Origin of the sequence: Flavobacterium sp. Root186, from assembly GCF_001428525.1 — a bacterium.
In the GTDB taxonomy this organism is placed as follows: domain Bacteria; phylum Bacteroidota; class Bacteroidia; order Flavobacteriales; family Flavobacteriaceae; genus Flavobacterium.
The window spans coordinates 783862-1241694 of record NZ_LMHW01000010.1 but is presented as its reverse complement, the minus strand read 5'-3'; the positions used below and the strand labels follow the sequence as shown (position 1 = coordinate 1241694).

383 protein-coding genes, 8 tRNA genes, 2 other RNA genes and 6 pseudogenes (1 of these 399 only partly in view) are annotated in these 457833 nt (G+C 33.8%); 211 read left to right on the top strand and 188 right to left on the bottom strand.

All coding sequences use genetic code 11. The annotated features are described in order from the left end of the window. Window positions 1–1306 precede the first annotated feature (1306 nt). From ASD98_RS09205 to ASD98_RS09190, 4 genes are all read left to right on the top strand, one after another. Window positions 1307–1813 (top strand): hypothetical protein, encoded by a 507-nt coding sequence (locus ASD98_RS09205; protein WP_056203138.1) that lies wholly within the window; start codon window positions 1307–1309, stop codon window positions 1811–1813. Continuing rightward, window positions 1722–6038, top strand: coding sequence for a gliding motility-associated C-terminal domain-containing protein (locus tag ASD98_RS24375; protein ID WP_082577820.1), 4317 nt, complete (start codon window positions 1722–1724; stop codon window positions 6036–6038). The genes ASD98_RS09205 and ASD98_RS24375 overlap by 92 nt, the downstream gene beginning before the upstream one ends. Window positions 6039–6192: 154 nt before the next feature. Further along, the gene (locus ASD98_RS09195; protein ID WP_056203133.1) at window positions 6193–7110 is read left to right on the top strand and encodes a type IX secretion system membrane protein PorP/SprF; all 918 of its coding nucleotides are present in this window, start codon (window positions 6193–6195) and stop codon (window positions 7108–7110) included. A gap of 12 nt (window positions 7111–7122) precedes the next feature. Further along, window positions 7123–9057, top strand: a complete 1935-nt coding sequence (locus ASD98_RS09190; RefSeq protein ID WP_056203129.1) for an OmpA family protein — start codon at window positions 7123–7125, stop codon at window positions 9055–9057. A gap of 126 nt (window positions 9058–9183) precedes the next feature. Here the strand turns inward: ASD98_RS09190 and ASD98_RS09185 are convergent, their stop codons facing one another. The 6 genes from ASD98_RS09185 to pyrR form a co-directional block, all read right to left on the bottom strand. Continuing rightward, entirely contained in the window at window positions 9184–9684 is a 501-nt protein-coding gene (locus tag ASD98_RS09185) for a CAP domain-containing protein (protein WP_056203127.1), read from the bottom strand. A 171-nt stretch (window positions 9685–9855) separates the two neighbouring features. After that, window positions 9856–10500 (bottom strand): pyridoxamine 5'-phosphate oxidase, encoded by a 645-nt coding sequence (gene pdxH / locus ASD98_RS09180; protein WP_056203124.1) that lies wholly within the window; start codon window positions 10498–10500, stop codon window positions 9856–9858. A gap of 94 nt (window positions 10501–10594) precedes the next feature. Next, window positions 10595–11500 carry a ribonuclease Z gene (locus ASD98_RS09175; protein WP_056203120.1) on the bottom strand — a complete coding sequence of 302 codons (906 nt, stop codon included), beginning with the start codon at window positions 11498–11500 and terminating at the stop codon, window positions 10595–10597. Window positions 11501–11589: 89 nt separating this feature from the next. Next, window positions 11590–11922, bottom strand: a complete 333-nt coding sequence (locus ASD98_RS09170; RefSeq protein WP_056203119.1) for a hypothetical protein — start codon at window positions 11920–11922, stop codon at window positions 11590–11592. Between the two features lie 237 nt (window positions 11923–12159). Further along, window positions 12160–13086: an aspartate carbamoyltransferase catalytic subunit gene (locus ASD98_RS09165; RefSeq protein ID WP_029273654.1), complete on the bottom strand. Its 927-nt coding sequence runs from the start codon at window positions 13084–13086 to the stop codon at window positions 12160–12162. Window positions 13087–13182: 96 nt separating this feature from the next. Continuing rightward, window positions 13183–13722, bottom strand: a complete 540-nt coding sequence (pyrR, locus tag ASD98_RS09160) for a bifunctional pyr operon transcriptional regulator/uracil phosphoribosyltransferase PyrR (RefSeq protein ID WP_053470147.1) — start codon at window positions 13720–13722, stop codon at window positions 13183–13185. 190 nt (window positions 13723–13912) lie between these two features. Between pyrR and ASD98_RS09155 the strand changes: the two genes are divergently transcribed. The 8 genes from ASD98_RS09155 to ASD98_RS24110 all read left to right on the top strand — a co-directional run bounded on the left by ASD98_RS09155 (window position 13913) and on the right by ASD98_RS24110 (window position 18921). Further along, window positions 13913–14428 carry a hypothetical protein gene (locus ASD98_RS09155; protein ID WP_056203116.1) on the top strand — a complete coding sequence of 172 codons (516 nt, stop codon included), beginning with the start codon at window positions 13913–13915 and terminating at the stop codon, window positions 14426–14428. A 36-nt stretch (window positions 14429–14464) separates the two neighbouring features. Beyond that, a complete protein-coding gene (locus tag ASD98_RS09150; RefSeq protein ID WP_056203112.1) occupies window positions 14465–14938 on the top strand; it encodes a hypothetical protein in 474 nt (157 codons plus the stop codon). Next, window positions 14939–15340 carry a hypothetical protein gene (locus ASD98_RS09145; protein WP_056203110.1) on the top strand — a complete coding sequence of 134 codons (402 nt, stop codon included), beginning with the start codon at window positions 14939–14941 and terminating at the stop codon, window positions 15338–15340. 357 nt (window positions 15341–15697) lie between these two features. Then, complete coding sequence (locus tag ASD98_RS09140) at window positions 15698–16666, top strand: hypothetical protein (protein WP_056203108.1); 969 nt, start codon at window positions 15698–15700, stop codon at window positions 16664–16666. Window positions 16667–16678: 12 nt separating this feature from the next. Further along, complete coding sequence (locus tag ASD98_RS09135; protein WP_056203105.1) at window positions 16679–17875, top strand: amidohydrolase family protein; 1197 nt, start codon at window positions 16679–16681, stop codon at window positions 17873–17875. Window positions 17876–18104: 229 nt separating this feature from the next. Next, window positions 18105–18353 carry a type II toxin-antitoxin system ParD family antitoxin gene (locus tag ASD98_RS09130; RefSeq protein ID WP_056203100.1) on the top strand — a complete coding sequence of 83 codons (249 nt, stop codon included), beginning with the start codon at window positions 18105–18107 and terminating at the stop codon, window positions 18351–18353. Continuing rightward, the gene (locus ASD98_RS09125; RefSeq protein WP_056203097.1) at window positions 18350–18649 is read left to right on the top strand and encodes a type II toxin-antitoxin system RelE/ParE family toxin; all 300 of its coding nucleotides are present in this window, start codon (window positions 18350–18352) and stop codon (window positions 18647–18649) included. Before ASD98_RS09130 ends, ASD98_RS09125 begins: the two co-directional genes overlap by 4 nt. Before the next feature lie 98 nt (window positions 18650–18747). Next, window positions 18748–18921, top strand: coding sequence for a hypothetical protein (locus tag ASD98_RS24110; protein WP_199866279.1), 174 nt, complete (start codon window positions 18748–18750; stop codon window positions 18919–18921). A gap of 67 nt (window positions 18922–18988) precedes the next feature. On the opposite strand, the gene ASD98_RS09120 is transcribed toward ASD98_RS24110, so the two are convergent. From ASD98_RS09120 to ASD98_RS09070, 10 genes are all read right to left on the bottom strand, one after another. Further along, window positions 18989–20608: an ABC-F family ATP-binding cassette domain-containing protein gene (locus ASD98_RS09120; protein ID WP_056203094.1), complete on the bottom strand. Its 1620-nt coding sequence runs from the start codon at window positions 20606–20608 to the stop codon at window positions 18989–18991. A 188-nt stretch (window positions 20609–20796) separates the two neighbouring features. Next, window positions 20797–21570 (bottom strand): TlpA disulfide reductase family protein, encoded by a 774-nt coding sequence (locus ASD98_RS09115; RefSeq protein ID WP_056203090.1) that lies wholly within the window; start codon window positions 21568–21570, stop codon window positions 20797–20799. A 347-nt stretch (window positions 21571–21917) separates the two neighbouring features. After that, window positions 21918–26651, bottom strand: a complete 4734-nt coding sequence (gene chiA, locus ASD98_RS09105; protein WP_056203080.1) for a T9SS-translocated chitinase ChiA — start codon at window positions 26649–26651, stop codon at window positions 21918–21920. A 473-nt stretch (window positions 26652–27124) separates the two neighbouring features. After that, window positions 27125–29191: a beta-N-acetylhexosaminidase gene (locus ASD98_RS09100; RefSeq protein ID WP_056203075.1), complete on the bottom strand. Its 2067-nt coding sequence runs from the start codon at window positions 29189–29191 to the stop codon at window positions 27125–27127. A 154-nt stretch (window positions 29192–29345) separates the two neighbouring features. Continuing rightward, window positions 29346–31286, bottom strand: coding sequence for a glucosamine-6-phosphate deaminase (gene nagB, locus ASD98_RS09095; RefSeq protein ID WP_056203316.1), 1941 nt, complete (start codon window positions 31284–31286; stop codon window positions 29346–29348). A 109-nt stretch (window positions 31287–31395) separates the two neighbouring features. After that, the gene (locus ASD98_RS09090; protein ID WP_128414799.1) at window positions 31396–32976 is read right to left on the bottom strand and encodes a RagB/SusD family nutrient uptake outer membrane protein; all 1581 of its coding nucleotides are present in this window, start codon (window positions 32974–32976) and stop codon (window positions 31396–31398) included. Window positions 32977–33132: 156 nt separating this feature from the next. After that, on the bottom strand, window positions 33133–36171 hold the full coding sequence (locus tag ASD98_RS09085) for a SusC/RagA family TonB-linked outer membrane protein (protein WP_056203069.1): 3039 nt from the start codon (window positions 36169–36171) through the stop codon (window positions 33133–33135). Between the two features lie 329 nt (window positions 36172–36500). Next, the gene (locus ASD98_RS09080) at window positions 36501–37526 is read right to left on the bottom strand and encodes a glycosyl hydrolase family 18 protein (protein ID WP_056203066.1); all 1026 of its coding nucleotides are present in this window, start codon (window positions 37524–37526) and stop codon (window positions 36501–36503) included. 70 nt (window positions 37527–37596) lie between these two features. Beyond that, complete coding sequence (locus ASD98_RS09075) at window positions 37597–39120, bottom strand: SusD/RagB family nutrient-binding outer membrane lipoprotein (RefSeq protein ID WP_056203061.1); 1524 nt, start codon at window positions 39118–39120, stop codon at window positions 37597–37599. A gap of 11 nt (window positions 39121–39131) precedes the next feature. Beyond that, window positions 39132–42329 carry a SusC/RagA family TonB-linked outer membrane protein gene (locus ASD98_RS09070; RefSeq protein ID WP_157849149.1) on the bottom strand — a complete coding sequence of 1066 codons (3198 nt, stop codon included), beginning with the start codon at window positions 42327–42329 and terminating at the stop codon, window positions 39132–39134. A gap of 270 nt (window positions 42330–42599) precedes the next feature. Here ASD98_RS09070 and ASD98_RS09065 point away from each other — a divergent pair, with 270 nt between their 5' ends. From ASD98_RS09065 to ASD98_RS09055, 3 genes are all read left to right on the top strand, one after another. Next, window positions 42600–43652: a sensor histidine kinase gene (locus ASD98_RS09065; RefSeq protein WP_056203056.1), complete on the top strand. Its 1053-nt coding sequence runs from the start codon at window positions 42600–42602 to the stop codon at window positions 43650–43652. Further along, window positions 43642–44343: a LytTR family DNA-binding domain-containing protein gene (locus ASD98_RS09060; RefSeq protein WP_056203052.1), complete on the top strand. Its 702-nt coding sequence runs from the start codon at window positions 43642–43644 to the stop codon at window positions 44341–44343. Before ASD98_RS09065 ends, ASD98_RS09060 begins: the two co-directional genes overlap by 11 nt. A gap of 169 nt (window positions 44344–44512) precedes the next feature. Then, on the top strand, window positions 44513–45979 hold the full coding sequence (locus tag ASD98_RS09055; RefSeq protein WP_056203049.1) for an MFS transporter: 1467 nt from the start codon (window positions 44513–44515) through the stop codon (window positions 45977–45979). Window positions 45980–46099: 120 nt separating this feature from the next. Here the strand turns inward: ASD98_RS09055 and ASD98_RS09050 are convergent, their stop codons facing one another. The 4 genes from ASD98_RS09050 to ffs all read right to left on the bottom strand — a co-directional run bounded on the left by ASD98_RS09050 (window position 46100) and on the right by ffs (window position 48571). Then, window positions 46100–46597 carry a hypothetical protein gene (locus tag ASD98_RS09050; RefSeq protein WP_056203314.1) on the bottom strand — a complete coding sequence of 166 codons (498 nt, stop codon included), beginning with the start codon at window positions 46595–46597 and terminating at the stop codon, window positions 46100–46102. A 91-nt stretch (window positions 46598–46688) separates the two neighbouring features. Beyond that, on the bottom strand, window positions 46689–47345 hold the full coding sequence (fsa, locus tag ASD98_RS09045; RefSeq protein ID WP_056203046.1) for a fructose-6-phosphate aldolase: 657 nt from the start codon (window positions 47343–47345) through the stop codon (window positions 46689–46691). 172 nt (window positions 47346–47517) lie between these two features. Beyond that, entirely contained in the window at window positions 47518–48321 is an 804-nt protein-coding gene (locus ASD98_RS09040) for an SDR family oxidoreductase (RefSeq protein ID WP_056203043.1), read from the bottom strand. A 152-nt stretch (window positions 48322–48473) separates the two neighbouring features. After that, window positions 48474–48571, bottom strand: an RNA gene (gene ffs, locus ASD98_RS23695) — signal recognition particle sRNA small type. Between the two features lie 88 nt (window positions 48572–48659). On the opposite strand from ffs, the gene ASD98_RS09035 reads away from it, so the two are divergent. Further along, complete coding sequence (locus tag ASD98_RS09035) at window positions 48660–49709, top strand: glutaminyl-peptide cyclotransferase (protein ID WP_056203040.1); 1050 nt, start codon at window positions 48660–48662, stop codon at window positions 49707–49709. 92 nt (window positions 49710–49801) lie between these two features. Continuing rightward, complete coding sequence (hutI, locus tag ASD98_RS09030) at window positions 49802–51037, top strand: imidazolonepropionase (RefSeq protein ID WP_056203037.1); 1236 nt, start codon at window positions 49802–49804, stop codon at window positions 51035–51037. Window positions 51038–51197: 160 nt separating this feature from the next. On the opposite strand, the gene ASD98_RS09025 is transcribed toward hutI, so the two are convergent. Further along, complete coding sequence (locus tag ASD98_RS09025; RefSeq protein ID WP_056203034.1) at window positions 51198–52079, bottom strand: hypothetical protein; 882 nt, start codon at window positions 52077–52079, stop codon at window positions 51198–51200. Between the two features lie 97 nt (window positions 52080–52176). Between ASD98_RS09025 and ASD98_RS09020 the strand changes: the two genes are divergently transcribed. Beyond that, window positions 52177–53223, top strand: coding sequence for a formimidoylglutamase (locus ASD98_RS09020; RefSeq protein WP_056203031.1), 1047 nt, complete (start codon window positions 52177–52179; stop codon window positions 53221–53223). Between the two features lie 124 nt (window positions 53224–53347). Beyond that, window positions 53348–54595 carry a DEAD/DEAH box helicase gene (locus ASD98_RS09015; protein ID WP_056203029.1) on the top strand — a complete coding sequence of 416 codons (1248 nt, stop codon included), beginning with the start codon at window positions 53348–53350 and terminating at the stop codon, window positions 54593–54595. Here ASD98_RS09015 and ASD98_RS09010 read toward each other — a convergent pair. Continuing rightward, the gene (locus ASD98_RS09010) at window positions 54592–56778 is read right to left on the bottom strand and encodes a response regulator (RefSeq protein WP_056203027.1); all 2187 of its coding nucleotides are present in this window, start codon (window positions 56776–56778) and stop codon (window positions 54592–54594) included. The two genes, ASD98_RS09015 and ASD98_RS09010, sit on opposite strands and share 4 nt — an antisense overlap. Window positions 56779–57128: 350 nt before the next feature. Between ASD98_RS09010 and ASD98_RS24490 the strand changes: the two genes are divergently transcribed. Both ASD98_RS24490 and ASD98_RS24485 read left to right on the top strand, forming a co-directional pair. Next, window positions 57129–57260: a hypothetical protein gene (locus tag ASD98_RS24490; protein ID WP_255357671.1), complete on the top strand. Its 132-nt coding sequence runs from the start codon at window positions 57129–57131 to the stop codon at window positions 57258–57260. A 92-nt stretch (window positions 57261–57352) separates the two neighbouring features. Then, complete coding sequence (locus tag ASD98_RS24485; RefSeq protein WP_255357670.1) at window positions 57353–57478, top strand: hypothetical protein; 126 nt, start codon at window positions 57353–57355, stop codon at window positions 57476–57478. 103 nt (window positions 57479–57581) lie between these two features. On the opposite strand, the gene ASD98_RS09005 is transcribed toward ASD98_RS24485, so the two are convergent. Beyond that, window positions 57582–58868, bottom strand: a complete 1287-nt coding sequence (locus tag ASD98_RS09005; protein WP_056203024.1) for a dicarboxylate/amino acid:cation symporter — start codon at window positions 58866–58868, stop codon at window positions 57582–57584. Between the two features lie 51 nt (window positions 58869–58919). Then, complete coding sequence (gene aroC, locus ASD98_RS09000; protein WP_056203022.1) at window positions 58920–59978, bottom strand: chorismate synthase; 1059 nt, start codon at window positions 59976–59978, stop codon at window positions 58920–58922. Between the two features lie 188 nt (window positions 59979–60166). Here aroC and ASD98_RS08995 point away from each other — a divergent pair, with 188 nt between their 5' ends. After that, on the top strand, window positions 60167–60991 hold the full coding sequence (locus tag ASD98_RS08995; protein ID WP_056203019.1) for a UDP-2,3-diacylglucosamine diphosphatase: 825 nt from the start codon (window positions 60167–60169) through the stop codon (window positions 60989–60991). A 157-nt stretch (window positions 60992–61148) separates the two neighbouring features. Further along, window positions 61149–61646: a hypothetical protein gene (locus tag ASD98_RS08990; protein WP_056203016.1), complete on the top strand. Its 498-nt coding sequence runs from the start codon at window positions 61149–61151 to the stop codon at window positions 61644–61646. A 161-nt stretch (window positions 61647–61807) separates the two neighbouring features. On the opposite strand, the gene ASD98_RS08985 is transcribed toward ASD98_RS08990, so the two are convergent. The 7 genes from ASD98_RS08985 to ASD98_RS08955 form a co-directional block, all read right to left on the bottom strand. Further along, window positions 61808–62230, bottom strand: coding sequence for a protease complex subunit PrcB family protein (locus tag ASD98_RS08985; RefSeq protein WP_056203012.1), 423 nt, complete (start codon window positions 62228–62230; stop codon window positions 61808–61810). Between the two features lie 27 nt (window positions 62231–62257). Then, window positions 62258–63394, bottom strand: a complete 1137-nt coding sequence (gene bshA / locus ASD98_RS08980) for an N-acetyl-alpha-D-glucosaminyl L-malate synthase BshA (RefSeq protein ID WP_056203009.1) — start codon at window positions 63392–63394, stop codon at window positions 62258–62260. A gap of 568 nt (window positions 63395–63962) precedes the next feature. Beyond that, entirely contained in the window at window positions 63963–64445 is a 483-nt protein-coding gene (locus tag ASD98_RS08975) for a hypothetical protein (protein ID WP_031455874.1), read from the bottom strand. Between the two features lie 90 nt (window positions 64446–64535). After that, complete coding sequence (locus ASD98_RS08970) at window positions 64536–65327, bottom strand: (Fe-S)-binding protein (protein ID WP_056203005.1); 792 nt, start codon at window positions 65325–65327, stop codon at window positions 64536–64538. A gap of 128 nt (window positions 65328–65455) precedes the next feature. After that, window positions 65456–66787 carry a (Fe-S)-binding protein gene (locus ASD98_RS08965; protein WP_056203000.1) on the bottom strand — a complete coding sequence of 444 codons (1332 nt, stop codon included), beginning with the start codon at window positions 66785–66787 and terminating at the stop codon, window positions 65456–65458. Between the two features lie 5 nt (window positions 66788–66792). Then, window positions 66793–67758 (bottom strand): MlaD family protein, encoded by a 966-nt coding sequence (locus tag ASD98_RS08960; RefSeq protein WP_056202997.1) that lies wholly within the window; start codon window positions 67756–67758, stop codon window positions 66793–66795. A gap of 51 nt (window positions 67759–67809) precedes the next feature. Next, the gene (locus tag ASD98_RS08955) at window positions 67810–68925 is read right to left on the bottom strand and encodes an N-acetylmuramoyl-L-alanine amidase (RefSeq protein WP_056203312.1); all 1116 of its coding nucleotides are present in this window, start codon (window positions 68923–68925) and stop codon (window positions 67810–67812) included. A gap of 82 nt (window positions 68926–69007) precedes the next feature. Here ASD98_RS08955 and ASD98_RS08950 point away from each other — a divergent pair, with 82 nt between their 5' ends. Both ASD98_RS08950 and ASD98_RS08945 read left to right on the top strand, forming a co-directional pair. Next, window positions 69008–71710, top strand: coding sequence for a putative LPS assembly protein LptD (locus ASD98_RS08950; RefSeq protein WP_056203310.1), 2703 nt, complete (start codon window positions 69008–69010; stop codon window positions 71708–71710). Between the two features lie 25 nt (window positions 71711–71735). Further along, window positions 71736–72116, top strand: coding sequence for a RidA family protein (locus ASD98_RS08945; protein ID WP_056202992.1), 381 nt, complete (start codon window positions 71736–71738; stop codon window positions 72114–72116). Here the strand turns inward: ASD98_RS08945 and ASD98_RS08940 are convergent. The 5 genes from ASD98_RS08940 to ASD98_RS08920 all read right to left on the bottom strand — a co-directional run bounded on the left by ASD98_RS08940 (window position 72097) and on the right by ASD98_RS08920 (window position 80343). Then, window positions 72097–72471, bottom strand: coding sequence for a methylglyoxal synthase (locus ASD98_RS08940; RefSeq protein WP_056202989.1), 375 nt, complete (start codon window positions 72469–72471; stop codon window positions 72097–72099). The two genes, ASD98_RS08945 and ASD98_RS08940, sit on opposite strands and share 20 nt — an antisense overlap. Window positions 72472–72481: 10 nt before the next feature. Next, window positions 72482–73333: an N-acetylglucosamine kinase gene (locus ASD98_RS08935; protein WP_056202985.1), complete on the bottom strand. Its 852-nt coding sequence runs from the start codon at window positions 73331–73333 to the stop codon at window positions 72482–72484. Between the two features lie 123 nt (window positions 73334–73456). Continuing rightward, window positions 73457–74461 carry a type I glyceraldehyde-3-phosphate dehydrogenase gene (gene gap, locus ASD98_RS08930; protein ID WP_053470186.1) on the bottom strand — a complete coding sequence of 335 codons (1005 nt, stop codon included), beginning with the start codon at window positions 74459–74461 and terminating at the stop codon, window positions 73457–73459. 95 nt (window positions 74462–74556) lie between these two features. Next, window positions 74557–75543 carry a 6-phosphofructokinase gene (gene pfkA, locus ASD98_RS08925; protein ID WP_056202982.1) on the bottom strand — a complete coding sequence of 329 codons (987 nt, stop codon included), beginning with the start codon at window positions 75541–75543 and terminating at the stop codon, window positions 74557–74559. Window positions 75544–75852: 309 nt separating this feature from the next. Next, on the bottom strand, window positions 75853–80343 hold the full coding sequence (locus ASD98_RS08920; protein ID WP_056202978.1) for a translocation/assembly module TamB domain-containing protein: 4491 nt from the start codon (window positions 80341–80343) through the stop codon (window positions 75853–75855). 206 nt (window positions 80344–80549) lie between these two features. On the opposite strand from ASD98_RS08920, the gene tsaD reads away from it, so the two are divergent. The 8 genes from tsaD (at window position 80550) to ASD98_RS08880 (ending at window position 87682) form a co-directional block, all read left to right on the top strand. Further along, complete coding sequence (gene tsaD, locus ASD98_RS08915) at window positions 80550–81572, top strand: tRNA (adenosine(37)-N6)-threonylcarbamoyltransferase complex transferase subunit TsaD (RefSeq protein ID WP_053470189.1); 1023 nt, start codon at window positions 80550–80552, stop codon at window positions 81570–81572. A 2-nt stretch (window positions 81573–81574) separates the two neighbouring features. Further along, on the top strand, window positions 81575–82288 hold the full coding sequence (locus ASD98_RS08910; protein ID WP_056202976.1) for a 16S rRNA (uracil(1498)-N(3))-methyltransferase: 714 nt from the start codon (window positions 81575–81577) through the stop codon (window positions 82286–82288). A gap of 19 nt (window positions 82289–82307) precedes the next feature. After that, window positions 82308–82946: a DUF4159 domain-containing protein gene (locus tag ASD98_RS08905; RefSeq protein WP_056202973.1), complete on the top strand. Its 639-nt coding sequence runs from the start codon at window positions 82308–82310 to the stop codon at window positions 82944–82946. A gap of 10 nt (window positions 82947–82956) precedes the next feature. Beyond that, window positions 82957–83457, top strand: a complete 501-nt coding sequence (locus ASD98_RS08900) for a TrmH family RNA methyltransferase (RefSeq protein WP_056202969.1) — start codon at window positions 82957–82959, stop codon at window positions 83455–83457. 305 nt (window positions 83458–83762) lie between these two features. Next, a complete protein-coding gene (locus tag ASD98_RS08895; protein ID WP_056202966.1) occupies window positions 83763–84725 on the top strand; it encodes a zinc metalloprotease in 963 nt (320 codons plus the stop codon). 112 nt (window positions 84726–84837) lie between these two features. Further along, the gene (locus ASD98_RS08890) at window positions 84838–85929 is read left to right on the top strand and encodes an AI-2E family transporter (protein ID WP_056202963.1); all 1092 of its coding nucleotides are present in this window, start codon (window positions 84838–84840) and stop codon (window positions 85927–85929) included. Window positions 85930–85931: 2 nt separating this feature from the next. Then, the gene (locus ASD98_RS08885) at window positions 85932–87113 is read left to right on the top strand and encodes a class I SAM-dependent methyltransferase (protein WP_056202960.1); all 1182 of its coding nucleotides are present in this window, start codon (window positions 85932–85934) and stop codon (window positions 87111–87113) included. A 2-nt stretch (window positions 87114–87115) separates the two neighbouring features. Beyond that, on the top strand, window positions 87116–87682 hold the full coding sequence (locus tag ASD98_RS08880; protein ID WP_056202957.1) for a hypothetical protein: 567 nt from the start codon (window positions 87116–87118) through the stop codon (window positions 87680–87682). Here ASD98_RS08880 and ASD98_RS08875 read toward each other — a convergent pair whose 3' ends face one another. Then, window positions 87683–88336 carry a M15 family metallopeptidase gene (locus tag ASD98_RS08875; RefSeq protein ID WP_056202953.1) on the bottom strand — a complete coding sequence of 218 codons (654 nt, stop codon included), beginning with the start codon at window positions 88334–88336 and terminating at the stop codon, window positions 87683–87685. A gap of 76 nt (window positions 88337–88412) precedes the next feature. Between ASD98_RS08875 and ASD98_RS08870 the strand changes: the two genes are divergently transcribed. From ASD98_RS08870 to ASD98_RS08835, 9 genes are all read left to right on the top strand, one after another. Next, entirely contained in the window at window positions 88413–90164 is a 1752-nt protein-coding gene (locus ASD98_RS08870) for a CocE/NonD family hydrolase (protein WP_242412091.1), read from the top strand. A gap of 181 nt (window positions 90165–90345) precedes the next feature. Further along, the gene (locus tag ASD98_RS23830; RefSeq protein ID WP_128414798.1) at window positions 90346–90567 is read left to right on the top strand and encodes a hypothetical protein; all 222 of its coding nucleotides are present in this window, start codon (window positions 90346–90348) and stop codon (window positions 90565–90567) included. Between the two features lie 273 nt (window positions 90568–90840). Further along, the gene (locus tag ASD98_RS08865) at window positions 90841–91491 is read left to right on the top strand and encodes a hypothetical protein (RefSeq protein WP_056202950.1); all 651 of its coding nucleotides are present in this window, start codon (window positions 90841–90843) and stop codon (window positions 91489–91491) included. A 172-nt stretch (window positions 91492–91663) separates the two neighbouring features. Continuing rightward, window positions 91664–92374 (top strand): hypothetical protein, encoded by a 711-nt coding sequence (locus ASD98_RS08860; RefSeq protein WP_128414797.1) that lies wholly within the window; start codon window positions 91664–91666, stop codon window positions 92372–92374. 141 nt (window positions 92375–92515) lie between these two features. After that, window positions 92516–93184 (top strand): DUF4844 domain-containing protein, encoded by a 669-nt coding sequence (locus tag ASD98_RS08855; RefSeq protein ID WP_056202943.1) that lies wholly within the window; start codon window positions 92516–92518, stop codon window positions 93182–93184. A gap of 150 nt (window positions 93185–93334) precedes the next feature. Then, window positions 93335–93835, top strand: coding sequence for a hypothetical protein (locus ASD98_RS08850; RefSeq protein ID WP_056202940.1), 501 nt, complete (start codon window positions 93335–93337; stop codon window positions 93833–93835). A 146-nt stretch (window positions 93836–93981) separates the two neighbouring features. Continuing rightward, the gene (locus ASD98_RS08845) at window positions 93982–94335 is read left to right on the top strand and encodes a hypothetical protein (protein WP_056202937.1); all 354 of its coding nucleotides are present in this window, start codon (window positions 93982–93984) and stop codon (window positions 94333–94335) included. Window positions 94336–94438: 103 nt separating this feature from the next. After that, window positions 94439–94993, top strand: a complete 555-nt coding sequence (locus tag ASD98_RS08840; RefSeq protein ID WP_056202935.1) for a hypothetical protein — start codon at window positions 94439–94441, stop codon at window positions 94991–94993. A 77-nt stretch (window positions 94994–95070) separates the two neighbouring features. Beyond that, window positions 95071–95541: a DUF695 domain-containing protein gene (locus ASD98_RS08835; RefSeq protein WP_056202932.1), complete on the top strand. Its 471-nt coding sequence runs from the start codon at window positions 95071–95073 to the stop codon at window positions 95539–95541. A 202-nt stretch (window positions 95542–95743) separates the two neighbouring features. Here ASD98_RS08835 and ASD98_RS08830 read toward each other — a convergent pair whose 3' ends face one another. Further along, window positions 95744–96847 (bottom strand): fatty acid desaturase, encoded by a 1104-nt coding sequence (locus ASD98_RS08830; RefSeq protein ID WP_056202929.1) that lies wholly within the window; start codon window positions 96845–96847, stop codon window positions 95744–95746. Between the two features lie 295 nt (window positions 96848–97142). Between ASD98_RS08830 and ASD98_RS08825 the strand changes: the two genes are divergently transcribed. Further along, entirely contained in the window at window positions 97143–98918 is a 1776-nt protein-coding gene (locus tag ASD98_RS08825) for a glycoside hydrolase family 9 protein (RefSeq protein ID WP_056202926.1), read from the top strand. 31 nt (window positions 98919–98949) lie between these two features. Continuing rightward, entirely contained in the window at window positions 98950–99717 is a 768-nt protein-coding gene (locus ASD98_RS08820; RefSeq protein WP_056202921.1) for a ThuA domain-containing protein, read from the top strand. A gap of 13 nt (window positions 99718–99730) precedes the next feature. Here the strand turns inward: ASD98_RS08820 and ASD98_RS08815 are convergent, their stop codons facing one another. Then, entirely contained in the window at window positions 99731–100552 is an 822-nt protein-coding gene (locus ASD98_RS08815) for a phospholipase A (protein WP_056202919.1), read from the bottom strand. Between the two features lie 276 nt (window positions 100553–100828). Here ASD98_RS08815 and ASD98_RS08810 point away from each other — a divergent pair, with 276 nt between their 5' ends. Both ASD98_RS08810 and ASD98_RS08805 read left to right on the top strand, forming a co-directional pair. Beyond that, entirely contained in the window at window positions 100829–101284 is a 456-nt protein-coding gene (locus ASD98_RS08810; RefSeq protein ID WP_128414796.1) for a hypothetical protein, read from the top strand. A 79-nt stretch (window positions 101285–101363) separates the two neighbouring features. Further along, window positions 101364–102806 (top strand): hypothetical protein, encoded by a 1443-nt coding sequence (locus ASD98_RS08805; protein ID WP_056202914.1) that lies wholly within the window; start codon window positions 101364–101366, stop codon window positions 102804–102806. Between the two features lie 82 nt (window positions 102807–102888). On the opposite strand, the gene ASD98_RS08800 is transcribed toward ASD98_RS08805, so the two are convergent. From ASD98_RS08800 to ASD98_RS08680, 25 genes are all read right to left on the bottom strand, one after another. Then, window positions 102889–103341 carry a hypothetical protein gene (locus ASD98_RS08800; protein WP_056202912.1) on the bottom strand — a complete coding sequence of 151 codons (453 nt, stop codon included), beginning with the start codon at window positions 103339–103341 and terminating at the stop codon, window positions 102889–102891. Between the two features lie 417 nt (window positions 103342–103758). Further along, window positions 103759–103962, bottom strand: coding sequence for a hypothetical protein (locus ASD98_RS08795; protein WP_056202910.1), 204 nt, complete (start codon window positions 103960–103962; stop codon window positions 103759–103761). Window positions 103963–103980: 18 nt separating this feature from the next. Then, complete coding sequence (locus tag ASD98_RS08790) at window positions 103981–105381, bottom strand: exopolysaccharide biosynthesis polyprenyl glycosylphosphotransferase (protein ID WP_082577816.1); 1401 nt, start codon at window positions 105379–105381, stop codon at window positions 103981–103983. Further along, window positions 105351–105782, bottom strand: coding sequence for a VanZ family protein (locus ASD98_RS08785; RefSeq protein ID WP_056202904.1), 432 nt, complete (start codon window positions 105780–105782; stop codon window positions 105351–105353). Before ASD98_RS08785 ends, ASD98_RS08790 begins: the two co-directional genes overlap by 31 nt. Before the next feature lie 75 nt (window positions 105783–105857). Then, window positions 105858–108197 (bottom strand): polysaccharide biosynthesis tyrosine autokinase, encoded by a 2340-nt coding sequence (locus ASD98_RS08780; RefSeq protein ID WP_056202901.1) that lies wholly within the window; start codon window positions 108195–108197, stop codon window positions 105858–105860. Between the two features lie 63 nt (window positions 108198–108260). Beyond that, complete coding sequence (locus ASD98_RS08775; protein WP_056202898.1) at window positions 108261–109034, bottom strand: polysaccharide biosynthesis/export family protein; 774 nt, start codon at window positions 109032–109034, stop codon at window positions 108261–108263. Between the two features lie 116 nt (window positions 109035–109150). Next, the gene (locus ASD98_RS08770; protein ID WP_056202896.1) at window positions 109151–109897 is read right to left on the bottom strand and encodes a glycosyltransferase family 2 protein; all 747 of its coding nucleotides are present in this window, start codon (window positions 109895–109897) and stop codon (window positions 109151–109153) included. Window positions 109898–110051: 154 nt separating this feature from the next. Further along, entirely contained in the window at window positions 110052–111026 is a 975-nt protein-coding gene (locus ASD98_RS08765; protein ID WP_199866278.1) for a UDP-glucuronic acid decarboxylase family protein, read from the bottom strand. 1 nt (window position 111027) lies between these two features. Beyond that, the gene (locus ASD98_RS08760; RefSeq protein WP_082577815.1) at window positions 111028–111849 is read right to left on the bottom strand and encodes a glycosyltransferase family 2 protein; all 822 of its coding nucleotides are present in this window, start codon (window positions 111847–111849) and stop codon (window positions 111028–111030) included. Beyond that, complete coding sequence (locus ASD98_RS08755) at window positions 111842–112252, bottom strand: putative colanic acid biosynthesis acetyltransferase (RefSeq protein WP_242412093.1); 411 nt, start codon at window positions 112250–112252, stop codon at window positions 111842–111844. Before ASD98_RS08755 ends, ASD98_RS08760 begins: the two co-directional genes overlap by 8 nt. 136 nt (window positions 112253–112388) lie before the next feature. Beyond that, on the bottom strand, window positions 112389–113468 hold the full coding sequence (locus tag ASD98_RS08750) for a glycosyltransferase (RefSeq protein WP_056202887.1): 1080 nt from the start codon (window positions 113466–113468) through the stop codon (window positions 112389–112391). After that, complete coding sequence (locus ASD98_RS08745) at window positions 113465–114634, bottom strand: glycosyltransferase family 1 protein (protein WP_157849148.1); 1170 nt, start codon at window positions 114632–114634, stop codon at window positions 113465–113467. Before ASD98_RS08745 ends, ASD98_RS08750 begins: the two co-directional genes overlap by 4 nt. Further along, a complete protein-coding gene (locus tag ASD98_RS08740) occupies window positions 114631–115923 on the bottom strand; it encodes a hypothetical protein (RefSeq protein ID WP_056202881.1) in 1293 nt (430 codons plus the stop codon). Before ASD98_RS08740 ends, ASD98_RS08745 begins: the two co-directional genes overlap by 4 nt. Before the next feature lie 4 nt (window positions 115924–115927). Then, window positions 115928–117181 (bottom strand): glycosyltransferase family 4 protein, encoded by a 1254-nt coding sequence (locus tag ASD98_RS08735; protein ID WP_056202878.1) that lies wholly within the window; start codon window positions 117179–117181, stop codon window positions 115928–115930. Then, complete coding sequence (locus ASD98_RS08730; RefSeq protein WP_056202875.1) at window positions 117178–118260, bottom strand: hypothetical protein; 1083 nt, start codon at window positions 118258–118260, stop codon at window positions 117178–117180. Before ASD98_RS08730 ends, ASD98_RS08735 begins: the two co-directional genes overlap by 4 nt. Window positions 118261–118345: 85 nt before the next feature. Beyond that, entirely contained in the window at window positions 118346–119188 is an 843-nt protein-coding gene (locus ASD98_RS08725; RefSeq protein ID WP_056202871.1) for a glycosyltransferase family 32 protein, read from the bottom strand. A gap of 28 nt (window positions 119189–119216) precedes the next feature. After that, window positions 119217–120188: a hypothetical protein gene (locus ASD98_RS08720; RefSeq protein ID WP_056202868.1), complete on the bottom strand. Its 972-nt coding sequence runs from the start codon at window positions 120186–120188 to the stop codon at window positions 119217–119219. A 6-nt stretch (window positions 120189–120194) separates the two neighbouring features. Then, window positions 120195–121205, bottom strand: a complete 1011-nt coding sequence (locus tag ASD98_RS08715) for a hypothetical protein (protein ID WP_056202865.1) — start codon at window positions 121203–121205, stop codon at window positions 120195–120197. A gap of 10 nt (window positions 121206–121215) precedes the next feature. Continuing rightward, window positions 121216–122142: a hypothetical protein gene (locus ASD98_RS08710; RefSeq protein WP_056202862.1), complete on the bottom strand. Its 927-nt coding sequence runs from the start codon at window positions 122140–122142 to the stop codon at window positions 121216–121218. Further along, window positions 122135–123433 carry a hypothetical protein gene (locus ASD98_RS08705; protein WP_056202859.1) on the bottom strand — a complete coding sequence of 433 codons (1299 nt, stop codon included), beginning with the start codon at window positions 123431–123433 and terminating at the stop codon, window positions 122135–122137. Before ASD98_RS08705 ends, ASD98_RS08710 begins: the two co-directional genes overlap by 8 nt. Beyond that, window positions 123414–124874 carry a UDP-glucose 6-dehydrogenase gene (locus ASD98_RS08700; RefSeq protein WP_056202856.1) on the bottom strand — a complete coding sequence of 487 codons (1461 nt, stop codon included), beginning with the start codon at window positions 124872–124874 and terminating at the stop codon, window positions 123414–123416. Before ASD98_RS08700 ends, ASD98_RS08705 begins: the two co-directional genes overlap by 20 nt. A gap of 41 nt (window positions 124875–124915) precedes the next feature. Then, complete coding sequence (gene gmd, locus ASD98_RS08695; protein WP_056202852.1) at window positions 124916–126040, bottom strand: GDP-mannose 4,6-dehydratase; 1125 nt, start codon at window positions 126038–126040, stop codon at window positions 124916–124918. Window positions 126041–126138: 98 nt separating this feature from the next. Continuing rightward, on the bottom strand, window positions 126139–127092 hold the full coding sequence (locus ASD98_RS08690; protein ID WP_056202847.1) for a GDP-L-fucose synthase: 954 nt from the start codon (window positions 127090–127092) through the stop codon (window positions 126139–126141). Window positions 127093–127107: 15 nt separating this feature from the next. Continuing rightward, on the bottom strand, window positions 127108–128112 hold the full coding sequence (locus ASD98_RS08685; RefSeq protein WP_056202843.1) for a mannose-1-phosphate guanylyltransferase: 1005 nt from the start codon (window positions 128110–128112) through the stop codon (window positions 127108–127110). Further along, on the bottom strand, window positions 128102–128536 hold the full coding sequence (locus ASD98_RS08680; RefSeq protein ID WP_056202839.1) for an adenylyltransferase/cytidyltransferase family protein: 435 nt from the start codon (window positions 128534–128536) through the stop codon (window positions 128102–128104). Before ASD98_RS08680 ends, ASD98_RS08685 begins: the two co-directional genes overlap by 11 nt. 555 nt (window positions 128537–129091) lie before the next feature. On the opposite strand from ASD98_RS08680, the gene ASD98_RS08675 reads away from it, so the two are divergent. Further along, the gene (locus ASD98_RS08675; protein WP_056202836.1) at window positions 129092–129559 is read left to right on the top strand and encodes a UpxY family transcription antiterminator; all 468 of its coding nucleotides are present in this window, start codon (window positions 129092–129094) and stop codon (window positions 129557–129559) included. Between the two features lie 53 nt (window positions 129560–129612). Here the strand turns inward: ASD98_RS08675 and ASD98_RS08670 are convergent, their stop codons facing one another. From ASD98_RS08670 to ASD98_RS08650, 5 genes are all read right to left on the bottom strand, one after another. Next, a complete protein-coding gene (locus ASD98_RS08670; RefSeq protein WP_053470230.1) occupies window positions 129613–129816 on the bottom strand; it encodes a helix-turn-helix transcriptional regulator in 204 nt (67 codons plus the stop codon). Window positions 129817–129877: 61 nt separating this feature from the next. Continuing rightward, window positions 129878–130111 carry a helix-turn-helix transcriptional regulator gene (locus tag ASD98_RS08665; protein ID WP_056202833.1) on the bottom strand — a complete coding sequence of 78 codons (234 nt, stop codon included), beginning with the start codon at window positions 130109–130111 and terminating at the stop codon, window positions 129878–129880. Between the two features lie 530 nt (window positions 130112–130641). Then, window positions 130642–132831: a hypothetical protein gene (locus ASD98_RS08660; RefSeq protein WP_056202829.1), complete on the bottom strand. Its 2190-nt coding sequence runs from the start codon at window positions 132829–132831 to the stop codon at window positions 130642–130644. Then, entirely contained in the window at window positions 132828–133565 is a 738-nt protein-coding gene (locus ASD98_RS08655; protein WP_056202826.1) for a hypothetical protein, read from the bottom strand. The genes ASD98_RS08660 and ASD98_RS08655 overlap by 4 nt, the downstream gene beginning before the upstream one ends. 11 nt (window positions 133566–133576) lie before the next feature. Next, a complete protein-coding gene (locus tag ASD98_RS08650; RefSeq protein WP_056202823.1) occupies window positions 133577–134050 on the bottom strand; it encodes a T9SS type A sorting domain-containing protein in 474 nt (157 codons plus the stop codon). A 951-nt stretch (window positions 134051–135001) separates the two neighbouring features. Here ASD98_RS08650 and ASD98_RS08645 point away from each other — a divergent pair. The 3 genes from ASD98_RS08645 to ASD98_RS08635 are packed head-to-tail and all read left to right on the top strand — an operon-like array spanning window position 135002 to window position 145161. After that, window positions 135002–140335: a type I polyketide synthase gene (locus ASD98_RS08645; RefSeq protein WP_056202820.1), complete on the top strand. Its 5334-nt coding sequence runs from the start codon at window positions 135002–135004 to the stop codon at window positions 140333–140335. 52 nt (window positions 140336–140387) lie between these two features. Beyond that, window positions 140388–144380 (top strand): non-ribosomal peptide synthetase, encoded by a 3993-nt coding sequence (locus tag ASD98_RS08640; protein WP_082577812.1) that lies wholly within the window; start codon window positions 140388–140390, stop codon window positions 144378–144380. After that, a complete protein-coding gene (locus ASD98_RS08635; protein WP_157849147.1) occupies window positions 144367–145161 on the top strand; it encodes a 4'-phosphopantetheinyl transferase superfamily protein in 795 nt (264 codons plus the stop codon). Before ASD98_RS08640 ends, ASD98_RS08635 begins: the two co-directional genes overlap by 14 nt. On the opposite strand, the gene ASD98_RS08630 is transcribed toward ASD98_RS08635, so the two are convergent. Beyond that, a complete protein-coding gene (locus tag ASD98_RS08630; protein WP_056202811.1) occupies window positions 145158–146144 on the bottom strand; it encodes a YheT family hydrolase in 987 nt (328 codons plus the stop codon). The genes ASD98_RS08635 and ASD98_RS08630 overlap by 4 nt on opposite strands. A gap of 258 nt (window positions 146145–146402) precedes the next feature. On the opposite strand from ASD98_RS08630, the gene ASD98_RS08625 reads away from it, so the two are divergent. From ASD98_RS08625 to ASD98_RS08615, 3 genes are all read left to right on the top strand, one after another. Beyond that, on the top strand, window positions 146403–147218 hold the full coding sequence (locus ASD98_RS08625) for a helix-turn-helix domain-containing protein (RefSeq protein ID WP_056202807.1): 816 nt from the start codon (window positions 146403–146405) through the stop codon (window positions 147216–147218). A gap of 99 nt (window positions 147219–147317) precedes the next feature. Further along, on the top strand, window positions 147318–148295 hold the full coding sequence (locus ASD98_RS08620; RefSeq protein WP_056202804.1) for an NADP-dependent oxidoreductase: 978 nt from the start codon (window positions 147318–147320) through the stop codon (window positions 148293–148295). Continuing rightward, window positions 148295–148660, top strand: a complete 366-nt coding sequence (locus ASD98_RS08615; protein WP_056202800.1) for an antibiotic biosynthesis monooxygenase — start codon at window positions 148295–148297, stop codon at window positions 148658–148660. The genes ASD98_RS08620 and ASD98_RS08615 overlap by 1 nt, the downstream gene beginning before the upstream one ends. A 253-nt stretch (window positions 148661–148913) precedes the next feature. Here ASD98_RS08615 and ASD98_RS08610 read toward each other — a convergent pair. From ASD98_RS08610 to ASD98_RS08600, 3 genes are all read right to left on the bottom strand, one after another. Then, a tRNA-Arg gene (locus tag ASD98_RS08610) sits at window positions 148914–148987 on the bottom strand. Between the two features lie 34 nt (window positions 148988–149021). Then, window positions 149022–149096: transfer RNA gene (locus ASD98_RS08605), tRNA-Pro, on the bottom strand. An 89-nt stretch (window positions 149097–149185) separates the two neighbouring features. Continuing rightward, window positions 149186–149269, bottom strand: a tRNA-Ser gene (locus ASD98_RS08600). A gap of 241 nt (window positions 149270–149510) precedes the next feature. Here ASD98_RS08600 and ASD98_RS08595 point away from each other — a divergent pair. After that, on the top strand, window positions 149511–150689 hold the full coding sequence (locus tag ASD98_RS08595; protein ID WP_056203307.1) for an acetyl-CoA C-acyltransferase: 1179 nt from the start codon (window positions 149511–149513) through the stop codon (window positions 150687–150689). A 71-nt stretch (window positions 150690–150760) separates the two neighbouring features. Next, entirely contained in the window at window positions 150761–151522 is a 762-nt protein-coding gene (locus tag ASD98_RS08590) for a C40 family peptidase (RefSeq protein WP_056202797.1), read from the top strand. Between the two features lie 121 nt (window positions 151523–151643). Here the strand turns inward: ASD98_RS08590 and ASD98_RS08585 are convergent, their stop codons facing one another. Beyond that, window positions 151644–152489: an AraC family transcriptional regulator gene (locus ASD98_RS08585; protein WP_056203304.1), complete on the bottom strand. Its 846-nt coding sequence runs from the start codon at window positions 152487–152489 to the stop codon at window positions 151644–151646. A 119-nt stretch (window positions 152490–152608) separates the two neighbouring features. On the opposite strand from ASD98_RS08585, the gene ASD98_RS08580 reads away from it, so the two are divergent. The 4 genes from ASD98_RS08580 to ASD98_RS08565 all read left to right on the top strand — a co-directional run bounded on the left by ASD98_RS08580 (window position 152609) and on the right by ASD98_RS08565 (window position 155811). Beyond that, complete coding sequence (locus ASD98_RS08580; protein WP_056202793.1) at window positions 152609–153595, top strand: aldo/keto reductase; 987 nt, start codon at window positions 152609–152611, stop codon at window positions 153593–153595. Between the two features lie 339 nt (window positions 153596–153934). After that, window positions 153935–154540 carry an NAD(P)H-dependent oxidoreductase gene (locus tag ASD98_RS08575; protein ID WP_056202789.1) on the top strand — a complete coding sequence of 202 codons (606 nt, stop codon included), beginning with the start codon at window positions 153935–153937 and terminating at the stop codon, window positions 154538–154540. Between the two features lie 2 nt (window positions 154541–154542). Beyond that, complete coding sequence (locus ASD98_RS08570) at window positions 154543–154821, top strand: putative quinol monooxygenase (protein WP_056202786.1); 279 nt, start codon at window positions 154543–154545, stop codon at window positions 154819–154821. A gap of 12 nt (window positions 154822–154833) precedes the next feature. After that, a complete protein-coding gene (locus ASD98_RS08565; protein ID WP_056202783.1) occupies window positions 154834–155811 on the top strand; it encodes a zinc-dependent alcohol dehydrogenase family protein in 978 nt (325 codons plus the stop codon). Between the two features lie 99 nt (window positions 155812–155910). On the opposite strand, the gene ASD98_RS08560 is transcribed toward ASD98_RS08565, so the two are convergent. Then, the gene (locus ASD98_RS08560; protein WP_056202781.1) at window positions 155911–156618 is read right to left on the bottom strand and encodes a trans-aconitate 2-methyltransferase; all 708 of its coding nucleotides are present in this window, start codon (window positions 156616–156618) and stop codon (window positions 155911–155913) included. A 231-nt stretch (window positions 156619–156849) separates the two neighbouring features. On the opposite strand from ASD98_RS08560, the gene ASD98_RS08555 reads away from it, so the two are divergent. Continuing rightward, entirely contained in the window at window positions 156850–157737 is an 888-nt protein-coding gene (locus ASD98_RS08555) for a LysR family transcriptional regulator (RefSeq protein WP_056202777.1), read from the top strand. Window positions 157738–158129: 392 nt separating this feature from the next. Next, window positions 158130–159407, top strand: a complete 1278-nt coding sequence (locus ASD98_RS08550) for a DUF2130 domain-containing protein (RefSeq protein WP_056202773.1) — start codon at window positions 158130–158132, stop codon at window positions 159405–159407. Between the two features lie 109 nt (window positions 159408–159516). Here ASD98_RS08550 and ASD98_RS08545 read toward each other — a convergent pair whose 3' ends face one another. Together ASD98_RS08545 and ASD98_RS08540 are read right to left on the bottom strand one after the other, a co-directional pair. Continuing rightward, entirely contained in the window at window positions 159517–159948 is a 432-nt protein-coding gene (locus ASD98_RS08545; protein WP_056202769.1) for an META domain-containing protein, read from the bottom strand. Window positions 159949–160062: 114 nt separating this feature from the next. After that, a complete protein-coding gene (locus ASD98_RS08540; RefSeq protein WP_056202765.1) occupies window positions 160063–160842 on the bottom strand; it encodes an META domain-containing protein in 780 nt (259 codons plus the stop codon). 268 nt (window positions 160843–161110) lie between these two features. On the opposite strand from ASD98_RS08540, the gene nirB reads away from it, so the two are divergent. From nirB to ASD98_RS08485, 11 genes are all read left to right on the top strand, one after another. Continuing rightward, entirely contained in the window at window positions 161111–163624 is a 2514-nt protein-coding gene (nirB, locus tag ASD98_RS08535; RefSeq protein WP_056202762.1) for a nitrite reductase large subunit NirB, read from the top strand. Between the two features lie 273 nt (window positions 163625–163897). Beyond that, entirely contained in the window at window positions 163898–164275 is a 378-nt protein-coding gene (gene nirD, locus ASD98_RS08530; RefSeq protein WP_056202758.1) for a nitrite reductase small subunit NirD, read from the top strand. A 144-nt stretch (window positions 164276–164419) separates the two neighbouring features. Further along, window positions 164420–165004 (top strand): DUF4202 domain-containing protein, encoded by a 585-nt coding sequence (locus tag ASD98_RS08525; RefSeq protein WP_056202756.1) that lies wholly within the window; start codon window positions 164420–164422, stop codon window positions 165002–165004. Between the two features lie 67 nt (window positions 165005–165071). Next, window positions 165072–166883 carry an ATP-binding protein gene (locus tag ASD98_RS08520; RefSeq protein WP_056202754.1) on the top strand — a complete coding sequence of 604 codons (1812 nt, stop codon included), beginning with the start codon at window positions 165072–165074 and terminating at the stop codon, window positions 166881–166883. A gap of 278 nt (window positions 166884–167161) precedes the next feature. Further along, window positions 167162–167821 carry a response regulator transcription factor gene (locus tag ASD98_RS08515; protein WP_056202751.1) on the top strand — a complete coding sequence of 220 codons (660 nt, stop codon included), beginning with the start codon at window positions 167162–167164 and terminating at the stop codon, window positions 167819–167821. A 100-nt stretch (window positions 167822–167921) separates the two neighbouring features. Further along, a complete protein-coding gene (locus tag ASD98_RS08510; protein WP_056202748.1) occupies window positions 167922–169421 on the top strand; it encodes a nitrate/nitrite transporter in 1500 nt (499 codons plus the stop codon). Between the two features lie 79 nt (window positions 169422–169500). After that, window positions 169501–170757, top strand: a complete 1257-nt coding sequence (locus ASD98_RS08505) for an alginate export family protein (RefSeq protein WP_056202745.1) — start codon at window positions 169501–169503, stop codon at window positions 170755–170757. Window positions 170758–170898: 141 nt separating this feature from the next. Continuing rightward, complete coding sequence (locus ASD98_RS08500) at window positions 170899–171264, top strand: hypothetical protein (RefSeq protein WP_056202741.1); 366 nt, start codon at window positions 170899–170901, stop codon at window positions 171262–171264. A gap of 179 nt (window positions 171265–171443) precedes the next feature. Beyond that, complete coding sequence (locus tag ASD98_RS08495; RefSeq protein WP_128414795.1) at window positions 171444–171941, top strand: GRAM domain-containing protein; 498 nt, start codon at window positions 171444–171446, stop codon at window positions 171939–171941. A 21-nt stretch (window positions 171942–171962) separates the two neighbouring features. Further along, window positions 171963–172676, top strand: coding sequence for an endonuclease/exonuclease/phosphatase family protein (locus tag ASD98_RS08490; protein WP_056202735.1), 714 nt, complete (start codon window positions 171963–171965; stop codon window positions 172674–172676). Between the two features lie 3 nt (window positions 172677–172679). Beyond that, entirely contained in the window at window positions 172680–173300 is a 621-nt protein-coding gene (locus ASD98_RS08485; RefSeq protein ID WP_056202731.1) for a bifunctional 2-polyprenyl-6-hydroxyphenol methylase/3-demethylubiquinol 3-O-methyltransferase UbiG, read from the top strand. A 64-nt stretch (window positions 173301–173364) separates the two neighbouring features. Here the strand turns inward: ASD98_RS08485 and ASD98_RS08480 are convergent, their stop codons facing one another. The 5 genes from ASD98_RS08480 to ASD98_RS08460 form a co-directional block, all read right to left on the bottom strand. Next, on the bottom strand, window positions 173365–174171 hold the full coding sequence (locus tag ASD98_RS08480; RefSeq protein WP_056202729.1) for an ABC transporter ATP-binding protein: 807 nt from the start codon (window positions 174169–174171) through the stop codon (window positions 173365–173367). Window positions 174172–174265: 94 nt separating this feature from the next. Next, window positions 174266–175153 (bottom strand): nitrate ABC transporter permease, encoded by an 888-nt coding sequence (gene ntrB, locus ASD98_RS08475; RefSeq protein WP_082577811.1) that lies wholly within the window; start codon window positions 175151–175153, stop codon window positions 174266–174268. A 23-nt stretch (window positions 175154–175176) separates the two neighbouring features. Then, window positions 175177–176406, bottom strand: a complete 1230-nt coding sequence (locus ASD98_RS08470) for a CmpA/NrtA family ABC transporter substrate-binding protein (protein ID WP_056202727.1) — start codon at window positions 176404–176406, stop codon at window positions 175177–175179. A 29-nt stretch (window positions 176407–176435) separates the two neighbouring features. Continuing rightward, complete coding sequence (locus ASD98_RS08465) at window positions 176436–177875, bottom strand: alginate export family protein (RefSeq protein WP_128414794.1); 1440 nt, start codon at window positions 177873–177875, stop codon at window positions 176436–176438. A 462-nt stretch (window positions 177876–178337) separates the two neighbouring features. Continuing rightward, window positions 178338–179042, bottom strand: a complete 705-nt coding sequence (locus tag ASD98_RS08460) for a Crp/Fnr family transcriptional regulator (RefSeq protein WP_056202724.1) — start codon at window positions 179040–179042, stop codon at window positions 178338–178340. A 176-nt stretch (window positions 179043–179218) separates the two neighbouring features. On the opposite strand from ASD98_RS08460, the gene ASD98_RS08455 reads away from it, so the two are divergent. The 3 genes from ASD98_RS08455 (at window position 179219) to ASD98_RS08445 (ending at window position 185382) form a co-directional block, all read left to right on the top strand. After that, the gene (locus ASD98_RS08455; RefSeq protein WP_056202721.1) at window positions 179219–182734 is read left to right on the top strand and encodes a nitrate reductase; all 3516 of its coding nucleotides are present in this window, start codon (window positions 179219–179221) and stop codon (window positions 182732–182734) included. Window positions 182735–182807: 73 nt separating this feature from the next. Then, the gene (locus tag ASD98_RS08450) at window positions 182808–184250 is read left to right on the top strand and encodes a rubredoxin (protein ID WP_056202718.1); all 1443 of its coding nucleotides are present in this window, start codon (window positions 182808–182810) and stop codon (window positions 184248–184250) included. A gap of 472 nt (window positions 184251–184722) precedes the next feature. After that, on the top strand, window positions 184723–185382 hold the full coding sequence (locus ASD98_RS08445; protein ID WP_056202715.1) for a hypothetical protein: 660 nt from the start codon (window positions 184723–184725) through the stop codon (window positions 185380–185382). 309 nt (window positions 185383–185691) lie between these two features. On the opposite strand, the gene moaA is transcribed toward ASD98_RS08445, so the two are convergent. From moaA to glp, 10 genes are all read right to left on the bottom strand, one after another. After that, window positions 185692–186699: a GTP 3',8-cyclase MoaA gene (moaA, locus tag ASD98_RS08440; RefSeq protein WP_056202712.1), complete on the bottom strand. Its 1008-nt coding sequence runs from the start codon at window positions 186697–186699 to the stop codon at window positions 185692–185694. Continuing rightward, on the bottom strand, window positions 186686–187600 hold the full coding sequence (gene moaCB, locus ASD98_RS08435) for a bifunctional molybdenum cofactor biosynthesis protein MoaC/MoaB (protein WP_056202709.1): 915 nt from the start codon (window positions 187598–187600) through the stop codon (window positions 186686–186688). The genes moaA and moaCB overlap by 14 nt, the downstream gene beginning before the upstream one ends. Before the next feature lie 9 nt (window positions 187601–187609). Then, window positions 187610–188041 carry a molybdenum cofactor biosynthesis protein MoaE gene (locus ASD98_RS08430; RefSeq protein ID WP_056202704.1) on the bottom strand — a complete coding sequence of 144 codons (432 nt, stop codon included), beginning with the start codon at window positions 188039–188041 and terminating at the stop codon, window positions 187610–187612. A 98-nt stretch (window positions 188042–188139) separates the two neighbouring features. Beyond that, complete coding sequence (locus ASD98_RS08425; protein WP_082577810.1) at window positions 188140–188493, bottom strand: lysozyme inhibitor LprI family protein; 354 nt, start codon at window positions 188491–188493, stop codon at window positions 188140–188142. Between the two features lie 3 nt (window positions 188494–188496). After that, window positions 188497–189573, bottom strand: a complete 1077-nt coding sequence (moeB, locus tag ASD98_RS08420) for a HesA/MoeB/ThiF family protein (RefSeq protein WP_056202696.1) — start codon at window positions 189571–189573, stop codon at window positions 188497–188499. Between the two features lie 10 nt (window positions 189574–189583). Next, complete coding sequence (locus ASD98_RS08415) at window positions 189584–189823, bottom strand: MoaD/ThiS family protein (RefSeq protein ID WP_056202694.1); 240 nt, start codon at window positions 189821–189823, stop codon at window positions 189584–189586. Window positions 189824–189825: 2 nt separating this feature from the next. Continuing rightward, window positions 189826–190614 carry a uroporphyrinogen-III C-methyltransferase gene (gene cobA, locus ASD98_RS08410; RefSeq protein ID WP_056202691.1) on the bottom strand — a complete coding sequence of 263 codons (789 nt, stop codon included), beginning with the start codon at window positions 190612–190614 and terminating at the stop codon, window positions 189826–189828. Window positions 190615–190619: 5 nt separating this feature from the next. Next, a complete protein-coding gene (locus ASD98_RS08405; protein WP_056202689.1) occupies window positions 190620–191195 on the bottom strand; it encodes a molybdenum cofactor guanylyltransferase in 576 nt (191 codons plus the stop codon). Window positions 191196–191394: 199 nt separating this feature from the next. Continuing rightward, window positions 191395–192141 (bottom strand): sulfite exporter TauE/SafE family protein, encoded by a 747-nt coding sequence (locus ASD98_RS08400; protein WP_056202687.1) that lies wholly within the window; start codon window positions 192139–192141, stop codon window positions 191395–191397. A gap of 132 nt (window positions 192142–192273) precedes the next feature. Continuing rightward, window positions 192274–193446 (bottom strand): gephyrin-like molybdotransferase Glp, encoded by a 1173-nt coding sequence (gene glp / locus ASD98_RS08395; RefSeq protein WP_056202684.1) that lies wholly within the window; start codon window positions 193444–193446, stop codon window positions 192274–192276. Between the two features lie 1005 nt (window positions 193447–194451). Here glp and ASD98_RS08390 point away from each other — a divergent pair. The 14 genes from ASD98_RS08390 (at window position 194452) to ASD98_RS08325 (ending at window position 217315) form a co-directional block, all read left to right on the top strand. After that, complete coding sequence (locus ASD98_RS08390; protein WP_056202679.1) at window positions 194452–197577, top strand: TonB-dependent receptor; 3126 nt, start codon at window positions 194452–194454, stop codon at window positions 197575–197577. Between the two features lie 17 nt (window positions 197578–197594). Then, on the top strand, window positions 197595–199067 hold the full coding sequence (locus ASD98_RS08385; protein ID WP_056202674.1) for a RagB/SusD family nutrient uptake outer membrane protein: 1473 nt from the start codon (window positions 197595–197597) through the stop codon (window positions 199065–199067). A 30-nt stretch (window positions 199068–199097) separates the two neighbouring features. Continuing rightward, window positions 199098–201020 (top strand): arylsulfatase, encoded by a 1923-nt coding sequence (locus tag ASD98_RS08380; protein WP_056202672.1) that lies wholly within the window; start codon window positions 199098–199100, stop codon window positions 201018–201020. Between the two features lie 291 nt (window positions 201021–201311). Beyond that, window positions 201312–202379 carry a sterol desaturase family protein gene (locus tag ASD98_RS08375; RefSeq protein WP_056202669.1) on the top strand — a complete coding sequence of 356 codons (1068 nt, stop codon included), beginning with the start codon at window positions 201312–201314 and terminating at the stop codon, window positions 202377–202379. Window positions 202380–202467: 88 nt separating this feature from the next. Then, window positions 202468–203175 carry a thioredoxin domain-containing protein gene (locus tag ASD98_RS08370; protein ID WP_056202666.1) on the top strand — a complete coding sequence of 236 codons (708 nt, stop codon included), beginning with the start codon at window positions 202468–202470 and terminating at the stop codon, window positions 203173–203175. A gap of 46 nt (window positions 203176–203221) precedes the next feature. After that, window positions 203222–204835, top strand: a complete 1614-nt coding sequence (locus ASD98_RS08365; protein WP_056202662.1) for a sulfatase-like hydrolase/transferase — start codon at window positions 203222–203224, stop codon at window positions 204833–204835. 283 nt (window positions 204836–205118) lie between these two features. Further along, window positions 205119–205436: a hypothetical protein gene (locus ASD98_RS08360; RefSeq protein ID WP_056202657.1), complete on the top strand. Its 318-nt coding sequence runs from the start codon at window positions 205119–205121 to the stop codon at window positions 205434–205436. A gap of 782 nt (window positions 205437–206218) precedes the next feature. After that, entirely contained in the window at window positions 206219–207874 is a 1656-nt protein-coding gene (locus tag ASD98_RS08355; protein ID WP_056202656.1) for an arylsulfatase, read from the top strand. A gap of 30 nt (window positions 207875–207904) precedes the next feature. Further along, window positions 207905–208729: a serine O-acetyltransferase EpsC gene (epsC, locus tag ASD98_RS08350; RefSeq protein ID WP_056202655.1), complete on the top strand. Its 825-nt coding sequence runs from the start codon at window positions 207905–207907 to the stop codon at window positions 208727–208729. A gap of 13 nt (window positions 208730–208742) precedes the next feature. Continuing rightward, window positions 208743–209663, top strand: coding sequence for a cysteine synthase A (gene cysK / locus ASD98_RS08345; RefSeq protein WP_056202654.1), 921 nt, complete (start codon window positions 208743–208745; stop codon window positions 209661–209663). Window positions 209664–209768: 105 nt separating this feature from the next. Further along, the gene (locus ASD98_RS08340) at window positions 209769–210689 is read left to right on the top strand and encodes a family 2A encapsulin nanocompartment shell protein (RefSeq protein ID WP_056202651.1); all 921 of its coding nucleotides are present in this window, start codon (window positions 209769–209771) and stop codon (window positions 210687–210689) included. Beyond that, window positions 210673–212607: a family 2A encapsulin nanocompartment cargo protein cysteine desulfurase gene (locus ASD98_RS08335; RefSeq protein WP_056202648.1), complete on the top strand. Its 1935-nt coding sequence runs from the start codon at window positions 210673–210675 to the stop codon at window positions 212605–212607. The genes ASD98_RS08340 and ASD98_RS08335 overlap by 17 nt, the downstream gene beginning before the upstream one ends. 324 nt (window positions 212608–212931) lie before the next feature. Then, a complete protein-coding gene (locus tag ASD98_RS08330) occupies window positions 212932–215910 on the top strand; it encodes a TonB-dependent receptor (RefSeq protein ID WP_056203294.1) in 2979 nt (992 codons plus the stop codon). Between the two features lie 10 nt (window positions 215911–215920). After that, on the top strand, window positions 215921–217315 hold the full coding sequence (locus ASD98_RS08325; RefSeq protein ID WP_056202647.1) for a RagB/SusD family nutrient uptake outer membrane protein: 1395 nt from the start codon (window positions 215921–215923) through the stop codon (window positions 217313–217315). A 123-nt stretch (window positions 217316–217438) separates the two neighbouring features. Here ASD98_RS08325 and ASD98_RS08320 read toward each other — a convergent pair whose 3' ends face one another. Both ASD98_RS08320 and rocD read right to left on the bottom strand, forming a co-directional pair. Then, window positions 217439–217891 carry a DUF1810 domain-containing protein gene (locus ASD98_RS08320; RefSeq protein ID WP_056202645.1) on the bottom strand — a complete coding sequence of 151 codons (453 nt, stop codon included), beginning with the start codon at window positions 217889–217891 and terminating at the stop codon, window positions 217439–217441. A gap of 176 nt (window positions 217892–218067) precedes the next feature. Continuing rightward, on the bottom strand, window positions 218068–219321 hold the full coding sequence (rocD, locus tag ASD98_RS08315; protein ID WP_056202642.1) for an ornithine--oxo-acid transaminase: 1254 nt from the start codon (window positions 219319–219321) through the stop codon (window positions 218068–218070). A gap of 445 nt (window positions 219322–219766) precedes the next feature. On the opposite strand from rocD, the gene ASD98_RS08310 reads away from it, so the two are divergent. The 7 genes from ASD98_RS08310 (at window position 219767) to ASD98_RS08280 (ending at window position 227815) form a co-directional block, all read left to right on the top strand. Next, on the top strand, window positions 219767–220219 hold the full coding sequence (locus ASD98_RS08310) for an Lrp/AsnC family transcriptional regulator (protein WP_056202639.1): 453 nt from the start codon (window positions 219767–219769) through the stop codon (window positions 220217–220219). Between the two features lie 19 nt (window positions 220220–220238). Further along, on the top strand, window positions 220239–221738 hold the full coding sequence (locus tag ASD98_RS08305) for a M20/M25/M40 family metallo-hydrolase (RefSeq protein ID WP_082577809.1): 1500 nt from the start codon (window positions 220239–220241) through the stop codon (window positions 221736–221738). A 12-nt stretch (window positions 221739–221750) separates the two neighbouring features. Beyond that, a complete protein-coding gene (locus tag ASD98_RS08300) occupies window positions 221751–222602 on the top strand; it encodes a cyanophycinase (protein WP_056202634.1) in 852 nt (283 codons plus the stop codon). A 2-nt stretch (window positions 222603–222604) separates the two neighbouring features. Beyond that, the gene (locus ASD98_RS08295) at window positions 222605–224803 is read left to right on the top strand and encodes a penicillin acylase family protein (protein WP_056202631.1); all 2199 of its coding nucleotides are present in this window, start codon (window positions 222605–222607) and stop codon (window positions 224801–224803) included. 98 nt (window positions 224804–224901) lie between these two features. Beyond that, window positions 224902–225675, top strand: coding sequence for a dienelactone hydrolase family protein (locus ASD98_RS08290; protein WP_056202628.1), 774 nt, complete (start codon window positions 224902–224904; stop codon window positions 225673–225675). Window positions 225676–225814: 139 nt separating this feature from the next. Further along, on the top strand, window positions 225815–226783 hold the full coding sequence (locus ASD98_RS08285; RefSeq protein ID WP_056202625.1) for a DUF3667 domain-containing protein: 969 nt from the start codon (window positions 225815–225817) through the stop codon (window positions 226781–226783). A 9-nt stretch (window positions 226784–226792) separates the two neighbouring features. After that, window positions 226793–227815, top strand: a complete 1023-nt coding sequence (locus ASD98_RS08280) for a M28 family peptidase (protein WP_056202622.1) — start codon at window positions 226793–226795, stop codon at window positions 227813–227815. Between the two features lie 171 nt (window positions 227816–227986). On the opposite strand, the gene rho is transcribed toward ASD98_RS08280, so the two are convergent. Beyond that, complete coding sequence (rho, locus tag ASD98_RS08275) at window positions 227987–229780, bottom strand: transcription termination factor Rho (RefSeq protein WP_056202620.1); 1794 nt, start codon at window positions 229778–229780, stop codon at window positions 227987–227989. A gap of 184 nt (window positions 229781–229964) precedes the next feature. Between rho and ASD98_RS08270 the strand changes: the two genes are divergently transcribed. The 3 genes from ASD98_RS08270 to ASD98_RS08260 all read left to right on the top strand — a co-directional run bounded on the left by ASD98_RS08270 (window position 229965) and on the right by ASD98_RS08260 (window position 232138). Beyond that, window positions 229965–230381: a DUF4293 domain-containing protein gene (locus ASD98_RS08270; RefSeq protein ID WP_056202617.1), complete on the top strand. Its 417-nt coding sequence runs from the start codon at window positions 229965–229967 to the stop codon at window positions 230379–230381. 157 nt (window positions 230382–230538) lie between these two features. Further along, window positions 230539–231201, top strand: a complete 663-nt coding sequence (locus ASD98_RS08265; protein WP_056202612.1) for a response regulator transcription factor — start codon at window positions 230539–230541, stop codon at window positions 231199–231201. Window positions 231202–231232: 31 nt separating this feature from the next. Beyond that, window positions 231233–232138, top strand: coding sequence for a sensor histidine kinase (locus ASD98_RS08260; protein ID WP_056202610.1), 906 nt, complete (start codon window positions 231233–231235; stop codon window positions 232136–232138). Between the two features lie 4 nt (window positions 232139–232142). On the opposite strand, the gene ASD98_RS08255 is transcribed toward ASD98_RS08260, so the two are convergent. Together ASD98_RS08255 and ASD98_RS08250 are read right to left on the bottom strand one after the other, a co-directional pair. Continuing rightward, on the bottom strand, window positions 232143–232637 hold the full coding sequence (locus tag ASD98_RS08255; protein WP_056202608.1) for a metallophosphoesterase: 495 nt from the start codon (window positions 232635–232637) through the stop codon (window positions 232143–232145). A 234-nt stretch (window positions 232638–232871) separates the two neighbouring features. Continuing rightward, window positions 232872–234800 (bottom strand): SPFH domain-containing protein, encoded by a 1929-nt coding sequence (locus ASD98_RS08250; protein WP_056202602.1) that lies wholly within the window; start codon window positions 234798–234800, stop codon window positions 232872–232874. A gap of 522 nt (window positions 234801–235322) precedes the next feature. On the opposite strand from ASD98_RS08250, the gene truA reads away from it, so the two are divergent. The 34 genes from truA (at window position 235323) to ASD98_RS08085 (ending at window position 266916) form a co-directional block, all read left to right on the top strand. Next, window positions 235323–236057 carry a tRNA pseudouridine(38-40) synthase TruA gene (gene truA / locus ASD98_RS08245; protein ID WP_056202600.1) on the top strand — a complete coding sequence of 245 codons (735 nt, stop codon included), beginning with the start codon at window positions 235323–235325 and terminating at the stop codon, window positions 236055–236057. A gap of 82 nt (window positions 236058–236139) precedes the next feature. Then, complete coding sequence (locus tag ASD98_RS08240; protein ID WP_056202597.1) at window positions 236140–237894, top strand: ABC transporter ATP-binding protein; 1755 nt, start codon at window positions 236140–236142, stop codon at window positions 237892–237894. A gap of 20 nt (window positions 237895–237914) precedes the next feature. Beyond that, complete coding sequence (locus ASD98_RS08235) at window positions 237915–239489, top strand: histidine kinase (RefSeq protein ID WP_056202594.1); 1575 nt, start codon at window positions 237915–237917, stop codon at window positions 239487–239489. A gap of 85 nt (window positions 239490–239574) precedes the next feature. Beyond that, entirely contained in the window at window positions 239575–242169 is a 2595-nt protein-coding gene (locus ASD98_RS08230; RefSeq protein WP_056202592.1) for a zinc-dependent metalloprotease, read from the top strand. A gap of 21 nt (window positions 242170–242190) precedes the next feature. Then, on the top strand, window positions 242191–245529 hold the full coding sequence (locus ASD98_RS08225; RefSeq protein WP_056202588.1) for a SusC/RagA family TonB-linked outer membrane protein: 3339 nt from the start codon (window positions 242191–242193) through the stop codon (window positions 245527–245529). 11 nt (window positions 245530–245540) lie between these two features. Then, window positions 245541–246860, top strand: a complete 1320-nt coding sequence (locus ASD98_RS08220) for a RagB/SusD family nutrient uptake outer membrane protein (RefSeq protein ID WP_056202585.1) — start codon at window positions 245541–245543, stop codon at window positions 246858–246860. A gap of 414 nt (window positions 246861–247274) precedes the next feature. Further along, entirely contained in the window at window positions 247275–248039 is a 765-nt protein-coding gene (locus tag ASD98_RS08215; RefSeq protein ID WP_053471709.1) for a LytTR family DNA-binding domain-containing protein, read from the top strand. 236 nt (window positions 248040–248275) lie between these two features. Continuing rightward, window positions 248276–248860, top strand: coding sequence for an HNH endonuclease (locus ASD98_RS08210; protein ID WP_056203291.1), 585 nt, complete (start codon window positions 248276–248278; stop codon window positions 248858–248860). A gap of 218 nt (window positions 248861–249078) precedes the next feature. Next, on the top strand, window positions 249079–250467 hold the full coding sequence (gene lpdA, locus ASD98_RS08205; RefSeq protein WP_056202583.1) for a dihydrolipoyl dehydrogenase: 1389 nt from the start codon (window positions 249079–249081) through the stop codon (window positions 250465–250467). A gap of 157 nt (window positions 250468–250624) precedes the next feature. Beyond that, window positions 250625–251137, top strand: coding sequence for a YgcG family protein (locus ASD98_RS08200; RefSeq protein WP_056202580.1), 513 nt, complete (start codon window positions 250625–250627; stop codon window positions 251135–251137). A 57-nt stretch (window positions 251138–251194) separates the two neighbouring features. Continuing rightward, window positions 251195–251842, top strand: coding sequence for a suppressor of fused domain protein (locus ASD98_RS08195; protein WP_056202578.1), 648 nt, complete (start codon window positions 251195–251197; stop codon window positions 251840–251842). 111 nt (window positions 251843–251953) lie between these two features. Then, window positions 251954–252856: an arginase family protein gene (locus tag ASD98_RS08190; protein WP_056202575.1), complete on the top strand. Its 903-nt coding sequence runs from the start codon at window positions 251954–251956 to the stop codon at window positions 252854–252856. Window positions 252857–252958: 102 nt separating this feature from the next. Continuing rightward, window positions 252959–253333, top strand: coding sequence for a YdeI family protein (locus ASD98_RS08185; RefSeq protein WP_056202571.1), 375 nt, complete (start codon window positions 252959–252961; stop codon window positions 253331–253333). 199 nt (window positions 253334–253532) lie between these two features. Beyond that, window positions 253533–253964 (top strand): GNAT family N-acetyltransferase, encoded by a 432-nt coding sequence (locus ASD98_RS08180; protein ID WP_056202567.1) that lies wholly within the window; start codon window positions 253533–253535, stop codon window positions 253962–253964. A gap of 16 nt (window positions 253965–253980) precedes the next feature. Continuing rightward, window positions 253981–254370, top strand: coding sequence for a DUF1801 domain-containing protein (locus ASD98_RS08175; protein ID WP_056202564.1), 390 nt, complete (start codon window positions 253981–253983; stop codon window positions 254368–254370). 84 nt (window positions 254371–254454) lie between these two features. After that, window positions 254455–254868 carry a hypothetical protein gene (locus ASD98_RS08170; RefSeq protein ID WP_056202561.1) on the top strand — a complete coding sequence of 138 codons (414 nt, stop codon included), beginning with the start codon at window positions 254455–254457 and terminating at the stop codon, window positions 254866–254868. A gap of 118 nt (window positions 254869–254986) precedes the next feature. Continuing rightward, complete coding sequence (locus ASD98_RS23690; RefSeq protein ID WP_082577823.1) at window positions 254987–255058, top strand: helix-turn-helix transcriptional regulator; 72 nt, start codon at window positions 254987–254989, stop codon at window positions 255056–255058. Window positions 255059–255142: 84 nt separating this feature from the next. After that, a complete protein-coding gene (locus ASD98_RS08165) occupies window positions 255143–255739 on the top strand; it encodes an NAD(P)H-dependent oxidoreductase (protein ID WP_056202557.1) in 597 nt (198 codons plus the stop codon). Between the two features lie 8 nt (window positions 255740–255747). Next, complete coding sequence (locus ASD98_RS08160; protein ID WP_056202554.1) at window positions 255748–256107, top strand: DUF4180 domain-containing protein; 360 nt, start codon at window positions 255748–255750, stop codon at window positions 256105–256107. A gap of 13 nt (window positions 256108–256120) precedes the next feature. After that, the gene (locus tag ASD98_RS08155; RefSeq protein WP_056202552.1) at window positions 256121–256459 is read left to right on the top strand and encodes a nuclear transport factor 2 family protein; all 339 of its coding nucleotides are present in this window, start codon (window positions 256121–256123) and stop codon (window positions 256457–256459) included. Between the two features lie 110 nt (window positions 256460–256569). Further along, on the top strand, window positions 256570–257031 hold the full coding sequence (locus tag ASD98_RS08150) for a cbb3-type cytochrome c oxidase subunit I (RefSeq protein WP_056202549.1): 462 nt from the start codon (window positions 256570–256572) through the stop codon (window positions 257029–257031). A 15-nt stretch (window positions 257032–257046) separates the two neighbouring features. Next, window positions 257047–257898: a DUF4261 domain-containing protein gene (locus ASD98_RS08145; protein ID WP_056202545.1), complete on the top strand. Its 852-nt coding sequence runs from the start codon at window positions 257047–257049 to the stop codon at window positions 257896–257898. A 117-nt stretch (window positions 257899–258015) separates the two neighbouring features. Beyond that, the gene (locus ASD98_RS08140; protein WP_056202543.1) at window positions 258016–258501 is read left to right on the top strand and encodes an SRPBCC domain-containing protein; all 486 of its coding nucleotides are present in this window, start codon (window positions 258016–258018) and stop codon (window positions 258499–258501) included. Between the two features lie 220 nt (window positions 258502–258721). Beyond that, the gene (locus ASD98_RS08135; RefSeq protein ID WP_056202540.1) at window positions 258722–259618 is read left to right on the top strand and encodes an NAD(P)H-binding protein; all 897 of its coding nucleotides are present in this window, start codon (window positions 258722–258724) and stop codon (window positions 259616–259618) included. A gap of 12 nt (window positions 259619–259630) precedes the next feature. Continuing rightward, window positions 259631–260545, top strand: a complete 915-nt coding sequence (locus tag ASD98_RS08130) for an AraC family transcriptional regulator (protein WP_056202538.1) — start codon at window positions 259631–259633, stop codon at window positions 260543–260545. A 58-nt stretch (window positions 260546–260603) separates the two neighbouring features. Continuing rightward, window positions 260604–261032 carry a hypothetical protein gene (locus tag ASD98_RS08125; RefSeq protein WP_056202535.1) on the top strand — a complete coding sequence of 143 codons (429 nt, stop codon included), beginning with the start codon at window positions 260604–260606 and terminating at the stop codon, window positions 261030–261032. Between the two features lie 10 nt (window positions 261033–261042). After that, the gene (locus ASD98_RS08120) at window positions 261043–261258 is read left to right on the top strand and encodes a hypothetical protein (protein WP_056202533.1); all 216 of its coding nucleotides are present in this window, start codon (window positions 261043–261045) and stop codon (window positions 261256–261258) included. Window positions 261259–261333: 75 nt separating this feature from the next. Next, on the top strand, window positions 261334–261702 hold the full coding sequence (locus ASD98_RS08115) for a nuclear transport factor 2 family protein (RefSeq protein ID WP_199866277.1): 369 nt from the start codon (window positions 261334–261336) through the stop codon (window positions 261700–261702). Window positions 261703–261792: 90 nt separating this feature from the next. After that, window positions 261793–262842, top strand: a complete 1050-nt coding sequence (locus ASD98_RS08110) for a serine hydrolase (RefSeq protein ID WP_056202527.1) — start codon at window positions 261793–261795, stop codon at window positions 262840–262842. A 6-nt stretch (window positions 262843–262848) separates the two neighbouring features. Further along, on the top strand, window positions 262849–263271 hold the full coding sequence (locus ASD98_RS08105; protein WP_056202524.1) for a DUF1801 domain-containing protein: 423 nt from the start codon (window positions 262849–262851) through the stop codon (window positions 263269–263271). Window positions 263272–263273: 2 nt separating this feature from the next. Beyond that, complete coding sequence (locus tag ASD98_RS08100; RefSeq protein WP_056202521.1) at window positions 263274–264377, top strand: MBL fold metallo-hydrolase; 1104 nt, start codon at window positions 263274–263276, stop codon at window positions 264375–264377. Window positions 264378–264433: 56 nt separating this feature from the next. Next, window positions 264434–264964, top strand: coding sequence for a GNAT family N-acetyltransferase (locus tag ASD98_RS08095; protein WP_056202518.1), 531 nt, complete (start codon window positions 264434–264436; stop codon window positions 264962–264964). A 23-nt stretch (window positions 264965–264987) separates the two neighbouring features. Further along, window positions 264988–266112: a lactonase family protein gene (locus ASD98_RS08090; protein WP_242412090.1), complete on the top strand. Its 1125-nt coding sequence runs from the start codon at window positions 264988–264990 to the stop codon at window positions 266110–266112. A 222-nt stretch (window positions 266113–266334) separates the two neighbouring features. After that, a complete protein-coding gene (locus ASD98_RS08085; protein ID WP_082577808.1) occupies window positions 266335–266916 on the top strand; it encodes a TIGR00730 family Rossman fold protein in 582 nt (193 codons plus the stop codon). Between the two features lie 18 nt (window positions 266917–266934). On the opposite strand, the gene ASD98_RS08080 is transcribed toward ASD98_RS08085, so the two are convergent. Further along, window positions 266935–267771: an AraC family transcriptional regulator gene (locus tag ASD98_RS08080; protein WP_056202510.1), complete on the bottom strand. Its 837-nt coding sequence runs from the start codon at window positions 267769–267771 to the stop codon at window positions 266935–266937. An 84-nt stretch (window positions 267772–267855) separates the two neighbouring features. Between ASD98_RS08080 and ASD98_RS08075 the strand changes: the two genes are divergently transcribed. The 6 genes from ASD98_RS08075 to ASD98_RS08050 all read left to right on the top strand — a co-directional run bounded on the left by ASD98_RS08075 (window position 267856) and on the right by ASD98_RS08050 (window position 271753). Next, entirely contained in the window at window positions 267856–268248 is a 393-nt protein-coding gene (locus ASD98_RS08075) for a DoxX family membrane protein (protein WP_056202507.1), read from the top strand. A 5-nt stretch (window positions 268249–268253) separates the two neighbouring features. Next, window positions 268254–269204 (top strand): polysaccharide deacetylase family protein, encoded by a 951-nt coding sequence (locus tag ASD98_RS08070; RefSeq protein ID WP_082577807.1) that lies wholly within the window; start codon window positions 268254–268256, stop codon window positions 269202–269204. A 154-nt stretch (window positions 269205–269358) separates the two neighbouring features. Continuing rightward, on the top strand, window positions 269359–270036 hold the full coding sequence (locus tag ASD98_RS08065) for a porin family protein (protein ID WP_056202504.1): 678 nt from the start codon (window positions 269359–269361) through the stop codon (window positions 270034–270036). Between the two features lie 107 nt (window positions 270037–270143). Further along, complete coding sequence (locus tag ASD98_RS08060; RefSeq protein WP_056202501.1) at window positions 270144–270611, top strand: SRPBCC family protein; 468 nt, start codon at window positions 270144–270146, stop codon at window positions 270609–270611. An 87-nt stretch (window positions 270612–270698) separates the two neighbouring features. Further along, entirely contained in the window at window positions 270699–271067 is a 369-nt protein-coding gene (locus ASD98_RS08055; protein WP_056203286.1) for an iron chaperone, read from the top strand. Between the two features lie 5 nt (window positions 271068–271072). Next, window positions 271073–271753, top strand: a complete 681-nt coding sequence (locus tag ASD98_RS08050) for a mutarotase (protein ID WP_056202497.1) — start codon at window positions 271073–271075, stop codon at window positions 271751–271753. A gap of 58 nt (window positions 271754–271811) precedes the next feature. On the opposite strand, the gene ASD98_RS08045 is transcribed toward ASD98_RS08050, so the two are convergent. Genes ASD98_RS08045 through ASD98_RS08035 form a run of 3 tightly spaced genes read right to left on the bottom strand, consistent with a single transcriptional unit; the run spans window position 271812 to window position 275109 of the window. Then, window positions 271812–272174 (bottom strand): VOC family protein, encoded by a 363-nt coding sequence (locus ASD98_RS08045; RefSeq protein ID WP_056202494.1) that lies wholly within the window; start codon window positions 272172–272174, stop codon window positions 271812–271814. 16 nt (window positions 272175–272190) lie between these two features. After that, on the bottom strand, window positions 272191–272934 hold the full coding sequence (locus tag ASD98_RS08040) for a DUF2625 domain-containing protein (protein ID WP_082577806.1): 744 nt from the start codon (window positions 272932–272934) through the stop codon (window positions 272191–272193). A gap of 27 nt (window positions 272935–272961) precedes the next feature. Then, window positions 272962–275109, bottom strand: a complete 2148-nt coding sequence (locus ASD98_RS08035; RefSeq protein ID WP_056202491.1) for a cation:proton antiporter — start codon at window positions 275107–275109, stop codon at window positions 272962–272964. A gap of 319 nt (window positions 275110–275428) precedes the next feature. Between ASD98_RS08035 and ASD98_RS08030 the strand changes: the two genes are divergently transcribed. The 8 genes from ASD98_RS08030 to ASD98_RS07995 all read left to right on the top strand — a co-directional run bounded on the left by ASD98_RS08030 (window position 275429) and on the right by ASD98_RS07995 (window position 286677). Continuing rightward, complete coding sequence (locus ASD98_RS08030) at window positions 275429–276856, top strand: L-serine ammonia-lyase (protein WP_056202488.1); 1428 nt, start codon at window positions 275429–275431, stop codon at window positions 276854–276856. A 397-nt stretch (window positions 276857–277253) separates the two neighbouring features. Beyond that, window positions 277254–278072 (top strand): 3-methyl-2-oxobutanoate hydroxymethyltransferase, encoded by an 819-nt coding sequence (gene panB, locus ASD98_RS08025; protein WP_056202485.1) that lies wholly within the window; start codon window positions 277254–277256, stop codon window positions 278070–278072. Between the two features lie 104 nt (window positions 278073–278176). Next, entirely contained in the window at window positions 278177–278527 is a 351-nt protein-coding gene (locus tag ASD98_RS08020) for a four helix bundle protein (protein ID WP_056202482.1), read from the top strand. A 62-nt stretch (window positions 278528–278589) separates the two neighbouring features. Further along, window positions 278590–279279, top strand: a complete 690-nt coding sequence (locus tag ASD98_RS08015) for an RluA family pseudouridine synthase (protein WP_056202479.1) — start codon at window positions 278590–278592, stop codon at window positions 279277–279279. A gap of 76 nt (window positions 279280–279355) precedes the next feature. Next, window positions 279356–280684 (top strand): aldehyde dehydrogenase, encoded by a 1329-nt coding sequence (locus ASD98_RS08010; protein WP_056202476.1) that lies wholly within the window; start codon window positions 279356–279358, stop codon window positions 280682–280684. A 119-nt stretch (window positions 280685–280803) separates the two neighbouring features. Beyond that, window positions 280804–281598 (top strand): hypothetical protein, encoded by a 795-nt coding sequence (locus tag ASD98_RS08005; RefSeq protein ID WP_056202473.1) that lies wholly within the window; start codon window positions 280804–280806, stop codon window positions 281596–281598. A gap of 91 nt (window positions 281599–281689) precedes the next feature. Next, the gene (locus ASD98_RS08000) at window positions 281690–285739 is read left to right on the top strand and encodes a PAS domain S-box protein (protein ID WP_056202470.1); all 4050 of its coding nucleotides are present in this window, start codon (window positions 281690–281692) and stop codon (window positions 285737–285739) included. A 92-nt stretch (window positions 285740–285831) separates the two neighbouring features. Then, window positions 285832–286677 (top strand): neutral zinc metallopeptidase, encoded by an 846-nt coding sequence (locus tag ASD98_RS07995; RefSeq protein ID WP_056202467.1) that lies wholly within the window; start codon window positions 285832–285834, stop codon window positions 286675–286677. Between the two features lie 198 nt (window positions 286678–286875). Here the strand turns inward: ASD98_RS07995 and ASD98_RS07990 are convergent. The 4 genes from ASD98_RS07990 to ASD98_RS07975 all read right to left on the bottom strand — a co-directional run bounded on the left by ASD98_RS07990 (window position 286876) and on the right by ASD98_RS07975 (window position 289327). Next, window positions 286876–286949: transfer RNA gene (locus ASD98_RS07990), tRNA-His, on the bottom strand. A gap of 66 nt (window positions 286950–287015) precedes the next feature. Then, a complete protein-coding gene (gene bshB1 / locus ASD98_RS07985; protein ID WP_056203278.1) occupies window positions 287016–287732 on the bottom strand; it encodes a bacillithiol biosynthesis deacetylase BshB1 in 717 nt (238 codons plus the stop codon). Between the two features lie 93 nt (window positions 287733–287825). Further along, on the bottom strand, window positions 287826–288890 hold the full coding sequence (locus tag ASD98_RS07980) for a chorismate-binding protein (RefSeq protein WP_056202464.1): 1065 nt from the start codon (window positions 288888–288890) through the stop codon (window positions 287826–287828). Between the two features lie 5 nt (window positions 288891–288895). Then, window positions 288896–289327 carry a PaaI family thioesterase gene (locus tag ASD98_RS07975; protein ID WP_056202460.1) on the bottom strand — a complete coding sequence of 144 codons (432 nt, stop codon included), beginning with the start codon at window positions 289325–289327 and terminating at the stop codon, window positions 288896–288898. A 257-nt stretch (window positions 289328–289584) separates the two neighbouring features. Here ASD98_RS07975 and ASD98_RS07970 point away from each other — a divergent pair, with 257 nt between their 5' ends. From ASD98_RS07970 to purL, 3 genes are all read left to right on the top strand, one after another. Beyond that, window positions 289585–291093, top strand: coding sequence for a hypothetical protein (locus tag ASD98_RS07970; protein WP_056202457.1), 1509 nt, complete (start codon window positions 289585–289587; stop codon window positions 291091–291093). Window positions 291094–291403: 310 nt separating this feature from the next. Beyond that, on the top strand, window positions 291404–293248 hold the full coding sequence (locus ASD98_RS07965) for an endonuclease (RefSeq protein WP_056202454.1): 1845 nt from the start codon (window positions 291404–291406) through the stop codon (window positions 293246–293248). 290 nt (window positions 293249–293538) lie between these two features. Then, window positions 293539–297192 (top strand): phosphoribosylformylglycinamidine synthase, encoded by a 3654-nt coding sequence (gene purL, locus ASD98_RS07960; protein ID WP_056202451.1) that lies wholly within the window; start codon window positions 293539–293541, stop codon window positions 297190–297192. A gap of 131 nt (window positions 297193–297323) precedes the next feature. Here the strand turns inward: purL and ASD98_RS07955 are convergent, their stop codons facing one another. Then, a complete protein-coding gene (locus ASD98_RS07955) occupies window positions 297324–297608 on the bottom strand; it encodes a hypothetical protein (protein ID WP_056202448.1) in 285 nt (94 codons plus the stop codon). A 247-nt stretch (window positions 297609–297855) separates the two neighbouring features. Here ASD98_RS07955 and ASD98_RS07950 point away from each other — a divergent pair, with 247 nt between their 5' ends. Continuing rightward, entirely contained in the window at window positions 297856–298287 is a 432-nt protein-coding gene (locus tag ASD98_RS07950; protein ID WP_056202447.1) for a hypothetical protein, read from the top strand. 178 nt (window positions 298288–298465) lie between these two features. Beyond that, window positions 298466–300244 carry a long-chain fatty acid--CoA ligase gene (locus ASD98_RS07945; protein WP_056202444.1) on the top strand — a complete coding sequence of 593 codons (1779 nt, stop codon included), beginning with the start codon at window positions 298466–298468 and terminating at the stop codon, window positions 300242–300244. Window positions 300245–300298: 54 nt separating this feature from the next. On the opposite strand, the gene ASD98_RS07940 is transcribed toward ASD98_RS07945, so the two are convergent. The 9 genes from ASD98_RS07940 to ASD98_RS07900 form a co-directional block, all read right to left on the bottom strand. Beyond that, a complete protein-coding gene (locus ASD98_RS07940; RefSeq protein ID WP_056202443.1) occupies window positions 300299–300844 on the bottom strand; it encodes a 3'-5' exonuclease in 546 nt (181 codons plus the stop codon). 49 nt (window positions 300845–300893) lie between these two features. Continuing rightward, window positions 300894–301991, bottom strand: a complete 1098-nt coding sequence (locus ASD98_RS07935; RefSeq protein WP_056202440.1) for a slipin family protein — start codon at window positions 301989–301991, stop codon at window positions 300894–300896. Between the two features lie 894 nt (window positions 301992–302885). After that, window positions 302886–303671, bottom strand: coding sequence for a hypothetical protein (locus tag ASD98_RS07925; RefSeq protein ID WP_056202432.1), 786 nt, complete (start codon window positions 303669–303671; stop codon window positions 302886–302888). A gap of 34 nt (window positions 303672–303705) precedes the next feature. After that, window positions 303706–304275, bottom strand: coding sequence for a DUF5565 family protein (locus ASD98_RS07920; RefSeq protein ID WP_056202429.1), 570 nt, complete (start codon window positions 304273–304275; stop codon window positions 303706–303708). A gap of 221 nt (window positions 304276–304496) precedes the next feature. Next, window positions 304497–304570 (bottom strand) — tRNA-Leu (locus ASD98_RS07915). A 35-nt stretch (window positions 304571–304605) separates the two neighbouring features. Next, window positions 304606–304689 (bottom strand) — tRNA-Tyr (locus ASD98_RS24015). Between the two features lie 298 nt (window positions 304690–304987). After that, window positions 304988–305060 (bottom strand) — tRNA-Asp (locus ASD98_RS24010). Between the two features lie 20 nt (window positions 305061–305080). Further along, window positions 305081–305154, bottom strand: a tRNA-Arg gene (locus ASD98_RS07910). Between the two features lie 815 nt (window positions 305155–305969). Next, window positions 305970–306593, bottom strand: coding sequence for a hypothetical protein (locus ASD98_RS07900; protein WP_056202423.1), 624 nt, complete (start codon window positions 306591–306593; stop codon window positions 305970–305972). A gap of 112 nt (window positions 306594–306705) precedes the next feature. Here ASD98_RS07900 and ASD98_RS24370 point away from each other — a divergent pair. Both ASD98_RS24370 and ASD98_RS07895 read left to right on the top strand, forming a co-directional pair. Further along, window positions 306706–306819, top strand: a pseudogene (locus ASD98_RS24370) (transcriptional regulator); the annotation flags it as partial. Window positions 306820–307022: 203 nt separating this feature from the next. Beyond that, entirely contained in the window at window positions 307023–309935 is a 2913-nt protein-coding gene (locus ASD98_RS07895; protein WP_056202420.1) for an SIR2 family protein, read from the top strand. Window positions 309936–309983: 48 nt separating this feature from the next. Here ASD98_RS07895 and ASD98_RS07890 read toward each other — a convergent pair whose 3' ends face one another. From ASD98_RS07890 to ASD98_RS07875, 3 genes are all read right to left on the bottom strand, one after another. Continuing rightward, window positions 309984–310781: a TatD family hydrolase gene (locus tag ASD98_RS07890; RefSeq protein ID WP_056202417.1), complete on the bottom strand. Its 798-nt coding sequence runs from the start codon at window positions 310779–310781 to the stop codon at window positions 309984–309986. A 366-nt stretch (window positions 310782–311147) separates the two neighbouring features. Beyond that, on the bottom strand, window positions 311148–312569 hold the full coding sequence (locus tag ASD98_RS07885; RefSeq protein WP_056202415.1) for an RtcB family protein: 1422 nt from the start codon (window positions 312567–312569) through the stop codon (window positions 311148–311150). A gap of 1018 nt (window positions 312570–313587) precedes the next feature. Next, a complete protein-coding gene (locus ASD98_RS07875; RefSeq protein ID WP_242412089.1) occupies window positions 313588–315117 on the bottom strand; it encodes a TROVE domain-containing protein in 1530 nt (509 codons plus the stop codon). A gap of 119 nt (window positions 315118–315236) precedes the next feature. Here ASD98_RS07875 and ASD98_RS07870 point away from each other — a divergent pair, with 119 nt between their 5' ends. Further along, window positions 315237–315851 (top strand): hypothetical protein, encoded by a 615-nt coding sequence (locus tag ASD98_RS07870; RefSeq protein WP_056202406.1) that lies wholly within the window; start codon window positions 315237–315239, stop codon window positions 315849–315851. 370 nt (window positions 315852–316221) lie between these two features. Here the strand turns inward: ASD98_RS07870 and ASD98_RS07865 are convergent, their stop codons facing one another. Both ASD98_RS07865 and ASD98_RS24515 read right to left on the bottom strand, forming a co-directional pair. After that, window positions 316222–317223, bottom strand: a complete 1002-nt coding sequence (locus tag ASD98_RS07865) for a type IX secretion system membrane protein PorP/SprF (RefSeq protein WP_056202401.1) — start codon at window positions 317221–317223, stop codon at window positions 316222–316224. A 16-nt stretch (window positions 317224–317239) separates the two neighbouring features. Then, the gene (locus ASD98_RS24515; protein ID WP_056202398.1) at window positions 317240–321613 is read right to left on the bottom strand and encodes a PKD domain-containing protein; all 4374 of its coding nucleotides are present in this window, start codon (window positions 321611–321613) and stop codon (window positions 317240–317242) included. A gap of 318 nt (window positions 321614–321931) precedes the next feature. On the opposite strand from ASD98_RS24515, the gene ASD98_RS07855 reads away from it, so the two are divergent. The 7 genes from ASD98_RS07855 (at window position 321932) to ASD98_RS07825 (ending at window position 331322) form a co-directional block, all read left to right on the top strand. Continuing rightward, window positions 321932–322969, top strand: a complete 1038-nt coding sequence (locus ASD98_RS07855) for a YafY family protein (protein WP_056202396.1) — start codon at window positions 321932–321934, stop codon at window positions 322967–322969. Window positions 322970–323190: 221 nt separating this feature from the next. Continuing rightward, window positions 323191–323667: a MarR family winged helix-turn-helix transcriptional regulator gene (locus tag ASD98_RS07850; RefSeq protein WP_056202392.1), complete on the top strand. Its 477-nt coding sequence runs from the start codon at window positions 323191–323193 to the stop codon at window positions 323665–323667. A 51-nt stretch (window positions 323668–323718) separates the two neighbouring features. Then, entirely contained in the window at window positions 323719–326109 is a 2391-nt protein-coding gene (locus ASD98_RS07845) for a 3-hydroxyacyl-CoA dehydrogenase/enoyl-CoA hydratase family protein (protein WP_056202388.1), read from the top strand. Between the two features lie 36 nt (window positions 326110–326145). Further along, window positions 326146–326526, top strand: coding sequence for a four helix bundle protein (locus ASD98_RS07840; protein ID WP_056202385.1), 381 nt, complete (start codon window positions 326146–326148; stop codon window positions 326524–326526). A 32-nt stretch (window positions 326527–326558) separates the two neighbouring features. Continuing rightward, window positions 326559–327740, top strand: coding sequence for an acetyl-CoA C-acyltransferase (locus ASD98_RS07835; protein ID WP_056202383.1), 1182 nt, complete (start codon window positions 326559–326561; stop codon window positions 327738–327740). Between the two features lie 245 nt (window positions 327741–327985). Next, window positions 327986–329791 (top strand): acyl-CoA dehydrogenase family protein, encoded by a 1806-nt coding sequence (locus ASD98_RS07830; RefSeq protein ID WP_056202380.1) that lies wholly within the window; start codon window positions 327986–327988, stop codon window positions 329789–329791. Window positions 329792–330227: 436 nt separating this feature from the next. Further along, window positions 330228–331322 carry a glycoside hydrolase family 18 protein gene (locus ASD98_RS07825; RefSeq protein ID WP_056202378.1) on the top strand — a complete coding sequence of 365 codons (1095 nt, stop codon included), beginning with the start codon at window positions 330228–330230 and terminating at the stop codon, window positions 331320–331322. 69 nt (window positions 331323–331391) lie between these two features. On the opposite strand, the gene ASD98_RS07820 is transcribed toward ASD98_RS07825, so the two are convergent. From ASD98_RS07820 to ASD98_RS07810, 3 genes are all read right to left on the bottom strand, one after another. Next, window positions 331392–331877, bottom strand: a complete 486-nt coding sequence (locus ASD98_RS07820; RefSeq protein WP_056203275.1) for a hypothetical protein — start codon at window positions 331875–331877, stop codon at window positions 331392–331394. Window positions 331878–331983: 106 nt separating this feature from the next. Then, complete coding sequence (locus ASD98_RS07815) at window positions 331984–332505, bottom strand: DUF4251 domain-containing protein (protein WP_056202375.1); 522 nt, start codon at window positions 332503–332505, stop codon at window positions 331984–331986. A gap of 29 nt (window positions 332506–332534) precedes the next feature. Then, window positions 332535–332963 (bottom strand): META domain-containing protein, encoded by a 429-nt coding sequence (locus ASD98_RS07810; protein WP_056202372.1) that lies wholly within the window; start codon window positions 332961–332963, stop codon window positions 332535–332537. Between the two features lie 214 nt (window positions 332964–333177). On the opposite strand from ASD98_RS07810, the gene ASD98_RS07805 reads away from it, so the two are divergent. Next, window positions 333178–333705: a superoxide dismutase family protein gene (locus tag ASD98_RS07805; protein WP_056202370.1), complete on the top strand. Its 528-nt coding sequence runs from the start codon at window positions 333178–333180 to the stop codon at window positions 333703–333705. A 108-nt stretch (window positions 333706–333813) separates the two neighbouring features. After that, window positions 333814–335016: an LETM1-related biofilm-associated protein gene (locus ASD98_RS07800; protein ID WP_056202366.1), complete on the top strand. Its 1203-nt coding sequence runs from the start codon at window positions 333814–333816 to the stop codon at window positions 335014–335016. 32 nt (window positions 335017–335048) lie between these two features. On the opposite strand, the gene can is transcribed toward ASD98_RS07800, so the two are convergent. The 4 genes from can to ASD98_RS07780 all read right to left on the bottom strand — a co-directional run bounded on the left by can (window position 335049) and on the right by ASD98_RS07780 (window position 338426). Then, a complete protein-coding gene (gene can / locus ASD98_RS07795) occupies window positions 335049–335687 on the bottom strand; it encodes a carbonate dehydratase (RefSeq protein WP_053471791.1) in 639 nt (212 codons plus the stop codon). 120 nt (window positions 335688–335807) lie between these two features. Continuing rightward, entirely contained in the window at window positions 335808–337454 is a 1647-nt protein-coding gene (locus ASD98_RS07790) for a SulP family inorganic anion transporter (RefSeq protein ID WP_056202363.1), read from the bottom strand. 80 nt (window positions 337455–337534) lie between these two features. Further along, window positions 337535–337813: a hypothetical protein gene (locus ASD98_RS07785; protein WP_073484764.1), complete on the bottom strand. Its 279-nt coding sequence runs from the start codon at window positions 337811–337813 to the stop codon at window positions 337535–337537. Between the two features lie 133 nt (window positions 337814–337946). Further along, window positions 337947–338426 (bottom strand): Dps family protein, encoded by a 480-nt coding sequence (locus ASD98_RS07780; protein ID WP_056202356.1) that lies wholly within the window; start codon window positions 338424–338426, stop codon window positions 337947–337949. A gap of 110 nt (window positions 338427–338536) precedes the next feature. Here ASD98_RS07780 and ASD98_RS07775 point away from each other — a divergent pair, with 110 nt between their 5' ends. Beyond that, a complete protein-coding gene (locus ASD98_RS07775) occupies window positions 338537–339478 on the top strand; it encodes a LysR substrate-binding domain-containing protein (protein WP_056202355.1) in 942 nt (313 codons plus the stop codon). Window positions 339479–339512: 34 nt separating this feature from the next. On the opposite strand, the gene ASD98_RS24350 is transcribed toward ASD98_RS07775, so the two are convergent. Further along, a complete protein-coding gene (locus ASD98_RS24350; RefSeq protein WP_053471796.1) occupies window positions 339513–339710 on the bottom strand; it encodes a hypothetical protein in 198 nt (65 codons plus the stop codon). A 162-nt stretch (window positions 339711–339872) separates the two neighbouring features. Continuing rightward, window positions 339873–340541 carry a tRNA (5-methylaminomethyl-2-thiouridine)(34)-methyltransferase MnmD gene (gene mnmD, locus ASD98_RS07765; protein WP_056203272.1) on the bottom strand — a complete coding sequence of 223 codons (669 nt, stop codon included), beginning with the start codon at window positions 340539–340541 and terminating at the stop codon, window positions 339873–339875. 311 nt (window positions 340542–340852) lie between these two features. Between mnmD and ASD98_RS07760 the strand changes: the two genes are divergently transcribed. Beyond that, complete coding sequence (locus ASD98_RS07760; RefSeq protein WP_056202352.1) at window positions 340853–341923, top strand: branched-chain amino acid aminotransferase; 1071 nt, start codon at window positions 340853–340855, stop codon at window positions 341921–341923. A 61-nt stretch (window positions 341924–341984) separates the two neighbouring features. On the opposite strand, the gene ASD98_RS07755 is transcribed toward ASD98_RS07760, so the two are convergent. Beyond that, on the bottom strand, window positions 341985–342365 hold the full coding sequence (locus ASD98_RS07755; RefSeq protein WP_053471798.1) for a nucleoside triphosphate pyrophosphohydrolase family protein: 381 nt from the start codon (window positions 342363–342365) through the stop codon (window positions 341985–341987). Window positions 342366–342708: 343 nt separating this feature from the next. Between ASD98_RS07755 and ASD98_RS07745 the strand changes: the two genes are divergently transcribed. The 4 genes from ASD98_RS07745 (at window position 342709) to ASD98_RS07730 (ending at window position 345508) form a co-directional block, all read left to right on the top strand. Beyond that, the gene (locus ASD98_RS07745) at window positions 342709–343968 is read left to right on the top strand and encodes a transcriptional regulator (protein ID WP_056202346.1); all 1260 of its coding nucleotides are present in this window, start codon (window positions 342709–342711) and stop codon (window positions 343966–343968) included. Between the two features lie 76 nt (window positions 343969–344044). Next, a complete protein-coding gene (locus tag ASD98_RS07740) occupies window positions 344045–344587 on the top strand; it encodes an RNA polymerase sigma factor (RefSeq protein ID WP_056202342.1) in 543 nt (180 codons plus the stop codon). Between the two features lie 33 nt (window positions 344588–344620). Further along, window positions 344621–345034 (top strand): hypothetical protein, encoded by a 414-nt coding sequence (locus ASD98_RS07735; protein WP_056202340.1) that lies wholly within the window; start codon window positions 344621–344623, stop codon window positions 345032–345034. 18 nt (window positions 345035–345052) lie between these two features. Continuing rightward, entirely contained in the window at window positions 345053–345508 is a 456-nt protein-coding gene (locus ASD98_RS07730) for a hypothetical protein (protein WP_053471803.1), read from the top strand. Window positions 345509–345581: 73 nt separating this feature from the next. Here ASD98_RS07730 and ASD98_RS07725 read toward each other — a convergent pair whose 3' ends face one another. Next, the gene (locus ASD98_RS07725; protein WP_056202337.1) at window positions 345582–346643 is read right to left on the bottom strand and encodes a hypothetical protein; all 1062 of its coding nucleotides are present in this window, start codon (window positions 346641–346643) and stop codon (window positions 345582–345584) included. A 237-nt stretch (window positions 346644–346880) separates the two neighbouring features. Here ASD98_RS07725 and ASD98_RS07720 point away from each other — a divergent pair, with 237 nt between their 5' ends. The 3 genes from ASD98_RS07720 (at window position 346881) to ASD98_RS07710 (ending at window position 351671) form a co-directional block, all read left to right on the top strand. Continuing rightward, the gene (locus ASD98_RS07720) at window positions 346881–348194 is read left to right on the top strand and encodes a hypothetical protein (protein ID WP_056202333.1); all 1314 of its coding nucleotides are present in this window, start codon (window positions 346881–346883) and stop codon (window positions 348192–348194) included. A gap of 132 nt (window positions 348195–348326) precedes the next feature. Then, window positions 348327–350306: a KUP/HAK/KT family potassium transporter gene (locus tag ASD98_RS07715; protein ID WP_056202330.1), complete on the top strand. Its 1980-nt coding sequence runs from the start codon at window positions 348327–348329 to the stop codon at window positions 350304–350306. A 147-nt stretch (window positions 350307–350453) separates the two neighbouring features. Further along, window positions 350454–351671: an RsmB/NOP family class I SAM-dependent RNA methyltransferase gene (locus ASD98_RS07710; protein ID WP_056202326.1), complete on the top strand. Its 1218-nt coding sequence runs from the start codon at window positions 350454–350456 to the stop codon at window positions 351669–351671. 350 nt (window positions 351672–352021) lie between these two features. Here the strand turns inward: ASD98_RS07710 and ASD98_RS07705 are convergent, their stop codons facing one another. Beyond that, the gene (locus tag ASD98_RS07705) at window positions 352022–353062 is read right to left on the bottom strand and encodes an AMP-binding protein (protein ID WP_056202323.1); all 1041 of its coding nucleotides are present in this window, start codon (window positions 353060–353062) and stop codon (window positions 352022–352024) included. 7 nt (window positions 353063–353069) lie between these two features. Further along, window positions 353070–354023, bottom strand: coding sequence for a CPBP family intramembrane glutamic endopeptidase (locus ASD98_RS07700; RefSeq protein WP_056202321.1), 954 nt, complete (start codon window positions 354021–354023; stop codon window positions 353070–353072). Window positions 354024–354138: 115 nt separating this feature from the next. Here ASD98_RS07700 and arsC point away from each other — a divergent pair, with 115 nt between their 5' ends. After that, window positions 354139–354483: an arsenate reductase (glutaredoxin) gene (arsC, locus tag ASD98_RS07695; RefSeq protein ID WP_056202318.1), complete on the top strand. Its 345-nt coding sequence runs from the start codon at window positions 354139–354141 to the stop codon at window positions 354481–354483. A 92-nt stretch (window positions 354484–354575) separates the two neighbouring features. Continuing rightward, window positions 354576–357029, top strand: a complete 2454-nt coding sequence (locus tag ASD98_RS07690) for an outer membrane beta-barrel family protein (protein ID WP_056202315.1) — start codon at window positions 354576–354578, stop codon at window positions 357027–357029. 161 nt (window positions 357030–357190) lie between these two features. On the opposite strand, the gene ASD98_RS24340 is transcribed toward ASD98_RS07690, so the two are convergent. Continuing rightward, on the bottom strand, window positions 357191–357370 hold the full coding sequence (locus ASD98_RS24340) for a hypothetical protein (RefSeq protein ID WP_056202312.1): 180 nt from the start codon (window positions 357368–357370) through the stop codon (window positions 357191–357193). 346 nt (window positions 357371–357716) lie between these two features. Between ASD98_RS24340 and fumC the strand changes: the two genes are divergently transcribed. Then, a complete protein-coding gene (gene fumC / locus ASD98_RS07680; protein ID WP_056202310.1) occupies window positions 357717–359102 on the top strand; it encodes a class II fumarate hydratase in 1386 nt (461 codons plus the stop codon). A gap of 159 nt (window positions 359103–359261) precedes the next feature. Here the strand turns inward: fumC and ASD98_RS07675 are convergent, their stop codons facing one another. After that, complete coding sequence (locus tag ASD98_RS07675) at window positions 359262–360464, bottom strand: NAD(P)-dependent oxidoreductase (RefSeq protein ID WP_056202306.1); 1203 nt, start codon at window positions 360462–360464, stop codon at window positions 359262–359264. 241 nt (window positions 360465–360705) lie between these two features. Between ASD98_RS07675 and ASD98_RS07670 the strand changes: the two genes are divergently transcribed. The 3 genes from ASD98_RS07670 to ASD98_RS07665 all read left to right on the top strand — a co-directional run bounded on the left by ASD98_RS07670 (window position 360706) and on the right by ASD98_RS07665 (window position 363292). Continuing rightward, window positions 360706–361908 (top strand): serine hydrolase, encoded by a 1203-nt coding sequence (locus ASD98_RS07670; RefSeq protein ID WP_056202304.1) that lies wholly within the window; start codon window positions 360706–360708, stop codon window positions 361906–361908. 218 nt (window positions 361909–362126) lie between these two features. Continuing rightward, window positions 362127–362524: a transfer-messenger RNA gene (ssrA, locus tag ASD98_RS23675) on the top strand. Between the two features lie 417 nt (window positions 362525–362941). Next, a complete protein-coding gene (locus tag ASD98_RS07665; RefSeq protein WP_056202302.1) occupies window positions 362942–363292 on the top strand; it encodes a hypothetical protein in 351 nt (116 codons plus the stop codon). Between the two features lie 196 nt (window positions 363293–363488). Here the strand turns inward: ASD98_RS07665 and ASD98_RS07660 are convergent, their stop codons facing one another. The 15 genes from ASD98_RS07660 to ASD98_RS07620 form a co-directional block, all read right to left on the bottom strand. Then, a complete protein-coding gene (locus ASD98_RS07660; protein WP_056202300.1) occupies window positions 363489–364499 on the bottom strand; it encodes a bestrophin family protein in 1011 nt (336 codons plus the stop codon). Window positions 364500–364574: 75 nt separating this feature from the next. Then, the gene (locus ASD98_RS23820) at window positions 364575–364766 is read right to left on the bottom strand and encodes a hypothetical protein (protein ID WP_128414793.1); all 192 of its coding nucleotides are present in this window, start codon (window positions 364764–364766) and stop codon (window positions 364575–364577) included. A gap of 29 nt (window positions 364767–364795) precedes the next feature. Then, complete coding sequence (locus ASD98_RS07655) at window positions 364796–365674, bottom strand: pirin family protein (protein ID WP_199866276.1); 879 nt, start codon at window positions 365672–365674, stop codon at window positions 364796–364798. A gap of 210 nt (window positions 365675–365884) precedes the next feature. Then, the gene (locus ASD98_RS07650) at window positions 365885–366640 is read right to left on the bottom strand and encodes an SDR family oxidoreductase (protein ID WP_056202294.1); all 756 of its coding nucleotides are present in this window, start codon (window positions 366638–366640) and stop codon (window positions 365885–365887) included. A gap of 230 nt (window positions 366641–366870) precedes the next feature. After that, complete coding sequence (locus ASD98_RS24335) at window positions 366871–369516, bottom strand: sigma 54-interacting transcriptional regulator (protein ID WP_242412088.1); 2646 nt, start codon at window positions 369514–369516, stop codon at window positions 366871–366873. Window positions 369517–369680: 164 nt separating this feature from the next. Beyond that, the gene (locus ASD98_RS07640) at window positions 369681–371888 is read right to left on the bottom strand and encodes a peptidase domain-containing ABC transporter (RefSeq protein ID WP_056202290.1); all 2208 of its coding nucleotides are present in this window, start codon (window positions 371886–371888) and stop codon (window positions 369681–369683) included. Next, window positions 371889–372848, bottom strand: coding sequence for a hypothetical protein (locus tag ASD98_RS07635; protein ID WP_056202288.1), 960 nt, complete (start codon window positions 372846–372848; stop codon window positions 371889–371891). It abuts the gene before it with no gap. Continuing rightward, window positions 372841–373059, bottom strand: a complete 219-nt coding sequence (locus tag ASD98_RS07630; RefSeq protein ID WP_056202285.1) for a hypothetical protein — start codon at window positions 373057–373059, stop codon at window positions 372841–372843. Before ASD98_RS07630 ends, ASD98_RS07635 begins: the two co-directional genes overlap by 8 nt. Further along, entirely contained in the window at window positions 373019–374017 is a 999-nt protein-coding gene (locus ASD98_RS07625) for a RimK family alpha-L-glutamate ligase (protein WP_056202281.1), read from the bottom strand. The genes ASD98_RS07630 and ASD98_RS07625 overlap by 41 nt, the downstream gene beginning before the upstream one ends. A 101-nt stretch (window positions 374018–374118) precedes the next feature. Continuing rightward, a complete protein-coding gene (locus ASD98_RS24005; protein ID WP_157849145.1) occupies window positions 374119–374292 on the bottom strand; it encodes a hypothetical protein in 174 nt (57 codons plus the stop codon). A gap of 78 nt (window positions 374293–374370) precedes the next feature. Beyond that, window positions 374371–374508, bottom strand: a complete 138-nt coding sequence (locus ASD98_RS24000) for a hypothetical protein (RefSeq protein WP_157849144.1) — start codon at window positions 374506–374508, stop codon at window positions 374371–374373. A gap of 87 nt (window positions 374509–374595) precedes the next feature. After that, window positions 374596–374733 (bottom strand): hypothetical protein, encoded by a 138-nt coding sequence (locus tag ASD98_RS23995; protein ID WP_157849143.1) that lies wholly within the window; start codon window positions 374731–374733, stop codon window positions 374596–374598. Window positions 374734–374826: 93 nt separating this feature from the next. Then, window positions 374827–374964, bottom strand: a complete 138-nt coding sequence (locus ASD98_RS23990; protein WP_157849142.1) for a hypothetical protein — start codon at window positions 374962–374964, stop codon at window positions 374827–374829. Between the two features lie 89 nt (window positions 374965–375053). After that, entirely contained in the window at window positions 375054–375191 is a 138-nt protein-coding gene (locus ASD98_RS23985) for a hypothetical protein (protein ID WP_157849141.1), read from the bottom strand. Window positions 375192–375304: 113 nt separating this feature from the next. Continuing rightward, complete coding sequence (locus tag ASD98_RS07620; protein ID WP_056202279.1) at window positions 375305–377695, bottom strand: TonB-dependent receptor; 2391 nt, start codon at window positions 377693–377695, stop codon at window positions 375305–375307. Between the two features lie 273 nt (window positions 377696–377968). Here ASD98_RS07620 and ASD98_RS07615 point away from each other — a divergent pair, with 273 nt between their 5' ends. The 5 genes from ASD98_RS07615 to ASD98_RS07600 all read left to right on the top strand — a co-directional run bounded on the left by ASD98_RS07615 (window position 377969) and on the right by ASD98_RS07600 (window position 385309). Further along, complete coding sequence (locus tag ASD98_RS07615) at window positions 377969–380209, top strand: lantibiotic dehydratase family protein (protein ID WP_056202276.1); 2241 nt, start codon at window positions 377969–377971, stop codon at window positions 380207–380209. Window positions 380210–380211: 2 nt separating this feature from the next. After that, window positions 380212–381075: a thiopeptide-type bacteriocin biosynthesis protein gene (locus ASD98_RS07610; RefSeq protein ID WP_056202274.1), complete on the top strand. Its 864-nt coding sequence runs from the start codon at window positions 380212–380214 to the stop codon at window positions 381073–381075. Beyond that, a complete protein-coding gene (locus tag ASD98_RS07605; protein ID WP_056202271.1) occupies window positions 381072–382778 on the top strand; it encodes an AraC family transcriptional regulator in 1707 nt (568 codons plus the stop codon). The genes ASD98_RS07610 and ASD98_RS07605 overlap by 4 nt, the downstream gene beginning before the upstream one ends. A gap of 146 nt (window positions 382779–382924) precedes the next feature. Beyond that, window positions 382925–383089, top strand: coding sequence for a hypothetical protein (locus ASD98_RS23980; RefSeq protein WP_157849140.1), 165 nt, complete (start codon window positions 382925–382927; stop codon window positions 383087–383089). A gap of 48 nt (window positions 383090–383137) precedes the next feature. Next, complete coding sequence (locus ASD98_RS07600) at window positions 383138–385309, top strand: prolyl oligopeptidase family serine peptidase (protein ID WP_056202269.1); 2172 nt, start codon at window positions 383138–383140, stop codon at window positions 385307–385309. Window positions 385310–385517: 208 nt separating this feature from the next. Here the strand turns inward: ASD98_RS07600 and ASD98_RS07595 are convergent, their stop codons facing one another. Beyond that, window positions 385518–385733, bottom strand: coding sequence for a hypothetical protein (locus ASD98_RS07595; protein WP_199866274.1), 216 nt, complete (start codon window positions 385731–385733; stop codon window positions 385518–385520). A 330-nt stretch (window positions 385734–386063) separates the two neighbouring features. Here ASD98_RS07595 and gndA point away from each other — a divergent pair, with 330 nt between their 5' ends. The 9 genes from gndA (at window position 386064) to ASD98_RS07550 (ending at window position 395290) form a co-directional block, all read left to right on the top strand. Next, the gene (gene gndA / locus ASD98_RS07590) at window positions 386064–387473 is read left to right on the top strand and encodes an NADP-dependent phosphogluconate dehydrogenase (protein ID WP_056202266.1); all 1410 of its coding nucleotides are present in this window, start codon (window positions 386064–386066) and stop codon (window positions 387471–387473) included. A gap of 28 nt (window positions 387474–387501) precedes the next feature. Further along, entirely contained in the window at window positions 387502–389031 is a 1530-nt protein-coding gene (gene zwf / locus ASD98_RS07585) for a glucose-6-phosphate dehydrogenase (protein ID WP_056202262.1), read from the top strand. Beyond that, window positions 389015–389731 carry a 6-phosphogluconolactonase gene (gene pgl, locus ASD98_RS07580; protein WP_056202259.1) on the top strand — a complete coding sequence of 239 codons (717 nt, stop codon included), beginning with the start codon at window positions 389015–389017 and terminating at the stop codon, window positions 389729–389731. Before zwf ends, pgl begins: the two co-directional genes overlap by 17 nt. Before the next feature lie 162 nt (window positions 389732–389893). After that, window positions 389894–391327 (top strand): PLP-dependent aminotransferase family protein, encoded by a 1434-nt coding sequence (locus ASD98_RS07575; RefSeq protein WP_056202256.1) that lies wholly within the window; start codon window positions 389894–389896, stop codon window positions 391325–391327. A 139-nt stretch (window positions 391328–391466) separates the two neighbouring features. Beyond that, window positions 391467–392282: a transporter substrate-binding domain-containing protein gene (locus ASD98_RS07570; RefSeq protein ID WP_199866273.1), complete on the top strand. Its 816-nt coding sequence runs from the start codon at window positions 391467–391469 to the stop codon at window positions 392280–392282. Continuing rightward, window positions 392282–392785, top strand: coding sequence for a Rid family hydrolase (locus ASD98_RS07565; protein WP_199866272.1), 504 nt, complete (start codon window positions 392282–392284; stop codon window positions 392783–392785). Before ASD98_RS07570 ends, ASD98_RS07565 begins: the two co-directional genes overlap by 1 nt. Window positions 392786–392788: 3 nt before the next feature. After that, window positions 392789–393295 (top strand): GNAT family N-acetyltransferase, encoded by a 507-nt coding sequence (locus ASD98_RS07560; protein ID WP_056202253.1) that lies wholly within the window; start codon window positions 392789–392791, stop codon window positions 393293–393295. A gap of 171 nt (window positions 393296–393466) precedes the next feature. Next, window positions 393467–394282 (top strand): SDR family oxidoreductase, encoded by an 816-nt coding sequence (locus ASD98_RS07555; protein ID WP_056202250.1) that lies wholly within the window; start codon window positions 393467–393469, stop codon window positions 394280–394282. A gap of 96 nt (window positions 394283–394378) precedes the next feature. After that, window positions 394379–395290, top strand: a complete 912-nt coding sequence (locus ASD98_RS07550; protein ID WP_056202247.1) for an AraC family transcriptional regulator — start codon at window positions 394379–394381, stop codon at window positions 395288–395290. Between the two features lie 52 nt (window positions 395291–395342). Here the strand turns inward: ASD98_RS07550 and ASD98_RS07545 are convergent, their stop codons facing one another. Further along, the gene (locus ASD98_RS07545; protein WP_056202244.1) at window positions 395343–397208 is read right to left on the bottom strand and encodes a TonB-dependent siderophore receptor; all 1866 of its coding nucleotides are present in this window, start codon (window positions 397206–397208) and stop codon (window positions 395343–395345) included. 66 nt (window positions 397209–397274) lie between these two features. On the opposite strand from ASD98_RS07545, the gene ASD98_RS07540 reads away from it, so the two are divergent. Next, window positions 397275–398756 carry a PLP-dependent aminotransferase family protein gene (locus tag ASD98_RS07540; protein WP_056202242.1) on the top strand — a complete coding sequence of 494 codons (1482 nt, stop codon included), beginning with the start codon at window positions 397275–397277 and terminating at the stop codon, window positions 398754–398756. A 17-nt stretch (window positions 398757–398773) separates the two neighbouring features. Here the strand turns inward: ASD98_RS07540 and ASD98_RS07535 are convergent, their stop codons facing one another. From ASD98_RS07535 to ASD98_RS07440, 23 genes and pseudogenes are all read right to left on the bottom strand, one after another. Then, on the bottom strand, window positions 398774–399892 hold the full coding sequence (locus ASD98_RS07535) for an ABC transporter permease (protein ID WP_056202239.1): 1119 nt from the start codon (window positions 399890–399892) through the stop codon (window positions 398774–398776). After that, entirely contained in the window at window positions 399889–400995 is a 1107-nt protein-coding gene (locus ASD98_RS07530) for an ABC transporter permease (protein WP_056202236.1), read from the bottom strand. Before ASD98_RS07530 ends, ASD98_RS07535 begins: the two co-directional genes overlap by 4 nt. Before the next feature lie 8 nt (window positions 400996–401003). Beyond that, window positions 401004–401744 (bottom strand): ABC transporter ATP-binding protein, encoded by a 741-nt coding sequence (locus tag ASD98_RS07525; protein WP_082577804.1) that lies wholly within the window; start codon window positions 401742–401744, stop codon window positions 401004–401006. Between the two features lie 11 nt (window positions 401745–401755). Continuing rightward, window positions 401756–402664 (bottom strand): ABC transporter ATP-binding protein, encoded by a 909-nt coding sequence (locus ASD98_RS07520; RefSeq protein WP_056202234.1) that lies wholly within the window; start codon window positions 402662–402664, stop codon window positions 401756–401758. After that, on the bottom strand, window positions 402664–403563 hold the full coding sequence (locus ASD98_RS07515) for an HlyD family secretion protein (protein WP_056202231.1): 900 nt from the start codon (window positions 403561–403563) through the stop codon (window positions 402664–402666). Before ASD98_RS07515 ends, ASD98_RS07520 begins: the two co-directional genes overlap by 1 nt. Before the next feature lie 7 nt (window positions 403564–403570). Beyond that, the gene (locus ASD98_RS07510) at window positions 403571–404836 is read right to left on the bottom strand and encodes a TolC family protein (protein WP_056202227.1); all 1266 of its coding nucleotides are present in this window, start codon (window positions 404834–404836) and stop codon (window positions 403571–403573) included. A gap of 65 nt (window positions 404837–404901) precedes the next feature. Beyond that, window positions 404902–405504 (bottom strand): TetR/AcrR family transcriptional regulator, encoded by a 603-nt coding sequence (locus ASD98_RS07505; RefSeq protein WP_056202222.1) that lies wholly within the window; start codon window positions 405502–405504, stop codon window positions 404902–404904. 205 nt (window positions 405505–405709) lie between these two features. Next, complete coding sequence (locus ASD98_RS07500) at window positions 405710–407080, bottom strand: Gfo/Idh/MocA family protein (protein ID WP_056202221.1); 1371 nt, start codon at window positions 407078–407080, stop codon at window positions 405710–405712. 58 nt (window positions 407081–407138) lie between these two features. After that, window positions 407139–408287, bottom strand: a complete 1149-nt coding sequence (locus ASD98_RS07495) for an acyltransferase family protein (RefSeq protein WP_056202216.1) — start codon at window positions 408285–408287, stop codon at window positions 407139–407141. Between the two features lie 113 nt (window positions 408288–408400). Continuing rightward, a complete protein-coding gene (locus ASD98_RS07490; protein WP_056202213.1) occupies window positions 408401–409276 on the bottom strand; it encodes a PKD domain-containing protein in 876 nt (291 codons plus the stop codon). A 26-nt stretch (window positions 409277–409302) separates the two neighbouring features. Further along, a complete protein-coding gene (locus ASD98_RS07485; protein ID WP_056202210.1) occupies window positions 409303–410673 on the bottom strand; it encodes a DUF4832 domain-containing protein in 1371 nt (456 codons plus the stop codon). A 65-nt stretch (window positions 410674–410738) separates the two neighbouring features. After that, window positions 410739–412211, bottom strand: a complete 1473-nt coding sequence (locus ASD98_RS07480; protein WP_056202208.1) for a RagB/SusD family nutrient uptake outer membrane protein — start codon at window positions 412209–412211, stop codon at window positions 410739–410741. A gap of 12 nt (window positions 412212–412223) precedes the next feature. After that, window positions 412224–415478 carry a TonB-dependent receptor gene (locus ASD98_RS07475; protein WP_056202205.1) on the bottom strand — a complete coding sequence of 1085 codons (3255 nt, stop codon included), beginning with the start codon at window positions 415476–415478 and terminating at the stop codon, window positions 412224–412226. Window positions 415479–416100: 622 nt separating this feature from the next. Beyond that, window positions 416101–417483 carry a phosphoglucosamine mutase gene (gene glmM / locus ASD98_RS07470; protein WP_056202202.1) on the bottom strand — a complete coding sequence of 461 codons (1383 nt, stop codon included), beginning with the start codon at window positions 417481–417483 and terminating at the stop codon, window positions 416101–416103. 134 nt (window positions 417484–417617) lie between these two features. Then, window positions 417618–417842, bottom strand: a pseudogene (locus tag ASD98_RS24330) (glucosamine-6-phosphate deaminase); the annotation flags it as partial. A gap of 1 nt (window position 417843) precedes the next feature. After that, a pseudogene (locus ASD98_RS24325) lies at window positions 417844–418367 on the bottom strand (glucosamine-6-phosphate deaminase); the annotation flags it as partial. A gap of 1 nt (window position 418368) precedes the next feature. Beyond that, a pseudogene (locus ASD98_RS24320) lies at window positions 418369–418925 on the bottom strand (PIG-L family deacetylase); the annotation flags it as partial. Between the two features lies 1 nt (window position 418926). Further along, window positions 418927–419190: pseudogene (locus ASD98_RS24315) on the bottom strand (glucosamine-6-phosphate deaminase); the annotation flags it as partial. Window position 419191: 1 nt separating this feature from the next. Beyond that, a pseudogene (gene nagB, locus ASD98_RS07460) lies at window positions 419192–419946 on the bottom strand (glucosamine-6-phosphate deaminase); the annotation flags it as partial. A gap of 396 nt (window positions 419947–420342) precedes the next feature. Further along, window positions 420343–421716 carry a sugar MFS transporter gene (locus ASD98_RS07455; protein ID WP_056202201.1) on the bottom strand — a complete coding sequence of 458 codons (1374 nt, stop codon included), beginning with the start codon at window positions 421714–421716 and terminating at the stop codon, window positions 420343–420345. Window positions 421717–421750: 34 nt separating this feature from the next. Further along, window positions 421751–422677, bottom strand: a complete 927-nt coding sequence (locus tag ASD98_RS07450; RefSeq protein WP_056202197.1) for an NAD-dependent epimerase/dehydratase family protein — start codon at window positions 422675–422677, stop codon at window positions 421751–421753. 5 nt (window positions 422678–422682) lie between these two features. Continuing rightward, the gene (locus ASD98_RS07445) at window positions 422683–423786 is read right to left on the bottom strand and encodes a phosphotransferase enzyme family protein (protein ID WP_056202194.1); all 1104 of its coding nucleotides are present in this window, start codon (window positions 423784–423786) and stop codon (window positions 422683–422685) included. A 1-nt stretch (window position 423787) separates the two neighbouring features. Next, window positions 423788–424696 (bottom strand): sugar phosphate nucleotidyltransferase, encoded by a 909-nt coding sequence (locus ASD98_RS07440; protein WP_056202191.1) that lies wholly within the window; start codon window positions 424694–424696, stop codon window positions 423788–423790. 320 nt (window positions 424697–425016) lie between these two features. On the opposite strand from ASD98_RS07440, the gene ASD98_RS07435 reads away from it, so the two are divergent. Next, window positions 425017–426057, top strand: coding sequence for a substrate-binding domain-containing protein (locus ASD98_RS07435; protein WP_056202188.1), 1041 nt, complete (start codon window positions 425017–425019; stop codon window positions 426055–426057). Here ASD98_RS07435 and ASD98_RS07430 read toward each other — a convergent pair whose 3' ends face one another. The 4 genes from ASD98_RS07430 to ASD98_RS07415 all read right to left on the bottom strand — a co-directional run bounded on the left by ASD98_RS07430 (window position 426058) and on the right by ASD98_RS07415 (window position 430875). After that, a complete protein-coding gene (locus ASD98_RS07430) occupies window positions 426058–426693 on the bottom strand; it encodes a carbohydrate-binding family 9-like protein (RefSeq protein WP_056202186.1) in 636 nt (211 codons plus the stop codon). 72 nt (window positions 426694–426765) lie between these two features. After that, on the bottom strand, window positions 426766–428631 hold the full coding sequence (locus tag ASD98_RS07425; protein WP_056202183.1) for a T9SS type A sorting domain-containing protein: 1866 nt from the start codon (window positions 428629–428631) through the stop codon (window positions 426766–426768). A 406-nt stretch (window positions 428632–429037) separates the two neighbouring features. Beyond that, window positions 429038–430228 (bottom strand): MFS transporter, encoded by a 1191-nt coding sequence (locus ASD98_RS07420; protein WP_056202181.1) that lies wholly within the window; start codon window positions 430226–430228, stop codon window positions 429038–429040. A 65-nt stretch (window positions 430229–430293) separates the two neighbouring features. After that, window positions 430294–430875, bottom strand: coding sequence for a TetR/AcrR family transcriptional regulator (locus ASD98_RS07415; RefSeq protein ID WP_056202176.1), 582 nt, complete (start codon window positions 430873–430875; stop codon window positions 430294–430296). Window positions 430876–431068: 193 nt separating this feature from the next. Here ASD98_RS07415 and ASD98_RS07410 point away from each other — a divergent pair, with 193 nt between their 5' ends. The 3 genes from ASD98_RS07410 to ASD98_RS07400 all read left to right on the top strand — a co-directional run bounded on the left by ASD98_RS07410 (window position 431069) and on the right by ASD98_RS07400 (window position 433243). Then, complete coding sequence (locus ASD98_RS07410) at window positions 431069–431947, top strand: AraC family transcriptional regulator (RefSeq protein WP_056202174.1); 879 nt, start codon at window positions 431069–431071, stop codon at window positions 431945–431947. A 72-nt stretch (window positions 431948–432019) separates the two neighbouring features. Next, window positions 432020–432850 carry an SDR family oxidoreductase gene (locus ASD98_RS07405; protein ID WP_056202171.1) on the top strand — a complete coding sequence of 277 codons (831 nt, stop codon included), beginning with the start codon at window positions 432020–432022 and terminating at the stop codon, window positions 432848–432850. Between the two features lie 3 nt (window positions 432851–432853). Next, complete coding sequence (locus ASD98_RS07400) at window positions 432854–433243, top strand: DUF5367 family protein (protein ID WP_056202168.1); 390 nt, start codon at window positions 432854–432856, stop codon at window positions 433241–433243. Window positions 433244–433292: 49 nt separating this feature from the next. Here ASD98_RS07400 and ASD98_RS07395 read toward each other — a convergent pair whose 3' ends face one another. Next, window positions 433293–434729 carry a glycosyltransferase family 2 protein gene (locus ASD98_RS07395; protein WP_056202166.1) on the bottom strand — a complete coding sequence of 479 codons (1437 nt, stop codon included), beginning with the start codon at window positions 434727–434729 and terminating at the stop codon, window positions 433293–433295. Window positions 434730–435269: 540 nt separating this feature from the next. Here ASD98_RS07395 and ASD98_RS07390 point away from each other — a divergent pair. After that, on the top strand, window positions 435270–435719 hold the full coding sequence (locus ASD98_RS07390) for a response regulator (RefSeq protein WP_056202163.1): 450 nt from the start codon (window positions 435270–435272) through the stop codon (window positions 435717–435719). A gap of 10 nt (window positions 435720–435729) precedes the next feature. Further along, the gene (locus ASD98_RS07385; RefSeq protein ID WP_056202160.1) at window positions 435730–439377 is read left to right on the top strand and encodes a PAS domain S-box protein; all 3648 of its coding nucleotides are present in this window, start codon (window positions 435730–435732) and stop codon (window positions 439375–439377) included. Between the two features lie 104 nt (window positions 439378–439481). On the opposite strand, the gene ASD98_RS07380 is transcribed toward ASD98_RS07385, so the two are convergent. Next, window positions 439482–439904 (bottom strand): lipocalin family protein, encoded by a 423-nt coding sequence (locus ASD98_RS07380; protein ID WP_056202158.1) that lies wholly within the window; start codon window positions 439902–439904, stop codon window positions 439482–439484. A gap of 129 nt (window positions 439905–440033) precedes the next feature. Further along, the gene (locus ASD98_RS07375) at window positions 440034–441053 is read right to left on the bottom strand and encodes a hypothetical protein (RefSeq protein WP_056202155.1); all 1020 of its coding nucleotides are present in this window, start codon (window positions 441051–441053) and stop codon (window positions 440034–440036) included. A 377-nt stretch (window positions 441054–441430) separates the two neighbouring features. On the opposite strand from ASD98_RS07375, the gene ASD98_RS07370 reads away from it, so the two are divergent. From ASD98_RS07370 to ASD98_RS07330, 9 genes are all read left to right on the top strand, one after another. Then, window positions 441431–441619: a hypothetical protein gene (locus tag ASD98_RS07370; protein ID WP_056202152.1), complete on the top strand. Its 189-nt coding sequence runs from the start codon at window positions 441431–441433 to the stop codon at window positions 441617–441619. 54 nt (window positions 441620–441673) lie between these two features. Then, window positions 441674–443368 (top strand): tetratricopeptide repeat protein, encoded by a 1695-nt coding sequence (locus tag ASD98_RS07365; protein ID WP_056202150.1) that lies wholly within the window; start codon window positions 441674–441676, stop codon window positions 443366–443368. Window positions 443369–443374: 6 nt separating this feature from the next. Beyond that, window positions 443375–444043, top strand: coding sequence for a response regulator transcription factor (locus tag ASD98_RS07360; protein ID WP_056202147.1), 669 nt, complete (start codon window positions 443375–443377; stop codon window positions 444041–444043). Window positions 444044–444185: 142 nt separating this feature from the next. Then, window positions 444186–445241 (top strand): type I restriction endonuclease, encoded by a 1056-nt coding sequence (locus ASD98_RS07355; protein ID WP_056202144.1) that lies wholly within the window; start codon window positions 444186–444188, stop codon window positions 445239–445241. Window positions 445242–445253: 12 nt separating this feature from the next. After that, complete coding sequence (locus ASD98_RS07350) at window positions 445254–445856, top strand: PH domain-containing protein (protein ID WP_056202141.1); 603 nt, start codon at window positions 445254–445256, stop codon at window positions 445854–445856. A gap of 4 nt (window positions 445857–445860) precedes the next feature. Next, entirely contained in the window at window positions 445861–446070 is a 210-nt protein-coding gene (locus tag ASD98_RS07345) for a TM2 domain-containing protein (protein ID WP_056202137.1), read from the top strand. 136 nt (window positions 446071–446206) lie between these two features. Next, window positions 446207–446614 (top strand): hypothetical protein, encoded by a 408-nt coding sequence (locus ASD98_RS07340; RefSeq protein ID WP_056202135.1) that lies wholly within the window; start codon window positions 446207–446209, stop codon window positions 446612–446614. Window positions 446615–446624: 10 nt separating this feature from the next. Next, window positions 446625–446834 (top strand): hypothetical protein, encoded by a 210-nt coding sequence (locus tag ASD98_RS07335; protein WP_056202132.1) that lies wholly within the window; start codon window positions 446625–446627, stop codon window positions 446832–446834. 211 nt (window positions 446835–447045) lie between these two features. Continuing rightward, the gene (locus tag ASD98_RS07330) at window positions 447046–448398 is read left to right on the top strand and encodes a GH1 family beta-glucosidase (RefSeq protein WP_056202129.1); all 1353 of its coding nucleotides are present in this window, start codon (window positions 447046–447048) and stop codon (window positions 448396–448398) included. Between the two features lie 158 nt (window positions 448399–448556). Here ASD98_RS07330 and ASD98_RS07325 read toward each other — a convergent pair whose 3' ends face one another. Further along, window positions 448557–448838: a hypothetical protein gene (locus ASD98_RS07325; RefSeq protein WP_128414792.1), complete on the bottom strand. Its 282-nt coding sequence runs from the start codon at window positions 448836–448838 to the stop codon at window positions 448557–448559. Window positions 448839–449083: 245 nt separating this feature from the next. After that, window positions 449084–449617 carry a 5'-3'-deoxyribonucleotidase gene (locus ASD98_RS07320; protein WP_056202123.1) on the bottom strand — a complete coding sequence of 178 codons (534 nt, stop codon included), beginning with the start codon at window positions 449615–449617 and terminating at the stop codon, window positions 449084–449086. An 88-nt stretch (window positions 449618–449705) separates the two neighbouring features. Here ASD98_RS07320 and ASD98_RS07315 point away from each other — a divergent pair, with 88 nt between their 5' ends. After that, window positions 449706–450455 carry a DeoR/GlpR family DNA-binding transcription regulator gene (locus ASD98_RS07315; RefSeq protein WP_056203260.1) on the top strand — a complete coding sequence of 250 codons (750 nt, stop codon included), beginning with the start codon at window positions 449706–449708 and terminating at the stop codon, window positions 450453–450455. Between the two features lie 157 nt (window positions 450456–450612). Continuing rightward, window positions 450613–451734, top strand: a complete 1122-nt coding sequence (locus ASD98_RS07310) for a nuclear transport factor 2 family protein (protein ID WP_056202120.1) — start codon at window positions 450613–450615, stop codon at window positions 451732–451734. A gap of 72 nt (window positions 451735–451806) precedes the next feature. On the opposite strand, the gene ASD98_RS07305 is transcribed toward ASD98_RS07310, so the two are convergent. From ASD98_RS07305 to ASD98_RS07290, 4 genes are all read right to left on the bottom strand, one after another. Next, complete coding sequence (locus ASD98_RS07305; RefSeq protein ID WP_056202117.1) at window positions 451807–453246, bottom strand: TolC family protein; 1440 nt, start codon at window positions 453244–453246, stop codon at window positions 451807–451809. After that, window positions 453239–456406: an efflux RND transporter permease subunit gene (locus ASD98_RS07300; protein WP_056202114.1), complete on the bottom strand. Its 3168-nt coding sequence runs from the start codon at window positions 456404–456406 to the stop codon at window positions 453239–453241. The genes ASD98_RS07305 and ASD98_RS07300 overlap by 8 nt, the downstream gene beginning before the upstream one ends. Before the next feature lie 125 nt (window positions 456407–456531). Next, on the bottom strand, window positions 456532–457614 hold the full coding sequence (locus ASD98_RS07295; RefSeq protein WP_056202112.1) for an efflux RND transporter periplasmic adaptor subunit: 1083 nt from the start codon (window positions 457612–457614) through the stop codon (window positions 456532–456534). Window positions 457615–457787: 173 nt separating this feature from the next. After that, window positions 457788–457833 carry the end of a hypothetical protein gene (locus ASD98_RS07290; protein WP_056202109.1) on the bottom strand. It continues 326 nt past the right edge of the window, so only the last 46 of its 372 coding nucleotides appear in the window; its start codon lies off the right edge, out of view — the gene reads right to left on this strand; its stop codon occupies window positions 457788–457790.

Genomic DNA, 457833 nt, shown 5'->3' with positions numbered 1-457833 from the left:
GGTTCTCTAAACCAGACTATTGAATGCAGCAACCAAGAAGCTTTGACTTCTGCGCAAGCCTTATTCCCAAATGCTTCTGATTTATGTGATGCTGATGTTTCAAATATTATTAAAGTAAGCGGACAATTTACAGCTTCTGAAGGATGCGGAAATACCGGAACTTATACCAATACCTGGACGGTAAAAGATGACTGCGGAAATATTTCTGATACTTTCACACAAGTAATCACCATACAAGATACAACCGCACCAATTTGGACAACGCAAAGTGGTTCTTTAAACCAGACTATTGAATGCAGTAACCAAGAAGCTTTAACTTCCGCGCAGGCCTTATTTCCAGCTGCTTCCGATTTATGTGATGCTGATGTTTCAAATATTATTAAAGTAAGCGGACAATTTACAGCTTCTGAAGGATGCGGAAATACCGGAACTTATACCAATACCTGGACTGTAAAAGATGACTGTGGAAATATTTCTGATACGTTCACGCAGATCATTACAATTCAGGATACAACCGCACCAACTTGGNTAAAATTAGAACCATGGATGACTGTGGAAATATTTCTGATACGTTCACGCAGATCATCACGATTCAGGATACAACCGCACCAATATGGACTACTCAGGCTGGGTCTTTAAACCAGACTATCGAATGCAGCAACCAAGAAGCTTTAACTTCCGCGCAAGCTTTATTCCCAAATGCTTCAGATTTATGCGATGCTGATGTTTCTAACATCACTAAAGTAAGTGGACAATTTACAGCTTATGAAGGATGCGCAAATGCAGGAACTTATACCAATACCTGGACGGTAAAAGATGACTGTGGAAATATCTCTGATACCTTCACACAAGTAATCACAATACAAGATACAACCGCACCAATTTGGACAACGCAGGCCGGTTCTCTAAACCAGACTATTGAATGCAGCAACCAAGAAGCTTTAACTTCTGCACAGGCCTTATTCCCTGCAGCTTCTGATTTATGTGATGCTGATGTTTCAAATATTATTAAAGTAAGCGGACAATTTACAGCTTCTGAAGGATGTTCAAATGCAGGAACTTATACCAATACATGGACGGTAAAAGATGACTGTGGAAATATCTCTGATTAAGCGGACAATTTACAGCTTCTGAAGGATGTTCAAATGCAGGAACTTATACCAATACATGGACGGTAAAAGATGACTGTGGAAATATCTCTGATACCTTCACACAAATCATTACAATTCAGGATACAACCGCACCAACATGGACAACTCAGGCCGGGTCTTTAAACCAGACTATCGAATGCAGTAATCAAGAAGCTTTGACTTCTGCGCAAGCCTTATTCCCAAATGCTTCAGATTTATGCGATGCTGATGTTTCTAATATTATTAAAATAAGCGGACAATTTACAGCTTCTGAAGGATGCTCAAATGCTGGAACTTATACTAATACCTGGACTGTAAAAGATGACTGTGGAAATATCTCTGATACTTTCACACAGATCATTACAATTCAGGATACAACCGCACCAACTTGGACAACTCAGGCTGGTTCTCTAAACCAGACTATTGAATGCAGCAACCAAGAAGCTTTAACTTCCGCGCAGGCCTTATTCCCAACTGCTTCTGATTTATGCGATGCTGATGTTTCTAATATTATTAAAATAAGCGGACAATTTACAGCTTCTGAAGGATGCGCAAATGCTGGAACTTATACCAATACATGGACGGTAAAAGATGATTGTGGAAATATTTCTGATACTTTCACACAAATCATTTACTGCTCCAACTTGGGCAACGCAGGCCGGTTCTTTAAACCAGACTATTGAATGCAGCAACCAAGAATCTTTGACTTCGGCTCAGGCTTTATTCCCAATTGCTTCTGATTTATGCGATGCTGATGTTTCTAATATCACTAAAGTAAGCGGACAATTCATTGCCTTTGAAGGATGCGCAAATGCTGGAACTTATACCAATACATGGACGGTAAAAGATGACTGTGGAAATATCTCTGATACTTTCACTCAAATTATTACAGTGCAGGATACAACTGCTCCAACTTGGACAACACAAAGTGGTTCTTTAGATATAACATTACAATGTGCCGATACAGAAGGATTGAATAATGCTCAAACTCTGGCACCAATTGCAACAGATAATTGTAATGGAACCGTAACTTATACTAAAACAACTGGCGAACTGCAAAGAGGAAGCTGTGGAAGTACAGGAATTTATACGAATACATGGACAGCCAAAGACACTTGTAACAACACTTCAACTATTTTCACACAAGTAATTACAATTCAAGACACTGCAGCGCCAACATGGATTACGCAGGCAGGAACATTAAATGTAACTTTACAGTGCAGTGATGCTGCTGGTTTAGAAAATGCTCAAAATCAAGCACCAACTGCAACTGCAAACTGTACAGTGGTTACTTATGAAAAAACAAGCGGACAATTTACAGCTTCTGAAGGTTGTTCAAATGCTGGAACATATACAAATAGCTGGATTGCAAAAGATAACTGCGGAAATGTTACCGATAGTTTTATCCAAATAATAACTATTCAAGATACAACTCCTCCAGCATTTACTGGAAATCTCCCAACGGATATCACTGTTTCTTGCGATGCTGTTCCGGAACCTGCAACCATAGAAGCTTCTGACAATTGCAGTGGCAATTTACCAATCGTATTTTCGGAAGTTAAAAGTAATATTCTTAATGAATGCGGCACAGATTATACTTTAACACGCAAATGGACTACTAGTGATTGCAGTGGAAACACAGTTTCTCATAACCAAATTATTACCGTTAGAGATACAACTCCGCCAACAGGAACTGCTCCGGCTGATGTAGCAGATTTACAAAGTATTATTGATATTCCGGCAGCAAATCCGCAAGTTATTATAGATGCTGCAGATAATTGCAGCAGTACAGTAACGATTACAATTAGTGATTCTAATAATGGAGCAAGCGGCTGTGATGGAAATACTTATATCTTAACCCGAACTTATACGCTGACAGATTGTTCAGGAAATAAAACAGAACTTGTTCAAACCTTTACTGTTGAAAATAAAGTTTCTGTAACGGGTGTAGCTTCAAATGTAACCTGTTTTGGAAAAAGCGATGGTTCGATTTTAGTAACTAATAGTCCGGGATCAACTGTTGTCATTACAAATGATAAAAATGAAGTTGTTGGTAATACTAATTTACCTGCCGGAACTTATACGCTAACAGCAACATCTGCTGTAAATGGTGAAAATCAAACCTGTACTGCAACTACAACCGTTGTTATTACTCAGCCTGAATATACTGTAAAAATCTCCGGTTATGTTATGAATATAGACAACAATTCTGGTATTGCAAATGTAATGGTGACATTGATTCCGCAAGGGACTACCACAGGACCAATTTTATTGCGTTTAACCGGAACAGATGGCGGATACAGTTTTACAGGAATGTCTGCAGGAAGTTATTTAGTGCAGGTGCAAGATGCAAATTTAAATAGTGTTTACGAATTATATCCTACAGATTCGAGTTTGTTCTTTACAACTCTTGAAGATTGTACTTTTCAGGAACATACTTTTAATTATGGATCTTCAACTCTTCCAGTCTTAGGCGATTATGTTTGGTATGATGTAAACAGCAACGGAATTCAGGACGAATGGTATGATGCCAACAATGATGGTGTTGTCACTAAAAATGTTCCTGATTCAGGTGGCGCAATCGACTACAGCTTATGGGAATGGATCGATTTTAATGGAGACGGAAGTTATCAAGGCCCATCAAATGTAGGTGAATTAAACGCCGGAGGTTTTGGAAATGCAGCAAGTCCAAATGTTATAATTGACGGACCAAACAGTTATCACAAAGAAGTAATTATTGGAATTCAGGGATACTGGAGAGACAGACCTAATACAGAAAATCCGTATGGTGAGTATACAATCAAATTAGTTAAAGATGGAAATCTGGATACTATGGCTGCAGCTTTAGGTGCAACAGGACTTGTAAAAGTACTTCCAAATGCAGCCGATAAAAAAGCAACCGCTAAAACGGGCAAAGCTCAATTGCATACTGTATGCTCAACAACTAGTCCAAGCAGTTATATTGTAAATGTTACCCCGCAAGATTTAGTTCATTTGGATGCTGACTTTGGTATAAACTGTAAAGAATACTTAGATATTGTTGCTAATGATGATAACGCCGGACCTATTGCAGGTGTTAATCATACAACGACAAATGTCCTAAATGTACTCGTAAATGATACGCTTGAAGGTAATGCAGTAACTGTTTCTGATGTAATTATTACTACAGTAACACCAAACGAATTTTTACAACTAAATCCTGATGGTTCTGTAGATGTTTTACCAAATGCACCAGTTGGTACACTTACATTAGTATATCAAATTTGTGAAGCAGATCAAACTTCAAACTGTGATACTGCAACTGTAACTATTACTATTGAGGCTCCGGTTATGACTGTAACAGCAACCCCAATTTGTGTAAACGATGTTCCTTACATTGATTATGTAGTAACACCCGGAAATTTCACTTCGGTAAACGGTGTAACGATAGCTTGGGCAAATACACAAAATACCTTAATAACCACCATGACCAATTTACCTCTAAGCGGCCGTGTTTTATGGCCTGGAGCAGTAGTTAATGAAGCTGGAAATGGTATTGACTGGCCTGGATGGATTTTCGAAAATAATAAATGGATTCAAGGTGCTGACGGTTTTGAATCATTACGTCCAACAGTTAATTTAACCATATCAGTTAATCCAAGTGAAACCATAACTGTAAATTATCCTCCGGCAGATCCGTATTGTATTGCCAGACCAACATTTGCAATTGTAGCAAATGATGATAATCCGCCAGTAATTACAGCACCAGCCGGAGTAACAAACATTGTAAACGTATACAATAATGATACTTTAAATAATGATCCCGTAAACCCTGCCGATGTCACACTTACAACTGTAACACCAGATCCAACAAATACATTGACATTAAATCCTGATGGTTCTGTAGATGTGGCGGCAAATGCTCCTGCAGGAACGTATACATTAACCTATCAAATTTGTGAAAATGCTGATTTCGGAAACTGTGATACTGCTATTGTAACTGTAATTATTGTTGACCCTGCACCTCCTACTCCCGTTGTTGCAAATGATGATGTTTATGCAAACATTGGCTGTAACACTTTTGGATTAGTTGGAAATGTATTGAGTAATGATTTCAAAGGACAGCTTCCTGCAACTCTTGAACTAGTCGATTTTACATTACTTGCTGCAAATGAAAACAATGCCAAAACAGATCCAAATATTACAATCGATACTCAAGGAAACGTAACCGTTACAAGTTTAACACCAGCCGGAACTTATACCTATACTTATCGTATTTGTGATAAACTAAGTGCCGAGAATTGCGATACTGCAACAGTAACCATAACAGTTGTTCCAAATGAAATTGTAAATATAACCAGTGAGGCATGTAATGATGACTCCAGCTTAATAAACTTGTCCAATTTACTTCCGGAAGGCACACCAATAACCGGGACATGGATTGATACAAACGAAACTAATGCATTACAGGGAAATACATTGAATCCGTTTGGTCTTGCACTTGGTAATTATGCATTCGAATATAAAATTATCGATGAAAATTGTCCAAGAAGCATAGTATTAAACATGGAAGTTAACAATGACTGCCAGGTTTTAGCCTGTGGAAACATTGTAATACACAATGCCTTCTCTCCAAATGGCGACGGAATGAATGATGTATTCGTAATTGACAGTATTAATGATTTAACCTGTTATCCTGAAAATACAGTACAAATCTATAATCGTTGGGGAATATTAGTATTTGAAACTTCAAATTACAATAATACAACCAATGCATTTGATGGAACTTCCAGAGGCAGAACCACTGTCAATAAATCTGACGGATTACCAACAGGTACTTATTTCTATATTCTTACTTACAAATCATTAAATGGAAATAATGAAATTCAAAATAATAAACAAGACGGCTATCTATATCTGTCAAAATAAAAAACAAGTGATGCATTATATAACTAATTACTATATAATGCATTACAAACAAAACAATAACAACTTTCTTATTTTGAATAAGCAAAAATATTGACTTTTTGATTGAAAAATAATTAAGAAATCAATGAGTAATAATCAATAATACACATCTACTATGAGAACAAAATTATTTTTTTTCGTCATTATGTTTGTAACTATTTCTGGTTATGCACAACAAGATTCACAGTATACTCAGTACATGTACAATGCTATAAATATAAATCCGGCTTATGCAGGATCCAGAGGTGCTTTGAGCATCTTTGGTCTCTACAGAACACAATGGGTAGGTTTAGATGGAGCTCCGGAAACTTCGAGTTTCTCAGTAAATTCGCCAATAAACAATAGCAATTTAGGAGTGGGTGCATCGCTCGTAAACGATAAAATTGGGCCAACAAATGAAACAACTATTTCTGCAGATATATCTTATACCCTTCAAACATCTCCAGATTTCAAACTTTCATTTGGCCTTAAAGGAAGTGCCAATTTATTCAATTTAGACATTAGCAAACTAAATCCTCAAAATCAGGGAGATCCACAGTTTCAGGATTTGGATAATAAATTTTCGCCAAATGTTGGTGCAGGTGTTTACTGGCATTCAGATAAAGCCTATATCGGTTTATCAGTTCCAAATTTTATCGAAACAAAAAGATATGATGATAATGATTATGCCATCTATAAAAGTAAAATCAATTATTATTTAATGGGTGGTTACGTTTTTGATCTTGACAAATTGCAATACATAAAATTTAAACCTGCCACATTAGTGAAAATGGTCGAGGGTGCACCGCTGCAGGTCGATGTTTCTGCCAATTTTATGTTTTTTGAAAAATTTGTAGCAGGAATTTCTTATAGATGGAGCGCATCTGTAAGCGGAATTCTTGGATTTCAAATTACAGACGGGCTTTACTTAGGATATGGTTACGACAGGGAAACCACAAAACTAAACAACTACAATTCAGGATCGCATGAAATATATCTGCGTTACGAATTCTTCAAAAACACCAACAAAATGGTAACTCCACGTTTCTTTTAAAAAATAATAGTTATGAAAAATTTTACACTTCTTATTTTAATAACTCTAAATGTTTTTTCCAGCTATTCGCAACAGTCAAAATTAAACGCTGGTGCCAAAAAATACGACAGTTATGCTTATGTTGATGTCATCAAAACCTATGAACGAGTAGCTGCAAAAGGATATAAGTCTGAAGATTTGTACAGAAAACTGGGCGATTCTTATTACTTCAACTCCAATTTTGAAAGTGCTGTCAAGTGGTATGATGAATTATTCAGTATAAACACTTCTCCTCAGGCTGAATATTATTACAGATATGCACAATCCTTAAAAGCAACGGGACAAACAGCTAAAGCAAATAGAGTTCTTGACGAGTTTAATGCAAAATTCAAAAATGACTCAAGAGCAAAGCTTTACAGAGAAAACGTAAATTATCTTGATAAAATTAAAGCAAATTCAGGACGTTATAAAATTGAAAATGCCGGAATTAATTCTAAATATTCTGATTACGGAAGTTTTATTTATAATAATAAAATATACTTTGCATCTGCAAGAGACACCGGAAATTTCAGTCAGAGAAAACATAAGTGGACAGGCGAATATTTTACTAACATTTATGATGCCGACATAGATGCTCAAAGCGATTCAACATCTAAAGTAAATAAAATCAGATCTACCGTAAATTCAAGATTTCATGAATCCTCACTAGTTTTTACAAAAGATGGAAATACAGTTTATTTTACAAGAAATAACTTTGCTGATGGTAAAAAAGGAAAAGATGCCAATAAGGTTACTTTATTAAAAATTTATAAAGCCAGTCTCGAAAACGGAAAATGGACAAACGTAACAGCGCTGCCGTTTACCAGCGATAATTATTGTACAGCGCATCCGGCATTGAGTGCTGACGAAAAAACATTATATTTTGCTTCAGATATGCCGGGTACAATTGGTCAGTCTGATATTTACAAAGTAAACATCAACGCCAGCGGTGTTTTTGGATCGCCCGAAAATTTAGGAAAAGGAATTAATACTGAAGGAAAGGAAACGTTCCCGTATATAACCAGTGAAAACGAAATTTATTTTGCTTCAGACGGACATCCCGGACTTGGTGGACTTGACGTTTTTGTGGGCCAGATTGAAACGAATGGATCTATAAGTGATATTGAAAACTTAGGCGCCGATATTAACTCTCCTAAAGATGATTTTGCCTACATTATCGATCCGGTTTCAAGAAAAGGATATTTTTCTTCCAACAAAGACGGCGGATTCGGTTCTGATGATATTTATAAATTCTTAGAAACTAAGCGATTAAAATGCGTTCAGGAATTAAGCGGGATAATTACAGATGCCGCAACCGGAATTATACTTCCCGGAACGAAAGTTACTTTATACGATGGTATGCAGCGAATAAAAAATTCAGCTGTCGCTGATGCTGCCGGACTATACAGTTTTGCAGTCGAATGCGGAAAAACCTATTATGTACGTGCAGAAAAACCAGAATATGCAACTAAAGAAGTGAGTGTAACAATACCAAAAGAAAGCGGAAAAACCAATCTTCCTATCGCTTTAGAAAAATCGATCTGCAAAGTGGTTGTTGGGGACGATTTAGGAAAATGTTTTGGTATTAAAAGAATTTATTTTGATTTAGATAAATCTAACATTCGAACTGAAGCAGCCTTAGATTTAGAAAAAATCCTGGATGTCTTAAAACAAAATCCAACAATGAAATTAGATATTCGTTCTCATACAGACAGCAGAGCTTCTCATCAATATAATGAAGCATTATCTAACCGAAGAGCAAAATCAACCATAGAATGGCTTATAAACAACGGAGTTGCTACAAATCGCTTAACCGGAAAAGGTTATGGTGAAACACAGCTTGTAAACTTATGTTCTGATGGAGTACAATGTTCTGAAGAAGAACATCAAATGAACAGACGAAGTGAATTTATCATTACCGGATTATAAATTGTAAAAACCAAACCAATCCATAATTAAAAAGCTGTCTATTATTCATAGACAGCTTTTTTAAAAAAACAACGCTGCAACTCAAGAATGCAACGAAAACTAACCAACCAGTTCAAATGTTCTCTTTTAAATTTTAGCAAATATGTTTGTATAATATTTTCTTCCGGCAGCATCTGTAGTAACCGAAATACCAAAATGAGTATAATTTCCTTCGATATTTTCTTTATGACCCTGGCTTTCCAGCCATGATTTTACTGCTGCTGCAGATGTTTTGTAGTTGTAAGCAACATTCTCACCCACTTTTTTAGCGCCAAGAACACTCATAATATTGTTAGAACGAGACACAAAATCATTGTGATTCACAACATTATTGTCGATCATGTATTTATTGTGCTCTTCGCACTTATAAGAAATGTGATTGATTTTTTCCAATGCATTTAAACCGATACTTACTCTGTAATCGTTTATTAACTGCATTGTTTCCAATTCAGATGCATTATAGTTGTAGTCAGTAATTACCTGTTCAGTAGAAGTACTACTTTCATTCCCTTCGGCGACATCGGCAGAGCATGAGTTCATTGTGATAGATATCACAATGAACACCATGGCGCACATAATCTTTTTCATAATCTGTAGTAGTTTAATGCTTTAAAGTAAATGTTGGGGCAAATTCTTTAAAATTATTATGTGACAATTTTCTCTGTTTTATTGTCCAAACGTATTCAATTTGTCGGTAAACTACAAAATTAATCGACGAAATGCATTAAAATTTTTCAAAATAATGTAATAATCTTACAATTATGACGATAAACGATCTATCTTCCATGAAAAATCAGACTGACTTGTATAGCGAATTCTGTCGTGTAATCTGTTAGGTCTTCCCTGCCAAAATTCTACCTGCAGCGGCGTTACAATAAATCCGCCCCAATTCTCAGGTCTTGGAATTGGTTTTCCTTCAAATTCAGCTTCCAATTTCTTTAAATTCTCTTCTAAAAAAATTCTCGACGGAATAACTTCACTCTGATGAGAAACAATCGCGCCAAGCTTACTTCCGTCTGGCCGGGAATCAAAATAGTTATCAGAAATAATTTCAGAAGTTTTCTGCGCAATTCCTTTTATGATAACCTGACGTTCCATTTCCTGCCAAAAAAAAGATAAACAAACGTTTGGGTTCGCCGTAATTGCTTTTCCTTTTTCTGAATCATAATTCGTATAAAATATAAATCCCTCTTCAGAAAATTTCTTTAATAAAACCACACGAGACTTTGGAAAACCGTCCAAACCAATTGTCGAAATTGTCATCGCGTTTACTTCGCCGCTTCCGCCAAAATCCTCCACTTCATGAAACCAGCGGTTAAAAAGATTAATTGGATCTTCGGGAATATTCGTTTCTAATAATTCACTCTTCTCGTAAGATTTTCTATAATTGCTTAAATCGTTCATGATTGTTGATTTTAGTTTATTTTGTTTCTAGTTTCAAGTTTCAAAAAAAGAAAAACTTAGAATCTTAGTATCTCAGCACCTTAGAGCCTTTAAATTAAAATTCAAAGCTAAGTCCATCGTCGCCCAAAAGAACATTTGGGAAAATTTCTTGGGCTTCTTCTTTAAAACGCTCAATTCCGTCGTAGCGGGTTGAATAATGTCCTAAAACCAAATGCTTCACATTGGCTTTTAAGGCGATTGTAGCTGCTTCTTTTGCTGTAGAATGCAATGTTTTTTGTGCCAATTGAGCTTCAGTCTCTAAAAAAGTAGATTCATGATATAAAACATCTGCATTCTCTATAATCGGGATGACATCTTCATTATAAACCGTATCCGAACAAAAAGCATAACTCATTGCCGGAATTGGGTCAAAAGATAACTTTTCATTCTCAATTACAGTTCCGTCATCCAGCGTAACATTTCCTCCGTTTTTTATTTTTTGATAATAAGCCGTATGAATATCATAATGCTGAGCTGCTTCGACATTTAACTTTCTTTCTCCAGGTTTTTCCTGAAATAAATAACCATTTGTGTAAACACGATGTTTCAGCGGAATCGTTTTTACAATGACACGATTATCTTCAAAAATAACCTCGCTTTCCTTCGACTCTAATTCGTGGAAAAACAAATTATACGTTGTCCAGGATTCAGTCAGTTTTAATTGAAGAAGGATTAGTTCTTTAATTCCTTTTGGACCGTAAATATGCAAATCGGTCGTTCTTCCCAAAAGAGAAAAAGTCGAAATGGTTCCAATTAATCCATAAAGATGATCTCCGTGAAGATGCGAAATAAAAATGTGATTAATTTTTGAAAATTTAATCTTATTCTTTCGAAGCTGAACCTGAGTTCCTTCTCCACAATCAATTAAAAACAAACGATTTTTAATTTCTAAAACCTGCGAAGTCGGATTAGTAAGTGTTCTGGGAGTTGCGGCATAACAGCCAAGTATTGTAAGCTTCATTTTAGATTGTTGATTTTAGATTTTAGATTGAATATACATTTTTAGATTTCAACATTCAAAATCTAAAATCTGAACTCTAAAATCTACAATTAAAAGCCTAAGTCTCTTTCAATTTCTTCCATTTCGATAATGTCGTGTGCTTCTAAAAGAGAAGGAACAACGACTAATTTATCTGAAACAGCATTAAAATCAAGATCAGAAGCTACAATTACAAACGATTTTTTTGCTTTTTTATGAAGCTTAACCAGCGGTAAAAAAACTTTTAAATCATTTTCTGTCAACTCAGAATCTGATGACAAATCGATTATAATATTTTGTTTTTCAAAGGTTTTAAACTGCTGCGTTACTTTTTCTACAAAGCCATTAAAATCGCCTTGTGTATCTTTTATGGTAACGGTATGTCCTTTTTGATCTACTTTCATTTTATAATTTGTGGGGCTAATATAAAAATTGATTTTCAGAGCGCTAAGGTACGAAGTTTTTTGTTTGTTGTTTCAAGTTTTAGGTTTCAGGTTTCAAGTTTGTCAGGCTGAGCGAAGTCGAAGCCCGCGTTTGCAAAGCACGTTTGTTTATAAAGCCCTTCGACTTCGCTCAGGGTGACATCGGGATATTCAAGTTCCAACAACTTGGAACCTAAAACCTAAAATTTGAAACAAATATTACTGAATTTTAGAAGCCAAAAGATAAATAACCGCCATTCTAATCGCAACACCATTCTCAACCTGATTTAAGATAACTGAATGATCAGAATCAGCCACTTCAGAAGTAATCTCAACTCCTCTATTGATTGGTCCCGGGTGCATGATTACGATTTCTTTTCCAAGAGAATCCAAAAGCGGTTTATCAACTCCGTATTGCTGTGCGTATTCGCGTGTCGATGGAAAGAAGTTTACATCCATACGTTCGTTTTGCACACGAAGCATATTCGCAACATCACACCATTCTAAGGCTTTACGTAAATTTGGCTCGACCGTAACACCAAGTGATTCAATATATCTCGGAATCAGTGTTTTTGGTCCGCAGACTTTTACTTCTGCACCTTGCATCTGCAAAGCATATATATTGGATAAGGCAACTCTCGAATGCAGAATATCACCTACAATAACTACTTTTTTTCCGGCAACATCACCTAGTTTTTCTCTGATAGAATAACTGTCTAACAAAGCCTGAGTTGGGTGTTCGTGTGCTCCGTCTCCGGCGTTTACGATACTGGCTTTGACATTTTTAGATAAAAAATAAGCCGCTCCGGGATTAGAGTGGCGCATTACAACCATATCAACTTTCATCGAAAGGATATTATTTACAGTATCAATCAGGGTTTCTCCTTTTTTAACCGATGACTGCGCTGCAGAAAAACTAATAACATCAGCAGATAAACGTTTCTGCGCTAATTCAAAGGAAAGTTTGGTTCTCGTACTGTTTTCGAAGAAAATATTGGCAATGGTAATATCTCGTAATGAAGGAACTTTTTTAATTGGTCGGTTAATGACTTCTTTAAAATGATCTGCCGTTTCAAAAATCAGGTTAATATCATTCTCATTGATGTATTTTATTCCTAATAAATGATTTACGCTTAATTCTTTCATCTTTAATGTTTAATTGTTTTTTCTGTTGAATCGTTAATTTGTTGAATCGTTTAATCGTTCCTTCCGATTAAACAATTAACCGGTTAACCGATTAAACTAATTTGTCACTAGGTGAACCACATCTTCACCATCATTTTCTTTCCAGCTCACTTTTACTTTTTCGCCATTAATTGCATCCACCTGACGGCCTCTGTAATCCGGCTGAATTGGTAAATTACGACTGAAACGTCTGTCGATTAATACTAACAATTCAATTTCTGAAGGTCTTCCAAAAGATTGAATTGCAGTTAATGCAGAACGAATACTTCTTCCGGTAAACAAAACGTCATCAATAAAAATGACTTTTTTGTCTTCGACTATAAAATTTATTTGAGTTTTATTGGCTTCAAGCGGTTTATCTGTTCTGCGGAAATCATCTCTAAAAAAAGTAATATCCAGATATCCCAGTGAAATTTCAGGAGTTTGATATTCGTTCTCTAAAATTTGTTTTAAACGTTCAGCCAAATAAACACCTCTCGGCTGAATCCCGATTAAAATTGTATCAGAGAAATCAAGATGTTTTTCGATTAACTGACAAGCCAAACGATGGAGTATGATAGTAACTTCTTTTGAATTAAGTAATACTTTTTGGCTCATAAGTAATTATAATGTTTGGTTGGGCAAATATACAAAATCAGAATTTATTTGTTGGGGTGTTGAGTGGGGAAATATTTTTTTTGATTTATATAGAAAATTAGGTTTAAAAAAATAAGTTTTAGCTTTTAAACATAGATTATTTTAAAATCATATTTTAGCAGAAGAAACAAATTAACTGGGGTTATTTAAAATGATAAAAAAATCAATACTTTTTTCATTAATTACAATTTCATTTTTATCATGCGAAAGAGAATGCAAATTGGTACCTATTCCAAGTAATATCTTTCAATTAGAAAATTTAAAAAAAGAGTACGTATTTTATAGTAATATCGAAACAATAAGTGCCAAAATCATTGACAGATATGAATATTATGAGAAAACTTCATTTAAAAGTCCGACAAACATTCGCGATTGTGAGCATTATAAATCATATGAGTTAGACTTTAAAGGAGAAAAAATATTGGTGTCAGTAAGAAAATATGTTTCTGATTCTTTAGAACTCGATGTTCTGGCATTTGGTAATTGCATTAATCTTCCAAGTGAGAAAAAAATTCCTGAAAAAGAACTATTGCTGCACAAGCTTTATACTTTTGAACGAGATTCTGATTGCGATTCTAGTAACAGTATTATCAAAAAAGTAATTTTAAAAGGATATTTGATCACATCTATTACTACTTCTGAAAATAAAACATGGATAGCCAAATAATGATTTCAATATTGACAAAAACAGTTTAAATTTTAAATGATTAACATAATTCAGAAATTAAAAGATTTAAAAGTAACAGGAGGTATTATATGGCTTTTAGAATTCATTCATGGAAAAAACCATTTAACTCCAAAACTAAATCATTTAAGAACTTTACAACATGGAACTGTTGGTCGAGAAGTTGCTAAAATGCTCGACAGTAAACAATATAGATTAATTCCGAAATTTGAAAATCATGATCTAAAACATATCGTTTTAGAATATGAAATGATAATGAAAGATGAAATTAGAATGCAAGCTTATTTAATTGGCAATGGCAACTTTACTTTTCCTTGTCTAATATTTTTTTCTTTAGGTATATTTTATCCAACAATATGGAAAAGCTTATTAAAAGAATACCTAGACGGGAAAAATACAAAATCTATTCATTTTCTAACTTTAGATAATTGTATGGAATTAGAATTAAAAGATATAAAAAATGAATATGGACGGAGAAAAATGACAAATTAAATGAAAGAAAGTATCCTACAATTTATAGCAAAACCAAAAAACATTTTTCTAATAGATGCTGTTGGGGCATTACTTACATTCACATTACTTTTTCTCGTTCTCAGAACTTTCAATTCTTATTTTGACTTATCAAAAACCATTTTAGAATATCTTTCATTACTGGCACTCCTTTTTTCAATTTACTCTCTTACCTGCTTTTTTCTAGCAAAAAATAATTGGAAATTATATTTAAAAATAATCTGCACAGCAAACATACTCTATTGTATTTTGACATTTGGCATTTTACTATATCATTATAATAGTATTTCTGTTTTTGGTATTGTTTACTTTTTAGGAGAAATCGTTGTTATAGCCTGTCTTGTATTTCTGGAAATAAAAACGATAAAAAATAAGGTTCAATAAATAAACCCTTTTCAATTTCGTATAATTAATTCTGAAATTCCAGGTATTGAATCCGTTGTAGTATTGATGCGCCTAACCTAAAGCATCTCTGATCCATCTTTTAAATTCTTTTGCCAATTTTAACCATTTTAACAATTAAAAAACAAACAATTAATTATAATTCCATTTTAATGTTAACATTTTTACCAATGTAGTATTTTTCATTCGTAAATTAATCGCCAAACAACAAATTAGGTTCGACAAAGTGAAATAATTACCTTACAAATAATTATTTAACAATTGTTTAAATAAATTAGCGATGGTTTTTCTTACTAACCAAATTGCTTTCACCTATTTTTAACCAAAAACAAATTATCTATGCAAGTATCTAAAATTCTGGAAATACTAATTGCGTTAGGTTTATTTTACTTTCTCTTTAGTACTCTTGTTTCGTTACTCTTTGAATGGTACTCCTATAAAACCCAAAAAAGAGGCCGATTTCTTTACGAAACAATTCTTAAATTATTAAACGATCCTGTGAACAAAAGCTACGGTGCCAGCTTATACAGCCACTTTAGCATCGATCAGCTTAAAAAAAACAGAGATTCTTACCCGCAATACATTTCGTCTGATATGTTTGCTGATGCCTTGATTGATATTATTGGAAGTCAATCTGAAACCACAAAATTTGAAAATATTTTTGATCCAAAAGGATCTACAAATTTAGTAGATGTTAAGCTAGTCGAAGAACGTATTGAAGATCCTTATAAGAGATTTAAAAAAGGACTTGATCAAATGAACTACAGTCCATTAAAAAGTTATTTAAGGGCATTCTTTGAGAAAACAGAAAACCATCCTGATTTAAAAAAGGCAATTTCAAAATGGTTTGATGACTATATGGAAAGAGTAAGCGGCTGGTATAAAACAAAAACGAAAAGAAGTTTACTTATTATAAGTTTCTTAGTTTGCCTGGCGCTGAATGTTGATTCTATTACTCTAATTAAAAAATTAAATTCTGATGACAAGTATCGCAAAGATCTTGTGTTAATAGCCGAAAAAAAGGCACTTGAAAATAAGATTAATGCTCAAAAAATTGATTCAGTTGATATTACTAAAAATATAGAAAGCATCAAATCAGTAATTACTGAAATAGAAGATAGCTCTCTTCCAATTGGGTATAATTCTGATTTTTTAAAATCAAAAGAAGAAAAGATTGGTCCAATGCTTTTGTGGTGGATTTGTGGAATTATAATTTCAGCATTTGCCCTCAGCTTTGGAGCGCCTTTTTGGTTTGAAGTTATGGTAAAAGCAATTAATATTAGAAGAGCCGGAATAAAACCATCCTAAAATCATACAATCATGAACGATATATACAACATTCATTCGCACATCTTTACAGGAAAATGTGCCCCGAAAGACTTTTTACAGGTAGCTGCCAAACTTGGAGACGGAGCTTCTACGTTTCTTAAATGGTTAATATTAACCCGACCTGTCTCCTGGTTAATTACAAAATTGGGAAACTTAATCCCTAAAAGGATTTTACAATTCCTAAAAATTGGTGTTATGGCTTCACAAGAAGAAGTCTTTCTCGACTTGAAAGGAGCTTATGATAATTCTGAATACAGCGGAATAAAAATAGTCGCGCTTACAATTGATATGGATTATATGAGTGATCCTGACAAAAAACCCGAAAAAGATTTTAACTCGCAAATACAGGACATCTACAAATTAAAAAAAACTTACCCGAATATATTATTTCCTTTTTATGGCATAGATCCTAGAAATCCGGATATTAAAAACCTCGAAAATCTTAAAAAAGCAATTGAAAGTAAAACTTTTGTTGGAATTAAATTATATCCAGCAAATGGCTTTTTTCCTTTTGATGCGCGATTAGACAGTCTTTATCAATATGCCGAAAAAAATAACATTCCTGTTATGACACATTGTACACGTGGCGGCAGTTATTATTTAGGTAAAAATGTCTGGTCGGTTATTCCTGATAATCCTACATCAGTAGATCCAAATCATCCTTTAATGCCAAAAATTAAAAAACGTATTGCTGTTTACAAAAATGCTTCAGATAAATCATTTCGGGAAAATGCAAGAGCATGTAACCTTTTTTCTCATCCTGAAAATTATATACCTGTTTTAGATAAATATCCTGAATTAAAGCTTTGCATTGCACATATGGGCGGGGATATCGAAATATTGGGATCAAAAAAAACAGATACGAAAAAATTGTTCGAAGCAGCATACAAACTGGAAGAAAATACAGAATCATGGTATGAAACTATTAAACTAAAAATCCTGATTAAAAAATACCCTAATACGTTTACAGATATTTCTTATTCGTTATGCGATGAAAATTGTATGATAAAGTTATCTGAAGATTTGAAAAAAAATCTTATTCACCCAGAGCGGGTTTTATTTGGAACAGACTATTTTATGGTTGCAAAAGAAAATGCTGAGTTAAAAGTCGTTGCCGTTGGCCAAAGGAATTTAAGCACGCATTTTCCTCTGTTTATGAGTGCTAATAATAAAAGGTATTTGTTTTAATTAAAGATTGTATTTTTAATCTGCTGCAAATTAAACTTCTTCATAAAGTTTCGTAGGTTCTGTCACATTCATAATAAATAAAATGTCACGAACCTACGGCTCTTTTAATTTCTTTCTTATTTTATTTTTGAATCGGATTGAAATCCGTACCTGCAATATGAGCCGAACCGATGGCTCTTTTTTTTGAAAACATACCAATAATTGGTATATTTGATAAAATTTTTAAATCATGCCAAAAAATACATCAATATTACTAGGTGATTATTTTGATAACTTTATAAGTTCTCAGATAAAAAGTGGAAGATTTTCATCTGCAAGTGAAGTGATTCGTACAGCTTTACGAATGTTTGAAGAAGAAGAATCAAAAAAAAGTGAGTTAATTAAAGAATTAAAAAAAGGCGAAAAATCCGGATTTGTAAAAGATTTCGACCGTGTTTCTTTTTTGAAAAATATGGATAAAAAATACCCCGAAAAATGAATTATAAGATCAGTAATGAAGCATCTTATGATTTAGAAAAAATTTGGTTATATACTTTTGAAAATTGGTCTCGTGAACAAGCTCATCGATATATCGGTTTAATTATGGATGAAATCGAATATTTATGCTTAAATCCTAAATCTGGAAATGATATGAATCATATTAGAAAAGGATATTTTAGAAGTAAAGTGAAATCACATTTAATATTTTACAAGATAAACATAAAAGAAAATGAATTAGAAGTCATTCGAATTTTACACCAAATGATGGATATTGAAAATCATTTAAACAAATAATACTTAATCCAAATCCTAAAACTTTTTCCAAAAATTGTATAAGGCATTTTCCTGATTTCTGAAGTAATTTTAATATACAAATTTAAAAACTCAGAGTCATGCAAAATAAAATTACAAGATTGTTAATGGTATTCGTAATACTATTTTCATTTACAAGCTGCGAAGTTATTGGAGATATTTTTAAAGCCGGAATGGGATTCGGGATATTTATTGTGATTTTTATAGTTGCAATTATTATCTGGATTTTCGCTAAAGTTTTCGGAGGTAAATAAAACATAAAAAAAATCCCAAATTCTATTTAATTGGAATTTGGGATTTATAATATTTGTGATTTATAGATTAAAGATTGTACATCTTCTTTCTTTGTTCCTGAATTTTTTCATCATCAAGATATTCGTCAAATGTCATGTAACGATCAATTACTCCGTTTGGCGTCAATTCTACAATTCTGTTACCCACAGTTTGTGCAAACTCATGGTCATGTGTTGTAAAAATTACAGACCCTTTAAAGTTTTTCAATGAGTTATTGAAAGCTGTGATAGACTCCAAATCTAAGTGATTTGTAGGCTCATCAAGCATTAAAACATTAGCACGCTCCATCATCATTCTGGAAAGCATACAACGTACTTTTTCACCTCCAGATAAAACTCGGCTTGTTTTTAGCGCTTCTTCTCCAGAGAAAATCATTTTTCCTAAGAAACCTCTAATAAATACCTCATCACGCTCTTCTTCTGTTTTAGCGTATTGGCGTAACCAATCTACTAAAGTCAAATCATTTTCGAAGAAAGAATGGTTTTCAGCAGGAAGGTACGCTTGGTTTGTTGTAATTCCCCAATCAAAAGTTCCAGCATCTGCTTTTTGGTTTCCATTTAAAATTTCATAGAAAGCAGTTGTTGCACGTGAATCTTTTGAGAAAAGAACGATTTTATCTCCTTTTGCCATATTCAAATGAACATCTTTAAACAAAAGTTCACCATCTACAGATGCAGATAAATGTTCTACATTTAAAATCTGATCTCCGGCTTCACGATCCTGATCAAAAATAATTGCAGGGTAACGACGGCTTGAAGGTTTGATTTCAGAAATATTCAATTTAGAAATCATTTTTTTACGAGAAGTTGCTTGTTTCGATTTTGCAACGTTTGCGCTAAAACGACGAATAAATTCTTCAAGCTCTTGTTTCTTCTCTTCTGCTTTTTTGTTTTGCTGAGCACGTTGTTTTGCCGCTAATTGGCTAGACTCGTACCAGAATGTATAGTTTCCTGAATAGTGATTGATTTTTCCGAAATCAATATCAGAAATATGTGTACAAACCGCATCTAAAAAGTGACGGTCGTGAGATACTACAATTACAGTATTTTCATAGTTTGCTAAGAAATTTTCTAACCAGGCGATTGTCTCGAAATCCAAATCGTTGGTAGGCTCATCCATAATAAGCAAATCCGGGTTTCCAAAAAGTGCCTGCGCCAAAAGCACACGGACTTTAATTTTTCCCTCCAAATCACCCATCGTGGTATAATGATGTTCTTCGTTAATTCCTAAGTTAGACAACATTGCTGCAGCATCAGAATCAGCGTTCCATCCGTTCATTTCTTCAAATTGAACCTGAAGCTCCCCTATTCTGTCTGCATTTTTATCGTTGTAGTCTAAATAAAGTTCATCCATTTCTTTTTTAACAGCATACAAAACTTTATTTCCCATTAAAACGGTTTCCAAAACGGTATGCTCATCAAACAAGTTATGATTTTGCGTTAAAACCGACATACGTTTTCCCGGCTCTAAATGAATATGCCCCGAAGTCGGGTCCATATCGCCTGAAATAATTTTTAGAAATGTAGATTTTCCAGCACCATTGGCTCCAATAACGCCGTAAATATTTCCGTGAGTGAATGTGGTATTTACTTCGTCAAACAAAATTCGTTTGCCAAATTGAACTGATAAATTATTGACTGTTAACATGAATGTCTTTTTAATTAATTTGGTGCAAAAGTACGGAAAAAGGTTTAATTTTTCTCACCATATAAGTGATATAAGTTTATTAAAACTAAACTTATAATTGACAGCAATCGATTTCCACCATACAAGTGATATAAGTTCATTTAAATCAAACTTATAATCTCTTATATGAACTTATATGGTTTCAAAACTTACAGCTTGCTTTCTTTTGCCAGCGCTACTTCCAAACTTTCGAAATTTGGCAGGACTTTAGAAATCAATCCTTCTTTATTTAGAATAAAATGTGTTGGAAATGAATTTAGCTGTAAAGCTTCATTCATGTACTCTTTCATATTTGGAATTACAGCATATGAAAGTGGTTTTCTGGCTAAGAATGTTTTTAATTGTTCTGGTGAATCTTCGGCTAAACTTATAAAAACAATATCTTTTCTGTCTTTATACTCTTCTGTTAGTTTATTTACCTGCGGAAATTCTCTTATACATGGCGTACAGTGAATATACCAGCATTTTATCACGATGATTTTTCCTTTCATGGATTCATTTGAAACTCCATTTCCATCTAAATCTTTAAATGAAAATGGAGGAAAAGCTGTTCCTTCCATCTTATAATTTTTATAAGCGTCAAAACCTATTTGGTTGATCGTTGCTTTTATACTGGTATCAGTTTTTGGCTGAATTTTGAAGAGTTTATAATAGTAAACAGCATCTTCTGATTTTAATCGGATTGGGATAAAATTTCCGTTTGCTAACTGATCTAGAAAGGCTTCTTTTGAAATTTCTTTTGAAAGAGGATCAAGCGCAATAAAATCTCTTGAAAGCATTATATTTTTACTTTGATAAGCTGACCAATCGCCAAATGTTTTTTGAATTTGAATTGGGTTAACTTCCGGATTTCCAAATTTATTTTGACTGAAAGAAGAAGTGAAAATTAGAAATGTGATGATAATGATGATTGATTTTTTCATGAAGATTTTATGCAATAATTCTGGAGTCAAAAGTACTGATTTCTTTTTAAACGTCATGATAATCTTTGCGAGGAACGAAGCAATCTCACTAACAATTGATTCAGCAAGTGCGGTTGCTTCGTTCCTCGCAATGACATACTTTGGGGTAACTTTGACTAAAAAACATAAAAAAACCTGGCAATATAAATTACCAGGTTCATAATGCGATCCTCAAGGAGAAAACCAAATAACAAATCTCCTCAATTCACGGCATTTATTCGAAATAAAAATTAGATTAAAAAATAAATAACCAAACTCAATTTTAACCGTCCCAATACTTTTATTTCTAAATTTTCAATCATTTTATTCTAGTTTAAAAAGTTCATTACTTTAAATGATTTCTTGTTTCCTGATTTGTCTGTTACTACAACTAAAAACAATTGTTTAGATGAGAAACTGTGACTTTGAAGCAATACTTCTTTATTGTTTTGAACATTTCTGTGGCTTACTAAATTTTGTCCAACTATGTTGAATACATCAACTTGGGCGATATCTTCGTTTTCATTTGAAACAGATAATGCATTGTTTTTAAAATACGCTATCGTTGCATTGCTTTTTGAAGAGATATCATCAAGAGCTAATGTTTTTGCTGCCGACTGTGATGCGAAATAAGCTGCATAAGCTTTAGATAATTCAGATGAATTTCCACAAGAAGAGGCATCCCAGTTTACAGACCAAGTCATTAAACCTCTTAAAGAAGGATATGGTCCGCCTGGCTGCATGGTGTATGTTCTTCCTGAAAAAGTGGTTCCGGTTCTTAAATAATGCATAGCATTAATTCCTTCTGTCGGTGTTAAATAACCGCTGCCTGCTGCACTTGGACAAGCTGGTAATGCAATAAGAACTTTTGAGGCCGGTAAACCATCAAAATGCATTCCTGTTGTAGCAATGTTATACCCTTTTATCACCATATCAGTTAGGGCTGTTACCATGTTTGATTTCTTAGCGGAACCATAATATTGACCATCTAATCCGTTTTCTCCTCCTGTATTATACAATTGTACCGCTAACAAATCCATTTCATTACGCAAGTTTTGAATGATTGGCAGGAAGGAACCAAAAGTATCCGTATAGGTTGAATATCCTCCTTGTACGTATTGTGTTTCCGGAGCTGCAGTTAGTAAAAATCCAGGGCCATAGTAAGCTTTTAATTCTTTGAAAGCATCTACTACGTTTTTTAATCTTGGATAAGCAGAAATACCCGCATAAGAAATATCTCTTAAACCTCCTGCATTAAAATTCATCGATCCACCTTCAAAATCAATATCAACTCCATCAAATTGATACTCATCAATAATTGCTTTTAGACCATTAACAAAAATATTTTTTTGAGCTACATTGTCTAAAACAACATGACCATTTTGACCTCCAATAGAAACAATAACAGGAACCCCGCTATCTCTTAAAGATTTTATATCATTTTTCAATAATTGCTTGTTGAAAACACCATTGGTCAAATATCTATTGTCATTTGTAGTTAATACTGGTGTATAACCATCACGATTAACTGTTTCTACGAAAGAATAATCAACTACGTTAAATTTACTTCCCACCATTTGAGAAAAATATAAAAATGGAGCACCGGCATTTTCCCAAGAATGTGCATATCCTAAAATAATTTTAGAAGGAAGCGGAATGAATCTATTTGTACCTACTTGAGCAATTTTAATGGTATTGTTTAATGTAGTTACACCAGATTGATTATCTGTTGCTTTGATAACAACTGGATAATCCTGATAAGCAGATGGTGTAAAATTATACGTATAAGTATTATTTGTACCTGCTGTCATGTTAAATGTACCTCCATTTATTGTAATCGTAACACCTGAAACCGATCCGTTACTATCAACAGCTGTAACTGAAATTGGCACAGCCTGGAAAGAATTTTGGTATACAGTAGCAGATGGTGAGTTCCATGTAATTACAGGTAATGAATTAGGACAGTTTGAACCTGAACAAGTTAATGTAAAACTATATGTTTTTGACTCTGTTGTTCCGTTTGATGCAGTAGCTGTAACAGTTAACGTATGAGAAAGTGAAAACTGATTTGCTGCTGGTGTCCAAGCCGCTGTATAAATTCCCGAAGAATTCGAAGCAGTCAAGCTTTGTCCATCTAAACTAAATACAACAGATGAGATTGTAGTGGCATCTGCAGCACTTAATCCTACAGTTGCAACAAAATTAATTGCTGATCCTAAATTTATAGCAATTACCGAAGCTGTTGGCGCTGTAATAGTAACCACTGGTTTAGTCGCAACCACCGCTTGTCTATTAAAATTATAAACTGTTGGAGTTGTTGGAACTGCAAAGTTGGCTAAGTTATTTGGATAATAAGTCTGTTCGCCATTTTCCCATGTATTTAATTTCAAACTTAAAATTTGTGCATAACCTGCTACAACTGAATTATCGAAAGTATAATTTCCTGATGCGTCTGTTGTTGCTAAAACACTTTTCCAGTTATGTGTACTGTCTGTCCAAGGTAAAACGATTTCTACTTTTGCACCAGCAACCGGAGTTGTTCCATTTTTAACTGTTCCGCTGATTAAGTTTGCCTGAACTTGTGCAGCTTTTGCAGTAGAGCTTGTATTAAAGTTATAAACTGTTGGATTTGCCGGAACTGCGAAATTTGCTAAATTATTTGGAAAATAAGCTGTTTCTCCGTTTTCCCAAGAGTTTAATTTTAAACTTGTAACCGTTGTATAACCTGCTACAACTGAATTATCAAAACTGTATTTTCCTTGTGCATCAGTTGTTGCCAAAACGCTTTTCCAGTTGTGTGTACTATCTGTCCAAGGTAAAACGATTTCTACTTTTGCACCAGCAACCGGAGTTGTTCCGTTTTTAACTGTTCCGCTGATTTTGCTTGAAGGAACTACAATAACATCTTGTGAGAAGTTTAATGTTTTGTTCGCATTTAAGTTAGAATAAACTGTCGAAGCCGGAGTAAAAGTCAGTCCAGTTAAGGCAGCAGTTACGGTGTAATTTCCGCCAGAAGCCAAAGTAAGTGAATAAGCTCCGCTTGAATTAGTTGTTGCAGTAACATTTCCTGCGGTAGAAGCTGCTGTAACCGTTACACCAGAAACCGGAGTTGTTCCGTTAAGAACTGTTCCGCTTACTGTATAAGTTACAACGACTGCTCCCTGAGTAAAATTCAACGTTTTGTTTGAATCAATCGCGTTGTAAACTGTTGAAGCCGGAGTATAAGAGAATCCTGTTTTTGCAGCTGTAACGGTATAATTTAGTCCAGCTGTTAAACCTGCAACACTGTAAACACCACTAGCATTAGAAACTGCTGTTAATGTTGAGCTTCCTGAAATTGCAGAAACTGTTACGCCAGAAACTGGAGTTGATCCGTTAAGAACTGTTCCGCTAACTGTATAAGTTGGCTGTGATCCGTTGATAATAACTGCTGTTTGATTCACAACAACGTTTGTTAAAGTTACCGGAGTAAAAGTATAAGTCGCTTTTAATGCTGTAACTGTATAGTTTTGTCCAGAAGTTAAGTTGTTGAATGCAAAATTTCCTGTAGCTGAAACTACTGTTTGAATTACTGCATTACTTGCATTACGCAATTCAACTGTAACATCTGTAACTAAAGCTGATCCGTTTTTTGCAGAACCAGAAATACTTACTGTACCCGGAACAACACTTCCGAAAGAAGTATCAACCTGAGTTAATAATGAATTAGGAATAGAACCTCTTGTATCCTGAGATAATTCCCAGATCATACCTCCAGCTAAGTTTCTTGACTTAATATACTGCACTTTTAAATCCATCGATTGCTTATCTTCATAAGAAATAAACTGTTTAAGAGTAGCATTATATAAATAAGGAACTTTAGTCGTATTATCAAAATATCTGACCCATCCTGCTGAAGCTGCACTTGGTGTAACCTGCATTGTATTTGGATCTAAATAAGCATGTGAGTTTGTAACCGGATTTCCGACTAAATCGCAAATTTCGATACTCCCTGAACGTTCGCACGCTCCTGAACCATCCCATGTTCCAATAGGGTTTTGCGGATTTGTACATCCTCCCACTATATCTCTTGGAGCCGAAACGAATAATCCATTTGTTGAATTTGTCGCTACATGATCAAATTTCTTTCCATAGAATGGTAATCCCATGATTAATTTATTTGCCGGGAAACCAATTACATTTAGATATTGATTTGTTAATTCGTCCAATGATTCAGATTGTGTTGCACCATACAAAGGATCGTTAGGATTTCCACTTGCATATAAAGGAGCATTGTAGCATGTTTTATCATACCAGTTTCCACCAAAATCATATCCAAAATAAGTGATATAATCGCAATAAGTTGAAATGTCTTCTGTCATTCCGTATTGAGATCTGTTGTTTGGCCCCAAATATTGCTGCGCTACTTTTCGAACATTGTTTCCTGCTGCGATTGTAACCAGTTTATTTGGCATTGCCTGGCGCATTGCTTTCAATAAAAGCACTAAATTTTTATTGTCATCAGGGCTGTATTTTTGTGGAGGAACAGGTGAACCATTTACAATTTCTGTACCATCAGTTCCACCAGAAAGAGGGTATTCCCAATCGATGTCAAAACCATCAATAAACGGATAAGTAACAATGAAGTTTGCCATATCTGCAGCTAAAGCAGCTCTTGCCACAGGACTTGCAGCAATTGGAGATAAATCCTGGCCTTTTGTCCAGCCTCCAACAGAAATTAAGACTTTTAAATGAGGATACTTTTCTTTTAACTTTTTCAAGTCGTAAAAATTTCCTTTTACCGGAGCATCCCAAGGAATTCCACCTTCCATATGCTCAAAATCAGCATAGGTGTCCAAACATTTTAATTTTGTATTCTCCGGATGTGCGGGATCATACGTTGTGCCATAAAAAGAATAATTTAAATGCGTAATTTTACTTCCATCAATTTTCGGAACGTTGAAATCCCGGGCATAAATAGACCATTGCGCATAATATCCCACTACTTTCTTTCCGTGGGCGGGTTGGGCCAACGCAAGTAAGGGAAACAATAACAAAAAGAGCAATCTGTAATAATGTTTCATAATTAATAAATATTGGTTAATAGAAAATAAATAATTGGGCCGAAGCAGTATTACTGCCAGGTTTCGCTCAACTCAGGTTGGAAGGCTGTGTTGATTGGAAATAAACTCAAATTAAATTCTATAGATAAATATTACTATTACTGATTCTTCATAATCAATAGCAAATAGTAGTGATTGATATTTATTTATAATTTTTAAAAAAATTAATATTAAATACAAATGATAAATTTGGGACGACTCATCAATCTATACTCTTTTGTTGTCATGTTTGGGTATTCTTTCTATTTGGTTTTTTAAAATGTTAATACTCCGTTAGTGGTTATTTTTTTATGCTTTAATTATTTAAAGGTGAGAAAGAGATTGTAGAAGTTTAACATAATTACCTCTACCAGAGGTTACTTCTGGCAGAGATAACTAGCACTCAAAACATTAGTGGTAACTTAAACTTACTAAATACTAATTCAAACCAAACCTTAAATTAATTTCTTTAAACTCTCATAAACTGACAATTCGACGTCAGCATGATCCTTTGTATTACATTGTTCTATTAAACTTTTTAAATCTGCTGCTTTTAAAGTCGATTTATTATCTAAAACAAGCAGTAATTCCTGCGATGCATCACTTAATTTTTTTGACAAAGGAAGAATTGGCTGTACCAAAGGTGCATTTGCACTTAACTCTATTAGGCCTTTATTTAGGGTTATCCATTTATTGAAAAATGCTGCAACTTTTCCTTTATTCTCTTCTGTTTTATTTGCCAAATATTGTGTTACTGCATCATTAAAAGCTAAAGATTCTTTAGCATCAGGTGTACACGCATCAGCAAAAAGTGTAAACGGAGAATACATTTGATATTCCGTTCCGCCTTTATTTCTTGTATATCCTTTTAATGGTTCGCAAACATTAGAAAACTCATTAATAGATTCTACATTTTGGTTATTTGTGATATTTCTTAGAATAACACCTTTGTTTTTAATATGTGTTAATCCTAATTCTTCTAATCTAAAAGAAATATTTTCAAGGCGTTTACGCATACTCGCAAGATCTGTAACAGTTTCGGCAGACCAAAGTCTTTCTGCAATTGCGGCTGTTCTTGGCCAAACTCTTGAATCTATTGTTTCAGGTGTTGTAAGTTCTGTCCACATTGTTGCTTCTCCGCCCAAAATTCTTGCTTTTTCTTCTGTCGTTAAATCAGCTCCTTTTGGCATCGGATCATTTAAATAATGACTTGCAACGGGATACATTAAGTCAATATAATATCCGTTTGATAAAACTGTTTTATAGCCTTTTTTCACTGCATCAACTAATGACTGACCGGCTGTAACTCCTTCATTTGGACCTCTCCACGAATGTACAATTGCTTCTTTAGAAAGATCTTTGGTTAAAATTTCTTCCCATCCCATTAATTGTTTTCCGTGTTTTTTAAGCATCGGAGCTAACTGCATGGTGAAATATGTTTGTAATTCGTGATTGGTTTTTAAATTATGTTTCTTTTTAAATTCCTGAATTTTCGGATTGGCATCCCAATCTTTCCCTTCGTTCTCATCTCCCCCAATATGAAAATAAGCTCCGGGAAATAATGGGCATACCTCATCAAAAAGTTCATTTAATATTTTATACGTTTTAGGATTTGAAGGATCTAATGTTGGTGAAAAAATACCTGCATTTCTTTCAATTCCATAGGTAGCGATTGCTGTACCTTGAATATTTTTTTCAGAAGTTCCTCCAGTCAGTGTAATCACTTTGCTTCCAATTTCCGGGTAAGCCGTAAGTATTGCAGATCCGTGACCCGGAACATCTATTTCAGGAACTATTAAAATACCGCGCTCATCAGCATATTTTACGATATTTCTAATTTCCTCTTGTGTATAATACAATCCATCCGAAGCTAATTCGATTAATTTTGGATGTTTTTTAGTTTCAATTCTCCAGCCTTGATCATCAACCAAATGCCAGTGAAAAACATTCATTTTCATTGCTGCCAATGCATCAATATTTCTTTTGATTACATCTACAGGCTGAAAATGTCTTGCTGCATCAATCATTAAACCTCTCCAGGTAAATCTTGGAAAATCTGAGATTTGAGATACCGGAAAATAAAATGATTTACTGTCATTTTCCAGCAGCTGTAACAAGGTTTCTAATCCGTGCAAAGCACCTAAATCGCTAGTTGCATTGATCGTTATTTTGTTTGGTTTTATATCTAAGCTGTAGCTTTCATCTTCATATAAACCAATTTTCCCGTTTTTATCACAGTTTATCTGTAATTCAGCGTTTGGAAATTCGTTTAGTTTAGAAATAAAACCCTGTTCGAAAAATATACCTGTTCTACCATCTAATCGGCGCAAAAAACGAGTTACTCCACCAAAAATTCTTGGATTTGGATTTCCGGAAATATTAACTTTAAAGTTTTTGGTTAAAGTAAAATTCCCTTCGTTTACAACAACATTCTGAGGCCAGGGCATAAGGTTCAACTGCTCTTTTTTAACTTGAGCACCAGCTGTTACACCCGCTAATAGTAGTACAAATAAATATTTCATTTTTAATTTTTTTGGTCAGATGCTTTCTGAAACATCCATTTAAATTAGAAAAAAACAAAACTCAGAAAGACTTCTGCTTACCTCACTTATCGCTTGAGGTCCATCTGAATTTTGAAATTTGATTCGCTCTCACCCGAATCTAAAAAAAACAACTTTAATAATCAAAACGTTTAAAAGCTTCAATAGCTTCGTATTCTGCCAGTCCCAATTCATCATACAGAATAGCTGTATTTTTATTTCGATCTTCTGCTCTTACCCAGAATTCTCGAGAATCATTTCCTTGAAACATAACCCTGTCTTTTTGAGACTGATGGTATAAAATGGCATGACGTTTTAATAAAACTTCTGACGGAGAAAGCGGTACCGCCATATCAATTTCGTGAATATCCCACTCGTGCCAAGCTCCTCTATAAAGCCATAACCAGCAGTCATCCATGTATTTTTCTGGTTTTAATTGTTTCATTGCAGCAAAAATAGCATTCAGACAAACTTCGTGCGTTCCATGTGGATCGGCAAGATCGCCTGCAGCAAATACCTGATGTGGTTTTATTTTAGCAATAATATCTTTTACGATAGCAATATCTTCTGGTCCTAAAGGATTCTTTTTAACTTGTCCTGTTTCATAAAAAGGCAGGTCTAAAAAGTGTGTATTTTCGTCTTTTAAGCCAATGTATCTTGTTGCTGCGTAAGATTCTCTTCTTCTAATTAATCCTTTTAGTTTTCTAACTTCAAGAGAATCAATTTGATTTTCTGATTTGTTATTTAAAAATTCAATTACAGATTTGAAATTGATGTCTTTTGGAAGATCTCCACCAATAAAATCATTACAAACCTCAGCAAATTTTAATGCTTCGTCATCTGTAACCGCAATATTTCCAGAGGTTTGATATACAACGTGTACATCATGACCTTGTTTAATCAATTTTGAAAATGTTCCTCCCATCGAAATCACGTCATCATCCGGATGCGGACTGAAAAGGATAACTCTTTTTTTAGCTGGATTGGCTCTTTCCGGACGATGTGAATCATCTGTGTTTGGTTTTCCCCCCGGCCATCCTGTAATGGTGTGCTGCAATACGTTAAACATATTGATGTTTAAATCGTAGGCAGAACCTTCTTGTGCTAATAAATCAGACATTCCGTTGTTGTTGTAATCACGGTCTGTTAATTTTAAAATAGATTGGTTTGTTTTCTGGCAAAGCCAAACAATCGCTTTACTTTTTAATTCTTGTGTCCAAATACATTCTCCAACAAGCCAAGGCGTTTTAAAACGAGTTAACTCTGATGCTGCAGACTGATCTAATACGAAAGTTGCATTAGGATGATTTTGTAAAAATGTTGCAGGAACTTCAGAACTAATATCACCCTGAACAGTTCTCTTGATGATATCGGCTTTGTTTTGTCCCCAAGCCATTAATACGATTCTTTTAGATCTCATAATGGTAGAAACCCCCATTGTGATGGCTCTTTTTGGAACGTTATCGATTCCATTAAAGTCAGATGAAGCATCTACTCTTGTAATGTGATCCAGTGTAATAATTCTTGTTCCGGAATTAATGTGCGAACCCGGCTCATTGAAACCAACGTGACCTGTACGACCAATTCCTAAAAGTTGAAAATCAAGTCCGCCTGCTTGTTTAATATTCATTTCGTAGTCGATGCAGTATTGATTTAATTCATCAATAGAAACTGTTCCGTCTGGAATATTTACATTTTCAGGTTTAATATCAATATGATTAAAAAGATGCTGGTGCATGAAATAATGATAGCTCTGATTGTTTTCTCTATTCATTGGATAATATTCATCCAAATTAAAAGTGATTACATTGCTAAAGCTCAGTCCTTCCTCTCTGTGCATTCTAACTAATTCCTCATATACTTTTATAGGAGAAGACCCTGTTGCCAAACCAAGCACGCAAGATTTATTTTTTTCCTGCTTAGATCTAATTAACTGAGCGATTTCCTGCGCTACAATTACCGATGCTTCAGCAGAACTTTTGAAGATTTCGTTGTGAATTTTCTCAAATCGTGTTTCTTCAAATTTTCCGGCGCTTTTATAGCTGATATCAGGTTTTGTTTCTAAAGCACTTTTCATTTTTTTTCTTTTTTTGGTATGTACAATTTTGGTTTTTGAAACGGTATAAGTAATTTCCATTTCTTATACCGTTTACTAACCAAACTTAAAATCTTAAATCTTTATTTTTTTAGAATTGATTCACTCCAGTATCCCACCAAAGTCTTGTTGCTCCAGTATCAGGACCTCCTAAAAGACTAACACCTTGTGCATAACCAGTTGGATTAGAAGTTTTCTCATTTACATAGAAATTCAATCTTCTTACAAATGTTCCATTTGGAATTTTTCCTCCAGAGAAATTATTTGCTGGCAAGAATAATTTTGGATATCCGGTTCTTCTTGTTTCTGCCCAAGCTTCTTGACCGTCAGGAAAACCAGCAATCCATTTTTGTGTAATGATTTTTTGCAGTTTCACCTCATTAGATACTGCATCAGACCATTTTACAGTTACTAAGTTTTGTGCTGCAATATTATTAGCCGCATTTAATGGATCAGTAAAATTAGCTGGCAACAAAGTATTATCACTAATATAAGTAGAAGCATCACCTGCGCCTAATTGTGCAAAAGAAACTGCAATTCCTGACTCATAGAATGATTGAGCAGATCCTCCTCCAACATTCCATCCTTTTAATGCAGCTTCCGCTTTCAAAAAGTGAGATTCAGATGCATTAAACCAAGGAATCAAGTTATTTTCTACAATAGGTCCTACTTTTGAGAACAAATCTGCTTTAGCAGTTCTATAATCAGCATCAACTAAAGTTCCCATTCTAATACCTTGATAAACACCTCCGGTAGCAGTATGGAAAAAAGTTGCTCTTCTTGGATCATTATAACCATTCATGATAGATACAATTGCCCCACCCGCATTGATATCTGCCCATGGACCTGTATATGTTTTAACAGGGTGCTCAGCAATATAAGCCATGTTATCAGCATTAGAAGTAATAACACCTAAACCTGCCAATGCTGCTTCACCTTCGGCTTTTGCTTTTACAGGATCGATATTAGAAATACGTATTGCCAAACGTAGTCTTAAAGAGTTAGCAAATTTTACCCATTTTTGTATATTTCCTCCTGCTGTCGTTCCATCAGTTGCATCTCCTGCTGCGAAAAAAGTAGCAGAAGCATCAGCCGCTTTTGGAGTTAAGATATCAATTGCAGTTTTTAACTCAGCAAAAAATTGATCGTAAACTGCTTTTTGAGAATCGTAAGGAGTTGATCCGTCAGCGTTTCCAAAACCTGAATAAACGATCGGTCCATAATAATCTGTTGTTTTATGCATTGCATAAACTTTTAAAATTAGAGACCAAGCATAAAACTGAGGATATTTCTCTTTTGTTAATTTCTCCAGATTATAAGCATTAACCATCTCTCTTTGATACTTCTGAACCCATTCTGCACCATTCCATCCATCTAATAGAGCATAAGTTGAATTATTTGCATTACCTTCAAAATCATGAGGCGTTCCCATATACCCTGAGAAGATATCTGCATTTAAATTAAATTGAATATCTCCCTGCCAATCATCTGCAACCAAGATATACATTCCTCTCTGCATAGTTTTAAGAGGCGCTTTTACCTGATTAAAATCTTGTTCTAATTGATCATTACTAAAACCAGTTTCATTGGTATTTATATCTTCAAAGTCACCTGTACAGCTGCCTAGTGAAAGGGCTAAAACTGCACTAAACATTAATAATTTATTTTTCATCTGTGAATTTTTATTGTTATTTAAAAACATTTTTATTGTCTAATAAGCTACCTTATTCTTATTAAGGTTAATTGTTCGTTTCTTTTCAATATTCGACATTCTGAAAACAAACATCATCTTACAACAACCAAAAGGTTTTGTGTTCTATTTTATAAGTTAGAAAGTTAAATTTAAATTAACACCTATACTTCTTGTTGAAGGCATTCCAAAAATATCAACACCTTGCAATCCTTCTCCAGAACTTAATGTTACGTTTGGATCAAACGGAGCATCTTTATAAAAGAAAAATAAGTTTTTACCAACAAGAGAAACATTCACTGCATTGAAGATTGAAGTTTTACTGAAATCAAAAGTATATCCTAATGAAAGTTCTCCTAATCTAATGTTTGTTGCTTTGTACATGTATTCACCTGTAGCACCTGCTCTATCACCTACTTGACTATAGTAATCTTGAGCATTCATTGTTGTTACGGCATTTCCATTTGTATCTACAGCATTTATTTTTACTCCACCTGCATCTCTTGCATCGCCACTTGCTTTAGATACTCCGTAAGAATCAAGCATTGCTTCAGTCATACTCATTACATGACCTCCAAATCTTCCGTCGATAAGTATGTTTAAGAATATTTTTTTGTACTTGAATGAGTTTGAAAAACCTAACATAAAATCAGGATTTGAGCTTCCCATATCCACCCAGTCCGTTTTTTGAATACGACCAGTGCCATCAAGTAAAATTTGGCCTTGTGAATTTTTTACAATATTTTTACCTTGAATTGTTCCAAATGGTTGTCCTTCTTTCATAACATATCTATAACTATTTGGATCTCCATTAGTCAAGATAACTGTATTAATTTCCCCATTTGCACCTGTACCTAAATCAAGTACTGTATTTTTATTTGAAGCATAATTCAATCCAAGATCCCAAGAGAATTTATCTGTTTCAATTGCTTTACCAGTTACTGTAATCTCAAAACCTTTATTTTCGATACTACCAGCATTAAATGCGTAGTTAGTATATCCTGTTGTATTAGGGATTGGAGCTGGAGATGTAATTAATTGATTTTTAGTTTCGTTTCTATAGTATGTAAAATCAAATCCAATTCTGTTGTTCAAGAATCTCCATTCTGTTCCAAATTCATATGAATTTTGCATTTCTGGTTTCAAAGAAGTCCCTGGTTTTGGCCCTACTAATGGTGGTGTTAACACACCTCCAACCATAGTGTTTACTGGTGAAGTTAAAAAAGCATTAACATCATTACCCACCTGAGCAAAAGACCCTCTTACTTTTGCATAACTAATTGCTTCAGGGAATGTTACCATTTGGCTTAGAATTGCAGACAAACCTACAGAAGGATAAAAGAAACTTATGTTATCTGTATTAACTAGAGTTGAAGACCAGTCATTTCTTCCCGTTACATCAAGATAAAGCATATCTTTATAACCAAAAGTTGCACTTGCAAATAGTGACTGAACTTCTTTTTTACCTCCAATAGTGTGAGTATTTCTTTCAGCAGACACAAAATTTCCTGTATTAAACCAGTTCGCATTTATTAATCCATTTTTTTGGCCTGAATCACTTATATAAGCGTCATTGATTGTAGATTTTGTAATGCTTGTACCAATGTTAGCACTGAATGAGAAATCTTCATTGAATTTTGTATTAATAGTAGCAATTAAATCACCATATAATTGAGTACTTTCACTATCTGAGTAAATATATCTACCTGTAGATGGAGCCAATGTTTCATTTGTACCTGCATACATTCTTTTATCAAAAATGTTGTCAAATTTGTTATAACCTCCTCTTGCTTTAATACTTAACCATTCAGTTGCTTTATATGTAATGGCCGCAGAAGTAATCAATGATTGATTTTTATCGATAGATCTGTTTCTGTTTAAAATCCATCCTGGATTTTGAATAATATCCGATGTTAGAGTTGGCCATCTTTGATCCATTAAGTTTCTTGCTGGATTGAAAACTTCAAAATTCTTATAATAATCATTAAAATCATTACCTCTTGGAAATAAATAAGTTCCAGTTAATGGATTGAAATACAATCCGTTTGTTGGTTTATTTATAATTTTTTGTTCTGCATAAGATATCGAACCGTCGACAGTTACTTTATCATCAAATAACTTAACGCTTTGACGAAGTGCAATGTTATTTTTCTTAAACTCGTTTGTTGGGATTATTCCATCAACTTTAGTGTTTGCATAAGTAAGGCTAGTTGACATTTTATCAGATCCGCCATTTACAGATACAGAGTTAATCATTGTTAAACCTGTGTTGTAAAAACCTTTTACATGGTCAGGAGATTTTTTAGCAGCACCCCAAGTTTTGTCAGATGATGGAGCTGCTCCATAATTAGTTTGAAATTCTGGTAAAGAAACCACATTATCTACAAAAACACTTGCATTATAAGCTGCTGTTACTTTTCCTTCTTTTCCTTTTTTAGTTGTTACTAAGATTACACCATTTGCCCCTTGAGAACCATATAAAGCAGCTGCAGAAGCTCCTTTAAGAACTGTCATAGATTCAATATCATCAGGGTTCATCATTGAGATTGCGTCTCCACCATCTCTATTTCCTCCAGCTGTATCACCAAAAACCTGATTAGCCTGAGCAGAGTTAGAGTTCAATAATGGAATTCCATCAATAACATATAAAGGCTGGTTATTTGTAGCGGATGAGTTACCACGAATAGTCACTTTTACTGCACCACCAGCTCCAGCTGAACTTTTTCCAACAATTAAACCAGCAACTTTTCCAGATAAGCTGTTCATTAAGTTGGCATCTTTTACTCTTGTTACTTCATCACCTTTAACCTCTTGTGCTGCATAAGTAAGCGTCTTTTTTGATCTTTTAAGTCCTAATGAAGTTACCACAACTTCATTTAATGCATTTGACGCTGCTTGTCCCATTTTTACATTAATTGTAGCAGCATCGCCTACAACTATATTTTGTGTTTCTAGGCCAACATAGCTAAAAACTAATGTTTGTCCTTTTTGAACCTCAATTGAGTACAATCCATCAAAATCGGTAGTAGCACCTTTTTGACTTCCTTGTACAGCAACAGATGCACCCGGTAACGGCATCCCATCAGAATCTGTAATCACACCTTTAACATTTTTTACTTGTGCAAGCGAAACCTGCGCCGTAAAAACAATCATAAAGATTAAGAAAATTTTTTTCATGTTTATTTATTTTGTTAGTTATGACGTAAAATTATTCTTAAGGGATTGTTAAAAAAAATATATTATACAAACAGCTATAATTTTTAAACGAACGACATAAATCATTCAATAATCCGCTACCCGAAAACGTATTCGTTTCTATTAAAAGCATATTTCGCCCTATTTACGACCATTTTTATTCAAAAATTTTACAATTCATTAAAAAATATTTAAAATCAGCAAATATTTAAAAATCTGGTATTTATATAAAAAGTTTCGCTTCTTTCTAATTTATTGAATTAAAAAGAAGCGAAAAACTTATTAATTTTAAAAATCTGTAAGTGAGTTATTTAATTACCACACATTCCTGAAGTTTTAAATTTTAAAGAAGAATATTTTTTATGAATAACATCTAACAAAGAATATTCAGTAAAGGAATCTTGGGCCAATTCCCAAATCATTATTCCTCCTGTATATTCTGCAGCATATTCTACTTTTCTGGAAATTGTGGGTCTGCCGTTATAAAATATTTTTCCAATTTCATCCTGATCTGCAAACTGAGTTCCGACTTCTACTATCTGTCCAAAACTTGAACCTGTTACTTCTGGAAAAGTAAAATTATATCCGTAGAAAGGAACTCCAAGCGTGAGTTTTTCACTTGGAACATTTTGCTGTTTATGCCAAAATTCTATTCCACTTCTTGCGAATTCATAAGAACTGTGTTGTTCAACTTTAGTCGGACTCCAAGGTCCTGTACTATCGTACGCCATTATATTTATAAAATCAAAAGCATTTAAGGCTGCTGAATTTATATTTACAAATCGCACACTATTGGGTAAAGCTGCGGTAAGAAGTTTTTTATCATCTGACAGACTCTTTTTTAATTCAACCACAAAACCGCTGTAACCAGATGTCACTGCATCCCATTCGAGATCAACATCGACTCCGTCTAAATTATGATCTTTTACAAATTTTAAAATATTTTGGATGAATGCCGGACGGTTTTCAGATTTATCAATTAATGTTGACCAGTTTTTAGCCTGTTCTTCAGAAATAACACCACCTGCCAGCGAAATACTTACAATAATATTAGGGTTAACTGATTTTGCATATTTAACTACAGCGTCAATATCTCCTGTAAATAGTATGTTTCCATCTTTATCTGGATTTGCAAATGCGATATTTAAATGCGTTAGTTTACAAAACTGAATGGAAGAAATTTTACCGAAACTATCTGTCGATAAATATCCAACAACTCTTGCTGTTTTCGTTTTTGAATCTTCTGGATTATGTTCTTTTTCGTTTGTACAGCTGTATACTGAAAAAAGCGAACTTATATAAAAAAGGATGCCTAATAAGGCTTTATTTTTTATCATAATTTTTTAAATTTAATTAGAATGAAAATATGACCTCATTAGGCATAACTTTATGTTTTTAGGATTTTATTTAGTTCGCATCCCACCAAACTTTATTCAGCCAGTCGTTCGTTCCCCCCATTCTTGATAAAGCTTCTAAATAATTTTTCTCATTTTTCTGCATCTCATCGTTAGGATAATACAAACGTTTTGGCGTAACCCCACCTGTTTCTGAATCAGGGTTTGTAATTGGAATCAATACTGGGAATCCTGTTCTTCTCCAGTTTGAATACGCTTCAATACTATTAAAGATATAAGTAATCCAAAGCTGTGTTGAAATTTGTTTTAACTCTTGTCCGGCAACCAAAGGTTTAGCATTTAGATATGTATCGATCGCTGCTTGTGTTGCAGGTGTTGCTCCATAAATCTCTAATTGTTTAATACCTGCTTCAACTCCTTTTTTATAGTAGTCTGCTGCAGAACCTGCAACCCAGCCTCTAAATGCTGCTTCTGCAAGTAACAATTGAGATTCTGAATAACTTACGTGTAAAAACGGTGTCGTTTTTTGCTTAAAGTAAGATTGTATTCCAGATGTTGAGCTTGCTCCCATTGGAACTTCCCATTGAAAAAGTCCTGGCTTTACACCTTCATATGGTGTTTCACCCGGCTGCAATGGTGCTCCCCACGCAAGGCTGCTTGTTGTTTTTGGAGTTGCATACATTGGTAATCTTGGATCTCCGTTGTCTCTTAAAAAGTCAATAACTAAAGTACTAAAGTGATCTCCGTGTTCATTCCCTACAAGTGCATATGCTAATCCATTTCCTCTAAAATCAATAGAAGCAGGATCATCATTAAAAGTAGCATCTAAATGACGCATAATACAGTTATCAGCATTGCTTGTAAAAACTCCTGCCGCTAAAGCAGCTTTCACTTGTTTTTCTGCTTCTGCTGGTTTAACCTCCGAAATTCTCATTCCCAGACGTAATCTTAATGTATTAGCTAATTTTTTCCATTTAGTAATATCTCCACCATAAAATAAATCTCCTTTTACAGTTCCGCCATTAGCATTTAATTGATTATGAGCTTCTTCTAAATCATGAAAGAATGACATATAAATCTCTTCCTGTGTATCATATCGAGGCGTTACAATTCCTTTTGAGAAACCTAATCCGGCTTCAGAATAAGGAATGTCTCCATAAATATCTGTAATACGCTGTGCAACCATCACTTTCATAATTTTAGCAACAGCATTCATATTTACGGCAGATTGATCTCCATTTGTTTTTTCAAGGATATCAACTACGTTTTTTAATTCGTTTTGGTAACCATTTCTCCAAAGAGCAGTTGCATAACCGTCATCTTTTTTGAATTTGCTTCCAAACTCAGTTACGTTCCATGCACCTGCATAATGCTGCACAAAACCTCCTGAATAAATTAAATTGGTTCTCCATTGGTAAAATCCGTCACCCGACATACACAATTGGGTGAACGTAAGCTGCCCAGCTGGGTTTGCAGACAACGCAACCGGATCTTTTTCCAATTCGTCAAAATTTTCGGTACAGCCTACTGCAGTAAACAATGTGAGTACGGCTATTATTATTTGTTTAAATTTCATAATTTCTTTTTTTAGAATGCAACTTTAATATTAAAACCGTACGATTGTCTAAATGGCAATGAACCATATTCGAAACCTTGTCCGTTTCCAGAAGTATACATTGACTCAGGGTCAATATTTGGAAGATCTTTATTGAAAGTCAATAAGTTTCTTGCAAATGCCGAAACATAAATTGAACTTATTTTTGAATCACCAAAAACGCTTGATGGTATAGTATATCCTAAACTCACCTCTCTTAATTTCACATAAGATGCATCATAAACAAATGGTGCTGGTGAATTGTTGAATACCGTATTCCAGTAATCCTGAGGATTAATCGGTTTTGTATTTTTAACATAAACCGGATTAGCTGCTGTTCCTGTGTTTACAACACCTTCTGCAACATAACCTGCTGTAGGAACCCATGTAGACTGGCTAAAGTTCGGATCATTAGCAATGGCTTCTGCTCTTGCATGGTTATATGCATCTCTTCCTTCTGTAGTTACATCTAAAAGTCCTTTTGTTGCGGCCAATGAATTTGTCATAGAGTATACATCCATACCAAATTTCATATCGATCAAGAACTGAAGTGTAATTCCTTTGTAAGTAAATCTGTTAGTTAAACCAGCAGCCCAATCAGGAAGTCCTTTTCCTAAAGCTACTTTTTCATCTGTAAATAATGGTAAACCATTTGCAGCTACTACTTTTTCTCCATTTTCATTTCTTAAGAAATCTCTACCCATAATTGTTCCGTATTGACCGCCAACCTGAGCAACAACAGCTGCTCCAGCCCAACGAGCTTCAGAAATAGTATAAGTATTAATATCTGGATGCAATGAAAGAATCGAGTTTTTGTTTTTTGAGAAGTTCAAGTCAATTCCCCATTCAAAACTGTTTGTTTTTATTGGAGTACCAGATAAGAATATCTCGATACCTTCGTTACGTAATTTTCCGGCATTTACAGAGATAAACTCATATCCAGATGTTGCAGATGAAGGTAAATCAAGTGTTTGATCTGATGTATCTTCACGATATACTGTAATATCTGCTTTTAATCTGTTTTTGAAGAAAGCAGTTTCAACTCCAAACTCAATTCCAGTTTTTGACTGATACGTTAAATTAGGGTTTGGTGCTGCAGTATTTTTAATGTTTACAACACTTTGTCCGTCGTATGAAGAAAATGTAGTATAGTTTAACGCATTTTTATAAGCTCCCGGCGAGTTCGAAACTTGTGCCCATGATGCTCTGAATTTACCATACGAGAAAGTATCGTTTTGAATATTAAGCGCATCTGAGAATACAAATCCTAATGAACCAGCAGGATAGAATGCACTTTCATCACCACTGTAAATTACACTAAACCAGTCATTTCTTCCTGTAAACTCTGCATATAAATATCCTTTATAATCTAATTTTGCAGATCCGTAAACTGAGTTTGTTCTAGTTTTTGTTTCAACCGGAGCATTTTCAGTTTTATTCACAAAATTACTGATGTACTCTGTACCCGGTTCAATAATTTTTGTTCCAAATCTTGAATTTTGCTCTCTTCTAAAATCTCTTCTTGCTGTACCTAAAATTCCAGAAAAAGTTAAATCTTTAGCTAGTTTAATATCGCTCAAAGTCGCAATAATATCTGTATTCATTTCTGAAACGTTAATATTGTTTAAACCAAGATATCCTTCGTCTCTTCCCGGCCAGGTACTTCCTGCAGCCATAAAATCTTTTGAACTAAAGGCATAAGTATCAAGTCCAGTTCTAAAAGTAAGAGCAATCCATTTTTTCAATTGATACGTTCCCGTAACGTTTCCTATAAAACGATTTTTTACAGACGTATTATGATTTTCTTCTGTTACAAAATATGGGTTCAACAAATAAACATTGCTGTTCCATGGATAAATCTGACCTGTATCATTATTTTTATAATTTTTCAACCAAGCCTGATCAATGTTTGGAGCCAATCCGCTTAATGAATATCCTACGTTGTTAGGCGAATCTCCCAAACCTGGTCTGTTATTCGTATTTTCAGCAATATAATTTACGTTAGCATCCAAAGTAAATTTTTCTGATCTTAAAGTAGCATTTAAACTAGCATCATTTCTTTCTAAACCTGATCCCGGAATTACATCATCATTTTTTAGGTTATTATAACCAAAACGTACAAATCCGCTGTCATTTCCACCAGAAATAGCAATTCCATTTGTTGTAGTAAATCCAGTTCCAAAGAAATCCTGAATGTTGTTATCTACTTTTTTATACGGTTTCATTGAGCCATCAAATATTTTTACCTGCTGCCCTACTGATTCAGAGAACTTAGGTCCCCAGGCATTTGTAGTATAGCCGTAAATTTCTGTTGGGGCTCTTGAAGGATCCGGCAGTGCACCATTTGATCCTGTTCCATATTCACTTTGATAATCTGAATATTTAGCATTTACTCGGTCAAAATTCACCCCGCTTGTTAATTCTACACGAAGTTTTCCTTTAGTTCCTTTTTTAGTAGTAATTAAAATTACACCATTCAAAGCTCGTGAACCATACAAAGCCGCAGCTGCAGCTCCTTTAAGTACTGTTAAACTTTCAATGTTGTTTGGGTTGATTCCAGAGATTCCGTCTCCGTTATCACGACCGTCAAACCATTTACTTGTTGCAGCCTGATCATTATTTAAACCAGAGTTGTCGATAGGAACTCCATCAACCACATAAAGAGGCTGATTGCTTTCACCAATACTCGAAATACCTCTAATAATAACCCTTGTACTTCCTGCAACACCAGTAGCTGGTATAGAAACGTCTACACCGGCAACTCTACCAGATAAAGCTGTAGTTACATTGGTCGTAATGGCCTTGTTTAACTGCTCTCCTTTTACATCCTGAACGGCATAACCCAGTTCTTTTTTCTGTCTCTTAATCCCTAACGCTGTAACAACAACTTCATTTAAATTTTGTGCATCTTGAGTTAGCACAACATTTACAGTTGCAGAAGATCCAACTGTTACAGTTTTAGTTTTAATACCTATATACGAAAATACAAGAACATCTCCAGTAGATGCCTGAATCGTATACACTCCATCATAATCGGTTTGACTTGCCGTTTTTGTACCTTGAATAAGAATACTCACCCCCGGCAGCGGCAACCCATTTTGATCGCTTACCAAACCTTTGACCGTTTTTACCTGCGCAACAGACAATTGCGCCGTAAAGACAATCATAAGGATTAACATAATTTGTTTCATTTTTATCATGGTTTTTGATTAGTTAAGCGATAAATTTATTGTTAAGGGACTGTTAAAAAAAATAATTTATACAAACGGTCAGATTTTTTAAACAAACGACATAAAACATTCAACATTATGTTTTACGAAAACGTTATCCTATTTAAATAAAATATTAATTAGCTTTTTTTACAAAATTTTATTCAAAAGAATTGTGATTTAGCCAGTAATTGTGTAAAGTTGCACAGTAATTACAAAGCTTTACAAATAATAACAAAACGTTAAAAAAAGTTGAACGAAATTCAAAAACTAAAATTTGACATAAAACTTCAAAATCATATCTGGTTTTGGGGTTCTTATTTCACTCTCAACTTTTTACGATGGGGCGCTTACTTTAACGACTATCCGTATTCATTCAAATCGAACTTAATTGAGTTTTCGCTGCATATACCATTAGTATATTTCAATCTTTTCGTTTTAGTACCAAAATATGTTCTTAAACAAAAATATATAACCTATACAATAGCGCTTCTTGTAAGCCTTTTTGGAATCTATTTATTAAAAACGGCGCTTACCTATTATATTATATCCGAAAATATCTGGCCGGAAGCTAACAGAGAATACCATCCTTTTGAAATCAATCATATCGTAGCAGTCTGTATTGGCGAATTGTACGTTTTAGCAATGGCGTCATCAGTATACCTGACTTTAACCTGGCTTCGCGAAAGGGAAAGAAACAGATCACTGCGAGAAAATCAGTTTAAAATCAAACTGAAATATCTCGAAAATCAAATTCAGCCGCATTTCTTTTTCAATACCTTAAATAATCTATATGCCTTATCTTTAGAATCTTCGGATAAAGTTCCGGATGTGATTATCAAGCTTTCTAATTTGATGGAATATGTACTGTATGACGTAAAAGGAACCAAGTTTGTACCGCTGATAAAAGAGATCGATTATATTCAAAATTATATTGAAATAGAAAAGCTTCGTTTTGACAATGTGGAAGTTACCGTTAATTTAGAATCAAACATTGAAGATATTGTAGTTCCGCCTTTAATATTTATTTCATTGGTCGAAAATGCCTTCAAACATGGCGGCGTAAATAATAATAACTTTAAAATTAAAATCAATTGTAAAGTTATCGACAATAAAATGTTAGACTTTGAAATCTTAAATAATTTTGTAATTTCACAAAATGTTAAGTCAAAAGGCGGCATTGGTTTAGTTAACACAAAGAAGAGACTAAAATTAATTTACAAAAATAATTTCAGCTTAAAAGACAAAATAAAACTGAATTACTATATAATTCGTTTGCAAATACCTATTCATAATGAAAATTAAATGTGTATTGATTGATGATGAACCGTTAGCAATCAAAGTCCTGCAAAATTACTTTAACAATTTTACAGATTTTGAAGTTGTCGGAACATTCAATAACTCTTTAGAAGCTCTGGATTTTATAAACAGCACTTCTGTAGATGCCGTTTTTTTAGACATTAATATGCCAATGATGACTGGCTTTGAGCTGATAAGCTTAATCGAAAACAAAACCAAAGTTATCATCACAACCGCTTTTAGAGAATTTGCTGCCGAAAGTTATGATCTTGATGTTTTAGATTATTTAGTAAAACCTATTCCACTTCCGAGATTTATCAAATGCATTAATAAAATTACAACCGAATTCAATTTAAAAAACAATATTAAAATTGATGTAGCCAAAGGCGATTCGCATATTTTTATTAAGGTTGATAAAAAAATGATGAAAATTAATATTGAAGAAATTCTTTTTATCGAAGGAATGAAAGAATATATAAAGGTAGTAATACCTGATAAGACCTATATTACGCATAAATCTTTGACTTCATTATCTGAAGAATTGCCTGCAGATCGCTTCTTACGTATCCACAAATCCTACGTTATTGCCTTAAATAAGGTAAAATCTATTGAAGGAAACCGTATTCAAATTCAGTCTTATACAATTCCAATAGGTAGAAATTACAGTAAAGACGTAAAAAACAGAATTCTCGAATAAAATTTTAACATTTCTAACTCTATATAAATTAACACATTGTTGAATAAATAAGGTTGTTCGTTTAAATTTAACATTATTTTCGATCAATAATTTTTTTTTGATACACTTAACAAATATATTTACGGTCTTCAAAAAACAATTTTATTAAAAAATTAACCTTATTACAATTATGAGTTCAGAAAATGTTCAAACCAAATGGGGACAGTTTATCTCATTGATAATCGTCTTCTTCTTTTGGGGTTTTGTTGGTTCTGCCAATGATATCCTGATTCCCGTATTCAAAAAAGTATTTACTTTATCTCAGGTACAGTCACAATTAGTTGCCTGGGCATTTTATGCTGCGTATTTTGTAGGTTCGATAATCTTCTTTTTAGTTTCTCTAAAATTAGATGTACTGCAAAAATTCGGTTATAAAAAAACACTTTCAGCTGGTTTAATTCTTTCGGCTGTTGGATCATTTTTATTTGTTCCGGCTGCTACAATGGAAAGTTTCCCTTTCTTTTTAACCGCTTTGTTTACTGTTGGTTTAGGTTTTTCAATTCAACAAATTGTAGCAAATCCTTTAGCAATTAAAATGGGAAGTCCTGCCACAGGGGCACACCGTTTAACTTTAGCAGGAGGTATCAACTCATTCGGTACAACTATTGGAGCAATTCTATTAGGTATTGCTTTATTCGGAATGGGAGATAATAAAAACACATCTCTTTCTTTAGAAGACATTAAATTACCTTTTATCATTCTTGGTCTTGCTTTTATCGTAGTAGCAGTTTTCATGAACTTCTCTAAAATTGAAGATCCGGAAAAAGAGGAAGAAGTTGTTAAAACAGCACACGAAAAATTCAACATTCTTGATTACCCACAATTATACTTAGGAATGTTAGGTATCTTTATTTATGTAGGTACTGAGGTAACTATCATTAGTAATTTGCCAGCTTTATTACATACTGCAGAATTCGGAAATGTATTAGAAGATGCAATTGCACCATTTATCGCCCTTTACTGGGGAAGTTTAATGATTGGCCGTTGGAATGGCGGTGTTAACGTTTTCAACACTTCTACTTTAGTAAATACAGCCTTAAAATTTATTGTTCCTGCTTTAGCATTTGGAGTTATTATTGGAGCTAATATTTTTGCGGCACATGATGTATCTGCATTCTACATTTACCCACTTTGGATTTTATTATTTATAGCTGTAAGCTTTGTGGGAGGTAAAAATGCTGGAAAAACTTTAATGCTTTTCGGAATATCTGGTTTAATAATGATGATTGCAGGATTAGCTTGGCCAAATCCTGAAATTGCTAAATTCTTCTTTATTTCTGGTGGATTATTCTTATCTATCATGTGGCCTTCTATCTTCGATTTAGCGATTGCAGGTTTAGGTAAAAATACAGGAAAAGCATCTTCATTCTTGATTATGATGATTCTTGGAGGAGGAGTTATTCCTTTAGTTCAAGGAAGTATTTGTGATCTTGATGTTACAAGCCCAGAAGGAATTTTCGGAATTACATGGACACATTTCTCTTATATAGTACCACTTATTGGTTTTGCCTATTTAGGATTCTATGGTTTCTACTGTCCTAAAATATTAAAAAGACAAGGAATCAACCATGTTCAAAGTGAAGGCGGCGGTCACTAAAATTTTAGAAATAACAATAAAAAAAATCCAAATTCCAATTTTACAGTAGGAATTTGGATTTTTTTTATTTCACAAAAAGAAAACCTTTGCACCTCTGTATCTCTGAACCTTTGCATCTTTCTACTTGGCATTAATAACATTACTCAGGTTCTTCTTAAAAACAGTCTTATTTTGTTCAGACAATTGGTAAACAACATCTTTATCAGCATGAACAATAACCTTATCGATATTCGCATTTAAAAGAGCTTGCGGGTCTTTTATTTTTAAAGTACAGGCACCATCAAAAAAACCATCGTCTTCAATAATTTTCTTTGCTTGGATAACAGTTCCATTGCTTAAAACAGCCGAAATTGTCATTTCTTTATTTAAGGTTTTAGAATAAAATCCATCCATGACAAGAAGCAGTCGATAAGAATTTTTCATTTCAGGGCCTTTAAATTCATGCCTCGTAATATTATACCGAAGCCCTTTTGCTAAAGACTGAAATGCTACAGAACAATCCAATTCAAATGTGGCCACATCGCCGGCATCATTTACACTCTTTAATATTTCAGCTGTCTGTGCATTTATTGAAATACTAGCAGCAAAAAAAGACAGAATTATCAATATCACTTTCATAATCAACAATTTAAGTTTCATATAAAAGTAAAAAAAATCGCCTTTTCCCGTTAGAAAAAAGACGATTTAATTTTTTATAAGTATCTAAGGATTACTTGTTTCCTTTTTCGAAATCAGCTACAAACTGAGCTAAACCGATATCTGTTAACGGGTGTTTCAACAATCCGTAAATTGCAGAAAGAGGTCCAGTCATAACATCAGCACCAATTTTAGCACAATTTACAATATGCATTGTGTGACGTACTGAAGCAGCTAAAATTTGAGTTTCGTAACCGTAGTTATCATAAACTTCTCTAATTTCCTGAATTAAGTTTAAACCGTCAGTTGAGATATCATCTAAACGACCCACAAACGGAGAAACATAAGTTGCTCCCGCTTTAGCAGCCAAAAGAGCTTGTCCTACAGAGAAAACAAGAGTTACGTTAGTTTTAATTCCTTTATCAGAAAAATATTTTGCAGCCATAACTCCTTCTTTAGTCATAGGCAGTTTTACAACGATTTGGTCATGTAATTCAGCTAACTCTTCACCTTCTTTGATCATTCCATCATAATCAAGAGCGTTTACTTCAGCACTTACATCACCTTCTACAAGATTGCAAATGTCAACATAATGCTTTAAAATATTGTTTTTTCCTGTAATTCCTTCTTTCGCCATTAATGACGGATTTGTCGTTACACCATCCAAAACACCTAAAGCTTGTGCTTCTTTAATTTGATCTAAGTTAGCTGTGTCAATAAAAAATTTCATAATTTATTTAAGTTTAAATTGTGTTGATTTGTTTTAAGTGGTTTGCTTGAAATTTTTAAATTAAGAATCTTAAGCAAATTCAGCTGCAAAATTACAAAATCAATATCAATAACGATTTCAAAATCAAAACCAATTTGAAATTATATGTTATAAATAAAAAAATAATTGTGTTTTAAAGCTTATAATGATTCATTAGCATTTTTTCATACACTTTATCCGGAAGTGCACGTTTCAGAACAATTGAAAATTTCTGCATGAAAACACCCACTTTGTAATGCACTTTTGGTTTGTCTTTTTGTATGATTTTAAAAATAGCCTCAGCCATTTCATTTGGATTACTTCCGGCATCAACATGTTCGTTCATGGTTGCAAGCGTATCTCCATATACTTTTTCGTAAGCAGAACCTTTTAAAACAGGTGCATGATAACGTCCTGATGCAATATTAGTTGCAAAATCACCAGGAGCAACATTGGTAATTTCAATTCCAAATTGCTTTACTTCCATTCTTAAAGCTTCGGTGATTAATTCCAAAGCTCCTTTCGAAGCCGAATAAACACTTCGGTAAGGCAGTCCCATATAAGCGGCAATTGACGTAATATTAATAATTAAACCTGATTTTTGTTCGCGCATTTGCGGCAAAACAGCTTTCATTACTTCAATCGGACCAAAGAAATTCGTTTCAAAATTGTTTTTAATTTCTTCCATCGGAATTTCTTCCAAAGGTCCTGTAATCCCAACTCCGGCGTTGTTAATTACAATATCTAATCTTCCTGAAGTTTCAATAATTTTTACAACGGCTGTTTTAATTGAATCAGCATTTCGAACATCTAAAGCAACTAATGGAAAAACTGAATTTAAAACTTTTTCAGGATTTCTGCTCGTTCCGTAAACAACGAAACCTTTAGCATGTAAAAATTCTCCAATAGATTTACCTATTCCCGATGATCCTCCTGTAATTAAAACGACTTTATTCATTTTGAGTTATGAGTTATAAATTATTGAGTTATGAGTTTGATGCAGAGAAATCTTTTTACTTCTAACATTTAACTTTTACCCCTAAGAAAGGTCCAAAAATAAAAAAATCCTCCCGAAGGAAGACTACTTTTATACAAATTCTAAAAAATAAAAAGTGGCAAGCGACCTACATCGCACCGCTCAACCACGTACCCTTGCTATGTTCCCATCCTGGGGGAGTCTGCAGGAGCTGGTCGTGTAGGACTTGCCGGTGCAAATATACAATCTTTTTATATTTTTGCAAGAGCTTTGCTGCTATAAAAATATCGTTGTATATTGGCTTATTCAAATTTTAAACTATGAAAAAATATAACTTCCTAACTGTCATTTTATTAGGAATTACATTAATTGGATGTAATGGCACAAAAAAAGGTGAAAATTCTTTATTTACTATCGATGATTCTGCTTTTCCTGCCCATTTTTTACCACAAGAAGCGGTTTCAATTGGAATTTTAAATCCAAATTCGAAAGAAATCGACAGCATTGTATATTTTGTTAACGACAAAAAAGTGGGAAGTACAAAAGGAGCTGAGAAATTTAAATTTGAATTAAAAGATCAAAAATTAGGTTATCAATACTTAAAAGCTAGTGCTTATTTTGGAAGTGATTCATCTGATGCGACAAAAAGAATTGAAGTTGTTTCTGATGTTCAGCCGAAAGCATTAAAATTTAAAATAGTAAACACTTTTCCACACGACCCAGAAGCTTTTACTGAAGGTTTAGAATTTCATGATGGCGTTTTATTTGAAAGTACAGGTCAAAAAGAAGATTCATACTTTAGATCTGTTGATTATAAAACCGGAAAAGTAATCAAGCAGGTTGATCTTCCTAAAGAATATTTTGGAGAAGGAATTACTTTTATCAATGGCAAATTATTTCAATTAAGCTGGCAGGAAAAAACAGGTTTTATTTATGATGCTAACACATTAAAACTTGAAAAAAAATTCACCTATGATAAAGATATTGAAGGCTGGGGAATGACGCATGATGATAAATATATTTATCACTCTGACGGAACTGAGAAAATCTGGAAAATGGATCCAAATACTCAAAAATTAATTGATTACATTAATGTGTATTCTGGTTCTTCAAAAATTAAAGCAATCAACGAATTAGAACTAATCGATGGGAAATTCTATGTAAACGTTTGGCAGAAAGATGCAATTGCGGTTGTAAATCCAACATCTGGTGCAGTTGAAGGAATATTAAACCTTTCTGATTTACGCAAATTCATTAAAGCTCCAAAAGCAGAAGTTTTAAACGGAATTGCTTACAATCCTCAAACTAAAACCATTTTTGTTACTGGTAAATATTGGGAGAAAATGTTTGAAATCACAGTTTCAGAATAAAAAACACAAAGAATAAAAACACGAATTTCACAGATTTCACGGATTAGTTCGTGATAATTTGTGAAATTTGTGTTTTATAACAATATCCGATAATGACAACATTAATAAAAAACATAAAAGAACTGCTTCAAGTCCGTGAAACTTCTGTTTCTAAAGTTTCGGGGGCTGAGATGGCAGAGCTTCCAACGATTAAAAATGCTTTCTTAATTATAAAAGACAATCTAATTGCTGATTTTGGTTCGATGGAAAATTTACCTGAAATCAAAGTTGATAAAGTTATTAATGCGGAGGGACGCATTGTTCTTCCCACTTGGTGCGACAGCCACACGCATATTGTATATGCAGGAAACCGCGAACAGGAATTTGTAGACCGCATTAACGGATTTACGTATGAAGAAATCGCTAATCGCGGCGGCGGCATTTTAAATTCGGCTAAAAAATTAAACGAAACTTCTGAAGAAGAAATCTACGAGCAATCAAAACTTCGACTTGAAGAAGTTATGCATTTAGGAACAGGAGCTGTTGAAATAAAATCCGGTTACGGATTAACTATCGAAGGCGAATTAAAAATGCTTCGTGTTATTAAGAAACTGGCCCAAAATTATCCAATTTCTATAAAAGCTACTTTTCTCGGTGCACATGCTTTTCCAACACATTATAAAGAAAACAAAGCAGGTTATATTGATGAAATCAGAACCAAAATGCTTCCTGAAATTGCTCAAAACAAGCTGGCAGACTATATAGATGTTTTCTGCGAAAGCGGCTACTTTTCTGTAGAGGAAACTGAAAAAATTATGCAAGCCGGAATTGAATTCGGCTTAAAGCCAAAAATTCACGTGAATCAGTTTAATTCTATTGGCGGAATTCAGGCTGGTGTTAGATTTAAAGCACTTTCTGTCGATCATTTGGAAATAATGAATCCAGAAGATATTGAAGCTTTAAAAGGCACAGAAACAATGCCGGTTGCATTACCGTCTTGTTCTTATTTCTTGAGTATTCCATATACGCCGGCTCGTGAAATGATAAAAGCAGGTTTACCTCTGGCATTAGCAACAGATTTTAACCCTGGTTCTACTCCATCAGGAAACATGAATTTTGTTGTGGCAACGGCATGCATTAAAATGAAAATGACTCCCGAAGAAGCCATAAATGCTGCTACAATAAACGGCGCCTACGCAATGGGACTTTCTGATACACACGGAAGCATCACAAAAGGCAAAAAAGCCAATTTAATTGTTACAAAGCCAATTTCATCTTACTACCAAATTCCTTATGCTTTTGGAAGCAATTTGATCGAAGATGTTATTATTGAAGGTGAAATTATATAATAAAATTCAAATATAGCCCGTGGTTTCAACCACGGGAACGTATCGCAAAACACGCTTTCAGCCAAACACAAGAAAACATAAGACATAAAAAAAGGTCTGTGAAGAAAATCACAGACCTTTAATATCTTAAGTGGTATTTTACTTAAACGACGATGAGAATTTATCTCAAGCTGAAACTAGTTTTAGAAACTAATTCATCATTATCAAAAACATTGATAAAGTAAGTTCCTTTAGCAAAATCTTTTCCTGGTAAATCTTCAGTAACGTTTACAGTTTTGTTTTCATACTTTACAGTAGTTTTAAAGCTGTATGTTAAAGAGTTGTCACCAAAGCTCTCTGTTTTTTTCTCGCCTAAAACGTTGTTTTTTGCATCAATAACCTGAACATAATATGTTTTATCTCCAGATTTTGCAATTTGATTTTCAGCAATTGTAAAACTTATTTTTAAAACATCAGCACGGCTTGCTTTGTCTGTTTCAATTTGTTTTCCAGAGCTTCTTAATTTATAAGCTGCAGTCTTAGTGTTCGTAACAGATAATTTAGAACCTCTTTCAACTGTTTTTGCAAGCTCTTCATTTTGACCTACAAGTACTTCGTTATATTTTTTAGACTCCCCTAAAACTGTAATTGTACTGTCTCTTTGAACTGTTAAAACACCATTTTGCTTTTTCAATTCATCATTTTCAGCAACAAGAGTTTTCATTTTGCCCTGCATTGCCTGAACTTGAGATCTGTATTTAGAAACGTCACCTTTAGATTTATTTAAATCTGCCATTAAAGCGACAACTTTATCTCTTTCCTGAATTAATTCATCAGACATTGAAGTATTTTCAGCAATTGCAGCATCGTAAGTTGCTTTTAATTCCTGTAAATCTTTCATAACAGATTCTTTTTCTGTCATTGATGTTGTTAATTCTGTTTTAACTACCTCAGTATCAGAAGAAAGTTTAAAGATATACACTAAGCTACCAATTAGTAGGACTGCTAAAACCGCTATTACCGCTTTTAGACTTGAATTGTTGTTGTTCGTTGGGTTTTCCATATTGAATAATTTTCTTTAATAACAAATTTAAGAATTAATATATCTTAATAACGTAAGTTGTTACAATTATATTATTTTTGGAAAATAAATTTTTTTCATGGAGAAATTAGTTCCTTTTACTGTCAATGATTTGGCAAAAGTCACAAATCATCGTAGTGGTGAAATAAAATTCGGAGAAAAAATGATTGTGCTTCCTAAAGGAGTGGATAAAATCAAGTTTTTGCAAGAATCGGAGGCGAAGTATGTATTGTTAGGAATCCCCGAAGATATTGGCGTGCGAGCGAACTATGGAAGACCCGGAGCGGCATCTGCCTGGGAAAGTGCTATTAAAAGTATTGCAAATATTCAGCATAACAGATTTTCTAAAGGAAGTCAAATTATTATTTTAGGGCATTTAGATGTTACCGAAGAAATGCGTGATGTCGAAAAATTAGATTTTAATGATATCGACGATCGTTCTAAACTAAGTCAGTTAGTAGAAAAAATCGACAAAGAGGTTTCGCATATCATTTTTACTATCATTAAAGCGGGAAAAACTCCAATTATTATTGGAGGCGGTCATAATAACGCTTACGGAAATATCAAAGGTTCGGCTTTAGCCAAAGGAAAACCAATCAACGCCATTAATTTTGATGCGCATTCTGACTTTAGGATTTTGGAAGGCCGTCACAGCGGAAATGGTTTCTCGTATGCCTATGAAGAAGGTTTTCTTAAAAAATATTTCATTTTTGGACTTCACGAAAATTATACTTCAAAAAGCGTTTTAGATATCATTAAAAAACTGGAAGATCGCGTTCGTTATAACACTTACGACAGCGTAAATATTCGCAAGGAAAAAGATTTTGACAGAGAAATGGCTCTGGCTCTTGAATTTATCAAGACCGATTCATTTGGAATTGAAATTGATTTGGACGCTATTCCTAATATCGCCAGCAGCGCCATGACAATAAGCGGATTTTCGGTAGAAGAATTAAGGCAGTTTATTTCATTTTTTGCACAACATAGAAATGCGACCTATTTACATATTTGTGAAGGTGCGCCAGATCTTGCCGATTCTCCGAATAATAATTTAATTGGAAAATTAATTGGCTATTTAGTAACTGACTTTATAAAAGCAAATAACGAAAAAGATAAAATTAATTGAAGAGCAGGTGGCTTACAACCACATATTTCCCAAATAATAGAAGATTCAAATCAACGATTAACCGAATAAACCTATCTTTGCACAGAATTTAGTACTTAAAACTAAAGTTCTTAATTAATAAGATATGTTATTCGAAGATTTATCACTTTCAAAAAGTATACAAAAAGCCGTATTTGAAGAAGGCTACCTAAACCCCACTCCAATTCAGGAAAAATCGATTCCGATTGTTTTAGCCGGACGGGATTTAATTGGCTGTGCTCAAACAGGTACGGGAAAAACTGCCGCATTTGCTATTCCAATTATACATCAATTGCACCGAATTGTAGGTTCATCAAAAAAAGCCAAAGTAATTCGTGCACTAATCGTTACTCCAACCCGTGAGTTAGCGGTGCAGATTGGACAGAGTTTTGACACTTATGCAAAATACACCAATTTAACACAGCTGACTATTTTTGGAGGCGTTTCACAAAACCCTCAGGTTGACACCTTAAAAAATGGTATCGATATTTTAGTTGCCACTCCGGGTCGTTTGTTAGATTTACAAAAACAAGGCTTTCTGGATTTAAATCATTTACACACTTTAGTTTTAGATGAGGCAGATCAAATGCTGGATATGGGTTTTATAAACGATGTAAAAAAGATCGTAAAACTTACTCCAAAAAACAGACAAACTTTACTTTTTTCAGCTACAATGCCTCTTGCGATTCGCGAATTGGCAGAAATGTTTTTGCAGGATCCTGAAAAAGTTGAAGTTTCTCCAGTTTCTTCAACTGCTGAAAACGTAGAGCAGCGCATTTATTTTGTAGATAAAACAGAAAAAAGAAACTTATTATATCATTTGATTAAAAACGAAAATTTATCAAATGTGCTTGTTTTTTCAAGAACTAAACATGGCGCTGATAATGTGGTAAAAGCACTTCGCAAAAAAGATATTCCGGCAGAAGCAATTCACGGAGATAAATCTCAAAATGCGAGACAACGTGTTTTGGATGCTTTTAAAAACAAAGAAGTTGGTGTTTTGGTTGCTACAGATATCGCAGCAAGAGGAATTGATATTGACCAGTTACCGTATGTAATCAATTTTGATTTACCAAATATTCCGGAAACGTATGTTCATAGAATTGGCCGTACGGGACGTGCAGGAAATGGCGGAATTGCGATTTCATTTTGTGGTAAAGATGAAGAGCCTTACTGGAAGGATATTAAGAAATTAATAAAAGTAGATGTAAAAATTATTACAGACCATCCTTACCCATGGCATGCAGGAAGTCCTGAAGCCGGCGAAAAACCCAAAAGCTCAAACCGAAGCAGCGGTGCTCATAAATCGAGAAAATCAAATGCTTCAAAACAAAATAAAAAACGCTGGTATTAATCAGCGTTTTTTGATTCATTTATCAGGTAATTTAGAATCTTAAACAGCTTTACCGGTTCAAATGGTTTCACGATAATATCATTCATTCCTGATGAAACTGCTTCATCTGTAATTTCATCTTTATCAAAAGCAGTTAAAGCTACAACCGGAGTTTTTATACCAAGCTGACGAATTCTTTTTGTGGTTTCAAATCCGTTCATTAACGGCATATTAATATCCATCAAAATAAGATCAAATTCTTCTTTTTCTAATATTGAAAGAGCGCCAAATCCATCATCAACAACTTTGCATACAAAATTATTTTTTTCAATGATTTTCTTAGTTACCAATTGATTAATCAGGTTATCTTCGACAATAAGGATTTTGTATATATCGCTTGACGTTAAATCGACTTCGATATTCTCTATAATTTTCTTTGTTTTCAAAGGATCGTGTTCAAAAGGAATGATAAATGAAAAAGAAGTTCCTGCACCAAGATCGCTTTCTAAAGTAATCGAGCTTCCAAAAAGTCCTAATAATCGCTTTACAATGCTTAAACCTAATCCTGTTCCTTGATAATCTTCTTCTTTTCTGCCGACCTGAACAAATTTTTCGAATATTTTATTTTGGTCTACAGCGGCAATCCCAACGCCATTATCTTTTATTAAAAAACTTAGATAATAAAACTTCCCTTCTATTCTGTCTTGTTTAACTCTAATTTCAACTTCTCCGTCTTTAGTAAATTTTAAAGCATTGCTAACAAGGTTCATTAAAATTTGTGCCAGACGCAATTTATCTCCAATTAGATATTCAGGAATAGCACTATCAATTTCAACATTAATTTTGTTATTATTTTTTTGAGATAAAAAAGAAAGTGAATTCTTGATCACCGTTATTTCATCTGAAATATTAAAAGTTAAACTTTCCAGAACGACTTTATTCTCTTCAATTTTATTTATCTGCAGAATATCATTTACAAGAGATAACAAATATCTGGCAGAAAATTTCAGGGCACTTAAATGTTCACTTTGGGATAACTCTTTGTGTTCTTCCAAAAGCATATTAGTTATCCCGACGACACCATACAATGGAGTACGCAATTCATGGCTTATAGTAGAAATAAATTGAGTTTTGAGGACAGAGGCTTCTTCAGCCATTTCTTTTGCTTTTAGAAGCTCTAAATTGTGTTTTTTCTTAAGTCTGATGTTCTTAATTAAGGTTACAATTAAGAAAAGAAGAATCAACGAAATAAGAATAAACAGGATTACAATAATCCGTGATTTTTTAAGACTTTGTAATTGGGATGTTTTTTCATTTTCAATTTTCTCAATCTGCCTTTTGTATTCATCCAACTCTAAGTTTAAACCTGCTATAGAAGCTTTTTTGAGCTTTTCCTGACTATAAAGTTCGCCTGTAATTTTATTATATATAACTAGGTTATTATAAGCTTCTTTATGTTTTCCTATTTTGCTCAAGAATTTTGAATATTCTAAATGTGCGTACGCTAAGTCTGGTTTCTCATCTTTAGACTTGTTATAAGAAATTGCTTTTAAAAAGTATGCATTTGCTTTATCGTTTTGATTTTCACTACCCCAGTATATTCCGTTTAAAAAATTTAAAGCAATATCATTTGATTTTCCTTTTAAATCATTTTGATGTTTATTAATATACTGCAAATAAGGTAATCCTTCTTTATAGTTTCCAATCTTGAAATACGACCAAACTATATTAAGATTCGTTATGGCGACTTCTTTCGAATATTTTTGCTGTCTTCCAAATTTTAATGACTCCTTATAATAAGCTATTCCGTCACTGTACATTTTTTTTTCGAAAAAATACAAGTTGCCCAAATTGCTGGTTATCATCATTCTTAAACTAACAATATTAGATCGTTCTGCGTAGAACAAGGCTTTCTTATAAAAAAATACAGCTTTATTGATTTCGCCCAAATCATGAAAATTAATCCCGATTATGTTGTAGTTTCTCGAAATTAATGTGTCATTTTTTAAATCAAATGCATATTGGAGGGCAACTCCGGATTTCTTTAAGGATTTTTCGTAATTAGTTTCATCTAAATAATCGCAGGCTTCTTGAGTTAGATTTTTAACTTTTAAAAGAGATACAGTATGGTTTTGAGCTGGTGACTCAAGACAAAATACGTTTAAAAAAGTAAAAATTAAAAAACAAAATCTATAATGAAGCATAATTTGGGATATGTTTATTCAAATATACATTATTATCATAATACACAATAACAGTACCTGCCTTAATAATCTAAAGATTCAATAATCATTCTACTATTTTTACTGCTAATACTTAAAAAAGTTATTTAAAACAATTTATTTAGTCCAGCACTTTGTACCTCTAAATTTACATTCTTAATAAAAACCTTTCAAAACACTACAAAATAAGGTCTTTACTTGTAAAACACTTTTTTGTTGCAAAATATTTAATAAAAATATTATAATAATAAAAAATAATGCTATTTTTAACACAATTAAAGACACAAGCCCCAAGTGTTTTAGAAGATTGGAGCAACTAAAATTAAAAAACTATGTTAGAGAACTTTTTAAAATTTGCAGAAACTGAAAAATTAACTAAAGCACAACAAAAAGCAATCACTGGCGGTGACGCAACTGCACCGGAAGAAGATGCTGACAGAAAAGGAAAAGTTGCAGCAAAATAAATTTATTAGTTGATTTTATTCAACTTTTATAAAAATTAAAAACACAAGCCCCGAGTGTTTTAGAAGATTGGAGCAATTAAAATTAAAAAACTATGTTAGAAAACTTTTTAAAATTTGCAGAAACTGAAAAATTGACTAAAGCGCAACAAAAAACCATTACAGGAGGTGACACACCAGCACCTGATGATGCGGACAGAAAAGGGAAAGTAGCTGCTTAAAGAAGTTTATTGGCTGATTTTTGTTCAGCTACAACTACTATAAAAATCAAAAACCGTAACAAACAAAAGTCTGTTACGGTTTTTTTATGTTTTAAAGAATATATTAATTCTCTTCTGCTATATCTAAATTTTCTTCTTTCCCGTCTTCCCATTGTCCAACAACAGAAGTTGCCAATGCGTTTCCAAGTACATTTGTTGCACTTCTAAACATATCACAGAAATGGTCAATTGGTAAAATCAAAGCAATACCTTCAACCGGAATTTTAAACATTCCGCAAGTAGCTGCAACAATTACTAAACTCGCTCTTGGTACACCTGCGATACCTTTACTGGTTAACATTAAAACCAAAAGCATAGCCATTTGTGTTCCTAAATCTAAATGAACGCCATAAAACTGAGCGATAAAGATACTGGCAAAAGTCATGTACATCATACTTCCGTCAAGGTTAAACGAATAACCTAATGGTAACATGAAGGCTACAATTTTATTTTTAACTCCAAAATCTTCTAATTCTTCTGTTAATTTAGGAAAAACAGCTTCACTGCTTGTTGTTCCAAAAGCGATCGCCAATGGTCCTATAATGCGTCTTAACAGCTCAGTCATTCTTCCTTTTAAGAAAATATAACCTACAACAACCAAAACAACCCATAATGTACTTATCCCAACTAAAAATGATCCGAAAAATTTAAAATAGGTAATAACTAATTCCTCTGCGTCTCTAATAGCAAATACTCCGGCAATGGCACCAAAAACTCCAATTGGAGCAAAGTTCATTACATAGTTTACCATTTTTAAAACGATATGTGAAGCTTTATCAAAAGCATTTATAATTGGTTTTACCGTATTTCCTAATGAAGCTGCTGCTAATCCAAAAAAGATAGAAAATATGACAATCTGTAAGATTTCATTGGTTGCCATTGCTTCAAAAATACTTTTAGGAACAATATGCTCTACAAAATTCTCAACAGACAGGATTTTTGTTTTAGCTGTAACCTCACTAGCTGCAGCCATATCGACATGGTCTAATTTCAAACCTACTCCAGGTTCTAAAATATTCACAAAGAACAATCCAATCAATAAGGAAATAAAAGAAGCTGTAAAAAACCAGCCAAGTGCTTTTCCTCCAATTCTTCCAACGGTTTTTATATCACCTAATTTTGCAATTCCTACTACTAAGGTCGTAAAAACTAAAGGAGCAATAATCATTTGCACTAATCTGATGAAGATCGTAGCCAGCATTTTTATTTTATTACTAAACGATACTGCTGCTTCTTGGGAAATTGAATTATGAATAATAATTCCCAAAGCCGCCCCAAGCACCATTGCAATTATAATCTGCCCTGTTAATCCTGAAAAAAATGATTTCTTTTTAGTTTCTGTAATTTGCATTAATTTACTTTTAAATTATTAAAATATAAGACCCTCACTGTCTTACTTTTATTAATATGTTTTGTTGATCAAATAAAAATCAGCCAAAACAATCGCAGCCATCGCCTCAACGATTGGTACTGCACGAGGCACCACACACGGATCATGACGTCCTTTTCCGGTCATTGGTGTAATATTTCCTTTATTATCTAATGAATCCTGAGTCTGCATGATAGTCGCAACAGGTTTAAAAGCAACTCTAAAATAAATATCCATTCCGTTGCTTATTCCGCCTTGGATTCCGCCTGAAAGATTTGTTTTTGTAGTTCCGTCAGGATTATATAAATCGTTGTGTTCGCTTCCTTTCATTTCAGAACCTGAGAAACCGCTTCCGTATTCAAAACCTTTGACAGCATTAATAGAAAGCATTGCTTTTCCTAATTCAGCATGTAATTTATCAAAAACAGGTTCGCCTAAACCAACCGGAACATTTTGAATTACGCATGAAACAACACCTCCAACAGTATCTCCCTGCTTGCGGATATCACGAATATATTCTTCCATAATAGCCGCCGATTTTTCATCTGGACAGCGAACCGGATTGCTTTCAATTTTCGAAAAATCCAATTCCTGATAAGGTGTATCTAAATGAATTGGACCAACAGAAGAAACGTAAGCATTAATTTTAATTTGAGGAAGCATTTGTTTTGCAATTGCACCTGCTACTACTCTGCTTGCTGTTTCACGTGCAGAACTTCTTCCGCCGCCGCGATAATCACGAAAACCATATTTTTGATCATACACATAATCAGCATGGCTTGGTCTGTAATTATCTTTTATATGCGAATAATCATCTGATTTTTGATTGGTATTTGGAATAATAAAACCAATTGGAGTTCCGGTAGTTTTTCCTTCAAATATTCCAGATAAAAACTGAACCGCATCTGGTTCTTTTCTTTGTGTTACGATAGCCGATTGACCTGGTTTTCTTCGAGACATTTCAACCTCAATCGCTTCTAAATCAAGTTGTATTCCTGATGGACAACCGTCTATAATTCCGCCCAAAGCTTCACCATGAGATTCTCCAAATGTTGTAACTTTATATAGGGTGCCGTAGCTATTTCCTGCCATTGTTATTTGTTTTGAGCAAATGTAAGTTTTATGAATTAAATTAAAAAATTAAAAATTGGTAATATTAATTAAAGATTAAACACTTTAAAAATCACAATTTATTAAAATTGCCTTCGAATTAGTAACCTTTTGATAAAATAAATGGAGTAGGATTTTCTTTTATTTGTGGAACTTCAAATTAAGAAAAATTGAAAAAACGAAATGTCGAATTGGTCATTGTCTCTGATGTCCATTTAGGAACTTACGGAAGTCACGCAAAAGAACTAAACAACTATCTATCAAGCATTAAACCAAAAACTTTAGTTTTAAACGGTGATATAATTGATGCCTGGCAGTTTAGAAAATCTTATTTTCCTAAGGCGCATTTGAGAGTTATCCAGCGTATTATCGGGATGGCTTCTAAAGGCACAAAAGTGTATTACATTACCGGAAATCATGACGAGATTCTTCGAAAATTCAGCGACATGAATATGGGAAATTTTTCTTTGGTCGATAAATTAGTTTTAGAATTAGACGACAAAAAAGCATGGATTTTTCACGGAGACGTTTTTGATGCATCTGTACAGCATTCTAAATGGATTGCAAAACTGGGCGGATTAGGCTATGATTATTTAATTTTGATGAATCGTTTTGCCAATTGGTGTCTGGCAAAATTAGGCCGTGAACCTTACTCTTTTTCTAAAAAAATAAAAGCTAGCGTAAAAAAGGCTGTAAAATTTATCTCAGATTTTGAAACTACTGCTACCGATTTGGCTATCGAAAAAAATTACGATTATGTAATCTGCGGACATATTCATGAACCAAAAATTCTTACTAAAGAAAACAAACACGGTTCTACTTTATACTTAAACTCTGGTGACTGGGTTGAAAATCTAACAGCTCTTGAATACCATAAAAAGCGTTGGAAATTGTACTCATACACTCATACAAACTTTACAGAAGAAGAAAATCTTTTTGAAATGGAAGATATTTTAACCTCTCAAATGCTGTCTAATATTATTCTTAAAAAGTAAAAAATATCAGTATTTACAGGTAATCACAAAGGTTAAATATTTTTAGTTTATATAATCTGAACATGATAAATGTGAATTATATAACAATTTCTAAAAATGTTATACGTTCTTAGATAGAGAACAATTATACATTTGAAAAAAATTAATTAACCATTTTATGAAAAAGATTATTTTATCTGCCATTATGCTTTTGGGATTAGCATTTACGGCTCAATCCCAGGAAATTTCAAAACACGCTTTAGGATTACGTTTAGGAGACAATAACGGATTTGGAGGTGAAGTATCATATCAGTTAGGATTAAACCAAAAAAACAGACTTGAGTTTGATTTAGGCTGGAGAAACAGCAGTGATGTAGATGCTATTAAAGGTGTTGCTCTTTACCAATGGGTTTGGAACATTGATGGAGGATTTAACTGGTACGCTGGTGTCGGTGGTGGACTTGCTGCCTGGGATCACGATTATTACAACAATAATTACAGATATAATGACAGCGGAACTTATGTTTTTGCCGCCGGAGATATTGGTATCGAATATAGATTTAAAGAAGTGCCTATCACACTGTCATTAGATGCAAGACCTGAAATTGGTTCTGGATACTATGACGATGACAATTTTGGATTTGACGTTGGTTTAGGTGTCAAATTCAGATTCTAATTAAAAATAAAAAATAATTGTAAGAAGAAACCTGTCGTTGTAATGCGACAGGTTTTTTTTATGTTTTAGTTCACCCTGAGCGTAGCCGAAGGGTTCAAGAGGTAAAAGAGCTTCGGCTTCGATCTGCCTGACATTTCACATCTAACTTTTTACTTCTAACACTATTTGATAACAATCTCCTTCTTAGAATGTATTTTTACAACTGTATAAGGATAAGTAATAGCCTGCGTTACCATTGCATCTGGAGCTGGGCTTTTTTCTTTTACCGTAATGATAATGTTCTTATCGGTTTCTTCGACCTTTTCAATTCCAATAGAATACCCTCCAGTATTTTTCTCCCCCATATTAAGGATAACATAATTAGAATTGGCAATGTCAGTCTGCTTCATTTTAGCAGCCAAAAGCGGATCATTTTCAAGCATTTTGATCTCGTTAGGTTCTGTCAAAATTTCAAAAAATTTGATATTTCCCCCGCCATCAGATTGTTCAGTTAAAACTTCATATAAAGCCGTTGAACTTGTCGTCTTTTTAGCTCCGCAGGAAATCAAAACAAAAATCACTAAAACCGAAATTACTTTTTTCATTACGTTCAAATTTTTAAATTAATGTTTCTACTCTTTATAATCATCAATCGCTTTTTGATATAAAGCTTCATACTTAGGCAGGATATTTTTGATATCAAAATTCTTAGCTACTTCTAAAGCATTGATTTTAAACTTATTCAAAGTTTCCTCATCTTTTAAGATTTTGATTGCATTTGCCGCCATTTCGTCAACATTTCCAACATCACTTAAATATCCTGAAACACCATCAAAATTAACTTCTGGCAAACCTCCCGAATTACTTGAAATTACAGGAACGCCGCAAGCCATTGCTTCTAACGCTGCTAAACCAAAACTTTCTGTTTCTGAAGGAAGTAAAAACAAGTCGGTCATGCATAAAATCTTATCGATTTCATTACTATTACCAAAGAAAATTACTTTATCGTAAATTCCCAGTTCCATACACAAAACCTCTGCTCTTTCTTTTTCAGGACCATCTCCTACCATCATTAATTTAGCCGGCATTACTTTCTGAATATTATAGAAAATTTTAATAATATCAGGAATACGTTTTACCTTTCTAAAGTTACTGATATGCGTTACGATTCGCTCATTTTCCTTTGCCATTACATATCTGTGACAAGGTTCAGTTGGGTCTTTTCTAACTTTATCCAATTCAATAAAATTCGGAATTACCCTAATTTTATTCTTGATTTTGAACAACTTTAAAGTATCATCTTTCAAACTCTGCGAAACCGAAGTCACATAATCTGATTTATTGATACTAAAAGTTACCGCAGGTTTGTAAAACGGATGGTTTCCAACAAGCGTAATATCAGTTCCGTGAAGTGTCGTAATCATCGGAAGATTAATTCCTTCATTCTTAAGCATTTGTTTCGCCATATAACCCGCATAAGCGTGCGGAATAGCGTAATGCACATGCAGTACTTCTATTTTATACAATTTCACCATATCAACCAATTTACTTGATAAAGCCAATTCATATGGCTGATAATGGAATAAAGGATATTCAGGAACGTTTACTTCGTGATAATGAACATTTGGATTTAAAAGTGCTAATCTTACTGGTTGACTGTAAGTTATAAAATGTATTTCGTGTCCGCGTCTGGCTAATTCGAGACCTAGTTCTGTAGCAACTACACCACTACCGCCAAATGTCGGATAACAAACTATTGCTATTTTCATGTATTAAATTTAATTCTACGAAAGTACTCAAAAATCACGTTTAATTAGGCTTTTAAATTGTTAGATTTTCGACAAAATTAGATTAATTCTAATTAATATAGTTTTTTATTGAAGCAGAACATCTTCAATCAAAAGACCACTCGTCCCGCTGTCCGCTCTATCTTTTATGGTCTCGTTAAAGAAACGAGACCATAAAAGGATGTCACTCCCATCGGGGCTAGATTAGACGTTTTTGTTTTCATAAGTCATGCTTAACGGCAACTTTGGCAAATTATAAAACTTTGACAAAGTTATATCGCACTAAGTTTGTCATTCGGAACGAGGACACGAGCGTAGCGAACTGACGAAGCAATCTCCTTAAGAAACTCCTTACCGTATATCGCCAATCTTTGTAGAGCTACTTGTGGAGATTCCTCGTTCCTCGGAATGACAAACTTTGGCGTAACCTGAAACCTGAAACTTGAAACCTAAAACCTGAAACTTGAAACTTTAAACCTGAAACAATAAAACAATAAAAAAGGCACAAAATCTAAAATTTCATGCCTCTCAAATATATTATAAATCTCTCTTAGAAAAATCTGCTATGCCAGCTGTCGGCAGCAGGAACTTCCCATGATTCATTGAATTCTTCAATATTGTTTACTAAATTATTGAAAACAATTGTATTCTCAGAAACTGATTTATCTTTTACCATTTTCTTGAAATCAATTAATGGTTTATGTGCAATATGTTCTCCAAGTTTAAAAGTAACATTCATTTTATCCAATAAATCGACGTTGTACTTCTTCTCTAAACCTTGAATAAATTCTACCGAACTATCAATAGAACAGCCTGTAGCAGCCTGAACATCCTGATTTACGGCTAATATTATAAAACGATTGTATTTAAGCAAAAATGAAGCTTCAAGACTTGTTCCGTGTGCGGCCCATTCTTCTACAAAAGCTTTTAAATCTGTTTCGATTTCAGAAAACTCTTCCTCAGAAAATTTTCTGTTCGATTGGTAAATCCAAACTCTTGATTCACCAGGTAAATTTTCAAAAGGTATATACATTTTAATCTTTGTTTATTTTGTTTGTTTTGTTTCAGGTTTCAAGTTAAAAAAACTTAGAACCTTAGCATCTTAGAACCCCAGAACCTTTTTCTACAAATCCTGTGCATTCGCAATTAACTCTGCGATATCCAGCACTTTTACCTGTCCTTCTTTTTCCTGATGTTTGATACCATCGGTTAACATCGTATTACAGAAAGGGCATCCGGCAGCGATAATATCCGGCTGAACTTCTAATGCGTCTTCTGTACGCAGTACATTTACTTCTTTATTTCCTGGTTCAGCATCTTTAAACATCTGCGCTCCACCTGCTCCACAGCATAATCCATTTGCTTTAGAACGTTTCATTTCGACTAATTCAACGTCTAATTTCTGAATTAAATCTCTTGGTGCTTCGTATACTTTATTGGCTCTTCCTAAATAACAAGGATCATGGAAAGTAATTTTCTTTCCTTTAAACTGCCCGCCTTCAACCGTAAGTCTTCCGTCATCAATTAATGATTTCAGGAATTCTGTATGATGAATAACTTCATAGTTTCCTCCTAATTCAGGATATTCATTTTTTAAAGTATTAAAACAATGCGGACAAGCTGTAACGATTTTTTTTGCTTCATAAGCATTTAAAACCTCGATATTCATCATGGCCTGCATTTGAAATAAAAATTCATTTCCGGCTCTTTTTGCAGGATCGCCAGTACAACTCTCTTCTGTACCTAATACCGCAAAAGAAACATTGGTACGATTTAAAATACGTACAAATGCCTTTGTAATTTTTTTTGCTCTATCATCAAAACTCCCTGCGCAACCAACCCAAAATAAAACTTCTGGCTGTGTTCCCTGGGCTAGCATTTCTGCCATTGTTGGCACTACTAAACTTTCTGACATCTTCTTATTTTGTTAAATCGGTTAATCGTTAATTTGGTTAATCAGTTTAAATTAACCATCACGAAAAAAACCTCACTTTATTTTATTTAATCGATTCAACGGTTAAGCAATTAACCATTTAAACTACTCTAATTCTCGTTTTTCCAATTCAATCGGTCCTGCTGGCTGTACTGCCATGGCGCTCCATTATTTTCGATATTGGTCATCATTGCATTCAATGACATTGGCGCAGCACTCTGCTCCATTACTAAATAACGACGCATATCCATAATAATAGATAAAGGACTAATATTTACGGGGCATTCTTCTACACAAGCATTGCATGATGTACAAGCCCATAATTCTTCTGGTGTGATATAATCGTTTAATAATGTTTTATTATCCGGAACAAAAACACCTTTATTGGCATCTATATTTTTCCCAACCTCAGTTAAACGATCTCTTGTATCCATCATAATTTTACGCGGAGACAATTTTTTACCCGTTTGGTTTGCTGGACATGAAGAGGTACAACGACCACATTCTGTACAAGTATAAGCGTTTAAAAGCTGAACCCAGTTTAAATCCTGAACATCACTTGCGCCAAATTTAGACGGAACAGCATTTTCATCAACCGGAGCTGCCGCAAAAGGATCTGCGTTTGGATCCATCATCAGCTTCACTTCTTTTGTTACTGAAGCTAAATTATCAAACTGACCTTCTGGTTTTAAGTTTGCAAAGTATGTATTTGGAAACGCTAAAAGTATATGCAAATGTTTTGAGAAGTATAAATAGTTCATAAAAACCATAATACCTGCAATATGAAGCCACCAAAACACTTCAAACAATAGTACTACTAATTCGTTTGAAAGTCCATTAAAAATTGGAGCGATAAACTGACTTACCGGAAAAGTTCCTGCTTTATAAAAAACTGCTCCGGGAACATTTTGCAAATGCAGGTCAGAAGCGTTCATTAATAAAAACAAGATCATCAAAACGGTCTCAAAATACAAAATGTAATTCGCATCGCTTTTAGGAAATCCTGTTAAATCAGAATGTACAAAACGTTTCAGTCTGATAAAGTTTCTCCTTAACCAGAAAACTGTAACAGCAAAAATTACAAGTATGGCTAATATTTCAAATGAAGCAATTAAAACATCATAAACTACACCTAAATAAGGGGCAAAAATTCTATGAGTTCCCAATAACCCATCGATTATAATTTCTAGTAATTCAATATTAATAATTACAAAACCTACATATACCAAGATATGAAGTATTCCGGCAACAGGGCGTCTCACCATTTTTGACTGCCCAAGAGCAATCAAAGCCATGTTTTTCCAACGAGCTTTAGGATTATCTTTTCTATCTACGTCAACTCCTAAATTAATGTTGCGGATGATTTTTTTTACGCTCGCTGCAAAAAAACCAAAACCTACGACAAGAAGTACGGCGAATAAAATATTATCTAAATAACTCATTACAATTATTTTTTATCAGTTGAATTTGTTTCTCCTGCAGGTGCTACATAAGGTTTATTTTTCTTTCCAAAAAGAGAAACATTTACATAACGTGTTGGATACAGACGAACATCTTGTAATAACAATTCAAGTTCTTTTGAAGTTTTTGCAAGGTTGTTGTAAAGCGCATCATCGCTTAACAATTTACCTGCTGTACCTTTTCCAGAATTTAAATTAGCCATAATACCATCTACTTTTGCCAAAGTCTGGTTTAGATTACGAACTGTTTTTCCAAGATCGGCTTTATTTAAAGAATCAGATATTTTATTAAAGTTGCTTGACATTTTATTAAAGTTTGTCACAACTCCGTTGATCTGGCCTTTGTTAGTATCTAAGATATTGTTGATACTTCCTGAAGCTCTATGAAACTGCTCCATTGTCTGGCTCAATTCAGCTAAAGTTTTCTTTAAATCTTCTTGTGTTTTTTTATCTAAAACATTGTTTAATCCAGTAACCAGATTATCAATATTTAAGAGCATCTTATCCAATTTCAATGTAATTGGCTCGATTTTTCCTCCTAAAGATTCAGTTAATCCTAGTTTAACAACAGACTCAAGTGTCTGTCCGTCTTCTGCAAGTTCTTTATCTGCTAAATTTGGAATAATAGCAATTTGCTTTCCTCCTATTAAACTTGCAGAATATAAAGATGCTTTACTTGTTTTAGAAATAGGAAAATCTGTTTTTAATTGAAGTTCAACTAATAATTTTCCTGTGGCTTCATTGATTGTAATTTTATTTACCTTACCCACTATAAGCCCGTTTATGGTAACCGGTGCTGATTGTGTCAGTTCTTCAACATTATCATATTCAGCATATAATGTTTTATAATTAGTAAAAAGGTCTTTTCCTTTTAAAAAACTGTAGCCCCAGATAAATAATAAAATAGACGCTATGACTAATACAGCCGTTTTAATTTCTCTTGTTAGTTTCAAAATTCTAAGTGTTTGTTACAAAATTAGTATAAATATTCGAACTTGTGACGATTATTTGACAGCATCCTGAATACTGATTTTTTCTCCGTCTTTTGTTGCAATCAAATATGCAGCGCCATATCCTTTATTTTTAGCTTCTTCCAGATATTTTTTTGCAGCTTCATAATCGGCAGTTTCCTGATAGAAATATTTATAAATATTGTTTTCGTAGATCATAGTTACATTCTTTAATCCTTTAAAATTTTTAGGCTCTAACGGTGTTTTTTTGATACTTGCAATAAGCTGTACTTTAAAGAATGTTCCTTTTGGAGCTGCAGGTGCTTCTACAACTTTAGTTTTCTTTGGAGTTGAAGTGTCTTTTACTGGTTTAGCTTCTACTGCTTCTGGAGTTCCTGAACCAAAATATTCTCTTTTGTAGCTCAAAATAGCCTCTGCAATTGCTTTTGCGATATCATCCTGTCCTTCTTCAGAATTTAGAATATTTCCTTCTGTTGGATTAGATACAAAGCCGGTTTCAACTAAAACTCTTGGCATATAAGCTTTGTGAAGTACCATAAATGGTGCTTGTTTTACACCACCTTGTCTGATTTTTTTTCCTAGTCTTTCAAAATTATCTTCAATTTTACTTGCTAATGAAATACTATTATCAAGATATTCTTCCTGCATTAAAGTAATTCCAACCATTTGTTCTGGAGAATTTGGATCAAAACCATCGTACTTACGTTTATAATCTTTCTCTAAAGTAATTACCGAGTTCTCTTTTTTCGCAGCTTCAAGATTTGACGCAACTTTACTTAAACCCATTACATAGGTTTCTGTACCATCTGCTGCTGTATTTTTATTTGCGTTACAATGTATAGAAACAAAAATATTAGAATTGGCTCTGTTTGCGATATTGGCTCTTTCGACCAAATCAATAAACACATCTGTTTTACGAGTATAGATTACATTAATATTCGGATTAAGCTCTAAAATTTTCCCCACTTTTAAAACAATAGCCAAGGCAATATTTTTTTCAATCCGCCCGCTGTAAACTGCACCAAAATCGTGATCTCCGTGTCCGGCATCAAGTGTTACTTTAAAAACATTTGACTGACTATATGTGCAAAATGACGCTATTGTTAGAAAAAAGGTAAAGATTACCTTAATTTTGTTTAATCTATTCATAAATCTAAAAGTTAATTTTAATAAAACGCAGCTGTTATAATTTTTACAATTGATTATTTTTGCCAAAAAATTATATGTAAGTTTGACATGTCAAAAAACAAGCCATAATTTTACAAAAATAGCATTTAAACCTTTGCAGACAAACTTATTTAATATCGTTTTAATATCATTTTTCCTAACAATGGGATGTGGTAATTTATATTCGCAAGAGATAAAATCTAAAAAAAAGCCTTTACCAGCTGCAAAACAAACAGATAAGCCTCAAATTATTCCTAATGACACTATAAAATTGGATACAGTCAGGCCTACTAAGACTTTTTTAGACGGTAAGGTTAGGTACAAGGCAAAAGATTACGCAAAAATCGATCAAAAGAGAAAACTAATCACTTTATATAATGAAGCTGAATTATACTATAAAGATGTTGAACTAAAATCTGGTATAATTGTTTTGAATTATGAAAAAGATGAAGTTTATGCCGGGAGAATTAAGGATTCTGCCGGAGTTTTAGTACAGTTCCCTAACTTTAAACAAGGTGAAAGCGAGGTACAGCCCGATTCTATCCGCTTTAACTTTAAAACAAAAAAAGCTTTAATTTACAATTCAAGAACCAAACAAGGTGAGTTAAATATTAAAGCAGCGGTTACTAAAAAAGAAAATGATTCTGTTTATTATCTAAAGGGTGCACGTATAACAACGGCTCAGGATATTGACAATCCGGAATACTACTTTAGAACGAGCAAAATAAAATTTGTTCCCGGAAAAAAAATTGTTACCGGTTTAACTCAAATGGTTATTGCTGATGTGCCTACACCGCTGGCATTGCCTTATGGTTATTTTCCATTAAGTCAGGAAAAAAGCGTTTCGGGTATTATTATCCCAAGTTATAATGATTCGAATACCAGAGGTTTCTCTTTACAAAATGGAGGTTATTATTTTGCTTTGAGTGATAATTATGACTTGACTGTTTTGGGAGATTATTATACCAATGGTAGTTATGCCATGCGTTTTGAATCTGCGTATGCGACCCGATATAAATATAGAGGAAACGTTAATATTCGATTTGAGAATTTGATTAGCAGCGAAAGAGGTTATCCGGATTATTCAAAACAAAATATTTACAATATTCAGTGGTCTCATTCAAAAGACACAAAATCTAATCCTAATTCGAGTTTTAGTGCATCTGTAAACATGGGTAGCAGCAAGTACTTTAAACAGTCTATTAATCAGGCTAACGTTGGTTCGAATTTGAACAATACATTAAGTTCATCGATTTCATATAACAAAACTTTTAACACCATTCCGGGTTCTCGTATTTCGTTGTCTGCTACGCATCAGCAAAATACGCAGACAGAGCAAATCCAGATGAGTCTTCCTAATCTTCAGGGAAGTATTGATCGTGTTTATCCTTTTGTTGGAAAAGATGGCGTTAAAAAAGGGTTTATCAAAAACATCAACCTGCAATACAACGTAACAGGTAAAAACAATATCACTACTTATGATTCATTGTTTTTTAAGCCTCAAATGTTTAGAGACGCACAAATTGGTATGCAGCACTCTATTCCTATTAGTACCAACTTTAAAATATTCAAATATTTTAGTGCCGGAGCATCAACAAACTATCAGGAAACCTGGGTAACAAAAACTATTAAGAAAGGTTTTGACGAAAGTGAAGGAAAAGTGGATGATAAAACAGTAAATGGTTTTGACTCTTACAGAACGTATAATTTAAGCACTAATTTAGGAACTACAATTTACGGTACATTTAATTTTGGTGAAGACAAAAGAATTCAGTCTATCCGCCACGTTATGAGACCGAGTCTTACGTATTCGTATACGCCAAGTTTTGATCAATATTATGAACATTATACAGTTGATGCATCTGGTAAAATTTCGACCGATGAATACTCGCGGTTCGCAAATGGTATTTACGGCGCACCAGGGCAAAGCAATTCGAACATTGTAGGGTTTTCATTAAGCAATACGTTTGAAGCTAAAGTAAGAGATAAAGACAGTACAAAAACGGAACCTAAGAAAATAATGCTGTTGAACAATTTAAACTTCAACACCAGTTATAATTTTAGTGCAGACGGAAAAAAGGCTTTAGCTTGGCAGCCAATTGTAGTAAGCGGAGGAACACAGTTTTTTGACAATAAAATGAATGTCAATTTTGGGGCTGTTTTAAATCCTTATGCTATCGACAACGCAGGAAATGTTATAAACAAGTATAATATTGATAATGGCGGAAGTTTGTTTAGAATGACAAGTGCAAACCTTACCATGAACTACTCTTTCTCGAATAAAGGAACCGGAAAAGAAAAAAACACCCAAAGTCAGCGAAACGGTGGTCGTAATGATGACTTATTTGGAACAAACACAGATTTAAATGACAGCCGAAATAGTCAGTTTGCTAATGAACCGGAACGCGACGAAGATGTCGTAAGCGAGTTTTTTAGTTCAAAAATTCCTTGGGATATGACCATGGCGTATTCGCTTACTTATTCCAATACTGCCAGAGAAAATAAAATATCCGGAAACTCTATTATGATTTCTGCCAATATGGATATTACGCCTAAATGGAAAGGCGGGGTTTCTACTGGTTATGATTTTGTTCAAAAAGGGGTTACTTTTACTCAATTCCGTTTTGAAAGAGATTTGTTAAGCTGGAGAATGGCTTTTAACTGGAATCCGATGGGACCAAACGCTAACTGGAATTTCTTCATTGGAATTAAATCGGGTATGCTGAGTGACATTAAATGGAATAAACGCAGTACTTCTAATCGATAATTCGTCGACTTAAAATAAATTTATCATGAAAAAAATAATCTTTACAGAAAAGGCTCCGGCTCCTATTGGGCCATATAATCAGGCCGTATTATCAGGAAATACACTTTATGCTTCTGGCCAGATTGCTATAAATCCGGCTTCAGGCGAACTTGTAACTGACAATATTAATGACGAGACAAAACAAGTAATGGAGAATATTGCAGCTATATTAGAAGCGGCTGATATGACTTTTGAAAATGTTGTAAAAGCAACAATCTTCATTATGGATATGAACAATTTTGGTGCTATTAACACTATTTACGGTTCTTATTTTAACGAAAAAACCGCTCCAGCACGTGAAACGGTTCAAGTGGCATGTCTGCCAAAAAATGTAAATGTTGAGATCTCTATAATTGCTGTGCAATAGCATTTAATAATAATTGTGCCGTTGCTTCATTTGTTGCCAGCGGCACATTATGTACATCGCAAACACGAATTAACATATTGATATCAGCTTCATGCGGATGACTTGATAATGGATCTTTAAAAAAGAACACCATCTGTGTAATTCCTTCCGCTACTCTTCCTGCAATCTGTGCATCACCTCCTAAAGGCCCGGAAAGCATTCTTTGCGTTTTAAATCCCGCTGCTTCGGCTTTTCCTCCAGTTGTTCCGGTACCAATAAGTCTGATTTTTTCATTATGAAGAACTGCTTCGTTTTTAATCAAAAAATCAATCAAATCTGCTTTTTTACCGTCGTGTGCAATGATGGCAATTTCCATAAACCCTGAACTATTGATTAGCAACATGGTAAGCAATTAAACCGTCAATTGGCCTTCTTAACACATTTCCTAATTTAAGCTCGTATTTATCGAAAGTTTCTTGTAATTCATCTTTTAGATAAAATGCAATAGAACCAACAAAATGCACAGGAACTTCTTTACAGTTATCAAACTGTTTGATGTAGTTTTTAACGAAAGATTTCATTCCTTTGAAAATAATTTTTCTGCAGAATTCTGTGTCTTTATGCTTGATTAAAAACTTAGCAAAAGTTGCTAAATAAGCATTTGGGTTTGGTTCTTTATATAATTTGTTTTTAATAAAATCAGGATCAACGTCGTATTCTTTTTCAAGCTCAAGCGCTAATTCTTTTGGCATTTTATTAAAATAGTATTTTCTAATTAATTCTTTTCCAAAAACGTTTCCGCTGCAGTCATCCATTACAATATATCCTAATGACTGAACTTTTTGGTGCAATACTTTTCCATCAAAATAACTGCAGTTTGAGCCAGTTCCTAAGATCGATACGATTGCTTCTTCTCCTTTTGGAGTTGTAGCGTAAACAGCCGCATAAGTATCTTCCTGAACATCAACAATAGCGTTAGTAAAATACTCCTGAAAGATTTGCTTTAAAGCTTCTTTCATTCTGTCTGTTCCACAACCTGCTCCGTAAAAGAACAAATGTGTTGCATTTTTTTTATTTTGCAGAATATCAAAACGGTCGTTTAATCTTGCGATAATTTCCGGTCCGTCAAGAATTTCAGGATTTAATCCTAAGGTTTGTGTCGTGAATAATACTTTTCCATTATCATCAATTGCAATCCAATCGGCTTTAGTAGATCCACTATCAACTATTAATTTCATTTTTTTTGTTTTTTGAATTAGTTTTTCTTCAAATAAGTGTGTTTTTTACATTAATTAAAGACAGAACAAAATAAGAAAATCCCGTTACTTGGTGATAACGGGATTTTGTAAAAATATATAATATTATTTTAAACCTGCAATATGTACAGATAAATCGATCAATTTGCTTGAGTATCCATACTCATTATCATACCAAGATACTAATTTGAAGAAAGTTGAATTTAAACCAATTCCTGCAGTAGAATCAATGATTGAAGTTCTTTTGTCAGAAATGAAATCCTGAGATACAACTGCATCTTCTGTGAATCCTAAGATACCTTTTAAATCAGTTTCAGAAGATTTTTTCAAAACTGCCATAATTTCTTCATAAGAAGTTTCTTTAGCAACTTTTACAGTTAAATCTACTACAGAAACGTCAGCAGTAGGAACACGGAAAGACATTCCAGTTAATTTTCCATTCAAAGATGGAATTACTTTTCCAACCGCTTTTGCAGCTCCAGTTGAAGAAGGAATAATATTAATTGCAGCAGCACGTCCACCTCTCCAGTCTTTTCTAGAAGGTCCGTCAGCAGTCATTTGAGTTGAAGTAGTTGCATGAACAGTTGTCATTAAACCTTCAACGATTTCGAAATTATCGTGGATAACTTTAGCTAATGGAGCTAAACAGTTTGTAGTACAAGAAGCGTTAGAAACTACTAAATCAGAAGCTTTTGCAGTTTCGTGGTTAACTCCCATTACAAACATTGGAGCATCTGCAGATGGAGCAGAAATGATAACTTTCTTAGCACCACCTTTAATGTGCTCATTTGCAGTTTCGATAGTTGTGAAGATACCAGTACATTCTGCTACTACATCAACATCTACTTCATTCCATTTTAAGTCAGCAGGGTTTCTTTCTGCAGTGATACGGATATTTCTTCCGTTTACATAAAGTTTTCCTTCTTTAACTTCTACAGTTCCGTTGAAACGACCGTGAACAGAATCATATTTTAATAAGTAAGCTAAGTGATCTACGTCTAATAAATCGTTGATTGCTACAACTTCTACATTATCTCTATTGAAAGACTCTCTAAAAACGATTCTTCCGATACGTCCAAATCCGTTTATTCCTAATTTTACTTTTGACATTTTACTAAATTTTTGCTTTTGTTTTTATTATACTAATTCAAAGTCTAATTTCCTCACAATAAACTTCTTCTCTTTTAAACTTTTCTCTTATATAATTATGTAGACATAATGTCTGACACTCTCAATAATTCTCTATCAATTTCCGATTTACCTTTAATTGCCTGCTCAAGCGGAGTTAAAATAACTTTATCTTCCTTAAGACCAACCATGTAATTTGATTTTCCTTCAATTAAAGATTCTACTGCTTTTACACCAAGACGGCTTGCTAAAACACGGTCAAAACAAGATGGTGAACCACCACGCTGCATATGTCCTAAAACAGATACTCTTACGTCGTACTCCGGTAAATTAGCTTCAACGTAATCTTTTAATTCGAATACGTTTTTACCAATTTTATCACCTTCGGCAATAACCACTATACTTGATGATTTTCCTGAAGCTTTACTTTTTTGAAGAGAGTCAAGCAGTCTGTCAAGACCTAAATCTTCTTCAGGAATAAGGATTTCTTCTGCACCTGCACCAATTCCTGCATTAAGTGCGATGTGACCTGCATCTCTACCCATAACCTCTACAAAGAATAAACGGTTATGTGAACTTGCAGTATCTCTAATTTTATCAATACAGTCAACAACAGTATTCAAAGCAGTATCATAACCCAGTGTAAAGCTTGTACCGAAAATATCATTATCGATTGTACCAGGAATTCCCATTACCGGGAAATTATATTCAGCATTGAAAATTAAACCTCCGGTAAAACTTCCGTCACCACCAATAACTACTAAAGCATCAATTCCGGCTTTTAAAAGGTTTTCGTGCGCTTTTTTTCTTCCTTCAGGTGTTCTAAAATCAACAGAACGAGCTGATTTTAAGATCGTTCCTCCTTTATTTACAATATTATTCACGCTTCGAGGGCCCATTTCTTTAAAGTCGCCTTCTATCATTCCTTGATACCCTCTATAAATTCCGATGCATTCTATATTATGATAAGCACATGTTCGAACAACAGATCGTATTGCAGCATTCATTCCTGGTGAGTCTCCTCCTGAGGTAAGAACACCTACTTTTTTTATTGTTTTTGACATTATTTAAGTATTAAAGTTGTAAATTTAGCAAACATTCAGCACTTTTCGGGTTATGTTTATAATAAATTAGTAAAATATGTTAAATTCAAACGTTTTCGTTAATAAGTTTTTTGATACCAAAAATTTCATTTAAAATAATAAATACCCCATTTTTTAATTAATTCTTTAAAAATAACAATACCTAAATGAAGTGTTATAAAAATATAAAGAACAGCGCTTTAGCAAAAAAATACTAAAACCATAAAGTTAGGCATAAAAAAACCATTCGTTGATGCGAATGGTTTTTTTATAATCTTTTTTAACAATGTGTTAGAAATCGTTGTCAGGAATCAAACCTTCATTATTGTTTTGAGGTTTTGGCTTTTTCTCCTCTTCTTTTTCTTTTTCAGATTTCTTTTTATCTTTTTCAGCTTCTTTTTTGTTGTTATTGAAATTAACAAAATCCGGATTTAAATTAGAATCCTGAAAATCATCTGAGGTTTTTATAGCTTTTTCGAGTTTATGGCTTTTAAACAACTTATTGACCAGTTCGCTGAAAGTATCAAAATCGACTTCATACGAAATACCAACTCCTTGTGTATAACCAATTCCTTGTCCTATATAATTAATATCATTTTCTTTATTGAACAAACGAAGGTTCATTGATCCGTCTTCGTTTACTCTATACAATATTTCAATATCTCCAACAATGGCCGATTCGTTTACTCCCCCAACAGGAACACCTACTTTTCCGTTTATTGAAATTCGTTCATTAATCTGCGATGAAATATTGGCGACAAACTGCCCGTCGGCTTCCTGCCCTATTCTTCTGTCTGCCGATATAAAATTCAAATCTATATTAATAAGGTCATTATCCGATTTTATAATACCGCCCAATAAACTTGCTGCCGTTTCTGCAAAAGTTCCGGATAAATCGCTTTGATTAAACCCGTCCTGACTCATAAATGAACCAGTCGACAATAAATACAAGGCTTGTGTCTGCCTCACATCTTTATCATCTAACTTATATTGTATTTCTGATTTTAAAACATTACTTACCGATGGAAACTGAATATCAAAATTAGGTTCAGGACTTGTTAAATCGCCTCTTAAACCAATTACAACTTCTACAGGAACTTTTTTATTGAAAGACGAATTGTCCAATAATACCGCAGGATTTGCAGATGTTCTGTAAACTGCTTCTAAATTAAGCTGTGCTTTCATTGGGTTTCCTTCCCAAATAATCGAACCTCCTTTTTTAACCGCAAACTTTTTATCGATTAAACCTCCATATTTAAAGTTATACGTTCCTTCGTATGCCTGGAAATCTCCCCACATATTAAATTTACCCAGCGTATTGATTTTAAACAATAACGATCCGTATCCTTTTCCTTTCATACCATGACCGGAATTTCGATCCAGAATTACTTCAACCTCGGCATCTGGCGTAATATCAAAATCAAATTCTAATTCAAGTCCGTTATAATTTCGGGTTTTCTCAACAATACCTTTAGATAAATTGTATTTCTCTTTTGGCGTTACAAAGTGAATCCAATTGCTTTCACTGGAATTTTGCACGTTGCTGATCGGAATCTTAACTTCTGTTCCTTTTTCAGATTTTGCATCAACCTTAATAAATAGGCTTTGTGTAGGACCTTTTATACTCGCAGTACCGTTTATAAATGCCGTTCCAAAATACGCCGCATCTTCGCTGTCTTTTGTATCAAGTGCCAATAATCGTTTTGAAGTTATGGTTAAATCTAATTTCCAGTCTCCAAAATTATGATGCTCAATTGTTCCGTTCAGCAATCCTTTTGTTCCGAATTTTGTATCGGTTAACTGATTATTTCTAAACAAGAATTTTTCATCGGTTAAATCAATAACCGTTCTGTCACTTAATGCATAATCAACATTTAAGTACGGAATTGTCATTCCGGCTTTTTCAACATACAAACGCCCGTTGATTTCCGGTTTTTTCAAATTCCCTACAACAGCCGCATTTCCCGAAACTGAACCTCTGATATTTGATAATACATCACCGCCGACAGTTCCTAACGTTGCCAGATCAAATCCTTCGAGTTTTAAATTTAGATCTAAGAATGTCTCTTTATTTTCGACAGCAATAGTTCCGTTTGCTCTAAACGACTCTGCAAAACCATTTACAATCGAAGAATTTATAGTAAACTTTTTAAAACTCTGATCTCCTGAAATATCAAAATTCAAAGTTCCCAGATCGACTTTATTTAAATTAAGATGATCAACCACAATATTTGCCGTGGGCTGAAAAACATCTTTATTCTGCTTATAATTTATATTTCCGTTTAAATTTCCGTTGAAAACAAACTTCGAATTAAAAGGCGTAATTTTATTGATATCTACATCTTCAAAATTGAGGACGAGATCTTTATAATCTTTCCCTTTAATAACTCCGTTTAAATCAATTTTCTGATTTTCATGCGACAGTACGATATTATCAATCGTGAAGTTTTTAAAATACTGATCAAAAACAATCTGGTTGTCTTTTTTTGCATCTTCATTTAAATACCATAAATAGTCTTTAAACTTCATTTCAGATTTCTTGATTCCAACTATATTATTTTTGTTTTTATCAATGGTATGAAACAAGTCCAGATTGAAATAATCCTGACCTTTGTCACCCCCCTTAAACTCAGAACGAACAAACAAAGTATCTTTTGATGTTACATTGATTAAATTAAAATCTCGTATTTTATAATAGGGCGTTTTTATACTATCCAACTCAATGAAAGCATTATAAAGCGGGTTTTTATTGTCAATGCTGATTCTGATATTATCAAAAGTATTTTTAGCCGCGCTGATTTGTTTTGATCTGAATCCAAATTTAAATTCCTGCAAGTCCGAATCTATTTTTCCACGAACCACTGTACTTGAATCGATTTTCATTTCAGGATACAGCATTTCTACAACCTTATTATACACATGAAAGTTGAAACGCAGAAACTGCCCTTTTTTAACTTTAAAAGGTTTATAGTTTGTATAGAGACTTCCAACAGAATTCATTACCAGTTTATCCAATTGTGCAAACTGAAATTTACCCACAATTTTTCCTTCAACAATATCAGATGAATTAACGGTTATAGTCCGAAGCCTGTCTGCATCAAAATTTGAACTTACCGTAACTTCATCAAAAGCGTACGTTGCCTTTGGATTTTGATATTCGGCATCTTTAATATAAATATTTCCCTGAAGATTTTCTATCGAATTTCCTGTCAGCTGTACAACGGCATCACCTTTAAAATGTGAAATAGAATCACTAACGAATTTCAGTTTTCGCAAATCTGAATTTTCGACATTGATATGAAAATCGTAACGGCTTTCTTTTTTGCTTAAATCGACCAAACCATCAAATGTCAAGTTTAAATTTGGATCATTTACAGAGATTTGTCCTTTATAGTAAGGCAGTTTGAAATTACCATTTACAACAATATTACTATACGTGTATTTATTGTAATCTAACTTGGCAATATCTCCTTTTATAATCGTGTTCAGATATTTTTCGGTAAAACCAACACCGTCAACATCAACATCTAAAGTTGTTCTTCCAATATCTTTTCGATCTAATAGGGCGCCAACATTAAAATTATCTAAAACTATATTTCCCGAATAAGAAGCTTTATCGATAAAATCCATATTATTCATATGAAGATCTACTTTACCGTTTCCTAAATCAGTTGCCATCTTAAAATCGGCTTCGAGCACAGTTGTCGAAACTTTTGCTTTCCCTACAATATTAAATTTCCCGATTCTTTTTAGTTCTTTCGGAAGTTTTTTACCTAAAATACCCGGAAGTAAAACCACCAGATTATCATAACTTGAAATCAATTTATCGAACTTTCCGTCCATAGAAAATTTTTGTTCTTTTGTTCCCAAAAGATTTCTAAAATTGATTGTTCCAAAAATTTTCGAACCATTTGCATCGCTAAGTCTAAGGCGGTTTAGATTCAGATTATTTAAAGTCCCTTTTATTTTCGTTCTGATTTTAAAATGCTGGTTTTTTCCTAAGCCATCATAAAAATAACGAATATCGTTTGAAGCAATTGAAGACGAATCCAGCGCCACATTAAACTGCACTTTATCTGTAAATTCCAGAAAATCGCCAGGCTTATAATTTAAAATTGCTTTTCCGTAAATCGAAGATCTTTTGGTTTTAATAGCCAAATTTTCGACTTTAATCTGTTTTTTAGTATAACTGAATTTTCCTGTAAAGTTCGAAACGTACAAGCCACGGTGATCCTGAAACGAAAATCTGTGAATTATAGTTGTTACATCAGGGCCATATAATTTAAAATCGCTTATGTAAGCGTTTAATTTTTTAAAATTTAAAAACTGAGGTGTTCTTTTATTTTCATCTACTACAGAAAAATTTCCGTTTTCGATATAGGCATTTTTAGCTGTAAAGAGAAAATGTTTACCCGATTGTTTCTTTTCTTCTTTGGTTTCAAACAATTTAATAAACTTATTAATATTGTTTTCATTTTCGTTTTTATACGTTTTTATATTAAAAATCAACCCCGTTAAACGAAGATCACCAAAAAGTAAATCGCCGTCAATAAGTCGTTTTATACTTAAAATATCAGTAGTAATGATATCAGAATAAATCAGCGTTTTGCTGTGATGATCTAAAATCAGGACTTTTTTTAGTTTTACACCACCAAAAATGTTAATAGCAACTTTATCAATACTAATCTTTGTTTTAAAATCAGTATTAAGGGTTTCGGTAACATATTTAGCGATTTTTGTCTGTACGACAGGCAGAGAAAGAGTGATAGCAAGTATCAGCAAAAGTAAAATTAAGCCAATCAGGGTTCTGGATACTATTTTCTTAACTCTTTTGATAACTGGTATTATTATTGATTTTGTTTTAATTTAATTTGAACAGACAAAGGTCGGCTGTTTTGATAAAAATTCTTTAATTTTGGGGCTCTGCTTCAAATCAAAGCAATTCAAAATTTGATTTGTCAAATATAATTCAAAATTCGTGCCTTTATATGCAAAATTCAGAGGTTTTTATTCTTGCCATCGAAAGTTCATGCGATGATACTGCTGCCGCAGTTTTACATAACGATAAAGTTCTCTCAAATGTTGTGGCTAATCAATTAATTCACAATCAATATGGCGGTGTAGTTCCTGAATTAGCTTCAAGGGCGCATCAGCAAAATATAGTTCCTGTAATCGACGCAGCGCTTCGTAAAGCAAATGTACAAAAAGAACAGCTAACTGCCATTGCCTTTACACAAGGTCCGGGCTTAATGGGATCCTTGTTAGTGGGAAGTTCTTTCAGTAAATCATTATCATTAGCATTAAACATTCCGTTAATTGCTGTAAATCATATGCATGCCCATATTTTAGCCCATTTTATTGATGAAGAAGGCTATGATAAACCTGAATTTCCTTTTTTAGCTTTAACCATCAGCGGAGGACATACGCAGATTGTAAAAGTGAACAGCTTTTTTGATATGGAAATTATTGGTGAAACCACTGATGATGCGGTTGGAGAAGCTTTTGATAAGAGTGCAAAAATCTTAGGACTTCCCTACCCAGGCGGGCCTTTGATCGACAAATATGCAAAAGAAGGAAATCCAAAGGCTTTCACTTTTACAAAACCAAAAGTTCCGGGATTAGATTTTAGTTTTTCAGGTTTGAAAACAGCGATTTTATATTTTATACAGAAAAATAAACTGGAGAATCCAAATTTTGTTGATGAAAACCTAAATGATATCTGTGCTTCTATTCAGCATACGATTATCGAAATTTTGATGGACAAACTAAAATTAGCTGTCAAAGAAACCGGAATTAAACAAATTGCGATTGGCGGAGGTGTTTCGGCAAATTCAGGAATCAGAACTACTTTGAAAGAAAGCGAAGCCAAATATGGTTGGAAAACTTTTATTCCAAAATTCGAATACACTACAGATAATGCGGCAATGATTGGAATTGTGGGCTATCAAAAATATTTATCAAGTCGTTTTGAAACTTCTGCGGTGGTTTCTAAAGCGCGAATTCAATTTTAATTATGCAGTTATTTTACAATCCGGATATTGACGAAACAACCGAAAGTTTTTCTTTTGATAAAGAAGAAAGCAAACATATTATAAAAGTTTTACGAAAAAAAGATTCGGATATTTTATATGTTACAAACGGTTTAGGCTTATTGTTTGAAACTGAAATTACGCTGGCTTCAGACAATAAATGTATTGTTGCAGTTCGTTCGATAAAAAAATCTCCCGAACCAAAATTTCGTCTGCATTTAGCGGTTGCTCCAACCAAAATGAATGATCGTTTTGAATGGTTTTTAGAAAAAGCAACAGAGATTGGAATTCAGGAAATCACGCCAATTATCTGCGATCGTTCAGAACGAAAAGTGATTAATTTAGAGCGTTTTGAAAAGATTATTTTATCGGCAATGAAACAATCAAATGAAACTTATTTTCCAAAACTGAATGAAGCGGTTTCATTTAAAGAATTCATCAAACAAAAAAATCAGGGTTTACAATTTATTGCACATTGTGAGGAAACAGATAAAAAGTCTTTGAAGGAAACTTTAAAACCAAATGAAGATGTTACTTTATTAATTGGTCCCGAAGGAGATTTTTCTGAAAAGGAAATAGCTTTGGCAATTGAAAATAAATATCAGCCGGTAACTTTAGGAAATACACGTTTGCGAACAGAAACCGCTGCAATTGTAGCTTGTCACAGCGTTGTATTTTTTAATGAAACGTCAAATTAAATTTTGCTTGTAAACAGCTATGAAAAAACTTCTTCTTTTATTTTTATTGGTTTCAACAGCTTCATTCTCACAAGAAATTGCTTTGCTTAAATACAGCGGCGGCGGCGATTGGTATGCAAACCCAACATCTTTGCCTAATTTAATTCGTTTTTGCAATTCGACCATCAATACCAGAATAAAAGCAAAACCATCAACAGTGGAGCCGGGTAATCCAGATTTGCTTTCGTATCCGTTTGTGCACATGACCGGACATGGAAATGTTGTTTTCAGCGATTCTGACATAACAAATCTTAGAAATTATTTATACGGGGGCGGTTTTCTTCATATCGATGATAATTACGGTATGGATCAATACATTCGAAAAGAAATCAAAAAAATATTTCCAAATAATAATTTAGTTGAAATTCCGGCAAACCACCCTATTTTTCAAAAACCATTTTCTTTCCCAAACGGATTACCTAAAATTCACGAACATGACGGAACCCGTCCGCAGGCGTTTGGAATTTTTGTAGAGAATAAATTGGTTTTACTGTATACTTACGAATGTGATTTAGGCGACGGCTGGGAAGACCCGGAAGTTCATAATGATCCTGCAAATGTTCGCGACAAAGCATTAAAAATGGGTGCTAACATTATCAATTATATCTTTACCAATTAAATTTTAAAAAGTGCAGCTTACTCACGAAGAAAATCAATTTGAGAGAAAAACATTTCCTATAACTTTGGTTTGCGATCATATTTATTTTCAGCAAAACATAGGTTCACTCTTTAGAATTTCTGAGGCTTTTGGTGTCGAAAACATTATTTTTCTGGGGAAAGATATTCCGCTTACCCCAAGAAAAATTAACAAAACTTCCCGAAGTACACATCTTCATGTACCGCATCAAATTATCGAAGAAACTTCAGAATTAATTACTTATTTACAGCAAAACTATTTCGAAGTTATTGCGTTAGAAATCACAAGCAATAGCAAACCTCTAAGAGAAGTTGTACTTCCAAACAAAAAAACTGCACTTATAATTGGAAGTGAAATTGATGGTATTTCAGATGAACTTTTAAAAATCTGCGATCAAATTGTGCACATCAATATGTTTGGAAAAAATTCCAGCATGAATGTTGTACAAGCTGCGAGTATTGCGCTGTATGAGATTACTTCTTTCAGTCTTTAACATAAAAAGACACTTTTCTGAAAAACGTAGAAATACGTAGGAAAAACGTTAAAATCAAAACAAACAATTTAGTAAAAGGTTAAATTTTAATCTAATTATAGTTTTTTTACTCTTAAATTATTCATAAATAAGAATTTACATCATAAAAATAATTTTAACTTTTTTGTAAGAACTAGACTATACAAGGGATTGTAAAATTTCTCAAAAATAAATTCATATAAAAATTTGGCTACAAAATGATTTTGTTATAAAATTGCGATCTGGTTAACCAAAACTAATATTTTATAACAAAAAACCCCGTTATTATGAAAAAAGTTATTATTACTGCATTTACAGCACTGGTGCTGTTTTCTTGTCAAAACGATCAATCTGCTGACGCAAGCGGATCAGAAGCTGCTGCTGCAAAAACAACACTTCGTTCTTGCGCAACTCAGGATGTTTTAGAAGCTCAGTTAAAAGCTGATCCTACATTAGCGATCAGAATGAACGAAATTGAAGCTTTTACAAACAAAACTTTACTTACAGGGAAACTTGTAAATGGTAAAATACAAATTCCTGTTGTAGTAAACGTTTTGTACAGAACAACTGCAGAGAATATCTCAAATGCTCAAATTCAATCTCAAATTGATGTTCTAAACAAAGATTTCAACGCACAAAACTCTGATTATAACAGCGTACCGGCACTTTTTGCAGGTGTTAAAGCTAACGTTGGAATTTCATTTGTTTTAGATCAGGTTATTAGAAAATCTACAACTAAAACTTCTTGGGGAACCAATGATGCGATGAAAAAAACGGCTCAGGGCGGTTTAGCACCAACTTCTCCAACTACAAAGCTTAATTTATGGGCTTGTAAAATTGGCGGCGGAATTTTAGGTTATGCACAATTCCCTGGAGGATCTTCTTCTACAGATGGAGTTGTAATTGATTCTAAATATTTCGGATTGTCTGGTGCTTCAGCAGCTCCTTACAATTTAGGAAGAACTGGTACTCACGAAGTTGGGCACTGGATGAACCTACGTCACATTTGGGGAGATGCAACTTGCGGAAGCGATTTAGTTTCAGACACACCTACTCACAACACTGCAAACTATGGCGTTCCTGCTTATCCACACTACAGTACTTGTTCTGGTACTCCGGTAGAAATGACAATGAACTACATGGACTACACTGATGATGCTGGAATGTATATGTTTTCTAACGGACAGAAAAACAGAATGGCTGCAATCTTCGTAAGCGGAGGTGCAAGATTTTCTTTTGGACAGCCTTAATTTAGACAGTCTTAAAATACCTTATAAAGGCGAGATGGAAACATCTCGCTTTTTTATTTTAACGCTGGAATATCAAAAGGTTTTTCCTATTTTTATAGTCTAAAATATAAATATGATAACGTCAAAAACTATTTCTAACGGAATCTTAAGAGCATTAGCTACAATATTAATAATTGGCATTGTCTTATACTTTTTATACGAAATACAAACCGTAATTGTTTACTTATGTATTTCTTTAATATTGTGCCTAATATCAAATCCGCTGGTTTTGTTTTTAAAGAATAAATTAAAATTCAAAGATTCGCTTGCTGCGACAACCGCAATTATTATTTTTATTTTATTAATGGTTGGCTTTATCTTTTTGTTTGTTCCGTTGATTATTTCTCAGGCAAACAATTTATCACTTTTAGATACCAATCAATTGCAGACACAATTTATGGAAACGGAGCAAAGTATTGAAACTTACTTTAATATTCAGCATTTTGATCTAAATAAAGTTCTTAGGGATTCTAAAGTCACTTCGATGTTGAATTTCAGCTATTTTACCGGTTTCATCAATTTGATTTTGAACTTTATGGCTGATATGGGAATGGGATTAGTTTCTGTATTTTTTATTACTTTTTTCTTTATCAAAGATCAGGATGATTTTAAATCTACAGCCAGAAAATTGCTTCCAGATTCAAACGAAGACAAAATATTAAACTCGATTACAAAGATAAACCATATGTTAACCCGCTATTTTATTGGGCTTTTGCTTCAATTAACGGTTGTTTTTATTCTTTATCTGATTGTTTTGGTGATTTTTGGAAACAAGAACGCTTTTGTAATTGCGTTTTTATGTGCTGTTTTAAATATCATCCCTTACATCGGTCCTATTATTGGAACTATTCTGGCTGCTCTTTTAACGATGATCAGCTTAATTGGACAGGATTTTAGATCTGAAATTCTGCCTACAACTATTTATGTTGTGATTGGATTTTTATTGGTTCAGGCCATTGATAATAACATAAGCCAGCCTATAATTTCATCAAAAAGTGTAAATTCGCATCCGTTGGAAATATTCCTTATTACTTTAATTAGCGGCATTACCTTTGGAATCGTGGGAATGATTATCGCTGTTCCGCTTTTTACCATGATAAAAGTAATTTTAAAAGAATTTTTTCCGAATAACAAAATTATATCTGTTTTAACCGAAAGAATTTAGCTTTGAACACTTCTATTTTAAGTAAAAATATTCAAGATTTTATAACGCTGAATAGCAGTGAATCCATTACAAAATTAGCGCTTCAAAAAAATCCTTTTCCTGATGTTGAATGGATTTTAATTTTAAATCAAATTGAAGCAAAGTCAAAAGCAAAAGACAAATTGCCAACCTGGTTTGCTGCCGAAAATATTATTTATCCGAGTAAAGTTTCTGTCGAGCAGACTTCTTCTGAAAAAACGGCGGCTTATAAAGCTTCTTTAATTTCGGGTGAAAGTTTAATTGATCTTACCGGAGGCTTCGGCGTTGATGATTATTATTTTTCCAAACAATTTAAAACTATTACGCATTGCGAAATAAACAAAGATTTATCCGCAATTGTAGAACACAATTTCAAGCAATTAGGGGTTGAAAACTGTAGTTTTTATGCCGATGATTCAGCAAATGTTTTAAATGATTTAAATCAGAAATGGGATTGGATTTACATTGATCCTTCAAGAAGAAATGATGCAAAAGGCAAAGTTTTTATGCTGAAGGACTGTCTGCCAAATGTTCCCGAATCTTTAGATTTTTATTTTGAAAAAACCAATTCTGTTTTAATTAAAACAGCACCTTTATTAGATATTTCCGCAGGTTTATCTGAATTGAAATTTGTAAAAAACATTCATATTATTGCGTTGGAAAATGAAGTAAAAGAATTGCTTTTTGAAATTCATAAAAATTATTCAGGCGGCATAACTTTAAAAACAGCCAATATTTTAAAAGATAAAATAGAGACATTTGAATTTGTTTTAGGCGGCGAAACTCAATTGCCATCGTATCATCTTCCGCAAAAATATCTTTACGAGCCTAATTCGGCAATAATGAAATCGGGAGGATTTGATGAAGTAAGTACGATATTCCAAATCAATAAACTGCACAAACATTCGCATTTATATACTTCAGAAGATTTAATTGATTTTCCGGGCCGCCGTTTTAAGGTCGAGAAAGTAATTTCATACAGCAAAAATGAGATGAAAACGGAGCTGTTAAATCAGCAGGCAAACGTTACAACCCGCAACTTTCCAGAGACCGTAGAAAACATTCGAAAGAAATGGAAAATAAAAAATGGAGGAAATATTTATTGTTTTTTTACAACTGATAAAAATGAAAGCAAAATAGTTTTAATTTGCAGAAAAATAAACTAAAAATGAAACAACTAATTACTCTGACTCTTTTTTTATTAACCTTTACCGCATTTGCCCAAAAACCTTGTGAATACAGCGCCAATGTAACGGACTCAATTGGAACTTATAAAGTAACAAACGAGTATTTGATAAGTGAGAAAAACTTTGGTGGAACTTTTAGTTATGTTTTCTTTTCGCTTGCGCAGACAGACGGCTTACCTACTTTAAATTTACAGCTTATTCAAAAAAGCAAAGACTTTATAAAAGCGAATTGTTTTGACAAAAATTCTAAAGTTTATTTACAATTAGAAAACGGAAAAATTGTTACGCTTCTTCATATTAATCAGGAAAACTGCGGTACTTTAATTCGCGATGACAAAGGTTTTGACAATCGTGTAAATACCGGAATTTTTATGTTTATGAAAGACAATTATGAAGATTTGAAAACTTCGCCTGTTTTGATTATGCGAATTAAATATCTTACGGATACTGAAGATTATATCGTAAAAAGAGAATTAGTTTCTGAAATGAATAGCAAAACGTATCAGCCGAATACGTATTTCATGCAGAATATCAGATGCGTTGAATAGTTATTCGCAATTCCACTTTTGATTCGCAACCGGGTCTTTTAATCCGGTTTTTAAGTTATAATGCCACCATTCTGAATCAAACGAATTGAAACCGTTTTGGATCATTATTTTTTTAAGGAATTTTCGGTTTGATAAAATTTCTTTAGAAAATTTAGTGTAGTTGTGACCGGCTTCGGGACCAAAAAAATCAAAAGCAGTTCCCATTTCAACTTCTTTTCCGTTTACATCGACTAACGAAATATCTACGGCTCCTCCTCTATTGTGGATGGAGCCTTTTTTTGGATCTGCCACATACTCCGGATTCGAAACAATTTTCCACATTTTCTCTTGAATCGATAAAGGTCTGTAGCAATCGTAAAGCTTTATTTTATATCCTTTTTTGATAAAATCTTTATTGGCCGCGACTAAAGCTTTAACGGTTTTTAATCGCAAAAAACATTCTGCACAATCATATACTTTTGCCTTCAGGAAATTATCTTCTGTGGCATATTTCATATCATAAATAAAATCTTTGCTGTAGTCTTTTAGGTTTACAAAACTTGTATCTTCAATTGTATGCTGCACAGGTTCTGCATACGATTCATTTTGTGCTTTCGCAGAAATTATTCCCAGAAAGAATATTAAAAAGATGGAAGATTTAATGAAATGTAACATGAAGTTATAATTTGAGTCATTATTAAAGTAAATATATAAATTTATAATTAAATTCGTTTAACTAAAAAACTTACAAATGATGAATAACAAAGCATTGTTTTTATTTCTGAGTTTATTTTTTACTTTCTGTGGGATTTCTGCCCAACAAACAAAAGCTACAAAATTAGTAAGTAACGAAAGTGATTACGATATTCAGGACAGTGTTTCGATTACAACACGCGATGGTGCGATATTATCTGCAATGGTTGCCCGAAAAAAGAACGATACCGATGCAAAACCTGTAATTCTTCAATATACAATTTATGTTCGTGACAATGGCAGAGATCTTAAAAGCATAAAAGAATCAGTTGATAAAGGTTATACAGGTATAATTGTTTATGCGCGCGGAAAGCGTTTCAGCCCAAATGAAATCGATCCGTATGAAAATGAAAGCAGCGATGTTTATGATGCAATTGACTGGATCAGCAAACAAAAATGGTGTAACGGAAGTATTGGAATGTATGGCGGAAGTTATAACGGATTTACACAATGGGCGGCTTGCAAAAAGATGCATCCGGCGCTTAAAACAATTGTTCCTTATGTTGCTAACAGACCGGGAATGGGACTTCCGATGGAAAATAATGTTTTTATAAACCCAAATTACGAATGGGCTTTTTATGTGGGAAACAACAAATATCTTGATACGATTACCAATAATAACAGACCTCGTTTTAGAGGATTAAAGTTTAGATGGTGGGAATCTGGCGCTGCCTATAAAAAATTGGACAGTATTGATGGCGAACCCAACAGATGGTTTCAAAAATGGATAAGCCATCCGTCATTTGATGGGTATTGGCAGAAAATGGCCCCTTATAAAAATGATTTTTCTCAGATTAAAATTCCGGTTTTAGCTTTTGACGGCTATTATAATGATTCTCAAAACTCTAGTTTATACTATTTGAAAGAACTTCAAAAATACAGTCCGAAAACACCTTTTTATCTTGTAATTGGACCTTATGGGCATTTTGGAACTCAAATTGGCGGCGAAGCGGTTATAAATGATTATAAAGTCGACTCCAATGCATTAATCGATATTAAAAAAATTACCTATCAATGGTTTGATTTTATTTTAAAAAACGGCACCAAACCTGAAATTCTAAAAGATAAAATTAATTATGAAGTCATGGGTGCAAATGAATGGAAAAGTGCTTCCTCATTTGAAAAAATGCACAATGATTTCCTGACTTTTTATTTAACAGCAAATAAATTAGGTGATTTTCATTCAGCCGATTATCAAAAACCTAAGAAAAAAGAATTTCTATCTCAGAAAGTTGATTTTGCTGACAGACAAACGAGTAACAACAATTATTATCCCAGCCCGATTATTCAAAAAGAAGTCAGTAAATATGATGGCTGTTTTTTTATAAGCGAACCACTAAAAGAGCCTTTAATTGTAAATGGGTCTTTTCTTGGAGAAATCAAATGCAGCATCAACAAAAAAGATATGGATCTTGGTGTAACGCTTTATGAAGTTACCCCAAATGGCGAATATTTTCATTTATCCTATTATATCGGGCGTGCGAGTTATGCAAAAGACATTGAAAAAAGACAGCTTTTAGAACCTAATAAAATGGAAACAATTTCTTTTACCAATACTCATTTCGTTAGTAAACAATTAAGCAAAGGAAGCCGTTTATTGATTGCTGTCAATGTGAATAAAAATCCATTTTCGCAGTTAAATTACGGAACCGGAAAAGAGGTAAGTGATGAAACTATTCTGGATGCAAAAGAGCCTTTGCAGATAAAATGGTATAATGATAGTTTTGTGAAAATTCCGGTTTTGAAATAATAATACCCTTTTGATTGAGAATACTCTCTCTACTATTCAGCTCACATTTTAACTAAACATAAAATGAATAAAAAAATTGGATTGGCTAATCCGAACATCATATTCAAAGACTATTTAATTGCGGAAGAAAATTTTAGAACTTATTCTAAAAATAATTCATTTCATATAAATGCAGAAATATATGAGACAGATGCAAGCCCGGTTAAAAAATATTATTCCTACCGTTGAGCAGATAATCAAAAACAGTAATTACAGTTCTCAAATGCTGTCTGTCATTTTCATAAAAGAAAATCCAACGGTTTTAAACGATCCAAATAGTTTTTTTGTTTGTGACCTTGACGGGGTAGAACTCGAACCAATTGTTAGAAGATTTAAAGATTTTAAATACTGCCTAATTTTGTGATATCACTATTATTTAGAGTCATGTTACTACTAACTCTTCAAAGTAGTAAAACCAACGAAATTTACATTTATACTAGTACGAAAAGCATTCAACAAATAAAAAGTGTGTTTGATGATTTATGAAATAAAACTCCTGTTTTTGAAAACAAAAAACACTGACAATTGTCAGACATAGCAACCCAATTTAAGGTAGATAAGTCGGATGTAGTCAGACATATATACAAGTTGTGCGTCATTTTGGATGAACAAGAATGAGAAATAAAAACATTAATTTATGGGTTGGAAAATATCTGCAACATTTATAAAAGATGCTGGAAATCTTGAAATAAACGATGACTTAATTAAATCTTTAGGTTTTAAAGATTTTGAATATATTGAGAAAACAAATTTTAATGAAAATCCAGAAATTGGTGAACTTTATGTTTCAAAATACAATAATCATCTTTTGATTGCAAATGCGGACCTAATTTGGGAATTTACCAAACCAAATATTTCTAAAACAGAAAAAACTTTTATTGAAAAATTTCCGAATACCGAAATTTACTCTTTGTCTTTAGGTGGCGGAACTTATTTTAGTCTAATTGAAAATGGAAAAAAGATTCGACTAAGGGAAGTTGGTGATGAAATTTACCAAGATGTTGGAGAATTAATTTCTGAAGAGATTTATTTGAAATCTGAAAATTTATTTGACGAGGATGAACTAGAATTTATGAAGAATGAATTAACAGAAGAAGAATTTGAGCAACAGCTTCAATCCAATTTAGCATATGAAACTGCATTTGAGTTGACAAAAAGATTTTTCGGAAAAAGATATGACGAACTTGAAATTAAAGATTACGAATTTGAGAGCCTAAAATACAGAAACTTTCTAATAGATAATGTCCAAGATTACGGAATAAAAGCCGAAATGCAATTCGAAAAATAAAAACGAACGCACAACAGGCGTTTGGCAAGATTGCGAATTCTGTAGTAAATTCACGTTTACGTTTCGCAAGAAATTTTATCTTAGCCGAAAGAACTCGGTTACGAAGTTCGCAACCTCGCCAAGCGCCAGAACGTTGGGCGAGACAACACCAACAATCGTAAAAGAGAAACAAATGATAAAAACTAAAGTCGTAATATATATACTTTTTCTTTTTACAACCCTTAGCTGTACACCAAGTTGGGATTTATCAGAATTATATGTTCTAAAAATTGAAAATACTTCAAAAGTAATTTATAAATATGACGCTTGGGGCGGACGGGATTCTCACATCTTTGGAATCGTAATTTTAGATTCAACGGAAACTTTTGATATCAATAACGTAGAGACTTTACCTTTCTCTTTATTAGAAACAATTCCAACAAAAGAATTGGTACTTGGAATTGAAAGCGATAACTCTGATTATACGAAAACCAAAAATGAAATTCATAAGCCTATAAAAGTTACAATTGATAATCAAGGAGGACTTAAAATCAAAACTAAAATATTTCAATATAAAGGTTACTCAAATAGAAGTGGCGGTTTAGGAAGATACGTGTTTGAAAAATTTAAAGAAACTCACGATAGCATTTTCTTTTATAATTTAGATGACGTGGAAAGTATGAAACCAGAACATTTGGATACTTTAAAATTTAAGAAAACGAATATTACAATTAAAAAAACGGAACAAAATAATGTATTGCAGGTTGATATTCAGGATTTAAAACTATCTCAAAATGATGAAATTTTATCCAATATTACTTATTTTTTAAAACCAAAAAAAACAATAAGTATAAATGCTTTTACAAATATTGGAATATTTAAAGAACTAAACAGAATAAAATAATTGCCATCGCCCAACAGCTACTACAACGGATTTGGGCAATTGGCCTAATAGAAAGTTGGTTTTGTATTTGGGATGATTTGGCAAATCCGAAGAAGGGGTTAATTTAGTACCAGAACGTTACGTTTACTTAAAGAAAAAATCGTGAATAATAGGATTTTAGCATTAGAAAAATTAAAAAACAAGGAAAAATTCTCAAGCGAAGAATGGGAAAATCGCGGATTGAATCCGTCAGAAAGAAATCTATGTATTAAGCTTGAAAATTCTTTTAATGATTTGCTAACAAATTTAATTTCTGCAAATAATACAAAAAAAACGGACAAAGAAATTGAGAACATATTTGAACGATATTTCCAGGAAATTAAATCTGACGAATTAGATACAGAAGAAAGAGAATTTGTTGTGGATTATTTTGCTGAGATTGCGAAAATTTTAAATATTAGGAGTATTAATGAAAAATTAAACTTTTGGACATACGGAATCGAAGCTTATGATCATGAAGAAGCCGAAAGAAAAGCTTCGGAAAAAATATTAGCAGAAGAAAGGAAAAAACATGAAATTATTTCCATGGAATGCCAAAAATGCAAAACTCAATTAGAAACTTTTATATTGGAACGAGATAATGACATAATTAGTTTTGAGTTTGACATAATTAAATGTGTAAAATGTTCTGAACTTAATATTCTCGATAAAGGTTGTGGAATAAAAAGATATAGATTCCTGAATTATGAACTAATAGAAGAGTTACCAAAAGAGCAATACGACTTATCGAAAGCTTTACAACGATTAGAACAATTAAAAACCCAAAAATAAAGGCAACTGGTAACAGCTACTACAACGGATTTGTGCAATTGGCTTAATGGAAAGTTGGTTTTGTATTTGGGAGATTTGGCAAATCCGAAGAATGGGCTTAATTTAGTCCCAAAATCGCTGTCGTACCTGAACGTTAGGCGCAAGCAACATATGAAACAGATAAAAGCACTTTATAAATATATCTTATCGTTCCGAAAAGACAATTGGGAATTTGAAGATTATCCTTTAGAAATTTGGGAAAATCCAAACTCCGAACAGGAGGAACTAAAATTTGGAGCAAGTTTTACGAATTGGTCGCTTTTTGTATCTCATGGAGAATCTAAAAAACTTGCAATAGCCAATCTAAAAAAACAATTGGAAGACTATAAATCAAATAATGTCGAAATCCCGAGGCCTGGAAAAAAAACACCAATTCAATTTAGTGACACAACTGAAATAGATAAATACGAATCAATTGCAGTCGATTTTTTTGAAAAAATAATTGGAATAAGTTATTATAGTTGTTTTATTTCAGATTATAGTAGTGTACTCGAATTTGATTTGGAAGAGGAAGAAACAATTGCAAAAATTAAAACTGAATATAATATTGAACCAAATGAAGATTTAATTTTTGCTGAGATATTCAAACAAATCGAAGAAGCAAGAATCTAACAACTACTACAACAGATTTGAGCAATAGGCTCAATAGAAAGTTGGTTTTGTATTTGGAATGATTTGGCAAATCCGAAGAAATGGGTTTAATTTAGCCTCAAACCCGCTGTAGTACCAGAACCTTAGCAAACATTTTAGAAAACACTGTGAAAGAACTTTACCCTGAATTAATTGATTATATTTTTCAATACTTTTGGAAATATTACTCTGAAACGGAACGAAAAGCAATAGACCATAATTTTGGAGCTGTTAAATTCGGAAAATATCCAGACAATACCCATCCGAAAATTGATGAAGTAAAGAAAAGATTTTTAACAACGGACAATGAAGTATTGAAATTATTAGAAAATGGATATTCTGAATTTATCAAGAATACAGCAATCCGAATTTTTAATGAGCACGGAAACGAATTGGAATTGAATTTATGTCCAAAATGCGAAAAAATAGCAAGAACACCGAAAGCTAAACAATGTCGTTTTTGTGGAAATGATTGGCACTAAAATAAAAACATTTATTAACAACTACAATAACGTTAGCGGTAATACCTCGGAAAACTAGAACTATTCATAACTTAAAAGCCTAGTTGGAATTTTACAAATCCTAATGGAAAAGAAACTCAGAATATATACTCCAAACAATTCATTTAAGGTTGATAAGCGTTTACTAAGTCTATTAATTTTGTGGTCTATTACATTTTTAATCTATTCAACGAAATCTAAATTTCCTTCAAATGAAGAGAATCTGGAATTACTTGGATTTGTTTTTGTAATCATTGCTTTTCTATATTCTCTATATTTTATGATAAGTAACTCTTTTATATGCGAAACCACAAATGGAGAATATAGTGGCAACTTGATTATAGATTCCGAAAAAATTACTTGTAATCTTGATGTTTATACAATTTATGAAATTGAAAAAGTAAGCATTTTAAGTGATTATTTTCACGGAAAATTTAATGGAAATACAATAGCTTGGGAACGTAAAAAATCAAATGGCGTTAAAAATTATATCGAGATATATAAAAAAGATGGGGAATATAAAAAATATTTTTTTCTTCAGACTAAAACAGAAAATATACGAATGTTTTCAGATGAACTTAGAACTTATTATCGATTTGGAAAATTAGGAGAGCAGAATTATAAAAATATCGTTGACTAATGACACTACCGTAACAGCCGTTTGGCGTCATTGTACAGAAAAGAGAAGAAAAAAACAGAAAAACAAAAAATAAAGAAATGGGAATATTTGACAAAATATTTGGTAAAAAAACAGTAAACAATTCTAACGAGATAATAACAGAAATTCCTGAAAGCTGGAGTGTTTTAAGTGGTAAAAACAACGGAAATCAAATGTTGATTCGAAAAAATGCAGGGCTTGATAAAATAGCGGGGAATAGCAACTATTCTATTAGCTGTGGAATTGCATTCAAATTATTATTTCCCGATGAAAATGGACTACCAAATATTGGAAACGAGCCAGAATTGAATGACTTAGAAGACGATATTTTTGAAACGTATGAAAATGATTTGAATTCAATTGTTGCTACTATAATTACAACTTCAGGATTTAGAGAGTTTGTTTTATATACAAAAAACGTCGAAAAATTTAATTCGAGATTAGAAAAATTAAAGGCTAAATATCCAAAATACGAATTAACCAGCTATAACAGAAAAGATGAAAATTGGGAAACGTACAAATCATTCTAAATAAAACAAATGATATTAACTACATAATTGATTCCGAAAAAAATAAAATCCTTGATGGAATTCGAACCAAAATCACTTACAAACAGTGAGACTTTATAAAAAGTAAAAAATCAAGAAAGGATTTTCGAACCATAAAAAAGCCTGCAAAATATACACTTTGCAGGCTTTTTTTTTATAGTCGACCACGGGAGGAATTCGAATTTTAAATCTCCCCTGTCATTAAAATATTTTCTTTAACTCCTTTGTTTTTTAACATCCTAAAATGCGAACGTACGGCATGATAAAAAGGATATGACGTATAAGGAAGATCATATTCTTCGGCGTATTTTATTATTATGGGGGTAATATATGGATAGTAAGTATGTCCAACACCCGGAAAAAGATGATGCGCTACATGATGTGTAAAACCTCCGTATAAAAAATTAGCCAGTTTGCTATTGGTACTAAAATCTTTAGTTACAATCATTTGATGTAAAGCCCAGGTTGCAGATAGATTTCCCTCTTCGTCAGTTCCGGGAAAATTAGCATCTTCATCTACATGGGTAGAAACCAGTGCTACAACTCCCAAAACACTTCCGAATAAATGCATGGCAAACCATCCTGCCAATACTAAATACCACGGCTGATCGAGCAAAATCATCGGGATAAAAAGAATATAAAACAGATTTATAATTTTTGCTGTAAATAATATAAATATCTGCTTTCGAGGAATAGTATCGACAATCTTTTTTACGAAATTGTTTTTCGTTCCAAAAAAATCTTTAAAATCCCGAATGTAAATCCAGTTTAAACTATAAAATGGATAAATAAACCACATATAAATGTGCTGGTATTTATGATATTTAAGTACTTGCGTATTTGGAAAAATCCGAATGATGTCACTTTGCTTGATATCAATGTCCCAATCGGGAACGTTTGGATAAGCATGATGCAGGTTGATGTGTCTGCGCATCCATAACCAATGATTGCTTCCAAAAAGTTCTAAAACATATAAAAACCATTCGTTGTGTTTTGCTTTTTTAAATAAAGCTCCGTGTGCAGCATCATGAAAGGCATTTATAAAAAGTACAATCATCGTAAAACCGCACAAAATATAAAAAAGGAAAAGTAAAGGCGTACTGTTTCCAAAAAACAAAATACCGCCATAAAATAAAAAAAACAAAAACAAAAGACCTAAAGACTTTATAACATTTAAAAGGTACAATGATGAATTTTGCAAAACAGTTTCGGTGACTTCGTTGCGCATTTTTCTAAAAAAATCATCAGTACCAGCTTTAAGATAAACCGGGCGTTTTAATTTTTCCATAATCACTATTGCTAGAAATTGTCATATCAAATTTAATAAAAAAAGTTAAAACTCACAATTTCAAAACATTACCAACACAATAAATAATCGAAACTTTTCAATGAGAAATTATATGTGAGTTTATTGTTTGTAATAAAAGCACATCAAATACACATCATTTTTATCTTGATTTTACTTACAATCGCTGTAAAAATAAGTTCCTATAGTTATTTTTGATTTTTTAATGAAATTTAGAAGAACAGAAAAGCAGTATAAATTTTCACTTTTTTGTAATTTGCTTTATAAAAAATAAACTATGCTAAAACTCCGTCAGCAATTTAGATATCTCATAATAGTGCTGTTTCTTTCTGTTATGGCTTACAGTAAACCTATTATCTATGTAAATCAGGTTGGTTTTGATCCCAAAAGTCCAAAAATAGCCATTATAGCATATCCCAGTAATCTTAGTGAAAATGCATCTTTTGATGTTGTTGATACTCAAACGCATAAAACAGTATTTACCGCATTAATTGCTAAACCACAAAATGTGGACGACTGGAAACTCGGTGAAAAATTTTATAAGGCTGATTTTTCGTCTTTTCAAAAACCCGGAACTTATAAAATCACTTTTAAAATTGCAGATCAAATTTATACTTCGGCCAGTTTTTCTATTGAAGAAAATATATTGGCAAAACGAGTAATTTCATCCATAGTTCACTATTACAACAAACAAAGAGCCAATACTCCCGAAGAACTCGAAGCCGACAAAAATATAATCTTATACGGCAGTACAAAAACAGCCGATGTTCGCGGCGGATGGTGTGATGCTTCTGGCGATGTGAGTAAATATTTTTCGCATTTGGCATATGCTAATTTTGTATCTCCGCAGCAGACGCCTTTAGTAACGTGGTCGCTTATTAATACATCCGAAACCATTCCGAAACAGCTCTCGCAATGGAAAATAAAAGATTCCTTAGATAACGAAGCCATTTGGGGAGCAGATTATATGATGCGCTGTTTATCTGATCAGGATTATTTCTACATGATCGTTTTCAGTTATTTTGATAAAAATCCTGCAGCCAGAAGAATTGTGGGACTTAAAGCCAACAGTGTTACTACAGACGAATATCAAAGTGCTTTCCGCGAAGGCGGAGGAATGGCAATTGCTGCACTTGCCCGAATTTCGCAATGGAAGAAAAGCGGTGATTTTACCTCCCAGCAATATTTAGACGGTGCAAAACGTGCTTATGCTCATCTTTTAGTAAATAACACTAAATATGACGATGACGGAAAAGAAAATATTATTGATGATTATTGTGCTTTAATGGCGGCAACTGAATTATGGATTGCTACAAATCATAAGTTCTATAAAGACGAAGCCAGAAAATGGGCTCACAATCTCGAAAACCGAATGACAGATCAAGGCTGGTTTAGAAGCAATGATGGCAATCGTCCGTTTTGGCATGCCGCAGATGCAGGTTTACCAATAGTATCGCTGACCCGCTATTTGAAAAAAGAAAACGACAGCAACGAAATAAAGAATGCAAAAAATGTTATCAAAAAAGCATTAGAATATAATTTAGCCGTTACCAATAATGTAGAAAATCCGTTTGGTTATGCACGTCAAAGTTTCTCGTTTAAGGACAAAGTACAAGATGGCTTTTTTATTCCGCATGATAATGAAACCGGCTGGTGGTGGCAGGGTGAAAATGCCAGATTAGCATCGCTGGCCACAGCAGCAATTGAAGGCGGAAAAGTAGTTTCTGTGCAGAACAACGGGACTGAAAAAAAGCCGCTTGATTTATATGCTTCGCAGCAATTATCATGGATATTAGGCTGCAATCCGTATTCCGTATGTTTTTTATATGAATTTGGAGAAACCAATGTGCCCTATATGCATTCTAATTACGGTCACGGTTCTGAGAAAGGCGGTATTTCTAATGGAATTACGGGTAAAGAAGGAAATCCAGACGGCTCCGGAATCGATTTTAAAATGGATGTTGACGGCAATGACGAATGGCGCTGGACAGAACAATGGATTCCACATTCTGCTTGGTTTTTACAAGCCATTACTGCTTTGGCAGAAAAGTAAAATTTTAGATAATGAAAACTTCCCTTATTAGATGAAAAATTTTCTAATCTTATTCATGGCTATCTTTGTTTTTCAGGTAGATTGTACCGCTCAGAAATCAAAAAAACCAAAGTTTAAAGCTTTGGTTTTGTATGAAAACGGCGGGCATCATTTAGCATTTTCTAAAGCAGCAAAACCCTGGCTGAACAAACTGGCAGCTGACAGCAGTTTTACTATTGATTATATTGAAAACACTGCAAAAATTAACGATGCTTTTTTAAAACAATACAAAGTTTTTATTCAGCTGGATTATCCTCCATATACCTGGAGCGAAGAATCTATGAAAGCATTTGAAAAATACATGAACGATGGCAAAGGCGGATGGGTTGGTTTACATCACGCTGCTTTATTAGGCGAATTTGACGGTTACCCAATGTGGAAATGGTTTTCTGATTTTATGGGAGGAATACGTTTTGAAAATTATATTGCTACTTTTGCGAATGCGAAGGTGAATATTGAAGATAAATCTCATCCTGTAACCAAAGGAATTTCACCTGAGTTTTTGATTAAAAAAGAAGAATGGTATACTTATAATAAAAGTCCTCGACCAAATGTTCACGTATTAGCCTCTGTAGATGAATCTACTTATGAACCTAATTCAGAGATAAAAATGGGCGATCATCCTGTTGTCTGGACAAACGATCATTTTAAATCTCGAAATGTTTATATTTTCATGGGACATTCTCCTGAATTGTTTGAAAATGAGGCTTACACTACTCTTTTAAGAAATGCTGTTTTTTGGGCAGCGAGTAAAAAATGATAATTGTATCAATTTAAAAAATTCCCATATTTTCAGGTTTAATCGTAAATCCTAAACGCAGCATACTTTTGTGTTCCTGATAATCGATTAAACTTTCTGTGTAACCTACAAACCATTGAAGCGTGAGATAATAATTTTCATGTTTAAATGGTTTCCAGTTTACCTGCGTCTGCAAAGATCCGTAATTAATAAGTCCGCTGCCTTTTCTAAACAGAATATCGGCACTCCAGCGTCCGGGTTGAATTTGATAGGTTGCGCTGGCTTCACCGTAACCTACATATTTGGTCAATTCAGGATTATCTTCTTTATCAACAAGCGGAATCCATCCTCTGATTCCGACTGTCCATCGAGGAGAAACCTGCGATTTTAACGAAAAGGCAAGCATGTTCCAGGTTCTGGAATAAATAGAATCTCTCCCGTTTGATTCGTGTTCCAAGGAAATTGTCCCGTAAGTAAGCCTTCCGCCTTTTAAATAAAAAGGGCGAACGACAGCAACGCCGGGATTAAAATTAATTTCTGAAAATGGTTTTGAACTTGCATAGATATCCCAAAATGCTTTTTGGGTATACATTAAATAAGGGAAAAAACCGCCTACCCAAGGTTTAGAAGTCAATCTCAATTTAAAACTTATTTGATATTTTACGTCGGCAGAATTGCGTGTAATAGCCTCATTTATTGGCACGCCGGTTAAAAAATAATTGTCTCTGTGAACAGAAAAACTGGATTCTTTTAATAATGAATCTGCGGCGCGGAAATTCTTTTTTTCTTCTACAATTTGTGAATTTGTTTTAATTGAAAATAAAATCAACCAAAGGAATAGGTATTTCGAGTACATTCTTAGAATTTAAATTGAGGCACATTTTTAATAATTAAATGTACACTGCTTAAGGGAATGGCATTAACGCAATAAAAACAAGAGTTAACCCAATAAACTTAATAATAAAAATATCCTGCATAAAGACTCTTTTATGACTAATAATTTCCGTTTGGTGTCATTTTTTCAAAATAGCGCTCATATCTCAAGTACTTTCGGCTGTAAACAATCACCTAAATTACCCGCGATGCCGAAAACGGGACAAAAGAGTAAGCAAAATCCAAAAACAAATCTATTATGCAAACCGTGAATCCATTAACCATGTATGTTCCTATTTATCAAACTGATGAAGCACAGGCAACAGCACAGGCAGCTTATCAAAATTTTAATAATCCTTTGACTAAAGCTGCTTTAGATAAAATGGCAATTGTGCATTATGCAAGAATTGCTCTTGTTCCTAATACTAACGGAAAAGGTATCGCCGGAATTTTAGTTATTACAGAATTTGACGGAAATATGAATTCTTACTTAGAGGCTTTTTACAATAACTCGCCTACTATTAAGGCTGCGTTCCTTGGTGTTATTAGTCTTTGGGCTAACAAACCTGCAGATTTCCCAACTGACCCTAAAGATATTACGTATACAATTTTCTCAAATTTCATTAACGAGCGTAATGTAAGCCAGGTTAAAGATCTTTATTATGCTTATCCACAATCGGTAAAGCAAATTGTAGCAAAATTTTCTAAAAAATAAGAAATAAGAAAAAGTATAAATACTAACAGCTGTGTCATTTGATTCGGCTGTTTTTTTCTTTAATCAAAAACTTAATCTTATGAATTATACACAAACGCCTCAAGCTGCAACACCAGAATTAAGCGATATACAAGGGCTTATTATAAATGGTTATACGCATCCGTGTTCTGTACATATGCTTTTTAAATTCGATCAGAACGCTTCTAATTTGAAATATATTCAGGAATTTTTTAAGGATTTACTTCCGTATCTGCAAAGTGCAGAAGACTGGGGCGCCTTAAAGCCGGAAATCATGCTGAATATTGGTCTTAGTGCTAACGGAATTGGTATTGTAAAACCAGATCTTGATGTTCCAAACTCCAGTTTTCCTTCTACATTTAAAACGGGGCCCTGGGATATAAATAGTGCGCAGTTATCACTGGGAGATGTGGGTATTAAGGGTGGTGATCCTAGTGAATGGTGGAATCAAAAGTTTTGCAATGATGATATACATTGTGTTGTGCATGTTTATGCCATGAACCCAACTGCACAGGAAAAAATCGTGGGCATTGTAAATGATGCTGCCCTGAAAAGTAACGGAATGGTTACGGAGTTAAAACCATTAAAGTCTGAAAGCGGGAGATTAGAGCAATATTTGTTAGTCCCGTCAGATTATATTCATTTTAGTTATCGAGATTCGATTGATGAGCCTAATTTGAATGAAAATCCAGCGGGCAATGACCAGCAAGACCTCAACAACTTTTTGATAGGTTACAGTACGCTTCCAAATCCTATTCCGGGTCCTCTTTCCGGCCCTGAAGCTGCATTTGCTAAAAACGGCTGTTATAATGCGCTTCGAATTCTTTATCAGGATGTTGAAGCATTTAATAACTTTCTTGATACACAGGCAGAATCGATAGCACCGCAAATTAAAAACACTAAGGAATATGCAGAAGAATGGCTTGCGGCGAAAATGTGCGGAAGATGGAGAAATGGTTCTCCGCTGGTACTTTCGCCAGACAAACCTGAACACGATACTTCTAAAGCTACCGATTTTGGGTATTTAAAAGATGATATGCAAGGGCTTAAATGTCCGTTTTCTGCGCATACCAGAGTAGCAAACCCACGTGATGAAGGAGTTGATGCTGCAGGTTCAGATACGGTTCCGCGTATTATAAGACGAGGAATGCCTTATGGCCCGCCTTTTTCACTTGATCCTGAAGCAGACCGCGGATTGATTGGTTTATTTCTTTGTGGAGATATAAGCAGTCAGTTTGAAACGCTTTACAGCTGGATTAACCTGAATAACTTTAGTGATGTTTTTGATCCTGCAGAAAATACACCGCAAGATCCTTTAGTTGCTAATCGTATTGCGGCTGAACCGGGCGGTAATATTGATCCTAATTTTACGATTCCTATGGACGGCGGAAACAATATCGTTATTGATGGGCCTTTGCCTCAATTTGTAGTAACCCGTGGAACGGCTTATTTACTTCTGCCTTCTATTTCGGCACTTACTGCAATAGCAAATGGCGAAGCGTAAAATAATTAGTTAAAAATTGTTGTTAGAAAAAATAAAAAACCATCTGCGTATGCGGATGGTTTTTAGCTTTTAGTGGTTTTATTTACATCATAAAATACAGGGCTCTCTGCAGTATTTCGAGCTGTTTTTCTATCATATTTGATATTACAAATTTCTTATCCGGTAATTTTGGAATGAGGCTGGAGGATTTCTTAAAAGAGAACTTTAAATCCTGCAAAACCTCTATTTTGGTTTTTGAGGCATCTATTAAAAACAAACCTTTGATTTCGCCTATTAACGACATACTATTGTAAAGGTGTTTACTAAATAAGCAAACCATAAAATTTGCTTTTATACTTTCTAATTTGAAAAACTCTACGAGTTCCGAATACTCATAGATTACAAATACGGAATAATCGTAATGGTTTGATTTATTCTCGTTTTTCAATAAAAAAGAGTCTTCAGAAAATTCAAAGTCATTTTTAAATTTTCTTTTAAACATTTTTAAAAAAATCCCCTTATTGTCCCTAATTAAAACTCTTTTTTTTCTGATCATCTCTTAAGAATTAGCATTTAACTTTTCTTATAAATAAATTATATTTTAATAATATAGTGATAGAAAATTTCTTTTGGAATATAAAATCAGAGCTTTTTTATATCATGAAATTTAAAGATATAAGATATTTAAACAAGAAATTAAAGAGTGTCTAAAGGTAGTACAACAACAAGAATTAAGATAAATCTAAAAGGAAATGAGCCCAATACAATATCGAGCTCATTTTTATCTTATTTGGTTATAAATCGTGTAAACTTTTGAGTGCAGTTTATTTGTAGGTGGTTCTTGGTATAAATATAGTAAAGAATCAAAAAAATCAACGCTGCGGTTTTACTTTATGAAAAAGTAACTGGCTTGTTGGTTTCTTTTTAAACGGTAAGTAAGTTGTTTGAGTTCAATTGTAAATTAGAAAAAATCTTAAATACCTGCGTTAAGGTTGGGAGTTTCTGCGGTACTTAAGCTTTTTAGCTTTTTTATTTTATCGTTCAATTTTAAAACCCGGTCCAGTTGTTTTTGCTGAATCGTGTATTTGGTATAATATCTATACCATTCTTTTCCAATAAAAAAGGTTGTCACTGAAACTCCAGTGAGTACACCAATAAAGTAATTAGTAATATCCATAATTTCTATTTTTTAAATTTAAAAAGCATTTTTATCTCCTTTCAGAGTCACAATAACGGTTAATAAGCAAATCTTAATATCGGTAATTAAACTCCAGCGCTGCAGGTATTGTATATCTGTGGTAACGCGGCGTTTCATGTCGACTACTCTTTTGGTTTCTCCCCTAAGTCCGGAAACCTGAGCCAGTCCTGTAATTCCTGGTTTGACAAAATGACGAACCATAAAATTATTAATATGGCAATTGTAATCTGATGTATGCTTAATCATATGAGGGCGTGGCCCAACAATGCTCATATTTCCCATCAAAACATTAAAAAACTGAGGCATTTCATCTAAACTTGTCCTTCGTAGAAATTTTCCAATTGGCGTAACTCGCGAATCTCCTTTTCTTGCCTGCTGGCTTTCGTCGCCAGCATTCATATACATGCTTCGAAACTTATAACACCAAAAGGGTTCATTTTTTTTGCCTGTTCGCATTTGTCTAAATAAAACAGGCCCTTTGCTCTGCCTTTTAATAAGAATGGCTAATAAAGGATAGAGCCACGACATGATGAGAATAATAACCATGAGACTAAAAACAATATCAAATATTCTTTTAATCAATCGATTATAGGCATTTTGTAACGGCTCAAAACGAGGCTTAATGACATGAAAATTATTTAAATGGCTGGAGTTAAAATGCTTCTTTGAAATGGATGAAAAATCAGGGACAAATTTCAAACGCATACAGTATTTATCACCCAGTTCGAAAAAATAATTTAAATCTGAAATAAAATCCGGCTTCGATACAATGTACAGTTCATTAATATTTTCTCTGGATGCGTTATGAATAGCTTCAGAAAGAGCATCGCTAAATTCTTCATTGCTTTTATAATCTGCAGCCGCATTTTCATTAATAATACCCACAAAATGAATAAAAAAAGAATTGTCTTCCAGATGAGAGGCTAATTCGATACTCGTTTTATTAAATCCCCATATGGCAACTGTATATTGTTTAAAAACCCATCCTTTAATTTCTCCAATAATCAGCGTAAACAAAATTCTGGACAGCAAGAAATAGAACAGCAAAAAACTCAATTGAAATAAATTGGCCCGGCTTCCAAAAAAGTAAATAACGTTATCCTGAAAAATAAAAATATAACTATGCCACAAGATTCTTTGTGTAAAAAAAGCACGCCAGCTATTGCGGAAAAAGTATTCTAAACTAAAAAGAACATCTATTCTATACAATTGAAAATAAGTTACCGAGAATAACCAGCTCAAAATTGTAATAGGAATCATTTTATCCAGAAACAAAGCATTCCAGCCAATCTTTTCTTCATTTGCAAAATTCAGAAACACTATAGTACCAAGTATCATAGCAATCATGTCTGCAAATGCACAGCAAATTATGAAGGTAAATTTATGTCTGTTTCGCATTTTTTTAATTTTTTGAATAAATTGTAAAACAATCCTCCTGCTGCACTTCCTATAATTCCATAAAAAACATCCATTATATCGGGGTTTCTTTTTTGAACTATAAACTGCCCTCCTTCGGCTATACAAACAATTATTGCTGCTATGCCTATGTTTTGTATAAAATTTAAATTTTTGCTTTGGTTTATTTCATTTGAATTCTTTTGCTGTATATATGCTTCTAACAGAAATCCAACGGCTAAAAAAGGAACAGCAGTACGCAGATTATAATAATGATTACTCCAGTTTAAAAGCCATCTTGGTAAATAACTTTCGGTTCTTAAGCTAGGGTCAGGCAGCCAGGAAAAATAAAAAACAACGCCAATAGCTAAAAGCAATATCAGCAGAACTATTTTTTGAAACATTTTTCAATATTTAATTTTTTAGTAAATGTTTTTTTTATTGTTTGAGATGAATTTGCGGCAGAGAAAAACATAAACTTAGGCTTCTTTTATTCCAAGATTTCTTTTGTACCACGGTCTCTTTATTTTTGTTTCCTGATACTGATAACCATAATTGAGGCCATATCCATATCCGTATGCAGTTTTCATATTTACTGCATTAATAAGAATACCAACATTTTTTAATTGGTCTTTTTTAATAAAATTATTTACATGAACTAAATTGCTCTTATCTGTATAATCGTATTTTACAACAAATACGGTAACATCGGCCAAATGACTGAAATTGAGTGTATCTGATACTATTTGTACCGGAGCCGTATCTAATATTATAAAATCATATAGATCTTTTGCTTCTTCAATTAATCCTTCAAAATTAGAATTGGTTATTAATTGGGAGGGATTTGGAGGAACTTCACCAGCGAGCAGAATATCAAGGTTTTTAGAATAATTAGTGTCTTTTTGCACAAATCCTTTCCAGTCATCATTTTTATTAGCCAGATAATTGGTGAGACCTAATACGTTTTTATCGATATTAAAATATTCATGCAATTGAGGATTTCTTAAATCGACACCAATTAGTAATACTTTTTTATTAAGATTACTAATGGTTACAGCATTATGAAAGGCACAAAAGGACTTTCCTTCTCCCTGAATACACGAAGTAAACAGTATTATGTTTCCTTTGTCTTCCTTTTTTTTGTGCAGCAAGTAGCGTACGTTTGAAACCAAAGTACGGGTTGCCTCTGCTATTAAAGAATGAGAAGTAGCGGTGTTTTCTAACTTTTCATTGGTATTTATTTTAGGAATATGTCCCAGAATAGGAATATTGGTAATTACTTTTTGAATATCTTCTTCGTTATGTATTTTGGTATCCAGATATAAACGAACGTATATTATTCCGAAAGGAAGCAGTAAACCAAATAAAAATGCGCCAAGCATAAAGGATTTAGGCTGTGGAAAAATTGCCGAATAATTCGTTTCGGGTGCATTTAAGGTTTTTAAATTTGACTCTAAAATTGCACCGTTCAAAACAGCTTCTTCTCTTTTTTGCAATAAGGCTACATAGGTTTCTTCTTTCATACTAAGATTGCTATTGATATTACCCAATATTTTATCTTGTGTAGGTATGTTTTTAATTTTTGAAGCGGCAATAGTTTCTTCCGATTTATTAGCGATATTAGTTTGATTTAAAAAGTTTAAATATCCTTCTAAAGAATTCAATATTTCTTGTTTTGAAACTCTTAACTGCGTCATTAAAGTAATATAGGCCGGATTATTTTTTTGTGCTCTCTGCAGGATTAATTCACTATCCATGAGCTTTGTATTATAATTTAACAGCATTTGATTGACGATAGACGATTCTAAATTATAATTGGTACCTAAAGTCTGGCCGGCATCTCTTTTTCTGATATCGTTAATGGCATAATTGGTAAGTGAAATTTGTTTCTCGTTGAGTAAGGAACTTTCATTTTTCTGGCTTCTATCGGCCGTTTTTTCGGCAATATAATTGTCCATCACTCCTATTTCATTGTTTTGAAGGTATCTTTCTTTTACACTTTCTATAGAATCTTTTTCTCTGGTGAAACTTTTTATCCTTTGATTTAAATAAGTAACGGTATTGGTAAACGTTTTCTGTTTGTTGATCACAATGCTTTTATCCAGTAGAACGATAATTTCATTTAATATTTTTCTTGAATGTACGGGACTTGAGCCAATATGATTTAATTCTATTGTTCCTTTTGATTTTTCATCGGATAGAACGATTAGCGATGACTTCAAATTCTTTAATGCAATATCTGTTGGTTCAAGACTTACTTTATATTCACTTTCGAAATAATAGGATGGATTTTTCTTTGCCTTCGCCGCTAATTTAATTTTAAACGGAAGATCTTTTATTTCCTGATCTCCATCGTATCCTTTAATTCGATAAATTTTTTCCGTATCTGGATTGGTGATAACAAATCCGGCTTTATCTATTTTAATTTCATACGAAACTTGCGGCAGCGAATCTTTGGCAACCGTAAGTTTTAAAATAAAGGGAACTTCGTTTATATACTTATTTTGTATTGCATATACTTTTTCAAAATAACTTACATTTAAATTCAAATTCTTAACTACACCCAGCAAAAATTCATTAGATGTAATCAATCTGATTTCATCATCTAAATTATCTTCGTTACTTTTTTGATCTGTGCTAATGGTTATTATTTTCGTTTTATCTTCTTGTTTTTTATCCAGAAAGATCAAAGCCGAAGTTTGATAAGTTGGCGGCACTACTTTGATAAAAATGAATGCAGCACCTACGCATAAAATTAAGCTAAGCAGGAACCAGGGCCAATATTTGAGATACTTTAAAAATTCTTTTTTAAAATCCATAATTATTCAATTAATTATACAACAGTATTCATAACACATAATTTCAAGCTGTTCTTTACTATATTACTGGGCAATAAGTAAAACGACCGCTAAAAGGGAAGCTGTTATACCCAATACTTGTATTGGATCTTTGATTAAACCACCGCTATTTGCTTTTAGTTTATTGGGTTCTACAACAATAACATCATTCTGCCTGATTCTGTAATTTGGATTATTCATCCAGGAAGCTGTAGTCAGGTCAACATGAAAAACTAAACGTTTTCCGTCTACTTCTCTAATCAATTTTACATCTTTTCGAACTGCTGAATAGGTTAAGTCTTTTGCCAGTCCTATGGCATCGAGAAGGCTGATAGATTCTTCGCTAAAAGGTATTACGCCTGGCGAATTTACTTCACCCAAAATGGTAAATTTATTATTGAGTACTCTAACCTGAACGGTAGGATTTACTAAATAGCCTTCATTAATCAAACGCTCTTTTATTTTGATCTCTGCATTGGCCGGCGTTAAACCGCCCACCTTAACTTCATTTAAAATAGGCATCGTGATATTTCCCTGTGGGGTAACTAAATAACCAGCTAACTTCATCATTTCTACTGATGTTTGTCCGCCGGTTGTTCCCACATTAATATTAAAAGGTGCTGCTACCACAGGATTAATATCTCCCACTTCAATTTTTAAAATATCGTTGGGCTGTATTTTTGTCGACGTATAAATTAAATTTGAATTGGCATAGCTGTCTAAATCTTGTAAATACAGCATTTCTTTTTTTGTGGTACAAGACTGAAGCATCAATAAAAGCAATAAAAATATCGGAAGTAAATTTTTCTTCATGTTCATCGTAGTGTGTTTTAGTATTTTTTTAATTACTCTAAATTCTATTGAAATAAAACCCGCTTTAGACGTATATTCACAATGATGAAAAAAATACTGATGAATCAATATTTATCCTTTTATTAATGAACTATATACTGCCTCAAAGCGATACTTTTTTTAAGAAAGACAACCAATATTGCGGCCAATCCATGAAATTTATAAATCTTATAATCTTCGTATAAAACTTCAAAAGCACGTTTTAAACTGGTACTCATGCCTCCCATCCTCATTTTCACGATATAGGCATCGATGTAACTCATATTAATTTTGTGCTTGTACAAATAGCGAAGCAAAAACTCGGTATCTGATGCTATTTTAAAATCAAGATTGTATAAGCCATGTTTATCAATTACAGCTTTCTTTAAATAAACCGTTGGGTGCAGCGGCAGCCAGCCTTTTTTTACTCTTTTAAGGCTAAAAACGCCTCCTATTCTATCGCGGATCAAACGTTCTTCTTTATCATTTGAAACATAAATTCCGTCGCCGTAAACGCCCTCTATATTGGAGTCGTATTCAAAACGAGCCGCAATTCTTGAAATCGCTTTTCTATCATAAAATTCATCATCAGAATGCATTAAACCAATTACATCTCCAGTCGCTAATTGAAACCCTTTGTTTATCGCATCGTACATCCCTTTATCAGGTTCTGAAATATATTTGGAGATTCTATCTGTATAAGATTCTATAATCTCTTGTGTTCCGTCTTTAGAATTACCATCAATAATGATATATTCGATATCATGGTAATTTTGTGAAAGCACACTTTGGATTGCTTTTTCAATTGTGCCTTTACGATTGTAACACACTGTAATTATGGTAATTTTCATATAATTATATTTTAAAATAAAAATGTTACATAATTTCCATATAAAACTAAAACAAAAGATTTCTATTAAAAAAAGTTCTCGATGAACCGCCTCAATTGTCGTTAAAACCCTTAAAAACTAAAGTTTTAACTTAAAAATCCCTGCATTAGTTTCCTTAATAAGGAAATTGTGAAAACGAAGGCTTTGCCTGATTTAGCAATAATTGGTCAAAATAACTGATGGTAGAAACCAAACCTTCACGTAATTGTATTTTCGGTTCCCAGCCATTTAGCTTATTATAAGCCAGAGAAATATCCGGCTGTCTTTGTTTGGGATCATCCTGCGGTAAACCAAGATGAATGATTTTTGATGTTGATCCTGTCAATTCAATAATTGCCTCAGCTAGTTCAAGCATTGTAAATTCATTTGGGTTTCCTAGATTTACCGGACCTAAAAAATCACGATCTGAAGCCATCATTCTAATCATGCCTTCGACTAAATCATCAACATATTGAAACGAACGGGTTTGTAAACCGTCTCCAAAAATGGTAATATCTTTTCCCTGCAAAGCCTGAACAATAAAATTAGAAACAACCCTTCCGTCTGCCGGATTCATATTTGGCCCATAAGTATTAAAAATTCTGATGATTTTAATCGCAACTTTATTTTGATTATGATAATCCATAAATAAAGTCTCGGCGCAGCGTTTTCCTTCATCATAACAAGAGCGAATCCCTATTGGGTTTACGTGCCCCCAATAGCTTTCGGTTTGAGGATGTACAAGAGGATCACCGTATACTTCACTCGTGCTGGCCTGCAGCACTTTGGCTTTGACGCGTTTTGCTAATCCCAACACATTAATTGCTCCCATAACAGACGTTTTTATGGTCTTTATCGGATTGTATTGATAATGTACCGGAGATGCCGGACAAGCCAGATTGTAAATCTCATCTACCTCAGCATAATAAGGTTCTGTTATGTCGTGACGCACCATTTCAAAATACGGGTTATCAATTAAATCAATAATATTCGATTTGGTTCCGGTAAAGTAATTGTCCAGACAGATTACTTCGTTTCCTTCGTTCAATAATCTTTTACATAAATGTGAACCTACAAATCCGGCTCCTCCCGTTATCAATATTCTTTTCATATTAATTCTTGTTTTTGATTAAATCAATTTTTGTTTGAATTTGAAAAAAGTAATGTGACTTAAAACGTGCCAGATAAAATCCTTCTTTTCCATCTAAAAAGCCCAGCTTTAAAAAGTAAGCTCCAAAAAAATAAACCGCAGGAAGTAATCCTGTATTAAGAAGTCCGTATTTAATTTTTTGATTTAAGGATAACAGCGTGTTCTCAGATTTCTTAATTTGTAAATATCTCTGGGCTTCCCAACTAGAATAAGCATTGTGTTTGTCTATATAATGCTCCAGATTTTTAAAATCTTTATGCACAACTTTTGCTTTGATAATGCCTACTTTGCCTTCGATTATGGGATGTTCATGTACTTCCATATCTAAATGGCTCCATAAGTCCTCGTCGATTTTTTCGTAAGCCCCTTTTGATTTCTTAAAAAGTGCCGATTTTTGAAACCCATATCCATACTTGAGTTTTCTTCCCATAAAATAGTTTTCAAAACGTATCGTGAAACCGTTATATACGGGATCTTGAATTTTATGTTCTATTTCGTTGACAAATTCGTCGGTAACAAATTCATCGGCATCGAGAAACAAAATCCATTCGTTGAGAAGATTTGCATTCTGCAGTGCCCAATTTCGTTTTTTAGGGAATTTACCATTCCATTGAAATTGCAGTACTTCGGCTCCCATGGCTTTTGCAATAATTATGGTATCATCAGTACTGCCTGAATCCACAACAATTATTTGGGAAAATCGCTTTAATTTATCCATACAAGAGGGTAAATTTTGAGCTTCGTTTTTGACAGAAACGATTACGGAAATTGGAATTTTATTCAAAGCTTCTAAATTTTATTAATTTGGAAGGATTTCCTCCTACTATAGAATTTTCCTCAACATCTTTAATAACTACTGAACGGGCGGCTACAACAGAATAATTTTCTACCGATACGCCGGGTGCAATAAAAGCATCGGCAGCAATCCATACGCCGTTTCCTATTGTGATTGGTTTTAATATTAAAGGAAAATCTTTTTTAGTATAATCATGAGTAGAGGCACATAAATACGCTTTTTGTGATATTATGGTATTATCACCAATGCTTATTTTCCCCTGATTATAACAATCGACCTGAGGCCCTAAACTGGAATTTTTGCCCAATTCTAAATTCCACGGAGCCCATACTTTTACTGAAGCATACACATGTGCCGACCATTCTATTTTTGCACCAAAACATTTTAGCACCAAAACTCTCCATGTTTTAAATAACCGGGAGGCAAACGGGCGAAAGAAAATTAGTCGTACAAAATTCCAGATCAATCTTGAAATTTTGTTTTTTAAGCTAAAAGAATGACTATAAGTAGATAAATCCAAAATCGTATTAATTAAGTATTTTTTTATACAAGTCGTTCATTTGATTTGCAACAGCTTTAATTTCATATTTTTCTGCTACAAGTTTTCTTCCTTTTCTGCCCATATTTTGCAGTTCATCAGCAGCGGTATTAAGTACCTGCGTAATGATTTTTTCGAGATTTGAAACAGATAAACTTATCCACCAGCCGCATTCGTGTATTTCTAAATCTTCCCAAGGTGTGTCTTGTGTTGTTATTACAGGAACTCCTAATGCCAGAGCTTCTGCTACTACGATCCCGAAATTTTCACTATGTGTTGGCAGTACCATTACATCGGCAGATCGTAAAAAGTCCCATTTATCATTACCATATTTTGCTCCTACAAAATTTACATTTTTTAGGTCTTTAGCACTTCTACTTAAATGTGTTATATAATTTTCATCGCCATTTCCTGCAATTTCAAGCAGCCATCCGTTAGTATTGCAATGGCGCCAGGCTTCTAGCAGCAATTCAATTCCTTTTTTAGGATGAATTCTGGATATAAATACCATTTTTTTTGTTCCGAAATGTTCTTTAATCCCTTTAATATCGTTCAAATCAATACCATTCGGAATTATGGAAATGGGAGGTTTAAATCCTAAATACTGAATATTTAGTGCTTCCATTTCGGCAGTTGTGTGTAAAAATGTAACTCTTTGAATGGCTTTTTTTTGATATAAAAACAATCCTATTCTTTTCTTCCAGGGATTGTGAGCCATTATCCAGGGTTCTAACATTCCGTGTGGAGACAGGATTACTTTAATGCCTTCTTCCTGAGCTATTTTTTGAAAACCCCAGTTTTGCGGACTCCAAATACCATTGATATGAACGATATCCGGTTTTTCTGCCAGTAAAAAGATTCTAAACTCTTCAAGCATATCAAACCATCTCAAAATACCGCCTTCAAAAAATTTAATTCTAATACCCGGAATATCTATAGGATGAGCTGTTTTTTTTGTTGCCACCACTATTTCCATATGTTTTGATAAAGCCGTGCTTAATAATCGCATATATTCTGTAGTTCCGCCGCCGCCCTTATCAATTCCCGCAATAAAATGGATTACTTTCATACAATTTGATTAATTTCTTTGTAAATAACTTCGACAGCATCAAGGAAATATTCTGTAGTAAATTTTTGCGACTGGGTAAAAGATCTTTCAGTCGTTTCAGTTTGCTGAAGTCTGCTTAATTTCAACACTTTTTCGATTGTTTTTGCGCCTTCCTCTTTCCATTGCTGCCACTGTGCAGGATCTGCTGGTTTTTTATCGATATAAAAAGCGGCCATTCCGCCTACTTCGTTCATTGGAGGTTTATTGGTCGTAATTACCGGACATCCAGAAGCCATTGCTTCAATAATAGGCCAGCCAAAACCTTCATCTAATGACGGAAACAATAAACAAATTGCTCCGGAATAAGCATTATTAACATGTTCATCTGATAGATTTGTGATGAAATGAATATCGCCTTTAAAAGGTGATTTCTTATACAGGATAGTTAATTCTTCTGATGGTTTTTCGCCAATCAAAACCAAGGGGATTTTTGTATTGTATAACTTTCTCCAGGTTTCGTAAATCTCCAAAACACCCTGACGATTTTTATAATATTGATTGCCGCCAATGTGCATGATATAACCCTGGGATAAAAGTATATTGAACTTTGTTTCTAATAAATCTCGCGAGGATTCTCTTGGCAGGGAAAAAAAAGGACGGCTCAAACCATTATAACATACTTTTGAATTTGCAATTTCTCCCAAATGCAGTTGGTGTAAATCTTGTCGGGTTTTTTTTGAAATTGAAATAAAATTTTTCCCTTTTGAAAAACCTTTTCTGATATAAATTTGATACAGCTTTCCAGTAAATGATGCCGGATTTTCCGGTATCATTCCCAATGCCGATTTTAAAGCTAAAAAATCATGGCAATGCACAACATGTTTTCTGTTTTTTACCAGCGGAACCCACGGACCAAGTGCCTGATCTGCAAACACAAAAAGGGTATCTTTTGAGGAATTGCGTAATTTTAGTTTTACTTCTAATGGAAATACAAAATACTGATCCAAATAGCCCAGCCATTTTTTAAAGGATTTCATTATGGGTAGTTTATAAAATCTTGCTTTAGGGCTCCAGACTGCTACTTCGTGTCCTCTTTCTTTCATTCCGTTCAGCAGCATATTAGCATAGCGCGGCATACTTTGATGACCTGTAAAGGAAGGATGCGTAAAAAGGACAATTTTCATCATACAGTTTTCAAATTGATGTTTATACCGGCCAGTAATAAACCCGCAGCAATCACGGCGCAGCCCAGCATACTTGGCTGAGCCCATTGCCCTTGAGTGATTAAAAATAAGGCTGTTCCGCAAAATGTTAGGGGAAGCAGTTTATAATTTCCGGGTAATTTTATAGAACTGTAAAAAAGTCCAAATGCTAAAACTAATCTCAAAACGACAAGGCCGCCTCCTAAAATAAGTCCCTGCTCGCCGCCAACGCGATTTAATTCACCTTCTGAAACTAAAAATTTTCTTTGGCCTGTTAACAGCTGTGCTCCAGCATTGGTTCCCATTCCTAAATTCCCTTCAAATAAAGGGGCTTTTAATAATGTCGTGATAGGTTCTGTAAATCCGTTTATGGTTCTCATAACAATAGATCCCCCTTCCTGGCCTTTTGCAGTATCCACACGGCTCATAAAAACCTGAGTGCCTAAATTAAAAATGGAGGTTGTTTTTTGTAAAACCGTAAACAGAATAAGAATGACTATAACTGTAGAGATTAACCTTATTACTGATTTTATACTGGTTGCAGATCCTGCAAATGCAAAAAAGCCAACTAATAAAACACCTAATACGGCTGTTCTGCTCACAGTTAACGGTAAAGCAATTATTAAGGCGACAGTGCTGGAAATAAGCAGAATTTTAGAACAGGCTTCTTTTGAAAGCCAAAAATAAAATACAAATACAGAAACCAAAATATAGTACGCCGATAATCCTGTTGTAAATGAAAAAGTTCCAGATGGTCTGAAATAGCCCATTGCGCCATCAAAACCCGCGCTTCCTTCTCCGCCTAAACCGGTATTAATATAAGCAGTCTGCGGACTTGTAAATTGGAGATAAATAATCAGGGTCATTAAAATATTGATAGCCAGCATGACACGTCCCATTTTAAGAACATCTTCTTTCTTAAAAACAGCTCCGATAATAAAAATCAACGGAAAATGAATCAGCATAATTCTTGCTCCATAAAGGCCTACAAAAAGATTTCCGTGTCCGAAAGTGAGCGTAATGGCTAAACCTAATAATGTAAAAATGGCGCTTAAAACTACGTAGCCATTTATAAATTTTACATCTAAATAAAAAGCTCTTATGATGATGAAAATAGCAATTGGATCACGCACAATCAATAGCGGTGTGGCCAGACTTGGCAGAATCCATTTGCGGAGAGCGCCTTCAAAAACCCACAGTAAAAAATACAGCCAAATGGCTATTTTTAAGGTTTTATAAGATTGTTCTAAATCTTGTTCTTTTGGGGTGTCCATTTTTCTAATTGTTTACAAAATCTTTTAATGAAGAAAGTGCATCCGCCATTTCTTTTCCATAAACTGACCACGGTCTGGTTTGTGCTTTGTTTTGAGCGGCAAATCCAAATTGTTCTAATATTTCCGGTTTTTCGAGTATTTGAGTAATCACTTCTTTTATGGCTTTTGAAGATCCGGCGGGAACAATCCATCCGTCTTTTCCGTGTTCTATCAAATCCGGACCTGCTGTACGATTGGTTGTAATAACCGGTATTCCCTGCGACATTGCTTCGGTAATTACGAGGCCAAAACCTTCAAAAAGGGAAGGAAAGACAAATACGTCATGTTCGTACATACAATCTAAAACCTGATCGTGAGATAATGACGGAATCCAGTTGTGTTTTTCTAAGGCTTGATTTAACGCATCACAATTTGATACTGCTTTATGTCCCACAATTGTCAACTCAACTTTATCCTGCATTTTTTCGACTGCATCAAATAAATAAGATATTCCTTTTCGCTGCGATAAACCTCCAATAAATAAAATTTTAAGTTTTCGATCTAAAAGAGGCTCGTAGTATTTTTTTCTTGTAACTGCCGGAAAACCGTATGGGATTACTTTTATTTCGGGCAGGTTTCCTTTATAATCTTCCAATGTTTTTTTGGTAAAACTGCTGGCAACGAAAATTACATTAGCCAAAGCTAATTCCTGATCTTTTTTATTCAGTTTATCCTGTGAATCATTGAAACCTATAAGTGTACTTGACCAAGCGGGGTTAACGTCAAATTCTTTCTGCATTAATAACCTTGCGCTTTTCCAATACCCAATTGGTAAATCGTAAATGCAGTAAAGACCTAATTGTTTCGCTGTTTTAAACGTAGATAAAGCTCCGTCTTCATACGCATAAACTCCTAAAAGGCCTTCTTTTTTTAATTCAACTAAATTATCAGCAACCCATTTGTCATGTTTTTGATATACTTTGTCGATACAAAAAAAGCCTTTTTCATGTGTTATTAAAAAATCTAATTTGAATTTTGAAGTTAGTAAACGTCCAAACTCAAAAAAGGATTTTGATCGTGTGTATGGCTGCCATGCTGTATCTAAACTTCTTCTTTTTAAATCTTTTAGTTTTGGATTATTTCCAAGCTTAAATAATAACTGTCCGGGAAATATGGCAATTGAGGTAAACAATTTAAAAAGTTGCTGCTCTTTCAGCAAACCTGTTACCAGATTTTTTGAATTCGCATTTAAAGTTGGATGTGACACCAATAACTTCATACTGCAGAAATTGAATTAATAAACTGCGCAGCAATAGCATTTAAGTCCGAAACCTCAACGTTTTGAGGCGTTATATTCAGATTGTTTTTTTCGTATTTAATGATCTGCGGAATTATATATTGTCCTTTTGTTGGAGTCCAATTGCGGGAAACACAAATCGTATTGATTTGATGTTCTTTATAAGCGGCAAAAACACCGCTTTTTTCTGTTTGGAAATAGGGCGTTGTCGAAATTCCAAAATCGCTGTCTCTCAAAACCTGCGATATTACTTTTTCTGGTTGTACGCCAAGAATTTCATAACTAATATTATAATTGTCCAAGATGGCTGTGTATTTAATCAGCTCCGGGCCATTTTTACCGATAAAAACAAATTTTATAGGTTTTTCAAACTTCTCTGAATTACTGCTTAAATCTTTAATAAAATCTTCAAAAGGAGCTCCGTTATGAATCGTGCCAAACAAAACAAACTGAGCAAATTCTATTGGTTCTTTTTTCTCTGCTGTTAACGGTATATTACCGCAAATGGGTAAAACTTCTGCTTTGATATTTTGAGATTGAAGAAAGAACTGGTATAGTTTATTTTGGGTATTTATGGAATGTGTTTTTGTATTGTGAACTATTTTTTTGGCGATTACCTGCTGCAATTTTCCAATCCATTTGTGTTTTATGGAAGATTCAATATCAATCCCCAGCCATAATTCATGAAACATGATATGCCATTTATGATTTCCCCTAATTTTTTTTAAGTAAGAAGGAAGCCAGAAAGGCAATCCTTTTGGGTTGAAACTGTAGGGAACGTATTGTAACGAAATCCAATCTGGTTCAAAATCTTTTAGGATTTTTTGCAGCCAAATTAAACGTTGATCGTTAGGTGCTGCAACCGGAATTCTATGTACTATTACAGCAGTTTCTTCTACAACCTGACTTTCACTGGTAAAAGAAACAGCCTGATGATCGCATAAAGACAAAATCTGTGCATCGTGGCCGGATTTTATAAGTTTACCACATAAGCGGCGGGTATAATCGCCTACACCATCGTTACCAATTTCTGCAGAGCCGCAAATGAAGAGTATTTCCATTTCGTGATTTAATTATTGAATTTTATAGGGAGAGGTCTTTTAGTTTCTCGTCAGTCAATCTGATCTAATTTCAGTACAAAAGGGATTAGTTTTTTGTTATAATTGTTTTCAGGTATTTTGATGTACGATAGGTTTTTTTAACACTTTTATCAATAAAATTGACAACGGGAAATAATCTGGGATAATGGTTCCTGACTAAATGCAGGAACTTTTCAATGCCTTTTTTTCCGCGCCAGCTTCCATTTATTAAATGAATAGCGTAGGATCTTCTGTCTAAATAAATAGAATTTCCTACCAGTATATTGGCCGGAAGAATCAGCATATTCTCTCTTAAAACCTGTTCTTTGTTTTGATAAGTATAGCCGTATTTTTCGGCAACCGGGGTTATTACAGAACCTATTATAACTTTTTTCAAATTCATAGTTCCGTCATCACCAAATAACTGCAGATTTTTATATTGTTCTAAACAATCTTTGACATACGGATGATTGGGTACCGATGCAAAAATTGCTCCCTGAACTGCAAAACCTGTAATAGTTTCTCCGTTTACAGGCAGATAAGAAGCATTTAACTGCTTAAGTCCTCCTGCATCTTCAAACAATCCGGGATGTATTTCGTGAGCGCTGAAAAAGTCGTAGTCAAACCATGTTTCTTTAAATGGCTTCAATATTTTAACATCTGAATCCAGATATAAACCACCCTCGGTATATAAGGCATATAAACGAACGTAATCTGCCGCAAAAGCCCATTTTTTTGCCTGAAAGGCCTCTTTTACAAAAGGAATTGAATCAAAATCAAAACTATCTTTATTCCATATTCGTATTTCAAATTCAGGCAGGTGAATTTTCCAGGTAGCCATACATTCTTTTATAAATGGAGTATAATCTTCACCACTAAACCAGCAAATATGAATTGTTTTTGGAATCATAATTTTCTTTTATCCGTTTTAAAAAAATTTACACTTTATAAAATCTTCCAATAACTTTGGCTATTTTAATGCCTATTAATTTTCGTGTAATTTCCCATTTAGAATGTGCCAATATGGGATCACTGCAATATTTCCAATAAATAACATCTGAATTTCTAGGGATTTTTCCCTGAAAGGCTCTTAATAAATGGTGTGCTTTCCATGGTTTTGGGCTTCCCATTCCGTGGGACATTGTTGAATCACCTTCAGAAAAACCCATTCCTTCTTTTCCAATATAACTTACAGGATCATTATAAACTTCAATCGCCACATTTAAAGCATCCTGATCTGGTTTATCAAAAATCTGGAATCCTTCTCTTTTTAAAACCGTTGAATTGTAGGATTGATTTAAAAAAATGGAATTTTCCAACCCTCCTATTGCAGGTCCCATAAGTTCCTGCATCTGAACCCATAAATTTAAAAATGAGCTGTTTTTTTTAAGAAGTCCAACAAAACCGGCGTTTACATAAATGGCGTTTTTGAAGTGTAAATCGATGTGGTAGTGTTTGTAATAATTTTTCCAGCCTTGCCGCCGGGGATGAAATTCCTGCAAAGGTGAATTAACATCTTCGCAAAGTGCTACACCACAGTTTATCCATTGTTCGTAACAGGCCCATGAATCATTTATCACAATATCCGGGTCAAAATAAAACATTGCGTCTGCTTCTTTTGCGGGGCCTTCCCAGAGTTCCAGCATAAAATCCGGCTTGTAGTTTGCCATATTATAGTTGGTCACTATTGGCAGAAAAATCAGTTTTATGTCCTGTACCGGAGTTAAGATAATGGCTTCTTTCCATTTACCAATTGTTTCCTTTTCGCCTCTTAATACCCATTTGGGCAATCTGCCTCGATAACCTACATAAACATTGCCTCTAAATCCATTTTGATATAGTGAATTAGAAAGTGCAGCTACACCAAAATGGTAGTGACCCTCGAAAATAGTGCAAACCGCTGCATTCATATAGTACTATAAATTTAAGATGCGTTTAAGTCTTCTTGTAACACGTTTTGATTGATTCCTGATATAGGTAATGCAAAATAAATCAGAGCTTTGAACTTTATACAAACTCATCATTCGTTCTTTATCAGTCTGACTGGAATACATTAATTCATCTATCGATTCTGTTCCCAGACGGCCTCTTCCGGAATAATGCAAATGGCTAATAGGCACATTTAAAGCTCGAAAAGAAGATTGCTTATTGACAACTATTTTAGATTCTTCAGACAATTGGGAATACCAAATTTTGTATGAATCTGTGTTTTGTTTGTATCCGCCCTGAATGGCGTGAATTAAATCTAAACTATTAGTATAATCTCCAGACCATGAACTGAGCCAGCTGTATGGAGGTTTGCATAAATTGAGTAATTTCCAATCTCCCAATAATGAAGCAATATGCAATAAAGACTGGTCGTGTTTTTTGGGAATTTCAGGATTTTGTTTGAACCATTCTACAGCGGTGTTCATATCGGTAATCATTTTTGAACTTTTTCTCACCAGTATGTGTCCGGCTGTAATGGCAGAATTTAAACTATCCTTTCCAAATTTTTCTTTTACTTTTTCGGGCTGCAAATAATTGTGTATGCCGCAGGTCGTGTATTCTGTATCAGCATGAACTAAATCATGACCGTTTGCAAACTCAAACAAACGTTCCCAATTCATTAGCGCCACGATATCATTATCTGTATAAATAAATTCATCCCAATCTGAAAAGAATGCTAAAAAGCGGTACAAAAATCCCATTGGGCATTCTGTTAAAACACTTCTCAGGTTTTTTATAAAACTTCTGGCTTCTTCCGGAAAATCTTCAACAGTTAAAAATTCAACTTCCTTTAAAATATAGGGAGCATTTACTTTTTCTCCTCCAAAATGAATTAATCGAATTGGCAATGTACAACCGCTTTTTCTAATGGAATAAATTAGGTTTTCGCTGTACCACTGACTTTTTAAATTGGCCACTAAAACAATACCTTTTTTCATCTATATCGGTTTATAAGCTTAAATGCCATTTATAATTTTTCTGCCACATTTTATGACGAACCGGCCCAGTATAATGTCGAACGGCCATTTGTTTTGGAGTGAACAAATACGAAAAATCAAATTGATCACCTGAATCTAAAATGAAGGTTTTAGGTGTTAAAGGCATATAGGAATTATTTTTTAGCAAATGATGGTAAACGGTTTGTTCGCTAAAATATTCGTAAGTGAAATTATAGGTTTTAAAAAAGTCTAAAGATTTTTTTATATGCTTAAAAGCTGTATTAGCAAAAATAAAACCGGAGTTTACCTGATAAATCTGCTCTGAATTTTGGGCTTTATAACGACTGTCTAAACAGCCCCAGCTTACATCTGGCATATACCAGCCATTTGCTGCGGGTTTTTCTGTTAGTATTAATTTTAAAACATTGGCATGCTCATAAAACAAAATATCTGAATCTATGAATAGTGTTGGTTTTTCTATTGGATGATTTAAATAGTAAAACAGTTTTTTGCCTAATGGATATTTTTTAGCATAATCGATTAAGTAGTTTTCATAAGGTTCTAATTCTTCTTTACAGAAACCTTTTAAGGATTCTATTTCGCTCCAGTCGAGTCCTTCGGCAACTTTGAGGAAATCAAAATTGCTTTCGAGTTGGTTTATTTGTGCCTGAGTATGAGAACCATCTGAATAAAGTGTCCATTTCATTGGTTTGCCTACATAGCGAATAAAAGATAAAACAGACAAGACCTGCTCGTGAAAATCATTGAAGGATGAGAAACTGGCAACCTCCATTTCAATAGTTTTTTTTTTACTGACCTGGTTTACCAAATGATATAATCCTATTGCTACTTTTCTGGCAAACTTTTTACGATTTACTTTGCCTTTTGCGATGGTTATTTTTTTGGTAAGTCCTCCTTGACCCGGTAATTTATTCATGTTTTTTTGCTGTAATTATTACTGAAAAACTAAATAGATAATTTACTATTAATGAAAGAAATTGGTTAAAAATGCTGTAGTACAGAATGCCTCGGAGCTTTGTTAAATCCCAAATAAAATAAGCTAATATGACGGTGCCTAAATTAAGTGCAATTACAAATATTGGGTTTAAAAAATGCCCTCTGCTGCCTATTAAATTACCGCTCATTGCAGCGATCAATCCGATGCAGTTGGATAACATAATTAAAAAAAGTTCAGACGATAGGGAACTGTAAGATGCTCCTAAGAGCCATAACATTTGAGCAGGAAATAAAAATACGATGAGCATAATAAAACCTGCTGCCAAAAAAAGAATTAACTGAAAAAATAAAAAATACCTTAAAAGGATTTCTTTATCATCTGCCAATCTCGAAAACCGGGGTAAAAATAAAGTACCTGATATTGTGGTAAAAAAAGCCATGAGTGCCGCGAACCTGCCCAAAGCTCCTATACTTGCCAAATCAGTTGAATTGCCAAAAACAGATAATATCCAAATTACGATTTGTCCTGATAGCGCATAAAATATAATATTGGGCAGGATGCGGGTTACAATTTTTAGTATTTCTTTACGAATTATGGGATCTGGCTTTTGGTTACTGTCTACAAACTTTTTATTGATTATTTTCAGTTTAGAATTACCATATATCTGCGGAATTCCAGAAGCCAAAATAAGGACGAATGTCCAGGGAAAAATAAATATCGTTAAGATCACTAATAACAATCGTCCAAAACCAACTCGTAATTGATTTTTTTGTAAACTCGATATATCCTGATGTAACTTGGGTGTTATTTCTAATAAAGAATCTGATAAGGCTGCATAAAAAGCCGGAATCAAAGACAAAAAAATTAAAACTGCCGATAACCAGCTTGCATTGTTTTTTAATAATAGATAAAGGATTATGGGGGTAGAAACTGCTAAAGCGATCAGCGCAAATTTCTTTCTTAAATTTAAACCAGTAGCCAGGACTTCGCCCAGTTTTTTAGGATCTTTCCATACTTTACCGCTCAGCGCCATGACCCCGTTTGAAATACCAGAATCGGTAAACATTACTAAAGTTCCTAACATGGTATTGGCGAGCGTGTATAAGGCGTATTCCTGAACAGGCAGCATTCTGACAATTAATATCCCGGAAACAAATCCGATTAATTTCAGGATTACTTCTGTACTTCCTACAATCGAAATTAATTTTATAAAATTTAGACTTTTATCGAAATGCTGGTGCTGTTTTATTTTATCTAATGACCAGTTCATTTTCTACTTTTAATTTAGCACTAAAAGAATTATTCTTTCCTATTCCTTTCACCTGAAAACCTATTGCTGCTAATTTTTTAAAATCAAGAATATTACGGCCATCAAATAGAAAAGCGGGTTTGTACATGTTATTATAAATACTTTCCCAATCGTACGTTTTAAATTCATCCCATTCCGTCAATACAGCAACTGCATGAGCCTGATCGAGCGCATCCGTGGCTGTTTTGTAAACGAAAATTTGATTTAATTTTGATTTAATTTTTTCTTCTGAAAGTCCTTTCAATTCCCATAAATAGCGCATATCGGCTTTTATTTTTTCTTCAGAAACTTTGGGATCGTAAACATGAATTTCTGCTCCGTCTTCTATTAAATGTTCTGCTACATAAATCGCTGCAGATTCTCTGGTGTCATTGGTGTCTTTTTTGAAAGCCCAGCCTAAAAAAGTTATCTTTTTTCCGCTTACGGTATTAAAAAGTGAGCAGATAATATTCTTGGCAAAACGGTATTTTTGATAATCATTGAGAATAATAATCTGTTCCCAATAATTGGCCACTTCAGGGAGATTAAAATAACGGCATAAATACACTAAGTTTAAAATATCTTTTTGAAAACAAGATCCTCCAAATCCAACCGAAGCTTTAAGAAACTTAGAGCCAATTCTACTGTCCGTTCCTATAGCTGCAGCAACCTCATCAACATCGGCTTCTGTGGCTTCACACAAAGCAGATAATGCATTAATAGACGAAATTCTCTGCGCTAAAAATGCGTTGGCTGTTAGTTTTGATAATTCTGAAGACCACACATTTGTAGTTAAAATTTGTTTCGGCGAAAGCCAATGTGCATAAATATCAACCAAAGACTGTATCGCTTTTTGACCGCTTTCGGTTTGGTTTCCTCCAATTAAAACACGGTCGGCATTAAATAAATCTTCGATAGCAGTTCCTTCGGCTAAAAACTCCGGATTAGAAAGCACTTCAAATTTTACACCGTTGCCGGTATGATCTAAAATAGTCTGCAAGGTTTGAGCTGTTCGAACGGGAAGCGTTGATTTTTCGACTATAATTTTATCATTTTTAGCTATTCTGGCTATTTGTCTGGCACATAACTCGACAAATTTTAAATCTGCCGCCATTCCCTTTCCTTCTCCGTATGTTTTTGTTGGTGTATTTACGGCTATAAAAATCATATCTGCAGCTTCAATTGCCGCATCAACATCGGTTGAAAAAAATAAATTACGGCCTCTTGCTTCACGAACGACATCTGCAAGTCCGGGTTCATAAACGGGAAGTTTATCTAAATTTTCTTCATTCCATGCCAAAATACGATCTGTATTTAAATCTACAACTGTTACTTTAATTTCGGGACATTTCAATGCTATAACAGACATTGTAGGCCCTCCAACGTAACCGGCACCTAAGCAGCAAATATTTTTGATTTTCATTTAAATGCGTTTTTCATGAGGAATAAAAATTTGTTCTCCTTTTATTCGAAATAATTTAAGATCGTATATCCGAATTCTTTTAAATGCTGTTCTTTCTCCATCAGTTTTAAATCAGACTGCATCATTTCTTTTACCAATGATTCTAAATCGTATTTGCATTTCCAGCCGAGTTTGGTTCTGGCTTTTGTGGGATCGCCTACCAGTAAATCTACTTCTGTGGGTCTGAAATAATTAGCATCGACGGCTAATACTTCTGTACCAAGCGGAATTTGATAATCCGGGTTACTGCAATATTTTATAAGGCCTTTTTCTTCTATGCCTTTTCCTTTAAATTCTAATTCAATACCAACTTCGGCAAAACTCATTCGTACAAATTCACGAACTCTTGTCGTTTTTCCTGTAGCAATTACCCAGTCTTCCGGTTCATCAGCCTGCAGAATCATCCACATCATTTGCACATAATCTTTTGCATGTCCCCAGTCGCGCTGCGCATCCAGGTTTCCTAAGTATAATTTATCCTGCAGTCCTAAAGCTATTCTTGCAGTTGCTCTGGTAATTTTGCGTGTTACAAAAGTTTCGCCGCGAATGGGTGATTCGTGATTAAATAATATCCCATTGCAGGCATACATTCCGTAAGCTTCTCTGTAATTTACAGTAATCCAATATGCGTACATTTTCGCTACTGCATATGGCGAACGCGGATAAAATGGCGTTGTTTCTGATTGTGGAACTTCCTGTACTTTACCGTACAATTCTGAGGTTGATGCCTGATAAATTTTTGTCTTTTTTTCTAACCCCAATAACCGAACAGCATCCAAAAGTCTTAAGGTTCCTAAACCATCTGCATTTCCTGTATATTCCGGAGTTTCAAATGAAACGGCTACATGACTCATGGCCGCCAGATTATAGATTTCATCGGGTTGAATTTCCTGAATGATACGGGTTAAATTAGTGCTGTCAGTCATATCACCATAATGCAGAATAAAATTTCTGTTTTCTACATAAGGGTCCTGGTATAAATGATCAATTCGATCTGTATTAAATAAAGAAGTACGTCTTTTTAATCCGTGTACGATATAGCCTTTTTCTAATAAAAATTCACTTAAATAGGCTCCGTCTTGTCCTGTAACTCCTGTAATTAGGGCTGTTTTTTTCAATGGATTCATAATCTGATTGTAAGGCACAAAGGCATTATGCTGCAAAGTCGCAAATTTTGTAAAGTCGTAACGATAAAGGGGTTTGGGGTAATTTGAAGGGCAAAAGATCAGTAAACCTTTTGTTTGAAATTTTCAATGTTTTCTAAAAACCAAGTGTAGGTTTTTTGTATTCCTTCTTCGAGTTCTGTTTGGTGTTTCCATCCAATGCTGTGCATTTTAGAAACATCCATTAATTTTCGTGGTGTGCCATCAGGTTTGGTATCATCCCAAAGAACATCTCCGGTATGGCCTACAATTTTTTGTACTGTTGCTGCCAGTTCCTTAATGGTTAAATCTTTTCCGGTCCCAATATTATACAAATGCTCCGGAAGTTCGTTTTCTAAAGCAAAAACGACTGCTTCTGCCATATCATCTACAAATAGAAATTCTCGCATGGGTGTTCCCGTTCCCCAGAGAATTACTACGGCATTGTTGTTTTCTTTGGCTTCATGAAACTTGCGAATCATAGCGGGTAAAACATGTGAACTGTTTAAATCAAAATTGTCGTGAGTACCGTATAAGTTAGTTGGCATCATGCTGACAAAATCTTTTTCGAATTGTCTGCGTATGGCTTCGCATAATTTTACTCCGGTAATTTTTGCCAAAGCGTACCATTCATTAGTGGGTTCTAAAGGAGCTGTTAGCAAATATTCTTCTTTTAATGGCTGCGGCGCTAATTTTGGATAAATACAGGAACTTCCTAAAAAAATTAATTTATCTACTGCCAAACGATGCGCTTCATTAATAAGATTGTTTTGAATCTGCATGTTTTCTATCAAAAAATCGTATGGAAAATCATTATTTGCCTGGATTCCTCCCACTTTTGCGGCAGCATCTATAATAACATCAGGTTTTGTTTTTCTGATAAAATCCCGAACTGCTTTTTGCTTTCTTAAATCTAATTCTCTGCTTGAAGCTCCAATAAGATTCGTGTAGCCTTTTGCAGTCAGCGTTCTCCAAATGGCGCTTCCCACCATTCCGTTATGTCCGGCAATATATATTATGGATTTTTTATTGATCATAGTGTAAATTTTATTTTACAGCAGCGGAGAAGCAATCGATTCTAATTGCTGATAAACTTGTTTTACTTCCTGAGAATTTTCCTTTTGCAAAACCATTAAAGCATCGGTGGTATAGATCAAAATGCAATTTTTAACGCCGATAAAAGTAGTATGCAGTGAAGTTCCTATAACAATATTTCTGTTGGCATCAATGGGATGTCCTTTTTGAACCAAATAATCATAAACCGATTCAAAAGAACCTAAATCTGACCAGCCAAAATGAGCGGGAACGACTTTAATGTCTTTACTTCGTTCCATGACCGCATAATCAATGCTTATAGAAGGAATTTTTAGTGACAATTCATAGCTTAAAAAGCCATTTGTATTGTTTTCCCAAGCTATTTTTGAAGCTTTGTAAACTTCGGGTTCCTGCTTTTCTAGTTCTGCCAAAAACTTTCCGGCTTTGAAACAAAAAAGTCCGCTGTTCCAGAAATATTTTTTGTTTTTAAGATAAATCATTGCCGTTTCAAAATCAGGTTTTTCGTGAAATGCGATTACATTTTCATTCTCGAATTCAATATAACCGTAACCTGTTTCCGGTTTAGTGGGTTCTATGCCAAAGGTTACCAAATATTCCTGATTAGCTAATACAATTGCCCGCCATAAAGCATTATTGTATAAATCACTGCCTTCTATAATATGGTCTGAGGGGGTTATCAATAAAATATCATCAGGTTTTGAGGCAAATGCGGCAAATGCAATTGCTGCGGCTGTATTACGGGGAACGGCTTCTACAATATGAGTAAAATGTTTATTTAATTTAGACATAATCGCATTAGTCATTTTGTAATTTTCGATATTTCCAACCACTATAATTTTAGTAGAAACATTTTCGTTACGAGCCACTGTTTTTTCAAAAAGTGATTGTCCGTCAAAAAGTTCAAGATATTGTTTTGGAAGTGTTTTTCTGGAAAGAGGCCATAATCTGCTGCCAATTCCGCCGGTTAAAACTACATGAGTAATAGTGGTACTAATTGCCATTAGAATGTATTAAAATTTCTTTTTGATATACTTCATGACGAAGATTAGTACTCGAAAAACGATGGTCTCTGGTATTAAAATACAACTCGATTCCTTTTTCTTCACAATAGGTTCTTCCTGTAAAATCTTTCTCTTTATATTCATCGCCCAGAATGCGCATATCAATAGTAAAAGATTTTAGAATATCTTCTAAATCCTGTTCTGTAGCATAAGGTACAATTTCATCAACAAATTTACACGCCTTTAACTGTATGTATCTTTCGACAACAGTTTGTGTTGGTTTGTTTTTTGTCGGGCGGTCTAACGTTGGATCAGTCTGTAGGCCAACAATTAAATAATCACAATTTTGTTTCGCTTCTTCAAGCATTTTTACGTGCCCCGCATGTAGCAAGTCAAAAGCACTAAAGGTTATTCCAATTTTCATCTTTTTAATGTTTTAAATTAAATAATCAGTTTATTAATGGAGTAATGATTTGTGAAAAAATATTGTGAACCTGTTTACTGGGGTTTTGGCGCTATTTTTTAAATATTAAAAAAAGGGTTCCCCGTGAATAGTTACATTTGTACTACTCAAAAAAAGTAAAAAATAAAGGGTAAAAAACTAAAAAAATGTGTTTTTTTGACTGCTTTAAAAAGATTAAAATCTGTTATCTAAAACAGAAAATTAAAATCCATAATAGCAATCTAAACACAATAATAATTTAAGATAAAATTATGATAATGAAGCTGATAAGAAATTACTTTTTTGTAACTAAATGTCCTAAATAAGGAAAAATTAGCATTAAAACCTTAAATAATTTTAGTCCCTCCGAATTAAATTTACATCCTATATTTATACTGAAATATTGTTTCACACAGATTAATCTTTAACAACTATTAACAGTTATTCCGAAAGACTATTTTCAGATAAAATAAAATATCAATACAGCTTACCTTATTTTAAAACTGATTTACAATTACTATAAATAAATTAAGAATTATGAAGTGGTATGTAGTATATACAAAACCTAAATGGGAAAAAAGAGCAGCCGAACAATTAACGAAGTATAACATTAATTGTTACTGCCCCTTGATTAAAAAAACGCAGCAAAGATCAGATAGAAAAGTAAAGGTAGAAGTACCTTTATTTAATAATTACATCTTTGTTCAAATACCTGAAAAAGACAGAAATATGGTGTTTTACTCTCCCGGAGTGGTTCGATATTTATTTTGGTTAGGAAGACACGCAATTGTGAAAGACCAGGAAATCGAGACGATAAAAGAATGGCTTGATTGTGGAGATACTGCTAAAGAAATATCTGTTATGCAGTACCAGATTGGAGATAAAATACATTTGAATTCCGGGCCTTTTTGTGATCAGAATGCCGTAATAAAAGACATTACAAAAACGCATTATGTTTTAATTTTAGAATCTTTGGGATATGTTTTAAAAGTAAAACATAAATAATAGCATAAATTAAAATAGAGTTCCTATATGTGAACTCTTTTTTTATGAAAATATTAATTGCTCAATCTGAAAATTTCACTTTTTTTGATTCCTAAAATTTTAACCAGCTTATCCAGCTTTGATAATTTTAGGTCAATCATTCCATTTTCAATTTTCTCGTATTTTTTTACACTTATTTCCATCTGAATGGCTACATATTCAGGAGTATGATTATTTTGCAGCCGATACTCTTTTATTCTTAAGTAGTAATTTTCCATAACCTTAATTTTTAATTATTTATTTTATCTATTTAAGCTTCGTTACTGTTTTCCAGATACTTTATCTGGTTGTCTCATTAAAAAAAATCGAAACATCGAATTTAAAAATGAACTCAATTGATACCTCTAAAACTTTTGAAATTTCAATTAATTTAGATACTGTTAAATCAACATCACCTCTTTCAATTTTACCATAACCGCTGGTACTCATTTTTAGTTCAGCTGCTACAAACTCTCTGGTTAAATTTTTTAATTCTCTTATTTTTCTAATATTTTCGTATACACTATATTTCATAAAACAAAAAAATATAAATAATCCTTATTTTGAAATTACTATTGCACCTTAAAAAATACAATAGAGTGACAATCTGTTTTTTATTATACTTTGTAAAAAAACTACTATTTTATAATAACTGTTTAATTATTAATAAAGAATAAAGCCAAATGATCGTTTTTATTTAGTATTCTTTTTAAATCGTGGTTAAAAATATATATTGTTTTCAGTATATAATAATAAATCTGTTCAACGGATTTTAAAATCCGATAAAATACAATTTGCAGCCTTTTAGAGCTATCATATTGATATGAAAAGAGCAAAAAAACTTCTCAAAAAAATGCGCAGCCCAGCATTATCAGCCATTTTATAGTACTGATTATGTAAGATTTATAACAGGATTTTATGTGTTAAGAGGCAAGAAAACTGTATTAGTGACAATCTCAAATTGAAGAATAAAAAAAGGTTCAGATTAAGTTTAATTAATCTGAACCTCTTACTTGTATGCTTTATATTTTTTAGATAAATGATTTATCTAATCTTATCTATTTTTATTGCGTCACCAAAAGCTGCGGATACGGATTTGGTGTTGTATTAATTATTACGGTCGGCACACCCACTTTTACATTTACTAATAATTTACTTAACGTAGGATTTGCCGATAATGTAGAGTTTACATAGATCGCAGAAGAATCATAATATAAGTTCGACGGTTTTGCTACCACTACATTTCCTGCAACTGTTGAATTTAGTATGTAATGAAAAGTCGAATTGTACACTACAGGCGCAAACATATTAGAGCTGTCTGAAAATTTACATCCTTCAATATAAGTAATCATAGCATTTAAAGTTGCCGCTGACGAACTGTTATTATAAAAGTTAGAGCTGTATATCGAAATTGAATTACTATTTATTACGCTTGCTCCGGTATAATTACTAAAATCACAATTGGCAATTACAGGATAATTTTGCGCTCCCATGTCTAAAGCGGTCTGACCTCTGTCAAACTTACAGTCTACCCAGGCATTTAAATTATTTGGTCGGGTTGCCTTCATTGACATTGCCGTAGTACAATTTATAAACTGACTTTTGTAATACATGGTTTTGTCGACATAACTCGATGTGTTATAATCACCTGCGTATGGTAATAATGGCTCTTGAAAAAAGCCTCTGGTACAATTAACAAAACCTAAATACTCAAAAAAGTTATTATCAAGTCCCATAATTTGATACAGGTGAATTCCGTTAGTCTGATCTCTAAAAGTAATAAACCTTAAATTTGCATAAGCAATTTGACCAATTCCAACACCATTTCTTTTACCTCCATATATACCCACACTTCCACCTTGCAGTGTTAAATAGGCCAAAATAAAATTAGTATCCGTTCCTGTATCTAATGTAATTAAAGGGAAATCATCTTTTAGACCTACAATTACCGTTTTTCCGGTTCCTTGTCCTATTATACCATGATTTCCGTCAAGATGAACGTTTAAGGTACCGCCTATATAGAATATTCCTTCCGGTAATTCTGCAATTCCTTTTGTATCAATAAGATTTTGAATATAGGCTCTTTGATCTGCTTTTCCGGTTCTTTCTGTTTTCCAGTTTGGTCCCAGCGGGTCTGGTAATGTTTCCCAGGCAGTTCTTGCCCACGGTGTATATTTTGTTCCTAAAATAGTATTGCTGATAGCAGATACAACTGCTGTATTTGTAATGGTACTGGTTTGCTCTGCTCCGTTATATTTTATAGCATTGCTTTTGTCTAAATTCCCCAGTAAATCAAAACCTGTAACAGTTCCGCTTCCTCTTTTGTATGCCCCTTCTCCATCAATTAAAAACATATTGGTTCTGGCCGATATCACATCATTTGACGTACGCAGGTATTTATTTAAGAAGAATACATTTTGAGCATCAATATCATAAGATCCTGTTTGAACAGCAGAATAAGCGTTCCCTCCGCCAAAATCGGTAATCTTTAAATTACCCATATTTTTAGCTGTAAACATCGCTTTTGTACCTTGTCCGTTTAGATTCCATCCTTCGCTGTCAACCCCAACAAAAGTAGCCGATTGTAATCCGGCAATATCTGTAGCGTCGCCTGCAGGAGTTAAATAATTAGAATGCAAGTTAACGTTTCCATAGCTAGGCGTTGTGGTATTCCCTTTCATTATTAATTGATTGGAAATAGACTGCGCCTGATGTTTTATGATCTTATTATTTCTGAAATAACCCGATGCACTGCAGTCAAATTTAATCTGTCCGCCAATATTAATCAGCTCATTATTATCTAATTTTGCTCCGGTTGCATTGATATAAACGTATCTTAAAGTTTTAAGAACGCAATTTGTTATGGGCGTACCCGGTTCAAAAGTAACCGTACGGTCTACAAATGAAAGTTGTTCTATGTGTACATTGGTACTTCCTGCAGCTATTTTAATATTAGATACTTTAGATAATGTTGGATGTCCATATAATCTTTGGTTACTTTTCATCACAAGATCTACTCCCGAATAATCTCCTTTTTCTAAACGAACAGCACCATATTGATCTAAAGCAGCCTGAAGTGTTCCTTTTTGCGCAAGAGGCAGTAAATGAGCCTCAAAATATTTAATTTCTTCTATTTGATTGTTTACGCCTGTTGGTGGCTCCGGAACGGTAACCGGAGCTTCTTCAAGAGCATATTGATAGTTTTGTGAAAAAACCGCTGTTGAAAAGAGTAAAAAAAATATTAGCTTTTTCATTGTCCCGATATAATATAGGAATTTGTGCCTGTTTTTCTAAGAAATCCAAATCTTACGTTTCCAGCCGCACTGGTAAACTTTGCACTTCCACTTGCCGTATAGTTTATTGTTACGCCAGAAGATGCCAGTATGGTTAATACCGCACCATTATGAGCTTCTAAATTAATAGTATCTCCAACTAACATACTCGTAAAATTAGATGTCAATGTTAAAGTAGATGTTGCAGTACACTCTATTGTATTATTTACATCTGTTGTAGTAATATTTCTGGAAGATGTAAATGGAATAATTGCCGCTCTTGGGGTTGTTGTAGCTGTACCTACTAATCTTTCGGCTGTTTTTGCATGTAATGCATAAGGAACACTCAAAAGCTGTGTAGTTCCCATAATATTATAATTAGCTCCACCGCTTACATCAACTTGTGTTTCTATAAAGTACGGGCCTTTTTCCCAGGCAATTGCACTAAAAGTTCCAGTAGTAATGTTTCCTGTTCCTATTTCAAGAGAAACCAAACCATTATTGTTTGTAGTCGCAGAATGTGTTTCCTGATAAACAATAGTTCCCGTTGCACTGCTTTGATGTACAATAACTCTTAGGCTTATTCGTGAGTTAGCAACCAAGTCATTATTCTGTGAACGAATAATGGCCTGATAACTCATTTTTTCTGGTGATTGTGCATATAACTTAAGTGTAACAGTCACAAATAATAATAGTATGGTAAGCGCAGATTTCATTGTCTTGTTCTTTATTTTTTTAACATTTTAAATGATTCCAAAATTTTGCCGTCTACATATATCACAAGTATATAAAGAGAGGGACTTAGGTTGTTTAAATTAACCTGAGTTTCAGTTTGATTAATTTTGTTTTGTTTTAATAGTCTGCCCTGAATGTCATAAAGTTTATACGATCGATCTTTACTTTCTAACTCGGGTGCTTTCATGCTTACGTTAACAAAATCTGCTGCCGGATTTGGGAAAACTAATATGGATACTTCAGGCACCTCAACTTCCGGATTATCCAGAGTTTCATCTGATTCTTGCTGTTGTATTCCCTGTGCTACGTTATAACCTGTTCCAATATAGGTATAGAATACTTGTCCGATTGAATATGTTACAGAACCTGAACTTCCGGTTGCGTTGCTCCCGGATGGAATTATAGTTTCCATGGTATCATTTGCCTGCGTTTGGGTCATCCCTTTAAAAGGAATAAACACCATCATAATTATGAGTAGGTTTAGGTTTTTTATATTTAAATACTTCACAGTTCTATAAGCCTTATAATTTATGCTGCAAAAATATTTAATAGCAAAATAAAATCGATATAACGAATTTTATTTCCGATAAACTACACAAAATGTAGTATTTTAATGACTATTTACCTACATCAAAAAATGTTTTTTCTATAAATTGCTGCGATTATTTTAAAAAAATAGCAGCCGATATAACTTAAATAATAGTTCTAAAAATTAAATATTTTAACGCTAGTATAAACTGGTTGATACTTAATTACAACGGCAATTTATTTCACTAATTATATCGCTAAATCCTTTTTATTTAATCCATAATTATAAGGTGCTTTTATAAAAAAATCCGTATTAAATTAACACTCATCTTATTGAATACAAGATATTTACAAATCACAAAGCTAAATATTTTTCTACAACAAACTGTTATCAAAATAAAGTTTTTCCTTACAAAGGAAAAATTGGTCTGAATAAGGAATTATTGACTTTTAAAAATAAGTCCGCAGATAATTAAGACTGTAATTTTATCTCAAAAAAAGCTCATCTTATTTAATGAAAAAATTGCAGACCTAAAATTGATTTAAACCACAAGTTAATTTTAAAAAAATTGTCGCAAATAATTTTAAATATGCAATTCATCGAGAATAATGGCTTTATACAGAAAATGCAACTATTAGTAAAAAAAAATTACTTTTTTTGATTAACATATTGATTACTAGGACATACATATAATTTCAATAAATGCCAAATCAATGATTAAAAACTACTTATAATCTTTCATTTATTTATTAACGAAGCAGGAATTGTAAATAAAAAATGCAGTGATTTCTCGTGAATGCTGAAAATCTGGATTTAAGTCGCGTTTTTCTTTAGTTTCCCATTAATTGAATCCTATTATTTGTTCTACTCTAATTTTATACAATTAAAATGAAAAGAGCTGACAACAATGACTTAGCCAACGAGAGAAGTTGGACTAAAATGACGTATCCTAAAAATACGTTACCGGAGATTTTTGCAGAGCAGGCGGCTATCTCTCCAAATTCAATAGCACTTGAATTTGGAGATAAACAGGTTACCTACGCAGCATTAGTAAAAATGACCAACCAGCTGGCCCAATATTTTTTGGCTCAAGGTCTATCTTCCGGAAAAATTGTTGCTGTATCTATGGAGCGAACTCCTAATTTAGTGGCTTCTCTTTTAGCTATTTTACAATGTGGTGCGGCCTATTTACCATTAGATCCAAAATTTCCTGCTGCACGTTTAGAATTTATGCTCGAAGATTCCGGAGCCAGTTTTTTGCTGACTACAAAATCACTTACCGATTCATTGCCCGCTTATTCAAAAACTATAGTAATTGAAGACGCTTTATCTGAACTTGATAAATATCCCGCAGTTCCTGTCTCAGTTCCTGTTTCTTATGATGCGGCCGCTTATATAATGTATACTTCCGGATCTACCGGAAAACCTAAAGGAGTAACTGTTACCCATAAAAATCTAGTAAACTTCCTGTTCAGTATGGCGATTGAACCGGGTATAAATTCTGAAGATAGGTTATTATCAATCACTACAATTTCCTTTGATATTGCAGGTCTCGAATTATTTCTGCCGCTAATTAAAGGAGCGACAGTAGTTTTTGCCGATTATGAAACTACACGTGACGGTCAACTTTTGCTTAATCTTTTACAGAAAAAAGAAATTACAATATTACAGGCTACACCTACCACTTGGCAATTACTGCTTGATTCCGGATGGGAAACACCATTGGCTTTAAAAGCCTTATGCGGCGGAGAAGCCATGCCGTTAAACCTTGCCCGCCAGCTAACCTCAAAATGCGATTCCCTTTGGAATATGTATGGCCCTACTGAAACAACGATTTGGTCCGCAGTAAAACAAATTCAGGCAGATGATGAACTAATTACAATTGGTTTTCCTATTGCCAATACACAAATTTATTTATTAGATGAAGAAAGAAAAGCCGTCGCACCCGGAACAATTGGAGAAATCGTAATTGGCGGAGACGGAGTCGCAGAAGGTTACTGGAATCGCCCGGAACTTACCGCTGAAAAATTTATTCAAAATCCGTTTTCAACAAAACCAAACTCCATTCTTTATCGCACCGGAGACTTGGGAAAATTATTGCCAAATGGAGAATTTCAATGTCTGGGCCGTATCGATCATCAGGTAAAAATAAGAGGGCATCGTATTGAATTAGGCGAAATAGAAGCTGCTTTAAATAGTCTTCCTGAAATAAAACAATCTGCCGTAATCGTAAGTAATTATTTTGGCAATGAAGATAAACTGGTGGCTTATTTAAAATCTGGTGCGCAATTACAAGAAGAAAAAAGAATTCAGGAAGCACTTTCAAAAGTTTTACCCGAAATATTATTACCATCTAAATACATCTGGATAGACGATTTTCCGATTACACCAAATGGAAAAATCGATAAAAAAAACTTACCTGTTCCTGAACATAACAGACCCGATTCTGCCCCGCCGTTCAAGAAAGCAAATACGCAATTAGAAAAAGATATTGTAAAAATTTGGAGCGAAGAATTACAAATAGCAAGTATTGGTATTGATGATGATTTTTTTGATATGGGCGGAAGTTCAGTATTGGCACAAAAAGTAACATCGTTAATGAGACAGCAATTAGCACTGGATATATCGGTTTCAAAAATCTATATTCATCCCACCATTAGAGAACTTGCCAGTACTTTAGAAGAAAACAATACTAAAGAAAATTCGTTTGCATTTAAAAAAACGAATAATCAAACCATTACCGGAGATATTGCCGTAATTGGTATGGCCGGAAGATTTCCAGGTTCTGATACCATAGAGGAGTTATGGGAAAATCTAAAAGAAGGGAAAGAAACAATTTCTTTATTTACCAAAGAAGAATTAGACCCAAGTTTACCAGAAAGTCTTCGTAAAGACCCATTTTATATAGGCGCAAGAGGAATTTTACCTTCGGCTAAAACATTTGATGCTCATTTCTTCGGACTAAATCCGCAGCTTGCCGCCGCTATGGACCCTCAAATACGTGTGTTTTTAGAAATTTCATTTGAAGCATTAGAGCAAGCAGGACATCTTCCGAAACATTATAAAGGAAGCATAGCCGTATATTCAGGAAGTGAAATCAATACCTATTATGAAAATAATATATTCAACAACAAAGAGCTGAAAAGTTCTGTAGGCGAATTGCAAATCTATACCGTAAACGGAAAAGATTTTATTGCGCCGCGTACTTCTTATCACTTAAATCTAAAAGGGCCTTCGGTTAGTGTACATTCTGCCTGCTCTACCTCATTATTAGCCGTAGCCGAAGCCGTAAAAGCCATAAGAACCGGCATGTGCGATATAGCGCTTGCGGGCGGATCGAGCGTAACGTGTCCAATAAACAGCGGCCATCTTTATGATGACGGATTTATCAAAAGCCCGGATGGATCTACAAGATCTTTTGACGCTTCTGGAAAAGGTACTGTTTTTAGTGACGGCGCCGGAGTTGTTTTACTAAAAAGACTGGAAGAAGCAGAGAAAGATGGCGATATTATTTACGGCGTAATTAAAGGCGTTGGCGTAAATAATGACGGCGGTGACAAAGGCAGTTTTATGGCGCCAAGTCCGAAAGGTCAGGCCGGAGCCATAATTAATGCTTTTAATGATGCCCAAATATCACCTTCTACAATCAGTTACATGGAAGCGCACGGAACCGCAACTCCCGTAGGAGATCCAATAGAAATTGAAGGACTTAAAATAGCGTATGGCAAACAGGAAAAAAACAATTATTGTGCATTAGGTTCTATAAAAAGTAATATGGGACATACCACAGCGGCTGCTGGAGTTGCAGGTTTAATGAAAGTATTGTTAGCCATGCGCCATAAGCAAATACCGCCTATGGTTAATTTTAATGAACCAAATCCAAATATAGATTTTGCCAACAGTCCTTTTTATATCAACAATAAATTAATTGAATGGGAAACTGACAGCATAAGAAGAGCCGGTGTGAGTTCTTTTGGAATTGGCAGCACCAATGTTCATGCAATCGTTGAAGAATATACTGCAGAACCTTTACCCTCTTCAGCCGGACGTCCGCTGCAGCTATTGATGTGGTCTGCAAAAAGCCAAAACAGTTTATTAGGTTACGAAAATGCGTTGGGTCATTTTATTGATAAATCAAGAAACATTCCGTTAGCAGACATTGCTTATTCATTGAATATTACCAGAGACGATTTTAATCAACGCAGTTTTTTAGTAACAAATTCTACAGATGATGCTGTTGAAAAATTAATTTCTTTAAAGGCAAAAAGTACTAAATCTTCCCTATTAAAAAGTGTTCCAAGTGAAATGGGATTTCTGTTTCCGGGACAAGGAGCGCAGTATCTGCAAATGGGAAAAACACTTTATGATAACGAAAAAACATATCGTGAAGCCGTAGACAAATGTGCAGAATTGTTGATGGAGGACTTAAAATTAGATATTCGCGAAATCCTTTATCCGGAAATGAATTCTACTGAGGCCGAAGCACGCTTAAAAGATACCCGCTTAACACAGCCAAGTTTATTTGTTACAGAATATGCCTTGGCTCAGTTATGGATGAGCTGGGGAATAAAACCAACTTTTCTCTGCGGTCATAGTATTGGTGAATTTGCAGCAGCACATTTAGCCGGAATTATGAGCTTAAAAGATGCTTTGCATATCGTTGCAATTCGAGGAAAATTAATAAGCGAACTTCCCGGCGGATCAATGTTAGCGGTACGCGTTCCGGTTGAAAAATTATACGAACTGATTCCCGATACACTTTCAGTAGCCGCCATAAATTCAAGTCAGTTTTGTGTGGCTTCTGGTACAAAAGAAGATATCGCGCTATTTAATCAGGAATTGGATGCACAGGACATTCCAAACAAACTGCTTCTTACAAGTCATGCTTTTCACTCTTTCATGATGGAACCTATTTTAGATTCTTTTAAAGATGAAATAGAAAAAATAAAACTAAGTATTCCCAGATTACCTATTATTTCAACAGCAACAGGAACCTGGCTTACCGACACCGAGGCCACAAGTTCAACCTACTGGATTAACCATTTAAAAAATACAGTGCGATTTGCTGATGCTATGGATACTGCATTTGAATTAGATGATTACATATTATTAGAAGTAGGTCCGGGTCAAACCCTTATTACGCTGGCACGTCAGCAGGCTGCCGGTAAAGTTATACCTGCTTTTTCGAGCATCAATTTTCCTAAAGAAGAACAGGATAATGAATATTCAACTTTATTAAATACAGTTGGTGAACTATGGGCCAAAGGAATAAGCCCAGATTGGAAATCTTTCTACAACGAACAGCAAAGACAAAAAATAGAATTACCGAGTTATGTTTTTGATCGAAAACCGTGCTGGATTGAACCTTTAAATGTTATTGAAACAATAGTTCAAAAAAATATAGTTTCTGATACAATTCCGAATATCGTTATTCCAGCAGAAGCCGACAGTACTTCTGCTAAAACAAAAGAATCAAGAAAGGATTCTGTACTTATTAGAATTTCAGAAATTATAAAAGAAGCATCGGGTATAATTTATGATCCTGATTCGGCTTCCAATACATTTTTAGAATTAGGTTTAGATTCTTTATCGCTCACTCAATTATCCGGAAGACTGAAAAAAGAATTTGATTTGCCTATCACTTTTAGACAACTGAATGAAGGATACCCTACTCCATTACTTTTGGCAGATTATATAGACTTAAATCTTCCTGAAGAAAATGAAGTTGATATTAAAGAGAATGAAATTGTTTCTAACCAAACTATTCAGCCTTTTGTTTTAACAAATGAAGCTCCATTATCAGTAAATCAAAATCAAACTTCATTAGAACAAATTATACAGCAAATTCAGCTTTTGAGCCAAAAAGTAGATCAATTACAAGGTTTTCAACATTCATCTGCAAACGGCAATGGTTCATTCGTAAATTTAAAAGTAAAACATTTTGATGCCCTTACATTTAATCATGAAAATCGAGTCGAAACAAACGGATCGAATGGTGCTCATAAAAAAGAAAAAGCTTTTGACATTTCAAAAATAAAGGGGCAGCTGTTTCTTGAAACCAATGCTGAAAAGAAATATACTATAATGGCAAATGAACCTCCTATACATGGTAGTAAACTAGGACGGGATGAAAACGGAAATCCGGCATGGTTTATTGAAGATCCTGTTCAAAAAGGAAAATTTAATAAAACGATGTTATTAGAGTCAGATAAACATAATTAATAATTCAGTTTGTCAATTTAAAAACTGTGCAATTACATTTAAAAATAGAATTATGATAACAATGAAAAATAAATCTCAAATAAAAACTGAAACTGAAATTCAATTTAATCCGTTTTTACCTGAAATTGAAAGAGTAATTCAAACCACAAATTCACAGCAGGAAATATGGGCAGATTGTATTTTTGGAGGCAGTGATGCTAATAAAGCATACAACTTGTCTGTTTCTATTAAATTGAAAGGCAATTTAATAATAGACACATTTGAGCAGGCAGTAAAAACTTTAGTACAGCGCCATGAATGCTTGAGAGCCGTTTTTAGTCCAGACGGACGCTATATGTGTATTTACAGCGATATTGGCTTTAAAATTTCACATAATAATTTTTCAGATTTGGATACTGCTGAAAAAGAACTTTCGATAGAAGCTTTAGTTAAAGAAGAAGTAAATGCGCTTTTTGATCTTGTTAACGGCCCATTATTCAAAGTTAATTTGGTTAAGATAGATGAATTTGAATATCTGGCAACCTTAACCATTCATCATATTGTTGGAGACGGGTTAAGCGTCGATATTATATTAGAAGAACTTGGTATGCTTTATTCTGCCTCTGTAGAAAATAAAAAGCCAAAACTGCCAGATCCGGAACGCTTTAGCGAATATGCAGAAAAAGCGAATTCCTTTATGGAAACGAATGAATATAAACAGCAGGAAATTTTTTGGCTTACTATTTATAAAGAATCGACTCCTACACTCGAATTACCGCTGGATTACGCAAGACCTTCTTTACGAACTTATAATAGCAATCGTATTGATTTTCCTTTTGATAATACAATGACCGATTCCTTAAAAAATATAGGTATAAGCGTTAATTGCAGTTTAGTTACCACTTTACTTGCCGCATTTGAAGTTTTTTTATGCAAAATTACGGGGCAGAATGATTTAGTTGTTGGGTTTCCTTCATCGGGAAATACATTATATGGTATGAAACAATTAATTGGAGATTGTGCAAACCTGCTTCCTTTACGCAGTAAAATTAATCCCGATATTACTTTCTTAGAATACCTAAAACAAAGAAATTCACAGTTATTTGATGCCTACGAACATCAACAGGTAAGTTTTGGCCATCTTCTTAAAAACTTAACTATTGCCAGAGATTCTTCCAGAATTCCTTTGGTACCAGCTGTATTAACAGTCGATATGAACCGGGATATAGAAAGTGATTTTTCATTTGCGGGACTTTTCCATGAATTTAAAGTTAATCCAAGAGAATATGCAACTTTTGAAATTCAGCTTCATATTTTTAGAACCAAAAACGGACCTATATTTCAATGGTCTTATAATACTACTTTGTTTAAACCAGAAACCATAAATCAAATGATGATAACATTTGAAGATATCATCAATAAACTAATAACTGGTGCAGACAAGCCATTATCAGACATACTGGGAAGTCATTATTTAGCTGATTATGAAGTTCTGAATAATACCGAAATATCCTATCCTGATGTTTCCTTAACCGAGTTATTAAAAAAACAAGCCGAACTTACACCAAACAACATAGCCTTAGAATTTCATGAAACGAAAACTACTTATCTTGAATTACACCAAAAAGTAAATCAATTAGCACATTATTTAAAAGCACAAGGCGTTCAGTCTGGAGATATTATTGCTGTTTCTGTTTCGCGCAGTCCTGAACTGCTTTATACTTTGCTAGCCATAATGCAGTGTGGTGCGGCTTACCTTCCGCTTGATCCTGAATATCCTAAAGCCCGTTTGGAATTTATGCTGACTGATTCCGGAGCAAAAGTTTTATTGACCAGTAAAACATTATTTGCATCCTTACCCTCATGGCCGCTTACCCTTTTTATAGAAGATGCCATGGAGTCATTAAACCATTATGATGCATCGCCGTTGTCTTCTATTGTAAGTCCGGATAATATCGCGTACATACTCTACACCTCTGGATCAACAGGTAATCCAAAAGGCGTTCCTATAACGCATAAAAACCTGGTTAACTTACTTTTCAGTATGGCCATAGAACCTGGTATTAATGAAAACGACAGATTGCTTTCGATTACTACTATATCTTTTGATATTGCTGGTCTGGAATTATATTTACCACTCATTAAAGGCGCAGCATTAATACTTGCTGATCAGGAAACTGCCAGAGATGGACGACTTTTGCTTGAGTTGGTAAAAAAGGGAAATATCAGTTTTCTGCAAGCGACTCCTACAACCTGGTCCATGCTATTGGATTCTGGCTGGGATGAACCATTACCGCTTAAGGCTTTATGCGGCGGTGAGGCAATGCCTGCAGATCTTGCAAGGGAACTTACAAGTAAATGTAATACGTTGTGGAATGTTTATGGACCAACAGAAACTACCATTTATTCGGCTGTGAAACAGATTAAAGCAACTGATACATTAATAACTATTGGTAAGCCCATTGCCAATACACAGCTTTATATTATTGATGAACAAGGACAGCTTGTGGCACCGGGAAATATTGGTGAGATTGCCATTGGCGGCGATGGTGTTGCAAAAGGATATTGGAACAGACCTGAACTTACCTCAGAAAAATTTATTAAAAACGGTTTTTCTACTATTTATCGTACAGGCGATTTAGGAAGACTGCTTCCAAGCAATGAAATAGAATGCTTAGGCCGTTTGGACCAACAGGTTAAGATTAGAGGCCAACGTATTGAACCCGGCGAGGTTGAGCAGGCACTCCTACAGCTTGACGGTATAAAATATGCTGTTGTATTAGCTAATGAAAATTTTCTTGTGGCTCATGTTGTGCCTGATTCCAGTATGGAAAACGCCGAAATTCAAATACCAATATGGCGCGAAAATTTGGCTTTACGCTTACCTGTACAATTAATTCCGCATGATTTTAATTTATTGGAGAAAATACCAACAACGCTAAACGGCAAAATAGATCGTAAAGCATTGTCACAATATAAAACAAGCAAAACACTTGAATATACTGCTCCTCGCACTGAACAAGAAAATATTGTAGCTGCTATTTGGAAAGAAAGCCTGGGTTTAGAGAATATCGATATTTTTAGTGATTTCTTTGAAATGGGCGGACATTCTATAAAAGGAGTAAAAGTAATGATTGAAATAGAGAAATATACCGGTAAACGAATTCCTCTATCAGCATTATTTAAATATTCGACTGTTGAGAAATTTGCAAAACTGCTGAATACGGGTACCGAAATTTATTCTGATTGTTTAGTTCCTATAAGCCCAAGCGGAAATAAAGTACCACTTTTTATCATTCATGGAGCAGGACTAAATGTTTTAAATTTTATCAATTTGAGTAAACACTTTGATGAGGACCAGCCTATTTATGCCATTCAGGGTATTAAACCTAAAGGCTTTGACGGATGGTACGAATCAATTGAGGCCATGGCTGCTCATTATATAGATGCTATTATAAAAGTAAACCCTAAAGGGCCATATGCTTTGGCAGGTTTTTCTTTTGGCGGTATTGTAGCATTCGAAATGACCCGTCAATTAAAGGAACAAGGAAAAAAAGTAAGCCTGACAGCATTACTGGACTCTTATGTTGACTCTTCTTATTATTATGGAAGTTACAGACGTAAACAACTCGTTAGATACTTTGATATTACACATAGAAGATTAGATTTTTTAAAAGAAATGTTATTGAGCTGGAAGGCTTTTAAAATGCGTATTAATGGAAAAAAAGAGTATATCCTAAGAAGACATTTTGGTAAGAAGGATGAAATGACCGAGCAAGAAGAACTGGCGCTTAAAGAATTTATAGAAGCTGACAGCATGGTTAAAAAAATTGTGGATCGTTATCACCTTAAACCGCAAAACTTTGAAGTAGATTTATTTCGATCTAAAGATGACATTAATTACAGACTTGATCCTACGCATCTGGGCTGGAAAAAAGCTGCGCTTGGAGGCGTAACAATTCATAATATCTCTGGGAATCATTTAGACATTGTAGCACCGCCAAATGACATATTTTTAGCGAGACTACTTCAAGACATCTTAGATGAAAAAAATGAAAACATCTAAGCTCTTTATCTCTTTTTCGGATATAAAGGGCGTTACATTAGTTTCTGGTAAAGAATATTCTTTAGATACTAGCGATATAATCATTTACAGTATTTATCTGCCCAGTTTCATTGACCTTAAATCTAATTTATCGCAATTTCTAAATTCTCCTGAACTCAAAAAAGCAAAACGCTTTTATAAGGAAATAGACAGAGATCGGTTCATTATATACAGATCGATTTTAAAACTTATTTTAGGAGCTTACACTAAATCAGATATAAAAAATATTCATCTCGATTATGATTTTAATAAAAAACCATATCTGGCTTCACATCCGTGGCTGCACTTCAATATCTCGCATTCGGAAGATTATGCGGCGATAGCAGTTTCACATAAAAAAGTGGGGCTGGATATTGAATTTTTATCTAAAGACTTTAAATTCACAAACCTCCTTCCGGATATCTTTGATGATCATGAAAGGTTAATGATTCAGAATGCTGATGATAAAAAAAACACTTTTTATACGTTATGGACGCGCAAAGAAGCTTTTGTAAAAGCATTAGGAAAAGGAATTGATGAAGATTTTAAATATATTCCCTGCACAGACGGACAGCACAATTTAGAATTTAAACTGGTAAAAAACACGCAGAACTGGCAGGTATATAGTTTCGATTTTGCCGAGCAGTATTTGGGTGCCGTTTCCTATGAGGGGCTTCCAACAACTTCAGACAATTTGTTATTATATATGATTCCTGATAGTATGGAAAATTTACTGGAAATGACCCAAAAAAGAAATTACTAATATTCTGTTTTGATATTCTCTGCAGTTTTATAAGATTTAAAAAACTTATAAGCTCTTTTTTCCGCATAAGAATACGTTGAATTACGCAGCGGAAAAGCGCAGTGTCCTCCATACTTTGGCATTTCCAGATAAACATAGTCGCTCTCTTGCGCTATTGCTCTGGGATAACATCTTTCGCCTAAAAAAGGATCATCGAGAGAATTAATAATTAAAACTGGAGTGGTAATATTTTTAAGCGAAAATTCGGGAGAAACTTGCTGATAATAGTCATCACGACTTGCAAAGCCATGCAGCGGTGCTGTAAAATACTGATCTACCTCATCAAAAGAAGATATTTTATCAATCTGATCACGGTTTATAAAATCAGGAAATTGTGCTGCTTTGTATTTTAGCTTTTTCTTAATATCAATCGTAAAATTCTTTAAATACACTCTGTTAAAGCCTTGTTTAAGTATCTCGGCACTTGTTGCAATATGCGTTGGCACAGAAATAGAAACTCCAGCCTTTATACGCTCATCGATTTTTGTCCAGCCAAAATAATTCAGAAGCTGAACACCTCCCATTGAATATCCAATCATATAAACATCTTCGAATCCTTTTCGCAAAACAAACTGAACCACTTCATCCAGATCATCAACTGCTCCGTGATGATACAATCTCGGCAAACGGTTCATTTCTCCACCACAAGTGCGGTTATTCCATGCAAAAACAGAAAAACCTTTCTGCTGAAAATAAGCCGCGCAGCTGTTATTGTAAGTTCTTCGGGAATCTCCTTCTAAACCATGACATAGAATGACTGCTTTTTTAGGGTCATTTATAATAAAATCAATGTTGATAAAATCACCATCCTTCAACTCCAGTTTTTCTCTTGTATATCCCGGAACTTCAAACTTTTTAAACAAAGCAGCATAAATAGTCGACACGTGCCTGTTGCGATGAATCATAGAAGGAAAATTATATTCTGAATGTTCAATTACCGGCATGATTAAAGTTTTTTGAGTGGTTATACAAATCTATGAAATGTATCAATATGTAATTTAAAACTGTCATTTTTTATTTTCATCTTTAAGTACAAATTAATTTAAGTAAACATTCCTACTCTTTCTTAGTAATTATTCTTTTCCACAAACAAAATTTGACATGTATAACAAAGCTCAGCTTTTTTTGTCAGCCTATATTTGTTTTCTTATAAAAGTTCAAAATAGTATCTTTACGTTTCTACGGTTTAATTTTAGTTTAACATGGCACAGCAGCAAAGTAACAAATATGCCAGATTTGTTTATATGGTGACAGAGGAAACTCTTTTCAAGGACGAAATCATGCTTGATTTCCATTCTTTTGTGCACATAATTTCCGGCGAAATGCAAGTTGTACAGTCTGATAGATCTTATATTTTTGGAGCTGATCAAACAATGCTTTTTCCTCGTAATCAGTTATCTTCTGTAATAAAAAGACCAAAAGATGGAAGGCCTTATAAAGCAATCGTATTAACATTGACAACTGATCATCTGGAACAATATTATACTAAAAACGCCTTTAAAATTACCCAAAGCCCAATTCTTAAGACGAGGGTATTTAGCAAACATCCTCTTTTAGACAGTTTCTTCGCATCTTTAAAGCCTTATTTTGACCTTACTGAAGAACTGCCGGACAAACTGGACGTTATGAAAATTGATGAGGCAATTACAATTATCCGTTCTATTGATAATGAAATCGATAATCTTTTAGCAGATTTCTCCATACCGGGAAAAATTAATCTGCCGGATTTTATGGAAAAACACTTCATGTTTAATATGCCTATGGAAAAGTTTGGGTATCTTACAGGAAGAAGTCTTTCTACTTTCAATCGTGATTTCAAGAGAGCTTTTAAAACTACACCAAGAGATTGGCTTATGCAAAAGCGTTTGGAATTAGCCCATTACGAACTTGCTGAGAAAAAACGAAAACCTGTTGATGTATACTTAGAAACCGGATTTGAAAACTTGTCGCACTTTTCTTTTGTCTTTAAAAAGCATTTTGGATACGCTCCTACTTCACTAAAAAACCAGCTGCAGTAGATTTTCTAACTTGACTTGTACAACAAAGCAAAAACGACTTTTACAGCAAAGTTTTGCTAAGCAGTCACTTATACCTTTGCTTCATAAAATCATAATAAAATGAAAGCAATAGTATTAAAAGAAATCGGTGCGCCCGAAAATCTTATCCTTACAGAAATCCCTATACCATCCATTCAGGAAGATGAAGTACTCGTAAAAGTAAAAGCAATTGGAGTAAATCCCGTAGATGCCTTCGTAAGAAGAACAAAAGAAGCTTTTGACTGGGTGTATCAATACAAAGGAACAGAAGAAAATATTATCCTTGGCTGGGATGTAGCCGGAGTTGTAACTCAGGTTGGAAAATCTGTCACAAGATTAAATGTTGGAGATGAGGTTTTTGGCAATTTCAAATTTATCGGTCAGGCAAATGCTTACGCAGAATTTGTCGCAGCACCCGAAAAAGAAATGATCCTGAAGCCATCTAATATTTCGTTTGAAGAAGCAGCCGGAGCAACAATGGCAGCCCTTACTGCATGGGTTTCTGTGGTTGACCACGGGAAAGTCAAAAAAGGTGATAAAATTATCATTCACGGAGCATCTGGAGGTGTTGGGCATTATGCCATTCAGTTCGCAAAACATTTTGGTGCTCACGTCATTGCAGCCGCTTCTGAAGCAAACAAGGACTTCGTATTAGGATTAGGTGCTGATGAATTCATTGACTATAAAACCCAAAATTTTGAAGAGATTGTAACAGATGCCGATATCGTTCATGATACTGTCTGGAGTGATGATGTCAACCATATAGAAAGATCACTTAAAGCATTGAAACCCGGAGGTAAATTATTAAGCCTTATCGTTTATCCTGACGCAGAATTCATCGAAAAAGCAAAAAAAGATAAGAACATTGATGTGATAAGAGTGAATGTGCGTTATCCGGAAGAGAATTATTTTGAAGATATGCAGGCCATTGCGAAGCTGCTTGAATTAGGCATCGTTAAAACACATATCTCACAGATTTTTTCTTTAGAAGATATGCATAAAGCGCATGCTGCTATCCAGTCAAAAAACACCGTTGGAAAAATTATAGTAAAACCATAATGTCATTCTTATCCACAATAAGGCTTCATGCCTCAGTTTCAATCAAACCCGAGAATTGGGATAAATTTCAGCAAATGGTTTCTAAAGTGAAAAATATTGTTGCTTCGGAAGAGCCTGGCAATGTACTAACACACGAAACTTATTATCATGAAAACAGTTTTGATTGTCTAATAGTAGAAGCGTATGCCAATGAAAACGCATTTTTGGAACATCTGAAAAAAATACAACCGTTAATGAATCAGTATACTATAAACTGGAATGTAAACCGTATGGAATTATGCGGTTTGCTGTCTGCCGAAACAGTATCGATTCTTAAAGAAAGTGTAAAAGAAGGTGAATTTATTTTTTATGATAAAATATTTTGACCCATTATTGAATTTTGTCCCAAATTCATTTACAACAAAAGCTGCCTTGAGGCAGCTTTTGTTTTTTTACGAAATAAATATTTATTTTGAGCAACTTAAAATAAACGATCATAATCATCACTAAATAATTTCCGGTATTTCCTAAATATAACATATGACCAGATTAAAAATCAGGATGCTCCATCCTACTGAGCTGCTATTAAAACCAATCTAATATAAAACAAAAAAGCCACTCTATTTGAGTGGCTTTTCGTGAACGCAGAAGGATTCGAACCTTCGACCGCCTGCTTAGAAGGCAGGTGCTCTATCCAGCTGAGCTATGCGTCCATTTATTTTAAAACTTTATCGCTTAAAGTTTTAGTCGGGGTGGCAGGATTCGAACCTGCGGCCTCCTGCTCCCAAAGCAGGCGCGATAACCGGGCTACGCTACACCCCGAATTAGACATAGATTCGTATCTGTGGTCTTCCCGATCTCAATCGGGACACGATAACCGGGCTACGCTACACCCCGAGGCAAAAATTAAGCGGAGAGACAGGGACTCGAACCCTGGCGACGGTTACCCGTCGACAGATTAGCAATCTGCTCCATTACCGCTCTGGCACCTCTCCAAGCTCAAGGAAACGTGTCCTATTTTGCGGTTGCAAATGTAGAACAACATTCTATTTCTCACAACTATTTTTGCGGTTTTTTTTATCTTTTTTCAAACTTTTTTTTAAAACACTTCACAATCAAACAAATAGAATTAACAAAAAATTGATCTTAAATTTAAAATCCATTCGAATTGACGCAAAATTTGAATTTATTCAAATAAAGAGTAAATTTGCTACATTAACTAATATTAAACAGAAAATGAACAAAAGAGTTGTTATCGTTTCTGCCGTTAGAACACCTATCGGAAGTTTCATGGGAGGGTTATCTACCGTACCCGCACCAAAATTAGGAGCTGCTGCCATAAAAGGAGCCCTTTCAAAAATTAACCTAGACCCAAAATTAGTTGATGAAGTTTTCATGGGGAATGTAATCCAGGCAGGCGTTGGACAAGCTCCAGCTCGTCAGGCTGCCCTTTTTGCCGGATTATCAAACGAAGTTGCTGCCACAACAGTAAACAAAGTCTGTGCCTCTGGAATGAAAGCTGTAATGTTTGGCGCACAGGCAATCGCTTGCGGTGATGCAGAAATTGTAGTTGCCGGAGGAATGGAAAACATGAGCTTAATTCCGCACTACGTACAAATGCGTGCCGGAAACAAATTTGGTCCCGCAACAATGCTCGACGGAATGCAAAAAGATGGTTTAACAGATGCTTACGATAACAACGCAATGGGAGTTTGCGCTGATTTATGTGCGTCTGAATACAACATCAGCCGTGAAGAACAGGATAATTTTGCCATTCAATCTTATGAAAGAAGCGCAAAAGCCTGGGATACCGGAAAATTTGACAATGAAGTTGTTCCTGTTGAAGTGCCGCAAAGACGCGGTGAGCCTATTATATTCTCAAAAGATGAAGAATATACAAATGTAAAATTAGACAAAATCCCTACACTTGGAGCTGTTTTTACAAAAGACGGAACAGTTACTGCCGCCAATGCCTCTACAATCAATGATGGTGCTGCAGCTTTAGTTTTAATGTCTGAAGAAAAGGCAAATGCTTTAGGCCTAAAACCTTTAGCTTATATAAAAGGTTATGCCGATGCTGCACAAGAACCGAAATGGTTTACTACAAGTCCGGCGAAAGCATTACCAAAAGCTTTAAACAAAGCAGGAATTGCAATTGGCGATGTTGATTATTTCGAATTCAATGAAGCATTCTCAGTTGTTGGCCTTGCCAATTCAAAAATCTTAAACCTTGATAACGATAAAGTAAACGTAAATGGCGGGGCTGTTTCATTAGGACATCCACTAGGTTGTTCAGGAGCCCGTATTATCGTAACTTTACTAAATGTTTTAGAACAAAACAATGCAAAAACCGGAGCTGCTGCTATTTGCAACGGCGGTGGCGGTGCATCTGCAATTGTTATCGAAAGAGCTTAAATAATATTATAAAAGATTAGGAGTTATTACAGATTAATAACTCCTGATTTTTAACTTATAAATTACCTTAAATGTTCGGAATCTGCAATCTTGCCATAGTACCCGTTCGATCTGAGCCTAGTGACAGAAGTGAAATCGTTACACAACTTTTGTTTGGTGAACACATCGAAATTTTAGAACGCCAAAATCAATGGGCACGAATAAAAATTCAGTTTGATGATTATGAAGGCTGGGTAGATTCTAAACAATATCAGGTAATTTCTGAGGAACAGTACAGTCAGTTAAGCAAAGAAGCCATTATTTTGAATGCTGATTTAATTGATTATATCACTGCACCTAACAACCTATTACTTCCAATTCCGCTTGGAGCATCTTTATCTTTTCTGAACAACAGCGAAATCAACACTTCTAATTTTGATTTTGAGGGAACAAAAACAAGTGGCACAAAACCAAAAAGTGCCTTAATAAATACCGCTTTCATGTATTTGAACGCTCCGTATTTATGGGGTGGGAAAACACCATTCGGAATCGATTGTTCCGGTTTTACACAAATGGTTTACAAACTAAACGGATATAAAATTCATCGCGACGCATCTCAGCAGGCACTCGAAGGAGAATCTTTAAGTTTTATTGAAGAGAGTGAAGTTGGTGATTTAGCTTTTTTCGACAACGAAGAAGGAAACATTATTCATGTTGGCATCATTATGGAAAATAATTACATCATTCACGCAAGTGGAAAAGTACGTATTGACCGTTTAGATCACACCGGAATTTACAATCCAGAATTAAACAAACACACCCACAAACTACGTGTAATCAAGAAAATCATTTAACACACCAATTTGTTTCGCCTGTTCGCTATCGCTCGAGTCACGAATTAACACAGATTAAAAATCCTTTTAATTTGTGAAATCTGTGGCTAAAAAAATTCGTGCAAATTAGTGCAATCTGTGTTTACGCACTAATACGAATCGTCTTTCTAAACTCCGAAGGACTATTTCCTCGTTGTTTCTTAAAGAATTTATTAAAGTGGCTTTCATCCGTAAAACCAAATTCATACGCAATTTCATTAATACGTTTATCGCTGAATTGCAGACGATGTTCAATGAGCTTCGTTTTATAATTGCTGATATATTGCTGCATGGTTTCGCTGGCATGTTTCTTAAAATAACGCCCTAAATACGTGTTCGAAATTCCAAAATAATCACTTATAGATTCTGCTTTAATTTTCTCAGGATAATAAATATTCGTCTGAATATATTGCAAAATATCCATCGCTCTTGCTTCAGAATTAATATTTACCTGTTCCGGTAAATACTTCGCAATATTTCTTGCCACAATAATAATCAACGTATTAACTAATTGCTGAATCAATTCTTTATTATAAACATCTTTATCCTGATGTTCACGAATAATCGCTTCCACCATCACTTTTACCAAACATTTATCGGCATGATTTTTTAAAATACAACCCGGTTGATGATTGGCGTTTTGCAAAATATATTCTAAACGCTGAATATTCTCATTTTGGAGACTCGAATTCTTCAGATAAATATCATTAAACCTCAAAAAGAAAAACTTCGTTTTGGTTTCAATTGTAAAATTATGACAATCCTCAGGCGTCAATAAAAACATATGTCCGGCATCATATTCAAAAATATTTTTGTTGATACACTGCGTTCCGGTTCCGCCCAGAATATAAACCAATTCAAAGAAATTATGACGATCTCCAACATCCGGATATTCATCCAATGTTTCAAAAGATACTGTAAACGGTTCGTATAGATTTTCTTTTTTCATAATCATGAAGAATTAATTCAGGATGCAAATATACCTAAAAAAGACAAATTTATACAATTTAACAGTTAAAAAAATGGTATAATTTTGTCAAATAATTTTAAGACATCAATTTTAACATCATGGAATATAGAAAATTAGGCAACTCAGAACTTGAATTATCAACCATAACTTACGGTGCATTTGCCATTGGCGGAAACATGTGGGGCGGAAACGAAAAGAAAGACTCAATCGACTCTATTCACGCATCAATCGCTCACGGCGTAACCACAATCGACACCGCTCCTTTTTACGGATTTGGTTTAAGTGAAGAAATGATTGGCGAAGCTTTAAAATCTCAAGATCGTTCAAAAGTACAATTGTTAACCAAATTTGGTTTGGTTTGGGACGGAAGCAATAACGCAAAGGGAGATTTCTTTTTTGATGCCGAAGACAACGGAAAAAAATTACCAATTTATAAATACGCTTCAAAAAACAACGTAATCAAAGAAGTTGAAGAAAGCCTAAAACGTCTTCAAACAGACTATATCGACTTATTGCAAATTCACTGGCCAGACTCCACTACTCCAATTCAGGAAACTATGGAAGCTTTAGAAACTCTTATTCAGCAAGGAAAAATCAGAGCTGCCGGAGTTAGTAATTACAATGCTGGTCAAATTAAAGAAGCACAAAAAACAATTCAGTTAGCTTCAAATCAAGTTCCGTTTAGTATGCTGAATCAGGCAATTCAAACTGATTTAGTACCGCTTACTATTCAGGAAAACATCGGAATCATTGCTTACAGCCCAATGGAAAGGGGTTTGTTAACCGGAAAATATTTCACCGACAGCAAATTAAAAGAAAACGATCATAGAAATGGTTATTTTGGACAATTCGATCTTCAAAAAGTAAAAACATTAGTCGAAGAATTAAGTTCATTGGCAAATGCAAAACACATTTCAATTTCACAATTGGTTTTACGCTGGACAACTTTACAAAAAGGAATCACAATTGTTTTAGCCGGAGCAAGAAACGCAGAACAAGCGATTTCAAACGCAAAAGCAATGGATTTCGATTTATCAGCTTCAGAACTTGACTTTATTAATCAGGCAATTTCTAAACTTCAATAATATTTTAAACACATAGGAACATAGATTTTTCTTTATCGATAAAGGCGTTTTACTTGCATTAACAAACATAGTCTGCACAATCTTGTCATTACTCGGAATGACAACTTTGAGAACTATGTGTGAGAAACTAGTTTCTTTCAATACCTTTTTAGAAAAAGAAAATCTATGTTTCTATGTGTTTCAAAAAAAAAAAAAAATCTCAAAAAATTAAATAATTAGAATTTGGGCGTGTCCCAAGGGCCGGGCTATCCATTCCAATCTTTTGTGCCGAACCCCGGCACAAAAGGATTTCCACTCCTATCCCTCACGCAACCCGAATTCATCAGAACAAAAAGTAAAATGAAGAAAATATTTATCATCAACGGAAGTCAAAATTTTGCACATTCAGGCGGAAAATTCAACGAAACCGTTACCGATTGGACAATCGAATACTTAAAAAACAGTAACAAATTCGAAATTAAAACAACCGATATCAAACAAGATTTTGACTTAGACAAAGAAGTAGAAAAATTCGTTTGGGCAGATGTTGTAGTATATCACACTCCGGTTTGGTGGTTTCAATTACCAAATCTTTTCAAAAAATATATCGACGACGTTTTCACAGCCGGACACCAAAAAGGAATTTACAAAAGCGACGGAAGAAGCCGAGTAAACCCTGACATCAATTACGGAACAGGCGGACAATTACACGAACGTAAATATATGCTGACTACAAGTTGGAATGCGCCAGCAACTGCCTTTACACTTCCGGGAGAATTTTTCGAAGAAACATCTGTAGACGAAGGAGTTATGTTTGGTTTCCATAAAATGAATAAATTTGTAGGTATGGAAAAACTAAACAGTTTCCATTTCCACGACGTTGAAAAAGGTGCAACTGCAGAAAACATTGTCATCTTCAAAGAAAATTACACCAAACATTTAGAAGAAACCTTTAAAACCTTATAATCATGATCTCTATCACCGCAATTATAAAAAGTAAACAGGAAAATCTTGAAGAAGTTAAAACCCTGATTCAAAATCTGGTTACACAAACCAGAAAAGAAGAAGCCTGCGTTCGTTATGATCTTCACGCAACCGAGAATGTTTTCATTATTTGGGAAGAATGGAAAGATCAGGCGGGACTTGATATTCATAACAATCAAACGTATTTGCAAGATTTTATTGCTAAAAGCGAAGCCTTAACTTCTGCACCAATTCAGGTTTACAAAACAATCCAAATACTTTAATTAAGTAAAGATATGAAAGCACTTTTCACAAATACATACGAATCTGAATTCGTAAAAACTGAGATTGAAAAACCAGCTCCTAAAAAAGGAGAAGTTTTAGTCAAAATACACGCAAGCGGTGTAAACCCAATCGATAACAAAATCCGCCTTGGACTTTCACCTTATGCATCGCCTGTTTTACCAGCTGTTTTGGGAACAGATCTTGCCGGAGTAATTGAAGAAATTGGCGAAGACGTAACTGATTTTAAAGTTGGTGACGAAGTATACGGGCTTGCCGGCGGCGTTCTTGGTCTTCAGGGAACTTTAGCAGAATATACTGCAGTTGATGCTGATTTATTAGCTATAAAACCAAAAAATCTAACCATGAAAGAAGCTGCTGGAATTCCGTTAGTTTTACTTACAGCCTGGGAAGGTTTAATTGACAGAGCAAAAGTTCAAAAAGGCGACAAAGTTTTGGTTCATGCCGGAGCTGGCGGAGTTGGACACATGGTTGTACAACTGGCTAAAATTTTTGGTGCCGATGTTTACGCAACGGTTTCTTCTCAAAAAGCAGATTTTGTAAAAGGTTTTGGAGCAACCGCGATTGATAAAAACACACCCGTTGAAGATTACGTAAATCAATACACAAACGGAAAAGGTTTTGATGTTATTTACGATACCCTTGGAGGTCAGTCTCTTGACGATTCATTTAAAGCGATTCGTCATTACGGGCAAATCAGCAGCTGTTATGCCTTTGGAACTCATACTTTGGCAACAAGCTCGCTTCGTTCTGCAAGTATACACGGTGTTTTCGTTTTACGTCCAATGATTGGTAATGAAGGAAGAAAACATCATGGCGATATTTTAAAAGAAACAACAAAATTAATTGAAGAAGGAAAACTTAAACCACTAATTGATCCTAGAACTTTTACTTTAGACAATGCTATAGAAGCGCACAAAGCCGTTAGCGATGGTTCTGCGATTGGAAAAATTGTTGTAGATATTCTATAATTTTTTTGCCGCGAATTTCACAAATTTTCACGAATTAATTTTTAAATTTTGAACATAAAAAATTCATGCTAATTCATGAAATTCGTGGCAAACTTTAATTTATTTAATCCCGCCAAAAGCACCAAAACACATATTCTTGTGTAAAATTTCTACACTTGTAAAACCCACTTTTTTCATCAAATCCAATTGATAGTTCATTGATCTTGGCGTGTCTTCTTTGGCGATATAATCAAATACATTTTTACGATATTCAGCCCCTCCTATTCCTTCTAAATATTCGCCATATCGCTGCCAGGTATATTCGTTTAACAATTCCGTATCCTGTGTAATTAAATCTGAAATCATAAAACATCCACCCGGTTTTAATAATTTAAATATTTTAGCAAAAGTCGTTTCCCAATCTTCATCACCTCTTAAATGGTGCAAAACCGCTCCGGCTAAAATAATATCAAAATGATTTTCAGGCAATTCAACTTCGCGAATATCGCCTTGTCTAATTTCAACTTTTCCGTTTGTTTCAGCCGAAACCCTTTCTAAAGCTTTATCCAACATAGGCAAACTTAAATCGACCAAAGTGCAGTTTAAATCTGGTAATTTAGACAACATCATTAAAGTATAATTTCCGGCACCGCATCCAATATCCAAAACATTTGAAGCATTCGGAACAATTCGTTTTGAAGCTTCCGTAATTAATTCTAACGAAATTTTAGCGTCAATTGTAGACAATTGTCCTGTTTCTAAATTTGAAAACCGTTCGACATCATTATCAAATCGTTCTTTGATCTCTGTAATAGTTGATTTTTTCATAGTTCTTGTTTTTTTAATCTCCCGCAGATTAGTCAGATTAAGTGAATCCTTCTGCTATTATTGATCGGAATATTGTGATTAAGATGATTTTATCTAAACTAATAATCTGCTCAATCTGCTACCGATAGCTATCGGGACTGCGAGAGACTTATTTTTTCTTTTCAAAACTATCTCTTTCATAAATACTTTAAAAATACTATTTTTATCAATTAACAATACTTTAAAGGTATCATGGAAATACGTCATCTAAAATATTTTCTGGCTGTAGCCGAAGAACTGAACTTCACTAAAGCCTCAGAAAAACTTTTTATTTCGCAGCCTCCATTAAGCCGTCAGATTATGGAACTGGAAGAAGAACTTCAGGCAAAACTTTTCATTCGGAACAATAAAAAAGTAGAACTTACCGAAGCTGGAAAATATTTTGAAAAAGAAGTCAAAGCACTTTTTCAGAATTTGGAGCACATATCTTTAAAAACAAAAAAGATTGCCGAGAATGTTTCAGGTGAATTCAGAATCGCCTATATCAGTTCCATTTATTCGGCAGTTATTTCAGATTTAATAAAACATTTAAAAATACAATTTCCATACGTGAATTTCAAGCTTTTTGAAATTTCTACAACCAAACAAATTACAGCTCTAGAGCAAGGAAAAATTGAAATGGGAATAATTCGTTCTCCCATAAAATCTCCCAAAATACAATCACATTTATGGTTTCAGGATGGATTTTCATTGGTTTACAACAAAAACAATATCCAATTAAAATCTGAGAAAGAAATTTTAAATCTAAAAGATGAAACTTTCGTGTTTTTCAATAAAGATTATGCTCCACATTATCATGAAGTTTTATTAGAACTTTGTGCCTTTTATGGCTTTACGCCGAAGATAATTCACGAAGCCAATAATATTAATTCAATCGTACAATTAGTCAAAAACGGATTAGGAATTTCGATTGTTCCGTCGAATATCGTAAAACATAACCAAGATCCGGAAATTGGTTTTATTGAATTGAAAAAAGTCAATTTACGTACAGATGTTTCGATAATTACATCAAAAGAAGACGGCTCTGAAATCATAAAATCTGCTGTTGAATTTTTATTGAATAAAAGTGGTTCACACTAAGTTTTGTGTTGAAATTAATCTCACAATGTCGCAGAGACGCAACGTTTTTATTTATAAGTTGCATCCAGCTTTAGCTGGATGGGAAAAGAATTAAATTTAAAAGGCTTTAGCCAAATCCGCAGTTGTTTGGCTAAAGCCTTTTCTAATTCAACTTTTACACCTCCAGCTAAAGCTGGAGGCAATTCAAAAAATCCTTTTATCTTTTTAATCTGTGGCTAAAAAAAACTTTGCACCTTCACGCCTTTACGAGATTAATCAAAACCAATTCGTGAAAATTCGTGAATTCGTGGCTATAAAAAATCGTTACAATTTATCACACCAATCTCACATATAAAAAGAGAACTTTTAAATACCTTAGCAAATTATAATTCTACACAATAAAATCAATAAAAATGGCAGAGCAATCTTCAATTCAGTGTCCAAATTGCGGAACTAATATCGATGTAAATGACATACTGAAACATCAATTAGAAGATAGTATACGCAAAGAATTTCAACAAAAAGCTACTATTCAAAATAAAGAATTAGAACTTAAAAACGAGCAGCTCGAAAAAGCAAAAGCCGAATTTGAAGCCAAGAAGAAACAGGAAAATGAACTTTTTGCCGAACGTTTAGAGCGTGAGAAAAAAACAGTCGAAAAAGAAATTACCGAAAAACTAAAAACCAAACTCGACGAAGAAAACAAAGATCGTTTGCTTTTGATGGAAAAGGAACTATCTGAAAAATCAGAGAAACTTCGCGAATTAAATAAAATGACCGGTGAAATTGCAAAATTGCAGCGTGAAAAACTGGAAATGAAAGAAGCGATTGAAGCCGAAGCTCAAAAACAATTAAACGCCACTTTAGTTTTAGAACGTGATAAAATTCGTAAACAAGAAGAAGAAAAAAACGAGTTAAAAATCAAAGAATACCAAAAACAATCTGACGATCAAAAAAAGCTGATCGAAGAAATGAAACGCAAGCAGGAACAAGGTTCTATGCAGTTACAAGGCGAAGTAATGGAATTAGCGATTGAAGAATGGCTGGCGAATAATTTCCCTCTTGACAGCATTGATGAAGTTAAAAAAGGTGCAAATGGTGCTGATTGTCTTCAAATTGTAAACACAAGAGAACTGCAAAATTGTGGATCTATTTATTACGAAAGTAAAAGAACAAAAGCTTTTCAGCCATCTTGGATAGAAAAGTTTAAAAACGATATCAGAACTAAAAGAGCCAATATTGGAGTTTTGGTAACCGAAGTTATGCCGGCCGGAATGGAACGTATGGGAATGCGTGACGGAATATGGATTTGTACATATGAAGAATTTAAAGGTTTAAGCGCCGTTTTACGCCAATCATTAATTCAGGTAAGCCAGGCCGTTCAGGCGCAGGAAAACAAAGGCGATAAAATGTCGATGTTATACGACTTTTTAACAAGCAACGAATTCCGTTTGCAGATTGAAGGAATTGTAGAAGGTTTTACGCAAATGCAAGGCGATCTTGATGCTGAAAAAAGAGCCATGCAGAGAATTTGGAAACAGCGCGAAAAACAAATCGAAAAAGTGGTTCACAACACTTTAGGAATGTACGGTTCAATTCGTGGAATTGCAGGAAATGCTGTTCAGACTGTAAGAGCTTTAGAATTGGATTTTATTGAAGAAGAAAACGAAGATCCAAAAGAATTGGAATAATACATTAAAAAATATGCACTTTTTTGAAAGGATTTTAATCCGTTGAACGCAGGGAATTCAACACAAAATAAAAAAGGCTTCGATTAATTTCGAAGCCTTTCATTTTTAGTTAACCTTTTTTGAAAGACATCGTCAATCCAAACTGATTAGAAAGATAAAGCTTGTTATTTTCAATAGAATAACCAGAGGTCGTTCTTAACAACTGCATAAATTCACCTTCTTTTTTTGAATCACATTTTTTTGTTTCTGAAGTAAGATTAGGGAACTTAAGTTTTCCTGCTCCATCTGACACCAAACTTCCTTTGATACCGTTACATCCGGTTGAGCCAGAAAAACCAGATGAAGTCATTTCTAATTTTGGAGAGTTTGAAAAATCTTTATCAGTAATTACTTTTCCGTTTAAATTCTCTAAAATCCAGGTTTGCTGTAATTTTTTTTCAATTGCATTTCCATTAGTCACAGCTACCGAATTTGCAGCCTTACTTGATTTGCAGCTGTAAGCTAATGATACTGCAATAAACAACATTAAAATCTTTTTCATGTAAAATAAATATTTATAAGTTTTATTTTACAAAAATATTCCTGCTTTAAGTCGTTTTTATGGTGTTATAAGTTATTTTTAAACCATTATAAGACATTTTAAAATTCAAAAACATCAATCTACTTTCTTAAAAACTAAAAGCTTACTTGAAGGATTAGACAACGTCAATCTATTATTTTCAATAATATAAGTAGTTGTATTTTGCAGTGCTTTGGTAAACTCCCCTTCTTTATTTCCAGGCGCGCAAGCCATTAAAGTTGAAATAACTTTAGAGAATCGAAGCAAATCCTTTTCATAAAAAATAGTCCCACTGATGGCGTTACATCCGCCGTAACCCATAAATTTATTTTCGGAAGAGTTGATTTCAATTCGCGGTAATTCTCTTTGAAAATCAGTAATAAAAACTTTAAAACCGTTAAGCTCTTCTAAAACCCAAATATCATGCAGACGATAATCGGTATTATATTTTCCGCAGCCACCGATTTTTTTAGTTTCTAATTCTGAATTGATTTTAATTTCGATTGAAACTTTATAAGGTGAAATAGCTCCCGACATTGAATTCTGACAATCTACCTGCTGAATTGTAATGGCTGCAGCCGAAGTTTCATTGCTCACTTTATACATCTTAACGTTCGCATCCATCGCTTTGATTGCGTCAACAGGTGCAAAAACAAGTTTCTCTTTTCCCGGAATCAAAGAAGTAAACACAATATCATCATTTCCCATCTTTAAGCCCCAAAACGGTTTATTTCCGGTTGCAGTAAAATAATACTTCATTTCATCTTCCTGAATTCCGTATTCAGAAATAGTTTGTGTATCCGAAGTTTTGCCGGCTGTAGATTTACAGCTTGCCACTAAAGAAAGTAAAAGCAAAAGTGAAAATATATTTTTCATAACGTTTTATTTGAAATAACATCTTTTAACAAAATACAAGTAAAATTCTTATGAATTTACGACATTATTTTGAATTTCTTATTTAGAATCTTTTCAAATTTAAAATAATTACCAATGTTATATTTCGCTGAAAACCCGCACTACGTAAAAGATTAAGATAAAATACGTATTTAATAAAAATAATTTCTACTTAAAAAAATAAACACAATACGTATATTTATAAGTATTAATACTTATATTTGCGTAGTAATACTTAATTAAAGGAATCATGATTAGAGTAATAGTAGTTGGAAACGGCATGGTTGGTTATAAGTTTTGTGAAAAGTTCATCGCAAAATCAGGACAGGAAAAGTATCAGATTACCGTTTTTGGTGAAGAACCAAGACGTGCTTATGACCGCGTTCATTTAAGTGAATACTTTGGAGGAAAAACCGCAGATGACTTATCATTGTCAACTAGTGAATGGTACGCTGAAAACAATATTATTCTAAATACATCTGAATTAATTACGGATATAAATCGTACTGAAAAAACAATACATACACATTTAGAAAAAACACATACGTACGATTACTTAGTTTTAGCAACAGGTTCATCAGCATTTGTTCCGCCAATTGACGGAGTTGAAAAGGAAGGTGTTTTTGTATACAGAACCATAGAAGACTTAGACGCTATTATGGCTTATGCTAAAAAAATAAAACAAAAAGGCGCAACCGAAGCGGCTGTACTAGGCGGAGGCTTATTAGGTCTTGAAGCTGCAAAAGCAGTTAGAGATTTAGGATTGAATCCGCATGTTGTAGAATTTGCTCCACGCTTAATGCCGAGACAATTAGATAAAGGTGCAAGCGATATGCTGCAAGCTAAAATTGAAGAATTAAATATTGGCATTCATCTTAACAAAGCAACGCAATATATTGATGGAAAAGAAAGCATAACGGGAATGATGTTTGCTGACGACGAATTGTTAAAAGTAGACATGTTGGTTATATCTGCCGGAATTAAACCTCGCGATGAATTAGCTCGAGTTTCAGGACTTGAAGTGGGTTTAAGAGGCGGAATTGTGGTAAACAATCAAATGCAGACATCAGATCCTTCTATTTATGCTATTGGCGAAGCGGCACTTTACAATCAAAACATTTACGGACTTGTTGCTCCAGGTTACGAAATGGCCGATGTTGCTGCCGAGCAAATCTTAAATGGTTCTAAAACCATGAGAGAAACCATCGATATGTCAACACAATTAAAATTAATTGGTGTTGAAGTTGCGAGTTTTGGTGATCCTTTTATCGAAAATGATAACGTAACAGCCATTATTTATGAGAATAAATTAAGCGGCGTTTACAAAAGAATCAATGTTACCAAAGATTCTAAAACGCTGTTAGGCGGAATTTTAGTTGGAGATGCAAGCGATTACAATTCGCTTTTCCAGATTTACAACAATGCAATGGCATTGCCTAAAAACCCGGAAGATTTGATTTTAGGCTCTCGCGACGGTTCTGAAGGTTCTAGTTTAGGAAGCGTAATGGATTTACCGGATACAGCCGTAATCTGTTCTTGCGAAAATGTTACCAAAGGCGCCATCTGCTGTTCACTTTTAGATGAAACCTGTTCTAGTTTTTCTGATGTTGTAAAACATACCAAAGCAACTTCTGGCTGCGGCGGCTGTAAACCAATGGTTTCAGATTTGGTTAAAGCCACTCAAAAATCACTTGGAAAAGAAGTTAAAGAAGTGATTTGCGAACATTTTAGCTACACTCGTCAGGAATTATTCGACTTAGTGAAAATCAATAAATATGAAAACTTTTATGATGTTCTGGATCATCACGGAAAAGGCGACGGCTGCGAAGTTTGCAAACCTGTTGTTGCTTCAATTTTCTCCAGTATTTATAACGATACGGCAAACAAACACGTTACGACTCAAGATACAAATGATAGATTTTTGGCTAATATTCAACGAAACGGAACTTATTCTGTAGTTCCAAGAGTTGCCGGAGGTGAAATTACTGCTGAGAAATTAATCGTTATTGGCGAAGTGGCAAAACAATTCGATTTATATACTAAAATTACCGGAGCACAAAGAGTTGATTTATTTGGGGCACATTTAAGTGATCTGCCTAAAATCTGGAAAATCTTAATCGACAATGGTTTTGAAAGCGGTCACGCCTACGGAAAATCGCTTCGTGCCGTAAAAAGCTGTGTTGGAAACGCTTGGTGCCGTTACGGAATGGACGACAGCGCCGGATTTGCCATCGAACTGGAAAACAGATATAAAGGAATACGTTCTCCGCACAAACTAAAAGGTGGTGTTTCGGCCTGCATTCGCGAATGCGCCGAAGCCCGAGGAAAAGATTTCGGATTAATCGCTGTGGAAGGCGGATGGAATTTATACATCGCCGGAAATGGCGGCGCGAATCCAAAACACGCTGTTTTATTAGCCGAAAAAATCGACAAAGAAACCGTTATCAAATACATGGATCGATTCTTAATGTATTACATCCGTACTGCTGGCCCGCTGATAAGAACTTCAACCTGGTTAGAAAAATTAGACGGCGGTTTAGAGTACTTAAAACAAGTAATAATCGAAGACAGTTTAGGAATCTGCGAAACGCTTGAAGCCGAAATGCAGACTTTGGTTAATACTTTCGAATGCGAATGGAAACAAGTTCTGGAAAAACCAAGATTATTAAAACGTTTTAATCATTTTGTAAACTCAGACGAGAAAGACGAAAATGCAGTTTTTGTTCCGTTAAGAGATCAAAAAGCGCCAAAAGCCTGGTCATAAATTAAAATATACAAAACACATAGAGACATAGATTTTGCAACAACAAAAACGTTTTTCACTTCTCTAGTTTAGAAATGATTTTCTTTTGACAATTCTTTTTTCAATTTTAAGTCTATGTCTCTATGTGTTTCAAAAAATAAAAATAAGCTCCAAAAAAACAAAAAAATATCAATAACGTTTGCTGTCCTTCTTACCCTCTTTTTTACTGCGCCATCAAAACTCTCTTGATTGTAAAAAGAGGGCTAAGAAACAGGAAATCAAAACAAAATTACAATGGAAGAAATCTTAAATCAATACGAAACAGTCCATCCAAGCGATGCAACAATTTGGTTTAAAGCAGGCAAAGTTGAAGATTTCCCGACCAATCGCGGCGGCTGCATTAAATACAAAAACAAACAGATTGCAATTTTTAATTTTACACGCCGTAACGAATGGTATGCCTGCCAAAACGCATGTCCGCACAAAATGGAAATGGTTCTTTCAAGGGGAATGACAGGATCTACTGATGATATTCCGAAAATTGCCTGTCCTATGCATAAAAAAACCTTTTCGTTAGTCGATGGCTCTAACTTAAATGGCGATGATTTAAAAATTGCAACCTATCCAATTAAGGTTATTGAAGACGAAGTTTTCGTTGGATTTGTAGATTAGACTTTTAAGAGGCAAGAAACAAGAAACAAGATTTGAAAAACTTTTATCATCTCGCTTCTTGCTTCTTTCATCTCACTTTCACCTTTCGACTTTCGACTTTTCTACTAATTTACGTATCTTTGAAATCTATTATCAAACCAAAAAATGACTACACCTTTTCAAAAAGCAAGCGAATGGATTGATGCCGAAAATGCTCAGGATCCAAACATCGAAACCGACCAAAACAAAGAATATCCAAAAGAATTATTGTATTCGGACAGGATGTACGAAAGACTGATGCAATTTGAACCTAATGCTTCAGAAGAAATTCAGATTGCTTCAAAAGCACAGCACATCTGCCGATGGAAAGTTGCCCGCGAATCGTACCCAATAGATCGTGTAGGTTATTTGAAATGGAGAGAAGAATTGAAAAAATTTCATGCTAAAACTACTGCCGAAATTCTGCAAAAAGCAGGTTACGATCAGACTTTTATGGATCGCGTTTCCTTTTTAATAGAGAAAAAATTACTTAAAAAAGACCACGAAACTCAATTACTTGAAGACGTTATTTGCCTCGTCTTTCTAGAATATTATTTAGAGCCTTTTGTTCACAAACACGATGAAGAAAAACTAAAAAACATCATCAAAAAAACCTGGGATAAAATGTCTGAAAAAGGACATCAGGAAGCCTTAAAAATCAATTATTCTGAAGAAAACCTGAATCTTATAAAAGCTTCTTTAGGATTGTAAACTGATTATATGAAATGAGCCTAAAGCGAATTCCATTTTCCTATAGAAAGACAAATATTATCTTCGAATGAAAAAAAGCAATCAGGAAGCTGCAGATAAAATCACATTCAAAAATTTACGCCGTTTGTATTTTTTTGCACTTCTTACTATTGCCTTAACCATAATCATCAGTCAGGTTTTAGTTCAATACAATCTGAATCAGCAGTTAAGCGATTCTAAAATCATCAACTTTTCGGGAAAGCAAAGAATGTTGAGCCAGAAAATCGTAAAAGAAGTTCTGATTTTGCATTACGTTTCTGATACCGCTTCTGATAAACAAATCTCACATTTACAAGATGTTTTATCTCTTTGGAAAAAAAACCAAAACGCACTCGAAAACGGCAGCGACAGCTTGGCTTTTCCAAAAGAAAAATCAGAAACACTACATAAATTATATCTTGAAATCAATCCGATTTTCAACAAAATTGCTAAAACAACCGATTCGTTTTTATTGAATTTAAAACAGAAAAAACAATCTGCAGAAAATGAAAAGTTTGTAGAGATAATTTTAAAAAACGAAGGTTCTTTCCTTACAAAAATGAATCAGATTGTAACACAATACGATCTCGAAGCACACGAAAAAGTCACAGAACAACGCAAAATCGAATATTGGATTTTTGGTTTTACACTATTGGTACTTCTCTTAGAATTCTTCTTCATTTTTAAACCTACAAATAAAAAAATAGAAAGGTTAATTATAAGGCTTTTAGCTTCTGAAAAGAAAGCTTTAAAACTGGCGTACGATACCGAAATCATCAGCGAAATCAAAGAAAATTCAGTTAAAGAATTAAAATCGCTCAATTACGCAATGGAGAACACTTTACTCTATTGCCGAATAGCACCTGATGGTTCGATTATTCATATTGGAGAAAAATTTGCCAAACTTTTAAATTATACCAAATTTTCATCCAACAAAAAATTCTCTGAAGTTTTAACTATTGATGAAAAAGAGCAAATCAATATTGACCGCCTTATTTTCGAAAAACAAAGAAGCGGCTGGCAGGGCGAAATCAAAATTCTAAACAGAGACGAAAAAAACATTTGGCTCGATTTATCAATGGTTCCCGTAACAATTAAAAAAGATGAATTAGAACTTTTAATTGTTTGTTTCAACATTACAGAACGTAAAAAAGCGCAGCGAGAAGTTGAACGTTTGAATCTTGAAAATATTACCGAAAAAATCAATCAGCAAAAGATTATTTCAAGCAAAATTGTCGAAAATCAAGAAAACGAACAAAACCGAATCGCCAAAGAAATTCACGACGGTATCGGCCAAATGCTGACAGGTTTAAAGTTTAGTTTAGAAAGCATTAATTTAGATGACAGAGAAAAATCGGAACAAAAAATCGAATATTTAAAGAAGCTTTCTCTAGACATTATAAAAGGTGTTCGCACGGCAACTTTCAACTTAATGCCTCCGGAATTAAGCGATCACGGAATCGTTTCTTCTCTGGCAAAATTGACGCAGGAACTTTCAAAATTAACCGGAAAAGAAATCCTTTTCTACAACAAAACCGATTTCGACCAGCGTTTAGATTCCCTAATCGAAATCAATATTTATCGCTTAACTCAGGAAGCCATCAACAACGCCATAAAATACGCCGACTCAACGCATATAATTGTAGGGCTTTCACATAGCGAAACGCTTTTAAGCATTATTGTCGATGATAACGGAAAAGGCTTCGACATCAATTCAGTAGACAAAAAACGAAACAGCGAATCCGGAATGGGATTATTGTTTATGAAAGAAAGAATTCAATACATCAACGGTCGTGTTTTCATCAACTCAATTCCAGGAGAAGGAACGAGAATTACTTTTAATATTCCGATTCTTAAATGAGATAATGTGGCAATTTGATAATTTGACAATTTGATAATTTACATAAATGTCTAATTTTTCGTTTGTCAGGCTGAGCGAAGTCGAAGCCTCGTAAAGTAAATCCCCAATCTTTACTGATCTGCTTGCGTGGGCTTCGCTGAGCCTGACAATTGTGTAATTTGGAATTTCTAACATTAGAAATTTTAATGTTAGAAATTAAAATCTAAAAAATTACGTATATTAGCGTCTTCTTTATAGATGAATATACGTAAAAATTCAGAATCAAAATTAAGTAAACTATGAGTAATATCATTCGTGTAGTCCTGGCAGACGACCATGTTTTTGTTAGAGACGGGATCAAATCTCTTTTGGAAAACGAAGCAAACATTGAGGTTGTAGGCGAAGCAATTGATGGTGCAGACGCACTTGAGGTCGTAGCAGAAAACAAACCCGATTTACTTATAGTAGATATTCGTATGCCAAATTTAACCGGTATCGAGGTAGTAGAAAAACTTAGAGGTGAAAATAATAACGTAAAAATCATCATGCTTTCAATGCACGAATCGGAAGAATACGTATTGAAATCCATAAAAGCCGGCGCCGACGGTTATTTATTAAAAGGTTCAAGTAAAGAAGAATTCTTAAAAGCTTTACATACAGTTGCTGCGGGCGGAAAATATTTTAGCGGCGATATTTCATCTATTTTAATCGGTCAGTTAACAAACTCTTCGACATCATTTGAACCTAAACAAAACTTAGGCGAAGAAATGATGATTACAAAAAGAGAAAAAGAAATCCTTACACTCTTATTATCCGGAAAAGGAAATAAAGAAATTGCCGAAGCCCTTGATATCAGTAAACGAACTGCGGAAGTACATCGTTTTAACCTAATGAAGAAACTGAAAGTTAAAAACTTAATGGAACTTTCGAATAAAGCAACTGAGTATTCATTACTATAAAAAAACTACGTATAATTACGTAATTATTTTTCAAAAACTGCGTTTTCGCAGTTTTTAACTAAGTTATAGTACTTATTTTTACAAAAAAAATATAAGTGCTATGAAAAATACAAACTCATTATCGCAATCACATAAAATTTTATTTTTGAACACATTAGCTTTTACTGTGTGTTTTGCCTGCTGGACCTTAAACGGGGTTTTAGTAACCTTTTTAGTCGATAACGGAATTTTCCACTGGAGCGTTGTTCAGGTGGGATGGCTTCTTGGTATTCCAATCCTAACAGGTTCTATTATGCGTCTTCCTATTGGAATCCTGACAGATAAATTTGGAGGAAAATATGTTTTTTCACTTTTACTGCTTCTCAGCTCAATTCCATTGTTTCTCCTTCCCTATGCTGACAGTTTTTTTATGTTTGCCTTACTTAGTTTCTTCTTCGGAATGGTGGGTACTAGTTTTGCAGTCGGAATTGGTTATACCTCAATTTGGTACCCAAAAGAATGGCAGGGTCGTGCTCTGGGAATTTTTGGAATGGGAAATGCCGGCGCAGCTATTACAACGTTTTTAGCTCCTTCCCTATTAAATCATTTTTCAATTAATGATCCGCAAAACGGCTGGAAAATACTTCCTGTTATTTATGCTGTTTCTTTAGTTGTAATTGGGATCGCTTTTTTGATTTTCACTCAAAATAAAAAACCAGAAAACAATACTAAAACCGTTTCTCAAATGCTGGTTCCTTTAAAATCTGCAAGAGTTTGGCGTTTCGGAGCATATTATTTTTTAGTTTTTGGATGTTTTGTAGCCTATTCACAATGGTTATTACCAAACTTTATGAACGTTTACCAAACCAGCTTGGTTATGGGCGGCTTGTTTGCCACTATGTTCAGTCTTCCTTCTGGTGTAATCAGAGCGTTTGGAGGTTATTTATCAGATAAATTTGGTGCAAGAAAAGTGATGTATTGGGTTTTAGGTTCATCAGTAATTTTAAGTGCTTTATTAGCTATTCCGAAAATGGAAATTACAACTACTGGCCCTGGAGTTTTGGCAACCAAAAAAGGAACTATTACCGCTGTTACAAATGATAAAATTAAGATTGGTGAAACAGATTTTCCTGTCGTACAGAAAAAAGAAAATAATGCCGAAAATACTATTTTTCCAACTTCAACATCATGGCAGCAAGTTGTTGTCGCAGAAAATCAAAGTGTAAAGAAAAAAGAGCTTTTGGCTAAAGGAATTACCGTTATTAAATTTGATGCCAATATGTGGGTTTTCTTAGCTTTGGTAATTCTAATCGGAATTTCGTGGGGAATTGGAAAAGCAGCTGTTTACAAACATATTCCTGAATATTTTCCAAATGAAGTTGGTGTTGTGGGCGGAATGGTAGGAATGATTGGTGGTTTGGGTGGTTTCTTTGGCCCAATTATCTTCGGATATTTATTAACTGCAACCGGAATCTGGTCAAGTTCATGGATTTTTATACTGCTTTTTTCAACCGGATGTTTGGTCTGGATGCATTATGCCATTACCAAAAGTGTCAGCAAAAAACAACCTGCACCAATAAAAACAATTGAAAAACAACAACTTGTACCTGTAACCAATTAAATTTCAAAATAATGATTTTTATCATTAGCAAAGACTTAATTTTCTTATATTTTTACGCCATCAAAAAATTACCCGTTTTATGAAAAAAATAAAATTAATTGCTCTTTTGCTTTTTGGTACTGGCGTAGCCCTGCAAGCACAAGAATTAGATGTAAATTTACAAATAAGGCCTCGTTTTGAATACCGAAACGGATATAAACAACTTCTGCAAGAAGCACAGGAAGGTACGTCGCAAATTTCACAGCGCTCTCGTTTAAATTTTAATTATAAACAAGAAGATCTAATTGTAAAATTGACGCTGCAAAATACCAGAACCTGGGGTGATGTTGTTCCGGCAGCTACAGCAGATAAAAATGGAGTTGCTGTTTTTGAAGCCTGGGCACAATACAATTTCACAGAAAAATGGAGTGCCAGAATGGGACGTCAGGTGCTTTCTTATGACAATCAACGTATTTTGGGTGAACAAGATTGGGGGCAACAGGCACAAAGCCATGATGCACTTACAGTTTCATTTCATACTGAAAAACAGAAATTAGACTTTGGAGGTGCTTATAATTCAACTGCCGAAAATGTTCTTCAGACTCCTTATACAGTTGCCAGTTATAAAGCTTTACAATATGCCTGGTATCATAACCAATTTAATGAAGCTTTTGGTTTGAGTTTCTTATTATTAAATACAGGCTACGAATATGCCAATGCTGATGCTAAATTATTAGTAGATTACAAACAAACTTTTGGACCTTATTTAACTTATAAAAAAGGTAAAATCGATACTAACTTTTGGGTACACGGACAAACCGGAAAAAGTACAGATTTACAAGTAAGTGCCTGGAATGCTGCAGCAAATTTTAATTACAGCATAACCGATTCTTTTAAAGCTGGTTTAGGATATGAATTTTTATCAGGGAAAGACACAAATGATGCAAGTACAGTTATTAAATCGTTCAACCCTATTTTCGGGACTAATCACGGTTTTAATGGTTATATGGATTATTTTTATGTTGGAAATCACTTAAATAATGTTGGTTTACAAGATGCATTTATTAAACTAAATTATAATGTCAATAAATGGCAGTTTGCTTTAATGCCGCACGTATTCTTATCAGCTGCTGATGTAGTTACACCAACTGAAAAATTAGATTCGTATTTAGGAACTGAGATTGATGCAACTTTTGGGTATAACTTCAAGAAAGACATTACAGTTTCAGGAGGTTATTCTCAAATGTTTGGTTCTAAAACTTTAGAATTTATTAAAAATGGAGACGCCGGCCATACCAACAATTGGGCGTGGTTAATGATTTCTGTAAATCCAAGAATTTTTAGCTGGAAAAAATAGTTTTTCCTCAAAATTAACCTATCAATTTTACCCTTTTCCTATTTCGGAAAAGGGTATTTTTTTTATTTACAAAAAACTTACTATATCTCGTTTAATTAATTATATTTGAATCGATTACGAACCCCAAATTCTATCCCCCAAATGAAACAATTTTTAAAACTATCAATGTTAACTTTCATTGTAGCTCAGCCTGGTATTGGCCAAAAATACAATGATGCTTTAATTTCAAAAAACTCTGAAATTAATTTCGCCAAAACACAAAAAAGAGGCATTAAAAAAGACAACATTATTTATTATGTTGAAAATGATCTACAAACCATTTCGGCCTACAAAAGAAGTAAACTAAAATGGCAGACCAATGTAATTTCTGTTTGCGGAAAACCAAAAAAAGGAGAACCTGAAATTAGATATGTAGGATATAATGCAAACAAACTGCTTATCGTTATCGGAAAACATAATTTTGCTGAAATTGACATTAATAGTGGTGAAACAAAATTTGTTGGTTAAGATTGAAAATACCAAGCACTATTTAATCTAATTTTCTAAAATATACATTTTTAATTTACCCTTTTTCAGTTTTGGAAAAGGGTATTTTTTTGTACAAAGCACAAATACTTTTATACTTTAATTTGTACTTTCGTTAACAACAAAAACTTTTCTATAAATCAATTTGAAAACAAACAATCGTGAAAAGATTAAAATATTCATTAGTATTAGGTTTAGGAACTAGTATCTTTTTAGCCCTATATTTTTATTATAAAGAAAACTATACTTCTAACGTTATACTAGTTATCGCAGTCTTTATGTTTATTTTCATGACATTAATATCTTATTTTAAGATGTTTGCGCATATAAACAGTAAAGAAGTTATTTTTCAAGAATTAAAAAATGTAACCTATTCTGGAAGAGCAAATCATTATCTAAATGGAATCACAGTTGGCGGAAATCTTTATTTAGTAGATAATCAACTAATCTTTCAAACTAACATTCTTAATTTTCTCCAAAAACACGAATGTATAATTAATCTAAAAGATATTACCTCGATAGAATTTGAAAAGACTTTAGGAATGATCAACAACGGATTATTAATAAGAACTGAAAATGGTTTAAAAGAACAATTTGTTGTAACAAACAGAGAAAAATGGAAAAATGAAATTGAAAAAGAGCTGAAAATAGAATCCTAAATCTATTTAAACGTCTACAAAATGAAAATCATAGCTTGGAATTGCAACATGGCATTCAGGAAAAAAGCAGAATTCATTCTAGCTCACAATCCTGATATTGCTGTAATTTCTGAGTGTGAAAATCCTGAAAAATTAAAGTTTCCTGCTAATATTCAATTGCCAAACGATATTCTTTGGTACGGAACAAATCCGCATAAAGGACTTGGCGTTTTCTCTTATAGCGATTATCGGTTTCAATTGTTAGATTGCCATAATCCAAACTTTAAAAATATCTTACCAATAGCCGTAACTAGAGGAAAATTAGATTTTATCTTATTTGCAATCTGGGCAAACAATCCTGAAGATAAAGACGGACAATATGTAACCCAAGTTTGGAAAGCAATTAATTATTATGAAGATCTAATTCAAGAAACCAAAACCATATTAATTGGAGATTTCAACAGCAATACGATTTGGGACAAACCGCGAAGAGAAGGCAATCATACAACCGTTGTAAACAAACTGGGAGACAAAAAGATTTTTAGCACGTATCATAAATATTTTAATCAAATTCAGGGTAAAGAAGAGCATCCAACTTTATATCTTTATAGACACGAAAACAAACCGTATCATCTGGATTACTGCTTTGCTTCAAATGATTTTATTGAAACTCTGGAAAGTGTCGAAATAGGAACTTATCAAGACTGGACAGCGCTCAGCGACCACAAACCTTTAATAATAAAATTCAATATATAAACCATGAACAACTGGACTCAGCGATGGGACGACCGTTACAGCAGCGAAGAGTTTGCGTACGGCGAAGACCCCAACAATTATTTAAAAGAACAATTAGAAAAACTAAATCCCGGCGCTATTCTTTTTCCTGCTGAAGGCGAAGGAAGAAATGCCATTTTTGCAGCAAAATCAGGCTGGAAAGTTTCCGCTTTTGATATTAGCGAAGAAGGAAAAAACAAAGCCTTAAAACTTGCTGAAACAAACAATGTTTCAATTGATTATCAGGTTGGCGAATTAGAAACGCTGGATTTTCAGGAAGAACAATTTGACGCTATTGCTTTGATTTATGCTCATTTTCCGGCAGAAATTAAATCGGCTATTCATAAACAACTTGACAAGTTATTACGCAAAAATGGTATTATTATTTTTGAAGCTTTCAGCAAAAAGCATTTGGAATATCTTGCTGTTAATGATAAAGTTGGAGGACCGAAAGATATTGAATCTTTATTTTCAATCGAAGAAATAAAAGCTGATTTTCCTAACTACGAAATCATCCAATTAGAAGAAACAGAAATTGAACTGAATGAAGGTTTGTTCCATAACGGAAAAGGTTCTGTGATTCGATTTGTTGGAAAGAAAAAATAACTAATTTACAAATGTTGAGACGCATTCAAATGCGTCTCAACAGAACATCTCAACTAAATTCTCTTTAATTTTTATATTTCATTCCCATATCTTCAATAGAGAATTTGTCTGTCAATAAATGCAATAATTTATCTCTTAAAGCAATATATTCAGGCATTTTCACGATTTCAATTTTGTTTCTCGGCCTTGGCAAATGCACTTCTACAATTTCTCTGATGGTCGATGCCGGACCATTATTCAACACCACAATTCTATCAGATAAAAACAAAGCTTCTTCGATATCATGCGTGATCATTACGATCGTTTTTTCCCTGTTGTCTAAATTCCACAATTTCAAAACTTCCAACTGCATCGATCCTTTTGTTAAGGCATCTAAAGCTCCGAAAGGTTCGTCCAAAAGTAATACTCCCGGATTGATTGCAAAAGCTCTCGCAATAGCAACACGTTGTTTCATTCCACCCGAAAGTTGCCCAGGTAATTTATCTTTATGTTCAAATAAATTGACCATTTTTAAATTCTGAATCACAATTTCGTGTTTCTCTTTTTTAGAACAATTCATAACCGAATCAACAGCCTGAAAGATATTTTGTTCTACCGTTAACCAAGGCAAAAGTGAATAATTCTGAAAAACAATTCCGCGATCCGGCCCCGGGCCTTTTATTTTTTGATTGGCTAATTCGACAGAACCGCCAGTTGGCGTCAACATGCCGCCAATAGCATTCATAATAGTCGATTTTCCACAACCAGAATGTCCTATTATCGAAATGATTTCTCCTTTTTGAATGGATAAATTAATATCACGAACAGCAATGTATTTCCCTTTTGGAGTTGGAAATGATATCTCTAAATTTTTGATTTCTAAATAACTCATGAGTGTATAATTTTAGATTTTTGAAAGTTTCAAGTTTCAGGTTTCAGGTTGCCTCTCTTTGTCCCTTTGAACCTTTGCTTCTTTGCACCTCTGATTAAGCTTTGTAAGCCACTTTATTTTCCACGTATGTAAAAAATTTATCGAATATCAAACCAACTATTCCAATGATGATAATGGCTGAAATTACTTTTTCTAAACTTAAGGCGTTCCAGCTGTCCCATACGAAGAAACCAATTCCGGCTCCACCTGAAAGCATTTCTCCGGCAACAATAACCAGCCACGCCACACTGATGCTCAATCGTAATCCGGTAATAATGTGCGGCAAACTAAAGGGAATCAAAATTTTAGTCAGGTAACGCATTTTAGAAAAACCGAATGCTTTTGCTACATTTTTATGATCTTGGGGAATAGAAGCAATTCCGAAAGAAGTATTGATTAAAGTCGACCATAAGGATGTAATGAAAACGATAAATATAGTCGCCATACCCGTATCTTTAAAAACGACCAAACCAATAGGAAACCATGCCAAAGGCGAAACGGGTTTCAAAAGCTGTACAATGGGATACATAATTTGTTTGCAAATCGTACTGGCTCCCATCAAAATCCCAATTGGAATTGCCACTAAGGAACCTAACAAAAAGCCCAATAAAACGGTTTTTATTGAATTGAATAACTGCAAACCGATTCCTTTATCATTTGGACCGTAATCATAAAACGGATCGCTTAACATTTCTTTCAAAACAGTAAAAGTAGCCAAAGGTCCAGGTAATGCATCTTTAGTATAAAAACTCAACAAACTCCAAAAACCAATAAATAAAGCAATTCCGATTCCTGCAAATGCAGTTGATTTTAGTTTAATCAAAATTGAATTTAAAATCAATTTTAGTTTCTCATTTCTTCCGTTATCAATCGCTGTATTTTCCATCAAAACTTCCGTTTGATCCGCAATATCGTTTAGCGTTAATGTATCTTTATTAGACATGATATTTTAATTTAAATTTGAAATTACTTTTTAACCACCTTTAAATATGCCGCCGGATCTGAAGGATCAAAAACCGTTTTATCCATCGTTAACGAGAAAGGTTTCATATCATCATTTGGCACTTTTACTTTCATACTTTTGGCCACTTCTTCGTATAAATCCTGTAAAATCAATTTATCTGCGATTGCTTTATAATTTGGTGCTTCTTTCAAATACCCGAATCGAACATATTGCGCCATGGCCCAAATCGCGTAAGACTTTCTAGGATAATTCACCAGACCACCTTTGTAAAACAACATGTAATCTTTGGCATAAACTTCCGTTCCCTGGTTGCAGCCCAAATCGTAATTTCCCATTAACCTATTTTCAATAACATCCGCAGGAGCGTTTACATAAGGCGCTTTCCCGATTATGGCAGCCGCTTTTTTACGATTTGCAGGATTATCTAACCAAATACACGCTTCTAAAACCGCTTTCATCACTTTTACAAGATCAGTTCTTCTTTTTTCGCTGAATTCTTTATTGACAACCAAAGCTTTTTCAGGATGGTCTTTCCAGATATCTTGCGAAGCGACTTGTGTAAAACCAATTCCTTGTTTTACCGCAACACCGCCCCAAGGCTCTCCAACGCAATAACCATCCATATTTCCAACTTTCATATTGGCTACCATTTGCGGAGGTGGAATCGTAATAATTTTAGATGTTTTTTGACTTACACCTGCAATGGCCATCCAGTTTCTTAGCCATAAATCGTGTGTTCCTCCAGGAAAAGTCATGGCAAAAGTCACTTCTTTTTCTGCCTTAAGTTTGGCTGCCACAACAGGCGCAATTTTGTTCATTTGTTTGAAACCTACTTTTCCACAAAAATCATTTGAAAGTGTAATCGCCTGACCATTCACATTCAGCATCATGGCGATTTTCATTTCAGAACCTGCTTTTCCTCCTACCCCTGTGTAAATCGAAAACGGCATTGAATACAGACAGTGCGCTCCGTCTAATTCACCGGTTAAAATTTTATCACGAACATTCGCCCATGAAGATTCTTTGGTTACCACGACTTCAACTCCGTATTTTTTAAACAATCCTAATTCTTTTGCCATTACGATTGGAGAACAATCTGTTAGAGGAATAAATCCGAGTTTTACAGGATCATTTTGAGCTGCAACTTCTGAAAAAGAAGAAGCTAAAACGAGTATTAAAATCAGTATCATTCTTTTGAAAACTTCTGATGTATTTATCTGTATTTTTTTCATTTTTAAGAAATTTAAAAGTTATTGATTTATTACTTTTTAGCTAAAAAGTTTGGTTTGATATTTAGCATTACATAAGCAAACTGAGGGTTTAAATCTGCATTGGCAATATTTTTAACCGCTGCAGAAGCCATAGAATTTGTAGCTTTCATGAAAGAATAACCTGCTTCGATATTAATAATTTTGGTTAGATTGTATTTTACAAGTAAATCAAGTTCAGTTCCCAGATAAGAGTTTAGCTTTCCACCAGCTCCATTAGACAAAGTATTTGCCGACTCAAAACCGTGAATGTCCAATGCGAAACTTAGATTGTCTTTGGCATTGTATTTTATTTTGAAGAAGTAATCCAGTAAACCTTGTTTTCCAAAGCCGTTTGCAGCATAAAAATAATCCATACTTCCCCAGAATTTATGCGGCGTTCCGTAAAGCGGATCAAATCGATTGTCTTTTGAATCGGCGGTAACTGTTTTGGTTCCGTCATCACCCGATAAAAAATCAACTCCAGGCCCAATAAATAATTTTCTTCCTACTTGTAAGGTTGATGTAATCGACAATAAATTAGCATTTAACGATCTTCCATCTTTATTTTTTCCTCCTTGATAATAGTAGCTTCCCATCAAATTTAATTTTCGGGTTACATTGGTGTTGAAGTAGATTCCGGTCGTATTTCTGCTCCAAACTCCTGTTCCGTTTACTTTAGTAGTCACTGGTGGCGTTCCGGCAGTCGCTAAAGTATATTTGTTGAAATCATCCTTGAAGAATAGAAAAGACAAGTCACCAAAGAAGAATTTTCTGCCTACATAAGCGTACTGAAAAGATTTGTACATAGTTCCAATTCCGTTAGTTCCTGCACCGTAAGCCGGATTTGTGCCATTGTAAATGGTTCCCGTATTATTTTCTTTATTCTGATTGAAAGCTGCTCCAACATCAGCAATCCAGCCCTTATTGGCAAATTTGAAAACGATCGCATCGTGACGTCTTCCTTGTTGCAACCAGTCTAAACTTCCCAAAACTTTTTGATCGTCATAAGCGATTTCCTGACGTCCGGCTTTTATAGACAAATTTTGAATCGTACTTACCGTATCATTCAAAAAAATCTCTGCCCAGGCTTCGTGCAATAAAATTCCGTTATTTGCTTCTGTTGTTGTTCTGTTAATAGAAGAAGCATCTTGCCCCCAAACGCGAACATCTTGCAGCGCTGTAAAAATTTTAAATCTATATCCGGAATATCCGGCGTTTAATCTTGTTCTCTGACTTGTAAATAAAGCGGCTTTATCACCTTCTTGTTGTAATGTTCCTTGTCCGGCACGCATTTCAACACGGTCTCTTAACTGACCTGTAAGTGTAAATTGCGCTTTTGCTTGATAGCTTCCTAAAATTGTAAGTACAAAACCCAATAGAATAGATTTTGAAAATTTAGATGTAAAAATAGTACCTTGGTTTTTTAATATTGGATTGGTTAATTTGCTCATAATAATTTGTTTTGATTTGTATGAGGCAAATTTATATACGTACAAATACTTAAGTACAATACTTATACCATGTCAAAATATTTTTTTTAACCGATAAAAAGCGTTTGAAAGTCAATTTGTTTTCTGCGTTTTGGCATGAATTTGAAGCGAATATCAGTGGAATAAGGGATTTTTGTTATTACGTAATTTAACTTAATTATTGAATTAGATAATGTGGTAATTAGAAAATTAGATAATTGTAGAGAGAGAAACGAAATGTGATTTTACGGTTGGGATTGGTAACCCGCTGGATAATAAAACATAGCCAACTGTTTTACCGTTGGGAGCATTAAAATGATAAACGATATGTCTACCAAGGTTGAAACCTTGGGCTATATTGAAAAACGAGTTTATGAGCGAAGTCAAGGGTTTACCTCATAGAATAGAGCAAAACCTGAAACAAAGAAAACCTGAAACTTGAAACTAAAAATACTTATGTTCCTTGATTTCTGACTGAAGTTTTGGAATGGCAAGGATGCCAATTCTTTTGCCTACTGTTTTTATTAAGGACTCTTTTTTTAGGCTTGAAAGAACACGAATAACCTGTTCTTCAGTCGTTCCGGCGAAGTCTGCGATTTCTTTCCTTGAAAGTTCGATTTCAATTAAACCGTTTATTTGTCCAAATTTTCGGTGAATGTATAATAATAAATCAACGACACGTTCACGAACATTCATATGGGCAATTTTACGGATGTTGTTTTCGCTTTTATTGAGTTCATCGGCATAAAACAACATTAAGGCATACGTAAATTCAGGAACATTATGAAGAATTTCCATCATAGTTTCATTGCTGAAATTACACAAAACCGTATCTTCAAGAGCATAAGCACCAATAAGATAACGTTTACTTGTTCCGAAACCACGAAAACCAACTGTATCGCCGTTTTTAGTAAGGCGAACAATTTGCTCGCGGCCGTTAATTCCGGTTTTAACTGTTTTTACTTTTCCTTTACAGATAAAATAAAGTCCCTGAATTGGAGCACCTTCAATGATAAACTGCTGCGATTTTTTGCAAAGAAAACTATGTTTCTTCTGAACATATTGTTTCATTTGTTCCAGATGCAGATGTTTTTTAATAAAACAGTTCTCGTTGGCACAGGTATAACAAATTGCTTGCTCGTCTTTCATGAGTTCTAAATTTTAACCGATTTAAAAACTAATTTGTTGTTCCTCATTTATTTTTATCAAAAATAGAAAAATAATTTCAAAAAATACGTATTTATACGTAAAAATACTTATTTTTGTATACGTGATTTATCTAAATCTCCGCAGATTCAAGAATTAGTATCTAAAAAAGAACTGTAATGCAAAATACCAAAATCAAAACTACCTGTTCCTATTGTGGCGTCGGCTGCGGAATTATCGTCACTAACGATGCCAAAAACGGCGTAATGGTAGAAGGCGACAAAGATCATCCGGTCAACAAAGGAATGTTGTGCTCTAAGGGTATGAATCTGCATTATGTAGTTAATGATACTTCAGACAGAATTTTATATCCGGAAATGCGGGGGAGTAAATCGTATCCGCTGGAACGCGTGAGCTGGGATACGGCGCTTGATCGTGCGGCGGCTGTTTTTTCTTCCATCATAAAAAAACACGGCCCTGACAGTGTTGGATTTTATATTTCGGGACAATGTTTAACCGAGGAATATTATTTGGTAAACAAACTCGTAAAAGGTTTTTTGAAAACCAATAATATCGATACCAATTCCCGCCTTTGCATGAGTTCTGCTGTTGTGGGTTATAAAAAAACTTTTGGAGAAGATTCTGTACCAATTTCTTACGATGATATCGAACTTGCCGATACACTTTTAATTACAGGTGCAAATCCTGCTTGGTGCCATCCTATTTTATTTAGAAGAATTGAAAAACACAAAGAGAAAAATCCGAAAACAAAAATAATCGTAATCGATCCGAGACGAACAGACACCGCAGCTTTCGCCGATATTCATTTACAGATTATTCCCGGATCAGATATTATTTTATATCATGCCATCGCCAAACGTATTATCGAAAAAGGGTACGTAGACCATGATTTCGTAAAAAACAATGCCGAGAATTTCAAACAATATAAAGATTTAGTGCTGAGTACTTCACTCGAAAAAGCTTCTAAACTCTGCGGGATTCCGGTAAACGATATTAAACTTGCAGCCGACACTATCGGAAAAGCAAAAGGATTCCTTTCGTTTTGGGCAATGGGTTTAAACCAAAGTGCCGTTGGAGTAGATAAAAATACGGCGCTGCTAAATTTATCTTTATTAACGGGACAAGTTGGAAAGCCAGGTTCAGGCCCATTTTCCTTAACCGGACAGCCCAACGCAATGGGCGGACGTGAAGTTGGAGGAATGGCAACACTTTTGGCGGCACATAAAGATATCGCCAATCCGCAGCATCGTAAAGAAGTTGCCGATTTTTGGGGCGTTGACGAACTTTCAGATAAACCGGGCTTAACAGCAACGGAAATGTTTGATGCTTTAGAATCCGGAAAAATGAAAGCGGTTTGGATTATCTGTACCAATCCACTTGTAAGTTTACCTGATTCCAGGAGAATTGAAAAAGCGCTTCAAAACGCCAAATTTGTTGTCGTTCAGGATATTTCGCATAATGCCGATACCGCAAAATTTGCCGATTTACTTTTGCCAGCTGCCGGATGGTTAGAGAAAGAAGGAACAATGACCAACTCAGAACGTCGAATTTCTTATCTTCCAAAAGGAATAAATGCACCGGGAGAAGCACTTCCGGATATCGAAATCTTAATTCGTTTTGCCAAAAAAATGAATTTCCATGGATTCAATTTTAATAGTGCCGAAGAAATTTACAAGGAACATTGTGCGCTTACCAAAGGTACAAACATCGATATTTCATATTTAAATTATCATCGTTTAAAAACCGAAGGCACTTTTCAGTGGCCCGTTCCAGATTACGGACATCCTGGAACTTCCCGCCTATTTACCGATAAAAAATTCTATACACCATCGCAAAAAGCCATTTTTAATTTACCTGCAGCGATTGAAAATACATCAGAACAGCCAACACCGCAATTCCCGTTTATATTAACAACCGGAAGAGTTCGCGACCAATGGCATACGATGACTAAAACAGGAAAAGTTTCCCGATTAATGACACATACTCCAAGTCCGGTTTTAGAAATTAATCCTATTGATGCTTTTAAAAATAATATCAAAAATGGAGATATTGTAATTGTTTCCAGTAAAAATGGCGAAGTTCGTGTAAAAGCAAAAGTAACCGATTCGATCAAAGAAAAAGTAGTCTTCCTGCCAATGCATTGGGGAAAACAACTCGAAAATGATTTAAACCGAACTAATAATTTAACCAATACCGTTGTCGATCCGGTTTCAAAAGAACCTGATTTTAAATTCACCACCGTTGCAATTACGAAATATGTAAAACCATTTCAAAAAATTGCGATTGTAGGCGCAGGTGCCGCTTCTTTTAGATTTATTCAAAACTACCGTGAATTCAATACAACCGATGAAATTATTGTTTTTTCGAATGAAATAAATCCGTTTTACAATCGTGTTTTACTGCCGGAATATATGACGGGCGAATTCAGCTGGGAACAGCTTTTAAAAGTAAAAGACGGCGAAGCTTTAAATAAGCTCAACATTACCATGAAAGCTGGCGTTGCGATCGATAAAATAGATACAGCCAATAAAGTTATAAAAGACAGCTTGGGCGAAACACACACTTTCGATTCGTTAATTTTAGCTACAGGAAGTCGTCCATTTATTCCAGAAAACGCACAGCTTCATCTTCCGGGCCGATTTACCGTAAGAAGAAAAGAAGATGCAGATCGTTTAAAGAAACATCTCGACAGCACCAATCTTCCACCAGAAGAACAGCATGTTGTGATTATTGGCGGAGGTTTATTAGGATTAGAATTGGCTGCCGCTTTAAAACATAAAAAAGTAAAAACAACCATAATTCAAAGAGCATCGCGTTTGATGGAACGTCAGCTGGATTTAATCTCCAGTAAATTATTGGCCGAAGAAGTTCAGCTTCGTGATATTCAGATTTATTTTGATAATGAAGTCAGTACCGTTTTTGAAACCGATAATTCAAACGAAATAGAAATTGCGCTAAAAAGCGGTAGAATCATTACCGCGAATGCTATCGTTTATACCATCGGAACAATTCCAAACATAGAAATTGCCAGAGAAAGTGGTCTTTCCTGCGGACGCGGCGTGAAAGTAAACCAGTATTTACAAACCTCAAATCCAGATATTTTTGCAATTGGAGAAATAGCCGAATTCAATAATAAATTATTCGGAATCACTTCTGCCGCCGAAGAACAGGCAGATATTTTAGCCAACTTTTTAGCCGGAGATATCAGCAGTTATTACAAAGGTTCGGTTTTAATGAATATTTTAAAACTCGAAGATTTAAATCTTTGCAGCATTGGCGATATTGAAATTCCGGAAAACGACGATTCATTCGAAGAAATTATTTTTGCCGATTTGAAAAAACGCTATTACAAAAAATGCATCGTAAAAGATGATTTACTGGTGGGTGCTATTTTAATGGGAGATAAAAACGAGTTTGCCGAATTCAAAACGATGATCGAAAGCAAAATCGAATTATCAGACAAACGAAATTTATTATTAAGAGGAAGCTCAAATGCAAAACCTGTTTTAGGAAAATTGGTTTGTTCCTGCAGTCAGGTTGGAGCCGGAAACATCGAAGAAACCATTAAAAGCGGTGTAAATAATTTTACCGATTTATGCAAAAACACAGGAGCCGGTTTAGGCTGCGGAAGCTGTAAAACAGAAGTTAAAGAGATATTGGCGAAATGTAAATAGTTTCTTTTGTTTCATGTTTCAAGTTGTTGGAACGCGAAACCTGAAACATGAAACCTGAAACAAAACAAAAACCATGGAGTTAACAAGATTAATAGTAAAAGGAGGCGTTATTTCGCCGGGAGAATTGAGAGAAGTAGTTAATATGGCTGCAGATCAAGGACTGGATTCTATTTCATTTGGGTCGAGACAGGATATTATTTTCCCAAAAGGTTTTAAATCTTTGGATAAAAACGCTTTAGGAAAACATCATTTTGTTTATCCCGATCAAAAAAGTGGAAATAATATTGTTTCGTCTTATGTTTCTACTGATATTTTTAGAAATACCAATTGGCTTACCGGAAATAAATTTCTTTACATTTTAGAACTTTTTAAAGAACAGCCCAAACTAAAAGTCAACATAAACGATCCGAAACAACAGTTGGTTCCGTTGTTTACCGGACATTTAAATTTTATTGCTTCAGAACACGAAGATTATTGGTATTTATATATTCGTCTACCAAAATGGGAACGTATGGAAGTGTATCCTGTTCTAATTTACAGCTGGGATATTGCTAAATTCTATTACGAAATCGAAAAAATTACCGCCGAAGAATCTATCGGAATCGATTTGATTTTTAATCTCGTAAGCGAGGCTTTAGACACCAATAACAGAACGATTGATAAACCTTTGAATGTTCCGTTTTATCCGTTTCCTTATTATGAAGGAATGAATAGAATGGGAATCGATCAATATTGGCTCGGACTTTATTGGCGTAATAACCTTTATGATCTGGATTTCCTAAAAGAAATGTGCGATTTATGTTTCGACTGCAAAATCGGAAAAATCTGCATTACGCCCTGGAAATCTTTTATTATTAAAGGAATCCCAAAAGACCGAAAACTAGAATGGGAAAAATTCTTAGGTAAAAGAGGAATCAACGTTCGTCATTCCTTATTAGAACTTAACTGGCATTTACCCGTTGCCATGGAATGGGCCCTGAACCTGAAAACTTTTTTGGTTCGAACGCTCGATCAATTTGATATCAGTACTTACGGATTGAATTTCGGAATATCCGAATACAATCGCGACGGGCATTATTTTACTTCTATCGTAATTGAAAAAAACGAACTTCCAGCCGCTTTAGAGTCGATAAAAATTCGCGATACCTATAATGTATTATATGCGAAGAATTTCGATCCAAATACACGAGAATACATTGTGCATTCGCAAGACATTGACAAACTCGAACTGCCAACTATTTTAATTGAATTAAGCCGAAAATATTTCGACGAACTCGGAAATGCAGCCGCAGAAACCACCGAAAAAACTCAGAAAAAAGAAAAACCGCAGCAAGATATTTACCAATGTCAGGAATGCTTAACGTTGTATAAGTCAGAATTTGGAGATGAAAGCCAAGGCATTCCAAAAGGTATTTTGTTTACAGATTTAGGCGAAGATTATTGCTGTTCCTTATGCGAAGCGCCAAAAAGCAATTTCAAAATTCTGGACAGGATCGATAGCGAACTGACGAAGTAAATTGCAGAGAATTAATATTTATCAGAATAATTATTAGGAGCTAATCCCGCTGTCCTTCCAAATCTTTTGTGTCTCGTTCCAAAAAACGAGACACAAAAGGATTTTCCCTCCCATCGGGGCAAGGGCACTCGTTTTCAAAAGAGACATCAAGTAAATACATTTTACATTTTACATTTCACTTTTTACATTTACAATTCGCCATTCACAATTCACAATTCATTTTTCACATCTCACTTTTAACAATCTCCTCATTTATACAGCAATTTTCTCTGTTTTTTCATGTAGAATTGTTAAGAGATTTCGATTTTTAATTTCATTAAAAAAGTCAAGCGTTTTACTTTCAAATAGTTAAGCTAAAATTTTAATAAAAAACTTAACATTAGGAGACTTGTTTTATAATTATCTTTACTTAACTGTAAATTAACAATTTAGTTACATTACTAACGATATCCTCATTTAAAAGCGCACTAATATGGAAAACAAGAACGAAGAAATTACCCCTGAGAAAATCGATTCACCTACAACAGAAAATATTCAGCCAGCTGCAGAAAATGTAAAAGCTGAAAATAAAACACCCGCAAAAGCACCTGTTCGTAAGACTGCTCCAGTTAAAACTGCTGCAACGACTAAAGCTGCTACAACTGCAAAACCTGCTGCAACAGCTGCAAAAAAACCAGCAACTGCAGCAAAAGCACCTGCCGCTTCTGTTTCAAAAACAGCTGTAACTACGCCAAAGCCGGCAGCACGTAGAGCACCTGCTAAAAAAGTATTAACTCCAACTATTAAACCGGAAGCAGTAAAAACTGTAGTTACAGAAACTGCTGTTTCTGATGCAAAGAAAGAAAGCACAAATGGAACAACTACAACTGTAGAAACTTCTAAAAATAAATCTGATAAAAAAGTAAAGAAAGTGAAGGACAAAGAAAAGGACAAAGCGAAAAAGAAATTAGCTAAGAAAAAAGAGAAAGCTAAAAAAGACAAAAAGAAAGAGAAAGCTAAAAAAGCAAAACTAAAAGCTGCTGCTAAGAAAAAAGAAAAAGCTAAAAAAGCGAAGGATAAAGCTAAAGCTAAAAAAATAGCTAAAAAGAAAGCAAAGTCTCAGAAAAAGGCAAAAGCTAAAAAGAAAAAATAATATTTAGAAAGGTTTGACTTTTAAAAAGTTAAACCTTTTTTTTATGCGTTCCAATGAGTCATTGCGAGGAACGAAGCAATCGCACTAATAATAAGTTATGTTGTGCATGCTAGTGAGATTGCTTCGTTCCTTGCAAGGACATATTGTGCGAAGGGCTTCGACTTCGCTCCGCCTGACAATCGTAATCGTTATGTGAACCTGAGAAAAGTCAAAGGGATATTAAGGATTACTCATAACTCATAACTCATAACTCATAACTCATAACTCATAACTCATAACTCATAACTCATAACTCATAACTCATAACTCTTATCCTCCAATCGCAATCATACTACGATTATCAAAATGTTTTGCAGGATCATTCATTTCATCTATTGTAACCATTCCGGCGCGGACTTTCTTCTTATTTTGAACAGATTCAGAAATCAAATTTGTAATCGATTCACCATTTCTGAAAGGAGTTAAAAGATCCGTTTCTGAATTCGAGAAAAGACAATTTTTAATTTTGCCATCAGCAGTTAAACGAATTCGGTTACAGCTGTCACAAAACGGATTTGTAATTGAACTTATGATTCCGAAATCGCCTTGAAAGTCTTTTATTTTGTAGGTTCTCGCCGTGAAGCTTTTTTCATCTTCCAGTTTTAGAATTTCATCTTCAGTAAAATTATTTCCTACTAAAGATAAAATCTCATTTTGAGAAACCATTTTGCTTCTGTCCCACTCATTTCCGGCAAACGGCATAAATTCTATAAAGCGAACTGAAATTGGTAAAAATTGTGTTAGTTTAACGAAATCTACAATTTCGTTATCATTAAAACCTTTCATCAAAACTACATTTACTTTTACCTGAAAATCATGATTTAAAAGTAAATGCAAATTATCAACAACTTTTTCAAACTGATTTCTGAGTGTTATAGAATGGAATTTAGACGAAACCAAAGTATCTAAGCTCAAATTGATCTTTTTGACTTTAAACTGTTTCAAAACATCGATATGACGATCAATTAAAATTCCATTAGTCGTTATCGAAAGTGAAATATTTAAATCAGCTAATTTTGCGATTATCTCTGGAAAGTCTTTTCGTAAAAGCGGTTCTCCGCCCGTTAATCTAATTTTGTCAACACCATTTTGTGCGAAAGTCTGAGCGATACCAAAAATCTCGTCAGCCGTCATTAAACTGGCTTTAGGAGAAAGCGCAATTCCATCGGCCGGCATGCAGTACGTACAACGCAGGTTGCATTTTTCCAGCAGCGAAATGCGCAGGTAATTGTGTCTGCGCCCAAAACCATCCGTCAAAATTGTGTTAGAGGCTGTCATGATTTTTTCCTTTTAAAATATGAAAGACGTGCATTACATGCGGAAAAACAGCGTCCATCGATTCTCTCGCTCCATTTGTTGAGCCCGGCAAAGCTAAAACTAAACTTTTACCCAAAGTTCCGGCCACAGTTCTTGAAAGCATGGCATAAGGCATTCTTTGCTGTCCGTAATCGCGAATTGCTTCTTCGATTCCCGGAATTCTGCTTTCTAAAATTGGTGACAAAGCTTCCGGCGTAACGTCTCTTGGAGATAATCCCGTTCCGCCTGTAAAAATTACCAATTGATTCTCTTTTGCGTAAGCTTTAGTTCTTTCCTGAATAATATCCAATTCATCTGGAATAATTTCATAATGAGAAGTTTCAACTCCGTATGACTCTAATTTCTCCACAATAATTTTTCCGGATCGGTCTTCTTTATCGCCTGCAAAAATCGAATCAGAACAAACAAAAACCGCCGCTTTTATAGCATTCGGAAATTTATTTTTGAAAGAAGATTTTCCACCTTCTTTATTAATCAATTTGATGGTTGAAATTTCAATTTCTTTATCAATTGGTTTCAGCATATCATACATCGTAAGCGCGACAATCGATGCACCGTGCATGGCTTCAACCTCAACTCCGGTTTTGTAAACGGTTTTTACATTGAAAATAATCTGAATCTCCAATCCTTCAATTTTATATTCGACCGATGTAAATTCAATTGGAAGCGGATGACAATCCGGAATAGACAAATGCGTATTTTTTACCGCAAATAATCCTGCCGTTTTTGCCATTTCGAGCACATTTCCTTTCGGAACTAAATTATTCACTACTGCGTCAATTGTTTCTTGTCTGCTGACTTTTACAATTGCCGTTGCAGTTGCTTTTCTTAATGTGCTTATTTTATGCGTAATATCTACCATTCTGTTTTATTAGGTATTTTGTTTCCAGGTGAATGTATCGTTTTCAAATATTTCTTTACCAAAAATCGGCACATCGGTTTTAATCCAGTTTACGATTGCTTCTGTTGCTTCATAAACTTGTTTGCGTCGCATCGCCGAAACAAAAACAAACAAACAAATTTCGCCTGCTTTTACAACGCCCAAACTATGGTAAATGTGCATACAGGTTAAATCGAATTTGGCGAAAGCTTTTTCGCGAATCGTGTGCAAAGCTTCGTTTGCCATATCCGTGTAAGCTGAATAATCAATCGCCACGACTGTATTGTCGTGAATTACATCGGCACGAACTTGTCCTAAAAAAATATTGTGCGCCCCAATTGTATGTTTCGATTGGTGTTTCGCAATCGACTCGGCTATAAATTCAGGAGAAATTGGCCCTTCTACAAATACATTTTTACTCATTTTTTATGTTTTTTTTGATAGCCACGAATTCACGAATTTTTATTTTATTCAATCTGTAAAATAGTGTCAAATTTATCTCGAATTATTAATTATAAATTTTAAAAATCACTCAACAAACTTTTCAATTCTTTAGTTCTGTCGATTGTCATTTGAGTTCTACAATCTATATACATTTTGTTTGCTATAACTCCTCCTTCATCTTCAGAATAGCTTTGAAATTTGCAATTTGAATCTCTAAACTTTATCCAGTCTTTTTGTGCAGTAACCAAATTTGCCTGATCATTTGCCGTTAGTTTCTTTTTCAACTGATTATAAACGGTATTCAACTCTTTATCTGCTTTTTCATAAATTTTATATAATTCTGTTTCGCCTGTATAATCAACCTCTTTTTGGGAAAACATAAATTGTGTAAAGCAGAAAAACATAAATAATACGAATGAGGTTTTCTTCATAATTTAAATTGAAATGGTAGTTTTTTCTTTTATTAAATCTTTCATTGCTAAAATACCTCCAGCAACACTTTTTATATTTTTAAATTGATGCTTTTGAAGTAACTCTGCTGCGACTTTACTTCTAATTCCAGATTGACAGAAAATGTAAATCGTTTGGTTTTTATCCAGTTTTTCAATTTCATTTTCTAGATTAATTAATGGAATCTGGATTTGATTTTTTAAATTGATTTTTGGAAGTTCCTCTTCATTTCTAACATCCAAAAATAGAATCTCATCATTATTTATTTCATCCAAAATCGATTCAAAATTAACTTCTTCAACTTCAGATTTATAGTATTTTTCTTCGAATGATTCTCTGCTTATTGACTTAAAATCACTTTTATCAAAATCATATTTTTGCTGTTCGTTATTGAGAATATTATAAACTAATATTTTACCGCTTAAAACTTCTCCAATTCCGAGAATCATTTTCAGAACTTCATTTGCCTGAAGCATTCCGATAATTCCAACCGAAATTCCGGTTACTCCGGCATCTTCGCAGTTTAAAGCGTTATTGTTTTCATCTGGATACAAACATCTGTATGTTGGTCCGTTTTGATAATTGAAAACTGAAACTTGTCCTTGAAATCTAAAAATTGATCCGTAAACCATTGGTTTATTGGTTAACAGACAAGCATCGTTTATTAAATATTTAATTGAAATATTATCTGTTGCGTCAACAATAATATCATAGTTTTGAAATAACGAAATGGCGTTTTTACCTGATAATTTCTCTGCAAAAGCGTTGACTTTTACCAGCGGATTCAATTCTGATATCATCAGTTTCGCTTCTTCAGCTTTGGATTTTCCAACAGCCGAACTTTTGTAAATCACCTGACGATGTAAATTCGAAATCTCAATATCATCATCATCTACAATTCCTATTTCGCCAAATCCGGCCGCAGCCAAATAAGGCAGAATTGCCGCGCCCAAGCCTCCGGCACCAATAACCAAAACTTTAGCTTTCGATAATTTGTACTGACCATCCTCTCCTATTTCAGGAAGAATCATTTGTCGGTTATATCGGTTTGATGCACTCATAAATTAATTTTTATCCTCCGGCAAATGGTGGTAATAAAGCAACAATATCACTTGTTTGTAAATTGTAATCTGCTGCTTTTGAAACTATTTTTTGATTTACTGCTACGCTGAAAGAAAGCGATTCAAATTGGTATTTTTCGTTTAAATCATGCAATAATTTTTGCAGAGACAATTCTTCGGAAAAAGATAACTTTTCGAATTCACATTTTGTCTTTTCAGCGACAGCTCCAAAATATTTAATCTCGATCATTTTTATAAATTTAAATTCTGAAAAATGAATTCATCTTCAAAATGTTCCTGAAAATAGGAAATCCAGCTTGAAGTATTTCTAACCACTTCGCCAATCACAATAATAGCGGGCGATGATATGTTTTTTTCAGCAACCAATTTAGTGATTGTATTGATAGTTCCAATCACTTTTTGTTCTGAATTTTTTGTTCCGTTTTGAATAATGGCTATGGGTAAATCGTCATTTCTGTTTTCCTGATAAATAGAAATTATTTCGTTCAATTTATGCATTCCCATCAAAATAACTACCGTCGCCGCCGATTTTGAAGCTAAAAGAACATCTTTTGATAATTTATGATCAGAAGTTGTTCCGGTAATTACCCAAAAACTTTCGGCTACTTTGCGCTGCGTCAGACTAATTCCAACCGAAGCAGGAACGCCCAAAGCAGATGAAATTCCGGGAACAATAGCGGTTTCAATTCCAAACTCTTCTGCAAATTCAATTTCTTCACTTCCTCTTCCAAAAACAAACGGATCTCCGCCTTTTAAACGCACCACATGCCCGTGACTTTTTGCCATCGAAACAATCAAATCATTAATCTGATCTTGCGTGTAAGCGTGACAGCCTAATCGTTTTCCAACAAAAACAATTTCTGCGTTTGATGCATATTCTAACAATTCTTCGTTGACCAAAGCATCATACAAAACTACATCGGCACTTTTTAAAGCTTTAATGGCTTTCATCGTAATCAGCTCAACGTCGCCCGGACCCGCGCCAACAATCGTTAATTTTGGTGTTTTTAAGTTTTGCATAATCTTTAACTTAAATTGATATTCAGGTCATTTAATTCGTCGGCCGAATTAATATTCGTCAAATGAAAGTTTTCACTTTCTTCTATATTCAAAATTTGATGCGGTACTTTAGCCAGCAAATCCATCATTTTTAATTCATCTGAATCAATCGCACTTTTGATAATCGGAACAATTTTTTTTGAATAAATTCCGATTAATGGATGCGTTTTACTTTCGGAAGCAAAAACGGTAATTCCAGCTTCTTCTGTATGTTTTGAAATTAATTCAGTTAGCAATTCAGTAGAAATCAACGGAATATCACAGCTTAAAATCAAATTGAATTCGGTTTCAGAATGTGATAAAGCGGTATAAATTCCACCTAACGGGCCTTTATCTGAAATAATATCCTGTATTTTTTCATAAGGAAGATAATCGTATTCTTTTGATGCTGTAATTAGTTTGATCTGCTCCGTAATGGGCAAAATCGCCTTAATTATATGTTCAATAAATGGTTTTTCCTGAAACAAAACCAATCCTTTCTCTGACTGCATGCGAGAGCTTTTTCCACCGCAAAGAATAAATGTTGTTAATGTTGTTTCCATATCTTTTTTGTTTCAGGTTTCAAGTTTCAGGTTTTGCCAATCTTTGTCTTTTTAAACACATAGAAACATAGTTTTTCTTTGTGCTTAAAGGCGTTTCACTTGCATAAATAAACATAGCTATGTGTGATAACCTGTTATCTTTTAAATCTTTTTTTTCAATATCATAAAAAATCTATGTTTCTATGTGTTTAAATAAATTTCAAGGAAAAATCAATTTGACGCTTGCCATCAAAATTACCGTTCCTAAAACCATTTTTAATGTTCTGTTAGAGAAAGAACCGCTTCCGTAAAAGCCTCCCAGCATTCCTCCTACAACTGCAATCGGAACCAGATAGAAACTCTCCATCGGGATTGTTTTTCCTCCTAAAAAGAAACCTAACATTCCGGCTGTTGAATTCACAAAAATGAATAAACTCGAAACTGCAGCCGATTCTTTTACCGATGCCCAACCTAAAAACAATAAAATCGGGCTTAGGATAATTCCACCGCCAATTCCTAACATTCCTGATAATAACCCTATTGCAAAACCAATTACCAATGCAATCGGAAGATTGATTTTTACTTCTTCTTTTTCTTTAAAATTAAATACGCCAAACAATCTCAGCGCTACAAAAACCAATACAATTCCTAAAACAATTTTATAAATCGCGCTGTCTAAAGTTATAAAACCTCCAATGAATGCTGCCGGAATTGAGGCAATTGCAAACGGATAAAAGAGCTTTGGTTTGAAATAATTCTTTCTGTAATAAAACAAAAATGATATACTCGAAACAAACAAATTCAACAGCAAAGCAGACGGTTTCATAATCGAAATCGGGAAAGCAAAAATGCTCATCAAAGCCAAATATCCCGATGCACCGCCGTGACCTACGCTAGAATATAAAAACGCAATAATGATTAATGCGAAACTGAATAGTACTATGTTTTCGGAACTTAAGATGTTCATTGTGTGTTTTTGTATCAGGTTTTCTTTGTTTCAGGTTTCAAGTTTTCAGCTATATGTTTAAAATTACACACCGCTTTTCATCCTTAACACCAAAAATCTATTTTCTTTACTCTTTATTCTATTTTCTAAATTCTAATCTATCGGCAATAATGTTACTAATTGGCCTTTTTTATATTCCTGAATATCTTCCGGAACAATAAGTAAACTGTTTGCTATGGCAAAAGTGTTAAGCATTGCAGAACTTTGTCCGTCGAGAACTGTTACATTTGTTTCATCGTATTTTGCTTTTAAGAATAATGTTTTTCCTGTATTATTCTTAATATCCGAATTTAATTTACGAACTACTTTTGTCTTATGAATTTCCGATAATCCTAATTTGTTTTTGATTGCAGGCGAAACGTAAATGTAAAAATTCGTCAGCGATGAAGCTGGATTTCCGGGTAAAGCAAAAACTAAGGTTTCCTTTTTTGAGCCAAAGAACATTGGTTTTCCAGGTCTCTGATTGATTTTATAAAACAATTCCTGAACGCCGTTTTGCAATAAAGCTTCTTTTACAAAATCATAATCGCCTACTGAAATTCCACCTGAAATTAAAACAACATCGTATTTTTTCAGAATACTTTTAAGCGCATTTTTTGTTGCTTTTAAATTATCTTTTACTCTGTAAACTTTTGTTTTTTTGATTCCGATAGTTTGCAGTGCCGCTTCCAGCATAACCGAATTACTTTCGAAAATTTTTCCTTTTTTAAGTTTTTTTCCCGGTTGTATTAATTCGTTTCCGGTAACTAAAATGGCTGCTTTCGGCTTTTTGTAAACCTCAACTTCTGTAATTCCTAAACAAGCTAAAAACCCAATTGCTGCCGGCGTTATTAAAGTATTAGCTTCAAAAACAACACCGTCTTTTGCAATTTGTTCCCCTTTTAGACGAACATTTGAAAGCTTCTCAGGCATTGTGGCAATCAAAATCGAATCTTTATTTGCCATTACATGTTCCTGCATGACGACAGTATCTGCATCATCGGGAACAAAAGCACCTGTAAATATTCGAATTGCTTCGTTTGGCTTTAATTTTATATTTGAATGATCTCCAGCCTGCGAAATTCCAACAATATCATATTGATGTTTGATGCTGTGCGTAAAGGCATATCCATCCATTGCCGACTGACGAAACGGCGGCATATCGATTGGCGAAATTACTTTTTCTGCCAAAACATATCCTAACGCTTTGCTAACCTGAATTAGCTTTGTCGGCATTTTTTTGCTGTTCGCCTCAATAATCGCTATAGCATCTTCTACTTTAATCATTCGTGTTATTTTTACAAGCAAAAAATACTTATTACAAATATAAGTATTTTTACTTAGTTAAATCAATTAAGTATCTAAATTTTTTAAAAATATAAATTTAGCTTAATTCTTTTAAATACCGAGCGAAAAAATCAAATAGCTTTTAAAGCTGAAGAGTTTGATTTACTTTCTTTTAAAATTACCTTTTAAAAAGCTAATAAAGGAATTAAGATTTTCCTTTCTGTTTTTCTAATAATTTTTTGAACTAGACCTTCCTGGAGGACTTTTTTGAAAGTTTTTTAAGTTCTTAAAATGTAATTAAGGTATTAAAAACAAGCAAATTAAATGAAAAATATTACAATTCATTATCCTTAAAAAAATATTTTTAACATTTAAAAAATAAAAAACAACACTCAACCAACTGATTAACAAATATTTAAACTAAAACATGAATTAATAAAGTCATTTTATCTGCATCATTTTGAAAAAAAGTTTACTAAACTTTTGGTTTTTATTATATTAAAATTAACTTTGTCTATAGGATTAGTAGAGTTATAAAATAATATTCGAAACCAAAAAAGCTGTATTTTGAAAACAACCGAGAGCATATCGCATTTTATTCTTCCTAAAAATGATACTTATAACAGTTGTTGTTATATGTGCTTCTGTTGCTAATTCCTAAAGCAATACATTCGTTATCGGATTAATTTTTAAATCTAAAAACGAAATCTCAATTTCACCACAAGATTACTTTTATTGAATTACAATCATCTAATTGATGCATAAAACTGCGGCAAAAGGATTTTTGAATATACCTATATTTTAAAAAGAAAATAATTAACCAACTAAAAAACAACTAAAATGAAAACAATGCAAACTTGCTGCTGTAAATAAAAAAAGCCATTTCTGCGGCAACAGAAATGGCGAGGCTTAAAGAACATTTATCACTAAATCAAGGAAACAATCAGAGTGCTGAAAATTCAGCTCTCAGGGCGCCTTGTTAATTACTTAAACCATTACAAAGAAATGAAAAAAAATATAAACCTCATTTTATGGGTTACAATTTTGTTAACATCCCTGCAATTTCAGGCACAAAATACAACACCGCTTATTCAATCTAAACTCGACGGAACTGTAGTCGATGACATTACAAATCAGCCAATTATAGGTGCATCAGTAACTATTAAAGGTACTACTCACGGAGTACAGACAGATGCTGAAGGAAAATTTTATTTTCAAACGGGTCAGAAATTTCCTTACACCTTAATCGTAAGTTACATAGGATATAAGAAACTAGAAATTATAGTAGAGAAAAATCCGGTTACGATTCATTTAAAAGAAGAAAGGCAAGAACTAGACGAATTAGTTGTTGTGGGTTACGGAACTCAAAAGAGAAAAGACATTACCGGTTCTGTAGCTTCTGTACCAAAAGCCAATTTATCTCAGGTAACCTCATCAGCAGATAATTTATTACGAGGCGCTGTTGCCGGTGTGGTAGTTACACAAAGTTCAGGTCGCCCGGGCGCTTCATCAAGTGTACGTATTCGTGGAGGGAACTCAATCACAGCGGGTAACGAACCTTTATATGTTGTAGACGGAATTTTAATTTACAATGACAACGCAAACAGCTCTGCCGGAGTTGCTAACGCCGGAGCGAGCTTAAACGTATTATCGACCATAAACCCAGCCGATATTGAATCTATCGAAGTTCTAAAAGATGCCTCTGCGACTGCAATTTACGGTTCACGTGGTGCAAATGGTGTTGTTATTATTACAACTAAAAAAGGAACAAAGGGACAGGATAATATTTCTTATCAAGGTTATTTTGGGTTCCAAAATGTATCTAAAAAACTTCACGTGATGAATGCCAGCCAATGGGCAAGTTTGCGAAATGATGTTCAGGCAAGTATTGGTCAGGCTCCTTCTTTTTCTGCGGCACAGATAGAAGCTTTTAAAACTTCTGGAAGCTACGACTGGCAGGATGCTGCTTTTAGAACTGCAGCTCCGGTTCAAAATCATCAATTGTCTTTTTCAGGCGGGGATGAAAGGTCAAGATATGCCGTTTCTGCAGGATATTTTGATCAGGAAGGTATTGTTCTGGGATCTGATTTTAGACGTATCTCTCTTCGTATCAATTACGAAAGAAACTATTCTCAAAACTTTAAATTTGGTATTAATGCCAATTATAGTAACTCACTTTCTAATGGTGTTGCAAATAATGGCAGCGGAGGAAGAAATCCAAATCCTTTGGTTAGTGTTTTACTGACTGCTCCTGTAGTGCCAATTAGAAATGAAAACGGAAGTTATAATGTAACTAACAATCCATACGCAACTTCTGTAAATGGTTATGTTCCAAACCCTATTAATGATTTGGAAAATACTATAAACGAAACTAAAATCAATAGAATTCTAACCAGTTTATTTGGTGAGTACAAAATCACTAAAAAACTTACCGCCAAAGTTGCGGTAAGCGGTGACGTAATCGATACAAAACAAAATTATTACGCTCCTGCAAATACATCAAATGGTGCAGGAACAAAAGGTGTGGCTTCTGTTGGGGACAGATTGGTTAGTTCTGTATTAAATGAAAATACGTTGAACTATAATACCAACTTCGGCGAAAGCCATAAATTCTCAGCTTTAGGAGGTTATACGCTTCAATACACTAAAGGAGAAGTAGTTACAGCAGGATCAAATACTTTTATAAATGATGCTAATACTTATAATGCGTTACAAGATGGTGTGGCAGTAAAACCATACAGCGATGCATACGAAAGTGTTTTAAAATCATGGCTTGCGAGAGTAAATTACTCTTATAAAGGAAAATATAACTTTACACTTTCTGCTCGTGCAGATGGATCTTCAAGATTTGGTTCTGAATCACTTTGGGGTTATTTCCCATCAGCAGGTTTCTCCTGGAATATCACTGATGAAGAATTTGCAAACAATATCAAAGGTGTAACCGAAGCTAAACTTAGAATTACTGCCGGAACTACAGGAAATCAGGAAATTGGAAATTACCTTGCTTTAGCTCAAATGGGTTCTGTAAACTATTCTTTTGGAGGAACATTATACACAGGACTTGCTCCTACCCGATTAGCAAATCCGGATTTGAAGTGGGAAAAAACAAACCAGTATAATGTTGGTTTAGATTTATCTCTTTTAGACAGAAAAATCAATTTTGTTTTTGATGTGTATTACAAAAAAACAAACGATTTATTAATCAGCGTTCCTGTGCCGTTAACTTCAGGATATGCAAGTGTTCTTCAAAATATTGGAGGTGTTGAAAATAAAGGTATCGAAATTGGTTTAACAACTGAAAACCTAAAAACTGAAAACTTCTCATGGAACTCTAATATTGTTTTTTCTGCTAATAGAAATAAAGTGGTAGCTATCGGAAATGGTGTTGATCAATTCTTTCCTGTAGTACCAAACGGTTCTTTATTACAGCAGCAGCCGGTTACGGTAAAAGTTGGATTACCATTAGGAACTTTCTGGGGATACAGAACAAACGGAATTTTCCAAACTCAGGAAGAAGTTAATACCCAACCAAAAATCAACAGTTTAGCAAATACAAAAGTAGGAGACAGAAAATATGTTGATACAAACGGAGATGGTGTAATTACAGCTCTTGACAAAGGCGATTTAGGTTCATCTCAGCCAAAATTTGTTGGAAGTTTCAGCAACACAATTTCTTATCATGATTTTGATTTGAATTTCTCTTTCCAAGGTTCATACGGAGGAAAAATCTTCAACGCTTTAAATCAGCAGTTAGAGATTTCTACTCTTGGAACAAATGCTAATGTAACATTAGAAGATCGCTGGACACCAACAAATCCAAGCAATGAAATTCCAAGAGCAACAAGTTCTCCGTTAGGAATTGTTTCTGAGCGTTATGTAGAAGATGCTTCTTTCTTACGATTAAAATTAATCACTCTAGGTTATACTTTACCCAAAAGTGTTTCTAAAAAACTGGGAACAAAAAGCGTGAAATTCTACGTTTCAGCAGAAAACCTAATTACCTGGACAAAATACTCTGGTTATGACCCGGAGGTAAGTTCATACGAACAAAACAACTTATATCCCGGAATTGATTTTGGCTCTTATCCAAACTCAAAAACATTCATCTCGGGCTTGAACGTAACTTTCTAAGTAAAAAAATATATAAAATGAAAAAGATTATAATAACATTCCTTTTAAGTGCCGGACTATTTGTATCGTGCACAGATCTGGAGGTAACACCAACCTCTTTTGTAACCGAAGATAATTACTTCATCACCCAGGATGACGCCGTTGCCAGTGTAACTGCCGTTTATGCATCATTAAGCCTTGATCCGGGAGAACAGAGTTTATTTGGCAGAAACCTTTATTTCCTGACAGACATGGCTTCAGATTATGCTGCAGCAGGAGTTTCGGCAACGAACCCTCAGGTTAGAGCTTTGAGCAGTTTGACTCACGATGCTACTTCAGACCGTGTTCAGGTAGCTTGGAGACAAATATATGCAGGAATTAACAGAGCCAATGTTTCTATTGATAATATCCCAAAAGTATCTGGATCTGAAGTTGTAAAAACAAGATTAATCAACGAAGCTAAATTTATCCGCGGATTGCTTTATTTTCAGGCAGTTCGTCTTTGGGGCGGTGTTCCAATTGTTTTGCATGAACCAACTTCTATTCAGTTAGAAAGTTTAAAATCAAGAAGAGCGACTGTCGATGAAGTTTATGCGCAGATTATTTCAGATTTGACTGCTGCCGAAAGCTTACCTGCAACTTATACTGCTGCAGATGCCGGACGTGCTACGTCTGGAGCTGCAAAAGCAATTTTAGCAAAAGTGTATTTGACAAGAAAAGATTATCCAAATGCCATTTTAAAAGCAAGAGAAGTAATTAACGGCGGATATGGTTATGCTTTATTCGAAAACTTCCAGGATATTTTCACAAAAACAAAAAAGAACGGAAAAGAACATATTTTCTCTGTTCAGTTTGAGCCAAACCAAGCTGGAAATGGATCTAGCGGAAGTACATTCCAAGCAACATCTTTTACGGGATTTACAGCAACAGAACCGGCAGATATTATCTCAGACGTAGCTTTATTTTATGATATTTATGAAACCGGAGATACACGTAGAGATGTAAGTTACGCAAAACAACTGCTTAACCCAACAACCGGAACTTTGTATACTTTCCCTAAACCAATCTTTAAAAAATATCTGGATTTAACCAATTTGGCTACTCCAGGAAACGTAGCGATCAATTTCCCTTTAATTCGTTATGCAGACATCTTATTATCATTGGCAGAATCGATAAATGAGCAAGGTGCACCAACTGCAGAAGCTTATGAATTAATTAATCAGGTAAGAAGAAGAGCTTACGGAAAACCAATTACAACACCAGATGCAACTGTAGATTTAGCTGGATTAAACCAAACCTCTTTTAGATCTGCAATTCAGGAAGAACGCAAAAAAGAATTTGTTCAGGAAGGACAACGCTGGTTTGACTTAGTACGCTGGGGAACTTTAGTTACAGAAATCAAAAAAGTTACAGCTAAAAACTCAGTTTCTGAAAAAAATAATCTTTATCCGATTCCACAGAGTGAAAGAAATATTGACCCAGTTGGTTTACCGCAAAACCCTGGATATTAATTAAACTACAATCCAAAAAACTATTAAATAATGAAAAATTTTAAAAATACCATCGCTATCAAAAGCCCAAAGAAAGGGCTTTTGATTACTGCATTGCTAATTGCACAATTTGGCTTTGCACAAGAAACTCAAGAGTTCAAAGGAACAATTGGTAAAACATTAGCCGATTCTAAAGAATATTGGCCAGATCCTGTAAAGGCGCCAAAAGGTGCGCCAAATATTGTTTGGATTTTATTAGATGATGTTGGATTTGGAGCTGCAAGTGCTTTTGGCGGGTTAATCCAAACTCCTACTTTTGAAAATCTGGCTAATAACGGTTTACGTTATACCAACTTTCATACAACGGCAATTTGTGCACCAACACGTGCAGCATTATTAACGGGAAGAAATTCCGGAAGAGTACACGAAAGCGGATTTTCACACACAATTTTATCGGCTGGTTTTCCTGGCTGGGACGGAAGAATTCCATCTGATAAAGGAACAATTGCAGAGATTTTACGCGAAAACGGATACAACACTTTTGCAGTTGGTAAATATGGTGTAACTCCAGATGAAGATGCTACAGACGCCGGACCTTTTGACAGATGGCCAACCGGAAAAGGTTTTGATCATTTCTATGGATTCCTTGGATCGCAAACAGATCAATACAACCCTGATTTAGTGGAAGATCAGGCACATGTTAAACCTGATGGGCGTCACTTAAATGAATTAATTACAGATAAAGCAATCAGCTATATCCAGAAACAGCAAAAAGCAGCACCTGGAAAACCATTCTTTTTATACTATGCGCCGGGAGCCGTTCATGCACCTCATCAGGTTGCTGAAAAATGGATCGAGCCTTATAAAGGAAAATTTGACGAAGGTTATGATGTGTACCGTGAAAAAGTATTGGCAAACCAAAAGAAATTAGGTGTTGTTCCTGCTAATGCGGTATTACCAGAACGTAATGCGCTTATTACAGAATGGAAAAAGTTAACTCCGGATGAAAAGAAAGTATACGCAAGATTCATGGAAACATACGCTGGATTCCTGACTTATACAGATGCTGAAATTGGAAGAGTTGTAAATTATCTGAAAGAAAGCAACCAACTTGACAACACTTTGATTTTTGTTGCAATTGGCGATAATGGAGCAAGTAAAGAAGGAACTTTACAAGGAACAATTAACCAAAGTTTATTCTCTCAAGGAAAAACAGAAGCAGAAAATCTTCAAAGCAATTTAAATAATATTGGAGAAATTGGAACTGCAAAAGGTTTAAATACTAACTATCCATTAGGATGGGCTCAGGCCACAAACGTTCCTTTCAAAAACTGGAAACAAGATGCACATTCTGAAGGTGGAACTCGTAATCCGTTAATTGTTTTTTATCCAAACGGAATTAAAGAAAAAGGCGGAATCAGAAATCAATACAGCCACGTAACAGATTTACTGCCAACAACTTTAGAAATTGCAGGAATTAAAGCTCCTGAATATATCAAAGGAATTAAACAAGACATTATTCAGGGTTCATCATTTCAGGCTTCTATAGAAAATCCAAAAGCAGAATCCCTACACAAAGTTCAATATTACTACATTTTTGGAAACAGAGCTATTTATAAAGATGGATGGAAAGCGGCTGCGGCACATTTACCTGATTCATTTGCTGTAAAACAATCATTAGGTAAAAACGAAAAACCGGCTGCAAGCAATTTTGATACTGATGTTTGGGAATTATACAACTTAAACGAAGATTTTAACGAACGTAACAACCTGGCTAAAAAATATCCTGAAAAACTGGCTGAACTTCAAAAATTGTTTGATGAGCAGGCAAAAGAAAACAATGTTTATCCATTGATTGACTGGCAGGATGTTTACAACAGAAGAATTCACAATAGTGGAGCTGACAAAGGTAAAACACTGCAAGATTTAGTGAAACAAGTAACTAAACCTGCAGATACAGAAGCTGCAAAATAATCATTTTCACAACCTGCAAGGTTTTCAAAACCTTGTAGGTTTTTCAATAAAAACAAAAGATTCTAACAAATTAGTGAAAAAATAAAAAATAAAACTCGACTATATCCATAGAATTAGAAGTTTAATTATTTATTTTTACATTAACATATTAAAATTCAAAAAGATATGAAACGAGTAGATTATGAAATTATAGGAAAAAAGATTGTCGTTGGGGCAATTGTATTTTTAGTTCCGCTGGTAATTTTAGCCGGAGGATTAGTATTAATTAATCAATTTTTAAAATAAGAAATCATGGCAATAGTTCAAAAAGAAAAACTAACAAGAGACTTAACCATTAGTCTATTTATATACAGCTTACCGGTTGTAGCAATTTATCTTTACTTTAAACTAACAAATGGTCTTGTGAGCGAATCTCACCTTACTTTACCATCATTTTTAGAATTTGCACAACCCGTGTTTCAGCATATTAGAACCTGGGGATTAATTGTATTTATGGTAGTTTTAGGAATTATCGAATTTGCGGCCGGTCTTTATGATGACGAATGGACGGGCGAAGAACGCAAAATAGATATTGTTTGTTTCTTAGCACCAAAATTACTTTTGCCTCCGGTAATTGCATTTTTCAGCTTAACAGCTTTACCCTATTTATTGCCAAATGCTGCTAATGCATTGTCATGGGTTCCGTTTTGGGGAGGATTTTTTCTAATCGCAATTGCCGATGATTTAACGCAGTATTGGTACCACAGATTGCACCATCAAGTTCCGTTTTTATGGCGTTTTCACAGAACGCACCACTCCGCTCCATATATGGGAATGGCAATGGCTTCACGACAAAACTTTATTTATACCGTATTCTTTTCTCAAATTTATTTGACTGCAACTTTAACCTATTTAGGTTTAGGATTACCGGCTTTATTTGTTTTAGTAATTAAAAGTTTCATCACTTTAGGCGCGCACTCAAGCATTGCATGGGACAAACCTTTTTACAAATACAAAGTTTTGCATCCAATTGCATGGGTTTTAGAAAGATTAATTTCTACTCCGGCAACACACCACGCACACCACGCAGATACCAGCGGTGACGGTGTTGGACACTTTAAAGGAAACTTTGGAAACATGTTTTTCATTTGGGATGTTATTTTCGGAACCGGATTAATCACACGAAAATTCCCGGAATCTTACGGAACAAAATCATACAAACAGGAAGAATGGTACGCACAATTTTTATGGCCAATATTCAAATCTAAAAAAGAAGGAAGTTCTCTTGCCGACGGTGTATTGGCATTTCCACTAAAAGCTAAACCTGTAGAAAAAGCAACTGAAACAGCTGAACAAACTCCGGTTTTAGAGCAGGCTTAATCTCAAAAAGTAATAAAAATATAAAGTACGGCAGTGTATTCAAATTAACCTTGAATACGCTGCCAGCTTTTATCAAAACCTTTCCATCATGAAAAATAAAATAAGTATTACCACGCTAATCCTGCTTTTTACAATAGTAGGATTTTCACAGAATAAGAGTTCAAATACCGTTTCATTAGATGTTTTTTACAGCAAAATTCAGGTTGAAAAAAAACCGCAGATAATTGATGCCAGAGGACCGGAAGAATTTGCCTTAAACCATATTAACGGAGCAGTAAATTTTAATTTAGAGTCCAAAGATTATGCAGAACAAGTGGCAAAATTAGACAAATCAAGACCTGTTTTCACCTACTCTATCGGAGCCGGAAGAAGCGTTTGGCTGGCTGATGCATTATTAAAAAACGGTTTTAAAGAAGCCTATAGTTTAGAAGGCGGAATTGCCAACTGGATTGGAAACGGAAAACCTTTTTATGCCAATTCTAAAAGCAAACTGACCTTAACTGAATACAATAAAATCATTGCCGATAATAAAACCGTTCTGGTAGATATTGGCTCAAAATATTGTGGGGCCTGCACAAAAGTAAAACCAGTTTTGGAAACCATTAGAACTCAATACGGTGAAAATTTAAAAATCGTAGAAATTGAGTTAGAAACCAGCCCGCAGGTAATTGCCGACTTAAAAAACGTAAAGGTCTTCCCTACTTTGATCTTATATCAAAATGGTAAAATCATCTTCAAAAAAGACGGTTTAGGCGATTTGAAAAATGATGTTGATGTGGCTTTGGCTTCTAAATAAATACATATAATCATTCTTAAAATACACGAAAACTAAACTAACCATAATGGCAAACTATAAAAAAATAACCAAGATTATTCTACCCATTTTATTGGTGCTTCTTATACTGGCAGCATTTTTATTCTGGCCCATAAATACGGATGGAACATTAATAAAAGCGGATGAAAAACTAACCGAAGGAAAAGCAGCATTTCTGGCACAGAAAGATACTGCTTCAGAAAAAAAGCCAAACATTATCATTCTTGTTGCCGATGATTTAGGCAAATATGATATTTCTCTTTACGGAGGAAAATCTACTCCAACACCACAAATTGATTCACTTGCAGCTTCCGGAGTAACTTTTGCCGATGGATATGTTTCGGCATCGATTTGTTCGCCATCGCGTGCCGGATTACTAACCGGACGTTATCAGGAACGTTTTGGGCATGAATATCAGCCGGGAGATCGTTATCCAAAAAATAATTTAGAATATTATGCTTTTAAATATTTAATCAACACTAACAGCTGGCGATTAAATAATAAAATAAACTATCCAAACGAAGCTTCAATCGCTACTCAGGGTCTACCAAAATCTGAAATTACTTTTGCTGATTTAGCTAAAAAACAAGGTTACAATACAGCAATTATAGGGAAATGGCATTTGGGTCATAACAAAGGATTTTTTCCTTTAGACAGAGGTTTTGATTATCATTACGGATTTTATCAGGCATTCTCGCTGTACACGCCCGAAGATGACAATCCAGATATCATAAATCATCATCATAAAGATTTTACCGATAAAATGATTTGGGGGAATGGCCGTGTTGGAATTGGACAAATTCGCCGCGATACGACAATCATAAAAGACAAAAAATATCTAACCGAGACCTTTGCTGATGAAGCTGAAGCTTTTATTGATAAAAATAAAAACAAACCGTTTTTACTTTATGTTCCGTTTAATGCGCCGCATACACCATTTCAGGTTCGCAAAAAATATTACGATCGCTTTCCGAATGTAAAAGATGAAAATAAACGCGTGTATTTTGCCATGATCAGCGCACTTGATGACGCCGTTGGAAGAATTAGAGAAAAAGTTAAAAAAGAAGGTTTAGAAGAAAACACCTTAATCTTTTTCATCAGCGACAATGGCGGTGCCGATTATACTTTTGCCACAACAAACGCACCATTAAAAGGCGGGAAATTTTCTCATTTTGAAGGCGGTATAAATGTTCCGTTTACACTTTCGTGGAAGGGAAAAATTAAACCACATACTATTTATAAAACTCCTGTAAGTTCTTTGGATATTTTTAGTACAATCGCGGCCGTTACACATTCCGGTTTACCAAAAGACAGAGTTTATGACGGAGTTGATTTAATAGATGTCGTCAATAACAATAAAGAAGCACATAAAAATTTATATTGGCGTTCAGGCGATGCAAAAGCAATTCGAAGCGGCGACTGGAAATTAATCATCAGCGGAAAAACGCATGAAAAATGGTTGTATGATTTATCAAAAGACAAATCTGAAACTACAGATCTGGCTGCAAAAAATCCTGAAAAAGTAAAAGAATTACAAACCGCTTTACAAACCTGGGAAAAAGGATTGATCAAACCACTTTGGCCTAATCTAACTTATTATGAATTTGATTTTGGTAAACAAAAATACTTTGTCGATTTGTAACAATTACAACAGTCCTGCAAGGTTTCCAAAACCTTGCAGGAAACAAATAATAAATTGCCTCCAGCTTTAGCTGGAGGTTTAAAATTTAAAGAGCAGAAGGCTTTAGCCAAACTTTTTATTCGGCTAAAGCCTTTTTCTATTTGTAAATCAGTTACCTCCAGCTAAAGCTGGAGGCAATTAAAAACCTTTTTTTATCTACAAATCTGTTAAATCCAGCTGAAGCTAGAGACAATTGAAATAAAATCTTAGAATCAATAATTCTTAGAATAATCAAACCAAAAATATGTCAACTCAACCCAAACAATTTAATATACACGAAGACTGGACAGTCGTAATTTTAGGATTTATAATCATCGGAATTTCCCTTTTTATATTTCTTCCCGAAGTTCCTGTTTTCTCTTGGTCAGACACTTCCGATTTATTTACGAAAGTATTTGATTTTGCAAATCTTAAAATCCTTCTAATTCAATTTTTATATCTCATTTCAATTGGCACAATTGGAACTTTTTTAATTGGAAGATCCGTAAAATATTTCCTCTTTACTTTTCCGATAGTTTATCTTTTAACGTTGATTATTGCTTTTTTGCTTTTTGGCAGCTAAAAAGCGTCTATTTTCTCGCAAAGTCGCAAAGACGCAAAGTTTTTATTTATAGCTGCAGATTATAAGAATTAAAAAAAAAAATTTCACGCAGATTTAAAAGGATTTAAGCAGATTTACGCAGAGATTTTTTAATTAAATCTGCAGAATCTGCGTGAAACAAAACTTTGCGTCTTCGCGACTTTGCGAGATTCTAACAATTCCTAATAAAAATCTCTGTCAAAACTTCCGTATAACTTTATTTTTTTGTTTACAAATAAAAAACACCAATCAATTAAAAATCAACAAACTAAAACATAAAAATACACCTACACCATATTATATCACATCTTTTTTTCAAAAAAATGAAAGATTAATTTGGATATTACATTATTAAATATAACTTTGTCTATAGAATTAGTATAGTTTAAATTTAAAACTTACATTTTGAAAACAACAGTAAATAACACGTATCACATTCTTCGTAAAAAAAACACCTATGACACTTCTTGTTATATGTGCAGCTGTTGTTAATCCTTCCTTATACGTTCGTTTTGAATCGGTTTAGAATTAAAATCTCAAACTATAAATCGAACTGCGTTTATTCCCAAATTTTATTAAATATCCTTTTGATGCTTTTGCTTCAGAAAATATTACGTTATACTAAATCAAAAATGAAAATGGAGACGACAAACTAACATTCTTTTTGATTACCAAAGGTCATTTCTGCGGCAACAGAAATGACCTGATTTAAAGAACATTTATCACTTACAAAACAAAAAACAACTAACAAAAAGTACATTAAAATGAATACAAAAATCACGAAAATTCTGTTTTCCATTCTTTTAACAGGAGTTGTAACTTCTCACGAGTTACATTCTCAAACAGAATCAAAACCCAATATTATCTTGATTTTGGTTGACGATATGGGTTATTCAGATTTAGGAAATTATGGCTCAGAAATTAAAACACCCAATTTAGATAAGTTAGCTACAGAAGGTTTACGCTTACGCGAATTTTACAATAACTCAATTTGTGCTCCAACAAGAGCTTCTCTCCTAACCGGGCAATATCAGCATAAAGCCGGAGTTGGTTTCTTTGATGTCAATTTAGGTTTACCGGCTTATCAGGGTTATTTAAATAAGGAATCTTTGACTTTGGGAGAAGTTTTCCGTTCTGGCGGTTACAGCACACTTTTGTCAGGAAAGTGGCATGTAGGATCAGAAGATCAGGCACAATGGCCGAATCAAAGAGGTTTTGATAAGTTTTACGGAATCTTAAAAGGTGCATCGAATTATTTTGATACGAAACCACTTCCGTTTGGAAAAACTCCGTATCCGGTAAAATTAATCCGCAATAACGAAGAACTGCATCCAAAAGATGATTCGTATTATTTTACAGATGAAATTGGAAATAATGCCGTGACTTTCCTTGACGAACAAAACAAGGAAAACAAACCTTTCTTTTTATATCTGGCTTTTACAGCGCCGCATTGGCCGCTGCAGGCGAAACCTGGTGATATTGCGAAATACAGAGGGAAATTTGATGAAGGCTGGGATGTTTTAAGAGAAAAGAGAATCCAGAAACTAAAAGCCAGCGGAATTTTACCTGCCGATCAAACTATATCGCCAAGAGATCCTGAAGTTCCGGAATGGAATAAGTTAAGCTACGACGAAAAACAATTCTGGAAAGCTAAAATGGAAGTATACGCCGCTATGGTCGACAATATGGATCAAAACGTTGGCAAAGTTCTGGACAAATTAAAAGCGCTTAAAAAAGACAAAAACACGCTGATTATTTTTATTTCAGACAATGGCGCTCAAGGCGGATTCAATACCTATAATCCCTTTGGAAGAGGTTTAGTTCGAAATGACGGACCAGTTGGAACTTCGGGTTCGTTTGATTATCAGGAACAAAACTGGGCTTATTTATCGAATACACCACTTCAGCAATATAAAAATAATATGCACGAAGGTGGTTTTAGTTCTCCGTTTATAGCATGGTATCCATCAAAAATAAAAGCGGGAAGAATTGATAAGGGAACCGGACATATCATTGACCTCGCTCCTACTTTCTACGAATTGGCAGGAATTGAATACCCAAAAGAATATAATGGTGTGACGACAAACGCTTTGGTTGGAAAAAGTTTGTTGCCTGTTTTATTTAATAATGTTTCACAGGTCGATAGAGGCGCACCATTATTTTGGGAAAGAGCTGGAAACAGAGCCGTTCGCGATGGAAAATGGAAACTGGTTTCGATTTATCCTTCTTACGAATGGGAATTGTATGATCTTGAAAAAGACCGAGGCGAAACTACCAATGTAGCACAGCAGAATCCGGGAATTGTAAATAAACTTTCGGCTTCCTATTTTGAATGGGCAGATAAAACCGGAGTTGTAGAATACAGTAAATTCAAATTAAAACCAGAAACAATGCCTGGCGGTGCGGCGTTGAAAAAATAAAATTATTTTCTAACCATAAAATCAATCCATATGAATTCATTTTATCAGGAAATTGCAAGACAGCATCAGGAATTATTAATACTTCCTGAAAAGAAATTAATCCATCAGTTTATAGATGAATTGTTTTCGATTTTGTTTTCGAATACTTCAAAATCCTACGGTATTCTGGCGATTATTGAAAATAAATTTGATGGATTGGAAAAACAATTTGACGAGCTGGTTTTAGACTTTGCTCCTAAAAATCAAAACAGCAAAAGGCAGACGGAAACATTTTTTGAAGCACTGCCGCATTTGCATAAAAAAGCGCTGAATGACGCTCAAACCATTTTTGCAAAAGATCCTGCAGCCAAATCTTTAGAAGAAGTATTATACTCGTATCCAGGTTTTTTCGCTATTGCCGTTTATCGATTTTCTCATCAGCTTTGGAAGCAGGATTTAAAATTATTAGCCAGAACGATTTCAGAATATGCGCATATCAAAACCAGTATTGAAATTCATCCGGGTGCCAAAATCGGGAATGATTTTGCGATTGATCACGGCACAGGAATTGTTATTGGCGAAACTACAATTATTGGCAATAACGTTCAAATTTATCAAGGCGTAACGCTTGGTGCATTGAGCGTTAAAAAAGAGGAAGCTTTTATAAAAAGGCATCCTACAATTGAAAACAATGTAATTATTTACGCCAACAGCACAATTCTTGGCGGACAAACAACTGTGGGCAGAGATTCTATTATTGGAGGCAATGTATGGCTGACGTATTCTGTGCCTTCCAATTCGGTTGTTTACCATAAAAATGAGATGAAGGTTAAGGATAATAATCCTTTTCCCGAACCCATTTTTTATTCTATTTAAAAATATCAAACACATGAAATATCAGAACATTTTAGAAACCATTGGCAATACGCCCCACATAAAGCTCAACAAGCTTTTTAAAACCCACGAGGTATGGATTAAACTAGAAAAAGCAAATCCGGGATCAAGTATCAAAGACAGAATTGCGCTGGCAATGATTGAAGATGCTGAACAGAAAGGACTTTTAAATCCCGATTCTATCATTATTGAACCAACATCCGGAAATACCGGAATCGGACTTTCGTTAGTGGCAGCCGTAAAAGGTTACAAAGTTATTATTGTAATGCCGGAATCGATGAGTGTGGAACGCCGAAAAATTATCGAAGCTTACGGTGCAGAATATGTTTTGACTCCGAGAGAAAAAGGAACTTCGGGAGCGGTTGAAAAAGCAAATGAACTGGCAGCAACTATTAAAAATTCTTTTCTGCCTTCGCAATTTACAAACCGTGCGAATGTTGAAGTTCACGAAAGAACAACGGCGCAGGAAATTTTAGCCGATTTCCCAGACGGGATTGATTATCTAATTACAGGCGTTGGAACGGGCGGACATATTACGGGGGTTTCTAAAATTTTAAAACAGCATTTTCCAAATCTAAAAACTATTGCGGTTGAGCCTGCGCTTTCGCCTGTTTTAAGCGGCGGTATTCCTGCTCCACATCCATTACAGGGAATTGGCGCCGGATTTATTCCCGAAGTTTTTAACAGAGAATATATCGATGAAATTGTTACCATCGAAAAAAACGATGCTTTTTCATTTGCAAAGAAATTAACTAAAGAAGAAGGAATTTTTGGAGGCATCTCGACCGGAGCTGCATTGGCTGCCGTTTCTAAAAAACTAAAAAATATTCCCGAAAATGCCGTAATCCTGACTTTTAATTATGACACCGGAGAACGATATCTTTCTGTTGAAGAATTATTTGATTTTTTCTCCTAAAAAACTAAATACCAAATCCTTACAACAAAATAAAACCCGTAATTTTAAGAATTAAATCTTAGAATTGATTAAAAATAAAATAATTAACCAAAAAACCTTAAAACTATGGCAGAATTAGAAAAACAACAGACCGCATTAGGCGATGTTGCAGCAAGACAATTAGCGATCGCAACACGTACTGTTCCTCAAATTGGAACCATTACTCCACGCTGGTTAACACATCTTTTGCATTGGACACCAGTAGAATCGGGAGTATTTCGTTTGAATAAAGTAAAAAACGCAAACCACATCGAAGTCGATTGTTCGGCACGCGACGAAAGAATTTTACCTAATACTTTTGTGGATTATATCGATAATCCCAGAGAATACAATCTGGCTGCCGTACAAACCATTGTTGATGTACATACTCGTGTTTCTGATCTATACAGCAAACCCTACAATCAGATTTCAGAGCAGCTTCGCTTAGCTATCGAAACAATCAAAGAGCGTCAGGAAAGCGAATTAATCAACAATAAAGATTACGGATTATTAAGCAACGTTGCACCATCTCAAATTATTAAAACAAGAACCGGAGCGCCAACTCCAGATGATTTGGATGAATTATTGACAAAAGTGTGGAAAGAACCTGGTTTTTTCCTTTTACATCCTTTAGCCATTGCGGCTTTCGGGCGCGAATGTACACGTCGCGGTGTTCCGCCTCCAACAACATCTTTATTTGGATCACAGTTTTTAACCTGGAGAGGAATTCCGCTTATTCCATCTGATAAATTACCAATCGTAAAAGGAAAATCAAAAATCATTCTTTTAAGAACTGGAGAAAGCCGTCAAGGCGTTATCGGACTTATCCAGCCAGGTTTACAAGGCGAACAATCTCCTGGATTATCAGTTCGTTTTATGGGAATTAACGAAAGAGCCATTGCTTCATATTTAGTATCTCTTTATTGCTCTTTGGCTATTTTGGTAGATGATGCCATTGCCGTTTTAGAAGATGTAGAAATAGGAAAGTATCATGAGTACAAATATTAACAACAACGGTTTACCAAACATCGACGATTTGCAGAATTTGGCAAACGAGTTGTTTAAAGCTTTACCAAATGAATTTCCAAAAGAAATCTCATTAAGTCCGGATAAAGCCGAACACCCTCGTGCGACAAGGATTGCAGAAACGATATTGCATGCCGGAAACGTTGATCAGTTTGGTCAGATTCCAGTAGTAAGTCCGTCGAGTACAACACTTGCGCCACCTGCATTCAGCGGATTTGGAGCTTCTCCATCTGTATTAAATTATGGAAATACAGGAGCCTCCGCTTTATACCCAAATGCTGGGGCAGGATTTGATCCGCAAAACAAAAATTCGTCGTCAGGAGTTCAGGAAAACCATGATTTAAATATCAATGATCCACATACCGGATTTCATGATGTTAATTTAAAAAATGGAAATTCTCCACAACTGAATGAAGAAACTGTTTTTTCTTCTTTTTCATTGAATAATCAATATCTGCCCTTTCAAACAGGGAATTCTTCTTTTGAGATCGAATTACAGGCTGCTTTGGCATCGGTTGATACGCAATTTAGAAAACGAGAAGATTTTCCGTTAAACGGAAATGAAACAACAAATTCATACTATTTTCTAGATCAAAATCCTTTTGCTTTTGATAAAAGAAGTACAGATATAATTGTTGGAAATTCTTTCGATCATAAAGAAATTAATCTTTTTAAAGGTCATCATTTTGATGCTGCATTGGTCAAAAAAGATTTTCCGATTTTAAGAGAAACCGTAAACGGAAAACCATTGGTTTGGTTTGATAATGCGGCAACAACGCAGAAACCGCAATCGGTAATTGATAGAATTGCCTATTTCTATGAACATGAAAATTCAAATATTCATCGTGCGGCGCATGAACTGGCAGCTCGTGCATCTGATGCATATGAAGCAGCCCGAGAAAAAGTAAAAGCTTTTTTGAATGCTAGTTCTGTAAATGAAATTGTATTTGTGAGAGGCGCAACAGAAGGAATAAATCTGGTGGCTTCAACTTGGGGCGAACAGAATTTAAATTCCGGAGATGAAATTATTGTGAGTAATCTGGAGCATCATGCGAATATTGTTCCATGGAAACGTCTAGCTGATAAAAAAGGCTTGAAACTAAGAGTAATTCCAGTTGATGATGATGGTCAGATTTTGCTGGATGAATATGCAAAACTGCTGAATTCGAAAACACGTTTGGTTGCTTTTACACAAGTTTCGAATGCATTAGGAACGGTAACACCAGCGAAAAAAATAGTTGAAATGGCACACGCTGCCGGAGCAAAAGTTTTAATCGACGGTGCACAATCTGTTTCGCATATGAAAGTTGATGTTCAGCAATTAAATCCGGATTGGCTGGTTTTCTCAGGACATAAATTGTTTGGTCCAACGGGAATTGGGGCTTTATATGGAAAAGAGGATTTACTAAACGAAATGCAGCCTTATCAATCTGGCGGAAACATGATTCAGGATGTAACTTTTGAGGAAATAAAATACCACAAAGCACCGAATCGTTTTGAAGCCGGAACCGGAAATATCGCCGATGCAATTGGTCTTGGTGCAGCAATTGATTATGTAACCAAATTAGGAATTGAAGCTATTGGTCAATACGAGCATTATTTGTTAGAATATGCTACAAGACTTTTAAAAGAAATTCCGGGTGTACGATTGATTGGAACTGCTAAGGATAAAGCAAGCGTATTGTCTTTTAATTTACAAGGCTATTCAAACGATCAGGTTGGACAGGCTTTAAACAAAGAAGGTGTTGCGGTTCGAACCGGACATCATTGTGCACAGCCTATTTTACGCAGAATGGGGGTCGAAACAACCGTTCGTCCGTCATTAGCATTTTATAACACAACCGAAGATGTCGATACTTTTATTAAAACCATTTGGGAACTTAAAAAAGTTAGATTCTAAAATACGAGATTTCTTCTCAAAATGATAATTACTTTTTTTGATATTTTAAGTAATTATACCCTGAAAGCGATTGTTTTAAAACAATCGCTTTTTTATTAAAACTGCTTTTACTGCCACTAAAAAAACAGCAATTTTTTTAACGAAAATATTCTGCCTTACATTTTTATCAAAAAATCTAGTGATTTTCATCAAAAACCAACAAACACGTATAGAAAGTTACCAATATCACAAAACGTAATATAATTGTTATTTTTAATGTTAAAAAAGCATTAAAAATTAACATTAAATTAGGATATTTGAGAGACTAATTTAAACGAAATGAATATGAACATTAAATTAAAACATTGTTTGTGGGTGTTTTTACTATTTGTACAAATAGCTGCCGCACAGGAATCAATTTCGGGAAAAGTAACAGATAAAAAAGGGCTGCCAATTCCCGGAGCAAATATTGTAGTACAGGGAAAAAATATCAGTGCTCAAACTGATTTTGACGGTCTTTTTAAAATCGCCGCAAAAAAAGGCGAAATACTTGTTGTAACCTATGTAAGTTATAAAACGGTAGAAGTTCCTGCTTCAAATAATATTACAATCCAGCTGGATGAAGTTCAAAATGAACTTGAAACTGTAGTCGTTGTGGGTTACGGAACTCAGTCTAAAAGAAACCTAACGGATAATATCGCCCGCGTAACGGCAAAAGATATTCAGCAGATTCCGGTTTCAAACGTACAGAATGCTTTGGTTGGTAAACTCGCCGGGGTTCAAATTACGCAGACAAATGGTAAGGTTGATGGTGGTATTAATATTCGTGTGCGTGGTGCGGCGAGTATTAGTGCGGGAACGCAGCCTTTGTATGTTCTTGACGGAATTCCGTTAATTAATGATAACGAATCGAGCAACGGTGCACCAACAAACCCATTATTGACTTTAAGTACCAATGAAATTGAATCGATAGACGTTTTAAAAGATGCATCTTCTGCAGCAATTTATGGTGCACGTGGAGCAAACGGAGTTGTTTTAATTACGACTAAAAAAGGACGTGAAGGAAAAGGAACTTTTACAGTAAATCTTTCGCAGGGAGTTAGTGAAGCTACACATAAAAGAAAATGGCTGAACGCAAAACAATATGTTGAATTATTACAGGAAGCCGGAAGAAATGTCAACGACTTAGAATCTGTTGAAGATGAGTTAGAATATCTATCTCAGGGAACGGACTGGAGAAATGGCGAAGTCGATACAAACTGGCAGGACATTGCTTTAAAAACGGGTTATACTACAGATGCTGATTTTTCTGCTTCTGGAGGAGATGAAAAAACAAAGTATTTCTTTTCTGGTGCTTACAATAATACAACTGGTATTGTTGACAGCAATACTTTAGAAAGATTTACAGCCAGAACAAACGTATCACATAAAGTTACAGATCGTTTAACATTAGGAATGAACCTTGGTTTTTCCAGATCTTTAATACACAGGGTTCAGGATGATAATTCATTCTCTTCTCCATTACAATCTGTGGCACAGGCACCTATTTCGCCAGCCAGATTAGAAGACGGAAGTGCAAACCCTAATACAGAATATTCCAACTACCTTTTAGCAAAAGATAATACGTTTTGGAAAACTATTATGCGCAGACTTACAGGTAAACTTTTTGCTGAATTTAGAATATTATCTTCTTTAAAATTCAATTCTGATTTCTCATACGATCTTTTATCACAAACCGAGGATTACTGGCAAGGGAAAAATGCTCCTTTTATGGCAACAGATGGAGCTGTATTTGCAACTTCTGTAAATACAGAAAATTATGTTTCGAGTAACTATTTTACATTTGATAAAACGTTTGCAGAAAAACATACTTTTAATGTTGTAGCCGGTATGGAATTTAATAAATACAACAGAAGATATCAGGATGTAAACAGTATTTATTTCTCTAGCGATGATTTTCAAACTGTTGATGGTGGTGCCGAGGTAAATGAAGGCCACGGAAGTGAAACCGATTATGCTTTTGTTTCTCAATTTGGAAGATTAAATTATTCTTATATGAATAAATATCTTTTAAAAGCCAGTATACGTCGTGACGGTTCATCTCGTTTTGGAAAAAATGAGCGCTTTGGAGTTTTCCCGGCATTCTCTGCCGGATGGGTTATTTCGCAAGAAGAGTTTTTAAAAGATAGTAAAGCTATTTCAAACTTAAAAATAAAAGGAAGCTGGGGTAAATTAGGAAATGCTGAAATAGGAAATTTTGCTTCACGCCAACTTTACAGACCAAACCCTTATAACTTAAAATCAGGGCTTACTTTTGATCAGCCTGGAAATAATGATTTGACCTGGGAGAAATCAGCTCAGACTGATTTTGGTTTTGAAATTGGTTTTATAGACAGATTTTCTATTGAAGCAGATTATTACCAAAAAGATACTGACGGATTACTTTTTGAAGTTCCGTTACCAATAAGTTCGGGAGCAGCTTCTATTAATAAAAATATTGGAAAAATAAGAAGTAATGGTTTTGAACTTACTATAAATACTAAAAACATTGATACTGAAAACTTTAAATGGAATACCAGTTTCAATTTGACAACAAATGAATCAAAGGTAAAATCGCTTCCAAATGACAACAGAGATATCATTGTTTCATACAATATAAACAGAGTTGGAGAAAACATTTCATCTTTTTATTTAGTTGAATATGCAGGTGTTGATCCTGAAAACGGTGATGCCTTATTTTACAAAAACACTAAAAATGCTGATGGTTCACTTGATCGTACCAAAACAAGTGATTATAGTGAAGCAGAACGTATTATTGCAGGAAATCCTTTCCCTACTTTAATGTCTGGTTTAACAAACACTATTTTGTATAAAGGTTTTGACTTCACCTTTACGTTTCAGGGAGAATGGGGTGCTAGTATTTATAATTCAGCGGGTATTTATCAATCAACTGCTGCTGATTATTTTGACAACCAAACAGCAGATCAGTTAAACAGATGGCAGAACCCTGGTGATATTACAAATGTACCGCAAGCCAGGTTTGGAGGATCAAACGGAACACAGGATTCTTCCCGTTATCTTGATAAAGCCGATTTTGTTCGTTTAAGAAACTTAACTTTAGGTTATACGCTTCCTAAAGACGTATTGAAAGATTTAGGAATGAGCAGCTTAAGAGTCTATTTTACCGCTGTTAACTTATTGACATTTACCAACTACGAAGGAAACGATCCTGAAGCAAGAAGAGATGATACAGGAATTGGGGAAGATTTTTATTCAGCACCTCCGGCAAGAACAACTGCAATTGGTGTAAACTTTAATTTTTAAAAAGAAAAAGATGAAAGCAAATAAACTAATCCTATTTATATTTTTCGCTGCATTTTTTACAAGCTGCGAAAATGAATTAGACATAGAACCTAAACAGAGAGAAGACGCCAACACAACTTTAAGTACCGAAACCGGAGTAACAAATGTACTTACCGGAACTTATGCGCTGGCAGCAAATGGAAATGCTTACGGCGGCAGGGTTTTATTGTATGCCGATTTACTTGGAGTTACCGGAGTATTAAGCACAACAGATTTAAGATGGCGTGGTACGTTTGGAGAATTGAGACAAATGTATAGCAAAAATATGCTGTCTGATAACGTAATTATCGAAGGTACGTATGCAAGATTATATGAAATTATAAACGCATCGAATACTGTTATCGAAAATATCGACAAAGTAAAAGATCCGGACAGAAGAGCGGTTATGATTGGCGAAGCTAATTTTTTAAGATCATTGGCTTATTTTGATCTGGTTCGTTTTTTTGCAAAACCTTACGAAATTGGTCAGACTAATAATCAGCTTGGAGTTGTAATCAGACCTAATGCGATTTATGATTTTAGCGTAGATTTATCAAAAGAAAGAAGCTCAGTTGAAGAAGTGTATCAGGTTATAATTGATGGTTTAAATCTTGCCTACACCAACTTACCGGAAGAAAATGGTTTTTATGCCGATAAATATGCTGCACAAGCTTTATTAGCAAGAGTATATTTGCAGCAAGGCAGATATGATTTAGCCAGAGATGCAGCAAATGATGTTATTGAAAACAGCGGACATGGATTGTCTCAAAGCTATGCGGCAGCCTTTAATCACGATACAGATCAAACAGAAGATGTTTTCTCTATTCAGATCACGAAACAAACTGGAGTAAATGATGCTGTAACTTTTTATGCTTCTGAAGGTAATGGTGGACGTGGCGGTGATTTTTCTATTCGTGATGCTTATTTGGAAAAATTCAGTGATCCTGATGACAGAGCTGAATTTATATACGAAAATGAAGATAATGGCAGAATTCTAACTTCTAAATTTACAGATCAGTTTGCTAATGTTGGAATTATTCGTCTGGCTGAAATGTATTTGATTAGAGCAGAAGGAAATTTTGAAGAGGGAACTGCTATAGGCAACACACCACTTGATGATATTAATATTATCAGAGGAAGGGCACATGCTGATGATTTAGCTTCTGTTACCATTGATGACATTTTATTAGAAAGAGAATTAGAACTTGGAATGGAAGGATTTTTAATTCACGACATAAAAAGAACTAAACGTTCAATTTTAACTGAAACTCCAAATGGTGATCCGTTATTGTTAACTTATGACGCAGATAAATTGGTATTCCCAATTCCGTTAAAAGAAACAGATGCGAATAAGAAAATCACTCAAAATCCAGGGTATAGAATATAATGGAAATTAAATAACTATTATAAAAACAGAAAAAGCCATTCTCCCCACAGAATGGCTTTTTCATTAAATAACAGATTCTAAGTAATATTTAAAAGGTAAATTTTTAATCAATAATAATCACAATTAAGCTTCAGCTGGCACTTTCGTTAATTCCTGAGCAATTGTCAAAGTAACCGGATCTAAATGCCCCGAATAAAAAGTATCTAATAATTCCTGAAATATCGGGTTTGCATTTTCTACTTGAGAGAACAAACTTAACGACGAACGTAATTTTCGCGCATCTAAATCTCCCAAAATAGATTCAATAGATTTTTTCTTAAAGTTTAAAAGAAGCTGCGCAATTTCAACTAAATGTTTGGCTAAAATTGGATGGTTCAAATAAGCTTGTGCTTCTTCAAGATCAGCAATGGCGTAATATTTTGCGATGTCACTTTTTCCTAATCCTTTTATCTGCGGAAAAATAAACCACATCCAGTGTGTTTCTTTTTTTCCTTTTTTCAATTCAGAATAAGCAGTCAGGTAAAGTTTATTTTGTGCATCCAAAAAACGCGTTAAATCATTATTTGCGTAAGCCATCTGTAATAATTTTATAAGGTTCAACAAATATTTGCTGTCTTAAATTTGACACTCAAAACTACTCAGGAACTTTATTTTTAAATTATATAATTTCCATCAGTTGTTATATAATTTATACCTCATAAAAAAAGCTGCATCGTAAAATGCAGCTTTCATTAATAATAAATTGTAACCTTTTATAATTTAAATTCATTTAAAGATTTCTCAATGATTTCAAGACATTCGTTAATTTGCTCTTCTGTCATAACCAATGGCGGAGCAAATCTAATTTTGTTTCCGTGAGTTGGTTTTGCCAATAATCCGTTATCTCTAAATTTTAAGCAGATTTCCCAAGCTAAATCAGAATCTTCACCGCTGTTAATAACAATCGCATTCAAAAGGCCTTTACCACGAACAAGTGTAATTAAGTTATTTCTTTCTGCAATTTCGTTTAAACCTTTCCTTAAAATAATACCTAAACGTTCTGCATTTTCAGCCAGTTTTTCTTCTTTAACAACTTCAAGAGCTGCAATGGCAACTGCAGCGGCAACAGGATTTCCACCAAAAGTAGATCCGTGCTGACCCGGCTTAATAACATTCATTATTTCGTTGTTACACAAAACTGCCGAAACCGGATAAACACCACCGGAAATTGCTTTACCTAAAATCAAAATATCCGGCTGTACATTTTCGTGATGAACTGCTAATAATTTTCCGGTGCGCGCAATTCCGGTTTGAACTTCATCAGCAATAAATAAAACATTATGTTTTTCGCACAATGCTTTTGCTTTCGCCAAATATCCTTCAGACGGAACATAAACTCCAGCTTCCCCCTGAATTGGTTCCACTAAAAATCCCGCTATGTTTTTTGATGATTCTAAAGCTTTTTCAAGCGCTTCAAGATTGTCATATTCAATTTTTATGAATCCGTCTGTAAACGGTCCAAAGTTTTTGCGAGCCGTTTCATCATTCGAAAATGAAATGATTGTAGTTGTTCTTCCGTGAAAATTGTTTTCGCAAACAATTACCTGCGCCTGATTTTCAGGAATTCCTTTTACTTCATACGCCCATTTTCTGCATACTTTCAAAGCCGTTTCAACAGCTTCTGCGCCAGTATTCATTGGCAGCACTTTATCAAAGCCAAAATACTTCGTTATGTATTCTTCGTAATTTCCTAATTTATCATTGTAAAAAGCACGAGAAGTCAGCGTTAGTGTCTGCGCCTGATCTACCATTGCTTTTACAATTTTAGGATGGCAGTGCCCTTGGTTTACAGCAGAATAAGCCGATAAAAAATCGTAATATTTTTTCCCGTCAACATCCCATACATAAACTCCTTCTCCTTTTTCTAAAACCACAGGAAGCGGATGATAATTATGAGCTCCGTATTTATTTTCTTTTTCAATCAAAATTTCTGATTTTGACGAAAGGGTGTTTTCTGTATGTGTCATGATATTTAACTTTAAAAAGCAAAAGTAATAAATTTTTCAAATCCACAAGCTTGAAAGTATATTTTGACTTCATATTAACCAATAAAAAGTCAAAATAGCCATTTTTACCACAATACAGAATCAAATTTAATTATTATAAATTTTAACTTTATAATCTTTTATTAAAAAAAATAGCTACTTTTATGCTTATATAGTGTAGTCCCTATGGGACTAATTGCTGGCGCTATATTTAAAGCTACCGATATTTTATCTCTTCGAGATATTTTGAAATTATGGATAAATGTATAAGGCAATGATATCATCAATAATTCAGAAATATATGATTTTTAGAAATAAAATGAACAGCAGCGTAACTCCGTTAGGAGTTCAATATCGGTAGAAAAAAGAATGTGGCACGTTAAAATGTCCCATAGGGACTAGATTACAAAACAAGAATATTTAAAACATGGATAGTTTAGACGAATTTGATATTAATATAATTAAGGAATTAGAAAAAGACGGAAGAATGGCTTTTTCTGCCATTGCGGCCAATTTGAAAATATCAAATACAATGGTGCATCAGCGCATTAACCGATTAATGGAACAAGGAATAATTGGCGGCATAAAACCCATTATTCAGGAGAAAAAAATTGGTTTTGACTGGGCCTCTTTCACCGGAATTACTTTAAACAAAGACTCTGATTCTGATAGAATTATCGAAGAATTAAAAAATATTCCCGAAATTACAGAATGTTATTATGTAACGGGTTCGTTTACGCTTTACATCAAAATTGTTGCGAAGAATCACGAACATATGCGAAAAATCCTCTACGAGAAAATCGACAATATTCCCGGAATCGCCAAAACGGATTCTATTATTGAATTAGGCTGCGCTTTTAAAAGAAATATCATTTTATAATTAATTTATCTGGTGAAATATGCGTTTACGAATACTAATATTTTTTACATTATTCTTTTGTAAATCAATACTTGTTTCGCAAACGACGATCTCAAATCCTGTAAAAAGTGATTTTGAAGAAATATTATCTGTTTTAGCTTCTGATTATATGGAAGGCAGAAAAGCCAATCAAAAAGGCGGTTATATAGCAGCCACTTATATTGCCTCTACGATGTACACCTCTAAACTGAAGCCTTATAATAACAATGGAAAATCCTTTTTTCAGGAATTTAAAATTCAGGAACATACTGTAAAAAAAGCAACATTTGAAATCAAAAAAGGAAAAGAATTTATTGCTCTTTCAGAAAGTGATTTTGAGTTAACCCCAATCTCTCAATCTTTACAAAAAAATACTCAAGTCGTTTTTGCGGGTTATGGTTTGAGTATGCCTGAGGAAAATTACGACGACTATAAAAGCCAAAATGTAAAAGGCAAAATAGTTGTTGTATTGAAAAGTTTTCCAAGTCATCTAGACACAACTTCTGCTGTTTATCGGAAATTCAAAAAAATATTTCCAGAAGAAAATGATTTAGAAGAAATGAAACTGAAAAATGCAATAAATAAAGGCGCTGCTGCTTTAGTTATTATCTATTCTAATCAAAACTTCAGACTAAAAAATTCACATCAAAATGATGCTTTTCATTCTTTCGAAAGTGAATCTAGTGTTTCGATTCCGGTTTTCAGATTGAGCAAATCAACAGCCGAAAAACTGTTATCGGATAATAAAATCTCATTAGAGACATTCGAAAAAAAAGCACAAAACCTTCAAACGGCTTCTGTAGTATTAAAAAATACAAGTGCTGCTTTTTCAATTGATTTGCAGACAGAAACTTATCTAGTCCGAAATGTTTTAGGAATGATTAAAGGAAAAGACACAACAAAAACAATTATCGTTGGCGCGCATTACGATCATTTGGGAATTAAAAATGACTCGATTTATAATGGTGCAGACGACAATGCATCGGGAACTTCGGGTATGCTGGCTTTGGCAAAAAACTGGTCAGAATCAAAAATACAGCCAAAATATAATATCCTTTTCGCGGCTTGGACAGCTGAAGAAATGGGACTTTTAGGAAGCGAATATTTTGTTCAGAACTTGAATTTACAAGATCAAAAAATCCTACTCTGTATTAATATGGATATGATTTCGAGAAGTGCGCCCGAAGATAAAGCACGTAGAATTCTCAGCATCGGAACCGAAAAAGAAACCGAGTATTTAAAGAAAATTGCCAGCGAAAGTAACGCTAAACTTCAAAAGCCGTTTAATTTAGATTTATGGGAAACCAACGGACATTCTGGAAGTGATTATGCTTCGTTTACTGCAAAAGGAATCCCGATTATGACTTTTTTCAGCGGTTTCCACGAAGATTATCATACGCCTCGCGATATCGCTTCAAAAGTAGATTTGGAAAAAATACAAGACGTCTTATTTATTGTGAACAATTCTCTTTTAAAATTTATTGAAAGTCAGCAAAACTAAACCAAGATAACCATGAAAAATAAACTTCTTTTCAGATCATTTACAATTCTTTCTTTGTTATTAACAAGCTGTTTTGTTCAGGCACAGAATCCAAAGGGAAAATTATTTATTATTGGCGGCGGCGATCGTTCTGATGACTTAATGAAACAGGTTTTGAATGTAGCAGAATTAGGCAAAAAAGATTATATCGTGGTTTTACCTATGTCCAGTGAAGAACCGGACAGTTCGTTTATCTTTTTTAAAACACAAATGGTAAAACTGACATCAAACCCGATTGTAATGCTGAATTTTAATAAAGAAACAGCACAAAATAAAACGCTAACCGATTCGGTACAAAAGGCAAAACTAATTTTTATAAGCGGCGGTGATCAAAACCGTTTTATGGCTGTCGTTCACAATACTCCAATAAAAACTGCAATTCAAAAAGCGTATGAAAACGGAAGTACAATTTCTGGAACAAGCGCCGGAGCAGCCGTAATGTCTGAAAAAATGATTACCGGAAATCAAAAATTACAAAAAGAATATTCGGGAACTTTTTCTACTATTAAATACGATAATCTCGAAACTTCAGAAGGTTTGGGTTTATTAAAAACTGTCGTTATCGATCAGCATTTTTTAAAGAGAAACCGTTACAACCGTTTACTTTCTGCATTGATTGAATTTCCAGATTTAACCGGAATTGGAATTGACGAAGCAACCGCAATAATTGTCAGAAATAATAAAGTGGAAGTTGCCGGAGAAAGTGAAGTGATTGTTTTCAAGAATCCTAAAGGCATTTTAAAGTCAAAAAAAGACAATCTGATTTCGATTGAAAAATTAGAAATAAGCATTTATACGGCCGGACAAAAATTTAATATCAAATAAGCATGTTTCAATATTCTAAAATCATAAAAATAACTCTTTTAATTTGTTTTAGTTTTCATCTTTCGGCACAAAAAATAAGCACAAAAGAAATTAACCGATTAGAAAAACTGGCAGAAAAAATTACGATTATCCGTGATAATTGGGGAATTCCGCACGTTTACGGAAAAACTGATGCTGATGCTGTTTTTGGATTATTGTATGCACAATGCGAAGATGATTTTAAAAGAATAGAAATGAATTATGTAGAAAAGCTAGGACGCCTTTCTGAAATAAAAGGTGAATCTGTTTTATATAATGATTTAGAAATTAAACTTTTAATTGACGTCGATGAAGCAAAAGCAGATTATAAAAAAGCGCCCGACTGGCTTAAAAAACTTTTAAACAGTTATGCCGATGCAATCAACTTTTACCTCTACAAACATCCGGAAGTAAAACCTGCACTTTTAACGCATTTTGAACCGTGGTTTCCACTGCTTTGGACAGACGGAAGTATTGGAGCTATTAGTACCGCAGATCTTTCGACTGGAGAATTAAAAGCTTTTTATTCTGGAAACACTGACAAGGTGGCGTATGTAGAAAGAGAAAAATATGTACAAACCGGATCAAACGGTTTTGCCTTCGCTCCATCAAAAACAGAAAGTGGAAATGCTATTTTATACATTAATCCGCATACGACTTTTTATTTTAGACCCGAAGTTCAGGTTACAAGCGAAGAAGGTTTAAATGTTTACGGTGCCGTAACCTGGGGGCAGTTTTTTGTTTATCAAGGTTTTAATGAAAATTGTGGCTGGATGCACACTTCTTCAAATGTTGATGTTGCCGATATGTATGCTGAAAAAATCATCAATAAAAACGGTAAACTTTTCTACGAATTCGACACTAAGCTTTTACCTGTTATTGAAAAAGAAATCACGATAAAATATCTGGAAAAAGGAAAACTAATTCCAAAGAAATTTAAAACCTATTTCACAAACAATGGTCCAATAATGGCTAAACGGGACGGAAAATGGATCAGTCTAAAATCAAACAATCGTTCGATGAACAGTTTGATTCAGAGCTGGATTAGAACAAAAGCGGCCAATTTTGATGATTACAAAAAAGCAATGGATTTAAAAGCCAATACCTCTAACAATACTGTTTATGCTGACAGTAAAGGAAATATTGCGTATTGGCACGGTAATTTTATTCCAATTCGTGACAAAACTTTGAATTGGTCAAAAGTTGTCGATGGCTCGATTTCTTCAACACAATGGAAAGGTCTTCATGATGTTAATGAAACAGTTCATTTGTACAATCCAACAAATGGCTGGCTTCAAAACTGCAACTCAACTCCATTTTCTGTCGCAGGAAATAATAGCCCAAAAAAAGAAAATTATATTCCGTATATGGCTCCTGATGGAGAAAATTTCAGAGGCGTAAATGCCGTTAGAATTTTCAGTAAAGGTGAAAAATATACTTTAGATAAAGTTATTTCCAATGGTTATGATTCTAAATTGTCCATTTTTGAAATATTGATTCCGAGTTTGATTGCCGTTTTCGAGAAAAACATAAAACCAGAATCTGTAGAATATTCAGAATTAGCTGAACCTATTTCAATTCTTAAAAATTGGGATTATTATGCCAAAGAAAATTCTGTTGCCACAACTTTAGCTGTTGAATGGGCTTATAAATTAGATCCCATTATTCAAAAAGCTTACATTGATGAAGGAGAATTAGACCAGGTTGAAAACACTAAAAACTTTGCAAAAAACGCGACTGCAGCACAAATGATTCCGCAGCTGCAAACTGTTATAAAAGAACTTAACTCAAAATGGGGAAGCTGGAAAACGGGTTGGGGTGAAGTCAATCGTTTTCAGCGTTCAAGCGGCGATATTGATTTAAAATATGATGATAACAAACCGAGTTTACCAATTGGTTTTGGCCCTGGTTCCTGGGGAAGTTTACCTTCTTTTAAAGCTAATTATCAAAATAATTCTAAAAAACGATACGGTTACAACGGGAACAGTTTTGTATGCGCTGTTGAATTTGGCTCAAAAATAAAAGCAAAATCATTATTAGCCGGCGGAAACAGCGGCGACGCCAATTCAAAGCATTTTACAGATCAGGCAGAAATGTATCGAAACGGGCAATTTAAAGATGTTTTGTTTTATAAAGAAGACGTTCTGAAAAATGCCGAACGAACCTATCATCCCGGAAAATAATTTTGGCCGACAAAATATGTTAAATAAACCTCGTGAAATAGCTCACGAGGTTTTTTTGTAACATAATATTTCTGATATTTGTTAAAAATTGTAAAAAAATGAAAAATTTAGCTACCCTTATTTTTACTGTAATATTGTTTTCAACTACTATGAATGCACAATTAAAACCCGTAAAATATTCTGAAGGAAACCAGACATTGAATGGTTTATTTATAAAATCTGCTAAAAAAAGCGCTAATAATCCCGGAATCTTACTTTTACCAGCCTGGTTAGGAATTGATAATGCTTCAAAAGGAATTGCCGAAGAATTATCTAAATTGGGTTATCATGTTTTCATAGCTGATATTTATGGCGAAGGAAATTATCCAACAAACACTTCTGAAGCTGGAAAACAAGCTGGTTTTTATAAAACAAATTACGAAGCTTATCAAAAACGAATTAACGCAGCTCTGCAGGAATTAGTAAAATCCGGAGCAAATGCTGATAATATTGTTGCTATTGGTTATTGTTTTGGAGGAACCGGGGTTCTTGAAGCTGTTCGTGGACATCTTAACGTAAAAGGAATTGCTTCTTTTCATGGCGGTTTAGGTAAAGATGCTGCCCGAAAAACAGAGCCAGCCTCAGCTAAAGTTTTAATTTGTCACGGAGCAGATGATCCGTTTGTTCCAAAAGAAGAAATTGCATCATTTCAGCAGGAAATGCGCGATTCAAAAGCCGACTGGCAAATGATTTATTATGCCAATTCAGTACACTCGTTTACAAATCCCGAAGCCGGAAACGATAATTCTAAAGGTGCAGCTTACAACACCGTTGCTGCAAAAAGATCTTTTGAGCATTTACAGCTTTTTCTGAACGAAGTCCTTAAAAAATAATACTTTTTATCGCACGCAGATGACGCTGATTGAACGGATTGACACTGATTGTAACAAAATTAATTCTCGCAAATCCGTTTAACCCGTATTAATCTGTGGGCAAAACAATAACCAAAATAAAACCAACCAAAAATAACCAATGTCACACAACAAGATTAGAGAAGACAAAACCTGTTTAAACTGCAGGCATGTTGTTGAGCAAAAATTTTGTCCAAACTGCGGACAGGAAAATTCAGATTCCAGGAAAACATTTCATCATTTGTTTATTCACTTCTTTGAAGATTTAACGCATTATGAAAATGCTTTCTGGAAAACAATACGAAACCTTCTTTTCAAACCGGCAACGCTAACAAAAGAATATCTTTCTGGAAAAAGATTATCTTATCTGGCACCGGTTCGTCTTTATATTTTCATCAGTTTTATTACTTTTTTACTAATTGCAATATTTCCAAGTAAAGTAAGCAATCAAATTAATAAAGGTGAAAAAGAAATTTCTACATCACTTATTAATCAGGATAAAAATGGTGTTAAAAGCAAGTACAAAACGCATTTTGAATTAAAATCGATGAAAGAAATCGATTCGATTCAAAAATATGGTAAAGAAGATGAAAAACTTTCAGAACTTCAATACTGGCTTTATGAAAAATCAGTTCATGTTACAGAAAACAATACCAAAAGGGAAATTGTAGAAAAATTTATTGAATCGTTTTTTCATAATATTCCCAAAATCCTATTTATAATAATGCCGTTTTTTGCTTTCTTTCTCTGGATTTTCCATAACAAAAAGAAATGGTATTATTTTGATCACGGGATTTTCACCCTGCATTATTTCTCTTTTTTACTCCTTATTTTCCTTATTATGTTTATCGTAGAAAGAGTCGTTGGATTATTTGGAGAAAACAATCCAATCAGCTTCATTGCGAGCATAGTGAATGTTGCCGGCACAATTTGGATGTGTTATTATTTTTATCCCGCGCACCATCGTTTTTATGGAGAAAGCAGAATAGTATCGTTTGTTAAAAGCGTAATGTTATTCTTTATTAACTTCTTTTTTATTCTATTTTTACTAACATTTTATGTTTTATACACATTTATCAATTTACACTAATATACTATAATGAAAAAAATTGTAATTCTATTATTAATTGCTTCTGCATTTTCATGTAAAAATGCGCAGTCTGTTGCTTCTAAGGATAATTCAGACCCAACCAAATACGTGAAACTTATCTCTGAAAAAGACCTTAAGAAAATGCTTTATACTGTTGCTTCTGATGAAATGCAAGGCCGTGAAACCGGATCTGCAGGGCAGAAAAAAGCAGGTCTTTATATGATCGAGCAATACAAAAAAAGTGGTGTATCTTTTCCAAAAGGTGCGTCAGATTATTACCAGCATATTCCTGCATCGTATTTAAATGCAAAACGCAACCAAAACCTTCCTGATTCTGAGAATATTTGGGCTTTCATCGAAGGTTCTGAAAAACCTGATGAAGTTTTGGTAATTTCAGCCCACTACGATCACGTTGGAATTAAAGATGGTGAAGTTTATAACGGAGCTGATGATGATGGTTCTGGAACTGTTGCTGTTATTGAAATGGCAAAAGCTTTTGCTAAAGCTAAAAAACAAGGTCACGGGCCAAAACGTTCAATTTTGTTTTTACACGTAACAGGTGAAGAACATGGTTTACATGGATCTCGTTTTTATTCTGAAAATCCTTTGTTTCCAATTGCAAACACTATATCAGACATTAATATTGATATGATTGGACGTCGTGATGTTGAACATGCAAATACAAACAATTATGTTTATGTAATTGGAGCCGACAGATTATCATCTGACTTACACAATGCAGTTGTGGCTCAAAATGAAAAATACATCAAAATGGACTTAGATTTTAAATTTAATGATCCAGCAGATCCAAATCACTTTTATGAGCGTTCTGATCATTATAACTTCGCAAAACATGGCATTCCGGCAATTTTCTTCTTCAACGGAGTTCACGAAGATTACCACGGAAAAGGCGACGAACCTCAAAAAATCGAATACGACGCTTTAACCAAAAGAACAAAACTGGCTTTTGTACTGGCGTGGGAATTAGCTAATAGAGAGAATAGACCAGTGGTTGATAAACCTATCAAATAAAGGGTCAGAGGCTCAAAGTAGCAAAGGTTCAGAGGTTTTTGAAACTTTAATCATAAAAAAAGGATAAGCTAAGCTTATCCTTTTTTTATTTATATATTTTTATTTAGGTTAGAGTCTCAAAAAACCTTTGCAACTTTGAACCTTTGAACCTCTGAACCTTTGCACCTTCCTCTAGTCATTCATAGAAATCAAAAACTCTTCATTATTTTTCGTTTTCTTGAAACGGTCGTTTACAAAATCCATAGATTCTACAGGGTTCATATCAGATAGATATTTACGCATGATCCACATTCTTTGTAAAGTTTTTTCGTCAAGTAATAAATCGTCGCGACGTGTACTTGAAGAAGTAAGATCGATTGCAGGGAAAATACGTTTGTTGGCAATTTTACGATCCAGCTGAAGCTCCATGTTACCGGTTCCTTTAAACTCTTCAAAGATAACCTCATCCATTTTAGAACCTGTTTCCGTCAATGCCGTTGCGATGATACTTAACGAACCACCGTTTTCAACATTTCTTGCTGCTCCAAAGAAACGTTTTGGCTTTTGTAATGCATTCGCATCAACACCTCCACTTAACACTTTTCCAGATGCTGGCTGAACTGTATTATAAGCACGTGCTAAACGTGTAATCGAATCTAAAAGAATAACAACATCGTGTCCGCATTCAACCAAACGTTTTGCTTTTTCAAGAACGATATTGGCAATTTTCACGTGTTCTTGCGGTTCTCTGTCAAAAGTTGATGCAATAACTTCACCACGAACACTTCTTTGCATATCTGTAACCTCTTCAGGGCGTTCATCTATCAAAAGAACAATCAAATAAACTTCTGGATGGTTAGCCGCAATTGCGTTTGCAATGTCTTTTAAAAGCATTGTTTTACCCGTTTTTGGCTGTGCAACGATCATTCCACGCTGTCCTTTTCCAATAGGAGAAAACAAATCGATAATACGGGTAGATACAGAACTGCCTTTTTCGGCTAATTTGAATTTTTCAGAAGGAAAAACTGGGGTCAGGTGTTCAAAAGAAACTCTGTCACGAACAACCTGAGGATCATGTCCATTAATTTTTAATACACGAACAAGAGGGAAAAATTTCTCGCCTTCTTTTGGAGGGCGAACCACACCTTTTACAGTGTCTCCGGTTTTTAAACCAAATAATCTGATTTGTGAAGTTGATAAATAAATATCATCCGGTGAAGCTAAATAATTGTAATCAGAAGAACGCAAAAATCCGTAACCGTCAGGCATCATTTCAAGAACACCTTCACTTTCGATAATTCCGTCGAATTCAAAATCTGAATCTCTGAAATTATTATTCTTTTTGTTTTTATGGTTCTGGTTTTGATTCCCGTTATTTCCGTTCCCATTTTGATTTGGGTTTGGGTTTTGATTCGGGTTCTGGTTTGGATTTTGGTTTTTATTCTGATTAGGATTAATCTTTTTAACCGGTGCAGTATTTTCAGTTTTTTCAGCAACTGGTGCTGTTGTCTCATTTTCTGTAACTTCTTCAGTAGAAACTACTTCTTTAACAACTTCTTTTTCCTTTTGCAGAGCGACCTTTTTTTCATAAGCTGACTTATTGAATTTTACAATTTTAGGTCCTTTTTTCTCTGGAGTTTTACTTTCGGCAGCTTCTTCAGCTTCTACGGTCTGCTTTTCTTCTACAGCCGCAGGAGTTTCAATTTCCTTTGGAGCCTCCTCTACACTATCAAATTCAAGAACAGGAGTGTTTTTATTGACTGTTTTCTTAACCGGAGCAATTCGTGCTCTTTTTGGCTTGTCATTATTTACTTCCTTTTCCGCAATAGTTTCTGCAGGCGGTGCTGATGCCGCCTCCTGGTGCGCTAATATCTGAGTAATCAGATTGTCTTTTTTAACGCCATTAATCTTTATAGTTTTAGCTAACTTAGCTATTTCTTGAAGCTCAGAAAGCTTCATTTCTTTTAATGCAGAAATATCAAACATGAATTGTTCTATGAATTTAATTATTTTAAAGGAAATACTGTAAAAAGAATAGGTAGATATTTTTTTTCAATTGCCCGCAGTATGAAGTGCTTACGGTATTATGATGCAATAATACGAATAAAATTTAATCATACAATAGTATTTTAAAAAAAGAAAATATATTTTTGTAAAACAATTTTAGATCATGATACAAAGAATTCAAACCGTATATCTAATTCTTACCTTTGTTGTTACAGGGGTTTTAATGTTTTTTATGCCGCTTTGGACATTAAATACTGGAAAAGCTTTTTATTTTATGCAAGACCAGTTTTATACTATTTTACTAGGTTTAAGCACAATGCTTACGATTATTAGTATTATATCATACAAAAAGAGACAAAATCAGTTCGTGATGAACAGACTGAACATAATATTAAATTTAATTTTATTAGGATTATTTGTATACCGCTCTCTAAATTTATCTGGAGATACAACTACAGTTGTATCGGAGAAAGGTATTGGGATGTTTCTTCCAATTGTTGCTATCGTGTTATTAGTTCTTGCTAATAAGGCCATCAAGAAGGACGAAGATCTTGTAAAATCTGTAGATCGTTTGAGATAAACCTATAAACTTAATTTTTTTGTGCGAAGAGAACCCGAATTTATATTCGGGTTTTTTTGTGCTTAATTTTCACTATAAAATGTGAGATCTGAAATCATTTTTAAAAATCAGTTTTGTAAGATAATTTTTTCATAAATTTGCATTTTTGTTCTAAATTATGGCAGATAAAATAAAGATACACCTTGCTGATGATCATCAGGTACTTATTGATGGACTTACCAATTTACTGCAGACAGTTCCAAATTTTGAAATTGTCGGCAGTTCATTGAACGGCACCACTATACATGATGACGTGGTACTGGATCAGGCCGATATTTTAGTTTTAGACATTAGCATGCCGCAAAAAGATGGTATTGAAGTTTTGAAAGAATTTAGTCAAAAAGGATTTCCCTGCAAAGTGATTATTTTATCGAGTTACGATGATTTAAAAATCATTAAAGAAGTAATGAAATTGGGAGCCAAAGGCTATTTAACCAAAAAATGTGCGGGTGAGAATATCATTGAAGCTATTGATGCCGTATATCAGGACCAGGAATATTATTCTGATGCAGTAAGGGAAAAAATCTTTAGCATGTTTTCTCAAAACAATCCGAAATTGAGCAAGAATATTTATACTGAAAGTCCTATCCTAAGTCCCAGAGAAATGGAGATTGTAACACTAATCTGCTTAGAATACAGCGGAAAAGAAATAAGCGAGCAGCTTTTCATTAGCATAAATACTGTCGAAACACATCGCAAAAACATCATGAAAAAACTAAATATAAAAAATACAATTGGCCTTGTAAAGTATGCTTTAAAAAACAACTTAATAAACCCATAAAGTAAAAATCAAGAGGATAATATAACTAAATATGTTTTTTATTAGAATTTTAATATTGCTTATTATACTTATCTCTAATGGAGACAGGGTTTTCAGCCAGCAAAATACTCTAAAAGATTCTATCGTAAAACTAGAAAAAAAATATATTTCAGGACAACGAAAAACAGAACAATTGCGGAATAAAAAAGTTGTAAGTCTCTTTATTGTTCTAATAGTTATCTTATTTTTTCTTTTCTATCTCGTTTATCAAAACAATAAATTAAAGCAAAAAATTAAGCGAAAAGACACTAAACAAAAAATCCTTCTTAATGTAATAAATGCAGGGATTGACAGTCAGGAAACCGAACAAAAAAAGATTGCGGCATTTTTACATGACAATATCAATTCACTCCTCTCTTCTGCAGGATTACATTTGAATGTTTTTACAACCAAAAACAACATACAATCTGAAGAAATTCAAAAAGCAAAAGCTATTTTATCAGAAGTTCATGATCTTCTACGTGATATTTCGCATGATCTTGTGCCTACTCTTTTAGTTCGTTTTGGATTAATTTACGCTTTAGAAGATTTATGCGAAAGGAATTCAAATTCGAGTATTCAGTTTGAGTTTTCAAGTTCTGTTGCTGCAGACACTAGATATTCTGAAAAATTCGAAACAAAACTATATTTCATTGTTTCTGAATTGTTCAACAACATTATAAAACATAGTGAAACACAAAAAGCTCAGATATCATTACATGAAAACAACAATCAGTTAATCATAATTATTCATGATAATGGAAAAGGGTTTAATTCCGAAAAATTAAATGAAATTGAAGGTTTTGGCTTAAACCGAATTAGAGTCAGAATAAAAAAATTAAGAGGAAGCTTTTCTATCATTTCTAGAGCAAATGAAAACACAGGAACATCTATTAAAATAAAAGTTCCGATTTCATAAAATCTTATTTTTTACCAATTTCGATAATTTCCAAATCCTTTATTTTATCATCATCTATTACAAAACGAAGCATGGTTCGCATTTGATGAAAACCGCTTTTTCCTGCAGCACCAGGGTTCATGTGTAATAAATTATTCTTTTTATCGAACATTACTTTTAAAATATGCGAATGTCCACAGATGAATAATTTTGGCGGATTTGAAGCCATTTCTTCCCTAATACCAGGATTGTATTTTCCCGGATAACCTCCAATATGCGTAATCCAGACTGAAACATTTTCACATAAAAATCTATTATGGAGTGGAAATTCTAATCTTGCTTTTGCATCATCAATATTTCCATAAACACAACGCAAAGGTTTCAGTTTTTTTATGGTATCCGTAACACTCAAATCCCCTATATCGCCTGCATGCCATACTTCATCTGCTTGTGCAACATATTTTAAAATAACATCATCAATATGACTGTGAGTATCGGAAAGAAGGAGGATTTTTTTCAATTTTTTTAAAGGTACAAAGGTTCAGAGGTGCAAAGGTACAAAGGTTTTTTTAAAAGGGGCTAAGGTTCTGAGGTGCTAAGGTGCTAAGTTTTTTTTATGGCAGTATTATGTAGAGACGCACTGCAGTACGTCTTTCGTTAGGTTTTCATTTCTTTCCAAATACAAAAAAACCGATCTGCTTTACAGATCGGTTTTTTATTTGTTGTTAAACCTGCCAGGTTTAATGGATTGTTATTATTTCTTAGGATTTTGATTTTTACCTTCTTTCAATTCCTTAGTGTCTTTGGTATCCATCATTTCCATTAATTTTAATCCTAATAAACCGCTGATAGAACCATCAGAACCTCCATTACCCGAAATTAAAACATCTGGAATTACTTTGATATTTCCTTTACCAATTTCTTCCGTTACTTTATATCGGGTAAAGTTATCTCCACCCATTGCGGTAACCTGAAGCTGATATGCCTCCGCAGTTGATTTACCAATTGCCATAATTTTTTCAGCTTCGGCCAAACCGGTTTTCGAAATTCTTTCAGCTTCGGCACTAGCATTTAATTTAGTTGCTTCTGCCTGTGCTCCTGCTCTTGCTTTTGTTGCTTCGGCTTCTGCGTTTGCGCGCATCTTTGTAGCTTCTGCTTCTGCGTTTACATTCAGTTTTAAACTGGTTGCATCTCCTTCTGCTTTCTTAACTGTAGCATCTGCAGTACGCTGAGCGATTTCAACACTTTGTGAAGCACGTACAATTTCTTTCTGCATGTCTGCAATTGCTGTTTCTTTTTCCATTCCTTGGCGCTGTTCTTGTGCCATTCTTTGGGTTTGATACGTTTTTTGTTCTTCTTCTGCCAGTTTTCTGTCGGTTAAAGTTTTCATTAATGAATCTGGCGGAACGATATCTCCAATCAAAGTATCAACTGCATTTACATTGTATTCATCAAGTACTAATTTAATATGATTTTTAGCCGATTCCTGACGCTCTTTTCTGGTTGTCAAGAACGAAATCACATCGCTGTCCTGAGCCGAGTTTCTGAAATAGTTACCAATTGTAGGTTCTAAAACCTGAGAAACTAAATTGTTCATGCTTCCAAAACGTGCAATTACTTTTGGCGCTTCGGCTGCTGGTACGTGGATAATCTGCGCAACATCTAGATTGAATGGGAAACCGTCTTTTGAACGAACTGTAATTGTAGAAAGATTTTTATCTAAATCATGCGATTCGCTTCGTGCATTTGCCCAGTTTAAAACTAAGTTCGTTGTTGGAACTGCTTCTAATTTTGTTGTGTATTTATTCAACGCATATTTTCCTGGACCAAGCGGCTCCATCCAAACACCACGCTGCCCTTTTGAAACAATATTTCCGTGTTTAAAAGTATCTCCGGTTACATCTTGTCCGTCTTCTCCAATATATGAGATCACAACTCCCACATAACCAATTGGTACATCTGTCATTGGGTTTTGCTCAATTAAAACTCCCCACGTATTAATGTAATAAGAACCGGCTAACATAACCTGAGGCTGTAAACCACGATTTCCGCCTTGCTCCAAAAACTTATCAAAATCCTGAAAGTTATTATGATCATTAACAAATTTACCCGCAATTTGTCCCTGCGGAATTGGTTCACCGTCCAGAGCGGTTACAATACCAATCATGTTTTCAAAAATTTTAATCTGATCTGTAATAACAATCTCAAACAAAAATGTATTAATACGGTAAGAACCTGTTGTGATAAAAGCAGTCTGACGTCCTTTTTGACCTCCATTATCTAAAAAGGCTGTTGCATCTTGAAAATTATCACTTTCTACTCTTCTGGCCAAGATTCTTCCGGTTGGGATTTCTTTTCCATCCTTACTTAAAACCAGTCCAATTTTTCCTTCCGGAATCAATGTAAAACTAGTCATGTCGATTGAATACTGCCAAATCCACATTCCCCAGTATAAACCCGGAGCAAGTGTTTTTGCCTGATAACCTGCCTCGCCTTTTGTGGCGATGATTCGGCCGTCTGGTAATGATTTGTCCGTGCCAAACAAAACGAATTTTTTGGTTACTAAACCAATTTTATCTTCTGGAACCATCACCATTCCGAAGAAAACACGTAAAATAAATTTGTAAAAAAGAATGGCAAATACAATTAAAAGTATCCACCAATAAGAGGTAATTTCATTCATAGTTTTTGATATTTAATTGTACAAACATAGGAGAAATATGAACTGTTAAAATGAAAAATTTTTAAAATTAACATTTGGAAATTTCTTCCCAAAAATGTTAAAAAACGCTTTAACTTATATCGTTGGAATTGTCAATTTCTGACACGATTTTTAGCTGAGCAAACTATGATTTGCATTTTGGGAGTTAACAGTTTTTTGGGGAGGTTTTGAGATTCTAACAGGCTAAGGTTCTAAGTTTTTCTTTCTGGATATTTATTATAAGGGTATTAATCGGTTTTAAATTATATTGAAAATTATTATACCTATATATAAATACAATTTACCAATCAAACTTTAGACGCAGTACTGTGCATCTCTACATATTAATTGAGAATAAAAAATCTTTGAACCTTTGTCACTCTGCACCTTTGAAACTCATAAAAAACCTTAGAATCTTAGCAGCTCAGAACCTTAGCAGCTTTTAAAAAAAACCTTTGTACCTTTGCACCTCAGTACCTTTAAAAAAACCTTTGAACCTCTGCCGTGAGATATTTTATTCATTTTGCTTATAACGGAACCCATTATCATGGCTGGCAGTTTCAGCCCAACGCTTCATCAGTTCAGGAAACTTTAAATAAAGCACTTTCGGTTTTATTGAATTCTACTATAAATGTGATGGGTGCCGGAAGAACGGATACAGGTGTTCATGCCGAGGAAATGTACGGTCATTTTGATTTAGAAAAAGTAATTGACATTCCGGTTTTGGTACACAAACTCAATTCGTATTTACCAAAAGACATTGCGGTTTATAATCTTATTCCCGTTCATGACGATGCGCATTGCCGATTTGACGCTACGAAAAGAACGTACGAATATCATATCAATACAGTAAAAAATCCGTTTTTAGAAGAATTGAGCTGGTATGTAAATCAAAAGTTAGATATTGATTTAATGAACGAAGCAGCGAAGATCTTATTAAACCATACCGATTTTCAGTGTTTTTCGAAGGTGAATACAGATGTTAATACTTTTGACTGCACGATTTTTGAGGCGTATTGGACAAATGAAAACAACAAACTCGTTTTTACAATTTCGGCAAATCGTTTTTTACGAAATATGGTTCGGGCGATTGTGGGAACTTTGATTAATATAGGATTGCACAAAATTACGCTGGCTGATTTTGAGAATATTATTGCCAGCAAAAACAGAGAAAAAGCCGGATTTTCAGTTCCGGCGCATGGTTTATATTTAACCAAAATTTATTACGACTATCTATAGCTTTAAGCTGTAGGCTTTAGGCAATAAGCTTTAAACTTTGTGCCTAAAGCGTATTGCCTAAAGCTTAAAGCTTAAAAAATAAATGAAAGCAAAAGCATTTGATACCGGTTTATTCAAACGAATTTTAAAATATACGAAACCATATAAATGGCGTTATTACGGCGTTATTATTTTTGCAGTTTCGCTGTCGATTTTTGCGGCACTTAGACCTTACTTATTAAAGCAAACGGTCGACGGTTATATCAAGACACACGACAAAACGGGTTTACTATTATACATTATTTTAATGGGAGCCGTTCTTTTGATGGAAGTGTTTTCTCAATTTTACTTTGTCTATTGGGCCAACTGGCTTGGACAGGATATTGTAAAAGATATTCGAACAAAACTTTTCAAACATATTTTAAGTTTTAGAATGAAATATTTTGATTTGGTTCCGGTTGGGCAATTGGTTACCAGATCAGTTTCGGATATTGAATCGATTGCCCGTATTTTCAGTCAGGGATTGTTTATGATTATAAGTGATTTGATGAAAATGCTCGTTGTTTTGATATTCATGTTTTACATGAACTGGAAACTTACCTGGATCGTTGTCGTTGCAATGCCAATTCTGGTTTATATTACCCGAATTTTTCAACGCAAAATGCAGGTTGCTTTTGAGGAAGTGAGAACACAGATCGCCAATATGAATTCATTTGTTCAGGAACGCGTTACGGGTATGAAAATCGTTCAGCTTTTTAACCGTGAAAAAATCGAAGCCGAGAATTTCAGGGTTATTAATGACAAACATAGAGTTGCGTGGATTAAAACCATTTTGTACAACTCGATCTTCTTCCCTATTGCTGATATTATTTCGTCGATTACTTTAGGTTTGGTAGTTGTTTTTGGCGGATTCAAAATTTTAAACGGAGATAATTTTACCACGTTTGGAGATTTGTTTTCATATACCATGTTTATTGGAATGCTTTTTAATCCGCTTAGACAAATTGCAGATAAATTTAATGAGATGCAGTTGGGAATGATTGCTGCTAATCGTGTATTTGATATTATCGATACAGAAGATCATATTCAGGATACAGGAAAAATTGAAGCTCCTGTTTTTAACGGAAGCATCGAATTTAAACAAGTTCGTTTTAGTTATATTCCGGAGGAAGAAGTAATTAAAGGAATTGATTTATCTGTTGATTCCGGACAAACTGTTGCGATTGTAGGTTCAACCGGAGCCGGGAAATCGACTATTATCAATTTGCTGAATCGCTTTTATGAAATCAACAGTGGAACGATTTGCATTGACGGTCAAAATATCGAAGACTATACTTTGGCTTCTTTACGAAAACAAATTGCTGTGGTTCTACAAGATGTCTTTTTGTTTGCCGATACGATTTACAATAATATTACACTTCATAATCCTGAAATTACCCGCGAACAGGTTTTAGATGCAGCAAAGAAAATCGGTGTACATGACTTTATTATGAGTCTTCCTGATAATTATGATTTTGATGTTAAAGAACGTGGTGTAATGCTTTCGTCTGGACAAAGACAGTTAATTGCATTTTTACGTTCGTATGTGAGTAATCCGAGTATTTTGATTTTAGATGAAGCGACTTCATCTATTGATACCTATTCTGAAGAATTGATTCAGCGTGCGACGGAAACGATTACAAAAGGAAGAACTTCAATAATCATTGCACACCGATTGGCAACAATTGTAAATGCCGATAAAATTGTGGTTATGGATAAAGGTTTAATTGTGGAACAAGGAACGCATCAGGAACTATTAATGAAAACTGATGGTTATTATAAAAACTTATATGATTCTCAATTTTCGGTTGCGAATTAGACTTAAATTATAAATGCTTTTTGAGATTTAGATTAAAAAAAATAACATCCCGACGTGCCTTTTTAATTTATATAGGCGTCACTATTGTCATTACTGTTTCTTCTGTATATATATTAAGTAATTTGATTACTGATCTTACCGAAAAAGCGAATGAAGAGTCAGCACAGCGTAACTTTATTAAAAAGCAGGAATTTTTTTCGCAGGAATTCTCGAAATTTCTGGAACAGGAAAACAGAATAAAGTACGTTTTAAAAATAAGTAAACCAGAAGAACTGGCTTCTAACTTACATGTTTTGACTTCGGTTCAAAACACCAATTTATTGGTAGCCGATAATTGGTTTCAGATAAACGATAATAAAATTCAGTTTGGAACAGATTCTATTTCGGATGTTCTAAAAAAAGATGCAGAAGATTTTATCCAAAAAAATAAAGATCAGGATCACATCAGTGTTATTATTCCGCAGGGAAAAGAATGGGTCTGGAGAATTTATTTTAGACTTACTTCAAAAAACACGATTGTTCGTTATGGTTACGATATCAACTTAAAAAAACTTGTTGATTATTTTTCCAGCATAGATAATATCAAATCGACTAACAATTATGCTTTTATATTTGATAAATCAGGAAGATGTATTTATCATCCTGAATTGAATTTTATAGGAAAAAATATTTATGAGGTTTCTTCTACCCGTGCAATTGACACTATATTTCCTAAAAAGCAGGATTATGTAAAAAGAGTTACCATGTCTGAATATTTAGGACTGGATGTTGTTCGATTTACAAAAAAATTAGACCTTAGAAATTCACATTGGTTTGTATGTGTCAGTTTCCCCAAAAATATTATTAACGAAAATACAGCGTTAATTGAAAAATATTCAACATGGATATATTCAATTACAACAATAATGCTTTTGCTGATTTTCTATTTATTCTCGTATGCCAATAGACGTGCGTACCGAGAAAAAGGAATTGCAATTAAAGAAAAAAACCGACTTCTGGTTGAGAACGAAAAAATCGTAAAAGAAAAAGCACTTATTCAACTCCAGCACTTAAAAGAGCAGATAAATCCCCACTTTTTATTCAATTCGCTTAACTCATTATATATGTTAGTGGGAAGCGATGTAAAAACGGCACAGAAATTCACATTGAATCTTTCTCGTATTTATCGTTATTTAATTGATCCGCCAGAAAAAAATGTCGTTTCACTTAAAGATGAATTACTGTTTATTGAGAAATATATCTTTTTACAGCAAACCCGTTTTAAGGAAGAATTGTTCTTTTCGATAAAAATCGAAGACGAAGAAGCTTTAGAAAAATTTATTCCGTATCTGGCATTTCAGGTTGTGGTAGAAAATGCTATTAAGCATAATATGGCAACGCAGGAAAATCCGTTGACAACAGAAATCTTGATTCAAAAAGATCAGGTAATTATCAGCAATAATCTCCAAAAAAAGGCTCACAGTGAACCCAGCACTAATTTTGGTTTAAAATACCTTTCGAGCATCTATACTTTCTACTCCAGAACCAATTTAAAAACCTCAGAAAAAGACGGCAATTTCGTTTGTATTTTACCTTTAATATCCATTCACTCCTAAAAAAAAGCCATTCACTCCGTTTTGTTTTTTTTCTGAACTAAATTCGAATAGTTTCGATGAAAATTAACTTAAACTTAACACCAAAATGAGGGAAAAGGCATTCCTACATAATGTAGAATTACTTTGCTTACTAATTTTATTATTATTCATTCCTGTTACAGTTCTTTCGCAAAAGAAAAAGAAAAAAGAAACAGAGACTGAAGTTGTAAAAGATTCTACTGATTCCAAAAAAGGAAAAAAATATAGTGACCTTATAAAAAAGGGCACATTAAAAAAAGGACTGTTCAATATCATTCAGGTTAAAACTGATGTTTATTTTGAAATTCAGGATAGTTTGTTTAAAAGAGAATTTCTGGTTGTAAACAAATTATCACAAGTTCCTTTTCAGATTAACGAAGCTGGTTTAAATAAAGGAATGAATTATGAAAACAAAATTATTTCCTTTTATAAAGATACAATTGCAAAGAAAGTTTGGATAAAAACATATGTTCCTAAAGTTTCTTCACCAAAAGAAGATGCCATTACAGCATCTGTAATTGATAATTTCTCAGAATCTATTATTGAAGTTTTCGATATTGAAACTAAAAACAACGATTCGAGCGCTGTAGTTATTAAAGTAAACAAGATTTTTGACGGAAAACAAAAAAGCTTCAATGATGTTTTGAGCAACATTGGTATTGGAGGTTCTGTAAAATCTGACTTATCATATATAGAAAGTTTAAAAGCTTTCCCTAAAAATATTGTAGTAAAATCGCAGCTGACAACTTCTTTCAGCGATGGCGTATCGTCATTACCGATTACGCTTGGCGTGACAAGTAATATTATTTTATTGGATAAAACTCCAATGAAACCTCGTTTTTCTGATAACCGAATTGGTTTCTTCTCTGAAAAGCATTGGTATTTTGCCGATGCACAGCAGGCAATGCTTGAAAAAGAATTGATTACCCGCTGGCGTTTAGAACCAAAGAAAGAAGATGAAGAACGATATTTGAAAGGTGAATTAGTAGAACCTAAAAAACCAATCGTGTATTATATTGATCCATCGACCCCAAAACAGTGGAGAAAATATATTATTGAAGGCGTACACGATTGGCAGGTTGCTTTTGAAAGAGCGGGATTTAAAAATGCAATTATTGCAAAAGAACCTACTGAACAAGATTTAGACTTTGACATTGATGATGTACGTTATTCGGTTATTACCTATGCGGCATCACCAAAATCCAATGCTATGGGCCCTTCGGTTGTTGACCCAAGAAGCGGAGAAATTATTGAAGCCGACATTATTTGGTGGCACAATGTTATGACTTCGCTTCAAAGCTGGATGCGTATTCAAACCGGGCCAATCGACCCAAAAGCGAGAGGAAATGTATTTAGTGATGAACACATGGGAGAAGCAATTCGTTTTGTATCGTCTCATGAAGTTGGACACACTTTTGGTTTAAGACACAATATGGGTTCTTCTTTTGCTTATGATGTTGAGTCTTTACGTTCTAAAGAATTTACAGCAAAAATGGGCGGAACTGCACCTTCAATTATGGATTATGCCCGTTATAATTACGTTGCGCAGCCAGAAGATAGTGTCACGGTAATTACTCCAAAAATTGGAGAATACGATAAATATGCTATTGAATGGGGTTACAGATGGTACTCGCCTAACGAAAACGAAACAGCAAAACTAAACGCCTTAATTACAAAACATCAAAATGACCCCATTTATTTTTATGGAGAACAGCAGGCAAGTATAATTGATCCGCGTTCACAGTCTGAAGATTTAGGAAACGACGCCGTTAAAGCAAGCGAATATGGCTTAAAAAACTTAAAACGTGTTGTAGACAATATCTTAAACTGGACTTACGACAAAGACCGTTCATACTATCAAACCGGCAAACTGTATATAGGAAGTATTGGGCAGTGGCAAACATATAACTCTCATGTCATGAGCAATATTGGAGGTATTTATCTTAATACGACAGTTCATGGCGACAACAAACAAAGTTATATTCCGGTACCGGCAGCCATGCAGAAAAGAGCAGCCGATTTTATAGTTAAAAATGTAGTTACAATTCCGCAATGGTTATTTTTTAATGAGATTTTAGACAAAACAAATCCATTAGAAAATTCACCTCTAGGCCCTTATGAATACACTCCATATACTCTTTCAAGAGGAATGCAATATGGTATTTTGTATGATTTATTGAATGATGACCGTTTGCTTCGAATGACAGAAAACGAATTGTATCAGCGAAATAAAACCAATGAAAAGGTTTTTACCGTAAATGATTTATTCCAAAAATTACATCAAAGTGTATTTGCAGGAACTATTCAAAACAAATCGTTGAGCATTTTAGAGCGAATGACACAAAAAAATTATGTTGATATTTTGATTGTTTCAACAAATAAATTGTTTGAAAAAACAGAACCTAAAAAAGCAATCGAAATTCTACAGACCTTAAATATGCCGAATTTATGCAGTTATTTAGATGATGAACATATGGCAAGAAACATCAATCAATCTTTCTTAAAAAGAGTTACAGAAGTAACTTCAGACAAAAAAGGAGAATTGAGTAAAGTACTTCAATTATTAAGAACAAAAAGAAGTACCGGAGATCAATCGACCCAGAATCATTACCGCGATTTAATACAACGAATCGACAAAGCTTTGAACAATACAACCTTTTAATACATAACCCAAACCCAAAACATGAAAAAAATTCTACATGCCCTACTGCTGTTCCTGGCCATCGCAGGATATTCGCAGGAATCCCGAACTATTACGGGGATCATTCAAGATGAAGCCGACTTGTCGCCAATTCCTGGTGCATCGATCTTTGTTGAGAATAATTCGATCTCAAATAAAACTGCTATGGCAGGTATTATTCAAAGTGAAGGAATCGGAACTACTACAGATTTCGACGGTAAATTCACCTTGAAAATTTCAAAAAATATTACTTCTTTGAGAGTTACTTTCATGGGCTACAAATCGTATACCCTTGAACTTTCTGCTCAAAAAAATTATACGATCAACTTAACATCTGAAACTGCAAAACTTCAGGAGGTTGTTGTAACAGGTTATCAAAAAATTGAGAAAAGAAAACTTACTGCTGCGGTTTCTAAAATCGACATGTCTGCAATTCAGCAAACAGGGGTTTCTAGTATTGACCAATTATTGGTAGGACAAATTGCCGGGGTTGCTGTAAGCACGCCATCTGGAGCACCTGGAGCGCCTGCGAAAATCAGAATCAGGGGTACAGCTTCTCTTAACGGTACACAAGATCCTTTATGGGTATTGGATGGTTTACCATTAGAAGGAAATGAAGTTCCTAAAAACTTTGACAAAGACAATATCGACGTATTAAACAACTACTCTATTGCAGGTTTAAATCCGGATGATATTAAAGATATTACGATTTTAAAAGATGCTGCTGCAACGGCTATTTATGGTGCTCGTGCTGCAAACGGTGTAATCGTGGTAACTACTAAAAAAGGTAGAGCTGGTAAAATGGTTGTAAGTTTCAATACTAATACTTTTATCACGCAAAGACCTCAGTTTTCTAAATTAAACTTAATGAACTCAAACGAGAAAATTGATTTAGAACTTAATATGGCGAGCCGTGCAGATTTGACTTACAGAGATACTGGTGGAGATATTTCTCGTCTTTTAAACGGATCTGGTGAGTTAGATGCTTACAGAGCTGGCGGATTTTCTGCTTTAAGCCCTGCAACACAAGAGTCAATCAATTCTTTAAGAGGAAATAACACAAACTGGGGTAACTTATTATACCAAACTGCTATCAACACGCAACACGGTTTAAGTCTATCTGGTGGTGGAGAAAAATCTGATTACTATTTCTCTTTAGGATACTATGATGAAAAAGGAGCAACTATTGGAACTGGTTTCAAACGTTACAACTTAACATTAAAAAACAATTACCAAATAACAGATAAGTTTAAAGTTGGTGTTGGAATTTTTGGTTCTGAAAACAAAACTACATCTTACCTTACAGATACAGATGCGTTTACAAATCCATCTAATTACTCAAGAAACGTAAATCCATATTTAACTCCATACAATGCAGATGGAAGTTACAAATATGACCCGGACATAGCTGGTTATTCTGATCGTTACGTACCTTTTAATATATTAGAAGAAAGAGCAAATACTTCTTACGATTTAAAAACAAGAGCTATTAAAGCGCTATTAGATGCTGAATATAAACTTACTAATGATTTAAAAGTAAGCTCTCAATTAGGTTTACAATTAGACAATACAGCTAGTGAGAAATTTGCTGGAAAAGAAACTTATTACACAAGAAAACAAAAAGAAAAATCACGTTATTTTACTAACGGAGCTTACAATTATTTCCTTCCAGAAGGTGGTATTATTCAAAACTCTAATACAGACTTTTTTCAGTATAACTTAAAAACAATGGTGAGTTATAAAACTGAAATTGCTGAAAAACACGAAATCGAAGCAATGGTTGGTAATGAGTTAAGAAGAAACTACACAACATCTATTGCAACTAAAGGATTTGGTTTTGATGAGAAGAACTTAACAACTCAGCAAATCATTTTCCCTAATACTAACTTTGCTAAAAACGCAGATTATAGACAGTATGCTAAAACTGAGAATGAAAATGCTTTTGCTTCTTTCTTTGCTACTGCTTCTTATACTTACAACAGAAAATATAGTGTATTTGGAAGTGTGAGATACGATGGTTCTGATTTATTTGGTGTAGATCCAAAATACAAATATTTACCACTTTGGTCAACATCTGCTTCTTGGGCAGTTTCTGAAGAAGATTTCTTAAAAGATAACTTAACACTTTCTAACTTAAGACTTCGTGCTTCTTATGGTTTACAAGGAAATATTGATAAAAACACTTCTCCTTATGTAATGGGTACTAATGGTACAACTATTATTTTACCTGGACAAAATGAGCAGATTATTGATGTTGAGAGCCCGCCAAATGAAAAATTACGTTGGGAAAAAACAACTAATACTAACGTTGGTGCTGATATAGGTTTATTCAATAACCGTATTAGCCTTGTAACTGATTTATACGGAAGAAAAAGTTCTGACTTAATTGGTTTAAGAGCACTTCCATTAGAAAATGGTTTTGAGTATACTAATATGAACTGGGCACAAGTAACGAACAAAGGTTATGAAATTACTTTGTCTACAAAAAATATTGATCGTCCAAACTTTCAATGGAATACAAGTATTAACTTTTCTCATAACAAAAGTAATGTAGACCGTATCGAAGTTCGTGACACAGATTACCTGCCAAACAGAGAAGGACGTCCTGTAAATGCTGTCTTTGGATTTAAAACAAACGGAATCGATGAAAACGGATATCCTTTATTTGTTAACAAAAAAGGAGAAACAGTAAACTCTCAGACATTCTTTGGTTTATATGATCCATTTGCAGATATTTTCCCCGGAGAACTTGCACAGTCAAATTTATCAGCTGCTGAATTTAGAGATTTGTTTACTTATTTAGGAGACAGAGACCCTAAATTTACAGGAGGTATTACCAATACTTTTAAAGTAAGTAATTTTGATTTAACAATTGCAGCTTCATTTAACATCAAACAAACCGTAACAAGAACTCCTCCATACAATGGAACAATCGTAGACAGAGGACAAAATTACAGTAGAGACATTTTAAATGCATGGTCACCAACTAATACATCTTCTAACTTGCCAGGAATTACTAGTAAAGATTCAGGAACAGGAGATTCTTATATGGCATACCTATGGTATTCTGGACAAAACCAAATTCCAACTTACAATTATTTAGATACATGGGTTAGTGAAATGAGTTATATGAGATTAAGCAGTATGCGTTTAGGTTATACATTCCCTAAAGCGTTTACAGATCAAATTAACATTTCAAGCATCAGGCTTAATGTTGAAGCTAGAAACTTATTCGTAATTAGTTCTGATTACAAAGGTTACTTTGACCCGGAAACTTTCGGAAACATTTATGCACAACCAGTTCCTAAGTCATTTACTTTAGGATGTAATGTAACTTTCTAATAAAATTAAAGATGAAAAAATTCTCAAAATATATTCTACTTTTTGCTGCAGCACTTGCTGTAACAAGCTGTGATGATTATCTGGACATCCAACCTGTTGGTCGTGTTATCCCGGAAACATTAGAACAGTACCGCGCAGTTTTAACAAAAGGATATGACGTATATCCTGAACACAAATCATTAACGGCAGTTCGTACAGACGAATTAACGATGAATGAATTTAGCGATGACGTTACGTACTATAAAGATATTTACATTTGGAAAGATGCAAACCCGGATCGTATTACAACTACTTTTCAATATGCAGATTTATACAAAACTATTTTTTATACGAACGTAATCATCAACGAGGCGTCTAAAAAATTAGACGTATCTGAAGAAAGAAATCAATTAATTGGAGAAGCTTATGCATTGAGAGCAATGGCTTACTTTGATTTAATTAACCTTTTCGGAAAACCATATAATGCAGCAACTGCAGGTTCAGACAAAGGAGTTCCTTTAGCTTTACAAATTGATTTAGAGCAGGCTTTCGTACCTCAGACAGTAGAAGTAATTTACGATCAAATTATTTCTGATACTCAAGAGGCTGAAAAATTCATCAACAAAGATTTTCAGACAAAAGGTTTAAACTATCGTTTTACTAAAGTTGCTTTATACAGCTTAGAAAGCCGTATTTACTTATACGTACAACAATGGCAAAAATCGCTTGATGCAGCAAACAAAGCATTGGCAATTAACAGCACTTTAATTGATTTAAAAGCTACGCCAGTTCTTGCTACCAAATACGATTCAAAAGAATCTATTCTAGCTCTTGAAGATGGTTTAATAAACAACTTGAAAGGAACTGTATACGCTTCATCAGATTTAATTGCTGCTTACAGCAAAACAACTGATTTACGTTTTCCTCTTTACTTCTTAGCAAGCGGAAGCCGTTACAGAATTCAAAAAGGTGGAAATGCTGATCAAAAATGTTCATTTAGAACATCTGAGTTATATTTAACAAAAGCAGAAACTTCATTAAAACTGAACAATATTGCTGATGCAAAAACAACTGTTTTAAGTTTCATCAAAAACAGATACACAGCAGCAGCTTATGTACAACTTGAAATTGAGGTTAATGCAATGAATGCTGCAGATTTAACAAATTTCATTTACGAAGAAAGACACCGTGAGTTTGCTGTTGAAGGACAACGTTGGTTTGATTTAAGAAGAACATCTCAAAAACAAATCGTACACACAGTAAATGGTGAAGATTATACATTGATACAAAACGATCCGCGATATACCATTATTTACCCGTCAGACGCGAGATTAAACAATCCCAATCTATAAATACCTATTGTTTTTTTTTAAAGAGGTCCAGTTGCAAAGCTGGGCCTCTTTTGCATTATTCATATCAAGGACATTTCTAACGGTTTCAAACGCTGAAACACGATATATTTGCGATACGTACCCTGTGGTTGAAACCACAGGCAATATTTGAAATTACAAACATAGATTTTCATTAAAGCTAAAAAAACATAGCCCGTGGTTTCAACCACGGGCACACAATATATTCACAATCCGTAAACCGCCGTTTGAACCACAAGTAATATGTGAAACATAACAAAAAAGATTAAATAACAACAAAACTGCAAACTCCTATAAAAACTTGTTGTAAAAAAACTATAGACAATTATATTTGCAAAATCATTTAAGAGCTTCTCACTTAAAAATGAAACTTTTTAACTTTATCTCAAAAGGAAAATGAAAATTGCCATTGTCGAAGACGAATATCTTGCATCCACTTACCTAAAGTCAATTTTAGAACAGCAGGACATTTTACAGATTGCCGAAATTGCAGTTTTAAAATCTGTAAAAGAAGCAGTCGATTTTTTTAAACAAAACAATGTTGACTTAGCCTTTATGGACATTCATTTGGGTGACGGGAAAAGTCTCGAAATATTTGAGAAAGCTACCATCTCCTGCCCTGTTATTTTTGTTACCGCTTATGACTCTTACGCTATTTCGGTTTTCAAACACTTTACTATCGATTATCTTTTAAAACCTTTTGAAGAACAAGAACTATTAGAAGCCTTAACTAAATTCAAAAAAATAAAAGACAGTTTTAATGCCGATGCAACACTGCAGTCTTTAGTTGCCATCGAAAATCCTGAAACAAACAAAATACAACGTCATTTTTTAGTAAATCACGGCTATAAACTAATCTCAGTAAACGAATCTGAGATAACCTATTTTGCTGCATCAGGAAAGCATTTATTCATCTATGTAAAATCAGGAAACAGTTATTTGTACAACAGCACAATTACAGATATTATAAACAGCCTTGATCCTTTTATCTTTTTTAAAATAAACCGAAAATATATCGTACACCGAAATATTATAAAAGAAGTCGTAAAACATTCGCATCAAAAAATCGAACTCATTCTTACGGTTCCTCCTATCGAAAACGATCCAATAATTATCAGTAAAAAAGAAATCAATAACTTCAAAAACTGGCTTGATCAATAAAATTGGTCATTTTTTTAAATCGTAAAAATGCTAAAATTTGCGCTTTCGCGGAAAATCTAAAACTGCATAATTCACAATTTGAAGTTTTAAACTGACCAAATAAGTGTCAAAATCATTCTAAAAAGTTAAAATAGCGTTATAAGAATCATAAAGTTGATATTATGTAACTTACAATATAACTTTCTTCATTTCAGAATTCTTTATCTTTGAGAGACAAAATTTAAATGAAAAAGAAAATGCCACATAACAGATTTTATCCTAACGAAGAATTCAAAGAAATAGAAATAAATGCATCATTACAACTTAAATACGCAATTTCAAACAGAGGAAGACTAATAAGCTTTACTGATGAAATTGAAAACGGCCGAATCTTAAAAGGCGGTTTAAGCGATGGATATCCTACTTTTAGATTTAAGGTTAAAAAGGATGACAAAATCATCAATAAATATTTATTTCTCTACAAATTAGTTGCTCAATATTTTCTTCCAAAACAATCAGAAGAACAAACCTATGTTCTGCATCTTGATTACAACAGAAGCAATGACGATATCAGCAACTTACGCTGGGCAACAAAACAAGAAATGATGGCGCACAGCCGCAAAAGTCCACGCGTAATTCAGGCGAAGAAAAACCTGATCGAACACAACTTAAAAGCCGACGGACGAAAATTAACAACAACAAAGGTCATGTTAATCAAGAAAATATTAGCAAGACCGGAACAAAAAACACGTCTAAAAATGATCGCTAAACAATTCGGCGTAAGCGAAATGCAGATTCGCAGAATTGCCAGCGGCGAAAACTGGGGACATGTGAAAGTTTAATTATTAATTGTAAATGGTTAATTATTAATGTTAAAGGTAAAATGTGAGATGTAGGATATTGAATCAACATCTCACATTTTACCTTTTTACTTTTTTACATGATACTGTTTTTAAAATAAATCATTAAATTCGCAAGCACAAATAACAAAAGAAAATCGGCAAGTGAGTTTCGGAATTATAAATCTCATTTTCGATAGTTAATACTAAAAACAAAAAAAATGAAATACGACGTTATTGTTTTAGGAAGTGGTCCTGGAGGATATGTAACAGCTATTAGAGCTTCACAATTAGGCTTTAAAGTAGCTGTAGTTGAAAAAGAAAACCTTGGTGGTGTATGTTTAAACTGGGGATGTATCCCAACAAAAGCATTATTAAAATCAGCTCAGGTTTTTGATTATTTAAAACACGCTTCTGACTACGGATTAAAAGTTTCTGAATTCGATAAAGATTTTCCTGCTGTTGTTCAACGCAGCCGTGGTGTTGCAGAAGGGATGAGCAAAGGTGTTCAATTCTTAATGAAAAAAAACAAAATTGACGTTATCGAAGGTTTTGGAAAACTAAAACCAGGAAAAAAACTAGACGTTACAGATAAAGATAATAAAGTTACGGAATACAGCGCTGATCACATTATCATCGCAACCGGAGCTCGCTCTCGTGAGTTACCAAACTTACCACAAGATGGTGTAAAAGTAATTGGTTACCGTCAGGCAATGACTTTGCCAACACAGCCAAAATCTATGATTATTGTAGGGTCTGGAGCTATTGGAGTTGAATTCGCTCACTTTTACAACTCAATGGGAACTGACGTTACTATTGTAGAATTTATGCCAAACGTAGTTCCTGTAGAAGACGAAGATATCTCAAAACAATTTGAGCGTTCTTTGAAAAAAGCCGGAATTAAAGTTATGACGAACTCATCTGTTGAGCGTATTGACACAACTGGTGCAGGAGTAAAAGCATTTGTTAAAACTGCAAAAGGAGAAGAAGTTCTTGAAGCTGACATCGTACTTTCGGCAGTTGGAATCAAAACAAACATCGAAAATATTGGTTTAGAAGAAGTTGGAATCGCAGTTGACAGAGATAAAATCTTAGTAAACGCTTACAACGAAACTAACATTCCGGGATACTATGCAATTGGAGACGTTACTCCAGGTCAGGCCTTAGCTCACGTAGCTTCTGCAGAAGGAATTAACTGTGTAGAGAAAATTAAAGGTCTTCACGTAGAACCAATCGATTATGGAAACGTTCCTGGTTGTACTTACGCAACTCCTGAAATCGCTTCTGTTGGTTTAACTGAAAAACAAGCTAAAGAAAAAGGTTACGAATTAAAAATTGGTAAATTCCCATTTTCAGCTTCAGGAAAAGCGAAAGCTGCCGGAACTCCTGATGGATTTGTAAAAGTAATCTTCGATGCTAAATACGGAGAATGGTTAGGATGCCACATGATTGGTGCTGGTGTTACAGATATGATTGCTGAGGCAGTTGTAGCTCGTAAACTAGAAACTACAGGTCATGAAATCCTTAAATCTATCCACCCTCACCCAACAATGAGCGAGGCTGTTATGGAAGCTGTGGCTGATGCTTACGGCGAAGTAATTCACTTGTAAAAATATACCGTTTTACGGTCATATATAATTTTCAATTTAAAAATCCGATTTGTGAAAACAGGTCGGATTTTTTTCTTTACATAAATATCAATTTATCTTTTTATCCTAAACCAATAATGTGGTATTTTTGCGACACCAAATCTAATCTTCGCCTGCGATGAAAAAAATATTCTTCATTATTATAATAATCTTGTTTCCAGCAAGTATATTATTTTCTCAAACAAAAAAAGAAAATACAGTTCCTGACTCTCTAAACATTTTTTCAAGACCTTATGATTACGTAAATGACTTCGAAAAAATCTTAAATTCAAATCAAATTACAAACCTCACAAATACTCTAAAGGCATTTGAAAAACAATTTCTTTACAAAATTACGGTTGTAACAACTTCAACAATAAACCCTTACACTTCTTTCCCGGATTATGCTTTAGAATTAGACAGATATCTGGCAAAAGATCCAAAACTAGATCCCACTATTCTAATCGTAGTAAGTAAAGAGTTAAGACAAATTCAGGTTCAAAGCATTGATCTTATCCGTTATAAACTAAGCGATAACGACACTCAAAACATCATTACGACCTATGCTGTTCCCGAATTTAAAAAAGGAGATTATGGCAAAGGTTTAGAACTTGCCGTTGATCAAATTATGAATAAATTAAAAACATATTAATTTATTCTTTTAACGAAAAATCTTAAATTGTATTCGTTTAATCATAAAAAGAAAATTATGACATTAGAAGAATACAAAAAACAATTTTCAGAAGATGATGCTGTAGGATGGCTTGAAATTGATAATGAATTTGAACGTCTTTATCCAAATCAGGAACCCAAACATTTTGCACCAGCCATAAGTTATATACTTGGCGGAGAACATCCGCTTGACGGCGTAAGCATTTACGAAAGCAAAAAACAAACAGATCATTTTCACTTTGTAACTTATGGATTTTCTGAATTATACTACGACGAAAATAAAATCGAGGACGAATTTAGCAAATGGGGATTTGAATTTACTTTTAGGTTAAAACCTTTTGAAGCAGATAACGGAAACCCAAGCTGGGTAATTGCTCTTTTACAAAACATTGCCAAATATGTTTTTGACAGCGGCAATTGGTTTGAAGAATTTCATTATATGCCGGCAAATGGCCCTATAAGACTAGATACAAAAACCGATATTACAGCTTTGGTAATCGTTGCCGATCCTGAAATCGAAAAGAAACAAACGCCGCACGGTGAACTTTCTTTTTTGCAAATAGTTGGAATAACTTCTGCCGAATACGAAGCAATAAAAGAAAATCCCGGAACAGTCGAAGAATTGGTCAATAAATTAAAAGAAAATAATCCGCTGTTAATTACAGATTTAACGAGAAAATCATAAAATGTCAAAAATCCGATTGGTGAAAACGCCTCGGATTTTTTGATTTCTGTTTGTTAAAAATAATTTACAGCAGCATTAATTTTAATAACTTTATCCGTAAATAATAACGCTATGAAAGAAATATGCATTGTTGAATTCACTTCTAATTTAGGTCTGAAAGAACCGCAAACAGGAAAAGAACCAGGCGTAAATCGTTTGCCGGATTGGTTATGGAAACATAATCTGCATAAAGCAATTAATCCAAAAAACATCATAAGAGTCGATCCTCCAAAATATTCAAATTTTAAAGACCCGGAAACCAATATTCTAAACGCAGATTCCTTAGTAACCTACGCCAGAGAACAAGCTTATTTAATAAACAATTTACTTAGTGCCAATAAATTTCCATTTATTTTGGGCGGTGATTGCAGTATTCTTTTAGGTCCGGCAATGGCTTTAAAACAAAAAGGAAATTACGGCTTATTTTATCTCGACGGCCATACCGATTTTATGGATGTTTCGTTATCTGAAACCGGCGGCGTTGGCGGAATGGCAGCTTCAATTGTTACCGGAAACGGACATCAAAAATTAGCCAATATTCTTAATTTATCTCCTTATATAAAAGAAGAAAACCTTTGGTGCGTTGGCAATCGTGAATACGATGATGAATACGAAAACGAAATCAGAAAATCTTCAGCAACATACCTAAGTCTTCAGGAATTGCGAAAACAAGGCATTGCAAATGCTCTAAAAACATTTCTTTCAGAAGTTGAAAACAAAAACTTAGACGGCTTTTGGCTTCATATCGATGTCGATGTTCTTAACGACGATATTATGCCGTGCGTAGACAGCAGAACACCAGACGGTTTAACTTATGATGAATTTAATGAACTTACCTCCTATTTATTTGAAAGTAAAAAACTAAGCGGACTTGAAATTACAATTCTCGATCCGGATTTAGACGAAACCGGCCAGTACACAAAAGATTTCGTAAACAATATTACACTTACTTTCAACAAACATTTTAATACTTGATTTAAATACATAAACACCAAATAATCAATATTTTAATATTATTTTTACTACTGACAAACCGTTGTCACAATGCCATTTTACCTTTACTAAAAAATAAGATTTATGGAAACAAAAGACGGAAAATTAGCAGTATATGCCGAAACCAGAGCTGACTGGCGCAAATGGCTGACAGAAAATAGTGTAAACGAAAAATCGGTCTGGCTGATTTTGTTTCATAAAAAGAACCAGACCAAAAGCATAAATTTAATCGAAGCAACAGAAGAAGCCCTTTGTTTTGGCTGGATCGACAGTTTGTGCAAAAAACGCGACGCCGAAAGTTATTATCTCACCTTTTCGCACCGCAATCCAAAAACCAGCAAATGGAGTAAACCCAACATAGAAAGAGCCGAACGCATGATTCAGGAGAACTTAATGACCCAACACGGACAAAAGTTAATTGACATTGCCAAAGAACAAGGAAAATGGATTACCGATTAATAGAATAATTTGGCCGTTTCCTTTGGCCGGGCTGTACGCTATTCCCCGATTTAGAAAAAGAAGGCTTTTAGCCGTAGTTTTTGTTAATCGGGAGATGCCGCTTCCCTAACGCAAAATCTGGTTCATAAGAACATTTTTTTAATTGATCTTTCTAGGCAAAAAAGTTTATTTTTAAAACAAAATACAATAACTCGATTTGATGAAAATAACAGAAATTACAAAAAGTGATTTTGAACCTTTAAAAATCCTATTTTTAAAAGAAAGACAAAGAACATTTTCGTGGCTTGATACATCAGATTTTAAATTAGACGATTTTGAAAAACATACGCAAGGAGAATATATTTTAGTTGCACATATTAATGATATTCCAGTTGGTTTTATTTCGATCTGGATGCCCAACAGTTTCATTCATCATCTATATGTTGATCAGGAATATCAAGGGCAGAAAATTGGAACTGAATTATTGAAAGCAGCTATTCAAAAAACTAAATTTCCGCTCACTTTAAAATGCTTAGAAAACAACATCAAAGCCGTTGAATTTTATAACAAAATAGGATTTATTGAAAAAGAAAAAGGACGTTCTGAAAACGGGACCTACATTTTATTTGAGCTTTCAAATGATATTAATTGATTAAAAATAAAAAACTATGAATCTGGAAATTCAGGCATACAACGATTCACAAAACGCTGAAGACAAAAAAATATGTGATATTTTAAGTATTGAAATTAATAATTCCCTTCAGGAAGCCGAAAGCAAAATCTGGCATCGGCATCCGGTTTGGTTTTTAGATGGAAATCCCGTTGCTGGTTACAGTAAATTAAAAGATTCTGTCAGGCTGCTTTTTTGGAGCGGGCAGTCTTTTGATGAAAGCGGACTTCAAAATGAAGGAAGCTTTAAAGCGGCCGAAGCACGTTATACAAGCTCAGATCAAATCAATATTGACGATTTAAAAAGATGGCTCGATAAAGCAAGAAACATTCAATGGGATTATAAAAATATCGTAAAACGCAAAGGTGTTTTGATTCGGTTAAAATAACCCCAACTACTCTTTTAAAAGACTTTGACGCAACCCTTTAACTTTTTTCTCATCTATAAATAAACTAACCTAAACTTAAAACCGATGAAAAAAATTTTACTTCTCCTTATTTTAACTGTATTTTGTTCCTGCAATGATAATGATGATAATCGCTCTGACGAAAATCGCTTAGAAGGCAAATGGAGCTGGATTCGCACTTCTGGCGGGTTTGGAGGCCCAACTAGCTCAGAAACTTCAGATCAAAAGATTGTAATTGAGATCTCGAATTCTACAATTAAAACCTATACAAACGGAAATCTCACTCAAGAGCAGAAATTTTTTATCATAACAAAAAAATCAGTTTTTGGCGGAGACAGAAAAATGATTGTTATTGATAAAGGTGATTCCATTACACAAGATTTTTATTTTGACAGATCATTTGAAATTATTGACAATAAACTGTATTTAATACAAGAATGTATTGATTGCTCAACATCAGAATATGAACGTATTAAATAATTGTGAATTGTTAATTACTAATTGTCAATTCAAAACTAACAACTTATAATCAATAAATATTTATTGATAAACAACAAGTTACTATATTTGTTGCATACTTATTTTAAATCAAAATATTATGTCACTCGAGGCAATCTGTAAAGTTCTGGAGTGCCAGCCGGGAGATATTTTAGAGTTTGTCAAAGAATAAGGTATTTGAATTTTATTCGTAATTTCGTATTTAAGAGAACTTTAGGTTCTCTTTTTTATTTTAATAACTTCTAAAACTATCAAAATGAATATCTTAATCGTATACAGCCATCCGAGTAAAAAGTCCTATACATTTCAGGTTTTAGAACAATTAAAATCTGCTATAGCAAAACAAAACTGGAATTTTGAAGTTTCAGATTTATATGCTTCCAATTTTCAAAGCGATATGTCTGAAGAAGAATATGAAAGAGAAGGATTTGTAAAACTCAATCTTCTCATTTCAAAAGATGTTTTAGCAGAACAGCAAAAAATCGAAAAAGCCGATTGTATTATTTTCCTATATCCGGTTTGGTGGAGCGATTGTCCTGCAAAACTAAAAGGCTGGTTCGACCGCGTTTTTTCGGTTGGATATGCTTATGGACAAACCGACGATTTTCCGAAAATGAAAACAATTCCGTTTGGACTTGTAATCTGTACCGCGGGACATCCAAATGCTTTTTTAACCGAAATTAAAATGGCGCAAAGTATGGAAACCATAATGCTTGAAGATCGTTTGGGAAAACGCTTTGAAAATAAAGAAATGCTGATTCTCGGAGGAACTTTAGAACTGGAAAAGGTGATGGAAAATCATTTTTCGCAGATTAAAGAAGCCGTAGACAAGATTAAAAATTATTTGACCTAAAGCCAAAAATGAAAATAGAAACCCATATCATAAACAATAACAAAATTGCAGAAGTAGTTACCGAAAGCACAATTATTAATTCCATAGAAGATGGTTCTGATTTAGTAGCCAATATTTATTATCAGGACTTTGACAAAATTATTATTTATGAAAAAAATATAACGCCGCTTTTTTTTAATTTAAAAAACGGAATTGCCGGCGAAATACTTCAAAAGTTTTCTAATTTTCGGGTTCGTTTAGCAATCGTTGGTGATTTTGAAAAATTTGAAAGTAAGAGCCTAAAAGACTTTATTTTTGAAAGCAACAAAAACCGACAAATCAATTTTGTAAACAGCTTAAGCGAAGCACTCGAAAAACTTTCAAATTAAAACAATCAGAATAATGACAATACAAGAAATTATCGACATTCAAATGTCAGCTTTTAACAATAAATCCATACAACAAATGATGTCTTTGTATAGTGATGATATAAAAGTTTATAATTTTCAAGACCTTACACTAGCAATAAACGGGAAAAAAGAATGTGAAGAAATGTTTATCAACCTTTTTAAACAATCACCAAATTTGAATGCCGAAATAATAAAATCCATTTTTTTTGATAACAAAGTAATACTTCATGAATATGTTTCTGGCCGAAATGGCGATGATACTAAAAAAGAACAAGTCGTTATTTTTGAAATAAATAATCAAAAAATAACCAGAATGGATGTAATGAGATAATTAGAGAATGAGACGATGGGATAATGAAGCACTTTTCTTAGTAACAATTATCTTTTTATTTATATTCGTACAGAAAAAATATATCTCTTCTGTAAAAAATATTTTATTTCATGAATCTTCAAAAAATAAAAGTTTATCACCTATTCTGGATTACCGCTATAAGTATTTTATTAATTGGAATAATTAATTCAGACAGTACTTTAGACATTAATGTTCATGATACCTATTTTGTTATTGCTCATTTTTATATTGCACTTGTTCTTTTCCTGCTCTTCTTTTTAATGGGACTTGGATATTGGTTCATTCAAAAAGTATTAAAAAAACAACTTTTAAAATATTTAACCGCAATACATACTGTTATTTTGATAGGAAGTTTTATCGGTTACTGGCTTGTAATGCTTTATTTTAAATTATTCCCAAAAGACATGGCTTTTTCATTATTTGACGATTACCAATTAATTAATGTTATTTTAACCACCCAGCTTTTGCTTATTATTTTTATTGCAACGCCGCTATACATTACTAATTTACTAATTGCATCATTCAGCAAAAATAGACCGCTTCAAATTTAAAATCCAGCTCACCAAATGAAATCATTCAATTTTTTTAAAAATAAATCCAAAGATATACCAGAAGAAAGACTAGAAAACTATCCGGAAATGCTTAATTGTAAATTATTATTTGTTGACGAACCAAAAATAGACGCTGATGAAATTTTAATCGAATTAAAAAAACATTTCAATCAAGTCGAAAATATCAGTCAGGATAAATCTTTTATATTTCAATTTCCCGAATTTAAAATTGAATTAGAAGATGCAACAATTCCCGCACAATGTCTTATTGCAGTTCCTGATGATAATAAATTTAACATCGAAATACCTGATGCTGCTTTTCAGCAAAACTGGAATTGGGAAGAAGCAAAACAAATTGCAGAAAATTGTAATTATGAAATACTAATTACAGATTTTATGTCTAGAAATTTACCTTATAAAGAAAGAGTAAATTTGTATATGACTTTTTTAGCTGTCGTAACTAAAATAACTCAGCCAAATGCAGTTTATTCATTTCATGGAGAAAAAATAATAGATCCTGAACAATTAATTGAAAATTGGGAAAGCGGACAAAAACCAATCCTGGATGTGCTTTGCAATGTAAGATTATATAATATCAGCGATTCTGAAAATAATGAATTGATAATGGACAGCGTTGGGCTTCACTCTTTTGGACTGGCAGATTTTCAAATTAAATTCTCGGAATTTGAAGCCAATGATATAGCAAATCTGCTTTGGAACTATGTTTATTATGTTTTCGAATATGGCGATGTTATAGAGAACGGAAATACTTTAGAAGGAATTGAAAGCGGATCGAAATGGAAATGCGAAAGACAAATTGCAGCAATTTCTCCAGAAAGAGTCGTTATTAATGTTTTGCCTAATTAAATAGCAAATAATTCCTGATTAAACTTTGTCCGAAATACACCTCATAATTGTCTTATTAAAACCTAACTTATTGATTTTTAAAGAATAAATTTGATATACAACTTAAAAATCATAAAAATGAGTGCATCAGATTTTACTACAGCAATATTAGTCAATCAATCTCCGGAGGAAGTTTTTAATGCCGTTACTAATGTCCGCGGCTGGTGGTCAGAAGAAATTGAAGGAAATACAGCGAAACAAAATGATGAATTTAATTATCATTATGAAGATATTCACCGCTGTAAAATTAAATTGACAGAAGTAATTCCGAATCAGAAAATTGTTTGGCTGGTTGAAGAAAACTATTTCAAATTTACCGAAGATAAAACGGAATGGACAGGAACAAAACCAACTTTTGAAATCACTGAAAAAGATGGAAAAACTGAACTTCGTTTTACCCATTTTGGTTTAAATCAAGAATATGAATGTTTTGAAATATGCCGTGATGCCTGGACAAATTATATCCAAAACAGCCTTAAAAAATTAATTGAAACAGGAAAAGGCGAACCAAACGCAACCGGAAAACCCCAAACCGAAAACGAAAAAAAATTATCTGAACATTAAGCGATTGATTTAGCCCACGGGTTTCACGGATTAAAACGATTCTAAAAAGGTAACTAGTGAAAATCCATTTCATCTGTAAAATCCGTGGGCACAAAAGCAAAACCTTAGAACCTTAGCACCTCAGTAACTTAGAACCTTTTTTAAGCTACAACAATAGTAGATTTGGCTACACCTATATTTTTGATGTTGCGCAACTTTGTAACATCAAAATTTAGAACTTATGAAAATTATAATTACAGGTTCTCTAGGGAACATCAGCAAGCCTTTGGCAAAAGAATTAATCCAAAAAGGACATTCCGTTACCGTAATTGCCAGCAGTAACGAAAGAACACAAGAAATCGAAACCTTAGGTGCAAAAGCTGCTATTGGTTCTGTCGAAGATGTAGATTTTTTAACTAAAACATTTACAGGCGCAGACGCCGTTTACTGCATGATTCCGCGTGCCAATTATTTTGACCCGAATTTAGATTTAGATGTTTTTACACGCAAAATCGGAAACAGTTATGCCGAAGCTATTAAACAATCTGGTGTAAAACGCGTTGTATTCCTCAGCAGTATTGGCGCACATTTAAAAGAAAAATCAGGAATTATTCAGCGTTACAACGAAATCGAAGCAGTTTTAAATCAACTTTCAGATGTTTCGATTACGTTTATGCGTCCTACTTCTTTTTATTACAATTTACTCGCTTACATTCCTGCGATTAAAAATCAAGGATTTATTTCGGCAAATTATGGTGCCGATGAATTAATTCCGTGGGTTTCTCCAAATGATATTGCAGAAGCTATTGCCGAAGAGCTTACAACTCCGCTTGACGGAAAAAAAGTTCGTTATGTAGCCAGTGAAGAATTAAACGGACACGAAACAGCTCAAATTTTAGGAACAGCAATTGGAAAACCAGATTTAAAATGGCAGTTTATAAGCGATGAAGAAGTCCTAAACGGATTAATTTCGGTAGGAATGCAGCCAAAAATCGCAGCAGGTCTGGTAGAAATGTACGCTGCACTTTACAGCGGTTTATTGGGCGAAGATTATTATAAAAACAAACCGGCAGTTTTAGGAAAAACAAAGCTGGCAGAATATGCGAAAGAATTTGCAGCAATATATAATCAAAAATAGGTAATTTAGGCTATGGCAAATCGACAACCACATCGAATAAAAAGTATCAGCGAATTTCATGAGTTTCGGGATTTGCCAAAGCCTGAACATCCGCTTGTAAGCGTTTATAATTTTGAGGATTTAAAATTTCTCAACGAGCAGGAACCTAAAAGCCTCATACTCGATTTTTACTCTATTGCATTAAAAAGAAACGCTAACGCCGTAATGCGTTACGGACAGCAGGAGTATGATTTTAAAGAAGGCGTTTTATTGTTTATTGCGCCCGGTCAGGTTTTTTCTATTGAAGGAAATTCTGAATTACAGCACACCGGATATTCATTACTAGTTCATCCTGATTTTTTATGGAACACGCCGCTTGCACAGAAAATGAAACAATACGAGTATTTTGGATATTCAGTTTACGAAGCATTGCATCTTTCTGATAAAGAAGAAACAATGATTATTGATATCATGAAAAATATTCAGCAGGAATATCAGTCTAATATCGATAAATTCAGCCAGGATGTTATTATTGCACAAATAGAATTACTTCTAACTTATTCTGAGCGCTTTTATAACCGACAATTCATTACACGAAAAATAAGCAATCATGAGATTTTGGCTCGTTTAGAAAAATTGCTCGAAGAACATTTTAATGATGATTCCCTATCGAAAAAAGGTTTACCAACAGTTCAGTTTATTGCCGAGAATCTAAATGTATCTCCTAATTATTTAAGCGGATTACTGAAGCATCTTACCGGTCAAAGCACGCAGCAGCACATACATGACAAACTGATCGAAAAAGCAAAAGAAAAACTTTCGACCACAAACTCATCTGTAAGCGAAATTGCCTATGAATTAGGTTTTGAACATCAGCAGTCATTCAGTAAATTATTCAAAACAAAAACAAACATTTCCCCTTTAGAATTCAGACAGTCATTCAACTAAAAAAAATCGGACTAAACACACATAATTTTCCTATATTCGTAACAATAAAATCAAAATTATGAATCCCGTTTTAAGGAATACTTTGGCTGTTATTGCCGGAATTATTATTGGAAGTATTGTTAACATGAGCATTATTTTAATCAGTAACTCTATTATTCCACCGCCAGATGGAGTCGACAATACAACAATGGAAGGTTTGCAGAAAACAATGCATTTATTTGAAGTACAGCATTTTATTTTTCCATTTCTGGCTCATGCAATCGGAACATTTGCAGGAGCAGTTACAACAGCTTTAATCGCTGTTAATCATAAAAAGAAATTGGCCTTAGTAATTGGAGCTTTCTTTTTACTGGGCGGAATTGTAAGTGTCTGCTCTCTGCCAGCACCAATGTGGTTTACCTTTGTAGATTTGGTTTTTGCTTATATTCCAACGGCATATTTGGCGTTGAAATTAGTTTGTAAAAAAACGCAGAAAGCAGCATATTAAAAATCAGCAAATGAATGAGAAACCTTCAAAACAAAAACCGGCAAAAATGTGCTACGAACATATTGGCGGAAAACTGGGTCAGCTGCTCGCTGTAACTTTTGCAGAAAAAGGATGGATCGCTAAGAAAAACCCAACTGATAAACACTTTTATATTACCGATTTAGGCCAAAAAGAATTCACAAAATTAGGTATCGATATAACCCAGATAAAACCTGAAGATTTATAAAAATTTTCAGGTTTTTTTAATTAAAAAAGTACTTCTAAATTTCATAACTTAGTTTGCTGTTTAATCCTGAAGATTATGACTAAAAAAGAAATCGTAGAAAACTTTTTAAAACTTGCTGCAAGCGGGCATCCGCATGAAGCGTTCAGGCTTTATGTGGGCGAAAATTTCAGGCATCATAATGTTCATTTTAAAGGAGATGCCCAGACTTTAATGCTGGCAATGGAAGAATCGGCAAGAAAAAATCCAAATAAGATTTTTAAAATTCATCATATCATAGCCGAACATAATTTGGTGGCAGTACATTCGCATTTAAAACAAAATTCAACTGATCTGGGATTTGTCGTAGTTCATATATTCAAATTCGAATCAGATAAAATCATAGAGCTCTGGGATTTAGGACAGCCAATTCCGTCTGAAACGGTTAATGAAAATGGAATGTTTTGAATTAATGGTGAATTGTAAATGGTGAATTGTAAATTATTAACTGAGACTGAAAACTGAATACCGAAACTGAAAACTGAGGCTAAAAAAAAAATGAACATTAAATACAAAATTCCCACTTTATTACTTTTGACTTTTCTTTTGTCATACTGCCATTCATCTGCACAAAAGAAAGATGATTACACTTCTAAGATTGACAGTATTGTTGAGCATACAACTTCTCCTGTTTTTAATGGTGTTGTTTTGATTTCTAAAAATGGAAAAATAGTATATTCAAAAGCAAAAGGTTTTGCCAATTTTGAAACCAAAAAACCTTTAACGGTAAACTCTCAATTCGAAATCATGTCAAACAGCAAACAGGTTGCTGCTGTTTTACTTTTATTGGAAGTTGAAAAAGGTAAAGTCGATTTACAATCACCGATTAAAAAATATCTTCCGGAATTAACCCAATCCTGGGCAGATTCTGTTACGGTTCATCAGCTTTTAAATCATACACACGGAATTGTCGATTTGCAAAAACCTTTGGCTTTTAAACCCGGAACTCAGTTTAGTTACGGAAATCTAAGCTTTAGCCTTGCTGAAAAAATTGTTGAATTAAGCACCAAAAAAAGTTATACTGAAGTGGCTAATGCTCTTTTTAAGAAATTAAAAATGAACAATACATTTTGCTATGCTAAAGATAAAACCCAAAATTTAGCTACAGGATATTTTAACTCAAATGGAAAGTTTGATCCTGTTAAAACTTCGCAGATTACACCACAAAGTTTAGGAGCCGACGGAGTCGTTTCTACCGTAAATGATTTATCGGTTTGGAATAACAATCTACATAAAGGAAAAATCCTAAAACCTAAAACGTATCAATTAATGCTGAAATATAATATATCGGCACAGCATGATTTCTTCGGAAAAGCAGATGAAGGTTATGGTTACGGAATTAAAATTATCGAAAAAGAAGCTGTAAAATACATAGGCCACACGGGTTTAGGCGACGGGTTTTCTTCCGTAAATTTGTATTTCCCGGAAAGCGATGTCAGCTTAATTGTGTTAGAAAACCAAATGAACGAAAGCCGCAATTTGTTTTATATTTCTGAATTTAAAATCAAAAATATTTTACTGAAAAGCGATTTAGTACATCAAAAATAAAAGACAATGGCAAAGAATAAAACAGCAGAAACCCAAAGCAGTGTTATTGATTTTATAAATGCTGTAGATAGCGAAGCAAAAAGAAATGATGCTTTTGAATTGGTAAAAATAATGAAAACAATTACAGGTTTTGAACCTAAAATGTGGGGACCAAGCATTATTGGTTTTGGAACTTATCATTACAAATATGCCACGGGACACGAAGGCGACGCACCTTTAGCTGCTTTTTCTCCCAGAAAAGCCGCTACAACAGTTTATTTTTATTTACCTGAAGAAAAGAGAGAAGAACTTTTTTTAAACCTGGGAAAATACAAAGTATCAAAAGCATGTATTTATATCAAGAAATTAGCTGATATCGACATCGAAATCTTAAAAAAGATAATTTTGCTTTCGATTGAAGAAGTCCAAAAATTATATCCCTCAAAATAAAAATGATCACATTCTTAATTCTATTATTAGTAATAGTTCTTATCGTTTACAATTTTTTACAACATCCAAAATTTGGAAAAAAGCCTTCCGGCGAAAGATTAGCTTTAATTGAAAAATCTCCTCAATATAAAAACGGAAAATTCGAAAACCAAAACTTTACACCCGATCTTGCTGAAGGCGCTAGTTTTGCAGGCGTTTTATTTGAATTCATTTTCAAAAAAGTCGATAGAAAAACCCCTACCGATTTAATTCCGTCAATTAAAACTAATTTATATGAAATTCCACTCAATCAGGACATTTTAGTTTGGTTTGGACATTCGTCTTATTATATTCAGCTTGAAGGAAAACGATTTTTAATCGATCCCGTTTTTAGCGGCAACGCCTCTCCTATTTCGGGCACAACAAAATCATTTAAAGGAACAGATATTTACACGGTTGATGATCTTCCGGAAATTGATTATTTACTGCTTACACACGATCATTACGACCATTTAGATTATGAAACGATTCTCAAATTAAAACCAAAAACCAAAAAAGTAATCACGGCACTTGGCGTTGGTTCGCATTTTGAGTTTTGGGGATTTCCAACGGAAAATATTATCGAAAAAGACTGGCACGAAAAAATAGAGTTAGACAAAAATCTAACGCTTTATACAACGCCGTCAAGACATTTTTCAGGCAGAAGTTTTAAACGCTGTAATACGCTTTGGACTTCTTTTGTTTTAGAAACTAACGATTTTAAAATGTATTTGGGCGGAGACAGCGGTTACGATAAGCATTTTGCAGAAATTGGCGAGAAATTCGGGCCTTTTGATATTGCTTTAATCGATAACGGACAATACAATAAAAACTGGAAATACATTCATAATATGCCGGAAGATGTTATACAGGCGATGCTGGATCTAAAAGCAAAAAGAGTATTTCCGGTGCATTCGTCAAAGTTTTCTTTGTCGCTGCATTCCTGGGATGAACCATTAATCAGAGTGACAGAACTGAATGCAAATTCAGCAAATCCAATTCCTTTAATCACACCAATGATTGGAGAATTAGTCGAACTAAAAAATGAAAATCAGGAATTTAAACAATGGTGGAAAGGAGTGAAGTAAATTTTAGATTGCAGATTTTAGATTGAAAACTGTGACTGAGACAGAAAACTAAAAACATGAACAATTCAAACTATATTATTCGAAACGCTTTTTCTTCAGAATTTGAAGAAATTGGAAAACTTTTAATTCGTGTTTATTCGCAATTAGAAGGTTTTCCAAAAGAAAACGAACAGCCTAATTATTATAAAATGCTGGGTAATATTGGTGATTTTACCAATCATCCGGAAACAGAACTTTTAGTCGCTGTTGATGAGAATAACACTATTCTTGGAGCAGTTGTTTTTTTTAATGACATGCAATATTATGGTTCAGGCGGAATTGCGACTCAGGAAAAAAACTCGGCCGGATTTCGGTTATTGGGTGTTGACAACAATACACGCGGAAAAGGAATTGGTAAACTTTTGACATTAGAATGCATTAAAAAAGCGACTGAAAACCATCAGAAACAGCTTATTATTCATTCAACGCTTGCCATGAAAACAGCTTGGAAAATGTATGAAAAACTTGGTTTTAAAAGATCTTTAGATTTAGATTTCATGCAGGGAGAATTGGCTGTATTTGGTTTTAGACTGCCGCTCATTTCATAAAATTAATATCAAAAAACAAAACCTTGACACAAAAAATAAACTTCCTTACGATTGCATTTCTGATAACATGCAGCATGTTTTCTCAAAATACCTATATATTTTTAGGATCATACAATCGAGATAAAGCTGCAGAAGCAATTCAGGTTTATCAATTAGATACTTTAAACGGAAAACTGACCAAAATAACCTCGGCAAAAAATATTATAAATCCGTCGTATTTGACCGTTTCTCCAAATGGAAAATATGTTTACGCCTGCACGGATACCAAAACACCAAATGCCGGAAGTATAAGCAGTTTTGAATTTAATCCCGAAAATAAAAGTCTGACTTTTTTAAATAGCCAAAGAAGCGGCGGTGAAAATCCGGTTTATGTTACCGTTCATAGAAGCGGAAAATGGATTGCAAATGCTAATTATACGGAAGGAAGTATTTCGGTTTTCCCAATTCTGGAAAATGGAAAAATTGATTCTATTGCGCAGAATTTCCAATACACAGACGGAAGCACACACAAAGAAAGACAAACGAGATCTCATGTTCATTCGGCAGTATTTTCGCCTCAATTCGATTATTTATTTTTACCGGATTTAGGTGCCGATAAAATTCGCAGTTATGCCTTTGATGAAAATAAAAAACAGCCTTTAACCGAAACTCAAACTCTATTTACAAAAACTGATTTAGAAGCCGGACCAAGGCATTTTACTTTTCATCCGAATCAAAAATTCGGGTATTGCATTGAAGAAATGGCGGGGCAGATAAGTGTCTATAATTATGAAAATGGTGTTTTGAATAAAATTCAGCGCATCGCAACACATCCTGATAAAATAAAAGAAGGTTTCGAGAGTTCTGACATTCATATTTCGCCGGATGGAAAGTTTCTTTATGCCACAAATCGCGGAAAAGAAAATAACATTGCCATCTTTTCAATTGATGAAAATGGATTATTGAAAAACATTGGCTATCAATCGACTTTAGGTAAACATCCAAGAGTTTTTGCAATCGATGAAACCGGAAAATTTTTAGTTGCCACAAATGTAATTACAGGAAATATTATTGTTTTTAAAAGAAATCTTATAACCGGATTATTGAAGAAAACAGGAAAAGAAATTAAAATGGAAAACGTTTCGTGTGTGCAGATTAAACAGATTTGATGACACACGGATTTTACTGATTGAAACTGGTTTACGCTGGGTCTTGTCATCCTGAGCGAAGTCGAAGGATACGTAAGGAACTCGACAAAGTAAACCATCAATCTTTGTCGACCTGCGTGTGTGATCCTTCGACTTCGCTGTGGATGACAAACTGTAAAAAATATTTTTATTTCACCTTCTAACATCTAACTTTTCACATTAACATATAACATTATAAAAACAATGAAAAAAATAACCGTTTTCTGCGGATCAAGTTTTGGCACCGAAGAAATATATAAAGAACAAGCCGAATTATTGGGAAAAACTTTAGCAAAACAAAATATTGGCTTGGTTTATGGCGGAGCGAATGTTGGTTTAATGGGTGCTGTTGCGGATGGTGCTTTGAGCGAAAACGGAACCGTAATTGGCGTTCTTCCTGATTTTTTAAGATCAAAAGAAATTGCACATAAAGGTTTAACCGAATTAATTTTGGTAGAAAGCATGCACGAGCGTAAAACCAAAATGAATGATTTATGCGACGGTGTAATTGCACTTCCGGGTGGTTTTGGAACTCTGGAAGAACTTTTTGAAATGCTGACCTGGGCGCAGTTAGGTTTACATAAAAAACCAATCGCTATTTTAAACATTAACGGATTTTATAATTCGCTTTTGGAATTACTTCAAACCATGAGTGAAAAAGGTTTATTGAAAGAAGCCAATCAAAAAATGCTTTTGGTAAGTGATGATATCGAAGATTTATTAAGCCAAATGAAAAATTACATTCCGCCAACGGTTGGAAAATGGATTAACAAAGACAAGGTTTAATTACAGCCTTATTTTCAATTAAACTCTTTTAAACTGCTTTTTATAGTCACTTGGATTCAAACCCGTATATTTTTTAAACAATCGGTTCAGGTGACTGGCATCGCTAAAACCAAATTCGTACACAATTTCATTAATCTGCATATTGGTAAATTTTAATCGTGTTTCAATTAATTTTACTTTGTAGGCAATTGTATATTCCTGTATGCTTTGTCCCGTTTTGGTTTTAAAATATTCGCTGATATAAGTTGGAGAAACATTAAATGCTGCTGCCATATTTGTCGCTTTTAATTGATCGGGCTGATAAATATTTTGATGCACATAATTCAATAAATCCAAACTCGGAACCACGTTAGGCTGATTAAGATTTAGCGGTGCAATAAGCGAAATGTTTCGGGCTGCAATTGTAATAATGGTATTGAGAATTTGCTTAATAACTTCCTGCTGCTGCGGAAAATTGGTGCTTTCCTCTCTGATAAGCGCTTCAATCATTGCCCTGACCAAAGGTTTATCTGTTACTGTTTTTAAAATACAGCCGGGCCTGTGATTGTGATTATGAAAAATAAATTCAAGTTTCTGAATCCAGTCGCTGCTTTGTGTTTTAAGATAACTGTCATGAAATCTTATAAAGAAAAATTTTGTTTTCTCACTAACTTCAAAACTATGCGTATCTTGCGGAAAGATCAAAAAAAACTTATCGCTGCTGTAAGGCCATCGATGATCGTTTATAATTTGAGTTCCTTTTCCTTCCAAAACAAAAACCATTTCAAAGAAAGTGTTTTTGCTTTCTTTCGCTTCATATTCTAAAACTTCTAAAAACTGAAGTTCAAACGGGTGGTATAAATTTCTAATTTCCATCTTACAAAAGTACAAATTATTCCAATGATTGTACAAATATTAGAAAACTCTTATCCTCAACTTTGTAGTATAAAATCACTTAATATGGAAACAACCTCTTTTTTATTATTACGTCTTGCAATCGCAATCAGCATGTTTGGCCACGGATTAGTGCGACTGCCAAAACTTACCACTTTCAGTAATTGGATGATTGGCACTTTTGAAAATTCAATGCTGCCTAAAATCCTTGTAACACCGTTTAGTTACATTTTACCAATAGCCGAATTCACCATTGGTCTTTTGCTATTATTAGGGTTGTTTACCAAACCAGCTTTAATTGCCGGAGCTGTTGTTATGCTGGCTTTATTGTTTGGCACTTCGATGATTGAGAACTGGGAAGCTGTACCGTCACAATTAATTCACATTGCTTTTTTTGCTTTGCTATTGCATTTTGCAGCTTATAATAGCTGGGCTATTGACACCTTAATTAAAAAATAAACAGTATGAGTTCAAGAAGAAATTTTATTAAACAAACCGGTATAATCGGAATGGTGGGAATGATAAATCCTATTGAAACTTTTTCTGAAGTTTCAAAAAATGCTCCTATTTTCTCTCCGCAAAAAACAAAATGGGCAGACGGCTCAAGATTAGTTGTTTCGATTTCGATGCAGTTTGAAGCCGGAGGACAGCCTCAAAATGCCGAAAGTCCATTTCCTCAAAATATACAAAAAGGCTTTATTGATCTCCCTGCCGCCACCTGGTACGAATACGGGTATAAAGAAGGCATTCCGCGTATGCTGGACAATTGGGATAAACTAGGTGTAAAAGTAACCTCGCACATGGTTGGAACTGCCGTTTTGAAAAATCCTGAGTTAGCCAAAGAAATTGTACAAAGAGGCCACGAAGCCGCTGCGCACGGAATGAATTGGAGCACGCAATACACAATGCCATACGACGAAGAAAAAAAGTTCATAAAAGATGGTGTTGACGCCATAAAAAAAGTTACCGGTTTTACTCCTGTTGGTTACAATGCAAATTGGTTACGCCGCGGGCAAAATACACTTGATATACTGCAGGAATTAGGATTCAAATATCATATTGACGATCTTAGTCGCGATGAACCTTTTATAATCCAGGTAAAAAATAAGGATTTTGCGGTTGTTCCGTATACTATTCGATGCAATGATATTGTTTTGATTGAAGGGAAAAACTTTTCGGCAGATCAGTTTTTACAGCAAGCAAAACTAGAATTTGACCAATTATACGCCGAAAGCGAAACGCAACGCCGACAAATGTCAATTAGTTTTCACGACCGTATTGGAGGCACTCCGCAAATGGTAAAAGCAACAAGTGATCTTATTAAATATATGCAGCAACATCAAGGTGTGAGTTTTAAACGTAAAGATGAAATTGCAGAGATTTCACTTCATGATAAAACTACAATTAGAGAATAACAAGTTAATTTTAGATTTAAATCTAACCGATCAAATCCATGCAGGTGAAAACTTGTGTGGATTTTTTTGATTTTTAAAGACTGGGCAATGAATTGATAGAAAAAACTAAATCATAATTACATATATTCGCCCTCAAAAAATTTAACCAAAAAACATGAAAAAAATTACTTTTTTATTATTTGCCATTACTTTAATAACATTCAAAACAACTGCGCAGGAATCAAAAGTTAAATTTGGAGTACAAGCCGGACTAACTTATTCAAAATTTAGAGGTTATGAATCTTTCACAGGTGAAAAACCTGGTTTCTCCTATTTATTTGGAGTTTCACTTCAATACAAATTAAATGAAAGTCTCTCATTAAGAACTGATTTAAATTATGACAGGAAAACACAGGTTACGAAAGGATCAACAATAGATTGGTATTCTGACTCACCAGTAATATCACCAGATGCGATTTATAATTTTAAAGGAACTACATACCTAAATTATATTACACTTCCAATAATGCTAAAATTCAGTTTCGCTCGTAATAAGAGTTTTTATATAAATGGAGGACCTTATTTGGGTTATTTGCTTAAATCTGGAATGAAGTATGAAACCTCACTTCCGCAAGACTCAGATGAAGATATCGAAGATACAAAATATAGAAAATCTATAGATTTTGGGATTTCAGCAGGTTTTGGAAAAGAATTTAAGTTAAATGATAATCATTGCATTTATGTTGAGTTACGAGATAATTTAGGCTTAACAGATATTGCTAAACCTGCAATGGTAACTGATCAATCAATGAAGACAAATTCTTTTAACTTAATTACCGGATTTACATTTTAATTCATTTTTACCATTTTCCTACAACAATTTCATAATTTAGAGGTTTGAAGAAAATTTGAAGTTAAATTAACTTCTCACATTTAACTTATAAAATCTAATGTTGAAAAATGAAATCAGAAAACAACAAATTCGCAAAAGCCGAAATGCTGATTAGAAAACCTGTCTCAGAAGTTTTTCAGGCTTTTATTGATCCGGAAATTACCAGTAAATTTTGGTTTACAAAAGGTTCCGGAAAATTAGAAGAAGGTAAAAAAACCGAATGGACTTGGGAAATGTATGGCTTTTCTCTTTCTGTTAAGACATTAGTCTTACAGGAAAATAAAAAGATTGTTATTGAATGGGGAAATCCTGATGAAACAACTTTGGTAGAATGGATTTTTACACCGCTAAATGAAAATGAAACTTTTGTAAGCATTACAAACTCAGGTTTAAAAGGAGATTCAGACAAAATTATCGATCAGGTTCGCAATTCAACCGAAGGTTTTACGTTAGTTTTAGCTGGAGCAAAAGCTTATTTAGAACATCAATTGCAGTTGAATTTAGTGTTAGATAGATTCCCAAAAGGGCTGGCATAGAAAAGTTTCACGTTTCAAGTTTATTTAGTTTCAAGTTCACTACAGCAACCTGAAACTTGAAACATGAAACAAAAAAAACTAAAAATAATGGATACAAAGAAACCCGAAAATATCGACGAATACATTGGCTCATTCCCTAATGATGTTCAGGAAATTTTAGAGAAAGTGAGAATGACGATTCAGAAAGCAGCACCTGATGCGAAAGAAAAAATCAGTTATTCGATGCCGGCTTTTGACCAAAACGGAATTGTAGTTTATTTTGCCGCTTTTAAAAATCATATCGGATTGTATGCTTTACCAAGCGGACATGAAGCTTTTGCCGCAGAACTTTCTAAATATAAATCAGGAAAGGGTTCTGTTCAGTTTCCTTTAAAAGAAAAAATGCCTTACGATTTAATTACTAAAATTGTAAAATTTAGAGTGAAAGAAAATCTCGAGAAAGCGAAAAAGAAGTAACCGAAATGAATTTAGCAGAACATTACAATCAGCTTTATAAAACTTCTTCTGAAACTATTCTAAACGGAAATTATGAATTAGATTCTAAAATAAATGATCCTTCAGATTCACGATTTGGTATTACGCTTCTCCTCCGGCCCAACGAAAAAATAAAAAGTAATATTCAGCTGTTTTTAAAAGATTTAAAAGCAGTTGAACCCGATCAATACTATTATCCGGATTCTGATATTCATATTACAGTAATGTCGATTATTTCATGTTATGAAGATTTTAGTTTAGATAAAATTAATGTGGAAGATTATATTGACATAATCCAAAAAAGTTTAGCAGATTCAAGCGAAATCAAGATTGAATTTCGCGGCGTTACGGCTTCAAATTCTGCTATTATGATTCAGGGATTTCCTTCGGATGAAACTTTGAATAATTTAAGAAATAAACTTCGGGAGAATTTTCGAAATTCAAATTTAGAACAAAGTATCGACAGCCGATATTCTATTTCTGCAGCGCATTCAACTGTAATGCGTTTTACAGAAAAACTTCAAAATCCTAAAAAAATAATTGAAGTTGTCGGGAATTTTCGGGATTATAATTTTGGAGAATTTAAAGCTGAAAAATTAGAATTAGTCTTTAATGATTGGTATCAAAAAGAAGAAAATACAATTCTTTTGAACAATTTTGAGTTATGATTTTTTTGCCGCTAATTGCTCGAATTTTCACTAATTTTTATTTTAATTCGTGGCAAACTTATTTTTTAAAAGTTCCAAAATGCCATAAAACACCAGACGGATCGTGCAGAAAACATTCACTTCCCCAATCTAAATGGCGGGTTGGTGTTAGTTTTACTCCATATTTTTCTGTTAAGTTTAATGCTGACAGTTCATTATAATAACGATCGGCATCATCTACTTCTAAAAAAATCATCGTGTTTTCAATCCAGCTTTTATCGTAATAATCTTGTAGATAAAATGCAGTTTCACCTGATTTAAAAACAGAAAAATTAGATTCCAAAACTATTTCTTCAAACCCTAAATCGCGATAAAAACTTCTCGAAATTTCGAAATCTTTAGCGCCAATAAAAGGTCGAATTGATTTTATGTTGTGATTCATTTTTTATTTTTTGAAATTATTTATCAAACCCAAGCTGTTTTCGTAAATCTAAATTCAAGCTGTATTGCTCCTGAACCGGAATTATTTTTCGTGTATTTTTATTAATATCACTTCCTTCGGCTGTCCATAAAAATGGATAAAAATTGAATACTTCATCGCCTTTTAATTTAGAAACTTCTGTTCTCCAGTCCTTCCATCTGTTACCTTCATAAAACTTATCCAAATCATTACTAAAACAAAATCCTAAAAACTCAGAATACGTAATATCAAGTTGTTCGAACTCCAGATTATCAGGAGAAAAATAATAAATTTTCCCTATATCAGTTCCTAATGCACCTCCATTTAAAAGATAAAAACCGCCAATTGCATCGTCGGCAATTAACAAAAAAGCAGGTGTTTCTCCAAATTCATTAAATGATTTTCCTTTGTTCCAATCTGGCAGTGAACGATTAAATCTTGAATTTCCAGAACCTAAAATTCTAATCCAGCCATCATCAACTAAAATCCCTCCGGTATTAAAAACAACTGCTCCCATTGCCGAACGGGTTGTAACCTGAGTTTTATACAAAGCATCTTTTGCTTTCACTGCATCGACTGGTAAAATTTCAACTTTATTTACTGCTGTTTTAATCCAATCTTCAACAATAGTCCAGCCTGGATCTGTTTTATCTATAAGTTCTTCTACTTTTTTCATTTTATTTTGTGCAGTCGCTGCAAAAGTTAAAAATGTCAGTACAATTAACGGAAACTTTAGTGTCATTTATTGATTGCAAAATAATTATTTAATCTAACCCTTCTTCAAAATACTTCCCAAACCGCGCCCAATCTGTTCAATTGCTTCCAAACTTTTGGTTAACGGCGATGCAGTAAAATCTTCGTAGGCATCCATAGAACTAATTTTACGATCGTCTTGCGGATAAACCAGAATGATATTATTATTGTTGAAGAATTTTTCGAATTTTTGAGGCAGTCTGTCAAAAATAGAATGATACGAAACCGAACCTTTTCGCGATAAATTGAAAACAATTAAATCGGTTTCACGAATTTCATCTGAAATCGATTCAAAATCATCCCATTCCATTACGCTTTTGAATCCTAATTTAGCGTTCAGCCGAAGGTTATTGGCAATCTGCTGAATCGTTTGATGCGTTTTATATTCGGCATAAACTACAATTGGAATACTTAATTCTTGTGATAATCTGCAGATTTTCTGCAATAAAAGCTGAAATCCGATTCCTCTTTCTGAAAATGGCGGACAAATAAATACCAGTCTTTTATCTTCAATAAATGTTTTCTGAAATCGGCTGATAAACAAACTTTTGTCAACATTATTTATGATTGAATCTACATTTTCTCCAAAAATCTTATCCAGGAAACCTGTTTTCTTTGGCCAGCCCACAATCACGATATCCGACATTATTTCTTTAGAAGTTCTGGCAATTCCACTCGCCGGATTATGATCGATCCTTGCAATTGTATTTATTTTTACTTCGGATGCAGAGCCCTGAATTACAAATTTATCAGCAGCTTTTCGGTATTTTAAGATGTTCTTTTCCGCCTGATCGTTATTTGGTACAATCGTTAAAAGCGTAACCGGATTCGATGATTTTTTATCTTTTATTAAAAGTGCAAAATCCAGCAAACTAGCTGCTGCAGAAGTCTTTGCCAGCGGAATTAAAATATGTTCGTCTAAAATCTGATCTTTACCCGTATCTTCATGTGAAATTTCTTCTTCACAGATGGCTATTTTTTTAGCCGCTTTTTCGGTTGCAAAAGAAGCCACAATACAAGTAATCAGAATTAAAATAATAGTTCCGTTTAAGATATTTTCATCCAGAATTTTGGCTTTATAACCTACTAAAATTACTGCCAGAGTTGCTGCTGCGTGCGCACTGCTCAAACCAAAAATAAGCTGCCTCTCGGTTTTACTGTATTTAAAAACAACTTGCGTAAAAAAGGCCGCAATCCATTTTCCAAAAATAGCGACAACACTCAATGTTCCCGCAACAATTAAAGCCGTTGGTCCGCTTAAGATTACGCTGATGTCAACCAGCATTCCAACAGAGATTAAGAAAAACGGAATAAATAACGAATTGCCTATAAATTCAATTCTATTCATCAAAGCCGACGACTGCGGAATTAAAGGATTTAAGGCCAAACCAGCAACGAAAGCACCGATAATTGGCTCTACTCCTGCTACTTCGGCCAAAAAGGCTGCAAAGAAAACAACAGAAAGAACAAAAATATAATGGGCATGTTTTTCACTTTCTAATTTTTTGAAAAACCATTTGGCAATTCGGGGAATCAATAAAAACATAATGGCAGAAAAAATCGCCAGTGAAACGCCTAATTTGATCCAAAAAGCTTGGTTCAGACTTCCCTGACTGCTTCCCATAATTACGGCCAGAATAATCAAAACAGCAGTATCTGTTAAAATAGTTCCTCCAACGGTAATGGCAACAGCCTGATTTTTTGCAATTCCGAGTTTACTCACAATTGGATACGCTACCAAAGTATGGGTCGCGAACATACTGGCTGTTAAAAAACTAGCATTAAAATCGTATTGCAGTAAATAAAAACAAACCGGAAACCCAATCGAAAGCGGCAGAATAAACGTAAAAAATCCAAACAATAAACTTTTGTTTCGGTTCGCTTTAAACTCATTCATATCCAATTCCAGACCCGCAATAAACATAATGTACAAAAGTCCAATTGTTGAAAATAAATCAACTGCAGAGTTTTTAGCCAAAATATTAAGTCCGTGCGGCCCAATGATAACTCCCGAAATAATTAATCCGATAATTCCCGGAATATTTATTTTTTTAAGTAAAATTGGCGACAGCAGAATAATGAAAAGTATTAAAGAGAAAATCAATACTGGGTTGCTGAGAGGTAATTCAAATTCGTGTAAAAAATGCTTGAAAAATTCTATCATAATATAATTTTATCTTTTTATGGTATTCTAAATTTTCGTAAAAAGACATTGGTAGAATTAAAACGAAATCATCTAAAGTTTCGGTTAATTTTCAATTTTAGGTAATTAAAAGAAACAGCAGATTTTGATAGTTGCATCTTTACAAAAATACCTAAAAAAGATGAACTTTTTACGAAAACCACATATTAAGGAATTAAATTTATTTCGTTGCCGAATTAATAAAATTTAATATTTTTTTTAACAAATACGCAAGATTAACATTCAAAATTAATTCTTCATTGCATTATTCAATTATCTTTGTCTTAACAAAAATTGAACAATGGAAGAATGTATCTCTGTTTTTGATATGCTTAAAATTGGCGTTGGTCCTTCGAGCTCACATACTTTAGGTCCGTGGAGAGCCGCCGAACGTTTTTTAGAAGAGTTAAAAAACGAATCAATTTTAGATCAGGTTAAACGTGTAAAAGTCGATTTATACGGCTCACTTTCCTTAACCGGAAAAGGCCATGCGACTGACTTATCTGTTATGCTGGGTCTAAGCGGTCAGGATCCTGAATATATTCCGGTTGAGAATATTGCCGGAATCATTAAAACTATTGAAGATACAAACGAGATCAATCTCGCAAGTGAACATAAAATTCCATTTTATTTTCTTCAAGATATTGTTTTCAATAAAGATTTTCTTCCTTTCCATGCAAATGGATTAAAATTTACGGCGTATAAAAATGATGATTCTGAATACGAATCTACTTTTTATTCTATCGGCGGCGGTTTCGTCGTAAAAGAAGAGCGTGAAAATGCCAAAATCAAAGAAGTTATAAAATGTGCTTTCCCGTTTCCAATTCAAAATGCGGTTGAGCTTTTAAATTATACCGTTTCTGAAAACAAATCGATTTCGGAGATTGTTTACGAAAACGAAAAATCAATGCGTTCTGAAGAGGAAATTCATTCAGAGTTAATGCGTATTTGGAATACAATGCTTGAATGTATGTACATTGGCTGTCATACCGGAGGAATTCTTCCGGGCGGATTACACGTTCGCAGAAGAGCTTTTGATATGCACCAAAATTTAATTGGACTTTCAAATTATACTGATCCGCAGTCGTGGCTGGAAGAAATCAGAAAAACGGAAGTAAAATTTCGTCAGATTCTAAAATGGGTAAGCTGTTTTGCATTGGCTGTAAATGAGGTAAATGCTTCTTTAGGTCGAGTAGTTACAGCTCCAACAAACGGAAGTGCCGGCGTTATTCCGGCAGTTTTAATGTATTATCTGGTAATTGAAAACCATAATGCGGGCGAAAAAGAAATCAAACAATTTTTGATGGTTGCCGGAGAAATTGGAAGTATCTTTAAAAAAGGATCTACTATTTCTGCCGCAATGGGTGGTTGTCAGGCAGAGATTGGCGTTTCGTCATCGATGGCGGCGGCGGCACTTTGCGAATTAATGGGCGGTACTCCTGCTCAGGTTTTAATGGCGGCAGAAATTGCCATGGAACATCATTTAGGTTTAACCTGCGACCCAATTGGCGGTTTAGTTCAGATTCCGTGTATCGAGAGAAATACAATGGGTGCCATAAAAGCCATAAATGCTGCCGAATTAGCTCTTGAAACCGATTCTAAAAATGCTAAAGTACCGTTAGATAAAGTAATCAATACCATGTGGCAAACGGCAAAAGACATGAATTCTAAGTACAAAGAAACCTCAGAAGGCGGACTTGCCATAGCGGTAAACATGGCTGATTGCTAAAAATATTTGCTTGCCACAGATTAAAAGGATTAAAATGATTTTTTCACGCAGATTCTGCAGATTTAAGCAGATTTTATTTAAAATTAAATCTGCTTTTTTTAATCTGCGTAAAATAAAAGGTTTGTGAAAATCCTTTTAATCCTTTTAATCTGTGGCAAAAAAAATCAAATCGACTTAATTCAGTGTCCGAAAAAGCTTTCATTGAAAAAATTGAAAAATATGGAACTTATATCGAAGCTTCCATAAAATCGCCTCATAAATATTCTATCTTTATGGAAGACAGTCAATTCAGAATAGAGTTCAAAGATGGAAAGCTTTTTTCTGTCGAAATATTCTTTTATTGCTGATTCCCCTTTTACAATTATTCAATACTTTTACATTATCAAAAAAAAATAAAATGTCAGTAGCAAAAAAAGATTATAAAAGAATCACAACAAAGTCATTAATTGAAATGAAAAGCAACGGAGAAAAAATCTCTATGCTTACGGCGTATGATTATACAATGGCTAAAATTGTTGATACCGCAGGAGTCGATGTGATTTTGGTGGGAGATTCGGCATCAAATGTTATGGCGGGTCACGAAACGACTCTGCCAATCACTTTAGATCAAATGATTTATCACGCTTCGTCTGTAGTTCGTGCTGTAGAAAGAGGTTTGGTTGTGGTTGATTTACCTTTTGGAAGTTACCAGTCTGATCCTAAAGAAGCTTTGCGTTCTGCTATCAGAATTATGAAAGAAAGCGGCGGACATGCTGTAAAACTTGAAGGTGGAAAAGAAATTAAAGAATCTATCAAAAAAATATTAAACGCAGGAATTCCGGTTATGGGACATTTAGGTTTAACACCTCAGTCTATCTATAAATTCGGAACGTACAGCGTTCGTGCAAAAGAAGAAGAAGAAGCTGAAAAATTAATTGAAGATGCTAAAATGCTTGAAAAAATAGGCTGTTTTGGTGTTGTTCTTGAAAAAATACCTGCTGATTTAGCCGAAAAAGTAGCTAAAAGCATTTCGATTCCAGTTATCGGAATTGGTGCAGGAGGCGGTGTTGACGGACAGGTTTTGGTAATCCATGATATGTTAGGAATGAATAATGAATTCAGTCCGCGTTTCTTGCGCCGTTATTTAAACTTATATGAAGAAATGACAAAAGCGATTGGTCAATACGCTGCTGATGTTAAGTCTAGTGATTTTCCTAACGAGAAAGAACAATATTAAGTTAGACTTGCTTAGACTCCTTAGATTTTAGACTTCTTAGATTTTTTAATTTAATTTTTTACTATCTAAGAAGTCTAAGCTGTCTAAAAACTAACTAATATAGAATGCATCAATTTAAAGAGCTTTTAATTTGGAAAAAAAGCAGATTGTTTTGTTCCAAAATTTATAATATAACGGCCTCCTTTCCTAGTGAAGAAAAATTTGGGATAATCAATCAATTACGACGAGCTTCTGTATCAATACCCTCAAATATTGCCGAAGGCTCTTCAAGGAATTCTAATAAAGATTTTGCCCGCTTTTTAGAAATTGCGATTGGTTCAGCTTACGAAGTAGAAACACAACTTTTAATTTCTTCTGATTTAGGATTCATAAATGAAGAAAACACAATCGAAAAAATAAATCTACTCGAAGAAATAACAAAAATGACATCAAGATTTAGAACAACCTTACTGTAAAATTTATCTAAAAAAAATCCAGTCTAAGAAGTCTAAAATCTAAAAATCTAAGCCAGTCTAAAATGAAAATTCTTTCTGATAAAAATAATCTCCAAATCTTGCATGAAGACAACCACATCATTGTTGTCAATAAACGTGTTGGTGATATTGTACAAGGTGATAAAACGGGAGATAAACCTTTATCTGATGTTGTAAAAGAATACATAAAAGACAAATACAATAAACCTGGCGATGTTTTTCTAGGCGTAATTCATCGTTTAGATCGGCCAACAACCGGAATCGTGGTTTTTGCGAGAACAAGTAAAGCATTAACGCGAATGAATGAACTGTTCAGTAATCGTGAAACTAAAAAAACATATTGGGCAGTTGTCAAGAACAAACCAGTTGAAGCTAGTGCTAAATTGGTTCATTATTTAAAAAGAAACGAAAAAAACAATACTTCGAAAGCGCATTTAAAAGAAGTTCCGGACAGCAAACTAGCGAGTCTGGATTATAAAATAATTAAAGAACTTCAAAATTATACTGCTTTGGAAATCAATCTTCATACGGGACGTCATCATCAAATTCGCGCGCAGTTGTCTGCTATTGGGTCTCCTATAAAAGGCGATTTAAAATATGGTGCCGATAGAAGCAATCCTGACGGAGGAATTCATCTTCATGCCAGAAAACTAGTTTTTGTTCATCCTGTTTCAAAAGAAAACATCACAATCATTGCTCCAACTCCAGATGAAACGATTTGGAATGCCGTCTGATTTTTATGATTAAATTGTTAATTTTTTAATTTTTATCGATTAACTTGCATATCCTAAAAAACAAGCTGATCATAAAATGGACTATAAAAAAGACATTGGTTACAGAAAAGAAACGCTGAAAAAGTTATTATATAACATTCAAAAAAGCGAAGATTTAATTGTAAAAGCTTTGTACGATGATTTTAAAAAGCCTGAATTTGAAGCTGTTTTAACGGAGACGAATTATGTTATTTCGGAATTAAAAGATACTATTAAAAACCTTAATTCCTGGGCCAAACCAAAACGTGTCTTCCCTTCTATCCTTAATTTTCCTTCTTCAGATTATATTTATAAAGAACCTTACGGAAATGTTTTGGTAATTGCTCCGTGGAATTATCCGTTTCAATTGGCTTTGTGTCCGTTAATTTCTGCCGTCGCTGCCGGAAATAGAGTCGTTTTAAAACCTTCGGAACTTACTCCGCACACTTCTTCCATCATTGCTAAAATCATTGAAAAAACTTTTCATATCAGCCACGTTGAAGTTTTTGAAGGAGGTGTCGAAGTTTCAAACAAATTACTGGCACAGCGCTGGGACTATATTTTCTTTACGGGAAGTGTTGCTGTTGGAAAAATCGTTGCAAAGGCCGCAGCCGAAAACTTAACTCCTGTTACACTTGAATTAGGCGGAAAAAATCCCTGTGTTATTGATGAAACTGCCAATTTAAAACTGGCAGCAAAACGAATTGTGTGGGGAAAATTTATAAATGCAGGACAAACCTGCATCGCTCCGGATTATGTTTTGATTCAAAAAAACATGAAAGTCAATTTCATCACCTTTTTAATGGAAGAAATTGTAAAAGCATACGGTAAAAAAATAGACAAATCGCCAGATTTTGCACGAATAGTAAATACCAAAAACTGGGTACGTTTAGATCAAATGATTGAGCATGAAAAAGTAATTTTTGGAGGAGAAACAAATGCTGACAAACTGTATATTTCTCCTACTTTAATTGAAGAACCAAGCCTGGACAGTGCCGTTATGAAGGAAGAAATCTTTGGTCCAATTTTACCAATTTTAATTTATGAAACCGAAGCCGATATTCATAATGTGATTAGCAAGTACGAAAAACCTCTCGCATTTTATATTTTCAGTGAAAACAAATCGTTTGCCAAAAAATTAATCGCAAATTACTCTTTTGGAGGCGGTTGCATAAACGATACAGTAATTCATTTTTCTAATAAAAGGCTGCCTTTTGGAGGTGTTGGGCACAGCGGAATTGGAGCATATCACGGCAAATTGAGCTTTGATATTTTTTCTCATCATAAAGCAATGGTTAAAAAAGCAAACTGGCTTGATCTGCCAATGCGTTATGCGCCTTACAAAGATAAACTGGCTTCAATAAAACGAATTTTAGACTGGCTTTAAATTAGGGAAACAATTTCGTAATATTTATAGATTTTTATTCGGAATTGATTTAAAATATTATATTTACGTCAATAATAATTTATTACGGCAAAGAATATAAAACAACTCTACTTTTTAAAATGAAATCTACACTTGAACAAATTGAGGACATCAAAAAAGATGGCTATTCGATAGACTTTTCTACTGTTTTTACTTATGCCTTTGAAAATTACAAAAAGATAGCTTTGTATTCAGGGTTGATAATTCTTGTGTTTTCAATTATTGCTTTTATAGTAATCATGGGATTAGCCACTGTAGTTTATGGTATACAAGTACTCTCAGAAGATTTCATAAAAAACCTTGAAAATCAAAAACTCACATACATCGAACAAGTAGTTTCGACTGTTGCAATTGCAGTAGTAACTGCAATATTTGCACCGCTTGGAGCCGGGTTTCTCAAAATGGCAGACTGTGCAGATAAGGACGAGGAATTTAATGTTTCAACAATTTTTACCTATTATAAAGCACCGTACTTTTTTCAATTATTTTCTTTAGCATTTCTGTTAGCCACTGTAAGTACAGGTATTTCATATGCTTTAGAAAGTACCGGAATAATGTTCTTAGGCGGCGGAGTATCAATAATGATTTCATTTTTTACTTATTTTTCAATTCCGTTAATAGTTTTTGGAAAATTAAATGCAATAGATGCTATTAAATCAAGTATTACTGTTGTAAGTAAAAATCCATTAATAATTTTCGCTCTGTTTGTTATAGGATTTCTAGGCTCATTTGTGGGCTTTTTTGCATGTTGTGTCGGATTACTTTTTACAGTTATATTCAATACATCAGTAACATATGCTACTTATTTTTCAATTTTTACCGAAGAAGAACAAGCAGATTCTATTGATTCAATTGGAAAATCGGATTTTGAATAAAACCAAAGTTCTAGTAAATTTCAAGAGCTTAACCAACTCTGTTATTAGTACTTAAATTGCTATTTACTAAACCAAACATATCCCAAAATCTATGGTAGAAAACTATAGTTTTTTCAATCTATTGGTTTCAGGTATTACCTGTTCTGGCAATACTCTGAAATCAATTATGACAAACTGGTATGTTTTCAATTCAGACATTATTTTCTATAATAATCCCAAATTTATAGTTCTCGGTTTTTCTTTACTGGGCTTTTTGGGACTTTTGGTCTATCAATTTTTTCGCATCAAAGCAAAAATTGGAAATTTCATTGAAAAAAAGAAAGAAGCAGAAACTGCAGGAAGGGAATATCAGCTTTATATTTTATTTTTTGGAATTGCAGTTATTGTAATCGAAATCATAAATGAAATTTTTAAAATCAGGCCAAAAAGTTTACTGGTCGTAAACGTTTCAATTGGTTTTTGTGTTCTTGTTATTTATGTAATAACCGACAAAATAAAATGGCTGAGAGATAAAATTCAGCAAATTTTTGTTTTTAGTTTCTTTATTTACATTAGTTATGTTTGTTACAACATCGTTTTCCTGTCTGAAGATGTTGTCCCGATAATCGTTTTTTTAATCTCGTTTTTCTTTTCATACAACATTTTAAAACCAATTAAAATTTACTGGTTTTTTGTTTCTCTTGTTTTTACATTTCTCATCTTAACAGTTGCATTTCAATTAATTCCCCTAAAATCTTCTATTTTATTAATTAATTTCTGCATCCTGATTTTTATTATTAATCAGGTTAAATATGCCGTTTTACAAAATAATCGGGACAATTTCCGCTTTGCAAACGAAATTGTACACAAAGGAAATTCATTGACAATTGCAACAGATCAAAAAGGCGAAATCTTATTTTGCAGTGAAACTGTAACCTCTATTTTAGGCTATCAGCCCGAAGAAGTTATGGGGCTAAATTTCTGGAAACTTACAAAAGGAGACGAATACGACAAAAGTATTTCTATAATACATCATGAAGAAAATAAAATTTATACCCGAAAACTAAAAACGAAAAACGGAGAATATAAATACATACAGTGGAAAGATAAAAAATTCTCTGAGGATTTAATTATAAGTATTGGTCAGGATGTTACCGAGCAGGTTATTGTTCAGGATCAATACAAAAACTTAATTCAAACGGCAACAGATATTATTTTTGAAGTTGATGCCGACGGTTATTTTACTTTTATAAATGAATTTGCATATTCGCTTTTAGGCTATTCTGAAGATGAAATAATTCAAAAACATTATTCAAACTTCATTCATGAAAAGTATTCTATGAGTGCGGTTGATTTTTATGAAAATTTTGGAAGCAACGGAAATAAATTCCCAATAATTGAACTTCCTATTTTAAAGAAAAACGGACAGGAATTATGGATTTCGCAAAAGATCATCATTCGCAAAAATGATTTAGATCAAACCATTGGTTTTGCAGGAATTGCAAGAGATATTACTGATATCAAAAATGCCGAAAACGAGAAAAAAAGACGTCTTGAGAAAATCGAAGCTTACAACAATTCAACTAAAAAATTATCAACGACCGACTTTAGCACTTATAATAATTTAAATACTGTTATCGATTATATTATAAAAGAAGCCTCGACTGTAAGTAAATCTAACAGAGTGAGTTTTTGGAAATATTATAGAGACCTGATTACTTGTAAAAACCTATACAGTATTGACAATCAAAACCTGACAGATAAAAATATTCTCGATAAAGAATCGTACCCAATTTATTTTGAAACCTTAAAAAACAAAGCAATTATAAATGCTCCTGACGTTTTTAATAAATTAGAAACTTCAGAATTTCAAAAACTTTATTTTACCAAAAACAAAATTAAATCAATGCTGGATGTTCCGATTTTTTTAAGCGGACAACTGGCTGGTGTTGTTTGTTTTGAAAGTACAGAGGAACAAAGAGATTGGGATAATGAAGATATCAATTATGCCAGAACTATTTCTGATGTTGTTTCGCTGGCCATCTCGATGCAGATGCGTTTGGAAACTGAACGCCGATTAGAATTTAAAAGTCAGCTCTTATCGGCGCTTTCGCTTTGTACAGAGAAATTTTTGCTGAGTAAATCTACAGAACAAATGTTTCAGGAAACGTATGATTTAATTGGAAAAGCTTCAAAAGCAGATCATATGTTTTATTACGAAAGAGACTTTACAACCAATACTGTTGTTCAAAAATACAAATGGTCACGAAAAGGAATTCCGCATCAAATCACGCCTTTACGCCATATGACAGAAGAAAATTTAATAGAAATTTTTGAAGCGGCAAAAAACAAACGAATTGTAAATACCTATACCAGAAAGCTTGAAGATAAGTTTTTTAAACAATTGCTTATCAATAATGAAATAAAATCAATTTTAATTCTTCCGTTATACATCAACGACATTTTTAGCGGATTTATTGGTTTTGATGATTGTACCAAAGAACGAAAATGGTCTGAAGAGGAAATTTATATCTTTCAGGTTTTAGCCAATAATATTTCATCTGCATTAGAAAGAAACCGAAACGAAAGTAAGATTATTGAAAGCGAAGAAAAATTCAAATTAATCGCTAACAATATTCCCGGAACAGTTTATTTATCAAAATTTGATGCCTTTTCGACTAAAATTTTCCTAAACGACGAAATTCAAAACTTAACCGGATATTCTAAAGCTGAGTTTATCGAAAATAACCTTTCGTTCTTATCTCTTATTCATCATGAAGACCGCGATGAAGTTATTAATAATCAAATTGATAATCTTCAAAACGGAATGCCTTTACATAATGTTTACCGAATTAAGAGAAAAACGGGCGAATATATTTGGGTTGAAGAATTTGGAGACGTTATTAAAAAAGGCGACGAAATAGAATTTGTGGGAGGAATTTACTTTGACATCACCAATAAAAAAGAAACCGAAGACGCTATTAAAGCCAAACAATTGGCAGAAGCGGCCAATAAATCAAAATCTGATTTTCTGGCCAATATGTCGCATGAAATCAGAACACCTTTAAATGGAATCATTGGTTTCACTCATTTATTGATGAAAACTGAATTAGAGGAAATTCAGGAAAAATACATGACCACCATTAATCAATCAGCACACTCGCTGCTGGAGATCATCAATGATATTCTTGATTTTTCTAAAATTGAAGCCGGAAAATTGGAGCTTTTTATTGATTTGTATGATATTAAAAAAGTGCTTGGGCAGGTTTTCGATTTGATTGTTTTTGAATCCAATCAAAAAAATCTGCAGCTGGAACTCAATGTAGATCAAGATGTTCCTAAATATATTTGGACAGATATTGTTCGAATAAAACAAATCCTGATTAATCTGCTTTCGAATGCGGTAAAATTCACTAATGAAGGCTCTATAAAATTGAATGTTTCTGTTTTATCAAAAACAAAAAATAACTTTTCGACCATACGTTTTTCTGTGCTTGATACCGGAATTGGAATTATGGAAAAAAATCAGAAGAAAATTTTTAAAGCCTTTTCGCAGGCAGATAGTTCTACAACAAGAAAATTTGGCGGAACCGGTTTAGGATTAACAATATCCAATCAGCTTTTAGCCTTAATGGAAAGCCGATTACAGCTTGAAAGTAATATTGGTGAAGGAAGTAACTTTTTCTTCGATTTAAATTTAAAAACCAGCAATCAAAGCATAAATGAAAAGTATAATTCCGAATTAAAAAACTTACAAGCCGTACCTGAAAATCCTAATGAAGCAAACAACAAAAACATACGTTTTTTAATTGTTGAGGACAATAAAGTAAACATGCTGCTCTTAAAAACGATTGTAAAAAACCTGTATCATAACGCTTTTATTTTTGAATGTGAAAATGGTTATGAAGCTGTAAAACAATTTGAAAGTATTAATCCAACGCTTGTTTTTATGGATATTCAAATGCCAATTATGAACGGCTACGAAACAACAAAAGCCATTAGAAATACTTCTACGGGAAAAGATATTCCGATAATTGCCGTAACTGCCGGTGCCGAAAAAGAAGAGCGCAACAAATGTATTTCCGCTGGAATGGACGATTATATTTCAAAACCAATTATGAAAGGTACTGTCGAAGAAACTTTGATAAAATGGTTAAAATAATTAAAACTAAATCATCTTAAATAATACGTTATTCCCAAAAATTATATAAATTCGTACAAGAAAAAACATAAAAAGCTTAAATACAATTTACTATGAAATGGCAAGGCAGAAGACAAAGTGATAATGTAGAAGACCGCAGATCAATCTCTGGCGGAAAAATCGCTGTTGGAGGCGGAGTTATTGGTATCATTATTTTGTTGTTGAATGTTTTTGGCGGAGAAAATGCAAAACTTATTACACCTGTTTTAGAACAAATGCAAGGCGGGCAGACACAAACTGAAGCAGCAGCTCCACTAAGTAAAGAAGATGAAGAAATGGGTGATTTTGTCAGAGTTATTTTAGCTGATAACGAAGACATTTGGGGAAAAATATTTTCAGAACACGGAATGACTTATAAAAATCCAAAATTGGTACTTTTTAGAGGTTCTGTTCAAACTTCTTGTGGAGGCGCTTCATCAGCTTCTGGACCTTTTTATTGTCCTGCAGATCAAAAGGTTTACATGGATTTAGGTTTTTTTGAAGAACTTAAAACAAAATTTGGTGCCAAAGGCGGTGATTTTGCCATTGCGTATGTTATTGCGCATGAAGTTGGACATCATATCCAGACATTATTAGGAACTTCTGCAAAAATGCATCAGGAACAAGAAGGCAAAAGTCAGGCTGAAGCTAATAAACTTTCAGTAGCTCTGGAATTACAAGCCGATTTTTATGCGGGAGTATGGGCACATTACAATCAGGAAAATTTAGATACCGGCGATATCGAAGAAGCGCTAAGTGCTGCAAATGCCGTGGGAGACGATGCTATTCAAAGCAAAATGCAAGGACAAATTGTTCCCGACTCATTTACACACGGAACATCAGAACAAAGAATGTACTGGTTTAAAAAAGGTTTTAAAACCGGCGATATGAAACAAGGAACTACTTTTGACGAAATTTAAAAACACAATAAGCCAAATATAATAACCACCAAAAAAAGCACAACTTAACAGTTGTGCTTTTTTAATTTCCAATATTCTAAAATTTCAAATCCAGGATTGAAATCAAATGTTATATCAAATTTGGAATTTCTAAATTGTAATTTGTTTTCGAGAGAAAACAAAAAAAGCCTTGAATTTCTTCAAGGCTTTAAATTTCTGGGTGGCTGACCGGGTTCGAACCGGCGACCCGCGGCACCACAAACCGCTACTCTAACCAACTGAGCTACAACCACCATTTTTGCTTAGCGAGTGCAAATATATAACAAAGGTTTACTTCTACAAAGAAAAAAACGAAAAATTTACATCAAATTTTCTAAGCTGTTGACTGCCAAACATCTTTCAACAGTAAAACCTTCAGCAAAATCTTTCCCAACCAGTCTTCCTAAGTCCTGCGCACGATAATTCAAGCTTTCAAAGAAGTTTTTACTTGTAATTGGCGTTGCTGGTTCCTTCGAATTCGGATCGTAAAATTGTGTTTTATAAGCAGAAATCGCTTCAACCTTTTTCTTTTCAAAACCTGTAATATCCACTACAAAATCCGGAGTAATGTTTTTCCATTGAATATAATGATACACCACTTTTGGTCTCCAGGCGTCTTGTTTCTCTCCATCTATCGAAGTTTCAATTTTCATCAATCCCGATAAAAAGCAAGCATCAGAAACTAGTTTACTTCCTCTTCCATGATCAATATGACGATCGTCAATTGCATTGCATAACACAATTTCAGGTTTATATTTTCGAATCATTTTAATGACTTCTAACTGATGCTTTTCGTCATTCATAAAAAATCCGTCACGTAAACCTAAATTCTCGCGAACCAAAACACCTAAAATTTTGGCGGCCGCTTTTGCTTCTTCATCTCTGGTTTCAGCAGTTCCGCGCGTTCCTAGTTCTCCGCGCGTCAAATCTACAATACCCACTTTTTTCCCAAGGGAAACTTCTTTTAAAATTGTTCCGGCACAACCCAATTCTACATCATCCGGATGTGCGCCAAAGGCTAATATGTCTAATTTCATTTTTTGATTTTTTGTTTGTTTTGTTTCAGGTTTCAAGTTTCAGGTTGCTACAGAACGTGAAACTTGAAACATGAAACCTGAAACTTTTTTAAGCTATTTTCTCAAAACTCTCTTCATCGTCATTGATTTATTGACGCTTTCCTCCCATTCTTTTTCGGGAATACTTTCTCTTGTAATGCCGCATCCCATATATAAAATCGCCGTTTTATCCTGAATCTGCATACTGCGCAAATTTACAAATAAATCAGAACTAGTTTTACTACCCGCAAAACTGCTGTTTAATTCACCCAGGAAACCAGTATAAAAAGTTCTGTCGTAATTTTCATTTTCTATGATAAAAGTTTTTGCTTTTTTCTTTGGCAGGCCGCAGACCGCCGGAGTTGGATGGAGCGTATCAATAACTTCTTCCAACGTTGAATTATCATTTAAAACTCCCGAAATATCCGTTTTAATATGCCAGATCGATCCGGCTTTTAAACTATAAGGTTCTTTAACCACAACTGAATTAGCAACTTCTCGTAAACGTTTTACAATAAAATCAGTAACATATTGCTGTTCGTCTTTTTCTTTTTGTTCCCATCGAATTTCGGTTTCTAAATTTGCTTTTTGCGTTCCGGCCAAAGCGGTGGTTTCAAAAATATTTCCGTTTGCTTTTAGCAATTGTTCGGGCGTTGCCCCCATCCAAAGTCCAATTTTAGGATGAAAAAAACAGTAACAAAAAGTCGTAGGATATAATTGAATCAAATGCTGGAAAGTCTGAACAAAATCAAATTCAGATAAGGTTGTTTTTTCGCTTCTTGATAAAACTACTTTTTTGAATTCTTCATTTTTAATTGCCTCGATTCCTTTTGAAACTAAATCTTCATATTGAATTTTAGCTTCAGCATCAAAATTCAGATCATCAATTTCAGTTGCTTCAAATGCAGTAATTTCCTTGTCAGCGCTAATAATTTCCGATTCATTTTCGGGAATTAAAACGAGTTGTTTTTCATCAAAAGAAGCAAAAACAAATCCTTTTTCGCTGTAATCAGTAATTTTATATAAAGTGTTATTTTGCTGTAAAAGCCCAAAAACACTTGCAGTATTAGGTTTAGAATAAATTACAAAAGGTAAATTGTGATTGTAATGTTGTTTTGTTTTTGAGAAAAAATTATTCATGCTCTTTATTCTGTTTTCTTTTTCTCCAAAACAATATTCGTAAGCTTGCAAAGCGAAATCAAATTTCCGGCTTCATCCGTAATTTTAATTTCCCAAAGGTGAAGACTTCTTCCTTTATGAATAATTCTGGCTGTACCAAAAACAACTCCTTCGCGAATGCTTTTTAAATGGTTTGCAGAGATTTCGATACCACGAACTTCCTGTTCTTTTGGATTAATAAAAAAGTGAGAAGCTGCACTTCCAACACTTTCTGCCAAAGCTACAGAAGCGCCGCCATGAAGCAGTCCCATTGGTTGGTGAACGCTTGGATTTACAGGCATTTTTGCTGTTAAAAAATCTTCTCCGGCGTCGATATATTCGATTTTTAGCGTTTCCATCAAAGTGTTTTTAGAAAACTCATTGCAGTACGCTATAATTTGTTCTTTTGTATAATTCATTAAAATGGACTTTAAAATCGTAAAATTAAAGAAAAGATGAGATACAAATTCGAAAATCCCATTCTAAAATTAAAATTCAACTTCAAACATGTAAGTTTTTTGCTATTTTTACAAAAACATTAATATTGATCTGTCGTTAGAAATTATTTTTTTAGCTCACAGATTTTCACAGGTTATTACAGATTAAATATATTCGCAAAGAGTAAAAAATCTTTTTAATCCTTTTAATCTGTGGCAAAAAAACTAAACATATCCAAATGCGTCAATACTTTGTACTCTTCATTTTCGGAATAACTCTAGCTTTTAGTTCATGCAGAACTGATTTTGATACCGTTGCCAGTACCGGAGATTTAAAGTTTTCAAAAGACACCGTTTATTTGGATACTGTTTTTAAAAACATAGGTTCAAGTACGTATCAGCTTAAAGTTTACAATCGAAGTAAAAATGATATTTCAATTCCTGTTGTACAGCTTAAAAAAGGACTGAATTCAAAATACCGAATGACGGTTGACGGAATGAGCGGCAACAATGGAAAGATCTTTAAAGATGTTACGCTTTTAGCAAAAGACAGTTTATATATTTTTATAGAAACAACTGCGGATATTACGGATGCTGATCCGACAGATTTTTTATATACCGATGAAATACAGTTTGACAGCGGTGCAAATCTTCAGGAAGTAGCTTTGGTAACGTTAATTCAGGACGCTGTATTTTTATATCCAAAACAAAATGCTGATGGAACGAAAGAAAAAATCCAGATTGAAGGCAAAGATGTCGATGGGTTTTATCTGGACGAAAATGATACCGAAAACGGAAATGAATTGATTTTTACCAAACAAAAACCTTATGTTATTTATGGTTATGCCGGAGTTCCTGAAAATAAAACCGTAACTTTTGAAGCCGGAGCCAGAGTCTATTTTCATGCTAATTCTGGTTTGTATGTTGGCGATAAAGCCACGCTTCAAATTAACGGAACTGTATCAACAACTGAAAAACTCGAAAACGAAGTTATTTTTGAAGGCGATCGTTTGGAATCTCTTTATTCTGATATTCCGGGACAATGGAAGTCTGTTCTTTTTGCAAACGGAAGTACGAACCATTCTATCAATCATTTAACTTTAAAAAATGCTGTTGTTGGTTTAGATTTTAAAAATCCGCTAAATACAATTGAAATCAAAAATACACAAATCTACAATTGTGTTGAATACGGAATTTTAGCCCAAAACGCTCAGATCAACGGTGAAAACATCGTAATCAATTATGCCGGAATTGCAGGTTTGTCTTGTGTCTATGGCGGAAATTACAGCTTTACACATTGTACCTTTAATAACAACTGGCAAAGCAGTTCGCATTTTGCTGTTAACTTAAGCAATAGTTTAGCCGGAGCAGCTCCGGAAACGAATCCGCTGACGCAGGCGACTTTTAACAATTGTATTATTTATGGTTCCAGCACGAATGAATTCAATTTGCAAAAAAATGCAAGTGCTGCTTTTGTTTATCAATTAAACAACTGTCTGTTGAAATTTGGAAGCACAACAAATCCTGATTATCAATTTAAAACTGATACGGAACATTATAATAATATTATTTTAAACGAAAATCCGAAGTTTTATAATGTTTCTAAAAATCAGTTGAATATTGATAAAACTTCTGCCGCTTTCGCGAAAGGGAATCCGGCGTATATAATTCCATTAGATATTTTAGGAACAACTAGAACTTCTCCGCCAGATTTGGGTGTTTATCAAAGTAAAGATTTCCCGAAGTAATTTTCTAAACCATATAAGTGATATAAGAGATTTAAGTTCTGTGTGAATTTTGCTCGCAAAGTCGCGAAGTCGCAAAGATTTTTTGTTTTACTTGAAAATTAAACTTCGCGACTTTGCGAGATTAAAAAAGCTTAGTGACTTCGCGTCTTCGTGGCAACAAAAACAACAGTAAGAAAATATACCTAAAAATTAAACATCACTTAACGTATCGTATTCATAAAAGTAATAGATTTGCTACAATACTTATTTAAGATTCTAAAATTCAAAACTTTAGAAAAGTATTACAACCAAACTTAAAACCCCTATTTTTATGAAAAAAAATTACTTTTTGCTGTTATTATTTCTTACTACAATTGGCTTTGCCCAAATTCCTTCTGGTTATTACAACACTGCAACCGGAACGGGTTATACTTTAAAAACTCAATTGTACAACATTATTAAAGGTCATACAGATAATGGATATGCTGGTTTATATACCACGTACCAAACATCTGACGTTGACAATTTTTACGAAAATGATGGAACTGTTTTAGACATGTATTCTGAAAATCCATCAGGAACAGATCCATATAATTACAGCACAGGAAGTACGCAGCGCTGTGGAAATTATTCTGTTGAAGGCGATTGCTATAACAGAGAGCATATTATTCCACAATCGGTTTTTAATGAGCAGTCGCCAATGGTTGCCGATGCACATTTCATAACTCCAACGGATGGAAAAGTAAACGGAATACGTTCCAACTATCCACACGGAACGGTAAGTGCTGCAACTTATACTTCTCAAAATGGCGGAAAATTGGGATCAAGTTCTGTATCTGGATATTCGGGAACCGTTTTTGAGCCCATAAATGCTTTTAAAGGAGATATTGCCAGAATGTATTTTTATTTTGCAACTCGTTATGAAAATACCGTTGCGGGATATTCGTACGCCATGTTTGACGGTTCAAGTAATAAAGTTTTTACAACGGCTTTCTTAAACATTCTTTTAGCTTGGCATACACAAGATCCTGTAAGTGCGAGAGAAATTGCAAGGAATAATGCAATTTACGCGCGTCAAAATAATAGAAATCCATATATCGATCATCCGGAATATGTGAATCAAATTTGGGGCGGAACTCCTTCTGGAGATACTCAGGCGCCAACTACTCCAACAAGTTTGGCTTCGACTTCAAAAACTTCGACTTCAATTACACTTGCCTGGACAGCTTCTACAGACAATGTAGCCGTTACAGGTTATGATGTTTATGCGAACAGCGTTTTTAAAACAACTGTATCAGGAGTTACAGCTACAATTACAGGCTTAACCGCTTCAACAGCTTATTCTATTTATGTAAAAGCAAAAGATGCTGCCGGAAATGCTTCTTCGTCAAGCAATACCATTTCAGTTACAACCAACAGCAGCGGAACAGGAACTGCTACAGACCTACTTTTCTCTGAATATATTGAGGGTTCTGGAAATAATAAAGCTTTGGAAATTGCAAACAACACAGGAAGTTCTGTTAGTTTATCTGCATATACTATAAAAAAACAAACCAACGGAGCCGGTTCATGGAGTACAGGCTTAGCTTTGACAGGAACTTTAACAACAGGAAGCAAATTTGTAATTGTAAACAGTTCAATTTCTTCAAGCTGTTTTTCTCCAAGTTCAGCCAACATTTCAACAACGGCAACAGAACTAACTTTTAACGGAAATGATGCCGTAGGTTTATTTAAAAATGGAGTTTTAATCGACATAATCGGAACTTTTAATGGCGGAACAGCCAATTTTGCTATCGATGTTACTTTAAGAAGAAAATCAACGGTAACTTCTCCAAGTACAACTTTCAATCTAAGTTCACAATGGGATTCATTTACACAAGATACCTGCAACAATTTAGCAAGCAAAATAGCGAAACCAATTGAGGAAGAAGTTGTAGAACTTTCAGATGAAATTGTTGTTTTTCCAAATCCTTCTGATGGAATTTTTAATATTGTTTTAGACAATTCAGATTCTCCTTATTCGATAGAAATCCTTTCGTTTTCTGGACAAAAAGTTTTCGAAAAACAAAATGCAACAGATTCTGTATTATCACTAAGTCATCTTTCAAGCGGTATTTATATTGCTAAAATTACAAGAGATTCAAAAACTATAATTAAAAAGATAGTAATCAACTAAATATTTTTTTTCACACAGATTTGGCGGATAAAACAGATTAAGAAACCTAATAAATATTGACACAGATTTATTAATAACTCTACCCAAAAAAATCTGCTCAATCTGCTGAATCTGCGTGAAACAAAAAAACTTTGCGTCATAGCGACTTTGCGAGATTAAATACAAAATCCTTAAATTTCAATCCCTTTTCAGAACAACTTCATTTTTTTTAAAAGAGTTTGTTATCAAATTTGTGCTTACTATTTATTTACACTAAATTTGCAGCTCAATACAACAAACTACACATCACAATGATCCATTTCTTTGAAAACCAAAGCAAAACTGTTTTTGCCGTACAAACGCAAAACGAAATTTCAGCTCAAGACATTTCAAAATTAAACTGGCTTTTTGCCGACTCGAATAAGATCGAAAAATCCGCACTGACGGGTTTTTTTGTTGGTCCCCGCGCCACTATGATCACACCTTGGAGTACAAATGCTGTAGAAATCACTCAAAATATGGGTGTTCCGGGCATTATCAGAATTGAAGAATTTCATCCGGCAACGGAAAATTTTACTGATTTTGATCCGATGCTTTTTCAAAAATTCAATGAATTAGATCAGGAGATTTTCACTATCAATATTCAGCCGGAACCCATTCTGGAAATTGATGATATTGCCACTTATAATAAAGTTGAAGGTTTAGCTTTAAGCCAGGAAGAAGTAGATTACTTAGATAATCTTGCTGTAAAATTAGGGCGGAAACTAACTGATTCTGAGATTTTTGCTTTTTCACAAGCCAATTCAGAACACTGCCGTCACAAAATTTTCAACGGAACTTTTATTATTGATGGTGAAGAAAAAGAAACTTCTCTTTTCAAATTAATCAAAAAAACATCACAGGAAAATCCTAACGATATAGTGTCTGCTTACAAAGACAATGTTGCTTTTGTAAAAGGACCAAAAGTGCAGCAGTTCGCACCAAAAACAGCTGACAAACCAGATTATTACGAGATAAAAGAATTTGATTCTGTTTTATCTTTAAAAGCAGAAACACACAATTTCCCAACAACAGTTGAGCCTTTCAACGGAGCTGCAACAGGCTCAGGAGGAGAAATTCGTGACCGTTTAGCCGGTGGACAAGGTTCTTTGCCATTAGCAGGAACTGCAGTTTATATGACTTCATACTCTCGTTTAAACGACGACAGAAAATGGGAAAACGCTGTTGAAGAAAGAAAATGGCTGTACCAAACGCCAATGGATATTTTGATCAAAGCTTCAAACGGAGCTTCTGATTTTGGAAATAAATTCGGTCAACCGTTAATTACAGGTTCAGTTTTAACTTTCGAACATGGAGAAAACGACCGTAAAATTGGTTACGATAAAGTAATCATGCAAGCAGGTGGAATTGGTTACGGAAAACTAGATCAGGCAATAAAAAAGAAACCACAAAAAGGCGATAAAATCGTAATTCTGGGTGGAGAAAATTATAGAATTGGAATGGGTGGTGCTGCGGTTTCTTCTGCAGATACTGGTGCTTTCGGTTCAGGAATTGAATTAAATGCTATTCAACGTTCGAATCCTGAAATGCAAAAACGTGCTGCAAACGCGATTCGTGGTTTGGTAGAGAGTGATCATAATCCAATTGTTTCAATTCACGATCACGGAGCTGGAGGACATCTAAACTGTCTTTCTGAATTGGTGGAAGAAACTGGAGGTTTAATCGATTTGGATAAATTACCTGTTGGAGATCCTACACTTTCTGCAAAAGAAATTATTGGTAACGAATCTCAGGAAAGAATGGGATTGGTTATTGGTCAAAAAGATATTGATACGTTACAGAGAATTGCTGACAGAGAGCGTTCGCCAATGTATCAGGTTGGAGATGTAAAGGGAGATCACCGTTTTACTTTCGAATCAAAATCAAATGGTTCAAAACCGATGGATTATGCTTTAGAAGATTTCTTCGGAAGTTCTCCTAAAACAGTTATGACGGATAAAACTATCGATAGAAAATATGCTGCCGTTTCTTACTCAGCTAATGATTTCGAAAGTTATTTAAAAGACGTTTTACGCCTTGAAGCTGTTGCCTCAAAAGACTGGTTGACTAATAAAGTGGACCGTTGTGTGGGTGGAAAAGTTGCCAAACAACAATGTGCAGGACCTTTGCAATTGCCTTTGAATAATGTTGGCGTTATGGCTTTGGATTATTTAGGTAAAGAAGGAATTGCAACTTCTATTGGCCACGCTCCTATTGCCGCTTTGATTGATCCGGTTGCAGGAAGCAGAAATGCTATTGCAGAATCGTTATCAAACATTATCTGGGCGCCAATTAAAGATGGTTTAAAAGGAATTTCACTTTCTGCCAACTGGATGTGGGCTTGTAAAAACGAAGGTGAAGACGCTCGTTTATACGCTGCTGTTGAAGGCTGTTCAGAATTTGCAATCGAATTGGGAATCAACATTCCGACAGGAAAAGATTCACTTTCGATGAAACAAAAATATCCAAACGACGAAGTAATCGCGCCGGGAACGGTTATTATTTCTGCAGGAGGAAACTGTACCGATATTAGAAAAGTAGTGGAGCCTGTTTTACAAAAAGACGGAGATTCCATTTATTATATCAACTTATCTCAGGATGATTTCAAATTAGGAGGTTCTTCTTTTGCACAAATTAGAAATACAATCGGAAACGAAACTTCTACGATTAAAGATGCTTCTTTCTTCAAAAATGCTTTTAACACGATTCAGGAATTAATCGGCGAAAGCCAAATCTTAGCCGGACACGATATCGGAAGCGGTGGATTGATTACTACTTTATTAGAATTGTGTTTTGCTGATGTAAACCTTGGAGCTAAAATTGATTTCAGCGCTTTCGCAGAAAAAGATCTTTTAAAAATCCTTTTTGCAGAAAACATCGGAATCGTTTTTCAAGCAAAATCTGATGCAGCTGTTGAAGCTAAATTGAAACAAAACAACATCGAATTCTTCAAAATTGGTTCAGTTCAAAGCAAACCAAGTTTGGAATTTGGAATTTATAATTTGGATATTGCGGAGTATAGAGACGTTTGGTTTGAAACTTCTTATTTATTAGATCAAAAACAATCTAAAAACGGAACTGCAAAAGCACGTTTTGAAAACTATAAAAATCAGGCTTTAAATTATACTTTCCCAGCTCACTTTACTGGAAAAGCGCCTGTAATTGACGCCTCAAAACCAAGACCAAAAGCGGCTATTATTCGTGAAAAAGGAAGTAATTCTGAACGCGAAATGGCAAATGCAATGTATTTGGCAGGTTTTGATGTAAAAGACGTTCACATGACGGATTTGATTTCTGGCCGTGAAACTCTTGAAGATATTCAGTTTATTGGAGCTGTTGGAGGATTCTCTAACTCAGATGTTTTAGGTTCTGCTAAAGGTTGGGCCGGAGCTTTCTTATATAACGAAAAAGCAAAAACAGCTTTAGATAACTTCTTCAAAAGAGAAGATACTTTATCTGTTGGAATCTGTAACGGTTGTCAGTTGTTTATGGAATTGGAAGTTATTAATCCAGAGCATGAAGTTCACGGAAAAATGCTTCATAACGATAGTAACAAACACGAAAGTATTTTTACTTCTGTAAAGGTTCAGGAGAATAATTCAGTGATGTTATCGACTTTGGCCGGAACTACTTTAGGAGTTTGGGTTTCTCACGGAGAAGGTAAATTCAATTTACCAATGGGTGAAGAAAACTACAACATTGTTTCTAAATATGCTTACGAAGGTTATCCTGCAAACCCTAACGGTTCTCATTATGACGTAGCGATGATGTGTGATAAAACCGGAAGACATTTAGTTACCATGCCACACATTGAGCGTTCGACTTTCCAATGGAACTGGGCGCATTATCCAAAAGACAGAAATGACGAGTTTACACCTTGGCATGAAGCTTTTATCAATGCCAGAAAATGGATTGAGAAAAACTAAAAATATATTTTTCACTAAAATCGCCCGAATTTATCGGGCGATTTTTTTTTACATATAGTCTTAAAATGCTTTTTTAGTCTTTAAATAAAATAAAAATACCCCGACGCTATCCCTAAATCGAGGTATTTTTTTTAGTCTTTAAATGCTGATGCAATTCCGGTTATGACATTGGCCGCTCCAAATGCAAATAGCCCTGAGGCAACTGCATTTTGGCCTGCAAAAAATTGATTTTCTGCAATTGCATTACTAAAGAATAAGCCGCCGGCAGCTCCCGCAACCAGTCCTATTCCAATTAATGCAATAGTCCACCACGGTTCCGGATCCGGAGGCGGCGGAGGGCTTCTCCAAAAGCGTTTCCACCAGCCTGGATATTTGGTACCGCACCAGCCCATTGCTAAATAGAAGGCAGTTTCCATAATTATTTTGGTTGATTAGTGCCTACTCTATTAGCTTTTCGGCTTCCGCATTGAACGGGGTAAAAATAGAATAAGCCTAATCTAAATTAACAAGGTAATCTACTGTTTTTAAAAGGGGAAAAACACGGTATTTTTTAGTTAAATCAAATTCTTCTGTTTTAATCAAAATTTAAGTTATATTCGCTACATAAAAATCTGCCGCTGATTTTTATAAACGCCTAAAAAACACTTTTAAACCTGCATAGAAATGAAAGCCGTACATTTATTACTTATTACGTTATTTTTTGCTGCCTCAAAATCATACTCACAAGCTGAAGTAAATGTAATAACCCACAATTCAAAAGAACGTTATATTACGACCACTATTGGTTTTCCTGTTCAGGGAACTTATGCTCCTATTGGTTTAAAACAGCCTATTACGGTTTTAAATCCTGATGGAACAGGTTCTATCCAAGCCGAAGATTTAAGCAAACAAAAGATCAATTGGGGAATCGAATGTACAGAAGACGGAACTCCGGTTTTTAAAGAAGGTTTCAATAGTAAGTCTTATACATTTTGGTACAGACCAGTTGAAGGTAACGAATGGTTCTATTCTCAATTCTCCATTCATTTTGTCAAGAAAAAAATGTTCTTAATGGGAGAAAGAGTAAAAGAATACGAAGATTACAACGTACAATAGTCTTTTAAAACTTCCTTGCAAATTAAATTTTTCTTGGTTTTTGGGAATATTCGCTATAAAAAAGAAAACGTTTTCGTTGATTTTTAATAGTCTCTATAAATTTTCCCATAAAATTCCATAAAATAAAAAATCGTACCTTATTTTTATTTAATTTGCAGTAAAATTCAATATATTAAACATGGTTTCAATCACACGACTTTTTGATTTTCCCTATTATCAACAAGAAACTTATAATCTTCCGGTTGCTCTTGCAACTAAAAAAAATGGAGCCTGGGAAAAAACATCCACCGCAGAATATATTGCAAAAGCTAATGCCGTTTCGAGAGCATTATTGCGCATGGGCGTTCAAAAAGATGATAAAATTGCCTTAATTACTTCAAATAACAGAACCGAATGGAATGTGATGGATATTGGTATTTTGCAGACTGGTGCGCAAAATGTTCCAATTTATCCAACTATTTCTGAGGAAGATTACGAATATATTTTAAACCACAGCGGCAGTATTTATTGCTTTGTTTCTGATGATGAAGTATATCAAAAAGTACAAGCCATTAGAGCTAATGTACCTACTTTAAAAGAGGTTTATTCTTTTAATGAAATTCCAGGCTGTAAACACTGGTCTGATTTATTATTAGCCGGAGAAGACAACAGCAATCAAAGTGAAGTTGAAGCCAGAAAAGACAGCATCAAAACGGATGATTTAGCTACTATTATTTATACTTCCGGAACTACCGGAAAGCCAAAAGGTGTTATGCTTTCGCACAACAATATTGTTTCGAATGTTTTAGACAGTGCGCCAAGAATTCCGTTTGATCCGGGAAAAAGTACGGCTTTGAGCTTCTTGCCAATCTGCCATATTTTTGAGAGAATGATTTTATACATTTATCAATATTATGGTGTTTCTGTTTATTTTGGAGAATCGATTGACAAAATCAGTGATAACTTAAAAGAAGTTCGTCCGACAGTTATAACGGCTGTTCCGAGGCTTTTAGAAAAAGTTTACGATAAAATTTATGCAAAAGGAACTGAATTAACCGGCATCAAGAAAAAATTGTTTTTCTGGGCTATTGATTTAGGTTTAAAATATGAACCATACGGAGCAAATGACTTTTGGTATGAGTTTCAATTAAAAATTGCCCGCAAACTTATTTTCAGTAAATGGAAAGAAGGTTTGGGTGGAAATTTAGATTTAATGGTTTCCGGAAGTGCTGCTTTACAGCCGCGTTTAACAAGAGTTTTTGCTGCTGCAGAAATTCCGGTTATGGAGGGTTACGGTTTATCTGAAACATCGCCGGTAATTGCAGTTAACGATCAAAGAAACAAAGGTTTTAAAATTGGAACTGTTGGAAAACCAATCCGTAATATTGAAGTTAAAATTGCTGAAGACGGAGAAATCCTTTGCAAAGGGCCAAACGTAATGTTAGGTTACTACAAAGATCCTGAAAAAACTGCTGAAGCATTACAAAACGGATATTTCCATACTGGAGATATTGGGGAAATTGACAGCGAAGGTTTCTTAAAAATTACCGATCGTAAAAAAGAAATGTTCAAAACATCCGGAGGTAAATATATTGCACCGCAAATGATCGAAAATGCCATGAAACAATCTCGTTTTATTGAGCAGATTATGGTTATTGGTGAAGGCGAAAAAATGCCGGCTGCCTTTATTCAGCCAAACTTTGAGTTTGTGAAAGAATGGGCGAAAATTCATAAAATTACAGTAGGAGATTCTAATGCAGAAATTGCTTCAAATGCGGATGTTATTAAACGTATCGATGAAGAAGTTGAAGGCATCAACGAGAAATTCGGACATTGGGAAAAAATCAAACGTTTTGAGCTTACGCCAGATGTTTGGTCTATAGATGGCGGACAGCTTACTCCTACTCTAAAATTAAAACGTAAAATCATTAAAGAAATCTATAAAGATCTTTACGCTAAAATCTATAATCACAATTAATCAAAATAATTTAACCAAAGAAAAAGGCTGTCTTAATAAGACAGCCTTTTTTATTTAATTGCGAAGACACCAATGCAAAATCTTAGCAATGTTTTTAGCATCGTCAATTCCGCGGTGATGCGTTCCTTCAAGCGGAATATTCAGCAATTGTAAAGCTCCATTCATACCCGTTGATCTTTGCAGGCCAAACTTTTCGGCAAAATGTTCTTTTACATTAATATGCTCGTCACCCATTGGATATGAAATACCAAATGATTTACATTGTTTTTTAAGCATATTCAGGTCGTACTGACCGTAACTGGCCCACGTATATAAATCGGGATTATATTCGTCGATTAACTCGTTAATGGCATCTTCAAAACTTACTCCGTTTTTGTCCAGTAAATCCTGGGTTATGGTTGTTAATTCAGTACAAAACGGACTCACATGCGAACGCTGCGGCTTTATCAAAATACCTTTGTTTTTGGTAATCTGTCCTGTTTCTGAATCTAAAACGGCTAATCCGATTTCGATAATTTCATTTTGCTGGCCCTGCGGGACCGCACCCTGCCAACATGTGGCTTCTAAATCAATGATAATAATTTTATCTGTAGTTTTCATTTTTTCTAATTTTTTTAATATTTTATAATTCTCTTTTAATAAGAGATTTTTATTTCACGAAGATTTCCTTCAATTGACCAATTACGTTTCCGCTTCCGGAAATTGTGATTTCTCCAATTTTATCCGCGATTTTTTCAACGTATTCCATCTCTTTCAATTTCCACAACATTTCGTTTTCTTCCATCAGCTTTGCTGTGTTCAATAAACTTCTTGTTGAAGCGGTTTCTTCTCTTCTCATAATACTGTTAGCCTGCGCTTTTTTCTCGGCAACCAAAACCTGATTCATGATCTCTTTCATATCTCCAGGCAGGATTACGTCACGAATTCCGGCATCAGAAATCGTTAAACCTAAATCTTCTATTTTAGTGGTAACTTCAGCTAAAATAGCTTCGGCAATGGTATCTTTTTTAGCCAATAATTCGTCTAAAGTCAATCCGCCCACAAAGGCTCTTAAAGCTAACTGCATGGCAACATACAATTGTTTTTCAAAGTCTTTATTGTCAACCAAAGCTTTCATGATATTCACAACTTGGTATCTCACAAAAAAGTTGATTCTTAATCCTGCTTTGTCTTTAGTCAATAATTCCTGCCCTGAAATTTCTACTTGCTGTTGTCTCATATCAATCGTTTTTACCTCGATTGTAATGGAGTTATTCCAAAAGTAATGTGTACCAGATTTTAATTCTTTAACGAAAGTTCCATTCACAAACAACAACGCTTTGTCGTTGCTTGCTACAATAAATTTTCTAACAAAGTATTTCAATTGATTATGTTCCAATAAATTTACCGGAATGTTTTCTATGATTTCAATTTTAGAAAGATCCGCTTTTTTGAACTCATTTTTTACAATTCCTTTCCAGAAAGGGTGTCTTCCCGGAGTCAGCGTTCCTTTAAAGTTTCCGTTTACGAAATGCAAAACAATCTCGTTATCGGCAACCTCAACAACTTCTAACATTGAAGCTAAAACTTCATTCTGCAATAAAATGTTCAATTCAAAAGGAGCGTGAAAAATGGCATTCATATCGTAAATCAATACATTTTTGTTTCCAAAAATCCAGTATAAACCTTCTTCTAATACTTTAATTAATTTTCTATTTTCGAAAAGCAAACCCACTTGGTATGCTTCGATTTTAATTCTTTTTATCATGTTGTTTTTTGTTTCAAGTTTTCTTTGTTTCAGGTTTCAAGTTGTAGAACAGTCGAAAATCTTTGTTCTATATTTTTGCTTTTTGTTTTTTGTTTCAAGTTTTTTTGTTTCAGGTTTCAAGTTGTAGAACAGTCGAAAATCTTTGTTCTATCTTCTTTATTCTATTCTCTTTCCTCTATTCTCTTGCTTCTATATTCTTGCTTCTATTCTCTATCTTCTTTAAATAAAAAAACCTCTTTGCCTTTCTCCTCCGAAAAAAAACGGATGAAGAGTTTGTAATTTGTTTACCCGAATTGTTTTCGATTGTATTTTGCGGCGACGATCCCCAAATCATCTTAACAATCAAATCGAGAAGAAAACAAGTATTTCAAAAAACATTGCTTTTCGCACTGGCCTTATCATGAGTGTGAAATTTCAGATTCGAAAATCCTAGTTTCACTGACAAAGACAAATCAGTTTTTTTCTGGTCATCTTTTTAAGAGTTATGGTCTCTGGAAAAACAGATTTTCAGTCTGTAGTTGACTTACCGCTCGTCCACCCACTCCTTTAGGAGTAGTGCAGGAATCGAACCTGCGTAAACTTCTATTGCTCTACCGAACTGAGCTATCGCATTGCTGCGAATGGGAGTCGAACCCATGACACATAGATATTCGTGGGATAGTTTTTTGGAAAACCATCCAAAACCTCCAAACCAAGCTGCATAGAAAAACATAATTCGCTTTCGCGGAAAGTTCCCTACAATGGTGCTATACAGAAACACGCAACTGGGCTTGTTTGATATTTTTAATCAAAGCCAAAACTTTGATGTATTTCATTTTATAAAAGAACTTGTTTTAATTCCTGAACAAATATTCAAATTACACTGCGCAGTAATTTTGCGCAGTGTAAAAATCTTTAGTTAATCCATTCTACTACAGTCGATAAATAGACTTGTCTAACCTCTTCAAATCGGGTTATATTGGGAATATGATTCACTTCTAGTAAATATTTAGAACCGTCTTTTGCAACGATGTAATCATTTCCTATCATATCCATCTGTAAAACATTCTTGATATAAAGTGTGTCGTCTAATAAATCCTGATCGACAGGCATGAAATTGGCATTATCAGGATGGATAGATTTTAACCAATCGTCACCTTCTAGTTTTATCTGCCAATAGGTATCGCCAATCATCATAATACGAACGGCATCACCTTCAAAATAAGGCTCTATGGTTGCGGTAAATTCGCTTTCCCATTCTCCGGTAAAGCGATGTTTGTTTTCACCACAATGCCAGTTTCCCCATTTTGCAATCGTATCTCCTGTTGTGTTGACAGAAGCGCCTGCACTTATAAATCCGCGTGGAGCGCTGAATCTTGAAAGAGACAATGCTTTTACCAGACAAGGAATTTTAAAACGACAGTCCAGCATTGCTGAAGCCTTTGGATAACAATCTCCATTCCAGATCGCAAGACCGGTAATGAAATCAAAATCATTGTCGTAAATTCCGTAATAGACGACTTTATCTACAGGTAACATTCCAACTCCAATCGATTTTTCCATATACAAAACCTCATCCTTAACCACAATTTTAGGTATAGACTGATGCCAGATAATATGTCCTGAATACTGGGCTTTTATAATGTCACATTCTTCCTGTTCAATTCCAACAAGGGCTATTCGGTTGTATTTTTGTTTCATCGTTTTTAATTTTAAATGTTACTTGTGTTTACTTTTAAGCGGTTTCGAGTTTTAGGCGTTTGATTCCGAAATCTGTTTTTCTTAATTTGCACATTCTTCCGTCTGAAATGTGGTGGAAAACAATTCCTTCAATATCATTTTCTGATAAGATTTTTTCTAAATCATCGAAATCAAGACTTACAAAATCAAGAATTTCGCTGCCGTGTTTTACCAAAGTATGTTTCTCAAACTTTTCAGGATTTCCCTGTACTTTTGGTCCGCATAGCTCGTATGTACCGTCTGTTTTATCTTCTACGCTGTCGAATGCTTCGAAGAAATGTTTGTCTTCAGATTTTGAACGATCGCATTTTAACCAATGCGGGTGATGTCCTGTAATTAAATCTGCTTCTTGACACGGAATCGCATTCGCCGGAATCGTACGTCCTTTTTTGGCGTCGAATCTTTTGTATAATTCTCCATTGATAATTGCCGAAGATGTACCGTCAAATTTTCTCGTTGCGATTGCTTCTCCGTTTATTACCCATGCATTTTCTGCATTAATTTTATTTACTACTCTTGCTAAGTTATTTGGGTCTTTAGCAAACAATGTGCTTATCTTTTTCATATTTATTTTTTATAGGTTCTAAGTTGCTGAGATACTAAGACGCTAAGTTTTTTTCTCTTGGCGTCTAAGCGACTTTGCGAGAAAATTACTCGCCAACTCTTTTTACAATACTTTATCAATCTCTCGCAAAGTCGCAGAGTCGCAAAGTTTTTACTTTAAGTAAATCTGCTCAATCAACGTGAAACAAAAAACTTTGCGCCTTTGTGCCTTTGTGGCTATAGTACAGGAAGAGAGACTCGAACTCTCAAAAAACTGATTCTAAGTCAGCCGCGTCTACCAATTGCGCCATTCCTGCTTTTAATTACATTCAGGATTCGAACCTGAAATTTGTGGAAATAGTAGGATTCGAACCTACTCAGTCAAAAGACAACGGTTTTACAGACCGACCTAACTCTCCAACTTTAGCGTATTTCCATTTGTCTGGTCCCGATAGCTATCGGGAGAACTTGCGACCTCCCGCGTCCAAGGCGGGTAAACAACCACCGTTATCTTCCCAGATTTTTTTTATTTTGCCACGAAGACACTAAGACACAAAGATTATTTTTCTTAGCGTCTTTACGCCTTTGCGAGAAAATTGCTTGCCAGCTCTTTTTACAATACTTTGTCAATCTCTCGTAAAGTCGCAGAGTCGCAAAGTTTATACTTTAAGTAAATCTGCTCAATCTGCGTGAAACAAAAAACTTTGCGCCTTAGTGCCTTTGCGGCAAACTCGCGGCCCATACGGGAGTCGAACCCGTTTCTCCCGAGAGACAGTCGGGAAGGTTAGCCAGTAACCCCAATGAGCCAGTTCCTTCTAGAGAACGAGTGATTTTGGAAGGATTCGAACCTTCGACCATCTGCTTAGAAGGCAGACGCTCTATCCAGCTGAGCTACAAAATCATTAATTTTTGGGCATAAAAAAAGCACCCGGTTAAAGGTGCTTTATAAATTCAATATGATATAACTATCCTATTGCCTGTATTGATGCACCTGTGTTGTTAAACGTCCAAGATCGAATCTCGGGTCTAGCATTTGTGTGTTATATATGTTGTTATGTAAAGCCATTTTATATGTTGTATTATATTTTGAAATTGTTGTTGTTATTTGAAATTCTATGTTCAAATTTTCTTCGGCAAAGATAAAGTCGAAAAAATCAATTATCCAAATCATTTTTAAAATTATTTTATTGATTATCAAATAGTTACTATTAAAATTAAAGCAAAGAAAACCCTGTCCGCATACTGGTGCAGATTTCTTTTTGTATCAAATGACTGTCTCTCATCAGATTACTTTTCAAGATTATATTTCGCTATTTAGATTATGCATTAAACATTTGGTCAATTATTTTTTTAATTATTTTTAGTTATGGTTTATTTTTTATCATTTTTCTTGTCATTCTCGCCAATTTTATTGTCACACTGAGCGAAGTCGAAGTGCTTTTTTAACGAAGTCAAAGTGCTTAAAAACAAAAAAAGCGTCCCGAAATAAGGACGCTTTTATATTTTATGTTGAGTTGAATTCTAAAATTTACATTTCAATTTCATAAAAATACATGATACATCCTGATATTTTAGCCGGAAGATTTCCCGCTAAATAGTCAAAATTTGGTTTTACTGAAAGTATCATCTGTATTTTTTGTTTTTTTATTACGGGTGCAAATGTAGACGTTTTTTTCTATTTATATAATTCTTGTCTAATTTTTATTAGGGTTTGAATTATTTATAAAATTGTTCAGTGATATAGAAAACAGTATCTATAAAAAATAAATTACTCTGAAAAGTCAAAACATTTTCATCATGAAGATCTTCAAGAATAATACCTAATTCAGGGTTAAAATAATCGTTATTTCTAGTGTTTACAAAGCCGTTTGAGGTTAAAAAATGTTTTACATTTTCTAATTCCGTATCACTATCCGATTCCACAAATTTCTGCTCTACTACAGCATACAGTATATCGGCTTGTTCAAAAAATCCAATTAATTGATATGCTGTATCAGAGAAAAAATAATTATTTAATAATAAATTATTGAAATAATCTTTCCAGGTTTCGTAGTAAATACTATCGTTTAGCTTTATTACTTTATGTTTGTTTTGAAGATAAACTTTTTGCTCTGCTCCTGAAGAAATAAAAGCATTTATATTAATTGAAGTAATCCAAAAACCATTCTTATCACAGAATTGTTTTATTAACGCTGTTTCTTCACTTTTGATTTGCTTGCCTGACTTAATCGTTCCGCTTGCGCTCTCGCTTTTTCTAAGGTAACTGGAGATTGTTTGGATAGAATTTCCATGCCTAACTTGGCTCTTTCCTGAAATGATATTTTGTAATTCATTTTTCATGAAGTTTATAATGCAAATATAAAGATTTAAAGTTACTATTTAATTAAAGAAAGAAAAAGATTACTTTTACGATAATAGTGATAATAATGGTCAGGGAAATGGAAACACTAATCATAATACTTGCACTTTCAACCCTCTTGATAAAATTGTTGAGCTTTATGAACGTTTGGTTCAGGCTGAAAAAGATAAAGTTGAATATTTAGAAAAATTGATGAAAGGGAAATAGGATTTCCTTTTTTTATATAAAATTGGAAAAGCGCAAACTTTTAAAAAGGGTTTGCGCTTTTTTAGTTATTGAAAATTGTCATCATAAAAATTATAATTTAACAATTTAAGCTTTACCTTTTCATTGAATATACAATGTTTATTTGAAGAAGATTTTTTTTAATTAATTGTAAAAATGTATTTTTGGATTCTAACTATTAAAATATGACCAAAATTTTAACTATACCAACAAAATTAGAAGACGCAATTAAAAACAATACTTTAGTAATATTTGTGGGTGCTGGTTGTTCTATACCTTTAGGTATGCCATCTTGGAGAAAACTTGTAGAAGATATACTTCAAGATTTAGATAATAAATATGGTCAAACATCTGATACAAATTTCAAAAACATATTAAGCGGTGTTAAAGCAAATAGTAAAACTTTATTTGATGCTCTAAATAAAATTGAAAATGATGTAGATAATGGAACTGATTTTAAAATAAAGACGCAAGAATTTATTAATTCCCAAATAGAAGAGATATCCAAAAAATTCCCTGAAGATTCTAAAGCGCATCGCTTATTGTGGGAAATTTCGAGTAAAATAATTACCACAAATTATGATAAAATTTTGGAGGAATATATTCCAAAATCAATATCTCCAAAAATATTTGATAATTCAAATGCTTTTCAAAGTCTAAAAAGTCAATCCAATAATGCTGAGTTTCTTTACAAAATCCATGGTGATTATGAAGATCCAAAGTCTATAATTCTTTTTGAAAGTGATTATAAAGATATCTACAGAAATGAAAATTACAACACAGATACATTAGCAACTCATTTTAAAGAAAAAACATTACTATTTATTGGATTTAGTCTAACTGATCCTTTTGTAAATGATTTATTTAACAAAATAAAAAATATTTATAAAGGATACAGTATAAATGAGCATTTTATTTTTACTACAAAAAATGAGGATTTCATTAAATACGATGTTACACCAATAAGAATTGATAATTGGAATGAAAGTTTATTAGAATATCTTTTAGAGTTAAAAAAAATCAAATTTGAAAAACAAAAAACAAATAAACAAGCTACAATCGTTAATCAAAACCCTAAAGATAACGATTTAACAAAAGATGACGTACCCAATATTATTGAACTTATAGCCAAGAAAACTAATGATCTATTAAATGATCCAAGTAATAAAGATCTTATCAAAGAACATAAAGATTTACGAGTTAAACTTGACAACTTATTATTTGGAAAAGTAGATTACTTTCAAGAAGTAGACAAACCATTTAGAGATGCTGATTTACAAATCTTATTTGATACTGTTTATTCTTCAGAAAAATTAAACAATCAAACTTTGGAGCAGATTCAAACTATAAGAAATTCATCAATCTACAAATGGTATGATAGAAGTGTAATAGTTAGCGCAATTACTTGTAGCATAATACATTTTAATAAGGCTGATGAGCAGAAAATAGCATTACTTATTGATTTCATAAATGATAATGAAGAAAAAATTTGGCAAAAAGCTATAACATCACTATTTATTGTATTAAATCATTTAGGAAATAAATGGTTAAGATTAAATTCAATAAAAACAAGAATAAAATCATTAAATCAAAATTTATTAATTCAAGACGCGTGTGTTACAATAATAAAACTATTTGGTTTAGGATTAAACAACATCTCAATGATAAATGAGGGATTATTTACTAATTCATATTTTAGAGATAGTCCTTTTAATTACTTTTTCCCATACCATCAGGAAGAAAATCCAGCGTTTGATTTAGTTTATGAAACTTATGAAGGAAATGATATTGAAGATTTTATAACATTTCTCAATGAAATTCCAATACCAGATCAATTAAAATATTTATTCTGTCGAAAAAAAAACACAAAAAAGAACGTTGATAAAGAAGACAATGAAGACAATAAAGATGCAATGGAGAAATTGAATTATTTATTAAATTACAATTCATATTTTTATCCTTTCTCTATTTACACTCAAGAAATAATAAGTTTCTATAATTTTTTCCCTGTATTAAAACATGAAGAAAAATTAAAATCACAATTAAAATTAACAGAAACACCTTTAAAAGATTATTTATTAAATGAAAAGCAGAAATATTCTGCTTTAGGTTTTTATTTTATGACAGCTAAGAATTGGTCACAGGCAATTGTAAATTTTAAAGAAACAATAAAAATCGATTCAAATGAAATATCTAATTTAATTAATTTAGCAAATTGTTATAATAAAATTAAAGATTTTAATAATGAGTTTTCTATTAGACTCAAAATTAAAAATTTAAATTCATCTGATGAAGATAATTTAATAGGGCTCTTTGATTTATATTTTGATTTAAAAGAAAATTTTTTCGAAGCGTTAAATATAGCCCAATATTTATTAACTATTGATGCAAATAATTCCGATTATTACAATTTTTGTGGACTTTCACATAGACATTTGAAGCAATATAACGAAGCTTTAGAAAATTATAACAAAGCAATTGAAATCAAAAGCGATGAATATGCATATTATAATAATCGAGCCAATTTATATTCTGAAATAATTGATTATAATAATTCTATATTAGATTGGAATAATGCAATCCATCTTAATCCAAAAGATGACTCTTTATATTATAGTCGTGCACTTGTATATGCCAGTCAAAGAAACTATGTTGATTCAAACCAAGATCTTCATACTGCCATTTCAATTAAAAAAGATTTTGAATATTTATTAAGAATAGCATATAATAATTTATTCTCTTCCCAATTTTCAAATGCGTTAATTGAAATTGAAAAAGCTGAAAATTTAGAAACCGAAAAAGAAGAAATTTATCATTTTTATAGCAATTATTACAGATTAACAAACGATTTTGAAAAGGCATTTGAATTCATAATTAAAGCAGAAAACATAAAAAAAGATAAAAGTTTCATAGGTACAAGAGCAACCATTTATGCATCTATGGGTGATATTGAAAACTTCTATAAATATCTTGAACAAGCATTTATAGAAGAAGCTAAAGCAAGTCAACTTTATCCAGATATTATAGATAAATTTAAAGATGACAATCGTTTCAAGACTCTGCTTAAAAAATATAATCAAACTTTTTATTATATTTAACTCAGTTACTTTATTTTAAATGATATAATATTGAAAATTTTCTAAATCTTAAAAATTAAAAAAGCTTTTAGCATTCCTACTTGTTTCCCCTGCCACTTTATCTAAAGTAATCCCTTTAAACTGCGCAGCCGTTCCCGCAACAAAAGGCAGAAAAGCAGGTTCGCATCTTCGTTCGTGGTATTGCTGCAAAAGACTGTTCGGAACATTTTTTGGAAGCATAAACGGCGCATCGGTTTCGATCATCATTCGGTCAAGCGGAACGTATTGAATGACTTCTTTTAAATGACTGAAACGTTTGGTATCAGAAATCGCTCCGGTAAAACCAAGATAAAATCCGTTATCGAGATAGGTTTTGGCTTCTTGCAGCGTTCCCGTAAAACAATGCACAATGGCTTTTGGCAATTGCGGTAAATAGTCTTTGGTGATATTCATAAAACTATTGAAAGCCGCTCTTTCGTGCAAAAACAAAGGTTTCTGAATTTCGATCGCCAATTCTAATTGGGCTTTATAACATTCTTCCTGTTTGTTTCTGGGTGAAAAATCTCGATCAAAATCGAGTCCGCATTCGCCAACGGAAACTACTTGTTTCTGCTTTAATAAATTCCGCAGTTTTGAAATGCTTTTTTCGTCAAAACTCTTCGCGTCATGCGGATGAATTCCGGCCGTCGAATATAATATTCCCGGATATTGTTTTGCGATTTCTAATGAAGCTTCGCTGTTTCGTACGCTTGTTCCCGTTAGGATCATTTGCGATACATCGGCGTCGAGCGCGTCTTGTACGACATCGTCTATGTCGTTTTGGAATTGTTTATTGGTTAGGTTAATTCCTATGTCTATGTATGTCATTTTTTTTAAAGTTGCTAAGGTTCTGAGAGGCTAAGCTGCTAAGGTTTTTTACTCTCTATTGCCTTAAATTATTATTTTTTTTGCCACTAAGGCACTAGGCGCAAAGTTTTTTGTTTTTAATCTCGCTGAGTCGCTGAGTCGCTAAGTTTTTTATTTCACGCAGATTTAAAAAGATTTAAGCAGATGTTCGCAGATTATTTATAAAAATCATTTTAAAATCTGCTGGAATCTGCAAAATCTGCGTAAAAAAAATTCTTTGCGAACTTTGCGTAAATCTTTGTGTCCTTTGCGGTTAAAATCATCACAAAGCGTTAGACGCACTGCTGTGCGTCTCTACGCTGAACACTAAAAACTGATCACTGACCACTAGTCTTCTCTACTTCCATCATCGGCCATTCTTACCATTTTTGGGGTAAATTTGGCGACAACGTCAACTAAATCTTGTTGTGCATCCATAACCTGATTGATATCTTTATAGGCCATTGGTGCTTCGTCCAGACCTGCTCCAATAAGCGTAACACCGTGATCTTTTAAGATTGATTTCATCTCGGTTTGAGTGATATTTTTTATGGCTTGAGTTCTGCTCATTTGTCTTCCTGCTCCGTGTGAAGCGGAATTTATGGCGTTCTCCTCGCCCTTTCCTCTCACCAAAAATCCCGGTGCGGTCATACTTCCCGGAATAATTCCCATAACGCCTTTTCCGGCTGGGGTTGCTCCTTTTCTATGTACGATTACTTCTTCGCCGTTCCAGATTTCTTTCCATGCAAAATTATGGTGGTTTTCGACTTTGGCTAAAATCGTTGCTCCCAAAGCGCGTTCCATTTTGTTATGGATAATTTCGTGACAAGCCGAAGCGTAATCTCCCGCAAGGTTCATCGCAAGCCAGTATTCCTGACCTAATTGTGAGTTCATATCCAAATACGCTAAGTTTCTTGCCACTTCTGGAAGTTTACATTCGTCTTTGGCAATTTTAGTGTAATGTCCGGCAATTGTGGCACCCATTCCACGTGAACCTGAATGCGTTAACAAAGCGACATATTTACCTTTTGGAATATTCAAAACGGCATCGTCTTTTGCAAATTCCATGATTCCGAATTCGACAAAGTGATTTCCTCCGCCAGAAGATCCTAATTGTGACCAGGCCTTATCTTTTAAATTCTTCACAAATGGATTCATATTAAATGTATCATTTTCTAAAACCGCGTGATCTGATTTGTACTGACCGTGAAATCCGTGACCTGCTCCAAAAATAGAATTGGCAATTAATTCTCTTTTGAATTTGGCTTCGTTTTCAAAGTAAAAATCTTCCGGAATATCATAAACCGACAATGCCATTCTACAACCAATATCAACGCCAACACCATACGGAATAATGGCATTTTTTGTGGCTAAAACTCCGCCAATTGGTAATCCGTAACCTTGATGTGCGTCTGGCATTAAAGCTCCGGCAACTGTCACAGGCAATTTCATGGCAACTTCCATTTGTTTTCTGGCTCCGTCTTCGATATGATCTAATCCGTAAGCCGAATACGCATTTGGAGTTTCGTTTAAAGCGATGAAATCTTCTGGTTTTTCATTTGCTTTTTCGATTAAAGCAACGGCTAGTTTGCTGAAAATTTTATCGTCTATATAGTTTTCTGGAGATTCTAGTACGTTTTTAAAGTTTGTAATCATTTGATCGCGGTTAAATCCGTTTCTTTTGCTGTTGATTTTTAACGCAATTCCAATTATTTTTCCTTCCGGGAATCCTAATTCTAATATATCTGTACCGTTTATTTGTGTTTTCATTGTTTTTGTTTTTTTGATAGTACAAAGGTTGTTTTGTACTGCGCAATTATTTTGCGCAGCTATTTTAATTCTAAGTTTTTTTGCTCAGCGAAAACATATTTCTCGCAAAGTCGCAGAGACGCAAAGTTTTTATTTAAAGTGGTTAACACACCGTTTGTCATTTCGAGGAACGAGAAATCTTCACGAGAAGCTCTACAAAGATTGGACTCCCGTTGCGGAGATTTCTCGTCCCTCGAAATGACAAATAAATGCGTTTGTTCAACATTCATTTTTTTAAATTAATAATTTTAAAAGAGGTAATGTTTAGGAATGGTTTAATTTTCTTTGGACGAAGTAACCATTTCCTGACGACACTCTTTTTTTAAAGAGCAATATCCTACAAGCGACTTTAAGGATTCGAACCTAATATTATCATGCCACGAAGTAGCGCTTTATAGACGGCATCTTATTTTTTGAAAAAGTAATAATTGGCAAGAGTTATTTTTTGAACGAAGTAGCTCTCACACACGACATTTTTCATTTTTATAAAAGAAGTTACAAGCAATAAGAGAAACGGGGCATGTCTTGCCAGAGTCGAACTGGATAGCCTTGCTGATTTTACAACTTCGCTATTCCTCCCCAAAATTGCTGACGAAGTATCTCTTATTTACGACATTCTTTTTATTTTATCGGGTTATGAGCGACAAGAGACTATTTATGCGTGTTTCCACTTACACCATCAGATTACCTGAACAGGATTCGAACCTGTAACACAATTCCCTCGAAGTAACTATTGTCTACGACACCAATGTATTTTAAACAAGGCAATAAGCAATAAATGACATATCCTGCTCTAACCATCTGAGCTATATTTTTATAATTAAACAAAAATAGTGAGAATCGAACTCACGACCCGGGCGTTAAAAATGCGAAGTAACACTTATTTACGGCACTTGTTTTTTCTTTATTTTCAATGAACTTTTCCTTTTACAAATATTTGAATACTACTGCGCAATTATTTTGCGCAGTAGATTCTTTTTTATAATTCTATTCGGTTGATGTAATTCAACGCACTGTTTTTATCTTCTAAAGCATTCAAAACATCAAATACTTTATCTGACCATCCGGCTATTAAATATACATCGTTTTTTTCGATGTTTATTGGCGACTGACCGTAACCAGCCAAATCAAACAAATACAATTTTGAATTTGGCGCGATACTTTTGTATCGGTTCCAGGAGTTTGCAAATGAGTCTTTTGTGTACGTATTATTCCAAATTTGAACATCTGTAAACAACATTACTTTATCTACAATTTCTTTTCGGCTGATTAAATCTTCTACAACCAAATGACCGTTTGTAGCATAACCTACTTCACCTTCTCGTTTGTAATATTCGTTAACGTTGGCCAATATGTTTCGTTTTGGCATATTGATTATTTTCCAACGGTCACCAAACATACCGCTTACCACATTTTGGCAACGGCTTTGCATCAACATACCCAACATCAAACCGATATCGTAAAGCATTACTTTACTTTTTGGTGAGATTGCTTTTTGCATAGAACCCGAAACGTCACAGGCAATTACAACCGATGTATTAACATCAAAACCTTTTATGTTTTGTGAACTCGCCATAACAGCATCTTCCAAGGTATCTAAAACCATTGAAGTGTATTTGAAATTCAAATCTTTCACTTCACGATATGCTGCTAAGAATCGGAATGGCAATTGTTTTGAGTTTGCGACTGCTTTTTCGTTAGAAAGGTAATCGCATACTTTCAACATATGAGAACCTGAAACATTCGCCTCTAAGATATTTCGTAAGTTACGCAACAATGCCATGTAACCTATTTTACCGCTATCGATTAATTCTTCCCATTTTTGTTTGAATGCTTTTTGTTTTTCAATGTGGTTGTAAAATTTTACTTGACCTAATTGCGACAATTCTGTTTCCCATGTATATGGCGTTTGCAAAGTGTTGTTTACCAATTTATCAAAAATTGCTTGCTGCGCTTCATCTTTTGCTTTTGGATGAACCAAAAACAAAGCATCTTTTAATTTTACAGCACCATCACGATTGTATTTTGCGAATTGGTATTCGTCAAATTTGTTGAACGAAACTGCTAAACCTTTTTGTATTTGTTTTGATAAACGGTTTAATTTTTTAACGCCATTTCGTTCGTTTGCCATTTGATAGTAAGCCAATAATTCTGTTATTTCATCTGCACGTTGTATAACATGTGTAATCATTTTACTGATTAAAGAATCGCCAGAATATATCTTGGCTAATTCTACAATCAAAACTAATGGTACAGAACGCATATGCATTTCGTTACGGGCATAAACAGCCAATTTTGCTACAAATACCGGATTGCTTTTTTTGATTAGGCTTTGTATTCTTTGTAAACGAGTTGTATCTTTTTCGTAAAATGAAGCGTTTAAACTTGTAGTTACAACTGCTGCATACAATTCATATTCTGATGTTAAAGAAAAAGCTGGTGCATTTTCGTGATTAACTATATTGCTTTTATTGTTTTTCTCTTTTGCTAAAAAATTGAATTTCATCATTTCTGGTTTTTAAAATTAGACAATGGTTATTGTTTTATTTCCTGAGCAAAGATTTCAGAACTACTGCGCAATTATTTTGCGCAGTAAAAAAGAAATTTTAAATTTGAGTAAAAAACAAGATGAATTTAGAGAAAATCTATTCTGAATTACTTTTGAATATTGGCTTTTCAGCAAATGAAATTCAGCAGAACTGGAAGGATTTAGAAAAGTCATATTCAACAAAATCAAGACATTACCACAACTTAACTCATATTTCGGCTATGATTGGGAGTTTTGAAACGTATTGTGATAAACTTCAAAATCCAAATGAGATATTATTTTCTATTTTTTATCATGATTTTGTTTATTCGGCTTCTAAAAAAGATAACGAACTCAAAAGTGCCGAATATGCTTTGGCAATTTTACCTGAAAATGTCAATTTAAATAAACAATTAGTTTTTGATGCCATTTGTGCTACACAGCAGCATCAGCATAATCAAATTGAGGATATTAACTGGCTAATTGATTTTGATTTGAAAATTCTTGCACAAGGTTGGAATGATTATAAAATCTACTTTGAACAAATAAGAAAAGAATATCGCATTTATCCTGATTTTCTATACAAACCCGGACGTGCTAAAGCCCTGAAACATTTTCTGGAAAATGAGTTTATTTTTCAAACCGAGGAATTCAGGAATTTATATGAAGGGAAAGCGAGAATTAATATTGAAAAAGAAATTTCTTTATTAACGTAAAATTATCCGCAAAGATATTCTGTAGAGACGCACTGCTGTGCATCTACGCAAAGTGATTCGACACCAATATGACGTAATAATTAAACCCGACAGGTTTTAAAAACCTGTCGGGTTTGCTGTATGTGTTAACGTTTATGGATCATCGTTGCGGAGACGCACAGCAGTGCGTCTCTACGGAATATTGGAACGAATAAAATTATTGTTTTTTAATATTTAGAAACGAAATTGCTGTGTTCCCGTTTATGCGTGAGGGATTGAGGCGGTATCTCCCGATTTAGAAAAACAAGGCTTTTTAGCCGTAGTTTTTGTTAATCGGGAATATAGCCGAAAGCCCGACCCGAAGGGACACGCCCAAATTATTATCCTTATATTATTTCCCTGAATAGTTAGGACAGCCGAAACATTTTCTGCTTAAATCAAACTGATACGTTAGTGAAAGTTCGTAGATTCCGCCTGTTTTTCCAATTTTGGTTGTGTTTAAATCGTATGAAAGTCCAAATCTTAAATGTTCGTACTGCAAGCCCGTAAAAAGGTTTACAGATGTCAGCAAATCGCCATTGATTCCGTTTTTTGCAGGATTTGTTACGGCTGTTGCGCCAAAGAATATTTTTTCGAATAATATCGAAGCTCCTAAATCAAGTCTGTTGTATCGGCCTTGCTGCATGTAGTTTGAGGTTACAAAAAACTTAGTTTCATATGGAAGCAATACTACATCTATATAATCTATTACAAGGAATTCGTAACCTGCGCTTAAAGAGAAAAAGGTGTTTAAAGGCACATTTCCTTCTGAACTAAAGGCAATATTGGGTTTGTTAAGATGTTTCATCGAAAGACCAATCCAAGTGTCGTCGTTATTGAAAACCATTCCGGCAGAAACATCAAAAAAAGTCATTTTTCTGTTTAACAACGTCGGGTCCATCGTGCTTGAATTGATAACACCTGTTCGAATATTGATTTGATCTTCGAGCAATAGATTTTGGAATCCAAATGATTTAAGTCCGAAACCGGCTTCGACAGCGGGTCTAAAATACCAGTCGTCGTTTAGTTTTACTTTATAGGCGTAATTTGCATTTATCTGCGAATAATTATAACTGGTCAGGTTTTCTCTTTGGTTTAAAAAACTAATTCCTAAACCGCTGTTTAATTTGTCACTCCAGGTATTCACGAATGCATAATCCGTATCTATTCTAAGGTCTAAATCCGGCCATTGTTCTCGGTGAATTATACCTGCATAGGTAGTTTCCATAAATCCGGTAAATCCCGGGTTTAGGGTTTCCGGAATTAGAAAATATTGTGTAAAAATAGGATCTTGCGCTTTTGCCTGAGAATAGAAGCAACATGTAATAATTATAATAAATAGTTTTAATCTCATTGGTTATGCTTGTTGCTTATTTAATTAGTGTAAATGCTCCTTTTTCTACTACCGTATGGTGGTAAAAGGTCTTTAAGGTTATTTTATAATAATAGTTTCCGTTTTCGGCATCAATATCTTTTACTTTTCCATTCCAGCCTCTGATGTTTGTACCGGTTTCTGAGTAAATAACAGCACCCCAGGTATCAAAAACGTCTAAGGTAATGTCTGATAAACCAAGGAATACAGGTGCAAACGTATCGTTCATACCGTCATTATTTGGTGTAAAGGCATTTGGCATAATTAGGCTGTATCCTTTTTCTACTTTTAATGTTGTGCTGTACGTGTATTGGCAGCCAAACGGATAAGTAACGGTTTGTTTTATAGTATAAGTTCCTTCCTTAGTATAGATGTGTTTAGGATTTTCTTCGTCTGAGAAATTTCCATCACCAAAATCCCAAGAGATTAAAGTGAATGTTCCTGTTGCTAAATTTGTAAATGTGATAGGATCGTAAATCGAATACAAATCGTACATGTCTTTTCCGTAAGAACCTGTGGAGAAGTTAGCAATACCTAAAACAGGTGTATCAACATTATACGAAACATCGGCAGAACAGCCAAAACTGTCTTTTACGGTAAAGATTACCAAGCCGTTATCATCGGTATTCATAATCTCACCATTGGCCCCTGAAACTACTCCATCTGACCAGCTAAGTGTATAAGGCGGAATTCCTCCTTTTACATGTCCTACAAATGTCTGTTTGACATGTTTGGTATCGCAATTAAAATCTGTTAGCACTTCGATTGATGGCGTAAGCTGTTCGAAACGGGTAATTTTAAACGATGCTGATTTATTACAGCCGTTGGCATCGGTTACTTTTACAGTATAGTTATTTGGTATTAGATTTTCTAAATCTTCAGTCGTTGCACCGTTTGACCATGCGTATGTAAATGGCGGCGTTCCACCTGTTACGACAAGGTTGATGGAACCTGTATTGGCATTAAGACAGTCTAACGGATTTTTAACATCGGCATTTAATTCTAAAAGCAAAGGATTATCAATTATCCATGAACCTTTAATAATACAATTTTTTCCGTCTGTAATGGTTACAGAATATGTTCCCGGTCCTAAATTATTTCTTTCGATTCCGGCAGTTGCGTCATCATCCCAAACTAATTTTACCGGTGCTTTTCCACCTACAAGATTTAAACGGATATGAGCGTCTTTTTCGCCATAACAAGATATTTTTTTAATATCTGGATTGATGGTAAAAATTGGTGCATTGTCAATTACTATCGTAAAATCTTTAGGGCATCCTACCGCATCGGTAATAGAAATGATATAAGTTCCTGCAGATAAATTATTCTGTACAAGTCCGGTTCCTAAATTGCTCCATTTAATAATGTACGGATCTCCGGTTGCAAATGGAACTCCGCCCGTTATGCTTTTAATCATTATAGAAGCATCGGCATAATCATAACACGCAATTTCGGTTTTGGTATATTCTAATTTTATTTCATCATTTTGAAGTAATATAACATCAAGATCATCTGTACAGCCCGAATTATCTGAAACGGTTAAATGGTAATTTCCGGCCGGAACATTTCTTAGGTTTTGAGAATAACTCGTATATCCGTTTGGACCTGTCCAAAAATATCTATAGCTGTAAACACCCGGAGAGGTTTCTGTTACTCTTCCTCCTACTGTTTTTACATCAATTTCTCCCGTTGAATAACCATAACATAAAATATCAACTTTGCTCACAAAACTAAGTTCTAACAAAGGCGGTTCTTCGATCTTGAAGTTAGCATGTAGAATACCACAGTTGTTTTTTTCTGTAATAGTTACATCATAAACTCCCGGCTCCAAATTGCTCAGGTTTCCGGAATTGGCACTAAACGGATTTCCGTCTTTTGTCCATACATACGTATAGGGCAGATTTCCGCCAGATACATTTACATTAATTCTTCCATCGTTTAAACCAAAACAGGTTATATCTTGTTTGTATTCACTTAAAATCTGGAATTTACCCGGTTCACCAACATAATACGATCGTGAAAACGGACAATTTCCGTTATCTCCTACCGTTAAATTATAATACCCCGGTTTTAAATTCGAAATGTTTTGGTTTGAACTCGTGTATCCATCAGGGCCTGTCCATGTATAAGTGTAAGGTGCACCTGTTGAAAACGGAATTCCTCCCGCAACAGTTATGTTTATTGCCCCGTCGTTAGCTTCAAAACAAGTTCCCTGTTTTATAGTTTCTGTTACATTTATCAATGGATCGACTGTTACTGTAATCGTAAAATCTGGTCCCGGACAAAGTTTAGAAATTGGTGAAACGGTATAAACAACCGTTGCGCGATTATTAGTAAGATTGGTTAAAGTCTGACTAATACTTGTTCTTGGTGTTGCTTCAGCAAATGCACCGCTTATTGCTCCCGCAGGAGTAACTACCGGATTTGACCAAACATACGTTGTTCCGGCTGGTACATTATCTGTAGTTCCGTTACTGACTGGCGTGATCTGAAATGAATTTCCACTGCAAATTACTGCCGTTTTAGGCGTTATTACAGGCGAAAGAACCATATCTACAGAAAAATTTCTTGACACACTTGTTGTTCCACAACTATTCGTAACACTAAAAGTTGCGATGTAATTTCCGGTTTTGGTATAATTAATAGATCCCGGATTAAGTGATGTAGATGTTGAAGGTGTTCCTCCCGGAAAACTCCATAAATACGTGATTTCCGAACTTGGTGAACAAGTTTCTACTACAGTACCTACTGGTTTGATTGTAGCAGACTTACAGAAATCAGAAATAGGATCTAATTTGATTACCGGTTTCTTTTTTACATCTATATATCTTGTAGTATATTGATAAATACCGCAAGAATTTAATGTTCTTAACCTTAATTCGTATGTTCCAGGGTTACTAAAATTAATAACCGGATTTCTAACATACTGACCGTTTACAAAAGAATATTGTCCTTTTCCTTTTCCGCAAAAACCTTCATAATAACTCAAAACTTCCCAATAATAAGTTTCGGTTCCGCATCCTAAACTTGTGTCTGTTGTATTCGTTATCTGAACATTTTCTGAGGCACAAGCCGTTGCATAAGTAAAACTTGGTACTAATACAGGTTCTACACAAATGGTCTGCGTGGTTGATTTTCCAATTCCGCAGGGAGTCTGGGCAGATAACTTTATAGTATAAGTACCCGGTGTGGTATAGACGTGAGAAGGATTTACTTCTCTGGAAACCGGTGTTCCGTCTCCAAAATCCCAAGTATATACATTATAAGTACTGCAATCGTTTGTATAACCTGCCTGAGTTGTATTATAAAATGGAGTATAAGTATTAGCACATGCAATACTCTGCACATTAAAGCTTATAGTTGGCACATCTAAAATAATAATAGGCCCGGCAGTTAAAAAGGTACTTCCGCAAGAAGTTGTTATGGTTAAGGTAACGGTATTTCCTGACGGACAATTAAATCGCATAAACGTATGAGGAATAGGAAAATTTTGCGACGCCTGCGGATTTAAACTGTTATAATAAGGAGAGCTTTCTAATTGTGCCTGCGTATAACTTTGATATGTACCGTCGCCATAATTTACCTGATAATTAGTATCTGATGGGTTAAGTCCCCAAGATCCAATTGCAAAATCCATTTGCGGCACAGGCGTACACAAGTTAGTGGTGTTACCCGGTGCGATAAGCGCCCCAATTGGGTTATTAGAATTTTTTACTACATAGGTAATCGAATTATTGCAGGTACTAGTTCCCATTGCAGTAATTACCATATTAAATGAACCTAATTTTTTGTATTCATGTTTTTTAGGAAAAACAACATTAGTTTCTGTACTGCCATCTCCCCAATCTACATTGTAAGATGTGATACAAGAAACAGAAGCTGAGCTGTTTCCAACATTTATAGTATATTTTGGATTTGAGTTATTATCACCACATCTTTCAAAAGGTTTTGTCGTTCCCGGACTGTTTAAATCAACGAACTTTAAATCTGGTTTTTGTTTAACCGAAACGGTTTTGGTAACCGAATTTACTTCGCCATTAGCATCTGTAACAGTAAGTTTTACAGTAAAATTTTGAGAACCACAGCCAAGTGCCGTAAAAGTATGATTCGGATTATTTATTGTGGCTGAAGTGCCGTCTCCAAAGTCCCATTTATAATTAAAAGGTGCTGCGCCAGTAACTACTGCATTGAATGTCACAGGAGTACCTGAGCAGGCATTATTATTGGTAAAATTAAAATCAACAGTTGGAGGAACAGTAAGATTATAATAATCTTTAAGGGCTAAATTGCTTCTGTCATTTGTATTAAAGGCAAATATTGAAGTCGTTATAAAAAACACACAATATATGTGCAGCGAGTAAAGTTTCCCCATGTGGTATTGTTAAAATTTGTGCGGTAAAAGTAGACGATTTTATTTAACAAAAAAATAGTATAAATACTCATTTTAAATAAGTTTCAAAACTACTACGCAAAGCTGTTGCGCATTTTAATAAAATCAGTATTTTTATCATTCAATGAATCTAAAAAATAAGTAATAGTTCTTGAAATTCTAAAATTTGAATCTCGCAAAGCCACTAAGTTTTATTTAATGCCACAGATTAAAGAATTAAAATGATTAAAAAGTCTGCTGAAATCTGTTAAATCTGCGTGACACAAAATTTAGCGCTTTTGCGACCAAAACCATATAATTATGTCACAAAACAAAAATGCCTTAATTCGGTACAAAACCATCGACAAATGTCTGCAGAATAAATACCGGCAATGGACTTTAGAAGATTTAATCGAATGTTGCTCTGAAGCTTTATTTGAATATGAAGGCCGGGAAAACCCCATAAGCAAGCGAACCATTCAAATGGACATTCAGTTAATGCGAAGTGAAAAGTTGGGTTACAATGCTCCAATTGTTGTTTACGATAAAAAGTATTACAAATATGAAGACGAAGATTTTACCATAACCGATATTCCGCTGACGGAAACGGATATGAATGTTTTGACAGAAACCGTTTCGATGTTAAAACAATTTAAAGATTTTTCTCTTTTTAATGATGTATCGGATATTTTGCAGCGTCTGGAAGATAAAATCTATGCCGAAAAGTCACATACAAAACCTGTAATCTATTTAGATAAAAATGAGAATCTAAAAGGTTTACATTATTTAGATGAAGTTTATCAGGCTATTATAAAAAAAATGGCACTTATAATTACTTATAAATCTTTTAAGTCGAAAGAAGAAACCAAGTTTCATTTTCATCCCTTTATATTAAAGGAGTTTAATAACCGCTGGTTTCTTGTGGGAAAGAAAAAAGGCGGGCAGCCTATTACCAATTTGGCACTCGACAGAATCATTTCAATTGATTACGATTTTAATCTCCCTTATTTAGAAGAAGATTTTAATGCTGAGTCTTATTATAAGGATATAATAGGTGTAACAGTCAATTCAGGTTTACAGCCCCGACGCATCGAACTTTGGATTGATGCTGCAAATGCGCCTTATGTTACTACAAAACCACTACATCCATCGCAGCGGTTAATTAAAGAAAATGAAGACCAAAGTATTATCGTGCATTTGTTTATTTCTCCTAATTATGAAATGGAACGGCTTTTATTAGGTTTTGGAGATTCTATCGAAATTTTGAGACCCGAAAATCTGCGAAACCGCATGAAAAAGATTCTGAAAAGGGCAATTTCCAGATATGAACCTGAAAATACAATTGAATTAAACGCATAATTTTTTAAAGAATACAGAATTAAAAGCGATTTAAAAACCAAAAAATGATTTTGAGAGCATGAAAAATGTTAAAATCCAAAAAAAGAATAGTATATTTCACTCTAAATAAACCACCAAACCACTCTAAATCAGTGGAATTTTTTAACTAACCAAAAAATTATTAAAAAATTATATGCATGCATAGTATTTTTTAATTATATTTGAAATCGATATAGTTACCTATGAAAGACAAAACAATAGATTATATTTTGAGAGCTACATGGCAGGCTGTTTCAAGAATGTATAATGAAGAGGCTGCGAAGTACGATGCTACCATGGCAACAGGATTTGCTCTTTTAAGTATGGATAAGGAAGAAGGAACTCCATCAACCGCTTTAGGCCCGAGAATGGGTATGGAAGCAACCAGCTTAACGAGAACATTAAAATCCATGGAAGAAAAAGGTTTAATTGTTCGCAAAAAAAACCCAAGTGACGGCAGAGGTGTCTTAATCTACCTGACCGATTTTGGAAAAGAAAAAAGAGATTTATCTAAAAATACAGTTCTGAAATTTAATGAAACCGTTAGAAAACATGTCTCAGATGAAAAACTGAAACATTTTATCGAAGTTTCTGAAATCATAAACGAATTAATTCAGGACAAAAACATTTTCAATCACACGAGCGCCAGCGAACTGGCGAAGCAAACAGAAAATGAATAATCTTTTTTAAGAGATAATTCAAATTCTACCCAAAAAACAAATTTTACAAATATGAAACGCACAATTAAAAAAGTTGCTGTAATTGGATCCGGAATTATGGGTTCAGGTATAGCTTGTCATTTTGCTAACATTGGTGTCGAAGTCTTACTTCTTGATATCGTACCTCGCGAACTGACTGAAGCTGAAGCTAAAAAAGGATTAACACTTGAAAGTAAAGCCGTTCGCAACCGTGTGGTAAACGAACATTTGGCGAATTCATTAAAATCAAAACCGTCTCCTATTTACAGTCAAAAATTCGCAAGCAGAATTACGACTGGAAATACGACTGATGATATGGCAAAAATTGCCAATGTTGATTGGATTATCGAGGTTGTAGTAGAGCGTTTAGACATCAAAAAATTGGTTTTCGAGCAAATTGAGAAATTCCGCACACCGGGAACTTTGGTTACCTCAAACACTTCTGGTATTCCAATTCATTTTATGAGCGAAGGAAGAAGTGAAGATTTTCAACAACACTTCTGCGGAACTCACTTTTTTAACCCTGCGCGTTACTTAAAATTATTTGAAATTATTCCTGGTCCAAAAACTTCTACTGAAGTGTTGGATTTCTTAAACGAATACGGTTCTAAATTCTTAGGAAAAACTTCGGTTGTTGCTAAAGATACTCCGGCATTTATTGGAAACAGAATTGGTATTTACGGTATTCAGAGTTTGTTCCATTTGGTTAAAGAAATGGGATTAACGATTGAAGAAGTGGATAAATTGACTGGACCGGTAATTGGTCGTCCAAAATCGGCTACTTTCCGTACAGTGGACGTTGTAGGTTTGGATACTTTGGTACACGTTGCCAACGGTATTTATGAAAACTGTCCGAACGACGAACAACACGAATTGTTTAAACTTCCTGATTTCGTCAATAAAATGATGGAAAATAAATGGTTCGGAAGCAAAACCGGTCAAGGTTTTTATAAAAAAGTAGATAAAGATATTTTGTCTTTAGACTTAGATACATTAGAATACCGCGCTGCTAAAAAAGCAAATTTTGCTACACTTGAACTAACAAAAACTATCGATAAACCAATCAATCGTTTTAAAGTTTTAGTAAAAGGAACAGACAAAGCGGGAGAATTCTACCGTAAGAGTTTCGCCGGAATGTTTGCTTATGTATCAAACAGAATTCCTGAAATCTCAGACGAATTATACAAAATTGATGATGCGATGAAAGCCGGTTTTGGATGGGAAAATGGTCCATTCGAAATTTGGGATGCCATTGGTGTTGCCAACGGAATCGAAATCATGAAAGCTGAAGGTTTAGAGCCAGCTGCATGGGTTACTGAAATGTTGGCTTCCGGAAGCGAAAGTTTCTATTCTGTAAAAGAAGGAGCAACTTATTTCTATAACATTCCAACAAAATCTCAGGTAAAAGTTCCAGGACAAGATTCATTTATTATTCTGAACAACATTCGCGAAAGCAAAAAAGTTTGGAGCAATAGCGGTGCAATTATCCAAGATTTAGGAGACGGAATTTTGAACTTAGAATTCCAATCTAAAATGAATACTATTGGTGGCGACGTACTTCAGGCTATCAATAAAGCAATCGACTTATCTGAAAAAGAATATCAAGGTTTGGTTATTGGTAACCAGGCAGCGAATTTCTCTGTTGGAGCTAATATCGGAATGATTTTCATGATGGCGGTTGAGCAGGAATACGACGAATTGAACATGGCAATCAAATTGTTCCAGGACACAATGATGCGCGTTCGTTACTCTTCTATTCCAGTTGTAGTTGCGCCTCACGGAATGACTTTTGGCGGTGGATGCGAAATGAGCTTACATGCTGACAAAGTGGTTGCTGCTGCAGAAACGTACATGGGATTGGTTGAATTTGGTGTTGGTGTACTTCCTGGTGGTGGTGGATCTAAAGAAATGGCTTTAAGAGCGTCTGATTTATTCCGTAAAAACGATGTGGAATTGAACGTTCTTCAAGAGTATTTCTTAACAATCGCTATGGCAAAAGTATCGACTTCTGGTTATGAAGCTTTTGATACCGGACTTCTTCAACATGGAAAAGATATTATCGTAGTAAACAAAGATCGTCAGATTGCCGAAGCTAAAAAACATGCTTTGTTAATGGCAGAAGCGGGTTATACTCAACCTATCAGAAGAACTGATGTTAAGGTTTTAGGTAAACAAGCTCTTGGAATGTTCTTAGTTGGAACTGACCAAATGGAAGCTGGAAAATACATTTCGGAACACGATAAAAAAATCGCTAACAAATTGGCTTATGTAATGGCCGGTGGTGATTTATCTGAAGCTACTTTAGTATCTGAACAATATTTATTAGATATCGAACGTGAAGCTTTCTTGAGTTTATGTACAGAAAGAAAAACTCTGGAGCGTATTCAATATATGTTAACTAAAGGAAAACCTTTGAGAAATTAGTATCAAGTAATAAGAATTAAGTATTAAGTATTAAGAATGCATCAGTTTGAAAAATTAAAGATTTGGCAGAAAGCAATGGATATTGCGGTTCATGTTTATGAGATTTCTTCATTGTTACCAAATGACGAAAAATTCAATTTAATTCATCAAATAAAAAAATGTGCAGTTTCAATTCCTTCAAATATTGCTGAAGGTTCTGGGAGAAATTCAGATAAAGAATTTATGCATTTTCTAGGAATTGCAAATGGTTCAACTTTTGAATTGATAACTCAATTAATACTTGCTAAAAGGCTTAAACTTGTAAGTGAAGATCTAATTCAACCCACTATTAATCAACTAGTAGAGGTTTCAAATATGAATTTTTCATTTCAAAGATCATTAAAAGATAAAATCAACAAAACAATTGGAAAATCTTAATACTTAATTCTCCAATCTTAATACAATCATTTATGAAAACAGCATATATAGTAAAAGCTTACCGTACCGCAGTTGGAAAAGCACCAAAAGGGGTTTTTAGATTTAAAAGACCTGACGAATTAGCAGCAGAAACGATTCAGTTTATGATGGATGAACTGCCTGATTTCGACAAAAAACGTATCGATGACGTTATAGTAGGAAATGCCATGCCGGAAGCAGAACAAGGACTTAACGTTGGACGTTTGATCTCTTTGATGGGATTAAAAGTAGAAGATGTTCCTGGTGTTACTGTGAACCGTTATTGCGCATCCGGATTAGAAACTATCGGAATGGCGACTGCTAAAATCCAATCAGGAATGGCAGATTGTATTATCGCCGGTGGAGCAGAAAGTATGAGTTTTATTCCGATGGGAGGTTACAAACCAACTCCGGATTATAAAGTTGCTGCTGCAGGTCACGAAGATTACTATTGGGGAATGGGTTTAACGGCTGAAGCGGTGGCAAACCAATACAAAATCTCAAGAGAAGATCAGGATGAGTTTGCTTACAACTCTCATATGAAAGCTTTGAAAGCGCAAGCTGAAGGGAAATTCGACAAACAAATCGTTCCGATTACTGTCGAGCAGACTTTCATCAATGAAAATGGAAAAAAAGAAACTAAATCATACGTTGTAAAACAAGACGAAGGTCCAAGAGCAGGAACATCAGTTGCTGCTTTAGCAGGTTTAAGACCGGTTTTTGCCGCTGACGGAAGCGTTACAGCAGGTAACTCATCACAAATGAGTGATGGAGCTGCATTCGTTTTAATCATGAGTGAGGACATGGTTAAAGAATTAAACCTTGAGCCAATTGCACGTTTAGTAAACTTTGCTTCTTCTGGTGTTGAGCCAAGAATTATGGGTATCGGTCCTGTAAAAGCAATTCCGAAAGCATTAAAACAAGCTGGTTTAACATTGAACGATATTGAACTAATTGAATTAAACGAGGCTTTTGCTTCACAAGCTTTAGCAGTTACTCGTGAATTAAACATTAACCCGGAAATTGTAAACGTAAACGGTGGAGCAATCTCTTTAGGTCACCCTCTGGGATGTACAGGTGCTAAACTTTCTGTTCAGTTATTTGATGAGATGAAACGCAGAGGTAATAAGTACGGAATCGTTTCAATGTGTGTGGGGACTGGACAAGGAAGCGCTGGGATTTACGAAGTATTATAAGAAAGTATTCGCCCAGTTTGTCATTCCGAGGAACGAGGAATCTCCGCGACAATTATCGGCATAGTTTGTCAATCGTTGCGGAGTTACTTGCGGAGATTCCTCCTCCGTCGGAATGACAAGATTGTGAAAATATAGCAAAAAAACAAAATAATTGAATTTCAAAAGATGACCACAGGTTTCATCAACAAGTTAGACACCAATCTTTCTTCTTGACTCTTGCATCTTTAAATCTAAACAAAAACAAAATGGCAGATACAATCGAAAAAAACGTAACCCGTGGTGGTCAGTTTTTAGTTAAAGAAACAAAGTGCGAAGATATCTTTACACCAGAAGATTTCTCGGAAGAGCAGTTAATGATGCGTGACTCTGTAAAAGAGTTCGTTGACAAAGAATTATGGGCGCATAAAGATCGTTTTGAGAAAAAAGATTATGCTTATACAGAATCATCTATGCGTAAAGCTGGTGAACTTGGACTTCTTGGAGTTGCGGTTCCTGAAGAATATGGTGGATTAGGAATGGGATTCGTATCTACCATGTTAGTTTGCGATTATATTTCTGGTGCTACTGGATCTTTCTCAACTGCTTTTGGAGCGCATACAGGAATTGGAACTATGCCAATTACACTTTATGGTACAGAAGAACAAAAGAAAAAATACGTTCCGAAATTAGCTTCTGGAGAATGGTTTGGAGCTTATTGCTTGACTGAACCAGGCGCAGGATCTGATGCTAACTCAGGAAAAACCAAAGCTGTTTTATCTGAAGACGGAACTCATTATTTAATCACAGGCCAAAAAATGTGGATTTCGAATGCAGGTTTCTGCAGCGTTTTCATCGTTTTTGCTAGAATTGGAGATGATAAAAATATTACAGGTTTCATTGTAGAAAATGATCCGTCAAACGGAATTTCCATGAATGAAGAAGAGCATAAATTAGGAATCCGTGCTTCTTCTACTCGTCAGGTTTTCTTTAACGAAACAAAAGTTCCGGTTGAAAACATGTTGTCTGAAAGAGGAAACGGTTTCAAAATCGCGATGAATGCTTTAAACGTTGGTCGTATTAAATTGGCTGCCGCTTGTTTAGATGCGCAAAGAAGAGTTACTTCTGGAGCTGTAAAATATGCTAATGAAAGAATCCAGTTCAATACTGCAATTTCATCTTTTGGAGCTATCCGCTCTAAATTAGCAGAAATGGCAACTAGTGCCTACGCCGGAGAAAGTGCTTCTTACCGTGCTGCAAAAGACATCGAAGACAGAATCGCTGCTCGTGAAGCGGAAGGAACTTCTCATCAGGAAGCAGAATTGAAAGGTGTTGAAGAATACGCTATCGAATGTTCAATCTTGAAAGTAGCCGTTTCTGAAGATATTCAAAACTGTTCTGACGAAGGAATTCAGATTTTTGGTGGAATGGGATTCTCTGAAGATACTCCAATGGAAAGTGCCTGGAGAGATGCTCGTATCGCCAGAATCTACGAAGGAACAAACGAAATCAACAGAATGCTTTCTGTAGGTATGTTAATCAAAAAAGTAATGAAAGGTCACGTTGATTTATTAGGACCTGCAATGAAAGTTCAGGAAGAATTAATGGGAATTCCATCTTTTGATACGCCTGATTTCTCTGAATTATTTGCTGAAGAAAAAGGGATCATCTCTAACCTGAAAAAAGTATTTTTAATGGTTGCCGGAAGTGCAGTTCAAAAATATGGTCCGGATTTAGATTCTCACCAACAGTTATTAATGGCTGCTTCTGATATCTTAATCGAAATCTATATGGCTGAAAGTACTATTCTTAGAACTGAGAAATTAGCTAAAAGAGAAGGTGAAGATAAAGTAAAAGAGCAAATCGCTATGGCAAAATTATACTTGTACAAAGCGGTTGATATTGTAAACTTAAGAGGAAAAGAAGGAATTGCTTCCTTCTCTGAAGGTGACGAACAGCGTATGATGTTAATGGGATTAAAACGTTTTACAAAATACACTAACCTGCCAAATGTTGTGGCATTAAGAGAAACGATTGCCTCTAAATTAGTTGCAGAAAATTCATACTGCTTCTAATCTAAAAATAGTTTTTAGCTTTTAATTTGTTTAAACCCGCACAAGTCCGAAACTGTGCGGGTTTATATTTTTATTTTGAACCATATAAGTTATATAAATTCATTTAAAAGAATGTGTTTTTGTAGAGACGTATTATTTCTTGCCACAGATTACATGATTAAAAGGATTAAAAAAATCTGCGAAAATCCTGTAATCTATGGCATTTTTTGTAGAGACGCACAGCAGTGCGTCTACCATGACGTAGACGCACTGCTGTGCGTCTCTACGGGAAAAACGAATAATATTAAGTCCTGTCTAAAATGAACTTATATTACTTATATGGTTTACCTCCATTTCACAAATCTTTATTAAAATTGAGGTTATGTTACAGGATTGATAGTAAAATTTAAATTCTAATGTTTTATATTTAGCGTTCTAAAACTTCAAAAAACATAAAATGAAACAAATTAGCCTAATTGCCCTTTTATTTATCTGCCTCATATCCACAAACATTTTTGCGCAGAAGAATAAGAAATTAGATATCATCGCTTATTATACTGGTGATTCTAAACTAATTGACGAATATGAAGTCAATAAACTAGATCAAATTATTTTTAGTTTCTGTCATTTAAAAGATGGAAAACTGAGTGTAGATTCTCCTAAAGATTCTATTACTATAAAACATTTGGTTTCTCTAAAAGCTAAAAATCCACAATTAAAAATCGTTTTATCTCTTGGCGGCTGGGGCGGCTGCGAACCTTGTTCAAATGCATTTTCTACTGCTGAAGGACGTTTGAAATTCGCAAAATCAGTAAAAGAAGTAAGCGATTACTTTAAAGTTGACGGTTTAGATTTAGATTGGGAATATCCAGCAATTGAAGGTCTTCCTGAGCATTTATATCAAGCTGCAGACAAACCTAATTTTACAGAATTGATCAAAATATTACGTTCTACTTTAGGTAAAAAATATGAGTTGAGTTTTGCTGCCGGAGGTTTTCAGAAATATCTGGACGAGTCTATTGACTGGAAAACTGTAGCTCCATTAGTGAATCGTATTAATATTATGAGTTACGATTTAGTAAATGGATATTCTAAAGTTACAGGACATCACACACCGTTATACAGCACAAATCCAAAAGAAGAATCTACAGACAGAGCAGTTGAGTTTTTATTAAAAGCTGGAGTTCCTGCTGAAAAATTAGTAATTGGAGGAGCATTTTACACCAGACAATGGAAAAATGTAGAAAACATCAATAACGGATTGTATCAGGCAGGAGAGCATTTTCAAGGTGCTGACTTTAAAAACTATGCCACAACTTATACAGAAGCAAACGGATGGAAATATTTCTGGGATGATAAAGCAAAAGCACCATACTGGTATAATGAAGGCACAAAAACTTTTGCAACATCAGATGATATTAAATCTATTAAGGCAAAAACAGAATATGTAAAGTCTAAAAAATTAGGCGGAATCATGTTTTGGGAACTTACTTTAGATAGTACACGCGATGGAATGGTCAATGCTATTTATGAAGTTAAAACAGCTAAATAAATTTTATTAAAGCAAATAAAAACGGCAGTACTTTTTTAAGTGACTGCCGTTTTTATTTTATAAAGATGTTTATTGGATTTTTGATTTGTCTAATTCTCCAATAAACGGAATCGATTCTAAAATCTCTGCTCTAATTATCGTCTGCAAATAGACTTCTAACTGAATAAATTTAGCTGCATTTATGGCTCCAATAGCTTTTTTGGCTTTACTGTAAGTTTTACAATATAGTTTCTCGTAAGCGATGTGATTTTTTAAAGTTCCTTTTGCCAATTCATCTGCTTTTGCATCTGTAAGAGTTGCATAACTAGCTGCATAATCATTAATCAGTTGAAATTTGCTTTGTCCCAAAGCTTTACGCTGTGTTTCATAATCATCATAAACCTTTGTAAAAGCTGCTGATTGTGTATCAGATAAGTTCATATACTGTTTTACTAAATCACTTTTAGATTTTCCATAAACACTTTGTAAAACATCTACATCTTCCTTAAATGAAGATTGTGCATAAGATGAAAACGCGGCGATTGCCATAATAAAAATAAGACTTAATTTTTTCATAGTATTGATTTTTAAATTGTTTGTAAAATAATCATGCATTCAAAAATATAGTATTCTTAAAATTAAATTGATTTAAAAATGAGAGTTCAACAATAAAAAACAGTTTCTAATTTTTCGTTTCTTCTGCTCTTGGAGCGCTTATTTCTCCATCATAAAAAATTGGAGCTCGATTGTTACTGTTGACAGAAAGTGAAGCTCCACCATCAAAAAAAATAGTAAATACTAAATCGTAAACATCGTCTCTGCCCTTAACTGTGGCTCTCACACTATAATTTTTTGACTTCTTCCCTATTTTTATATTTTCTGGTGTTCCTTCAAATTTAATTCCGCCGTCACTTCCGTAACCAACATTATATCCACGACCGAAAAAAGGGAGATCACAGGTTGTTTTTTCAGTATTAAACTTCAAAAAATAAGTATTATAATCTAAAATAATAAGTCGGCCGCCTTGTGGTGTGACTTTTTGGGCTTCAAAAACAAAATTTTTAGAATCAATTAAAGCTTCAGTATCTTTTTGTTTTTGTAGTTCTTTTTCGGCTTTTAGTTCTTTTTTGCTTTTTTGCTGTGCAAATGCAGAAAAATTCAAAAAGCCAAACAATACTAATAAAAGGTATAATGTAGTTTTCATCTCACATCATGTTAAGTAAAACCATTTGTTTACTTTTTAGTAAATCGCATCATTGCAATATCTCCTGAAATAAAATTCAGCGTTTTTCCATCATCCGTAATATCATACGATGTAATTTTTTGAAGTGTACTCATATAAGTTTGTTCACCTTGCTGTCCGTCCACGCACATCATTTTGGTAACTGCCATTGGCTGCGTAAAGTCAATTTTATTACCGTTTACGACCAATTTTCCAGTATAGGAATTACAACTATTGTTCCCGGAAACCTGATTGTCTTTTGTATTGAAATTTATAGTTGGTTTTTTATTCGGATACAGACCATCAAAAGTTATTCGTGGTCCGGTAATATAATTGAGTTCCCAGGTTCCGTCGAGTTTTGCTACCGAATCTGTTTTTTGACACTTGCAGGAAAATAAAATCGAAGTAATAAAAACGAGGATAAAAATCTTTTTCATCATAACATTAAGTATTAAATATGAACGAATTAGAAAATTTTAGTTTCAGAAATTTTTCGTTAAAAATATTACGAATTTAAACAATATTTTTCGTTTTTGTGCTCAATCGATCTCAAATTACGGCCTATAGTTTGACTTTTTTTTAACTTTTAGAGTCAAATTATTCCGTTATTTTATGTTAAATTTACTTAATCTTTAATTTAAAATGCCCGTATATATGAAAAAACTGCTCGTATCATTCGCTATAATTACAGCTTTAATCATTGGCTGTAAGACCAATACAAAATCAAACGATGCTAAAACTTTGACTATAGCATTAGAACCTAAAAGCAGTAGTAACGTAAGCGGAACCGCAACTTTTACTGAGAAAAATGGAAAAGTAACTTTTACTGCAAAAGTTTCTGGTTTACAGCCTGGAGTTCACGCTATGCATATTCACGAAAAAGCAGATTGTACTGCTGCCGACGGAAGTTCTGCTGGCGGACACTGGAACCCGACTTTTAAAAAACACGGAAAATGGGGAGTTGGCGAATATCATAAAGGTGATATTGGAAACTTTACCGCTGATGAAAAAGGTAACGGAACCATTACATTAACTACTGACGAATGGTGTGTAGGCTGTGGCGATGCTACTAAAGATGTGTTAGGTAAAGGTTTAATTGTGCATCAGGGAACAGATGATTTTACAACTCAGCCAACCGGAAATGCCGGCGGAAGAGTTGCCTGTGCCGGGATAATAAAATAATAAAATACTAATAACCACTATATTTCACAAAAATCTAGTGGTTATTTTATTTTTAATTCACTCTAAGACAAGAAAAAGATATAGCTTTGCAGCTATAAATTTAATTCAATGATTAACCCATCAGCACACGGCTGGATCGATAAGTTTTTTAGTGAGCAGAAGTTTTCAGAAGCAATTCCTTTTGAAACTACAGATTTCTTTTACTATAAAGTTAGAGAAACTGGTTTTATCTACGGTCATATCATTGCAATTGATTCTCAAATCCCAATTCCGATAAAAGGCTGGTTTAAAACCGAAATTTCTAAAATTGCCTTATTAAATACCCTTTATCATGTTTTTTGTTTAGAAAAAAGAAATTCTGAACCGAATAACTTTATCACCGAAGTTTTAAAATTCTATAAACAAATGAATCCTGAAGGGTTTAATTTGTTTAAGATTCTGCTTCCAAAAGACACTCCTTCTCATTCATTAGAAAGTATAATTGATGAAAGAGTACAGACCAATGACAGCATCATCAGCAAAAACTTTTCGCATTTAGTAACTAATGCGCTTTTGTTTATTGATGTTTTGGCATTTAGACAATATTTAGAACACGGAGAAATTCCTGAAAAATATTTAAAACGAATTGAAGAAACGGTTCTTGGAATCGTAGGTTTGGCTTTAAAAACAAAAACAATCAAATCGCAGCATGACGATTTGCTAATTAAACTTTTTGAGGCTTCAATTCGTTATTCTAAATTTTCGAAAGTTACCGTAGATACTTTAGAGACTTTACAATTAGATTATTTTAAAAATACTTTAGAGCATTATTATTTAATTGACATGGCCGGAATGGCGTTGTGGAGCGATGGCGTTGTTGAAAATGAAGAATCTTATTTCTTGTATTCTCTAGGTTCAATGATGGGCGTTTCTGATGATTTTGTAAAAACAAGTATTGATACCACTCACGATTTTATTACGACTCATAAAAAGAAAATTCCATATTTTAATTATTCAAATCCGGTAAAGCATTTCTACGATCAGATGACGCACAGCGTTGTAAAACTGATTATAAGAAACAAAAACAGATTAATTAAGGAAATTGTTCAGAGTAAAGAATTAATGGTTCTATTGGCTTATTCCACAACAAGGGATTTAGATGCGAAAGAAAAGAAAAAAGTAAAAAAACAGCTTTTAGATATCTGTAAAACAATTCCGTCCTTAACGATATTTCTGCTTCCGGGCGGAAGTTTATTACTGCCGATTTTAATAAAGTTTATTCCAACGATGCTACCATCTGCATTTAATGAAAATCTAGACGAAAACGAATAAAAAAAATCGCCCTTTTGAGGCGATTTTTATTTTTATAGATTACTCAGCTGATAAACATCATCAAGTTCATCATTGGAAGAAATGGTCACATTTAAATCGGTTACAAAACCAGAATTCAATCCGTAAACCCATCCGTGAAGCATTAAATCCTGACCGTTTTTCCAAGCCGATTGAACAATTGATGTTTTAGCTAAATTGTAAACTTGTTCTTTAGCATTGATTTCTACAAAAGCATTAAAACGTTCTGTTTCATCTTCGATAGAATTCAAGTATTTATCGTGAAGTCGGTATTCATCTTTAATGTGACGAATCCAGTTATCAATAATTCCAACAGATAAATTACCCATAGCAGCTTTTACACCACCACATCCGTAATGTCCGCAAACAATAACGTGTTTTACTTTTAAAACGTTTACTGCATAATCCAGTACACTTAACATATTCATATCGGAGTGAACTACCATGTTAGCAATGTTTCTGTGCACAAAAACTTCACCTGGTTTTGCCCCAATAATTTCATTTGCAGGAACACGGCTGTCAGAACATCCAATCCATAATAAAGGCGGAGATTGTCCTTTTGCTAAATCAGCAAAATAATTAGGATCTTTTGCTAATGAGTCTTCTACCCATTTTTTATTGTTCTCCAATATTTGTTCATAGAACTTTCTCATTTTTCTTAGGTTTTTTCTTGGTATTATCAATGCTTAAGCATATCAAAAAGACTTTTTGTAAAGTTATTTAAATTTTGATACTTCTCAAACCTGATTAATATCTTTATTTATATAATTTGTTTAAAATTTTTCCTTTTGTTCTTTCTTAACCAATGCTCGTTTAGCAACATCATAATAATGTTCAATCGTAACGTGATTGTTGTTATCAGGAGTGTTTTCTAATTCGTAAGCCTCTTTAAAACCTTTTAGTTTTACTTTTATATTTTCATCAATTGCTCGGGTTTCCTTAAACTCGCGAATTAAATCTAATACATCATGCGCAATATATTCCGTATCGTGCGCATTAATAATCACTTTACAATTTTCCGGAATTTCACTTAATGTTTGTTTGATTGCAGCTTTATTTAAAAAAGAAACTTCCTGAGCTAAATCAATGTGAATGATATCGCCATCTTCATATTCTTCTTTTTTGAAGTTGTAAGCTCTTTTTAAATTTCCTCTTAAAACAAAAATGATACTAATTATAATTCCTAAAGCAACTCCTTTAAGCAAATCTGTCGCAACGACAAAGACCAAAGTTGCAATAAAAGGGACAAACTGGTATTTTCCCTTTTCCCAGAAATGCATAAAGGTTGCTGGTTTTGCTAATTTATATCCAACCAAGATTAAAACCGTTGCCAAAGTTGCCAAAGGAATTTTATTTAAAATTGCCGGAATAGACAATACACTTATTAATAAAAGCACCCCATGAATGATGGCTGACATTTTAGATTTTGCACCTGCGTTATTATTTGCAGAAGATCTTACCACAACAGATGTCATTGGTAATCCGCCTAAAAGCGAACTTGCAATATTACCAATTCCCTGCGCTCTAAGTTCAACATTGGTATCAGTATAACGTTTTTGAACGTCCATTCTGTCTGAAGCCTCAATACACAAAAGCGTTTCAATAGAAGCTACAATGGCAATTGTAACAGCTACAACCCAAACCTGCGGATTTGAAATCGCTGTAAAATTTGGTGTAATTATAATTGATTTGAAATCATCAAAAGACTTTGGAACTGGCAAAGAAACCAAATGTTCTTTTGCAATTGCCAATGAGCTTCCTGTTGATATAAAAAATTCATTTAATAAAACTCCCAGGATAACGGCTACAAGTGCACCCGGAACTAATTTTAATCTCTTTAAAAATGGAACTTTATCCCATGAAATTAATATTACAAGTGAGATCAATGAAATTACAACTGCTCCTAAATGGATATGGTTTAAAACATCAAAAAGAAATGAAAATGAATTGCTTCCGTCATTTTGAATAAACGCCTGATCGCCTTCAAAATCAGCATCGTAACCAAATGCATGCGGAATTTGTTTCAGAATAATAATAATTCCGATACCTGCAAGCATTCCTTCAATTACGTTTGTTGGAAAATAGTTTGATATACTTCCCGCTTTTAAAAATCCTAATGCCAATTGAATTAGTCCTGCAATAAAAACAGACAGTAAAAACACATCAAAGGCACCAAAATCAGTAATAGCGGTCAAAATAATAGCTGTTAAACCAGCAGCAGGCCCAGAAACACTAATGTGGGACTGGCTTAAATAACCTACCACAATACCACCAATAACACCCGCAATAATTCCAGAAAATAACGGTGCTCCAGAAGCCATTGCAATACCTAAACACAATGGAAGAGCCACCAAGAAAACCACTAAACCTGAAGCAAAGTCAGACTTAAGGTTGGCAAAAAGATTAATTTTTTTTGTCATAATACAATACTAAAAATTGATACATTAGAACCATGCCGCATTTGTAGTAAATACAGTTGTTCTTCAAATAATCGGAAGTATTATGCCAAGTTGGGTGGTGGAGCAAATATGCTCGGAGAAATATTATCTAATTTTACGATGTTTTCAGAAACGATCGTTTTCTTTTGAATGTAAACAGGAAGCGGTGCTTCATGTTCTAAAATTACAGGATGCACTACAGATTTTAATTCTTTATGCACTTCTTCTTCAGAAAAATTAAAAGACACGCACGAATTCCCTTTCTTAATCGCCTGAACAATTGTCGGGGTCGATAAGAAGGCAATAAATATGAATAATAATATGCGTGCTAGTATTTTCATTGTGGCAAAAATAGCGTTAAACAAATAAAATCAAAGCTACTGGCTGAAAATTTTATACAATTTTAACAAAAAGATAAAAGCAGAAGGATCAAAATCGACCAATCTGCTTTTTAATACATTAATAAACAACAAATTATAACGATTCGTCCAGCCATGCATTCATCATCCAAATTGTTTTTTCCTGCTCTGCTATAAAGTCACTCATCATCGAATTTGTACCTTCATCGTTAATTTCGCCAGATTTATTCAGGATCTCTCTTTCAATTTTTAATAAATCAGATAATGAATTTACAATTAACTGAACTGCTTTTTCATCGTTTGAGATATTTTTTCCAATTGTCAATTTATTGTTTTTGATATAATCTTCAAAAGTATGCAATGGAGTTCCGCCAATTGTCAAAACTCTTTCTGCAATCATATCTATTTTTAATTGTGAATCTGTATATAATTCTTCAAATTTTACATGCAGATCGAAGAAACGTTTTCCACGAATATTCCAATGAATTCCTCTTAAATTTTGATAGTATACCTGAAAATTTGATAATAAAACATTCAATTCTTTCACTAACAATTCTGACTCTTTTACAGGTAATCCTAAAATATTTGTTTTCATAATCTTCATTTTTTATAACTAAGTTTACTACAAATTTAAATTATCTTCATTAAAAAAATTATAAAAAAAAATTATATTTACTTATTTTTGTATCAAAAATTACTATCAAAATGACGATAACTCAATTACAATATGTGTTAGCAGTTGCAGAGCATAAAAACTTTACACTTGCGGCCGAAAAATGTTTCGTAACACAACCCACATTAAGTATGCAGATTCAAAAAATTGAAGAAGAACTTAATATTTTAATTTTCGACAGAAGCAAAAAACCTATCCAGCTTACAGATATTGGGCAAAAGATTGTAAACCAGGCAAAAAACATTGTAAACGAAGCAGATCGTATTAAAGATATTGTCGAACAGCAAAAAGGTTTTATTGGCGGCGAATTTCGTTTAGGAATTATTCCAACGATTATGCCAACACTTTTACCTATGTTTTTAAATAACTTCATTAAGAAATATCCAAAGGTGAAGCTTTTAATTGAAGAGCTTAATACAGATGAAATTATTGTAAAACTAAAAAATGGTCATCTTGATGCTGCAATTGCGGCAACTCCGCTTGAAGATGAAAAAATAAAAGAAATTGTATTATACTTTGAGCCATTTGTAGCTTACATTCCGGAACATCACAGCAGTTTTCAAAAGGAAGAAATTGAAGTTGCAGATTTGAATATTAATGAAATTCTGCTTTTACAAGATGGACATTGTTTTAGAGACGGGATTTTAAATTTATGCAAAAACGGCACTGATGTCGAGCAAAATAATTTTCAGATTCAAAGCGGAAGTTTTGAAACACTGATAAAATTAGCCGACGAAGGTTTGGGTACAACGTTACTTCCGTACTTGCACACCTTAGACTTAAAAGATTCCGACAAACTGAAACTACGAAACTTTAAGGAACCAAAACCTGCCCGAGAGGTAAGTTTGATTTACCCAAAGAGCGAATTAAAAATGCAAATCATTGACGCACTTCGATCAACTATTGCCGGAGTTGTAAAAGGAGCAATTGTTTTTCAGAATGTTCAAATCATTAGTCCGCTGCAAAAAAAGTAAACATAAAAAAAGGAGCCAATTTGGCTCCTTTTTTTTATACTTTAATCAGTAGTAGACTTTGTTTTAATTCTGGTTTTTCAATAATGAAATTTAATAACCATTCTTGCAATTGTTCCATTTCATAAGGTAACAGTGTTTTGATAGCTTTTTCTAACTCTCTGCAGAAAAGTACCGGGTCGAAACTTACTCTCTCAAGTATTGATTTCGTGTAATCAAACATCATTTTTGACATAATAAAATAAGATTTTTGGGGGTTATCTATATTTTTAAACTCGCACCAAATGTAAACATTAATCACATATAAAGTTTCTTTTTAACTTATTTTTTTAAAAACTTTATCAACGAATACGTTTTCTTAGTGCACATAAATCAATATAGAACCATTCTAAACAACTCAATTATACCTTTTAAAGGCTCTAAACATTTCTCGTTTTCCCGGCGGGCCTGCCAATTTTTCGACTGTAAATCCAACAGAAATCATGCTTCTTTTAACAACTCCGCGGGCTGCATAAGTAACAAGGACTCCATTAGGTTTTAAACTATTATACATTTTCTGAAAAATTTCAGTACTCCAAAGCTCCGGCTGCACGCGATATCCGAAGGCATCAAAGTAAATCAAATCAAAAATCTCAAAATCGTTTATTTCATCAAAAAATTGTTTCCTTTTGGTTAACGAGAATTGGCTGCTAATTTCGTTTTTCTCATTCCATTCCGTTTTATGCATTTTCTTGAAAATGTTCTCAAATTTCAATGCCTCAAGTTCAGCAACATAATTCATTCCTAAAATTTCTTCTGCATTTACAGGATAGGCTTCTACTCCAACATAATCAATTTGCTGCTGCTTATGTTCTGATTCTAAAAAAGTTATAAAAGCATTCAAACCGGTTCCAAAACCAATTTCAAGAATAGAAACCGGATTATTATCAAATAAGGACAAACCATTTTTTATAAATACGTGTTTTGCTTCTTGTATTGCCCCGTGTTTTGAATGGTAACTTTCGTTCCATTCTTCTAAATGAATTGTGGTTGAACCATCTAGCGTTTTAATTATTTCTCTTTTCACAATTTTCGAATTTTGCAATGGATAATTATCGATTTGTAACCCATTTTCTAAGTCAAATTTACTCAAAACAAATGCGTAAAGCCTTAAAAAATGATAGTTTTTTCATAAATTCCTTATAAAACTCTGCAAAAATTTTAGGTTTATTATAAGATAAATAAATCTCAGTTAAACATAGGAATTAATGCAGTTTTACCAAGCAAATTATATATTTTTCCGTAATTTTGCATTTAAGAAAACCTATTCTTCATCAGATCATTACGTTATATTTTCATCTGATAAGAATACCAATTAGATAAAAACTTTACATAATTATGAGTACAACTCAAACAAGCAAAATTGAAATCAGAAAAGCTACTTCGTCTAAGATAAGTTCTGTAGACTTTGAAAACTTAAGCTTTGGTGCTGTATTTACAGACCATTTATTTGAATGTGATTACAAAAACGGACAGTGGCAGACTCCGGTCATTAAGCCTTATGCACCGATTTTAATGGATCCTTCTTCAAAAGTCTTTCATTATGGACAAGCGATTTTTGAAGGAATGAAAGCTTATAAAGATGAAAATAATGATGTTTGGTTGTTTAGACCTGATGAAAACTACAAACGTTTCAACAATTCTGCTGTACGTATGGCTATGCCTGAAGTACCGGAAGATATATTTTTGGAAGGTTTAAATGAGTTATTAAAAATTGATCAGGAATGGATTCAAAGAGGAAACGGAGCAAGTATGTATATCCGTCCTTTTATGATTGCTACTGGTCCCGGGGTTATTGCAAATCCGTCTGACGAATATAAATTCATGATTTTACTTTCTCCTGCAAAATCGTATTATGGAGGTGAAGTAAAAGTAATTATTGCTGAACATTACAGCAGAGCTGCAAATGGTGGAATTGGCGCTGCAAAAGCTGCCGGAAACTATGCTGCGCAGTTTTACCCAACTAACTTGGCAAACAAAGAAGGTTTCCAACAAGTTATCTGGACAGATGATGCAACGCATACAAAACTGGAAGAAGCAGGAACAATGAACGTTTTCTTCAGAATCAATGATACTTTATTAACAGCTCCAACAAGCGAAAGAATTTTAGATGGTATTACCAGAAAAAGTTTAATTACGATGGCTGAAAAAGAAGGATTGAATGTTGAAGTTCGCCCCGTAATTGTTTCAGAATTAGTCGAAGCTGCTAAAAACGGATCATTAAAAGAAATCTTCGGAGCTGGAACTGCTGCGGTTATCAGCGTAATCAAAGGATTCTCTTATAAAGATGAATATTTTGAATTAGCTCCAATCGAGAATTCATACGCTTCTTTCTTAAAAGAAAAACTAACAAGTCTTCAAAATAAACTTTCTGAAGATACTTATGGATGGACAGTTAAAGTTCAATAATCCAAAAGTCAGAATAATAAAAACAAACCCGATAAATTTAAAATTTATCGGGTTTTCTATTTTATAACAACTTCGAAAAATCAGGTTTAAAGTAATTTGGTCCCTTCATTACTTTCCCGTCTTCACGGTAAATTGGTTTTCCATCTTCTCCAAGTTTACTCATATTACTGCGTTGGATTTCATCAAAAACCGCTTCAATTTTATCTTGTAAACCATGTTCTATAATTGTTCCGCATAAAATGTACATCATATCACCAAGAGCGTCAGCAATTTCGACTAAGTCATTATTCTGTACTGCCTCAAGATATTCTTCGTTTTCTTCTTTCATTAAATTATAACGAAGCAGTTTTTTAGTTTCTCCCAAATCAGCAATTGGAGTCTGGCTGTGACCTATTTTAAAAGCAGTATGAAATTCAGTTACCGCATCAAGTTGTTTTTTCATGTTTTTATTCTATTAAATGAGACGGCAAATTAGCAACAAATCGTATACAATTCTCTAAATTTGTCAAAAATAATTTTTAAGTATGTTTAGTCAAGGACAATTAATATTCGGGCTCTGTTTTTTTATTGCATTTGTAATCGTAATGATTTTCGCTTACCGCAAAGATCTTGCACTTCACAAAGTTTTTTACAAAGGGAATTATAAAGTATTACTTGTATTTCTTCTTTTTATTGCTCTTTTATTTGTCATCAAAATCTTTTTAAAGAGATAATACAATCTATTATTTTTAGTTATTAGTTTAGACTCCCAAGAAAATTTATAACTTTACGAAAAACCTGCACCAATGAAGATTCTAAAATATTTATTTCTTTTACTTTTATTAAGTTTAGTTGCTCTTACCGTTTTTGTTGCTACCCAAAAAGGGATTTTTTCTGTTGAAAGAAGCAAAGTAATCAATTCGCCAAAGGCAACTGTATATAATTATGTAAATGACTTTAGAAATTACGAAGATTTCGAATCCTGGGCAGTTGAAGATCCGTCTTTAAAGTTTACTTTCCCAAATAAAACCACTGGCAACGGAGGTTCATTTTATTGGTCTGGCGAAGAAGGAGCCGGAAATGCCATTACCCTAAAAACAAAAGACGGAGAAAGTATTGAACAAAAAATGAAATACGACGGCACAGAAGCTGATGTAGCCTGGACTTTTAAAGATACTCTTGCAGGAAAAACAAAAGTGACCTGGAAAGCAAAAGGAACAATGAGCTTTTTGTTTAAAATATATGCTGCATTAAATGGAGGTTCAGATAAAGTTATTGGTACTATTTACGAAAAAAGCCTTGCAAACATTGACAAAAACCTTGATTACGAAACAAAAACTTACGCAGTTCAAGTAGACGGAGTGGTTAAAAAAACCGAGACTCCATATATCAAGCAGACATTTACAAGCGAGATTTCTAAGATTAATAAAAATGCCAGAATTGTAATTCCGAAATTGATTCATTTTAGCGAAACCAATGATTTAAGTGCAAACGGAAAACCTTTTATTATTTATCACACTTATGATACTGCAAAAGGATTGGCTAAAATTTCAATTTGTTTACCTATTAATAAAGAAATTTCGATTAGCGCGGGAAGTGATATTTTATCAGGAAAATTAAATGGTTTTGATGCTGTTAAAACAACTTTAAAAGGAGATTATACGCATACAAGTGAAGCTATTGCAAAAACAACAGCTTATATCAACAATCAGAAAATTATACCTGAATTAGGATGGTCACATCTTGAAATCCTATCTGTAAGCAAATTAGATGTAAAAAGCCCGTCTAAATTAGTTACAGAAATTTATTTCCCAATTAAACCAAAAGTTGTTCCTGCTTCTGCAATAACACCTGTTACATCGCCAGCTTCTTATCAAGCTGAAACAGAAACCGACGCATCCGGAACAACAACTCCGGCGGCAACTGCACCAAAACCAGCAACTCAAAAACCAGCAACTCAAAAACCAGCAACTCAAAAACCTGCAGTGCAAAAACCAGCTACACAAAAACCTGCGACACCAGCGACAACAACTCCTGCTAAAACAGAAGAAGACTCTGAATTTTAATTTTTTTTTAAGGTGGATTAAACCTTTTGTTTAAAATTCATTCTAAGTTAATATAAGGATTGATAAATCAAGAAGTTTGATCGACGAGAAGGAATTTATACAACAATTATTAGATCCTAAAACGCAGAACACAGCGTTTCAAAAACTCATATCTGATTATCAAAAACCATTGTATTGTCATATTCGAAATATTGTTTTGAATCATGATGATGCAGACGATGTTTTGCAAAATACTTTTGTAAAGGTATTTCAATACTTAAAAAACTTCAAGGGAGAAAGTAAACTCTTTTCCTGGATGTATCGAATTGCGACAAACGAAGCTTTGACTTTTTTAAATCAGAAAGCAAAATTAAAAGGTATAACTTCTGAAGATTTACAAAACAAAACGATCGACAATCTAAAATCAGATGTTTATTTTGATGGAGATGAAATCCAGATCAAACTTCAAAAAGCAATAGTTACACTGCCCGAAAAGCAGCAGCTGGTTTTTAAGATGAAATATTTCGAGGAATTAAAATACGAAGAAATCGCAGAAATCCTTGGTACATCCGTGGGTGCATTAAAAGCATCTTATCATCATGCGGTGAAAAAAATTGAATTATATGTTACATCAAATTAAACCTTTTATAGCAAATCTTATCTTACAGACATTATGAAAGAATTTAAATTAGAAAACGAACCGAAAGTAAAATCAGGATTTAAAACTCCGGATCATTATTTTGATACTCTTTCGGCAAAAGTTTTAGAACAGATTAATGAAAGAGAAGTAAAAGTAATTCCTCTTTATAAACGCAAAAAAGTTGTTTCGATAGCTGCTGCGGCTGCGGTTTTTATTGCCTTTTTAATCCCAACTGCAAATCATTATTATAAAGCATCAAAAGAACTTGACGAAGCAACGTTAGAAACATATTTAACTTATCAATCGAATTTAAATCAATACGATTTAATTAAAGAGTTAGATACTAAAGATATTGACAAATTAAATAAAAATGTAGCCCTTGAGGAAGAGACTTTAGAGGATATTTTGGCTACAAATCCTAATATTGAAAATTTAATTTCTGAATAAAAACAAAATTATACAAATATGAAAATCAAAAATATATTAGCATTACTTCTGTTTTTAGTTACTTTTTCATTTTATGCTCAAAATGATAAAACAGATGAAAAACGTGAAAAAATTAAAGCTTTTAAGGTTTCGTTTTTGACTACAGAACTTGAGCTTACACCTACAGAAGCGGAGAAATTTTGGCCAATTTACAATGCGTATGATGACAAACAATTTGAATTGCGCCATGATAAAATGAAAACGTATCTGAAAAAATTAGATGATGATAACATAAATTCAATTTCAGAGAAAGAAGCTACTACATTGTTATCTCAAATTGAATGTACAGATAAAGAGTTGTATCTTTTACGTGAAAAGTTTATGACAAACATAAAAAAGGTATTACCGGCAAAAAAGATATTAAAGCTTAAAAAATCTGAAGATGATTTTAACCGAAAATTATTAAAACAATATCGGGATAAAGCAGGAAAATAAATTGCCTTACGAAACAACAGTGATAAGAACCCTATATAATAATACTTACTTTATTATTTAGGGTTCTTATTTTTTATTTAAAGTTTAGTCGAACTACTTTATTGTATCCCGCAGCAATTGCAGTATTTCTGTTAACGAAACGAATTGTAAAAAGCTTTGTATCTGTAGATAATTGTGTCCAGTTTTCACCTCCATTTTGAGAATACTGTACTCCTTCAGAACCCACACAAATAATTTCTTTACCATTTCCACCCGGAACATATTGTATGCATGAAGCATATCCAAAACCCATATCCTGACCAATTAATTCCCATGTTTTTCCACCATCTTTGGTAAAAGCCTTATTACCTGATTTTTTGTTTGGAAGGTCATAATCACCACCTGCTATAAAACCATGTTTTGCATCATAAAAATCGGCTGTATAAATCCCCGTCATAGCTTTTCCCTGAACAATTGGAGTTTCAACTACTTTCCATGTTTTTGCTTTATCGGGAGAATAAAAAACACGTGCTTTTTTTCCACCGGAAACCAGCCAGGTATCGTCTCCTTTTACCACTATATTGGTGTTACTTGCGGCAAAAGCTGCTTCACCGGTTGCGTTTGTAGGCAATTTATCAGACAATAATTTTGTCCATGTTTCTCCTCCATCACGAGTTACAATTACAGAGAAAGTATCTTCTGTAGGGTCTCCAATTGCAATTCCTTCTTTATCATTCCAAAATTGCATACTGTCATAAAAAACCTTTGCATTAACTTCTTTATAAACTAACTTAACCTTATGATCTTTTTTAGAAACCGAATAAAGCAACGCAGGATTGGAAACACTTAACAAAAAAATGTTTTTTGAATTTTGTGCAATACTTCTAAATTCTAATTTTAACGTATCACGATAAATATGTTCTTCAAATTTTTCTTTCTTACTTAAATCGTAATAGCCAAAACGTGAGTTATCTCCTCCATACCAAACCTTATCTTTATCAATTAAGATTGCTCGTATGCTAATTTTATCCTGAAATAATGTATCGATTTTTACTGATATAAAACCACTATTATAAGCTTTTTTACTGCTGATATTAAGCGTTCTAAAAGACATTAATAAAATAAAAACACCAAAAAATAAAATTAGTTTTTTCATAAAAATTAAGATTTGTTCAATGCTAAAATACAATTATTTCTAACATCTCAAATATGTTTTGTTTATTTTCAGAAAATAATAATTTTTGGTATTTTTTGTTCAATCAAAATTCAATTACAATTCAACAAAAACATAACAAACTACAAACGTGTTGTTTACAAACCAAAACATCGAATATTAATTTATGGCACAGTAATTGGATATCTCCTATCACAAATAATTTAATATGATTTTATCATGAAAACGAAATTACTTTTAATAGCGGTTGTAGCATTAGTTTTTGGTTCATGCGGCGCACAAAGCCAAACTACTGTTTACGCAAAAAACTCAGATATAAGCGACAATTTAGATTTAAGAGCAGTTGCATCTATGTTTGGAGAATCTGCTAATCTTCAGGATTTTGAAAGAAGATTAAATGATCCTAAATATCAAATTTCAAACCTTGATTTAAACGGCGACGACGAGGTTGATTATTTACGTGTAATTGAATCTGTAGAAGACAGAACTCACGTTGTAATTATTCAGGCGGTTTTAGATCGTGATGTTTACCAAGATGTTGCTACGATTGATGTTGAAAGAGACAATTACAATAAAGTAAGCGTACAGGTTGTAGGTAATACTTATTTATATGGTGACAACTATATTTATGAGCCGGTATATAGTGTAGCTCCAGTAATTTATACTTCATTTTGGGTTACTAATTACAGACCATACTACTCAACCTGGTATTGGGGTTACTACCCTACTTATTATGCAGCATGGAGACCTTACCCTGTGTACAGATACAGAAACAATGTAAATGTTTGTATCAATGTTCACAACAATTACAATTATGTAAACACAAGAAGAAGTTACAGAGCTCCGGTTCTTTATGAGTCAAGACGTACTTATGGTTACGAAAGAATGAGACCAAATAATAGTTTTGCTCAAAGACATTCTAATGTAAGCAACAGATATGATTTAGATCAAAGAAGAGTAGCAAGCAGAGAAGCTAACAGAACTCAAAATACTTACAACTCTAACAGATCAAATTCAGGAAGAGTAACTTCTACAGAAAATAGAAATACAAACAGAGATTACAATAACAGCAACAGAAATAATTCTGACAGAAGTTATAACAACACGAATCGTGCAACAACTAACAGAGATAATGCCGCGACTGTAAATACCCCTGTAAGAACAGATAATACTCCGAGAACAGAGCCAAGAGCTGATTATAACAGAAATAACTCTACTGCTACTGCTCCGAGAGGAAACTCAGAAAACAGAAATTATTCTAACAGAACTTCTTCACAAACAAATGAAGCGCCTAGAAGTTATTCTGAAAACAGAGCAAGCAGACCAAATACAACTCAATCTGCTCCAGTTCAAAGAACGGAAACTCCAAGAAGCTACGAAAACAGATCAAGTTCTCAAAACAACTCAAACGCTTCAAGACCTCAAAGTGCTCCACAGCGTTCTGAATCACCAAGAGTGAGTCAGGAATCCAGAGCCAGCCAGCCACAAAGAGAAAGCAGTTCAAGCAATAGAGGCGGCGGAAGAAGAGGTTAAGAATATCTCAATTTATATTAAAAATTAAAAGCACAATTTGGGGATTGTGCTTTTTTTTATCTTTTTAATTATAATAGCTGCTAATTTGTTTTAAAACAGTAAATTTGCAACCGTCTTTTATTAAAAACATACATGAGCGCATCGCATAAAAACTTACATAGTAAGTTGTCTATTGGAGGTTTATTGATAACATTAGGGATTATTTATGGAGATATTGGTACGTCTCCATTGTATGTAATGAAAGCTATTCTTGGCGATCATACCATAAATGCTGACATTGTATTGGGAGGTATTTCCTGTGTTTTCTGGACTCTTACTTTACAAACTACAATAAAGTATGTTCTAATTACTTTAAGTGCCGATAATCATGGTGAAGGTGGAATTTTCGCATTATATGCATTAGTCAAAAAGACAAAAATTCAGTGGCTCATTGTGCCCGCCATTATTGGGGGAAGTGCCCTGCTTGCTGATGGTATTATAACACCACCCATTTCGATTTCATCTGCAGTTGAAGGTATTAGGGCATTCTATCCTACAATGGAAACGAAGACCATTATTTCTATTGTAATTACTATTCTTTTTATCTTATTTACCATACAGCAGTTTGGAACTAAGTTAGTTGGTAAGTTTTTCGCACCAATGATGCTTATTTGGTTTGCCATGCTTGGAACTTTAGGTATTATACAAATTATTCACTTCCCGGAAGTTATTAAAGCTATAAATCCTTACTACGCTTATCATTTACTTTCAGTTCATCCTGATGGTTTTTTTGTTCTTGGATTTGTATTTTTATGTACAACAGGAGCCGAAGCATTGTACTCAGATATGGGACACTGCGGTAGAAAAAACATTAGAATCAGCTGGATTTTTGTAAAAACTACTTTAGTATTAAACTACTTTGGTCAGGCTGCTTACTTAATTCATCATGAAGGAAGTACATTACAGCAATTGGGAGGAGAAAACGGAAATCCGTTTTACTTAATTATGCCGCATTGGTTTTTACCATTCGGAATTGTAGTCGCAACTTTAGCAGCTGTAATTGCATCTCAGGCTCTTATCAGCGGATCATTTACTTTGATAAATGAGGCAATGCGTTTGAATTTCTGGCCAAAGGTGAAAATTAAATATCCTACAGAAGTAAAAGGACAATTATATATTCCGTCAATTAACTGGTTATTGTTTTTTGGTTGTGTTGGAATTGTATTACACTTCGAAAAATCAGGAAATATGGAGCATGCTTATGGTTTAGCAATCATTTTATGCATGATCATGACAACCATTTTGCTGAACTATTATTTAATCATGAAACGTGTAAAACTATACTTCATGGTTCCGCTTATCACTATTTATTTATTGATTGAATTTAGTTTCTTGATTGCGAACATTACAAAATTTGCCGAAGGAGGTTACGTAACTTTAATCATTGCAACGCTTCTTATTTCGATAATGACAATTTGGTATTTGGCTAAGAAAATCAACAAAAGTTATACTAAAATCATCAAGATTGAGGATTATAAAAAGGTATTGGTTGAGTTGAGTAAAGATTTATCGATTCCGAAATATGCAACGCATTTAGTTTACATGACAAATGCAAACCGTGTTGACGAACTGGAGGAAAAAGTAATTTATTCGATTTTACAAAAACGTCCAAAAAGAGCTGATATTTATTGGTTTGTACACGTAAATATTCTTACTGAACCTTATAAAACGCAATATAAAGTTACCGAAATTGCCAAAGACGATATTTACAGAATCGATTTTAACTTAGGTTTTAGAGAGCCTACGAAAATCAATTTAATGTTTAGAGAAGTTATTCGTGACATGGTAAAACGCGGAGAAGTTGATATTACGAGCCGTTACGAATCTTTAAACAAAAACAACATTATTGGTGACTTTAAATTTGTATTGTCTGAGAAATTCTTATCAAATGACAATGACTTAAGATGGCACGAAAATATTATCATGAACTCTTACTTCTTCATTAAGAAACTGAGTTTATCTGAAGAAAGAGCTTTTGGATTAGACAGCAGCTCAGTAAAAATAGAAAAATTCCCGATGGTGCTTCATGCTCCTGAAAATATCGGATTGACAAGAATAACTACAAAAGAATAATCTGCTTGCAGAAATCTCTTCAGAAAAACACTCTTTTAAAACTTTATCAGAGTGTTTTTCTCTTTTAAAAGAAAGCTAAATAACAATCATAATTAAAAATTTAACTTTCAATCAATTAATAGTACCTTTGCAACTCAAATAATTAAAATGAGATTACACAGAAATTTAGTTTATACTACCATCGATTCTTTGAATGCAATTTTCAATGAAGGAGAATATGCCGATAAAGTGGTAGCAAGAGCATTAAAAAAAGACAAACGTTGGGGAAGTTCTGACAGGAAATTTGTTGCTGAAACGATATATGAAATTGTTCGCTGGAAACGTTTATATGCAGAAATTGCAGAAGTAAAAGAACCTTACGACAGAGACAATTTATGGAGAATGTTTGCGGTTTGGGCAGTTTTAAGAGGATATCCAATTCCGGATTGGAGACAATTAGAAGGAACTCCGGAAAGAAAAATAAAAGGTCGTTTTGACGAACTTTCAAAAGTTAGAGCTTTAAAAGAATCTATCCCGGACTGGATGGACGAATTAGGCGTTAAAGAACTTGGTGAAAAAGTTTGGGCAAAAGAAATTGCTGCTCAAAATCAGCCTGCAAAAGTTATTTTAAGAACTAACACACTTAAAGGCACTAAAGAAAACCTGAGAAACACGTTGATGGATTTAAATATTGAAACAGAATATTTAAAAGATCAGCCTGAAGCTTTAGTTTTAAAAGAAAGAGCAAATGTATTTTTAACAGATGCTTTTAAACAAGGACTTTTTGAAGTTCAGGATGCTAACTCACAATTAGTAGCTGGTTTCCTTGATGTTAAACCCGGAATGCGTGTTGTTGATACTTGCGCCGGAGCGGGTGGAAAAACATTGCATATTGCTTCTTTAATGGAAAACAAAGGACAATTGATTGCAATGGATTTGTACGAAAGTAAACTAAAACAATTAAAATTAAGAGCAAAAAGAAATGGTGCTTTTAATATTGAATACCGCATTATTGACACTACAAAAGTGATCAAAAAACTGCATGAAAAAGCAGATCGTGTTTTAATTGATGCGCCTTGCAGCGGTTTAGGAGTTTTAAAAAGAAACCCAGATTCTAAATGGAAATTACAACCTGAATTCATCGATAACATTCGTAAAGTTCAGAGCGAGGTTTTAGAAAGCTATTCTAAAATTGTAAAACCAGGCGGAAAATTAGTTTATGCAACCTGCTCTGTTTTACCATCTGAAAATCAGGAACAAGTAGAGAAATTCTTAAAAACAGATATCGGAAAAGAATTTACGTTTATTCAAGATCGTAAAATACTGGCTTCAGAATCTGGTTTTGATGGATTTTATATGGCATTACTAGAACGTAAAACAAAATAAAAATTTAATATTTTAAATTCCAAATTCCAATTTTATAGTTGGGGTTTGGAATTTTTATTTTTGGATATTTTACTTCCATAATTGTTTAGTCCCTACGGGACAATTTTATTGGTACTCATTTTTTTTCTACCAATATTTAACTCCTAACGGAGTTTAACTTAGGGTTTTAATATCTTTAAACATTTTACACTTTTTTGGAATATCTCGTAGAGATTAAATATCGGTTACATACGAAGGCGACATCAACACTAGTCCCGTATGGACTTAACACTACGCACAAAAAAAATCCCAAACCCCAACTATAAAATTGGAATTTGGAATTTAAAATATTGGATTTTTTATATATTTTCCTATCGTAAACTCGACTTACGCAATAATTTCCCGTTTTTGTTTTCCTTAAACTTCGGAACAAAAACAATTTCTTTTGGTCTTTCAAATTTTCCTAAAACATCAAAAAAGTCAGCAGAAAAATCATATTTTTCGCCTTCAATAACTAAAATTAGTTTTTCTCCTAAAACAGTATCAGGAACGCCAGTTACAAAAAAGCGATTACTGATTCTGCCAATTAATTTTGCTTCAATCTGCTCCGGAATCAACTTTACTCCTCCACTATTAATCACATTATCAATCCTTCCCAAAAATATAAATTGATTTTCGTTTACTAAATCAACTAAATCATTAGTAACAATTGGTTCTTCAGAAATTGAAGAAACATAAATTACCAGACAGCCGCGATCGTCTTTTTCGATTTTTACATTTGGCAGAATTGTAAAAGCAGTTTCTCCTACTCTTTTAGCCGCAATATGCGTTATCGTTTCGGTCATTCCGTACGTTTCGTAAATCTCTGTTTTAAATGGCAAAAGCTTCTCTATAAGGTCGCTGTCTGTTTTTGCTCCACCAATAATTAACTTTTTTATATTCTTTAATTTTTCAATAGAATTCTGAACCTGCAAAGGAACCATCGCAGCAAAATCGTATTGTTTATTATTATAAGCCAATGGTTCTATACTTGGAACTACAACATCCAGTTCTAAACCTAAAATTAAACTGCGAACCAGCATCATTTTTCCTGCAATAAACTGAGTTGGCAAGCAAAGCAAAGCTCTATTTCCAGGTTCTAAACCAAAAAAATCTCCTGTTGCTAATGCAGACTGAATCATGGCTTGCTTTTCTAATCTAACCAACTTAGGAAGTCCTGTTGTTCCAGAAGTTGTCATTTCGATATAATCTTTATGATCGAACCAATCCAGAAAAAACTCTCCAATGGCACGTTCATAAACATCGCCTTCTTTGATAAAACTATATCCAATGCGGCATAAATCTGCAGCATTTAAATGGTAGCCATCAAGTTTAAAATAATTATGTACATTTTTATGTGTTAAGTTTGGCATGATCCTGTTAGTTTAAATTTAAAAATTCTGATACTTCATTTTCTGATTCATCAATTTTACCTGTTAATTTCTCTTTCCAATTGGTCCATTTGTACTTTTTACTAAAAATGAAAAGCAAAATAGGATAAACGATCACAACCGGTAAAATAACATCTGCACCGGCAGAAGGATCTGACATATCTTTAAAAATAGAATGTGTCTGAAAAACAGACCAATCTGAAGTTACCAATAAAGCTCCAATAAGATTATTTGCAGCATGAAAGCCCAGAGCCAATTCCATTCCGTCATCCATTAAAGTAATAATTCCCAAAAACAATCCCGTTCCTATATAATAAACCATGATAATATATCCCATCTTGGTCACTTCGGGATTAAGAATGTGCATGGAACCAAATATCAGTGAAGTCATAACTAACGGAAACCATTTATTTTTGGCCAGGTTAGCAAAACCCTGCATCAAATATCCTCTAAAAACATATTCTTCTGTACTGGTTTGAATGGGAATCAAAATTGTTCCTATAACTGCTAAAATCAAAAAGGGAACTAATTTAAAATTCCAGACAAATTTTTCCGGAGATTGAAAATAAAGTACCAGAAAACTGATTACAGAAAATAAAGCCCAAAGCAGGAAAGAAAATAAAATCCTGTTCCAATCTACTTTTTTTCGTCCTGTTGTTACCGATAAAAGCGTTTGATGGTGCATATATTTTACGACGAAATATATTCCGGCAAAAGCAAAAACAAACGAAAGCATTACTAAAAATAAGGTAAGATTAGGCTCAAACATTTTTAAAGCCGAATCATTGTCGGTTGGGAAAACGGCATTTTCTTTAAAACTTTTATAAAGAACCGCAATAGAAAAAGGAATTTGACCTACAAATGAAGCTGTAATAATAAAAACAGATCCTAAAAGATATTTCCAAAAATGATTTTCAGGTTTAACTCCTTGCTCTAAAAACATATATTTAAATTTTTTGAAATGAGAATTCGATTTAAATAGGAAATCCTATTTTTGTTGTACTAAATAACGGCTCTTTTTAACAGATCTTATTCTAGCAGACTTTAAATATAAGAAAATGATACAAATTTACCATAATCCACGCTGTGGAAAATCGAGAAGCTGTTTGGCTTTTATTGAAGATACCAACCAAGAATATGAAATAATTCCTTATTTAACAGATACTCCCAGTTTTGAGGAATTAAAAAAACTTCTTAAAGAATTAAATATTCAGCCAAATGAATTGGTTCGAACCAAAGAAAAAATCTGGATTGAAAATTATAAAGGAAAAAAATTAAGCGATGACCAGACTATTCAGGCAATGGTAGATAATCCAATTTTAATAGAAAGACCTATCGTTGTAAAAGACGGAAAAGCTATTATTGGACGAGATTTGGATAAAGTTGCGGCTTTTTTAGACTGATTATAAAATAATCAATTAACATTTTTTTGTGATCTTTCTCTTTAAACCAAAAGGTACATTTGCCGTCTAAGAAGAAAAGAAACCAGAAAAAAATGAAACAAATCAATTTTGTTGTAATGCTCGTGCTGCTTTTTACAGGCTTTTACAACTATGCGCAACAAGGACCACCAGCAAGAAATAAAGTTAAGGTTACCGGAAAAGTTTTCGAAAAAGTAAGCAAGCAGCCGCTTGAATATGCTACTATTTCGATTATGGCTCCAAATGACACAAAAGTTATTGCCGGCGGAATAACCAATCCGAAAGGTGAATTTGAAGTAGCTGTTGCTCCGGGAACTTATGATATAAAAATAGAATTCATTTCGTTTAAATCAACAGAAATTAAACAAAAAAGTATTCAGGAAGACACCAATTTAGGTGTGGTAAATTTATCTGAAGATGCTGCACAATTAAATGAAGTTGTGGTTCGTGCTGAAAAATCTACCGTTGAAATTAAACTTGATAAAAAAGTTTACAATGTTGGTCAGGATATGATGGTAAAAGGCGGAACGGTAAGCGATGTTTTAGACAACGTCCCTTCTGTTTCTGTTGATACCGAAGGAAATGTAAGCTTAAGAGGAAGTGACAATATCCGAATTTTAATCGATGGAAGACCTTCAAACGCTATAAACGTTGCCGAAGCTTTACGTCAGCTTCCTGCGGATGCAATTGATAAAGTTGAAGTTATTACAAATCCATCTGCTCGTTATGACGCCGAAGGTGGATCAGGAATCATCAATATCATTCTTAAAAAAGGTAAAAATCAAGGTCTTAACGGAACCTTTATTGCTTCAACAGGAATTCCTGAAACATATGGTTTGAGTGCTAACTTAAATTACAAAACTGAAAAATTAAACTATTTCACTACAGCAGGTTATAACTACAGAACTAATGAAGGCGGTGGTTTAACAAACTCTCAATATTTTAATCCAGACGGCTCTACAAAAAGTTTTCTTGACGAAGATCGTGATACAAAAAGAATCAGAGATGGTTTTAATGCCAGAGCAGGTATAGAATGGACCATTGCACCAAACACTTTTTGGACAAACGCTATTAATTACCAAAAAAACACAGGTGAAGACAAAGATTTAATCAACTATAATAATTTTGATGCTGATCGTAATTTTACAGGAACTTCATATCGTTTAAACAATGCCGATACAGGAAGTGAAAATGTAGAATTCACTTCAAACTTAATCAAAAATTTCAACGATAAAGGACATAAACTTACTGCCGATCTTTCTATTTCAAGAAATACAGACGACAGTAATAGTATTATTGATGCTTCGCCAACTTATAATACTACCTTAAACGATCAAGTACAAAAACAAGTACAAGTACAAGCAGATTACGTTTTACCATTAGGAAAAGGAAGTCAGTTTGAAACAGGTTATAAAGGAAGTTTTGGAGATTTAGAAAACGAATATTATGTTACAGATGCTGCCAATCAAAAAGATCCTAATTTATCGAACAATCTTCAATATAAAGAAAACATTAACGCACTTTATGCATCGTATGGTTTCAAGGTAAATAAATTTTCTTATTTGTTTGGTTTACGTTGGGAAGATACCAATATCGAAGTTAATTTATTAGATACAAACGATTTCAATACTAAGAAATACAATAACTTGTTTCCAAGTGCTTTTGTAAGTTACGAAATCTCAGATCAAAGTAATTTTACGGCGAGTTACAGTAAGCGTTTATCAAGACCTAGAGGACGTTTCATGAACCCGGCAACAAATTACTCAAGTAACATTAATATTTTTCAGGGAAATCCGGACTTAGATCCATCCTTAACAGACAAATATGATGTAGGATATATTAAAAGATGGGACAAAGTAACTTTTAGTACTTCTGCTTATTTTGAAGACACAAAAGATGTTTTCAGTTTTGTTAGAACTCCAACCGGAGAATTAGTAAATGGAATACCGGTAATTTTAAGCCGACCTATCAATTTAGGAAAAGAACAAAAATTTGGTTTTGAATTTACATTCAATTATACTCCGTTTAAATGGTGGAAATTAAACAGTAATTTCAACTTTTTTAACGTAAAATCGACAGGAGAAAACAGTTATACAGATATTGTAACTGGCGACCTTATAGTACAAAATCTTGATAACCAAGCAAACTCTTGGTTTGCAAGAATCAATTCAAAAGTTACTTTACCATACAAAATTGACTGGCAGTTAACCGGAATGTATAATGGAGAACAAAAAACAGCTCAGGGTAAAAACCTTGGACAATTTGGTATGAATACTGCTCTTAGCAAAGATGTACTAAAAGACAAAGCAACAATTGCATTCAATATTAGCGATGTTTTCAATTCAAGAATCATGAAATCATATACTTATCTTGAAAATCAAATATCATACAGCGAAATGCAGTTCCGTAAACGTCAATTTAATTTATCATTTACGTATCGTTTCAATAAAGCAAAAGGTGAAAGAGACAAAAACGCACAGCCTAAAAATGATGGCGGCGGAGAAGGTGGCGGAGACTTTCCGGGATAACATAGGTTAAATTCCAATATTAAAAATTCCAAATTCCAATTTTTACACTTGGAATTTGGAATTTTTTATTGGAATTTATTTTTATTGGAATTTGGAATTTAAGTATTGAAATTTAATAAAAAAAAGGACTCGTTTTCACGGGTCCTTTTTTATGAAATCAATTAATATTTAACTGATTGTTCTTCTTGTCTTTTTTTAGCTCTCTTTTCTTTGAACATTTCCCAGCTAGCTCCCGTAACCCAATAAGATACGAAACCAACCAAGAAAAACATTAACCAAAACCCTATAGTTAGTATGGTTAAGAAAAGTAAAAAGCCTAAGTACTGTGAAAATTCAAACATGTTTTCCGGAATTTTTGAATGTTACCACAAATGTAGGCTATATATTTTTCCTCAGCAATAAAATCTAAATCAATTTTCATGAAATAACATTTATCCGTATATTTATACTCATTTTAAATAAGCTTTTTTTTCGATAAATTATTCAACTATCTAAATTAGAAGAACATGAGTGTTTTCAGGAGCTGAAACCTGCTGTCCACTATATCTTTTATGGTGAACCCCACCATAAAAGGATGCCGTTCCCATCAGGGCTAGGCCATCCTTTTTCAAAAGAACTTCATTTTTCAACTTAGAAATAAAAACCATTTTACAGAATACATTTTACAAACAACATATTTACAACAAAATGAAATACAGAATAGAAAAAGACACCATGGGCGAAGTTCAGGTCCCTGCCGATAAGTATTGGGGTGCGCAAACAGAACGTTCAAGAAATAATTTTAAAATTGGAAATTCAGGTTCGATGCCTCAGGAAATCATCGAAGGATTTGCTTATCTAAAAAAAGCCGCAGCTTATGCTAATTATGATTTGGGTGTTTTACCAATAGAAAAAAGAGATGCAATTGCTGCAGTCTGCGACGAAATTCTGGAAGGGAAATTAGACGATCAATTCCCACTTGTAATTTGGCAGACAGGTTCAGGCACGCAAAGCAACATGAACGTCAATGAAGTAATTGCCAATCGTGCTCAAGTTTTAAAAGGTTTTGAAATTGGCGAAGGCGAACAATTTATAAAAGCAAATGATGATGTAAATAAGTCACAGTCATCAAATGATACTTTCCCAACCGGAATGCACATTGCAGCTTACAAAATGGTGGTAGAAACTACCATTCCGGGAGTTGAAAAACTACACGCTACTTTAGTAAAAAAAGCTGCTGAATTTAAGGACGTTGTAAAAATTGGCCGTACGCACTTAATGGATGCAACGCCTTTAACACTTGGACAAGAAATTTCAGGTTATGCAGCTCAATTAGCTTTTGGATTAAAAGCGCTTAAAAATACTTTAGCCCATTTATCTGAAATTGCTTTGGGAGGAACCGCAGTTGGAACGGGATTAAATACACCAAAAGGTTACGACGTTAAAGTTGCGGAATACATCGCTCAATTTACTAAACATCCTTTTATTACTGCCGAAAATAAATTTGAAGCTTTAGCAGCGCACGATGCTATTGTTGAAACGCACGGAGCATTAAAACAATTGGCTGTTTCACTAAACAAAATTGCTAATGATGTTAGAATGTTAGCTTCGGGTCCTCGTTCAGGAATTGGAGAAATTCATATTCCGGAAAACGAACCAGGGTCATCTATTATGCCCGGAAAAGTAAATCCAACACAATGTGAAGCTTTAACAATGGTTTGCGCTCAGATTATCGGAAACGATATGGCAATTGCGGTTGGCGGAATGCAGGGACATTATGAATTGAATGTTTTTAAACCAGTAATGGCTGCAAACTTTCTTCAATCGGCGCGTTTACTTGGAGACGCTTGTGTTTCTTTTGACGAACATTGCGCACAGGGAATCGAACCAAATCACAAACGTATTAAAGAATTAGTAGATAATTCTCTGATGCTTGTAACGGCTTTAAACACAAAAATTGGTTATTACAAAGCTGCCGAAATTGCTCAAACCGCTCACAAAAACGGAACAACGCTAAAAGAAGAAGCGGTTCGTTTAGGCTATGTTTCCCCAGAAGATTTTGATGCCTGGGTAAAACCGGAAGAAATGGTGTAATTTTAAGTTAAGAGTTATGAATTATGAGTTATGAGTTATGAGTTTTGCTCATTGTTAAATGTAAAAAAAGTTAAAAACATAATGTTTTTAACTTTTTGTTTTTTAAGATAATTATGAATTAGTAAGTTAACTCATAATTCATAACTCTTAACTCATAACTTATTTACCGTCTACATAATCTTGTAAATAGCTGAATCTTTCTGTAAGTTTTCCGTTTTCTGTGATTTTGGCGCGTTTTAAAATTCCGTCTTTGTCTCCGTTGAAAAAAGCTGGAATTACGTGCTCCATAAATTGTTCTCCAAAACCTTCGCTGGCATCCTTTGGTATTTCACATGGAAGATTATCAACCGCCATAACAACAACCGCTGCCGGATGAAAAATATCAACTTCTTTATCTTCTAAAGGAAAATAACCATAAAGAGGTTCTGCAATTGTCGAAGAACGAAGTGTACTGGCAATTGGACCGTTTACATCGCACGAAATATCAGCCACAACTTTTAGTTTGCAGTCACTTGCGTTTAACATTTCTCTGGTCAAAATCATAGGAGCATTACTTGCATAAAAATGACCGGCAAAGTAGATATCTGAAACTTTCGTGAATTTTTCAAAATCTGAAGTGTAAGCTTCCGGATTTTCGACAAAATCATTAAAATCTAAAACCTGACCGTCTATACGTTTATTATATTCTAAAACGTCTAACTGAACATACACTGCCTGCGCATATTTTTTAGTGAGGTAATTATCTACCGTGATTTCTTTTATTTTAATAGCATCCAAAATTTCTTTTGCACCGCTCCCCACCTTTCCTGTTCCGGTAATTACAAATTTTAAAGCCGGCATTGTAATGCGTTTTAAATGCATAATCAAGGCTTCTTTTCCTGAAAGGGTTTCAGCTTTTGGAAGTTTAAATAATTCGAATTTAATTCCGAAGGCTCGGATTCCGTTATACACACCAACCATTCCGGCATATTTTCCAAAACCAATTAATCGACGATCCAACGAATCGACAATTGTTTCATGATCGTATAAGTCAATTTTTTTTTCTAAAATCGCCTGAAGTAATTTCTTGTTATAAGGCTGTTTTTTTATCGTATGAGAAAAAAAGAAATATGCTTTGTTTGGAATTAAATTGTCAACAGGAACTTCTTTTACACCAAAAAGAACATCACAATCCGAAACATCTTCTGTAACGTTTATTCCCATATTTTTATATTCTGCATCAGAAAAAACTCTAATGTCTGAACTTTCTACTTCAACAGAAGCTTCATGGTAAAGCTGTTTTAGTTTTGTCAGCTCATTTGGAGAAAAAACAACTCTTCTGTCTGGTGGGTTTTTTCTTTCTTTTATTATTCCAAATTTCATTTAAATAAATTTAAAGCATTTAATAATATAACTTTTCACATCGTATTTGTTTCAAATATAACAAATATAGTTAAATTTTTGTTTCTAATTTACTATTTAGAATGTTTAAAAACCGTTAGTGGCTGAAAAACAAAGAAATAAAAAAAACAGTTCTTAAAATTATGTTAAAACCATGTTTTTAAACCATCAAAAACTGAGAATATAACAAAATTGAATTCGATATATTTGTTTTTAAAGAACGATGCAAATGATTTTCCTTAAAAAAACAAAGATACCACAAATACTTTTCTCTGTACTAGTTTTAAGCTCTTGTGGTAATGACAATAAAACAAAAAAAGCTACTACTCCTATAGTCGAAGATACATTACCTAAAATGAAGCCGTTAGGTTCTGAAAAGAAAATTTCACAGGCTTATAAAAATTCGGTAATTGGCAGAATAAATCATTTTTATTATAAAAACTGGCCCAACAACAGCATGAACGGAAGCTTTTTAGTTGCTCGAAATGGTCAGATCATTTACGAAAGATACAATGGTTTTGCCAATAAAAATGAAGGAACTAAAATTACAGCAGAAACGCCTGTACAGATTGCTTCTGTAAGCAAAGTATTGACTGCAACTGCAGTTTTAAAATTGGTGAATGCCGGTAAAATAGATTTAGATCAAAAAGTAAATACAATTTTAAAAACGTTTCCTTACGAAGACTGCACGATTAGAATGCTTTTAAGCCACCGTACCGGAATGCGTAATTATGCTTATTTTACAGATCACGACAAATCGGTTTGGGACAGGCATAATCAGCTGACCAATAAAGACATTTTAGAGCTTTTGGCTACTAAAGATATTGGTTTAGAATCTAAAACCGGAACCCGTTTCAGCTATTGTAATACCAATTATGCAATGCTGGCTCTCATCATTGAAAAAATCACTGGTTTAAGCTATAAAGAAGCAATGAGTGAAATGATTTTCAAACCTTTAGGAATGACGCATACCTATGTTTTTGATGATGATAAAGACAAAAAAACGATTGTTCCTTCATACAAAGGAAATGGTGTAGAAATTGGTTTTGACTATTTAGATAATGTTTACGGAGACAAAAACGTCTTTTCTACTGTAAGAGATCTTCTAAAATTTGATCGTGCAAGACAATCACCGGACTTTTTGAAACCTGAATTACTAAAACAAGTTTATACAGGTTATAGTAATGAGCGTAAAGGAACTAAAAATTACGGTCTTGGAATTCGAATGATTAATTGGGAAACGGGTCAAAACTTTTATTTTCATAATGGATGGTGGCATGGCAATACCTCATCTTACATTACTTTAATGAAAGAGCATGTTACCATTATAGCATTGTCTAATAAAATGACAAGAAACACTTATGCTGTTCGCAAATTAGCTCCAATTTTTGGAGATTATCCTTTTAATTTTAAAGACGAAGAATAAAATAGTAATAAAGTCGAAAGTTGTAAAGTCTTAAAATTGTTGCCAGTATTGACTTTGTTGTTTTTTAACTACACCAATTGGGTGAAATAAAAAGAAACAATCGTAATCAAGCATGTGACTTTAAAAACTTTATAACTTTCGACTTTTGACTTTCGAATTTTTCTGAAAATTTTAGTAGAAAGTAATTTCAAATACTCTAAATTTGCAGACTCATTTTTGGGGTCGACTGGTTTTGACAGCAAGTCGAATTGAACAGTAAGCACGTCGAGCATTGAGACCTTGCTCGTAAATATAAGATCTCAAACTTTTACACGGCGAAAATAATTACGCTTTAGCTGCATAATCCGAATCATAGTAAGATTGCGCCACGTCTCTACAAGGTAGAGAAGCTGGATTCTCCTGGAAAGCCTTGGTTTGTGGCGTTCCGTCAAGGGGAACCGTAAAAATAAACCTAGAGATCCATGAGCTTCGGGTGGGTTTCGAAAATTAAGAAGATAAGTGTTCGGTGGCTGTTTCTGGCCTAGCTTAACATCGAAAATCTAATCAGGAAATAAACGTGTAGAAAGCTCTTTAGTTGCTTGTTTGGACCCGGGTTCGATTCCCGGCGACTCCACTGAAAAAAACCGCATTAGACTAGTAATAAAGTCTTTGCGGTTTTTATGCTTTTATATTTGTACGATTATTGTATGGTAACAATAGGAAATTATTTTAAACCCATACTACATACTACATTTTTGAAAGTCCTTTAAAACGTTAGTGATTCTGTTATATCGATTTTCTTGAACAGATATTCAATATTTACATCTCCACCGCTATTATATCCTCTTGACCTAGAAACATTATACTAAATCTGATTTAGATGCTCTAAGAAAAAAATTAAAAATCAGGAGATGATTCAATACGCAAAGAGGCTGAAGAAGAAATAGAAAATACGATAACTCTTGCCAGAAAAACTTTTGGAGCTGATATTGCTAAATCCTGTCATCATGGAAGTTCAGACTTTACAAGCGAGTTTTTAAGTGCTATATATCCTATGGCAACAGTTATATCAAGTGGGGACGAAGAACCTCATGCTCATCCTCGACCTGATACCCTTGGCACTATTGGAAAATATAGTCGCGGGAAGCGATCCCTCATTTTTTCTACTGAATTGGCTCGTTCAACTCCTGAATTTAAATTGGCAGCAAAACAAGTTGCTACTACCCCACAGGAAAAACAATATAAAGAGAGATTAGTAACAACTTATGGAATGATAAACCTTCGTACAGATGGAGAAAAAGCAATAATGGCTCAAAAGCTTGAGGTGCGTGCACCTCGAGGCGAGTGGGATATTCACAAATTTATATATGATTCTTCAATTGATGAATTCAAATATATCTTTTAATTTTTATAGACCACATTAAAACAATAATGTTATGGTTTTCTATCGAAAATCAACTTATCAATTAAATCAAAAAATAAAATTATACAAATAAACATTTATATAAACAGAAAATTAAGTTTTTAGAATCGTATTCACCATACAAAAAGCCCGTAAACTTTATTGTTTACAGGCTTTTTTTAAATATTAAAAAGATCCGTCACAACACAATATTATGCTGCGCCTCAGCCAAAACCGGCAAATCCGTCTCCCCTAACATCTCTCTCAAATCAATCTCAATAATCTTAGATATTTGCGAGATAGGTACATCGTTCGCATTTCCTTCAAAAGGATTTTCGGTGCTCTCTCCCACTTGTCCAAGCGAAGTATACATCCACGAAATAATAACACTAAACGGAATCACCAGCCAAACCATATTTCCTTGTGCAATGCCGGTAACCGTGTCATTCATTTTATCAAATTCTTTTAGTAAACCAAACGGAAGCAAAAAACAAAATAAATGCACCAGCAGTGTATTTATAATCGCATATTGTCTCGGATACGGAGAGTCTTTTAATTGCTCGCTTCTGCCCTGCTGTGCGTAAAAATCTTTTATGGTTCTTTGAAAATCAACAAACTGAAGCAGGACAATTTCTTCGTCATCAAACAACTTTTTTAATGTTTTGCTTTGAAGCGCCATAATTTGTGTTGCTTTATTTTTAGTTTTTAGAATATATTCTAACTCTTCGGGAGAAAGAAATTTTGATAATTCATCTTCAAGGCTAATTTCATTTTCGGGAATAACATAATAAAACTGCTGATATTCTGCATTGTGCTTTTTCTGGCTTGCTTCCCAAATACGGTACGAACGCATTTCGTATCGCAATGCGGTAAGCCAGGCAAAATGACGATAAATAAGCAGTTTTGATTTCTCTGGATCGTTTACAAAATCCCGACTCATGATTCCCCATGAACGGCTGGTATTTAATATAAAAGTCCAAATTTGCTGTGCTTCAACCGTTCTGTTATACGTCTGTGTGTTTTTAAAACCTACAATAAAGGCAGTTGCTGTTCCTAATAAAGCGACGACAGTCCAGGAAATTCCGAGCCATTTTAAATCAAAAACTTCATATAAAACAGTAGGTACAATGCTGATAACAAGCAGTACATAAATGCTTTTTCTGGTCCAGATAATAAACTCTGATAATTTATACGATTTACCTATATACATGATTGTATTTTATTTTTTGTTTACAATATTGAAAACAAGCATGTCTTTAGGGGCACAGACATGCTTGTTTTATTTTTAAGAAATAGAAGTATAATCTTCTTCTTCGTTCTCGTCAAATGGCTGATCCTGCATGTGTACGGTTTCATCCAGTAATTCACAGCCATCGGTTAAATCGTGGTGATGCAGATTGAGTTCATTTTCGGGTTCGTTACTGTGAACTGGTGTTCTGGACAAACCCATTATTTTGAAAAGGTTGATAAGTTTCATGATTTCATTTATTATGGTTAATTCAATTTCTAAACCGGCTTTATTACTTTTCGGTTTTCACCTTTTCTTTCGATAAAGCCCATTTTCCCATTTTTAAAATTTTCTGTCGCGTTTGCTAAAGCTTCTTCAGAATCCATTACCAAAGCTCCTTTAGAGAATAAAGGTTCGTGCAGCGGTTTACCCGAAATAAATAGTAATTCGCTGTTTGTGATTGCGATAAATTTTATCGTTTCTTCAAAATCTGATTCTCCCATTGCGATTACCATTCCTTCTTCTAGTTGAGTCGTAGATTGATTGGTCATAAAATCAAAATAACCTTCGACTGCCAAAACGGTTCCCGACCATTGCGCCGGTATTTGATGCGAAAACTCTTTTCCTGCTTCCAGAAAAACATGCAAAATTGTAAGTTCATCCGGAGTTACTGTTTTATTTAAAGTTGTTCCGCTTCCGCCGCAAACCACTCTTACGCGCACTCCTTCCTGTTTTATTTCTGGTATTTGCAATTTGTCAATAAAGATGCTTTTAGGATCTTGCTGTTTTTGTGAAGCAGGAATATTTACGAACAATTGCAAACCTTCTACAGCGGCACCATCGGGAACTGGAAATTCTGAGTGAACGATCCCTTTTCCGGCGTATGTCCAAAGCAGGCTTCCCGGAGTTATAATGACATTATTTCCACGGGAATCTATACTATGATAGGAAGCCGATTTCTCGAAAACATAACTTATAGCCGACATTCCAGCATGCGGGTGCGGCCCGAAAATATCATGTGTGAGTTCAAAATGATCGAACCCAATAATTGGATCCATCAATCCGTCAAAATCATTGTTTCTTGCTTTTCTGGCAAAAAACTGCTCATCTCCCTGTACTTCGGGCATGATCACTGCTGAGAGTTTTAACTTGTTCATACTATTTGTTTTTGGGTTAAAAAATGCGCCGCTGCCCATTGATTTGCCGTGTTGTTGATCAGATTCCGTAAACTATTTTACGCTGACGTAGGACTAAAATGTACACGAACGGGTGGAAAGTGCACGCCCATTACAACCGCCTCGACAAACTGCCTACCCGTCATCTTCGTTTCAACGGGCTTCGAAGCTTTTTATATTTTTAAGGATTGATTAAGCTCTTTGAGGACGGTTAGGAAACCATTCTTCAAAAGTGATGGTACCCAATTTTGCTGTTACAGCTGGAACAAGAGTAAGTTCCTGAAGAGGAGCGCCAAAGTACAATGCTTTTTCATCTGAAATAACTTCAAGAGGATCATTTGTTTTGGTTAAATAATTTTGTAAAAGTTCTGAAAGTTTAAAACGTTCAGGCCCGCCAATTTCTACAATATCATTTATTGGATTTCCTAGTGAAAATTCTACCACTAAAGAAGCTACGTCTTCTGAAGCTATTGGCTGAATTTTGGCAGGAGAAATTACAACGCTTCCACCATCGTGTGCCGATGCAGCAATTCCGCCCAGAAATTCCATAAATTGAGTAGAATGAATAATCGTAAACGGAACGCCTGCTTTTCTAATTAAATTTTCCTGAGCTTGTTTGGCTCTAAAATAACCGCTGTCCTGCAAACGGTCTGTACCAACTACAGAAAGTGCAATATGATGTTTTACGCCTGCATTAATTTCTGCTGCTAAAAGATTTCTTCCTGAGGTTTCAAAAAATTCTAAAACTTCTTTATCTGCAAATGATGGGGAGTTTGCCAGATCGATTACGATATCTGTACCGTTAACTGCTTCTGCAAGTCCTTCGCCTGTTATAGTATTAATTCCTGTTGATGGCGCAGCGGCAATTACATTATGTCCCTGATCGCGAAGTTTGTTTACTACTTTTGACCCAATTAATCCTGTTCCTCCGATTACTAAAATTTTCATGATACTAATTTTTAAATTGTTACAAATTGATTTTCATTTTCACTTAGTAATAGCCAAGATGCATGCCATTCATTTAAATAATTAAAAACCAAACACTTACATAAAAAACATGTTTTAAAATTTCCCTCTATAAAGGGAATTCATTTTAGTATTCACTTTATTTAGTGAAAATAAAAATGCCCATTGCTTTTATTTCGCAATGGGCATTATTTATAAAGTGATAATGAGTTTTAAAAATAATCAGCTTTTGTAATCTGCAGTTTTTTCATTTTAGAATGAAGTGTATTTCCCGGAATATCTAAAACTTCGGCAGCACCTCCGGCACCAGAAATTTTTCCTTTGCATCTTTTTAAAGCACTGATTATAAAAAGACGTTCCATTTCTTCCAATGATTTACTGAAAATATTTTCTTCTTCACTAGTTTTTTCTGTTTTTCTCGGAATATAAACTTCTCTCAGTACATTATCTTCGGCCATTAAAACGCTGCGTTCTATTAAATGTTCCAATTCTCGCACATTACCCGGCCACAAATAACTCTGAAGCTGTTGAATGACTTTTGGTGCAATACGGTTTATATTTTTGCGATTGTTTTTATTGTATTTGGCAACGAAAAAATTAGCGAGATGTTCTACATCTTCCATTCTTTCACGAAGTGCAGGCAGATAAATTGGAAATACATTTAATCGGTAAAAAAGATCAGAACGGAAACGTCCGGCTGCAACTTCTTCTTCCAAATTCCGATTTGTGGCCGCAATGATTCTCACATCAACTTTAATGGTATCTTTTCCTCCTACACGTTCCAGTTCCCGTTCCTGAATTACTCGGAGTAATTTCACTTGTGCTTCAAGCGGCATTTCGCCTATTTCATCCAGAAATAAAGTGCTGTTATTGGCTAGTTCAAACTTCCCTATTCGTCGTTCTGTTGCTCCGGTAAACGCACCTTTTTCATGGCCGAACAATTCGCTTTCGATTAAACTGGCCGGCATTGCAGCGCAGTTTACTTTAATCATCAATTTGTCTTTTCGAGGAGAAGCATTATGAATAGCACGGGCAATTAATTCTTTTCCGGTTCCGGTTTCTCCTAGAATTAAAACCGTCGAATTAGAATCGGCTACTAAAGACATTAAGTGATAGACTTTCTGCATTTGTACGCCGCTTCCTATAATCTCCGAAAAGTTGTAAATATTTTTGATTTGCTCTTTCAGATAAACATTTTCATGCTCTAACTGCTGTTTGTAAAGCAGTAGTTTTTCGTTTGCCTGTATATTAGCAATAGCAACTGAAATCTGAGAACATAATCCTTTTAAGATTGAAGGATTCAGTTGATCCGCCAGCAGCCACAATGTACCCACTTTTAAAGAGCCGACTTTTAATAAAGCACCGTACGCATTTTCAAATCCTACTTTTTTCCACAATTGTGCAAAACCAGAATTAGTCGTTTTGAGTTCTTCTTCTACATTAAAAGCAATAGCACTTTCACTTTTTATTACCTGAGCCGTGTATGGTTCTTTTACATCCAGTTTTATAGAAACCATTTTATCAAAATCAATTTCGGCTTTTACAAATAACGATCGGTCATACATATAGGAAGTCAAACCAAATCCGTAATCATCAAAAATATTAAGCATGGCCAGTTTCGTATCCAGAAGATCACGAAGTACATTAATTATGGCGTGTTGTAAATCGTCTTTAGTCCGGACTCCGGCAATTTCATTACTAAATTGCAAGAGTACAGCTTGTTCATTGTTTTTGCTTTCTAATAATTCATTGGCAATAATATTAGACATTGCAGTCGAAATCTGGAAACATATTCCCTGCAGCAGCGAAATATTGATTTCTTCAATTGCGAGCCATAACATTCCTAATACAATATCGCCATTGCGAAGTGCAATACCCACCATTCTTTTAAATCCCAGGCTTTTCCAAAACAAAAGATAGGATGAAGTAATTCCTCGGTCTATTTCAATATCAACATTAAAAAGTAACGGGATGCAGCTATCCAGAACTCTATTTTGCAATCCGTCGTTTACAGGAAATTTAGATTGCAATAATTCTTTTAAAACAGGATCGCTATCATTTGTAATGCTCTTGTCGTATATATAAGTACTCAAAGAATTTCCGTCGCTGTTTAATTTTCGAATTACATATCCACGAAGCGGATTTATTCTTTTTAATGCGGTACGAACGGCCGCTTCGAGTTCGTCTTTAGTTCTTACTTCTGAAATATCATTGCTAAAATCCAGCAGAAATGATTTTTCCTGTTCCTTTTTCTGCAATTCTTCATTTTTGATAATATTAGAAACCGCAACAGAAAGCTGTGGTGCAATACCTTTTATAATATTCCGAAATTGTGGTGTAAAACTTCCTGGCTTATCCGTATAAATATGAATAAACCCTAAAGGTTCATTGGCGTTCCAAAGCGTCGTCATGAGTAGTTCCCGAATGCCGCCATCGTAGTTTACCTGTAAAAAATGAGGGCTTTGAGGTCTGTCTTTTACTTGTGCTACCATAAATGAAATTGGGTCTTCGGCAGCCAGAACTTCTTTTATAAACGGTTCATTGAGTGTAAAATGTGCCTTTTGCAGTTTTGCATACGATTCTTTCTCCAATATGGCATCGGCATCTTTATCTAACAAAAAACCTGCATACGTTTTATCCTTATGATCTATAAGTGTAATGGTAATATGAGTGAAATAAAAAAGGCTTTTGATTCTTTTTGAAAAAAGCAATATCAAATCTTTCTTTTCTCTTACTTTGGTAATATCTTTTCCAAGATCCAGCAAAATAGCACTTTCATCAAAAATGCTGTCGTTAGATTGTAACGCATCAAACTTCTGATCATTACTTTCTTTCGTGGTATTTTGTTTTCTTTCCATTTAAAAGCGTATTCAAAAAAATGATTAAAATTAAATCAAGTTTTGGGTGCTATAAATGTACTCAATATTTTTTTGCAAGGCCAGTATATCTCACTCACACTCTACAATTAATCTAAAATTTGAATCAGACCTGTCCCTTTTTAAAGAAGTAATAAAAGCCAAACTTAGCTTGCTAATTCTAACTGATTTTTAACTAAATTAAAGTAATCAGCTTTATTATATACCAATTCAGAATGGTCGCCTTGTTCTACAATTTCGCCATTTTTAAGTACTATAATATTATCTGCATTTTTTACGGTACTTAAACGATGTGCAATAATAACAACCGTTTTTCCTTCAAAAAATCTGTGAAGATTATCATGTATGATTTTTTCATTTTCTGAATCTAATGCAGATGTTGCCTCATCAAGTATCAATATTTCAGGGTTTTTATACATCGCCCTTGCTATTAATATTCTCTGCTTTTGGCCTTTACTTAATTCTATTCCGTTTTCTCCAATTTTTGTTTCTTCTTTTTGCGGTAATCTTGAAATAAAATCTAACACATTTGTCTGTTCAATAATTTTATTAAAAAATTCAGGATCATATTCTTGAGACATTACAATATTATTTTTCAGTGTATCCGAAAATATATATCCATCCTGAAAAACTACTGCGATTTTTTCTCGCCATTTATCAAAATTCAAAGTACTTAATGGTTTATTATCTATTAAAATTTCACCTTCCATTGGCTCATGAAATTTCATCAAAAGTTTAATAAGCGTAGTTTTACCGCTTCCGCTTGTGCCCACAATTGCAGTGGTCTTATGCAATGGAAGTTCTAATGATAAATTTGTAAAAACTTTATAATCATGTGGGCCGCTATAACCAAAAGACAGGTTTTTAATGTTTATTTTATTTTTTAAAATTATTTCATCTTCATTTTTTACGATTTCATTTTCATCTTTTTTTGTATAAATATCAGAAACCCTTTCTAAACTTATATTAGCATCCTGAAGAGAATACATAAACATTATAAAAAATTCTAACGGAGCATTTAATTGTCCTAAAACAAATGAAATCGAAAGCATTTCTCCTAATGAAATTGTATTGTCAATTACCATAATACTGGCAATCCCAATTAAAACTGTGTTTTTAACCTGCGTAACATATTTTATACCAAAATCTTGATAATTTTCAAGTTTTAAACTTTCTTTATTGAGATGATAGAGCTCTTTTTGATTGTTCTGCCAATCACTAATTTTTGCTTGTTCTGAATTATTGATTTTTATATCAGAAATACCATTGACGATTTCATAAAGTTTGTTTCTGTTTAATGCTTCAATTTCAAATCTGTTATAATTAATATGCTTTCTCTTTTTGTGAAAACGCAAAACCCAGACTATCGAAATAGTAGAACCAATAAGAAAAAGTAAACCTAAATTTACCGCATAGCTGGTTAAAACAACACTAAAGACTAAAAAAGAAATAGCGCTTATAAAAAAGTGGATTGAATTTCGAGAGAAAAAATTTTCGATTTTATCATGATCTTCGATTCTTAATAATATATCTGAGGAAAGTTTATTGTCATAAAAAGACATGGGCATTCTTATTAATTTTAAAATAAAATTAGAGAGAATCTGCATCCCGAATTTTATTTTAATATTTAAAAATAGCCATCCCTGTAAAATTTCCATTATTGCCGATGTTGAATAAACGACAAATTGTGACATTAGAATTATTAAAACCAAAGAAAAATTTTTATTTATAACCCCGTCGTCAACCAATTTTTGGTTTAAATATGGATAAACAAAATTCAGAGAGGCTATTAACAATATTATCAAAAATGCCTGCACAATTCTTGATTTGTACGGAAGAATGTTTTCTTTAAAAAAATGACTATAATTAAAGTTTTTCTCTGCAATTTTCTCCGTAGTAAATTCAGAATTTGGCTCTAACAGAAGCGCAATACCTTTTTTATCTGAATTAATATTCCAAAGAATTTCAAGCTGCTTTTGTGAGAGCTTTAGAATACCATAACCCGGATCGGCAATTGTTGCAATCAATTCTTTCTTGAAAAAAAAGAACTTTGTTGCTTTTCTTTCAATTTTTTCAAGAACTACATAATGGGTGTTTTTCCAATGCAAAATTGCCGGTAAAGGAATATCTTTTGATAATTCTTCAAAGGTTACTTTTACCGCTAAAGTATCAAATTTTAAAGAGTTGGCTGCATCTGCTAAGGACTTAAGATTTACACCATTTTTATTAGTATAAGTTATAGACCTTAAATATTTAATATCTATATACTTGCCATAAAAAAATGCGATCATTTTAAGGCAGGTTGAAGCACAGTCTACTCGCTCTAATTGTTTAAAAAACTTTAATTTTCTCATTTAAAAAATTAATTCATAAATATTATTAGATACTTTTTTTAAGTCATTAGACACAACTCTATTGTATCGCATTGCATCTTCCTGTAAATTAATTATCTGGTCATGAGATATATTCCAGAATTCCTGAAAATCATCTTTATTAATGATTGCTGAAATATTATCTGTCGCAATATTTCCAAATGAAGATTTATTTTTTATACAATTCTTTATTGTTCCTTTATTATCAATACATACTTTTTTATTGTAATAAGGGTTCTTTTTTTGAGATTCAAAATAGTATCTGAGATCTATAATTATATTCTTTTCATTAAAGTTATTATGTCTAATTTCTTCGGCATTATGTTTAATAAACAGCATATTTTTAGCCTTTACGTTTAGGTTTTTCTCCGGTGAGTTATAGAAAATAATTTTGAAAATTTTGCCGAAGTTTTTTAGTCTCTTATGAATAGCCGCAGATTCTGAACTATTCAGGTAAGGAATATAAATTACGATTGATCTAAAGCCATAAGATTTGCATTTTTCGAAGGTGTCTGCTAATTCCTCTAAATTATCAGATTTATACGAAAGCAATCTTATCTCAACATATTTAGTATATAATTCATCCAGTTCTTTTAATGCCTTATTTAGATCATAACTTTCAAAATTATATTCGATAATAGAGTTATTTATAATTTCGGGTGTTTCAAAATCATTTTCAATTGATGTAAAAGGCTCTCTGTAATCAGAAAAAAAAGCAAATTTTCCTGAAATCAAAAAATCTACATAGCTGTTAAAAATCGCTTTCTGATCAGAGAATTGTTCTCTTACCTTTTCATATTCGGTTGTTTGAAGCAAATTAATTATAGAAACTAATGTGTCTGGAATATATTTTAAACTCTTTTTTTGGAAATCACAAATTATAAAATTCTCTTTTCCTTCTATAATTTTGCAAAAAGCATAAAGATTTAGATATCTAGTCATTTTTTGTAATTATAAAATTTGAAATGGGTTTTGGCGATATGTACATTTTAAATTGATTTGAAAAATGTCTTGCGCTAGTTGTAAAAACTGCCTGAGTATATAATTCTCCTACTTCTTCTGTTTGTTTTTCATCCATCATGCGGTATGTTACAGGAAGGTTTTTAAGTTCTTTAGCAGTAAATATGGTCTTTTTTTTCAGCTTGTTTTTCATCTTGTTTTATTAGCCATTTAGCAATTTTCTCATCAATTTTGTAGTTGCATCTTTCACTTGGAGCTCCATACTGACCTCCGGGATTAAGCTCTAACATTATATATTCGTCTTCCTCTGACAATATCACATCGAATGAACATGTATTGAGATCTATACTTCTAAAAAATCTATCCAGCTTTTTTTCGTATTCTTCGGGCAGATTGTAAGGAACCCAGTTAATATTGTTGGTTTCAAAGTTTAATTTAACATCAACTTGATTTTTATTTTTTTTATCGATTATTATGGCCGTTGCAAAAAAGCTTCCATCGATATAAAAAACACGTATTTCAAATTTGCATTTTATTTTTTCCTGAAAAAGTGTAGAAACAAAATTATCGGGTAATGAATTAATAAAAGTGTCAGTAATATTGTTTGTATAAATTCTGTATGTTTTATCTTCTTTAACAAAATAACCGCTATGCTTAATAGGTTTTGTTATTACTTCATTATTACATTCTTTATAGAATTGCAATAAATGTGCTTTATTGTTGCAGACAATCGTTTTAGGCATTCTAAGATTATACTTTTTTGCATAGTATAAAACTTCTAGTTTATTTAGTGCAATACCATTGGCTGTTGGAAGCCAAATTTTATCTTTAAATCTTACAAATAAATATTTCATAAGATCTTGTGCTTCATATTTTAATTCGAATGCAGCTCTGTCTGTAGGAAATCTTTTTGGTAAATCTACTCTCAAGTCATCTTCAAATCTTCTAAACCAAATTACATTAATCTGGCTGCTGATTTCAATTCCATTAATCCAAAATTCACCAGTATTTACATTAATACTGCAATTATTTTTTTTTGAAATAAGATCTTGAAAAGTAACTTTTACAAAAGAAGCCTTATTGTATATAAGCCAGTCTATAACAGGATCTGTTCCTTGTTCATACCAATCATAAGATAATATTACTATCATAATTTATTTTAATGTTTTTTGCTAATTGAAATTTTAAGTGACAAAAATTATAATTATAAGATTCATCAAATTCATTACCCGATTTATTCTTTTTTTATTTCTTAGTCATTGCTAACGCAATCTCCACAAGCGCTGCCGTAATCTTCGCTTACAGAATCACCGCTTTTACAAACAACATCTGTACTGTCGCTTTCCATATACATAGTTCCTCCGCTAATTTCAATCATTAGGTTTTGATTAACTACTTCAAGATTTTTTAGACTTTTTAGTTTCATGTTTTTTATTTTAAGGTTATTGTTAAAATTACTCTCCCACTTTAATGAAGCGGGAGAGTAAAAAATTCATCCGACTAATTAGTCCTGAGAAACAGAATCACCGCTAGTAGAAGCCACATCCCCACTTGTAGATTCTGATGGCACACTACCGCCATTTACTAATTCAGCTGATTCGATGTTGAATACTTCAACACATTTTAAACTTTTAAGTTTCATAATTATTTGTATTAAAGATTAATTAATTATTTTCTAAACACTTCTTTATCGCTCATTTATAAGCTTTAAGGAAGCAGTTATAGAAATTTAGTCATGATGAACAGAGTCACCACTTGTGCATTCTACATCCCCACTTGTAGAATCTGGTGGAATATTTCCTCCAACTACTAAATCAATAATTTCTTCGTTGATTACTTCAACATTTTTTAAGCTTGTAAGTTTCATAATATTTGTATAAAAGGTTATTAATTGTTTTTTTTTTACTGCTTCATTCCATATCTTTTAGTACAGAAGAGGTAGTTTTTTAGACTTTAAAAATTAGTCGTGGTGAACAGAATCATCACTAGTAGAAGTTACATCTCCACTTGTAGAATCTGGTGGTACAGTACCACCATTTACTAATACAACTATTTCTTCGTTGATTACTTCAACATTTTTTAAACTTGTAAGTTTCATAGCTTTTAGTTTATAAGGTTATTAAATTGGCATTTAAGTTACTTCCTCTCTACTATAAGTTTTGAGGAAGTAGTTTTAGACTATGGAAATTAGTCGTGGTGAACAGAATCTCCACTTGTAGAATATACATCTCCACTTGTAGAATCTGGCGGTACAATTCCACCATTTACTAATTCAGCTATTTCTTCGTTGATCACTTCAACATTTTTTAAACTTGTAAGTTTCATAATAAGTTTTATTAAAATAATTAATAGGTGTTTGAATTACTCTTTGCATGCATGCGGGATATTTAAACATTTAGGCCCGTATTTCGAACTACTTTGCTAAATGGAAAAATCAATTAATTGGCTCTGTTTTTTTCTTCTTCATTGCCAAATTTTCTTTGGTTAACATTTATTTTGTTATTTCCAAACTTGTATAAAAGAGACACGGTAAGAGATCGTGCATCATAATAATTTCTGTACTCTTGTCTAATATTATTTACATAACTAATGTATGTTGGCCTTTGACCACTAAAGATATCATTACCAATTATTGACAATTGTAAATCTTTCTTTAGCATTAAGTATTTTGCGCTCATCGATAAGGAGCTCGATGCCGTATTTTTATATATTCCAAATGCTCCCGGAAAGTTATACCAATACGTTACATTGAATAAAAATGTTTGCGGCTTGTTTAGTGTAAAGTCATTATTTGTTGATACAAAAGCATTAAAACCATCATTATTTTGCTCTGTAATAATTAATTTTGACTTTGATTGAAAATAGTTAGCATTAAAAGTCAATATACTATTCCATCCTTTAATTTTATCAAAAGTATAGCTCTCTGAAATTCCGTAATTCTGACTTGACAAAAAGTTCTCAATAAAATAGCGCGTAATATTTGAATTTGAATCAACTATACCAATTTGTTGAAAATTGTTGGTTACACTCGTAACATAAATATTGCTCTCTAATTTTTTATACGAATACGTAAAATCAAAATTATCTGTAAATGAAGGCTGCAGATAAGGATTACCTTCAGCATATACATAAGGGCTGCTATAAATTCTAAAAGGATTTAACTGCTGATAATTAGGCCTTACAATTCTCCTTGTGTAGTTAAAACTAAAAGTATTATTTTCATTTGCATTATACGTTAAATAGAATGTTGGAAATAATTTCGCATAATTCTTTTTATTCGTTTGATTTAGATTTAGCGAAAAACCTTCTGTTTGAGTTGTCTCTAATCTAAGCCCAAATTGTGATTCCCATTTTGATCCTATTTTTTTATTTCCTGATAGGTATAAGGCTTGTATTTGCTCTTTATATTTAAAAGTATTAGTCTGTCCTAAATCTAAAACCGGTTCTCCACTTTCGTTATTATAAAAAATTACATTATTATTAGTTGTAGACGTAGATAACTTTCCGCCAAATTCAAGATTGATGAATTTAGTTGGCATCTCAAAATCAATTTTACCAGAGAAATTTTTTATATTTTGATTGTTTGAATTAGTGGCTGCAAAATAAGTATCCGGTATTATTTGAGAATTAACATCTAACTCATTTCCAAGATAATCTCTATTACTCTTATTAATACTTTCCAGATAATTAATATCTATCGAAACTTTTTTACCAATACTGTCTATAGTAAAAAGATTATGCCAGTTAATAGAATTTAGTTTTGGCTTAGTTATATATTTTGACTTTGAAGATATGTAGTAACTAATTTCCTGACTATCATTATTAGTGATCGTTGTTAATGGTTTTTCATTATTGTTTGATTTTGTATAACTGGTAATATATTGTATCCCAGAAGTCCATTTTTTGCTAATCTCATAGTCTAATCCAAATCGGTCACTTAAAACTTCATCATTAATTTTTCTGGGATTATTTTGATTCCAGGTTTCTGCATCATAGTAAATTGTACTATTATCTGTGCTTAATCTGGTTCCGTTTCTGTAATTAACAGAATTATATAAACTCAATTTATCTTTTTTATAATTAAAACTTCCGCCTATGCTTCCTGTCGCGTATGTTTTTTGAGTGTAAGCTGAATTTAAAGAAGCATTCCATGAATCTTTTTTAGCCTTTTTTAGCCTAATATTAATTATACCGCTGTTTCCAGATGATTCATACTTGGCAGAAGGAGCTGTAATTACCTCAATACTTTTTATATCATTTGCTGGAATTGATTTTAAATAGTTAATCATATCAGTTTCACTAAGCTGAATAAGAATATCATCTACCATAATCTGGAGATTACTTTTTCCTACCAGGGTTATATTTTCATTTTGAATCCTGACATTCGGCGTAACTTTTAAAGCATCCATAGCATCACCAGTACTTCCGGCAATTGAATTTTCGACGTTAAAAATTAATCTGTCAACTTTTCTTTCTATGATCTTCTTTTTAGTCTTTATTACTACTTCTGATAATTTTTCTTTTTTCTCAAATACTTCAATATTTCCAAGATCAATATCATGAGTTATGTTCATCTTTTGTTCCCACAATATATTTCCTACCTGTTTAATTTGTAAAAGATAATTCCCTGCTTCTGCATATAAGGTAAAGTCTCCACTACTGTTGCTCATATCGTTTTTTCTTGCAACTGAATCTTTATCTATTATCAAAATCTCTGCAAGTTCAACGGGGTTGTTTTTAGCATCTATCACTTTACCGGTAACTTTTACCTGTGCAAACAATACTGAACTATAAAACAGTAAAGAAGCAATTACTATTATTCTTATCATTCCAAATTATAAATTAATACCTTTTCTTACGAGTAATTTTCTGAATCCAAAACTAGACCAACAAAGGCACTTAATGCAAATGGTGTATGTCTACATTTATAAATATCGTGGGTTATTTTATAAATTCCGGATAAAAAAAATATTAAAAACTTGTTAATCAACCAATTAATAAATTAATTTTATTTATATATTTCAGTCATATTTTCACATAAAATGACTCAAAAATGTATAATTTTGGCCACTTTTTTAATTGTTCGGCACCTGTTTAATAATATGTCAAAACCAGAAATAGATTTTACTTTTTTTTCTTCGTTTATAATACGTACTCCTGCTTTTCCTATTGATTTTTATAAAAATCTTACAAAAGGATTTTCAATTAAATCTGATACTATTAAGGATTTGGTAAAAGATTCTCAAATTAGTGAAGCTTTGTATTTGGCCTCTCCTGAGTTATTCTCTGAAATTCAAAAATGGTGTGCGCAAGAAAATTATCCGATCCAAAAAGGTGAAAAAATTAAAATTTCTGTATTAAAATATCTAATCCGAATGTCGACCAGATGTACTCCATTTGGGCTTTTTGCGGCCTGTGGTTCTGGTAGATTTACCGATTGTACAAAAATTAATATCGAGAAAAATAGTCCCGATGATATTCTCGCTGGCAAAAAACATCCTTTTTATAGAAGAACCCGTTTAGACATGCAGTTTCTGGCAAATTTATCGACTGAGTGGGGCAAAGATCAAAGTATTCAAAACGAATTACTTTTTTTTCCCAATACGACACTTTATAAATTGGGTGATTTTTATAGATACATAGAATACAGCTTTGAGAAAAACAAACGTAAGTATTCTCTAGAAGCATTAAAAAGAAGTGATTATTTAGACTTAATACTAGAAAAAGCAGTTGCGGGTCTAAGTAAAAATGATTTATCTGCGCATTTAATAAGTGATGAGATTAGTAAAGATGAAGCTCTAGAATTTATTGACGAATTAATTTCTAATCAAATTTTGGTTTCAGAATTAGAACCCATACTTACTGAAAACTCTATTAAACATGAAACAAAAGAGAATAAAAATTCTATCAAAATTGAAACTTTCAATAATGAAATTAACAATAAACTGCTAAAAATTGATACTGAATTAGGGAACCAAATCACTGCTTACGAAGCAATAATGGAAACCTTGCAGAAAGAAGAAATTTCTTTTGATAAAAAGTATCTTTTTCAAACTGATTTATTTCTTGATTCTAATGATTTTCAACTAGATAAGAAATATACAGCTGAATTATACAAAGCAATACATCTTTTAAATAAAATTTCTGAAAAACCTAAACAAACGCCTTTAGAAAACTTTAAAAAATCTTTTCTTGAAAGATATGAGCATGAGGCAGTTCCTTTAGTTAAAGCACTTGATATCGAAACTGGAATTGGATATTTGCAAAATAATATTTTTGACTCTACTCCTATATTAGATAGTATAGAAATCAAACCCAAAACAAATTCTGATAATCAAATAAACTTAAATAAAGCTGAACAAATTGTCTATAACAAATTGCAAAATGCTCTGCATAATAACCAGACGAGTATCAGTTTAAACAATGCTGATTTTAAAGAAACTTTTTCGACACATAACATGCCGGATACATTTTCATGTGTTTTTGAAATCGTCGAAGAAGACGAGAAAGAATGGATTGTAATTCAAAGCATTGGAGGTTCTAGTGCTGCAAATTTATTGGCCAGATTTTGTTATGGAAATTCAGACATAAACAGTTTCGCAAATGAAATTACACAATCTGAATCTGAAAGTATTAGCGATAAAATCATTGCCGAAATAATTCATTTACCAGAGTCAAGAACAGGAAATGTATTAAGAAGGCCAAGTTTTAGAACTTATGAAATTCCTTATTTAGGGCAGTCAAATCTACCAATCTCAAATCAAATAAATGTTGAAGATTTATGGTTATCTATAAAAAACGACCAGTTAGTTTTATGGAGTAAAAAACAGGATAAAGAAGTAATTACAAAACTCACCAACGCTCACAATTACTCCCATAATGCTTTACCTATTTATCAATTTTTATGCGATATGCAGTTTGAAAATCGCAAATCAGCATTAGGATTGAGTAATAAGTTTGAAAAACTTTTTGATTATTTACCAAGAATTACGGTTGGTAATTGCATTATTTCAAAAGCAAAATGGGTTTTTAATAAAAAGAAGCACTCCGGTTTTTTCGAAATATTGACTTCAAAAAATGATTTCAATCCAGAGATAATCCGTTCAGCCTTTCTTTCTATGAAGATGAGAGAAAACCAATATGTTTCATTAATTGATGGTGATAATACATTACTCATTAATCTTACAAATGATACTTGCATTCAAATGCTGGCTGAAACAATAAAAAACAGAACCCAGTTTATTCTGGAAGAATTTTTATTTCCTTCAAATAAAGTAGTTACAGAAAAAACGGGCTGTTATGCCAATCAATTTATTGTAGGTTTAAAAAAAAATAAAGTATAAAAATGAATCAGCAGTTAAAGAGAACTTTTATTCTGGGAGAAGAATGGCTTTATTATAAAATTTATTGTGGAAACTTTTCTGCTGACAGCATTTTAAGTGAAAGTATTTTACCAATTGTGACCAAGCTTCGCAAAAAAAAACTTATTAAGCAATGGTTTTTCATACGTTATAATGATCCTAAAAATCATATAAGGCTTCGCTTTCAAATAAAAGATCCGAAGAATATTCAGAAAATAATCCTTTTAATTCAGGCTCATTTTAGAGAGTTGATCGAAAAAGATTTAGTAAACGATATTGTAACGGCTACTTACAAAAGGGAAATTGAACGATATGGAGAAACAACAATTGAATTGGTTGAAAAATTATTTTACCATCAAAGTAAAAAAACGTTAAAACTTATTTGTAACACAACTACGCAGGATGATGAAATAGCCCGAATATTTGCCTCGTTACAAATGATCGACGATTTATTAGAGTATTTTCAGATTTCTTTAGAAAACCGAATTCGCTTTGTAAAATCAATAGAACAGGCTTTCAAAACTGAACATACTATAGAAAAAGAAAATAATAAAAAATTAGATCAACTGTATCGAACATATAGAAATGAAATAGGATTATATTTACAAGAAAAAAAAGAGCCTTTTTATTTACAAGGATTAATAAAATTATTTAAAACAACCCAAAAAGAGATTACGATAATAAATGATATAATAAATAAGAAACCATCGATTCCTTTAGAAAACATTATTTCTTCTATTATCCATATGAACATTAATCGAATCTTTAGATCAAAACAAAGACAATATGAAATGCTTTGTTATGATTTTATGACCAGATATTATAAAAGTATAGCTGCCAGAAAATGAAAAATATGCCCCTAATTTTTTTACTGTTATTTACAACGGCTTTATTCTCTCAAAAAAAAGAAACTTTTATTATTCCTGATTCGCTAAAAAACACATCTTTTACCGAATTGGAAAAGCGTTATGAAAATTCTTTTCTGAGTAAAAAAAACAAAAAGCTTTATGCTAATGTTTACTATCAAAAATCTAAACTTCAAAATGATAAAATAATACGTGCCAACGGATTATACTTTTTTGCCATAGCAGTAGCCAGCGATACTATTGCAATGCAGTGTTCTGATTCAATTATTATGTTGACCAAAAATGTCGATGATTTTAATTATCCTGCAAGAGGCTATATCTTAAAAAGCAGTTTTTTAATGAAAAACATGGATTTAAGATCTTCTTTAAATAATGTCATAGAAGCAGAAAAATATTCTTTGAAAAAAGGAAACATTGAACAAAATTTATTGGTAAATCAACAAATTGCTCTAATTAAAATTGAGCTGGGAAAGCCCAAAGAAGCTTTGCCGCTTATAATTAAAAATTACAACTATTTTAAATCTAAAAACCCACATTCTATTGATTATCTATATACTACCTGGATTTTGTCAGATATATATATTCGTTTAAAGAAAATAGATACTGCCCTTTTTTATATTAAAATTTTACAAAATCAAATCCATTCAGATGATCGGTTTTATAAATACTCCATAATGTATGAAGGGATTTGCTATCACTTTAAAAAGCAGTATGCTAAAAGTAACACTCTTTTAGATAAAGCTCTTATAATGCTGGGGTCAGGAAACGATAAATTAAATCTAGCTATTAGTTACTATTATAGAGGAGAAAATATTTTACAAAATGAAAAAAATATAATTAAAGCTCAAAGTTATTTTGAAAAAGCAGATTCTATACTCGTTAAAAGCGGCTCTAATACAGCCGATTTACAAAATAATTGTATTCGCTTAATTGAAATCAGTAAAAAACTAAAAAATAACGAAAAGCAGTTGTATTACTTAAATCGCTTAATTGAGATCGATTCTTATTTAAATAAAAACGGAATTATTTTAGAAGAAAATATCAATAATAATTACGAAAGACCTCATTTATTATTAGAGAAAGAAAAAGTAATTGCAAAAATAAACACAGAAAAACAGCTTTATATTGGTATTGGATTTATCATTTTTATTGGCCTAGGATTTTCTCTGTTTTATTTATCAAAAACAAAAAAACAAAATAAACTTTATGAAAACAGAGTTAATGAATTAGTTCAAATATATAATGAGGAGAATAAAAATCTTGAAATACAAAATTCTGTTTCTGAAACTATTATTGAACCAAAAGAAAATACTGTAAAAACGGTAGACCTTTCAAAAGAGAAAGCAGTTGAAATATTAAAAAAATTAGACGAATTTGAAAAAAACAAAGGTTATCTGGAGGCAAACATAAACCAAATTGATTTTGCAAGAAAACTTGAAACCAATAGTACTTACTTATCTAAAACCATTAATCAGTATAAGAACAAAAATTTCAGTCAATACATAAATGATTTAAGAATAGAACATACTATTACAAGATTAAGTGAAGATAAAAAATTTAGAAATTATTCTATAAAAGCCATATCCGAAGAAGTTGGTTTTAGTAACTCTGAATCTTTTTCAAAAGCCTTCTTGAAAAAAACAGGCTATCAACCCTCCTATTTTATAAAAAACAGCGAAAAATAATTCTAAAAACAACTTTTTTAATCCCATAGTAATTAACCTGTTATAAATATTTAGAGTCGTTATTTATAAATCTCGATAATAATAATTTTTAACTGAAAGCATCAGGCAGTACATTCGCCAAAATTTAATTTTAATATTTAAAAACTATGAAAAAGAAAGAAGTTAAAACTGCGAAGAAATTATCATTAGATAAATTTAAAGTAGCTGAATTTAAAAACATGCGTGCAATTATTGGCGGTGATGCTGCAGACAATGAAGGTAATACAGGAACAATTACACCACCAACAAATTCAGGACAGGTAAGCAATTAAAATTCTTTGAAAGTACAGTAATTGCGGTCAAATATTTAAACGTTTATAATGAAATTATTTTTTTTAATCTGTGCTTTTGTTTTCACAAATATTTTAGCTGCTCAAGAAATCACTTTGACAGAAAAACCATTTACTGACAATTATTATGGCAAAGTCATTAGTGATCCATATCGTTATATGGAAAACCCAAATGACACGTTGGTGCAAAAATGGATCAAACAAAATAGTATAGGAAGCAGAAAACTTTTAGATAATATTTCAGGGAGAAAAGAAATACTTGAAAAATTACTTGAATTAGAAAAAAGAAATTCATTTGATATAACCTTACTTACCATTGCGGCCAACGATTACTCTTTCTACTTAAAGAAATTAAACAGTGATAAAACAGGAAAGCTTTATTATAAAAGCGGGGAGAAAGCAAAAGAAATTTTGCTTTTTGACCCTGCCGATTATAAAAAAGAATCCGGCAGCAATTATTCAATAACTTACTTAAAACCTTCCTGGAACAACAATACAGTTGCAATAGGTTTGTCTAAAAATGGAGAAGAAATTGGCGAAATAGCCTTTCTTAACGTAACCACAAAAACTTTACTTCCAGAAGTAATTACGCATTGCTGGCCAGCTGCATTGGCAGGGATAAAATGGCTTTTGGATGATTCTGGAATCGTTTACATTCATATACCCGTAATTGATACCAAAGACAAGAATTATATATTAAATACGGAATCTGTAATCTATAAATTAGGTGATAATCCAGATAAGCATAAAGTAATATTTTCAAAAAATAATAATCCTGAAATTAAAATCACTGATGCAGATTTTCCTGTAGTATATGATTTTAACTCTAATGATAAATATATAACAGGCAGTTTAAGCGGCGCAACAACCTATGAAGATTATTATTACGCCAATATTGAAGAATTAAACAATCAAAAAATAAACTGGAAACCTTTATATAAAAAGGAAGACGGACTCTTAAATCCAAAATTAATTAATGACAATTTATACTGCGTTTCATCAAAAGACACCCCAAACTTTAAGATTATCAAAACCAGTATTACCAATCCTGATTTTGATAATCCAGAAGTTGTCGTAGCTGAAAATCAAATAGAATCTATTGATGATTATGTTATAAATAAAGAAGGTTTATTTTACTCTACTACTAAAAATGGAGTTGAAGCCAAACTTTATCAGAAAAAAGGCAATGCAATAAAACAAATACAACTACCAATAAAAGCAGGTGCTGTTTCCATACAAAATAAAAATAGTGGTAATCCTGGCTTATGGGTAAGCATTAACGGATGGCTAAATTCTAAATCCCGATACAGCTATGATGCTGCAAAAGATAATTTTACCGAAGCAAATGTTACAGCACCAATTCTTTATCCGGAGTTTGAAGATTTTGTTGTAGAAGAGATTGAAATTCCATCACATGATGGTGTTATGGTTCCAGTATCATTAATTTACAAAAAAGGGCTTAAGAAAGACAAAATGAACAATATTCTTATTGATGGATATGGATCATTTGGGATTTCGATGAAACCAAGGTTTAGAACCTTTTATTTATCCTGGGTTTTAAACGGCGGTGTATTTGTAGAAGCACACGTAAGAGGCGGAAGCGAAAAAGGTGATGACTGGTATAAAAGCGGATACAAATCTACAAAACCCAATACCTGGAAAGATTTGATTGCTGCGGCAGAATATTTAATTAAGGAAAAAATCACTTCAAAGGAGCGAATTGCCATAACCAGCGGCAGCGCCGGAGGCATTTTAGTAGGCAGAGCCATAACAGAAAGACCCGACCTATTTCGAGTAATGATTTGTAAAAATGGGGAATTAAATACAGCAAGACTTAAAGAAACTCCTAATGGACCAAATTGCATGAAAGAATTTGGCAATCCGGAAATAAAAGAAGAACTTGAAGCTCTTATTGAAATGGATTCCTACCTGCATATAAAAAAAGGAGTTAAATATCCGGCATGCCTCATCACTACCGGCATGAACGATGCTCGTGTAGCACCTTGGATTTCAGGTAAGTTTGCTGCAAGATTAAAAGCCTCAACTGCATCAAAAAATCCTATCATTTTTGCAGTAAATTATAATACCGGTCATGGATTAGACAACTCAAATCTCGAGTTATACAATGACTTTGCAGATCAATTTGCCTTTGCATTTTGGCAAATGGGAAATCCAAAATTTAAATTAAAAGATTTAGATTAAAGTAATTATGCACTTTTGAATAATATTAAATTCAAAACAAAGCATTCAATTTAAATCACATCAACACCACAAAATCCTGAAAACAAAAGTTTTTCGGACTTTTTTATTTCCATTTTATATCAATTTCTATAGGATTTATTTTTAATTTAGAATCATCTAAAAATCAACAAATTAATTTCGAAATTAAGATAAAAATCAGATGCAGATTTTACCTTCCGCTTGGTGAAGCATTGGGCGGAAACAAACAGGCATCCTCAGTATATATGGTGAGAATCGATCCGTCGTTTTTGTTAGCGAGATCTGCATAAATTGCATTACTGGCTTCTATAATCTTTCTGACATTTTTCAATTCAGAATTTGAGGTTTGTGCATTGCACCAAAAGGTAAGCAGCAATAATCCGTTTAAAATAAGTGTTCTTTTCATCTTAAATAATTTTTTCTCAAAGTAATTCATTCCTTTGAGCGGAAAATTGTAAAATAACGAACAACTTTTGTTTTGATTTTCAAATGGGTTTAAAATTCAAAATAAGTTTAATTTCCACACTTAAAAAAGTATCACAATATACCCTAAAAGTGAACTATTTTACTCCTAATGTTTCATCATTTTTCTCTAACTTAGCGGTCTACATTTTAAAATGTAAGATTAAAATAAACTTTGTTTTTCTGCAAAACATTGATTGAAAAAGAATTACCATACTTTCTCTTACTTTTTGCTGCAAAAACATTCTTCTAATAATTTAGTTAATTAAAAACTATGAGCAAATTTGATTTTGGAATTGTAGGACTCGGCGTAATGGGTCGTAACCTACTTTTAAATATTGCAAGCCACAACTTTGCGGCTGCAGGTTTAGACTTAGACACCGAAAAAGTCAACTCACTTCAACAAGAAGCCGATTCTGATCATACAATTGAAGCGACTACAGATGTGAAACATTTTGTAGAGCTTATTCAACAGCCAAGAGCCATTATGTTATTGGTTCCTGCGGGAAAACCAGTTGACAGCGCAATTGCAAGTTTATTACCTCATTTAGATAAAGGGGATATTATAATCGACGGCGGAAATACTTTTTTTACTGATACGGACAGAAGATTTTTAGAATTATCTGAAAAAGGAATCCACTTCTTCGGAATGGGAATTTCAGGCGGAGAAAAAGGAGCTCGTTTCGGACCTGCTATGATGCCGGGAGGTGACCAGAAAGCATACGAAAGACTTCGCCCTATTTTTGAGGCGATTGCAGCAAAAGTAGACGGTGAACCTTGTGTAGAATATCTTGGAAATGGTTCTGCGGGTAACTATGTAAAAATGGTTCACAACGGAATTGAATATGGAATCATGCAGTTGATCTCTGAAATTTATGACCTTATGAAAAGAGGTTATAATCTGGATGACGAAACGATTCAGAAAACTTTTGAAGAATGGAATCAAACAGATGATCTTAGATCTTATTTGATCGAAATTACCGGAAAAATTCTAAAACAAAAGGATGAAGACGGAAGTCTTTTAATCAATAAAATTTCAGATTGGGCAAAATCGAAAGGAACAGGAAAATGGACTTCGCAAAACGCAATGGATTTGCAGGTTCCGGTTCCAACTATCGACGCTGCGGTTAACATGCGCGATATGTCTAAAACCAAACCTGAAAGAATTGAAGCGGCTAAAAAATTAGTTTGGAACGCGGCAGAAAGTAATGTAAATACAAACGAAGCAATTGCGGCATTAAAATCGGCATTGTACCTTTCTATTGTGGTGACTTATGCTCAAGGATTAGCCCAGCTTCACACAGCTTCTAAAGAATATAATTACGGATTAAATCTGGAAACTGTTGCCAAAATATGGCGTGGCGGCTGTATTATTCGTGCTACTATTTTAGAAGATTTCAGAAAAGCATTTGTGGCAAAATCAGATTTGCCAAATATACTTTTGGATGCTGGAATCGCTTCAAAATTAACAGAGAATCAAGCAGGAATGAGAACTGCTGTTCAGTTTGCTGTTCAAAAAGGATTACCTGTAGCGGGATTGATGAATTCATTAGCTTATTTTGATGCTTACAGATCTGCAAATCTGCCAACAAATTTAATTCAGGCGCAGCGTGATTTCTTCGGGGCGCATACTTACGAACGTATCGACAAAGAAGGCGTTTTCCACACACAATGGTCTGAATAAGCAACTTAAAGCAACACAACTACACACAATGACTAAAAATAAACTTAAGAATCCAACAATCATCGTTATTTTTGGAGGAACCGGAGATTTAGCAAAGAGAAAGCTCTTTCCCGCTTTTCAAAATCTGTACCTTGACGGACGTATGTCTGAAAAGTTTCAGATTATTGCTCTTGGAAGAGCAGAAAAAACCAATGAAGATTTTCGCAGTTATGTTTTAGAAAACCTAAATGCTTTTTCAAGAAAAAAAGGAATTTCTGATCCTGAAACTGAAAAATTTCTTTCACACATTACTTATCATAGTCTTGATATTGATAAAGAAGAATCCTATATCGGGTTAAACGAAAAAATTAACAATTTTGATCTGGCTTTTGGTGAACGTGCTAATCGTCTTTTCTATCTTTCGATTACACCTTCTTTTATTTCAACAATTTCAAGCAATATCAAAAAGATTGGACTTGCGGCAAATCCGAAACAAGATCGTATTATTATCGAAAAACCTTTTGGTTACGATAAAGCCTCTGCGATTGAATTGAACGAAATGCTTTCTGAGACTTTCAAAGAAGAACAGATTTACAGAATTGATCATTATTTAGGTAAAGAAACGGTTCAGAATATTTTGGCATTCCGTTTTGGAAATTCAATGTTTGAACCTTTATGGAGTCGTAATTTTATTGATTTTGTTCAGATTACCGTTGCAGAAGAAGTGGGCGTTGAAGAACGAGGCGGATTCTACGAAGGTGTTGGAGCTTTAAAAGATATGATTCAGAACCATTTGCTTCAGATTTTATGTATGACCGCTATGGAAGCGCCTGCTTCATTAAATGCTGATGACATTCGTAATCGTAAAGCTGATGTTTTAAAATCGATTCGCCGTATCAAACCAGAAGAAGTAGATCATTATATTGTAAGAGGTCAATATGGTGCAGGTGAAATAAAAGGAACTCCGGTTCCTGGATATCGTGAGGATAAAGGAATTGCTCCGGATTCTAATACAGAAACTTATGTGGCAATGAAAATTTATCTGGACAACTGGAGATGGCAGGGAATTCCGTTTTATCTGCGTTCCGGAAAAAGAATGGAAGAAAAACAATCTTCTATTATTATCCAGTTCAAACCAGTACCGCACTCTGCCTTTTCATATGGTAAAGAAGGAATGACACCAAACCGATTGATTATCAATATTCAGCCTGCAATGGACATTAAACTGCAGTTTATGACCAAAAAACCTGGGCTTTCGCTTTCGTTAAGACCTGCAGAAATGGTATTTGACTATTTCTCTTGTTCTACAATGTCGCCAGAAGCTTATGAAACATTGATTGCAGATGCTTTAGCAGGAGATCCTACTTTATTTATGCGCTGGGATCAGGTGGAAGAAGCCTGGGACGCTATTGATACAATTCAACAAGTATGGAAAACTACTGCACCAATTGGTTTTCCTAATTACAAAGCAGGAAGCTGGGGGCCTGAAGAAGCTGACGAATTGTTAGCCCGTCAAGGACATAAATGGATTCCGAATACACAAACAAAAGAAGAAGTTTTAAATGATACAGATTTATAATACTACAGAAGAAATTAATACGAAAGCCGCAGATCTTTTTGCAGCATCTGCACAGAAAGCTATTGCCGAAAAAGGCAAATTTACTGCTGTACTTACCGGAGGTTCTTCTCCTGCAGGAATTTACAAGTTACTAGCTTCTGATGCTTACAAAACAAAAATAGACTGGAGTAAAGTTTTTATTTTTTGGGGCGACGAACGCTGGGTTCCGTTAAATGATGATTTGAGTAATGCAAAAATGTCTTATGCAACATTATTAAGCCACGTTCCTATTCCGGCAGAAAATATTTTTGAAATGTATAAAGACGGTGTAACGCCAGAAGATTTTGCTGTTACTTACGAGCAGTCTATTAGAACTGTTTTAGGCGATGAAGGAAAATTTGACCTTATCTTATTAGGAATGGGAGACGACGGACATACGGCTTCTCTTTTTCCTCGTGAAGCGGTTTTAGACGAACAAAATAAATGGGTTACAGCTTATTATTTAGCACCACAAAGTATGCACCGCATTACGCTGACTGCGCCATTAATCAATAAAGCCGAAAAGATTATTGTAGTGGCTTTTGGAGAGAAAAAAGCGCATGCTTTAAAAGAAGTAACAACAGGAGTATACAATCCAACGACTTACCCAATGCAGTTGATTAAACCTCTTTCCGGAGAATTATTATTTCTTGTAGATAAAGGTGCTGCGGGGACTAATTAGGAAATTTGTCCTATAACATATCAAAAGGCCTGTAAACATTACGTTTACAGGTCTTTTTTTATATTAAAACAGAAACAAAATCAATCTGATTATCTTAATATTCATTTTATTAACTTTGACAGATTTATTTTTTGTAAATTTTACTGTAACAGATTTAATCTTATGAAAGAGCCAGCTTATCTCACATTTGCAAATAGAATCGCTAAAATGATTGATGATGGAATATTTAAATCCGGAGAGAAACTGCCATCGTTAAGAAGTCTGCACAAAAAAAAGGGATTAAGTATAGGAACTATTCTGCAAGCCTTTAATCATTTGATAGATAAAGGACTGATAGTATCCAAAGAAAAATCAGGCTACTTTGTAAATGACCGTCTTTTTGAAACATTTCCTTTGCCAAAAGCATTACCAGTTTCATTATCAGAAAGAAGTGTTCATATCGATCAATTATTGCAAAAATTAGCCTTTGAAAGCCCAAATAAAACTTTCGTGTCATTTGCCACTGCAATTCCAGATAATAGATTATTGCCTTTTAATGGTATCAAACGAGCAATTCAACAAACATCAAGAGATATTAGCGGCAGTTATCTGGGACTTGAAACTCGAAATGGCAACAAAAACCTTCGGGAAGAAATAGCTAAAAGATCCTTGATTTGGAAAGGTTTAATTCATGCTGATGAAATAATCATTACTAATGGCACCTTAGAAGCTATTTTATGCTGCTTAGAAGCAGTTACTAAACCTGACGACACTGTTTTAGTACAAGATCCCTGTTATTATGGTGTGATGCAAGTCCTCGAATGTTTGGATTTGAAAGTTGTAACCATACCCTCATATCCTGCAACAGGCATATTAGTAGATGATGTTAAAGAAGCTTTTGAGAAACGTTCCATTAAAGCCTGCATTATAGTCAGCAATTTTAATAATCCTGATGGGGCAAGTGTTAGTACAGAAGGAAAAAAGCAACTGGCTGAATTAGCAAATAAACTTCAAATTCCTATAATCGAAGATGATATTTATGGCGAATTATTTTTTAAAGGCAGCAGACCAGACACCATAAAATGTTATGATACTAATGGATGGGTAATGTATTGCAGTTCTTTTACCAAAACACTTATTCCCGGTTTTCGTATTGGCTGGTGTGCAGCTGGAAGATTTGCAGATCAGGTCGCACGCATTAAATCAATGCACAATCATTCTACTTCAACTTTTAATCAAAAAGTGGTGTTGCAATTAGTAAATTCAGGAGTTTTCGAAAAACATCTGCAAAAATTCAGACTGGAGTTACATAAAAATCTAAATCGTACCATTGCTATTATTGAACAATACTTTCCCGAAGGAACCCGAATAACCAGACCCAGCGGCGGTTTAGTCATTTGGATTGAGTTAGCAGAAAATATCAATACTTCTAATTTTCAGGAAAAAGCCCATGAACACAACTTATCCTTTGCACCGGGTGAAATATTTTCATCAAAAGGAGACTACCAAAACTACATTCGGGTGAATTATTGCCGTTTATGGGAGAAAAAAGTTGAAGATGCTCTTATCAAATTAGGAAAACTGCTTAAAGAAGAACTGAAACATCCCACAAATTAATTGTTTTACTTTAGCTCAAAGTCTTCCACATACATTGTTTTTTCTTATTCTGTTACATAAAAATAATCAAAATCTGTATCTGTTACTGTAAAATTTGTCTTTATAACTTTGCAAACATCATTTTAATAAGACTCATAAAATGAAGCAAACAATTTTGATAATCTTTATCAGCACACTAATTTTTACAGTTATGGAAGCACAAAATTCTCCTTTAAATTGGGACAAAAACAAGAAATATAGAATTGCTTATGTTGATGAACCGCCTTTCTATTGGACTGAAGGTAATCTCGTAAAGGGTGCTGACATTGAACTTGCCAAAGTCATTCTTCAAGCAATTGGCATATCAAATATTGAATATCATCTCACCACGTTCGATGAGCTTTTGTCTGGTATTCAGAAAGGTCGATGGGATATGAACGTCCCTATTTTTGTCACACCAGAGCGTGCAAAACTTGTGGCTTTTAGCTTACCGGTCTGGTCACTTGGCGATGGTTTTGTTGTACAGCGGGGAAATCCGAAGAAACTAACTAGCTATGAAGCCGTGGCAATGAGAAGCGATGTACATTTAGGGCTTATCCCTGGTCAAGTGCAGATTGAAAAATCAAAGTCTGCCGGCGTAAGCGATAGTCAAATTGTAATGTTCAATAACCAGCAGGAATTAATCGACGCACTGCTGACTGGAAAGATTGATGCATTTGCAGCCACGGCCGTTGGAAATAATGCCGTTGCGAATGCTAATCCAAAACTAGAATCAATTCCTCACGAAAATAGCAAAGACGTAAAAGCACCTGTTGGCGCGTTCTCCTTTAGCAAGGAAAATCAAAAGCTTCTGCAAGCTGTAAATGAACAACTTCGTAAGTATTTAGGGTCAACAGATCATCGCACTCGAATGGCTAAGTATGGAATTACCGAAACCGAGATTGACAGCGTTGTATCAAATAATAGTTCAAAATAATGCTTTTTACAACAAAGTTTAATGTAAGCAAGAAATACATTATACTATTATCATTGTTTTCGTCAATAATGACTTTCGCTCAAATTAATACACAAAAATCAAAAACAATGAATGACATCATTAAATTTAATGAAGTATCACAATTTGGCTATTCCGAATATGTTGAAATTGACTTGGGAACTTCCAAAATGCTGATTTTATCTGGTCAATTAGCACTTGATGCATATGGAAATACCGTGGGTTTAGGAAATTTTGAACAACAAGCAGAATATATTTTTTCTAGTATTAAAAAAATTCTGGAAAAAGCTGGTGGTTCTACTCATGATATTGTTAAACTCAATAATTATTTTACGGATATTTCTAATCTTCCTTTATACAGAATCATTAGAAATAAATACATCAATACTGTCAAACCTCCCGCACAAACTTCTGTCGAAGTAAAGCAATTATTTCGTAAAGATGTTTTACTAGAGGTTGAAATCACGGCTATAATCAAGAAATAAAAAATGGAAATACAAAATTCTACAAGTAAAGACATTGACAAAATTTTCAGGCTTTACAAAATAGCTACAGATTTTCAAAAGTCCAAGTATATTGTACATTGGCCAGAATTTGAATTAAATATTGTGCAAAAAGAAATTGCTGAAAATAGGCAATGGAAAATCATTATTGACAATAAAATCGCTTGCGTCTGGGCAACAACATTTGACGATCCTCAAATTTGGGAAGAACGTAATAGTGAACCTTCTGTTTATATTCATCGAATTGCAACTAACCCTGATTTTAGAGGTCAAAATCTTGTTTCGCATATTGTCGAGTGGGCAAAACAATATGTCTTGGATAATAAAAAAAGTTTTATCCGCATGGATACTGTGGGTGAAAATTTGGAACTCATTAATTATTATAAAAAATGTGGTTTTACTTTTTTAGGACTTTCTAAACTAAAAAATACAGATACACTTCCTGCTCATTATCAAAATGCAACAGTGAGTTTATTTCAAATCGAATTATAATTTTTCAAGTACACAAAGCCTGTAAACATTACGTTTACAGGCCTTTTTTATTATATTTCTTTTAAAAATTATTTTCAAAAACCGTAAAAAGAATACAAATTGCCTGAATTAGTATTATTCGTAACCACGCTTCTGGTTAGACCTTTACACCATTAATTTAATAACAAAAAAATGGACAAAACAATTTTAATTACAGGAGCAAGCAGCGGAATTGGAAAAGAAACTGCAAAATTATTTCAGGCAAAAGGGTGGAATGTGATCGCTACAATGCGTAATCCCGAAAACGAAACAGAATTAACAGCATTGCAGAATGTTTGGGTTACTAATCTTGATGTATTGAACTTAGAATCTATCGAAAATGCGGTAAAAGCCGGAATCTCTAAATTTGGAAAGATTGATGTAGTATTAAATAATGCAGGATATGGCGCTTATGGCACTTTAGAATCTTTTACAAGAGAAAAAATTGTACGCCAGTTTGATACCAATGTTATTGGACTTCTTGATGTTACTAAAGCGTTATTACCTCATTTTCGTAAAAATAAGAATGGAATTATTATCAATATTTCTTCAATTGGAGGTAAAATGACTTTTCCTTTGGGCGCCTTGTACCACGGAACTAAATTCGCTGTTGAAGGTATTTCTGAATCTTTAAGTTTTGAGGTGGAACAATTTGGCGGAAAAGTTAAAATTATTGAGCCTGGTGCTATTGCAACTGATTTTGCCGGACGTTCGTTTGATTTTAGCAATGACGAAACTTTTATCGAATATCAAAATATGGTTGGAAAAGTAATGGAAGCATTGCCTGCTTTATTTGACACTGCTTCGCCTGCAAGTTTAGTGGCTGAAGTAATTTATGAAGCAGCTACCGATGGTACAAATAAACTAAGATATCACGCCGGAGAAGATGCAAAGGTTATTATTGAAAACCGTAAGCAATATGATGATGATACATTTATTGGCGGGATGAAAGCACAATTCGGGCTTTGATTTTTTTAAACTGATAAACCTCTAAGAATTCATCATAATTGTGGTGATTCTTAGAGGTCTTTTAAAAAGTGGTATATTTACAATAATGATTCTTTTATGAGCACATTTATACATTTACAAACGATTTCAGATTTGTTTAGTTTTTTTCATCTGGAAACTCCTATTCTGCATCCTCTTATTGCGGTAGTAGATTTTAGTCAGGTAAATGAACAGATTACGGAAGACACCAAAATTTCGCCCGATTTCTATGGATTGATATTCAAAAACTACAATAAAAATAATATCAAATATGGACGGAAAATCATTGATTTTCAAGATGGAAGTTTGATTTGTGTCGCTCCAAATCAGGTTATCGAAATGGATGGCGAGATTGAAGTTTCGGGAAATATGATAGGCTGGGGACTATTTTTTCATCCAGACCTTATCAGGGCAACTTCTTTAAATAGCAAACTAAAAGACTATAGTTTTTTTTCATACGATATGTCAGAAGCGCTCCATATGTCAGAGAAAGAAAAACAGATTTTATACGATTGTGTGCTTAAAATTGAAGGAGAATTAAAGGAAAACATCGATATACACAGTCAGGACATTATTGTTTCTACCATTGAACTTCTTTTAAATTATTGTTCCCGTTTTTACGGAAGACAGTTTATTACCAGAAAAAGTTCGAATAACTCTGTAGTTACCGAGGTTGAAAAAATATTGACCGGATATTTTAATGCAAAAAACAGTAACGAAAAAGGACTACCAACTGTTAAATATCTGGCAGAACAAGTATATCTTTCACCAAGTTATTTAAGTGATCTGCTTAAAAAAGAAACTGGTAAAAATACTCAGGATCATATTCATTTCTATTTAATTGAAGAAGCCAAAAACATTTTATTAAACAGTGATAAATCGGTCAGCGAAATCGCCTACTCATTAGGATTTGAATATCCGCAGTATTTCAATAAACTCTTCAAACAAAAAACAGGAAAAACGCCAATAGAATTTAGAAATATGAATTAAAAAGGAGGAAGATATCGAATATCTTCCTCCTTTTTATAACTAACCTTTGTATTTAAAAAGTAACAAATTTTGCTCCTAAACTAAACCATCTTCCCGGTAAAGGAAATGCCCCAACTTCATAATAGGTTGTATTGAAAATATTTTGAGCATCAATAAAAATGGTAAACTTTTTAATAGACTGACTAACTCTAACATCATTAATCCAGTAAGAAGCTCCGGTAACTCTTTCGTTAAAACGAGTCGCTAATAAAACTGAGAAATCTTTATGCTGAAAATCTATTGTATTGGTTACCTGATGTTTTAAAGATGAAATCAAATATTTAGAATACGGTTCATCGCGGGTATCTTTAAATTTAGAATCTAAATAAGAATAGCCTAAAGTGAAATTAAATTTCGAAGCATCAGAAAGGTCAAATCTGTATGAGCCTCGCATATTGATACCGTTTGTAATTAAATCACCATAGTTTTGACTTTGCCACGGCACGGTTGTCACCATTCTTGTCCAGTCGATGTAATTACTTATTTCTCTGTAGAAATAATTCACATTTAAGTTTAAAGATTTTCTGTTGAATTTAAATCCAAATTCACTTTGAAAAGCATTTTCAGATTCCAAATCAGGATTTCCAATATTTCCCGGACGCTGATTCAAGTACAAGTCTGTAAACGAAGGAATCCTTTGACTAGTCCCCACATTAGCAATAACCTTAAACTCGTCTGTCAACTCGTAACTTGCATCAAGCCCTGGATAAATCTGCCATTTATAATCTGAATTATAATTAAGATAAGTTCCTAAATTCACGTTCAGTTTCTCAAACAAATACGTTCTGTATTCTGCATAAATCCCTACATTTTCACGATCGTGATCTCCAATATTTGAGGAATGAATATCTTCGTTTCTGAATTCGGCACCAAAACCAATTTCACCATTTTCTGTTTTAATCGAAGAATTTAATTCTGCCGCAATAGAATTGGTATAATGCTGGCTTCTTCCTGCGTTTAGGTTATTATTTCCTAAATATCTGTAATCATCATAATTGTATCTATACGTTACTCTTGGCATAATTTTCCAATTGTCCGTAATAGAATGTTTCGATTGAATATTAGCAAAAGTAGTCTGCACCACTTCCGTAGAATTTTTATCTCCCGGCGCTGCATAAAATCCGTTTGCTCCAAATCCGTTATTTACATAACCAAATGAACCTAAAATTTCATTTGAATCATTGATCTGAACATTTCCCTGATACAAGATTTTATTGTTTTCAAAACCTGTATTATAGCGGTATCCGTTGCTTTTATCGTGCGATGCAAAAATAGAATGCTGGTGTTTTTCTTTACCTAAAACAGCTCCAACCTGAACTCCGCCTCCGTAAAATGTATCTCCCGTATCGTCAGAATCTTTCTCAAAATTAGAACCTGCATAAGTGCTTAGTAAAACTCCCGATTTCGTTGGCTTTTTAGTAATAATATTAATGGCTCCAGTTAAACTATTGATTCCAAATATTCTCGCAGCCGGACCACGCAAAACTTCAATTCTTTCAATCGCTTCAACCGGAAGAGGCAGATTAAGCATATTGTGAGCCGTTTGAGAGTCAATTATTTTCGCACCATTTAACAAAACAACAGTCTGCTCAAAACTTCCTCCGTCTACACTTATATCGGCCTGTCCTCCAAAAGGTCCTCTTTGTCTTATATCAACTCCATTTGCATATTGCAAAACTTCCTGAAGCGTTCTTCCCGGTAATTTCTTAATCGTTTCGTTACTAATAACATAAACGTTTCTGTTTTGTTTTGAAATTGGCGTACTTAAACGGTTTTCATGAATAATAACCTCATCAATCTCTATAATCGAATCCCTTTTTGTCTGGGCATAAAAGTTTGTACATATTAATGCTATAACAGCAAAATAGATTTTTTTCATTTTGGTTTAAAATTTTTGCAAAAGTAGTATCTTGCCGTACTAATCAAGTATACCAGTTTTGTAATTATGAGTGGTCCGGTTCAAATTCCTTTCAAAAGTTTTATCCAGCTTAAGCCGGAAGAAAACACGGCAATTTACCTGCAGATCGTTTTTGAATTTATAAAAGCGATACAAACGGGATTTCTTCCCGAAGGAACAAAACTTCCGGGAACACGCATTTTATGCAGACTTTTAGCTGTAAACCGAAACACTTTAATAAAGGCTTTTCAGGATTTAGAATCTCAGGGCTGGATTGAAACCCTTCCTAATAAAGGAACTTTTATCCTTTCTCAGCACAAACAAAAAAATAGTTCCGAATTTATAATTCAAGAGAAACAAAATCCCTTAGAAATTAATCCGGGTTTTGAATTCAAACGTTCGACCATTCTTGAAAATCCAACTGAAACCAGCAGTCTTCCGTATCAATTTAATGACGGAATGCCGGATTTAAGATTGGTTCAAAATGATATTTTAGCGAGGCTTTATGTTTCAAAATTAAAGAGACAGAAAACTTCGAAAACATACGAGCAAATTCAAATTCGCTCACATTTAAATTTTAAAACCCATTTCTCCAATTATTTAAATCTTACGCGCGGTTTACGGATTGCTACGGCGAACTTACTTACAACGAGCAGTCATGAAATTAGTTTGTATCTGGTTACAAAAGTGCTGATTTCTTCAGGCGATAAAGTGGTTGTGGCTTCTCCGGGATATTATATTTCGAATATGACGTTGACAAATACCGGAGCGCAGATTATTACGATTCCGGTCGATCAGGACGGAATTGATACCAATCGTTTGAAAGAAATTTGTGAAGAAACAAAAATCAGGGTTTTATATCTGACTTCAAATTATAACTATCCAACGACTATTTCTTTAAGTGCTAAAAGAAGAAAGGAATTACTGGAGCTTGCTAATCAATATGGTTTTGTGATTCTGGAAGATGATTACGATTTTGATTTCCATTATGACAATAATCCCATTTTGCCATTAGCCGCTTTTGATTCCAATCAAAAAGTGGTTTATATAGGTTCGTTTGGAAGATCGCTTCCTTCCGGATTTAGTTATGGTTTTGTTGCCGCCCCGCCGGAATTTATCTCTGAACTAGAAAAACATCAAAACATTCTCGAACCCGGAATTGATGTTTTAAAAGAACAGGTTTTAACCGAATGGATTAATGAAGGCGAAGTGCATCGTCTTTCTAAGAAAAATAAAAAAATCTATAAAGAACGCCGCGATTATTTCGTTTCGTTATTAAATGAAAAACTGAAAGGAAAAATTAAATTTAAAGTTCCTGCGCGAGGTTTGGCAGTTTGGATCGAATGGCTTGATAAATTTAATTTGATTACACTGCAAAAAGAATGTGCCAAAAATGATTTGTTTCTGCCCAAAACCATTTTATACCAAACAAAAGATCTAACCGCCACAAGATTAGGTTTTGGACATTTAGAAAAAGACGAAATGGAGCAGGCTGTTTCTATCTTATGTAAATCTATTGAAGCGATTTAAAAACTTCAAAAATTAATTTAAGAAGTTTTTCTATAATTTAAAACGGCGGCAATATTCAAAACAATGGCAAAACCTACCATAATTATAATATGTTTTTGAACATCTTTAAAACCGCTTCCCTTTATAACAACCATTCTCATTACATCAATAAAATAACTTATCGGATTGAATTTTGAAACGGTTTTTGCCCAGTCCGGCATACTGTCTATTGGCGTAAACAAACCGCCCATTAAAACAAAAATCATGACAAAAAAGAACATGATAAGCATTGCCTGCTGCTGTGTATCGCATATGGTGGAAACCAGTAATCCGAAACCTAAAATGGCCAGTAAATAAACCGCTATAAAAGCGTATAAAACAAGAATATTCCCCAGCGGAATTATTCCGTAAAAAATCCAGCCAACCAATAATCCTAATGTAAAAACGACATTGCCAAGAATCCAGAACGGAATTAATTTTCCTAAAATAAAATGATATTTTTTGACCGGAGAAACATTAATCTGCTCAATTGTTCCGGCCTCTTTTTCTTTTACAATATTTAATGCCGAAAGAAAACCACCAACAAGCGTAACCAAAATAGCCAGAATTCCCGGAACCATATACAATTGGTAATTCAAATGTGGATTGTACCAGTTTGATGATGTAATTTCTATTACCGGAATAGCATTAAAACTTGTCGGAACATTTAGTTTTTTTCGCAAGCCATTATTGTATTCTCTTATAATATCACTGATATAACCTGCTCCTAATCCGGCTTTTGTTCCGTTAATGGCATTTACGCCAATAAAAAGCTGCTGTTTATTTTCTTTAATAAGATCTTGCTCGAATCCGTGTGGAATTTCCAGAATTAAATCGGCATTGTCTTCTTCTAATTGTGTAAAAGCCTGTTTATAAGAATCGTTGTAAGTTCTTAATTTGAAATAGCCCGAAGCTACAACCTGATTAATTAAATCTCTTGAATAATCAGATCGATCGTTATCAACGACGGCCAGATTAATATTTTTAATTTCATAATTTGCGGCAAGCGGTAAAATGATAAGCTGCATAACCGGCATTACCATTATCACGGCTAAAATGGCGCGATTACGAAATATTTGTTTGAACTCTTTGATGAGTAAAAATTTGATGATTCTCATGACAAACGTATTTTAAAGCTTTTAAGGCTTATGATCAATAAGAAAATAGTGATTCCTAACAGAATTAAGGTTTCTTTCCATACATAGGAGAATCCTAATCCTTTTATCATAATTCCTTTTACAATAATATAGTACCATTTTGAAGGCACAACATTTGAAAACCATTGCAGAGGCAGAGGCATATTTTCGATAGGAAACATAAATCCGCTGAAAAGTAATGTTGGCAAAAGCATTCCGAGTAATGAAATCAACATAGCGGTTTGCTGCGAATCTGTCTTAACCGAAATAAATATTCCTAAAGTCAAACAGGTTATAATAAACAAAGTGCTTTCTGCAAAAAGTAAAAGTATGTTTCCTTCAATTGGTAAATCGAGAACAAATACGCTCAATAATAAAATGGAAATTACATTTACCATCGAAAGTAAAAGATACGGAACTGCTTTTGAGAGTATGACCATTAAAGGTTTAAACGGTGAAACCAAAAGAATTTCCATGGTTCCGGTTTCTTTTTCTTTTACAATAGCAATAGCCGTCATCATTACGCAGACCAGCATTAAAACCAGAGCCATAACGCCGGGAACAAAGTTTGGCGCTCCTTTTAACTGCGGATTGTATAACATTTTTACTTCAGGTTTTATCTGCAAAGGCACCGTATTTTCCTGATTCAATTGGGCCTGATAATCGTTTATAATCGACGTCACATAATTGGTTAATGTTGTCGCATTATTGGGGTCTGAGGCATCTGCCAAAACCTGAATCTGTGCTTTATTTTGATGCAAAAGCTGATTATTAAACCCTTCAGGAAATATAACGGCCATTTTTATTTCGCCGGTTCTAAATGCGGCTTCCAGTTCTTTGCTTCCGGCAAGGCTTTTTCTAATTTCAAAATAACGGCTTGCTTCAATTTTGGTAATAATTTCTTGTGAGGCAATATCTTTGGCATAATCAACCACAACTATTTGGGAGTTTTTTACTTCATTTGTTAAAGCAAAACCAAAAATAAGAATCTGCACCACCGGCATTCCAAAGAGAATCAGCAGTGTTTTCTTGTCACGCAGTACGTGCAAAAATTCTTTTTTTACGAATGTTAGAAACTGTTTCATAGTATAAATTATTCTCCGCGTTTGGCTTCTCTGGCAAGATGATAAAATACCTCATCCATTGTGGTTACGCTAAATTGTTTTTTTAGATTTGTCGGCGTATCGAGCGCCTCTACTTTTCCATCTACCATTATAGAAACCCGGTTACAATATTCGGCTTCGTCCATATAATGCGTGGTTACAAAAATGGTAATTCCGTTTCCGGATGCTTCGTAGATTAAATCCCAAAATTGTCTGCGTGTTACAGGATCAACGCCGCCTGTGGGTTCATCCAGAAATACAATTTCAGGTTTATGGATAATAGCGGTTGAAAAAGCCAGTTTTTGTTTCCATCCTAACGGAAGTGAACTTACTCGCTTGTCTGCCTGATCTTCCATTCCTAATTGTTTTAAAAGCGCTGCGCTGTTTTCTTTGATTGCTTTATCGCTCAAACCATAAATTCCGGCAAAAAAGGTAATGTTTTCCCGAACCGTCAAATCATCGTACAACGAGAATTTCTGACTCATATATCCTATACTTTTCTTTATTTTCTCGGTTTCTTTATAAATATCAAAACCTGCAATTTTTGCTTCGCCGGATGTTGGGTTCGATAAACCGCAAAGCATTCTCATAGCTGTTGTTTTACCAGCACCGTTTGCACCGAGAAATCCAAAAATCTCTCCTTTTTCCACCTCAAAGGTGATGGAATCTACGGCAGTAAAATCTCCAAATCTTTTGGTTAATGCTTTGCACGAAATTACTTTCTCGTTCATAAAAATTGGTTTTAACTTAAGAGTTTTATAAAACTGTCTTCTATCGTTACGGCTGCTTCTTTTATCTCTATATTTTTAATTCCTTTTGTTTCCAAAAACGCTAATAACTCTGCTTTGTTTGGGTTTTCTTTAAAAGAAAAATGAGCAAATTCTCCAAAAGCATAACTCATTAACCGATTTGGATATAACACTAAAGCTTTCAAAAGTGAATACATATTTTCTGCTTTTACGGCAAAAAGTGCATCCGGATAATTTTGGATTATATTTTTCGGACTGTCAATTGAAAGAATTTTTCCGTCCTGAATTAATGCAATACGATCACAAAGATTGGCTTCATCCATATAAGGTGTCGAAACAATAATGGTAATATCCTGCTTTTTCAGTTTTTGGAGCATTTCCCAAAATTCCTTTCTTGATACAGGATCAACTCCGGTTGTAGGTTCATCCAGAAACAAAACATTTGGTTTATGAATTAAAGCACAACACAAAGCCAGTTTCTGTTTCATTCCGCCGGATAATTTTCCTGCTCTTCGGGTTTTAAAAGGTTCGATCTGAACATAAATATCTTTGATCAAATTGTAATTTTCCTCAATTGTAGTTCCGAATAATGTGGCGAAAAAATTCAGGTTTTCTTCAACCGTTAAATCCTGATACAAAGAGAATTTCCCCGGCATATAACCAATTGTATTTCTAATGGATTTAAAATCTTTTACCACATCCAATCCGTCAATAGAAGCTGATCCATTATCTGCTAATAAAAGTGTAGTCAGGATTCTGAAAATACTGGTTTTTCCTGCACCGTCCGGACCGATTAATCCAAAAAGCTCGCCTTTATTTACCGAAAATGAAACATCATTTACGGCAACCTTTTTTTCCTTTCCGTAGGTTTTGGTAATATTTTTTACAACAACCGATTCCATTATTTTGAAAGTTTGAGTTTGATTTCGCCATACATTCCGATTTTCAAATAACCATCATTTTTAACTCTGACTTTTACTGCATAAACCAAATTGGCGCGTTCGTCTTTTGTTTGAATTGTTTTTGGCGTAAACTCCGCTTTATCGCTAATCCATTCTACAACACCGCTGTATTCTTTGTAGGTTTTGTTTGTGGCATCTACAAAAACTTTTACATTGTCGTTTAATTTTATACTTGGTAATTGATCTCCGGTAATGTAAACTCTTAAATTTATTGTTGATAAATCGGCAATTTTATAAAGCGGTTTACCAATTGTCGCCATCTCTCCTACCTCAGCATATTTTGTCAAAACTGTTCCGTTCGTTTTATTTACAATTTTTGATTTAGCCAGCTGATCTTGAATTTGACTTATCTGAACTTTTAAAGTTTGGGTTTCATCGTCAATTCCTGCTGTACTAATATTAAGCTGTGTTTGTAAGGCAGTAATTTGTTTTTGAATAACTGAAACTTTTGTTGTGGCATCATCGAGTTGTTTTCTAGTTGCGGCATCGGCTTTAACCAGATTCTGCATGCGCTGCTGATCTAATTTTGCCTGTTTTAGTTCTTCTCTGTAAACATCTAACTGCGAATTGATATCGGGTTTTTTACTCTGCGTTGCCTTAATTTGTGCCAAAAGCTGATCTCTTTTTAGCGAAAGCTGTATCGTATCTATAAAACCTACAACTTGATTTTCTTTCAAAAGATTACCTTCTTCAACATTTAATTCTTTGATTATACCGCCCGCTTCTGCCGGAATAATGGTTTCTACGGCTTCAAAAGTTCCTGTTGCATCAAATTCGTTTTTATTATCAGAACATGATATTGCTATTGCTGCTATTAGTATAAATGCTATTTTTTTCATCTTATGCTTAATTACCGGTTATTAATTTTTGTCTGTATTTTGCCAAAAGCAAATCTGTTTCATGTATAATTTTGTTTTGCGTTGCGGCGTTTTCTTCATTTACTTCCCGCAGATAATCGCTGGAATCAATTACGCCATTGTCTAATTGTGCCAAAGCAGCTTTTTTAACATTGTTTCTAAGTGTTATAATTTCATTATCAGAAACCAGATATTCTTCGAGTTTTGTTATTTCTGCACTTTGCTGTTTTATGGATTGATTGGTATTAAAAAGAAAAACTTCTTTGTCGACTTCGAGCTGCTGTTTATTAATGTCGATAATCTGTTTTTGTTTTTTATCTGTATAAAGTCCCGTTAAAGACCAGTTTAGCCTTACTCCGCCAATGTAATAGGATTTCCAGCCAACCTCCAGCATATTAAGTCCCGGATTTCCGTAACCGCCCTGCAAGAAGAAATTGAACTTTGGTAAATTGGCAATATCAACTGTTTTTTTACTCAGTTCCAGACTTTCATTTCTATATTTAAAGAGCTGTAATTCAGGGCGATTAATTTCAATTGAATTTACAATAATATCCGGAGTTTCTAATTTTGTGTCTACGGATAATTCTAAGTTGATAAAAAGCCCCAGCATATCTAAATAGGCTTTTTTGTAATTTCGAATGCCAATTGCGGTTTGATCGGCTTTTAGATATTCTGCCTTAAGTAAATCTAAACTGCTTCTGTAGGCTGTTCCGTTATTCAACTGTGCCTGAACCGTTTTGATTCCGATATTGATATCGTTTTTGAGTAAATTATTTTGATGCAGCTGTTCGTCAAAAACTAAAATTCCAAAATAAAGTTCGGTTACTTTTTGTTTTACAGCATATAAATCAACCTGAAGCTGCTGCTCTGAAACTTTGGTTTGTTTTTCTACAATTTCTTTCTGCTGTTTCAAATTTCCTCCGTCATAAAGCAGCTGATTCACTTCTGCGTAAGCGCGATACTGATCTTTATTTAAAATGGGAACCTCAACGCCCGGAAGACTAATTGGCATTTTTGTAACATCAGATTGATACGTTGCCTGACCAAAAATGTCGAATTTAGGATAATAGCCTTTGGCAATATTATCAATCGTGAATTCACCGCTTTTGGCAATTAAATCTCGTTTTTTAGATAACGGATAATTTTCTTCTACTAATACATAACAATCCTGAAGTCGTAATAACTTGTCATTTTGCTGTGCATAAAAATGAAATACGGGAAGAAAAACCAGTATAACTACAAATAACCTTTTCATACTCAATTTTTTAATATTTAATAATTCGTTTTAATCATTTGATTAAATTTAGTCCAAAAAAATAGCTAGGAGCTTATCATAGCTTTAAACCATTGTACAATGAATTTTTTTCTTTCTTCTGCAAAATCATTCATTTGACTTGGTGTCATAACTCCGGCTGATTCTAAAACCGGTTTTGCTATAAAAGGGAAAATACACATTGATAAAAGATTGATAATAAAATGCAGCGGATTAATATCCGGTTTTCTTTCTTTCAATTGTTGTACAAAAATGGATTCGGTCAATAATTTTCCGGCTTGTACTTTGTTCCCAAAATGTTCGGGATTATTTCTTATTTCGCTTAAAACAAATAAGGGCAAACCTGGATTTTGAATCAGCATCGTGATATAATTATCAGCTATCAAGGTTACTTTTTCTTCTATCGAAGTTGTATCGCCATTAACTATGGGTGCAATTACACCAAATAATTTTGCCACTTTCTCAGACATTACCAATTCAAAAAGTTTTTCTTTACTTCTGAAATAATAATTTAAAAGCGCCAGATTAATTCCTGCTTCTTCGGCAATATCACGAGTACGCGTAGCAGAATATCCCTTTTGGGTAAATACTATTCGTGCTGCTTCTTTTATCTTTTCTTCGGTACTTGCGTCTTTGCTTTTTGAGGCCATATTGTTGTAAATATTTGGCAAAGATAAAAATGTTTTTGAATTAAACAATAGATTTAATCAAATGATTAAAATATTTTCAGACTAATAATAAGGTTTTGAATCATTTATGCAAAAAATGCCTGTAAATTCGAGATTTACAGGCATTGTAGATAACTAACAAATATTAACAATAAAAAACTAAATGCTCATTAGAAAGTATTTTAGTTTATTTTGAAAACTCAACTGTGTTTAATTTTTTCCAGCTTCCGCGGGTAAAATCCGGGATTTCTACCGGTGCTGAATTGTTGTCTAAAGAAATTTCTGTTAACGGGCTCAAACAAGACCATTCGGCCAAATCGTAAACATCCATATCTAAAGGAAGTCCTTTTTGTAAACAATAAAACATTCTGTAATCCATAATAAAATCCATTCCTCCGTGACCTCCTACTTTTTTAGCCAGCTCTTCGATATCTTTTACGATTGGATTTTTATATTTTTCCATTAAAATCTTTTTTACGTCTTCAGAAACATATTCTTCGGCATTAAGATTTTGATAGTTTTTAGCAATTTCTGCTCCGGCTTCTTTTGCATCGATTGCATAACCTTCAACTGGATATTTATTAGCAAAACCTTTTGTTCCAGATAATTGGTACATTCTGCTGTAAGGTCTTGGACTCGTAACATCATGCTGAATTTGAATTGTTTTTCCCATTTCGGTGCGAATCATCGTCATGGTGTGGTCTCCATTTCTAAAATCGGTTACAACTTCTCCTGTTTTTTCTTTTATAAATGCAGGATTTCCAACTGCTTTTGTGTCCATCGAAACCAGAAAATTCATTTTATCTCCTCTATGAATATTTAGGGCTAAACAAGCCGGACCCATTCCGTGTGTCGGGTAAATATCACCTCTGTGTTTACGGTTATAATCCATTCTCCAGTTGTTCCAGTAATTTCCCCAATACGGCTGCAATCCGTGAATATAAGAACCTTCTGCGTGAAGAATTTCGCCAAATAAACCTTGCTGCGCCATGTTTAATGTTGTCAATTCGAAGAAATCGTACACACAGTTTTCCAGCATCATGCAGTGCTTACGTGTTTTTTCTGAAGTATCGATTATATCCCAGATTTCGTTCATGGTTAAAGCTCCCGGGACTTCTACGGCTACGTGTTTTCCATCTTTCATGGCTTGCACTGCAATATTAGCGTGGTGTTTCCAGTCGGTAACAATATAAACCAAATCTACATTTTCTAATTTTATTACTTTTTTCCAGGCATCTTCTCCAAAAAATTCCTGCGCTTTTGGAGCTCCAAGTTTGGCTAATGTATCGTTTGCAGCTTTTGTTCTTTCTTCGAGCATATCGCATAATGCTACAATTTCTACTCCGGGAACATGCGGAATACGCCCTACGGCACCTGTACCGCGCATTCCCAGACCAATAACTGCTACACGAACATGCGGAATTGCCGGTGTTGCTAAACGTAAAACATCTGTTTGTCCTTTGTCTCTTTTTGGTGCTTTGGTTTTAATAAGCTGCGCCGATGTGTCGCAGACTTTGAATAGCAAAAATGCTATTAGTAAAAATCTTAAACTTTTCATTTTTTTTATTTTAGTGATATTTTTTGTTTGAACGTTTTATTTGTAACAATTTGTTTTATTACACTTTTATATAGGTTTTGTTTTTGTGCATGTACCAAAGTATGAAATAAAGAATTCCGAATCCGGCTAAATCGCAAAAGGCGTCATAATAAGCTCCTGTAAATTGCTCAAAACCAAAGAAAATCTGTTTGGCGATCAAGGAGAAATTAAAAACATGCGAGCCAACATAAGCTGCGATTGCATTTAAACCGATTACCCGAAACGGATAAACCCATTTTGTATAACCCTGAACGTCGACAAGCCAATAGAATAAAGCTAATAAAACAAAGCTGATTCCTGATGAAAAAATTACAAATGAACTTGTCCATATTTTTTTAATGATAGGATGCCAGATGCCAATTATCAGTGAAAGAATAATTGCAGTTACTCCGATTAGGAAAAGGTAAAGTGCTATTTTTTTTCTTGAAAGAGAAGATAAAAGCAATTCTCCTGCAAACAATCCTGATAATGTTGTGGCTGTAAATCCTAAACCTGTCAAAAGCCAGGAATACTGTGTTTGATCGTAAAACTGTCCAAAAACCTGCTGATCGATAAATATGGGAAGATTTTTTTCTGGTAATAATTCGAAATTGTGGCCAAAGTAACTCGGAATTGATAATAAAAGAGCATACAGAACGAGACAAACTACAAAGAAGATATATCTTCCTTTTCGTGACAAATTCAAATAAGCAATACAGGAAAATAAATATCCAACGGCAATAGCCTGAAGTGTATTACTAAAGATGTGAAACTTTGAAATATTCAATTCAAGAAGATTTCCCTGCACGATCCATCCTAATATAAACAGCACTACAAATCGTTTTAAAATGTGTCTGTATAATTTAAAATCTGAATACGTTTCTTTGCTTCTTTTTCCTAATGAAAACGGAATAACAACGCCTACAACAAATAAGAACAACGGCATTATAACATCATACAAATGAAAACCAATCCATTCAGGATGTTCAAACTGGTCAGCCAGCGTTTTTGTTAAACTGGTATTTGCCGCTGTATTCAAATTATAGAAAAATCGGTCTGCCACTATAATCATCAAAAGATCAAATCCTCGCAGTATATCCACAGACATTAATCGGCTATTGGCAATTGTTTTAGTCATATTATTTCCTATTTCTTTTTTAAAAATAATCCCAGTTTTATATTTAATCAACTGGGATTATTTTAATTATCTAAACTCGATAGCTTATGCCATTTGGCTTAAAAAATTAATCTCCAAAAAACTCTTCGCCAAATGGCACATTTTGACCGGCTATCGATGACAAACTACAATTCTAGTGTAGAAAACTTAGGTGCTTCTGGGAAGTTTGCAACTAATCCCCATCCTCCATTCATTTCGGTAATAGCAATACCTATTGAACTTCCTAATGTTCCTAACTGTGTTTTCGGAATGCTGAATTCGATCGCATTTGTTGTGTCATTTAAACTCACAATTGATGATGCTTTTAAATTTGCTCCTGAGCCTGCAATTCCGGCCCATCCCCAGCCTCCGTTTGGATCGGTGTGGTTGTAGAATTGTCCCCAGCCGTTGGTTACTACAGGACCTTCAAATAAAAATTCGGCTCCAGAACCTTGCGACCAATTGCTGTGTAAGAATCCGGTTTGCGTATTTCCATCTGTATTGATGTACATGTCAACCAATTCCATCAGCATTTTTTTGTTTCCTTCTAAATACACATTAACATTTGGACCTCCAGCCCAGATTTTAATTTTCTGGATTGAACCGTTTCCAGATGTATTTTGATCTGTTACAGCAACGTCATCCCAATCTGTAAATTTTCCGTCGATTTTAATGTCAATGATAATAATTCTTGGAGCAGTTATGGTTTTGGTGATAAAAGCTTCTTCTCCGTTTTCGTTGGTTACGGTTAATGAAACCCTGATTTCTCCTCCAATTTTATAGGTATAAACCGGATCTTTTTCTCCTGATGTATAATATAAATCTCCAAAATCCCATCTGTATTTTGTACCGTTTGTGGAAAGATTAGTAAATGTAAACGTGCTTCCGTCATTTGTAAATGAGAAATCTGCGGTTGGTTTTGTTGCTGAATCGTCTGATGAAGCACCATCGCCCGAACAAGCTGTCAGCAATAACAAAGCGACAAGCAATGTTATGTATTTGGTTAGTTTTATTTTTTTCATGGTTTTTAATTTAAATGTTTTAATAACTATTTAATGATAACCGTTTGTGATAATTTATTAAATCCGGTTGCAGCTTCCCACACTCCTGTATTAGCAAAACGAATACAATAATCTGGTCTGTCAACTAGTTTTGTCGAACTGTCTTCGATTTTTAATAACAATTCATAAGTTCCTGCCGGTATTCCGGATAAGCTCACCGATTCTTTTAAATCGTACGTAACTCTTGGCACTACTTTTCTAACATCGAAGTTTAATTTTTTCTTGTAAACTGTTCCGCCAGAAGTTGCTCTTAATATTAAATAAGCATTTTTTGGATTGTAAACCGGAGCAAAACCACCATTATTCAACAATGCTTCAAACTCTAAAGTTCCATTTAAAGCGGCTTCTTTTTTAAGACTTGACGATGCTAACGAAAGTCTGTAACCCAGTTTTCTTTCAAAATCTGTAAAGCAGTTGTTGTTTCTCCATTCTTGTAAAACGGGACCATAATAATCAAGATTTAGATAGGTCCATTTTAACATTGTCATTTCTTTCTCGGCAATACTGCAGCTCGCGATTGGCACATCTGTTGGCGGACAAGTTTCTCCTCCAGTTGGTACATAAAGTGCTTCATTGCTTATGTATGTTTTTTCGGCAGTAACATTTATGTATGTTCCGTAATCATCTACACTCGCCATGAAACAGTCGTTATGAAAACCTAAACGGGCTGTATTTGAAGTTCCGTAACCAACTGATGCATCCATTGCTGTTGTAGTGGCAACGAAATCTTGTTTAATTTTTGGAGTTCTCACCTGAATCTTTACTTCTTTTGGAAAAGATTCTAAAAGTTTGTCCAGGATCAGTTTTTTGTTTGCCGGCGTTGTAAGCTGGTTTGTGGTATAGTACCATTCTCCCCAAGCTCCAACAAAACCTGCCTGAACAAAAGCAATTACGTCTTTGTTCTCTTCCAAAATTGGTTTCAACTGATCTAAATGTCCAGAAATTACAGCTACAGATGCATCTGAACCATCCTGAGCATCTGTATACGCAAAACGCAAAACACATTTTAAACCAGCTTCTCTTAAACGAGTAAAATCGGTTTTGATAAGATCTAATTGTGTCTGGCTTAAAGCCGAAATTTTAAATTTCTCCAAATAATACAAACGCAGAATAAGGCTTACATTTTCTTTTTTCAAATTATTTAAAGAGGCTGCTGTCATTGCTGCTCCTTCAGAATTTACCTGCCATGTATGCATAAATCCACGTTCCGGATTGGTAAAAACTTCGTTAGAAACCGTGTAAGTTACTTTTTCAACTCCGTTTACTTGTTCGCCTCCTTCATTTTTGTCGCCGCCATCGCTTTGACAGCTTGATGCGACATTAAGAAAAAGGCAGATTAACATTAGTAAATTTTTCATTTTTTGTATAATTAAATTATCTGATTTATTTTATTCCTTCACCAATTGTGATATCCGTCTTCTAATTAATTATATCCAGGATTCTGAATAAATTTACCTTTTCCTTCACTAATTCTGTCTAATGAAAATGGGAACAACGCTTTGTATGGAGCACTTTGACTTGCTGCACCGTTTAAGGCAATAGCATGTTCTGTATATTTTCCGTGTCTGATTAAATCTGAACGATATTGTCCGTTTTCACACCAGTATTCGTGTGATCTTTCTAAAAGAATCATACCGTTGAATTTAGCCAGTGTATTATAATCTGCTAATACAATTTCACTGATTTTGGCTCTTTTTCTCACGATGTTTACCAAATCGATTGCTTCCTGCGTTGGCGTTCCTGTTTTGTTTACAATTGCTTCTGCTCTTGATAATAAAACATCTGCATAACGATATACAATAATATCTACAGTTGTCAACGCGGTTGTTCTGGCAACATCCGGGTCAATTTTTAAAGGAATTGGTCCTAACTGCATGTAGTTTGCCGGATTTGCTCTATTGTATGTTACGCCATCAGTTCCTGTAAATTCTGCAATAAGTGCACCTTTACGAATATCTGTTGCTTCAAAAGAATCATAAAATGTCCATGAACTTTGAATGGTTCCGTAGCCGCCGCGGCCCGGGAAATTATTTGGCAATGCCATTAGCTGCCATTGGTTTTCACTTGTTCCTGCATAATCTGCCGGAACTGCCCAAATTACTTCTTTGCTGTCAACAGGAGCTTTAATATCCCATAAACCAACATAATTCTCTTCTAAGCCATAATAGTTCATTGCCATAATTGCGGCTGCCTGCTCTTCTACTTCTGCCCATCTTTTTTCATGCAGATATAATCTGATCAAAACCATTCTGGCCATACCATTGCTGAATCTTCCGTAAGGTGTTTCGCCCGGAGCTTTTAAATCTACAGCTGCGGCTTTAAGATCATTTTCAATAAAACTTACCATTTCTGCATTTGAAAGTCTTGCCAAAGGCTCTTCTTTCAACGGATTTTTAAGTACATCCAAAGGTGCTACAACAAGCGGTCCGTATAAATCAAAAAGTTCGTACGCTAATAATCCTCTTGCACATTTAATTTCGGCAACGGCTTGTTTTTTAATTAACTCATTTACATTTGATGATTGAATTCTGTCAATACTCAAAGTCATACCGCTTATTTTGTTGTAAAATACATCATAGAAGCGTGTAAAGGCAGTCGATGTCGCTTTATAACTATGCAAAGAAGCTTCTTGCTGTACGCCGTAAGGTCCCTGAAGAATTTCTGTTGTGGCATCAAGCATAAACATTAATCCGTTTTCAGAAGTAGAATGGATTCCGTTTCCGTAAGAACCTCTCAATGGATAATAAGCAGAAGCTACTATAGCCTGAATATCAGCCTCCGAGCTTGGAAAAATGCTCGGATTAATCTCGTCATAATTGATAGATTCTAAATCTTCGCTGCATCCAGAAAATACAAGCATCAATAATACAACTATATAATTTTTTAAATTTTTCATATCTCTTTTTGATTAAAACTTAAGATCAATTCCTATTGTGTATGTTTTTACATTTGGATACGCTGCTGCATAACCATCTGTTTCAGGATCAATACCATCATATTTTGTAATGGTAAAAAGGTTTTGTCCGTCTAATCTAATCGCAGCTCCCTGTATATATTTACCAAACCATCTTTGCGGAAAATTATAACTAAGCGATACATTTTGCAAACGTACAAACGAAGCGTCCTGCATGAAGAAATCTCCCGAACCGTATTGTGTATATCCAAAATGTGAACCTGGACGTGTATTTGTTGGATTATCCGGCGTCCATCTGTTATAGATATTTCTAACTGCATTTCTACCGTTTTGAGCTACTCCAACTGCTGTTACGCCGTAAGCAAAATCTGTTTGATCTACAATTTCTCTTCCGAACATTCCATTAAATTGAAAACTCAGCTGAAAATTTTTCCATGTAATTATATTGTACAAACCTGCCACAAAATCAGGATCTGCTGAACCCAATAAAACGTTATCCGCTTCGTCAATTTTTCCGTCTGGTGCTCCGGTTCTTAAAAAGACACCATTTTCATCTGTAACCGGATTTCCTGAAGCATCTCTCACAAAACCATTAAGATCTTTAATTTTAATTTGTCCGGGATATAAATCTGGCTGTGCCGGAACTACTTCTCCAATCTGCATAACACCATCAGCGATTTGGCTGTATTGTGCACGAACCGGATCATTGTAACTCATATAAACTGAAGGTTTCCAGTCTGGTGCGCGTTCTTTCCAGTTTGTTCTAAATTGTGAGTAACTAAAAGTCGTGTTCCATTTTAAATCAGGAGTATCAATGTTTTTTGTAGTTAATGTAACCTCAACCCCTTTACTTTGTGTACTTCCAATGTTTGCCCAAACGGTATTAATTTCCTGATAACTGTTAATTGGTTTTAGCGTCAATAAATCTGAAACTACTCTGTCATAAACCTCAACTGATCCTGAAACTCTTCTATTAAACAATTCAAAATCAACACCTAAGTTTTTCTCTGTAGTTGTTTCCCATTTTAAATCAGGATTTTCAAGTCTTGAAGGAAATACACCAATTAATATTGATTCATCTGGATTTAAATAAGCGGGTTGTGCGTAGAAAGCTCCAAAGGCACTTCCTCCAATTGATGCATTACCTGTTTGTCCGTATCCAAATCTAATTTTAAACTGTGACACATAATTGTCTATCGATTTCATAAATGATTCCTGAGAAACATCCCAGCCAACTGCAATTGAAGGAAACAATCCGTATTTATTATTTTTTGCAAATACACTTGCACCGTCACGACGAATTGTCGAAGTCAGCATGTATTTATCTTTGTATGAATAATTAAATCTGGTAAAATAGGAAATGAAATTATTTTCAGATTTTGAAGATGCTGTCACTTTTGTTCCTGCGCCGGCATTTATATTGTTCCATAAAAATGCATCTGTAATAAAGTTGCTGTTTCCTAATGTTGCAGCTTCTGTTCTGTACGTTTGTCTTGAATAACCCACCATTAAACCAAACGTGTTGTCTTCCATTATTTTTGTTGTATAGTTTAATGTGAAGTCAAATAAATCATCATTTTTTTCAAGAGAATTGATCGTGGCTTTACCATTTTCTAACGCTCCATATAAAGTCGTTCTTGGTAAATACGTACTTCTTTTTGAATTTCCCTGATCAAATCCTGCCTGAAATCTTGCTGTAAGCCCGGTTATTGGTTTTATTTCAGCATAAAAGTTGGTTAACGATCTGTCTATAACTCCTTCATCTGAAATGGTGAGCAATGAATATGGATTTGGTTCTAAGGCATTATCCGGATTTATAGGATAATTTCCGAATTCATCAATTGCTAAAATATTTGGTCCTTGCTGTATTGCAGAACGTATAATTCCTGAATTTTCAAATTGATCTCCTCCTAATTGTGAGTTTTGATTTTTGATTCGGCTTTTAGTCATGTTCATTCCAAAATTGATATAATCTGTCAATTTTTGGTCGATGCTAAAATGAAACGTAGTTCTTTTTAATCCCGAATTTTGAATAACTCCTTCCTGATTGAATAAGTTTCCTGATAAAAAGTATTTAGTAGATTTTGTTCCTCCGCGTAATGAAAGGTTATTTTGTTCAATCATTCCATCTCTCGTAACTAGTCCAAGCCAATCTGTACCTTTTCCAGCGTTACGAATCTGCTCATCAGAATAAACTCTTTTGTACGGAATTCCGTTTACCGGTGCAGCGTTTGCTTCTTCTAAAGTTTTAGGAGAATACGGGTATACTTTATTAATAAATTCCCAGTTTTCTTTTGCAGCATCGTTACGCAATTGCATCCATTCTTTCAAATCCAGAACTTCATAGCTGTCATTGTATTTTTGATATGAATAAGAACCTGAATAATCAACTCTTACATCGCCTTCTTTTCCTTTTTTAGTGGTAATTAAAATTACGCCATTTGCCGCTCTGGCACCATAAATTGCCGTAGAACTCGCATCTTTTAAAACCTCAATAGATTCGATATCATTTGGGTTAAAGGAATTTAAGATACTTTGTGTACCTCCGTCATAACGGTTTCCTGTTCCTGGCTGCTGTAAATCTGTAATAGGAAATCCATCAACAACAACCAAAGGCTGATTACTTGCATTTATAGAACCCGCACCACGAATCTGGATATTAAATCCTCCTCCTGGCTGTGCACTATTTTGTACAATTTGCAAACCCGCTACTTTTCCCTGAAGAGCCGTTAAAACAGAAGGTGCGGCAGATAAAACCAATGCATCTGATTTTACAGAAGAAATTGCCCCTAATACATTTTTCTTCTTTTGAGTTCCGTAACCTACAATAACTACCTCATTCAAACTTTTTGACGATGGTACTAATGAGACTTTAATTGTGGTTTGACCATTTATTGCAACTTCTTTTGGATCATATCCTACATAAGAAAACAAAAGGGCTTCTGTAGTAGAAGGAACTATGATTGTATACGTTCCGTCAAAATCAGTGGTTGTTCCTCTTGATGATCCTTTCGGCAAAATGGTAACGCCAATCATTGGCTGTCCTAATTCATCTAAGACAGTACCTTTTATTGTTATATCTGCTTCTGACTCTTTATTTATAATTTCTGATTTCTTCTCATTTTCTGTAGAGGAAACCGCGCTTACTTTAAAAACAGAAACTATCAGAAATAAGACCGTGAGTACTGTCTTTAAATTAAATTTTATTTCCTGATAGTTACTGTATAGTAACTTGTTACTTTTTTTCATATTATTCTGGTTAGTTTAATGGTTAATGTGAAAAGCATACTTTGCGTGAGTAAAAAATGGTTAAGGCTTTTTTCAAACACAAAGCGAAATGGGTCGGTTATGTTTTTTTTGATTTCATAAATTTTGTCTGTTTTTTGTTTTTGTTTTCGTTTGGTTATTTTTCTTAATTGATATTCTTGTTTTATTTTTTTCTTTTAATAATCAGCTGCTTATTTATTTTAGGAAGTCCTTTTTTTGAGTTTTAAAATTGATTTTTAAGCTTAAAAAAACGGATAAAAAAAAGCTGTTTTTTGACTTACTTATGGCTAAACTAAATAATATTTTTTAATAAACAATGGCAAAACCGAAAAAATGTGTTCGTGCACATAAAAAAAGTGTTTTCGAGCACATTTTTTAGAAAAAGTATTATTAAATTCTTATCATTTTCAAATATTTATCTTGTAAGAATTTAAAAAATTGTCTAAAAAAATTTATTATTAATCGAAAACCAAATCATTTATTTTGATATTCATTTAATTAAAAATCACAGTTAAATGATTTTTTTATTATTTTAAAATCAGCACTTTATTCAATTTAGAATAAAATTTATATTTAAGCTGAGATCGATTTTTGAACGATTATTTTACAATAAATTTTTAATGAACAGAATGAATTTTTCTGCTAATTCATCTGCACTTTTCTGTGACTTGCTTTCGGTATAAATTCTAATGATGGGTTCTGTATTTGATTTTCTCAAATGCACCCATTCTTCCTCAAAATCTATTTTAATTCCATCGACACAATTCGGCTTTTCATTTTCGAATTTTTGAGCGATTTTTTCCAAAACTTTATCAACATTAATTTCCGGTGTTAACTCAATTTTACTTTTGCTCATATAATAATCCGGATAACTTTTGCGAAGCGTTTTGCATGAAACTTTTTCATTTGCCAAATGCGATAAAAACAATGCCGTTCCAACTAACGAATCTCGTCCGTAATGCGATGCCGGATAAATAATTCCACCGTTTCCTTCTCCGCCAATTATAGCATTTGTGGTTTTCATCAATTCGACAACATTTACTTCTCCAACAGCACTTGCCTGATATTTTCCTCCATGTTTTAAAGTAATGTCTCGTAATGCTCTTGAAGAGGATAAATTAGAAACCGTATCACCTTTAGTTTTTCCTAAAACATAATCAGCGCAGGCAACAAGTGTATATTCTTCGCCAAACATCGAACCGTCTTCACAAATAATCGCTAAACGATCAACATCCGGATCAACCACGATTCCGAAATCTGCCTTTTCTGCTACGACCAATTCTGAAATATCAGTCAAATGTTCTTTTAAAGGTTCCGGATTATGCGGAAAATGGCCATTTGGCTCGCAATACAATTTCACGCATTCAACTCCCAATTTTTCCAGCAAACTCGGAATCGCAATTCCTCCTGTCGAATTAACAGCATCGACAACTACTTTAAAATTGGCTTTTTTAATGGCTTCAACATCAACTAAAGCTAATTTTAAAACTTCGTCAATGTGTTTTTCGATGTAACCATCCTTCTTTTCGTATTTTCCTAAATCGTCCACTTCTGCAAAAAGAAAATTTTCATCTTCTGCTATTTTCAGGATTTTTTCTCCTGCTTCAGCATTTAAAAATTCTCCTTTATGATTTAGTAATTTCAAAGCGTTCCATTGTTTTGGATTGTGACTTGCCGTGATGATGATTCCGCCATCGACTTTATCCAATGTTACGGCTACCTCAACAGTTGGCGTTGTCGACAAACCAATATCAACCACATTAATTCCTAAACCTGTAAGCGTATTCGAAACCAGATTGCTAATCATTTCTCCCGAAATCCGGGCGTCTCTCCCTATAATTACGGTTAATGATTGATTTGAGTTTTCACTTTTAAGCCACATTCCGTAAGCTGCAGCAAATTTCACCGCATTTACCGGAGTCAAATTTTCATTGACAACCCCGCCAATTGTGCCTCGTATTCCTGAAATTGATTTTATTAATGCCATTTTTACTTATAATTATTTTTGTTTTTTACCACAGATTAATTTTAAACCATATAAGTTATATAAGACATTATAAGTTTTAGTTCTCCGTTTTTAATTAAATGAACTTATATAACTTATATGGTTTGAAACCTACCTTAGTAGTGCCATCTCACGAAAGCCTCCATCGCTGCGTAGCTTGAAAGTCCCATTTGTTGGTAGACTTGTGCGGTTTCTCTGTTTCTGTCTTCGGCTCTCTGCCAAAACTCTCTGGCGTCTGTTCCCTGAAAAACAACTCCATCTTTTTGAGACTGGTGTTTGAAGATTCCGTGACGTTTTGCCAAAACCTGATCAGGGCTCATCGGAACTGCCATTTCAACTTCNTCTCTGGCGTCTGTTCCCTGAAAAACAACTCCATCTTTTTGAGACTGGTGTTTGAAGATTCCGTGACGTTTTGCCAAAACCTGATCAGGGCTCATCGGAACTGCCATTTCAACTTCRTCAATTCCCCATTCCTGCCARGCKCCKCKGTATAACCACAGCCAGCAGTCGTTCATAAACGGTTTTGGTTTTAAAGCTTTTACAGCTTCAAAAATAGCATCCAGACAAACTTTATGKGTTCCGTGCGGATCTGCTAAATCTCCTGCGGCATAGATTTGATGCGGTTTGATTTTCTCAATTAAATCCATTGTTAACTGAATATCCTCTTGTCCGATTGGYTTCTTTTCGATCGTTCCGGTTTCATAAAACGGAAGCTCCATAAAATGAATCTGATCATCRGTYAAWCCAACAAAATGACTTGTGGCTCTCGCCTCTCCTTTTCTGATTAATCCTTTGATGTATCTCACTTCCGGAATATCAATTTCGCTGTTCTTTTTATTTTCTAAAAACGTTTGTGCTTTTTTATANTCGCCTCTCCTTTTCTGATTAATCCTTTGATGTATCTCACTTCCGGAATATCAATTTCGCTGTTCTTTTTATTTTCTAAAAACGTTTGTGCTTTTTTATAGATGTTGTCTGCTTCTTCGCTTTTAATGTTGAATTTTTCATTATAATCAATCACAAATCTTGCAAAACGTAACGCTTCATCATCCGCAACAGCGATATTTCCTGAAGTCTGGTACGCCACATACACTTCATGTCCCTGTTCCTGAAGACGCATGAAAGTTCCTCCCATACTGATAATATCATCATCGGGATGCGGACTGAAAATCAATACACGTTTTTTAGCCGGTTCTGCTCTTTCAGGACGGTTGGTATCTTCGGCATTCGGTTTTCCGCCAGGCCAGCCCGTAATAGTATTTTGAAGCTTATTGAATATTTTAATATTGATGTCGTATGCCGGTCCGGAATCTGCCAGTAAATCGCTCATTCCGTTTTCGATATAATCGGCATCGGTCAGCATTAAAATTGGCTTTTTAAGATCAAGCGCCAGTCCTAAAACTGCTTTTCTTGTCAATTTATCTNCTCATTCCGTTTTCGATATAATCGGCATCGGTCAGCATTAAAATTGGCTTTTTAAGATCAAGCGCCAGTCCTAAAACTGCTTTTCTTGTCAATTTATCTGTCCAGATAATTTTCTCTACCAGCCACGGTTTATTGATTCTGGTTAATTTTGAAGAAGCTTCCTTATCTAAAATAAAAACAGCATCATCATGTTCCTGTAAAAAAGAAGCCGGAACTCTGTTTGTAACATCTGGAGTAGCAAAAAATCCTATTACAGACTGGGCTNTTATTGATTCTGGTTAATTTTGAAGAAGCTTCCTTATCTAAAATAAAAACAGCATCATCATGTTCCTGTAAAAAAGAAGCCGGAACTCTGTTTGTAACCTCGTCTTCAACTGATCTTTTTACGATGTTTGCTTTTCCTTCTCCCCAAGCCAGTAAAATAACTCTTTTGGCTTCCATGATTTTCTTCACTCCAAGTGTGATTGCTGTTCTCGGCGTATTGTTTAATCCGAAGAAATCTTTACTTGCGGCTACTCTTGTAATATGATCTAAAGCAACTAATCTCGTTTTTGAATTTTGAAGCGAACCCGATTCGTTAAAACCAATATGTCCGTTTCCTCCAATTCCCAGAATCTGCAGATCGATTCCGCCTAAAGCTTCGATTTTTGCTTCGTATTCGTGGCAGTAATCCGCAATTTGTTCTTTGGTTAAAAGTCCGTCAGGAACGTGGGCGTTTTCAGGTAAAATATCAATGTGGTCAAACAAAAGTTCTTTCATAAAACGAACATAGCTGTTGATTGAGTTGGGTTCCATCGGATAATATTCATCCAGATTAAAACTGATTACGTTTTTAAAGCTCAGGCCTTCTTCTTTATGAAGCCTTACCAATTCAGCGTAAAGCCCTTTTGGAGAAGAACCTGTTGCCAGACCTAAAATACAAGGTTTGTTTTCTTTTTGTTTCGACTGGATTAAAGCTGCAATTTCCTGTGCAACAGCTTTTGAAGCTTCTCCTGAATTTTCAAAAACAACGGTGTTGATGTTTTCGAAGCGCTTTTCAAAACCGGTTGCTTTGTCTATTTTACTTTTTAACATTGTGGATATTTTTAATATGTTTTTGATTTAATTTTTTGGATGCTTTTTTGGTTAAAAAAAGCATGAGTTAAGCTGGAACACTTCAAATTTGGATATTTGAGTGCTTGATTTTTATGTTGGATGAATGTTTGTGTTCTGTGAAGTTACTCCTCAATCTTGTCATCCTGACGGAGGAAGGATCTTCGCAAGAAGCTCGACAAAGATTGACGATTTACGATGTGGAGTTTCTTGCGGAGATTCCTCGTTCCTCGGAATGACAAACTTTGAGGTGAAGCTTTATAAAAGTTCTACTTGCTCGTCTTTGTAGAATTTATAGTAAGATTCCTTCGTTCCTCGAAATGACTACCAGCTCCTGTATTTATGCCCTTTGAATGCAAAAAATACAATCATTAAATAGGCCGGTAATAATATTAAATAGGCCAATTGATTTCCGCTTTTTGCTGTTTCAGCAATTCCTTCAGCTGCATTTGAAGTATTAATTGTATCGGCGAGTAAACCATAAAATAATGGAAAAACAGCGCCGCCAATAATTCCCATAATTAATATGGCGCCGCCAATTTTTGTGAATCCGCCCAAATCCTGAAGTGCCATTGGCCAAATCGCCGGCCAGCAAAGTGCATTTGCCAAACCTAACAAAGCAACCAAAACAATTATTACAGGCAATTGTGGAATTCCCGGTAACTGAATCATGATTTTAGGAGAAAGTATTACGATTAAGGCAACCAAAATAAGTCCTAAAAATCCGGACACTTTTAAGGCAAAAACCTGCGAAACATATTTTGGAATCAAAGTAATTCCTAAAATATATCCGACAACCATAAAAGTCATGGTAAACGAAGTTAGTTTTAAGTAAAAAGAACCGCTTTCGCCATAAACTCCCAATTGTTTTCCGAATCCGCCGATGGAATCTCCGGCCAAAACTTCTGCTGCGATGTAAACCATTAATGTAATTACTCCAAAAACTAATTGCGGATGTTTGAATGCTTCTTTTATTTGTTTGAAAATACTTAAATGTTCTACTTGCCCTTCATTGTCTAAATTGATTTCAGGAAGCGGAGAAAATTTCACCAAAACTGCCAAAACCAGCATAATTACCGCCATATAAATGTATGGAGTCTGCAATTGCAGAGCCAATGCATCTAAAGCAGTTTCTTTTTGAACCGAAGTCATAATGGCAATTTTATCTGCAGAATAATCTCCAATATTGGATAAAACTAAAGAAGTCAAAAGTAACGGAGCCAAAAAACCTGCCAGCTTATTTGCAATTCCTAAAACGCTGATTCTCGCTGCGGCACTTTCACGCGGGCCAATTACGACTACATACGGATTTGCTGCTGTCTGCAAAACGGCTAAACCTGTTCCCATTACAAATAATGCTATTAGGAAAAATCCAAAAGTTCTGGAAGCTGCGGCGGGATAAAATAATAATGCTCCAACTGCAATCACACCTAATCCTAATGAAATTCCGTTTTTGTAACCTACTTTTTCTATTAAAAATGAAGATGGAATCGCCATGACAAAATAGGCAATATAAAAAGCAAACGTCACAAAATACGATTGTGATTCGGTTAGTTCACACGCTAATTTAAAAAATGGAATCAGCGGCCCGTTCAACCAGGTTACGAATCCAAAAATAAAAAACAAAGAGGTTAAAATAACCATGGGAATCAAAGTGCTGTTTTGCTCTTTTTTTAATGTAAGATCGATTTGTGACATAATTCTGGTTTTGGTTTAGGTTACTATTTTGAATTTATTTGCTGACTAATTCCTGATGGTAAAAAAGAATGGTTTCTTCTAATGCCTGATCAATTGTATATTCTGGTTTAAAACCCAATTGGTTGAATTTTTCAGGATTGGCTTTTGAATGTTTGATATCGCCGGGTCTTTCGTCTAAAAATTTGATCTGCGATTTAGAATTGGTGATTTTTATAATTTTTTCGGCCAGTTCTAAAACCGATGTACTATGTCCTAAAGCGACATTATACGTTTCATTTCCTTTTTGCGAAGCCAGGATATTAGCTTTTACTACATCTTTTACATAAATAAAATCTCTGGTCTGCGATCCGTCTCCATAAATGGTTATAGGTTCGTTTTGAAGTGCTTTATTGATAAAAATAGGAACTGCCGCCGCATAAGCCGATTCTGGATTCTGGCGCGGCCCAAATACATTGAAATATCTTAAAGAAGCCGTTTGAACCTGATATTGATCTAAATACATTTTTAAATAATATTCACCGTCTAATTTGGTGATTGCATACGGCGTCATGGGTTCCGGAAACATAGTTTCTACTTTTGGCAAAACCGGATTATTGCCATAATTCGCTGCCGATGTTGACAATACGACTTTACAATTTGCATTATTTTTTGCAGCTTCGAGAATATTAATCGTTCCGATTGTGTTGATTTCGATACATTCTTTGATTTTCAAAAGAGATTCGGGAACACTCACTAAAGCTGCTAAATGAAAAACACCGTTTGCTCCGCTTATTACTTCATTGACCAAATTTTCATCACGAATGTCGCCTTTTACAAATTCAACATTTAATCCGTTTAAGTTGTGTTCGAATCCCGTTCTAAGACTATCAAGTATCAAAACCTGGTGTCCTTGATTGGATAAATGTTCGGCAATATGGCTTCCTATAAAACCGGCGCCTCCGGTAATTACATATTTTTTCATCTTTTTTATTTTAATGATCCAATGAAATTCAAATTATAATCTTCCATTTCTCTGAATTGTTCTGAAAGGCTTTCAATTAACTTAAATTGGTTTCTTGAACGATCGAGATTATGTTCCGGATATTCTGTTTTGTAATACACATCATCATTCAGGAAATCCGTTAAAAAACGAAGTGCCATTATAAAAACCATTGTTTTTGCACCAAGCGGAAGATATTTTATTTCAAGTGTTGAAAGCGAGGAATTTGTTTTCTCTAAAAACCCTTTTACATACGCTTTATAAAACTCCAGATTAAAGTTTACCAAATCGAGATTTTGTTCATCTTCGGCTGCTGTATTGCAGATTGTTCTGATCGCATCCCCAAAATCATAATGAATAATTCCGGGCATAACCGTATCAGTATCAATCACACAAAGTCCTTTTTTGTTTTGGTCAAAAAGTGCGTTAGAGATTTTTGTATCGTTGTGCGTAACTCTGAGTTTTATTTTTTTTGTGTCTTTTAGATTTTGAAGAATATGCATTTCTTCTTTTAAATCCTGAACGTTTTGAATTAAGATTTTTGCCTGCTCAATTCTTTGTTCTGAAGCTTCTTTTAAAGCGGTATCAAACTGCGCATAACGAAATGCCATATTATGAAAATTCGGAATTACTTCTGTCAGTTTTCTGGCATCAAAATCACTCGTAAGATTTAAAAATTCACCGAAAAGCTTACCGCCTTCGTACGCAATCTCTTCATTTTTAACGGTTTCAAAAGTCAGACTTCCTTCAATATAAACCATTACATTCCAGAAATTTCCGTCTTTGTCCTGATAATAAAAAATGCCTTTTTTTGTTCCGATAAAAGTTAAAACCCTGCGCTTCAATTCGGCTTCAGATAAATGTTTTAATTTTTTCTGCAAATGTTTGCTTACGCTGACTTTATTGGCAATTAAACCCGGAACATCTTTAAAAACACCTTCGTTAATACGCTGCAAAATAAATTGTTTACCACTTTGAGTCGTTAGTAAATAGGTGTCATTAATATGACCGGAAGACAGTTCTTCGAAGGTTTTAAAAACCTCGATATGGTCAAACTGTTCGAATATAAATTTTAGTTGTTCGGCTGTCATATTACCAAAGATTTGTTGGATAAACTTTTTGCGTTCTTAACTTTTCAATTTCTTTTTTTACTATTTCTTTATCCTCTTTATAAGTCACTCCAAACCATTTTGCATTGGACTGAAGCACTTCGACAGACGCATTATCTGATTTTAAAATCTCATTTACGACAGATGTAATAAAAAATTCGGCTTTTAAATCGTGTTCGTTTTCTTTTAGGAACTGCTCAAAAAGTGCGCCCCCAAACTCAAAACATTTTGGCGTAAAACCCCAAAAATTCATAGAAACGATTGTATTTTCATCAATTGGAATAAATTCTCCGTTATCGTCTTTACGCATCAATTTTCCGTTTATTTTTTCGATGTGCGTACGTTCTGTAACATCTGTCAGATAATTATTTTCATCAACCTGACATTCTCCTCTTGAAACAAAACCATGATCTGAAACGGTATTTTTAAGCAGATACGCCATCATATTAAAATTGTATGATTCTTTATCCATTTCTGTCAGGGCTTTTGCCATGATTTCAAAAGCTTCTTTTCCATAAAAATCATCGGCGTTTATGATGGCAAAATTTTCAGTAACTTCATCTTTTGCCATTAAAAGTGCATGTCCGGTTCCCCACGGTTTTTTTCTTTCCGGATTTAAGTATTGCGGCGGTACATTTTCAATTTCCTGAAAAACATATCCTACTTCTGCTTTTCCTTCCAGTTTTTTATTGAATATTTCTTTACACTCTTCTTCAATGTTTTTACTTATAATAAATACAAATTTTCCAAAACCTGCCTGCAATGCATCATATATCGAAAAATCCATAATTGTATCTCCTTCGGGCGTAAATGTATCTAACTGTTTTAATCCTCCATATCGACTTCCAATACCTGCCGCCAGGATCACGAGAGTAGGTTTACTTTTGCTCATTTAAATAGTATTATTAGTTGGTTATTATTTTTAAAGTTTTTGGTCTTTTTTCAGCTTTTTAAAATGATTTTATAAAAGCGATTATTTTGCAATTTTTAGATATTGAAAATTTCTCTTATAAATCGAAAAATAAATATTAATCTGACAATTATATCGTTAATATGATGCACAATGTGATTAATATTCGGCTAAAGTATATATTAATATTTTATAAAAAAAGAAAATTGTGTTAAAATGTGCTCGAACACAATAAAAATGTTTTCGAACACATGTAATTTAATATTTTCTCATATTTGATTTTTATATATATTTGTTTCTATATGGATAAGATTTATACAATAAAGGATATTGCAGAACTTGCAGGAGTTTCAAAAGGGACTGTTGACCGTGTTTTGCATAAAAGAGGAAAAGTATCTGAAGATGCTTTAAAAAAGGTAAATGAAGTTCTGGACAGAATTGATTATCAGCCTAATTTAATGGCCCGAAGTTTAAAGAAAACGCAGATTTACTCCATTTGTGTCCTGATTCCTGATTCTGCAAACGATCCGTATTGGCAGCCCTGTATTGATGGTATAAACGAAGCCAAAAAAGAGTTTAAATCTTTTAACGTAAAAGTGGAGATTTTCCTGTTTGATCCTACAAGTACTTCTTCATTTGTAGAAACGAATCAAAATGTATTAAATTCGGCTCCAGATGCGGTTCTGCTTGTGCCGTTATTTCATAAAGAAGCTCTTGATGCTATCGAAACCTATAATTCTAAAGGCATTATTTCGAGTATTTTTAATAATCAGCTTAAATCCAGCGCTATAAAAAGTTTTGTTGGACAGGATTTATTTCAAAGCGGAAGAATTGCCGCAAGATTATTAGATTTACTGATTAAGAAAGGTACAATCGCAATTGTTCATATTGATGAAGATTACGAAAACGCCATTCACATGCAGGAAAAAGAGAAAGGTTTTAGGGATTATTTTGAGAATCTTGAAAACGGAAAATTCGAAATAAAAACCTTTAAGGTAAAACATCCGCAGTTTAAAAGTACGCTGAAAGAGTTTCTGGATGCTAATCCGAAAATTGAAGGTCTTTTTGTTACGACTTCAAAAGCGTATCAGGTTGCAAAAATTATTGCAAAAAATCCTGAAAAGAAAATCGCGCTTGTTGGTTATGACTTACTGGAGAATAATCTTGAATATTTGAACAATAAAACCATTGATTTTTTGATTCATCAAAACCCAAAACGTCAGGCTTATTTGGGAACAACAAGTTTAATTGAGCATTTTATTTTTGAAAAAGAAATCAGCCCTGAAAAATTACTTCCAATTGATATTGTAAATACGGAGAACGCTAAGGATTATTTTTTATAATCAAACTAAAGTCAAAGTTCCAAAAGAACTTGCAATATGAAAATTTGGTGTTTCGGTATTTGGATTTACCCACGTAATCCAGGTGGGTTCAAATAATTTATTTTCCTGTTTGATATATTTGGCCCTGAAAATTCCGGCTTCAATAACGTTGTCTTTTATTAAATGAAAGTTTTTCAGCGATTGAATGCTGATGGCAAATTCTACAATAAAATGATCGCTTTTTATACTTGATTTTACCGACAGGTTATTTTCTGGCCAGTTCCAGTCAAAGTCAAATTTCTTTTTAGGAGAAGCCATAAAATCCATGATTCTTGGCGTAGGATCAATTTCTAGGCAATAATAGGGATTCAGAGTTTCGTCAGTCCTGAAAAAAATTTCAACTCTGTCTGATTCTCCAATGCTGTCAATAGAATCGTCTTGTCTGTCAATATGAATATTGTCATCATAAACCTTGTAGCAGAAATAAATATTCTCCATATCCCATAACGATCTGAATTCGATTTTTTCAGGTTCTAAATTACTCCATGGCGAAGTAAAATCGGTTAGAATTTCTGCTTTATTCCAAAAAGGATTATCTCCCAAACCATTTATTTGTAAAATATTTTTCTCGATTCGGTTTACATTGTAATTTTTCATTCTAAAAAGGTACGGAATTTTGAAAAAAATAAAAAGGAGCAAAAGAAAAAATTCTTCTGCTCCTAAATTGTATTATTTTAAGTAAATTTTATTGTGTGTAATTTCGTTATCGGCATTTATTTGAAGAATCACTAATTGCGAATTGATCTTCAAACTTGAAATATTAATTCTTGCTGATTCAACAGAATTGAAATCCTGTTTTAAAAGCTCTCTTCCGTTTAAATCCAATAAAATGATATGGGCTGCGGTAACGCTTTTTCCGAAATTGATATTAATTTCATCTGAAGCCGGATTAGGAAAAACAGAAAAGCTTGGGGCAGTTTGTTCTTCAGCAACTGCTGCAGTTGCTGCTTTTTTAGCGGTCGATCCTGTCTGAAGTTCAGAACATCCGATATCGACACGTCCGTTTCTTTTTCGAATATCATCATCAAAATCTAAAGTTCCGGAATAAGTCGAATTATAAGTTGGATCTCCTTTATCTGTTGCAAAAGCTCCGGAAGCCAGCGTAAAATCAAAAGTTGCTGCATTTACAAATCCTGGTAAACCTACTACAGAATTTACATCTTGTCCGGTTGTTGTGGCAAACTGCGCCGCATTATACGATCCTGTTGTAGAACTTCCGTTAAAACTTGTTCCCGTTAAATCGATTATAAAATCAGTATTTGTTTCTCTGTAATATAAATTATAGTTAGAAACAAAGCTTGAAATCGTATATCCGTAGGAAGCTAAAAATGCTTTTTTACCCGTTGTAGCATACATAATATTGTTCTTGTATGTAATTCCAGAACTGTTTTGAAAATGCACTTCACCTCCGTAAATATCGGCTAATGTAGCAACCGAAGTTCCCTGAATAGTGGTAACCCCGTTAATAGTTGCTCCGGTTCTGTTTTTGTAAAAAGTATTATTAAAGATTTTGGTATTTCCCACACTTGTCGTGTAACCAGAACCGTTAACACCTCCAAAAATTGCTCCGGTTATAACATTATTATAAACCGAATTGTTGTTTACAATATGTCCTGTAGAAAGACCTCCGTTTCCGGTTGAAGTATTTTGTTCTGCGCCTACAGAAAGCCCTACTCCGCATCTGTAAACTTCATTTCTTTGTACCGTACAATTTAAAGCACCATCGACATAAATACCCGCGCTATTGGCAACAGCACTCATACAATTAAAAACTTCGTTTGAAGCAATTACACCATTTCGCGCCTGATTATTGCTTGCTGCTCCGGTTGACAAATAATTTCCTGCAGCTACAATTCCGATATTGGCGATGTCATAAACCGTATTTCCAGAAACCGAAAATCCGTTTACGTTTCCAGTTACGGTTACAGCTTCTCCCCAGCCTGTTGCGCAATTGTTTACTTCGTTATTATCGATTTTTACGTTTGTGATGGCATAAGTTCCGTTTCCACCGTCGACTTTAATCGCATTGGCAACAATACCGCTGTTTACAGGAATTGACGAAAGATTATTGCTGATCCAGCCGATATTTCTAACAATACAGTTTTTAACGGTAATGTTATTTAAATTGGCCGTTGCACCAGAATTAGCTAAAACCCAGATTCCTTTACTTCCGTTTCCTATTTTGTTCGAAATCGTCAAACCATCGATTGTAACATTACTAGTATTTACAATTCCTAAAACATAAGTATCAGAGCTTGTCCATCCCGAAGCGTTTACGACTACAGCAGCAGATCCGCTTTTTTGAATCGTTAAAGGTTTTCCAACATAAATGGGTCCTGTAACAGCGTACGTTCCGGAAAGCACTAAAACGGTTCCTCCAGATGGAGCGGCCTGCACTCCTTTTACAATTGTTTTGTATGGCAGGGCGGCGGTCCCTGTACCAGTCGTGTCGTTTCCTGTTGTAGATACATAGGTTTGCGAAAAACCTTGTACAAAACACATTAAAATAAAAAATGTAATTTTCTTGACTTTCATAATTTTGATATTTTGGGTTAACAACTAAAAAAAATTATAGATAGAATATTGCAATATTTTCTATTTCAAATACGCCTTTTCTGTATTTCAATTTAGAAATAAAAACATCAATTTAATGTTCTATTTTATTCTCTTTGAGTAACATAAAAAAGCTTATTTCTGACTAAAGTAAATATTGTATTGTAATTTGCAAGAAAATAATTAGAAAAAATGTGTTCGAACACAAAATTTTAATATTTTGAAAGTTTTTTATTACATGTTTTTGAATTATTTGACTTAAACTTTAAATGTGTTTGAGCACAAATAAATATTGTACTACAAAAAATTTAATCATTAAATTTTTAAAATAAAAAAAATGCCTTTAAAATCTAAGTTTTAAAGGCATCATTTTATACTATTTAGAAGGTTAGTTTTTCAATCTGTATTTATTGAAAATGATAAAAACTATACCCACAATTGCGATCAAAGAGACGTTTGCCAATCCTAACAAAAATTGACTTTTTACAGCATATATATTCACAAAACTGTAGCTAAAAAGTGCGCTTACCATATAAGCTCCACCACCCGTTAATCCGCTGGCAACTCCTGCATTTTTGGAGAATCGGCTTAAACAATACCCCAAAACGATATTGTATATAAAACCTCCGCAGATATTCAACCCCATTGTAAAAGCAACCAAAGTATAAATATTGCTTTCAAAAGAAGAGGTAAAAATCATCAGTAAGGCCAAAATCAGCTGAATGGTTATCGCAGTTCCCACTTTTTTTGCCAAAGGCTTTTTGATCATAGATTTTGCCGTAATTCCGCCAATCATAACTGACAATCCAGATAATAAAGCGCTGTAACCCGTTGTTATTGCCGAGTATCCAAAAATACGTTCTATTATAAACGGACTGGTTAAATTGAACATGATAACGATCGCAAAAGTGATTCCCAAAATTACGAACCCTAAAGTAAAATCCGTCGATTTCAGCATGTTTGAATAGGTATTGGTAATCGATTTAAATTTAAACGGATGCAGTTCTTTTATACTTTCTCCACTATAGCGAAGTTCCAAAAGCAACATAAGTAATGATAATCCGCCCAGGAAATAAAAATTAGATTTCCAACCGAAACTATGTTCCAGATATCCACCTAAAAATGGGGCCATAATGGGCGCGCTTGCCCAAATGATAGAAAACAAACTAATGTAGCTTTTTAATTTTTCGCCTTTAAATAAATCAACAAAATAAGCACGTTTTGCAATTACGATAAAAGCTATGGCGATTCCCTGAATAATACGCATGGCATATATTACAAAAATATCCGGAACAAGCGCAATAACAAAACTGGTTATTGAAAATACAGCAAGCGATGCAATGCTGATTTTAAAACGTCCAAAACTGTCTAATATACTACCTATAAAAATTTGGCTTATGCCGAGACTAAACATAAAAAATACTAACGTAAGCTGAATGGCCGATGCCGAAACATTTAAATCTTTTGTCATTGCAGGAAGCGAAGGCAGATAAATATCTGTTGCAAACCCTGATAACGGAATTAAGGCCAAAGCCAATATGGTACTGAATCCTTTGTGATCCTCTTTTAAATTTCTCATTCTTATTATTAATTAATTTATTACAAAATAGACCAATCGGTCTAAAATATTTTAAAAAAAATATTTTAGATAACATATCTTTCAAATTCGCTTTTAATGTTTTTTAAAACAATTTTCATTTGGTCATTATTATCAAAAACTTTTCGATATAAAACAGCGCCTTCAATCATGGCAAATGTTTTAATACTAAACTCTTTCGGGTTTATTTCAGGAGAAACTTCTTTGTTGGCAATTCCTAATTCGGCTATATCAAAAAGTCTTTTTTGGGCAGAAATAATAGCTTTTTTTACCTGCTCTTTTATAAACGGATTGGTATCGTCAGCTTCAATTCCAAAATTTAAAATCGGACAGCCGTCAACCATATTGTTTGGGTTATCATAAACATCCAATAATTTAAAAAGTTTCTCTTTGGCTGTTTTTCCCTGAGAAACTGCATTGTCTAATTTAACCGCCATTTGAGATCTCAAATACAAAAACGATTCTTTACAAATTTCTTCTTTGTTTTCGAAGTTTCCGTAAATACCGCCTTTTGCCAGTTTTGTGGCTTCCATAATATCGCTTAGAGAGGTTCCGGCCATTCCTTTTTTATTGATAATCGCAGCCGATTTTTCAATAATAAACTGTTTTGTACGTTCTGCTTTACTCATAATCTTTTTCATTTTGACATTGCAAATTTAGACCGATCGGTCTAAATTTGCAAACTTTTTTTAATTTATTTTTCATAAAACATTAAAAACCAAGTAAAAACAAGGGGTTCTGAATCATAAAAAATTAAAAATCATCGATTTAAAAAATAAATAGTAACTTTTCATGCTTTTTATTCAAACCTCAACCTCAATTATGACAACAGATATTATAGAATTACATGATTGTATTGTTTTAGTAGAGCAATCTAATACGACTAAAACTATAGTGCAGAAATGTGAAATTGACGGAGATGCTGTTGGTTTTGCTTTTTATGGTTCGGGTAATGTTGAGTTAGAAATCAAACATAATAATCAGACCAAATATTTAATGAACACAACGGGTTTGGCGATTTGTTTCTTCGGAAATCAAAAAGTTGAATTCTCGCATAAAATTGAACCCGATAAACCTTTGCAGTCGATTAGTATTTTTACAAAACTCAAAAATCTAAACTCTCTTCCGCAGGCTGAAAGAGAGATTTTCGAAAACTATCTACCCCAATTATTAAACCCGAAAGAGCATTTTGTAAAAGGGCCTTCTTTTTATATGACACTCGAAATGCAATTAGCAGTTCAAAAAATATTTAATACATCATATACCGGAAACACACGTTTTCTATTTTTAAAAAGTCAGATTAATGAACTTTTGGCACATTTTTATGCTCTTTTAGCTTCTGATAAAAAATCAGAATTATCAGAAATAGATAAAAACAAACTTTTTCAGGCTAAGGAAATTGTAACAACGCATTATTCTACGCCGCCTTCGATTACTCAATTGTCTCAAATGGTGGGTTTAAATAGTAATAAATTAAAGAAGAATTTTAAAGAACTTTTCGGGATTCCGGTTTTTAAATACGTTCAGGAAGAACGGTTGAATAAAGCGTATGAATTACTCCGCGAAAGCGAAAAAACAGTTCAGGAATCGGCTTGGGAAGTTGGTTATGAAAGTCTGAGTTCGTTTTCGAATGCTTTTCATAAAAAATTCGGAATGCGGCCAAATGATGTAAAACACCAATTCTTTTCAAACAAATCATAATTCTTTTACGACAAATGATTCTTTTTTAATCTCGACAACTTTGTATCAGTAATCATTTAAAAAGATATTGATATGAAAACCAAAATTTTAGTTCTGGGTTCTACCGGAAAAACAGGAAGCAGAGTTGCAGCAAGATTAGAAAATATTTCTGGAGTTGAACTTCGTTTAGGTTCACGAAATGAGAAAATTCCATTTGATTGGGAAAAACCAGAAACCTGGGAAAATGTTGTAAAAGAAATTGACACAGTTTACATCACTTTTCAACCGGATTTGGCTGTTCCTTTTGCTGCAGATGCGATAGAAAATTTCACTAATCTTGCCACAAAATCAGGTGTACAGAAAATAGTTTTACTTTCTGGAAGAGGCGAAAAGGAAGCGCAGGTCTGCGAAGAAATCGTAAAGAAAAATGCAAAAAACTGGACGATTATCCGTGCCAGCTGGTTCAACCAAAACTTTAGCGAGAGTTTCTTTTTAGATCCAATTCTTTACGGAATTGTGGCTTTGCCAAGAGCTGAAGCACTCGAGCCTTTTACGGATGCTGATGATATTGCTGATGTTGTTACAGCTGCACTTTTAGACGAAAGTCATAACGGAAAAACGTATGAATTAACCGGTCCAAGGTTATTAACTTTTAAGGATGCTGTAAACGAAATTGCCAATGCAAGCAGCAGAAATATTTCTTTTCAGGATTTAAGTTTAGAAGAATATACACAAATGCTGAAAGAATATCAGATTCCTGAAGATCATATCTGGCTGGTAAATTATCTTTTTGAACAGGTTTTAGACGGAAGAAATTCGAGTGTGACTTTTGATATTGAAAAAGTTTTGGGCAGAAAAGCCAAAGATTTTAGCGCTTATGCGGAAGAAACAGCCAAAACCGGAATTTGGAATCCTGAAAATTAAAAGATGAAATATATCAGAGCATTATTTTCGGGAATTTTGGTTTGGTTCGCCGTTAGTCTTTCATTTTATATTTTAGAACAAATTCCCGTTGTAAAAGATTCGTTTTTATGGCAGTCGGTTATTGTGGCGATTTTGATTGTGTTTTTTGCTATTGGGGCTGCAAAGTTTTATTATCAGAAAAATTATAAAATGAGCGGCCAACAGCTCGGAATTATAATGTCGCTTACGGCTTTGTTTCTTGATGTTATTATTACGGTTCCTTTTGTCGAAATTCCAAACGGACGAAGTTATCAGAGCTTTTTTACGAGTCCTACATTATGGATTCTGGCTTTTGTAAATGCAATTTCTATTTTTCTTTGGCGAAAGCAAAACAATAAAAAAACTCCTGTTTAGTGGTACAGGAGTTTTTCGGATTAAATATAATAGTAGTCTGTGGAATTTATTAACCTCGTGTAAGCCATCCTTTTTTATGAACTGTAATGATTGAGTATGGCGCAATCCAGAACAATGAAAAGGTATAGAAAACACTATATGAATAGGCCCAGAATGCTTCGCCTAAAGAATATCTTTTTGCATAGAACAAAACTGAAAAGCTTGATACCAGCAATATTCCTAAAAGCGCAGAGCTGATAAACAACAAAGGGTGTGTTGCAATAAAATAGAACATAAAAATAAAGAACGGATATGTCATTAATATTCTTATAAACTGCTCTGTGTACAAAAGTCTTGCTCCGACTTTAGATTCTTTTCTAAAATCTTTCCAAACATATTTTGCCATCATAATGTTTTCACGCACATTGCTTCTTCCCCATCTAATGAACATTTTGTACAATCCTGTATAATCTTCAGGAACATTTGTCAATACATAGGCATTACGCTGAAACAATACATGGTGTCCTTGTTTTAAAATCATGTTTGTCATGGCTCGGTCTTCACCAATATCAGATGGCTGTCCCATAAAAGTCTGGTCAATCCATTCTGGCAAGCAGGCAAAAACGGCTGTTCTTTTGTAAGCTGCTAAAGCTCCCGGAGTACAAAGTACAGAACCCAATGAACTTTCTGCAGAACGCATGAATTCGAAACTCATTACAAAACTTACGTTTAGCATTTTTGGCAAAATTGCTTTTTCGTTGTTCAAAACCTGAACGTTTCCTGCAACAGCACCACATTTTTCATCAACTACAAACGGACTTACCAAGTTTCTTAAAGTATCTTTTTTAACGATTGAATCAGAGTCAACTGTTACAAAAATTTCTCCTTTTCCTAAATTAAATCCACGGTATAGTGCATGACGTTTTCCTTTATTTTGCGGCTGTTGGAAAATAGAAACACGATCACCTAATTTTAATTTTGCTTGTTGAATCCAATACCATGTATCATCTTTACTTCCATCATCAATAGCCAGAAGTTCTAATTTGTGAGCCGGAAAATCACTTTCGGCCAAACTCATTAAAGTTTCATATACTAATTTTCCTTCGTTATATGCCGGAACAATTACAGTGCAAGTTGGCAGTAATTCATCTGACACAGATTCGATTGGTTTGTATTTAAGATAAAGAAATACATTGTAAAGAAACATTCCGCCTTTAAAAAGAAATAATGCAACGGTAATTGCCAGAAAGATAATTCCGCCGGTTGAGTTTAATCTTTCTAAATGCAGCTGATCAAAATCCGGTTGAAATTGAAGAACTAAAAGAGATCCCGCAATCAATACTAAAAATGTTGCTGCAAGAACCATAAAACCAAAAATACTTTTTGGTCTTTCGATATGTTTTTTGGTTGAGTTGTTGTTTATTTTAAAAATAGATGGGCTGATTACTTCGCTGCTGATATCGCCTCCTGCATAAAATTGTTTTGAAATAATTGTTTCGCTTTCCATGTCCTGTTTATTTGTATTAATTCTCTAAAATGGCTTCTATCAAATGGTCTTTCTTTGCATTTTTCTTAAGTAAACACCAAAAAAATCAAAGAGTGACATGTTCCCAATTTGCAAGCGTTGTGCCATTTAGGTTTTAAACTGAATTTAAGCAGTTTACGAATTATTACATAAAATAATGTGTGTAATATTTTTACACTTTGTAGAATGTTTATACAACTTTTAGTGTGTAAACAGTAGTAAAATAAGGGATTTTTGCAACCACGAAGAAGTGTGGTAAAATATAAAAACGCACTATTGATTCAAAAATTGCATTTGGTCTTAATCGTTTTTAAAATTGTAAGCCTATTTTTTCGAAATGAAAACTTTTACTTACAAAAAAACTTCAAGCAGAATTATTAAGAAAGAATCTTTTCAGATTTTAATTTAAATAAGCTAATTTTATAGGTATATAAGTAATTTTCCTGCGAAAATTAATTTTATCTTAGCAGGAAACAATTCATTTTTGTTTCTATTTTTTATTCTAAAAAACATTTTTACTGCATGAACCAACAGATTTACAACATTTTACTTGCCGATGACGATGACGATGACTGCTCTTTCTTTGAAGAAGCTCTTGATGAACTGTCGCTTGCAACAACTCTTGTAACTGTAAATGACGGAGTTCAGTTAATGAATTTTTTTAATGATAAATTTGGAGAGAATCTTCCTGATGTTCTTTTTCTGGATTTGAACATGCCTAAAAAAAATGGATCTGAATGCCTGACAGAAATCAGACAGATTGAAAGATTAAAAGATTTCCCTGTTATTATATTTTCAACTTCTCTTGATACCAAAATTGTAGATGTGACCTACAATATGGGCGCTACATTTTATATTCGGAAACCCGGCGATTTTTCAAAACTAAAAACCGTTATTGAAAATGCACTTATCGCAGCTTCTCAAAATAACTTTAAACAACCTGAAAGAGCGCATTTCATAATTCAACCCTAAACCACTTTGAATGAGCCAAGCATATAAGGAACATTATTTTCTAGCCGATGGCGGTGAAATGGGAGAATTAATTCGTTCCAAAGACTGGAGCAAAACTCCTTTAGGTGATCCTGAAAACTGGCCTCAAAGTCTGCGAACCGTAACTTCGGTTATACTCAATAATCCTTTTGGAATGTACATTGCCTGGGGAAAAGATTTTACGCAGTTATACAATGATGCTTTTCAAAAAATTATTGGTTCTGAGAAGCATCCCCAAGCTTTAGGAAATTCTCCCAAAGATACCTTCTCAGAAATCTGGAACATTACAGGGCCAATGCTTGAAGAGGCTATGCAGGGAAAATCTATCTCTTTTCCTGATTTTGTTGTTCCTTTAAACAAAAACGGAATTGTTGAAACTTGTTATTTTGATTTTTCTTATTCTCCTATACGAATTGAAAATGGCGAAGTTGGAGGCGTTTTAGTAACCGTTGTTGAAACTACTGCAAAGAAAAAAGAAGTTATAGATCAGGTTGAAGCACGTGTGCAGCTTCAGGAAAGCGAACAAAAAATAAGACAGTTAGTTGAAAATGCTCCTTTTCCTATTGCAGTTTATGTGGGTGAAGAAATGCGTGTTGAACTTGCCAATGATTCTATTATAAAAGTTTGGGGAAAGGGCGGCGATGTAATTGGAAAATCATATCGCGAAATTCTGCCTGAACTCGATAATCAATCTGTCTTTGAACAGGTTCTGGGTGTTTTAAAAACAGGAAAATCTTTTCATAATAAAAACGCCCAAATTGATTTAACTATTAACAATAAACTCGAAACTTTTTATTTCAATTATAGTTTTACTCCTTTGTTTGACACAAACGGAAATGTATATGCTGTTATGAATACAGCTGCTGATGTTACTGATTTGCATCTTGCTTCTAAAAAAATTGAAATAGCTGACAAACGTTTCCGTGATACAGTAAGACAGGCTCCACTTGGGATTACTATTTTACGTGGTTCGGATTATATTGTCGAATCTGCAAATGAGGCTTATCTTAAACTTGTTGCACAAGAAGAAGAAAATTTTGTGGGCAGACCATTATTTGATTCTCTGCCTGAAGTAAAAGATACGGTTGATTCTTTATTAAAAAATGTTTTGGCAATCGGTATTCCTTATCATGGTAACGAAGTTCCGGTTCCTTTAAACAGACATGGAAAATTAAGCATTTCGTATTTTGATTTCCTTTACCATCCTTTACGAGAAGAAAATGGTGAAATTACAGGTATAATTGTCACGGTAACAGAGGTTAGCGAAAAAGTCGAAGCGCGTAAAAAAATAGAACAAAACGAGGAACGTTTAAATATTATTGTGGAAGCCAGCGAATTAGGAACCTGGGAATTGAATGTAAAAACACGTGAACCGCGTTATTCTCAAAGGTATCTCGAAATTATTGGCGGTTACAAGGAGGAAATTATGTTGTCGCACGAACAATTGCTGCAGCATTTGCATCCTGATGATATGCATATTAGAAATAAAGGCTTTAAAGATGCACTTAATTTGGGAGCCCTTCACTATGAAGTACGAACGATATGGCACGATAAATCAATTCACTGGATTGAAGGAAGAGGAAAAGTTTTTTACGACGAAAATCATAATCCGGAGAAATTAATTGGAACGATTAGAGATATAACACCCGAGAAAAAACACCAGCAGGAATTAGAACAAAGCGAAAAAAGATTCCGCAATCTTGTAATGCAGTCCCCTGTTCCAAAAGCTATTTTGAAAGGCAGCGAAATGGTTGTTGAAATCGCCAATCTAGCTTTGCTTGAAACTATTTGGAACAAAAAGGAAAGTGCTGTTCAGGGTAAAAAATTGTTCGAAATTTTCCCGGAACTTCTCACTCAAAAATACAGTCAATTATTAAATGAAGTTTTCACGACCGGAAAAACACATTCTGAAATAGAATCGCCAATTTTTATTAACGGAAATAATGGCGAACAATTATTTTATATTGATTTTGAATATGCTCCAATGTATGAAACAGACAACACTATTTCTGGAATTAGAGCCACAATAATTGATGTAACGGAAAAAGTTGAAGCCCGAAAAAAAATTGAAGAAAGTGAAAAACGTTTCCGCTCTTTAACAGAAAGTATTCCGCAGTTAATATGGGAAACCGATGAAAAAGGAAATGCTTTATTTACTTCCGGAAAATGGGAAGAATATACTGGAATAAGGCCTGCGGGAGAAACGGAATGGAAAGCGATGATTCATCCCGATGATTATGAGGAAAATATCAAAATTTGGGCTCACAGTCTAGAAACCGGACAAGTTTACAGAACTGATGTAAGGGTTTTAAGAAAAGATGGAAACTACAGATGGCACGCCGTTATTGGTGAACCTGTTTTAGATACTGATAATAAAATCATTAAATGGGTAGGTGCTTTTACAGATATTCATACCGAAAAAGCTTTTACACATGAACTGGAGCAGCAGGTTACGGCGAGAACCAGAGAGTTGAGCCAAATGTACAAATCGCTTAAAAAAAGCGAGGAACGTTATCATTTAATGGTCGAAGAAGTTCAGGATTATGCGATCTTGTACTTAAATCATAACGGAATTGTTGAAAACTGGAATATTGGAGCCGAAAAAATTAAAGGCTACAAAGCACAAGAAATAACCGGAAAACATTTTGCTATTTTCTATACGCCGGAAGATCAGAAAAATAATCTGCCCAATACATTGCTTGAATTGGCCAGAGAAAAAGGCCGTGCAGTGCAGCAAGGCTGGCGCGTACGTAAAAACGGGAGTTTATTTTGGGCAAGTGTTGTAATTACAGCGGTTCATAATAAGAATAATGATGTGATTGGTTTTTCGAAAGTTACACACGACTTAACCGAGAAAAAGAAAGCCGACGATAAAATTAAACTGAATGCTTTAGAACTGGAACAAAAAAATGCCGAGTTGGAGCATATGAACAAAGAACTTCAGTCTTTTGCCTATATTTCAAGTCATGATTTGCAGGAACCGCTTCGAAAAATTCAAACTTTTGCTTCGCAGATTTTGGATAAGGAATTTCAAAATTTATCAGATTCAGGAAAAGATAAATTCAAAAGAATGCAAAACGCAGCACAGCGTATGCAGACTTTAATTAACGATTTGCTTTCGTATTCGAGAACGAATATTCAGGAAAGAATTTTTGAAAAAACAAATCTTTCAAAAATCATTGATGAAGTAAGGGAAGATCTTAAAGAAGAACTGGAACAAAAAAATGCCGTGATTGAAAACAATGATGTTGGCGAGATAAATATTATTCCGTTTCAGTTTAGACAGCTGCTTTATAATTTAATCAGCAATTCACTTAAATTTTCAAAACCGGATATTCCGGCTGTAATAAAAATTAACAGCGAAATTGCAAAAGGCTCAGAATTTCAGGAAGAAGCTTTAACAAAAGAAACCCTTTATTGCCATATAACTATTTCAGACAACGGAATTGGATTTGAACCACAATACAGCAAAAAAATCTTTGATGTTTTCCAGCGTTTGCACGGGAGAGATCAATATAAAGGAACAGGAATTGGTCTGGCAATCGTAAAAAAAATAGTTGAAAACCATAACGGAATTATTACTGCAAAAGGCGAACAAAATAAAGGCGCTTCTTTTGATATTTATATTCCGCTGGAATAATTCTTCAACTACAATTCATAAAAAAAACGGAAACAACTTTACTAAGTCATTTCCGTTTTTATTCCTGATTCTTCGAATTAGGAATTTACCTTAAAACCAATTTCTTATCTGGTATAAACTGTAATTATACCTGTAGCTTTGTCTTTAATTTTCAACTCTTTATTAGTAAGGTTCATAATATCGCTGGTTGAGCTTGCATTACCAATAGTAATCGTTAAATCATTATGGGATCTTACGTAAGTCCCTGTGGTTTCTACTAAAGCACAATTCTCACCGCTGTAATCACCTATAACAGCTGCATTACTTAATTTTAGTTCTAAATAATCTCTATTAGCAGTGCATCCTTCTTGGTTTTCTAGAGCATCAACTAATACTTCTTGTCCATCAACAATTGTCCCTGTTTTACTTAGGTTATACTTCCCTTGTAACGGTACAATTGTTTCTCCTTCATTATCATCGTTGCTACAAGACGTAGCAAACATTCCCAGGCTTAAGGCTAATACGAATAATATGCTTTTACTTTTCATGTCGATTTGTTTTTTTTATAGAATTAATTTAATAATGCTAAATTAAAAGTATAATCTTACATAAATTTCCATGATTTTAAGTTTATTTTACATAAATCGCATTTATTTGAAAAGCAATATCTTTAGACTTTATTTTTTTATTACATATTTATTGATGATATAATGAGTTATGGGTCTTAAGGCTCTGCCGTTTTCCGGATGCATTCCATGTGTGTTAAAAAACTCAACACTATCTCCCACCTTAGCATACCAAACAACAGCTTTTTCATTTTTAAAAAAGATTGTTGTATCGCAAACCTTAATTCTTCGAAGATCAATAATTCTTTCATCATAAGGTTCAGGCGAGTTAAATGTTCCTATTCCACCTATTTTCAAATCACAGCTTACTTCATCATAATGGTCGCCAGACCATTGCATGCAATCTTTTTTTGGCAAGGCTAAATAAATGATTAAACCTAATCCAACAACAACAGCTGTAATTCCTAAATACCTCCATATATTATTTGGTGTTCCCTCATCTATGTTAACAAAAGTTGATATGGGTGCCGGAGTTGGTGCTAATTCTTGATTTTGAAATGATTCAGGTTTTTCAGCAACAAAAATTGGTTCAGATTCTTCATCTTGAATTGGCTCAGATTCCTGACTTTGATTTTCTTTTGGCTCTTCAATTTTCGGATCAATAACATTTTCGTTTTCCACCTCATCTATCAAATCATCAGAAGAATTTTGTGGACTAAAAAATTTGGTATCTCTAAGATCATTTATTAATTCTAAATCATCTGGATCATTTTGTTTTCTAAACTTGTTAAAAGGCCTTGGTTGAAGATCTACAAGTATTGCAGCTAATTGAATTGTATCTTCAGCAGGGTTTTCTGTTCTACCTAAAAAAAATCTCTTAACCGCTTCTAATTTATTCATCTCGTCATCTCCAAACAAATTCTTTTTATCCTTATCAAATGGAACATCAAAAAAAGATTCAAAAGCACTTAAGTCATCTTTATTATTGTTTGACTTGAATCTTTTCACACATAATTTTCTAAGATTTGCTGTAGTTGGAGAACTTAAATTATAGGAATGTTCCCCTTCTATTTCCTCTTCATATTTAGCTTTAATAGCTTTTTTATAATCTTCAAAAGTATAGTTTGACATAGGCATTTTAAACTTTTTAAAACTTTTTCTAAAGTACTTTATTCTACTTTTTACTACTTCTTAGAACTTATCCCGACTTTAAAAAAATATATTAGACTTTCCTGACTTTCTGATCAATCCAGCTTCAAAACCATCGTTACTTTGCCTCAACAAAATTAGTTAGCGCTTTGATCTGCAGGTCAAAAACAAATGTACAAAACTAGTTTATTCAAAAAGTGCGGAAAACCGTAAGACGGAGTTTATTCCGGGAAGTATAGATGAAAATCTTACTGTTCTACGCACTTCACTTCCCAAACAAATTTGGTATTGCACTCAACCAAAAGCCCGGAAAAGTTCCGGCCAGCAATGCCTATGTCTAATTTTTAAAATTTAAAAAAATGAAAACTCTATATTTATTGGGAGCGTGCGCGCTATTGTCAACTACATTATTTTCTTGTACTGCTGACGAATTTGATACAAATAAAAAAACGGAGATAAAAAAAGATGTCGTTCGAGACAGTATACAGGCAAGCGAACCAGATGGTCCTGGTGATGATCCTATTAATCTTCCACCACCAAAAAAATAACAAATAAAATCTGTTGTTTTTAATAATTGTTTAAATTCGGGGAAAGTAATTTTTATGTTACGATCCCCGTTTTTTTGTTTTCTTATTTTTCTTCTTTTTATTTCCTGTGAGGAGAAAACAAATATATTGCCCATACACGATAAGAATGAAAAAGAAGCTAAAGTGGTACAACAGAAAGCCACAGAGCAATTTCAAAAGAGCAATTACAATAGCGCATTTTACTACTTCAACAAATCAAAAATTACATTTGAATATATAAAAGACACTACCAATGTGATCTACAATTTAATTCAAATGGGTTATATACAGCAAATAAACGGCGACTATTACGGAAGTAAAGAGACATTTACAGAAGCTTTGCCTTATATTAAAAAGAAGGATATTTATAGTGCTGCGGTCAATAATTTCTTCGGAATTGCCGACAAGGAACTTTCGATTTATGATGACGCAGTATCTTATTATAATCAGGCAATCAGTGACTCAAAAGATGAGGCAGCCCAACAATCTCCTTTAAACAATATTGCTGTTGTTTATATTAAACAGAAAAAATACGACAAAGCTGTTAAAATTCTGGAAGGAATTTTAGAGACAAAAGCATTCGATAAATTTGTAAAAAGTAAAGCAAGAGTAATTGATAATCTTGGATTTGCCTATTTTAAAAAAGGCTTAAATGAAAAAGGGCTTCAACTTATGAATGAAAGTCTGGAATTGAGAACAAAAGCAGATGATTTATACGGAAGTATTGAAAGTTATCTTCACCTCTCCGAATTTTATTCCAAAACTGACATTGCAAAATCAAATAAAAATGCTAAAAAAGCCTATGAAATTTCCACTCAACTAAATAGTGTTGACGAACGATTGAAAGCTTTATCCTTTCTAATTTCTAATGGTTCCGGTACAAAATATGCCCAGCAGTATATTTCAATAAATGACAGTATAATCAAAATTAGAAACAACTTTAAAAACAAGTTTGCTAAAATTAAATACGATTCAAAAAAAGAAAAAGACGAAAACCAAAAACTGCGATTAGAAAAAGTAGAAAATGAATTGTCACTTCAAAAAGCAAGATACCAGAGGATATTTTTTATAATCGGGATTGTATCGCTCTTTTTTCTGTTGCTCTACTTGAGAAAGTTTTATCAAAATCGAAACCGAATCGAAAAAATAAAAACGGCCTACGATACCGAAACCAGAATCGCGAAAGACATTCACGATGAACTGGCAAATGATGTTTTTAATACCATAACTTTTACCCAGACACAACCGCTGGAAATTCAAAATACAAAAGAAACTTTATTGCAAAAACTCGATCATATTTACAGTCGTGTGCGCGGCATTTCCAGAGAAAATAATGATATCGATACCGGATCAAATTACTTTAACAATTTAAAAGAAATGCTTTCTACCTATAACAGCGATAGTACTAATGTTATTATTACGAATATCGAAAAGGTAAATTGGGATTCTATTGAAGATTTAAAAAAGATAGCAATTCAGCGGGTATTACATGAATTAATGGTCAATATGAAAAAACACAGCGGAGCTTCTATCGTCGTTGTAAAGTTTGAAAGTAACTCAAATACCTTATTTATAAACTACTCTGATAACGGAAAAGGCTGCGAAAAATCAAAAATTATAAAAAATGGTTTACAAAATATGGAAAACCGTATTCTGGCCATAAAAGGAACTATTACTTTTGAAACTGAACCAGATAAAGGTTTTAAAGTTAAAATAACAATGCCTAAATAAAAGCCTATGTTTAAAAAAGTAATAATAGCCGAAGATCTTGACGCAATGAATTTAGGAATTCAGCAAGTTTTAAAAGATTTAAATATTGTCGATTTTCAACATTCAAAATTTTGTGACGAAGCGTTTTTAAAAATACGCGCTGCAATCAATCAAAACGAACCTTATGATTTGTTAATCAGTGATCTTTCGTTTAAAACCGATCATCGCAGATCGGATATTGCTAATGGAGACGAACTGGTTCAAAAAGTTCGTGAACTGCAGCCCAATATTAAAATTATCGCTTATTCTGTAGAAGATAAAAGTTACCGCATAAAATCTCTTTTTGACAATGCCGAAATTGATGCTTTTGTCCTGAAAGGTTTAAATAGTATCGAAGAATTAAAAAAAGCAATCAATCTAATTTCGACTTCAGACCAGATATTTATTTCTCCCGAGGTTGCTTCTGCATTACAGGAAAAAAACAATTACGAAATTGACGATGTCGATATTAAAATCCTGAAATATTTATCTGACGGGACTTCGCAAGATGAAATAATAGAGATTTTTAAAAGCTCCGATATCAAACCCAACAGTAAAAGTGCTGTAGAAAAAAGATTATCTAAACTCAAAGACTTTTTTAAAGCGAATAATACCATTCATTTAGTTTCTATTACAAAAGATATGGGGATTATTTAATTCCTTAAAATTATACCTTCTTTTAAGCTCCTTCGGGGGCTTTTTTTAATTTCTTTAAGATAATTTTATGGATTATGGATTTCCGTAATATACTGGTTTTTATTGGTTTTACTTTTGAATTATTAATTTAAACTACAAACCAATGGAAATGAATATTCAACTAAAATCATTAGCAGATAAAATAAATCAGCTGAAAGGTAAAATCGAAACAGAAGAATCTACAAAACATGCTTTTGTACTGCCTTTTATACATGTTTTGGGCTATGATGCTTTTAATCCACTAGAAGTAGTTCCCGAATTTACGGCAGACCTCGGCTTAAAAAAAGGAGAAAAAGTAGATTATGCTATTTTTCAAAATGGAGAACCAATTATAATTGTCGAATGTAAAAGCTGGAAAGAAAAACTTACCGTTCATAATTCACAGTTGTTTCGCTATTTCCATGTTACAAAAACCCGATTTGCGCTTTTAACAAACGGAATTAGTTATCAGTTTTTTACTGATTTAGATGATCAGAACAAAATGGATGAAAAACCATTTTTAGAATTTGACATTTGCAATCTAAAAGAAAATACGATAAACGAAATTGCAAAATTTCATAAAGCTAATTTCGATGTAGATAATATTGTAAGCAATGCAAGTTCATTAAAATACATTAAAGAAATCAAGAAGTTAATAAATACAGAATTAGAAAGTCCTTCAAACGATTTTACAAAATTATTTGCAGGTAAAATATACACCGGAAGATTAACTGAAAAAGTAGTGGATGAATTTAAAGATTTGGTTCAGAAATCAGTCAGTCAATTTATTAATGACAAAATTAATGACCGATTAAATGCAGCCTTAACTAAAGAAACGCTTAAACAACAAGATGAAGAAATTTCAACAGTTGAAGACGATAATAAAATTAATACTACCGAAGAAGAACTTGACGGTTATCGAATAATAGTTGCAATTCTGCGCCGCAAATTGCCAGCAAACCGAATTGTACATCGCGACACACAATCTTATTTCGGAATTCTCCTCGATGATAACAATAGAAAACCTCTTGCCAGACTTCATTTAAATACTAACAAAAAATATATCAGCCTTTTTAATGATAATAAAAATGAATCAAAAATTGCAATTTCATCTATTGACGATATTTATCAATATGAAAAAGAATTACTAGAAACAGTTACACTTTACGAAACCGAATAAAACAAACTAATTATGATAAACGATTTAAAAAAGTTCTTAAATGAAGAACAAGACCCAAAGGCCGTTGAAAAGCTTTTAGTTAAAGTTAATGGATTATTAACCTCGGGAGAGCAGGTAGAATATATTGCGGTACAGAAAAAACCAGCTATAAATTTATCTCCAGACTGCATCGCTTTAACTAATAAAAGAATTATTTTCTGCAGACCTAAGAATTTAGGTTTGTCTATGGATTTTCAGGATTACGCATGGAAAGACATTCTTGATTGTCATATGAAAGAAGGAATTATGGGCGCAACTTTTTCAATGAAAACGATAAAAGGGCATATTAATATGCTTGATTATTTACCTAAAGCCCAAGCAAGAAAATTATATCAGTTTGCACAGCAAAAAGAAGAAGAAATGGTCGTGTTTAGACGTGAACATGATTTAGAAACAAAACGAGCAATTGCTGGCGGTGGAATTACGGTAAATGCAGGTTTGCCAATTCCGCAAAATCAAGAGCAGAAAGAAGATCCGTTGGAAACACTTCAAAAATTAAAAAAATTATTAGAAAGCGAAATTATTTCGCAAACAGAATTTGATACTAAAAAAACAGAAATTTTATCTAAAATGTAAACTTATGAAAAGTAAATTAACCGCAGCAATCTTGACACTTTTTTTCGGAGGAATTGGAATCCATAAATTCTATTTAGGACAATCAGGCCAAGGAATTCTCTACTTATTATTTTGTTGGACTTTCATTCCTTCAATATTAGCATTTTTTCAGTTCTTCGGACTCTTGTTTATGTCTGATCACGCTTTTAATGTAAAATATAATAATGGATTTTAAATAAAAAGAAGTAGAAAAATCACGTATAAGTACTCGTTTTAAAGACCATAATTCTAATTAGATTTATCGCAGTCTTATAAAACAATAAAACAATAAAAAATAGGATTTTAAGTCTAACCAAATACCACAAAAGCCTATGTCAAAAAACTACTTCATCTTACTTTTATTATTTACGTTTTATTCCTGCGAAAAGGCCTCTGCTCCGCCTCCACCGCAAATAAACACATTTTATAAACCCGTAATTACAGCAGACGATCGTAAAACAATTACGCCTGAAGAAGCAAAAACGTATCATGTAAATAAAACGCATCAATACGAATACAGAACCGGCAATTCGGGAGATTATGAATACAATTATGATGTAAAAGGAATAAATGCAGTAGGCGATTCGGTTTATGGAAATATTAATGTTCAGGGGAAATACGGCGCCGGAATTTTAACCGATACTGTTGCCGAAATAGAAATTAATACCGAATGGATTGCATACGGAAAATTAAAAGCTACTGATAAAAAAGGAAACGAATACAATTTAATTGTAAAATAAAAACGAACTGATGAAATATACTTTACTCTTATTTTTTGTTTTTTTGACTTCTTTTTCTCCTCCAGATACAAGCGTTTATATCTGCGGTTCAAGCGGATCGAAAAAATACCATTATAAGGAACATTGCCGAGGCTTATCGTCATGCAGGCAGGAAGTTGTAAAAACATCACTTAAACAAGCTCAGGGTTATGGTTTAACACTTTGTGGATGGGAAGATTGATTTATCTTCCCATTTTTTATTTAATCATTTGATAATAATAGCTTTACAATAAATTCACATTAGTTTTATTAATTTGATTAAAACTAATCGTTATGAAATTCTTTAACCTAAATTTCCTGGTATCATTCAAAGAATGGCTTTTTTTAAGAGCCATGCAGTCTTCTTTCCTTCATTAATAAAGCAGTTTAAAAATAAAGGAAAGTACCATTGAATGAATAAAATTGAAAACTCATTTTTGAACAAAAACCAATTTGGTGACGATTTCTTGTGGGGTGTTTCTACCGCCGCTTTCCAAATTGAGGGAGCACATGATTCTGACGGAAAAGGTTCTTCTATCTGGGACGTTTTTACTTCTCAAAAAGGGAAAATCAAAAACGGTCATCATGCCCTAACCGCCTGCGACTTTTATAATTCTTATCAGGACGATATTGATTTAATTCGGGAATTAAATATTCCGAATTTTAGATTCTCTATCAGCTGGCCCCGAATTATGCCAACGGGAACTCATCCCGTTAATCAAGCCGGAATCGATTATTACAATAAAATTATCGATTCATTACTTGCCGCCGGAATTCAACCCTGGATTACACTTTACCACTGGGATTTACCACATGAACTCGAATTAAAAGGAGGCTGGACAAGCCGTGAATCGGTTTCTTGGTTTTCAGAATATGTTGACGTTTGTGCACAGTATTTTGGTGATCGTGTTAAAAACTGGATGGTAATTAATGAACCTTCGGTATTTACCGGAGCAGGCTATTTTCTAGGCATTCATGCACCCGGAAAAAAGGGAATTACCAATTACCTAAAAGCAATGCACCATGTAACGCTGGCAACGGCTGCGGGTGCCAAAATATTGCGAAACAAAATTCCGAATGCTAATATCGGAACTACATTTTCGTGTACGCATATTGAGCCGGCAACAGATAGCCAAAAAGATATTGAAGCCGCCAAACGTGTCGATACTTTATTAAACCGAACTTTTATAGAGCCTATTTTAGGATTGGGTTATCCGCAGAAAGATCTTCCTGTGCTTAAAAAGCTTAATAATTATATTTTAGAAGATGATTTAAACAATCTCGATTTTGATTTTGATTTCATCGGATTACAATGTTATACGCGTGAAGTAGTAAAGTCGGCAATGCTGATTCCTTATATTGGTGCCGAATTGATAAGTGCCGAAAAAAGAAACGTAATTTCTACCGAAATGGGCTGGGAAGTTTATCCACCTGCATTGTATCACGTTCTAAAAAAATTCAACGAGTACAAGGGCATCAAAAAAATCATAATTACTGAAAATGGAGCCGCTTTTCCGGATACCGTTACAAACGGAAAAGTATTTGATATTAAAAGAACGCATTATATTCAGGATCATTTAGAACAAATCTTAAAAGCAAAAGAAGAAGGCTTAAATGTTGAAGGCTATTTTGTGTGGAGTTTGACGGATAACTTCGAATGGGCTGAAGGTTATAACGCCCGCTTCGGATTAATCCACGTAGATTTCGAAACGCAGAAAAGAACGATCAAAAATTCTGGATTATGGTTTAAAGATTTTTTATCTTAAACCTTATAATTTAACCACAAAGTTCGCAAAGCTTTATGTTAATAGCTTTGCGAACTTTGCGTAAATCTTAGCGAACTTTGCGGTTAAATAATATAAACTAAAAGCCTTTCAGAATTTCACTTCCGAAAGGCTTTTTTAATTAATATCATTCTAATTGATTAATGAAATCTATATTTATATGCTTGTTTTAAAATTCCGATATGGATTTTCCCATTCTCTTTTAAATGAGCAGTTACCATAATATATTTTTCTTCGGGATACTTTATATCATAATTAAATATCGTGTCTCTTACTTTTACCTGAAGCTGGTGTTTTCCTTTTTCAGATACTGACAACTCTGTCGTTTCATAAGCAGGCATGGCATTTGTCGCTTTTAAGTTAATTTCCTGAACTTTCTTTTCATCCAGAAGTACTTCCAACTTTAAATTATCTAGCTTCATGTTTGTTGGCTGCTCAAACGAAACAACAAATTTTTTGCATCCAAAAAGGCAAAAAATAATTAATAACAGTAGAACTTTTTTCATGGAAATAATCTTTATTATTTTATAAATATAAATATTTTTATTGATCTAGCTGCTATTTTTCATCATTAGCACTAACTCCATTTAAATATAAAAAGCCTTTCAGAATTTCTTCTAAAAGGCTCTTCTCTTCAAAAAACAATAAAATTATAACCTTTATAAGCTTATAATGTTTCGTTTAAAACCGCAACGGCTTCCTTCCAATTGTTTACTCTTAAATGATGATTTTGATTTGCATTATGAAATGCGGTGAACATAATAGGTTTTCCCATACAATAATCTAAATTTTTACAATGATCATCAATCATATAATCGGTATTGATAATTTTTTTGCTGCCACATAAAATAATATTATCCCATTTAATAAAAGGAAAATGTTCTGCAAGCCATGCCATTTTTTCAGCTAGCGAGATCGGAAATTCTGTTGCAGCCGAAACAATAAAGATTTCAAAGTTTTCTTGTAATTCAAGTAAACTTTCAACTGCATCAGGCATTACCGGTAATGTTCTAAAGAAATTTTCTGTATTTAAAACCTCATACAGCAAATCTCTTCCATTAAAAGCATCTTCTGAAGTTAAACCTTTGATACTTTCTTTTGACAGCGTTGTTCCGTAAACTTTATTGTAATGGCTAATTAATTGTGCATCTATATCAGCAAGCACACCATCCATATCAATTGCAATTGTTTTCTTTTTCATTGTAAAATTATTTTGCGGTAAAATTATGCAAAAATTGCAATATATTGCAATTTTTAACTTATTTTTGCAATATAAAACCGCAAGAAAAATGAAAAAGGAAGAGCGTCAACAGGTTATATTAGAATATTTAGCTAAAGAACATCGGGTAACATCTATAGAGTTAAGCGAGTACCTAAGTGTTTCAGAAGATACAATTCGACGTGATTTGAAAGAACTTTCAGATCAGGGACTTTTAAAAGCCGTTCGTGGAGGCGCAGTTGCTCCTTCTCCAATTCCGCTGCATTACAGAAATAGAGAAAAACACGATGTTGAAAATAAAAAGATCATTGCCGAAAAAGCGATTTCATATTTAAAAGACGGACAGGTTGTTTTTATTGATGGCGGAACAACTTCAGTAGCTCTGGTAGCAAGTTTTCCTTACGATTTAAAATTAACCGTTATTACAAACAGTTTTCCGGTTGCTTTATTAGTTGAAGATTTACCGAATATTGAGTTAATTTTTGCAGGAGGATTAATGAGTAAAACCTCTTTTACCACTTCTGGAATTGATACGATAGATTTTTTGCGAAATTTTAGAGCAGATATTTGTATTTTAGGAATCTGCAGTATTCATCATGAACGCGGCATTACCGGTATTTTATATGATGATTCTCAAATTAAAAAGAACATGATCCAAAACTCTAATTTTGTTATCGCTCTGAGTTCTATTGAAAAAGTAGGAACAGCAGAGGCTTATTATATTTCCCCAATTACAGATATTGACGTTTTGGTTACGAACATTTCTCCTGAAGATGAAATTTTAAAAACATACAAAGAAATAGGTTTAACCATTCTTTAATTCTATAACTTATTTTAAACTTATTTTAAACTGTAAATTACGCAAACCTGAATTTTTAGTCCTAATTTATAAATCAGGAGTCCTGAATTCCTATATTCGGACAGGTTAACATTTTACTAATCATAGCTTTGTGAAAAATTAATTTTCAAAAAAGTTTATGAAAAAAGTTATCTGTTTTATCGCGTTATTATTTTCGCCTGCTTCTTTATTGGCACAGACAGAAGAGGCATTGGTTAAAAAATGTATTGAAAGTTACATTGAGGGTACTTCTTATAATAAATCTGAAAGCATCGAAAAGGCATTTTATCCCGAAGCCAATCTGTTTTTAAGCAGCAAAGACAAAGACTTATGGATTGTCCCTGCCAGCGAGTATACCAAATGGTTTAAAAAAGATAATCAGGGACAGTTTAATGGGCGTATAGGCAGAGTTGTTTCAATTGATGTATACAACAATATAGCCTCGGCTAAGGCAGAAATACTAATCCCTGGCAAAAAAATGGAATTTATTGATCTGTTTTTACTCAAAAAGCTTCAAGGCGAATGGAAAATAATCAGTAAATCGGCAAGCAGTTTAACTACTAATAAATCGGGACAGAATATTCTATTTATTGTTTCCAATGCCCATTATTATGGTAAATCAACGATAGCCGCAGGCAATAGTTTTTCTGAAATAGTAAACGCCTACAATACTTTTAAAACAGCAGGATTCACCGTTGATTTTGTAAGTCCGGAAGGAGGAAGCATTCCATTAGCATACATCAATACATCCGACACTTTACAAAAGCAATATTTATTTGACCCCAATTTTATGTATGCCATAAAAAACACTAAAAAACCAAACGAAATTGATTCAAAAAATTATAAAGCTGTTCATTACATTGGCGGTGGATCTGCGATGTATGATGTGCCAGAAAATAAAGAAATTCAAACTATTGCTTTAAAAGTATATGAAGAAAATAAAGGTATTATTTCTTCTGTTTGTCATGGTACTGCAGGAATTGTAAACTTAAAAACAAATGATGGTAAGTATTTGGTAGCAGGAAAAAAAATTAGCGGCTACCCAGATTCATTCGAAAAACAAGATGGAGAATATTTTAAGTACTTTCCATTCTTAATTCAAAAAACAATTGAAGAAAGAGGAGGAATTTTTAAGTTTTCTGCTCGGAATGTTTCACATGTAGAAACAGACGGAAGAATCGTTACCGGACAAAATTTTCAATCATCAAGCGGTGTAGCTTTAAAAATTATAGAATTAATAAATAATGCGAAAAGTGAGTAACATCGAGCAAATAAAAAAAGCCTTTCAAGATTACTCTTAAAAGGCTTTTTCTCTACAAATTAACAGGCAATATTATTTCCATCCGCCGCCCAGGTCTCTGTAAACATGAACTGCAGCATTTAATTGTTCTTTTTTAGTATCTATTAATTCTAATTTTGCTTCTAATGCATCTCTTTGAGTCATTAAAACCTCAAAATAATCTACTCTTGCAGATTTAAACAAATCGTTTGAAACATCAATTGATTTATTTAAGGCATCAACTTGCTGTGATTTTAAATCGTAACCTTTTTGAAGATTATCAATTTTAGAAAGCTGTGTTGAAACTTCTAAATAAGCATTCAATATTGTACGATCGTAATTGTACAACGCCTGAAGCTGTCTTGCATTGGCACTAGAAAATTCTGCTTTAATGGCATTTCTGTTAATTAATGGTGCAGCAATATCTCCGGCTAACGAATATAAAATCGATTCAGGAAATGTAAACAAATAAGATGGTTTAAAAGCCTGAACTCCAAAAGCTGCCGAAATATCCAATGAAGGGTAAAATTCTGCACGAGCTACTTTTACATCTAGTTTTGCCGCAACCAATTCTAATTCTGCCTGCTTAACATCTGGGCGATTTGTTAGTAATTGAGAAGGAATTCCAGAGTTTACAGCTGCCGGAAGCAAATCTGTAAAATTGGTTTTATCTCTTTTAATATCCTGCGGATAACGTCCTAACAAAAAGTTGATTTTGTTTTCGTTCTCTTTTATTTTCTGCAAAATATCAAACTCCAGACTTTTTGAAGTTAAAACCTCAGCCTGAAATTTCTGAACTCCAAGTTCAGTCGCTCTCGCAGCTTGTTTTTGAACTTTTACAATTTCTAAAGCGTTTGTTTGTAAAGCGATAGTTTGTTTTACAATCTCTAATTGGCTGTCTAAAGCTAATAATTCGTAATAATTATCAGCGATTTCAGCAATAAGGTTTGTAATTACAAAGTTTTTACCTTCAACTGTTGCTAAATAACGGTTTACAGCTGCTTTTTTAGAATTACGCAGTTTTTTCCAGATATCTACTTCCCAGTTTGCATAAGCTGCAATCGTATAATCCGGTAACGGATCCGGAGTTTCGATTCCCGGTTTAATTTCTGTCGTTGCATCACCTGCACCCTGACTTGTATAGCGCCCTACTTTTTCGATTCCTGCACCGGCACGAACTCCAACTGTAGGCAATAGTGCCCCTTTACGAACTCTGATATCATTCTTTGCAATTTCAATTTCCTGCAAAGTCATATTCAGTTCCTGATTGTTTTTTAAGGCAATATCAATCAACTCTACAAGGTTTTGATCTTTAAAGAAATCTTTCCATTTTAAAGTCGATGTATTTGTTGTGTCCTGCGATTTTACGCTTCCAAATGCTTCCGGAACCGGAGCGCTTGTACTTGCTGTTTCAGCTGCAGGGGCTTTACATCCTGCCACGGCAAGACATAAACCCAATGCAATACTGTATTGATATAATTTAACTTTATACATGATTGTTATCAATTTCTTCTGTTAATGGATTTTCTTCTTCATGTTTTACCAGTTTGTGTTTCTCGGCTATTTTGGCAAATATGTAATACAAGCCCGGAATTACAAATACTCCGCAAATGGTTCCTATAAGCATACCTCCAGCGGCTGCAGTACCAATAGTTCTGTTACCTATTTTACCCGGACCAGTTGCAAATGCAAGCGGTAATAATCCCGCAATAAACGCAAATGAAGTCATCAAAATAGGACGGAACCTTGCTTTTGCTCCTTCCATCGCAGACTCTAAAACTGTTCTTCCTGCTGCGTGCCTTTGAATAGCAAACTCTACAATCAATACGGCATTTTTACCCAATAAACCAATAAGCATTACCATGGCAACCTGCGCATAAATATTGTTTTCTAATCCTACAACTTTCAATAAAAGGAAAGCTCCAAAAATACCCGCAGGCAAAGAAAGAATTACTGATAGTGGAAGAATAAAACTCTCATACTGGGCAGCTAATACCAGGTAAACGAATCCTAAACAGATTAAAAATACCCAAATTGCCTGATTACCTTGTGCAACCTCATCGGCAGAAATACCCGCCCAGTCAATATCATAACCTCTAGGTAATTTTTTAGCTGCAACTTCCTGAATTACTTTAATAGCCGTACCAGAACTGTATCCCGGAGCCGGACCACCACTAATTTCCGTAGAAGTGTACATATTGTGTCTCGTAATTTCCGAAAGTCCGTATACCTTTTCTAATTTCATGAAGGCAGAAAAAGGAACCATTTCATCACGATTATTTTTCACATACAGTTTCAGGATATCATCTGGCTGTGCACGATATTCCGGAGCAGCCTGAACGATTACTTTATAGTTAATACCGTATTTAATGAAACTGATTTCGTAGTTACTTCCCACAAGAGTTGACAAAGTGTTCATGGCGTTTTCAATCGAAACTCCTTTTTGCTGTGCCAAATCATTATCAACTTTCATCATATATTGAGGGAAACTCGCACTAAAGAAACTGAATACGTTAGATAATTCCGGACGTTTGTTCAATTCTTCAACAAACTCTTTATTAACTTCCTCTAGTTTTTTGAAATCTGTAGTACCTGTTTTATCTAGTAAACGAAGCTCAAATCCTCCCGCTGCTCCATATCCCGGTACAGCCGGCGGTTGGAAAAACTCGATATTTGCACCTGGAATATCTTTCGATTTTTCTTCCAGTTCCGTCATAATTTCCTGAACAGATTGTTTACGATCGTTCCAGTCTTTTAAGTTGATCAAACAAGTTCCTGAATTAGATCCAGTACCTTCGGTCAAAATTTCATAACCTGCTAATGCCGAAACTGATTTTACGCCTTCTACATCTTCAGACATTTTTTGCAGTTTCAATGCAATATCATTTGTTCTTTCTAATGAAGAACCCGGCGGTGTTTGAATAATAGCATAAAACATTCCCTGATCCTCATTCGGGATAAATCCAGAAGGAACTGTACTGCTTATCAACCATGTTCCGGCGCAAAATCCAAGAAGTGCTATAATAGTAACAGCTCTTCTGTTTACAATTTTACCTAATACATTTTGGTATTTACCTTGTGCAAGGTTAAACTTGTTGTTAAAACCATCAATAAATATATTTACAGGTGTTTTCTTTTTAGGTTTACCGTGATTGTTTTTCAACATCATAGCACAAAGTGCCGGTGTTAACGTCAAAGCTACAATACCAGAAAGTATAATTGCTGTTGCCATTGTAATAGAGAACTGTCTGTAGAAAACTCCAACAGGACCAGACATAAACGCAACCGGAATAAATACCGCGGCCATCAAGAAGGTAATCGCAACAATTGCCCCAGCAATCTCGTGCATGGCTTTTTTAGTTGCTTTAAATGGTGAGAGATGTTCTTCTTCCATCTTGGCGTGAACGGCTTCGATAACCACAATCGCATCATCGACGACGACTCCAATTGCCAAAACCAAAGCAAACAACGTAATCAAGTTCAATGAAATATCAAAGAATGTCATGAACACAAAAGTTCCAACCAATGAAACGGGTACCGCAATTGCAGGAATTACCGTAGAACGCCAGTCTCCTAAGAAAAGGAAAACTACTAAACCAACTAAAATAAAGGCTTCAACAAGAGTGTGAATTACTTTTTCTATAGAAGCATCAAGGAATTTAGAAACGTCATAAGAGATTTCATAATCCATTCCTTTTGGGAATTTTTGCTTGATTTTTTCCAGTTTCGCTTTTACATCTTCAATAACCTGATTTGCATTACTTCCAAAAGATTGTTTTAATACAATCGCTGCAGAAGGTCTTCCGTTCAAATTAGAATAGATATCATACATCGAGCTTCCAAATTCAACATTAGCAATATCTTTCAAACGCAAAAGTTCTCCGTTAGCATTCGATCTTACCACAATATTTCCATATTGCTCTTTTGTTGTAAAACGTCCTGAATATTTCAATACATATTCAAAAGCCTGAGAACGTTTACCGGAACTTTCTCCCGTTTTACCTGGCGAAGCCTCCAAACTCTGACTTGATAATGCTTCCATCACCTCATCAGCAGAAATTTTATACGCTAACATACGATCTGGTTTCAACCAAATACGCATTGCATATTCACGTGTTCCCAAGATATCTCCGGAACCAACTCCATTTACCCTTTTTAATTCAGATAACACGTTGATATCGGCATAGTTGTACAAGAACTTCATATCGGTATTTTTGTCCGTGCTATAAAGGTTCACGTACATCAACATACTCGGAACTTCTCGTGTAATTTTAATACCTTCTCTAATTACTAAAGGAGGTAGTTTATTGGTTACCGAAGCCACACGGTTTTGAACGTTAATCGCTGCCTGATTAGGATCTGTTCCTAAGTTAAATACAACCTGAATACTCGCTTCACCATCATTTCCGGCATCAGAAGTCATATATTTCATTCCCGGAACACCGTTTAAGGCTCTTTCTAACGGAATTACAACAGATTTAATCATAAGCTCTCCATTCGACCCAGGGTAATCCGCAGTAACGTTTACCATTGGAGGAGAAATCGAAGGGAATTGGGTAATTGGTAAATTCAATACCGACAATACCCCTAAAAAGACAATAATCAACGATATTACTATCGACAATACGGGTCTTTGAATAAATTTATTAAACATTTTTATATTTTTTTAATGATTAAACTTATTTGAAGTTTAAAAAAGGGTTTCAGGTTTCAGGTTCCAAGTCTCAGGTTTCAGCATAAAACTTGAAACCTGGAACCTGAAACTTGAAACAAAAAAACTTACTCCGCTTTTAAGCGCAGGTTATTAATTACCTTTTTAGGAGACTCAAATTCGTATTTGATTTTGTCATTTTCTTTTACTTTCTGAACACCTTCAAGTAAGATTTTATCATTTTCATTAAGTCCCGTTTTAATCACATACAAATCAGGAATTTCTCCTGTAATAGTGATTTCTTTTGAGCTTACTTTATCATTTTTATCAACTATAAAAACATATTTTTTATCCTGAATTTCGTAAGTCGCTTTTTGCGGAATTACGATTGCATTTTTAAGAGGAACCATCATTTGAACTTGTCCAGTTTCTCCGTTTCTAAGTAATTTTGCTGAATTTGGGAATCTTGCTCTAAAAGCAATATTTCCTGTTTCGTTGTCAAATTCACTTTCGATAACTTCTACATTTCCTTTTTCTTTAAAAGTATCTCCATTTGCCAAAACCAAATTCACTTTATTTCCGGCACGGTCCTTAATATTGGTTTGATACTGAAGATATTCTGGTTCAGAAACGTTGAAATAAGCAAACATCTGGCTGTTGTCTGAAAGGCTTGTCAATAATTCGCCCTCGTCGATAAGACTTCCTAATTTTAAAGGAATTCTGTCGATTGTTCCGTCAAACGGAGCTCTGATTTCTGTGAATGATAAATGAAGTTTTGCTAATGCGACTTCTGCTTTTGCCGATTGCAATTTTGCCTGAGCAACGCTCAATTCGTTTTTAGAAACGATATTTTTATCTGCAAGTAATTTGGCATTTTGCAGTTCAATTTCTACTGATTTTTGTTCAGCCTGTGCTTTTAGTAATTCTGCCTGATACATATTTGGCATAATTCTGAACAACAGCTGACCTGCTTTTACAAACTGTCCCTCATCAACATAAATGTTTTGTAAAAACCCTTTTTCCTGAGCGCGGATTTCGATATTTCGAACAGACTTAATCTGCGAAACATATTGTTTAATAAATGAAGTATCAATTCTAACCGGGTTTGTAACCGTGAATTTTTCTGCTTCTTCTTTTTCTTCCTTTTTAGATGTACAGCTAGTTAGGCACACTAGGGCAATTAAGCCCGTGAACACGATAATTTTTTTCATGATTTAGTTTGGAAATTAAGCGATTGAATGCTTGGAATAATGATTTCTTTAGATGATAAAATGCATCAGCCAGCCTGAAGTCAGAACTTAATTTTCATATAAGCGGAAGTAAAAAAATATACATCAACGAGATATGCAGATCACGACTTAGGTAACCGATGTATACTGTAAAATCAAATTCTTAATACTCGTTGAGTAATGTAGATAGGATTTGAATGC

What these genes read in the sequence shown, in the direction of transcription:
- ASD98_RS24375 (WP_082577820.1), top strand. Translation starts at nt 1,722, where the DNA reads ATGATTGTGGAAATATTTCTGATACTTTCACACAAATCATTTACTGCT.
- ASD98_RS09195 (WP_056203133.1), top strand. Translation starts at nt 6,193, where the DNA reads ATGAGAACAAAATTATTTTTTTTCGTCATTATGTTTGTAACTATTTCT.
- ASD98_RS09190 (WP_056203129.1), top strand. Translation starts at nt 7,123, where the DNA reads ATGAAAAATTTTACACTTCTTATTTTAATAACTCTAAATGTTTTTTCC.
- ASD98_RS09185 (WP_056203127.1), bottom strand. Translation starts at nt 9,684, where the DNA reads ATGAAAAAGATTATGTGCGCCATGGTGTTCATTGTGATATCTATCACA.
- pdxH (WP_056203124.1), bottom strand. Translation starts at nt 10,500, where the DNA reads ATGAACGATTTAAGCAATTATAGAAAATCTTACGAGAAGAGTGAATTA.
- ASD98_RS09175 (WP_056203120.1), bottom strand. Translation starts at nt 11,500, where the DNA reads ATGAAGCTTACAATACTTGGCTGTTATGCCGCAACTCCCAGAACACTT.
- ASD98_RS09170 (WP_056203119.1), bottom strand. Translation starts at nt 11,922, where the DNA reads ATGAAAGTAGATCAAAAAGGACATACCGTTACCATAAAAGATACACAA.
- ASD98_RS09165 (WP_029273654.1), bottom strand. Translation starts at nt 13,086, where the DNA reads ATGAAAGAATTAAGCGTAAATCATTTATTAGGAATAAAATACATCAAT.
- pyrR (WP_053470147.1), bottom strand. Translation starts at nt 13,722, where the DNA reads ATGAGCCAAAAAGTATTACTTAATTCAAAAGAAGTTACTATCATACTC.
- ASD98_RS09155 (WP_056203116.1), top strand. Translation starts at nt 13,913, where the DNA reads ATGATAAAAAAATCAATACTTTTTTCATTAATTACAATTTCATTTTTA.
- ASD98_RS09150 (WP_056203112.1), top strand. Translation starts at nt 14,465, where the DNA reads ATGATTAACATAATTCAGAAATTAAAAGATTTAAAAGTAACAGGAGGT.
- ASD98_RS09145 (WP_056203110.1), top strand. Translation starts at nt 14,939, where the DNA reads ATGAAAGAAAGTATCCTACAATTTATAGCAAAACCAAAAAACATTTTT.
- ASD98_RS09140 (WP_056203108.1), top strand. Translation starts at nt 15,698, where the DNA reads ATGCAAGTATCTAAAATTCTGGAAATACTAATTGCGTTAGGTTTATTT.
- ASD98_RS09135 (WP_056203105.1), top strand. Translation starts at nt 16,679, where the DNA reads ATGAACGATATATACAACATTCATTCGCACATCTTTACAGGAAAATGT.
- ASD98_RS09130 (WP_056203100.1), top strand. Translation starts at nt 18,105, where the DNA reads ATGCCAAAAAATACATCAATATTACTAGGTGATTATTTTGATAACTTT.
- ASD98_RS09125 (WP_056203097.1), top strand. Translation starts at nt 18,350, where the DNA reads ATGAATTATAAGATCAGTAATGAAGCATCTTATGATTTAGAAAAAATT.
- ASD98_RS24110 (WP_199866279.1), top strand. Translation starts at nt 18,748, where the DNA reads ATGCAAAATAAAATTACAAGATTGTTAATGGTATTCGTAATACTATTT.
- ASD98_RS09120 (WP_056203094.1), bottom strand. Translation starts at nt 20,608, where the DNA reads ATGTTAACAGTCAATAATTTATCAGTTCAATTTGGCAAACGAATTTTG.
- ASD98_RS09115 (WP_056203090.1), bottom strand. Translation starts at nt 21,570, where the DNA reads ATGAAAAAATCAATCATCATTATCATCACATTTCTAATTTTCACTTCT.
- chiA (WP_056203080.1), bottom strand. Translation starts at nt 26,651, where the DNA reads ATGAAACATTATTACAGATTGCTCTTTTTGTTATTGTTTCCCTTACTT.
- ASD98_RS09100 (WP_056203075.1), bottom strand. Translation starts at nt 29,191, where the DNA reads ATGAAATATTTATTTGTACTACTATTAGCGGGTGTAACAGCTGGTGCT.
- nagB (WP_056203316.1), bottom strand. Translation starts at nt 31,286, where the DNA reads ATGAAAAGTGCTTTAGAAACAAAACCTGATATCAGCTATAAAAGCGCC.
- ASD98_RS09090 (WP_128414799.1), bottom strand. Translation starts at nt 32,976, where the DNA reads ATGAAAAATAAATTATTAATGTTTAGTGCAGTTTTAGCCCTTTCACTA.
- ASD98_RS09085 (WP_056203069.1), bottom strand. Translation starts at nt 36,171, where the DNA reads ATGAAAAAAATTTTCTTAATCTTTATGATTGTTTTTACGGCGCAGGTT.
- ASD98_RS09080 (WP_056203066.1), bottom strand. Translation starts at nt 37,526, where the DNA reads ATGATAAAAAATAAAGCCTTATTAGGCATCCTTTTTTATATAAGTTCG.
- ASD98_RS09075 (WP_056203061.1), bottom strand. Translation starts at nt 39,120, where the DNA reads ATGAAATTTAAACAAATAATAATAGCCGTACTCACATTGTTTACTGCA.
- ASD98_RS09070 (WP_157849149.1), bottom strand. Translation starts at nt 42,329, where the DNA reads ATGAAACAAATTATGTTAATCCTTATGATTGTCTTTACGGCGCAATTG.
- ASD98_RS09060 (WP_056203052.1), top strand. Translation starts at nt 43,642, where the DNA reads ATGAAAATTAAATGTGTATTGATTGATGATGAACCGTTAGCAATCAAA.
- ASD98_RS09055 (WP_056203049.1), top strand. Translation starts at nt 44,513, where the DNA reads ATGAGTTCAGAAAATGTTCAAACCAAATGGGGACAGTTTATCTCATTG.
- ASD98_RS09050 (WP_056203314.1), bottom strand. Translation starts at nt 46,597, where the DNA reads ATGAAAGTGATATTGATAATTCTGTCTTTTTTTGCTGCTAGTATTTCA.
- fsa (WP_056203046.1), bottom strand. Translation starts at nt 47,345, where the DNA reads ATGAAATTTTTTATTGACACAGCTAACTTAGATCAAATTAAAGAAGCA.
- ASD98_RS09040 (WP_056203043.1), bottom strand. Translation starts at nt 48,321, where the DNA reads ATGAATAAAGTCGTTTTAATTACAGGAGGATCATCGGGAATAGGTAAA.
- ASD98_RS09035 (WP_056203040.1), top strand. Translation starts at nt 48,660, where the DNA reads ATGAAAAAATATAACTTCCTAACTGTCATTTTATTAGGAATTACATTA.
- hutI (WP_056203037.1), top strand. Translation starts at nt 49,802, where the DNA reads ATGACAACATTAATAAAAAACATAAAAGAACTGCTTCAAGTCCGTGAA.
- ASD98_RS09025 (WP_056203034.1), bottom strand. Translation starts at nt 52,079, where the DNA reads ATGGAAAACCCAACGAACAACAACAATTCAAGTCTAAAAGCGGTAATA.
- ASD98_RS09020 (WP_056203031.1), top strand. Translation starts at nt 52,177, where the DNA reads ATGGAGAAATTAGTTCCTTTTACTGTCAATGATTTGGCAAAAGTCACA.
- ASD98_RS09015 (WP_056203029.1), top strand. Translation starts at nt 53,348, where the DNA reads ATGTTATTCGAAGATTTATCACTTTCAAAAAGTATACAAAAAGCCGTA.
- ASD98_RS09010 (WP_056203027.1), bottom strand. Translation starts at nt 56,778, where the DNA reads ATGCTTCATTATAGATTTTGTTTTTTAATTTTTACTTTTTTAAACGTA.
- ASD98_RS24490 (WP_255357671.1), top strand. Translation starts at nt 57,129, where the DNA reads ATGTTAGAGAACTTTTTAAAATTTGCAGAAACTGAAAAATTAACTAAA.
- ASD98_RS24485 (WP_255357670.1), top strand. Translation starts at nt 57,353, where the DNA reads ATGTTAGAAAACTTTTTAAAATTTGCAGAAACTGAAAAATTGACTAAA.
- ASD98_RS09005 (WP_056203024.1), bottom strand. Translation starts at nt 58,868, where the DNA reads ATGCAAATTACAGAAACTAAAAAGAAATCATTTTTTTCAGGATTAACA.
- aroC (WP_056203022.1), bottom strand. Translation starts at nt 59,978, where the DNA reads ATGGCAGGAAATAGCTACGGCACCCTATATAAAGTTACAACATTTGGA.
- ASD98_RS08990 (WP_056203016.1), top strand. Translation starts at nt 61,149, where the DNA reads ATGAAAAAGATTATTTTATCTGCCATTATGCTTTTGGGATTAGCATTT.
- ASD98_RS08985 (WP_056203012.1), bottom strand. Translation starts at nt 62,230, where the DNA reads ATGAAAAAAGTAATTTCGGTTTTAGTGATTTTTGTTTTGATTTCCTGC.
- bshA (WP_056203009.1), bottom strand. Translation starts at nt 63,394, where the DNA reads ATGAAAATAGCAATAGTTTGTTATCCGACATTTGGCGGTAGTGGTGTA.
- ASD98_RS08975 (WP_031455874.1), bottom strand. Translation starts at nt 64,445, where the DNA reads ATGTATATACCTTTTGAAAATTTACCTGGTGAATCAAGAGTTTGGATT.
- ASD98_RS08970 (WP_056203005.1), bottom strand. Translation starts at nt 65,327, where the DNA reads ATGTCAGAAAGTTTAGTAGTGCCAACAATGGCAGAAATGCTAGCCCAG.
- ASD98_RS08965 (WP_056203000.1), bottom strand. Translation starts at nt 66,787, where the DNA reads ATGAGTTATTTAGATAATATTTTATTCGCCGTACTTCTTGTCGTAGGT.
- ASD98_RS08955 (WP_056203312.1), bottom strand. Translation starts at nt 68,925, where the DNA reads ATGAATAGATTAAACAAAATTAAGGTAATCTTTACCTTTTTTCTAACA.
- ASD98_RS08945 (WP_056202992.1), top strand. Translation starts at nt 71,736, where the DNA reads ATGAAAAAAATAATCTTTACAGAAAAGGCTCCGGCTCCTATTGGGCCA.
- ASD98_RS08940 (WP_056202989.1), bottom strand. Translation starts at nt 72,471, where the DNA reads ATGGAAATTGCCATCATTGCACACGACGGTAAAAAAGCAGATTTGATT.
- ASD98_RS08935 (WP_056202985.1), bottom strand. Translation starts at nt 73,333, where the DNA reads ATGAAATTAATAGTTGATAGTGGATCTACTAAAGCCGATTGGATTGCA.
- gap (WP_053470186.1), bottom strand. Translation starts at nt 74,461, where the DNA reads ATGTCAAAAGTAAAATTAGGAATAAACGGATTTGGACGTATCGGAAGA.
- pfkA (WP_056202982.1), bottom strand. Translation starts at nt 75,543, where the DNA reads ATGTCAAAAACAATAAAAAAAGTAGGTGTTCTTACCTCAGGAGGAGAC.
- tsaD (WP_053470189.1), top strand. Translation starts at nt 80,550, where the DNA reads ATGCAAAATTCAGAGGTTTTTATTCTTGCCATCGAAAGTTCATGCGAT.
- ASD98_RS08910 (WP_056202976.1), top strand. Translation starts at nt 81,575, where the DNA reads ATGCAGTTATTTTACAATCCGGATATTGACGAAACAACCGAAAGTTTT.
- ASD98_RS08905 (WP_056202973.1), top strand. Translation starts at nt 82,308, where the DNA reads ATGAAAAAACTTCTTCTTTTATTTTTATTGGTTTCAACAGCTTCATTC.
- ASD98_RS08895 (WP_056202966.1), top strand. Translation starts at nt 83,763, where the DNA reads ATGAAAAAAGTTATTATTACTGCATTTACAGCACTGGTGCTGTTTTCT.
- ASD98_RS08890 (WP_056202963.1), top strand. Translation starts at nt 84,838, where the DNA reads ATGATAACGTCAAAAACTATTTCTAACGGAATCTTAAGAGCATTAGCT.
- ASD98_RS08880 (WP_056202957.1), top strand. Translation starts at nt 87,116, where the DNA reads ATGAAACAACTAATTACTCTGACTCTTTTTTTATTAACCTTTACCGCA.
- ASD98_RS08875 (WP_056202953.1), bottom strand. Translation starts at nt 88,336, where the DNA reads ATGTTACATTTCATTAAATCTTCCATCTTTTTAATATTCTTTCTGGGA.
- ASD98_RS08870 (WP_242412091.1), top strand. Translation starts at nt 88,413, where the DNA reads ATGATGAATAACAAAGCATTGTTTTTATTTCTGAGTTTATTTTTTACT.
- ASD98_RS23830 (WP_128414798.1), top strand. Translation starts at nt 90,346, where the DNA reads ATGAGACAGATGCAAGCCCGGTTAAAAAATATTATTCCTACCGTTGAG.
- ASD98_RS08865 (WP_056202950.1), top strand. Translation starts at nt 90,841, where the DNA reads ATGGGTTGGAAAATATCTGCAACATTTATAAAAGATGCTGGAAATCTT.
- ASD98_RS08860 (WP_128414797.1), top strand. Translation starts at nt 91,664, where the DNA reads ATGATAAAAACTAAAGTCGTAATATATATACTTTTTCTTTTTACAACC.
- ASD98_RS08850 (WP_056202940.1), top strand. Translation starts at nt 93,335, where the DNA reads ATGAAACAGATAAAAGCACTTTATAAATATATCTTATCGTTCCGAAAA.
- ASD98_RS08840 (WP_056202935.1), top strand. Translation starts at nt 94,439, where the DNA reads ATGGAAAAGAAACTCAGAATATATACTCCAAACAATTCATTTAAGGTT.
- ASD98_RS08835 (WP_056202932.1), top strand. Translation starts at nt 95,071, where the DNA reads ATGGGAATATTTGACAAAATATTTGGTAAAAAAACAGTAAACAATTCT.
- ASD98_RS08830 (WP_056202929.1), bottom strand. Translation starts at nt 96,847, where the DNA reads ATGGAAAAATTAAAACGCCCGGTTTATCTTAAAGCTGGTACTGATGAT.
- ASD98_RS08825 (WP_056202926.1), top strand. Translation starts at nt 97,143, where the DNA reads ATGCTAAAACTCCGTCAGCAATTTAGATATCTCATAATAGTGCTGTTT.
- ASD98_RS08820 (WP_056202921.1), top strand. Translation starts at nt 98,950, where the DNA reads ATGAAAAATTTTCTAATCTTATTCATGGCTATCTTTGTTTTTCAGGTA.
- ASD98_RS08815 (WP_056202919.1), bottom strand. Translation starts at nt 100,552, where the DNA reads ATGTACTCGAAATACCTATTCCTTTGGTTGATTTTATTTTCAATTAAA.
- ASD98_RS08810 (WP_128414796.1), top strand. Translation starts at nt 100,829, where the DNA reads ATGCAAACCGTGAATCCATTAACCATGTATGTTCCTATTTATCAAACT.
- ASD98_RS08805 (WP_056202914.1), top strand. Translation starts at nt 101,364, where the DNA reads ATGAATTATACACAAACGCCTCAAGCTGCAACACCAGAATTAAGCGAT.
- ASD98_RS08800 (WP_056202912.1), bottom strand. Translation starts at nt 103,341, where the DNA reads ATGATCAGAAAAAAAAGAGTTTTAATTAGGGACAATAAGGGGATTTTT.
- ASD98_RS08795 (WP_056202910.1), bottom strand. Translation starts at nt 103,962, where the DNA reads ATGGATATTACTAATTACTTTATTGGTGTACTCACTGGAGTTTCAGTG.
- ASD98_RS08790 (WP_082577816.1), bottom strand. Translation starts at nt 105,381, where the DNA reads ATGCGAAACAGACATAAATTTACCTTCATAATTTGCTGTGCATTTGCA.
- ASD98_RS08785 (WP_056202904.1), bottom strand. Translation starts at nt 105,782, where the DNA reads ATGTTTCAAAAAATAGTTCTGCTGATATTGCTTTTAGCTATTGGCGTT.
- ASD98_RS08780 (WP_056202901.1), bottom strand. Translation starts at nt 108,197, where the DNA reads ATGGATTTTAAAAAAGAATTTTTAAAGTATCTCAAATATTGGCCCTGG.
- ASD98_RS08775 (WP_056202898.1), bottom strand. Translation starts at nt 109,034, where the DNA reads ATGAACATGAAGAAAAATTTACTTCCGATATTTTTATTGCTTTTATTG.
- ASD98_RS08770 (WP_056202896.1), bottom strand. Translation starts at nt 109,897, where the DNA reads ATGAAAATTACCATAATTACAGTGTGTTACAATCGTAAAGGCACAATT.
- ASD98_RS08765 (WP_199866278.1), bottom strand. Translation starts at nt 111,026, where the DNA reads ATGAAAAGAATATTGATAACGGGAGGAGCCGGATTTGTAGGTTCACAT.
- ASD98_RS08750 (WP_056202887.1), bottom strand. Translation starts at nt 113,468, where the DNA reads ATGAAAGTAATCCATTTTATTGCGGGAATTGATAAGGGCGGCGGCGGA.
- ASD98_RS08745 (WP_157849148.1), bottom strand. Translation starts at nt 114,634, where the DNA reads ATGATGAAAATTGTCCTTTTTACGCATCCTTCCTTTACAGGTCATCAA.
- ASD98_RS08740 (WP_056202881.1), bottom strand. Translation starts at nt 115,923, where the DNA reads ATGGACACCCCAAAAGAACAAGATTTAGAACAATCTTATAAAACCTTA.
- ASD98_RS08735 (WP_056202878.1), bottom strand. Translation starts at nt 117,181, where the DNA reads ATGAAGTTATTGGTGTCACATCCAACTTTAAATGCGAATTCAAAAAAT.
- ASD98_RS08730 (WP_056202875.1), bottom strand. Translation starts at nt 118,260, where the DNA reads ATGGAAATACTCTTCATTTGCGGCTCTGCAGAAATTGGTAACGATGGT.
- ASD98_RS08725 (WP_056202871.1), bottom strand. Translation starts at nt 119,188, where the DNA reads ATGATTCCAAAAACAATTCATATTTGCTGGTTTAGTGGTGAAGATTAT.
- ASD98_RS08720 (WP_056202868.1), bottom strand. Translation starts at nt 120,188, where the DNA reads ATGAATGCAGCGGTTTGCACTATTTTCGAGGGTCACTACCATTTTGGT.
- ASD98_RS08715 (WP_056202865.1), bottom strand. Translation starts at nt 121,205, where the DNA reads ATGAAAAAAGGTATTGTTTTAGTGGCCAATTTAAAAAGTCAGTGGTAC.
- ASD98_RS08710 (WP_056202862.1), bottom strand. Translation starts at nt 122,142, where the DNA reads ATGAATAAATTACCGGGTCAAGGAGGACTTACCAAAAAAATAACCATC.
- ASD98_RS08705 (WP_056202859.1), bottom strand. Translation starts at nt 123,433, where the DNA reads ATGAACTGGTCATTAGATAAAATAAAACAGCACCAGCATTTCGATAAA.
- ASD98_RS08700 (WP_056202856.1), bottom strand. Translation starts at nt 124,874, where the DNA reads ATGAAAATCAAAAATATTTGCTGCTTAGGTGCCGGTTACGTTGGAGGG.
- gmd (WP_056202852.1), bottom strand. Translation starts at nt 126,040, where the DNA reads ATGAATCCATTGAAAAAAACAGCCCTAATTACAGGAGTTACAGGACAA.
- ASD98_RS08690 (WP_056202847.1), bottom strand. Translation starts at nt 127,092, where the DNA reads ATGATCAATAAAAAATCCATAATATATATTGCCGGACATAACGGAATG.
- ASD98_RS08685 (WP_056202843.1), bottom strand. Translation starts at nt 128,112, where the DNA reads ATGGCAATTAGTACCACTATTACTCATGTAGTTTTAACCGGCGGAATT.
- ASD98_RS08680 (WP_056202839.1), bottom strand. Translation starts at nt 128,536, where the DNA reads ATGAAAATTGGAATAACCTTTAGTGCTTTTGACTTGCTACATGCGGGG.
- ASD98_RS08675 (WP_056202836.1), top strand. Translation starts at nt 129,092, where the DNA reads ATGAAGTGGTATGTAGTATATACAAAACCTAAATGGGAAAAAAGAGCA.
- ASD98_RS08670 (WP_053470230.1), bottom strand. Translation starts at nt 129,816, where the DNA reads ATGGAAAATTACTACTTAAGAATAAAAGAGTATCGGCTGCAAAATAAT.
- ASD98_RS08665 (WP_056202833.1), bottom strand. Translation starts at nt 130,111, where the DNA reads ATGAAATATAGTGTATACGAAAATATTAGAAAAATAAGAGAATTAAAA.
- ASD98_RS08660 (WP_056202829.1), bottom strand. Translation starts at nt 132,831, where the DNA reads ATGAAAAAGCTAATATTTTTTTTACTCTTTTCAACAGCGGTTTTTTCA.
- ASD98_RS08655 (WP_056202826.1), bottom strand. Translation starts at nt 133,565, where the DNA reads ATGAAATCTGCGCTTACCATACTATTATTATTTGTGACTGTTACACTT.
- ASD98_RS08650 (WP_056202823.1), bottom strand. Translation starts at nt 134,050, where the DNA reads ATGATGGTGTTTATTCCTTTTAAAGGGATGACCCAAACGCAGGCAAAT.
- ASD98_RS08645 (WP_056202820.1), top strand. Translation starts at nt 135,002, where the DNA reads ATGAAAAGAGCTGACAACAATGACTTAGCCAACGAGAGAAGTTGGACT.
- ASD98_RS08640 (WP_082577812.1), top strand. Translation starts at nt 140,388, where the DNA reads ATGATAACAATGAAAAATAAATCTCAAATAAAAACTGAAACTGAAATT.
- ASD98_RS08635 (WP_157849147.1), top strand. Translation starts at nt 144,367, where the DNA reads ATGAAAACATCTAAGCTCTTTATCTCTTTTTCGGATATAAAGGGCGTT.
- ASD98_RS08630 (WP_056202811.1), bottom strand. Translation starts at nt 146,144, where the DNA reads ATGCCGGTAATTGAACATTCAGAATATAATTTTCCTTCTATGATTCAT.
- ASD98_RS08625 (WP_056202807.1), top strand. Translation starts at nt 146,403, where the DNA reads ATGGCACAGCAGCAAAGTAACAAATATGCCAGATTTGTTTATATGGTG.
- ASD98_RS08620 (WP_056202804.1), top strand. Translation starts at nt 147,318, where the DNA reads ATGAAAGCAATAGTATTAAAAGAAATCGGTGCGCCCGAAAATCTTATC.
- ASD98_RS08615 (WP_056202800.1), top strand. Translation starts at nt 148,295, where the DNA reads ATGTCATTCTTATCCACAATAAGGCTTCATGCCTCAGTTTCAATCAAA.
- ASD98_RS08595 (WP_056203307.1), top strand. Translation starts at nt 149,511, where the DNA reads ATGAACAAAAGAGTTGTTATCGTTTCTGCCGTTAGAACACCTATCGGA.
- ASD98_RS08590 (WP_056202797.1), top strand. Translation starts at nt 150,761, where the DNA reads ATGTTCGGAATCTGCAATCTTGCCATAGTACCCGTTCGATCTGAGCCT.
- ASD98_RS08585 (WP_056203304.1), bottom strand. Translation starts at nt 152,489, where the DNA reads ATGAAAAAAGAAAATCTATACGAACCGTTTACAGTATCTTTTGAAACA.
- ASD98_RS08580 (WP_056202793.1), top strand. Translation starts at nt 152,609, where the DNA reads ATGGAATATAGAAAATTAGGCAACTCAGAACTTGAATTATCAACCATA.
- ASD98_RS08575 (WP_056202789.1), top strand. Translation starts at nt 153,935, where the DNA reads ATGAAGAAAATATTTATCATCAACGGAAGTCAAAATTTTGCACATTCA.
- ASD98_RS08570 (WP_056202786.1), top strand. Translation starts at nt 154,543, where the DNA reads ATGATCTCTATCACCGCAATTATAAAAAGTAAACAGGAAAATCTTGAA.
- ASD98_RS08565 (WP_056202783.1), top strand. Translation starts at nt 154,834, where the DNA reads ATGAAAGCACTTTTCACAAATACATACGAATCTGAATTCGTAAAAACT.
- ASD98_RS08560 (WP_056202781.1), bottom strand. Translation starts at nt 156,618, where the DNA reads ATGAAAAAATCAACTATTACAGAGATCAAAGAACGATTTGATAATGAT.
- ASD98_RS08555 (WP_056202777.1), top strand. Translation starts at nt 156,850, where the DNA reads ATGGAAATACGTCATCTAAAATATTTTCTGGCTGTAGCCGAAGAACTG.
- ASD98_RS08550 (WP_056202773.1), top strand. Translation starts at nt 158,130, where the DNA reads ATGGCAGAGCAATCTTCAATTCAGTGTCCAAATTGCGGAACTAATATC.
- ASD98_RS08545 (WP_056202769.1), bottom strand. Translation starts at nt 159,948, where the DNA reads ATGAAAAAGATTTTAATGTTGTTTATTGCAGTATCATTAGCTTACAGC.
- ASD98_RS08540 (WP_056202765.1), bottom strand. Translation starts at nt 160,842, where the DNA reads ATGAAAAATATATTTTCACTTTTGCTTTTACTTTCTTTAGTGGCAAGC.
- nirB (WP_056202762.1), top strand. Translation starts at nt 161,111, where the DNA reads ATGATTAGAGTAATAGTAGTTGGAAACGGCATGGTTGGTTATAAGTTT.
- nirD (WP_056202758.1), top strand. Translation starts at nt 163,898, where the DNA reads ATGGAAGAAATCTTAAATCAATACGAAACAGTCCATCCAAGCGATGCA.
- ASD98_RS08525 (WP_056202756.1), top strand. Translation starts at nt 164,420, where the DNA reads ATGACTACACCTTTTCAAAAAGCAAGCGAATGGATTGATGCCGAAAAT.
- ASD98_RS08520 (WP_056202754.1), top strand. Translation starts at nt 165,072, where the DNA reads ATGAAAAAAAGCAATCAGGAAGCTGCAGATAAAATCACATTCAAAAAT.
- ASD98_RS08515 (WP_056202751.1), top strand. Translation starts at nt 167,162, where the DNA reads ATGAGTAATATCATTCGTGTAGTCCTGGCAGACGACCATGTTTTTGTT.
- ASD98_RS08510 (WP_056202748.1), top strand. Translation starts at nt 167,922, where the DNA reads ATGAAAAATACAAACTCATTATCGCAATCACATAAAATTTTATTTTTG.
- ASD98_RS08505 (WP_056202745.1), top strand. Translation starts at nt 169,501, where the DNA reads ATGAAAAAAATAAAATTAATTGCTCTTTTGCTTTTTGGTACTGGCGTA.
- ASD98_RS08500 (WP_056202741.1), top strand. Translation starts at nt 170,899, where the DNA reads ATGAAACAATTTTTAAAACTATCAATGTTAACTTTCATTGTAGCTCAG.
- ASD98_RS08490 (WP_056202735.1), top strand. Translation starts at nt 171,963, where the DNA reads ATGAAAATCATAGCTTGGAATTGCAACATGGCATTCAGGAAAAAAGCA.
- ASD98_RS08485 (WP_056202731.1), top strand. Translation starts at nt 172,680, where the DNA reads ATGAACAACTGGACTCAGCGATGGGACGACCGTTACAGCAGCGAAGAG.
- ASD98_RS08480 (WP_056202729.1), bottom strand. Translation starts at nt 174,171, where the DNA reads ATGAGTTATTTAGAAATCAAAAATTTAGAGATATCATTTCCAACTCCA.
- ntrB (WP_082577811.1), bottom strand. Translation starts at nt 175,153, where the DNA reads ATGTCTAATAAAGATACATTAACGCTAAACGATATTGCGGATCAAACG.
- ASD98_RS08470 (WP_056202727.1), bottom strand. Translation starts at nt 176,406, where the DNA reads ATGAAAAAAATACAGATAAATACATCAGAAGTTTTCAAAAGAATGATA.
- ASD98_RS08465 (WP_128414794.1), bottom strand. Translation starts at nt 177,875, where the DNA reads ATGAGCAAATTAACCAATCCAATATTAAAAAACCAAGGTACTATTTTT.
- ASD98_RS08460 (WP_056202724.1), bottom strand. Translation starts at nt 179,042, where the DNA reads ATGAAAGACGAGCAAGCAATTTGTTATACCTGTGCCAACGAGAACTGT.
- ASD98_RS08455 (WP_056202721.1), top strand. Translation starts at nt 179,219, where the DNA reads ATGCAAAATACCAAAATCAAAACTACCTGTTCCTATTGTGGCGTCGGC.
- ASD98_RS08450 (WP_056202718.1), top strand. Translation starts at nt 182,808, where the DNA reads ATGGAGTTAACAAGATTAATAGTAAAAGGAGGCGTTATTTCGCCGGGA.
- ASD98_RS08445 (WP_056202715.1), top strand. Translation starts at nt 184,723, where the DNA reads ATGGAAAACAAGAACGAAGAAATTACCCCTGAGAAAATCGATTCACCT.
- moaA (WP_056202712.1), bottom strand. Translation starts at nt 186,699, where the DNA reads ATGACAGCCTCTAACACAATTTTGACGGATGGTTTTGGGCGCAGACAC.
- moaCB (WP_056202709.1), bottom strand. Translation starts at nt 187,600, where the DNA reads ATGGTAGATATTACGCATAAAATAAGCACATTAAGAAAAGCAACTGCA.
- ASD98_RS08430 (WP_056202704.1), bottom strand. Translation starts at nt 188,041, where the DNA reads ATGAGTAAAAATGTATTTGTAGAAGGGCCAATTTCTCCTGAATTTATA.
- ASD98_RS08425 (WP_082577810.1), bottom strand. Translation starts at nt 188,493, where the DNA reads ATGAAGAAAACCTCATTCGTATTATTTATGTTTTTCTGCTTTACACAA.
- moeB (WP_056202696.1), bottom strand. Translation starts at nt 189,573, where the DNA reads ATGAGTGCATCAAACCGATATAACCGACAAATGATTCTTCCTGAAATA.
- ASD98_RS08415 (WP_056202694.1), bottom strand. Translation starts at nt 189,823, where the DNA reads ATGATCGAGATTAAATATTTTGGAGCTGTCGCTGAAAAGACAAAATGT.
- cobA (WP_056202691.1), bottom strand. Translation starts at nt 190,614, where the DNA reads ATGCAAAACTTAAAAACACCAAAATTAACGATTGTTGGCGCGGGTCCG.
- ASD98_RS08405 (WP_056202689.1), bottom strand. Translation starts at nt 191,195, where the DNA reads ATGGAAACAACATTAACAACATTTATTCTTTGCGGTGGAAAAAGCTCT.
- ASD98_RS08400 (WP_056202687.1), bottom strand. Translation starts at nt 192,141, where the DNA reads ATGAACATCTTAAGTTCCGAAAACATAGTACTATTCAGTTTCGCATTA.
- glp (WP_056202684.1), bottom strand. Translation starts at nt 193,446, where the DNA reads ATGATTAAAGTAGAAGATGCTATAGCGATTATTGAGGCGAACAGCAAA.
- ASD98_RS08390 (WP_056202679.1), top strand. Translation starts at nt 194,452, where the DNA reads ATGAAAAAAAATATAAACCTCATTTTATGGGTTACAATTTTGTTAACA.
- ASD98_RS08385 (WP_056202674.1), top strand. Translation starts at nt 197,595, where the DNA reads ATGAAAAAGATTATAATAACATTCCTTTTAAGTGCCGGACTATTTGTA.
- ASD98_RS08380 (WP_056202672.1), top strand. Translation starts at nt 199,098, where the DNA reads ATGAAAAATTTTAAAAATACCATCGCTATCAAAAGCCCAAAGAAAGGG.
- ASD98_RS08375 (WP_056202669.1), top strand. Translation starts at nt 201,312, where the DNA reads ATGGCAATAGTTCAAAAAGAAAAACTAACAAGAGACTTAACCATTAGT.
- ASD98_RS08370 (WP_056202666.1), top strand. Translation starts at nt 202,468, where the DNA reads ATGAAAAATAAAATAAGTATTACCACGCTAATCCTGCTTTTTACAATA.
- ASD98_RS08365 (WP_056202662.1), top strand. Translation starts at nt 203,222, where the DNA reads ATGGCAAACTATAAAAAAATAACCAAGATTATTCTACCCATTTTATTG.
- ASD98_RS08360 (WP_056202657.1), top strand. Translation starts at nt 205,119, where the DNA reads ATGTCAACTCAACCCAAACAATTTAATATACACGAAGACTGGACAGTC.
- ASD98_RS08355 (WP_056202656.1), top strand. Translation starts at nt 206,219, where the DNA reads ATGAATACAAAAATCACGAAAATTCTGTTTTCCATTCTTTTAACAGGA.
- epsC (WP_056202655.1), top strand. Translation starts at nt 207,905, where the DNA reads ATGAATTCATTTTATCAGGAAATTGCAAGACAGCATCAGGAATTATTA.
- cysK (WP_056202654.1), top strand. Translation starts at nt 208,743, where the DNA reads ATGAAATATCAGAACATTTTAGAAACCATTGGCAATACGCCCCACATA.
- ASD98_RS08340 (WP_056202651.1), top strand. Translation starts at nt 209,769, where the DNA reads ATGGCAGAATTAGAAAAACAACAGACCGCATTAGGCGATGTTGCAGCA.
- ASD98_RS08335 (WP_056202648.1), top strand. Translation starts at nt 210,673, where the DNA reads ATGAGTACAAATATTAACAACAACGGTTTACCAAACATCGACGATTTG.
- ASD98_RS08330 (WP_056203294.1), top strand. Translation starts at nt 212,932, where the DNA reads ATGAACATTAAATTAAAACATTGTTTGTGGGTGTTTTTACTATTTGTA.
- ASD98_RS08325 (WP_056202647.1), top strand. Translation starts at nt 215,921, where the DNA reads ATGAAAGCAAATAAACTAATCCTATTTATATTTTTCGCTGCATTTTTT.
- ASD98_RS08320 (WP_056202645.1), bottom strand. Translation starts at nt 217,891, where the DNA reads ATGGCTTACGCAAATAATGATTTAACGCGTTTTTTGGATGCACAAAAT.
- rocD (WP_056202642.1), bottom strand. Translation starts at nt 219,321, where the DNA reads ATGACACATACAGAAAACACCCTTTCGTCAAAATCAGAAATTTTGATT.
- ASD98_RS08310 (WP_056202639.1), top strand. Translation starts at nt 219,767, where the DNA reads ATGGATAGTTTAGACGAATTTGATATTAATATAATTAAGGAATTAGAA.
- ASD98_RS08305 (WP_082577809.1), top strand. Translation starts at nt 220,239, where the DNA reads ATGCGTTTACGAATACTAATATTTTTTACATTATTCTTTTGTAAATCA.
- ASD98_RS08300 (WP_056202634.1), top strand. Translation starts at nt 221,751, where the DNA reads ATGAAAAATAAACTTCTTTTCAGATCATTTACAATTCTTTCTTTGTTA.
- ASD98_RS08295 (WP_056202631.1), top strand. Translation starts at nt 222,605, where the DNA reads ATGTTTCAATATTCTAAAATCATAAAAATAACTCTTTTAATTTGTTTT.
- ASD98_RS08290 (WP_056202628.1), top strand. Translation starts at nt 224,902, where the DNA reads ATGAAAAATTTAGCTACCCTTATTTTTACTGTAATATTGTTTTCAACT.
- ASD98_RS08285 (WP_056202625.1), top strand. Translation starts at nt 225,815, where the DNA reads ATGTCACACAACAAGATTAGAGAAGACAAAACCTGTTTAAACTGCAGG.
- ASD98_RS08280 (WP_056202622.1), top strand. Translation starts at nt 226,793, where the DNA reads ATGAAAAAAATTGTAATTCTATTATTAATTGCTTCTGCATTTTCATGT.
- rho (WP_056202620.1), bottom strand. Translation starts at nt 229,780, where the DNA reads ATGTTTGATATTTCTGCATTAAAAGAAATGAAGCTTTCTGAGCTTCAA.
- ASD98_RS08270 (WP_056202617.1), top strand. Translation starts at nt 229,965, where the DNA reads ATGATACAAAGAATTCAAACCGTATATCTAATTCTTACCTTTGTTGTT.
- ASD98_RS08265 (WP_056202612.1), top strand. Translation starts at nt 230,539, where the DNA reads ATGGCAGATAAAATAAAGATACACCTTGCTGATGATCATCAGGTACTT.
- ASD98_RS08260 (WP_056202610.1), top strand. Translation starts at nt 231,233, where the DNA reads ATGTTTTTTATTAGAATTTTAATATTGCTTATTATACTTATCTCTAAT.
- ASD98_RS08250 (WP_056202602.1), bottom strand. Translation starts at nt 234,800, where the DNA reads ATGAATGAAATTACCTCTTATTGGTGGATACTTTTAATTGTATTTGCC.
- ASD98_RS08240 (WP_056202597.1), top strand. Translation starts at nt 236,140, where the DNA reads ATGAAAGCAAAAGCATTTGATACCGGTTTATTCAAACGAATTTTAAAA.
- ASD98_RS08230 (WP_056202592.1), top strand. Translation starts at nt 239,575, where the DNA reads ATGAGGGAAAAGGCATTCCTACATAATGTAGAATTACTTTGCTTACTA.
- ASD98_RS08225 (WP_056202588.1), top strand. Translation starts at nt 242,191, where the DNA reads ATGAAAAAAATTCTACATGCCCTACTGCTGTTCCTGGCCATCGCAGGA.
- ASD98_RS08220 (WP_056202585.1), top strand. Translation starts at nt 245,541, where the DNA reads ATGAAAAAATTCTCAAAATATATTCTACTTTTTGCTGCAGCACTTGCT.
- ASD98_RS08215 (WP_053471709.1), top strand. Translation starts at nt 247,275, where the DNA reads ATGAAAATTGCCATTGTCGAAGACGAATATCTTGCATCCACTTACCTA.
- ASD98_RS08210 (WP_056203291.1), top strand. Translation starts at nt 248,276, where the DNA reads ATGCCACATAACAGATTTTATCCTAACGAAGAATTCAAAGAAATAGAA.
- lpdA (WP_056202583.1), top strand. Translation starts at nt 249,079, where the DNA reads ATGAAATACGACGTTATTGTTTTAGGAAGTGGTCCTGGAGGATATGTA.
- ASD98_RS08200 (WP_056202580.1), top strand. Translation starts at nt 250,625, where the DNA reads ATGAAAAAAATATTCTTCATTATTATAATAATCTTGTTTCCAGCAAGT.
- ASD98_RS08195 (WP_056202578.1), top strand. Translation starts at nt 251,195, where the DNA reads ATGACATTAGAAGAATACAAAAAACAATTTTCAGAAGATGATGCTGTA.
- ASD98_RS08190 (WP_056202575.1), top strand. Translation starts at nt 251,954, where the DNA reads ATGAAAGAAATATGCATTGTTGAATTCACTTCTAATTTAGGTCTGAAA.
- ASD98_RS08185 (WP_056202571.1), top strand. Translation starts at nt 252,959, where the DNA reads ATGGAAACAAAAGACGGAAAATTAGCAGTATATGCCGAAACCAGAGCT.
- ASD98_RS08180 (WP_056202567.1), top strand. Translation starts at nt 253,533, where the DNA reads ATGAAAATAACAGAAATTACAAAAAGTGATTTTGAACCTTTAAAAATC.
- ASD98_RS08175 (WP_056202564.1), top strand. Translation starts at nt 253,981, where the DNA reads ATGAATCTGGAAATTCAGGCATACAACGATTCACAAAACGCTGAAGAC.
- ASD98_RS08170 (WP_056202561.1), top strand. Translation starts at nt 254,455, where the DNA reads ATGAAAAAAATTTTACTTCTCCTTATTTTAACTGTATTTTGTTCCTGC.
- ASD98_RS08165 (WP_056202557.1), top strand. Translation starts at nt 255,143, where the DNA reads ATGAATATCTTAATCGTATACAGCCATCCGAGTAAAAAGTCCTATACA.
- ASD98_RS08160 (WP_056202554.1), top strand. Translation starts at nt 255,748, where the DNA reads ATGAAAATAGAAACCCATATCATAAACAATAACAAAATTGCAGAAGTA.
- ASD98_RS08155 (WP_056202552.1), top strand. Translation starts at nt 256,121, where the DNA reads ATGACAATACAAGAAATTATCGACATTCAAATGTCAGCTTTTAACAAT.
- ASD98_RS08150 (WP_056202549.1), top strand. Translation starts at nt 256,570, where the DNA reads ATGAATCTTCAAAAAATAAAAGTTTATCACCTATTCTGGATTACCGCT.
- ASD98_RS08145 (WP_056202545.1), top strand. Translation starts at nt 257,047, where the DNA reads ATGAAATCATTCAATTTTTTTAAAAATAAATCCAAAGATATACCAGAA.
- ASD98_RS08140 (WP_056202543.1), top strand. Translation starts at nt 258,016, where the DNA reads ATGAGTGCATCAGATTTTACTACAGCAATATTAGTCAATCAATCTCCG.
- ASD98_RS08135 (WP_056202540.1), top strand. Translation starts at nt 258,722, where the DNA reads ATGAAAATTATAATTACAGGTTCTCTAGGGAACATCAGCAAGCCTTTG.
- ASD98_RS08130 (WP_056202538.1), top strand. Translation starts at nt 259,631, where the DNA reads ATGGCAAATCGACAACCACATCGAATAAAAAGTATCAGCGAATTTCAT.
- ASD98_RS08125 (WP_056202535.1), top strand. Translation starts at nt 260,604, where the DNA reads ATGAATCCCGTTTTAAGGAATACTTTGGCTGTTATTGCCGGAATTATT.
- ASD98_RS08120 (WP_056202533.1), top strand. Translation starts at nt 261,043, where the DNA reads ATGAATGAGAAACCTTCAAAACAAAAACCGGCAAAAATGTGCTACGAA.
- ASD98_RS08115 (WP_199866277.1), top strand. Translation starts at nt 261,334, where the DNA reads ATGACTAAAAAAGAAATCGTAGAAAACTTTTTAAAACTTGCTGCAAGC.
- ASD98_RS08110 (WP_056202527.1), top strand. Translation starts at nt 261,793, where the DNA reads ATGAACATTAAATACAAAATTCCCACTTTATTACTTTTGACTTTTCTT.
- ASD98_RS08105 (WP_056202524.1), top strand. Translation starts at nt 262,849, where the DNA reads ATGGCAAAGAATAAAACAGCAGAAACCCAAAGCAGTGTTATTGATTTT.
- ASD98_RS08100 (WP_056202521.1), top strand. Translation starts at nt 263,274, where the DNA reads ATGATCACATTCTTAATTCTATTATTAGTAATAGTTCTTATCGTTTAC.
- ASD98_RS08095 (WP_056202518.1), top strand. Translation starts at nt 264,434, where the DNA reads ATGAACAATTCAAACTATATTATTCGAAACGCTTTTTCTTCAGAATTT.
- ASD98_RS08085 (WP_082577808.1), top strand. Translation starts at nt 266,335, where the DNA reads ATGAAAAAAATAACCGTTTTCTGCGGATCAAGTTTTGGCACCGAAGAA.
- ASD98_RS08080 (WP_056202510.1), bottom strand. Translation starts at nt 267,771, where the DNA reads ATGGAAATTAGAAATTTATACCACCCGTTTGAACTTCAGTTTTTAGAA.
- ASD98_RS08075 (WP_056202507.1), top strand. Translation starts at nt 267,856, where the DNA reads ATGGAAACAACCTCTTTTTTATTATTACGTCTTGCAATCGCAATCAGC.
- ASD98_RS08070 (WP_082577807.1), top strand. Translation starts at nt 268,254, where the DNA reads ATGAGTTCAAGAAGAAATTTTATTAAACAAACCGGTATAATCGGAATG.
- ASD98_RS08065 (WP_056202504.1), top strand. Translation starts at nt 269,359, where the DNA reads ATGAAAAAAATTACTTTTTTATTATTTGCCATTACTTTAATAACATTC.
- ASD98_RS08060 (WP_056202501.1), top strand. Translation starts at nt 270,144, where the DNA reads ATGAAATCAGAAAACAACAAATTCGCAAAAGCCGAAATGCTGATTAGA.
- ASD98_RS08055 (WP_056203286.1), top strand. Translation starts at nt 270,699, where the DNA reads ATGGATACAAAGAAACCCGAAAATATCGACGAATACATTGGCTCATTC.
- ASD98_RS08050 (WP_056202497.1), top strand. Translation starts at nt 271,073, where the DNA reads ATGAATTTAGCAGAACATTACAATCAGCTTTATAAAACTTCTTCTGAA.
- ASD98_RS08045 (WP_056202494.1), bottom strand. Translation starts at nt 272,174, where the DNA reads ATGAATCACAACATAAAATCAATTCGACCTTTTATTGGCGCTAAAGAT.
- ASD98_RS08040 (WP_082577806.1), bottom strand. Translation starts at nt 272,934, where the DNA reads ATGACACTAAAGTTTCCGTTAATTGTACTGACATTTTTAACTTTTGCA.
- ASD98_RS08035 (WP_056202491.1), bottom strand. Translation starts at nt 275,109, where the DNA reads ATGATAGAATTTTTCAAGCATTTTTTACACGAATTTGAATTACCTCTC.
- ASD98_RS08030 (WP_056202488.1), top strand. Translation starts at nt 275,429, where the DNA reads ATGGAAGAATGTATCTCTGTTTTTGATATGCTTAAAATTGGCGTTGGT.
- panB (WP_056202485.1), top strand. Translation starts at nt 277,254, where the DNA reads ATGTCAGTAGCAAAAAAAGATTATAAAAGAATCACAACAAAGTCATTA.
- ASD98_RS08020 (WP_056202482.1), top strand. Translation starts at nt 278,177, where the DNA reads ATGCATCAATTTAAAGAGCTTTTAATTTGGAAAAAAAGCAGATTGTTT.
- ASD98_RS08015 (WP_056202479.1), top strand. Translation starts at nt 278,590, where the DNA reads ATGAAAATTCTTTCTGATAAAAATAATCTCCAAATCTTGCATGAAGAC.
- ASD98_RS08010 (WP_056202476.1), top strand. Translation starts at nt 279,356, where the DNA reads ATGGACTATAAAAAAGACATTGGTTACAGAAAAGAAACGCTGAAAAAG.
- ASD98_RS08005 (WP_056202473.1), top strand. Translation starts at nt 280,804, where the DNA reads ATGAAATCTACACTTGAACAAATTGAGGACATCAAAAAAGATGGCTAT.
- ASD98_RS08000 (WP_056202470.1), top strand. Translation starts at nt 281,690, where the DNA reads ATGGTAGAAAACTATAGTTTTTTCAATCTATTGGTTTCAGGTATTACC.
- ASD98_RS07995 (WP_056202467.1), top strand. Translation starts at nt 285,832, where the DNA reads ATGAAATGGCAAGGCAGAAGACAAAGTGATAATGTAGAAGACCGCAGA.
- bshB1 (WP_056203278.1), bottom strand. Translation starts at nt 287,732, where the DNA reads ATGAAATTAGACATATTAGCCTTTGGCGCACATCCGGATGATGTAGAA.
- ASD98_RS07980 (WP_056202464.1), bottom strand. Translation starts at nt 288,890, where the DNA reads ATGAATAATTTTTTCTCAAAAACAAAACAACATTACAATCACAATTTA.
- ASD98_RS07975 (WP_056202460.1), bottom strand. Translation starts at nt 289,327, where the DNA reads ATGAATTATACAAAAGAACAAATTATAGCGTACTGCAATGAGTTTTCT.
- ASD98_RS07970 (WP_056202457.1), top strand. Translation starts at nt 289,585, where the DNA reads ATGCGTCAATACTTTGTACTCTTCATTTTCGGAATAACTCTAGCTTTT.
- ASD98_RS07965 (WP_056202454.1), top strand. Translation starts at nt 291,404, where the DNA reads ATGAAAAAAAATTACTTTTTGCTGTTATTATTTCTTACTACAATTGGC.
- purL (WP_056202451.1), top strand. Translation starts at nt 293,539, where the DNA reads ATGATCCATTTCTTTGAAAACCAAAGCAAAACTGTTTTTGCCGTACAA.
- ASD98_RS07955 (WP_056202448.1), bottom strand. Translation starts at nt 297,608, where the DNA reads ATGGAAACTGCCTTCTATTTAGCAATGGGCTGGTGCGGTACCAAATAT.
- ASD98_RS07950 (WP_056202447.1), top strand. Translation starts at nt 297,856, where the DNA reads ATGAAAGCCGTACATTTATTACTTATTACGTTATTTTTTGCTGCCTCA.
- ASD98_RS07945 (WP_056202444.1), top strand. Translation starts at nt 298,466, where the DNA reads ATGGTTTCAATCACACGACTTTTTGATTTTCCCTATTATCAACAAGAA.
- ASD98_RS07940 (WP_056202443.1), bottom strand. Translation starts at nt 300,844, where the DNA reads ATGAAAACTACAGATAAAATTATTATCATTGATTTAGAAGCCACATGT.
- ASD98_RS07935 (WP_056202440.1), bottom strand. Translation starts at nt 301,991, where the DNA reads ATGATAAAAAGAATTAAAATCGAAGCATACCAAGTGGGTTTGCTTTTC.
- ASD98_RS07925 (WP_056202432.1), bottom strand. Translation starts at nt 303,671, where the DNA reads ATGAAACAAAAATACAACCGAATAGCCCTTGTTGGAATTGAACAGGAA.
- ASD98_RS07920 (WP_056202429.1), bottom strand. Translation starts at nt 304,275, where the DNA reads ATGAAAAAGATAAGCACATTGTTTGCTAAAGACCCAAATAACTTAGCA.
- ASD98_RS07900 (WP_056202423.1), bottom strand. Translation starts at nt 306,593, where the DNA reads ATGAAAAATGAATTACAAAATATCATTTCAGGAAAGAGCCAAGTTAGG.
- ASD98_RS07895 (WP_056202420.1), top strand. Translation starts at nt 307,023, where the DNA reads ATGACCAAAATTTTAACTATACCAACAAAATTAGAAGACGCAATTAAA.
- ASD98_RS07890 (WP_056202417.1), bottom strand. Translation starts at nt 310,781, where the DNA reads ATGACATACATAGACATAGGAATTAACCTAACCAATAAACAATTCCAA.
- ASD98_RS07885 (WP_056202415.1), bottom strand. Translation starts at nt 312,569, where the DNA reads ATGAAAACACAAATAAACGGTACAGATATATTAGAATTAGGATTCCCG.
- ASD98_RS07875 (WP_242412089.1), bottom strand. Translation starts at nt 315,117, where the DNA reads ATGATGAAATTCAATTTTTTAGCAAAAGAGAAAAACAATAAAAGCAAT.
- ASD98_RS07870 (WP_056202406.1), top strand. Translation starts at nt 315,237, where the DNA reads ATGAATTTAGAGAAAATCTATTCTGAATTACTTTTGAATATTGGCTTT.
- ASD98_RS07865 (WP_056202401.1), bottom strand. Translation starts at nt 317,223, where the DNA reads ATGAGATTAAAACTATTTATTATAATTATTACATGTTGCTTCTATTCT.
- ASD98_RS24515 (WP_056202398.1), bottom strand. Translation starts at nt 321,613, where the DNA reads ATGGGGAAACTTTACTCGCTGCACATATATTGTGTGTTTTTTATAACG.
- ASD98_RS07855 (WP_056202396.1), top strand. Translation starts at nt 321,932, where the DNA reads ATGTCACAAAACAAAAATGCCTTAATTCGGTACAAAACCATCGACAAA.
- ASD98_RS07850 (WP_056202392.1), top strand. Translation starts at nt 323,191, where the DNA reads ATGAAAGACAAAACAATAGATTATATTTTGAGAGCTACATGGCAGGCT.
- ASD98_RS07845 (WP_056202388.1), top strand. Translation starts at nt 323,719, where the DNA reads ATGAAACGCACAATTAAAAAAGTTGCTGTAATTGGATCCGGAATTATG.
- ASD98_RS07840 (WP_056202385.1), top strand. Translation starts at nt 326,146, where the DNA reads ATGCATCAGTTTGAAAAATTAAAGATTTGGCAGAAAGCAATGGATATT.
- ASD98_RS07835 (WP_056202383.1), top strand. Translation starts at nt 326,559, where the DNA reads ATGAAAACAGCATATATAGTAAAAGCTTACCGTACCGCAGTTGGAAAA.
- ASD98_RS07830 (WP_056202380.1), top strand. Translation starts at nt 327,986, where the DNA reads ATGGCAGATACAATCGAAAAAAACGTAACCCGTGGTGGTCAGTTTTTA.
- ASD98_RS07825 (WP_056202378.1), top strand. Translation starts at nt 330,228, where the DNA reads ATGAAACAAATTAGCCTAATTGCCCTTTTATTTATCTGCCTCATATCC.
- ASD98_RS07820 (WP_056203275.1), bottom strand. Translation starts at nt 331,877, where the DNA reads ATGAAAAAATTAAGTCTTATTTTTATTATGGCAATCGCCGCGTTTTCA.
- ASD98_RS07815 (WP_056202375.1), bottom strand. Translation starts at nt 332,505, where the DNA reads ATGAAAACTACATTATACCTTTTATTAGTATTGTTTGGCTTTTTGAAT.
- ASD98_RS07810 (WP_056202372.1), bottom strand. Translation starts at nt 332,963, where the DNA reads ATGATGAAAAAGATTTTTATCCTCGTTTTTATTACTTCGATTTTATTT.
- ASD98_RS07805 (WP_056202370.1), top strand. Translation starts at nt 333,178, where the DNA reads ATGAAAAAACTGCTCGTATCATTCGCTATAATTACAGCTTTAATCATT.
- ASD98_RS07800 (WP_056202366.1), top strand. Translation starts at nt 333,814, where the DNA reads ATGATTAACCCATCAGCACACGGCTGGATCGATAAGTTTTTTAGTGAG.
- can (WP_053471791.1), bottom strand. Translation starts at nt 335,687, where the DNA reads ATGAGAAAGTTCTATGAACAAATATTGGAGAACAATAAAAAATGGGTA.
- ASD98_RS07790 (WP_056202363.1), bottom strand. Translation starts at nt 337,454, where the DNA reads ATGACAAAAAAAATTAATCTTTTTGCCAACCTTAAGTCTGACTTTGCT.
- ASD98_RS07785 (WP_073484764.1), bottom strand. Translation starts at nt 337,813, where the DNA reads ATGAAAATACTAGCACGCATATTATTATTCATATTTATTGCCTTCTTA.
- ASD98_RS07780 (WP_056202356.1), bottom strand. Translation starts at nt 338,426, where the DNA reads ATGAAAACAAATATTTTAGGATTACCTGTAAAAGAGTCAGAATTGTTA.
- ASD98_RS07775 (WP_056202355.1), top strand. Translation starts at nt 338,537, where the DNA reads ATGACGATAACTCAATTACAATATGTGTTAGCAGTTGCAGAGCATAAA.
- ASD98_RS24350 (WP_053471796.1), bottom strand. Translation starts at nt 339,710, where the DNA reads ATGTCAAAAATGATGTTTGATTACACGAAATCAATACTTGAGAGAGTA.
- ASD98_RS07760 (WP_056202352.1), top strand. Translation starts at nt 340,853, where the DNA reads ATGAGTACAACTCAAACAAGCAAAATTGAAATCAGAAAAGCTACTTCG.
- ASD98_RS07755 (WP_053471798.1), bottom strand. Translation starts at nt 342,365, where the DNA reads ATGAAAAAACAACTTGATGCGGTAACTGAATTTCATACTGCTTTTAAA.
- ASD98_RS07745 (WP_056202346.1), top strand. Translation starts at nt 342,709, where the DNA reads ATGAAGATTCTAAAATATTTATTTCTTTTACTTTTATTAAGTTTAGTT.
- ASD98_RS07735 (WP_056202340.1), top strand. Translation starts at nt 344,621, where the DNA reads ATGAAAGAATTTAAATTAGAAAACGAACCGAAAGTAAAATCAGGATTT.
- ASD98_RS07730 (WP_053471803.1), top strand. Translation starts at nt 345,053, where the DNA reads ATGAAAATCAAAAATATATTAGCATTACTTCTGTTTTTAGTTACTTTT.
- ASD98_RS07725 (WP_056202337.1), bottom strand. Translation starts at nt 346,643, where the DNA reads ATGAAAAAACTAATTTTATTTTTTGGTGTTTTTATTTTATTAATGTCT.
- ASD98_RS07720 (WP_056202333.1), top strand. Translation starts at nt 346,881, where the DNA reads ATGAAAACGAAATTACTTTTAATAGCGGTTGTAGCATTAGTTTTTGGT.
- ASD98_RS07715 (WP_056202330.1), top strand. Translation starts at nt 348,327, where the DNA reads ATGAGCGCATCGCATAAAAACTTACATAGTAAGTTGTCTATTGGAGGT.
- ASD98_RS07710 (WP_056202326.1), top strand. Translation starts at nt 350,454, where the DNA reads ATGAGATTACACAGAAATTTAGTTTATACTACCATCGATTCTTTGAAT.
- ASD98_RS07705 (WP_056202323.1), bottom strand. Translation starts at nt 353,062, where the DNA reads ATGCCAAACTTAACACATAAAAATGTACATAATTATTTTAAACTTGAT.
- ASD98_RS07700 (WP_056202321.1), bottom strand. Translation starts at nt 354,023, where the DNA reads ATGTTTTTAGAGCAAGGAGTTAAACCTGAAAATCATTTTTGGAAATAT.
- arsC (WP_056202318.1), top strand. Translation starts at nt 354,139, where the DNA reads ATGATACAAATTTACCATAATCCACGCTGTGGAAAATCGAGAAGCTGT.
- ASD98_RS07690 (WP_056202315.1), top strand. Translation starts at nt 354,576, where the DNA reads ATGAAACAAATCAATTTTGTTGTAATGCTCGTGCTGCTTTTTACAGGC.
- ASD98_RS24340 (WP_056202312.1), bottom strand. Translation starts at nt 357,370, where the DNA reads ATGTTTGAATTTTCACAGTACTTAGGCTTTTTACTTTTCTTAACCATA.
- fumC (WP_056202310.1), top strand. Translation starts at nt 357,717, where the DNA reads ATGAAATACAGAATAGAAAAAGACACCATGGGCGAAGTTCAGGTCCCT.
- ASD98_RS07675 (WP_056202306.1), bottom strand. Translation starts at nt 360,464, where the DNA reads ATGAAATTTGGAATAATAAAAGAAAGAAAAAACCCACCAGACAGAAGA.
- ASD98_RS07670 (WP_056202304.1), top strand. Translation starts at nt 360,706, where the DNA reads ATGCAAATGATTTTCCTTAAAAAAACAAAGATACCACAAATACTTTTC.
- ASD98_RS07665 (WP_056202302.1), top strand. Translation starts at nt 362,942, where the DNA reads ATGGCAACAGTTATATCAAGTGGGGACGAAGAACCTCATGCTCATCCT.
- ASD98_RS07660 (WP_056202300.1), bottom strand. Translation starts at nt 364,499, where the DNA reads ATGTATATAGGTAAATCGTATAAATTATCAGAGTTTATTATCTGGACC.
- ASD98_RS23820 (WP_128414793.1), bottom strand. Translation starts at nt 364,766, where the DNA reads ATGAAACTTATCAACCTTTTCAAAATAATGGGTTTGTCCAGAACACCA.
- ASD98_RS07655 (WP_199866276.1), bottom strand. Translation starts at nt 365,674, where the DNA reads ATGAACAAGTTAAAACTCTCAGCAGTGATCATGCCCGAAGTACAGGGA.
- ASD98_RS07650 (WP_056202294.1), bottom strand. Translation starts at nt 366,640, where the DNA reads ATGAAAATTTTAGTAATCGGAGGAACAGGATTAATTGGGTCAAAAGTA.
- ASD98_RS24335 (WP_242412088.1), bottom strand. Translation starts at nt 369,516, where the DNA reads ATGGAAAGAAAACAAAATACCACGAAAGAAAGTAATGATCAGAAGTTT.
- ASD98_RS07640 (WP_056202290.1), bottom strand. Translation starts at nt 371,888, where the DNA reads ATGAGAAAATTAAAGTTTTTTAAACAATTAGAGCGAGTAGACTGTGCT.
- ASD98_RS07635 (WP_056202288.1), bottom strand. Translation starts at nt 372,848, where the DNA reads ATGACTAGATATCTAAATCTTTATGCTTTTTGCAAAATTATAGAAGGA.
- ASD98_RS07630 (WP_056202285.1), bottom strand. Translation starts at nt 373,059, where the DNA reads ATGAAAAACAAGCTGAAAAAAAAGACCATATTTACTGCTAAAGAACTT.
- ASD98_RS07625 (WP_056202281.1), bottom strand. Translation starts at nt 374,017, where the DNA reads ATGATAGTAATATTATCTTATGATTGGTATGAACAAGGAACAGATCCT.
- ASD98_RS24005 (WP_157849145.1), bottom strand. Translation starts at nt 374,292, where the DNA reads ATGAAACTAAAAAGTCTAAAAAATCTTGAAGTAGTTAATCAAAACCTA.
- ASD98_RS24000 (WP_157849144.1), bottom strand. Translation starts at nt 374,508, where the DNA reads ATGAAACTTAAAAGTTTAAAATGTGTTGAAGTATTCAACATCGAATCA.
- ASD98_RS23995 (WP_157849143.1), bottom strand. Translation starts at nt 374,733, where the DNA reads ATGAAACTTACAAGCTTAAAAAATGTTGAAGTAATCAACGAAGAAATT.
- ASD98_RS23990 (WP_157849142.1), bottom strand. Translation starts at nt 374,964, where the DNA reads ATGAAACTTACAAGTTTAAAAAATGTTGAAGTAATCAACGAAGAAATA.
- ASD98_RS23985 (WP_157849141.1), bottom strand. Translation starts at nt 375,191, where the DNA reads ATGAAACTTACAAGTTTAAAAAATGTTGAAGTGATCAACGAAGAAATA.
- ASD98_RS07620 (WP_056202279.1), bottom strand. Translation starts at nt 377,695, where the DNA reads ATGATAAGAATAATAGTAATTGCTTCTTTACTGTTTTATAGTTCAGTA.
- ASD98_RS07615 (WP_056202276.1), top strand. Translation starts at nt 377,969, where the DNA reads ATGTCAAAACCAGAAATAGATTTTACTTTTTTTTCTTCGTTTATAATA.
- ASD98_RS07610 (WP_056202274.1), top strand. Translation starts at nt 380,212, where the DNA reads ATGAATCAGCAGTTAAAGAGAACTTTTATTCTGGGAGAAGAATGGCTT.
- ASD98_RS07605 (WP_056202271.1), top strand. Translation starts at nt 381,072, where the DNA reads ATGAAAAATATGCCCCTAATTTTTTTACTGTTATTTACAACGGCTTTA.
- ASD98_RS23980 (WP_157849140.1), top strand. Translation starts at nt 382,925, where the DNA reads ATGAAAAAGAAAGAAGTTAAAACTGCGAAGAAATTATCATTAGATAAA.
- ASD98_RS07600 (WP_056202269.1), top strand. Translation starts at nt 383,138, where the DNA reads ATGAAATTATTTTTTTTAATCTGTGCTTTTGTTTTCACAAATATTTTA.
- ASD98_RS07595 (WP_199866274.1), bottom strand. Translation starts at nt 385,733, where the DNA reads ATGAAAAGAACACTTATTTTAAACGGATTATTGCTGCTTACCTTTTGG.
- gndA (WP_056202266.1), top strand. Translation starts at nt 386,064, where the DNA reads ATGAGCAAATTTGATTTTGGAATTGTAGGACTCGGCGTAATGGGTCGT.
- zwf (WP_056202262.1), top strand. Translation starts at nt 387,502, where the DNA reads ATGACTAAAAATAAACTTAAGAATCCAACAATCATCGTTATTTTTGGA.
- pgl (WP_056202259.1), top strand. Translation starts at nt 389,015, where the DNA reads ATGATACAGATTTATAATACTACAGAAGAAATTAATACGAAAGCCGCA.
- ASD98_RS07575 (WP_056202256.1), top strand. Translation starts at nt 389,894, where the DNA reads ATGAAAGAGCCAGCTTATCTCACATTTGCAAATAGAATCGCTAAAATG.
- ASD98_RS07570 (WP_199866273.1), top strand. Translation starts at nt 391,467, where the DNA reads ATGAAGCAAACAATTTTGATAATCTTTATCAGCACACTAATTTTTACA.
- ASD98_RS07565 (WP_199866272.1), top strand. Translation starts at nt 392,282, where the DNA reads ATGCTTTTTACAACAAAGTTTAATGTAAGCAAGAAATACATTATACTA.
- ASD98_RS07560 (WP_056202253.1), top strand. Translation starts at nt 392,789, where the DNA reads ATGGAAATACAAAATTCTACAAGTAAAGACATTGACAAAATTTTCAGG.
- ASD98_RS07555 (WP_056202250.1), top strand. Translation starts at nt 393,467, where the DNA reads ATGGACAAAACAATTTTAATTACAGGAGCAAGCAGCGGAATTGGAAAA.
- ASD98_RS07550 (WP_056202247.1), top strand. Translation starts at nt 394,379, where the DNA reads ATGAGCACATTTATACATTTACAAACGATTTCAGATTTGTTTAGTTTT.
- ASD98_RS07545 (WP_056202244.1), bottom strand. Translation starts at nt 397,208, where the DNA reads ATGAAAAAAATCTATTTTGCTGTTATAGCATTAATATGTACAAACTTT.
- ASD98_RS07540 (WP_056202242.1), top strand. Translation starts at nt 397,275, where the DNA reads ATGAGTGGTCCGGTTCAAATTCCTTTCAAAAGTTTTATCCAGCTTAAG.
- ASD98_RS07535 (WP_056202239.1), bottom strand. Translation starts at nt 399,892, where the DNA reads ATGAGAATCATCAAATTTTTACTCATCAAAGAGTTCAAACAAATATTT.
- ASD98_RS07530 (WP_056202236.1), bottom strand. Translation starts at nt 400,995, where the DNA reads ATGAAACAGTTTCTAACATTCGTAAAAAAAGAATTTTTGCACGTACTG.
- ASD98_RS07525 (WP_082577804.1), bottom strand. Translation starts at nt 401,744, where the DNA reads ATGAACGAGAAAGTAATTTCGTGCAAAGCATTAACCAAAAGATTTGGA.
- ASD98_RS07520 (WP_056202234.1), bottom strand. Translation starts at nt 402,664, where the DNA reads ATGGAATCGGTTGTTGTAAAAAATATTACCAAAACCTACGGAAAGGAA.
- ASD98_RS07515 (WP_056202231.1), bottom strand. Translation starts at nt 403,563, where the DNA reads ATGAAAAAAATAGCATTTATACTAATAGCAGCAATAGCAATATCATGT.
- ASD98_RS07510 (WP_056202227.1), bottom strand. Translation starts at nt 404,836, where the DNA reads ATGAAAAGGTTATTTGTAGTTATACTGGTTTTTCTTCCCGTATTTCAT.
- ASD98_RS07505 (WP_056202222.1), bottom strand. Translation starts at nt 405,504, where the DNA reads ATGGCCTCAAAAAGCAAAGACGCAAGTACCGAAGAAAAGATAAAAGAA.
- ASD98_RS07500 (WP_056202221.1), bottom strand. Translation starts at nt 407,080, where the DNA reads ATGAAAAGTTTAAGATTTTTACTAATAGCATTTTTGCTATTCAAAGTC.
- ASD98_RS07490 (WP_056202213.1), bottom strand. Translation starts at nt 409,276, where the DNA reads ATGAAAAAAATAAAACTAACCAAATACATAACATTGCTTGTCGCTTTG.
- ASD98_RS07485 (WP_056202210.1), bottom strand. Translation starts at nt 410,673, where the DNA reads ATGAAAAATTTACTAATGTTAATCTGCCTTTTTCTTAATGTCGCATCA.
- ASD98_RS07480 (WP_056202208.1), bottom strand. Translation starts at nt 412,211, where the DNA reads ATGAAAAATTTAAAAAATTATATAGTTGTATTATTGATGCTTGTATTT.
- ASD98_RS07475 (WP_056202205.1), bottom strand. Translation starts at nt 415,478, where the DNA reads ATGAAAAAAAGTAACAAGTTACTATACAGTAACTATCAGGAAATAAAA.
- glmM (WP_056202202.1), bottom strand. Translation starts at nt 417,483, where the DNA reads ATGGCATTAATAAAATCAATTTCAGGAATACGAGGCACAATTGGCGGG.
- ASD98_RS07455 (WP_056202201.1), bottom strand. Translation starts at nt 421,716, where the DNA reads ATGTCACAAATCGATCTTACATTAAAAAAAGAGCAAAACAGCACTTTG.
- ASD98_RS07450 (WP_056202197.1), bottom strand. Translation starts at nt 422,677, where the DNA reads ATGAAAAAATATGTAATTACCGGAGGCGCCGGTTTTATAGGAAGCCAT.
- ASD98_RS07445 (WP_056202194.1), bottom strand. Translation starts at nt 423,786, where the DNA reads ATGACAGCCGAACAACTAAAATTTATATTCGAACAGTTTGACCATATC.
- ASD98_RS07440 (WP_056202191.1), bottom strand. Translation starts at nt 424,696, where the DNA reads ATGAGCAAAAGTAAACCTACTCTCGTGATCCTGGCGGCAGGTATTGGA.
- ASD98_RS07435 (WP_056202188.1), top strand. Translation starts at nt 425,017, where the DNA reads ATGGATAAGATTTATACAATAAAGGATATTGCAGAACTTGCAGGAGTT.
- ASD98_RS07430 (WP_056202186.1), bottom strand. Translation starts at nt 426,693, where the DNA reads ATGAAAAATTACAATGTAAACCGAATCGAGAAAAATATTTTACAAATA.
- ASD98_RS07425 (WP_056202183.1), bottom strand. Translation starts at nt 428,631, where the DNA reads ATGAAAGTCAAGAAAATTACATTTTTTATTTTAATGTGTTTTGTACAA.
- ASD98_RS07420 (WP_056202181.1), bottom strand. Translation starts at nt 430,228, where the DNA reads ATGAGAAATTTAAAAGAGGATCACAAAGGATTCAGTACCATATTGGCT.
- ASD98_RS07415 (WP_056202176.1), bottom strand. Translation starts at nt 430,875, where the DNA reads ATGAGTAAAGCAGAACGTACAAAACAGTTTATTATTGAAAAATCGGCT.
- ASD98_RS07410 (WP_056202174.1), top strand. Translation starts at nt 431,069, where the DNA reads ATGACAACAGATATTATAGAATTACATGATTGTATTGTTTTAGTAGAG.
- ASD98_RS07405 (WP_056202171.1), top strand. Translation starts at nt 432,020, where the DNA reads ATGAAAACCAAAATTTTAGTTCTGGGTTCTACCGGAAAAACAGGAAGC.
- ASD98_RS07400 (WP_056202168.1), top strand. Translation starts at nt 432,854, where the DNA reads ATGAAATATATCAGAGCATTATTTTCGGGAATTTTGGTTTGGTTCGCC.
- ASD98_RS07395 (WP_056202166.1), bottom strand. Translation starts at nt 434,729, where the DNA reads ATGGAAAGCGAAACAATTATTTCAAAACAATTTTATGCAGGAGGCGAT.
- ASD98_RS07390 (WP_056202163.1), top strand. Translation starts at nt 435,270, where the DNA reads ATGAACCAACAGATTTACAACATTTTACTTGCCGATGACGATGACGAT.
- ASD98_RS07385 (WP_056202160.1), top strand. Translation starts at nt 435,730, where the DNA reads ATGAGCCAAGCATATAAGGAACATTATTTTCTAGCCGATGGCGGTGAA.
- ASD98_RS07380 (WP_056202158.1), bottom strand. Translation starts at nt 439,904, where the DNA reads ATGAAAAGTAAAAGCATATTATTCGTATTAGCCTTAAGCCTGGGAATG.
- ASD98_RS07375 (WP_056202155.1), bottom strand. Translation starts at nt 441,053, where the DNA reads ATGTCAAACTATACTTTTGAAGATTATAAAAAAGCTATTAAAGCTAAA.
- ASD98_RS07370 (WP_056202152.1), top strand. Translation starts at nt 441,431, where the DNA reads ATGAAAACTCTATATTTATTGGGAGCGTGCGCGCTATTGTCAACTACA.
- ASD98_RS07365 (WP_056202150.1), top strand. Translation starts at nt 441,674, where the DNA reads ATGTTACGATCCCCGTTTTTTTGTTTTCTTATTTTTCTTCTTTTTATT.
- ASD98_RS07360 (WP_056202147.1), top strand. Translation starts at nt 443,375, where the DNA reads ATGTTTAAAAAAGTAATAATAGCCGAAGATCTTGACGCAATGAATTTA.
- ASD98_RS07355 (WP_056202144.1), top strand. Translation starts at nt 444,186, where the DNA reads ATGGAAATGAATATTCAACTAAAATCATTAGCAGATAAAATAAATCAG.
- ASD98_RS07350 (WP_056202141.1), top strand. Translation starts at nt 445,254, where the DNA reads ATGATAAACGATTTAAAAAAGTTCTTAAATGAAGAACAAGACCCAAAG.
- ASD98_RS07345 (WP_056202137.1), top strand. Translation starts at nt 445,861, where the DNA reads ATGAAAAGTAAATTAACCGCAGCAATCTTGACACTTTTTTTCGGAGGA.
- ASD98_RS07340 (WP_056202135.1), top strand. Translation starts at nt 446,207, where the DNA reads ATGTCAAAAAACTACTTCATCTTACTTTTATTATTTACGTTTTATTCC.
- ASD98_RS07335 (WP_056202132.1), top strand. Translation starts at nt 446,625, where the DNA reads ATGAAATATACTTTACTCTTATTTTTTGTTTTTTTGACTTCTTTTTCT.
- ASD98_RS07330 (WP_056202129.1), top strand. Translation starts at nt 447,046, where the DNA reads ATGAATAAAATTGAAAACTCATTTTTGAACAAAAACCAATTTGGTGAC.
- ASD98_RS07325 (WP_128414792.1), bottom strand. Translation starts at nt 448,838, where the DNA reads ATGAAGCTAGATAATTTAAAGTTGGAAGTACTTCTGGATGAAAAGAAA.
- ASD98_RS07320 (WP_056202123.1), bottom strand. Translation starts at nt 449,617, where the DNA reads ATGAAAAAGAAAACAATTGCAATTGATATGGATGGTGTGCTTGCTGAT.
- ASD98_RS07315 (WP_056203260.1), top strand. Translation starts at nt 449,706, where the DNA reads ATGAAAAAGGAAGAGCGTCAACAGGTTATATTAGAATATTTAGCTAAA.
- ASD98_RS07310 (WP_056202120.1), top strand. Translation starts at nt 450,613, where the DNA reads ATGAAAAAAGTTATCTGTTTTATCGCGTTATTATTTTCGCCTGCTTCT.
- ASD98_RS07305 (WP_056202117.1), bottom strand. Translation starts at nt 453,246, where the DNA reads ATGTATAAAGTTAAATTATATCAATACAGTATTGCATTGGGTTTATGT.
- ASD98_RS07300 (WP_056202114.1), bottom strand. Translation starts at nt 456,406, where the DNA reads ATGTTTAATAAATTTATTCAAAGACCCGTATTGTCGATAGTAATATCG.
- ASD98_RS07295 (WP_056202112.1), bottom strand. Translation starts at nt 457,614, where the DNA reads ATGAAAAAAATTATCGTGTTCACGGGCTTAATTGCCCTAGTGTGCCTA.